The sequence below is a fragment of the Proteus cibi genome, assembly GCF_003144405.1.
Lineage (GTDB): Bacteria > Pseudomonadota > Gammaproteobacteria > Enterobacterales > Enterobacteriaceae > Proteus > Proteus cibi.
Genome location: NZ_PENW01000034.1, coordinates 1 through 338,536, shown reverse-complemented (window position 1 = coordinate 338,536; position 338,536 = coordinate 1). Strand labels below are relative to the sequence as shown.

The following is a 338,536-nucleotide window of genomic DNA, read 5'->3' as shown; positions in this document are numbered from 1 at the left end:
GTGAGAGTAGGGAACTGCCAGGCATTAAATAAGACGAGAAAGCCAACCCAATGGGTTGGCTTTTTTGCGTTTGGGGTTTTTAAACAGATCAGTAAGTAAAGAGTAAGCAAGTTATTTTATATTTAAGTTATTAATAAGATAATTGTTAAATAATACCGTGGCTCCAACGAGAAAATTGCTCAATTCCCATCCGATTTAATATATGACGAAACCAAACACTGTAGTTTTGTGCATTCTCCTCAATATCTTGATAAAGAGAATCGAGAGAGATCCAGCGGTAATCCATCACTTCATTTGAATTACTACGTGGTAATTCGTTACTAATCCCAAGAAATAGATGATCAAATTCATGTTCTATCAGATCATCCGTCACTTTTTCGTTATACAGAATAGTTCCAATAGATTGCATATCACATTTCATGCCTAATTCTTCATCTAAACGACGATGGATAGCATCTGAAAGTAATTCATTTGGAAGCGGATGACTACAACATGTATTTGCCCATAAACCACCAGAGTGATATTTAGACATTGCACGTTGTTGAATAAGTAATTGCTGCTTTGAATTAAAAATAAATATTGAAAAGGCTCGATGTAATGCGCCTACAATGTGAGCTTCAAGCTTTGGCATCGTTCCCAGTTCATTATCATTTTTATCTACGAGAATAACAGCGTCTTCCACAAAAAATCACCTTAATAAAATAATATATTGTTATAGCGTGAATATAACATGACTGTATATCAAATAACGATTTATTGTGTTGTTCTTTTTATGGCTTCACAATAATGATGCCTTTACTATAGTCATAAATACGTAGGTGATCTGGGTTCTTAAATTTATTTAAAAATAACTATTTGTTTTATATAAATTAAAAATAATAGACAAAAATGATTTAGGTAATAACTATCAGAGAGTTTACTAGATTCATATTATGATGAGAGGTAAGATGAAATACTAATTCTGCTACTGTTTGTAGCAAAATCTAAAATAAAGGAATTTAGTTATGTCATCTATATTACCTCGTTCTGTAACTTCGCCAAAAAAATTCTTTATTGGTAGCCAATTGCTGTCTTCTGTTGGTAAATATGTAAAAGATTTTGGTGATAACGCATTTATTATTAGTGATGAGTTTTTTTTAGAAAAAGTAACTAAAGAAGCCGTTCCTTCTCTAAAAGAAAATGGCATTGTTTCACTAGTTGAAAAATTTAATTACGAATGTACTGAGGCAGAAGTTAATCGCCTAGGTAAAATTGCCATTGAAAATAAAGTGAACGTTATTATTGGTATTGGGGGGGGTAAGACATTAGATGTGTCTAAAGCTGTTGCTTATTATCAGCACATTCCTGTTATTTTATTCCCAACTATCGCTTCAACTGACGCACCTTGTACCGCATTGTCTGTGTTGTATAAAGAAAATGGTGAGTTTGATAAATATTTATTCTTACCACAAAACCCAGATGTTGTTATTGCGGATACCGCTATTATCGCATCAGCCCCACAACGCTTTTTCTCTGCAGGTGTTGGTGATGCCCTAGCAACTTACTTTGAAGCACGTGCTTGTTATCAAGCCGACGGCTTAAATTTAGTCAATCAACGTCCATCACGTACTGGCCTTGGTTTAGCACAACTGTGCTTTGAAATGTTAAGTGAGAACATTGATAAAGCAATGGATGCCATTCGCCATAAAATTACTACACCTGCATTAGAGCAAACTATTGAAGCAACAATCTACCTGAGTGGTGTTGGTGCGGAAGCCGGTGGTTTAGCAGCTGCTCACGCAGTAAATAATGGTATGTCTGCTGTTGAATCTTTACACCGTGTCCAACATGGTGAAAAAGTGGTATTCGGTCTATTAACTCAATTAGTGTTAGAAAATGCACCACAAGAAGAAATTGATGAAGTGATCCGTATTATTAAAGCGGCAGAATTACCACTGACGCTTGAAGATATGGGGATGAAAGAATTCATTGAAAGTGAATGGCGTACTGTTGCTAAAATCGCCTGTGCTGAAGGTGACACTATGGGTAATATGCCAATGAGAGTGACTGAAGAAGATGTTTATAATGCAATGATCGCAGCGAACGCATTAGCTCATCGCTATAAATAATTCTTAGTTTGGCAAATGATTATCTTAAAACCCCAAATTGATTTTGGGGTTTTTCTTTAATCTAATGTTGGATTCATTTGGGCAAGATCGAACGGTGTTATCTGATAAACATAGTAGTTCAACCAATTTGCAAACAATAAATGCCCATGACTACGCCAAGAGGCGATAGGTTTTTTACTCGGATCATTATCTGGAAAATAGTTTTCTGGTAATTGAGGATTTAGCCCTGCTTTGACATCACGATGATATTCATCTGCTAGTGTATTGGGGTCGTATTCTGGGTGCCCAGTAGCAAAAACAACTCTTTTATCTTTTGATGCAAATAAATAAGCACCCGCTTCTTCTGACGTTGCAAGGATCTCTAAATCAGTATTATTTTGAATAAAGTCGATAGGAAAACCAGCATAACGAGAATGAGGAGCAAAGAACGTCTCATCAAACCCGCGTGTTAATAGAGAAAATGGCGAGCAAGTGTTATGACGATATACACCTGAAATTTTTTGTTCTAGTGTGTATTTAGGCAGGTTGTATAAGATATTCAATCCAGCTTGAGCTGCCCAACAAATAAAGAGTGTAGAAGTCACATGCTCCTTAGCCCATGTAATGACTTCTTTTATTTCATCCCAATAAGCCACATCTTCAAATTCAACGAGCCCTAATGGCGCGCCTGTGACAATAAGCCCATCGAAATTTTGTTCTTTAATTTGGTCAAAATCACAATAGAAAGTATCGAGATGCTCTACCGGAGTATTTTTAGGAATACGAGAGTCAATACGTAATAATTGAATATCAATTTGAAGAGGACTATTAGAAAGCAATCGCAGAAATTGATTTTCTGTTTCTATTTTCTTTGGCATTAAATTAAGGATAAGCACTTTTAATGGGCGAATATCTTGAATACTCGCTCTACTGGATGTCATAACAAAGACATTCTCTTTTTGTAAACAACTGACTGCGGGTAGCTCATCGGGTACTCTAATTGGCATTTCAATAACCTCTAAAAAAACATCTAGACATCTAGAAGCCTGAATTTAGCTAATAACCTTTTGAATGTCGAGGTCTTCATGTTGTGTATGAAGAATATTCATATAAGGAAAAACTATATAGCCACAATCATCAAGCATTAACACTCCTTTTCTCTGTCTATTATCGATATCTTCCAGATCCCTCGAGTTATTTTGAAATTCTGATTTTTGTACAATAAAAAAACACCGATGTAATCACATTGTTAAAAATTATTTAAATAAAAATGGAATTCATTTTTGATTTTTGTAAAAACTGCATTAATCTTAATCAGGTGTGTAAACGCTTTTAGGGGAATGCAGAATGTCACAACCGTTAACTACAGAAGAATTAAATTTTACGCAATCTTTTGGTGAACAGGAAAAAGAGATATTAAATCATGATGTTAAGTTGTTTTTGATTGACTTATTAAATCATTTTTCAGATAGACGCCATGCTTTATTAGCTGAAAGGGATAGCTGGAAACGCAGAGTTGATAATGGTGAGCTTCCTGATTTTATTTCGGAATCGAGTTCCATTATAAATTCAGAGTGGAAAGTTAATCCTATCCCAAAAGATCTTCAAGACCGCCGTGTTGAAATAACAGGGCCTGTTGATCGCAAAATGGTCATCAATGCGCTAAATGCCAATGTAAAAGTTTTTATGGCGGACTTTGAAGATTCCTTAGCGCCTACATGGGACAAAGTGATTGATGGTCAAATCAATTTGCGGGATGCCGTCAAAGGCACTATTTCTTATACCAATGAACAAGGCAAATGTTATCAACTCAAAGCATCACCAGCGGTATTGATTGCCAGAGTTAGAGGACTCCATCTTCCTGAGAAGCATGTGCTATGGCAAGGAAAGCCTATTGCAGGGGGATTATTTGATTTTGCTTTGTATTTTTACCATAACTACAAAGCGTTATTAGAAAAAGGGAGTGGTCCTTATTTTTACATTCCTAAATTGCAAACATGGCAAGAAGCTAAATGGTGGAGTGATGTTTTTCATTTCACTGAAAAGCGCTTTGGTTTACCAACGGGCACTATTAAAGCTACGGTATTAATTGAAACCTTACCCGCAGTTTTCCAAATGGAAGAAATTCTCTTTCATATGAAAGAGCATATCGTTGGACTTAATTGTGGTCGTTGGGATTATATTTTTAGCTATATTAAGACATTAAAAAATTATCCTGATCGTGTATTACCTGATAGACAGGGGATCACGATGACTCAACCTTTCTTAAGTGCTTATTCGCGTTTACTGATCCAGACTTGCCATAAACGTGGCGCTTTTGCTATGGGCGGAATGTCTGCGTTTATTCCAAGTCGAGATCCAGAGCAAAATGGCATTATTTTGAAAAAAGTATTTGATGATAAAGAATTTGAAGCCACCAATGGCCACGATGGTACTTGGATTGCTCATCCTGGTCTTGCTGAAACAGTATTGTCTGCTTTTGATGCCGTATTGGGGAGTCGCTCCAATCAACTCGATGTACAACGTAATGAAAAAATAACGGCAGAAATGTTATTAGCGCCTTGTCGCGGTGAGCGTACAGAAAAAGGCATGAGAGCGAATATCCGTGTTGCTGTGCAATATATCGAAGCGTGGATTTCTGGTAATGGTTGCGTACCTATCTATGGACTAATGGAAGATGCGGCAACAGCTGAAATATCACGTACCTCTATTTGGCAATGGATACGCCATCAAAAAACACTGTCCGATGGACAAGTTGTGACTAAAGATCTCTTTCGTAAAATGCTGAAAGAAGAGCTTGAAGTGATACACCAAGAAGTCGGTGATATTCGTTTTGAAGAAGGGCGTTTTAAAGAAGCGGCTTCTTTGATGGATAAGATCACAACCCAAGATGAATTAGTCGATTTTCTGACTTTACCGGGTTACCAACTTTTAAATTAAAAAAGATACGTCAAAACGTATTTATAAACTGCAAACATCATCACTACCGTATTTATAGGAGCTGTTTTTATGACTATTAGTAGATCAGAGCAAATCGCCCAATTAGAGAAAGAGTGGGAACAACCTCGCTGGAAAGGTATTACCCGTCCTTATAGCGCTGAAGATGTGATTAAATTAAGAGGCTCGGTTAACCCAGAACATACCTTAGCAAGACGTGGCGCTCAAAGGCTTTGGTCATCATTAAATGGAAAATCGAAGAAGGGTTATGTTAATGCATTAGGTGCTTTAACGGGTGGGCAAGCGTTGCAACAAGCAAAAGCAGGGTTAGAAGCGGTTTATCTTTCAGGATGGCAAGTGGCTGCCGATGCTAATACCGCCGCCAGCATGTACCCTGATCAGTCGTTATATCCCGTTGATTCAGTACCTAATGTTGTTCAACGTATCAATAATACATTTAGACGAGCTGATCAAATTCAGTGGTCAAATGGTATTGGTCCTCAACATAAAGATTATATTGATTTTTTCCTTCCTATTGTGGCTGATGCGGAAGCTGGCTTTGGTGGAGTACTAAATGCCTTTGAATTAATGAAAGCAATGATTGAAGCTGGAGCCGCAGGTGTCCACTTCGAAGATCAGTTAGCTGCCGTGAAAAAATGCGGTCATATGGGAGGGAAAGTACTTGTTCCGACTCAAGAAGCTGTGCAAAAGCTGGTTGCTGCACGTTTAGCTGCTGATGTGTCTGATGTGCCTACATTACTCGTTGCTAGAACGGATGCCGATGCTGCCGATCTCTTAACTTCAGATTGCGATACTTATGATAGTTCGTTCTTAACTGGAGAACGTACTCCTGAAGGTTTCTTCTGTACCCATGCTGGTATTGATCAAGCTATTAGTCGTGGGCTTGCTTATGCACCTTACGCCGATCTGGTGTGGTGTGAAACATCACTCCCAGATCTAAAAATGGCGGCTAAGTTTGCAGAAGCTATTCACGATAAATACCCTGGAAAAATGCTGGCTTATAACTGTTCACCTTCCTTTAACTGGAAAAAGAATCTTGATGATCGCACGATTGCGCATTTCCAAGATGAGCTCTCTGCGATGGGATATAAATTCCAGTTTATTACTTTAGCGGGCATTCATAGCATGTGGTTCAACATGTTCGATCTGGCACATGATTATGCTAAGGGCGAAGGTATGAAACACTACGTTGAGAAGGTACAAGAAAAAGAGTTTGCCGCACTTAATCAAGGTTATACCTTCTCATCGCATCAACAAGAGGTGGGAACTGGGTATTTCGATAAAGTGACAACGATTATTCAAGGTGGTATGTCTTCGGTAACGGCACTAACAGGCTCAACTGAAGAGCAGCAATTTTAAGTTCCAAAAATATTATTATCTGTTTTTGTGGTGATAATTCAGGAGCAGGATGCTCCTCTTTTTCGTGAGGTTGCTAATGACACCAGAAGATTTAATTGCTCAAACAATTTTACAAGGCTTTGATGCCCAATATGGTCGCTTCCTTGAGATAACGTCAGGGGCACAATATCGTTTTGAGCAAGCGGATTGGCATGGTGTTCAAATCGCGATGAAAGAGCGCATCCGTTTATATGATAATCATGTTGGATTAGTGGTTGAACAACTTAAATATATTCGACATGACATTGATAAAGAAACTCTTTTTTTACAAAAGGTGAAAGAGAACTATACGCAATTATTACCCAATTACCCTCGATTTGAGATCGCAGAGAGCTTTTTTAATTCTGTTTATTGTCGCCTATTTCATCATCGTGAATTGAATAAAAAAAATTTATTTGTTTTTTCATCACAACCAGCTTATCGCTTTACACAAGCCCCTCGACCGTTATCAAAGCCATTTGTTATTCAGAGTGATTTACCCACATTACTGCAAGACATTTTATCACGCTTACCTTTACGACTACCGTGGCAAAATAAACAACGCGATATTCACTCTATTTGTCATGTACTTACCGCCCAGTTCTCCTCTGAACAATTGAAAAATGCGGTATTTCATATCGCAAACGAACTCTTTTATCGTAATAAAGCAGCTTGGTTGATTGGTAAAATAGTCATTAATGATCAATATATTCCATTCTTATTACCTATTCATAATGTTGAGCAGCAATTATTGATTGATACCTGCCTTATCTCAGCAGATGAAGCGAGTATTGTTTTTGGTTTTGCTCGTTCTTATTTTATGGTTTATGCCCCATTTCCTGCCGCATTAGTCGCATGGCTAAGAGATATATTACCGAGTAAATCTATTGCTGAGCTTTATATGTCGATAGGGTGTCAAAAACACGGTAAAACAGAATACTATCGTGAATACCTTGCCTTTATGAATTTTTCATCGGAGCAATTTATTGAAGCTCCTGGTGTAAAAGGCATGGTGATGTTGGTATTTACATTACCAACTTATGATCGTGTTTTTAAAGTGATCAAAGACAAATTTGCACCACAAAAAACGATCACAGCGGAGCGAGTCAAAGAGTGCTATCAATTGGTTAAAGAGCACGATCGTGTTGGACGAATGGCGGATACTCAAGAGTTTGAGAATTTTATGATCGATAAGAAAAGAATTAGCCCTGAATTAATGGCGATCTTTCAACAAGAGATCCCTAACAAGTTAGAAGATCTGGGTGATAACTTACTGATCCGTCATCTTTATATGGAGCGGAGAATGATACCGCTCAATATCTATATGGAGCAGTGCGATGACAATCAACTGAAAGCGGTTGTTGAAGATTATGGGCAAGCGTTGAAAGAGCTTATTGCGGCAAATATTTTTCCCGGTGATATGTTGTTTAAAAACTTTGGTGTGACTCGGCATCGTCGCGTGATTTTTTATGATTATGATGAAATTAGTTATATGACAGATATGAATTTTCGTGCGATCCCTCCAGCCCGTTATCCAGAAGATGAATTAGCAAGCGAGCCTTGGTATAGCGTTGCACTCAATGATGTATTTCCAGAAGAGTTTCGCTATTTTCTATGTAGTGATAAGCGAATTTGCCACTATTTTGACGCTCAGCATCGTGAGCTTTTATCACCAGAATATTGGCAACAGCAACAACAAAAAATTAAAGAAGGGTATATTGAAGATGTTTATGCCTATTCCCAAACTAAGCGATTTACTCAATGAATTACCCTAGGCAACGTTGACATCCTCCCCGCCCTGAAGTGGAACTGAAGGGTGGAGTTTTATGGCGCATCGGATAAAAATAAAGGTAGGTACAAGGGGATACCTACCTTTATTGAATAAACCTATTTTGGTACAGAAATAATTAACGATGCGTACCTGCAACAGCTTCTTTAGCTAATTCAGTAATACGTTGGAAATCACCTGCTTTCACTGCATCATTAGGCACTAACCAAGAACCACCAATGCAAAGCACACTCTCGAGAGCAAGGTAATTGCGGTAGTTTTCTGGTGAGATCCCGCCAGTTGGGCAGAAGCGGACTTTTGAGAATGGTCCTGCAATTGCTTTTAATGCCTTTACACCACCATTGGCTTCTGCTGGGAAAAATTTGAATTCATTTAAACCGTAGCTCATTCCCAGCATTAATTCGGAAACTGTTGAAATACCCGGAATTAAAGGGATTGTTCCTGCAATGGCCGCTTTGAGTAATGCGTCTGTTAATCCTGGGCTAATAGCAAATTGAGCACCCGCTTCAGTGACTTGCGCTAATTGTTGAGGATTAATAACCGTACCTGCGCCCACAATGGCTTCAGGAACTTCTTTTGCAATACGGCGGATAGCTTCAATTGCACATTCTGTACGTAATGTCACTTCTAAAACTTTTACACCACCGGCGACCAAAGCTTTTGCAACAGGGACTGCATCATCAATATGGTTGATAACAATAACAGGAACAACAGGCCCTGATTTTAGTACAGACTCTGCACTTGTATTCCAATGATCCATGATTGTATTTCCTAATCAGAAAGTGGTGAGCAAATTAATTTAATCTGCTCCTCGTTAAGCCTCAAAACTTGTCTACATTAAAAATCAATGCAACAAGCACCTTGTTCAGCACCTGATAAATGACGGCGTAAATTAACGAATAACTCACGACCACAGCCTGCATTATTGGCACTTAAATCAGGAATTTCATCTTGGCGAGCATTCAATGTTTGCTCATCGACAAGCAACGTTAACTCACCTGTTTTACCGTTAACACGAATAATATCACCATCACGTACTTTGGATAATAAACCACCCTTTACAGCCTCTGGTGTAACATGAATTGCGGCGGGAACTTTACCTGAAGCGCCTGAAAGTCGACCATCTGTAACTAATGCGACTTTATAGCCTTTATCCATTAATACACCTAAAGGTGGCATCAGTTTATGCAATTCAGGCATACCGTTCGCTTGTGGTCCTTGATAACGGACAACAACCACACAATCTTTATTCAGTTTGCCGGCATCAAACTGAGTGGCGATATCATGTTGGCTATTAAACACAATAGCAGGGGCTTCGATAATTTTATTCTCATCGGGTACAGCAGAGGTTTTCATTACCGCTCTACCTAAATTACCTTGCATCACTTGTGTACCACCATGCGATGAGAATGGGGTATTTATATCAGCAATCACTTCTTTATCTAAAGAGCTTATTGCGCCTTCACGCCAATCAAGTTTACCGTCATTTAACCAAGGCTCTAAGGTATAACGCTCAATGCCAAATCCCGCAACAGTATGTACATCACGATGAATTAAGCCTTTTTTCAGTAATTCACGGATGATCAGAGCAATGCCACCCGCGGCCTGAAATTGGTTGATATCCGCGGGACCATTAGGATAAATGCGCGCAATAAGAGGAACAACTTGGGACAGTTCAGAAAAATCATCCCAATTAATAATAATACCCGCTGCGCGTGCCATAGCGACTAAGTGCATGGTTAGATTAGTTGACCCCCCCGTTGTGAGTAGCGCAATCATGCCGTTAACAATGACTTTTTCATCAACTAATTGACCGATAGGAAGATAATTACCAGAGTTCTCTGTTAATCGCACAATCTGATTTGCCGCTGCATCCGTTAATGCATCACGCAACGGTGTATCCGGATGGACAAAAGAAGCGCCGGGTAAATGTAATCCCATCATTTCCATGACCATCTGATTAGAGTTTGCAGTGCCATAAAAAGTACAGGTTCCAATGCTATGATAAGACGCGGCTTCGGCTTCTAACAACGCATTACGATCCACTTTACCTTCAGCATAAAGTTGGCGAATACGGACTTTTTCTTTATTTGGTAAACCGCTAGTCATGGGACCTGCTGGAACAAAAATAGCAGGGAGGTGACCAAAAGAGAGCGCCGCCATCGCCAATCCGGGAACGATTTTATCGCAGATCCCTAAATAGAGCGCACCATCAAACATATTATGGGATAAGCCAACGGCTGCTGACATTGCGATAACATCACGACTGAGGAGCGATAGCTCCATCCCATCTTGACCTTGAGTGACACCATCGCACATTGCAGGAACACCGCCTGCCACTTGTCCTACGGCTCCAACAGCATGTAATGCTGTTTTAATTTTTTGAGGATAATCTTCATACGGCTTATGAGCTGACAACATATCATTGTAAGCAGTGATAATGGCAATATCATTATGAACCATATTTTTCAGGCGATTTTTATCGTCAGCCTGACAAGCCGCGAAACCATGAGCCAAATTACCGCAAGCCAATTGAGCACGATGTACTGTTTGGCTTTTTGCGGTTTCTATTTTTTTCAGATAAGCACGACGAGTCTCTTGTGAGCGAGCAATAATGCGTTCAGTCACCTGTTTTACTGTCTCGTTAAGGGGGACAAAGTCGTTCTGAATTGGGTCATGATTTTTAGGGTTCATAATGATGCTTCCTTTATTCACACAAGGGTGATGAGCGTTACTATTAGCTTTGAAAAGAGAAGATTTAAATCTGCTATAGTATTTGTTACCGGTAACATTGTTACGGGTAACAAGAAGAGTTGCAATACTCTTAATACGTCTTAAACAACATCTGTGATCGACATCAATTTTTTTAAGGTGATAAGTAACAGTTTTTTAATCTTTGATGGGAATAGAGAGAGAATAGCCGCTTTTTTACAAAGCTGAATCGTTTTATTTTGGAAAATACCTTCCTTGTGGTGGATAACAAGGAAGGTAAATATCAGGATTAACTTTTTACACCACCGTATTCACGGCTAATTTGTTTTGCTGCTTTGATAACCATTGCGCCTAATTCAGTGATACGTGAATCCGTCATTCTGGAAACTGGACCTGAAAGGGAAATAGCTGCAAAAGGCTGGTGGTGTTCATCATAAATACAAGCACCTATACAGCGCAAACCTAAAGCATGTTCCTCATCATCGAAAGAAAAACCTTGTTTCCGAGCCTGCTCTAAGTTTTCTTTTAGAGAAGAAGGGAGTGTTCGGGTATGCGGTGTATAAGCCATTAAGCCTTTTTTCTGGAGCAAAGGCAGTAATTTATTATCTGGCAAAGTAGCAAGAAATGCTTTACCTGCACCGGATGCATGCATCGGTAATTTACCGCCAATAGGGGCAGACATTCTCATTAGCGCATTGCATTGCACTTGATCGACAATTACCGCATCAAATTCAATTTGGTCAAGAATAGCCAGATTAACGGTTTCGCCAGAGTCTTCCATTAACTGACGTAAAATAGGGTGCACCATTACCAAAAGATTGCGGGTTTGTAGAAAGCTACTGCCAACGATAAAGGCGTGTGTACCTACAACCCATAAGCCTAAATCTCCGACTTGACGAACAAAACCATGCTGTTGAAGTGTAGTGAGTAGGCGATGCGTTGTGGAGTTGGGTAACCCAGCTTGAAAAGCAAGATCTGTTAGGGCGATACCACCTGGAGATTCGGAAATATATTCCAATAATGTCAATCCGCGACTTAACGATTGAACAGGGCCTCCTTGTGCGGTGCTTTGAGTGGCAGGTGTTTTCGTTTTACGCACTTTTTTATTTGTAGGGGAAACTGTCATGCATACACTCCAGAAATGCTATCCATATTAATATCTATTATGAACTATCTCGTGTAATAAAACTCCTCCGATCACCGCATTTTTCAAAACAAAATGTGTGATAAGGAATATTTATTAAAAGCGTTTATCACTGAGTGAAAATCTCTCATCTTCGTCTTAGAAATCTTTATAAAAAGATATGGTAGGATAAAAAAACAACGAAAAATAAGTATAAAAGTATTCTCGATTAAGAGGACGTAACGTGGCAAACATAAAACAACAACTGGTAGAAGCATTAGAAAAACGTATCTTAGTGCTTGATGGCGCAATGGGAACAATGATCCAGCAATATCAACTCACAGAAATCGATTATCGAGGTGAGCGTTTTGCTGATTGGAATTGTGATGTTAAAGGAAATAATGATCTTTTAGTCTTAACACAGCCTCAGATCATTGCCGATATACATGATGCTTATTTTCAAGCCGGTGCTGATATTGTTGAAACAAACACCTTTAACTCGACATCTATCGCGATGGCTGATTATCACATGGAGTCACTCTGTTTTGAGCTGAACGAAGAGGCCGCCAAATTAGCTAAAGCCTGTGCAGATAAATGGAGTGCTTTAACACCTGATAAACCTCGCTATGTCGCGGGTGTTTTGGGACCCACAAACAGAACGGCATCTATATCCCCTGATGTTAATGATCCGGCTTTTCGTAATATTTCATTTGATAAGCTGGTGGCAGCTTATCGAGAAGCAACACGTGGATTAATTAAAGGCGGTGTTGATTTAATTATGGTCGAAACTATTTTCGACACACTAAACGCGAAAGCGGCTATTTTTGCCATTAAATGTGAGTTTGAATCGCTCAATATTGAATTACCTGTGATGATCTCTGGCACCATTACAGATGCTTCAGGAAGAACCCTAACGGGTCAAACAACAGAAGCGTTTTACCACTCTTTACGTCATGCCGATGCGCTCTCATTTGGTTTAAATTGTGCATTAGGTCCTAAAGAATTACGCCAATATATTCAAACACTTTCACAAATATCTGAAACCTATGTCAGTGCTCACCCTAATGCAGGTTTGCCTAACGCATTTGGAGGTTATGACTTAGATGCGCAAGAAATGGCTGAGCAAATTAAAGAGTGGGCACAAGCGGGTTTTCTCAATATTGTGGGAGGGTGCTGCGGAACAACGCCTGAGCATATTCTCGCCATTTCACAAGCGGTAGAAGGTATTGCACCAAGAGTATTACCTTCTTTGAAAAAAGCCTGTCGTCTCTCAGGTCTTGAACCATTAATCATTGATGAGAATTCACTGTTTGTAAATGTGGGTGAACGAACCAATGTTACAGGCTCTGCTAAATTTAAACGCTTGATAAAAGAAGGCCTTTATCAAGAAGCGTTAGATGTTGCGCGTCAGCAAGTTGAAAATGGTGCTCAAATCATTGATATCAACATGGACGAAGGCATGTTAGATGCTGTTGAAGCCATGACGCGTTTTCTTAATCTTATTGCCGGTGAACCTGATATTGCTAAAGTTCCGGTGATGATTGACTCCTCTAAATGGGAAGTGATTGAAGAGGGACTAAAATGCATTCAAGGCAAAGGAATTGTTAACTCCATTTCGATGAAAGAAGGCGAAATACCTTTCCTTGAACACGCTAAATTGGTACGTAAATACGGCGCTGCGGTTGTTGTTATGGCGTTTGATGAAGTAGGACAAGCTGATACTCGAGAACGCAAAATTGAAATTTGTCGCCGAGCTTATCAACTCCTCACAGAACAAGCCGGTTTTCCACCTGAAGATATCATTTTTGATCCCAATATATTTGCTGTCGCAACAGGCATTGCAGAGCATAATAATTATGCTGTTGATTTTATTGAAGTCTGTGCGGATATTAAATCTCAACTGCCTTATGCCTTAATTTCAGGGGGGGTTTCTAACGTCTCATTCTCTTTTCGTGGTAATGATCCTGTTCGTGAAGCAATTCATTCTGTTTTTCTCTACTATGCTGTGAAAAATGGCATGGATATGGGGATTGTGAATGCAGGGCAATTGGCAATTTATGATTCTCTCCCCGATGAACTGCGTAACGCAGTAGAAGATGTCATATTAAATCGTCATGAAGAGAGCACCGACAATTTATTAGCACTTGCTGAGCGTTATCGCGGTAGTAAAAGTGATGAGCAAAATCATCAGTTGGCAGAATGGCGACAATGGGATGTAGAAAAACGCTTAGAATACGCGTTAGTGAAAGGGATCACCGAATTTATTGTTGAAGATACCGAAGCGTGCCGACAACAAGCATCAAGCCCGATTGAAGTGATTGAAGGGCCATTGATGAATGGCATGAATACTGTTGGCGATTTATTTGGTGAAGGCAAAATGTTTTTACCCCAAGTTGTGAAATCAGCTCGTGTGATGAAACAAGCGGTCGCTTATCTCGAACCTTATATTCAAGCGACAAAACAAGCGGGTACTTCCGCGGGTAAAATTTTACTGGCTACCGTAAAAGGGGATGTTCACGATATCGGTAAAAATATTGTTGGTGTCGTTTTGCAGTGTAATAACTATGAGATTATTGATCTGGGTGTAATGGTGCCTTGCGATAAGATCCTACAAACCGCGATTGATGAAAAAGTTGATATTATTGGTCTTTCAGGGCTGATCACACCTTCACTTGATGAAATGGTGAATGTTGCCAAAGAGATGGAAAGGCGCGGTTTTTCTTTACCATTAATGATCGGTGGAGCAACAACATCTAAAGCACATACCGCAGTAAAAATAGAGCCGAATTATAGTCATCCTACTGTTTACGTACAAAATGCATCGAGAACTGTAGGTGTTGTTGCCGCACTATTATCTGAAACCCAAAAAGCCGATTTTGTTGCTAAAACACGGCGTGAATATGAAGTCGTACGTCAGCAATACGCCAGAAAGAAACCACGCACACCGCCTGTTTCTTTAGATATTGCACGATCAAATGCACTAAAAATTAATTGGCAAAATTACACACCGCCAAAACCAAATCAATTAGGTGTACAAGAAATTACCGCAAGTATTGAAACATTGCGTAAATATATCGATTGGACACCTTTCTTTATGACATGGTCGTTAGCTGGAAAATATCCACGTATTTTAGAAGATGATGTGGTTGGTGAAGAAGCCAAACGCGTATTTGCAGATGCCAACGTGATGCTGGATAAACTAAGTCGTGAGAATTTATTAACGCCAAAAGGCATTGTTGGATTATTTCCCGCTAATCGTGTCGGTGATGATATTGTGATTTATCGCGATGAAACTAGGCAACAACCGTTGTTATATAGTTGCCATTTACGTCAGCAAACAGAGAAAAAAGATTTTCCTAATTACTGTTTAGCTGATTTTATTGCACCCGCAGAAAGTGGCATTGCTGATTACTTTGGGGCTTTTGCAGTAACAGGCGGATTAGAAGAAGATGATCTCGCGAATGCTTATGATAATGCTCACGATGATTACAATAAAATCATGGTAAAAGCGTTATCAGATAGGTTAGCAGAGGCCTTTGCCGAATATCTTCATCAGCAGGTCAGAACGAAAATTTGGGGCTATAGCCCTGATGAAAACCTCTCTAATGACGAATTAATTAGAGAAAAATATCAAGGAACACGACCTGCGCCTGGTTATCCTGCTTGTCCCGAACACACGGAAAAAGCCAAAATTTGGCAATTACTTGATGTTGAAAATCGCATTGGAATGAAACTGACCGATGCTTATGCCATGTGGCCCGGTGCTTCAGTATCGGGTTGGTATTTTAGCCACCCTGACAGTAAATATTTCGCCGTTGCTCAAATTCAAAAAGATCAGGTTGAAGATTATGCAAAACGCCGAGAAATGAGTGTCAGTGAGGTTGAACGTTGGTTAGCGCCTAATTTAGGGTATGAGTCTTAGGTTATTTTCAGATCTCAATAATGTAATAAAGAGTGAGGGGATAGTAATATCCCCTTGTTATTCTCACTAGTCGATCCCATTAAAGGTGTATAAGCTATAAGCCTGTATCAGAAAAAAGGACATGACGATGAGTTATACTTTGTATCTTCAGAAAACTCCGCCTGCTGGCACTGAAATACCTTTCCCTTCTTTAGTAAAAGGGGGCTATCCATTAAATGAAGTGTTAATTAATGCTTTTTTAAATCTGATGCAATTAACAGGAAGTTTAGATACAGAGGCAATTTTAGACGAAAAAGCATTTGATAATATTTGGCTAAAAGCAGAAATGACGCCTGCACGAATCGAAGAAGTGGGCGATTATATTTACCATAAAATTCCTACTACTCCAGAGCCTGTTGAAGAAGAAATCGTGTCATTCAAGCAGGCAATAAAAGAAGAAGAAGCATTATTAGCCAAAGAAAGTGAAAAAGAAGGCCATATCCCTATTCATAAATTTGCTACCAATGATGGTTGGATTGTCACACCAAATGAGTGTGAAATTATTGTCGCTACGCTTACCGCTAAATTACTGGAAGATAACCGAGTTTTTGTTGAAAAAATTGCAAAGATGTCTCATCTTGCTCATCGTTCTTTAGAAATTGCTTTAATTGATTTTGGCAAATTTAATCAATTTGCGAAGAAATATGGTGGTTATCGGGTGTATTAATTTATAAAAAATTAGGCTTCTTATTAGAAGAAGCCTAATCTCAAAGTTTAACTTAATGGGTTAAAAAAATCAGCGTTTATTTTTGTGAGCTGAGCTATTTGTTTGGTGATGATATCTGATAGTATTTCACTACTTAAATGAGATTTTGGTTTATTTTCTTCATCTAAAATGGGGATATAGTCAGAAACCATTAATTTTAAATCTTGAATCACATTATCTTGTTTTTTATTAAATACTGTTGCTTTTGTTATATCTCTTTTTATTGCATTTTCACCTACTTGATGGGATTTTAATAAATAATTATTGATAATTTCTCTCGATAAAATTAATTCTTGTTTATTATATTCTGCTTTTTTCTCTACGATAGGAATATCCTCATTTCTTTTTTCTAGTTCTTCTATACATGCTTGAAAATAGATACTAATTGTATCGGTGACTTTTTTTATCTCATTGTTGGTTTGAATAATTATATTTAATAATTTTGGATATTTTTTTATTATTTCATTATTTTCTATAAATTTATTTCGTTTATAATTCTCTATGTTTTCTAATACACGACTATATTGAACGATGGCATCAATATTTTTGACTTTTTGTTTTTGATGAATATTGATCATTGAATTAATACATTCTTTATTAATTGATAATGGATTATAGATAGAATGTATATTTTCCAAGAGAGATCTGTCTGTTTCTACGTAATTAAGTACATTAAGTGTATTTTTCTCTGGTTGTGTATAACCAGCAACTGATGCGTTATGAAGGGAAACAATCGCTCTTTTTATATTAGTAAGTGCTTTTGTATCAGACTTCGTATTTAATATTTCATTCTTTATTATATCGCAAATATTACTTTTTCCTTTAATACAAAATTCCATTTTTATTACTCCATTAATAAATTAGATTTTAATTCTAATTATTATTTAATGAAGTTCTTTAAAGCTTGCACCTTTTCAGCAATAAAGGCTGAGTTTTGAAAGAGATAAAAATTATCTCTCTCAAAATCGTTTAATTAAAACAACGTATCATGCAGTTTTCTGACAATATCATCTGCATCTTTGCCATCAACTAATAAACATAAATTGTGAGTACTTGCACCATGGCTTATCATCCGAATATTGTAGCTTTCTAATGCGCCAAAAATCTGGCTTCCTAAGCCATTCACTTGTGAGAGTGAATTACCGATAATCGCCACCAGAGCCAAATTTTCTTCGACTTCAACACGACATAATGCGGATAGTTCTGTTAAGAGCGCATTAGTTAATAAACTCCCCGATGCGTTGGTAGTGCCTGTTGTATCAAGTGTTAATGCAATGCTCACTTCTGATGTGGTTATCACATCAACAGAGATATGATGGCGCGATAAAATAGTAAATATCTCTGCTAAAAAGCCTCGTGCATGAAGCATTTTCAGGCTATGTAATGTCAGCAAAGTTTGTTTTCTACGCAGTGCAATTGCACGGAATATCGGTGGATTTGTAGTTTGAGCACAAACTAATGTGCCACCTTCTTCGGGTGCCTTGCTAGAACCGACAAAAACAGGAATACCACTGCGTACAGCCGGTAATAATGTGGCGGGGTGTAAAATTTTAGCCCCAAAGGTTGCCATTTCAGCCGCTTCATCAAAGGCGATTTGATCAATACGATGTGCCTCTGGCACTATTCTTGGATCAGTGCTGTAAATACCCGGCACATCTGTCCAAATATCTACACGAGACATTCCCAGTGCCTCACCAATCAGCGCCGCTGTATAATCACTACCACCACGACCTAGTGTTGTGGTTCTCCCTTTAGGCTCTTGACCAATAAAACCTTGTGTTACAATCACGGTTTCTTCTAGACGAGGCTGGAGCAGACTTTTTGTAAGCTCGGTAAGCTGTGTCATATCAGGTTCAGCATGGCAAAATAGATCATTCGTTTTCATCACTTTTCTGACATCAAACCAATCTGCCTGTATGCCTTTTTCACGCAATAATTCAACAAATAGTAAGGTTGACATTAATTCGCCGTGGCTGACTAATTCGTCAGTCAATGCATCAGATGTGGCAAGTGAAGCCGCTTCAGAGAGCATCTCAATATTCTCAAGCAGGCGGTTTATTTCTTGAGAAATAATTTCTGGCTGAGAAAGTTGGTTGATAATTGCATACTCAATATCACGAACTTGTGACAGCAACGCTGTTCGTTGTGAAGGTTCCGTCCCTGCTGCAAGTTCAATTAATAAATTAGTTATTCCCGCAGATGCTGAAAGAACGACGACACGAACTGACTTTTGTTTAAAAATAATATCTGCGCATTTTTCCATTGCTGAAAAGTTAGCAACACTGGTGCCACCAAATTTAGCGATAGTGTATGGCGATGATGCAGATGAAGGCGTAGCAGTATTATCAGTCATTGTCGTATTCCTTTAGGCAAAAATGAGATGTTGGACACACTTAGGAATATCGGTTATTAAGTAGAGAGTCAATGCAGAGTGAAGAATAATCAATTTAATTAATAATCAGCTCCGCATTATCGGTTTTACCTATGTAAGTAATTAGTACTAGATTTGTTGAATGGTTTTGACCAATATCATCAAATGAGAAAGAATTGACTGTAACTATTAAATGTCAGGCTACAATCTGAGAATATTGGATTGTAATCTTAAGAGAGTATTGTGAATGAAAAATGTAAACCCCACCCAAACCCTCGCCTGGAAGGCATTAGAAAACCATTTTTCGGTGATCAAAGATACCGAGATGAAAACACTGTTTGCTCAGGAACCATCACGTTTTGAGCAATTTTCAAAAACGTTTTCAGACCAAATTCTAGTGGATTTTTCAAAAAACCGTATTACGAAAGAAACATTAGAAAAATTACAGGCTTTGGCTAAGGAATGTGACGTTGAAGGTGCGATAAATAGCATGTTTACGGGTGAAAAAATCAACCGTACTGAAGATCGTGCTGTGTTGCATACTGCACTACGTAATCGTAGCAATGCTCCCGTCATCGTTGATGGCAAAGATGTCATGCCAGAAGTGAATGCTGTGCTGAATAAAATGAAGATGTTCAGTGAGCGCATTATTAGTGGTGAATGGAAAGGTTATACAGGCAAGGCGATTACTGATGTTGTAAATATTGGTATTGGTGGCTCTGATCTTGGTCCTTATATGGTGACAGAAGCATTACGTCCGTATAAAAATCATCTTACTATGCATTTTGTTTCTAATGTTGATGGTACCCATATCGCGGAAACACTGAAAAAATGTGATCCTGAAACAACGCTATTCCTCATTGCATCAAAAACATTTACCACACAAGAAACCATGACAAATGCGCACTCAGCAAGAGATTGGTTTTTAGCCTCAGCTAAAGAGAGTGCATTTGTTGCTAAACACTTTGTGGCGTTATCTACAAACAGCACAGAAGTGGCAAAATTTGGTATTGATACTGCCAATATGTTTGAATTTTGGGATTGGGTTGGTGGTCGTTATTCATTATGGTCAGCAATTGGTTTATCTATCGCATTATCTGTTGGTTATGACAATTTTGAGCAATTACTGGAAGGTGCTCATGCAATGGATAATCACTTTAGAACAACAGATGCTGAAAACAACATCCCAATGATCCTCGCTCTGATTGGCATTTGGTATAACAATTTTTTTTGCACAGAAACTGAAGCGATTCTGCCATACGATCAGTACATGCATCGTTTTGCTGCTTACTTCCAACAAGGTAATATGGAATCTAATGGTAAGTATATTGATCGTGATGGCAACAAAGTTAATTATCAAACAGGTCCTATCATTTGGGGCGAGCCAGGAACGAACGGGCAACATGCGTTTTACCAACTGATCCATCAAGGTACAAAAATCATCCCTTGTGATTTCATTGCACCTGCAATTAGCCATAACCCACTATCAGATCACCACGCAAAACTGATGTCTAACTTCTTTGCGCAAACAGAAGCACTCGCTTTTGGTAAAACTCGTGAGCAAGTTGATGCTGAATTTGCTGCTGCAGGAAAAGATCCTAAAACCATGGGATATGTTGCACCTTTCAAAGTATTTGAAGGTAATCGCCCAACGAACTCTATTCTGTTAAAAGAAATTACGCCTTATTCATTAGGTGCATTGATTGCAATGTATGAACATAAGATCTTTGTACAAGGTGTTATTTTCAACATCTTCACGTTTGACCAATGGGGTGTTGAATTAGGTAAACAGCTAGCTAATCGTATTCTTCCTGAATTAAAAGGTAAGGAAAGTGTTAACAGCCATGATAGCTCAACAAATAATCTGATCAATCGTTATAAAGCATGGCGTTAATCGAATAAACTGAATATAAGTAGTTGGTTAGATAAAAAGGAGGTTTTTATAGCCTCCTTTGTTTTTTGATCAGTGAGTACTCAATCTGATTCTCTTTTAACGCTTTTTTAGATTATTTATGCGAAATGTTATCAGCTTTTAACTTCCATTAGTCACATCATGATATCCTTATGCATCATGACTCACATAAGCTAGGATCATCAAAGCGTGATGATGAATAAATGTTCAAAAAATCAATAATTACCCCTGCACCTATCCATTGGCTACCCAGTGAGGAACATGCAAGTATTCAAGAAAGTACATTAAGTTGGTTAATGGAATTAGGCTCAATGACACGGCGATTCGAACAATATTGCCAAAAAGTCACCGTAATGCCTTATCAAGAAGGATTTATTGACATAATTGAACCCGCTGACGAAAGAGCGTGTTTACCCAAAAGTCAGCGTTATTGGTTAAGAGAAGTGGTATTGTGTGGTGACGATATTCCTTGGTTATTAGGGCGGACGTTAGTACCAGAAGAGACATTGACAGGCGAAGACAGAAAGCTGGTCAATCTAAGAACCGTTCCACTTGGGCGTTATCTGTTTCAGGAAACAACATTAAGTCGCGATTTTATTCATATCGGGCAACAAAATGGGTATTGGCTACGCCGTTCTCGTTTCCAGCTTTCAGATAAACCTTTATTATTAACCGAGATGTTTCTACCTGCATCACCAGTGTATGAGAAGTAATTAGGGGGAGCTAAAATTGGAGGGAAGTATGACGCAAAGTAAATGGCAAGCATATAGCCGTTTAATGCGTATAGATAAACCTATCGGAGCGCTATTATTACTTTGGCCAACTTATTGGGCTTTATGGATTGCCGCTAAAGGCTTTCCTGATTGGCATATTCTGATTGTCTTTACTATTGGTGTGTTCTCGATGCGTGCCGCTGGGTGTGTAATAAACGACTTTGCTGACCGAAAAATTGATGGCAGTGTTGAACGAACTAAAAATCGACCATTACCTAGTGGGGCTGTGACAGAAAAAGAGAGCAAAATCTTATTTATCGTTTTGGTACTCTTGTCCTTTGCATTAGTTCTAACACTTAATACCATGACTATTTGGCTCTCTGTGGCAGGACTGGCACTGGCGTGGTTTTATCCTTTCGTTAAACGGTTTAGCCATTTACCTCAGCTTATTTTAGGTATGGCTTTTGGCTGGTCGATCCCTATGGGATTTGCTGCCGTTTCTGAAAGTTTGCCATTAGTGTGTTGGCTATTATTTCTTGTCAATATTGTCTGGTCTGTTGTTTACGATACGCAATATGCAATGGTTGATCGTAATGATGATATAAAAATTGGAGTGAAATCTACTGCCATTTTATTCGGTCGTTATGACAAAATTATTATTGGTATTTTACAACTGGTGATGTTGGCATTATTAGTGGGTATCGGTATTTTGCTGAATCTGAAAGGTATCTACTACTGGTCACTATTGCTAGTAACAGCGCTGTTTATTTATCAACAGAAGCTTATTGCAGAGCGTGAAAGAGCACCATGTTTCCAAGCTTTTATGAATAATAACTATGTTGGTTTTGTTTTATTTGCGGGTATTTTATTTAGTTATTTTTAAGATAAGTAAGCGCTGAAGTATTCTCTACCTTTGAGTAGAAATAAAAAGGGATAAGCAATGAGCTTATCCCTTTTCTATTTTGGTTATGGCGCTATTTACTGATTATTCATCAGCTTTAGGCTCACTTTTTTCGTCAACTGCTTGTACTGAATTGTTATCTTCAGTGATCCCCACGCTTTCAATGGTTAAGCGAATTTCTGGTGACATTAATTTTGCAATCACTTGGTAAAGGGCAGATGCATCTGCTTTTAGGATATCTTCATTATCATTGAGATACCCTTCTTCACGTAGCGTTGAAACTAAGGTAGAGAATACCGCTTTATCAAAGAATTCAGGTGCGTTGATACCATGCAAGACAGAAAGACGCTGTGCTAAGATTCGGCTCTCTTTTTCCAATAATGCACGGCTAATTTCAGGGGCAAAATTGAGTAAAGAGAGTGTAATGCCATAGCGTTGTAATGTTTCTCTGACGCTGGCGGCTAAAAGCTGTAATGGACGAATACGCGCTGGGTTGATACGCAGTAAGCCGTCACTATTACAACAAATCAGGCGCTGACGACACAATTCTGTAATCAACGTATTAATGACTTCAGGGAGTTCTTCTTTCTCATAACGAATAAACAGTTCCGCTTTAATAAGAGGGAAGATTAGCTCAACTTGTTTCATTAAATCATCACGATGAATTTTTTCATGATGTAAGACGATACTTGCAATTAATGATGGCGTGACCATTAAGTGAATGGTGTTATTACGGTAATAAGTCATTAATACCGCACTTTCACGCGGAAGTATCACAATATCACCCAGACTGTCTTTTTCGACTTGAAATTTATCTGATTGTAATGCGTGTTCTAACAAGGTTTCAGCATTTCTATCAGGCACTATCATATCTGTCGAATAGGGCACATTGCGTAATAATTGCAGATAGCAATCGACTTGTTCTAACAGTTGTTCTCTCGTCAGTGCGCGCTGGCGTGATGCTAACAAGGCTGTTGAAACAAGGTTGATCGCATTAATAGATGCTGCATTATTGATATGAACCATAATGTTATCAGCCAGTGTGCTTACTGTTGGGTTTAACCAACTTGGACGTTGTGGCTCAATGGGATCAATATCATCACGCCATTGTGGCACAGCCTGATTTAAGTATTGTACAACAGAAATCGGCTCACCAAAGTTCACATAGCCTTGACCAAGGTTACGCAATTTACGTAATCCTCTGACCATCTGCATAAAGCCTTCTTTCTCTTTTGTTGCGCCACGTAACTCTTTGGCATAGGTTGCCACTTCCATAACGTGCTCATACCCAATGTAGATTGGAACAACCGAGATAGGGCGTGTTTCACCGCGTAACATGGCTTGTACTGTCATTGAAAGTGTTCCTGTTTTAGGATCTAACAACCGACCTGTACGAGAGCGCCCACCTTCAACAAAATATTCAATGGAGTAGCCACGTGTAAATAACTCACCTAAATATTCGCGGAAAATGGTGGAGTAAAGCTTGTTACCTTTAAAGGTTCTTCGAATAAAGAAAGCCCCTAAACGGCGGAAAATAGGACCTGCTGGCCAGAAATTGAGGTTAATACCTGCCGCAATATGGGGGGGCACTAAACCTTGGTGATAAAGCACATAAGAAAGCAGTAAGTAGTCCATATGGCTACGGTGACAAGGAACATACACGATTTCATGCCCATCTTGCGCGAGTTTACGTACTCGCTCGGCATTATAAACGTTGATACCTTGGTAGAGCTTATTCCATGTCCAACTTAATACGCGATCACTAATACGCACCGCTTCATATGAGAAATTAGCTGCAATTTCTTCCATGATATCTGTGGCATTTTTACGCGCTTTATCAAGTGAAATTTTCTTCGCTTTTGATTCATCTTCAATCGCTTTTTCAATGGCTTTTGATGAAAGCAGTTTATTGAAGAGATCTTGGCGTGCTGGCAATTTAGGGCCAACCGCGGCTAAACGTTGGCGTGAAAAATGGATACGGGCAACACGTGCAAGTTTTCGAGCTATACTGGTGTCCGTGCCGTGTTCGTTCGCCATTTCACGCATTGATACGGTGGGTGAAAAACGAACAAAGCTATCACGACCTAACCAAAGGATCGCGATAAATTTCTGGATACCATTAAGTACGCGCAAATGTGGAACGCCATTATGACCTTCACGACCTGGAGAGCGTCCAAACATCACAGAAACTGGCAACATCTCGATATTAAGATGTGGGTTATTACGATGTGCATCAAGATAAGCGTGAAAGGTCTTCACGGAATCTTTACGAGGATCGGGCGAGTAGTAACGGAATACTCTTGGACCGTCATCAATAAAGACATACGCAGGAAGTTTAGTTCCGCCGATCTCAATAGGTTGTAGCGGATCAGGCAATCCTAAAGAGAGACACTGCTGTCTTAATGTCAGTAAGTCAGCCTTTGAATGATAAGGCAGAACATAAAGGAAAGATCGCGACGTATCTAACCCTAATTCAGTGATAGGATCAGTCGGAACTCGTTTGCTTTTTACCAGTAATTTTAGTGGTAAATTCAATGTGTTATAATATAGTTTACGCCAAGCTGACATAAATAGTTGTAGCCTCTTATTAGCAATACTTCGAAAGCATAACAGAAAGTCTTTCGTAGATCTGTGGTGCTGTGACAATATTAATAGAGAAAAGTGGCAAAATAATCGTTTGTTTTCGATAGAGTTTATTATGGCTAATCAAAATAAAGGTCTTACCCGAATCATCAAAGCTGGTGGCTATTCATACAAAGGCATTCGTGCCGCTTGGATTAATGAAGCCGCTTTCAGACAAGAAGCAATTGTGACCTTGGTTGCAATTATCCTTTCATTTTTCATCGATGTCAGTGGTCTAGAGCGCATTTTACTCATTGGTTCCGTTGTATTGGTTGTGATCTTGGAACTGGTAAATAGTGCAATAGAAGCCGTTGTCGATCGAATTGGATCTGAATACCACGAATTATCCGGACGTGCAAAAGATATGGGTTCTGCCGCCGTTCTGATTGCTATTATATTGGGATTATTTACTTGGGTAACCATTCTTTGGGGGCATTTCTTCGCATAAAGTTAAAAAATTCGATTTTTGCCGAAAAATAATCCAAAGATGCGTGTTTTATATTCATTTAAGGTTTCAAATCGTCATATACCTGTATATACTCACAGTCTGACTGTATAAACAAACAGGGGGCGGAATGAAAGCATTAACTGCAAGGCAGCAGCAGGTTTACGATTTGGTTCGTGATCACATTTCGCAAACGGGTATGCCACCAACACGGGCTGAAATAGCTTCCCAACTTGGGTTTCGCTCACCAAATGCGGCAGAAGAGCACTTAAAAGCTCTTGCTCGTAAAGGCGTGATAGAAATTGTCTCTGGTGCATCCAGAGGTATCCGTTTGCTAATGGAAGAAGAGCCAGAAGGATTGCCATTAATTGGGCGAGTCGCTGCTGGTGAACCACTTTTAGCGCAAGAACATATTGAAAGCCATTATCAAGTTGACCCAATGCTATTTAAACCAAGTGCAGATTTTTTATTGCGCGTTAATGGTATGTCAATGAAAGATATCGGTATCATGGATGGCGATTTACTTGCGGTGCATAAAACGCAAGATGTTCACAACGGGCAAGTCATTGTGGCTCGTATTGAAGATGAAGTGACAGTAAAGCGCTTTAAAAAAAGTGGCAATAAAATTGAGCTTCATGCAGAAAACCCAGAATTTTCACCTATTATCGTCGATTTACGCGAACAAAGCTTTACTGTTGAAGGTTTAGCCGTTGGGGTTATTCGCAACGGTGAATGGCTGTAATTTGTACCAAAGTAAGTCAACACAACTTATTTTAAAAAGATGCAGATGATGTGTAAAACCACAAAATCATCTGCATTTTTTATTTTTAATTTGTATGAAAAAACACCATTGCACTACAAATGTAATTACAATATGATGAGTTTTAATTACGGAGGTGCTTATGACAACAATACAAGTTAGAGTAGACGATGAGCTAAAAAAAGAAGCTTATCAAGTGTTTGAAAAAATGAACCTATCTCCTTCAGATGCTATAAGATTGTTTCTACGTTATGTTTCTGAAAATGAAAAATTACCTTTCTCTGAAGTTTCTGTTGTTGTTGGTGAACAAGATGAAGATGAGGATATTTTAGCTGTTGTACGTGAACGTTTGAAGAAACCATGTAAACGTATAAGAGTAAATATTGATGATCTTTAATATTGAGTTTGATAAGCGTGCATTAAAAGAATGGCAGAAACTCGATCAAAGCATTAAAGAACAATTTAAAAAGAAATTAAAAAAATTACAGGAAAACCCTTATATAGAGTCTGCTCGCTTAAAAGGTGATCTCTCGGGTTGTTATAAGATTAAATTACGAGCATCTGGTTTTCGATTGGTTTACCAAGTTATTGATTCAGACGTCGTTATTTTAGTTATTGCTATTGGTAAGCGTGAAGAAAGTAAAGCTTATTCATTAGCTGAGATAAGAATTAAAAAGTACAACACATATTAGCCAGCAATTAGCTGGCTTTTTGTATTTTATAAGCTCAACGAGGCTTATAGTCGCCGGTTTTTCTCTGCTTGAGATTCTCATCCATACTATGGTCATGATGACAACCTTCAGGATGTGTACACTCTTGGGCTTCTTGGCATTGTGAACATAAGCCGTGGATCTCAATTACGCTATGGCGCAAATGGAAGCCATTCTCTTTTGCCAATATCTCAATGGCATTTTCAATATGATGGCTGTTTTTTTCTGTAACAGATAAACAGCGATCACAAATCAGCATCACTGAAGTGTGTTCTATATCATCGAAATGATGACAAAGCACATAACTATTGGTGGATTCTATCTTATGGATAAATCCCTGTTCTAATAAAAACTCTAATCCACGATAAACCGTAGGTGGTTTAGCTTGCGGTTCAACTTGTCTGAGTAAATCTAGCAAATCATAAGCGCTGATAGCACTAGGTTGCTGCATTATAAGACGCAATACTGCCAGACGTTGTGACGTCAGGCGGACACCTCGTTTCTGGCAGATCTTTTCTGCCTGAGCGAGCAATTTCTCTTCATTCATGGGGATAAGATGCTCTCAGACGTTATTAATAACAGTGATCCTACCATATTTTCCAAGAGTAAACCTTTGTGGAAAGTGGGGTTTTGTGAAAATAACTTTGCTAATTTAATTTCCTGTTATGCCTTTCTGATGACGATTTCATTTAGATAAAAGTAAGTATTTGTATCTGATTTTGATGACGTATTTAAGTTGAGTGTATCTATTTTTAAATACACTCTATTATTTAATGTATCTTATTTAAGATACATTAATGGTTGTTAACCCGCTATGAAAGGAGAAAGTAATAATGAATTTCTTCAAAACTAAAAATGATAAAAATATTGTAAAACATATAGTTATAAAACAATATCAAGCTATCGCTAATTCCTTTCTTGGTTACAAGTTACCACGTACGCCTAAAGAAGGGTGGGTAAGAACTATTCGTAAAGCACTTGATATGTCTGGTGCTCAATTGGCGGAGAAACTAGATTCAAGCCGAAATAGAATATCCATCCTTGAACGTAGAGAGATAGAGGGTGATATCACGCTTAACCAATTGAAATTACTTGCTGAACAACTAAATTGCGATTTCACTTATGCTTTAGTCCCTAAAAAGCCTGTAGAAGAAATTATTGAAGATAGAGTGACAGAAATAGCGATTCAAAGCTTAGATAGCAATGCTCAAAATATGTTTTTAGAAGCACAGTCTATTGATAAAAAAGCTCAAGAGCATCTACTTGAGCAAGCAAAAAAAGAAATTATTGCATCTGGTGGTCGGATTATTTGGAAAAATATTAAGGAGGATATTTGCTTAAAATAGTTGATGAACCAGAAGGTGTAACACCTTTAACGCCAGATGATATGCAGGGCTTAAGATATCAGCATCTAGAGACTCGTGCTCAGCTCAATGAATTAGTTATACACAGTAAAAAAGAGTTTATTTATCATTATATAAAGTGTTTTTCTCATATGTAAAGCAGGGTGGTTTACATGGGAAAAAACAGGTTTACATGATAAATTCGGTTAGAACAAACCACAAAAAACCCAGCCTAGGCTGGGTTAATTTTTTATGTCTGTTTTAAATAATCAAACTTAACAAAACTAGGTCTTAAGTAACCGTCAGAACGGAATATCGTCATCAAAATCCATTGGTGGTTCATTGTTTGGTGCTGGTGCCGCTGCGGGTTGTTGTGCTGGGCGAGATTGCGCGCCACCGCTAAATTGTTGTGATGCTTGTGGCTGTTGTGGTTGACCCCAACCGCCTTGACCACCTTGTGAAGGTGCGCCATCTTGACCACCACGGCCGCCTAACATCTGCATTGTGCCACCGATATTAACGACAACTTCAGTGCTATATCTGTCTTGACCGCTTTGGTCTTGCCATTTACGTGTTTGTAATTGACCTTCGATATAGACTTGTGAACCTTTACGCAGATATTCGCCTGCAATTTCCGCTAATTTGCCGAAAATTACCACACGGTGCCACTCGGTTTTTTCTTTCATTTCACCGGTTTGTTTATCGCGCCAGCTTTCTGATGTTGCCAATGTTAGGTTGGCAACTGCACCGCCACTTGGCATATAACGGATTTCTGGATCCTGCCCTAAATTACCGATAAGAATAACTTTGTTTACGCCTCTGCTCGCCATGTGAGGTACTCCTGCGAAAGTAAATTTTTTGAAATCATAAGCGAATAAGTTTATCACGTACGCTAAAATTTGAATATGACGAGTAATGAATTTCTCATTTGTGAACATTGTCGATATTTTTTTGTCTCAAAATGACAGGTTTACATCATCATTCAATTTCACTATATATACTGTATATCCATTCAGTTAACTTTGTGTCATAATTATCCGATTCTTTCTTTTTCGGCGACTCTCTCAATCCGGGATATGTTCATGGATAAAATCGAAGTACGGGGCGCTCGCACCCATAATCTAAAAAATATCAATTTGGTCATTCCCCGCGATAAACTTATTGTTATTACGGGACTTTCTGGCTCAGGTAAATCCTCGTTAGCCTTTGATACGCTTTATGCAGAAGGACAACGACGTTATGTTGAATCGCTTTCTGCCTATGCTCGTCAGTTTCTTTCGTTAATGGAAAAACCTGATGTTGATCATATTGAAGGTTTGTCTCCCGCTATTTCGATTGAGCAGAAATCGACGTCACATAACCCACGTTCAACAGTGGGAACGATTACAGAAATTCACGACTATCTGCGTCTTTTATTTGCACGCGTTGGTGAGCCCCGTTGTCCTGATCACGATATTCCATTAGCCGCTCAAACAGTGAGTCAAATGGTTGACAATGTACTCGAGCAACCAGAGGGTAGGCGTTTAATGCTGTTAGCACCGGTGGTGAAAGAGCGCAAAGGCGAGCATATTAAGCTACTGAATAATCTTGCTGCTCAAGGTTATATTCGTGCGCGTATTGACGGTGAAGTGTGCGATCTTTCTGATCCACCAACATTAGAATTACAGAAAAAACATACCATTGAAGTCGTGATTGACCGCTTTAAAGTCCGTGACGATCTGGCTCAACGTTTAGCTGAATCATTTGAAACCGCATTAGAACTTTCTGGTGGTACTGCTGTTATCTCTGATATGGATGATAGCAATGCGGATGATATTGTTTTCTCTGCAAACTTTGCTTGCCCAGTTTGTGGTTACAGTATGAGTGAGCTAGAACCGCGTTTATTCTCCTTTAATAACCCTGCGGGTGCTTGTCCAACTTGTGATGGTTTAGGTGTTCAGCAATTTTTTGATCCAGAATTAGTGATCCAAAATAGAGAAATCTCTCTTGCGGGTGGCGCAATTAAAGGATGGGATCGCCGTAACTTCTACTATTTCCAAATGCTACGCTCATTGGGTGAGCACTATCATTTTGATGTTGAAGCTCCCTTTGATTCGTTACCAGATAATATTCAAAAAGTTATTTTAACGGGATCAGGTAAAGAGAATATTGAATTTAAATACACAAACGATCGGGGGGATGTTGTTGTTCGTCATCATCCTTTTGAAGGTGTATTAAATAATATGGAACGCCGTTACCGTGAGACGGAATCTAGTGCGGTACGTGAAGAGCTTTCTAAATATATTAGTAATCGCTCTTGTGCTTCTTGTGGGGGGACACGTTTACGCCGAGAAGCGCGCCATGTGTATGTTGAAAATACCACATTACCTGAAATCGCAGATTATAGTATTGGTCATGCAATGACCTTTTTCCAAAATCTAAAATTGAGTGGTCAGCGTGCGAAGATTGCAGAAAAAGTCTTAAAAGAGATTGGTGACCGATTAAAATTCTTGGTCAATGTGGGATTAAATTACCTCACTCTTTCTCGTTCTGCGGAAACGTTATCTGGTGGTGAAGCACAACGTATTCGCTTAGCGAGTCAGATTGGTGCGGGATTAGTTGGCGTTATGTATGTATTGGATGAACCTTCAATTGGATTACATCAACGGGATAACGATCGTCTACTTGAAACGCTGATCCACTTGCGTAATTTAGGTAACACCGTGATCGTTGTCGAGCATGACGAAGACGCCATCCGTGCTGCTGATCATATTATTGATATTGGTCCTGGTGCGGGTGTTCATGGTGGTGAAATTGTCGCCCAAGGGACGCTTGAAGATATTATTAATAACCCGAATTCATTAACGGGGAAATTCTTAAGTGGTGAACGTCGTATCGCAATTCCAGAGCAACGTGTGCCTGTTGATCGCGAAAAAATGCTGACTATCCTTGGCGCAAAAGGCAATAACTTAAAAAATGTAAATCTAAAATTACCTGTAGGTTTATTTACCTGTATTACTGGTGTTTCAGGATCGGGTAAATCAACGCTGATCAACGATACGTTATTCCCTATCGCACAACGCCAATTAAATGGAGCTACAAATAGTGTACCAGCGCCTTATTTAGATGTTGAAGGGTTAGAGTATTTCGATAAAGTTATTGATATTAACCAAAGCCCAATTGGTCGTACCCCTCGTTCAAACCCTGCAACTTATACCGGTGTCTTTACACCGATTCGCGAGCTATTCGCGGGTGTGCCTGAGTCTCGTACTCGTGGTTATACACCGGGGCGCTTCAGTTTCAACGTAAAAGGTGGGCGTTGTGAAGCTTGCCAAGGTGATGGTGTTTTAAAAGTTGAAATGCATTTCTTACCTGATGTGTATGTACCTTGTGATCAATGCAAAGGTCAGCGTTATAACCGTGAAACCCTTGAAGTTAAATACAAAGGAAAAAATATCCACGAAGCGTTAGATATGACCATTGAAGAGGCAAGAGCGTTTTTTGATGCTGTGCCTGCGTTGGCTCGTAAACTACAAACATTGATTGATGTTGGTCTTTCTTATATTCGTTTGGGGCAATCAGCAACGACGTTATCGGGCGGTGAAGCGCAGCGAGTTAAGTTAGCAAAAGAGTTGTCAAAGCGTGGTACGGGACAGACTCTCTATATTCTCGATGAGCCTACAACGGGACTTCACTTTGCTGATATTGAGTTATTACTTGAAGTACTTCATCAGTTACGCGACCAAGGTAATACTATTGTTGTGATTGAGCACAATCTTGATGTGATCAAAACAGCGGACTGGATTGTGGATCTTGGTCCTGAAGGCGGAAGTGGTGGGGGACAAATTTTAGTGTCAGGTACACCAGAACAAGTTGCAGAGTTTGAAGGTTCACATACGGCAAGATTCTTAAAACCAATCTTAGAGCGTGGTTATTAAGATCACGCTACTTATTCCCTTATGAGCTAAGCGCTACGAACAATAAACACTTTATTGTTTGTAGCGCGCTTTTTTCAAGAAAAGTAAATCCATAGAGTATGATAGAATTTAATTCTATCGAAAAAAGTATTCTCTTTGGGTTATGCACTTCCTTATCTATTTTTATCTTATTAACCGCCTCTTTTTATAAAAAGTAGATTAAATGGTTAATTATGCTGTTTATTAACAGTATATTAACCAAATACGAGATAACAAAGCTAAATAGAAAGGATTATCATAGTCTATCGTGATGGACAGCACAGTTTATTTGGTGATTTGTTTCAATTGTTATACTTGACTATTATTGTATAACAATAGTAATTTTTCATTATTAATCAATATATTAATTGTTTTTGAAAGTTGCGGTAGAGGGAGTGTTATTATTTACTGTGCTCTTTGAACAGATAATCCTACTTTTCTCCTTACGATAGAATTTTTTTCCAAATCATTTTGGGCTATCACGATTTATAACAACTTTTTTCTCCGTAATATTCCCTATCATTTACCCATAATAAATAATACCTGCAAAGAGTAAGGCTATTTAGACATCGCAATGTTAGATAGACTTTTTTACCCCCAAAATTCGTTTTGCTATTAACAATTACAATATAAAAAGTGAGTACTAATATGGAAACGGCTTCCTCAAAAACAGAGACCACAAGCTATCCCGCAACTAGTGCTGGCGCTCGCCGCGCAGGTATGACAGAACAAGAATGGCGTGCAGCAATTAAATTCGACGGCAATGATGTGGGCTGGGTTATCATGAGTATCGGTATGGCTATCGGTGCAGGTATTGTATTTTTACCTGTACAGGTCGGTCTGATGGGATTATGGGTTTTCCTACTATCCTCGATCATTGGTTATCCTGCTATGTATCTTTTCCAACGCCTATTTATTAATACGTTGGCTGAATCTCCTGAGTGTAAAGACTACCCAAGCGTTATCACCGGTTATCTTGGTAAAAACTGGGGTATTTTATTAGGTGCACTCTACTTTGTGATGTTGGTCATTTGGATGTTTGTTTACTCAACAGCAATCACCAATGACAGTGCTTCTTACTTACAAACATTTGGTGTGACTGAAAGTTTACTGTCAGAAAACCCATTCTATGGTTTGATCCTGATTTGTGCTTTAGTTGCTATCTCTTCTCGTGGTGAACAATTACTGTTTAAAGTATCAAGCTTTATGGTACTGACTAAACTGTTTGTTGTTGCAGCGTTAGGGATCTCCATGATTGGTATGTGGCATCTTTATAACGTGGGGGCATTACCACCTGCTGGACGTTTAATTAAAGAAGCAATCATTACCTTACCTTTTACACTGACTTCGATTCTGTTTATTCAAACATTAAGTCCAATGGTTATTTCTTACCGTGGTCGTAATAAAAATCGTGAAGTTGCTCGTCATAAAGCGTTACGTGCAATGAACATCGCGTTCGGTGTGTTGTTCTGTACTGTTTTCTTCTATGCAATCTCATTCACATTAGCAATGGGTCATGATGAAGCCGTTAAAGCGTATGAACAAAATATCTCTGCATTAGCGATTGCTGCAAAATTCTTCCCTGGTGGATGGGTAACTGTTGTAAGCGTTATGCTGAATATCTTCGCTGTCATGACGGCATTCTTTGGTGTCTACCTAGGTTTCCGTGAAGCGACACAAGGGATCGTGATGAATATTCTGCAACGTTATCTTCCAGCAGAAAAAATCAATCAAAAATGGGTACAAAACGGCATCATGGTTTTCGCTGTGCTACTGGCATGGGGTGCCATCATCCTGAATGCGCCAGTATTGAGCTTCACTTCAATTTGTAGCCCAATCTTCGGTATGGTGGGTTGTCTTATTCCTGCTTACTTAGTTTATAAAGTGCCGATGTTACACAAATACAAAGGTGCGTCACTTTACCTGATTATCTTTACCGGTTTGCTGCTCGTTATCTCTCCGTTCTTGGCATTCTCATAGTCGCCAACTTCGGTTCTAGTTAGGCGTTGTTTTTAAAAACTAAATTAATCCAAGGTGTTAGATTATGAGCCAGAACAAAAATTCTCATTTATGGTCACAGTTTGTTCGTCAGTTACGCGAAGGTGTGAAGCCTGCGGTAGGTTGTACTGAGCCAATTTCATTAGCATTGGCAGCGGCGAAAGCAACTGCGCTTTTAGGCGAGCCAGTTGTTCGTGTTGAAGCTTGGGTTTCGCCGAACTTGATGAAAAATGGCATGGGCGTAACAGTGCCGGGAACGGGAATGGCTGGGCTGCCTATTGCAGCAGCATTAGGTGCGACAGGAGGAGATCCTGAAGCGGGATTGGAGGTCTTGTTAAAAGCATCCGCTAATGCCGTTGCTCAAGCTAAGACACTGGTTGCTCAAGGTAAAGTTACCGTTGGTGTAAAAGTACCTTGTGAAGAGGTTCTTTACTCTGAAGCTAAAGTGTATAGCCAATCTGGTTATGCCATCGTCAGTATTGCAAGAGAGCATACACACGTTGTTCGTTGTGAATGTAACGGTAAGGTTGTTTTTGAGGAAGATAAATCAACACTTACTAATAATTGCGAATCTACTGATGAAAAACCTTTTACTGATGTTTGTGCTGAAGATATCTATAACTTCGCACTTAATGTGCCAGTGAGTGAAATTGAGTTTATGCTCAATGCCGCTCGTTTAAATGGCGCTTTATCAGAAGAGGGGCTACAAAACACCTATGGATTAGCCATTGGTCGTACCTTAATTCTGCAACAAGAAAAAGGTTTGTTAGGTAAAGACTTACTTAATGAAATCATGATTAGAGCATCAGCCGCATCGGATGCTCGTATGGGTGGGGCGGTATTACCTGCAATGAGTAATTCAGGCTCAGGTAATCAGGGAATTGCCGCAACATTACCTGTAATGGTGGTTGCTGAATTTATCAAAGCAGATGATGAAACCTTACTGCGTGCATTGGTTTTATCTCATTTAATGGCAATTTATGTTCATAGCCATTTTCCACCACTTTCCGCCCTTTGTGCTGCAACAACCGCTTCAATGGGAGCAGCCGCAGGAATGGCATGGTTACTTACAAAAGATTTCACCACGGTCAGTATGTCTATCAACAGTATGATTGGTGATATCAGTGGCATTATCTGCGATGGCGCATCGAATAGTTGTGCAATGAAAGTTTCAAGTAGTGCAGCGAGTGCCTATAAAGCAGTATTAATGGCGATGCAAAATCAAAGTGTTGCCGGTACTGATGGTATTGTGAGTGACGATGTCGATAGCTCAATAGCAAATCTCTGTGCATTAGCCAGTCATGCAATGCAACATACAGATATTCAAATCATTGAGATTATGGAAGAAAAAGCGCGTCGTCATGCTGGGGAAAAGAAGCAAACTGTCAATATATAAAAGGCGAATACCTAAAGCGACAGTGAGGTTGTGATGCAGTAAAAAGAAATACCTGCTTATGAAAATAGGCAGGTATTTTTTTATCATGAAATCGCGTTGATTGGCTTAAATACTTACCGCGGCAAAAGCTTGAGCAATGCGCTGAACATTACCTGTATTAACACCAGCCATACAAACCCGACCAGTACCGACAAGATAAATACCAAATTCGTCACGTAATCTATCAACTTGTGCTTGTGTAAAGCCGGTATAGCTGAACATACCGCGTTGAGTTAATAGATGATCAAAATTCTTTTCAGGCAGTGCAATTTTTAAAGCCTCGACTAAAGTCACGCGCATCTCTTTAATGCGGTCACGCATATGCGCAACTTCTTTTTGCCATTGTGCCGTTAACACTTCGTCTGATAGCACTTTATTGACAATTTGTGCACCATAGTTTGCAGGGCTTGAATAGATACGACGTACAGCCGCTTTTAACTGACCTAATACATGTTCGCATTCAGTGGCATTACCACAAACAATCGATAAACCGCCAGCACGTTCACCGTAGATACCAAATATTTTTGAAAAAGAGTTACTGATCAGTATTGGTAGCCCTGCTTTTGCCATAGTACGAATAGCATAAGCATCTTCATCTAAATTTTCAGCAAAACCTTGATAAGCAATATCTAAGAATGGAATTGCTTGGCGAGCTTTTAAGACTTCGGTGACTTGATCCCATTGATCTTTAGTGAGATCAGAGCCTGTTGGGTTGTGGCAACATGGGTGCATCAATACAATGCTTTTTTCTGGTAGCTTTTTAAAGCAATCGAGTAGTGCTTCAAATTTTACGCCTTTGGTTTCAGGATCAAAGTAAGGGTAGTGATTCACCTTGAAACCTGAGCCCGCAAAAATAGAAGCATGATTATCCCAAGTTGGATCACTTATCCATACTTCTGATCCTGAGAAATAGCGATGCAGAAAATCAGCACCCACTTTTAATGCACCTGACCCACCTAATGTTTGGATGGTGGCAATTCTCTTTTCTGCAATTAGAGGATTATCTGCACCGAAAAGGAGATCTTGGATTTCACTGCGATAAGGCGCCAGCCCTTCCATTGGTAAATAAAGTGTTGCGGTAGGAGTCATGGCATTAAGTTGCTGACGCGCAACTGAAACAGTTCCTAAAATAGGGGTCTTGCCTTCTTCGTCATAATAAAGACCAATGCTTAAATTAATTTTATCCTGACGCGGGTCTTTGTTATAAACATCCATCAATGAGAGAATTGGGTCTCCCGGAAACGCTTCAACCTGTTGAAACACGGCTTCTTCTCCAATCACTTTTAGTGTGTCATAGGGATACAATATCGTGTGTATTATTGTTCGTCTAGGTATTCCATGATGACGCGCGAGGTTAATTTTGTGATCAACTCATAGGCGCTAATACCACTATATTTGGCAATTTCTTCTACGGGCAACACATCTCCCCATAAAATAGCTTCATCACCAACACTATCAATTAGTTCAGTCCCCAAATCGACGCTGATCATATCCATCGAAACTCTGCCAACAATAGGCACTTTTCGACCATTGATCCACACAGGTGTACCTGAAGGTGCGCTACGAGGATAACCATCGCCATAACCAATAGCGATCACACCAAGATACGTGTCTTTTTCACTTACCCATGTGCCGCCATAACCAACAGGCTCACCCGCTTTATGTTTACGAACGGCAATCAGGCTTGTTTTCAGCGTCATTGCTGGGATTAAACCAAAGTCTTTACCCGTTCTGTCATCACCAGTAGGGGAGATACCGTAAGTAATAATGCCGGGGCGAACCCACTGATAATGGACTTGGGGCCAAAATAAAATACCCGCAGAAGCTGCGATAGACTTATCACCGGCTTTATCTTGAATAAAATCTTGAAATAGTGAGATTTGTTTTTGTGTTGCTTCAGGAACTTCAGGCTCATCAGCGCGACTAAAATGGCTCACAATATTGACAGGTTGTTGTACATTTTTGCAGGCGGAAAGTCGTAAATAAAAGGCTTGGGCATCTTCAGGACGCACGCCTAAACGGTGCATCCCTGTATCAATTTTCATCCATACTTTGACAGGTTCATCTAAGTTAGCCTGTTCTAATGCTTCTAATTGTTCTTGGCTATGAACCACTGTTTCAATGTGGTTGACGACTAAAATAGGCAGGTCAACGACATCAAAAAAACCCTCTAACAGAAGAATGGGTTTTACAATCCCCCCACTTCGTAAGGTTAATGCTTCACCAATACGTGCAACACCAAAACAATCAGCATTGTCCATTAAGGTATATGCTGTTTCTAATAACCCATGACCATAAGCGTTTGCTTTCACGACAGCTATCAGGTGGCTATGTGGGGCATAGTCTCTCACATGCTGAAAATTGTGACGCAGAGCGCGGCGATCTATCACTGCGGTTGCCGCTTTCATATTATTCCAATACTTCCTTTAATTAAGTCAAGGTGAGTGATTATTCATCGTCGTAAGCAGGGCCAGCATAGTTATCAAAGCGTGACCATTGGCCGTTAAAGGTAAGCCTTACTGTACCAATTGGACCATTACGTTGTTTACCGATGATGATTTCTGCAACCCCTTTTAAATCACTACTTTCGTGGTAAACCTCGTCACGATAAATAAACATGATAAGGTCAGCATCTTGCTCAATAGAGCCTGATTCACGTAAGTCGGAGTTAACAGGGCGTTTATCAGCACGTTGTTCCAAACTACGGTTTAACTGTGATAGAGCAACCACAGGAACTTGCAGTTCTTTAGCTAACGCTTTTAAAGAACGAGAAATTTCCGCAATTTCTAGTGTTCTATTTTCAGATAATGAAGGTACTCTCATTAGCTGTAAGTAGTCAATCATGATAAGGCTTAAACCGCCATGTTCACGATAAATGCGACGAGCGCGAGATCGTACTTCTGTTGGTGTTAAACCCGATGAATCATCGATATACATATTGCGTTTTTCAAGCAAAATACCCATGGTGCTTGAAATACGCGCCCAATCTTCATCATCAAGCTGCCCTGTACGAATTCTTGTCTGGTCGACACGAGATAATGATGCCAACATACGCATCATAATTTGGTTACCAGGCATCTCTAAGCTGAAGATCAGTACGGGTTTTTCTTCTGTCATTGCCGCATTTTCACATAAGTTCATGGCAAATGTGGTTTTACCCATAGAAGGACGTGCGGCAACAATAATTAAATCTGACTTTTGTAATCCTGCCGTTTTTTTATCAAGATCTTGGTAGCCACTTGAAACACCCGTAACACCATCATGGGGTTTTTGATAGAGCTGCTCTATTTTTTCGACAGTTTCTTCTAAAATTGCATCGATTGCTTTAGGACCTTCGTCTTTATTGGCGCGTGTTTCAGCAATTTGGAACACTCTTGATTCAGCAAAGTCGAGGAGATCTTCACTGGTGCGACCTTGAGGATCAAAACCTGCATCTGCAATTTCGTTGGCAACTTTTATCATATCGCGAACAACTGCACGTTCTCGGACGATGTCTGCATAAGCGTTGATATTCGCTGCACTTGGTGTGTTTTTTGAAAGTTCAGCTAAGTAAGCAAAACCCCCTACACTGTCTAACTCAGCATTTTGTTCTAATGCTTCTGATAGTGTAATAAGGTCGATAGGTTTGCCTAATTCCAACAAACGTTGCATTTGCGAGAAAATAGTACGATGAGGTCGGCTATAAAAATCTTCGGCGGTGACGCGTTCAGACACATTATCCCAACGTTCATTATCTATCATCAGACCGCCTAACACGGACTGCTCTGCTTCCAGCGAATGGGGAGGTAGCTTTAATCCCTCCATTTGTCGGTCTTTAATATCAGACATCAGCTTGTCAGTGGTCTTGTTTCTGGCCATAAATCCTGCATAAAATCGAAAAAGTGTCAGTCAGCGCATCAGTATACGCTAACCTAATTATCTGTGCCTTGTAGAAATAACTATCATTTGTCATTATCTCTTTAGGTCTTTAGAACGCTCGCTTATTTTACCCTATAAAAATATTGGAGATCACAATGGCTAAACGCATCCAGTTTGCTGCTCATGGTAGTGCCGATGTTCTTGAGCTGGCAACATTCACCCCTGCACCGCTTGGTGAGAATGAAGTACAAGTCGCCAATAAAGCAATTGGCATTAACTATATTGATACTTATGTGCGTAGCGGATTATATCCTGTAAGCCAATTCCCTAGTGGATTAGGCACTGAAGCTGCGGGCATTATTATCAAAACAGGCGCTAAAGTGACTTCACTAAAAGAAGGGGACAGAGTTGTGTACGCGCAATCTCCGCTAGGGGCTTATAGTGATACGCATAATGTACCAGAAAATAAAGTGGCGCGTCTGCCTGATAATATCTCTTTTGAACAAGCTGCCGCCTCTTTCTTAAAAGGATTAACGGTTTATTATCTCTTCAATGAAACCTATAAATTACAAGCGGATGAAACCTTTTTATTTCACGCAGCTGCTGGTGGTGTTGGTTTAATTGCAAGCCAATGGGCGAAAGCGATTGGCGCAAAAATGATTGGTACAGCAGGCAGTGATGAAAAAGTTACCAAAGCAAAAGCAGCTGGTGCATGGGAAGTGATTAATTATCAGACTGAGTCGATTGTGGAACGGGTCTTGGCGCTAACGAATAACCAAAAGGTGCCTGTTGTTTACGACTCTGTTGGTAAAGCAACTTGGTTAGATTCGTTGGACTGCTTGCAACGCCGTGGCTTAATGGTGAGTTTTGGTAATGCATCAGGTGCTGTAACGGGTGTTGATTTAGGTATTCTCAATAAAAAAGGTTCTCTATATGTGACACGTCCATCTATTTCGGGTTATATCACAACACGTGAAGAGCTAGATGTCGCAAGTGAAGCGTTATTTGTATTAATTGGTAGCGGTAAAATTGATGTTAGTGTACCGGATAACCAGAAATTTGCTTTAGCAGATGCGAAAGATGCACATCGTTATCTTGAAAGTAGGCAATCTCAAGGATCAAGCTTACTTATTCCTTAATTATGAGTTGTAAAAACTAAAACCTATTTAAAATAAATTAAATAGGTTTTGAATATTAATTGCTAATAAATATAAATCATTTCCAGTTGGATTATCAAAAAAAAACCTTATTTTTATTTTCGATTTATTTTTAACGCTATCTCTTTTAATTTACGTTTTCACTAATGTTATTAATAGAGTTGGAGTGTTTATGCAAAAGAATGAATTAAATGATTTTATAAATTTTATCTATGAAGATAATAAAGTCAGTAATGTTGAATTACAGTTTATTCGTGATGTAGCTGATGAAAAGGTAGAAGCATTATTTGAACGTTTTGGTGAAAACAATAATTTATCAGCATTCCAAAAATCAATAGATGTATCTGTTCAATTAATGCAAAATGCCTTTTTTGATATTAAAAAGAAAGAAAGTTCAGAAGAAGGTAAATGTGAAGTAAAAGAAGCTTTTGAATTTCAAATAGCTTATTTAATTGCAAATTATAATCGCTTTTTCTCATTACTTTAATAAAAATAAACCAGCCATTAGATGGCTGGTTTTATTTCATTATTTTTCAGTTACAAATTTAAGTGCGTTTTCTAAAACAGATAAATCAGCACCCTGTTTATGGGCATTTTCACTTAAATGACGTCGCCATTGTCTTGCTCCCGGAATACCTTGGAATATTCCCAACATATGACGCGTAACATGACCTAAATAAGTCCCTTGTGATAGCTCTTTCTCAATGTAAGGATACATTGCTCTTACTGCACTGACCGCATCAGCAATAGGTAATTGATTATCAAATAATTCGTGATCAACGTGAGCTAATATTGATGGGTTTTGATAAGCCTCGCGTCCTACCATGACACCATCCATATATTTTAGATGCTCTTTAGCTTCTTCTAATGACTTAATGCCACCATTAATTGCCATTGTTAGCTGTGGAAAATCACGTTTTAATTGATAAACACGCGGATAATCTAAAGGTGGAACTTCACGGTTTTCTTTAGGACTTAAGCCTGATAACCACGCTTTACGAGCATGAATAATAAAGGTATCACAGTTATTATCACGACTCACAGTACCAATAAAGTCGCATAGAAATTCATAGCTATCTAGCTCATCAATACCAATACGTGTTTTTACCGTCACCGGGATATCAACAACATCACGCATGGCTTTTACACAATCTGCAACGAGTTGTGCCTCTCCCATTAAACAAGCACCAAAGCGTCCATTTTGTACGCGATCAGAAGGACAACCGACATTTAAATTAATTTCATCATAGCCACGTTCTTGCGCTAGCTTTGCACATTGCGCTAAAGCTTGAGGATCGCTTCCGCCCAATTGCAAAGAGACGGGATGCTCTTCTTCACTGTATTTTAGATAATCACCTTTACCATGAATAATGGCACCTGTTGTCACCATTTCCGTATAGAGCAGTGTATTTTTACTGAGCTGACGAAAGAAATAACGGCAATGACGATCAGTCCAATCGAGCATCGGAGCAACAGAGAAGCGGTTCAAATTATATTTTTTTGAATTGCTATTAACATCATGATTTTCTGTTGATTTATTGAGTTCTATATTTTCTGACATGTTGTAATTCTTTCGTCTATTTAGGCGTTGATTATCTCTAATTTATAAAGGAGATAAAATGAGCTCGCATTATAGCATAGAGGATAGCTTACACATGCAGGATCTGATGCTAGGATGCGTTTATAAAGCTGAAGATAAGTGATAATAAACTATAAAATAGGAAAACATAATGCCAACAGAAAAAAGAGTATTACCTTATTTCAAATATCATCCAGACCCGATAAAGACAGAGGCTTTTATTACAGGTGATATCGTTGTATGTGATTGTTGTGGAAAGGAAACTGATATCTATTATGGTAGCCCTTTCTATTCAGTAGAAGATATTGATGCACTATGCCCGTGGTGTATTGCTGATGGTTCTGCAAGTGAAAAGTTTAATGGTGAATTTCAAGATATTGAAAGCATTGAAGGCGGAGACGTTCTCTATGATGAAGAGGGGGAGTATTGTGGTTCTACTTTACCGCCTATAGATAAAAACAAACTCGATGAATTAACAAAACGGACGCCTGGTTATCATGGCTGGCAACAAGAACATTGGCTAATACATTGCGATGAACCTTGTGCCTTTATTGATTATGTAGAATGGGATGATATCAAAGATAAATTAGAACAATTTGCTTCTTTAGAACAAGATATTCAAGACGTTGGTTTTGAGCTTTCTGATTTATCAGAGCGCTTATGGGATGATGGTGAATGCCAAGGCTATTTATTTAAATGTTGTTGTTGTGGAAAATTACGTTTACATATCGATTTTAGTTAATAAATATTATCCTAAAATATCAAGTCTATTTTTAGAATATAGGCTTGATATTTATTTTTATAGAGTAGCTTATTTGTATTATCTCTATTAAAAATGGAAATAGTCAATGCTCAAGATTTTACGCTATAAAGCGAAAAAATAAAAAGAGGAGCATTGGACATGAACATTAAAAGAAAGATCCTTATAAAAGTAAAAAATCTTGATTGTGATAATAAAAATTTGTCATTTTCTACTTCTCATAAAATGTATCACTCCCTTTTAACTAATATATCTTTAGTTCCGGTAATATCATCTGTTCATCAATTGCCACCTAAAATTTATATGAATTCTGTTGCAATAAATTTTAATGATCTAAATAAATATTATTATCTTAATTTACCACAGGATAATCATTATTCTTTAGATGAAGTCATTAAAGTATTACAACAACATCCTGATATTGAATATGTACAGACTGTACCGATACAGCCTATTGAGCCTCCTAATATTACACCTGACTTTACTCAATATCAGCAATACTTAAATACACCAGAAAAAAAAGTGAATATTAATAAAATTAAAGGGCTAGGAATTAGTGAAGCATGGAAACAAGAAGCCTATGGGCAAGGAATACAAGTCGCGGATATTGAATGGGATTTTAATCTTTCTCATCATGATTTATTAACAGATAACATTACGTCCTTACTACCTTTCAATGAAAAAACCAGTCAAGCAGATCATGGTACAGCGGTAGCGGGCTTAATTATGGGAAAAAATGATGGTAAAGGGATCACAGGACTCGCTTATAAATTAGATATGTTTTATGCCATCTCAGAATTAACTTGTGGGCGTATTGATGCGATCATTGCGAGTAAACGTATATTACATGCTGGTGATATTGTTCTATATGAAATGCAGACAATTTGTGAACATCAAGCTTACGTACCTGCAGATTATGAAATGCATATTTGGGAAGCAACTCGTGCATTAACAGACGCAGGGATCATTGTAATTATGGCTGCAGGTAATGGGGGGGTAGATCTGGATTTACCTGCTTATAAAAGTTATCGACAACGTCATGATAATAACTCAATACGTGTTGGTGCTGGTTCGCCTTATACATTAAATCGATTACCTTTCTCAACGCATGGTTCACCTATACATGTACAAGCGTGGGGAGAGGATGTTGCAACAGCAGGTTATGGTGATCTGTTTCGAAGTGATGATAACCATACTTATACCGCTAATTTTAGTGGAACATCGTCAGCCAGTGCTTTAGTGGCGGGAGCTGCTGCGGTGATCCAATCTTGGTATAAAGACAATACAAACAGTGTGTTAACACCGATACAAATGCGTGACTTATTAATTAAAACCGGCACTTTTCCACTGTTAAATGACAAAATTGGTCCTTTACCGAATGTGAATAACGCCATTTTATATTTAAAAAAATTAATGAAACGTCATTAAACATAATAGTATTAATTCCTTTAACGTCTTCTAAATATTAGGAGGCGTTATGTGAATTTTCATCTATATGATATATAAAGTTTTTATCATCATAATAAGATGGAAATATAAAAAAAGCGTAATTTAATCAGCTTTTATTGTATAAACAGCAACCATAAAATTGCATTGCAAATAAACGAGCTAATAAGTTTTTATAGGAAAATAAGGCAATTAGACTACTTCTAAGAGAAAATTTATTTAATTATAAATTTAATCGATTTTTACGATTTATATAAATTAATAGTATTTTGATTTTATTGTATTTTTAGCCTAATCCCTAAAAGGTAGGGTTTATGATGAAAAACTTAAATATGAATAGTTTTTCATTGTTTATGCACCTTTTTGCTTTCAATTTCACGCCACTGCGTTTATCATTTTCTGCTTGTACTATACATACGGCGTCGCTGGTTTTGGGCTTCTGTGGAGCATAATGCTCCGGCAGCTCACACAGTCTTTTCCAGTGGCGGTTCTATCTGCATTATTCTTCGGGATAGAGTATTACCTTAAATGACTGAGAAAACATCTCTGACACCAGTTGTCGAATTAAAATCCTTAAGTAAAGGTTTCGACGGAAAACAAATTATTTCCCGCCTCGATCTCACTATCAACCATGGCGAGTTTTTAACCATCCTCGGTCCTTCGGGCTGTGGTAAGACGACGGTTTTGCGTTTAATCGCGGGTTTAGAAGACGTTGACGATGGGCAAATTATCCTTGATGGGCAAGATATTACGGATATTCCAGCGGAACAACGTTTTGTAAATACGGTTTTTCAAAGTTACGCGCTTTTCCCTCATATGACTGTTTTTGAAAACGTCGCATTTGGTCTTCGCATGCAAAAAACACCTGCAGATGAGATTAATGTTCGCGTTGAAGAAGCCTTACGTATGGTGCAACTTGAAAATTTCGCACAACGCCGTCCTGCACACCTTTCTGGTGGACAACAACAACGTGTTGCGATTGCGCGTGCGGTTGTGAATAAACCCAAGGTCTTATTGCTTGATGAATCATTATCTGCATTGGATTACAAATTACGTAAACAGATGCAAAATGAATTAAAAGCCTTACAACGTAAATTAGGGATCACCTTTATTTTCGTGACTCATGACCAAGAAGAGGCGCTGACCATGTCAGACCGGATCGTGGTGATGCGTGAAGGGCGTATTGAGCAAGATGGTACTCCGCGTGAAATTTATGAGGAACCAACAAATCTGTTTGTTGCGCAATTTATAGGTGAAATTAATATCTTTGATGCGCGCGTTCTTCATCGCATTGATGAAACACGTATCCGTGCTGATGTTGAAGGTCATGAATGTGATATTTATACCACACTACCAGTGACACAAAACCAGCAACTCAAAGTATTACTTCGACCTGAAGATCTCCGTGTTGAAGAAATTCACGATCTTGAAAACCTTCCTGGGCTAATTGGTTATGTTCGTGAACGTAACTATAAAGGCATGACGCTAGATTCTGTTGTTGAAATGGAAAATGGCAAAGTGGTGATGGTCAGTGAGTTCTTTAATGAAGATGATCCAGATGTTGATCACTCGTTAGACCAAAAAATTGCAGTCACGTGGGTAGAAAGCTGGGAGGTCGTGCTGGCAGATGAAGAAAACACGTAAACTATTTCAAAACATCGTAATTACGGGTGTTGTGGGTTGGTTGATGGTGTTCGTCTTCTTGCCGAATATCATGATCATTGCGACCAGTTTTTTAACGCGTGATGATGCTAACCTCGTCGAAATGGTCTTTACACTCGATAACTACTATCGCTTATTTGATCCTATGTATGCAGAAGTGTTACTGCATTCTATTAATATGGCGGTGGTCGCAACATTAGCGTGTTTATTATTAGGTTATCCTTTTGCTTATTTCCTTGCGAAAATGCCTAAGAAAATACAGCCATTAATGTTGTTTTTATTGATTGTACCTTTTTGGACAAACTCACTTATTCGTATTTATGGATTAAAAATATTCCTAAGTACGAAAGGTTATTTTAACGAATTCCTGTTGTGGATTGGACTTATTGATAAACCACTCAGAATTATTTATACCCCAGAAGCCGTTGTGCTGGGGCTGGTTTATATTTTATTACCTTTCATGGTATTACCGTTATATTCCAGTATTGAAAAGTTAGATAAACCTTGCTTAGAGGCAGCGCGCGATTTAGGGGCTAATAAATTTCAAACCTTTATTCGCATTATTATTCCATTAACAATGCCGGGCATTATCGCGGGTTGTTTACTCGTGATGTTACCTGCGATGGGCTTATTCTTTGTTGCTGATTTAATGGGTGGCGCGAAAAACTTATTAATTGGTAACGTCATTAAGAGCCAATTCTTAAATATTCGTGACTGGCCTTTTGGTGCAGCTACAAGTATTTGTTTAACATTGGTGATGGGATTAATGCTGTTTGTGTATTACCGAGCCGTGAAGCTACTGCATAAGAAGGTAGAAATAGAATGATAGGACGGTTATTGCGTGGTGGATTCATGTCCATTATTTACGCGTATCTTTATATCCCGATCATCATTCTGATAGTTAACTCTTTTAACTCATCACGTTTCGGGATCAACTGGAAAGGTTTTACCACAGATTGGTACACCATTTTATTTAATAATGACAGCCTGCTTCAAGCGGCTGGGCATTCATTAACAATGGCGGTCACTTCTGCGACATTTGCAACATTAATTGGCTCATTAGCGGCGGTTGCTCTTTATCGTTACCGTTTCCGTGGCAAAAAATTTGTGGGTGGAATGCTGTTTGTTGTGATGATGTCGCCGGATATTGTTATGGCAATTTCACTGCTCGTTTTGTTTATGATCCTAGGTGTTTCGTTAGGATTTTGGTCGCTTCTCTTTTCACATATTACATTTTGTCTGCCTTTTGTTGTTGTCACTGTGTACTCACGACTAAGTGGATTTGATGTGAAAATGTTGGAAGCAGCAAAAGATCTAGGGGCGGGTGAATTTACTATTTTACGTAAAATCATTATGCCTCTGGCAATGCCAGCAGTGGCTTCAGGTTGGTTATTAAGCTTTACGTTATCTATGGATGACGTTGTCGTTTCCTCTTTTGTGACGGGACCAAGCTATGAAATTTTACCACTGAAAATTTACTCAATGGTAAAAGTGGGCGTTTCGCCAGAGGTGAATGCGCTTGCAACCATCCTTTTAGGTCTATCCTTAATATTAGTATTAATTAGTCAGTTGATCTTAAGAGACCGAACTGGCAAAGCGTGAAAAAGGTATTAGTGCGAGTTTCTCGCATTTTTTGGGGTCTTGAAGACCAATCTGTTGGAGGTAGGCTGACCGCCTATTTGATATTAACGCATCAACCACTGAAGGAAACATAAATGAAAAAGTGGTCCTCTGTGCTTGCTGCCAGTGTAATGGCATTAAGTATCGGTACAGCATCGGCTGATGATAGTAAAACATTATATTTTTATAACTGGACGGAGTATGTGCCGCCTGGTCTGCTTGAACAGTTTACGAAAGAAACTGGGATTAAGGTGATTTATTCCACCTATGAATCCAATGAAAGCATGTATACCAAGTTAAAGACCTACAAAGAAGGGGCTTATGATTTGGTGGTTCCTTCTACTTATTTTATTTCTAAAATGAGTCATGAAGGCATGCTGCAAAAAATCGATAAATCAAAATTAACCAATTTTGATAATCTCGATCCTAGCTTATTACATAAATCATTCGACCCAGAAAATGATTACTCAATCCCTTATATTTGGGGAGCAACGGCTATTGGTATTAATAGCGATGAAGTTGATGTGAGTAGCATTACTTCATGGGCAGATTTATGGAAACCTGAATATAAAGATAGCCTGCTGCTTACTGATGATGCGCGTGAAGTATTCCAAATGGCATTATTGAAATTAGGCTATTCAGGCAATACAACTGATCCTAAAGAGATTGAAGAAGCTTATAAAGAGCTACAGAAGTTGATGCCAAACGTATTAGCATTCAATTCAGATAACCCCGCTAACCCTTATATGCAAGGGGAAGTTAATTTAGGGATGATTTGGAATGGTTCGGCATTTATTGCTCGCGATGCGGGTGCACCTATTGAAATGGTGTGGCCAAAAGAAGGGGGCATTTTCTGGATGGATAGCTTAGCGATCCCTGCTAATGCCAAAAATGTCGAAGGTGCTCATAAACTTATCGACTTTTTACTACGTCCAGAAATCGCAGCAAAAGTGGCTGAAAATATTGGTTATCCAACTCCTAATCTAGCCGCGCAAAAATTACTGCCAAATGTGATCACTAAAGATAATTCTCTTTATCCAACAGAAGAAATTATTAATAAAGGTGAATGGCAAAATGATGTGGGTGATGCAACCGTATTATACGAAAGCTATTACCAAAAATTAAAAGCAGGACGCTAATCACATCTGAACCTTGCTAAAAAGCCACTTTTATAAAGGTGGCTTTTTTTATGTCTAAAGGACATGAAGTTTCCATTAAGTTAACCATAAAAAAATAAATGCGAGAGGTTGTGTCAGCAAAAGATAATTAAAGAAAATAAGAGTGACTTGTATTATTTTTTTATACAACATTCAGCAACAAGTCGGCTGTTTTTTTCTTGAGTTTTGCGTTGTTGTTCAATATTAATTAAATAATTACTCTGTAGAAAATAACTAATATGAACATCAAATTTTTCAGAGATCAGATAAATAAATTCAATACTGATCCTATTGGTTCCCCGTTCATAACGAGAAAGTTGTTGCTGACTTATGCCTAACTCTTGAGCAAAAAGAGTGCCTGAGTATTTTAATTTCTTTCGTAAATGACGTATTCGTTGCCCTATACGAAAATTAATGGTTTTGCTGTTATCAATCATTTAATCAGCCTTAAAAATTCAAATCATTATTGATAAGAAAAAGTCAGACTGGCTAACCCGTTTGCTTTCCCAGGTTTTAGTGTTCCAGTCGTGATATAGCGAGTTGACAGGTTTAATGTGTAGTTTTCGTTATTAGAAGTTGTTATATGAAGTAAACGTTGATTAGGTTGTCCCGTAGCACTGATATCAGGGCCATAAACGACAGGGGTCGGATTATCATTAAAAAGAAACTGGATCCCAATACCCGACGCGTCAGAGTCTGACGTCAGTGTGAGGACATCTGTATGATTAGAATAGGTAGATTGATCGGTCATGCTGGCATATAGGTGAACGTTGGTATCACAAGTAACAGAAATGGGCTTTGTTTGTATTTTTGATGTTGAACCAATGGTTGCCATATCTCGCATTGAAATATCGCCTAATTCATAGGTGAGATTTTTCGTATTGACCGTACAACCTCTGGCTTTAATGGTGATAGTGACTGGATTTATTGCGACAAGTGATGTGTTATTTCCTTTATGAGAGCCACCGTACTCAGACCAAGTATTTGCAATTACGGTGTAAGGAATATTATAAACACCCGTTTCTAAGTGCTCGTCAGTGACAACAAACACAACTTTGCCTTTTAACGAAACGCGGTCTACGTTTTTGTTTACTGTCGATCCTACTGCGGGATAAATAATCGTCGCACTTGAGCCTGCGCCGACATCAATAGGCACATAAGAAACATTGTCATTATTATCTTTCAAACCAAAGGCATAACCAATGCCTTTTACGCCAGCAAGGGCATACACAGGATATCGATTTCCCCCTTCGTAATAGTAAACACCACTAATTTTTGAGCCTAATGCATTGGCATACAGTGTTTCTACCCAACATTTTTTTAGGGGTTTATTTTCACATTTAAAGCCATTATAAACAGATGTTTCACCTATCCATGTTGAGGTAATGGGAGTGCCTGCGGGTGTGCCATCCGCAGCGCCATCAAAATTCATTGGCGGCGGTGAAACGATAAGAGGATCTGCCACTGCCCATGCTATTTCTGTGGGAAGACAAATAAGGGAAACCAGTAATGTAAGGGGGAATAAAGTACGTTTCATTATTGGTACTCCAATAAAAATGTGGTGGTTGCATTGGCTTGTCCTGCACTGACTGGCACCTGAGTGGCGACATAGCGAGCGTAAAATTGCAGGGTATTATCTTGATTAGGTAACAGGGGATAAGATTGGCTTTTATCATTGATAGGAATTGATGTTCCTGATTTATCCATAATTGAAATGGCGACACCTTTTGCACCATTATTATTAATCGCCAGTAATGTATTGTCAGAGAGATCACCCGCTCCGTTAAAACTGACTTTCACTGCACTGGCTTCAGGCTGACAATCCACTAATTTAATACTAAAAGGAATAATCGGTGTTCGTTGTTGGCTCATTGCCGTTGAGGTGAAGTCTTTCGTCGCAATGTCACCAAGTTTCACTGTAATATTTTCTGAGTTTGTCTCAACGGTACAGGTATTGCCTGTCACTCGTGCATGAATTTGCACTAAAGTGTCATAGGCATATCCTTTCGTCATAAAAAGGAGTGGTAGAGCCAAAATAAGCGTGAGTTTATGCATTATTGGCACTCCTGTGTCATTTTTACAAAAGGTTCATCATGTTGATTTTCAGGTAATGTATAATTAACTTGGCAATGTTCAGATGCATTATTTCCCCAACGAATATCTAATACGCCAGACTTTGGTACACCTGAAAGATAAAGTAAGCCATCATCACCAATAATGCCGGAGAGGTGATTTTGCTTATCAGATGCTATGGCACCAAAAGGAAGTGGGCGCCCTTTTTGTTGCAGTGTTAGAAGTAGGCGATATCCTGTTTTAGCATCAAAATTGACTTTGATAACAGCGCCTTGAGTTGGAATGACTTGCTGAATATTCTGTTCAATTTCGACATTATCAGGAAGTGCAGTGGTATCAAGTGCGACTTTATTTTGGCGATAAGCGGTTGCATAAGGAATAACGGCAAATCCACGCCAGTCGGTATAAATCCCTGTTGCATTATCGATGGGAACGTCTGCGGTTTTGCGAGCATCAACAAGAATGGTATTAGAACTTAAAGGCTGGCTTAACGTTAAACCTTCGCTGTGAAGTAACACTCCCCCTGCAACGCTATAATTCAGTTGTTGAGCCTCTTTGTTATAGTTATAACCCACATTAAGGTTGCCATAGCGACTTTGATAACCTAATGCCGCGTTACCCGTATAACTTCCACCTTGATTGCTATAGCCTTGCTGAACACTGTAATTAAGCGTGTTATCTTCAAATAATGTGCCTGCTACACCGGCATTATGTGCTGAATAACCATTATCATTATGACTATAGTTATAAGTGAGATAGGCGCTATTTACGGATTGATAGCTTGAAGGCATTAATAATTGTAATGGAATTGAAATACCCAAAGAGAGCGTTTGATCGCGCTGACCGCTATTCATCATGCGGTTGTAACCATAAATAATATTGTAAGAGAGACCATTTACATTACCGTTATAGCCAGCTTGAAACAGAACATTTTTTTCATTGGTTTCCCAGTAATTTTGCCAATTGGTTGTCATGAAAACAGAACCATAATCTCCAAGTTGCTGTGATAAATTCACTTGAAGACTGCCTTTTTTTCTATTGTATAAATTAAAATAGCGTAATGGCTCTTCTTTATTATTTTCATAGAGATAGCCAGACATTCGAGTATTAAGTGTCTCATCTAGCGTATAGAAACCCGAAGTGGAGTAGCGATATCCTAGTAATTGAAAATTTGTTCCAAATTGGTTTAATGATTTGGCATAGAGAAAGCGCAGGGAGTACCCTTCAGAAGTCGAATTATCAGGTAATTTACTATGAGCAAAGGTGATATCTGTTGAGAATGCACCTAAAGTTCCCATATTCCGACCTACACCGAGCGCATAAGATTGATAGTCAGAGGTAATTAATGCACCACCGTAAGCGGTGCTGTCATAAGGCAGACCATAAATAAGATGACCTTGGATAAAGCGTGGCTTTTTATTTTGGTTATCTTGACGCACTTCACCCGCTTGAATAACAAATTGTTTTTGACCTTCTCGTTGTAAAATAGGCACAGCAGAATAAGGCACAATATAGTCGTGCTTACTTCCATCGTTTTCTTCAACCGAGACATATAAATCGCCACTATTTGAAGTAGGATAGAGATCGCGAATTTCAAATGCACCAGGAGAGACAAAAGTCTGATAAATAACATAGCCATTTTGTCGAATAACAACTTTGGCATTACCACTTGCAATCCCTCTTACAACGGGTGCAAATCCTCGTTGACTATCTGGCAACATGGTGTCATCACTTTCTAAAGAAATACCTCTAAAATTAACGCTGTCGAATAATGTTGATGAGGTATAACTATCGCCAACTTTTAACTGACTTCTTAATGACACAATATTTCGTTGAAGATAGGTATTGATGTGCTCCCACTGATGTTTTCCATTTGATGAGTTCCATGTGGAATAATCTCTTAATCGCCAAGCGCCAATATTGATCCCGCTACGTAGATTAAGGTAATAACTATTATTATGAGAATTTCCCCAGTTATTGGCACCACTAAAACTGTAATTCAATAAACCCGCGGTAATTCCGTTATCCCATTTTTCTGGTGGAATATAACCCCGTGCTTTAAGATCTAATGCGGCTTGAGGAACTTGAATTTTTAATGCTTGTTTTTCAATATCATAATTAACACTGGTATCAGGAATGGAATCTGAAATATCAATACACTCTTTTTCTGACTTAATATCAAAGTCAGTAATTAATTTAGTATTAATACTTAGTGATTGTAAAAGCGCTTTATTCAGGCAAGGGATCACCTCTTTATTATTGCTAATAAAATGGACATTTTCATTTCGTAGATATTCATTATTAAAAATAATATCAAGATGGTAATCACCGGGTTTAATGCGATTTCCTGCTTCAAAATAGCTTAGATCAGTGATGGCTTCAGGTGAGTCAGATAAAAATGCAGGATTAAATCGGTTTGCACTATATAAAGGAAATGGCAATATTAATGAAATCGTGATGATCCCAGAAAAAAGAAAACAAACTGTATTTTTATTAACCATGATTTTTAACCAACAAGCTAAAAGCAGATATCATTATTGATGAGTAATTTCTTTTTTTAATACTGGGGTTTGTGCGCCATAATCATTAATTGTTTGGAATGAAATTGTATTTTCATTTCGATTTATTTTTCCCAATGTTAATTGGGATAAAGGATTGAGCATGATGCTTGATGGAAGTTGACTACCTGCTACGGCTAGATTTACCATCGTAATATAATAAGGTGTTGGATTAGTGGCAATAAGCTCACCATTTTGATAAGAAAACTTAATTTCATTAGCAAATTTTTCACTGTAAGCCGGTAAAATACTTGGGCGGTAAAATAATTTAATTCGACTTTGTATCGCAATTTGCAAAGTATTTTCTTTATCAAGCTCTTCTTGTAATGAAGGTATAACTTTTACATTCATCCAAAATAAACTTTCTTTATCGTTGGGTAATGATTTACCGACATACATAATTCTTAATGCATTTTCTTTATTGGCATCAAGAATATATAAGGGAGGTGTAACAATAAAATCAACTGTTTTATTTCCTTCGAGATCTGAAACCCAAGATTGGATTAAAAAACTATTTTCTTTATCTGAATTCGTTACCACAAGATTTGTTTGTTTAATATTGGAATTATAAACAATACGTGTTGCACCTAATGAAACACCACTAGAATAAGAAAGTAATGGAAATAAAAACATAATAAGGAAAATAAGTGTCTTTTTCATAATAAAAATTATCAAGTCATGAAGATATTGCAATACTCTTTTGATAGAAAAATATGCCGTCCTTGGCAATAAGACATCAATCAAAAGTCATAAAACAATTAAGAGTAAGTCACCATAAAGTTTGTGGTAACGTTTGCGCTACCAGCCTTAACTGCATCTTCGGTCGAGATAAGGGAGGCGTTGTAATTTAATTGGTTTTCACCATCAATCAGTTTTTGAGTAGTAGATGCTTGGTTTGGCGCAACAATGGCACTAGTAGAATCAGTGATTTTTAAGGCAATATTTTCTGCTGCACCCGCACCTTGTAATGCAAACGCATTTGCATCGCCACTTGATGCTGTACCGTTGAAAGTAATTGCCGCATTAGCCGATACTGTAGTATCACAATTATTTAATTTGATACTAAAAGGAATACGGCCTGTTTCATCCCCTTTCGCTGCGAATTCAGCAACGCGGAATTGACCTAAGCGAACGGTTTGGTTTGATGAGCTACTATCAACACCACAAGCCGCATTAACAACAGAACCTTCAAAGTTAACAGAACCGCCATTTACAGTGGTGGTGGTTGCTGCTAGTGCAGGTGTAGCCATAGCTGCCATTGTTGAAGTAAGAATTGCAGATAATAATAACTTTTTCATTCATTGTTCCTATAATTTCAATATATATCTTTGTTTTTAGCTTAATAAACTAAGCTATATTTAACTCTGCTTATCATTTCTATATAAATGAAGAAACAGTGATTAAAATAGGTTTGAGAAGCGTAAATAGAATGATTAATAAACTTATTAAAATAAGAGTAGATAGATCAAATCTTAATTAAACGGGAATAAAATGCATATTGCACTTAAGTCAAATTTGCGAAAATTATAGATGGGCTAGAAAAATTATAGAAATCGTTTAAAACGATCATTGTTGAGTGGTTTGATAGCTAAAATCTACGAATAATCTGTTAACTATCGGTGAAAATTAATGTTAAGAAATAGAAAAATACATAAATTTATATAATGTATGTTGATTTTTGATTTATCTAGCTGATATTTATCATATTTTTTATAATCAAATAAAGATTTTCTAAAATAGATAAAGTGTTTATACGTATAACATTATGTTTCATAATATATATTTTATAATGAAAATATTTACATGATGAAACAAAAATTTACACGTATGGTGGGGAAAAAAAACGAAATAGAATGTTTTTTTACAGAAATAAAAAATTTAAATTTATTTTTTTATAAAAAAATAGAAATAATATTAATTCATTTTTTTTTGAAATTAGATGTCATGATTTTATAAATCAGAATTCTTCTTTCTTTTTTTACAACTAAGGTGAGTGGATCAATATATTTTATTTTTAATATAAATTGTAACAAAATGTTTCATTGCTCAAGATCCTCTTTTTATTTTTTCCGATTCGTTTTCCATTTTTTGCATGATAGTAATTAAAGCAATTACATTGATTCTGTTTTAATATCGGCGCTAATGGCACAATCTTAAATCTGAAGGCACAAAATGATATCTAGCTCATCAAAAGGGACATTATATGGCATTGTTGCCATTTTACTTTGGAGCACTATTGTTGGTTTAATTCGTAATATTAGTGAGTATTTTGGTGCCGTAGGAGGTGCCGCACTGATTTATACCACAGGCACACTCTTCCTTATTTTGATTTTAGGTGTACCTAAGCTATCACACTTTCCTAAACGCTATCTTTTCTGGGGCGGGCTATTATTTGTCACTTACGAAGTCTGTTTATCTTTGGCTTTGGGATTTGCAACAGATCGAACACAAGCCATAGAGTTGGGAATGGTGAATTATTTATGGCCTAGTTTTACGTTAGCACTTGCCGTAATACTTAATAAGCAGCGATTCTCCATTTTATTGATTGCCGGATTATTATGTGCATTTAGTGGGTTAGTCTGGGTTGTTAGTGGCGATAATCCGCTGACAATTGACGGTTTATGGCAGAATATTCAAAGCAATCCATTAAGCTATATATTGGCGTTTTCAGGAGCCATTCTATGGGCGTTTTATAGTAATTTAACTCGTCTTATGTCTGGTGGGAATAACGGCATTGTGCCTTTCTTTTTATTAACGTCACTAGCATTGTGGGGACAATATCTTTTTTCAACACCCGTAGAGTGGAGCGTTAATACAAAAAGTATCACGCTATTATTAATAACGGGTGCCGCTATTGGGCTTGCAAATGCGGCTTGGACAATCGGTATGATCAGAGGCAATGTGACCTTATTAGCCACACTCTCTTATTTTACGCCCGTTATTTCTACTGCATTCTCATCAATATTATTGTCTACGGCACTCTCTTTCTCATTTTGGCAAGGCGTAATGATGGTGACAGGGGGTTCTTTAATTTGCTGGTTAGCAACTCGTCAAAAAACGATAAAACCACTTAAAATGACCAAATAACCTAAAATAGGGGGGGGGTTAAGTTAAATATTGACGTAAATAGAGGTTGTTGGATCAAGAAATTCTATTTAAAAAGGGCATTTGTGTAAGTTGAAATTTTTTCACTATGCGATGAGGAAAATATCGGCTTATCTATATTACTTATAAACTGAAAAGTTACACTTGGAACATCTCCAATGAAGATGTGTTAAGTAATACGATAAGAACAAATGCAACAAAAAAGGAATTGCTATGAAACTTGAGACACTTTCTGTTCACGCCGGTTATTCACCTGATCCAACCACAAAAGCCGTTGCTGTACCTATTTACCAAACAACATCTTATGCATTTGATGATACGCAGCATGGTGCCGATCTTTTTGACTTAAAAGTACCCGGTAATATCTATACCCGTATAATGAACCCAACCAATGATGTATTAGAAAAACGAGTTGCAGCATTAGAAGGCGGGATCGCAGCAGTTGCTGTAGCGTCAGGTATGGCAGCAATTACTTATGCAATTCAAACTATTGCACAAGTCGGTGACAATATTGTTTCTGTCGCGAAGCTGTATGGTGGTACTTATAACTTAATGGCACACACTTTCCCTCGTATTGGTATTGAAGCACGTTTTGCTCCCCATGATGATATTGCGGCTCTTGAAGCGTTAATTGACGACAAAACAAAAGCGGTATTTTGTGAAACTATTACAAACCCAAGCGGAAATATTGTTGATATTCAAGCATTGGCGGATGTCGCTCATCGCCATGGTGTACCTTTGATTGTTGATAATACTGTTGCAACGCCTTATTTATGCCGTCCTTTTGAACATGGCGCGGATATTATTATTCACTCTTTAACCAAATATATTGGTGGCCACGGCAATTCGATTGGTGGCATTGTTGTTGATTCTGGTAAATTCCCTTGGGCTGAACATAAAGATCGTTTTGAAATACTGAATACACCGGATGTTTCTTATCACGGAGTAAATTACGTTGAGCACTTTGGTGCGGCTGCTTATATAGCAAGATGTCGTGTTGCGCCTTTGCGTGGAACAGGTGCTGCATTGTCGCCATTTAATGCTTTTTTAATTCTACAAGGGTTAGAAACGCTGGCGTTACGTATGGATCGCCACACTGAAAATGCACAAAAAGTAGCAGAATATCTACAAAATCATCCTCAAGTGGCATGGGTTAAATATGCGGGGTTAAACAATCACCCTGAACATGATTTAGCAGTACGTTATATGTCAGGTAAGCCCGCGGGCATTCTCTCTTTTGGTATTAAAGGGGGAGCAGAGTCTGGGGCGAAATTTATTGATGCATTACAACTCATTGTTCGCCTTGTGAATATTGGTGATGCAAAATCATTAGCATGTCATCCAGCATCAACCACTCATCGCCAATTAAATGATGAAGAATTAGAACGTGCAGGCGTTTCACGCGATTTAATTCGTTTATCAATTGGTATTGAGCATATTGACGATATTCTTGCAGATTTAGAGCAGGCATTAAAAGCCAGTATTTAATTAAATTTATTCGTTAATAAACCACCTTCTTTAATATAAAGAAGGTGGTTTTATATATTTCATTTTTTGATAAAAAGTAAAACTTAGTGCTTAATACATAAAGAGGATGTGTGATTTTTTATTTAAATAAAATTAACAAAGATGATTTATATAATTATATTAATGTCACAAAAATGGAAAGCATAAATGCAGAGGTAAATAGAAATATGACTATTTTGATAAAAAACAAATTATCATTTCTAATGATTGATGTTTTTTGATTATTATCAATTGTTATTTTATTTACCTTAAGTGATTTTAATATTTGAATCAAAGGTTATTTGTTTATTTTATTTTTTAAAAATAATTTAATTGAATAAATATAGGAATGTGAAGTCAACTGCATTATTTACATATAATAAGTACGAGTCTAAAAGGGATTGATTTTGATCAATAAGGAACATACCGACTGGTCGGTATCATCCCATGCATGAATACAACTGCGCATCACAGAAAAAAAGACCCTATCCGAGTTCAAGAACAATTATTGGAAGCGGCAAGCATTATTGTAGCAAATGAAGGGATCGCGTCTCTCTCTTTAAATGCCGTCGCAAAAGAAGCGGGTGTGAGTAAAGGTGGATTACTTCATCATTTCCCCGGAAAACTAGAATTGGTGCATGCGGTCTTTAAGCGTCTATTAGGTATTATGGATAGTCGCATTGCAGTTATTATGGAAAATGATCCTATTGAAGCGGGGCGTTTTTCTCGCGCCTATTTAACCTATATTTCTGATTTAAAGCAGTCAGATGAAAGTCGTCAATTAGCGATATTGTCTTTAGCCATGCCAAACGAACCTATTATGCGTAAATGCTGGCGAGATTGGATGTTAGATCATTTAGCCAAAGGCGATAAATTAGACAATAGTTATTTAGGGACATTAATTCGTTATGCCGCAGATGGTCTTTGGTTATCTGAATTAACAGAAGGCCCTACGATTTCCCAAGAAGAGCGCAGTGCATTAGTTAGACGATTATCTGAAATGACATTTGACTATATGGCAGACACAGCAAATCAGTAATTTTAATCAGGATGAATGAGGGCACAATGAAATACAAAATAAATGCCTTAATTTATTACGACGCAACGGATGGCGCGATATCATTAGAAAAAGAGCGTGTTGATACACATCTTTCTATTACCGCAAATGCGTTACTCTTTTATTTTATTCAGCATCCCGGCGTTGTTAATCGTGATGAAGTATTAAAACGGGTTTGGGATGATAATGGATTAGTTTCATCAAACAGTAATTTAAACCAATATTTGAGTTTATTACGAAAAACATTTCGTCATTATGGTATTGAAAATATCATTGTGACCATTGCGAAAGGGCGGTTAGAGTTTAATCCGGATATTTCAGTTGAACTTATTGATGATTCAACGCTATTACCTTCAACTCAAACAAATGAAGAAACGCCTATTTTAGTTAAGGATGAAAATCAAATCGCTGTTGAAACAACGACACCTTTATCTTTAACGCAAACTCAAACACCTGTAGTGTCTACGCAAGAAGATGCGCCTCAAAAAACACAGAAACCTGAAATTTGTTGGTATTTAGCCAGCATTGGTTTTTTATTAGGTACCGTATTTCTCACGGTGATCATCTTTTTTAATCAACATCAATCAAAGCCAATTTCACTGACACCATTAACACATAATGATTGTGAGTTACTTTCTAATGAAGCCATGATTAATTCCGCGGTCAGTGATAATTATGTTCGCAATTTTGATGCTGTAAGAAAGAAGCTTAATTTACAGTGTGTGAAAGGCGAGCGATTTGTTTTCTTTTATGGTGATAAATTACAAACAAATGGATTGGGGCGCGTATTTTTAGCTCACTGTGCGAAGAACGAAGATAACCCATTCAGTTATTGTGACAATTACTTTTATTATTCTTGGAAATACTAATGAAAATCTCAGGGAAACTTTTATGTTTTTTATCGGCCCTGATTTTTATCTTGGTCGCCACTTATGCAGCAACAAGATTATTAACCATTAAAAATGAAGGTGTCATGGTTTGCTCAACCAAGGGCATTATGCGTTTTGAGAATATGGAAGATGAAAATGTAAATGGTAATATTCATTTTTCATTTGGTGCTAATGGTAAAGGCTCCATTGTCGTTGAAGGGTATACTACTTCGAAAGCAGGATGGTTGTATTTACAACGCTATGTGAAATTTGATTACACAACTAAGCGTGTTTCACCGACAGAACGTCACTATTTTGTTAGCCAATGGGATGCGAGCGCATCATCAATTGATGAATCTCCAGATGTTATTTTTGACTATTTTATGCGTGAAATGTCAGACAGTCATGATGGATTATTTATTAATGCACAGAAGCTAAATGAGAAAACATTACTATTAAGTTCGCTTAACTCACCACTCTATATTTGTACCTTAAAGCCGGGTAGTAAATTCGATTAATTGTCCTGATTGTTCGATCTTATTTTTGCAAGGTGGCTTCTATATAGTCACCTTTTTATTGATCTAAAATTCAATATATCCTATCCACTCAATTCATCTTCTCTTCTCACACATTCTTAAATTTAGCTCTTTTGTCTATTCCGTGATTTGAACAGATTGTCTGCCTGATTCTTATAGTAAAGAGTACCCTCCTTTCTTGTTTATACACATGAGTAAAGGTTTAAATTTGATAAATACGTTATCAACAAAAAAATAGCACGATTTGTATATAGACTCGATTTAGCCTTTTTCAAATATTGATCTCACATTGAAATATCAGTGATATTCCGCACATCTTTCTTGTCGATATGTACTGCCTTTTTTCACCTTTTCAACATCCTTCTAACAAAGTTAATTTGCCTTTTTTTTCACCTCATTTTTATGAAAATGAATAAATTTATAATGATGAAAAAAACAAATTAACAGCATGGAACGATAAATAGAGAGATAAAAAACACTAAATTGCAGAGTTAAATTCTATATGTTGCAACATCATGGATTTATATTTTGTTTTCGTTTTTACGCGTTATAGTGATTTTGAAACCAACGTCTGCGTTTAAAAAATCACCACGCAGACACAATGGGCAAATGTAAACCGTTAAACGGCTTCTCGGAGGAAATGAAAATGGGTGATGCATTAGGTCTGATCGAAACCAAGGGTCTGGTGGCATGTATTGAAGCCGCTGACGCTATGTGTAAAGCCGCGAACGTTGAACTTATTGGCTATGAAAATGTGGGTTCAGGTCTCGTGACTGCGATGGTGAAAGGCGACGTGGGCGCAGTGAAAGCTGCAGTGGATTCAGGTGTGGAGTCAGCACAACGCGTGGGTGAAGTTGTTACATCGCTCGTGATTGCTCGTCCTCACAATGACATCAACAAGATTGTTATCAAACACAAGGCATAGTTTTTGCCTTAGGAGAACGTATGGGTGATGCATTAGGACTTATTGAAACTCAAGGGCTGGTGGCTTGTATTGAAGCCGCTGACGCGATGTGTAAAGCGGCAAATGTTGAGTTAATTGGCTACGAAAATGTGGGGTCAGGTTTAGTCACAGCAATGGTGAAAGGTGATGTAGGTGCCGTTAAAGCCGCTGTGGAATCTGGCTTAGAAGCGGCTCAACGTGTTGGTACTGTTGTGACTTCATTAGTCATCGCTCGTCCACATAACGATATTCAAAAAATCGTTGCCCAGTACAAAGTGACTGAATAACGAAGGAAATAAATATGAAAGAAGCACTAGGTCTAGTTGAAACCAAAGGTCTTGTCGCTTGCATTGAAGCTGCTGATGCAATGTGCAAAGCAGCCAATGTTGAACTGATTGGTTATGAAAACGTCGGTTCTGGTTTAGTGACAGCAATGGTGAAAGGCGATGTCGGTGCAGTCAATGCAGCGGTTGAGTCAGGTGTTGAAGCAGCAAAACGTATCGGCACCGTCGTGACTTCTCGTGTTATTGCAAGACCGCATAACGATATCGAGAAAATCGCACAACAGCACAAAGCCTGATTATTCAGGCGTGCTGTAAAGCAAAGAAATACGTTATTCAGCTAAATTTTTTAACTCCTGTATGGGGGAAGACATGGTTGCATTAGATAAAGATTTGCAATCCAGACAACTGGCTCGTGAGCTAGTTCGTAACGCGAAAAATGCACAACTGGTTTACGCTAAGTTTTCGCAGGAAAAAATCGACAGTATTGTAAAACACATTGCATTTGAAGCCGCTCGTCATGCTGAAGAGCTGGCGAAAATGGCGAACGAAGAAACAGGCTTTGGTAAGTGGGAAGACAAAGTTCTGAAGAACACTTTCGCATCATTGCGTGTGTATGAACATATGAAAGACATGAAGACCGTTGGCATTATCAATGACGATAAAGTGAAAAAAGTCATGGATGTTGGCGTGCCTTTAGGTGTTATCACGGCGTTAGTCCCTTCAACTAACCCAACATCAACCATTATCTATAAAACCCTAATTGCACTAAAAGCGGGTAATGCGATTATTTTCTCTCCGCATCCAAATGCAAAACAGTGCAGTTTCCGTGCGTTAGAAATTGTTAAAAAAGCGGCATTAGAAGCGGGTGCACCAGCAGGTATTGTTGATGGTGTGACATTACTGACTCTGGAAGCGACAAAAGAATTAATGCACAGCAAAGATGTGTCATTAATTTTAGCAACTGGTGGTGAAGGTATGGTGCGTGCAGCTTATGCATCAGGTACACCAACAATCAGTGGTGGTCCAGGTAATGGTCCTGCTTTTATCGAACGTAGTGCAGATATCAAAAAAGCCGTAAGCGATATCATCACCAGTAAAACATTCGACAATGGGGTTATCTGTGCATCAGAACAATCCATTATCGTAGAGCGTTGCATTTATAACGAAGTTCACCGTGAGCTATTAGCGCAAGGTGCTTACTTTATGAATGACGAAGAAGCAACAAAAGTGGCTTCAATGTTACTGCGTGCTAACGGCACAATTAACCCAGCCGTTGTGGGTAAAGATGCAATTTATTTAAGTCAGCGTGCAGGTTTTAGTGTACCCGCGAATACGCGTGTATTAATCGCATTACAAGATACTGTTTCACCCAAAAATCCGTATTCACGCGAAAAACTATGCCCAATCTTAGGGATGTATATCGAAGAAGATTGGAAATCAGCGTGCGATCGCGTGGTGCAATTACTGACTAATGAAGGTTTAGGTCATACCTTAGTGATTCATACTAAAAATGAAGATGTTATTCGTCAGTTCTCGTTAGAAAAACCGGTTAACCGTATTCTGATTAATACTCCTGCAGCATTAGGCGGTATCGGTGCGACAACCAATATTACGCCTGCACTGACTTTAGGTTGTGGTGCTGTTGGCGGTGGTTCTAGCTCTGATAACGTTGGTCCAATGAATCTACTGAATATTCGTAAAGTAGGTTATGGCGTGCGTACCGTTGAAGAGTTGAAACAACCTTGTCCTTTAGCACAAGAAGCTACTCAACCCGCTGTTTCTGCTTGTGCTGTTTCTAGCGCAAATCACCAGACCAGCATTCTTGATGATGACCGTTTTCGTTCACCTTCGTTAACCCCTGTTCATGCTGAATGTGCTACGGCACAACGTCAAACTCAAGGTGATGATCGCTTTGGTGCATCTCCTTATACCACGACAGTCAGCGCTTGTGCGCAGCAAGTGATTGAACAAGGTGATATTACCGAAGAAAACGTGGAACGCATTATCAAGGAAGTTCTCGGACGTCTGAGTAAGTAACTCATTGATATAAGGCGATATAAACCATGATCCTCGCAAAGGTAATCGGACACGTAGTAGCGACACAAAAAAGCCCAGAACTTAAAGGTAGCAATTTATTAATGATAGCGACCTTAGATGATGAGCTTAACCCACTGAAAAACAAAACCTATGTTGCAGTGGACAGCGTTGGTGCAGGTATCAACGATGTTGTGTTGGCTGAAGAATACTTCGCACTGAACAAAGATCGTTACAAGGCGATGTCAGTGGTTGCCATTGTTGAGAAGGTTTATCGGGACAGTAAGGAGTAATAACGACATGAGTGAGTTTCTGATAAAACCCAAAATTCAGTTTGGCACCAATGCACTGGATTTTCTTTCTGGATTAACTGCCCGCCGCGCATTTGTGGTGACAGATAAAGCAATGGTGAAGTTTGGCTTTGCGAATAAAGTCACTGACAAATTAATGCAACGAGGTATCGAATTCCAGGTTTACGATGATGTGGCGTCAGATCCGGATATTTCAGCCATCGTGAGTGGTATGAAGATCATGGATGCTCATTATCCCGACTTGGTTATTGCACTCGGTGGCGGATCAGTGATTGATGCCGCGAAAGCCGTTATGTACTCCCTCTGGCATACCCGTAAAGAGAGCAACAGAACAAAACCACAATTTATTGCGATCCCAACCACGAGTGGTACGGGATCTGAAGTGACCTCTTTTTCAGTGATCAAATCACGCAGTGAAAAACTGGTCTTGGTTGATGCGTTTATGTTGCCTGATGTCGCCATTCTCGATCCTGAGTTGGTGAAATCTGTGCCACCTGCCATTACTGCAGATACCGGTATGGATGTCCTTTGTCATGCACTAGAAGCGTATGTTTCTAAAGCTGCATCTGATTTTTCTGATGCGATGGCAGAGAAAGCCGTCAAGCTAGTCTTTGGTCATCTTATTGATTGCCACCATCAAGGTGACAACTTGATGGCTCGCGAAAAAATGCATAACGCATCTTGTATTGCAGGCATGGCATTTACTAACGCCTCGCTGGGGATTACTCACAGTCTTGCCCACGCATTAGGCGGTGTATTCCACGTTCCTCACGGTCGTGCAAATGCGTTATTGATGACACATGTCGTCGCCTTTAACGCCAATCTTCATGGTGATTGTAATAGTGAAGCAGCAAAACGTTACGCCTATCTTGCGCAAAGTCTAGGACTTCCGGCTAACACAGTAAGAGAAGGGGTAACCAGTTTAATCGTCGCCATTAATGTATTGAAAGATGAAATGGGTATGCCGAAGAGTATTCGCGATACCGGTGTCAGTGAAGCGGACTTTTATGCCCGTTTAACGGAAATGGTCGGACAGGCTTTACGAGATAGCTGTACGCCGACAAATCCGCGTGACGTGAACACACACCAATTAGAAACATTGTATCGTCAGGCATTTGCCGGTGTATCACACAGTTAATGCTCAACCGAATGAATACCGATTAGGTCAAGTAAAGAACATCAGGAGAGCCTCACATGGCCAAATATTCTTTGACGCCACGCGTAAAAATGCTGGCAGAACGTTTAGTTTCACGTAATAGCTCAATCAGTACAGAGCGTGCGACAATTTTTGATTCCTTAGACAACAGCATTGCAGGTGTTCCTCAAGCGATTAAACCTGCGCAACGTTTTTATGAGTTTATCCGCCATTTTCCAAGCTATATCGCACAAGATGAACTGATTATCGGCAGCCAGTCATCAACTCCACGCGGTGCGATTTTTCACACTGAAGATGAAGTACGTAGTGACTCTATCTACCGTTTCTTAAGTATTAACAATAGCGTTGCATCACCTGATTATATGCTGGTGGTAAACCAAGGTTTCTTAGCCATCAAAGCACAGCTTGAAGATAGAATTAGAAGCATTGGTAGTGCTGTAAATCGTAGCAGTATTGACGAAGCTAATTACTGTAAATCAGCGATTTATGCATGTGATGCAGCACTGTATTTTGCTCAAATTTTGTCTGCAAAAGCAGAGAACTTAGCCGCAATGGAAGGTAACCCATACCGTAAAGCTGAGTTATTAGAGAGTGCCGCTGTATTACGTAAAGTTCCTGCAAAACCTGCAGAAACTTTTAAAGAAGCGGTTCAAGTATTCTATTTATTGCAATTAGTCTTACATCTGGAAAATGGCAGTTATGCCATTAATCCAATGGGATTTGATAAAGCTCTTTATCCATTCTATCAACGTGATATCGACCAAGGTCGTTTAACACAAGCACAAGCCTATGAAATTGTTGAAAGCGTATGGTTGAAATTAGCTGAGCTTTCAGAAGTGCGTGCAACCAAAGAAATTGATGGTTATCCAATGTTTGATGCAATGACACAGGGTGTTGATATCAACGATCCACGAGTCAGCATTAACGAACTGTCAGAGATGCTGTTATCTGCTCGCGCTAATCTGTCAACCTTACACAGTTCACTGCAAGTACGTTTATATAATGGTCGTACGAATTCACAGCCTCAATACGCTGCACCTTCTGCAAACTTTGTTGCTCCAAGTGCAGATGCAGGTGAATTGAAAGTGATGGAAGGTTTAACGCCTCGCTTACAACGTTTACGTAATCGTTATTTAGAAGCACGTCCAAGTGTATCAATTTATAGAGCATTAGCATTTACTGAAATTGTGCGCAATAACCCAGGTTTACCGCCCATTTTACTGCGCGCTAAAGCTTTCCGTCGTGCATGTGAAACCGCACCTATCTTAATTCAAGATGAAGAACTGATTGTTGGACATCCTTGTGGAAAAGCGCGTGCTGGTGCTTTCTCTCCTGATATCGCATGGCGCTGGGTTCGTGATGAACTCGATACCATGAGCACACGTCCACAAGATCCATTCCAAATTTCAGAAGAAGACAAAAAAGTCATTCGCGAAGAGATTGTTCCATTCTGGGAAGGCCGTTCTTTAGATGAGATCTGCGAAGCACAATATCGCGAAGCGGGTGTGTGGGAATTTAGTGGTGAAACGTTTGTCAGTGACCTTTCTTATCACCAAATCAATGGTGGTGGCGATACTTGCCCTGGCTATGACGTACTGCTTTTCACTAAGGGCATGAACGGTATTAAAGCCGATGCACAAGCTAAACTGGCCGAGTTAAGCATGGAAAATCCTGCTGATATCGACCGTATCTACTTCTACAAAGCGTCTATTGAAAGCTGTGAAGGTGTGATTGCTTACGCACATCGTATTGCAGAACATGCGCGTGAATTAGCATCAAAAGAGAGTAATCCACAACGTCGTGAAGAGTTACTGACGATTGCTCAAGTCAACGAAAATGTACCCGCTAATCCACCAAAAACGCTGCAAGAAGCATTGCAAAGTATCTGGACTGTTGAATCACTGTTTGAAGTTGAAGAGAACCAAACGGGTCTTTCTTTAGGTCGTTTAGACCAATACTGCTTCCCAATGTATGAAAACGATATCAAATCAGGTCGTTTAACGCGTGAACAAGCACTGGAAATGATGCAAGCCTTTATCATCAAATGTGCTGAGTTAATGTGGATGTCGAGTGAGCTAGGTGCGAAATATTTCGCGGGTTATCAGCCATTTATCAACTTAACTATCGGTGGACAAAAACGTTCTGGTGGCGATGCGTGTAACGACTTAACTTACCTGATTATGGATGCTGTGCGTTTTGTGAAAGTGTATCAACCATCACTCGCATGTCGTATTCATAACCAATCTCCACAGCAATATATGGAAAAAATTGTTGATGTAGTCAAAGCCGGTATGGGCTTCCCTGCCTGTCACTTTGATGATTCTCATATCAAAATGATGCTACGTAAAGGCTTTGACTTTGAGGATGCGCGTGACTACTGCTTGATGGGCTGTGTTGAACCACAAAAATCAGGTCGTATTTATCAATGGACATCAACAGGTTACACCCAATGGCCTATCGCCATTGAGTTTGTATTAAATCGTGGTCGTATGGTGCTATTTGATAGCTATCAAGGTTTAGATACAGGCGATTTACGCGACCTGCGTACTTATGAAGATTTCGACCGCGCTGTAAAAGAACAAGTCGCACATATCGTTCGTTTATCGGCAATTGGTACTGTGATCAGCCAACGTGTTCACCGCGATGTAGCACCGAAGCCATTAATGTCTCTGCTGGTTGAAGGCTGTATGGAACAAGGTAAAGACGTCACGGCAGGCGGCGCAATGGTTAACCATGGTCCAGGTTTGATTTTCTCTGGCTTAGCAACTTACGTTGACTCAATGGCAGCAATCCGCAAGTTAGTTTATGAAGAGAGAAAATATACCTTAGAGCAAATCCGTGATGCGTTATTAGCTAACTTTGAAGGTCATGACGAGCTTTTACGTGACTGCTTAAATGCACCGAAATTTGGTAACGATGACGATGTTGTTGACCAATATGCGCTAGATATTACGGAATGGACTGAGCGTGAATGTCGTAAATACAAAATGCTCTACTCCACATTGAGCCACGGAACGCTGTCTATCTCTAACAATACACCAATTGGTGAATTAACCGCCGCGACGCCAAATGGTCGCTTCGCATGGAAACCATTATCAGATGGGATCAGCCCAACACAAGGTGCTGATAAACATGGTCCAACGGCGATCATCAAATCAATCAGTAAGATGAATGTTGAAACCATGAATATTGGTATGGTTCATAACTTCAAATTCCTGAAAGGCTTATTAGATACCAATGAAGGACGCCAAGGTTTAATTACCTTATTAAGAACGGCTTCAATTCTAGGTAACGGTCAGATGCAATTTAGCTATGTTGATAATGAAGTACTGAAAAAAGCACAACTTGAGCCAGAAAAATACCGCGATTTGATTGTTCGTGTTGCAGGTTACAGTGCTTACTTCGTTGAATTATGTAAAGAAGTTCAGGATGAAATTATCAGTCGTACTGTGATTGAGAAATTCTAATCATAGCCATAGGGATGGCAAAGGCTATCCCTTTTAATCGACAAGACAAGATTTAAATTTATCAAACAGGGATGTTTGATGCAGATTTGGAGGCGTAAAGATGGAGACGGCGGCAGAAACAAGAGGTCGGATATTTAATATCCAGAAATACTCTATTTATGACGGTGATGGTATTCGTACTCTCGTTTTTTTAAAAGGCTGTAATATCCGTTGCCCTTGGTGTTCAAATCCAGAAGGTCTTAGCAGTGAATTTCAGGTGATGTACTCTCACGACAAATGTGTCGATTGCGGTAAATGCGTTGATGTTTGTCCGGCGGGTGTGCATTACATGTCAACCAATGAAAATGGTAAACAAGTTCATCGTGTTGATCGCGGCGTAGATTGTATCGGTTGTCGTCAGTGTGAAGAAGTCTGTATCTCTGATGCGCTTGATATTATGGGGAAAGATGTTTCTGTCTCTGAGTTAATGAAAATCATCATGCAAGATTATGACTTTTACATCTCTTCAGGTGGTGGTGTCACAATCGGTGGCGGTGAAATGAGTTTACAAACTGATTTTGCGGTTGCGCTTTTGCGAGAATGTAAAAAGATGATGATCAATACCGCCGTGGAAACACAAGCAACCACTAATGTGGCTAATTATGAAAAATTAGCGGAAGTTGTTGATCAATTTCTAATTGATATCAAGCACATTGATACCACTCAGCATAAAGCATTGTTTGGTATTGGTAATGAGAATGTCCGCCGTAATTTAGAGCGTTTAATGGATCTCGGTGCAAATGTAGTTGTCCGTATGCCTTTAGTGCGGGGTTATAACGACTCTTATGATGCGATCACTGGCGCGATTAACTACGCAATGGAACTCTCAAAACGCGGGAATCTTCAGCGCATCGATATTCTTCCTTATCACCAATTTGGACGTAATAAATACGAAAAATTGGAAATGATTTACCCAATTAAAAATGACCCAAGTTATACGCCAGAAGAGTTAGACAGTTTAGAAGCCTTCTTTAAGAAATTTGATTTCGATATCCGTCTTGTCCGTCACTAAGTAGGAGAGAAAGATGAAGAGTTTAGGTGTGATTGAAACACGAGGGTTAACCGCAGCCATTCAAGCGGCAGATGCCGCCTGTAAAGCGGCAAATGTAGAAATTATCGGATACCGAAAAGTGGGTTCTGGTTTGGTATCAATCTGTTTTCAGGGTGAGATCAGTGCCGTAAGAACGGCGGTTGATCATGGTGTTGATGTCGTAAGCCAAAAAGAGCGGGTTATTGGATCATTAGTGATCGCAAGACCCGAGCCAAGCGTTATCACTAAATTGCTGACAGTAAAAAGTCAGAAAAAAGCCCCCGCTGTTGCTGAAAAAGAGCAAGAGACTGCGATTGAAACCGTCGTTAAAACCCTAGTTGAAGCCCCAGCTAAAAACGAAGTTGAGAACCTTGAAGCCCCAAAAGCAGTTGCAGATTTACAGACTCAAAATATTGCGTCTGAAACTAAGGCCGCTACAGATAAAGCATTAAGCAGTAAAAAAGCGATCAAACCAGAAGGCCGTAAAGGTAAAAAATAATGATTAATCAACAACTCATGGGAAAAATCCTCTCTCGTTTGCCTGTACATGGCGTGATGTCGGGAGAGACACAAGGAATGGCAATCCCTGTTGGTATTTCTAATCGACATGTGCATCTTTCACAACAAGATGTTGAAACATTATTTGGCAAAGGTTACCAACTCACCCCGTTTAAAGATCTTAAACAACCGGGGCAGTTTGCCGCAAAAGAGTGTGTGATTGTCTTGGGATCTAAAGGTTCGATCAGTAAAGTTCGTGTTTTAGGCCCCGTTCGTCCACAAAGCCAATTAGAAATTTCAAAAGCTGACTGTTTCGCATTAGGTGTCAAAGCACCAGTACGTGAATCGGGTGATTTAGTTGGTTCTGGCAATGCTGTTTTAATGGGGCCTGCGGGTCATGTTGAATTAAAAGAGCAAGTGATTTGCGCTCAACGTCATATTCATATGAGTGAGATTGACGCCAGAATGTTAAACGTCACCAATGGACAAAAAGTACACATTAAAACAGAAGGTGAGCGTAGCCTAATTTTTGATGAGGTCGTTGTTCGTGTCAGTGAGAAGTTTTCTTTAGAATTTCATATTGATACTGATGAGGCGAATGCAGCAGGGCTTCGTAACAACGATAGCGTATTTATTGTCAGCTAAGGCAATGAGGTGACGTAATGGACAATCAGTTAATTGAAAGGATAGTGGCTGAAATAGAAAAAAGAATGAAAAAATCGGTGTTGTTAGCGCTGACACCGGCATCGGGATACCAAGATGAAATCTGTCAACGTATCAACATGTTTTCTCATATTCGCTTTTCTCTTTTTGTCACAACACAGGCACAAGTCAGCCATGATTTGTCGAAATGGCGTCATCTAGGCGAAATACATAACGCGAGTGAGTTTGATTGCCAGCAGTTATCGACTTACCACGCGCTGTTTGTACCTTATTTTGATAAGAAGCTGGTGGGTGAAATTATTAATGGATTATTTATAAGTGAAGAAGGGAAGTTAATTCATTCTGCCCTTGCTCAAAATATTCCTGTTATGGCATTGCCTTACTTTTGCCAACCAGAAAGTGAATTAAATGAGATTTTAGGTTTAAATAAAAATAAAGAGTACAACCTGCTTATTCAGGAAAATATTAGCCGATTAAAATCAATGGGGATTATGTTTCACTCTATAAATGATGTTGAAGCTAATTTAATAAACCATGATATTAGCCATCAAGCTAAACCTGAATATAAACCTGAAATTAAACAAGAGAATAATAATCGCTATATTACTTTAAATGAAGTAATGAATAAGCCTGGAGAATATCATTTATCACAAGATAAATTGACGGATTCTGCTATTGAATATTTAAAAAGTTTGAAAAATTAATCTTAAATTATATCTGATAAATCAGGAGTCTTATTATGTCACCAAAAGCTAAATCATGGCTTTGGATGCTGGCGGTTATTATTTCGGAAACCTCAGCAACCTCTACTTTAAAAATGTTTGATAATAGTGAAGGTACAACGAAAACATTATTATTAGGCTTAATTGTTATTCTTTATGTTATTTGTTATTACTCATTATCGCGTGCAGTCAAAAATATTCCCGTCGGTTTAGCTTATGCAACATGGTCTGGTACAGGTATATTAGTGGTTTCTTCTTTAGGTATGTTGTTTTATGGTCAGCATCCTGATACTGCGGCAATGATAGGTATGGCCGTGATTGCCAGTGGTATTGTGATTATGAATCTCTTCTCAAAAATGGGATCAGAAGAAGAGGAAGACGAAACAACTGAAACTCCGAATATTAAACAGGCAGCATCGCCAGTTAATAAATAAATCTACTTCTTAATAAATCTATTTTTAATAAAACTATTTTTTAATAAATAAGTACTTTATTAAAATAAATAAGGATAACAATTATGTTTACCGGATTCTTATGGCTGGCATTATCTATTGGTTCTGAAATCACGGGGACTTCCATGATTAAAAAGACCAACGGTTTTAGTAAATTAGCTCCCTCTGTTTTAGTGATTGCAGCTTACTGTATTTGTTATTTCGCATTAACGCGTGCAATGGGTTATATTCCTGTTGGTGTTGCTTATTCTTTGTGGTGTGGATTTGGTATTGTTGGTGTGACTTTAGTTGCCATGATCCTATATAAACAAAAACCAGACTTACCGGCTATATTTTCTATGGCATTAATTATCTCTGGCGGGATAATTATGAATACGTTCTCGACAATGTAATAAAAGAGATAAACTACGTATTTTTTAATTGAAGACACCAATATCCTTATAAAGGCTATTGGTGTTTTTTATTAATAAAATTTAAATGCTATTTCATTATATTTTTTAACGTTTTATTTTGAAAGGAGTTTTTTTTATATACCTTCCATGTCCTTAATAAGATAATTTTATTTTAATTTATAAGGACATAAATATGCATCTATCCCCAATTACCTCAAGCTCATTAATTGAAAGAAATAAATTAGAGAACACTAGCAAAGAATATATTATTAAAGGCAATATCATGAATGTTGCTAATGGGGATAAAGATTTTGCTCCACCATTACCCCCTAGAAAACAAAATTCTAGCTCGAATTTATTACCATTGCCACCGCGAGGAATAAATATAGAAAATAATAGCTTACTTTCTAGACGAAAAATGAATAATGTAGATATGCTAAAGTTTAATTTTTCTCGATCTAATGAAGAAGTAAAGTTGTATAATGAGAGAGAGAATTTTTTAGTTGCGGTTAAAAAATGTATTGGCACAGATAAGTATAATGAAAAAGCTAAGATTTTATTTAATAACTTAAATGGTTTGGAATATAGTTCAGATAATTATCAATCCGTTGAAAATTCCAGATATAGTAAATTAACGTATAGTAAAAATACTTTAATAAATTCAGGGGGTGTATTATTGCCAGCGAATAATGTGAGTTCTTATGATCCTTCTAAGATGACTATTGCATCTCAATATCCTTTGAATACTAAAGAGAATCTAAATCATTATCTCAATATGTTATTTAATAATAATATAGATACGGTTTATATTTTAGCCTCGAATGAGGATATTAAACAAGATATTAAAGAAAATAAAAAAGATGAGAACAGTAAAATAAAAGATTCTGTAAAAAAAGAACTCTCTGAAATGGGTGTTGAATATAAAGAGGATGATTTAAAAAAAGAAGGGTTTAAATATTTTAGAGAGAATTTAAATTTAGGTGATATAAAGTCTAGTCGTATTGAAAAGTGGGCTTTAAGTGCAAATAAAAAAAATGGAACGTGTTTAGATTGTAAAACATACTCTAAGTTAGTGTCTAAAGAAAACAGTGATGAAAAGAAGAAAATACACTTTGTGCATATTTATGATTGGAAAGATCATACAGGAATAGATGCGACTAAATTAAGAAATACCATCGATATTATTGGTGCTAATTTAAAAATAAATCCAACAAAAGAAAATATCGCTGTCCATTGTCTTGCTGGGTTGGGTAGAACAGGGGAATTTATTGCTTTAATGGAAATGATGAAAAGGATAGAGGCAGGAAATACAAAAGGAAAAAGCTTAGAAAGTATCATCTCTGATTTAAGGGAAAAACGTAGTGTCCAAGCACTTTATCAGCTAGAACAAATTGCTGAGCTGGTTAAATTTGCAATAAATAATAATATCCCGTTACTTAATACTGATATTAAAATGAAATAATACTTGTTCAAAAAATAAGTATAACAATCCCCATTGCATTCACAATGGGGATATTTTTACGACATTATTGCTTACGGTCTTTATTTTAAAAGTATTGTTCTAAATCTAAAGATGAAAAACACGCCCTTCACCTGTAGGTAATTCAATCGTTAAGCTGAGTTTACCGCCTAAAGCTTCAACATAGCGCTTTAATGTTGCCAGTTTTAGGTCGTTACCTCTTTGTTCGATTTGGGTAATCGCAGGCTGAGAGATCCCAAGGTGTGTCGCCAGCTCTTTTTGTGAAATATTTAACTCTTCTCTTAAGATTTGCAGCCCTGTTTCTAGTATCAATTCATCAGCCATTTTTTTTATACGTTCTTGGCTTTCAGGAGAACGTTCAGCGATAGCTTGTTGAAGTGTTTTCATTGTCTTCTCTTATTGATGAAAGATATGAGGTAAATTCTCGATCCGCTATATGGATCATCGTTTGGTAAAATTTCTTATTGTTAGTTTTGTTTCCTGCACATAGCACAATGGCTTTTCTCGTTGGGTCAAACGCAAAAAATATTCGTATAGGTTTCCCTGTGTGTTGTACCCGGAGCTCTTTCATATTGGGATATTTTGAACCTTTGATGTTATCAGCATGTGGTCTTGATAACCTAGGCCCATAAATCTCTAGATTCTGTAAGGCCGCTAAAACTCGTTCTTGTAACTCGTTGCTTTGTTCTAATAACCAAGAATCGAAATAATTTGTAAATAGTACATTCCACACAGTTCACCTCATATAAGTTATAGCTTATTTTTAAGGTAATAAGCTACAGCTTATATTTCAATACTCGTTAGAGTAGCAAGGCAGTGTTTATTTTTCAAAATATTCCTGTTAATAAATAAAATCCCCATTGCATTCACAATGGGGATATTTTTACGACATTATTGCTTGTAATGGTCTTTTATTTTGTCGGTCTACAAATCTCGGACTTGCTGTAACTCTTTTTGACGCTCAGTTTGAGCGCTGACTTGATGGTTTCGCGCTAAGAAACTGTATATCGTTGGTAGCACAAACAGAGTAAACAGTGTGCCGACTAACATACCCGACACAATAATTAGCCCTAATCCATAGCGACTATTCGCGCCTGCACCGCTGGCAAATAATAGTGGAATAAGCCCAATAACCATTGCTGCTGTGGTCATTAATACAGGACGTAAGCGGATTTTTGCTGCTTCAATAATGGCGTCACGACGGTTTAGGTTTTTATGAACTTGCAACTCATTAGCAAATTCCACCATTAAAATCCCGTGCTTGCTGATAAGCCCTATCAAGGTGACTAAACCAATTTGAGTGTAAATATTGAGTGTCACCATACCTAAAGCTAATGGGACTAATGCGCCACAGATAGATAATGGTACTGTGATTAAGATAATCAAAGGATCGACCAAACTTTCATATTGCGCAGCTAACACTAAGTAAATAATGATCAGTGCTGCAATAAACGCAAAGACTAACGTATTTCCTTCTTGGGTAAATTGGCGAGAATCAGATTGCCAATCATGGCTAAAGCCAGCTGGTAGTGAATCGGTTACATTTTCAAGAAACGCAACGGCTTGCCCCATGGTGACGCCAGGTGCAGGAATAGCTTGAAAGATTGCGGCATTTTGTTGATTAAATTGTGTCAGTTTATTCGGTTCAACTTGAGTCGTCATATTCACAACCGTTGATAATGGAATTAACACGTTATCTTGAGTACGAATATAGTGTCCAGCAAGGGCTGTGGGCGTTAAACGTTGGTGACGTACACTTTGTGGGATCACATCATAAGAGCGACCATCCATACCAAAGCGATTGATATAGTGTTCACCCACTAATAGGGACAGTGATTCACCAATATCTTGCATACGAATACCTAAGCTATTTGCCTTCGCCCTGTCTATGGCAATTTGAACGACAGGGTTGTTGTAATCTAAATCACTATCCACTACGACAAATAGGCCACTCTCTCTTGCTTGCTGTTTAATGTTTTCCATTGTTTCAAATAAAATGGGGTAACCCAATGGGCTACGTAATACCATTTGTACTGGCAATCCACCTACCGAGCCAGGTAAAGAGGCTAATTGGAAAGCAAAAATACTTGTACCTTCAACATCACTCACCCGATTTTGTAAGTCCGCCTGAATCTGATCTGCTGTGCGCTCACGACCTTTCCAGCCATCAAAGTTAATCCCCCCAAAGCTAGCGGATGGACCATCAGTTCCATTAATTATCCATGTGCTGTCAGTTTCAGGCAGACTCATATAAATGTCATCAAGCTTCTGATTAAAACGTTCCGCATAGGCTAAATTGGCATGTTGTGGTGCTTTTACCGCGGTTAAGACACTTGCCTGATCTTCTGATGGCGCCAGTTCTTGTTTTGCCTGACTATATAAAAACGGCAAACTGATAAACACGGCTAAGGCGAAAACAATGGTTAACCAGCGATTAGCTAAAGAAAAATTAAGCACGTAGCCATAGTAGTGAGCCATCTTATCGAAAACAAACTCAGCCATTTTAGCCATTTTGCCTTCATTTTCTTTGGGTTTTAGCATTAACGAACTCATCACGGGAGATAAGGTTAATGCCACAATACCAGATACAATCACACTTCCTGCCAGCGTTATGGCAAATTCTTTAAATAGTGCACCGGTTAATCCAGCCATTAAACCAATCGGAGCATAAACAGCGGCTAGTGTAATCGTCATGGCAATAACCGGGCCGGCAACTTCTCTTGCTCCGACTAACGCTGCTTGAACAGGCGATAATCCCTCTTCAATATGGCGATGTACGTTTTCAACAACCACTATCGCATCATCCACCACAAGACCTATTGCTAATACCATTGCTAATAGGGTGAGTAAATTAATACTAAAACCGAAAGCAAGCATTAATCCAGCCGCGCCCAGCATTGATAATGGGATCGCTAGAACTGGAATTATCACAGAACGAAATGATCCTAAACAGAGGTAGATCACCGCGATCACGATCAAAATGGCTTCAATTAAAGTTTGAACCACTTGATCAATAGAGGCTTTAATAAAACGTGAGGTCTCAAATGCTAGTTCAACTTTAACACTGGGTGGTAAGGTTTTTTCGATATCAGCAAGATTTTCACGAATGCCATCTACTATCACTAATGGGTTACCTGTTGGCGTGGGAAACAAGCCTAAAAATACCGCTTTTTTACCATTCATTATGCCGCTGGTTTCTGTTGCTGCTGCACCTAGTTCAACCGTGCCAATATCACGTAATCGGACAAGATTATTACCATCATTACTGATAACCATGTCTTTAAATTCGTCGACACTAGTGAGATCCGTATTGACATAAACGTTGGCAATTACAAACTCACCTTCAACTTTCCCGGGGGCAGCTTGATAGTTATTACGGCGTACTGCCTCTGCGACATCACTCGCTGTTAAGTTGCGACCAGCCAGTTTCTCTGCATCTAACCACAGACGCATCGCTAATTGTTGTCCACCAAAAACCTGTACTTTGGCAACGCCATTGATAGATGAGAACATCGGTTCAACAACACGAGAAAGGTAGTCAGTAAGTTCAGGGATAGAAAGTTGCTCACTTGAAAATCCTACATAAGCTACCGCAGTAGATTCGCCTGATGAAAGCTCAATGACGGGATCATAAGCTTGTTCCGGCAACTTATAACGTACTTGATTTACCTTTGCCATCACTTGAGTGAGAGCTTGTGTTGGATCGCGGTTTAACGCCATTCTCACCGTGACTAAACTCTTTCCTTGCACTGAAGATGAAGAAATATAATCGACACCTTCTACAGAGGAAACCGCTTGTGTAATAGGCTGAGTAACAAATCCCTGCATGAGCTCAGACGATGCACCAGGATAATCTGTTGCAATCGTAATTGTGGAGTTTTGTAACATTGGGTATTGGCGAATTGGCAGTTTACTGAATGCAAATGCGCCCAGTAACAAAATGAGTGTACTAACAACTAATGCCAAAACAGGGCGCCGAACAAAAATATCGGTAAACTTCATGATTATCTCCCGTTATGGTTTTGTTGTCGCCGATTGAGCCAACGTTAATGTATCTTGCTCAATGGGTTCAATTGAGATGCCATCACTCAATTTAATTTGACCAGATGAGACAACTTGCTCACCGAGGGTAAGCCCCTCTTTTATCTCAATCATGCCGTTGTAGCGCAATCCAACTTTCACAGAGACACGCTTAGCGATAAGGTTTTTTTGATTGTCAGATTGCGCTACAAACACGGTATCTCCATAGGCAGTATAAGTGACTGCGGTTTCTGGTATGGTTAATACCATAGGACTATCAGGAGAAGTAACTTGAACACGAGCAAACATGCCCGCTTTTAATTTATTGTCAGTATTGGGTAAAACAGCCTGTATTTGTACTGTACGAGATGGGCCAATAAGAGGATCAATCGCATTTATCGCCCCCGTAAAAATGATATCTGGGTAAGCATCAACTTCGATATTGATTGGCTGTTTTGTTGAAATTTTTGGTGCGGCTTGTTCATCAAGTGAAAAGTTAAGTTTTAAATGACTCGCATCGACAAGGGAAGCTACACGTTCACCCGCATTTAGATATTGGCCTTCATGAACAAGTTTTATCCCAACGATACCGTCAAAGGGCGCTTTAATTGCTTTTTGTGCAATCCGTGCTTTCACTTCACGAATGGAGGCAACTATCATATCGCGCTCTGATAACGTGCTATCTAATTGCGCAGTAGCCACCATATTTTTGCTATAAAGTTGTTTTGTTCGAGAATAGTATTTTTCTGCGTTGGTTAATTGCGCTTGTAAACGTAATAATTCAGCTTGTTCAGGTTCATCATTTAGTTTTGCCAAGACTTGACCTGCTTGAACAGTTTGCCCTGACTCAAAATTAATTACGGCAATTCGACCATTAGTTTCAGCCGCTAAATAAATTTGGCGTGCGGCTTCTAATTCTCCCACCCCTTGCATATTGTTGGGTAATTTTGAGGATTGTACGGTTGCTAATGCCACTTTTGTGGGGGGATAAGCAAATTGTTGTGATGCATCTTCATCAGATGATGTTGTTGCATAAACTGCCGCGCCGGCACTGAGTAAAAAGAGTGAGGCACATACAGTAAGAGTAAGCTTTTTATTCATATTACTATTGATCCCATAGTGAATGTTTTATTTTTCTTATTGTTTTATGCGTGAGTTTTTTTCCATAAGGCTCTGAAATGACTTGCCATTGCTGTAGTGATTAATCCCCCCATAACAGCGAGGTGTTCTATCGCGAAAAACATCGACAGCATGGCTTTATCTCCCGTCATATTCCAAAAAGTATGAACAATCACGATAGTTAAAAATAAAAAGAGGGCTAAAGCGCCCGCCCCTAGCCATAGATAGCGATCGAAAAGCACTAAAAGTGAACTACAAAGTAAAACGATCGCCGAGGCAATATTAAAAAACCAATCCGGAGTTAATCCCGCTGCACGCATTTCAGCCAAACTATTTTGGTAATCAAAAACCTTGGCAAAGCCAGAAGAGAGAAACAAAACAAGAATGAGTAATCTGGCAATAAGCCACAAAGAGCGACTTTCGAGAATACGTGCAATTGAATTAGGCATTCATCTGACCTCAACATTCTTAAAAATAAAAGTCAGCATCCCACTGACTTGACTTAATTTGAGGAGAGGACTATAAAACCTCAAGTTAAGTTGAGGTCAAGAGAAAAAAATGAAAAAAGAGAAAATAGATTTCAATAGGGCACTTACCGTCGGTGAGGTAGCAAAACGAAGTGGTGTTGCGATTTCTACGTTACATTTTTATGAAGAAAAAGGATTGATAGAAAGTTATCGAAGTGCCGGTAATCAGCGTCGTTATCCACCTGTTGTCTTGCGTTATGTGGCAATTATTAAAGCTGCGCAAAGTACGGGTATTCCGCTAAAAGAAATTCAGGAAATACTCGGAAAATATCCACCAAATAGTAAATTGACCGCAGAACAATGGCACGAAATATCAACGGATTGGAAAGTACGGTTAGATGAAAGAATTCGTCGTCTTAAGCGATTACGTAACGGGCTTGACCACTGTATTGGTTGCGGTTGTCTATCATTGAGTGATTGCCCGTTACGTAATCCTGATGATGTATTAGGTGAAAAAGGACCGGGTGCGCAAATTTTATAATTAAAATAAAAATGAAGCGGAATCAGGCTTAAAGAAATCTGAATACTCTTCTTGGTTATCTGTCATACCCAATAAATCAAGTGTGAACTGATGATAGAAGCCTTGATAAGAAAGAAATGAAATAAGCGCTTGATTAATAGCTTCTTTATTTTCTGTATCGTCTAATACACTCTGTTGATGGGCATACATCAATATGCTTCGTTGGCGAGCCTCTTTAAGTGTTTGATTACCCTCATTCATGACATCATATTGGTTTAAGAAATTAAGGATCTCTTTTGCATCATTAATGCCTTGGTCTTGTAATTGCTGATAAAAATCTCGATTAAGAATTGGTGCTAAAAGATCACTTTTTGCGGCTCTAGGCAGTGATGCTGGGCGAGTCTCTATTGCTTCTGTTTTATCTGTATTTATTGTTGAAGATAAGTGAGATAGCGACTGTGTATAGGAAGGATCAATCTTCATTAGGGCGCTCTCTTTGAATTTGGCTATCGTCTTGGTTTTCGAGTAATTCAAATTGCTGAATATAATCGATTAAACGTGTTTTAAGATCTTGAGAAAATGCGAGTTGGTTTTTTTCAGCATAAGGCTGATGAAATTGAGCTTTGAGATCTTGCATAAAAAGAGGAGGATCAAAAAAAAGGATTTGCGATCCAGCGCTGACAGAAATGGTTGTATTTTCATGGGGAATGAATTCAACATTTTGATCGCTCAATGCCTTTTCTAAATAAGGTTGTAAGGTTTTAGGAATATTCAGTATGAGCTTATGATCTAAAGGACTGGCGGCAATAAGTTGTTTGGTTAGTTCTATTTGCATCTCTGGCGACTGGAAATATTGAGCAACTGTACTTGTGATCAACTCTCTTTGTTTTATTTCATAGTGAAATAAATGGGTTTGATATTGAGAGAATAGAGCTAATATATCTCCCAATAGTGCTTTCAGTCCTTCGCTATAGCCCTGTCTAACCACAGCATCATGATGTGACTTAAGTTTTTCCTCAGTATTGCGAATAAGCTTTTTCGCATGATTTTTTGTTGCGAGATTTATTTTATGGATATTATCCCATTGTCGGATATAACGGGCACGAATAAGCACCCCTTCACAGGTATAATCTAACAGTTTTTCAGGCACAGAACGCAGCATAATTAAGCACCAAAAGAAAAAGTGAACGTGATAAAGAGAGATTCGGTGATAACTCAATGTGAGGCTGATTTATAGGAAAACAGAGTTTAAACCGTTGTGCTAATGCAACCGAAATAGAACGAATAAAAGTAAATAATAATTGATAACCTACTGTGATAGGCGCTATCTCGTTATCATCGTTTTTATTTTCTTCATTGAGTAACACGACAGATCTTAATGAGAGAAATGCTTGTAACGATGATGACAACTGATAGTAATCACCCGAATGTAAAATATATTTAGGTGAGTAAAAGTAACCTAAAAATAGTGCACATTGGGGTAATAATGGCCATTGAGTGAAGAGTTTTTCGGTGACAGGATCGGCTTCTATATCGCAGTCTATTTCAGTAATAAGTTGATGTTCTTTAATCAATTGATGATTAGCAAACTGTTGCCAAATAGGTTCATCATCGAGAGTTGCTACTGTTTTATAGTCTGGATGGATGTATTGCAATGGTTCATACATCACAGTCGAGATCCTATCAAACTGTTGAAGAGAGAGAGTCATCTTTTTGCTCCTCCATCATCAGTTTTTTTTGGCGATATCTTATAAAAACTAATATGGCAATAAACAGTAAGCTAATAAAAAGTGGCACTAACAACCACCAATAATGAAAAGCGACAGCACTATTTTCATCACTCGGAAGGGGTTTTAATGCGCTTAATTTATTGATATTTCGAGGATAAAGTAGAACAGTAATATTATCTTCATTCATATCGCTAAAGGCGTTGTGAATAAAAGCACGAATATCTTCGCCAAGCTGTTCAGCATCAATCACACTGTCTTCATAAAAAATGAGAACAGATGCGTGAGGCGGTGGAATAATGCGTTCTGAGGGGGATATAGGATAACTAATATGCACTCTTGCATCGATAATATTTCCAATAGTGAGTAACGATTGTTCTAAGCGCTGCTCAATAGCTGAAATTAATCGTGCTTTTTCTGCCTGTGGTGAAGAAACCAATGCATCAGAAGGGAATATTTGAGTAACCTCAATTCGCGCATTGCTAGGTAATTGATATTGCTCCAATATCTGAACCGCGACAGCCACATCCTCTTTTTTAACGGACACATCAAACAACCCTTTGCCTAATGCGGTTTGGGTACTGGCTATCTGATGTTTCTGTAATACCGCTTGTACTTGTGTGGCTTGACGCTGATTAAGACCTGTTAATAATGACTGCTCTTTACACCCAGTTAATAGTGAAACCAGACAAAATAATAACATGCTTAATAAATATCTGGCTTTCATCACTATTGTGCCTTTAGTAGAGTTTCTACGATATTCAATGATTTTCTTGCCAAGGTGCTGGCTAAGTTCATGGTAATGGTATAATCATTTAGCGTCGATTGTAGTTTGGTGTAGCTTTGAACATCAGAAAGCTGACTTAATGTTGCCAGTTTTTCATGTAGTTGCGCTTCATACTGAAAGCCGCTGGCAATATTTTTTGTCATTATTGAAGAGAGTGAATCTCCATTATCTGTACTTTCAGATAACACCGGTAAATTAACGGTAGAAACAGGTAAAATAGCCATAAATATCCTTTACATAATTTAAGATTAACGCATATTACCAATAATGCTCATCGCTAAGTCTTTAACGACTTTTATCGATGTTGATTCAGCATTACGTGTAATATTGTATTCAGCTAATCTTGCTTGATAGTCTGCTAATGCGGCTGCATTCGAGGTGTCTGTTTTTAAAGCATCTAAAGCCGCTTTTAAAGCATCACTTTGATTTTTAACAGGCTCTTGAAAGTATTCATCTACTTTTTTAATTGAACTTACATCATCGGCGACTGAGCTATTTGCCATAATATTAATCCTCTAAATGTTTATGATTTTATATTAATAAAATACGAGTATTACCCTTTAGGGAAATAACGGTGTTGACTATCAATAAAGATATATCCATTCTCTTCTTGTAAAGTTGCTTTATTGATTAAAGCTGGGTTACCTATATTCTCACGGTAAAATATAAATTTTCTGCCAAAAATAGAGGTTTGTTTTTTTATAAATTGCTCAAATTTTATTTTGCTTTCTCTATTTAAAATACCATCAAAGATAAAAGTGATCCCATTTTTCTCTTCTTTTATTTGATAGCTGGTTTCTTTTATAAAAGAGAGTGAGTTTATCTGCTCAATTAAACTAGGAATAGAGATAGCTTTAATTTCAGGTTGGCAAAAAGAAGAAAATTGTTGTTGAATAACTGAATCGATTTTTTCTTTTTCATGATTGTTATGATAAATAAAAGCGATTGTTGGCTTTGAGTCCTCTTTAATCATAATGTTATTTATTCTTTTACTCTCACCATTAAAGATAAGATTGAGTTTTTTAATATCTATATATGAATATTGATTATTATTGTTATTTTTAATCCACTCAGGGGTACTCTCATCATAGAGACAGTAATGGTTTTTTAAACCTAAAAAATAGTGATAGTTTTCTACGGATAGCGTAGGTTCTGGTACAACGTTGTTGACTTCTTTTTTGTCAAAAAAGAAAAATAAAGCCAGAAAAGACAATAATGAAAATAGACATACTATCAATATGATACTTGTTTTTTTTCGAGTTTTAACGTGATTTTTTCTCTTCTGAAATACCAACAGTTCTTTTGATAAATTAGCATTTTTGCTAATTAAAAGCATAGGAGTATCATTAAGATAAATAGGTTTATCAAAATATATTTTACTTTCAACACCTATTTCATCGGCTATCACACTCTCTTCTATAACTAATGTATTTTGCTCTTCTTCTGTATTTTTTAGCTTGATATTAATTTTTTTGACTAAGTTTTCATCTTCGCACGGAATGTAAAATTCATTTGCATCATCAGCATGAATTTCATTTCTCTTATTATATATTAATATTGAATATTCATTTGGAATTAATGATATTTTTGTATATTTTAATGGTCCATTCAAAATATATAAATAATAAAGCATAAAAATACCCTAGAAGTTATCTTATCTATTTTTTGTGTGAATTAATATTTGCTTTCAATATTGAAATGTTGTTTTTAAAAAAGAACATGTTTTTTATTTGTTACTTTAAGATACCTTTTATCAAAATATTTTGTAAAATATAAACTCGGTGCTTTAATTATACATTTTTATCACTAATTATTGGTGGTATTATTCGAAGAACATGCAAATCATAACACGTAAATTGTATCTCGTTAACGATATTGTATCGTTATCTTTGTCATTTTTGAGTTGATTTATATTTCTGAGGTTTAAATTATGTTGATAAACGATATAAAGATAAGTGGTGATAAAAACATATTAATGGGGAATTCATTGTTCTTTTGTATTCCTCTGAATAATGAATCATCAATTAAAATACGAGATGGTCAATTTACAAAAATGATAAAAGGAAGCGCATTTATTTATAATGCTAAAAATAGTGATGTTGTTTTTCAGTCTGATAATCAAAGTTGGAAAATAGAAAAAAGATCTTTTTTCATTTGTGCCAGATTATTAGCCTTTATTGATTATGCTCGTGATTTTTCAAAAATGACAGCAATAGGCACTGAATTTGATATTAATCAGCAGATTTTTTATATAGAAAATAGAGAGGGAACATTAGAGTTCATATTAATTAGCGAAGCTTTAAAAGAGAATAGCCAATTAGAACCTCTTTTTGTCACCATCAGACATAGTGAAAGCTATTGGCTTATATTACATCTCATCAGCTATTTAGATGAAAAGAAAAGTAATATTGCCCAAATTGGAGAGCGCTATGGTGTATCAGGTACTCATTTTAGAAGACTCTGTAAACGTTATTTAGGTAATTGCGGTAAGAGCCAATTACGTTCATGGCGAGCTGCATCATCGATTCTGACTACTTTATCGACGAATGAATCTTTGACGCAAATTGCAGTAGATAATGGGTTTAGTTCAGCATCCCATTTTTCTAATGAAATAAAAACACTATTTGGTATTACACCGACGGAATTCCGTCGAATTGGTCACCTTCTCTATGAAAATAAAAAATAATATTTGCTGTGCTATTGGGCTATCAATTTGTTGCAGTTTAACTTTCCCTGTTCAAGGTGCAGAGGGGAAAGTTATCTACACACATCAGGTAAAAAAACCTGATATGTTCATTGCTGTTGATACACGTATCGAGCAATTTTTCTTTGTATTATCAGATAAATTAGATAAGCCATTTATTTTAAGTAACGCCGTTAAGAAAAAAAGAGTAACAGGCAATTTTGATATTTCTTCGCCTCAGGATGCGTTTGATTCGATGGTGCGCAGAATGTCATTACTCTATTTCAATGATGGAGAATCTATCTATGTTTATGATAATAGTGAGATCCTTCAAGAATTATTCCAAGTAAAAAATATTGGAATAAGTGAACTCAGAGAGTATCTCCAAGATGTAGGTCTATTTGATGCTCGTTTCCCCTTACGCTCTGGGCAGGATCAGCGCACTTTTTATATTTCAGGCCCTCCTATCTATCTTAAATTGGTTAAAGCTGCCGCTGACTATCTTGATAATGCTGTTCAAGAGCAAATTTATCAAAATATAAATAATCAAGTACCCACAGGGAGCTCTCGTTACGGAGAGGAATTTGTGCAAGTATTTGCACTAAAAAATACCTTTGTACAAGATAGAACTTACTCTTTACGAGATGAAAAGATTGTATTGCCAGGTATTACAACGGTGCTTCAGCAGCTATTTATGTCTCAAACTGGACAAACAGGAACACCAATAAAAAACACTTACTCTTCAAGAAACAATACCGCAGAAAGAGGCAATGATAGCTCACTACCTATTGATAATAATGAAAATGATTTATCAGTCACTCCAGTTATTACGCAAATGGGGCAATATCATGTTGAATTGGTTCCCTTGCCTGCATCAAATAGCTTGTTAGTTAAAACCAGTCGAGAAGGATTAGAATTAGTCGGTTCTTTGATTGAGCAGCTTGATAAACCTAAACGACAAGTTGAACTATCGCTATGGATTATTGATATTTCAAAAAATAAAGCGGACAGCTTAGGTATTGATTGGCAAGCAGGATATAGCTCAGGCAATCACACTTTCTCTTTTAATACATCGAGTTTAAGCGCTGCATCAGGTTTTAATTTCTTAGGAAAGATAAAAGCATTAACAGAAGATGGCGATGCCAAAATGGTTTCTCGTCCTATCCTATTAACTCAAGAAAATACCCCAGCCATTTTTGATAATAACACCACCTTTTATACGCAAATTAAAGGGGAGCGTGTCGCGACATTAGAATCGACCACGTTTGGTACGATGATGAGTGTGTTGCCAAGAATTGGTAGTTCTAATAAAGAAATTGAAATGATCATCAATTTGGAAGATGGGGCAGAAAAAAAAGATGATACGGCGAAAGATGAGACGGTTGAACGTTTACCTGTCATTAACCGCACGAATATTAGTACCGTCGCGCGTGTTTCAGAAGGCGGAAGCCTATTAATTGGTGGCTATACCCGTGAAGATAATATTAATGCTGAAACTAGAATTCCCGTATTAAGTTCAATCCCTTTGGTAGGTGGATTATTTACTTATAAATCAGACAATAATAAAAAGATGGTGCGTATTTTTATGTTGCAGCCTCGATTATTAGAGAATACAGAAACGGATTTATCAGAATCATTAAACCAAGATCCTTTTCAACCAATGGATAAAAAAACAACACGGGCATTACAACAACTTCAAGCTTTTATGAGGTAATGTGATGATTGCGCCAATTAACTCTTCTATACCGATTAAACTAGAAGCAAAAGAAAATAACGTTAGTCGTAAAAGTCAGCAAGAAACGGAATATAAGCAACCTAAAATTTCAGAAAAGCAAAATTACCAAAATCAATTAGCTGATATTGCTGATGATATGTCGATGGTTGCGACTCAATTTTCTCAACGCTATGGAAAGTGGTTAGATAAAAAAGCTAATCGGGGGAAAAGTACACTCTATATAACGGAAGAGGGTGCAGATAAAAAGCTCGATAGCGTTTTGTTAATGTTTAAAAAGTCAGGTCAAAGTCTTCAGGATCTTCTTGCTTATTTACGGCAAATTTTTCCTGATGAAAGCGATTTGGTTATGGTTTTACGCGAGTTATTAAGAAAGAAAAAACTCGGCGCTCAGTTAGATGCTGGAATAGAAAATGAAATCACTCGATTACTTGAGGGTGAAAATGCAAAAAATATTAAAGCTGGGATCAATATTGCTTTAAAAGCAAAAACATTTGCTAAGTTATTATCATTAAGACCTTCTGTATTACGAGATTTATATCGTAGTTATATTAATTTAGATATAGATCCGATCTACTTCTTTCAGATGTGGATGGAAGAATATGACGTTAATCAATGTACTATTATTTTGACTTTTCTTTCTCAAAGTCTGTTATGTGATATGCAATCTTTAATGCCAAGTTGTGCTCAGAGCTCTGAATTTGGGCAATTGTTAGAACGAGTTAATAAATTAAGAGCGTTATATAGTTTTATAGAATCAAATATGATTTTTTTTAAGAAAATAGAGTTGCAAAGTATTATATCAGAAAAGCAACTTTATCAATTAATATTTTATGGAATGACATATCCAGAAGATATGAGTAAATATTTAATCTCGTTATTATCAGGTGAGTGGGGAAAATTATTAATAACGGTAAGAATGAAGTTATTACAGGGAATAAAAACCATGTTTAATAAATACCCAGAGAGCTTGTTTTTATCTGATGAGTTTAGAGATGAATGTCAAATGATAATTCAAAGTATAATAGATGATTATATCCATATGGAAAGATATCATTTAAGAAAATCAATATAAATATAATATTAAACATATTTAAATGGATATAAATTATGGTTTATAAATTTCTTTCTGCCATTAGACATCGTCCTGAGCTTATTGTATTAGCCGTTATGGTTTTAGTGATCATGATGCTAATTATTCCGCTCCCGACTTATATCGTCGATTTTCTTATCGGGTTAAATATTACTATTTCGCTCTTAATTTTTATGAGCTCTTTTTATATTACCCGAATCTTAAATTTCATGACATTCCCAGCATTATTGCTGATAACCACACTTTTCCGCTTGGCGCTTTCTATTAGTACTAGTCGCTTAATTTTACTGGATGCTGATGCGGGTGAAATTATTACTTCATTTGGTGAGTTTGTTATTGGTGAAAATCTTGTTGTGGGATTTGTGGTTTTCTCAATTGTCACTATCGTGCAGTTTTTGGTTATTACTAAAGGCTCTGAACGTGTTGCAGAAGTGGCTGCACGTTTTTCATTGGATGGTATGCCGGGTAAACAAATGAGCATTGATGCTGATTTAAAATCCGGCATTATTACTAATGATGAGGTAAAAATAAGGCGTAAAGAGTTAGGGCAAGAGAGTCAACTTTATGGTTCATTTGATGGGGCAATGAAGTTTATTAAAGGTGATGCAATTGCCGGTATTGTGATTATTTTTGTCAATCTTATTGGTGGTATTTCTGTTGGTATGGCTCAAATGGATTTATCGATTTCACAGGCCTTACATACCTACACATTATTGACCATTGGTGATGGTTTAGTTGCACAAATCCCAGCATTACTTATCTCTATTAGTGCTGGTTTCATTGTTACTCGTGTGGGGGGTGAAAATAAAAACCTAGGTTTTAGCATAATGAATGAGCTATTAGCTCAAGATTTTGCTTTATTGGTGACAGCGATACTGGCATTTGTTATCGGTTTTTTACCAGGCTTCCCAACACCAGTATTCCTTATTCTTTCTGCGATTATTGGTCTTTATTTCTTTAAAAAAAATAGGGGAAATAAGAAGAAAGCTACAGCATCAGTGACAACAGAAGAAGGTGGAAAAAATGAAGAGGGAGAAAGTAAAAAAGGACTTATTTCTAATCTCTTTTCAGGAAAGAAAGATGAAGAAGAAAATAGCTTACTGACAGAAACGATCTCTTTAGAGCAAGCAGAAACCTTACCCTTAATTATCACTGTTGCCACGACAAAAAAAGATTACTTAACCAAAATCGTTTTTGATAAATGGCTTAAAAAAGAGTTTATTTTACAATATGGTGTTTTACTGCCTGATATTGTGATCCACTACTCTGATGTGATTGAAGAAGATAGAATAATTATTCTAATCAATGAAGTTAAAGCGGATGAATTTGATTGCCCATTTCCTCTTATCAATATAGAAGAACCTAATGATGAATTTTTCTCGTTAGGATTAAACTATATTGAAAAAGAAGATAATAAAATAAAAAAATATTGGGTAAAAGAAACAGAAAAAGAGAGGCTCACTAAGTTAAGTTATCAATTTATTAAATCAGAAAATTATTTTTATAATAAATTCTCATATTTGATGACCTCTAATATTATCGAATTTTTAGGCATTCAAGAAACTAAAAACATTCTGGATAAAGTCGAAGAGCGATCTCCAGAGCTAATGAAAGAGTGTTATAGACAAGTCTCTATTCAGCGTATTAATGAAGTTTTACAAAGACTAATACAAGAAAAAATACCCATCAGAAATATAAAGACAATTATTGGTGGCTTAGTACAATGGGGTGGAAAGGAAAAAGATCCTATATTATTAACTGAGCATATACGTTCATTGTTGGCGCGGTATATAAGTAGTTTTTTTTCTAAAAATGGAAAGATTAATGTTGTTATATTATCTAACGAAGTCGAAGAGATAATCCGTAGTGGAATAAGGCAAAGTTCTTCTGGTACATTTCTCAATTTAGAACCTGCTGAACTTGATCTTATTATGGAAAAAATGACAGTTGCTTTTGATGAGATTAAATATATTCAAAACTATGTTGTTTTAACGGCAATAGATATAAGACGATTTGTTAGGAAATTATTAGAGACGCAATTTTCACAGCTTTCAGTTTTATCTTATGACGAATTATCTTCAGATGTTGAAATAAATGTTTTGCAATCTATTTAGGGGAAGAATATGTCTTGTGATCTTGCAGGTTTGATTATTGATTCTATGAATGTCATTGGTCGTAATGATCTTTTTTCTGGTGGTAAATCTATCGATAACCATTCAACTATTACCATTAGTCTTGGTGAAATGCCCGATATTAACTTATTAACTGTCGATGATGTGCCAATGATTTGGTCTGTATTACGTGAATACGATGAAAATCAGTTACAACAAAACAGCAGTGGTATTTTATTAGACCAAATTAATGTACAGACAGAGAGCTTTTATCCTGGACAGCCTGCTTTAGTCAAAGTGGAGTCTGATTTAGAGCTGAGAGCTTCTTTTATGCCTGTTGCATTGCAAAACGGTGAAACAATGGCAAAAGCGATTGATGAATTTTTTCAAGTCATGAATCAAATTCATCAGCAATTTATTAATTAACGATGAGCAAGTTGTTTTCAGCATTTCGTTACGCAGCGCATCCCTCTCGAATACAAGGAAATATTCTTGAGGTAATGCTGCGTGATGTTTTCATTGGTGAGATTTGCCAAATAAAAACAGGCATAGAAAATAAAAAAGTCGTTGGTGAAGCCATTGTGATTGGGTTTCGTAATGGCATCACAATACTCAGTATGATGGGAAGCTCTCAAGGATATTCTTTACAGATAATCGTAGAGCCAACAGGAAAATCTTTTTCTGTTGCATTAAATAACAATGTATTAGGTAGCATGATTGATATTAAGGGGCACTGCTTATTAAGGTTTGACAACAGTGAGCCACCTGAAGAAACGTATAATGAGTTATTTCCTGTTGACGCGAGCCCTCCATCATTTAATGACAGGTTACCGATTAATACACTTTTTCAATCAGGAGTACGCGCTGTTGATGGGTTATTAAGTTGTGGATTAGGACAACGAATGGGAATATTTGCGAGCGCAGGAACTGGTAAAACCATGTTAATGAATATGTTTATCCGTTTCTCACAAGCTGATATTTTTGTTATTGGTCTGATCGGTGAAAGGGGACGTGAAGTCACCGAATTTGTTGAAGAGTTGAAAAATGATAGTCGCTGTAAAAAAACAGTTTTGATCTGTTCTACTTCTGATCAGCCTGCGGTTGATCGTTGTAACGCTGCGCTAGTGGCAACAACGGTTGCAGAATATTTTCGTGAACAGGGAAAGCATGTTGTCTTATTTATTGATTCTATAACACGTTACTGTCGGGCATTACGTGATGTTGCGCTGACGGCGGGTGAATTACCCGTACGTAAAGGTTATCCCGCTTCTGTATTTGATAAGTTACCTGCAATCTTAGAGCGACCCGGTGTCACTAAAATAGGCTCAATTACTGCTTTTTATACCGTGTTATTAGAGAGCGATGATGAACCTGATGCAATAGGTGAAGAAGTACGATCTATTTTGGATGGGCATATTTATCTTTCGCGTAAAATTGCAGCATCTGGTCATTATCCGGCTATTGATATTTTAGGCAGTGTAAGTCGTGTTTTTCAACAAATTACCAGTGAAAAACAGCAACAAGCGGCATTAAAAGTAAGACAAATTTTAATGCGCTTACAAGATATAAAATTACTGCAAGAACTTGGTGAATATCATGCCGGCGATAATGCACTTAATGATGAAGCAGTTAATAAACAAGCTTTAATTGAACGTTTTTTAGTTCAATCATTTAAAGAAAAAGCTGAATTTCAAGAAACTCAGGAAAAGCTATATGCGCTTACCTCTTGAACAACAATCTCTGATTAATACCGTTATCAAACGTCAACAAAAAATAGAAAAAAAACAGCGCCAATATCAACAATTATTAATTGAAGCTGAAAATAAAAAAATAGAACAACAACAATTAGCAAATGCATTAAAAAATGAGATACCGGCTTATGAAAAAACCGGTATCTATTCTTTTGTTTCATTAAGTCAACAGCGTCGAAAACAAGCTATCGTTTTATCATCATTAAATATATGTTATGCCCAACTCAAAGAAATTGAAAATAAATTAATTCAGTTACAGGAAGATAAGATGGCTTTGCAAAAAGAGTATCTTATCGCTGTTAAGAAACAAAAGAAAATGCAACGTTATTTTGATAGAAAACTGTTAGAGAAAATACTATATCTAGAACGTTTAGAGCAAAATGAAATACAGGAGATGGCGTTGTATGAACAAAGTAATATCTGATAGCGTTAGATTAACTCAGATTATTTATAATGATGAAATTCATTTTAAAAATAATGAATCTCAGCTAAATACGCTAATGCCTAAAAGTCTCCAAAAATTCAAATACAAGTTACAATTATTATCTCTAATGAGTAAAAAAGAGAATAGTGCTGTTCAAAAAGACGTTAGCAAAGACGTTAGCAAAGATGTTAGCAAAGACGTTAGCAATAAAAAAGAAATTTCAGAAGTCATAGATAAAAAAGAACAATTATCCACAAAGAAAAACACCAAAAATGAGTCGATAAAAAAAGAAAAAGATGAATTGAAAACGGATAGTGATGAATTTAAAAATTTAGAGGGATTATTGCTTAATCAACAAATATTACAGCCAGCTATCCCGTTGCATTTAAAAAAGCAGTTAATCTCGCAAGGTATTGATATAGAAGCTAATGGTTTAATTTGTACCATGGGAGATATTAATGAAAAAAGTAGGTCTGTAGAGATTAAAAAGGGATTGTCTACGCTTGATAGCCATATCAAAAATAAGAAAATCAATATAAATCAACAAACCGAATGGGTCGTTGATAACCAATCAGATAAAAAAGAAAATATAAATAAAACACTAAAAAACAGTACATTGCCATTACCAAAAAATAATGAATTTGAATATAAAATGGAATCAAATAATAAAAATGAATCTATTGATGATAATAAAAAAATTCATATTTCTGATTTAATTTCAAAAAAATATTTAAATTCAGTAGATAAAATTAATGATAAATTAATAGATAGAGAACGACATCGTGATTCGATAAAAGAAGAGAGCAAGTCCACTACTATAGTGGAGAATAAACAATTACCACTAAATAATAAATTAAGACAGCATAATTCTCATATCTCATTGGATAGCGATGTTAAAAAAGAAATAAAAAACAGAGTACCAGAACAATTACCTGATCCAGTGTTGATAAATACGAATATGCCGTTAGCTGATGCAGTGAAATCGCCGTTAACGCCTCAACCAGAAACCTCATTTTCTAGCAAACAGTTACTTGATTTGCCGACGTGGAATATTTTGCATAAAACAGATGCTCTATTCTCTAAACCCAATAATATCACTTATGTTTTTAAACGTTGGGGAAATGATAATCATCAAATACAAATTCGCTTTGCGCTAGAGAATCAAATTCAATTAATTGCGTCAACAGGGCGAGTTTATCAAGCATCATTTGAAAATTTAAATCAATATCAAGGTCGTTCAACACTATCGTTAGAAAATAGTGAAAAAAATAGCTATAGACATATTAATTCTATTGATGCCGATAAGCATAAAGAGGAAGAATATTGATGAAGACGCCATTAGAAAATGAAGATTATGATGGCAGTGCGATGAAATATTTATCTGCATCATTTGAATCATTACCTACTGACATATCAAGCTATTATTTTCATATTAAAGGTGAAAATGCATTAGGCACTTTAAGTGGGTTAATTCCAGTTAATACTGTTATGGCTAAGATTTACCCTGAAAAAAATATCGATTGGACACAGGTTCCTGCATCTTATTTATGTGCTTTTTTATTAGAAAAATACTCAAAAATAACGCTTCCTTTTGTGCAAGAGCCTATGTCTCTTAAGGTAAATAATATCTGTTTGGGAAAACCTGCTGATATTCGTTATCCCGTCGTTAATAGCGATATTGGTGAGTTATTTATTGATGAAATTAACGGTAATTTTCAATGGATGACTATATCAAAAAATAAAATTGGCGCTATCGCTGATTTTTATTGGGGATATAGCCAAATTTCTCTTTCATTACTTAAAAGTGCATTACAAGGCGATATTTTATTAATTAAAACAGTCTCTCCGATGTTAGTTATTGGTCAAAAAAAATGGATGAAATATGCCTGGGAAGGAGGAAATAGCGTGGAATTAAATGAAAGGTTTGATCCTGAAGAAACTGATCTTGATGGTTTAACTCAATTAGAGCAAGAAGATCTTGACGATCATCGTGATGATATTTCGCCAACTCTAGAGCGTGATGACACGGTTAATTTACAATCTATTAGCGCTATCCCTGTAACTGTCTCTTTTCTATTAGCAAGTAAGACTCTATTGATAGAACAGATAGAAGCACTTGCTCCAGGCGATAAAATAGAATTACCAGAGAATGCTTATCAACATATTATTGTAAAAGTAAATGGTATATCCGTTGCATCAGGTGAATTAGTTAAAGTTGGCGATAACTTTGCTGTTGAAATACAACGTTCGTTTTCAGTTCAAGAGTAACATTATGGATAGCCCAACCACCCTAATACTCACCCTTGCTCTTGCAACTTTAGCGCCTTTTATTATTGCTGCGGGGACATGCTATTTAAAGTTTTCAATCGTATTAGTGATGACGCGCAATGCGCTTGGTGTTCAACAAGTTCCTTCAAACATGGTACTGAACGCGGTTGCATTGATGATGGCTCTATTTGTCATGACGCCAATTGCCAAAAATAGTTATCAGTATTTAGTTGATGAACCTATTAGCATCACATCACCAGAATCATTAGAACGCTTCTCTGATGAAGCATTAGGTGAATATAAACGCTATTTATATCGTTATTCCGAGCCAGAATTACTTGAGTTTTTTGAAAAAGCACAAGGAAATAGACCCGAAAGCCAAGGTGATAGTGAAAATATTGAAAGTTCTTTGCTCTCATTATTACCCGCTTATGCATTAAGTGAAATCAAATCTGCTTTTATTATCGGGTTTTATCTCTATCTCCCTTTTATTGTTATTGATTTAGTGGTGTCTTGTATTTTACTGGCATTAGGGATGATGATGATGAGCCCTATAACCCTATCAGTCCCATTAAAACTTATTTTATTTATTGCCATGGATGGTTGGACTTTATTATCAAAAGGATTGATTAATCAATATCTTGATCTTATGGCGGTAAGCTAATGGATATGGTCTATGCAGCGAATAAAGCCGTTTATCTGGTTATTCTACTTTCAGCAGGTCCGATAGCGGTAGCAACCTTTGTTGGTTTAATTATTGGCTTATTACAAACGATTACGCAAGTTCAAGAGCAAACATTACCTTTTGGTATAAAGCTAGTGAGTGTCTTTGTCTGTTTGCTGATCACTATGGGCTGGATGGGCGATAAAATATTAGTTTATGCAAAAGAGATGCTTGTCATAGGATTATCTGGATAAATAACATGTTGATACTATTTGGGTATTTACAAGTTTATTTGGTCGATTTGCTACTTCTCGTTGCTCGCTTATTTCCTGTTTTTATGTTTATCCCCTTTCTTAATAGTCGTGTATTAAATAGTCAGTTATTGAAATACATTATCGTGTTTTATATTGCAATGGGAATAAAAGCCAGCATTCCTATTACAGAGGATATTAGAGATAGTTGGGGGATCATTTTAATTAGTGAGTTAGTGATTGGCATACTCATTGGGTTATTAATTGCAACGCCTTTTTGGATTGCATCAGCATTTGGTGAATTTATTGATAACCAACGGGGTGCCAGTATTGGTGATACCATCAATCCAACGACAGGTATTGAATCTTCAGAATTCGCTTCTCTAACAGGGTTATTTTGTGTTGCCTATTTTCTAAATACAGGGGGTCTAGTGATTTTAATGGACACCTTAAAAGACAGTTATGATGTTTTTCCTATCGGTTATTTTAATCAAAATATTGGTTACTCTTTTATTGGTAAATGGTTAACCGATATGGTGAGAGTAGCGATCGTGCTGGTTTCACCAGTACTTATTATCATGTTTTTAAGTGAAGTTGCATTAGGCGTCTATTCTCTATTTTGCCCACAACTGAATGCCTTTTCTTTATCACTGTGTATTAAAGGGATCATTGCATTCTCCGCGTTGCTCCTCTTTTTTGCCTCAGCGTTAACAAATGAGTTATCTGAATTTTTTAATAACAGATATTTCTATGAGTTATTTATGAGAATTTATCATGGCTGAAAAAACAGAAAAACCAACCCAGAAAAAACTGGATGATTCAGCTAAAAAAGGTCAAAGTTTTAAAAATAAAGAGCTAACATCAGGATTAGTTTATATTATTGGAATGATGTTTATCTTTCATCAAACTGATTTCACCGAGTTTATTCATTTTTATCAATCTCTATTGCTTCATCCCACCAATATTACATTAAAAAGTTATATTGAAGTTATATCAAAAATCTTTTTTGATATTATTTTACCAATATTAGTTTTAACTGCATTAGTTGGTACTATTCCATCATTATTTGAATCACGTTTTAAACTCGCTACAGAAGCAATTAAATTAGATTTAACTCGTATTAATCCTATTTCTGGATTTAAAAAAATATTTAGTTTAAGAACGATAAAGGACTTTATGAAAACACTACTTTTTATTGTGGTGTTTGTTATTACTTGCTATTTATTTATGATTATATATGGGCGAGAAATATTTTTGTTATATCGTTCTGGATTAAATCAAGTTATTGATAAATGGGGTTCGCTAGTTGTCAGTTTTATATTTGTTTTTTTTATATTGTCTTTGCCTGTTCTTATTTTAAATATTATTACGGATTTCTTTCTTTTCTTAAAAGATATGATGATGGAAAAGCATGAAGTTAAACAAGAAAATAAGAATATGGAAGGTGATCCAGAAATAAAATCAACACGTAAACAATTACATCAAGAATTGCTTGATGAACCGATGAAGAAAGTGATTAGAGATTCTTCTGCGGTCATTGTTAATCCAACGCATGTAGCAGTCGGGATCTATTTTGATCCTGATAATGGCATAATGCCATTGATTTCATTGAAATGCGTTAATGCAAAAGCATTAGCGGTTAAAGCCTATGCAAAAAAAGTGGGTACGCCGGTTGTGCGATATCCGGTATTAGCACGAAAAATTTATCATAAATATCATCTTTTTGAAGTCATGATGGATCAAGATTTATTGGATATTATGGATATCTTAATTTGGTTGAAGAAAATAGAAATAGATGGAAGATTAAGAGAAGAGATGGATTATATAAATGAATAAATGCTTTTATATTTTATAAATATAAAAAAAGATAATTTATTTTTATAAATAGTCGCGTGTGTTTTATTAAAGTAATTGAATGAAAAACACTCTATGATTTTATTATTAATTATTCATCTAAGATGAAAGGATTAACATTATGTCAATATATGAAAAAATGTCAGAAAAAGAAATTGATCAATTAGCAAGCTATATCGTTTCTATTGTTCAAAATGGGACTTCACTCAAGGACGAAAGCTCAATTCCAGAAGGATTTATGGAAGGAATTTACTCATTTGCTTATGATTTCTATCAGAAGGGAAAACTGGATGAAGCCGAAGCTATTTTCAAGTTTTTATGTCTTTATGATTTCTACAATGTTGATTATATCATGGGGTTAGCCGCAGTTAATCAGTTGAAAAAACAGTACCAGGCGGCAGTTGATCTCTATGCTTTAGCTTATTTAAATGCAGATAAAGATTATCGTCCCGTATTTTATGCAGGGCAATGCAATTTATCTTTAGGTGAAAAAGAGAAAGCAAAATATTGCTTTCATCAGGTAGCTGAAAATATTAATGACGAAGCAATAAAAGAAAAAGCAATGGTTTATTTAGAGTCACTAAAAGATATTCCACTTGTCGTCATCGATGAAAATAAGGACGAATAATATGAATGGTAAAATTAATAACGATATTACCTATGAGCGAAAAATTTCCACTGTCTCACCTTCTAAGGAGGTAGAGAAAGTCAATAAAGAGAGTGTGAAACAAGCTCAGATAATTAATACTATTACCAATGAAAAGGTAATTAATGAGGTTATTTTAAAAGATAAAAATATTACTGAATATCCTGTTTTAAGAGCACCAATAGAACAAGAAAAAAGTAATAAAAAAATTGATACCAAATCAGATTTAAATTTTAATATCAAAACTGCAGAGCAGCAAGAAGCTAAGGCACAGCTATATCCGCAGAAAACACAAACAGAAGAAGTATTAAATAGCCCTACAGAGTCAAATAAAAAAGAAGAGGTTTTAGTTAATCAAAAGCATCTATATGATGAGCAAAAGCAGCGCAGTGCAACCCCAAATGTCCGCTCAAATCAACCTACTGTAACCGAAAAACCTTTATTAGATTCTGCTTCAAATCGGTCGAAAAGTTCTTCATCAAAAGGAACAAACGAATTTCTTTATCTACAATTATCATATCAAAACTTAATAAATCAGAGTATTTTAGATAAACTTAAAAATGTCGATAATTTGGATTACTATCTAGAAAAACTAGATAAGTTATCTCAAGGTGTTGATGGACTAAAAAATGATTATCAATCTATTTTAGATGATATGAATAAATATAAAGATGCTTATACTGATTATTGGATGGAAATCTATAATCAAATTAAAGATCATAAGTTTAAAACCAAAGAAGAAGTTATTGCATTTTTAAAAAATAAAAATATTCCTAATTCTGTTATTAATAAATTACTCTCTACAAAGATTAATAGTAGAGAGGAGATGGAAGCTTTTCTTAAAGATAACTTCCCCTTTATGGACTTACCTGATAGCACTAAAGATTATACTTTAGCTGATATTGATAGTTTATATAATAAATTGGCTCATTTTTTAGATGAGGCATTTAAATATATGCCAAATGTTTCTATGAGTAATGATAAGCTTAATTCAATTACATCTTATAGAAATGAATTAAATTCATTAATTAATAAAAAAAATGATGATTCAATCAAAAATAGATTAGATTCAGCAAAAGATGTTTATCAAAAACTAACGGAAACACAAAGTAAAATAGAACTCGAAGTTGCATCGCATTCACTTTCGGGAATGGCTTTATTAACTTTTTTATTAGCTAAATTACGAGAGCTGACATTAAAAGTCACCTTACAACGTGCTGAAGGCGAGCAAAAATTATTTGATGAAATGCAGGAAGTTACCAGTAAATCATTAAAACAAAAAATTGAAGATCAAAAAGCACAAATTAAAAAACAAGAAGAGATTCAGTATTGGGCAGGGATTGGTTTAAAGATACTTGGTGGGTTATTAACACTTATTGCGGGTATCGCTTCAATTTTTACCGCGGGTGCTTCGCTGGCTCTGGTTGGTGTTGCTGTGGTGATGATGGCAGCTAGCGTCACTTTGACGGTTGCCGATGAAATTTATCAAGCAATAAATAAGAAATCCTTTATGGAAGAGGCAATGGCGCCTGTGACAGAAGCGATTAGCGACGTGGTTGATAAACTTGTAGATGCTATTGTGGATATGATGAACGCGACCTTGGATGCATTAGTTACTTTAGGTTTAGATAAAAAAACCATTCAAGAAGTAAAAGATGCTATGCAAGAAAAATTAAAAATGGCAGTGAAAATTTTTGTGACGGTCGCTCTTTTGGTTGGAGGCGTTGCATTAAGTTTTGTTGCAGGTTCGGCTGCTAATATGGTAACGAATGTTGCTAAAAAAATATTTACTGAACAAGTTAAAGTGATGCTGAAAAAGATAATGAATGATTATCTTGAAGCGATGTTAAGTAAAGCAGTTAAAGAATTTATCATGGAGGCACTAGAAAATATTGTTAAAATTATCAATAAACTTTTATCTAAAAATTTGCCTAGCAAGCTTTCGCCAGAGCTTTTTAAGTCTTTTTCTGACAAAGGATTTCGAACATTAAATAGAACGCTAGTCGCTTCAAAACTTACAACTGCATCAGCGTCGAGTATCGTTAATATATATAGCGCTACGATTACTGAGAAAATTATGAGGTCAGTTGCAGATTCCAAAAAGCTAGAAGCTATATTAGACATGATCCAAAAAATGATCGATAAAATTATGGATAGTTATAATGACCAAGTTGATACATTAACTGAAATGTTACGAAATATGAGTGATAGCTTAGCGGTAAGTAATACAATGCGGTCAAAAATAGTAAAAAATATTACTATCTAATTATTAAGAGGAAAATATTATGGATTATAATATAAAGAATAATTCAATTTCTAGTAATATAATAAAAGAAGCATTTATAAAGACGCTTGATGAGCCAAGTGATGTTAAACGTAATAATAATGAAATTAATGATAATGAAAGTGGTATTAAAAACTTAAGTAATTTAAAAAAAATAAATGACATAATTGAAAAAAACATAAAACAGATAAACTCCTCTATTCCTAATTTGAAATTACCAGAGGATAAAAATATAAATGTTAAAAATTTAATGAGAGAATTAAATAAAGATTCTCTTTTGAAAAATGATGGAGTAATTAATTCAAGTGGATTTAACTTTATTTCTAAAGAAATGATGGGTATGATTAATTTGATAATTAATTATTTAAAAAGCATGATTAAAAAATATGAATCATCTAGAGAGCTTGGTAATACGCTTATGAAAATGCAAATCGATATTGCCAATAAGATAAAGGATGCCCTAAACCAAAAAGCTGATTTTATATTAGGGGCGGCTATCTCAAGTGCTACTTTGTCTATGACAATTAATGGTATCGGGGCTTTTACTTCAATAAAAGGGATAAATAAAGGGATATCTGTTGGTAATCCGAGAAATGAGACAACCATTAAAGGGGATTTTATTTCTGCAACAGCAGAGCCTATATCAAAAATAGTTGATAATTCTATTCAAAATAATGCATTACGTATAGAAGGTAATAATAAAGTATTAGAAGCAAGCTCTCAATCCATTGATAAAATAAATAATAATAATTCTGAAATTCAACGTGAAAACTTAGATTTTATCAAAACGTTTATAAAAGCATTGGAAACTATTATTCAAGCAAATCAAGATGTAAACGCACATCTTTCGAATAAAGTTTAAGAGGTATTGAGTGGTAAACCCAACTAGCTATAATAATATAAAACATCTAGGTTTTGAATTACATAATAATGCTCCGAGTGACTTTGCATCTAACAATAATAAACACAATAAGATAATAACAGATTTTAATACAGAAGGAGAAAGGGTTAAATTAAAGCTTAAAAATAATCTTGATAATTATACTTTATTGGATCCGGAAGAGATTAAACGTTTTTCTTCCCAAAAAGAAGAATCTATTATTAACAAAAATAGATATGTAAAAAACATTCATAGCTTTAAAAAGTTAGAGAAAGAGATATCAGATTTACAATATGTAGAATTAAAAATAAACCCTCTACAATCTCATTCATTACGTGATTTTTTTAGTGAAGTAAAAATCTCGATTATTTGTGGTAAACATGATTATTTAGATGTATATAAAAATATTTTTTCTAAATATATGGATTATGTTAATGATTTAAGAAGCACTATCTCTATCTTAAGTCAATATACAAAATCAGGCAGCAAATCTGAATATATGAATGTTCAGTTTTCTTCATTTAAAGAAAAGCTAATTGAGATTAAACGAAAATATGAAAATATAGATCATGGTAAGTGTTTTTTTTGTTCTGATTTACTTTTTCAGTATAAAGAAAATGGAAGTTATCTTCGTAAAATAAATGATTACAGCATATCTTATATTAATAAAAGTCAAGTGAATGATGCTATAATCACAATGGAAAAATCATTAAAGGGTATTAAAGGTATAAAAATAACTAAAAATGAAAAATCATCAGGGGAAAATCAAGATATTGATATTACATTTGTAGGTAGTATTGATTTTTCTGATATTAATAAATTTATTGAATCTATAGATGATTCAGTATCAACTGTAGATGGTATACTTTCTGATAGTGATCTTAAAGAAAAAAGGGAAAAATTATTAAAAGAAAATACAAGCTTATTTGGTATTGTAAGACCTGGGTTTGATATTGAAGCTGAAATGGATAAAGTGATTAAAGAAAATAATATAAAAAAAGAAGAAGCTAAAGGGCGTAATATATTACAGAATGAATTTAATTTATTTAAGAAGTCACTAGATACATTGGAGAAGAAAATTAATACTAATCTTGATGAGCTTTCTAAAAAATACAGTGCCGCAAACAGTAATTATGACAATTTTGTTAAAATAGTCAGCAGCACAATGAATACATTATTAGAAATGGCGAAAAGCTTTTTACGTTTTTAACTAACTAATTAATTAAATTAATAATATAATTATACTAAAATAATCTTGTAATCTTGTAATCTTGTAATCTTGTAATTTTGACTTTAGATAAAATAGTAACCAAAAATGCTGATACTTAACGTGTGGCTCTGCATATAACTTTTTAATTTATGCAGAGCGACTACTTTTATTTAAAAAATAAGAGGTTAGTTATGAGCAGTCAAGCAATTAGTAATACTAATAGTCTTGAGTATAATAAAAAAAGACTAACAGAAAATCATTTTTCTGAAAATAGTCATTATATTGATGAAGGTGATAGTTTAAAAGTCACTCCAGAAGATTTTAACCAAGAAGGAGATAAAGTAAAAGAGAGATTACAAAATAAAATTAATGATTTTATTCCAATGAGATCTGATGATTTAGTTAGTCATTACTCTTTAAAAGAAGAAGAGTTTATTAATAGAAATAAATATACAAGAAACAGTAATAAAGCAAGCATTCTAGCGAAAGAGATAGCAAATATTCAACATGCAGACGCTAAAGTTAATGGTAGAAGTAGCTCAAATACTGATTCATTACATGATTTTTTTAAAGAAGTCAGAGATTCTATAGTGACAGGTAAAAGCGATTATTTNAGCAAGCATTCTAGCGAAAGAGATAGCAAATATTCAACATGCAGACGCTAAAGTTAATGGTAGAAGTAGCTCAAATACTGATTCATTACATGATTTTTTTAAAGAAGTCAGAGATTCTATAGTGACAGGTAAAAGCGATTATTTAGATATTTTAAAAGATATTTTTTCTAAATATATGGATTTTGTAAATAAATTAAGAACTATATTATCTCAATTAAGTGAAATGACTAAGGCAGGAAAGAAAGATAATACCGTTAATGTGAATTTTTACAGATTATTTGATGATTTAAAAGATTTAAGAGAAAATAATGAATTTAAGATGCACTTTTTTAAAATNTAGATATTTTAAAAGATATTTTTTCTAAATATATGGATTTTGTAAATAAATTAAGAACTATATTATCTCAATTAAGTGAAATTACTAAGGCAGGAAAGAAAGATGATACCGTTAATGTGGATTTTTACACATTATTTGATAATTTAAGAGGTTTAAGAGAAAATTATACCGATAATCCTAGTTTTAGTAAGTTATTTTTTAAAAAGAGTATTGATTTTACTAGAGATGAAGACGGTCGTTATTTTAGAGTAATAGATGGAGAGAAAATATATTATGAAGATGTCAATCAGGTCAATAATGCAATAGACGCAATAAATGACTTGTTTAAAGGAATAAAAGGTTTCAATTTGAAACCTAATATTCATAATTATCCATCCTCNGTCGTTATTTTAGAGTAATAGATGGAGAGAAAATATATTATGAAGATGTCAATCAGGTCAATAATGCAATAGACGCAATAAAAGACTTGTTTAAAGGAATAAAAGGTTTCAATTTTAAATCTAATATTCATAAATATTCACCCTANTTTACTAGAGATGAAGACGGTCGTTATTTTAGAGTAATAGATGGAGAGAAAATATATTATGAAGATGTCAATCAGGTCAATAATGCAATAGACGCAATAAATGACTTGTTTAAAGGAATAAAAGGTTTCAATTTGAAACCTAATATTCATAATTATCCATCCTCTGTTTACGCTGAATTTACTATGGCTATAGATTTTCATGATCTAGATAAAATTATTGAAGATGTAAAAAGAAGAGCTGAGGGTGATCATGAGATATTACAAAATGAATTTAATTTATTTAAAAATTCATTAGATGCTTTAGAGAAAAAAATAAATACTAATCTTGATGAGTTGTCTAAAAAATACAGTGCGGCAAACAGCAATTACGATAATTTTGTTAAAATAGTCAGTAGCACAATGAATACCTTATTAGAAATGGCAAAAGGATTTTTGCGCTTTTAATTTTCTCTCTCATTTTAATGGATAAAATTTATTTGGAATATTAATTATGGACGATAAATCATGGATGGTAATATAAGCGCTGTTATTATAAAAATAACAGCGCTTTTCTTTTATTAAATCTTAATCATGTAATGGCAATAATTAGAATTTATATTCAACACCTAACCAGTAATTACGACCATCTTCCATATAACCTTGTGTATATTCGTAAGATTTATCGAATAGGTTATTGATTGATGCATTAGCAGAAATGCCATAACCAACATCATAATCTAAACGCAGATCTGTTTTTGCATAGCCTGCTAGCTTGTCATCTTCATCAATGCGGTTATAAGTCCAGCCTTGTGCTTCTTCCATAATGGTAAAGCGAACTTGTTCAACCGGAATAAAAGTCACCCACATATAGGCTTTATGCTTTGGTAAGCCCTCAATGTGTTCAATCTGTTTAGGATCACTGTAGATATAGCTATAGTTTACGCCAAGCTCTAACCAATCTGTCACGTTACCTTTAGTGCCTAAATCTAAACCAACATAGTCAATACGTCCGCTATTTTGATTTTGGAAGAAAGCCGTGCCATTACGATAAACGGTGTGTGCCATAATTGCATCGCTGACACGATTGTAGTAAATGCTCGTTTGGTAACCCCAGTTATCGGTGATGTGACCTTCATAGGTTAAATCGAAAGATAAAGCGCGTTCAGGATCTAAATCAGGGTTAATAATCCCTTTTGATCCATCTTTGGGCTTCTCTGTGGTGTAACGCTCTTTTTGTGTCGAGAAACGGCTACGATCAGAAACAGAGAAGCGCACGGCGTCATTATTCGCTAAAGTGTATTTCGCCATCATCTCCCAGTTAAACGCCGTTTGTTTGTTATCATCAGCGCCTTTGTCGGTATCAACACTATCACGCCAATCATAGCTAATCGCACCCACTAAATCTAAATCGTTGGTGGCTGCCCACTGATATTCAGAGGCTAAAGACCATGTTCTGTCTTTATAACGTAACCAATCACCCTTTTTCTCTTTTTGAGAGCGGTGAACGTCATCTTTCCAGTGTGCTGCAAAAGAGAGCAAATCATTTTCGCGAGTATCAATACCTAACTGTAATGCGGCTCCTGTGCTGTAGTCATCATAGTGGCTATAGTCAACGTAGTTGCCTTTTTTAGGATACATATAAAGCGTATTTTCAAATTTGTCGTGATAAGCACGGCTTTGCAGATTGATGCCATCGGTAATTTGAGTTACACCGTTATAGTAAAAACTCTCTTTGTTGTAATCAGGCCATGCCCAGTATTTATATTTGCCTTTTGCATTGCTACTGGTGTTGGGTGGGCTATTTTTTTCACCATCTTGTTTGATATAAGTAACGGTATATTCATCAGAAGCGCGTGGTGTCCAACCGACTTTGATCATGCCACGTTTATCGTCAGTCGCTGAATTATCACGACGTCCATGAGTACCTGCATTCTCATTATTTTCATCAGCGCCCGGAATGGGTGTAAAGCGTTGCTTTAATTGGCTACCACTCACTTGAATAAAACCTAATTCATTACGTATACCTAAACGTGCACTCATGTTATGTGCATAATCAGCGCCACGCGCAAAACCTTGAGAATAGGCAATACTGCCTTCTAATGGTTTTGTCGGTATTGCCGTGGTGATATTAATCGCCCCTCCCATTAAGTTAGGACCTTGTAGTAATGAGGTGTAGCCTTTATTAACTTCAATGCTTGCTAGATCGTTGGTGGTAAAACGGGCTAAGTCTAAGTTGCCATCATAAGGTACATAAGTAGGAATACCATCAAAGAATACCGGTACTTGGCGGCTATCAAATCCGCGTACTTTAATGGTGTATTCATTACGGTTACCTGATTTTTGCATCACCACACCGGGTAATGTGGCAATCGCTTGTGCTGCATTGACTCTATTTTGTTCTAGCATTTGTGCTTGGGTTAACACATCTGGATTTGCCGCTATTGGGCTACTCCAAACGGTTAATAAGTCAGGTGTGGATTGACCATAAGTAGTATCAGCAAGCGCAATACTTGGTAGTAGGGCGAGAGATAAACAGTAGCATAGAGGTTTTAATTTCATCATTCCAATCTCAAATTTTGCAATCAATATATAAATTTTTATATAACGAGTTGCGCAAAAATAAATGAATAAAATGAGCACTTACTAACCTGTAAGCGCTCGGTTTAGTTATAAAACAAATTGATTACGTTGAAAGTGACTCAAGTACGGCGAGACATTCCTCTATGCCGACACTACCGTCTCCTTGTAGCTTACTTCACTGTGTTTACAACGTGCATTTCCTTTGTTTATTATTGATTAATATGTAAATACTTACTTACATGTAAGGTGCTATTTTTATTTAATCTTTTGGGTAAAGACGAACTTTTATATCCGTCGGTGGAGCATAATAAGGCGCAGACGTTACCATTAAGGTAATGCCTGTCTGCGCATAATTTTCTATCGTATTGAGGTTGATTCCACCCGCTATAGAAAGATGGCAATGAGGTGCAATTTGAGGTGCTTCTTGTTGCAACTGCGTGATCTCTTCGATAGAGAATTTGTCGAGCTGTAAAATATCAGGCTGGGCTTTTAATGCTTCTCTTGCTTGTTCTATGTCATCAGCTTCAACAACCACACATTTTTCAGGTGCCGCTTGACGTAATTGTTTGATGTGTTGTGCCCAATTATCAGGTTCCGGTAAAAAATGACGATGATTCGCAAAGAGTAAAATCGTTTCTGAACAACCTTGGCGATGAATAATACCGCCTCCCGCTAATACTGCTTGAGTTGCAAGCAGTTTAGTATTTGGGATGTTTTTACGTGTACAGGCGATTTGCCCTTTAGGCTGATAGCGATGATAAATCGCGAGCATTTTCGCCATATAATCACTCACGCCACAACTCCACTCCAGTACGTTTTGTACCACTTTCCAGCCTTGGTGAAGTGCATCCGCTCTCCCTTCAGCAGTGATAAGCAAAGTGCCTTGATCTGCAAAATCACCATCTTGCAAGTGTGTGACAACAGTTAAGCCTAATTTTTCAAGTAAGCGACGTGCAAGTTCGATACCACTCACACAACCTGCTTCACGGCGGGTAAATGTCATAATGCCCTGTTGTGCTTGAAGCGCGAGGGCGCGACTTGTTAAATCGCCGTATTGAATATCTTCCATCAATAAATTATCAAGAAAGGCATCAGGATAGTAAATCATAGCGTTAGCTCACTTTCAGGGACCACATCCCAAGAGACCATCGCCCAATCACGGGTGGGTGAAATCAGGGAAACACCGTTTTTGATGCTGTCATGATAGTACGTTGTCAGGCGAGAGATCTCGTCTTCGCTTAGTGGTCCTACTGAGAAATTAATGCCTTCAATAAACTGTTCTAACGTATTGAAATTGCTTTGACAGTTACGGCTACGGATATAATCCACTTTCGGGTGAATACCCATTTGGTTAAGCATATTAACCGCATAAATATAGGTAGGTAGTGTAGGGACTTCACGACCTAATAGGCGAATAATACGTTGATCAACAAAAGTCGGTGAAACAGTGTGTGTGGTATAAACACGCAATTTAGCTTGGCGATTAAGTTTAATCAGTGCCGCTTTTAGATCCATCACCAGAGTCGAGCGAGAAGCAACCGCAATATCACAACGAGGAAGGTCATCCCAACTCTCTTCCCATGCGCAAGTGATAAATTGCGCATGGTGAATGCCAGCTTGTTCTGCTCTACGTTTAGCAACGGCTAACATACCTGTGCTGTAATCAATCCCGATAACTTTTTTGAATTTATCGGCAACATGAATGCTAATTGATCCAGGGCCACAACCCACATCGAGTAATGTTTCTGCCCCGGTAAAATCCATCATTTCACGAAACTTGATTAGGTAAGGATCGTTAGGATTAGCACAGGTTTCAGCCATTTTTTCAGCGCGTTTATCCCAATGTTCTGGCGCTTTCTTGGTTCTTTCAGCCTGTACCATGTGGTTTTTATAAAGTTCAGCAAAATCTGTGGTTTCAATTGTGTTCATATTCTTGCCTATATTCATTGTTATTATCCGAGTAGGCGTGAAAATGCGCCTGAATATCTGTTGGTTGTACACCGTAAAGGTGCGCTAAATTATTGGGTGTTAGCAAAATTTCAGGGCTGTTTTGCAAAACAGGAGTATGAGGTGTCAGTAAAATGACATCATCAGCCAAAGAGGCGGCGTGTTGAGGATGATGTGTAGACATAAAAACACTAATACCCAACGCTTTTAATGCCTTAACTTGGGTAAGCAGTTTGATTTGATTACCAAAGTCAAGGCTTGCTGCTGGCTCATCCATAATCAGCAATTTCGGTTGTTGCACAAGGGCTCGTGCAATTAAAACCATCTGTTTTTCACCCCCACTAAGGGTATCAAAGGTTCTATGAGCAAGATGAGAAAGCGAGAGCATTTCTAAGGTTTCCATTGCCATTGTTCTATCTTGTTTGTTGGGCATAGAAAAAAAAGATAAATGCGCACCGCGTCCCATAATCACCATATCTATCACGCTGAAAGCGAAGGGGATGTGGCTTGCTTGTGGTACATAGGCAATCACTTTTGCCAATTCCGTCGGAGACCAATCTGTTAGCGGTTTATTAGCGATGGTAATAGTGCCACTAATCGTGGGTAACAAGCCGAGTAAGGTTCTCATTAGGGTGGTTTTACCGCAGCCATTAGCACCCAATAAACAGATAATTTGCCCCTGTTTGATACTAAATGAGAGGTTTGTAATTAAGGCTTTATTTTTATAGCCAATGGCAAGCTGATTTGCCTTTGCAATAATCATCCACCTCTCCTTGTTCTGAGTAATAACATTAAGAAGAATGGCGCACCAATGGCCGATGTTAAGATGCCGAGTGGAAGTTCAATATTAGCAATGGTACGAGCTAATGTGTCCGTGATTAACAACATGATAGCTCCTACAAGTAAGGAAACAGGGAGTTGCTGACTGAAGTTGGCGCCCACTAACAATCTTGCAATATGAGGAACAATTAATCCGAGCCAGCCAATAATACCGGCGATAGAAACGGCACTTGCTGTGATTAGCGTGGCTGACAAAATAAAGACCAGTCGAGTGATTTCGACGTTTAAACCTAATGCTCTGGCTTCTTCATCAGAAAGGCTGAGTATATTCATACGCCAGCGCAGTAAAATCAGCGGAATAAAACCCACTAACATTAACGGTGCCACAGAATGTAAATCAGAGGCTGTAATGGTTGAAAGTCCGCCAAGAAGCCAAAAGGTCATTGAAGGTAACTGAGTATAAGGGTCGGCAAGAATTTTCATTAATGAGATCGCGGAGCCACATAATGCACTTATCGCGATACCAACCAATACAAGTGAAAGTACGGGATCGTGTTGTTTCGCCAGCCTTGCAATAAAGTAGACTAGAGCAACTGTTGCTAAACCGCCGGCAAAGGCAAAAAGTTGGATCGACAACATCGATTGCCCAAGAAAAATACCGAATACTGCACCGACACCTGCACCTGATGAGACCCCTAAAATATCCGGTGACACTAGGGGATTACGAAACATACCTTGATAAGCCGCCCCTGCAATGGCTAATCCACCACCAATTAAGATTGCCGCCAGAACACGAGGAAATCTTATTTGCCAAAAGACGGTTTCAGTCCGGTTGTACTCTACATTGCCTGTTAATTTATTACTGACCAGTGTCCACAGTTCACTAGTAGTAAGTGAATACTTACCACTAGTGATTGCAATTAACGCAACGATGGAGAATAGCGCAAATAAAAGCGTGATGCGTACGGATTGACTCATGAATACCCCAGCAATTGCTGACATTGTTCAGCACTTAATTGCGTATGGTAAAAATGAGCAAAGTAATTTTGCAGATCTTGAACGACGTGTGTTTCTATTCGTGCGTCAAAATGGCTCTGTAAGCGACGCATTCCCATTAAACGGTTGATACCTGGAGGACCATCTAACCATCCGAATGGTAAACCTTTAAACAGTAGCACTTTGTTGTTTTTAACGGCTTGAATACTTTTCCATATAGGATCTTGCCTAATTTGCTGATAGGCGTTTTCATCTTGTGTGATGATAATTTCAGGGTTCCACATTAACAGTTGTTCTGGTGAAACATCCGTTAATCCTGTGAAATCAGGAATATCTACCACATTCTCAAAACCTAGCGTTTCAATAGCTTCGGTATGAATAGAGCTCCTTGCACCCGTTTGTAACCCTTTCGCACCACGAGCAAGGTAAAAACGAGGGCTTGTTTTTTGGGTAGAAGCAAACAAGGCTGCATCACTAAGATACTGCTCTGCAATGAGCGCTAATGTTTCTGCTCTTTCTGCAACACCTAATAAAGCGCCCGTTTGGCGTAACTGAGCGGGACTATCTTTTAATGTGCCATCAATTAATACATAAGGTACCCCTGTTTGCTCAGAAACACGTTTAGCTAATGAACGATAGGTTTCATCCACATTACCACTATCAATAATGATATCGGGCTCTAACGTCAGTAACGCTTCTAAAGAGAGTGTACTTCCTCGACCTGATAAGCGTCCTAAACGAGGTAATTTACGCAGTTCATTTGAAAATAAAGGACTTTTTTCTAAATTAAGAGAGGAAAACCCCAATAATTTTTCAGGTGCTAATGCGAGTAATAATTGATCAGTAGGAGGCCCCGCACTAATTACACGATGGATTGTGGCTGATGCAGGAATATGACCAAACTGCGCTGCAATACGTGAGGTTATAGCGGCGCTTACTGAATGTGGCAGTGCCGATAATGCCGCAATAGTCGTGAGGTAGATTAGAAATTGTCGTCTGTGGATCGCCATAGGTTCACACTGTTTATTGTTTTATATTGATATCGTTATTTCATTTATTATACAGCGAAGAATACTATATTTCCTTTGGCTTAAGTCAAGGGATCATCAGTCAAAATCAAATCTAGGTACACATCTGAAAAACTTTATTCGAAATAGTGTATAACCTAGGGCTATAATCAGCCTTCTTGGAAAATTAAAGCGCGTATTAATACGAGTGTTTTTGGATAGTTGCGATATAAAATGAAGAAAAAACGCCCCTCATTACAGGATGTCGCTTCGCGAGTTGGTGTTACCAAAATGACGGTGAGTCGTTTTTTGCGTAACCCCGAACAAGTCTCCGAAGCTTTACGAGAAAAAATTGCGCGTGAATTAGAGAGTCTCAATTATATTCCTAATCGCGCTCCTGATATTTTATCTAATTCGACCAGTCATGCGATTGGGGTATTACTACCGTCTTTAACTAACCAAGTTTTTGCCGAAGTGATTCGTGGTATTGAATCAGTAACCGATAAATACGGTTATCAAACTATGTTAGCGCACTATGGCTATCGTGCTGAAAAAGAAGAAGAACGGCTACTTTCATTACTTTCTTATAATATCGATGGGCTTATTCTTGCTGAAAGAACACACACGCCAAAAACAATGAAAATGCTAGAAACGGCAGGTATTCCTGTGGTCGAAATTATGGATAGCGTTTCACCCTGTTTTGATTCGGCGGTAGGATTAGATAACATTGAAGCCTCGCAACAGATGGTCAGTGAAATGATCAAACGTGGCTGTAAACGCGTTATCTACCTAGGTGCTAGACAAGATGAACGAACCTTAATGCGTTTAAATGGCTATGAAAAAGCGATGCAAAATGCAGGGTTACCGGTGGGTAATGTGATGACACCAAAAAGTTCTTCTTACTCATTGGGAGCTGAATTATTACATGCGGCACGTAAGCAATATCCTGATTTAGATGGACTTTATTGTACCAATGACGATATTGCCATTGGGGCTGTTTTTGAGTGTCAACGTTTAGGGATTTCTGTGCCAGAAGATATTGCGATATCGGGTTTCCACGGGCACGACGTTGGACAAGTGATGACGCCTCGCCTTGCCAGTATCTTCACACCTCGTGATGAAATGGGGCAGCAAGCCGCTGATTTATTGCTTAAACGAATGAAAGGTAAAATTGCTCGAGGTCAAGTGATTGATGTTGGATTCCGCATTATTACTGGTGAAAGCATATAATTATTTAACTTATTGATAATATTAAAAATAAATGTTTTTAAGCCCTATTGTTATGTTTCTAACAGTAGGGCTTTTTTATTTGAAAGAGCTTTTCTTTTCTGTGTTATTACTCCTCTTCTTGCTGTGAATAAAAAGAAGTTGGTTAGATATTTTGTTGTTAGTTTGTAGATCATCTTACTTTCATTTGAGAGTCGCTTCACATTTTCACTTCTTAGTTGATCTTCGTTGTTGTATTTGTCTTGCGACTTCGGATATGTTACCCGTAACAGTTACGGGTAACATTACAAAAAAGACTTAATATCTGCCTTAAAGGAGCATTCTATGAACGATACCCAATCCCTACACCATGTTTTCATCTTAATGGGGGTATCAGGCAGCGGTAAATCTGCGGTCGCAAGTGGTGTAGCGCAACGTACAGGTGCTGCATTTTTGGACGGTGATTTCCTCCATCCTCGCTCAAATATTACTAAAATGGCATCAGGTCACGCTTTAAATGATGAAGATCGTAAACCTTGGCTACAAGCATTAAATGATGCCGCTTTTGCAATGCAAAGAACTAATGAAGTTTCGTTAATTGTTTGTTCTGCATTAAAAAAACAGTATCGAGATATGTTAAGAGACGGCAATCAATGCCTGCACTTTTTATATTTAAAAGGTGACTATGCGCTGATTGAAAGTCGCTTAAAAGCACGTAAAGGGCACTTCTTTAAACCTCAAATGTTAGTGACTCAATTTGAAACCTTAGAAGAGCCGACTAAAGCTGAAAACGATGTGTATGAAATTGATATTTCAGTGCCACTTGATGATGTGATTGTAAGTGTCATTAATAAGATTAATTCAGTCACTCAAGGGACTTTGGAAGGGGAAACGGTATGAGTACATTAACACTGGTGCTAACGGCAGTTGGCTCTGTTTTATTACTGCTCTTTTTTGTGATGTATGCACGTTTACATGCTTTTATTGCATTAATGATTGTTGCCATTGGCGCAGGTATTTTCTCAGGTATGCCTTTGGAGAAAATCACCCAAACCATGCAAAACGGCATGGGCGGTACTTTAGGTTTCCTCTCGATCGTTGTCGCGCTGGGTGCAATGTTTGGTAAGGTGCTACATGAAACCGGGGCATTAGACCAAATCGCAGTGCGATTATTAAAATATTTTGGAGAGAAACGAGCCAACTACGCATTAGGTATTGCCGGTTTAATTTGTGCTCTACCTCTGTTCTTTGATGTTGCCGTTGTCTTATTAATTGGTGTTGTATTCGCTGTTGCTCGCCGTACCGGTGGCAATGTGGTGAAAATGGCGATCCCTCTCTTTGCGGGTGTTGCCGGTGCTGCGGCTTTCTTATTGCCAGGACCCACCCCAATGCTATTAGCTGACCAAATGAATGCTGATTTTGGTTGGATGATCTTAATTGGTTTATGTGCGGCAATTCCGGGAATGTTATTAGCAGGTCCTATTTTCGGTAACTTTATCAGCCGTTACGTCACGTTAGACTTACCAAAAGATTTATCAGAGCCGAGTTTAGGTCAGAATAAAATGCCTTCTTTTGGTTTCAGTCTTGCACTGGTGTTATTACCTTTAGTTTTAGTGGGATGCAAAACCATTGGTGCGCGTTTCGTTGAAAAAGGTTCAGATCTGTACAATATTCTTGAATTTGTGGGGCACCCTTTTATCGCTATTCTTGTGGCTTGTTTAGTGGCTATTTATGGCTTAGCCATTCGCCGTGGTATGAGTAAAGAAAAAGTGATGGAGATTTGTTCTGCGGCAATTCAACCTGCTGGGATTATCTTATTAGTGACGGGTGCTGGTGGTGTCTTTAAGCAAGTATTAGTCGATTCAGGTGTGGGTCCTGCATTAGGGAATGCGTTAATTGGTGCAGGTATGCCAATCGCAGTAGCGTGTTTTATTCTCGCTGGTGCAGTACGTGTTATTCAAGGTTCAGCAACGGTTGCATGTTTAACCGCAGTAGGTTTAGTTTTACCTGTTATTAATGAGCTGGGTTACAGTGGCGCTCAAATGGCGGCATTATCAGTATGTATCGCGGGTGGCTCTATTATTCTTAGCCATGTTAATGATTCAGGTTTCTGGTTGTTTGGTAAATTTACGGGTGCAACAGAAGCACAAACCTTAAAAACATGGTCACTCATGGAAACTATTCTTGGCACAACAGGTGCGGTGATCGGTATGATTTTCTTCGCTTTTCTTTAATTTTCAATCTTTGTGTTTCAAATGATTAGCGCGTCTTTTGACGCGCTTTTTTCATTGCTATAAATAGCTATCAAATATGACAGAAAATACCTCGTTTCTCGTTAACCTATAGGTTTCTTTATTAGGTGGGCACATTTAAGGCTATCATATATGGTTGACTATAATTCGCTTTTTATTAAACACACGGATTGTAATATTCATACGATCACGTTGATCCGAGATTCTATTTTATCTTCCAGCCAAAAACTGCAAGGCAAATTGGCGTTATTGGATGAGATGGAGCATTTATTTAAAGATATGCTGGATAATGCGCAATCATTAACTGCATTTTTTAATGAAATAGATGGTCATTTTACTCAGAGTAATGAAGAGATAGAGAATTTTTCAGGTTGGCTGAAAAAAATTAAAGAGAGCGCCAGCAATATTGATAGGCTTTCTAGTCAGGCGAACCTTTTATCAATAAATTCCGCGATTGAAGCAGGACATATAGGGCGAGAGGGGGCTGGGTTTTCGGTATTAGCGCAAGAAATGAAAAAGCTATCATTAGCAATTCAGCAACAAGCTTCAGCGATAGCCTCAATTAACAATAATGTCAGCACACGTTTTGTACCAATAAAAGAAAATACATTAAAGAATCAACAGCAGTTGCAACAAGTAAAACAACTGGTGATTGAAGGGCATAAAAATTTAGCCGCACTATCAGAACAGGCTAATGAGCTAAAACATATCTTTCAATTTATGTCGATGCAGCAGTTTTTTAATACCGTTAAGCTTGATCATGTTTTATGGAAAGAAGCTATTTATATTCATTTATTAAATAATGATAATGAAAACTGTGTGAATCAGCATACCGAGTGTCGTTTAGGTAAATGGTACTACCAAGGTGATGGACGGAAATTTGCGGGTACAGAGGCTTTTCGGCGTTTAGAACAGCCACATAAGTTAGTACATGAATGTGGACGTTTAGCACTAAGCGCTAATATAAATGGCGATCAAGAAGCCGTAACGCAATATATAGAACAGATGGAACAAGCCAGCGTTAATGTTATTAAGTATGTGGATGTTTTATTAAACTCCGAGATTTACTAAGTAGATAAATAAAAAATCAAAAAGGAGCGATAAGCTCCTTTTGGTGTGTTGAACAGAGTTGAGTGGATCAGCCTTTGTTTATTAAGGTATTCAATTGGCTATAAAGTGTATTGGCACTACTTTCATAACCTTCACGAGAAAGATGAACACCATCGGGTCTCGCTAAATCATACAACGCCCACACTTTTATTGAACACTCGCCACCCATATAGTTACGCCAATCCCAAAAAAGGGTTTTCTCTTGTTGGGCGACTTCTTTTTGAATTCTGACAATATCACTTAGCCATTGAGGCTGTTGTGAACGGCAATCAAGTGCGTCTTTATTTTTGATTGAGTCAGAAGGTCCAATTAATAAAATTGCGCTATTAGGTGCTTGCTGGCGAATTTGGCGAATTTTATCCGTCAGTTGCTGACGATAAGCGACTAAGTCAAAGGTATCATTGAACGCTTCATTGGTGCCGTAAGCCAAAATCACCATATCAGGTTGCAATTGTCCTAACGTTTCAGTCCACTGTGCGCCCCATCTATCCATCATATTGATAGTGGCACCATTAATGCCTAATGAGGAAAGCATGACGCCAGGTTGTTGATTGGTGATCAACCAACCCCCTAATTTAACAGGCTGGTTTTTGCTCACTGTAATGTTGACAGGGAATGTCATGGCTGTTGGATTTGAAAACTGCCATTTACCTTGTGTTTGCGATAGGGAAAGGATTTTGCTTGTCGATGACTGTACATTCACTTGAGCCGTTGTTGGCGTTTTATAAAGTGCTTGTAACTGATAGCGTTGCTGAGTCACGGGGTTTTCAGATAACTGTAATTTTGCCCATTTCGCTTGAGGTTCACTAATAAAACCGCCTAATGGAAAATCAGGATCGCTATCTTTTCTGCTTGAAAGCAGTGTCCACGCTTTCTTATCACTCTGATATTGTACGTTTGCAATACGCTGACCTGCGATATTGGTTGGGGGAATAAAACCAATACCGCCATTACCATAATCAGCCTGAAAACGTTCACGCAACTTGCCACTGAAAAAATCAGCTGCTGTATGGGAATCCCCTAACTGAACAATGTGCACAGTTTGGCGACCTTGCTGTAATTTCTTAACAAAGCCCGAAAAATTAGGATCATGATAGTTATAAAGCTGTCTTGAACCATCAGCAGGTAATACTGTTGGTGTGGGGAGCTTTACTGTTTTTTCAGTGTCTTGGTTACAAGCAACTAAGAGTGAAACTAAAGCCAGTATGATTGAGCTACTGACTAACGTTTTACGCTTAAGGATGTGCGCTATTTGTTTCATTTACAATAACCGTATTTTTATCTTTTACATCATCGACTGCATTATCTTCTTTAATTTTTTCTTGAAGATGAATACGTGAGAATACGTGTTGGGCAATAATTTGTTGACCTTTTAAACTAAAATGAATGCCATCACCCGCTCTTAACTTAACACGACTGCTACCATCACCCATATAATCAGAATAAATATCTTTCTCGTATTTAAACATATCATTGACTGAAAGGTAAATTTCGCCCATTTTCTCCGCTTCTTCACGGTAAAGTTTATCAAGATATGCCATCCCTTCAGATAACTTCTGCTTACGCATATTCGGTGGTCCAACCCAAATAACCGTGACATTATTTTGTCTGGCATTTTCTAGAATGCTTGCAATACGTGCTCGGTAGGTTGATTCCCACGCTTCACTTGCAAATTTTAAGTAACGCCCTCCGCCATCAGGTGGCATATCCCAAGGATCGTTAGGACCTAAAAAGACCACTAATAATTTAATGGCGTCGTCACTGGCTAAACGTGTTGCAATGGTTTGTGGCCAATTGAAAAAGCGTGGATAGGCAAGTCCTGTACTTTGTTTACTTAAATCGATACTGCTGATGTTGTAATCCGTTTGCAGTTGGCGTTTAAGTAATGGTGCGACACCTTGCATCATTGAATCACCTGCAAATAACACTTTATCTTCGGGTGATAAAATAATTTCTGTTTTGGGGACAATCGGTTTTAAAGCCTCTAATGCGGCATCAGACACATCCGTAACCGAATGGTAAGGTAACCCACCAATTGCTTGCTTACGCTCTAATAATTGAGGAAAGCGTTGCGTTAATTGTGATGCGGGTCGTGTATAACCGTTAAAGAAGTGTAGGCCGACAGCAAAGCCTTCAGGAAGTTGCTCAGGCACTGCGCTTTGTACGATGGGTTTTGCTTGATTATCAGGATGATTAACTTGCAGGTAATCTCCATAGCTTTCTACCGCAACAAATACACCGTCACGCAGTTGTCCACCCAACTGCCATGCATAATAGTGAGAAAGCCCAGACCAAGGAGCAGGGCGATGATATTGTTGTTGCCAAAAACGCTCTAGTGATGTTTGGTTTAGCCAAATCAGAAAGAGGGTGCTAAATAGCACCATTAAGGCAACTTTTGCTGTCTTTTTTAAGTTTGAGCAGAAATCAAAAGCTGGCATAAATAAATCCTGGCACCCCATCTGGAGACAACATGAAAATAATTGTGAGGATCAACGCAAGTGGTAGAGGATAAACATACCACGGCACTTTTTTCTCAAGACGAGCCACAATATCCTTTAATGTTACAAAGCAAGGGTAAAGTAAGAAAAGTCCCCAGAACATAAAGAGGGTTAAGCCTTCTGCTTGCAATGATGCCCAAGCACCTGCACTAAAGAGTTGCTGTATTAAGACTAAAGCATCTCCCACAGTTTGACTGCGGAAAAAGATCCACGCAAAACAAACAAAGTGGAACGTGATTATCCACGACAACAACATATTTAATGATGATAGTGCACTAGGTGGGGCATTTTTTTTCGCTGGAAAGAGACGGTGTTTAATATTCAATAACACCACACCCATCCCGTGAATCGCCCCCCAAATAATAAAGGTCATTGCAGCGCCGTGCCATAATCCAGAAATCACCATTGCGGCAAAGGCATTCATGTTTTGTCTAATCACGCCTTTACGATTACCCCCTAAAGGAATATAGACGTAATCACGAATAAAGGTAGATAAACTGATGTGCCAGCGACGCCAGAAATCGGCTAAGTTTATCGCTAAATATGGCGCATTAAAGTTACGAGGTACGACAAAGCCCAGTAATAAAGCAATCCCTGTAACAAGGTTGGTATAACCCGAGAAGTTGAAATAGATATGCCATGCGTAGGCATAAACCGCCGTGAGGACTTGTCCACTTTGCGCTAAATCGGGGGCATTAAATACCGGATCGACATAGTTTGTTGAGAACCAACCACTTAACCAAAAGAGTTTTGCGATAGCTAAAACAATTAGCATTATCGCCCCTTTATAATCAATGATTTTACGTGTCGGTGCCTGGATTTGCGGGAGAAACTCTTTCGCGCGATTAATGGGGCCTGCGACGATGCTTGGGAAAAAGCACAAGTAAAGAACGACATCCAAAAATGGCGCTTTCGGGATCTCTTTACGGCAAATAGAAACCACATAACTGACTGAATGGAAAATATAGAAAGAGAGTCCTAATGGCGCAAGCAACTCAATAAGAGGCAACTCAATACTGAGTCCCCATTGCTGGAATGCTTGTGTCAGTGTTTCTTGGAAAAAGGAGTAATATTTAAAGGCAGTAAAATAGACCGCAACGAGTAATCCTAATAGCCAGTATATGACTTTAGAGGATGTGTACTTAGTTAATATATTCGCCAGTAAATAAATAAAGAGCGTATAGCTTAATAAGATTATCGCAGGGCGATAATCCGCATAAAAAAGAAAAGCGTAACTGACTGTAATCAGTAGAATATTTTGGATCTTAACGTGCTTTTGAAAGAGCCAGTATAGAACAAAAAAACTAACAAAGGCTCCGAGAAACTCGAATGAAAAAAAATTCATAAAGGGCTCTAAGGGTGTGATTTAAAAGTCATACCAAACGTGTTACCCCATATATTATGAATTCTAAGCAGGCTTTCAATCAAAAGATTATCTTGTGATAAATAAAAGCCACTTTTCTCTAGATAGAAAAGTGGCTTTTTGTCAGATGAAAGCTTGTTAATGCTTAGCTATCTTGCTTCGACTGCAACTGAACTTGAGTGATCAGTTTTTTATTTGAGTCGAACATTTCGGTCAGATAATCGTTATAACTTGAACCCAATTCTGAGTAACCTTTCAAGTCAGTGATTAACTGGCGAGAGTCGAGTTGTTGCTGCGTCATTCTTTGCTGTGCTCTTGAGGAGCGCAATGAATTATAGGCGCGGTGCGTATTAAGATTACGCATATAAGCAATCACTGAGCCTTCAATATCAGGGTAGGCTGCATAGCCTTTGGTTTTCCCTGGAACATTATTGCAAGACTGACTCCCACATCGCATACCGAATAGATTATTATTTTGTTGTGCCAACTTCGATGTTCCCCAGCCAGATTCCGTTGCAGCTTGCGTTGCGACAAAGTGTGTCGGAATAATGTCAACGCGAGTTAATAACGAATCCCAATTTACTTTTTTCGGGCTGGTACATGTAACGCCATAGTATTGACAGATTTCACGCAATTTTTTCAAATCTGCGCTGCCCCAGTGCTGGGCTTTACGTTGAGCGGTTAACCACTCACGATCTCTCATAATCTTATTATTAACATTGTCAATAATAGGAACTATGACATTTAAAAACGCTTTCTTACGCTGTGTTCCCGAAGGGTATTTTTTCAAATCTGGCAACGGTGTTGACGTGCTTTTGAAAGAATACGCTTGCAGCATCTGGGAACTGCCGGTACTGGTTGAAGCGAAGCTTACACCAGTAAAGAGTAGTGAAATCAAGAAAGCGAAGACGGCACTTGTCCTCATCAATTGAGAGGGCATTGCTTCTCCTCGTTTAACTGGATAAAAATCGAACGAATACTAGCAAATTACTTTTTTCATAGCTACAAAATATCGCCTCACATTAGGATAACTACGAGTGATTTGTTAAATAAATGTATAAGTTTTACTGGAAAGCCTCGTTTTATAATCGCTTTCTTCCTTTAACAAAAAGTGCTTTTTTACCTTATACTTAAATTTATCTTATCGAAAATGGGGTGACTTAACCTAAATTTAGTAAAATTAAGCATTTTTAATGTGTCAATTTTGTATGTTATTTAGTCAGTTTTTGTTGTTTTTGGTCTAGTTTTGTTATCAATTTCACGCGCTTTTTCTGTTAAATCAGTGAAATCCGCTTCGCTCCAGTAGGTTTTAGGGTAAGGTAAATTCTCCATTTCCTTTGTTGGCCAAAGCTGAAATTCTGCTAATTGTTCTAAAACGTAACCAGAATAAGCACTAGGTAAAGTGAGGTAGTGAGGTGGTGTTATTTCCTCGAAAGGTAACACGGGATAGCGTTGGTCTGAGATATGATAATCACGCATTAAAACGAGAAATTTATCAGGTACTCGTTGCTGACTATCCCACCATTGTCCATCAATAACATCAAACCATTGTTGTGTTAATTGGCGAGGTTGAGCTTCTAATTGGTAAAGCGCAGAAGGAATAATACCCTGCATTGATTGATTATATTGCTCAAGGCTGGTGGCATGACCCTTTAAGATCAGTGTAAGCGAAAGTCTTGCGCCAATTAAATTGGAATAAAGATCTTCGGGTGAAAATGCTGAAATACCTTCCGAAAAACCGGGAACAGAACGAAAACCATACCATTGTGCAATTTCATGCCATACAGCAAGGCGATAACCGAGATGTGCGGCAAGATAAGCGCTTAAAGTATAACGCTCTAATTCGTTTTTAGGTGGCGTAAATGCATTAAAGTGGATTTTACGTTGTGCCAACTCATCACTTAGCGTTAACGTCCACTCTTGACCTAATTTGGGATAGATATGACTAAAGAGATAATAAGTGTAGTCCGCTGTATCACGAATATGGGCGATATCAAGAAAGCCCCCTTTGTGAGAATAAATTACGCCTGATTGTTCACTTCCTAAGCCTAATACGGCTCCTGTACCTAACCAAAAACTGTCGTTATAACGATGATTGCCCAATGCGGAAGCTTCAACAACGTTATCAATACGATAAAAAGGGATAGGAATTTCGAACGCTTTCACTTTTAAGTCGTAACCAAAGGCGCAACAAGGTCTTAAACCATTGGGGGCGGTTAACGGTGCAGGTGTTTGCCAAAGTTGAGTTGCTTCTTCGTGGGTAACACTATCAAGATTGGCATGCAAAGATTTAACTGGTGTAACTTGCGTGCAACCCGCAATAAATAAGAAGAAGACAAGGGTGTTGATAAAAAGAAACCGCTTAAACATCAAAATGCTTCACCTACTTGAAAATAGAATCCTGTACTTTCTTTACCTATACCAAAATCGAGACGTACATTCATACGAGGTTTAAATTCAAATCGATAACCCACACCGACACTCGGTAGCCAATGGCCTTTACCTAAATCACGCGCTTGGTCGCTTAACGTACCACCACCAATCCAAAGTGCAATGCCATGGCGCCAATCGAGTTTTTGGCGGTACTCTAATTGGGTTGAAAATACATGATTATCTTGATATCGCCCTTCGTAATAGCCTCGCATTTGCTGTCCATTACTCAGTTTAGACAATTGGCTCCAAGGGACATCACCTGATGTGAAACGAGCATAATTATCAAATGCTAATACCGCATTATCACTTAAAGGATAATAGTAGTTATATTGTATCTGTGTCGCATTAAAACGATTATTACTGCCAGTATCCGGTGAGTAATGGGTATAACTGATATCAAAAGCCTGACCTTGATAAGCATTCGGCAAAAAATCACGGCTATCGTAAGTAAAGCGAACTGTTATTCCCGAACTGGTTGAGCGCAAAGGTAAATTGCGCTTATTCATATAGGCTTTAAAGGGATCATCTGGGGCTGCCGCTTGTAAATTTGAATAATCCCACCCTAATCCTATATAGGTGTTTTTGGTAATTTGACGCAGTAAAGTGGGGGTTAGACGCAATTCTTGAGCGCGAAACTCACCGAAATGATCTTTGACACGTCCTTCGTGATAACCCTCACCCCAATAATTGGTCGGGACATTATTTAATGTTCCAGTGAGATAAAAGCGCCAAGTATCCTCGGCTAAATAGGTGTAGTTGCTAAAGGTCATGCCAAAAGCGCCCGTCGATGAGCCAAAGCCACTTAACGAGAGAGACGAGATTTTGCTATCAGGGCGACTATCCGCTTGATACAGACCGACAAGGGCAATGCCCACACCAAACTCTAATTCTGGTGTATAAAAGGGACCAGGTAATATTCCCCAGTCGATAGTTTTACTACGGTCGAAGTTATTTTCTCCCCCTAAGCCCACTAACCATTGGTCTATTTGTTGTCTATCGGGAAAGAGTTGTGCGTGTACTGTGTGTGACGTAAAGAGGCTGACAAGTGCCAGCCCAAAAATAACAGGGTATTTAACCATTAAAAACGGAACTCACCTGAAATAAGGAAGCTATTACGATTATTAAAACCGACTTCGGTAATCACATTAAAGTTACGTGTTAATTCTAAACGCGCACCCACAGTTTGATTCCATTTATGGGCAAGATGCTGTTCAACATCGAATTTCATTCCATTCATAAAAGGTTTCATCCATGGTTTGTCAATCTCACCAGGAAGGCTTAATTTACTTACATCACCTTTAAAGCGTTGGGTAATATCTTGATACATCGCCCCTGTCCACACTTGAAGCTTAGTATTTCCTTGGCCTGCGATTAAAGGTGAGAAGATAAATTCATAACCCACGCGAGGTGTAATTACTAACGCTTTAATATCACCATCTAAAATATCAAGATTTGTTTTGGTGTAATTTAAGTCAAAAGTACCAAAAAACTGGTTGTAACCCCCTGCTAAAGTAAAACCAGCACCGTAAGATTTTCCTTCATAATCCAAATTAAAAGGCACATCTGTAGCAAGAGGAGCGCCAAAACCAATAGAGTTTAATTGGGCTGTCGATGTACCTTTGGTTTTACCATAGATCCCATAAACATTCATAAAGGGAAAAACCCAAGTATCGAGTTTTAGCATATGAGATTCATTGCTACTACGAGTATGCCCAACATCAATAAGTAATTGTGAAAGAATTCCTTGTATACCTGCGTTATTAGAGCTAAACCCTATTTTATCAACAATGACATCTTGTCGTAGATTCATATAGTTATAACTAACGCCAAATGGCTCGGGTAAATCATAACCACGGGCACGGGCTTCATCACCCCAAATCGGTAAAACACGAGATTGGCTTGCTGGGGTACGAGTATCTAATGAACCTTCATTATTTAAAGCAGTACCGCCGGACTGGCTAACACTTAAAGAAAGCAGTGGGCGATCGCTATCCGCGTAAGAAAAGCCAGTCGCAAGAAGAGAGGCGGTTAATACCACCTTATTTAAATTGGAAAAGTTCATACATAACCCACAGAAAATTAAAAAAGTAAGTAGTAAAAGAGTAGCCGGAAATTTTAATCTTTTTCTTATTAATGATCACCAGCTATAAGTGCGATATACAGCAAGAGATGCTTGCATTTCGCATTATCATAGGATTATTAAGGGATTATTAAGTAGAAAACCTTATTTTTTCTAAGCTAATCTTAATAAAAGTAGTCGATTAAAATTATAAAAGAGAATGATAATTCTTCTTTCAATTATTGTTGTTTTGTTATTTCCCTATATTGCTGATTAAATTAACGTCGAAATAAGTTATTTCGGTAATAAACCGTTATGATAATAAACATCTCATATGGACTCTTTTAATAAAGGAACGTTATGACCTATCAAGAGCTTTATCAGTACGCTATTTTTATGCTCTCTCGTCGTGATTACAGTACAAGCGAACTACAACGTCGAATCGAACGCCGAATTCGTGAAACAGAGAAAGATTCACCTACTGCCCCTGAATGTTTACCTCAAGTCATCGAATCCTTACTCGAAAGCCAATATCTTGATGATAACCGCACGGTATATACTTTTTTTCGTAGTTACTTAAATAAATCCTATGGCCCTTTACGTATTCGTCAAGAACTAAGAGCCAAAGGATTCCCTAGTGAGATAATCGACCGTATCTTAGAAGAGACAGACACCGATTGGTATGAACTCTGTAAAGAGGTTAAAGAGAGAAAATTTAGCACAGATAAACCCAAAGATTTTAAAGAGAAAGCGAAACAAATTCGTTATCTGCAATATCGTGGGTTTACCTCTGAATATATTAATGCGCTGTGGTAAATATAGTGCGGTAATACTATTTAAATCATAGTGTTATCATAAGCATTAACGCAATGTCATCGCGATATCAGCCAAATTCTTGGTGTTGTCTTTTTTATAGTAAACTTTTTGGTGTAAAAAAAGCTCAAAAGGAAAAGGGGAGCGAATAAAATCCACCTGTTCATCGGTAATTTTTGAAATAAAATGAATATTTTCTGGAATAAAACAGTAACCCGCCCCTTGATTAATAAAATGCAATACATCCGACATCTCAGTTAATCCCAAGCTATGACAGTGATAACCCTGCTCATTCAATCTATTTAAGGTTGAGGTAAATATTGGGTTTTGTAAGGTACTGCTACGCTGGATCAGGGTCTCATTTTCAAAAAAATGCTTCATATCTTTATATTTATCTAACAATGACTTATGGGCGAGTAAGCCCACTTTTTGCGTGCATAAGTTGATTGATTGAATATTTTTATTTGATTGATCAAAATCGAGCGATGAAATAACCAAATCAAATTGTTCATCAAATAGTTCATCTTCAAGGTTATTGATATAACCGTCAGTTAAAGACATATCATATTGGCGATTACTCTGTTTGATTGCTAATAATTTATCTTTTAAATCAGGGTAATAGAGCCCATCTAACTTAATGGCTAGTGTGGTTTTTTCGCCTTTACTCGCTTTGTTTTTAAGAATTTGATTCTCTATGCTTCTTATTTTTTCATAATAAGGATATAGACGCTCATACAGCGCTTTTCCTGCGGGTGTGAGATCCATTCCATTTTTGGAACGTTTTACTAATGATTTACCGACTTGGTTTTCAAGTTCATTAATACCATGGCGCAATGCCGACGGCGTGACATTTATCTGTTCAGCTGCTTTTACTAGGCTTTGATAAGTCGCTACGGCAAAGAACTGGTTTATTTTTCTTGAGAAAAACATACAGGTGTTCTCCACATCTACTTATATATAACATTACGAATGCATAATCCCCCTTTATTTCTTTTTTTTATTGATATTTGTCAATGATGTTTTTAGCGCGACGAAAAGTGAAAATTTCCAGAGCGGAAATTAAAATTTTATTAAAAATAAAAGATAAGCGACTAAAATTAACAATTATTAATTAAGTTATTTATAAATAATTAAATCAAACGATTTATTTATTTCTTAATTTACGCATTATTTATTCATTGTTTTATTTTTTTTCATTATTTTTATTAATAGAGAATGGCGTGATTTCTCTTAAGGGTAAAAAAACTCAATTCTAGTGATAAAAAATATCAACTTGTCATTAAATTTTTTTTGGTATTTTTATTTTCGACGAACAGAGGGGTTTTTAATTTCTCTTTTTAATTCGAAATGTAACTTTAACTTTTAAATACCAATATTAGGAAATTTTTAATGAAAACCATTAATACACTTTTAGCTAAAATGAATTCTAACACATCAGAATCTATTACACTTAATGATTTAGCGCCATTATCGCTACATGAAATTTATGCATTAAGCGAAGAAAGATTAAGTTGGCATGAAGCGAAAACATTATATAAAGAAGCACAAGAAGCCGCAAAAATTAATAAGATTAATGAAGCGCACTATTTAGCGCGTAATAATCCACAAGTACGTAATGCCGTCGCTTTAGGTATTCAAACCCAATCAGCACAAAGCCGTGCACTAGAAGATTGGATCCCAAATCGAGATAAAAATTATGTTGATTCAAAATCGGTTGCTTCTATGTTTTCACCGGCTGGTTATTTAACCGAGCTTTATCGTGAAGCTAAAGCACTGCATGCTGAAAGTTCTAATTATCATCTGGATAAACGCCGTCCTGATTTAGCACAATTAGTGCTTTCACAAGAAAATATGGATAAAGAAGTTTCAACCCTTTCTATATCAAATCAAATTTTAACCACTGCGTTGCAAAATAAATTAGGCAGTGGTAAAGATTTATTTCGTGAATTAGCCACAAACCGTTTAACCGGTGAAACCCCTTATCACCAACCTTATGAAACCATTCGCCAAGCAATTTTACTTCAAGATAAAGATCTTAAAGGTTTAATATCTGCCCCTGATGTGACTAAAACCTTAGATTCTGCACTGTTAGCCTCTATTCAAGCGGATATTTCCCCTGAACTTTATAATCTTGTAGTTGAGGATGTTGATAAAGATACCGAGACACTGTTTAAGAAAAATTTTGGCACTATTAGCAGTAGTAGTTTAAATACCTCTCGTTTTTTAGCACAATATTATAATATTGATATTAAAGATGCCCAATTTGTTATTAAAGCATTTAATAAAAAAGAAGCGCTAACAAATAAAGAACTGTTAAATTTAAATAAAATTATTCGGTTATATAAAGCCACGGGGATGTCACTCTTGGCATTGATTACCGCCATTGAATCTAATGATGCAACACTAAATATTAATAAAGAGGTATTAAGTGCTATTTTTCATATTCAAATGTTAATGAAAAATTATCATGTTACTGTTGAACAAGCTGTGGTACTTAATGGTGGTTATATTTCAAAAACATCTTTAGATAATTCACCTTCCCAATTTGATCAATTATTTAACTCTCCACCGCTTAATGGATATGTTTTTGATTATAATGGTATCCCGTTAGATTTAGCTAATGCCTCTACGCCAGATGAGATAATTCGTTTAAATATTTTAAAACGTGCTTTTAATGTTAATGAAGTTGAATTGGTTATGTTGTGGGCGTTAGCATCCGGTAATAAAAGTTTTGATTGTACGTCATATAAACTTTCTTTACTTTATCGTACTGTTTTATTAGCAAATATCCATGGTTTATCTGTTAATGAGTTAGTATTGCTTATGAATATTTCTCCACCACCATATAATGGTTTGATTGAAATATATAGCACATCTGATGATATTTGGGATTTAATCCATACTATTAATAATTATGTTCAATTTGCTAAAAAAGAAAAATGGGCGATTAGTGAACTATATTTGATGTGTACAACTGCTCATGATTCAGAATTTACCCCAGAAGTTGAATTATGGTTTAATAATCTACGTGATATATTAAAAAATGTCGTTAATGATGATGAACAACCGTTTTCAGCAACTGCCTCATTTATCGCCTCTGAAATGGGGATCGGTTCTATTGAAAAGGCACATTGGATATTATATTGGGTTAATATAAAATCTGGTAATATGTCATTTGAGAGTTTACAAAAATTAATTACTAATGATGATTTAAGTGTTCAAGATAAGCGTGATATCGCTATTTATTATAATGCGCTTAACAAGGTTAATTTACTTTCTACTAAAGTCGGATTAAATGAATATGAATTGAAATTTTTTACTAGTGAAGGAAAATTTATTGACCCCACGGCGACTAATGAATCTGTAAGATTAAGTTTAATTATTAATACAGTAAAAACAGTAACCGAATTCCACCACTTTATTTCACAATGTGGTGATATGGCTAATGAGTTTTTATCAGGTCTTGAAAATCAATCATTAACCACTGAAAAAATGGCATCCATTTTAAATATGGATGAAAAAACCATTAATCAGGCATTAGCATTAACACCGAATAAAACGTTAAACGATTTTAAAAATATTACTATTCTTATTCAATATCTTGAACTTGCAAAAATATTGGGTATTTCACCAACCAGTTTTAAATTATTAGTTGATTTAAAATATACTGAAAATAATGATGTTACAAAAAGCTATGATCAGTGGAAAAAACTGAGTCAAACTATGCAAGGTGGCTTAGATGCGGATAAAACCGCGCAACTTGTTCAAATCATGGAGGAAAAAAATGCGGCGGTATTAACTCATTATTATGCCAACCAAAGTAGCAATCCATCACTAATCAGTCGTGATGATGTTTATCATCATTTATTAATTGATAATCAAGTTTCAGCTGAAATTATCACCACACCGATTGCACAGGCGATTGCTAATATTCAGTTTTATATTAATAACTGCTTATCGGGTGATGAAAAAGAGGTTAATACAAATGTGAAGGGGCGCACTTTCTTTGAACAATGGGAAATGGTGAATAAACGTTATAGTACTTGGGCAGGTTTTTCACAATTAGTCTATTACCCTGAAAACTATGTTGACCCAACTATGCGTATTGGTCAAACCAAAATGATGGATACTTTATTACAATCCATTAGCCAAAATAGTATTAATCGCGATACGGTAGAAGATGCCTTTAAAAGCTATTTAACCTCATTTGAACAAATTGCAAATTTAGAAGTATTAAGTGGTTATCATGATAGTATCACTCTAGATGATGGTATTACCTATTTTATTGGTCGAAATCCAGCAGACCAAATGAGCTATTATTGGCGCAGTGCAGACCATAGCAAAATTAAAGATGGTAAAATGGCAGCCAATGCTTGGACTGAGTGGACTAAAATTGAAAATGGTTTAAACCCATATAATGGCTTAATTCGCCCAGTGATATTTAATAGCCGTTTATATATTGCTTGGGTTGAACGTATAGAGAAAGCAAAAGAAAAAACAGGGGATAATATTGAAAAAGAGATTCAATATAGCTTAAAGCTTTCTCATATTCGTTATGATGGTTCTTGGAGTTCAATAGTTAGTTTTGAATTGAACGATGAATTTATTAAAAAGGATAAAGGTAATTTTTACTTAACATATAACGAAGAGTTGGAAGAGTTATTTGTTCTTTTATATGAAATGAAATCATCATATGATGACAATGACAATGACAATGACAATGACAATGACAATGATAGTAATAATGATGATTATCATATTTACTCTGTTGATAGTGAAATGAATATTTCATCAATTTCTACTCCAGATGATAAAAAAAGAATATATGCTAGTGTAAGAGATGAATTTGATAAACTTAATAATGACATTCAGAGAGTTGTAAATAATAAATTCATAAAAAGAGATGAGGTAATTTATAATATATCAAAAGATTCAGTGGATACTAAGATGTTAAGTGATAGTACTGACGCATCAATATATAGTTCTATATTGGAAAATGCAAAACTTACGTATACGGAGACGGAGACAGGTGAAAAGAGCATCACAAGTTATTTATCTGCATCTATACAATGTAGAATAAAAGAGACTATATCAGCTCCTGATGAAATAAAAAATATAATTAATAAAATATTGAAAAGTCATCTTGATGACAGTGAACTGACTGATATCTTTTACCGCTCATTTCCTATTTACTCGGCAAGTCCAGATGAAAGTTACGATGCAACGTTAGTAAATTATGATGCTTATTTTGGTTTTAGCATTAAGACTAATAATTTTTTCTTTTTTATCTTTGATAAAGATCAAAACCAATGGGATAATAGTATTATTGAAGGTGCAAGGAATTATTCATTATCCAAAAAAAAATATGATGGCGTAGAGATATGGTTGAATGGTACAAGTGTAGATTTTGAATTTAATTATCAAAATGATGGTAATACATATTATTTTAGTAATACTCAATATCAGGAACTAGGTGATGTAATAAATGAAGAAATAATCTATAGTTGTCACTTTTCACCTGATGCAAAGAGATTTTATGTATTAACTCCTGATTTTATGCATGTGCAAGTTACTGCTAATAAACTCGATCCTATTTACAAGAGTTATGCTGATGATATAAAAGATATTAAAATTTCATTTTCAACAACATTAAGAAATAGCGAGTATTTAATAAGCGATTTGATTGGTAATAAAAATAAATTCCATGATGGTTTAACTTCTTATAATAGTGATGGTGATATTCTTGGGCTTAATATTCCAATTAGTGATTTTGGCGATAATCATTTAATTACATTAAATGCATATGTCTCCCTTATTAATAAGGCGGGTCAGGCTGTGTCGGAGAAGTCATTTGTATTTGAGATAAGAAAAATCACTTCTAATAAAGGTGAAAATGTAATTAGCTTAAATCGTAATAGTAAAGGTGCACAATATCTCTCTATGAAGTGGGTAGATAAAACCATGTTAGTGCGTTTAAATACTTTATTTGCACGCAAATTGGTTAAACTCGCCAATAAAGGGATTGATAACATTTTAACCTTAAATACTCAGCGTTTACCTGAACCGGCATTAGAGGCAGGTACTGATGTTTTCATGGACTTTAATGGTGCCAATGCACTCTATTTTTGGGAACTGTTCTATTACACCCCAATGATGGTCGCCAACGTAATGTTGGAAGGGCATAACTACGATGAAGCCAGCCGTTGGTTACGTTATGTGTTTAGTCCGAATGGCTATATAGAAAATAGCACTCATGTTGATCGTGTGTGGAATTCACAACCATTATTAGCCGATACGGCTTGGAATAAAGATCAATTGGATTCAACCGATCCTGATGCGGTGGCACAAACTGACCCGATGCACTATAAATTGGCAACCTTTATGAAGTGCCTCGATATTCTAATGGAGCGTGGTGACAGTGCTTACCGTGTATTAGAACGCGATACCTTAAATGAAGCCAAAATGTGGTATATGCAAGCGTTAAAATTATTGGGTGATGAAACTGAATTATCCAGTAACGACGCGTGGTTTGCGCCTAAATTAACGGATGCGGCAACAAAAACCAAGCAACCAACACGTGCAGCTAGTGAAGAGCGTGAAGCAACGGTTTCACCACGTACTGCTAATTCATTAACGTCGCTGTTTTTACCACAAATTAATGAGAAGTTAGCGCAGTATCACGACACCCTAAAATTACGTCTGTTTAATTTACGTCACAATTTATCGATAGATGGACAACCGCTATCACTGGCGATTTATGCAACGCCGGCTGATCCTAAAGCATTGCAAAATGCGGCAGTGAATCAAGCACAAGGAGGAAGTGCGTTACCCAATGCGGTGATACCAACACAGCGCTTCCCAGCGATGTTAAATAGCGCAAAATCAGTCGTCAGTCAGCTAATGCAGTTTGGTAGTTCGCTTTCTAGCATTACTGAGCGTCAAGATGCTGAAGCACTCTCTGAGTTGTTGGCGACTCAAGGTAGCGAAATGATTTTGCAAAATATTAAATATCAATCAAAGAATATTGAAGAGTTTGCTTATAACGAAAAAGCATTAAAAGCGTTACGTGAAGGTGCTCAAAACCGCCTTGATCACTATAGCCAGTTATATGAGGAAAATATTAGCAGCCCAGAACAGCAAGCAATGGATCTCTACTTGTCATCTTCTGTGCTCAATACCACCAGCCAAGCGTTAAATATGGCAGGTGCTGCGGCTGATTTAGCTCCTAATATTTTTGGTATGGCAGTGGGGGGGTCGCGTTGGGGTGGAATATGTTATGCCACTGCGTCAGGGCTACAATTGACAGGTTCTGCAACTAATATTGCAGCAGACAGATTAAACCAATCTGAATCTTATCGTCGCCGTCGTGATGAGTGGGATATTTCACGAAAAAGTGCTCAAGCTGAAGTGAATCAAATTGATGCACAGCTTGAAGCACTAAAAATAAGTAAAGAATCAGCCAACTTGCAATTGGAGAGTTTCAAAGTACAGCAAGAGCAAACACAAGCACAGTTAGCTTTCTTGAAAAATAAATTTACCAATAAAGCCCTATATAACTGGTTACGCGGTAAATTAATGGCGATTTATAAACCATTCTACGATTTAGCCGTATCTCGTTGTCGTATGGCTGAATTCGCTTATCAGTATGATTTAGATAAAAAAGAGGCAGTTTTTATTCGCCCAGGGGCATGGCAAGGCACTTACTCTGGTTTAATGGCGGGTGAAAGCTTAATGCTGAATCTGACCCAAATGGAGAATAGTTACCTTGAAGAAGATAAACGTACACTGGAAGTGAGCAGAATTGTTTCGCTGGAAGAGGTATACCAAGGTTTAGGCAGTAATAAATTTGGCTTTGATCAAGTGGCTGAAGTGATTAGCGGTAATAAATCAAAACTGGGCACAACAGAAAATGGTATTACCTTAAAAGATGGGCAGCTACAAGCTTCGATTAAGCTCTCTGATTTAGCAATAGATAAAGATTACCCTGCCGGTTTAGGACAATCGCGTCGTGTTAAACAGATTAGTGTGACATTACCTATGTTGACAGGCACTTATCAAAATATTCGTGCAGTGCTCAATTATGGTGGTAGTGCGGTCAAACCTCGTGGTTGTAGTGCAATCGCGATTTCTCATGGCATGAATGACAGCGGTCAATTCCAGCTGAATTTCAGTGATGATCGTTATCTGCCATTTGAAGGTTTACCAGTGAATGATAGCAGTACGCTGACGTTAAGCTTCCCTGATGCAACAGATAAGCAAAAAGAGATGCTACTGACACTGAGCGATATCGTTCTACACATTAATTACACCATTCGTTAATTATCCAAATCTTAATTAATTACAGGCTCCTTACGGAGCCTGTCAGGAGTTCTACATGCAAAATTCAGAGAAACTCTCCTTTGATGCGCCAAATTTACCGAAAGGCGGTGGTGCAGTCACAGGATTAACCGGCAATATGGGCGCTGTTGGTCCGGATGGTGCCGCTACTTTTAGTTTGCCATTACCTATTAGCCAAGGTCGTGGTTATGCACCCGCGTTAGGATTGGCTTATCACAATCAATCAGGTAACGGTGCTTTTGGTTTTGGTTGGTCTGTGGGGGTGATGTCAATTCGTCGTGATAGTAGTAAAGGTGTGCCAACATATACTCAACAAGATGAATTTGTTGGTCCTGAAGGTGAAGTGATTGTACCGGTTGTTAATAAAAAGGGCGAAATTGAAACTTTACAGCGTAGTGAATTATTAGGTGTGAATTTATCGCATCAATATCAAGTGACTGTTTATCGCTCTCGTATTGAAAAAAGCTTTAGTCGTTTTGAGTGTTGGTCACTTAATGACAAGAACGCACCCGCAAATACGCCAAAACAGTTTTGGGTGATGTTAAGTGCAAATGGCGATGTGCATTTATTTGGTTATCAAACCACCGCACAACTTTTTGATAGTGAAGAAAATAGTCATATTGCTCAATGGAACCTGAATGCTTCAGTCTCTTCTACCGGTGAGCAAATAGAGTATCAATATCGTGCTGAAGATGAGCAAGGTTGCGATAAGCAAGAGACTCAAGCACATCCACATGCCAATACACAGCGCTATTTAGAGAAAGTCTATTACGGTAATCCTATTGGTGAAAGAGCCTTTTCATGTATTAAAACCGATAACTCACTGCCAAATAACGCACTGTTTACCTTGGTATTTGATTACGGTGAACGCAGTAGCGCATTAGCAACGTATCCGCAATGGCAAAGTGGTTCAGCATGGGCAGTGCGTAAAGACTGTTTTTCTCAATTTAATTACGGTTTTGAAGTGCGTACTCGTCGCTTATGTCGCCAAGTGCTGATGTATCACCGTTTAGAAAGTTTAGATCAGCAAAGTGCCAAAGCGGAAACACCAGAATTAGTCTCAAGATTAACACTGACTTACGATGAATCAGCATCAGGTAGCATGTTAGTTTCAGCGCAGCAATCGGCATTTAATAACAATAAAGATGCACAATCGCTGATGACATTACCCCCCGTAAAATTTGATTGGCAAAAAGTGGGTTCTGCTCAACAAGCACAGTGGCAATCATTAGATGAATTGGCGCAATTTTCACCACAACAGCCTTATCAATATGTTGACCTATTAGGTGAAGGGCTTGCTGGTGTGCTGTATCAAGACAGTGGTGCTTGGTGGTATCGCGCTCCGATTAGAAAAGAAGATCAGCAAAACCCAAATGCAATGACATGGGATAAAGCGCAGCCATTGCCGATGATTCCTTCATTACGCGGTTCGGCAATGCTGACGGATATTACCGGTGACGGCAAATTAGAGTGGTTAGTGACACAAGGCAATGTGAATGGCTATTACACGCAAGATGAAGAAAAAGCAGAAAACTGGCTAAATTTTGTGCCTCTTAATGCCTTTCCGATGGAATATTTTCATCCTAGAGCGGAATTGACCTCATTAACAGGCAGTGGTTTTGCTGATTTAGCGTTGATTGGTCCTCGTAGTATTCGTCTTTATGCCGGTTCAGCGCAAGGCTGGAAAAAAAGTAAAGAGATTATGCAGGCTGATGGCGTCACTTTGCCGATTAAAAACGTTAATCGACGAACTTTAGTGGCATTTAGTGATGTATTAGGTTCCGGTCAACAACATCTGATTAAGGTGGATTATCAAGGTGTGACGTGTTGGGTGCATTTAGGGAATGGTAAGTTTAGTACTCCTATTACTCTTACGGGTTTTTCTGCTGATCGCGTGAAGTTTAATCCTAATCAGCTCTATTTAGCGGATTTAGATGGCAGCGGTACAACGGATATTATTTATGCTCAATCCACTCACTTAGAGGTCTATTTTAACCAAAGCGGTAATCAATTTGTACGTGGTGACGATATCGCGCTACCTAAAGGGATGCGTTTCGATAACCTTTGCCAATTACAAATTGCCGATGTGCAAGGGTTAGGTGTTGCCAGTATTTTATTAACCAAATTGACACCTAAAGCACAACATTGGGTGCTCTCTTTACAAAATGAAAAACCGTGGTTGTTAAGCTCGATTAATAACAATATGGGCATGGTTCAACATCTGCATTATCGCAGTTCAGCGCAATGTTGGTTGGATGAAAAATTAGCAAGAAAACAGCAGGGTAAAGAAAAAGCCGTCAGTCATCTGCCTTTTGCGCTGCATACTCTGTGGCAAATTGAAACCGTTGATGAAATAACACAAAGCCGTTTAACGCAAACTCATAACTATCGCCATGGTGTATGGGATGGTAAAGAGAAAGAGTTTCGTGGTTTTGGTTGTGTTGAAGTCACTAATGCGGAGTCATTTAAAAGCGAAGAAAACAGCGCGGATAAAACCCCAAATGCATTAACGCGCCAGTGGTTTTTTACCGGGAAGCCGTCTGTTGATGCCAAATTTGCTGATGAATTTTGGCAGGGCGATAACGCGGCATTTCCACAGTTTTCTCCTCGATTTACGCAAGGTGAAGGCAGTGCAGAAAAAGAGTGCGATAGCGATTTACGCCAACAACAAAATTATTGGCTTGAGCGTGGACTGCAAGGCACGTTAATAAGAAGTGAAGTCTATGGATTGGATAATTCAACGGTATCAACCGTACCTTATGCCGTAACAGAACAGCGCCCACAAGTGCGTTTAATTGAAGCGCAAGGTCGCTCACCCGTGGTGATGCCATCGGTGGTTGAGAGCCGTGCTTATCATTATGAGCGTATTGCGTCTGATCCTACTTGTCATCAACAAGTTACCTTAGAGCAAGATGGCTATGGTGTTGTCTCTAAAGCGGTTTCTGTTGATTATCCAAGACGCGCTAAAGGCGAAAAAAATCCGTATCAGCATTATGAGAGTTTGCCAGATACCTTATGGGCATCAAGTTATGACCAACAGCAACAAAGCTTACGTTTAAGCTTATCGCGTCAAACTTGTCATCATCTTGATATTTCAGAAAAGCAGATTTATCAGCTCGGCATTGCGAAGGCATCTCGTCACGATATTTGGACTTTTGGCGCTGAAAAACAGCCTAAAGAGGGCATCACGCTAGAAGCCTTATTAGCCAATGATAGTCTGTTAACACAAAAATCCGCATCCGTATTTGCCGGTCAACAGCAGTTTGCCTATATGGATGCTGATAATAAAGCAACCTTGGAAATACCTGATTTCCCAATTCGTTTGGCTTATACAGAAATCGCAGAATTGGATGAAGAGACAGCAACAGCATTATCGCAGCCTTATCCTCAATTACAGCTTGATAAAGTACTGAAAGATGCGGGTTATCTGCAAGCAAATTATCAGTTTGCTGATGAAAAAGAGAAAGAGAAACAGCTGTGGGTAAAACAGTTATTGGGTATCACAAAATATGGCTCTTTAGCTCAATTTTACAAACCGTTGGTTTATACCAAATCAAGCCTATCTGGTTCTTATAAGTTACAGTGGGATAATCAATTTTGTGTGTTAGTGGGTAAGGAACTACCTGATTATAGTCAGGATTTTAATCTCACTTACGATTGGCGTTTTTTATCACCTAATTCGATTACTGATGCTAACCATAATATTCATCAGGTCACTTTTGATGGTTTTGGTCGTGTGACGACGACGCGTTTTTCAGGAACGGAAGACGGCAAACAAAGCGGTTATAGCGATAAAGCGTTTACTATGCCGACAACCATCGATGGGGCTTTAGCGTTGACATCAACGTTGCCTATTGCCACAGGTTTTGTGTATGTGACAGACAGTTGGATGTCAACATCAGCAAAATTACCACCTCATGCATTGCAAATCATGACAGACCGTTATGACAGTGACTCACTGCAGCAAATTCGCCAGCAAATTGCTTTTAGTGATGGTTTTGGTCGCTTACTGCAAACCTCTATCAGAGTGGAAGCCGGTGAAGCCTTTTTGCGTAGCGATAATGCCACACTGAGGGTTGATAAAAATCAGCGAGCACAACAAAAAAGCACCGCGACGCGTTGGGCTATTTCAGGTGAAACAGAGTATGACAACAAAGGGAATGTAAAGCGGGTTTATCAACCTTACTTCCTTAATGACTGGCGTTATCTCGCTGATAGTTCGGCTCAACAAAACCGTTTTGCTGATACTCACTACTATGACGCATTGGGGCGTTTATATCGGGTTATTACTGCCAAAGGTTATCAGCGTAATACCCTTGCCACACCTTGGTTTATTGTGCAGGAAGATGAAAATGACACTTTAACATAAGGTGATGAAATGCGGGTTATTGCCTCTTCTTACTCTAACCCGCTTAACGTAGGAATTTTATTATGCTGGTCGCAATCCCATCTGAAAGCGATGCTCTCGCTTGGATGATTATCGGTGGATTTTCAGCCTGGGGCGGTATCGTGAGGTATTTAATGGAAATAAAACAGAAACAAATAAAGTGGTCTTGGTGCGGAATTACCAGCCAAGTGGTTATCTCAGTTTTTACTGGGCTATTAGGGGGCTTGTTAAGTTTTGAAAGTGGAGCAAGTCGCTATATGTCTTACATGATTGCAGGGCTATTTGGTTCAATGGGAAGCACAACACTTATTTGGTTATGGAATCGTGTTTTTGGTGTGAACAATCTTAAGGAGCCAAAATGAGCACTTATATATTGAGTCAACGTAGTCAAAATAATCTAAACGATGTACATCAAGATTTAATTCGTGTGGTTTTTCTGGCTTTGACATTGAGCAAATATGATTTTGTGGTGATTGAAGGCGTTCGTTCATTAGAACGGCAAAAAGAGTTAATGAAACAAGGAGCGAGTAAAACCCTCAATAGCCGACATTTAACCGGTCATGCGGTGGATATTGTACCGTTAGTTGATGGTGCTATCCCTTGGCAAGATTGGTCGGCTTTTGAGTCAGTGGCACAGGCAATGAAACAAGCGGCTCGTCAATTGGGGGTCTCTATTAATTGGGGCGGTGATTGGGTTTCACTGCGTGATGGCCCTCATTATGAACTTTGTCGAGAGATTTACCCATGAATATAGCTTGGCTATTACGTTGGGGCGTTAAAGGAGGCGTGCTATTCATCATTATTATCACGCTTCTGGTTATTCGCTATCAACACAATCAAATCAGTAAACTGTCTGATCAAAACAGTCAGCTTGAATATCAGCAAAGAACATTGCAATCCCAATTATTGCAATGGCATGAACAAGCGCAAAACGTATCTGAAACCCTTAGTCATCAACAAAAGGAACAACGCTATTTAGAGGAAGAAAATCATGCAATACGTCAAGAGTTGCATCAACTTGTGGCACAAGCACCTTGTGCTGGCGAGCTTGTGCCTGATGCTGTTATCAGGTTGCAGCAAAACGCCATTAACAACAACGCAGCGCGCCGATAAATTTATTCCTCAACACTTATTATTACCGTGTTCTGCACCGTTATTTAACGTGAGTGTATGGGGTGATTATCCCGATTATGTCGCCCGTTTATTATTGGTATTAGAAAAATGTAATAGCGATAAAAAAGCAGTAGAAACATTATTATTATCAACGAGCTAATAAGCAGATAACAAAGAAATTAAGGAAATATTATGAACAAATTAAGTCAACAACGCTATTCACGAACCCCCAGCGTGGTGATCCATGATAATCGTGGAGTGTCCATTCGTGAAATTAACTATTGTCGTCATCCTGATTCACTGGATAAAACCGATGAACGTATTACGCGCCATCACTATCATGCGCGTGGTTATTTACAACACAGCATTGATGCAAGACTGTATGACACACAACAGTCAGACGCCAGCATTCAGCCTAATATTCAACAAACGGTGAGTTTAGGTGGCGCCATTGCTTTATCTCAAGGGGTTGATAATGGTGTGAGCTTTACTCTTAATGATATTGAAGGTCTAGCGGCACAACAAATTAATGCACAAGAAACGGTGATGATTTATGAATATGCTGATCAACGTTTTGTGCGCAATTTAGAAAGTATTAAAGAAGGAAAGTTGGGTGAAAATAATACGAGGATGATACAACGACTTAAATGGGCATCATATAGTGATCAATCTAGTGCTAAAAATCAGGTAGGGAAATGTATTCGGCACTATGATAGTGCAGGGCTAAAAACCTATAACAGTTATTCACTACAGGGTGATGTGTTATCCGAAACGCAACAACTGCTTATGATAGGTGGGTATATTGATTGGACGCCTGGCAACTCAGGCGAGAACAATATTCAAACAGCCGAAAAGCACATTACCCAACGTATTTGTGATGCCACCGGGGCGGTATTAACAGAAACGGACAGTGCGGGTCATCAGCGTCGTATTGCCTACGATATTGCCGGTTTTGTTAAACAATCTTGGCTAACGTTAAAAGGGCAAGCAGAACAGGTTATTTTACGTTCACTCACCTATTCAGCCGCGGGGAAAAAACTGCGTGAAGAGCAGGGTAATGGATTAGTCAGCACCTATGAATATGAACCAGAAACACAACGTTTATTGCATATAAAAACAGAGCGCCCTCAAGGTCATGCATTAGGGGCAAAAATTATGCAAGATCTGCGTTATGAGTATGATGCGGTGGGCAACATTATTTGTTTGAAAAATGATGCAGAAGCCACTCGTTATTGGCGTAATCAGAAAGTGGTGCCAGAGAATCGCTATATTTATGACTCACTGTATCAATTAATTAGTGCAACAGGGCGTGAATCCGCCAATCAACAAACGCCTGCTTCAATGCAATCTCAGCCTGTGACAACGTTAGTCAAAGATACGCAAAGCTATACTAATTACACCCGTTTCTATACCTATGATAGAGGCGGCAATTTAACGCAAATTCGCCATAATTCATCGATCGCACAACAAAGCTTCACTCATAATATTTGTGTCTCTAATAAGAGCAATCGGGCATTGCTTGGATCACAATGTTCAGACCCCCAAAAAGTGGATAGCTATTTTGATGCCAGTGGTAATTTAACGACGTTGTCAATGGGAGATGAATTAACCTGGAGTGCACGTAATACATTAGAGAAAACGACCCATAGNCAGTGCGGGTCATCAGCGTCGTATTGCCTACGATATTGCCGGTTTTGTTAAACAATCTTGGCTAACGTTAAAAGGGCAAGCACAACAGGTTATTTTACGTTCACTCACCTATTCAGCCACGGGGCAAAAACTGCGTGAAGAGCAGGGTAATGGATTAGTCACCACCTATGAATATGAGCCAGAAACACAACGTTTATTGCATATTAAAACAGAGCGCCCTCAAGGTCATGCGTTAGGGGCAAAAATTATGCAAGATCTGCGCTATGAGTACGATGCGGTGGGCAACATTATCTGTCTGAAAAATGATGCTGAAGCCACGCGTTACTGGCGTAATCAAAAAATCGTGCCTGAAAATCGTTATATCTATGACTCACTGTATCAATTAGTCAGTGCAACAGGGCGCGAATCCGCCAATCAACAAACGCCTGCCTCAATGCAATCTCTGCCTGTGACAACGTTAGTCAAAGATACACAAAGCTATACTAATTACACCCGTTTCTATACCTATGATAGAGGCGGCAATTTAACGCAAATTCGCCATAATTCATCGATCGCACAACAAAGCTTCACTCATCATATTTGTGTCTCTAATAAGAGCAATCGGGCATTGCTTGGATCACAATGTTCAGATCCACAAAAAGTGGATAGCTATTTTGATGGCAGTGGTAATTTAACGACGTTGTTAATGGGAGATGAATTAACCTGGAGTGCACGTAATACATTAGAGAAAACGACCCATAGTATTAATAGTCATTCATTTAATAATGAAAGTTACTGCTATAACAGCTCAAACCAACGCACGGTAAAAATAAGAGAACATAATATTCCTAATGTTCGGCAAAGTGGTGATAGTGAAAGAATAGAGACAATGTATCTGCCAAATATTGAAAAATGGCACTATAAAAAAACGGATCAATCTATTAAGCAAAAATATGATGTAGTACAAATTCACACAGGTACAAGTGCTAATGTCAGAGCGCTATGTTGGGAAATCGGTTTACCTAAAGAGATTGAAAATAACCAACTGCGTTATAGCTATGATGATGGCATAGGTAATAGTGGGCTAGAAACCGATGGTCAAGGACAGTTGGTGAGCTATGAAGAGTATTATCCTTATGGCGGTACTGCGATTTGGTTTAGCCAANTAATATTAATAGTCATTCATTTAATAATGAAAGTTACTGCTATAACAGCTCAAACCAACGCACGGTAAAAATAAGAGAACATGATATTCCTAATGTTCGGCAAAGTGGTGATAGTGAAAGAATAGAGACAATGTATCTGCCAAATATTGAAAAATGGCACTATAAAAAAACGGATCAATCTACCAAGCAAAAATATGACGTAGTACACATTCAAACAGGCACAAGTGCCAATGTCAGAGCGCTATGTTGGGAAATCGGTTTACCTAAAGAGATTGAAAATAACCAACTGCGTTATAGCTATGATGATGGCATAGGTAATAGTGGGCTAGAAACCGATGGTCAAGGGCAGTTAGTGAGCTATGAAGAGTATTACCCTTATGGCGGTACCGCGATTTGGTTTAGCCAGAATGCGCTAGAAGCGACCTACAAAACGATCCGTTATTCCGGTAAAGAGAAAGATGCAACAGGGCTTTATTACTACGGTTATCGTTATTATCAACCGTGGGTGGGGCGTTGGTTAAGTGCAGACCCCGCGGGTACGGTGGATGGGCTGAATTTATACCGTATGGTGCGTAATAATCCCGTCACGTTAATTGACAACAACGGCTTGCTCAGTACGGGGCAGGAAGCCCGAAAATCAGTGGGCGAAGCATTTGTTCATCCTCTGCATATGCCTGTCTTTGAGAAAATTTCCTTAAAGGAAAATATTGCAATGAGCGTAAGGGAAGCTGGCATTTATACTATTTCAGCACTGGGTGAAGGTGCCGCAGCAAAAGGCCATAATATTCTTGATAAGACGATTAAACCTAGTTCACTAAAGTCTATTTATGGTGATAAAGCTGGATCTATTCTTGAGCTAGCAAAAAGTAGTGGTTTCGTTGGCCGAGTAGGTAAGAGTGATGCATCTGGTATAAAGGGAATTTATGCGCACAACAGACCGGTAGGTGAGGATGCGGTTTATCCAGTTAGCCTGCAAAATACTTTTGATAATGACCTGGTTAATGCATGGACAAAATTTAAAATCATCACGCCTTATACTGGTGATTATGACATGCACGATATTATTAAATTTTCTAATGGAAAAGGGTATGTGCCTTCAGCGGAAAGTAGTGAGGAAAGAGAAGTAAAAGATCTGATTAATAAAGGTGTTGCAGAGGTCGACCCTTCCAGACCTTTTGAATCTATATCGATGAACGTTATTCGCCATGGTCCTCAGGTAAACTTTGTTCCCTATATGTGGGAACATGAGCAAGATAAAGTTGTAAAAGATAATGGTTATCTGGGTGTTGTAGCACGTCCAGGTCCATTCCCTGTGGCAATGGTACATCAGGGCGAATGGACGATTTTTGACAATAGTAAGGAACTGTTTAATTTCTATAAATCTACAAACACCCCTATTCCAGAACACTGGTCTCAGGATTTTGTTGATAGAGGGAATGGAATGGTTGCCATTCCCCGACATGCTGCAATTCTTGATAACCTGTGAGCCTGTGCTTTGTAAGGTGGGGGAATTGATGCGCGGGTAACGATAGACGGCACTGCATGGGAAGTTGAACCGGATATGGCGGGTGAAACCGTCATTCTGCTGTAGTGGCTGTTTAACGAAGAGATGTATGTGGAGTTTACCTGGTGGCTTTAACCAGTTTAAGTCGCGTTAGCGTCTTAAACAGAAAGCTAGCCTATATACATCAAAATAAAAATATTATTATTTTTTAATAATACTTAAAGGCTAAGGACTGAGTTCGATTAAATTAATCACAAGGTACTTAGCCTAGAAACCGATTACTCATATATGCTAATGACTAAGTATATTTATTCGCTATTAATGATTAATAAAATAATCATTAATGATAAAGAGAAAACCATACGGAATTAAAAAGATGTCAAATCAATTATTACATATTCGAACACCCAGCGTGGTGATCCATGATAATCGTGGAGCGTCCATTCGTGAAGTTAACTATTGTCGTCATCCTGATTCACTGGATAAAACCGATGAACGTATTACGCGCCATCACTATCATGCGCGTGGTTATTTACAACACAGTATTGATGCCAGACTGTATGACACACAACAGTCAGACGCCAGCATTCAGCCTAATATTCAACAAACGGTGAGTTTAGGTGGCGCCATTGCTTTATCTCAAGGGATTGATAATGGTGTGAGCTTTACTCTTAATGATATTGAAGGTCTAGCGGCACAACAAATTAATGCACAAGGTACGGTGACGACNCGTGGGTGGGGCGTTGGTTAAGTGCAGACCCCGCGGGTACGGTGGATGGGCTGAATTTATACCGTATGGTGCGTAATAATCCTGTGACATTGCATGATCCTGATGGACGAATGCCATTAAAAGAAGATACTTTAGCATCTACAAGTACAACTACAAGTACAAGTACAAGTACAAGTACAAGTACAAGTAAAACGGCTAATTTATCAGAAGCATCTGCGCATGCTTTAAATACTCATCATTTTGTTAATAAGTTATCAACAGAATATAAAGAATTAACAGAATATAAAAAAGGCTTCATATATGGGATTAGTAAATTAGGTAAAAATTTCAAAATAATATCGACGCCAGACCAGCAATCGGAGCAATTAGTGATTACATCACATGGTGGATATTTCCCTGGGCAGAGTGAGATTTCTCCACCAGAAGGAACGACATTGCATTTCTTGAATCCACATAAAACGTATTTACTTGATCCTAGAGTATCTAATTTCGCGACAGGAAAAAATAAAACATTTGTTTCTATTACGAGTGAAGATACGATCCCGAAAACACAAAATGCGCTTGATATTTTAAATAGCCAAGGATTATGGAGGCTATCAGGTAGTCATTCAAAAGGAAAAGTAAAAGACTACGTAATATCAAAAGATGAATCCGATACAATTGAATCTGTCGCTACGGCATTATCTTTAAATAGAGAATTTTTAATATTGGATAGTAAGACGGTGAGATCTGATTTTCTAATAGTCAGAAATAGGAAAGATATAAAGAGCTTACTATCAAATGTAACATTAGGAAGAGTTTTAAAAGAATTAGAAAAAAATGATATCAGCTATAAAAATATCATGTGTGGTTTTTGCCGAAGTAACATACTGAGTTACAACGAAACTTATGATGTGAATTATCACATTCTTTAGAACAACTTAAACCTGTAAATAAATAGTGTTTTTAATAAACATATTATTAGTCAGTCTCAAAGACGATAAGATAAGCTTCGGCAATAACTTATCTTGGGAAACAAGGCACGAAGATCGATCATGTCCAAGAAAATGTCGCTACATTTGATTATAATCTTGAAGCTAAGTTGCCTAGTTTCTCCGGCAGGCTGGTTATAGTTATGCTCTATTGGCCAAGGATTCAGGAAAAGTTAATGTGAAAGTATTGTCGGAAGATGTGACTATCGATATGAAGACGAACAAAATTAGTTTTCTTAACTCAATGAAAACTCGTTTACATTAATGCATCGTAATTACAGAGTGACATCAATGACGATTGTATATTGCTATATTGTAATCACGTTAAAATATACAACCCAGAGAGACAGCATTTCTGTCTCATTTGGGGTGTTTTTACTTCATACCGATAATTTGAATCTTTTTAATAAAAGATAAAATAAAGTATTAAAAATAAATTTACTTATTGTTTCAATAATCAATCATCATTTAATAAATATTAAATGACTATTTTAGTCCCATTTTGTTATTAAATTAAATCGCGATATTGCTCACAAATATTAATAAATGGATATTTAATTATCTATTTTTGACTAATATCTATTGTGATTGAAACGATCATTATATTTTAAAAACTTTTAATAATTATTGAGGATTTTTTATGAAGAAAAATAAACTTATGGTATTTACTGCAACGTTATTATTATCATCAGCGGGTTTTGTTTCAACAGTGTCAGCTGATGTCACATTAAAACATGGCTATATTGATGTCCCACCAAGCCGTGCAGTGTTATGTAAAACGACTATTCCTAATAGTAATAATATAAAATTTAATAAAAATTGTGGTCCTGTACAATATGAGCCTCAATCAGTTGAAGGGCTTAAAGGTTTCCCTGAAGGTGGACCTGAAGATGGTAAAATTGCCAGTGGTGGAAATGAAACATTTTCTGCATTAAATGAGCAGAATGCTGATCGCTGGCATAAAGTCGCAATGAAAAGTGGAGAGAATACGTTTAAATGGACATTAACGGCAAAACATAGCACCACATCATGGCGATTTTTTATAACTAAACAAAATTGGGATGTCAATAAACCACTTACTCGAAACTCTTTTGATTTAACACCTTTCTGCCAACAAAATGATAATGGTAAAATACCAACAGAAACCGTAGAGATAAATTGTAATATACCTGAGCGTTCAGGTTATCAGGTTATTTTAGGCGTTTGGGATATTGCGGATACAGGTAATGCATTTTATCAAGTTATTGATGCTGAATTTAAAAAATAATCGATTTAATTTAATGTAGATAATTATTTAATATCAATAAGAGTATTAGTTTTTATACTATTTATTTTAAAATGTAAATAAATTCTCATTTAAATTTAAATGAGAAATCATCTTTTTTATTTAATAAAAAAGATAACCATTTATTATCATTATTTAATTAATAGCGCCTTGACATGGGCGCTATTTTCATTGAACCGACTGGAAATCCCACGCACACAATGCTACTTTCTACGATATACCTATAATTATTTAGCTTAAAACCAACATCATTGAGGTGCGATTATGGAAATCTATTTAGATACCGCGGATATCGAAGAAGTCAGAAAACTCTCTCAAGTTCTTCCTATTGCAGGTGTCACCACCAATCCTTCCATTATTGCTAAATCCGCACAAGATATTGAAACGCTATTGCCTGAATTAAAAACGGCAATGGGAGGAAAAGGTCGTCTATTTGCACAGGTTATTGCCAGTGATGTCGATACCATGATTGAAGAAGCTTTGCGCATTGGCAATATTGCCGATAATACGGTGATTAAAATTCCGGTTACAGAGGCCGGGCTTGTCGCCATTAAACAATTAAAACAAAAAAATATGCTGGTATTAGGTACGGCAATTTACAGTGTGTCTCAGGGATTAATGGCGGCATTAGCGGGCGCGGATTATATTGCCCCTTATGTGCATCGAATGGATAGACAAGGCTCTGATGGTGTAAGAGTGGTAAAAGAGTTACAAACGCTGATCACCATGCATAATTTACCAACAAAAATCTTAGCCGCGAGTTTTAAAACACCACGCCAAGTGGTTGATTGTTTATTAGCGGGGGCATCTTCGGTGACATTACCGATAGAACTTGCTTACTCTATTATTCGCTCACCCGTGGTGGATGATGCAGTAAATAGATTTGCTGACGATTGGCAAACTGCATTTGATCGTCGTTTCTTATAATCAAATGAAGAGTATGAGATTGAGTGCTATAACGCTATATAGCACTTAATTTATCGATGAGGACATATAGAGATATTTATCTTCACTTTTACTAATGTATTAATAACGAGATTAATATAGCTTAAAATAAACGAATATTGATTTACATCTAATAATAAGCCACCTTTCTGGTAATCTAAATTCAAATCTATTACTATAATGTTAGTCTATAAATGGATTATTAATATAATCTATTTGTTTTTTGTTTTGTTGTTAAAAATAGCTTTTATATCAATGTATTATCGTTTTTTTGCTTAAAGTGTTTTTTATATTTTAATATTTAATTAAATTTTTGTTTTTACTCTGTTTAATTGTTATTACTTTGGCTTTAATAACAAAATAATAAATTGTGACGGGCGTGTTAATTAAAGAGTTTGGTTGTTAAAAAATAAATTAATATTATATTGATGGGGTAGTTAACTTACCTAATTAACAGGGAAAACCGATACTCCGCGGTGCAATGATAATTAACATATTCAGTTATTATCTTTATTTAGCGATAAATAAAATTTTATTTGTGATACTGGAGTAAATATGTGTGAAGAATACATGAATAAGCCACTCTATCTTTCAATTGCTGATTGGGTTCAAGAGCAAGAACGTTGGGTAAGTGCAAAGGAAATTGCAAAAAAATTCGATATTCCTCAATGCAACGCAATTAATATCGTCTCTTACATTCTTTCTGATGTAAAAGAAATTGAGTGTGAAACGAAAAGCGTACCTAACCAATTAGAAGGTAGAGGTTGCCAATGCCAACGTATGATCAAAGTGAGCCATATTGATCCTCAGCTTTATTCCCGTATAAAAGGACATGTTCAGGGCAAAAGTAGTCAAAGCTCACCTGAAAAATTAGCAACGATGATCCCTCATGGATTAAACCATGAGCAAAAGTGGCAATGGATGTTGTCAAAATCACAACGCCGCTAATTTAAGTAACTTTGCTTCATAACTAGATAAATTGAATAATGACGACAGGCGCTTGTAACGCCTGTCGCTGTTTGTTACTGACCTTTCGGCTTGACACCTGTTGTGCCACGTAAACGTGGGCGATGAGGTTCAGGAGCCGTTAATGGCGTTGTTTCCACTAAACTTTGACGACAACGTACCGCTAAATCTTGATATTCTCGGGTATTCATCCGCTTCCATTCCATGTCTTGATCGGTAATATCACGGAAATGTTTTGCAGGACTGCCCATTAACATTTGACGGGGTTGCCCTTGAAAACCCGCTTTTACAAAGCTCATTGCCGCAACAATGCTTTCTTCACCAATGACTGCACCATCCATAATCACACTGTTCATGCCAACTAAACTGTCGCGCCCGATAATACAACTGTGAAGGATCGCACCATGTCCAATATGTCCATTCTCCCTGACGATCGTATCCATATCGGTATAACCGTGCATGATACAACCGTCTTGAAGATTTGCGCCTGCCTCAATAATTAAGCGCCCATAGTCGCCTCTTAGTGAAGCTAAAGGGCCGATATAAACGCCAGCACCAATAATGACATCACCAATTAAGACAGCTGAGGGATGCACATAAGCTGTCGGATGTACGACGGGAACAAGATCTTCAAACGCGTAGATACTCATCAGTTTTCCTCATTGTTGTATTATCGAGATTAACGATAATTACCGTCCTTTCCATTCAGGTGCGCGTTTTTCAGCAAAGGCTAATGGCCCTTCGGTGGCGTCTTCTGAATGCAAAACACGTGGATAATGTGTTAGCACGCCACTGCGCATAAGCTTGTAACCTTCTTCAACAGAAAGCTCGCTGGTAGCGCGATAAATCTCTTTTAATGCAGCTACAGCCAGTGGTGCACTATTCGTGATTTGATCGGCAAGTTCGCGTGCGCTGTCCATGAGTTCAGCGGAGCTAACAACACGGTTTGCAATACCCCAACGAAGTGCTTCATCAGCATTCATACGACGACCAGTCATCAGCATTTCATTGACAATAGCCGGTGGTAAACGTTTAGGTAAACGTAGAACACCACCACTGTCAGGTACAATCCCTAACTGTGCTTCAGGTAAAGCAAATGAGGCGTTGTTTGAACAAACCATCATGTCGGCGGCGAGTGCTAATTCAAAACCGCCACCAAAAGCATAGCCGTTAACGGCGGCAATGACAGGTTTATCAAGATCAAAAAGTTCAGTTAACCCCGCAAAACCGCCTGCACCAAAGTCTGCATCAGGGGCTTCACCTTCTGCAGCTGCTTTTAAATCCCACCCAGCGGAGAAAAAGCGTTCACCAGCACCGGTAATAATCGCGACACGTAAATTGGGATCATCACGAAAACGTAGAAAAACTTCACCCATTTCATGACTGGTTTTTGCATCAATCGCGTTGGCTTTTGGGCGGTCTAATACAATTTCAAGTACGGAACCACGGGTTGTAAGATGTAATGATTGGCTCATGTTCTGTTCCTTTTCGTCATCAAAAATAAGCAGTTATGATTGAGGTGATTAATTTGTGGTTAAACCAACCTATGGCTTATTTCAAATGCTTTTTAATGACCTTTCCTGAGCAATTACGTGGCAAACCCTCTTTAAACTCAACCGCTGAGGGAACTTTAAATTTCGCCATATTTTGTTCACAGAAATGGAAGAATTCTTCTTCACTCAAGGTCTCATTTTCAACCAGTACGACAAATGCTTTAATGGCCTCATCACGAATATTGTCAGGCACACCAATTACCGCCACATCTTGAATTTTAGGATGTGAAGAAATGATGTTTTCAATCTCAACACAAGAGACGTTCTCCCCACCGCGTTTGATCATATTGCAACTGCGATCAACGAAATAGAAAAAGCCTTCATCGTCTCGGTAACCATAATCGCCAGTATGTAACCAACCCTCTGGCTCTAATGCTTTTGCTGTTGCATCAGGTCGGTTGTAATACTCTTTAAAAATAGTTTTTCCGGGCTCGCCTTTTACGCAAATTTCACCCACAACGCCATCGGGAACTTGGTTGTTTTGTTTGTCTCTGATTTGAGCTTGATAGCAAAAACCCGGTCTACCGATTGATGGCCAGCGGCGTTTATCGCCGGGTCTATCACCGATTAAACCCACGATGGTTTCTGTCATGCCGTAAGAGGTGAGTAATCGTACGTTAAAGCGTTCGATAAAGGCGTCTTTCTCTTCATCGGCGAGATTGAGATAGAACATCACTTCACGTAATTTGTGTTGTTTTTCTTCTGATGAAACGGGCTGTGCCATTAAGGTTCTCATCATCATTGGAATGCACTCTGTTACTGTTGCTTGATACTTAAGGATCTGTTTCCAAAAGGCTCTTGCACTGTATTTTTCGAGTAAAACAAAAGTGGCACCGACAGAAAAAGCAGGGAGTGATGCCGTGCATTGGCAATCAATATGAAAAGCGGGCATCACGGTAAGATAAATATCATCTTCCCGTAATGCGTTTTGCCATGATGAGTAATAACCCGCAAAGCGTAGGTTATAGTGTGTGATAACCACACCTTTAGGTTGCGATGTGGTACCCGAGGTAAAAAGAATTTCAGCAGTGTCATCCACACTTAATGGTGTGTGATGATTAAGCGTGACAGGATGTTTGGCTTTTTCTTTTAAAAAGTCGATAACGCCTTTTTCAGCAGGGAGACTGTTTTCTGTTATTAAAAACAGTTGCGTTAAAGGGTTTTTTTCATCCTGTAACATAGGTTGGTAAATTGGATAGAAATTATCGCGAGTAACCACGTAATGGGCTTGGCAGTGATTGATTATCCATGCGCTTTCTTCATACATAAAACGCGCATTAATGGGCACCATTACCGCGCCTATTTTTGCCAAGCCAAACCAGCAAAAGAAAAATTCAGGACAGTTATCAAGGTGTAAGGCAACATGGTCGCCTTTTTTTATGCCACCAGCATGGAAAAGATTTGCGGTTCTGTTTATCTCTTCATTTAATTCACCGTAGCTAAATTGTCTTACATGCCCTTGTGCGGATTCAAAAATTAGCGCTGTTTTTGTGTCATAAACCTCTGCCAAATCATCCCACATTTGACGTAAGTTTTGTTTGCCAATCACATCCATTAAACTGTTACCCTATTCTTTTGCTGTCAATTCAGACGTGTTTTATGTCTATACAACGCCTGAATTTTACAGTGTTACTTTACGATTTTAGCCAGTCCCTTATCGACCAGCCCCCTGATTTGTTCGTCGCTATAACCGATGTTTTTTAAGATAGCGTCAGTGTCCATGCCGTGAGATGGCATACCGCGCCAGATTTTTCCCGGATTATTTTTGAATTTAGGCATCACATTTGGCCCTTTGCAGGTTTCGCCGTTCATGGTTTGCCATTGGGTAATAGACTCTCGCGCGATATATTGCGGATTGTCTTCAAGCTCTGGGATCGTCAGCACTTTGGCACTGGCAATATTGAGTTCAGACAGACGTTTTAGGACATCAGTGATAGGCTGTTTTGCTAACCATTCATCTAACTTGTCTTCAAATAATTGACCATGAGGGCAATTGATACGGTGAATAAGTTGAGTGCCTTCTGGCACTTCTGGTGTACCTAAAAGATGTGCAAGGCCAATATCTTTGAAGATCTCTTCAATTTGCGTAATCCCCACGACTTCCATCACGATAAAGCCATCTTGGCAACGGTAAAGCCCACAGCCTGCGTAGTACGGATCTTTCCCTTTGGTCATACGAGGGCAGATTTCGCCACCATTGAAATAATCCATCATGAAGTATTGCCCCATGCGCAACATCACTTCATACATGGCGATATCAATGCTTTCGCCTTTGCCTGTTTGTTGAACCTTATACAGTGCGGCTAGCGCGGAAGTGGTTGCTGTCATTCCTGAGAAATAGTCTGCGGTATAAGGGAAAGCGGGCATTGGCTGATCTTTGTCACCGTTTTGGATCAAATAGCCACTGAATGCCTGAGCAATCGTGTTATAGGCAGGTAAGTTGGTGTATTGCGGATCGCCATATTGACCGAAGCCAGATAAGTGCGCGATAACTAATTTAGGGTTGTGTTCCCACAACACTTCATCAGTAATACCACGGCGTGCAAAGGCTGGACCTTTACTGGCTTCGATAAAGATGTCGGTTGTTTCCATTAATTTTAGGAAGGCATCACGACCTTCATCTTTAAAAATATTAAGTGAAAGAGCATGTAAATTACGGCGAGAAAGTTGAGGGTAGTGAGGTTGAACGCGAATGGTGTCAGCCCATGCAACGTTTTCAATCCAAATCACTTCAGCTCCCCATTCTGCAAACATTTGTCCTGCGAATGGCCCTGCAATTTCAATTCCTGAAAATACAACACGAACCCCTGAAAGTGGGCCGAATTGTGGCATTGGTAAATGTTCTGTCATAGCGTCACCTCGTAAGTGGTCTGAGTGAAAACGCTCCCACCCAATGATGAGAGCGTTTTTCGTGATAAATTAGCGATACTGTTTAAGTACTGAGCGTCCTAATGTCAGGATCTGCATTTCATCAGAACCACCAGATATACGATCAACACGAAGGTCACGCCAGAAACGAGAAATACGGTGCTCGCCAGCAATACCGACACCACCAAGCACTTGCATTGCACTATCAACCACTTCAAACGCCGCATTTGCACAGAAGTATTTACACATAGCCGCATCACCGGAAGTGATTAAGTTATTGTCACTTTTCCATGCAGTTTCATATAACATGTTGCGCATTGAATTGAGTTTGATCGCCATATGGGCAAATTTTTCTTGAATTAATTGAAAACGACCAATTGCTTCACCAAATTGCACACGTTGGTTGGCATAACGCGCCGCATCTTCAAAGGCACACATTGCGGTACCGTAGTTAGTGAGTGCCACTAAGAAACGTTCGTGGTCGAACTCTTCTTTCACACGGTTAAAACCGTTACCTTCACGACCAAACATGTCTTTTTCTTCAAGCTCAACGTTGTCGAACGTGATTTCACAGCAGCTATCCATACGTAAACCCAGTTTTTCTAACTTGTTGACTTTGATGCCGGGTTTGCTCATATCGACAAACCATTCAGTAAAGATAGGTTTATCTGGCGATGCGGAGTCACGGCTCATCACCACAACGTAAGGGGTATAAGCGCTACTGGTGATAAAGCATTTGCTACCATTGAGGTAAACTTTGCCATCTTTACGGGTATAAGTGGTTTGTAGGCTACCGACGTCAGAGCCAGCACCCGGTTCTGTGATAGCAGAGTTCCACATTTGCTTACCTGTGCCACGGAACGCCATAATTTTGTCAATTTGCTCTTGTGTGCCTTCGCGTAATACGGTGTTAAATCCCCCCGGTAATTGGTAAAGCACATAAGTTGGCGCACCTAAGCGACCTAACTCCATCCAGATTGCAGCAACAGTCACAAAACCCGCATTTAAACCACCGTGCTCTTCAGGGATAAGCAGATTGTCAATTTCCATATCCGCTAAGGCTTTGACAAAACGTTCTGGGTATTTACTTTCGCGATCACACTGTGCGAAATAAGCTTCCCAGTTTTCACTTGCCATTAATTCGCGGACACCGTCAACAAACAGTTCCTGCTCATCATTCAATCTAAAATCCATGTTAATAACCTCTTAATATGTCATTCTTTGCGTATAGCGGATCAGTCTTTCCAATGTACTTTGGCATCTTTAATAAAGGACAAGGTGACCATGATATTGACGAAAAATAGTGGGCATCCCCCAGCGATAATAGCGGTTTGAATAGGTTTTAAACCGCCAAGGGCTAGCAGAATGATGCCGATAATACCGACCAGCACAGACCAACCGATGCGCACTAATAAAGGTGGCTCAGAGCCTTCTTTCATAGAGCGACAAGTGGACATTGCCAGTGTGTAAGAACAGGCGTTAATTAAAGTGACAGTGGCAATAAAGCAGAGGATAAAGAAGCCCCACATTGTCGCTGTGCTTAACGGTAATGCCGCCCATGTTTCGATAATGGCGCGCGGTACACCGTATTGTTCAATCAGTTGTGGAATGTTAAGAATGTTTTGGTCAATCAGTTGTAAGGTGTTACCGCCAAGGATTGTCCAAATTAACCAAGTCCCTGCGGTTAAACCTGACACCATCCCTAAACACAATTCACGGACAGTACGGCCTTTAGAGATACGCGCTAAGAAGATACTCATTTGGATGGCGTAAATAACCCACCATGCCCAATAGAAGACAGTCCAACCTTGAGGGAATCCACCTTTACCGATAGGGTCTGTATAGAACAGCATACGAGGCATATACATCATCAACGTACCCACTGAATCAGTGAAGTAGTTAACAATGAAACTTGCACCACCGACGATAAATACCCAACCCAACATTAAGAAACTGAGGTAAGTACGCACATCGCTGGCAATTTTCACCCCTTTTTGCAGACCAAATGCCACGCAAATTGCGTTTAATAAGATCCAGCAAGAGATAATAATGGCGTCTAATTGTAGGGTATGAGGAATACCAAATAAGTATTGAATACACTCAGTGACAAGCGGTGTGGCTAACCCCAGACTTGTCCCCATGGCTAAAATTAAGGCGACTAAGTAGAAGTTATCAACAATAGTACCGAATAAACCATTAACGTGTTTTTCACCAATTAATGGGGTTAAGGTACTACTTGGACGGATAACTTCCATTTTGCGAACAAAGAAGAAGTAAGCGAATGCAACAGAAAGAAAACTATACGTTGCCCAAGGTAAAGGACCCCAGTGAAACAGGCTGTAAGCGAGACCAATTTCTTTAGCTTGAGTTGAATAAGCTTCCATTCCAAAAGGCGGGCTTGAAATATAGTAATAGATTTCGATCGAACCCCAGAAGAGGACGGCGGCGGATGTACAAGACGCAAACATCATAAAGATCCAGCTTGCGGTACTAAATTCAGGTTTATCTTCTCCTAAACGTTTATTGGCATAACGACCGAAGACTAACCAAAACCACCCCCCGAACATAATGACCATATACCATTCGAAGGCCCAACCCCACACATTGGTAACATAGCTGAATACGGCATTAATCACTTCATTTGAAGCGTCAAGATCACGTACTGTTAGCCAGCATAATATACCAACAATGATTAATGGCGGAAAAAAAACCTTCGGTTCTATTCCTGCCTTTTTATTATCTTTGCTCATAGGTAAATTTTCCAAATATATTTAACGCAGAAGTTTAAGTGGTGTTAATTCCTAATATCTAATAAAACATTTAAGTTTATTTATGAATATTCCGTCTATTGGCGTTTCATCATAATAGAAAAATAAAGTAATTGGCTAATTCACAAATCGATTAATGATGATGAATAATGGATATTATAAGAAAACCATTCTGTTATTCACTTCACACTATTCTTTTTGTCGATTTTATGTTACGTTTTATAACGTTTTATTTTCATTGTAACTGATTGATAATTATTGGTATAACCTTGTATGTAATGGAGTTGTTATATTCCGTCTTTCAATATTGTTGATCTTGGTGGCAATATTGAACGTTAAATACCATTATATTTATTATGTTCAATATTGTTGATCGATGTAGCAATATTGAAAGTTGTTCACTTCAATTAAAACTAATTTCAATATTGGTGATATGTTTAGCAATATTGAAACCTATCCATTCTTTATTTGTTAATGTTCAATATTGGTGACCTAGGTTTAATTTTTTAAACGCTTAATTGTGTTAATTCTATATTACATTGCCAGAGTAAATGACATTATTTATTAATTTCAGGAGATGTAATGAATATTATTACATGTTACAAGAGTGTTCCCGATGAGCAGGATATTACGGTAAATAGCGCAGACAGTTCGCTGGATTTTTCTCGTGCTAACACCAAAATCAGCCAATATGATTTAAATGCGATTGAAGCCGCTAATCAGCTTAAGACTCAACTTGAGGGCATTCAAATCACGGCAATGAGTGTTGGCGGTAAAGCGCTGACAAATGCGAAAGCACGTAAAGATGTTCTTTCTCGTGGTGCTGATGATTTAGTGGTTGTGGTTGATGACCAGTTTGAAGCCTCTTTGCCTTACCAAACAGCGGTTGCACTGGCTGCGGCTGCAACTAAAAAAGGTTATGACTTAATTCTTTGTGGTGATGGATCTGCGGATCTAAGTTCACAACAAGTTAGCCTGCTGGTGGGTGAAATTCTAAATATTCCAGCAATAAACGGTATTAACAAAATTGTTTCTCTTTCTAATGATTCAATTACGGTTGAGCGTGAATTAGAAAATGAAATCGAAACACTGACAATTTCATTACCTGCCATTATCGCGGTATCTACCGATATTAACACACCTCAAATTCCTTCGATGAAAGCGATTCTTGGCGCCGCTAAGAAACCTGTTCAGCAATGGAGTGTTGCCGATCTGGATCTGGATGTGATTACTGCACGTTCAGAGCAAAAAGTGGCTGCACCAAAACAGAAAGTTCGTCAACGCATCATTATTGAAGGTGATGGTGATGATCAGATTGCTGAGTTGGCAGAACATTTACGTAAAATTCTTAAGTAATAGGGGGAGTTATGAGCCAGTTTTCAACTGTTTGGGTATTTAGTGATGCACTTTCCCGTTTACCAGAATTAATGGGTGGCGCTGCTTCATTAGGACAATCTATTAATGTATTTACATTGAATGATGAGCAAAGTGTTGCGGCATTTAAATTAGGTGCAACAGCCGTTTTCCAATTAGAAGGTAAACCTGACGACCGCATTATTGAAGACTATGCACAAAGCATGGTTGAAACCATCAAACAAAAGGGTGATGCCGGTTTAGTGTTACTGCCTAATACACGTCGCGGAAAATTAGTCGCAGCACGTTTAGGTCATCGTTTAGACGCGGTTGTTTCTAATGATGCACAATCTTTAAATGCAGATGGAGATGCATTAGTCACAAAACACATGGTTTACGGTGGTTTGGCATTTGGTGATGAAACCTTGAAAACCCCTTACTGTGTTGTAACGGCAAGTGTGGGTGCGTTTGAACCCGCACAAGAGAATGCATCTGCAACAGGAACCGCGCAAGCCGTTGCATGGATTGCACCTACTCAAACTATTGTGCGTGACGCTGTACAACCTCGTGAAGTGAACTCGGTTGATTTAGATAAAGCACGCTTTGTTGTCAGTGTGGGTCGCGGTATCGGCAGTAAAGAAAATATCGCTATTGCAGAAGCGTTAGCGAAAGCCATTGGGGCAGAAATTGCCTGTTCTCGTCCTGTTGCGGAAAACGAAAAATGGATGGAACACGAGCGTTATGTGGGTATCTCCAACTTAATGTTAAAGCCTGAGCTTTATCTTGCTGCGGGTATATCAGGACAAATTCAACATATGGTCGGCGCGAATGGCGCACAAACCATTGTTGCTATCAATAAAGACAAAAATGCACCTATCTTCCAATTCGCTGACTACGGCATTGTCGGTGATTTAATGAAGATTTTACCTGCATTAACTCATCAATTATCTAACTGATTTATTTAAGCAGAGAAGGCAACTTCTCTGCTGTTTATCGCAAATTCTGGAGATGTTATGTCCGATTCCGAAGATATTTTCGATGCCATTATTGTTGGTGCAGGATTAGCAGGATCAGTCGCTGCACTTGTTTTGGCAAGAGAAGGCGCACAAGTATTGCTAATAGAAAGAGGTAACTACGCTGGTGGGAAAAATGTCACCGGTGGTCGTCTGTATGCACATACTCTTGAGCGCATCATTCCTGAGTTTGCGCAACAAGCGCCTGTTGAACGCGTTATGACTCATGAAAAATTGTCATTTATGACTGAAACAGGCGCAATGACGATTGATTACCAAAATACCGAAGGAAAGAACCCAAAAACCGCCTCTTGGTCTGTTTTGCGTGGTGAGTTTGATCAGTGGCTAATGGAACAAGCTGAGAATGCAGGAGCGCAGTGCATTACCGGAATTCGTGTTGACAAGCTTGTTGAACGTGATGGAAAGATTGTCGGTGTTGAGGCAGATGGCGATGTGCTAGAAGCAAAAGCAGTGATCCTCGCGGATGGTGTGAACTCTATCTTGGCTGAACAGCTAGGTATGACGAAACGTGTTGCTGCTGAAAATGTGGCGGTGGGCGTAAAAGAGATCATCGAATTACCTGAAAGTGTGATTAAAGATCGTTTCAACCTAAAAGATAACGAAGGTGCGGCGTGGTTATTTGCCGGTTCGCCTACTGATGGATTAATGGGCGGTGGTTTTTTATATACCAATAAAACCACGCTTTCTTTAGGTCTTGTCTGTGGGCTTCACCATATTAAAGACGCTAAAAAATCGGTACCACAAATGCTGGAAGATTTTAAACAGCATCCCGTTGTGGCGCCGCTAATTGAAGGCGGAAAAATGGTGGAATACGGTGCGCACGTTGTTCCTGAAGCTGGGTTAAGAATGCAAAACGAATTGGTACGCGATGGCGTATTGATTGCGGGTGATGCGGCAGGGATGTGTATGAACCTTGGCTTTACTATCCGAGGCATGGATTTAGCGATGGCATCCGGCGAAGCCGCTGCAAAAACAGTGCTATCGGCAATGGAGAAAAACGATTTTAGTAAACAAACCCTTAATGAATATCTTAAATATTTAGAAGAGGGCCCTTTACGTGATATGAAAGCCTATCAGCGTATGCCTGATTTACTTGATAACCCTCGTATGTTCACCGCTTACCCTGAAATGGTCGTTGGTATTGCAAAAGATCTCTTTACCGTAACCGGTGAAGCGCCAGTCCCCATGCGTAAAACCATCATGCGCCACAGCAAAAAAGTTGGTTGGATGAATCTGATTAAAGATGGGATCAAAGGAGTAAAAGCAATATGAGTTCTCCCGTAAATGTCGATGTCAAATTAGGCATCAATAAATTTAATGTCGATGAGGAAAATCCACATATCGTCGTCAAAGAGCAACCTGATATGCAGGTGTTAGAAACCTTAGTCAAAGCATGCCCAGCGGGTCTTTATAAAAAACAAGAAGATGGCACCATTAGTTTTGATTATGCCGGGTGCTTAGAGTGTGGAACGTGTCGAATTCTTGGTTTAGACAGTGCGCTTGAAAAATGGGAATACCCACGCGGAACCTTTGGTGTGGAATATCGTTACGGATGATGTATCGCTACTTTTCTCCCAGTGCTGTCTCCGGCCTGGGAGCTTTTCTTTTTTGTTTTATTTAGAAAAAATACCAGGACGCAGTCATGCAACCCAGAAACTTTGATGATATTCGTTTTACCTCTGTACATCGTCGAGTGATGTTATGGGGGAGTGGCGGCCCTTTTCTTGATGGCTATGTATTAGTGATCATCGGTGTCGCGTTAGAGCAACTCACACCATTATTACAGCTTGATACGCGATGGATTGGTCTGCTTGGTGCGGCAACGTTAGCAGGGCTTTTTATTGGTACATCCCTCTTTGGGTATATTTGTGACAAAGTGGGTCGCCGTAAAATGTTTCTTGTCGATATTGTGGCTATCGCCATTATTTCTATCGCCACGATGTTTGTTTCAACGCCTGTAGGGCTGTTGGTGATGCGATTCCTTATTGGCATTGTGATTGGTGCCGATTATCCGATTGCGACCTCAATGATCACTGAGTTTTCCAATAAAAAACAACGTGCTTTTGCCGTCGGTTTTATTGCTGCAATGTGGTATATCGGGGCGACTTGCGCCAACTTAGTCGGTTATCTTCTATATGATATTGACGATGGCTGGCGTTGGATGCTGGGCAGTGCTTTTATCCCTTGCGTTATTATTTTAATTGGTCGTTTCGATTTGCCTGAATCCCCGCTGTGGTTAATACGCAAAGGGCGTATTAAAGAGTGTAATGAGATGATGATAAAACTCTTTGGTGAGCCGGTGGTATTTGAAGCGGAAGATGCCAAAACAACCCGTTTTATCGAACTGTTTAATAAACGTCATTTCTCTTTTGTTCTGTTTGTTGCGGTGATTTGGACTTGCCAAGTGATCCCGATGTTTGCCATTTATACCTTTGGGCCACAAATTGTCGGTTTATTAGGGTGGGATGCGGGAAGAAGTGCTGCACTCGGTAATGTGGTGATCAGCTTGTTTTTTATGTTTGGGTGTATTCCCGCGATGTTCTGGTTAAACCAAACTGGACGACGCCCATTATTGATTGGTAGTTTTGGCATGATGACATTGGCATTATTGGTGCTAGGTGTCTTTCCTGATCTCCCTATCCTGTTTGTTATCTTAGCCTTTGCGACTTACGCGTTTTTTTCTGGTGGTCCGGGAATTTTACAATGGCTCTATCCTAACGAATTGTTTCCAACCGATATTCGTGCATCGGCAGTCGGTGTGATTATGTCTATTAGCCGAATAGGAACGGTGGTTTCAACCTGTGCATTACCGGCATTTATTGCAAATTATGGTATTAATACAACGATGCTGGTGGGCGCGGCAATTTCTTTATTTGGTATGATGGTATCCGTGTTGTTTGCACCAGAAACCAAAGGATTAACACTCAATCAAACCTCAACCATGCCAATGCGGCGAGGTACGAAATGAATAGAATAGAGATTGAGGTATTCAATCTCTATTTAAATGTTATTACAAAGGCACTCGTGTTGTGCCACATATTTTAGTTATTGCTTGGTGTAAGTCTGTTTTAAATTGGTTAAAACTCGGCATATCAATTTGTTCAATATTACATTCTCTTGCTAAATCTAATTGAATGGGGGTTGTGCAATCATCAACACCAAGAAGGGACGCTAAAACTCGCTTAGGTGAATTTTCAGGCGATGCGCTGTCGTTACCTGATAAATCATGTTCTAGTTGCGCACAATGGGTATAAGGTGATCTTTTTTTAGCGCAGATAAACCAAGCTTCTGAGGTAGGCTTAGGGATCATGGCAACTATAGGTGGGTAACCAGCGTCATCATCGAAACTATTAGCCCCTAATGTTATAGCATCAATAAAATGAGATATTGACCCTTTATCCGCATCATGAAAGTAAATTCCCAATTGGTGAGTATGATCATAAGCATATTCTGTCATTACTGCTGCTCTATGTGCATGCTCGATAAAGCCTTTGGCTAATTTCTTACTTGGCTTAAAAATTTGTTTATTTTTAGCTAACTCAGCCAGTCTATTACCGCCAATATAGGTTATCCAACTTTCAGGCTCATCAAAGTTTAAATTATCACTATTCCAATCGGGTAAATAGTGTTGTAAAACTTTGACTGCAACTATTGCCATTGCACCAATATTATAGTTATCCCCAGTGCAAATATTTTGCTGATTATTAGGAACACCCATATCTGTAGCGCCTTCGCCAGTAACTAATAAGTGAGTTAGCATTCCATTACTTCCCTAATAAAGTATCAGCTTCTTTTGCCATTGCAGTTAAGTAGAGATCTAACATGGCATCACCAGGAGCGAGAGTTTTTAATTTTTTATTTGCTGATGCTAAATCAAAGAATTTGACTGCTCCAACTTCACCATTTTTTCTTCTATAAATGAGTACAACAGCTTCTCTTGCAACATCATCTTCTAGGTAATTTAAAACCATTGGACTGTGTGTTGTGACAACGATTTGTTTCGGTGAGGCAACAAGGGCATCAACAATTTTTTCGGTGATTTCTGGATTAATACCATTTTCAATTTCATCAAAAAGTAATGTTTCTAAATCACTAAATTGTTGCGCTAAAATGGCGAGTAATCTCAGCATACCATCATTAATATGGCGCGCTTCGGTGGTTAAGCTGATTTCTTTTTCATCAACAATAAACTTCTCATTGATTTTCAATTGTATCCAACCAGAGCGTTGTACAGTTGTTCTAATTTCGGTAATTTGAGGATAGTACTCTTGTAATTGTTTAAGAAGAATACTTTTTTGTTCGATTTTAAGTTGATGTAAAAACGCAGAAAGTTGTTCTCCCCCCATACCGATATCGTGTCGTTCAGTTTTTCGTACTTTTTGACGTAACGATTGAGGTGATAATAAATCGAGAGAGCGTAAAGCACATAAGCGCTCTTTTATCGTTTTTATTTTTTTGCCAAGAATTTCATCTTTTAATTGAGAAAGAATAGAACCTTCATATTCAAATGATACTGTTTCTAAACGGTTATTTACGGAATAACGTCCATCTTTTAAAAGAAATAGAGTTTCTAAATTGCCATTATTATCGACTTCAAAAAGTTGTTCATGTGTACAACATAACATTTGTCGATTGAAAGAGGCTTGCCAGCGATAATTTATATTGTCTATAACCAAATCAATATGTATTTGAATGTTCTTTCGTGTAACTAAACCTGAATTAAGTTCTTTAGGTGCCCAACGACGTTCATCTAACCATTTTTTTACTTTCCCAAGCATTAAGGCGCTTGAAAAATCCATAGCTTGTAAAACGGTACTTTTCCCGGCACCATTTAATCCAATAAGGCAAGTGAAAGGTGATAAGTGCAGTTCAAAATTGAGTAATGATTTGAAGTTATCAATATAAATTCGTGTAATCATTTTTGATCCTTAAGTGTATTTTCATTATTTATATTGAAAGATTAATCATATCTTTTGTTGATGGCATCTGACTTTTGAATTTGATTTATTTAATAATTATTATTCCAAGAAAGATGATGAAAATTCATTTTTAAAATTAGAACCAGTATACAAATTCTTCACATAAAAGCACAATCATATTGCCTGATTGTGTCTTTTCTTTTGATAAAGAGTACGGCTAAATATAATAAAAAAAATAAAACTCCAATCCTTTTAAAACAAACAATTAACTTACATGCTTATTTCAAATTGACCGCATTTGTATAAATTCATTTCCAATTAACATAAGTCATTAACTCACCGAATCTAGACACCAATCACAAATCTCTCTCAGACTATTCAAATGACGAAAAACAGTTCGTTATTTACCAAGAATGAATAATTCCCCCTACCCAGAATAAGGTCATTACAGATGTAAACACCAGCAAAGAAGCGGTTGAGTAGGTATTTATGACCTTATTAGAAACGACAGTTAAAGAATGTCTAAACAATGTAGTGAAGCAATATGCTTCACAAACTGCCTTGATTGAAAACCAAAGTAAAAAAACACTGACTTGGCAACAACTACAACAAGAAGTGGAAAGCGTTGCTCGTGGATTTTTAGCCATTGGTTTAAAAAAAGGTGATCGTTTAGGTATTTGGTCTGCTAATAGCAAAGAATGGATAATCTGTTTTCTTGCTGCTGCTCAAATTGGTGTGCCCGTTGTTTGTATTAACTTTCATTTTAAAAAAAGAGAGTTATTAGATTTATGTCGATTAACTGGAATTAAAGCGCTCTGTTTTTCTGAGGGGTTTAAAACTAATCATTTTGTTGAGGTGATTAATTGTCTTTCTAAAAAAGCATCAGAAAATAAAGATGTATTACCTCAATTATTTATTAGCATGGGAAATGAACATGCAGAAAAAAGTGTCTCTTTATTTCAATTAAAAGAAAAAGCAATACATGTATCCGATGCCGTTTATCAACATGCGGTTGCTCAAGTTAGCGTAAAAGATTTACTGACTATTCAAATGACCTCTGGTAGCACTGCAATGCCTAAAGGGGTCATGTTAAGCCAATATAATGTGATTAATAATGCCATGTTGTCAGCACAGCGTTTAGGCGTTACACATGATGATGTGATTTGTCTAGCTGTTCCTCTGTTCCACTGCTTTGGACTCTCTTCCTGCCTCTTTTTTGCCTTAACTACGGGATGCCAATTAGTTCTGTTAGATAACTACTGTGCAGAAGATGTATTAAGCGCCGTACAAAATTATCGTTGCACGGTTATGCACGGTGTACCGACAATTTTTAGTCGCTTAATGAAGCATGAACAATTTTCTCACTATGATTTATCTAGCCTTGATAAAGGCATTATTGCAGGGGCGAGTTTTCCTCCTGCATTAATTGATGACATTGAAAATATCCTTGGCATGAAAGGCATTACGGTCTCTTATGGTCAAACTGAAGCCTCCCCTTGCTGTACTCAAACATTACCTAACGATCCTTTAGCGATAAAACGTGGCTCTATTGGGCAACCTCTGCCTTTTGTTGAAATGAAAATCATCAATCCTAAGAGTGGAAAACCTTGCCCAGTAGGCACAGTAGGGGAAATTTGCACTCGCGGTTTTCACGTCATGATGGGTTACGACAATGCCCCCGAAAAAACCAAAGAGGCATTAGATGAAGAGGGTTGGTTACACACGGGGGATATAGGTTATGTCGATGAACAAGGCAACTATCACTACGCCTATCGCATGAAAGAAATTGTGGTGCGCGGTGGTGAAAATATCAGCCTGTGTGAAATAGAAGAAGCCATTGCTGAATATGCGGGTGTTGATGCGGCAAAAGCCTTTGGTATTCCGTCAGCGGATTTAGGTGAAGAAGTGATTGCCACCATTTGTGTGCAAAAAGGCTACAGCATTGGTGAAAGTGAATTACGTGAATTTCTACAAGAGCGACTGGCTCGCTACAAAATTCCCAAAGAACTCCATTTCTTTACAGAATTTCCTCATACCCCTTGCGGAAAAATTGATGTGCAAGCGCTGAAATCGCAACTGGGTTATCGCGTTTCAATCAAGGATGAAAAAAACACTGTAGCGGGTTAAGTGACAACGGATTTATCCACATTCTGACAACAGCAGTATGAAGTCTAAAAATAATTAGGAGAAGAAATGACAAGTCATAAAGCACTGGAAGGCGTCACCGTAGTTGAATTGGCGACCTTTATCGCAGTACCGGCAGCGGGGCGTATTTTAGCTGATATGGGTGCGAATGTAATCAAAATCGAATCTCCAAGCGGTGATAATTTACGTTATACAGCACCAACAGAAGGTCGCCCATTAGATCAACATGAAAACACCAGTTTTGATTTAGAAAACGCCAATAAACGTGGGATTGTGTTAAATACGAAAACAGAAGCAGGGAAAAAAATCCTGTTTGAACTGTTAGAAAAAGCGGACATTTTCTTAACTAACTGGCGTCCAGGTGCAAGAGAACGTGCGGGTTTAGATTATGAAACGTTAAAACAACGCTTTCCAAAATTAGTGTATGCCAGCGTGACAGGTTATGGCGATGAAGGGCCTGACAAAGATTTACCCGGCTTTGATTACACTGCTTTCTTTGCTCGTGGCGGTATTTTAGGTTCACTGTACCAAAAAGGCACAGTACCGATGAACGTAATCCCCGGTCTTGGTGATCACCAGTGTGCATTAGGCTTAGTTTCTGGTGTTTTAGCAGCTTATATTCGCGCTAAAAATATCGGACAAGGTGAGTACGTTTCAACAAACTTACTGCATACCTCTATTTACACCCAAGCGATTATGATCCAAGCGGCGCAATATCCCGATTATGGTCAAGCTTATCCAATCGATCGCCGTACAACCACCAGCCCATTTATTCTGGCTTATAAAACGAAAGATGATCGTTTTATTCAAGTCTGCATGCCGGTTTACGATGCTTATTATCCAACCTTTATTTCTTGTATCGGTCGCCCAGATTTAGCGGAAGACGCTCGTTATACCCGTTTACAAGAAGTAGCGAAAAATAATCGTTCCCCTGAATTATATGACCTGATTTGGCAGCAAGTTGAGCAAAAAACAGCGTCAGAGTGGGCAGATATTTTCACCAAAAACGATATTCCATTCAGTATTGCGCAAACGTGGGAAGAAGTGTTGGAAGACAAACAAGCTTGGGCAATCAACACCTTCTACAACATGAAATACAAAAATGGCAGTGAAAAAGCCTTAGTTCGTCCACCGATTGATTTCTTAGAAAGTGGTTTACCTGAATACCGCCGTGGGCCTTTGTTAGGCGAAGACACACCGTCTGTATTAGCTGAATTAGGGTATAGCGCTGAAGAGATAGCAAACCTTGAAGCCAATAAAGACGTAATGACGTGGAAAGAATAATCCACTTACTTTTTTAATTTTCAGGAGAGCAAAGGCATGCAACAAGACATTTTCACAATGGGCGTTGATATCGGATCGTCAGCATCAAAGTGCATCATCATGAAAAATGGTGACGCTATTGTCGCAAAGTCGTTGGCATCAGTAGGGGCTGGAACCTCAGGGCCTGAAAAAGCGATCAATGAAGTCTTGCGTCAATTTGGTGGCGATCTCAGTCAGATCAGTTGGATCTGCGCAACAGGATATGGCCGTAATTCTCTGAAAGAAGCCAACAAAGAAGTGAGTGAACTTAGCTGCCATGCAAAAGGCGCGCACTTTCTTTTTCCGGGCGTGAAAACAGTGATTGATATCGGCGGTCAAGACGTTAAAGCACTTCATATGGATGGTGCAGGCCGTTTATTAAACTTTGTGATGAATGACAAGTGCGCTGCGGGTACAGGACGCTTTTTAGATGTGATGTCGCGAGTGTTAGAAACCAAGATTTCCGATCTCGCTCAAGAGGGCGCTAAGTCCACTAAAAAAGTCACGATTAGCTCAACCTGTACCGTGTTCTCTGAATCGGAAGTGATCTCCCATCTCGCGAATAACGAAACAATACCCGACGTGATTAATGGTATTCACCGCTCTGTGGCTAGCCGTATTGCTGGTCTTGCAAAACGAGTCGGCGTTGAAGCCCCTGTTGTTATGACAGGCGGTGTTGCCAGTAATTTTGAAGTTGTTCGTTATGTTAGCGAAGAGCTGAACGCCTCTATCGCCACCTCACCATTATCACAATACAACGGGGCGATAGGTGCCGCCATTTATGCCTTTGAAGCGTACCGCCATTAACTGGAAGACGATGCGTTAACAATAGGAACATCAAAATGAGCAATGTAGATATGAATGCGCCGGATTACATTCCTGCGAAAAAACGACTGCAAAAAATCGCCGCTGATGCTTATCAGCGTGCGTGGGATGCAAAAAACAGCGGTGAAAAAATAGGGTGGTGTGCCTCTAACTTCCCTCAAGAAATTGCTGAAACATTAGGTTTATGCGTGGTTTATCCTGAAAACCAAGCTGCTGCGATTGCCGCAAAAGGTGCGGGTTTAAAAATGTGTGAGCATGCAGAAAGCATGGGATATTCCAACGATATCTGTGCTTATGCGCGTATCAGCCTCTCTTACATGGATATAAAACAGTGTGAAGAGATGGATATGCCACAACCAGACTTCTTGCTGTGCTGTAACAACATCTGTAACTGCATGATCAAATGGTATGAAAATATCGCTTATGAGCTGAATATCCCGATGATCTTGATCGATATTCCTTATAAAAATGACTATGACACCGATGATGTGACCGTGAAATATGTTCAAGCGCAATTTGATGATGCGATCAAACAACTTGAAAAAGTCACTGGCAAAGTGTTCTCCGAAGAGAAATTTAAACAAGTCTGTGAAATTTCACAACGTACAGGGCGTGCATGGTTAAAGGCGGCAGAATATTGCCAATATGAGCCGTCTCCCATGAATGGTTTTGATCTGTTTAATCACATGGCTGTGGCAGTTTGTGCTCGCGGTAAATTAGAAGCCGCTCTGGCTTTTGAACAACTGTGTGAAGAGATGGAACAAAATATTAAAGAGAAAAAATCGACTTACCGCGGTGAAGAAAAATACCGTGTTCTCTTTGAAGGTATTGCCTGCTGGCCTTACTTGCGTGCTACATCGACTCCATTAAAAGAGCAAGGTATCAATGTGACTGCCACGGTTTACGCCACCGCGTTTGGTGTGATTTATCAAAACAGTGACGAGATGATGCGTGCTTACTCTTACGTGCCTAACTGTGTCTCTGTTGAGCGTGCTGCTGATATGCGTATTGATGTGAGCCGTCAGAATAAAGTTGATGGTGCGATTATTCACGTTAACCGCAGTTGCAAGCTCTGGAGTGGCATTATGCCTGAAATTGAGCGTCGCATTCGTCATGAACTTAAGATCCCAACCGTCACTTTTGATGGCGACCAAGCTGATCCTCGTGTTTTCTCTGAAGCGCAGTATGTCACCCGTGTTGAAGCATTGACTGAAATTATGGCTGCTAACAAAGCAGAAATGAAAAAGGGAGACATCTAATGAAAACATTAACGGAGTTGTTTGATGAGTTACAAGCCGTGGTGGATAACCCGGTTGCTCAATTAGAGGGTTTTATTCGCAGTGGCAAAAAAGTCGTGGGTTGTTTCCCTGAATATACCCCTAATGAAATTGTCTATGCCGCAGGCATGGTGCCTTTCGGTATTTGGGGGGCTGAAGGACGTGAAATTTCTGAAGCGAAGAAATATTTCCCACCATTTTATTGTGCATTAGCCCTCTCTTCTTTGGAAATGGGATTAGACGGTGCGCTAAATAAACTGTCAGCAGCATTAATACCTTCTCTTTGTGACACCTTAAAATGTTTAGGGCAGAACTGGAAAGCCGGTGTACCACAAGTGCCTTTTATTCAATTGGTACATCCACAGAACCGTAACACACCTGCAGGCGTGATTTTCCTCACTGAGCAGTATAAAAAAATTTCTGCTCAATTGGGGGAGATTTCAGGTCAAGCGGTGACTGACGATGCACTGAAAAATGCCATCCATCTGTTTAATCAGCGCCGTGCTGCGTTACGTGAATTTAGTGAAGTTGCAGCACTTCATCCAAATTTAGTGACACCACAACGCCGTAATACGGTGATCAAAAGTGGTTACTTTATGGATGTCGTTGAGCATACAAAAGCCGTTAAAGCCATTGTCACACAATGCAAAGCCTTGTCTCCAGAACCTTGGAAAGGGCACAAGATTGTTGTCACAGGCATTATTGCGGATAGCCCATCTATTCTACAAATTTTGGCAGACAACAAAATGGCGATCGTGGCTGATGAAGTGGCGCATGAGTCTCGTCAATTCCGCCAAGACATTCCTGAAAATAGCTCACCTTATCAAGCGATGGCAGAGCAAATTGCCCAGTTAGAAGGGTGTTCATTGCTGTATGACCCAGAGAAAAAACGTGGTCGTTTAATTGCCGATATGGTGAAAAACACGGGCGCTGATGGTGTGGTCTATTTACTGACGAAGTTCTGTGATCCAGAAGAATTTGATGCCCCTATTGTGAAGAAATTCCTCGATAGAGAAGGCATTCCTTCCATCATTATCGAAATCGATCAGCAAACTAAAACATATGAACAGGCAAGAACGGCGCTGCAAACTTTTGCTGATGTGCTTTCTGCTTAACAACATTAATTAATAGTCACAAAAGACCTGCGTAATTGACGCAGGTCAATTGAACCCTAACACATATAAGTGGGGCAATCATGGGTATTATTTGTTTAATCATTGGGCTAGCGATATTAATGATTATGTGTATGAAAGGCATACATATCTTCATTTCTGTCTTTACCACCAGCCTATTTCTTGCTGTGACTGCATGGCTTGTATCACCCGATATGCTTAATCCTGTCGACGCACTATTACAAGTGTATACCGGCGGATTAGGTGGTTATTTTGGTAGCTTCTTCTTCATTTTCGTACTTGGTGCGATTTTTGGCAAATTAACCGCTATCAGTGGCGCTGCTGATAGTGTTGCCTCTTTTATTATTGGTAAATTTGGTGAAAGAGCCGTTATTCCTTCATTGGTTGCGGCTTGTGCCATTTTAGCCTACGGCGGTGTGTCAGTGTTTGTTGCACTGTTTACCGTCTATTCAATGATGGTGAGTTTATTCCGCAAAGCGAATCTTCCTCGCAGACTTATTCCGGCTGTCTATTTTGCTGGGGCGGGTACCTTTGTGATGATCATGCCGGGATCGCCTCAGATCCAAAATCTTATCCCAATGAAGTTCTTAGGTACGTCAGCCACAGCCGGTTTAGTGCCAGGGATGTTGACCGCGTTATTCCAAATTACCTTAGTGATTATTTATCTCACTTGGTTATTTAAACGTGTAAAAGCAAAAGGTGAAGGTTGGGTTGAAGACGAAAAAACAGCGAAAGCAGAAGAGGGCAAAAAAGATCGCCAATTACCGAATGTGATCGTTGCATTACTCCCTATGCTGATCCTGCTTGTCGTGCTGAATATCCTGAAATGGGACCCCGCTATTGCACTGTTCTGCGCCATTATTGCGGCATTAATTGTCTACTTACGCTATCTCGATTGGAAAAAACTTGTCCCTAATTTAGCCGCAGGGACGATGGAAGGGGTGACCTCCCTCTTTAACACGGCGGTGATTGTTGGATTCGGTGCATTAGTCATGACGTTACCTGCGTTCAAAGAATCATTCCAAGCGATTGCGCAATCCGGTCTTAATCCCCTTGTCGTGACGGCGATTTCCGTTGGTGCTCTGGTGTTTATCAGTGGTTCAGGCTCGGGGGCGTTAAGTATCGCCATGCCAATGATTGCTGCGATGTTCCCTGCAACCGTCGTTGATCAAGGTTCATTACACCGTGTCGCCACTATGGCATCTATGAGTACAACACCACCATTTAACGGATTGATTATTACTGTCTTTAGCGTCTGTGGTGTCAGCCATAAAGAGGGATATGGCCCAGTGGGGACATTAACTCTCGCTATCCCACTATTAGCCATGATGTTTATGTTGCTGCTGTACACCTTCTTACCGGCATCTATAGCAACGATGTAGAAATCACGTTAACCCATTAATGCGTGCGATAAGACGACAAAAGTGAAATCGCACGCCATAGAGATAACACTAAATATTCTCAGAGGAAAATAAACATGGATTTTCAGCTAACAGAAGAACAAGTCCTGATCCGCGATATGGTCAGAGAGTTCGTTGAAAACGACATTAAACCGATTGCAGGCACAATTGATAAAGAGCACCGTTTTCCAAGTGAAAGCGTCGCCCCTATGGCTGAATTAGGACTCTTTGGTTTCAATATTGATGAAGCATATGGCGGCACAGAAGCCGATGCAATTAGTTATGTATTAGCCACAGAAGAGATGGCAAAAGTGAGTGCCTCTCACGCCATGATCATGGGATCACAATGCTCTTTAACAGGGCCAATTATTCAAAAATATGCGGATGAAGAGACTAAAGCACGTATTTTGCCGGGTGTGGTTTCTGGTGAAAAATTAGGGTGTTTTTGTCTATCAGAGCCGAGTGCGGGTTGTGATGCGGCAGCTCAAGAGACAACCGCCGTTCGCCAAGGTGATAACTATGTGATTAATGGCTCTAAACTGTGGATCACTGCTGCGCCTCAAGGCGCCTTCTTTATCGTGTTTGCCATGACAGATAAAAGCAAAGGCGTAAAAGGGATCACCGCATTCTTAGTTGAGCGTGATAACCCAGGTATTAGCATTGGTTTACCTGAAGACAAAATGGGAATGAACGGCTCTGAAACCTGCTCTGTGAGTTTCAGTGATTGCATTGTTCCTGCCAGTGCCATGCTAGGTGAAGAGGGCAAAGGCTTCAATATCGCGATGGAGACCTTAGATGGCGGTCGTTTAAGTTGTTCAGCGCTTGCATTAGGTATCGCCCAAAGTGCGTTAGATGCCACCATTACTTACACCAAAGAACGTATTCAATTTGGCAAACCGATTGCGGCTAACCAAGGTATTCAGTGGGTATTAGTCGATATGGCAACCCGTGTTGATTGTGCCCGTATGCTGGTTTATCGCGCTGCCGCCGCCAAAATGGCGGGTCTTCCTTATACTCGTGAATCTGCTCAAGCCAAACTTTATGCCGCAGAAACCGCCACTTATGTGACTCAAAAAGCCGTTCAATTACATGGCGGTATGGGTTACACCAAATCCTACCCTGTTGAACGTTTAATGCGTGAAGCAAAACTGACTGAAATTTTTGAAGGCACAAGTGAAGTGCAACGCATGGTTATCGCTAAGCATATTTTAGCGTAATGAGATTTGAGTTTATTAATTTGTTGCATTGTGCAAAACGGAGAATGTGAATTATGAAACTTATTGCCTGCTGTAAGGTTGTTCATGACGAACAAGACATCACAACACGGCCTGATCGTACACTCGCAACCGATAATGCGGGTTTAAAAATGAGTTTGTATGACTTGAATGCAATTGAAACCGCTGTCGAGATCGCCTCTACCCTCGGTGATAGCACTGTCACTGCATTAAGTGTAGGAACAAGTGCCATGGTTGAAAACGCGAAAATTAAAAAAGATATTTTATCGCGTGGCCCTGATGCATTAACACTGGTTGTTGATGATGCATGTAGTGCGCTCTATTCAACGGATACCGCCAATATTATTGCGCAAGCGGTAAAAAAAGTGGGTTTTGATTTATTGGTTTTCGGTGAAGGTTCTGGCGATTTATACGCTCAACAAACGGGTTTAGCGGTAGGTGAATATTTAGGTTTACCTTGTGTAAACGCAGTAAACAAAATCACCGTTGAAGGTGACAAAATCATTGTTGAACGTGATTTAGAAAATATCACTGAAGAACTTGAACTGACATTACCCGCCATTGTGTGTGTCACTTCAAGCATTAACACCCCCAAACTCCCTTCAATGAAAGCCATTTTAGCGGCGAATAAAAAGCCCGTTGAAAAGCTAGGGTTAGGCGATATCGGTGTTGATATTTCTGCTCTGACTGTTGTGCAAACACAAGTTTGTGCACCAGAGCAATCTGATCGCCTTGGTATTATTTTAGAAGGTGATTCAGATGAAAATATTGCCACTTTTGCTGAACATTTACGCCAAGCGGTTAATCAATAAGGAGATTAAAAATGGCTAGTTTACTACCTACTACCTTTGTTTATGCCGAAAAAGCGGATGATTTAGCAAAGCTGATTGCGTTTGCTCGTGGTTTTGGTGAAAAAGTGAATGTGCTGTTTATTGGTGACGATGAAAGCACGCGTGAATGTATCAACTTAGGCGCTGATTGTGTTTATTGCTTTGCACCTCAAGACGGCGTGATTGCTGAAGATTATGCGGCCTCTTTTGCTGAAATTATTAAAGAAGCGGGTACGAATGCATTGGTTCTACTTGCTGCATCAAAACGTGCAAAAGTGATTGCAGCTCGTCTTGGCGTGACGTTAAAAGCGGGTGTTGTCAGTGATGCATTAAGTCTTGCGATTGAAAATAACACCGTGATTGCGACACACCAAGTCTATGGGGGGTTAGCGCATGCGAAAGCAGAAATTCGCTCACCTTATGCTATTGCCACTGTAGGCAGTGCATTAGATGTGGAAGCTATTCAAGATGCACCCAATGCACAAGTGGTACAAAGAGCCTTTATCGCCCCCGCACATACATTAAAAGTATTAGCTCGTAAGCCAAAACAAGGTAGTACCGTTGATTTAGGTAAAGCGCATTGTGTGGTGGGTGTTGGACGCGGTTTTGGTAAGGCGGATGATATTGCACTCGCGGCGGCATTAGCGAAAGCCCTTCAAGGCGAAGTGGGCTGTTCACGTCCGATTGCTGAGGGTGAAGGCTGGATGGAACACGATCGCTACATTGGTGTTTCCGGCGTGACCTTAGGTGCGGATGTGTATGTTGCTGTCGGTATTTCAGGGCAAATCCAGCATATGGTGGGTGTGGATAGAGCAAAAATCATTGTTGGGATCAACAAAGATAAAAATGCGCCCATTTTCAATATGGTGGATTACGGTATTGTTGGCGATCTCTACAAAGTGTTACCGGCATTAACCGCGAAGCTTGGCGGCTAATCACCGTAGGTCGCTTAGTGATAATTTGCTAAGCGACCACACATAATAAAAGGATAGGAAAGTATGTCAGACGATATTTTTGACGCCATTATTGTGGGTGGTGGACTTGCTGGTGGTACTGCTGCCTATGTATTAGCACAAGCAGGGTGTGATGTTTTAGTGATTGAGCGAGGTAATTTCGCTGGCAGTAAAAATATGACGGGTGGGCGTTTATACGCACATAGCCTTGAAAAAATTATCCCCAACTTTGCCGAAGAAGCTCCAGTTGAGCGCCTTGTGACGCGTGAAAAAATCTCCATGTTAACGGAAACAGATGGGGTCACTTTAGATTATCAACATACTCAGCAAGAAGAGGAAGCGGCTCGCTCTTATACAGTATTACGTTCTTCTTTTGATCAATGGTTAATGGAAAAAGCGGAAAACGCGGGCGCACAAGTGATCACTGGTGTTCGTGTTGATGAAGTGTTGGTGAAAGAGGGCAAAGTGTGTGGTGTAAAAGCAGGTGATGATGAAATTGAAGCCCATGTGGTTATCCTTGCTGATGGTGTTAACTCGTTATTAGCAAAACAATTAGGGATGACACAAAAAGTGAATCCTCATACCGTGGCGGTAGGGGTTAAAGAGTTATTAGAATTCACACCACAACAAATGGCAGATCGATTTGGTTGTACCAATGATGAAGGCTTAGCATGGCTTTTTGCTGGCGCACCATCAGGCGGATATTTAGGTGGAGGGTTCTTATATACCAACAAAAATACCGTTTCTTTAGGTCTTGTTTTAGGGCTACATAACGTCGATAAATTCGAAAAAACGGTTCCTCAATTATTAGAAGATTTTAAACAACATCCTGTTGTTGCACCGCTTATCAAAGACGGAAAATTACTTGAATATTCAGCGCATATGGTGCCAGAGGGTGGTATGAATATGGTGTCTGAATTAGTCAAAGATGGTGTATTAGTGGCGGGAGATGCGGCTGGATTTTGCCTAAATGTTGGCTATACCGTCAGAGGGATGGATTTAGCGATTGCTTCAGGTGAAGCGGCTGCAAAAGCGGTATTAATGGCGAAAGAACAAAACAGCTACAGTCAAAAAGAGCTCAGTTGTTATCAATCTTTATTAAATGACAGCTTTGTGATGAAAGATATGAAGCTATATAAAGATCTGCCTGCTTTCCTTGATAACACCCGTTTCTTTAAGGATTACCCGCAAATGGCAGCCAATGTCATGCATGATCTATTCGTGATTAATGGTCCTGAAAAACCGGTGCGTAAGAAAATACTGTCTCAAGTTAAGAAAGTTGGTGTGATGAACTTAATTAAAGATGGGTTTAAGGGAGTACGTTCTTTATGAACCAAGTAAACGTAGACGTTAAATTAGGCGTCAATAAATTTAATGTGGATGAAGAAAATCCACATATCGTGTTAAAGGATGATATTGATCCGGCACAATTTGAAATCTTAATGAAAGCTTGCCCCGCAGGGTTATATAAAAAAGATGAAAAAGGACAATATCTTTTTGATTATGCAGGGTGTTTAGAGTGTGGTACTTGCCGTGTTTTATGTGGCGAGACGATTTTAAAAAAATGGGAATATCCGTGTGGCACATTAGGCATTGAATTTCGTTACGGCTGATGTGATAACGCTTATCCTCCCCCTCTAGAATAACCTCCAAAATTTTAATTAGAGGGGGACGATCATTAATTTATTTATCTTAACGAATGCACTTTTCGGTATTCAGATGGTGTTAGTAAAAATTCAGATTTAAATTTTCGACTTAAATTAGAAATATCGCTAAATCCACATTCATAAGCTAATTGTGTAATGTTTTTTTCTGCCAAGAGAGGATTAACTAAAGCTGCTTTATAATTCTCAAGGCGTTTTTGGTAGATCCAACGAAGTACAGAGGTATTTTGTTCTTTAAATAACATCTGTAAATAGCGCACGGAGATCCCACACGCATTTGCGCATTCATTCACGCTGAGATCAGGATCAGAAAGATGTTGCTCGAGATAGTGCTGAGCAAAATAAAACAGCGTTGATCTTCCTAAGCTTTGAGGCGGCGTGGCAATACTGTATTCACTGAACGCTGACGTAATTAAATTCAATAAAATATCGGCAAGTTGTTGTGCATGTTGTTGTGGCATTGAATCTAAGAACGGAATATAACGCATCACAAAGCTATACACTAATGAGCCAGTGATACTATTTCCTCGTATTGCTCTTGCGGTAAGATTTTGGGTGTTTCCTAAACGTGGAGCCAGTTTTTCTCTCGGGATCAATATCTTAAATAATGAGTAATCATTATCAAAAGACCATGATACGGGTCTTGCCATATCAAAAATACAAAAGTCTCCTTGCCGTAAAAATGCGGTTCTTCCATCTTGAGTAAGATGGCTGGTTCCTGAACGCTGTATCTCAATTTGAAAATGCTCTTCTAAGCTAAGTTTATGGGTTAAAGGACGGCTACTTGCCCAGTGACCATTAGACTCTAGCTGAATAAAGCGAATATTTGTCACCTTCTGCTCGACAATGTTGGCATAAAATCGAGAATGAGGAGGCAATTCGACTTCATTGCATTCATAAGACGATAAAAAGCGGTCTTTTATTGTATCCCTGAATACGGAAAACCGATCTACGTCAGGGAGCTCCCGAGTCGTAAACATGCTTTTCATAGTACGCCCACTTTTATTGAAAGTATTTTTGTTGTGTTGCTATCAATCTAGTATAAAAACGATTTAAACTAGGTCGAAATAGAATAATGTTTTTATAACTTTAATCTTAAAATTAGAATAGTGCGTTTAAATAATGATTAACGGAGACATTCATTATCTATCTTGTTAATAAATTGAAGATAATATATTTAAAAATTTTTAATTTATTTAAACTAACATCATGTAAATTATAAAATTAATTTATAGCATTTTTTATGCTATCATTTCTATGCTATTAATCCTAAGTTAATTTCCTATCTTTAGAGAGAGATCGCATAAATAGATTAAGAGTGATTATTATTAATATCTCGTTTATTTCATTCTTTTCAGAGTGTGAGTTAATATGGATTTTATGTACATAATAGAATTGGTTGTTAAATAAATTTGTTTTTTTATTGTTAATCATGATTTTATAAATTATCTATTAAATAGAATTAAATATTTATATAATTTAAGTGTTAATAATATTAGTATCATGTATGTAACGTTCTTTTTAATATCATGAAATGTTAATTTTAAAAATATTTAATCACAGAGTTGTTCGCGATCTTTGCCTGTTCACAAGTCTTGAACGGGTGAGTATCATGAACATGAATACATGAAAAAGGTTGTTAACAAGAATTATAAATGGGTTGTAGTACTATTGAATGAGATGCTAAGTCTATCATTCCTAAAGTAGCTCCTTTTCTATAACTTCCGGCACCAAAATCAAGATTAATTGTGTTTGCATTTTTTGACTGAAAGCTAAAACAAGGAGTGTGTCCACAAAGAAGATAATCAATACCTGTTATAATGGGATAATACTTGGCTCGGAAGCGTCTACGTCCTTCCAAACATGCTTTTAATGTCGATTTATCTTCTAAAAGAGCAATGTTATTTAAAAAAATATTAATATCATTTATTTCAGGAAGAATTTCCGCATGTATAATACAATGTAATCCATTGTTATTATTTATAAATATAACCTTTGGAAGAGAGCTTAATTTATTATATATATTTTTTTGTTGTTTTATTGATAGGGCTAAAAACCAGCTACTACCATTGTGCAATAATTTTCTTGTGTAGGTCTCTTGTGTGATTTGGTCGTGAGATTGATACCAATCGAGTATGACTTGTTCATGATTACCTAGTACCATATAAAACCAAGGTTTATCTAATAATTTTATACAAGATAAACTGTCTTTTCCTCTATCAATTAAGTCTCCAACAGAAATAACGCTATCTTTAGTACTATCAAAATTTACCTGACTGAGTAAATATTCAAATTCATCATAACAGCCATGAATGTCACCTATCACAAAGTCTCTCCCAATTTTATTGGGTAATAGTAATATAACCATCTTTCCCTATTTTTAACTTTCCTAGTGAGTGTACAATTTTTTTGTTCATGATATTATCTTGTTCATAGATTGTGAACAAGTTAAAGGCGTGAACAAATGTATCCTGATGAACTTTTTATGGAAAACCTTTACAAAAACCTTCCTAATCGAGTCAAAATCTTAGAGCCTGCTCTTAACGTAGACAGTCAGTTTTCACATGATAGTGTTATAAAAATAGAATTACCCAATTATAATATTTATCAGTTTAATGCTGAAATAAAATTAAATATAAATAAACAAAGAATAATGTCATATAATGAGAATCTTTTATATAAAGATAAATCTAATTTTATTTTAATATCAAATTATTTAACGCCAAAAATTCAAAATTATTGTATTGATAATAATATCAATTTTATTGATTCAGTTGGAAATATATTTATTCATACAAAGGATGTTTACCTTTATATTTCTGGAAAGAAAGGGGCTCATCTATTAAAACAAGAAACTCAAATGTCGCTAGGTATAATGAAATTATTATTTATATTGCTTTCTGATGAATGTAATATAAATTTAACCTATCGAGATCTCGCTGATTTATCTGGAATATCTCTAGGTATGGTCAATAAAGGAATGAATTATCTGAAGGCTAATCATTTATACAGAGAGTCAGGAGGTCATCGCCGCTTTGTTTTTTCAGATAATATATGTATGCAATGGATCAATGATTATGGAAGAGTTTTACGTCCTAAATTAAAATCAATTTATCTGTCTGGTGATGTAAATTGGTTAGATATTCCACTTTATGATGGTGAATATTGGGGGGGAGAAGCCGCTGCATCTAAGTTGACTCATGGTTATCTCATTCCTGAGAATATTCAATTATTTACACCGATTTCTCTAATAGATAGAAGAAAAGAACTTAATATGATCCCCGTCCCATTTAGCCATTTTCAGTTGGTTGAAATATTTTGGGGAGAATCATATTGCCTAAATAAAAGAGCTAAGGCTTTATTATCGGTTGCTGAATTGGTTGCAACACAAGATGAACGTAATATTGAAATAGCGAAGAGAATAAATGAACAGCATTTGCACATTAAGAACGCCTTTAGCTGAAGAAATAAATCAAATTTTAATAAAAATTACTAATATTTGCTCAGTACTTAGACTTCCTTTTTTTATTGCTGGTGCAACATCACGAGAAGTACTTCTCACTCACGTTCATGGACGAAGAGCGGGAAGATATACAAGAGATATTGATATTGCTATTTTTTTACAGAATTGGGATCAATTTAATTTATTAAAAGAGGAACTCACTAAACAAGGTGCTTTAGAAGTTCATAACAATATACATCGATTTATCTTTAATGGTATTGAGCTAGATATTATCCCATTTGGCGATATTGCATCTGAAAATCAAATAGCTTGGCCACCAGATAGAGAAATTATTATGTCTGTTGATGGGTTTAATGAGGCTTTCCACTGTTCAACGGTTGTTCAAATATCAACAGATATAAACATTCGTTTCTGTTCATTATCAGGATTACTGTTACTCAAACTTTTCGCATGGCGAGATAGAGGAAAAGGAAACAGTTTATCAAAAGATGCTATTGATATTTATAAAATTATTTCTGAGTATCATTATATTGAAGAGCCAAGACTTTATGATAATTCAACGTGGGGAGATAGTGTTGATTGGAATGCTGAGCGATTAGGTGCTCTTCTCGCTGGGAGTGATACTGCAACAATAGCTTCGGTAGATAGCTTAGAAAAATTATCTCTTTTAGATAGAGAGTTGCTTATTGATGCCGTTGTTAGACAATTAACTCCCTCTTCTAATCAAACTGATTTAGCAATCCAATTAATTAATGATTTTTGGAATGGGTTACTCGATTTATAAACCATTATTTATGTAGTTTAGCCCACTAAAATAAGTGGGCTGAAATTGTGGTTTTTTCTTTCTAGCGTAAACCTTGCACACTTTCAACAAGGTTGGCTAATTGTGATACGACACGGTCGCCAATATCGGCATTATCGCCACCCAATGCTTTATTACGCATAAAGTCTTTTTTGATTTGTTCCCAACGGATTGTCTCTTTTTCTGTGAGTTTTCCACGTAGTTCAGCGAGTTTGAGTAAGTTTTCTTCAGCGCCTGTCGTGAGCAATTGTGCTTCGCCAAGATAATGATCGTCGAGTAAACGTTCAATCTCCTCATCATTCATTACCGCAGACACTTTCTCACTTAACTTATTCATATTACGGTAACTACCTTGTAAGCGAAATGCGGGCTCTGTGCGATATTTATCTGATTGTGCAGCGCTGGCAATATATTGCTGATTTACTTTTAACATAACGTTTCGTAAGGTAATTAAGTGTTTAAGTACCATCACAATTTCATTAATTTCAGCATCAGAATAAGGGTAACTTAATGTGTTGGTAGAGACGGATTTTCCCATCGCCTTATCGACTAAAATATAGAGATCGTTAAGATCACGCAGTGCAAGTGGTGCTAATACTGCATTCGAGGTTAGGCTATTCTCGATATAACTCAGCGCAAAGGCTTCATCCATGCCACCTAATACTTCACCTAAGTTATAAATATCAGCACGGTTAGCCAGCATATCAGGAATGCGGAAGACTTCTCCAGATTCGGTATAAGGGTTCCCCGCCATCACGACACAGAATTTTTTGCCACGCATATCGTAGGTTTTGGTTTTTCCTTTCCATACCCCTTCAATACGTCTTGTTCCATCACAGAGCGAAATAAATTTTTGTAAGAATTCAGGGTGAGTATGCTGAATATCATCTACATACAGCATTACGTTATTACCCATTTCTAGCGCTAAGTTGAGTTTCTCAAGCTCTTGTCTCGCTGTTGCATTCGGTGCTTGTTCCGGATCAAGTGATAGTACGTTATGCCCTAACGCAGGACCATTGATCTTCATAAAAATGAGACCTAAACGAGCTGCTGCATATTCCATTAATGTGGTTTTACCGTAGCCCGGAGGGGAGATCATTAATAATAGCCCCATTAAATCGGTGCGCTTTTCTTCCCCTAAAGCACCAATTTGTTTTGCCATATTATCGCCAATAATCGGTAAATAAACATCATTAATCAGCTTGTTACGAACAAATGAGCTTAATGGTTTGGCTTTAAATTCATGCAATTTTAAACGTTCACGTTCATCACTGACGATTTTTTGTCGCAATGTAAGGTACTGCCGAAATGCAGGAATAAAGGTTTTCCGTTGTCCTCGCATACGGCTGAAATAGTCATCTAAGCTTAATGATAAAGATTGGTTTTTAATGGTTGGATGCTCACCCAATAATCCATTTACGTTGAAATAGAGATCCGCTTCGCTATAACGTGCTGAGGCGACTTTATCTAAAATAATGATAGCGATAGCGCCCGGAATATAAGGAGTCAGATCGGCATAATCAGGTAGAGAGCATAGCCCTTGTAGCCAATTTTGGATCAATGCCCAACGCTGAGCGTATCGTGTACCTAAATTTTGCTGTGAACGATTAAAGTCCATCCACATATGCGCTTCTTCTAATCGACTTTGCAGTGCAATCACTAGCGCTTTAGCGTATTTGCTATAAACCAATTCAATTGGAGTTCTCGCTAATGCAAAGCTTAAATATTCAGAGGCTTGTATCGGAATATAGTGTTCGCACTCAATCGGATTCTCATGAAGAAATAGGCGTATATCTGCTTCGATTTCAGCTTGCAGATCGGTTAACGCATCGTCTGTATGAAATAATTGCTGAATATTAAGTGCTGTTCTTGCCCGTTCAGGCCACAAAGCGGGATATTGTTCATTTTGTTTGGTTTCCCAAAATAACGCGGCTATTGCGCGTGCAGTTGGGTTATAACGTAAAAGATCGGCACTTTCACCGATTGGGATCAGTTGTTTCAATATCGCGATTGCATCGTGATCGTGTATCCCTTTTTCATAGCCTTCTTTATAACGTGGTGTTGCAAAATCACGCACGAGTTTTTCAAGCTTTTCTGGAATAGCGAGTGCTTCTTTTAGTGTTTCGTAATTAAGATCATCTTGACGTTTTGCCGCCGCATAAATAATGGAGTAAGCAAGGTATTCTGCACGATAAACCGTGTCCGATTCGGACTCAAGTGAGGCATTCCAATAAGGCTGTAATTGAGCAAGATCTGCATTTTCAATCGGCTCTTGGTAATCTGTTCCTGTTAGGTATAACCAGAGCTTATCTTCTTTAGGCAAGATAGTGAGATCAAGCTCTTGCGTATTCACACTAAAACGGTGGCGGGGACCTAATTTAATGATATTGCCACCATCTTCAAAAATATCAGTTTTATCTCGCAGAATTCGAATTGCCTGATCTCGAGAAGATTTTAGGCGTGCATCGATATCATCAGCTTTGACGTTATCATTGATTTCTCTTAGTTTTTCAATGATTTCTCGTGTTTTTAATGATAATGGATCTGATGCAAAAAATGCATTTAACTCATCTTGTGATTGCAAACGAGATGTTCGGCGTTGCAGATTTTCCAGCAAGCGATTTGCAGCAGTAAGCAGACTTTGTGATCGACGTTGGCGATCATCAAGCAGTACTTGTTTGTGCGACTCAAAGGTTTCTACTAACTCTTCACGTTTAGCAAGAATATCATCCAGAAATTCATCATGATGGCTAAATTGGCTTTCGAGCTCTTCTAATTGAAGTAGTAAGCGAGAAAGTTGATCGTCACAACGCTCAGGATCGGTTGCAAGGGATAATGCATTGGTGATCCCTTGGCTAAATAAGCGAAATTGGGCGCCAAATTGCGCCACACTTTCGATACTACTTTGTGATTTGCGTTTTTGTTGTAGTCGAGCGCGGGATTGGTTCAGTTGAGCGTAGATCTGCGAAATTGCATCAATAATATGTGTTTGTTGAGTAACATCTTGGAATGTTAAAGATGCCATTAAGTTAGAAAGCATATCCAAATCAGCAGACATTTTTTCCATGTCATTCATTGGGATATCTAACTGTGCACTGTTTTGTGCTTTCTCAATGAGATCTTCAAAGGTAACAAGCTGAGTTTTAAAGGGTTGTAATGCTTTATCACTCGCCAGAAAAAGAGCCGTAGCTTGAGAAACGCGTTGCTGTGTCTCTGTAATTTCTGTTTCCATCGCACTCAGCTTGGTTAAATCCATATAACGGAATTCACGCAAGGAAATAAGATGTCCACGATGGGCATTGAGTGAGTTTAAGCTATCAACAAATTGCTGTATATCAGTCCAACTGTCAGGCAGTGTTAAAGCCAGGAGTGATTTTTGGCGATTAACGGCTTCAAGCATCGATTTAGCAGATTGTTGACGAATACTTTCTACTTTTTCATATTCATCAAGCACTAATTCGCTGGTTTGAGCGATCTCTTTGAGTAATTTTCCAATACCTAAACAGTGTTCATCGTTAAACCAATAATACAGATCTAATAAATTTTTAGGTTGTGAACTGAGTTGTTCATAACGAGCAATAGAAATTTGATTACCTTCAATTTCTTTGGCGACATGCAAGATTTCGGAAATACCTCGTACTAAATCCGCATTACCAATTCTTCCATAAAAACCATTACGAGGCGGTTGTTTATCGGCAAATTCTTCAGAATAGAAAGGTGTTTGCCAAACTTGCATTGGATGAACGCGCGTTGCTTCTTCGCCTTCGCCTTCAAACAGCACCATTTTTCCATCTTCTAACATCGCATAGCCATGACCGACCAAAGGTACAGCAAGTTTACGCTCAATCATATTGTAATTGAAAAGCGCAAGACGACCTTGCGAAGGGGAGTAGAAAACATATAACACGTCTTCACCATTAGGCGAACGACGTAGACGGCGGAAATACATCCCTTCCATTGGTTGATCAAAGGTTTTGTATTCACCATTTTGCAGGTAATAACCCCCGGGGAAAATAATGCCATGGTCTTCAGGCAATTGGACGCAAGCTTGTCCAATTGCATCAATACGTTGTACGGTTTGCGTCAACATGTTGTAGACCAAATAACGCCAATTCTCTTCTCGATACGGTAAGATTTTTAATAGAATTAAACTGCCGGTTTGAGCATATTCAATTTGAGCATCATCAAGAGATTGGTTTTTGTCTAATACGGCTTCACGATAAATCCCTAAACCATCTTCGGTATTATTTTCACATTTAACCGTTAAATCACCACCAGTTGTCTCGACAAAAACGGTATCAAGAATATTGATATGGGGAAAACGGCCATTGACCGTGTCTTCACGTTGGGTTTTTGTCCATTCAAAATCATAAGCAGGGGGAAGGGCGATATCGCGCTCGCCACGATTATCAATATATTCAATACGCTGCTTATCACTTGAAATCGCCCAACGAAAAACACGCACATCAGTAATACGAGCACCAATTTGGAAGCTAGCAAGTAGCTTGCCATCGCGTTCGACTAATTGCAGTAATTGCGTATCTTTATAGTAGGTATAGAGCTCAGTAAAATCTTGAACAAAGCGATTGTCGCTTAAGAAAGTATCTTCATAAGCCACGGCTTCTACATCAAATTCACCTTCGGTTTCTGTTAAACGATAGAGTGAAAAAACATCTTCAAGATGCGTTTCTCGTTTTAAACCAAGAAATACGTTATAGCCAAAAAGTAGCCAATCACCTACACGAACAATATCTCTGGCTTGGCAGTTATTTTCTGTACGAATACGAATACGCCCAATGATATCCATTTGGCTTTGACCAAATTCATCTAAGCGATGCTGATTGAGCTCAGTGGCTTTTTGATGAAGTTGTTGACCTTGCTCAGTGAGGCGTTTGCGTAAGATTTCATACGCACCACCTTGTGCAACGGCGTTATCGAGTATTTCTTGCTCGCGATTCGTATCCAGAATTTCAGACATGGTATAACGGATTTCCTTGGCTTAAACGATAAAAATAATGGAAAAGACATAGAGGTTTTCTCTATGTCTTTTCATCTCCTTTTAGGCAGAATTAATCTTCTTTAGTGGCGTCTGATTGAGTTGTCACATCTTTAATCAGTTGACCAGCGCCTTTTGTTGCCATAAATCCATTAATTAAATCTTGAACTTCAGGATTTTTTAGTAAAGAAGCAATATCGAGTTTTTTATCTTGTTGAGTACGGTTAATCAGTTTTTCAACATTCTCTTTGGCGAAACTGCTTTTATCCATAAAACCATCCACGGCTTTACCTAAGCTGAGTGCTTTAGAGAAGGTATTAAAGAAGTTGCCATCACCGCCCACAATTTCAATATTGGTTTTGCTAAGCGCAGCTGCTAATACATCAGCTTGTTCGCGTGCAATTTCTTTGTTGGCTTCAATAGACGCCATGGCTTGTTCAAATTGTTTTTCAAGACGCATACGGAACTCTTCGTGCGAACGCGCCGTATCGCTAAGGTGATCCATAGATTTAAATTTATCGGTTAAACCATCGGCTTCTGCTTTCAGGCGTTGGCGAATAACTTCTGCTTGTGCTGAACCTAATTGACCTTCACCACGCGCTTGAGCGGCAAGTTTCTCTTCAAGGATCTTCGCATCAGCTAAACCAAGTTTCTCTTTTGCATTGGCTTGTTGTTCTTCACCACGTGCTTGAGCGGCGAGTTTTTCTTCTAAAATTTTTGCTTCTGCAAGACCTTGCTGTTGCTGGGCGAGTGCTTTAGCTTCCATCACTTGCGCTTCAGTTAAGCCTTTTTCTTTCATACCTCTGGCTTCTGCTAATAATTTTTCAGCGGTGATATTAGCAAGCACTAAGCCTTCTTTTTCTTCAGCTTCTGCCGTTGCTTGACGTACACGAGCTTCGGCAAGACCTAATGCTGCGTGTTCTGCTTCAATACCTTCAGCTAAACGTTTTTTCGCTTCGGCTTGTTTTACAGAGGCTTCTAATTCCGCTTTCGCCATTGTGCTGATTTCTTCAGCTTTATGCTTAGCACTAGATTCATCGGCTTCGGCTCTTTTCACTTGGCGAACTAAAGATTCTTCCGCTTCAGCTTGAGCATTGATTACAGTGACTTGGCGCATACGTTCAGCTTCTGAAACTTCACGTACTTCTTTAATGCGTTCTTCTTCTTGAGCAACCGTTTTTTCTACGGCAACACGTTCACGGATCACATTTGAGATATTTTTACGTTCTTCTTCTAACGCTTTTTCTTTCTCAATACGTTGCAGCTCAACTTCACGCTCGCGAGCAACAATTTCTAATTCACGTGCACGATTAACACGCTCTTGTTCAATAGTGACTGCGCGAGTACGATTTTGTTGTGCAACTTCCACTTCACGCATACGGTTTTCTTCACGGATCTCAATTTCTTGTTGAGTTTGAATACGAGCTTGTTCCGCTTTTAAACGTTCTTCTTCTTGAACTCGTAGCGTTTCTGAATTTTCACGAGCACGAATATTATCAATTTCACGTTTTTGGCGTGCTTCTGCATCGGCTTGTTGACGTTCTAACGCAAGACTGGCTTCACGAGTTTCAACATTTTTCTTTTGAATGGCGAGCTCTTGATCGCGCTCTTTTTGATTGGTTTCAATATTATGAATGGCGGTTATTTCCGTTATTTTACGGATACCTTCAGAGTCAAAAATATTATTAGGATCAAGCGCTGATTTTGGTGTTTGTTCTAAATAGTCGATCGCAACGTCTTCTAATGCATAACCATTAAGATCTTTACCAATAACATCAACGATGCGATCACGGAAATTTTGTCGGTCTTCAAAAAGTTTAGACAGCTCAAACTGTTTACCAACAGTTTTTAATGCTTCTGAGAATTTAGCACTAAAGAGGGTACTGACAGCTTGATGATCTGACGCTCTATCAACACCAATGGCTTTTGCGACTTTTAATACGTCTTCCGTGGTTTCATTAACACGTAGATAAAAAGCAACCGTGATATCTGCACGTAAGTTATCCTGACAAATCAGACCATCTTTACCTCGACGGTCTACTTCTAACGTTAAAAGAGAAATACGCATAAACTCTTTTTTGTAGATAACAGGATAAACCAAAGCCCCCGTAAAATGGACTTTAGGTTGTGATGTCATATCGTTGACAATTAAGGCGGTACCTTGAGGCACTTTAATATAGAAAGCCTTAAATAAGCCAAATAACCCTAAAATAATTAGAATTGCGAAACCAACGACAGTTAAGAAAGGCATAACGAAAGCCAAATCCATACTTTTTTCTCCATAAGTTCAGACGATACCGTCATTTTTTAATATTTTTGTCTGCTAACTAAATGAGATCTCATCGAATATGTATTAATGATGAAATTCATCTTCCGTTACGACTTGATAACTGTGAGTGAGCGCGTCATAACTAATAATAACGACGCTATCACCTCGTTTAATATTTTCTTGTTCTGGTGCTCTAATTTGTAAAATTAAACCCGCACCCCCATCTTCTAAAACAGCTTCACCTTTGTTTTCCGTTACATTGGCTGATCGTACTATGGCTAATTTACCTATCAATTGGTGTACTGACTTAGGCTTATTACGTGACATCAGTTTTTTACGAATGGGTTTTAAACATACCGCAGTAAGATTAAGAGAAAGAAAAGAGATAATGATTAAAGCAAGAAAGCCAACTAAATAGCGAATAAAATCTGTTTCAATCGCGCTGATAATCCAATAGTTAGTAAAGTAACTGATAAACCAGCCAATAAGGGTAAAGAGGGTTAAAATAATAGTGACTGGGATGCCCGCTAATCCTAATTTTGTTAACCAACCTGCAAAGCCTGTTGCGTCAACATCCAATTCACTATCAATATTAAATAAATCAATATCTAATAATCCAAAAGCAGCGCAAAGCCAATAAAAAGAGATAATAATAAGTAATGCACTAAAAATAATGCTGGGAAAAGCGAGGCTATTTTGGAAAAACAAATTCATAAAAAATTCTCTTAATTTAAGAAGATGATAATATTCACTTCATATTAATATCTCTTATCATACTTTAATACGCTGAAAAAGCATGTAGTTATAATCACATTCTCTATTTATTTGTCTATTTTATCTTTTATAGAATTTAATATAACTTATTGAGATTATGATAAATAATATTCGGTATTATTGCGTATGGAATCAGATCATTCTCTAAAGAAGAATAAGAATATTTTCATCTATTAAATATCATTTCTTATTAATTAAATAAGTTTTTTGTTATAAAAAATAGAAAGTTTTTAAATAAAAACGCTATAACATTAAAAAAACGACACTGATTGTGTTGTGTATTCCATGCAGCATGATCGGTGCGATTAATGAACGAGTTCCTATTCTGACCTGGCAAAACACAACACCCACAACAAAAATAAGGATAAATGTAGTGATGGATTCATATTGAGTATGCATAGCGGCAAATAGAAGTGACGAGATAATAATAGCAATCCATTTCCCTTTATTGCCATACCACATACCTGCATTGAGTAGAAAACCTCTAAAAATGATTTCTTCGGTAATGGGGGCGATAAATATAACAGACAGAGCAAAGAAGAAGAAAGCAGAACCTGTAATAGATTCAATTTCGGTAACCCATGAATCATCTTCAGAGCCTAAAAATAGACTAATAAAATATAATCCCAGTAAGGCTAAAAAAGGGGCTTTTAGTGTATTCCATTGAAGGCGGCCTAACGGCATTAATTTAATATTTTTTTGATAGGCAAACCAAATAATGAGGCAGTAGGGGAGATAAATAAAAAAGCTTATCAAGGAGATGATATAAGACGATTGAAACAGTGCAGTAGGTGAAGGTGTTAGCAATAAGCTAAAAGAGGAAAAGAAGTAGCCTATAAAGGCAAATACACAGATGACTGAATGGTAAACTCGATCTTTGGGAAATTCCATTTATGTTTTTCCTTGTATGATAAATCACACTGTTAGGTCTATATTATAGGAAACAGAGTTTAGGTATTAATTATATCTAATGAAAATGATATTGCTCTGCTTTAATACTCAAAAAATTAAGCAATCAATCATGAGAGATAAACAAAGCAGTAAAAAATAAGATAAATTTGGTTTAATAATTAAGATGAAAATCAATAATGATAAAATACTGAGAATATTCGTTCTATTAAATTTTTTACTGAGTAATGTGATCTTACAAATTCATTATTTCTGAGGTATTTGTCAGTTTCACTGAAATACATTTTGATATGGCTTATATTATTTTTGAGATAATTAAACATTATGGCTTAACTTAATCATCTCGAACTCTCGCTTATGACTTCCTCATTAGCCGATACTTTAACTAAATTCTGGAAACGAAGAATACAGCTAGGATATTGAGCGAAAGGTTTTTAAACCACTAGAAAGCAAAAAACCAGCCCTAAGGCTGGTTTTTCTAAAGATGGTGCCCGAACTCGGAATCGAACCAAGGACACGGGGATTTTCAATCCCCTGCTCTACCGACTGAGCTATTCGGGCTAACGAGGCGCATTAAACCGTATTCAGCGGGATGCGTCAACGTCTTTTTAATAAAAAATGCAAAAATAAGTTTGTTTGCTTTCTTTTTATTCTATTTGAGTTTAAATTTTCATCATAAGCTATTTTTTAGTAAAAAATGCTTAAATAACAATCAGTAAAGGTGTCCACTTTTTTGTATATCAAAGATAAAACTTTCTCTTTTTCTGATGATTAAATCTGTTTTTTGCTCTTCAGAAGATAGAAATTGCATACAAGCAAAAAAACAGATCATTTTTCTCGTTTTTCAACAGCCAAAACTAACTTAATGCACCATTTTTACGGCATTGAGCAATCTTAAGAATATCCTCAGCCAATAATTTTGCTGTAATAATATCATCAGCATGATGATTCACCATTAAACGGCTTAAACAGCCTTCTAAGATGAGTTCCATTTGCTTAGCAACTAACTCGCTGTCTTCGATATCAAGCTCGCGTAGTAGCGTTCTAGAGTAATCAAATGAGCTTTGCTTTTGGCGTTGGCTTAATTGGTGAATTTGAGAGTGTTCATCGGGATATGCGCTACAAGCCGCAACGAATAGACAACCAGGAAAACGGTTTTTTTCTAAACGCATGGCGAGTTGATCATAGCGGGCAAGTAATTTTTGTTCGATAGAGAGTTCTTCATCTAACATCACTTGGCGTTGCCAAATCTCAATTTGTTGTCCGTGATGGCGGAGACAATCAAAAATTAAGGCATCTCTGTCCGGCCAGAATGGATAAAGTTGAGATTCATTGATACCCGAATCTTGAAGAAGCTCCGGTAAAGTTGCAGCTAAGCCGTATTGCTCTAGCTTGATAAGTACGTGGTCTAATAATGCTTCACGTTGCACGGAAATCTCCTTAAATCACGTTGTCGCGAGAACATCATAATTAACAGACTTTAGCTAAAAATGAAAGCGAGGAGCGATAGGCTAAAATGAAAATACCCCATCTTGCGACAGGGTATTTTCTTATTTTTTATTTCTGATAAGCGCGAGGCGCTTTTTTGCAATGTTTTAATTTTTTACTTCAAACTACAGGATCATACCGCCGAAGAGGAAACCAAATCCGACAGCTAATACCACACCAATTGTACCAGGGATAAAGAATGGGTGGTTGAAGACTAATTTACCGATACGAGTTGTACCTGTGTCATCCATTTGAACTGCCGCAACCAGTGTTGGGTAAGTTGGCAGGATGAACAGACCAGAAACGGCAGAGAAAGAAGCAATTGCAGTTAATGGAGATACACCTAAAGCTAAAGCCATTGGCATTAACGCTTTCGCTGTTGCTGCTTGAGAATATAACAGCGCAGAACAGAAGAAGAAGATAACCGCTAATAACCAAGGATGACCAGTGATTAAGTCACCTGCAGTCAGTTTGATCCAATCGATGTTGCTTGAAACGAAAGTATCACCTAACCATGCAACACCCAGAATACAAATACATGCACTCATACCTGCTTTAAAGGTACTTGAGTTTAGGATGTTGTCAGTTTTAACTTTACAGAAAACAGTGATTAAGGTTGCAACACTCAGCATGATGATAAGAATGGCGTTAGTGGTGTTCATTAACGGTTCTTTCACGATACCTAAGCTTGGGCTGTTGATGATTGCATAAGTTACAACACAGACAACACCCAGTAAGAACAGCATTACAGATGATTTAGCACCTGCTAATGTTTCTCTACGTGCTTGGCTACCACGTAACTCAACCAAACCTTGTTCTAAACGCTCACGATAGACAGCATCATCAGACAGTTTTGAGTTAAATACCCAAGACACGATGAATGACATCAGAATGATAGCAAGGAAAGTTGCTGGTAATAAGATAGACAGCAGAGTGATGTAGCTTACTGTATTACCTTCACCGACCATTGCTGGGTTTTCCATGACAGATGCCATGTAAACAACCGCAGCAGAGATAGGCGATGCAGTAATACCGATTTGAGCTGCAACAACACCAGTTGATAAAGGACGGCAAGGTTTGATGCCTTGTTCTTTTGCAACTTCAGCGATAACTGGCAGTGTTGCTAAAGAGATGTTCCCTGTACCTGCGAATAGTGTTAAGAAATAAGTCACAATTGGTGCAAGAATAGTGATGTATTTTGGATTACGTCTTAACAGTTTTTCAGTTTGGCCAACAAGGTAATCCAAACCACCAGCAACTTGCATTGCAGAGATTGCGGCAATAACAGCCATAATGATGGAGATAACATCAAAAGGGATTGAACCAGGTTTAACACCGATAGCAGCTAAAACTAAAACCCCTAAACCACCGGCAAACCCGATACCAATTCCCCCAAGTCTCGCACCGAGGAAAATGGCCAGCAGAACGATAATCAATTCTACGGCTAACATAGCGTTTACTCCTTGAGATAATTAAAAAAATGAGAAAGATAAGTTAAATTTTTGTTTTTACAATCAAGTAAAAAGGCACGTCTCTTAAAGAGTCCGTGCCTTGTATTTTTAAGAGCTCATTCTTATGTTTAACAGTGTCATGTTATAAAACACAATTATTAATCATCGAAGCGTTTTGCTTTGTAAGCCGGGTTTTTTAAGTTCTCAATAGAGAAGATATCATCCAGTTGTTCTTCGGTTAATAAACCGCGTTCTAGAACAACTTCACGTACGCTCTTACCTGTTTCTGCACAAATCTTACCAACGATGTCGCCGTTATGGTGACCAATGAATGGGTTCAGATAAGTCACGATACCGATTGAGCTAAATACGAAGTGTTCACAGATTTCTTTATTCGCAGTGATACCATCAACACATTTTTCTACTAAGTTACGGCAAGCGTTGCTTAACAGAGAGATTGATTCGAACATTGCTTGACCGATAGCGGGTTCCATTACGTTTAATTGTAATTGACCTGCTTCAGCAGCCATAGTCACACAAGTGTCATTACCGATAACTTTAAAGCAAGCTTGGTTAACAACTTCTGGAATGACTGGGTTTACTTTAGCTGGCATGATTGAAGAACCTGCTTGTAGTTCTGGAAGATTGATTTCTTTCAGACCTGCACGAGGACCAGAGGACAGTAAACGTAAGTCATTACAGATTTTAGACATTTTCACAGCTAAGCGTTTTAATGCGCCGTGAACCATCACATAAGCACCACAGTCAGAAGTTGCTTCAATTAAGTCTTCTGCTGGAACACAAGCTAAACCAGTGACTTCTGCCAGTTTTTCAACAGCCAGTTTTTGGTAACCAGGTGCTGTATTCAGACCAGTACCGATAGCAGTTGCACCTAAGTTCATTTCTAACAGTAACTCAGCAGTGCGTTTCAGGTTTTTGATTTCTTCTTTCATCAGTACAGAGAAAGCATGGAATTCTTGACCTAAAGTCATTGGTACAGCGTCTTGTAATTGAGTACGACCCATTTTCAGGATGTCTTTGAACTCAACCGCTTTTCTATCAAAACCTGCTTTCAGCAGTTCGATAGATTCAGTTAATTTGATAACAGAGTTATAGACCGCTACACGGAAACCACAAGGATAAGCGTCGTTTGTTGATTGGCTCTTATTGACGTGGTCATTTGGGTTTAGGTATTGGTATTCACCTTTTTGATGACCCATTAATTCCAGACCGATGTTTGCGATAACTTCATTGGTATTCATATTTAATGAAGTACCTGCACCGCCTTGGAATACATCAACTGGGAATTGATCCATGTGTTTGCCTGTTTGTAATACAACGTCACAGGCTTTGATAATCGTATCAGCGATTTCGCGAGGAATAGTGTGAAGTTCTTTGTTTGCTAATGCAGCAGCTTTTTTCACCATTACCATACCGCGGATGAATTCTGGAACATCATTGATGGTACGATCACTGATGTAGAAGTTTTCAATAGCACGTAAAGTGTGGACGCCGTAGTAAGCCTCAGCAGGAACTTCTCTTTTACCTAACAGGTCTTCTTCGATACGAGTTTTATTTGACATGAGAACCTTCTTATTAAAATTTTAACTGTCTAGTTATGCGCTTGTTAATAAAATATATCGTTAACGGTTAATAATGTAATATAACTTACCGTTTTGCTTGGTACTGACATGATCATATTCGGGTTGTGAACAAATACCTTTAAGCTGGATCACTTTATAAGTAAATAACGTCTAAATATTTTCTTTTTGTGATCTATCTCATGGATTTTACAGTTCTACTTCTCTTTTTAATGCCCCTTGAAAAGGAGTATTAGGCTCCCCATTATTATGTAGATAAACTAAGAAAAAGCGAGTTCGTAAACCATCACCTTAGATGTAGTTCACACTCCTTTCTATTAATAATATGAATCTTTTTTATAAAAAGGAGAACCAAGTGCGTTGGCTCCCATTAATTATTATCTGCCTTCTTATCTATATAGAAGCCGTTATTTTCGTCAATGTAGCATCTTCTATTGGCGTTCTTACAACACTGTTCCTTGTGGTGCTGACTTCTTGTGTTGGTGTCTCACTGGTAAAAAATCAGGGCGTAAAAAATATTGCTTCAATGCAACAAAAACTAGCCGTGGGTGAAGTACCTGCAGCTGAAATGGTGAAAAGTGTTTCGTTAATACTGGCAGGTATTTTACTGCTGATCCCAGGCTTTTTTACGGATTTCTTGGGCTTGCTGTTGTTATTACCACCATTGCAAGCGCTATTAGTGACAAAACTGATCTCTCGAATTCAAGTTTATTCAGCAGGTCATGGTCAAAGTGGATTCTCTTCTCATCAGAATGGCACCACATTCGAAGGCGAGTTTCAGCGTAAAGAGGATTCACCGAGTAACCAACTGAATAATAAGACGGAAGATCAGGATAACGACCATTTTTCTGACAAAAAATAATAAGCCGAAAGCATAATCAACTGAAATGGGGAAAATTTGAAAAAAAATCACACTTCTCCCCTTGAAGTTTTACTGGATGCCCCCACCTGTATCGTCATGGTACTGGTTCATCTTGGGCACTGGTATCAACCTTAATCCTGATATGGACTTTTTTATAGGAGCACTATTAATGAAGATTCGTCCATTACATGACCGTGTTATTGTTAAACGTAAAGAAGTCGAAGCTAAATCAGCAGGCGGTATCGTACTGACTGGCACTGCGGCGGGTAAATCAACTCGTGGCGAAATTTTAGCCGTAGGTCAAGGCCGTATTATGGAAAACGGCGACGTTAAACCGCTGGATGTTAAAGTTGGCGATATCGTAATTTTTAACGACGGTTATGGCGTTAAAACAGAAAAAATTGATAACGAAGACGTGCTTATCATGTCTGAAAGTGACATTTTAGCAATTGTAGAAGAATAATTTTTCTCTTTTAAGATCTTCTTAAACTGAACGAATTCAAAGGAAATATACGATGGCAGCTAAAGACGTCAAATTCGGTGTAGATGCTCGTAATAAAATGTTACGTGGTGTTAATGTTCTTGCAGATGCAGTTAAAGTAACTTTAGGTCCTAAAGGTCGTAACGTTGTTTTAGATAAATCTTTCGGTGCACCTGTTATTACTAAAGATGGTGTATCTGTTGCTCGCGAAATTGAACTCGAAGATAAATTCGAGAACATGGGCGCACAGATGGTGAAAGAAGTTGCTTCTAAAGCCAATGATGCGGCAGGTGATGGTACTACAACTGCAACAGTATTAGCACAATCAATCATTGCCGAAGGCTTAAAAGCAGTCGCCGCTGGCATGAACCCAATGGATCTGAAACGCGGTATCGATAAAGCTGTTGTTGCAGCAGTCGAAGAACTGAAAAAACTGTCTGTTCCATGTTCAGATACTAAGGCGATTGCTCAAGTTGGTACCATTTCTGCTAACTCTGATGAAACCGTCGGTACTCTGATCGCGCAAGCGATGGATAAAGTAGGTAAAGAAGGTGTTATCACCGTTGAAGAAGGTACTGGCTTAGAAGATGAGCTAGATGTTGTTGAAGGTATGCAGTTTGACCGCGGTTATCTGTCTCCTTACTTCATCAACAAACCTGAAACGGGTACAGCAGAATTAGAAAATCCATTCATTCTGTTAGTTGACAAAAAAGTTTCTAACATCCGTGAATTACTGCCTGTCTTAGAAGGTGTTGCTAAAGCTAACAAACCTCTGCTTATTATTGCAGAAGATGTTGAAGGTGAAGCACTGGCAACATTAGTTGTGAACAACATGCGTGGTATCGTTAAAGTTGCTGCTGTTAAAGCACCTGGCTTTGGTGATCGCCGTAAAGCAATGTTGCAAGATATCGCAACATTAACTAACGGTGCGGTGATTTCTGAAGAAATCGGCATGGAGTTAGAAAAAGCGACATTAGAAGACTTAGGTCAAGCAAAACGCGTTGTTATCAACAAAGATACAACAACGATTATTGATGGTTTAGGTGATCAAGACGCAATCAGTGGTCGTGTATCTCAAATCCGTCAACAAATCGAAGATGCGACTTCAGATTATGACCGTGAAAAATTACAAGAACGCGTTGCTAAATTAGCTGGCGGTGTTGCAGTCATTAAAGTGGGTGCAGCAACTGAAGTTGAAATGAAAGAAAAACGTGCTCGTGTTGACGATGCTCTGCATGCAACTCGTGCAGCAGTTGAAGAAGGTGTTGTCGCGGGTGGTGGTACTGCTCTGGTTCGCGTTGCTAACGCTCTGCGTGAGATGGTTGGTGATAACGAAGAACAAACAGTCGGTATCCGCGTTGCATTACGTGCAATGGAATCTCCAATGCGTCAAATCGTTGCTAACGCAGGTGAAGAACCCTCTGTTGTTGTAAACAAAGTGAAAGCAGGTGAAGGTAACTACGGTTATAACGCTGCAACTGATGCTTACGGCGACATGATTGATATGGGTATCTTAGATCCAACTAAAGTCACTCGTTCTGCACTGCAATTTGCTGCATCTATTGCAGGTCTGATGATCACAACAGAAGCAATGATCACAGATTCACCGAAAGATGACAAAATGGACTTAGGTGCTGCTGGCGGTATGGGCGGCATGGGTGGAATGGGCGGCATGATGTAATTCATCAGCTAACTGTTTTACACGAAAAACCCGAGCTTAGGCTCGGGTTTTTTTATGTCTAACAACGCTTCACGAATTGTTGATTGCTATCCAAACAGATATCTATGGGAGTAAAGATTCGAAATCAGAGAAAAAATTTGAAATGTAGATAACAATTTAAGCCCAGACAATGAAGTGACGCTAATGACTAACGTCATTTCGTCGGCGAGAGTCTTTTTATGTCGTTTTTACTTCAGAAGTTTCTAATAATTTATTTTTTATATAATTAGAAACAACTTATTTCTTTACAACTAGACAACAGATCGTTTTTACTGCATCGCTTAAAAATAATTAAATAATTGGGGTGTTCACCATGTCTGTCGTCGCCATCGTGCTTATCTTTCTTTTTGCCGTCATTGTGAGTGTATTTATCTCTCGATTACTGTCAGAAAAAGTTCCTTTACCATTGATCCAAATAGCTGTAGGCGCTTGCTTATCGATTTTTGGTTTTGAGGTGACTTTTGATCCACATCTTTTCTTATTTCTCTTTATTCCGCCATTGCTGTTTTTAGATGGTTGGCGTATTCCCAAAGAGGCACTATTTCAAGAGATTAAACCAATTATGTCATTGGCGATTGGTTTAGTCGTTGTCACTGTCATTGGCATGGGCTTTTTTATTCATTGGCTTATTCCGTCTATTTCGCTTGCGATTGCGTTCGCATTAGCCGCAATTTTATCACCGACTGATCCTGTTTCTGTATCTGCAATGACTGTAAATTCACCACTTCCTTCGCGTATGACTCATATTTTAGAAGGGGAATCGTTACTGAATGATGCAACAGGTTTAGTTTGTTTTAGCTTTGCGGTTGCAGCTGCATTAACAGGATCTTTTTCTATTGCTTCCGCAACAGGACAGTTTTTAGTTGTGGCTTTAGGAGGGGCGGCAATTGGTTTAATTGTGGCGGGTATTATTGGGCGATTTAATCAATTTTTGGTAAGACGCACAGGTGAAGATCCGGCAATCCAAATTTTGATTAGCTTATTAATGCCATTTTTTGCCTATCTATTGGCAGAGCATTTCCATGTATCTGGGATCTTAGCGGCAGTGGTTGCTGGTATTGCAATGCACTACGAAAAAATTGTTGGTCGTATGCAAGCCGCCACCCGTATGCAAAGTAAAGCGGTTTGGGATACGGTTCAAGTTGCACTTAACGGCATGATTTTTATTTTATTAGGTGAACAACTTCCAGCAATGTGGAAAATTTTACCTGAAGTGACGCAATCAGCTGGGGCGACTAATCCTTGGGCTGTTTTAGGTTACATTATTGTGATCACTGTGGGGCTTGCCGTACTGCGTTTTACATGGGTATGGGTATCGATGTCACTCACCGTTTTTCGCTCACCGAATAAACGCTTATCTCGTCATGACCTGCGTTTAATGGCGATTATGGCAACGGCTGGAGTGAGAGGTGCAATTACTCTTGCTGGTATCTTAACACTTCCTTTATTGATGACTGATGGCTCGCCTTTCCCAACACGTGATCTTGCCATTTTTATTGCCATGGGCGTTATTCTCTGTTCATTATTAATCGCCACAATCGCATTACCAATTTTAACGAAAGGGTTGTCAGAAGATTTACCGTATGAAGATGATGAAATTCGTACTCGTTTAGCGTTAAACGAAGCAGCCATTGCACATATTAATGAATTGATGAATCAGCCTTGTGAAGATCTCGATGAAATGTCATTGCGTATAGAAGCGGGCTCTCATTTATTAGAAATATACAGTCGTCGTCTTGATAGTGAAGACAGCGTGCAGGAAGGTGCACTTGATCTTAAACGCTTGTTTAGTATGGAACGTAAATTATCTCGTAGTGCATTAAAAATTGAGCGAGATGCGTTACAACAACTGCGCAAATCTCGTCATATTAGTGAGCATATTTATCATCGTTTACGACATGAATTAGATTTAAAAGAGGAAGCACTGAATCATCATTTAAGTTAATTGGGGCAATATTATCTTCAGATAGCGGTTTGCTGTCTGAAGATTTTTTAAAAAATGCACTAATTGTGTGTTCATTCTCGCACTGTGTAGGCTGAAAATAGGCTAGACCGTTTTAAAAGCCTGAAAGCGGTGTAGAATAGAGGCAATTGCTTTGTCTATCTCAAAGCTGAATTTGTACGTTAAAATAAGTTTAAAGCGAAAATAATATCTTAAAGCTATTGGCTAATGTGAGATAGCAATGATGATTTATTTTTGCGCATAATAGGGATGACAAGGTATATTGTTGTCGTGACTAAACGGACACTCAAATAAATGAGGGGATCATGCGAATTAAATTGTTATTGGGAGCTGCTGCAGCGTTGTTATTAGCAGGCTGTTCTGCAACAAACACATTAAGCACTGCGGGCTCACAGGTACAAATCACTGATACGCAACCAGGCAGCGAATGCCAATTATTAGGAACAGTGACAGGTGTTCAAAATAACTGGTTATCAGGTTCCCGTACTGAAAGCCAATCACTGCGAGGTGCTGCTAACGATTTACGTAATAAAGCAGCGGCAATGGGTGGTAACGTTATTTTTAACGTTGGTACTGGCGCAGGTAGCTTTGTTGATAGCTTTGCACCATTAGATAGCAAAATGAGTGGACAAGTTTATAAATGCCAATAAGGGCATTTAATTTATTCACTATTTATTAGTCTACTAATAGATAAAAAAGCTGTAGTCACTTCATCTATTTGAATTGCGCTACAGCTTTTTTGTTTTTGTGATATTGATTATTGTTGGCGTAACCCAAGATCTAACAATGTTTTACTCGGTTCACCACCAATTTCACGCGTGAGTTTAGGAACCATATAGCCTGAAACTAAGCTCATTAATGCTTTCATAATTTCTCTTGCTTCACTGTCTGGCACCATAAAGTGAGCCGCACCTTGCACTTTGTCTAGAACATGTAAGTAATACGGCATAACGCCAGCATCAAATAGTGCGCGACTTAAATCCGCAAGGACTTCAGCACTGTCATTAACGCCTCGTAATAACACACCTTGATTCAATAACGTGACATTGGCATTTTTGAGCTTTGAACAGGCTTCTCTTAATGCATCATCAATCTCATTGGCGTGATTGGTGTGCAGTACCATGATATTTTGTAAACGTGATTGTTGCAGGCGTTTGCATAGCGTGTCAGTAATACGTGCAGGAATAACCACGGGTAAGCGAGAGTGAATACGTAAACGCTTAAGATGCGGAATAGCTTCTAATTGTGTTATTAACCAATCAAGCTCATCATCTTTCGCCATAAGAGGATCGCCTCCAGAGAAGATGATTTCATCGAGTTTTGGGTTATTTTTGATATACTCTATTGCCTTTTGCCAATTCGCTTTGTTTCCTTTGTTATCTTCATAGGGAAAATGACGACGAAAACAGTAGCGACAATTGACAGCGCAACCACCTTTGACCAGAAGCAATGCACGATTCTGATATTTATGTAATAAACCTGGCACCGCATTTTGTTGCTCATCTAACGGGTCCGTAGAAAATCCCGGTGTTATGGTAAATTCAGCATTTGCAGTTAATACTTGTAAAAGTAATGGATCGTTAGGATCGCCTTTTTTCATGCGTGCAACGAATTCACGGGGAACCCGTAGCGGAAAAAGCCGTCGCGCCTGAGCCCCTTTTTGGAGATCAGCGTGATGTTCCAACGCTAAAAGTTGGAGTAATTCAACAGGATCACTGATTGCCTGCGCGAGTTGTGTTAACCAGACTTCTCTGGTGGGGTGATTATGAGTTACAATGTGTGCCATTTTTTGGCTATGCCATTTTAAATTAAAAAAGTTAGAGGATATTCATGGCTTCTTATAATACCAACGATTTTCGTTCAGGTCTTAAAATCATGTTAGATGGCGAGCCAGCCGTCATTACTGAATGTGAATTTGTTAAACCAGGTAAAGGTCAGGCATTTGCTCGTGTGCGTCTGCGTAAACTGATTTCTAACAAATTACTGGAAAAAACATTTAAATCTACAGATTCTGCAGAAGGTGCAGATGTCATGGATATCAACTTAACTTACCTGTACAACGACGGTGAGTTCTGGCATTTCATGAACAACGAAACCTTCGAACAATTAGCCGCAGACGAAAAAGCGGTTGGCGATAATGCTAAATGGTTAATCGACCAAGCTGAGTGTATCGTAACACTGTGGGATAATCGTCCTATCGCTGTTATTCCACCAAACTTTGTTGAATTAGAAATCGTTGATACTGATCCAGGCCTGAAAGGTGATACCGCAGGTACAGGTGGTAAACCAGCAACATTAAGCACCGGCGCAGTAGTTAAAGTACCACTGTTTGTACAAATTGGTGAAGTTATCAAAGTTGATACTCGTTCAGGTGAATACGTATCGCGCGTAAAATAATCGTATAGATTATTTTACTGAGTGTAACGTTAAGTACAATAATTAATTACCGCAGATAATGTTAACTATCTGCGGTATTTTTTTATTTTAATTTATAAATATTGATTAATAGGCGGTATTTTCTTTCTGAAAATTTGAGTGATTTGTATTACTGCATTATTTAATTTTTTGTGTTATTATTTTGTTTCTAATTTATTTATCTCTTTATTATCTTTGATGCCAAAATAGAATGTTAGATTCAATATTGGAATTGGTAAAAAATAACCATTTTCTTAGAATAAGCGTGTAGGTTGTTTTGGTAAAGATAATCCACAGCAATATTTATTTAAGTTATTTTGACTTTCCTTTAAGAGATATTGAAGAGTATAGATAAAAACATTAATCCTGTAATATTATTGATCTTTATTTTATATTTTAGTTATACTAGGGAAACCCTTTCAATATAGACATTTACTTTGATATATCTCTTTTGTTTTTTTATCATTTCAATTTATGACATAATAAAATCAGCTTATTTTCTAAGTTAATCATTTTATTTATAGAATACATTTCCATTTCCATATCTTTATTTCTTCTTTTTTGTAAATTTCCCATATTAAAATACAGAGAATAGAATTTTAACCTATACTTTATTTAGGTTAAGTGTAAATAATATTTTTTGTGATTTTCTTTTAATTTAAATATTATCAATGACTTATATTTACCAGTGGTGCTTAAATTAATTAAGGAAACTATATGGAAAATAGAATGATTATTATGGGGGCTGATCCTTCTGGATTTGAATTAAAAAATACGATTAAGTCTTATTTATCAGGAAAACATTACACGATAAAAGATCTCACAGAATCAGCTCCTATTGGCTATTGTGATGTCGGTGATAAAGTTGGAGCGATAATTTCTGAACATCCTGAATATATTGGCTTTGTTTTCTGTGGTACAGGAATGGGCGTGAGTATTAGTGCGAATAAACATAAAAATGTTTATTGTGGTGTTTGTGAAAGTGTGACCAGCGCTCGTTTTTGTAAAATTATAAATAATTGTAATATTCTTGCTATGGGTGGTTTATTAATAACACCGTTTAAAGCTCAAATGATGGTTGATGCCTATTTATCTGCGACCTTTACAGAAGGTTTTTCAGAAGCAGCACCGGAAAACTTACAATCTGGCTTAAATTCAATGAAAAAAATAGAGAAAAAAATTTATAAAAATTAAGTCATTCATATTGTTTACTTTTATGAGCCTGAATTTTCAGGCTTATTTTTTATTAAGTGATATATTTTGCTTATTAAATAGATAAGGGTTTAGTATCTATACTAGATAATAAATAAAGCATTTTATGACTTAACAATTAAATTAAAAGTAGGTGAACAATGGAACATCAACACTCTGATACAGTAAATGCCCCATTACGTATTACCTCTAAAACCCGTGATGTTGGCAGGATTGAAACTTATCGTGCTTTACCTGATAAAAAACAACGCTTAATTGGACCTTGGTGTTTTCTTGACCATTTAGGCCCCACCGTTTTTAATGACACTGTCGATAAATTAGCTATTTCGCCTCATCCTCATATTGGGTTGCAAACCTTTACTTGGATGTTAGAAGGGGAAATTTTACATCGTGATAGCCTAGGTTTTCAGCAAGTTATTCGACCTCAACAAGTGAATTTAATGACAGCTGGTCACGGTATTAGCCATTCAGAAGATACTTACGGTGATAAAAAAGAAGTCCATTTGGCTCAATTATGGATAGTGTTACCAAACGATAAAAGAAATATGCCACCGCGCTTTGATCACTATCCTGATCTCCCTAAATGGCTAGCCGATGGTGCTGACTTCACGTTACTAATCGGTGATTATCAAAGTCACAACTCTCCCGTATTATGTTTATTACCCATGGTTGGAATGGATATTATGGCAAAACATGCCACTCGCATTCCTTTATCATTAAATCCTAAATATGAATATGGTTTTTTTGTCTTAACGGGAGAAATGACAATAAAAGGGGAGACTTTTATCGCAAATGAACTTGCTTATATTGGGATACAAAACGCTGAGTCATTAACGATAGAACTAAGTGATAATGCTCAAATTCTTTTCTTAGGTGGTGAACCTTTAAATGAAAAAATTTTGATGTGGTGGAATTTTATTGGGCGTAGCAAAGAAGAAATTCAACAAGCAATCACCGATTGGAATGCGGGCAGTGAGCGTTTTGGTAAAGTGGTTAATGATGAAAGAACACCGCTGGTATCGCCGTTAATGCCTTAACTTTATGCTATAAAAGAAAATATTAATATTCCGTGTTTAAACTTAGCTGAGTTATCTAAAGATAATTCAGCTATTTTTTCTTTGTGTTCCACCATTTTTGACATCTCATTAGAGTGACGACGAAATGGGTGTTGAGAACTCATCACTTACTGTCAACGTCATTATTGTCGATACGTCATTCTTAGTCCTTTCTTATATTTCTATCTTAATGATTTTTATCATAAATAAATTAAATCCTCTCTTGGCATGAAATATGCTTCATCTAAAGAAAAATTGACGACAGTAATGCTGTTAAACGTTTTTCTCGGAGGATGTGGCGAATGAATCGCTTTGTAATTGCAGAGCCACAACGATGCATAGGGTGTAATACCTGTATGGCAGCTTGTTCTGAAGTTCACCAAGCTGTGGGGTTACAGGCGCATCCGCGTCTTACAGTGGTAAAAGTGGAGGATCAGACAGCACCGATGCTTTGTCGGCACTGTGAGGATGCTCCTTGTGCTCGTGTGTGCCCAGTTAATGCCATCACTCATGAAGATAATATGATCTTTCTTAATGAGAGCCTGTGTATTGGCTGCAAGTTATGTGGTCTGGTTTGTCCTTTTGGTGCAATTACACCATCAGGCAGTAAACCCGTTAACTTACCGGCTGTTTTTGAACACTTTGTGCCTGAAGAAATGTTGGCTGATGTGCCAGCAAGCCTTCCAACAACCAATCCATTCCTTGCATGGAATGTAGGTATCCGCGCAATCGCAGTGAAATGTGATTTATGTGCTTTCTCTGATGAAGGTCCTGCTTGTGTCAACGTATGTCCAACGGATGCATTGCATTTAGTTGAAGAAGACAAACTTGAAGAGCAGATGAAAACGCGTCGTTTAGACTCAGTGATGGAACCTATTACGAGTCTTGACGATTTATCTACTTTGACACAGGAGCGGAAGTAATATGGAACCTCTTCAGTTACTGCTGTGGTCAGTCATCCTGTATGTTGTTGGTGGCGTTATTGCACTGTTTTTAAAAAAACAGGAAGGGTTGGCAATCCTTATTTCAGGGATCAGCGCAATCATGGGTGGTGTCTTAGGTATTTTAAGTGCATTACCCGTTATTTTTGGTGGTGAAATCGCTACTTTCACTGTCGCAGGACCTTTCGACTTTGCCGCCTTTGTGGTGCGCATGGATATGTTAGGTGCCTTTATGGTGTTCGTCATTTCATTACTGGTCAGCGTGTGTGCGCTTTATTCTCTTGCTTATGTGCAAGAATATAAAGGTCGTGGCGCTTGGAGCATGGGATTCTTTATGAATTTGTTTATTGCTTCAATGGTTGGTTTAGTGGTGATGGATAATGCATTCTACTTTATTATCCTGTTTGAAATGATGTCACTGGCATCTTGGTTCTTAGTTATCGCTGACCAAGATGATGAATCTATTCACGCTGGTCTACTCTACTTCTTTATCGCTCACGCAGGCTCCGTGTTAATCATGATTGCCTTCTTCTTAATGTGGCGTGAAAGTGGAAGCCTTGATTTTGATTCATTCCGTCAACTCTCTCTTTCTCCGGCAATGGCCTCTGTGGTGTTTTTACTGGGCTTTTTTGGTTTTGGTGCCAAGGCCGGTATGTTGCCATTGCACAGTTGGTTACCAAAAGCTCACCCCGCAGCCCCTTCACATGCATCGGCATTAATGTCAGGTGTGATGGTCAAAATTGGTATCTTCGGGATAATCAAAGTGGGTATCGATTTATTGGGTGCGACTGAAATGTGGTGGGGAATTGTTGTCCTCGCATTCGGTGCGGTTTCTTCTGTATTGGGTGTTATGTACGCATTAGCAGAGCACGATTTAAAACGTTTACTTGCATGGCATACCGTTGAAAATATCGGCATTATTTTAATGGGTGTTGGTGTCGGGATGGTGGGAATGGCAACAGACCATCCTATTATTGCTGCACTTGGGCTGTTAGGTGCGCTATATCACTTATTAAACCATGCGGTGTTCAAAGGCTTATTATTCCTCGGCGCTGGCGCCATTATCAATCAAATTCACACGCGTGATATGGATAAGATGGGTGGGTTAGCCAAACTGATGCCTTACACTGCAACGGCATTCTTAGTTGGTTGTATGGCGATTTCAGCGTTACCACCGCTAAACGGTTTTGTGAGTGAATGGTATACCTACCAATCGCTATTCACGATGAGTCACGAAGGTAACTTTGTGATGCGCTTAAGTGGTCCTATTGCCATTATTATGCTGGCAATTACAGGGGCATTAGCGGCAATGTGTTTCGTGAAAGTCTATGGTGTGAGCTTCTGTGGTGGTCCTCGTAGTGAGCAAGCAACCAAAGCAAAAGAAGTACCACTACCAATGACGATTGCGATGGGGTTATTAGCGCTTTTCTGTGTTGTGTTAGGTGTAGGTGCTGCTTTTGTTGCCCCCATCATTGCTAATATCGCAATGTCTCTTAGCGAAACCAGCGCATTAACTGTAGCTCAAGGCTCAATGCTTGTTCCTGATGCGGCATCGCAAGCGATGTTCTCTCCAGCATTAACATTTGTTTTATTAATTGCTTTACCACTCATCCCATTCCTGATTTACCTCGGTCTAAAAGGCAATCAACCTGCGTTTCGTCGTAAAGGTAATCCTTGGGCGTGTGGTTATGTGTGGGAAAAAGATATGGCAGTGTCAGCAGGTGGCTTTACTCAAGCATTACGTAGCATGTTTGCACCACTTTATCGTATGCGTAAACAACTTGATCCATCTCCATTGCTGTCTCGTGGTTTTAATAAAACACAGCTCGGTGCTGAAAAGGTCGAACCATTCTGGGATGAACGCATTATTTATCCGCTGGTTCGTGGTATCCAACGTTTTGCAAAACGTATCCAATGCCTACAAGGCGGGGATTTCAGACTCTATTGTCTATACGTTGTCGCAGCGCTGGTCATCTTGCTTTTAGTCATCGCAGCGTAAGGAGAGGGACTTATGACTTTCCAAGAAGCACCTACGTTAATGATGGGAATATTCGCACTAATACAAGCACTCTTTTTGCTGGCGATAACCCCATTATGTACAGGTATTTCGCGCACAATTCGCGCCAAGATGCATTCGCGTCAAGGTCCTGGAATTTTGCAAGATTATCGAGATATCTTTAAGTTATTTAAACGTCAATCAGTGGCGCCTGAGCAATCGGGTGTGATCTTCCAAGTGATGCCTTATGTGTTACTGGGAAGTATGCTGGTGGTTGCTATGGCGCTGCCTGTCTTTACCGCAACGTCACTGTTTGCAGGTGCAGCCGATCTTATCGCACTGATTTATCTGTTTGCACTTTATCGTTTCTTCTTTTCTTTATCTGGTCTGGATTCAGGAAGCCCATTTGCGGGTATTGGTGCGAGCCGTGAATTAACGCTGGGTGTGTTGGTTGAACCTATCTTGGTGTTATCACTGATTGTGGTGGCGTTAATTGTGGGTTCAACCAATGTCGGCACCATTAGTGCAACGTTGGCTCAAGGTTGGGTATCACCAACTGCCACACTGTTAGCCTTATTAGCGTGTGCTTTTGCCGCTTTTATCGAAATGGGCAAAATGCCATTCGACGTTGCAGAAGCTGAGCAAGAGTTACAAGAAGGGCCATTAACTGAGTATTCAGGCTCTGGTTTTGCCATGGTGAAACTGGGTCTTGGTTTAAAACAAGTGGTCGTGGCTGAGCTGTTCTTAGCCATATTTATTCCTTTCGGTAAAGCCACTGAATTCACCTTTATGGCTCTGATCATTGCGTTAGTTTTAATGGCAGTGAAATTGTTAGTGGTGTTTGTATTAGCGTCATTGGTTGAAAACAGTTTAGCGCGTGGTCGCTTCTTACTGACTCACCATGTGACATGGTTAGGATTCGGTGTTGCGGCACTGGCTCTTGTTTTCTATTTAACCGGTCTATAAGGAGCGATGATTACAATGGAAAATATAGCTCTTGCGACCTTACTCATCCCATTTGCGGGGGCGTTGATTACGTCCTTAATGCCAAATCGGATGGCGAAGTGGTTATGTACACTGTTCGCTTTATTAGCCACATTAGGAACGGTTGTTTTAGGTTGGCAGTTCCTCGCTGAAGGTAAAGTCGATACCACAATTACGCTAGTACAATATGGTGATATTGCGCTCTTTGGTTTTACCATTGATCGTGTCAGTACCTTGATTGCTTTCGCTGTTGTGTTCTTGGGATTGTTGGTGAGTTTTTACTCTACTGGCTATCTGACCAATGGTAACCGTGAGCATCCTCATGATGGTACTCGTCGCTATTATGCATTCCTATTAATCTTTATCGGTGCAATGGCTGGATTAGTGCTTTCTTCGACTATTCTGGGTCAACTCCTGTTTTTTGAAATCACAGGGGGATGTTCTTGGGGATTAATCGGTTACTACCAATCTGAAAAATCGCTCCGCTCAGCAATGAAAGCATTGTTGATCACTCACGTTGCTTCAATCGGTCTTTATCTCGCAGCTGCAACCTTGTTTGTGAGTACGGGTACCTTTGAATTAACCGCAATCGCCACCTTAGATGAGCCAACAAAACTGATTGTGTTTGGTGGCATTCTCTTTGCAGCTTGGGGTAAATCAGCTCAATTACCATTACAAGCTTGGCTACCTGATGCCATGGAAGCACCTACTCCTGTGAGTGCTTACTTACACGCAGCGTCAATGGTAAAAGTCGGAGTTTACATCTTTGCTCGGGCAATTATGTCAGCAGGTGGTGATGTCCCTCATCTTATTGGTTGGGTGGGTATCACCATGGCAGTTATCACGTTGATTTATGGCTTTATGATGTATCTGCCACAAAAAGATATGAAACGTCTGTTAGCATGGTCAACCATCACTCAGCTCTCTTATATCTTCCTTGCATTATCTATTTCTATCTTTGGACCGCGCGAAGCGTTTGAAGGCGGTATTGCTTATATCTTTAACCATGCCTTCGCGAAAAGCTTGTTCTTCTTAGTGGCGGGTGCACTGAGTTATAGCTGTGGTACTCGTATGTTGCCTCGCTTAAAAGGGTTAATTAATAAATATCCATTATTGGGTGTGGGGTTCTGTGTTGCCGCGCTGGCAATCGCAGGTGTGCCACCAATGAATGGTTTCTTTAGTAAATTCCCAATTTTTGCCGCAGGTTTTGAATTGTCGAGTGTTTTCTGGGTGATGACACCAATTATGGTGCTAGTGCTGATTGAGTCTGTTGCTAGCTTCACTTGGTTTATCTACTGGTTTGGTCGTGTTGTTCCGGGCAAACCAAGTACAGAAGTTGCAGAAGGGCAACCTGTTCCTATGGCAATGCAAATTGTGATTGGAATACTGATTGTGATGTCCTTTGCATCCAGTGTTATCGCAGTCACTTGGCTAGGATAAGGGAGATAAATCATGACTGGAGCACTTATCGTAAACAATTTGGCGGGGTTAATGATGATCACCTCGCTACTGGTAATTGGCGCTAAAAAGCCGATTGCTTCATGTTGGTTCTATGCATTGCAATCTTTCGTTTTAGTGATGATTTTTGTCACGTTAGCTAATACCTTGGATGCACACCAACTCACCATTTGGGCAATCACCGCCTTCTTTACCAAAGTTCTGTTAGTGCCACTTATTTTAGGATTTGCATTCCGTAAGTTATCCGATCCTAGTGCGAATATCAGTGTTATTAGCCCTGCACTGTTAATGTTGTTGGCGGCTGTTATCGTTATTTTAAGTTGGTTTGTGGTTGAGCCTATTCAAATACCAATGGTTGTTGATTTGAAACCTGCACTCGCAGTTTCTCTGGGACACTTTATGTTGGGTCTGCTTTGTATCGTGACTCAGCGAAATATCCTAAAACAAGCTTTTGGTTACTGTTTAATGGAAAACGGCTCTCACTTAACACTGGCACTATTAGCGTGGAGAGCACCTGAACTGGTCGAAATCGGTATCGCCACTGACGCCATCTTTGCTGTGATCGTGATGGCAGTGTTGGCGCGTAAGATTTACCGCACGCTCAACACACTGAACGTGGATCAACTGACCGCGCTGAAGGGGTGAGGAGATGAACCAAACAACCATGTTAACAATTTTAATGTTTGCACCGTTGGTATTTTCAATACTGGCGTTTCTAAGTCCGTTATTAAAAGCGGGTGCGCGTCCTATTGTGACGGGTATTCATGCTATTGGTATCACCGTATTGTTAATCGCTGCATTAGGAACGGTGGCAGATGTCATGTCCCATGGCGAAATATTGGCTGCTGCTAATTGGGTTCATGTGGATAGCCTAGGGGCTTTATTCCTTGCCATCTTAGGTATTATCGGCTTTTTAACGGGGCTTTATTCTATTGGCTATATGAATCACGAAGTGGATGAGGGTGAAATCTCCGTGCGCACTTTGTGTAACTACTATGGTTTCTTCCACCTCTTTTTATTCACCATGTTATTAGCCATTACGAGTAATAACTTGATCTTAATGTGGGCTGCCATTGAAGCAACAACCCTAAGTTCGGCATTTTTAGTCGGGATTTATGGGCAACGTTCTTCTTTGGAAGCTGCGTGGAAGTACATCATTATTTGTAGTGTGGGTGTGGCATTTGGTCTTTTCGGTACTATTTTGGTTTATGCCAATGCCGCAAGCTTTATGCCTGATCCAGATCAGGCTATCTTCTGGACTGAAGTGTTGAAATATACAGACCAGTTAGACCCAACACTGATGCATTTAGCTTTTGTCTTTATTTTAATCGGTTTCGGTACCAAAACGGGGTTATTCCCAATGCACGCATGGTTGCCAGATGCACACAGTGAAGCCCCAAGTCCTGTTAGTGCCTTGCTATCAGCCGTTTTACTGAATTGTGCACTGTTAATCATCATTCGTTACTACATCATTATTGATGCGGCAATTGGTACTGAATTTACACGTAACTTACTGTTAATTTTTGGCTTCCTCTCTGTCGCTATCGCCGCGTTCTTTATTCTTATTCAGCGCGATATGAAACGTCTTTTAGCGTACTCCAGTGTGGAAAACATGGGATTAATTGCCGTCGCATTAGGAATTGGCGGACCAATTGGTATTTTGGCTGCTTTATTCCACACCTTAAACCACAGCTTAGCGAAAGCATTGTTGTTCTGTGGTTCAGGTAACGTGTTATTGAAATACGGTACTCGTGATTTAAATGTCGTGAAAGGCATGTTTAAAGTGATGCCATTAAGTGCCGCTCTGTTTGCGGGTGGGGCTTTAGCGTTAGGCGGTATGCCTCCTTTCAACGTCTTTATCAGTGAATTTATGATTGTTGTGGCAGGTTTAGCATCTCAGCACATTGGCTTAACTATCCTATTATTATTGTTATTGACTGTAGTCTTAGGTGGGTTGGTTCGAATGGTAGCTAAAGCTGTCTTTGGTCCAAAACCTGATGTTGTTGCTAAAGGTGAACTGGGAATTTTAACCACATTACCAATGGTCATTCTGATTGCACTTATGCTGTTAATGGGAACTCACATTCCTAAGCCTGTCAGTGAGTTGTTAGAAAATGCCGCTAATATCGTGATGAATATTGATAAAAGTGAGTCACCTACTTATACATGGCCAACGGCTTTAATCAGCAATCCATCCACATCGGTTCAGGAGATGTAACGTGAGCTACCAAAATTATGTCAGTAGAAAAGAGGGAAAAGAACTGGGCGGAGATTACGTTGCCAAAGTTCGTGAAAAGTTTCCATCAGCCGTTCTTGATGAAGAGAGACAAACCGCTGATCAATTGACGATAACAGTAAAAACGGAATCACTTCCTGAAGTGGTGGAATACCTGTATTACGGCTTAGGCGGTTGGTTACCCGTTTTATTCGGTAATGATGAACGTAGTTTAAATGGCGACTATGCGGTTTATTACGCATTATCAATGGAAGAGGGTGAAAAATGCTGGGTGGTGGTAAAAGCCCATGTTAGCCCAATCACGTTAGAGTTTCCGTCCGTGACACCACGTGTACCCGCTGCCGTGTGGGGAGAACGTGAAATCCGTGATATGTATGGTCTTATCCCCGTGGGTTTACCTGATGAGCGTCGTTTGGTGCTTCCAGATGATTGGCCTGACGAGATGTATCCACTGCGTAAAGATGCGATGGATTATCGTCAACGTCCAGCACCAACAACCGAAGTTGAAACTTATCCTTTCGTGAATGAAGGTAAGCAAGATGCGCGTGTTGTGCCAATTGGCCCTATGCACATTACCTCTGATGAACCGGGACACTTCCGCTTATTCGTCGACGGTGAAAATATTGTCGATGCCGATTACCGCATGTTCTATGTTCACCGTGGTATGGAGAAACTAGCTGAAACTCGTATGGGTTATAACGAAGTCACCTTCTTATCAGACCGTGTATGTGGTATCTGTGGTTTTACTCACAGCGTAGCGTATGTGACTTCTGTTGAAAATGCATTAGGCATCGAAGTACCACGTCGTGCGCATACTATTCGTTCTATCTTATTAGAAGTTGAGCGTCTTCATAGCCATTTATTAAACATTGGTTTAGCGAGTCACTTCACCGGCTTTGATACTGGCTTTATGCAATTTTTCCGTATTCGTGAAAAATCAATGCAAATTGCAGAAATGCTCACAGGTGCGCGTAAAACGTATGGCTTGAACTTAATTGGGGGTATTCGTCGCGATATTTTAAAAGATCAGCGTCTGAAGACTATCCAACTTGTTAGAGAAATGCGCAAAGAAGTCACTGAATTAGTGGATGTACTGCTATCAGCACCCAATATGGAACAACGTACTGTGGGTGTCGGTATTTTAGATAAGAAAGTGGCTCGTGATTTTAGTCCAGTAGGACCCATGATAAGAGCGAGTGGTTTTAAACGTGACGTGCGTTTTGACCACCCATTTGCAGATTATGGCAATCTTCCACTGACGCTCTTTAGTTATGAAGGTGGCGACGTATTCTCTCGTGTGATGGTACGTATTAAAGAAGTCTTGGATTCCATGGCAATGATTGAATATGCCTTAGATAACTTGCCAGAAGGGCCATTATTAACGGAAGGCTTTACTTATCAGCCTTATAAATTCGCACTTGGTTTTACTGAAGCACCGCGTGGTGAAGATGTTCACTGGAGTATGTTGGGCGATAACCAAAAATTATTCCGCTGGCGTTGCCGTGCCGCAACTTATGCTAACTGGCCTGTATTACGCTATATGTTGCAAGGAAATACTGTCTCTGATGCGCCGTTAATTATCGGTAGTCTTGACCCTTGTTATTCCTGTACTGACAGGGTAACGCTCGTCGATGTGAAAAAACGTAAATCTAAAACAGTTTCTTACAAAGAAATTGAACGTTATAGCATCGAACGTAAAAATTCGCCGCTCAAGTGAGGGAATGAACGATGTTAAAATTGTTTAAAACCATAATTAAAACAGGCGAAGCAACGACCAAATATCCGTTTAAGCCTCTGGATTTACCGGATGGTTTCAGAGGTAAGCCTGAATATGATGCACAGCAATGCATTGTCTGTGGTGCTTGCACCGCAGCCTGTCCTGCGAATGCGTTAACAATGGAAACGAATTTGGAAACAGGCGAGCGTCATTGGCAATTATTCATCGGTCGCTGTATTTATTGCGGCCGTTGTGAAGAAGTTTGCCCAACAAGAGCGATTGTTTTATCCGATATGTTTGAAACGGCAGTGACTAAAAAGTCAGATCTTTATATTAAAGGGACTTTTAAATTATTGAATTGCCGTGAATGCCATCAACCCTTTACGCCTAAAAAATCAGTTGAATATGCGATGGCGCTATTAGTGCAATCAGGTTGGGATGAGCAAACTGTAGAAGCGATGCGCCCACAATTTGAAACTTGCCCTGAATGTAAGCGTAAACATAATTTGTTATCTGATGGTCGTGAAAATATTAGTGTGGGCGAAATTGGGAGTACAATAAAATGAGTCTACCAGAAATTCCCATTAATCATCATGTTAGCCAACCTATCACCCTTGATGATCAGGTTAAAAAGCTAAAACAGACATTGTTGAAAGATATTCAGCGTTCAGCTTATGTTTATCGTGTTGACTGTGGTGGTTGTAATGGTTGTGAGATTGAAATTTTCTCCGCAATTACACCGGTTTTTGATGCTGAACGTTTTGGTATCAAAGTGGTAGCGTCGCCTCGTCACGCTGATATTTTATTATTTACTGGCGCAGTAACGCGCCAGATGCGCGTTCCTGCATTACGTGCTTATGAATCAGCGCCCGATCCAAAAATCTGTATCTCTTATGGTGCTTGTGGCTGTGGTGGCGGTATTTTCCACGATCTTTATTGTGTATGGGGGGGGAGTGAATCTATCGTTCCTATTGATGTGTGGATACCGGGTTGTCCTCCAACACCTGCTGCGACGATTTATGGATTTGCGGTTGCACTGGGGTTGTTAGACCAAAAATTAAAAGGTGAATCGCACATTGAAGTAGAGAATGAAAAAGCATCCCTCATTCTGCCTTCTATTCCTTTAGATACTCGAGTGATGGTTGAGCGTGAGGCTCGTCGTCTTGCTGGCTATTATCAGGGAAGACAAATCAGTGATCATTTCCTCACCTTATTAGAAGGCGCCACTATTCAAGAAGTGAGTGGACGTGTTGATGAATGGTTACGACAAGCTAATGATCCTCGCTTATCCGAGATTGTAAAACGTCTCGTTTATTCATTAAGCCAAGGAGGTATCTATGCCTGATGACGCTAAAGTTTACTTTTGGTCATTAAGACAAAAGTTTGTTGATAGCGATGATGATATTCCTGAGCAAGCGCAACAGGTGATGTACTATTCGCTCGCGATTGGTCATCACGTGGGTATGATTGATTGTCTAAAAACAGAGCTAGTCTGTCCTTTAGAAAAATATAAAGCATGGATTGATTTATTACCTGAAGGTGAAGCCAAACGTAAAATGCAAGGATTGCTGACGTTTGGTGAAATCAATATTAACTCTGAGCATACTCATTTATTAGCGTTAGCATTTGATCCGATTACCAAAAATGACGATCCTATTTTTAGTGAGTGGAGCCAAACGTTGATTAAGTTACTCGGTGAGATCCACGCAGAACCTGCTATTTATTTGATTGTGAAGAGAAAACCATGAGTACAGCAATGACAGCACCTAAAGTGGTATTAACGGTTGGCAACAGCATGATGGGCGACGACGGTGCGGGCCCTCTGCTTGCTGAGTTAATGGAAGCAAACCCTATTGATGGATGGATTGTTATCAACGGGGGAAGTGCACCTGAAAATGTCTCTTATCAAGTAAGAGAGTTACAACCTCAATGTGTTGTCATTGTTGATGCCGCAGACATTGGTTTAAATCCCGGTGAGATTAGGGTTATAGATCCTGATTACATCGCGGAAATGTTTATTATGAGCACTCATAATATGCCACTGAATTTTCTTATCGATCAATTAAAAGATGATATTCCAGATATTACTTTTCTAGGAATACAACCTGATCTCGTTGGTTTTTATTATCCAATGACCGATGCGGTAAAAAATGCGGTAGATGAAGTGTATCAAGGGATCAAGTCTTGGCGAGTAGATTACTTTCCAGAACTTGAAGTCTGCGATGAAGAAGATATTGAAGAATAAAAGTACAACAAGTATCCATAGATTATTAATATAGCTAAAAATAAAACATCCGCTTTGCGGATGTTTTTCGTTAATGCGTAATATAAGTGTCATTAATTATAAAAAAGTGTTTTTGGTAACTTATCTATTGCCAGTAACATCTATTTACCTTTTTAACCTTAAGTTTTCCTTTAGCCATCTCTTTTAAAAATAACGTTGCTTAACCTTTTCTTCATCGAGTATTCCAAAAGTTAACTATACTCATTCTTTATTAGTAATGATTTTTACTTCGAATTAGCATAAAAGTTACTTTTTCTCTTAAGTTATAACGAAAGAATAGCAAGAATAGCAACATATTCAGGTTGGTATCTTTGTTATCCTTAATCAATATATTTAGAGTGAAAGTGATCTCTTAAAAAGAATAAAAGGTTGATTATGTCTTCTTTTGTACCTCAATTAAGTATTGTGGTTGCCGTTTATAATGGTGAGAAATTTTTATCAAAATTTTTTAGTTACTTACAAGCGCAGAAACTACAGAATTGGGAGCTTATTCTTGTTGATGATGGTTCTAAAGATAATTCCTTAAAATTCCTTTATGAGTGGAAAGATAAATTCCCCGATGTCACTATCCTGACTCAGGAAAATCAAGGCGTTTCTGTTGCTCGTAATACCGGCTTTAATGTTGCTCGTGGAAAATATGTCGCTTTTCCGGATATTGACGATGTTATTGATGCCAAGATGTATCCCCGGCTACTCGAAATCGCGCTTGCTGACGATTTAGATATTGCGACTTGTAATGGTAATTATGTTTATGCAGATGGTCGCCCTTCACGACCTATTTTTCCATCTAGCCGCTTGCAGACAACAGGCGTTTTAACGGGGCCACAGTGGCTAGAAATGGCATTAAACTCTAAAAAATTCTTGCATGTAACTTGGTTAAATATTTATCGACGCGAGTATTTACTTGCTCATGGTTATTATTTTGAGCCAGGTTTACATCATCAAGATATTCCGTGGACAACAGAAGTATTATTAACGGCTAAACGTGTGAGATATATCGATGAGCGTTACTACGATTACTTTATTCACTCTGGATCTGTTTCGCATACAACGCCTAATGATACTATTCATGTTAGAACAATTCATAATTACATGAAAATATTAGAAATGCTGGATGCTATTAATCAAAAATATAAGGAAGTGACTCAAAATATCGATGCATGTTATTGGCAAATCGCAAAAGAAGGTCTAGGCATTATTCATTCTATTGGCTCTATTCAATCTATTGAAGTTAAAAAACAGATGGTTAAAGAACTTTTTGATAGAGGAATATGGTCATTAATTTGGCAGAATGCGAAAGATTTTAGATTACGTTGGCGGTTAGGACGACGCTATTTTAAATTAAAAAGAATATTAAATTCATGAGTACAAGAGGGCACACTAATGTGCCTTTTTTATTTTTTAGGATAAATTAAATAAAATGAAATAATCTAATTTCGTTAAAAAGTCACTTTATTTCGTTTTGCGCTCACTAATAAATTCAATGATAAATATATAACTTATTTATTGGAAAAATACTGTGCACTTGCTAGAAGTTTGCCATAATGAGTATCACTGCTTAATAAAAGTTTATGTAAAATCAATAAACTGTCGAATATTATTCGAGTAGTTATATAAAAATACTTATTATGATGTCACTGGTTTAACCTTTATCTGCATTGAATTGCAGAACATCATAATTATCATTGTTATTTATCTTGTTTCAGCCTCTTCATCTTATTTAGATAGAGATTGATGATAAGTCGTATCTAAAAAATCGGAGAATGTTTTATGTCTATTCGGTTTGGTTGGCGTCAATCATTAGTAACGTTAACTTGCTTAGCCGCGTTAAGTGTTCCTTTTGCAACCTCTGCTCAAACGTTGAAATTAGCTATTGGTGAAGAGCCAACAGAAGGTTTCGACCCCATGTTGGGCTGGAGCCATGGCAGTTACTTACTTCTTCATAGCCCATTGCTAAAGCAAAACGCGGATCTCTCTTGGTATAGCAATATGTTAAGTGACTATCAGCCAAGTGAAGATGGTAAAACATGGAAATTAACGTTAAAACCAGATTTAAAATTCTCTGATGGTTTACCGCTGACGGCAAAAGATATTGTATTTACCTATAACAATGCGGCTGCAAGTGGCGGTAAAGTTGATATGGGTAACTTCCTTTCTGCAAAAGCGGATGATGACTTACATGTCACTATTACGTTAAAAGCACCGCAAAGTACTTTTGTTAACGTACTTGGCTCTTTAGGTATCGTTTCTGCTGATAAGTATGATGAAAAAACTTACGCACAAAAGCCAATTGGGGCGGGTCCTTATCGCATGGTAAGTTTCCAACCAGGTCAACAATTAATTGTTGAGGCTAACCCTTATTATGCGGGTAAGAAAAACGATTTTGAAAAACTCATTTTTGTTTTCCTTGATGAAGATGCCGCTTTTGCTGCTGCTCAAAGTGGGCAGTTAGGTATTGTGCGTATTCCTCCTGCAACGGCTGCAATCGCGAAAAATTTACCTAATACTAAATTGTGGGAAAGACCGAGCGTCGAAAACCGCGGTATTGTTTTCCCAATGGTAAAATCGGGTGAGAAAAATGCCCAAGGTTATGATATCGGTAATGATATCACCGCAGATATCGCTATTCGTAAAGCAATTAATTATGCTCTTGACCGTAAATTATTATCAGAGCAAGTACTTGATGGTTACGCTGTTCCTGCATACACCGGTGTAAAAGGGTTGCCTTGGGATCAAACGGATGCTGTCTTCAAAGATGGTGATGTTGAAAAAGCGAAGCAAATTCTTGAAGATGCAGGTTGGAAATTGAATAAAAGTGGTATTCGTGAAAAAGACGGTTTAGAAGCCAAACTTACCTTATGGTATACCAGTGGTGATGCTACTCGTCGCGATTTAGCCGAATCAATTCGTGCGTTAGTGCAACCTCTTGGCATTCAAATGGATCTTAAATCAGGAAGTTGGGATACAGTAGAGCGCTATATGCATTCAAATCCAACTTTATTTGGTTGGGGTAGCCTAGATCCTATGGAGCTATATCATCACTACAGTGCTAATGCCGCGGGGGTTGGTTATTATAATCCGGGTTATTATAAAAATCCTGAAGTTGAGAAGCACCTACAAGCGGCGCTTGATGCCCATACATGGCAAGAAGCGGTTCCACATTGGAAAGCAGTTGAGTGGGATGGTAAAAACGGTGTCGGTGTAAAAGGTGATGCGGCTTGGGCTTGGCTGATGAATGTGCAACATACTTACCTAACTAACCCTTGTGTTGATTTGGGCACAGGAACACCTGAAATCCATGGTTCATGGTCATTATTAAATAGTGTAGATACTTGGAAGTGGACTTGTCAGTAATACGTCAAAGTGTAGGTTTTTTCCTGCGACTACTCTGCCTGCTGTTGGTGACAACGGCAGGTGTTTTTATTTTATTAAGTTTTTCACCGATCGATCCCATTAAGGCGTATATCGGTAGTGATTTATTGAATGTTCCTCCTGAGCAATACCCTTTAATTGCAGCACGTTGGGGAATTGACCAACCTTTATGGATGCGATTTTGGTTTTGGTTTAGCCAAATCATTCAAGGGGATTTTGGCTATTCTATGTTGTATAACATGCCTGTCATTGATGTTATTCGTGAACGTGCTGGACCTTCGTTTATCTTGCTTTTTTCAGCATGGGTATTTTCCGGTGTCATTGGTGTCGTGATGGGATTAATCGCAGGTCGATATCTTAATCGTTGGCCAGATAGAATGATCTCTACTTTATCTTATCTATTAGCGGCCTTACCGACGTTTTGGGTGGGATTACTGCTGCTATCTCTGTTTTCTGTCACCTTACATTGGGCGCCAATTTGTTGCGCCTGGCCGATGGGAAGTAGTGCTGAAACAGCAACGTTAAGCCAGCGTTTTTCTCATCTTATCTTACCTATGATTGCTCTTGGATTATTAGGCACTGGGAATATTGCACTGCACACTCGTGCGAAAGTGGCTGAGGTAATGGGCAGTGAATTTATCCATTTTGCGAAAGCTCAAGGTGATAAAGGTTGGGCTATGATGCTATTTCATGTTCTACGTCATGCCATTACACCTGCACTTTGCTTACAGTTTGCATCCATTGGTGAATTACTTGGTGGCTCTCTTTTGGCAGAGAAAGTATTTGCTTATCCCGGTTTAGGGCAAGCCACCGTTGATGCGGGATTACGTGGCGATATTCCATTATTGATGGGTATTGTGGTTTTTAGCACGATTTTAATTTTCTTTGGTAATAGCATTTCTAATGGGCTATTAAGACGTATTAATAAAGGAATTTTGCGAGACTCATGATTTACGATCCGAACAAGCCTTTATTGAAACTTCTCTTCGTGACCCTTGCTTTGATTGGGTTAGTGGCTTACGGTTTTTCTATTTCTCATACTGATATTGCAATGGATTTTTTGGCAAGAAATCAAGCGCCTTCAGAGCAATATTGGTTTGGCACAGATAATCTTGGTCGCTCTTTATGGTTACGTTGTTTTCAAGGCATGTTAAGTAGCTTAAATATTGGTGTAACAAGTGCGGTTGTGAGTGGCTTAATTGCATTGATTTTCGCGGGTATCTCTTCCATAAATCGTTATTGCGACTTTTTTGTAAGAGGTGTTGTTGATGCGCTTTTGGCATTACCTCACTTATTACTCTTGATTTTGATCTGTTTCACGTTAGGTGGCGGGCAACAAGGTGTTATTTGGGCTGTCGCATTAACGCATTGGCCTAAATTGGCGTTGATCTTACGAGGTGAAATTCAACGTATTAGAGAAGCTGATTATGTGATGTTATCGCGTCGTATTGGTAATACGCCTTTTGAGTGTGTAAAAAAACACTATATCCCAATGCTATTACCTCAGTGGATTGTGGGAACCTTGTTAATGTTTCCTCATGCAGTATTGCATAGCGCGGCATTAAGCTTCCTCGGTTTTGGTCAGGCTGCTCATGAACCTTCACTCGGCTTATTACTGGCAGATGCGCTACGCTATTTAAGTACAGGCTCTTGGTGGATGGTGGTGTTTCCGGGATTGATTTTGATGTGCTTAGTCTTGATCTTCGATCAATTTGCTAAAGCAATGCAACAATTATGGCTAAGAGGGGCGGGATGTTAAGTTTTGAACAATTCTCCATTGATATTGCACAATTTCGTTGGTTAGGAAAACGAAATTGGCAGCCGTTGCTAAAATCAATTTCATTGGATATTAAACCCGGAAAGATGCTGGCATTAGTGGGAGGCAGTGGTGAAGGTAAAAGCCTGTTATTACAAAGTGCGCTAGGACTTTTGCCTGCCAATATGCGAGTTCGTGGTGCGATTAAACTGAATGGGCACACGCTAAGTGAACGGGAACTTATTGCTTATCGTGGGAATACTTTTTGTTATATTCCTCAAGGTGTTAGCGCCCTCAATCCGTTAATCTGCATCGGTGATCAATTAAGTCGCTCTGCACGTTTAAGTGGTGCTGATGTTACCTCTGATGATATCGTGCAACAGTTAGGGCTTTATCATCTTTCTGGTTCATTGGTAAAAACATATCCCGCAAAATTGTCTGGTGGCATGGCAAAACGTGTATTAGCCTGTAATGCAACACTCTCTAATGCACAATATATTTTGGCAGATGAAATCACCTCGTGGCTCGATGATGAACATGCGTGTTTGTTATTAGGGCATTTAAGAGAGTTATGCAATCAAGGTAAATCAGTGCTTTGGGTTACACATGATTTAGCCTTGGCTGCACGGTTTGCGGATACAATAGCAGTGCTTAATCAGGGTGAGGTTAACGAAATTATTCCAGCTAATGTGCTTAATCGTCATGAGGGTAGTGAGTGGTTGAAGACGCTCTGGAATGCATTACCTGAACAACAATTTATTAATACAAAAGAAGCATCACTTAATCCATTATAATATTGTGTTCTTTCGTCTTATTTTTATACGTTTCATTGGTTATTTCTGGAGTTATCTTTATGCCACTTTTAGAGTTAAAACAATTATCTGTGGAGCAAGCAGGTAAGGTGTTATGGCAAGATCTCTCCTTTTCGTTAGAGGCGGGAGAGCGGTTCGGTATTTCAGCACCAAGCGGCACTGGAAAAACGACATTAGGTCGTGTTTTAGCGCAGTGGCAACTTCCCACTCAAGGTTCAATTCTTTTTAATGGTAACCCATTGTCTAAAAAGGGTTATTGTCCCATTCAATTAGTCCCTCAACATCCTGATAAATGTTTTAATCCATTCCGAACAACCGGTGATAGCGTTCGTGATGCTTGGTCACCAGATGAAAGTTGGCTCGAAAAACTCAAGATCAAGCAAGAGTGGTTAACGCGTAGACCTAATGAATTATCTGGTGGAGAGCTTGCACGTATTGCGTTATTACGGGCGTTAGATCCTCGTACTCAAATATTGATTGCGGATGAAGTGACAGCGCAGTTAGACGCACAAATTCAAGCCGATATTTGGCAGGTGTTAATAGATGAAAGTCAAAAGCGACCTTTAAGCTTGATTATCTTTAGCCACAATAAAGCGCTTCTTGAGAAGGTTTCGACTAAGGTGTGGTGGGTAGATAAAGAAAAAAATACATCTATTATTTCTACTTTGAATGCTTCAATCGATTAATAAAAAGAGCTTCCTATATTTTTATAGGAAGCCAAATAATACAGCTAAAATTAACCTTAAATATAACAATAAGGAATTAGAAGCGATAAGTGTAGCTAATGCCAAACTGCATATCGTGATTGCGATAAGGGGTCATTTCCCAATTTGCTGATGTGTTAATGGAAGACTGTTTATCAAACTGATAAGTCAACCCGACATGAGCAAATGGACGTTGCTTTAACGGTTTCTTGTTTTCTGAATAATCAATATGTTGTTGACCTAAATAGTCAATCTGACTACGAAAATCCCCTTGATGATGTGATAGGTTCCATAATAAACCCGCTTTAGTATTCAAGATGAAAGATGAACCTAATAAGTAGTCCATACCTAATCCCATTTTGGCTAACAGTGAGTGTGTTTTAAGAGCATCATAGTGTGCTGCAAATTGCGCATTTTGAGTTTCACTGTAAGCGGAACGTGAGATTTGATTAAAAGTAAGCCCAGCAAATGGTGTCAGTAATAAATCATCTGCTATTGAATAAGGATAATAACCCTGTAATTCAATATGATAGCCAGTAATTTTCGCATTCCCCTTACCCTGCTCAGTATTAGCTAATGCTTGTCTTTCAATAGAAACTTTACGATTTAAATAAGCCCCTTTTAATGACAGGTGTAATGCATTGTTATTTAATTCAGCATTGAGTGATGGCATTAAATCTAGACTAAAGCCAATTAAAGGTAATGCGTAACCTTGATATTGATAGCCTTTAGGTAATGAAGAATAGACATCGGTATCAATGGCAAGTCCTACAATTAATGGGATATGGTTGACATCAAAACGATAGGCTCCGCTTAATCCGGTTTGTGTTGCATTGGCTTTATTTACGTTTTGATAGTGTGTAAAACCGCTGATACAGGCTTTTTTAGTGCCAACAGAACAAGTCGCAGAAGCTAAATAACGCAGTTGCCCTTGTTGCATATCCATAAATTTATAGCTGTTTCCAGCCACTAATTGCATTGATTTATAGGTGTTTTCAATATCAATTGGTTTGCTGATAGTGACAGAGGGTTTATTTTTTTCTTTCTCTTTTGCTCGTAGTTCTAATTCATCTTCTACTGGGATCAGTTCTTTGGCTTTTTCTTCGGCAATGCGTTGCTTCTCTTTGTCTTCATCAGCAAGGCGTTGTTTCTCTTTGGCTTCGTCAGCCAAACGTTGTTTCTCTTTGGCTTCATTAGCCAAACGTTGTTTCTCTTTGGCTTCGTCAGCCAAACGTTGTTTCTCTTTGGCTTCATTAGCCAAACGTTGTTGTTCTTTGGCTTCTTCGGCAAGGCGTTGTTTCTCTTTGGCTTCATTAGCCAAACGTTGTTGTTCTTTGGCTTCGTCAGCTAAGCGTTGTTTCTCTTTGGCTTCATCTGCCAAGCGTTGTTGTTCTTTGGCTTCTTCGGCTAAACGTTGTTTCTCTTCAGCTTCTTCGGCAATGCGTTGCTTCTCTTTGGCTTCTTCAGCTAAGCGTTGTTTCTCTTTGGCTTCATTAGCCAAACGTTGTTGTTCTTTGGCTTCGTCAGCTAAGCGTTGTTTCTCTTTGGCTTCATTAGCCAAACGTTGTTGTTCTTTGGCTTCGTCAGCTAAGCGTTGTTTCTCTTTGGCTTCATTAGCCAAACGTTGTTGTTCTTTGGCTTCGTCAGCTAAGCGTTGTTTCTCTTTGGCTTCATTAGCCAAACGTTGTTGTTCTTTGGCTTCGTCAGCTAAGCGTTGTTTCTCTTTGGCTTCATTAGCCAAACGTTGTTGTTCTTTGGCTTCGTCAGCTAAGCGTTGTTTCTCTTTGGCTTCATTAGCCAAACGTTGTTGTTCTTTGGCTTCGTCAGCTAAGCGTTGTTTCTCTTTGGCTTCATTAGCCAAACGTTGTTGTTCTTTGGCTTCGTCAGCTAAGCGTTGTTTCTCTTTGGCTTCATTAGCCAAACGTTGTTGTTCTTTGGCTTCGTCAGCTAAGCGTTGTTTCTCTTTGGCTTCATTAGCCAAACGTTGTTGTTCTTTGGCTTCGTCAGCTAAGCGTTGTTTCTCTTTGGCTTCATTAGCCAAACGTTGTTGTTCTTTGGCTTCGTCAGCTAAGCGTTGTTTCTCTTTGGCTTCATTAGCCAAACGTTGTTGTTCTTTGGCTTCGTCAGCTAAGCGTTGTTTCTCTTTGGCTTCATTAGCCAAACGTTGTTGTTCTTTGACTTCGTCAGCTAAGCGTTGTTTCTCTTTGGCTTCATTAGCCAAACGTTGTTTCTCTTTGGCTTCGTCAGCTAAGCGTTGTTTCTCTTTGGCTTCGTCAGCTAAACGTTGTTTCTCTTCGGCTTCATCAGCCAAGCGTTGTTTTTCTTTGACTTCGTCAGCTAAGCGTTGTTTCTCTTTGGCTTCGTCAGCTAAACGTTGTTTCTCTCTGTCTAAGCGCTCTTGCTCAGCTCTGGCTTTCTCTGCTTCTATTGCTGCATTTTTTTGTGTTAGTGCATTAAGCGTGGTTTGACTCTTTGCATATTCATATTCAGCTAATTTTAATTGCGAATTTTGTGTTCCATTATCTAACGTGGTTATTTCAAGATTAATATCTTCGATTTCTTTTTTGTAATCATCTTCTCTATTTTTATATTTATGATATTCATTTGAATATTTATCATATGTTGCTGAACCTCCATTTTTATCGCCCTCATCAATAATGTTTTCAATTCTAATTTTTTCTTTACTGGCATTTTCCATATTAGTTTTAGTTATTTCTAATCTATTGGATAATGCTTCTTTTTGAGTGTTAAATGTCTTTTTAAGCGAAGTCAAATTTTCAAATGATAAATTTGAGTACACTTTGGTTTTTTCAATATCATTAGTTGCTAAAAGTGTATCGTATTTAATATTTATAGTTTCTTTATTTTGATTTTCTTCTATTTTATTCTCTGGTGTTTTTCCAATATTCCAGGCAACAAGTTTCCATTCATTATTGCTTCCTTTTGATACACCAAATATAGCATTGCCATCTTTAGATATAGAATGGGCTTCTGATTCTTCAATGTTATTATTGAGATTTAGTAATAGTTGGGATTTTTCTTCATCAACAAAATATACAAAGGCGTTTCTAGGATATTCTGATAGTGGAGAAGATTGTCTTTTTTTTATGAGATTGTCACCGTATTCTACCCAGCCAACAAAAAATTCACCATTTTCTGAAATAGCCGTCGCTTCTGAATTATAATAACGACTCAAATGAGTACTATTAATTGTTGGTTTTCTAATTTTATTTTGAGTCGGATGATAGATAAAAGCTTCGCGAATTAATCTATCATCGCTTTCATTTTGGCGTTTAATGCGCGATTCTATCCAACCCACGGCGATATCATTTTTAGAGAGTTGATTGATTCTTGATGAGCCATAATCTGAATTCGAAATAATTTTTATATCATCATTCGACTGATCATAAAGAAATGCTAATCTAACACTATCTGATTTTTGATTTTCTCTTTGTAAGGTACCATAAAGGTATTTTCCACTAAAGGATGGTGCTGTAATATTAGGTTTTAATTTGATTAAGTTATTAAAAGAAGTTAATTTTTCAAATGCAATAAATTTATTTTTTTCTATATGATTATTGAGTTTTGTTTTATTCCACTCATTAAGTGGAATGCTTTTTTTATTTTCATTGTCAAAGATAAAAAAATTTTTTTCGCTAGGTGCGGTATATATCGCATAAGGATCATTATCTTCAGAGTAAAGACTAAATAATCCATCGTTAGTGGTGGAATAATAATCATCTTCAATATAATATGAGATATTATTTTTAGGATTAAATAAATTTGATTCTTTTAAAAAAACATCATAAACAAAAAACACAGTATTGTTATTATATTTACCATGGGCAGTTAAGTAACGACCGTTTTCTGAAAGCGAAAGGACGCTAATATTATCGAAATTTTTTATTTTTAACGGATTAAAGCTTTTCCCAACATCATAACTGATATTAATATTATCTTTATCTGATGTTATTATTATACTTTTATGTTTTGATGTTAATATTGTTGGAAGATTTCTTTCGTCCATTCTTCCATGAATTTGCCTATTGCTGTCATATCCTCGAAGGGAGTCTTTATGAACAGATTCAAATTCAAATTTAATATCGTTTGTGGAAATTAATTCTGATGGATTGTTTAATGCATAGCTATATGTTGAATTAATGATAATTGAAGCAATAATTGATAGCTTTAGTTTCTTTTTACTCATAAACATAAATTATTATTCCGTCTATATTTGCAGGATTTTTTGAAGACTAATTTGATCTTCTTTTTCTGTCAATATAAATGGATTTTATTTTAAAATGCATTGCTAATTATATTTATAATAATTTTAAATTATTATTTTTATTTTTAGTTTATTTTTTCTATGAATATATTTCTGGCGTTTTAATGTTAACTATATTTCTTTTTATTAATTCTTTACTAAATAAATCAATATGTTGTTTCTGTGCCGATCTCCAATTACTCGCTTCACCATAGACTCCATGCTGATGAAAAGCATTGATTCTAATTAATATGGATTCGCCAAGGGAATTAATAAACTGAGAAAGTAATTCGATATTCTCTAAATAATCAGTTTTTTCCGGAATATATAAAAGGCGTAATTCTGTAAGTAAATTATGATTAGCTAGCCATTTAATTGATTCCTTAATGCGTTGATTACCACGACCGGTTAAATAGAGGTGAGACTCTTCACTCCAACTTTTTAAATCAATCATAGCACCATCCATATACGGGGCGATTTTTTGCCAGCCATTAAGTGAAAGAGTGCCATTACTGTCGATTAAACAAGTAAGATGCTTAAGATCAGGTGCTTCTTTGATTGCTTTAAAATAATCAATTAAAAAAGGGAGTTGCAATGTAGATTCGCCACCACTCACTGTTACACCATTAATAAATGCAGCATATTTTCGGGTGATCGCCATTAATTCATCGACAGTATAGGTTAATGTCATCGGGCTTGATTGACGAGGGCATTGCTGAATACAGGTATCGCATTGTTCACAATGGGCACTGTTCCAACTTATAACACCATTTTGTAATGAAAGTGCTTGTTGAGGACAGGTTGGAATGCAGTCGCCACAACTGTCACAGATCCCCATGGTGTAGGGATTGTGACAATTTTTACACCGCAAATTACATCCTTGTAGAAAGATGGCCAGACGATTGCCTGGACCATCGACACAAGAGAAGGGCAGTATTTTATTTATCGAAACGCATCTGCTGTTCATGACTGATCACACGTGGTTTTCGTTCAGCAATATGGCAATTTGCAGTGGCTTCATCACCTAACCAAGTCGTGTTGAGGCGAGAGCCTTCTTCTTTATATTTTTTCAAATCAGATAAACGCACCATATAGCCTGTAACACGGACTAAATCATTCCCCCCCACATTGGCGGTAAATTCTCTTAATCCAGAAGAAAATGCCCCTAAACAGAGCTGCATTAAGGCATCAGGATTTTGTTTGATCGTTTCATCAACGGTTAAAATATCGCTGATCCCTGAAGTGTAAAACGAGTGATGAGGGGCAACGGTCATTAAATGCGTCACAGGATCAGGCTCCGTACCGTAAGGAATGCGAGTGGCAGGAGTTGTACCAATATCAGAGCTAATACCTGATTGTGCATGTAGCATTGCGCGCTGTTTCCAGCCATATTTTACTGGCGTATCAGCGACAAATTGTGCGAGTTTTTCGCTGATAATATAACTCAGTTTATTCGCCGATTCATTATCACCGTAGGTGGCTTGTTTACCTTCTTTCTCCAGTAAAAGGGCGACCGCTTCTGCCATGCCATAAATACCAAACATAGGCGCAAAACGATCAGGCGAGATCAACCCTTCTTCGACTAAGAAACTTTGTTTAAAAAAGTTAGACTTTTCATAGAGGAATTCACAACGGGCATCGATGATCTCAATCTGTTTTTGCATATAAAATGGCAATACATTTTCAAGAAAATCTTGGCTATTTTGGCTACGTTTAGCGACTTCTTTAAGGTTAATTCGTACTAATGTACTACCGCCACCACTTTGTGGCAGTGAGTTATAACAACTCACAATGCCATATTCATCTTTACCAAAAACCGCATCTTGCAATGTACCGTTAGCAATATGGGGTTTACTGCTGTGGCAAATATTGGTGATAGCTTGATGGAGTAAATCAGAGGGTGTCGAATTGGCGTCATAAATAAAGGTGAGGTTAGGCGCAACTTGTTGAAGTTCGACATCCACTTTAAGAATGAGACGAGTCAGAACCGAGTCTTCAGGGCCAATATTGGCATGCATAAACGCATCAGGTAGCGTTCTATCAAGGTAGCGCCAGAAGCGTTTTAACTTAGGGTAAAGTTGTTCTTCGGTGAGCTCACCCACATAAGGTAGTAAGATTTTATCAATACGACCGAGATAAACCGGCATAGAGGTTACAGAAGGTACATGATGATAAAGGATTGTTAGCATATTCAGTGCATCATCAAAATCTTGTGCCGGTTCTAATTCTAAATAGTGAGAGCCTTGTGCTAAAAACTTCGCATAGTCGGGTAAAACATAACGTGGTTTATAAGGGGCGTGACCTTCATACATATCGCAGATAACCCGTTCATTTAGCGCTTTGGCAGCATCTTCAGGAAGCGACGGATAAGGCAACATGTTTTCCGCTTCTAACGCAAGAAAATGACGTTTTTGTTCAGGGGAAAGGGTTGGGTTTTCTACGATTTGTTGACAACGTTGGATAACAGATTGTTCAGTCATAACCACCTCAGCACTCAAAGAGCCAGAAAAAGATTTGAAACCTATCTTTTTAGGTTAATGACTTGATGAGGAATTACCGTGACTTTAAACAAAACCCCTTTAAAGATTAAGGAAATAGCACAAAAATACGCATAAATTAGATATATCTAAATTGGGTGCGTCTTGGTTAAAAGTGAGTTTAATTCATCGCTAAACCCACTTTTATTTTTAATAGGAGCAGGATTTATGCTTTATTTTCGGTGTCGTTTTTTCTCTCTTTGGCATTATCTTCTCCTCTTTCATCCTCAGTGGGTTCTTTTTCCTCAACATCATCTTTTTCAGTTCGAGGCGGTAAATTGGCGGTTAATAAATAAGGAGATTGTTGCCAATGAACCGGTGTTAATTGAAGAAGGTTATGAGAAAGCAAAAAGCCAATCGCAAGTGCAACTAATAACATCACACGTAATAAATTTGTTGTGTTATCGACTTGGCTTGATTCAGTAACCAGTTGATGAGTATCCAGCGTGAGCCTTAAAAAGCCTTTGGGTTTATCTTTGCCCGGGACAGGCACAACAAGTTGGTGATTAAAAGAACCGCCACTCTTTTGCCCTTCTAAAGCTAATCGCTCTTTAACAGTGACATTTTCACCACTATGCGCTATTTGTGTACCATCTTCTAAATAAAGACTGGCATCAAGCACCCGACTATCATGGGTTAGATGATTTAAATTAGCCATAATGAGGGGATTTACGTTATCTTTGCTACTGTCATCTATATAAGTGGATAAAGAGAACGCAACTTGTTCTGCCAGCGTTTTTGCAAGCTCTTCAAACTGAGTAATACGGGCGTGCTGATTCGCACGACTAAAATAAGACGCGCCTTGCATAAGAAATGCCAATAGTGCGATACAAATCAGTATAATCGCCGTTTTTTGTAGTTTGAATTTTAGTTTGTCTTTAAGCATGTTCATCCTTTTGCGTAAGCAAGTATGTGCATGTTGCCAGATGAGTCAGAGATAGAATAGGCTGAATAACGATTATTTTGTTCAGACAGGGGAAAACAGGAGAATAAGTATGTCAAATAGTCTGACCTATTGCTATTTACCGGATGAAATCCGCAAATGGCCAGGTCTGCCGTTATCACTTAGTGGTGAAGAGGTGATGCCACTGGATTATCGTGCTGGCGATAGCGGATGGTTACTTTATGGACGTGAACTCGATAAAAAAAGAATTAGTGAGTTTCAACATAAATTAGGCGTGGCAATCGTAGTGGTTTCTTCATGGCGTATTGATGATTATCAAGTGGTGCGTATTGCAGGTAGTTTAACCCGTCGAATTCGCCGTTTATCTGATGAATGTGGTCTAGATGTCGTTCCTCTAGGTGATATTCCTCGCTTGCGTTCTCCCGGGCTTTTAGTGATGGATATGGACTCAACAGCTATTCAAATTGAGTGTATCGACGAAATTGCAAAACGGGCTGGCGTGGGTGATAAAGTTGCAGCAATAACAGAGTGTGCCATGCAAGGTGAAATGGATTTTAGTGAAAGTTTAAAACTCCGTGTCGCCGAACTGAAAGGTGCGGATGCATCTATTTTGCAAGAAGTAATGGATAATTTACCACTAATGCCAGGGTTAACAAGCTTAGTGCGTAAACTTCAGGCAATGGATTGGCATATTGCGATTGCCTCTGGTGGCTTTACGTATTTTGCTGATAACTTAAAACAAAAATTGCGCTTAGTGGCGGCTGTTGCTAACCATCTGGAAATTAAAGATGGCAAACTCACGGGCAAAGTGAAAGGCACGATTGTCGATGCGAAATACAAAGCTCAAGTGCTTGCACGTTTAGCGAAAGATTTAGAGATCCCAATGGAACAAACCATTGCCATTGGTGATGGTGCAAATGATCTGAAAATGCTGAGAAAAGCTGGGCTTGGCATTGCTTATCATGCAAAACCGAAAGTGTATGCTCAGGCGAAAGTGGCTATTCGTCATGCTGATTTAATGGGTGTGATGTGTATTTTAAGTGGTGGTTTAAAACACGAAGAGCGCTAAACGCGTTTTTTTAACATTGTTATCGTAGGGAGAGAAGTGTGGCAAAAGCAGCAAAAAGAGCCTTTGTATGTAATGAATGTGGTGCAGATTATCCTCGCTGGCAAGGTCAATGCTCAGCTTGCCATGCGTGGAATACAATTACAGAAATCCGCCTTGCTGCCGCGCCTTCTTCTCGTAACGATCGCTTTAGTGGGTTTGCAGGGGATGCAAAAGGTGTTAGTCGAGTTCAAAAGCTTTCTGAAATTAGCCTTGAAGCGTTACCCCGTTTTTCAACGGGTTTTAAAGAATTTGACCGTGTATTAGGCGGTGGTGTTGTACCCGGTAGCGCGATTTTAATCGGCGGAAACCCCGGTGCAGGTAAAAGTACACTCTTATTACAAACCATGTGCCGCTTGGCAACAGAGATGAAAACGCTCTATGTCACGGGTGAGGAGTCTCTTCAGCAAGTGGCGATGCGGGCACATCGATTGGGTTTACCCACCGCAGAACTCAATATGTTGTCAGAAACCAGTATTGAACAGATCTGTCTTATTGCGTCACAAGAGCAGCCTAAATTGATGGTAATAGACTCTATTCAAGTGATGCATATGGCGGATATTCAATCATCCCCCGGAAGTGTGGCTCAAGTACGAGAAACCGCAGCCTATTTAACGCGTTTTGCTAAAACGAATGATATCGCCATTATTATGGTCGGGCATGTGACAAAAGATGGCACATTAGCGGGTCCTAAAGTATTAGAACACTGTATTGACTGTTCTGTTATGTTGGATGGTGAAACAGATTCTCGTTTCCGCACTTTACGCAGCCACAAAAACCGTTTTGGTGCGGTGAATGAATTGGGTGTTTTTGCTATGACAGAACAAGGTTTACGTGAAGTGAGTAATCCTTCTGCTATCTTTTTAAGTCGTGGCGATGAAGTGACGTCTGGCAGTTCAGTGATGGTGGTATGGGAAGGAACAAGACCTTTGCTGGTGGAGATACAGGCGCTCGTTGACCACTCAATGTTGTCCAATCCTCGCCGTGTTGCGGTGGGATTAGAGCAGAATCGTCTCGCTATTCTACTTGCTGTTTTACATCGCCATGGCGGGTTACAAATGTCTGATCAAGACGTTTTTGTCAATGTGGTTGGGGGCGTTAAAGTCACAGAAACCAGTGCTGATTTAGCCTTGTTATTGTCATTAGTATCGAGTTTTCGTAATCGTCCTTTACCGCGTGATCTAGTGATATTTGGTGAAGTGGGTCTTGCGGGAGAAATTCGACCTGTACCAAGTGGTCAAGAGCGTATTGCGGAAGCAGCAAAGCATGGTTTTAAACGCGCTATTGTACCGAGTGCTAATATGCCAAAGAAAAATCCACCCGATATGAAAGTGTATGGTGTGAAAAAGCTGTCAGATGCATTATCTGTTCTTGATGATTTAGAAGATTTCTAAAGGAGCTAATTATGGGACCTTTTGATTATATCAAACAGGCTATCAGAAAAAATGGGTATACCTTACAACAGGTTGCTGATGAAAGTGATATGACAAAAGGCTATCTTAGCCAATTGATTAATAACAAAATCAAGAGTCCCAGTGCTCAAAAGATGTCGGCATTACACCAATTTTTGGGGTTAGAATACCCCATGAAAAAGAAAACCATCGGTGTGATCTTTGGCAAATTTTATCCTCTTCATACCGGGCATATTTATTTAATTCAACGAGCTTGTAGTCAAGTTGACGAATTACATGTGATCCTCTGTCATGACGAGCCTCGTGATAAAAATTTATTTATCAACAGCGCAATGTCGCAACAGCCCACGGTAAGTGACAGATTACGTTGGTTATTACAAACCTTTAAATATCAAAAAAATATCCGTATTCATGAGTTTGATGAACACGGTATTGAGCCTCAGCCTCATGGTTGGGAAATGTGGAGTGAAGGGATAACAACGTTTTTACGCGAAAAGCAAATTGCGCCTGATTTTATCTATACCAGTGAACGTGATGATGCTAATCAATACAAGGCGTTTTTAGGAATTGAAACAATATTGATTGATCCAGAACGCTCATTTATGAATATCAGTGGCAGTCAAATTCGCCAAGCCCCTTTTAAATATTGGGAATATATTCCAACAGAAGTTAAACCTTTCTTTGTGCGTACAGTGGCGATTTTAGGCGGTGAATCTAGCGGTAAATCAACACTAGTCAATAAGCTTGCTAATATTTTCAATACCACAAGTGCATGGGAATATGGTCGTGATTATGTTTTCTCTCATTTAGGGGGAGATGAAATGGCATTGCAATATTCCGACTATGATAAAATCGCCTTGGGGCATGCTCAATATATTGATTTTGCTGTTAAATATGCCAATAAAGTGGCCTTTGTTGATACGGATTTTGTCACAACGCAGGCATTCTGTTTACGTTATGAAGGTAAAGAACATCCCTTTGTTCAAGCGCTGATTGATGAATACCGTTTTGATTTAGTTATCTTGCTAGAAAATAACACTCCATGGGTAGCTGATGGTTTGCGTAGTTTAGGGAGTGATAAAGAGAGACGTTATTTCCAAACTTTACTGATGGAAATGCTCGATAAAAACAATATTGAATATATTAAAGTGAATTCCCCTGATTATGACGAACGCTTCTTAAGTTGCGTTGAATTAGTCAGAGAATTATTGATGATGCAATCAAAGCATATTGAATAATATTATGATTAAAAAACGCCATTCAGTGGCGTTTTTTATTTAAGTCTCATCATAAATTTCTGATTAAAATTAAATACCTTACCCAAAGAGAAAAATACATAAAGAGTCTGTAAGTCGGTTATCTACGTAATAATGCTATTTTTTTCAATAAGGTGAAAAAGGTTACTGAAAATAACTTCAGGGATCTTTATGATAGATATTAGGTATAGATTTATCGGTGTGTATTTCTTTTGCCATTAGGTGTGAGGAGTCACACACTCTATCTTCATTCGCTCAGTTGAAGAAGCAGACTATTTTTCGTAAAAGGACAAGATAATGGCGCAACCTTCCCGTGTTTCACTTCATATCAAAAAAACAGTCATTTCGTTAGCGATCGCTGCTTTAGGTTTTACCGTCTCATCAAACGCATCGGCTTATCAAAAAGTTCATCAACCAGATAATAGCTATCAACAGTATGTCTCTCAGCGCCAAACCGTTGATAGTTTGATCCAAGATGCCTTAGATGCCTTTAAGTCACCAGCGCGTGTCTCTGATGCTGGTTTTACGGGAAAACTGCCATCAAATATGGAAATTGTGGCGCAAAAACTGCAACAAGCTTATAAATTAGAACCTTATCGTCTCGATTTATTATTTAGTACCGCAAGTGCTTATATCTATAACAATGATGTTTCTCGCGCCATTACGATTTATAAGCAGATTTTAGAAGCGGCACCTGATGATATTGATGCGCTAATTTACGTGACTTCATGGACTCGTTTTGAAGGTAAAGACAAAGAGAGCGAAGCGTATTTCAATAAATTGAAATCATTAAATCCAGCTAAAGCGGAAGAAATTAACCGATTCTTTGCAGAAATCGATCGCGTCAGCAAAATGCCATTAAGTGATAAATTAACCCCAGCTGATTTAGCAAAACTGAAAAAAACCAAAGATAACAACGCGATTGTGACATTGGGTTATGCGTTAAATCCCGATGGCACAATGAATAAGATTTTAATTGAACGCTTAAATAAAACCTTAGAAGTTGCTAAACAATTGCCTGAAGCAATGATTGTTGTGACAGGTGGTGTACCTAAAGCGCATCAAACTGAAGGTAAATTAATGGCAGATTGGCTGGTGAAAAATGGTATTCCAGCTGAACGTATTTTCCAAGAAAACTACGCACGTACAACGGTCGAAAATGCGTTATTTAGTCGTTATGCTTTAACCAAACATCGTATTAAAACCGCTGTAATTATTAGCTCTGGTAGTCATGTTCGTCGTGCTGATGCGATTTTTACTCTCGCGAGTTGGCAAAGTGGTCCAAGTGATATCTCTTATTTGACCGTTGTTGCTCCCGATAAGCCATTAGCAGAATTACAAAAAGCCAGTAAATCAGATATACAAGGTATTTATCGTGATGGCTTAAAAGCACTTGGATTATGGAGTTTCCGTAGCTATCCATTAGAAGAGCGTTGATTTCATTAAGCTAAAATAGAAACCCAATGATATGTATAAACTTCTAAATTGGGTTTCTATTTGCCGTAAACTAACAACGGCTAATTTGAAATGGGTACACCAATAGGTACAGTAAGTCGCATTATAGTGAGTTTAGTAAATGTGCAGTAGAAAAAAGAAAATTATTCAGCAGTGTGATTGATGATTATATTTTATATCTTTATTTGAATCATTTAATTGAATTGATAACAATTATCATTACTATTGTTTCTCACAATAGTTTATAACGAGAATAATATAGTGAGAATTCCGCTAATGATATGTGCACTAATGGCATCTTGCCCTAGTTTTGCTAATTGTTTATCTGTAACAGAAGGTAATGAAATAGTCGGTCAGTTTGATAACAACACATTGTGTTTTACCTCGCATTTAGCGCGCGAACGTTATGCTGAATTGAATGTAAAGGGGATACAAAACCTGCGATTAGAAACCCAAAAGGGCACACATATTCGTAGTTTATTAAAAGATGTTCCTGCTGATGGACAACAAAAAGTACGCTTTTTATTGCCTGAAACTGCAAGTTATCAATTAATTGCAGAAGGTGAGGTGGGAAAATCCTGGCAACTCACACTGACAACACAGCCTTATCAGCCCTTAGAGAAAGATGCAGGAATTGCACCTATTAGCCCTCGTTTACACACTCTTGCTAAACAACTTGATCAAAAAAATATTCAGGCATTTTGGCAACAAATACGCGACGAAGGTGCACCTCTGATTGAGCCGTATGATAAGGATAAAAAGTTAGTGACTTTCTTATGGCAAGGTGCAAAAAAGAATGTTTATTTATTGGGATCACCCGAGGGTAATCATGATCCGTTAACCCATTTAGCCAATAGTGATATTTGGTACCGTAGTTATATCGTGCCTAACGATACATTAATGCAATATAAATTAGCGCCTGATGTACCTATTATTGAAAATGCAGAGCCATTCGAACAGCGCCGCGCGATTTTAACCACAGCACAGACCGATCCATTTAATTCCCAGAATTCCCCAAGTCAATCTGAGGATATCTATAATCACTTTTCTTTATTATCGTTAGACAGTAAACGTGAATGCCAATTACCCGATATTCTTGATAGAACAATGAAAGGCAAGACAGAGATTGTTCGTTTTCACAGTGAGATCTTAAATAATGATCGTGAAATAGCACTTTATTTGCCAACTGAAAAAATGGAAACGCCACGAATACTCGTATTATTTGATGGTCAAACTTATCGTCGTCAATATGGTATTGATCGGTTTTTTGATAAGCAGATCGAGGATGGTAAATTGCCACCGATGATGATCTTGTTTGTTGATAGTATTGATAGTGATCGCCGTAGTGCTGAACTACCGCCGAATCCTGATTTTTACCGATTTTTAGCCGATGAACTCTTTGTTTGGCTAGAAAAAGAGAAAGGTATTCAGGTATCAGGAGAAGAAACGATTGTATCAGGCTCAAGTTATGGCGGGTTAGCGTCTGCATGGGTCGCCTTTAATCGCCCTGATCGCTTTGGTAAAGTGCTGAGTATGTCTGGCTCTTATTGGTGGGCGCCTGAAAATGAAGAGCCTGAATGGCTTATTCGACAATTTGAGCAAGCAGATAAAAAGTCGTTACAGTTTTTCTTAGAGGCGGGGTTATTTGAAAGCCGTGGTGATAAGGGCGGGATTTTAAATAATAATCGCCATCTTAAACAGGTTTTAGAGCAAAAAGGCTATCCTGTTAAATCACTCGAAATGGCCAGTGGGCATGATTACATTTCTTGGTGTGAAGCGCTGTATTTAGGCGCTAAAGCGTTAACTCAAGATTAAGATCTCGCCTTAATACCATGTCTTAACAATCTGGTTTAATACAACAGAAGCTTATACCCACATGAAAGGTATAAGCTTTTTGTGTGTCATAAGCTTGTCATAAAGTTGTCATCAAAATCACTTTTACTCTTCATTTCTCTGTCATTTAACTGCCGTAAGCTTTTCCTGACTTAAAACATTAACCCTGTTTTTTACTTTAGAGTGCAAGGAAAAAGCTATGTCTCATCGTTACCAACGTTCTATTTTATCCGTTATTGTAACAACGCTATTGGCTGGCGCGAGTTTCTCTTCTTTTGCAGCTCCCGTTGCTGCTGATGCAATTTTGGCACAAGATCGCGCAGCAAAAGGTAATATCACGGAATTTGGCGGTGCTCGCCGTATGACTCAGGATCAAACTGAGGCATTAAAAGCAGCTTTACATAATAACCAAGCGAAAAATGTGATCCTCTTTATTGGTGATGGTATGGGGGATTCTGAAATTACTGTTGCACGTAACTATGCTGAAGGTGCAGGTGGTTTCTTTAAAGGTATCGATGCCTTACCTATTACGGGTCAATACACACACTATGCTTTAGATAGAAAAACGCAAAAACCTAACTATGTTACAGACTCGGCAGCTTCTGCGACAGCATGGGCTTCGGGTGTGAAAACGTATAATGGTGCATTAGGGATTGATGTGTTTGGTAAGGATCACCAAACCATTTTGGAATTAGCAAAAGCCAATGGAAAGGCAACAGGTAACGTCACAACATCAGAAATTCAAGACGCAACACCCGCAGCGTTGTTCTCGCATGTAACAGGACGCAAATGCTATGGTCCTGTTGAAACGTTAGAAAAATGTTCAACTAATGCATTAGAAAATGGGGGAAGAGGTTCTATCTCTGAACAACTCTTAGTGACTCGTGCCGATGTTACATTAGGAGGCGGTGCGAAAAGTTTTGCTCAAACTGCGGCTGCGGGTGAATATAAAGGCAAAACGCTAGAGCAACAAGCGATTGAGCGTGGTTATCAAATCGTGAAAGATGCCAAATCACTCGATGCAATTACGCTTGCGAACCAAGATAAGCCAGTACTGGGCTTGTTCCATGAAGGGAATATGGCCGTGGCTTGGGAAGGCCCTAAAGCCACGTATCATGGTAATTTGAATAATCCACCTTTAGAGTGCAAACCTAACTCCAAACTTGATCCAAATGCACCAACACTGGCACAAATGACCCAAAAAGCGATCGACTTACTGAAAACTAATGAAAATGGTTTCTTCTTACAAGTTGAAAGCGCCTCTATCGATAAGCAAGATCATAATGCGAATCCTTGCGGACAAATTGGTGAAACTGTTGCATTAGACGAAGCGGTGCAAATCGGTTTAGATTTTGCCAAGAAAAACGGCGATACATTAATTATTGTTACCGCAGACCATGCTCACTCTAGCCAAATTATTGAGGCGGACGTGAAATCAAGCGGGTTAACTCAAGCGCTGATCACGAAAGATGGTGCCGTGATGGTAGTGAACTACGGTAACTCAGAAGAAGGGTCACAAGAACATACGGGAGCACAACTTCGTGTTGCCGCTTATGGTCCACATGCTGCGAATGTGGTTGGGTTAACTGACCAAACTGACTTGTTCTTCACAATGCGTGATGCGATGGGGCTGAAGTAAATTCCCGTTAAATTTATAGTCTGTCTGAAGTTGTAGTCGAATTGCCTTACTAAACTTGTTGTATTTTATCGCGACTTAGAGAGATACCCTCTAGTCGCGTTTTTTTATTTATACGATCCCATGACGATAAAGTGATAATAAATCAATAGGTTATTTATAGCCTGATTTTGAAAATTAGCGCTTTTCTGCTATAATTAATCGAAATTACACATTTATTCATACAAAATTCTCAATGTCTCCATTGATTATTGCACATAAGTTGCAATATCTTTTTGCCTAATAACATCCATTTTTGTTCAGGCATTACCAGCAAAAAATCTTTTTCAGATAGTTTATCTGCTCATGGTCTTTCTCTTTTTTATGAGATTGAAGGAGAACAGAGTCAAACAAACAACGATAAAAATAAGGTTCTTTTTTCTATGCTGACACTGCTTCATTTACTCTCATCGGTTGCGCTTCTTGTCTGGGGAACACATATTGTTCGTACAGGAATTATGCGTGTTTTTGGTTCTGATTTACGCCGGATTTTAGGGAAAAGTATTAATAAAAAATCCAATGCTTTTCTGGCTGGTGTGGGGGTTACTGCTTTAGTACAAAGTAGTAATGCGACTGCGTTATTGGTTATCTCTTTTGTGACTCAAGGGCTAATTTCAATCACTCCAGCACTGGTGATCATGTTGGGTGCTGATGTGGGTACTGCGTTAATGGCGCGAGTCTTAACCTTTGATCTCTCTTGGTTATCGCCGCTTTTAATTTTAATCGGGGTGATCACTTTTTTAAGCCGTAAAAAAGAGCGAGTAGGGCAATTAGGACGCGTGGGAATTGGTCTTGGTTTAATTATTTTAGCCTTACAACTGATCGTTACCTCAGCAGAGCCAATCACGCATGCTAGTGCAGTACAAGCTATCTTTACTTCATTAAGTGGGGATACCATTTTAGCACTTCTCGTGGGGGCGTTATTTGCAATGGTAAGCTACTCAAGTCTTGCTGCGGTGTTATTAACAGCGACACTGAGTGCGACTGGGCTAATGCCTTTGTATATCAGTTTATGTATTGTGATTGGTTCTAATATTGGTAGTGGCTTACTCGCGTTAATGAGTAGCCGAGGACAAAGTGTTGTTTCACGCCAAGTTGTATTAGGAAGCCTCTTTTTTAAATTAATTGGTGCATTATTGGTTTTACCTTGGATAACCCTCATTGCAAATAAAATCCAGCAATATGGATTTTCACCGGCTGAAGTCGTTATCTATTTTCATGTTATTTATAATCTGGCTCGCTGTATTTTGATGATCCCTTTTGTTGGCATAATGGCGAAATTATGTCAGCGACTTATTCCGGAATTACCGGCGACTGAATCTGAAATGGCACCGCGTTATTTAGACCAATCCGCTATTGATACGCCTTCATTGGCAATTGCTAATGCGGTGAGAGAGTCACTGCGATTAGGTGATGTTATAGAACAAATGCTACAACGTTTTACTGCGTTAATGGAAGGCGATCGTCAGCAAAAAAGGGAAATTAGCCAGTTAGAAGAAGAGGTAGAATTACTCCACAGCAGCATTAAATTATATATGGCACAAATTCAACAGCATGATCTGGGGACAGAAGATTCGCGTCGCTGGGCTGAAATTATTGATACAGCGATGAATTTACAACAATCATCCGCTATCATTGCGCGTATGTCGGCTGAAGTGGTGAGTAAAGGTTTAAATCACCACTTGTTTTTATCGGAGGAAGGACGTCGTGAATTACAGACACTCCTTGAGCGTCTGCAAAGTAATCTGAATCTGGCGATGTCGGTATTTGTTTCCGGCAACATGGAGCATGCTCGTAAATTACGTCGAGCAAAACATCGTTTCCGTTTACTCAACCAGCGTTACTCGTTTGCACATGTTGAACGTCTTCATTTGCATAATATGCAAAGTATTGAAACGAGTTCTTTGCATACCAGTTTGCTTGGTGACATGAAACGGTTGAATTCCTTGTTCTGTGCTGTGGCTTATCACGCACTAGAACGAAGTGAATCATCATCAGAACAGGTTAATCTTTAATAATGAAATACACTCTTCGTCAATTAACACGCAATGAAATTCCACAAGTATGGGAAATTGATAGAACCGAGCTTATTGAAAAGCTATATGTCTTAAAAGAAGGAACGTTGCTTTTATCAGAGCAACGCTTTGATATGAAAGGTTGGCCAGAAGGTGAAGCAGAACATTATACCCCTGTTTTACTTGAAAGTTTTGACCGAGGAGCGCCTTTTTGGGGCGTTTTTAAACAAGGTCAACTGGTTGCAGCCGCGAGTGTTGATCCGCAAAAACGGGGTCAAAATAACACGTTACTTCAACTCTCTTTTTTACATGTTAGCCACCAGGTACGGAGGCAAGGTTTAGCGCGAATATTATTTGATTATTGTGTGAAATATGCGAAGCAAAAAGGGGCTGGTGGATTGTATATCTCATCAACACCTTCTGAAAATAGCGTGAATTTTTATCAGCATTTAGGCTGTCGTTTGATTGATATTCCTGATCCTGAACTTTATGAAAGAGAGCCTGAAGATATTCATTTAGTCTTTCATTTTATTGAGCTAAATAACGCTTAATCTCGTTTATTGTCGATGACAATAACATAATAAAATGCCTTATCGTCAAATGAACTGACTCCCAGTTTATTTCACGATAAGGCATTTTTTATTTCTTAGACTAAAAGGGATGCATAACCTTTTAAAAAATAAGGATATTAGATGTTTTTTTTCTTTATATAAGTTGATTTAGTATAAGTGTTATATATAATAATGAAAATCATTATCATTAATGGTGGGTTATTATGGCTAAACCAACACGTATATCTCCAGCAACATCTTGGACATCTCGCATTAGTTTATGGGAAATGTTGGCTGTTTCTTCTTTACTCACAGTGCTCACGCATTTTATTGCGGGAACATCCGCTTTTACGCTGGTTTTAGTGGTTTCAATGCTGTTATCAACCTTGATGCTGTTCCATAAAAAACTACAAATGTGGGTAATGATCCCCGCAGGCGTTGTATTAACCTACAGTTTGATGACACTTTTAGTCGCGTATCATGGATAGAGAAAAGAACACTCGTTGTGTCATCGAAAGGGTATTATTACAGAAGGGTTATTGAGTGGTGCGAAGAGGGGGACTTGAACCCCCACGTCCGTAAGAACACTAACACCTGAAGCTAGCGCGTCTACCAATTCCGCCATCCTCGCAGTTTTACTCAATTAATTTTACTACTTATAGATTGTCTGTTTGGTGCGAAAAGGGGGACTTGAACCCCCACGTCCGTAAGGACACTAACACCTGAAGCTAGCGCGTCTACCAATTCCGCCACTCTCGCATTCAGACAGGAAGCGAATTTTATGCCTTTTATTTTTGGCGTCAATTATTTTTTATTAATAAATTATCGCGATGATGAAAAATAAAACTGCGAGAGTAATGACATAAATAGATAGACTATATTTTTTTTAGAACCAAGATAAATCATTATTACAAAAACCAATTACGCAATACGTTTATGAGGTTTTTTATGATAAAAATCAATATATTAACTTTTGTTTTGTCTGTGATTATATCAAGTAATGTATGTGCAGAAATCTACCAAGATAAAAATGGTCAGGTTATCGGCTCAAAGAAATGATCACTTTCGCTTGAGAATGAAAGAATTTGCTAATTAGATGACGGTTTTCAGTCGTAAACTGAAGACCCCAGTAGTTGGAAAATCAATTACTGGGGAACTTCATTACAGAGCTTGTAATTAGTCTTTCTTAGTTGCTTGGTAAACTTTGAATTTACCTGTTGATGCAAGCACTTCATGAGAGCCAAATACATGATCCAGTATATCTGGATAAGGGATAAACGAATTCGCTACAATGCGTAATTTACCGCCTCTTTTCAGATAATTTGGTGCAAGGCGAATAATATCTTCAGCAGCTTCATAGCTTGTCCCTAAACCATCATGGAAAGGTGGGTTTGAGATTATCCAATCATACGTTTCTTCAACCGCTGAATAGACATTACTTGCAATCACTCGACCTTCTAACTCATTCACGTTTAACGTGGCGATACTAGAAGAAATTGCGGCCGCATTCACATCACACAGTGTCAGTTTTAACATTGGGTTTTTCTTGCCAAGGACAGTGGCAAGAACACCACAACCACATGCCATATCCAGTAAATCCCCAACCATTGCATCATCAAAAGTAGAGAGTAATAAACGACTACCCTCATCTAATGCATTTTGGCTAAAGACGCCGGGTAATGCCATTACAGTAAGATCGTCATGACGATAGGTTTGCCACCAGTTATTACGGTCAAACAGTGTTTGATATGTCTGAGTACCAAAAAATAAGCTACAACGGCGTGCTGAATCTATTTTTTTAAGTTTAGCGATACCGTTCATTAATTCTGTGGCACTTTTAACACCGCTCCGGTTTTCACCCACGATAAAGATTTCAGTACCCACTTGTAAGTTAGAGCAAAGGCTACGTAGTTGGAAAGTGGCTTCGTTTTTATTTTTAGGCCAAAAATAGATCAACGTATTGCAATACTTCACAAAGGATTGATCTGCAACTAAACCGAAAAGTGCGTTATCACCCATTGATTTTAGTAATGGTAGCCACTGGTGATATTGGTTGGTATATGCTCTGACACTTTTCGCCTGAATTTGCGCAGCGAAAGTATCTTGAAGATCACCTGCAATAAGTACATGCCTGTCTGCGAAATGATCTAGATGACGAAGAATAACTTCGCTAGCAGGGGACAGTGAGGACATTATGATTATTACTCCTTAAAAAACATGAGACGCATGATATCAGATATAAAGAAACCGACGCTATTTATTGGCGTAGTTTATGCCCTCTGATACTATGTACCGTTGTTCTACACTTGATAGGTAAGCATAATGAGCCGTAAAGACAGAATGTTATCCCAACTTGGAATTCGTCAATGGGTACTTCGTAAGCCTGCTGTGTTAAAAGGCGAGCATTCTGTTCAATTTCCGGATACAACACGTTTACTTATCATTACTGATGATACCGTTGATCTAAATAACGGGCTTTTCTCTGATATTTTTAGCGCCATGGGGATAGATAAAGACGAAATCTATTGTATTACAACAGATGATGTGAGCATGCTCACAGAATCATTTGATCTTCCCTGCTGGTTATTAGGCACTGATCTCATACTTCCCTCTGAATATACTTCTCTGAGAAGCCCTTCATTACATCAGTTATATTTTGATGCTGATGCAAAACGCGATCTTTGGAAACAAATCTATCAATATGAAGACCATTTCACTCTTAAACCCTGCTGATTTACCTTTAGCATGGCAAATTGAAAAATTAAGTCATTCATTCCCTTGGAGTGAAGAAACATTTTATAGTAACCAAGGAAGTCATTATTTTAATCTGAAAATTTGCATTGATAATATTATTGTAGGTTTCGCAATTACGCAATTAATATTAGATGAGGCAACACTTTTTAATATTGCAATCCATCCTGATTATCAGGGGAAAGGTTATGGTAAAGCACTGTTATTGGAACTGATTGAAACACTTGAGAAAAAAAATATCACTACCTTGTGGTTAGAGGTGCGAGAATCTAATGAAAAAGCATTCAATCTCTATGAATCTATAGGATTTAATTTCGTTTCAAAACGCAAAAACTATTACCCAACAAAGACGGGAAATGAAGATGCGATTATCATGGCTTATCCTATTTCTTTCTAATTAAATATTTATTTAAGTAAAATTTAAAACGCCTTCTATTAGGCGTTTTTTATTTTATTTTAAGAATTCGTATTTTATTTTGTATTAATGTTATTTAAAATCTATCTTTATTCTTACTTAATGTAAATCCATCAGGCTAATTTCACTTTTGTCATATTTTTATTTGTTATCTAAGTTATTATCACAGTGTTAAAAAAACTAAATATCTTTATAAATAAAGTAAAGCACCTATTTACTTTTGTTTTAAATAAAGTCATTTTTTTGCGAAATGAGTGATATTAAAATCAACAAGAGACAATTTATTATTTTAACTTTCATTTTTAATTCATCTTTTAACATAATAAAAATAGCCTAATTCTTGCGATTTAATAAATGAGTATTCACTTCGTTATTTTTACATTCAAGCAACTTGTTTAGATTGGCTTTCCTGTTAGTGCCTTTGTGGCATTTGACTGTGTTATCAATTAAAGCATCAGCGTTGTTAGGGTTTAAAAGTTTAACTGACTATGTTGTAAGACTCATGGATGAAAATTCGACTCAAGTCATATTGCAACATGAGAGTATAGAAGTGAAAAACGATATTTGGGGTGAGTTTTTAATCACTTGTGATCGTACTAAAGCACCTAACTAAGTATTGATAGATGCTGTTCATAAAAATTATCACGAAACAGGGCTTGGTAAGGTAAGTCTAGTTCGTGCTCTCCATTATTTATGAAAAGTGAATACATATATGAGAGCGTATGCTGTTGTTGATTGTTTGATAGGATCATCGAAAACATTTTATGAAAAATTTGGATTTGATATTTTCTGTGAACATAATGGCAGAATAAGCGCGTTTCTTTTTATGAAAACAATGAATTAACCATTTGAATAATCAAGAAAATAATCAAATAATAGACATGTCACGTCGTTTTTAAATAGGGTGAATAAGTAAATATTATTAATTATCACAATCACTAGGCATCACCCGCTCAAGTAGATAAAATAGTAACCATTGATTGTTTATACAGACAAGATAGGCGAAAATAAGCGCCAATTAAGATTAACTTACGGGTTGAATGTCTTTATAGCCACTTTAATTATTACTTATAGCAATATATCAGTGTCTTACATTCTCTCGTCTATCAACCAGAAGACCACCATTGATGTCTAATCCTATTTTTCAGCAAGAAGTTGCTCGTCGTAGAACGTTTGCCATTATTTCCCACCCCGATGCGGGTAAAACAACCATCACTGAGAAAGTGTTGTTATTCGGACAAGCAATCCAACGTGCAGGAACCGTAAAAGGCCGTGGTTCAAACCAGCATGCAAAGTCTGACTGGATGGAAATGGAAAAACAACGTGGTATTTCTATTACAACCTCAGTCATGCAGTTTCCTTATGCAGATTGCTTAGTTAACTTACTCGATACCCCAGGTCACGAAGACTTCTCTGAAGATACTTACCGTACATTAACCGCCGTTGACTGCTGTTTAATGGTGATTGACTCCTCTAAAGGGGTTGAAGATCGTACTCGTAAGTTAATGGAAGTGACCCGTTTACGTGATACCCCAATTCTGACTTTTATGAATAAACTCGACCGTGATATTCGTGATCCAATGGAAGTCATGGACGAAGTTGAAACAGAATTAAAAATTGCGTGCAGTCCTGTTACTTGGCCTATTGGTTGCGGAAAACTCTTCAAAGGGGTTTACCACATTCTGAAAGATGAAACTTATCTTTATCAAACAGGTCAAGGTCACACTATTCAAGATTCTCGCGTTATTAAAGGGTTAAATAACCCAGAGCTTGATGAAGCTATTGGTGATGATTTAGCAAGCCAATTACGTGATGAATTAGAGTTAGTATTAGGTGCATCTCATGAATTTGATCATGAGGCATTTTTAGCTGGCGAATTAACTCCGGTGTTTTTTGGTACTGCATTAGGTAACTTTGGTGTTAACCATATGCTTGATGGTCTTGTAAAATGGGCACCCGCACCAATGCCTCGCCAAACTGATCTGCGAGAAGTAACCGCTTCTGAAGAAACGTTCACCGGTTTCGTCTTTAAGATCCAAGCCAATATGGACCCTAAACACCGCGACCGTGTGGCTTTCTTACGAGTTGTTTCTGGCATGTATGATAAAGGCATGAAGCTACATCAAGTTCGTATTAAAAAAGATGTGGTGATCTCTGATGCGCTAACCTTTATGGCGGGCGACCGTTCTCATGTTGAACATGCTTATCCTGGCGATATTATCGGTCTTCATAACCACGGAACCATTCAAATTGGTGATACCTTTACTCAAGGCGAAATCTTGAAATTTACAGGTATTCCAAACTTTGCCCCTGAATTGTTCCGCCGTATTCGCTTACGTGATCCTCTAAAACAGAAACAGTTACTTAAAGGGCTGGTTCAGTTATCAGAAGAGGGTGCAGTTCAGGTCTTTAGACCACTCGCTAATAACGATTTAATCGTTGGTGCTGTTGGTGTGCTTCAGTTTGACGTGGTGGTTGCAAGACTGAAAAGTGAATATAACGTTGAAGCGATTTATGAGTCCGTCAACGTTTCTACCGCTCGTTGGGTTGAATGCAGTAACGAGAAAAAACTGGAAGAGTTTAAACGTAAAAATGAGCAAAACTTGGCACTAGATGGTGGCGATAACTTAACGTATATCGCACCAACGATGGTCAACTTGAATTTAACACGTGAGCGTTATCCTGATGTTGAGTTCCATCAGACTCGTGAACACTAATATACTTGCTCTTACGCGTCATACTTCAAGTTGTAGCATGAATTATTTAGTGTAAAAGTGTACAGAATGACTTAGGGTAAGCGCATTGTTCTTTGAGTGATTTAGATAATGAAAAGGCTATATTTTTAATATAGCCTTTTTGTTGCTTCGCTTTGTAGAGTCTTTATCTTTAATAAAACCATCTCTGTGAGAGCCCCCGCTCTTCTTTGTTAAATGTCATTGGCATATCTTGAATATCCTACCTAAAAACACCTCTTCATTTGGAATTACTCTTTTTTTTTTCTGCTAACATTATGTTCGTTTTTATACTTTTTTATAAAAATATGTAAATTTTTTTATAGTTTTATTGGTTATTATTAGAATAAAATAATTAGGATTAGTCTTTATTTGTTATTTTTTACTTTATTTAACGCTAATAGCTTATTAGTGTAATAGCTTAGATTGTTAAATTTTTGTAGTGCTTAATAAAAAGACAGATAGTAAAACACACGTATATTTCCTATCGCAGTTATTGTGATTAGGGGGAGAGCAATGAAACAATATAAAACGTTAAAATTGACGTTATTAATGTCAATTGGCTTAGCTTTTGTCAGTATGGGCGCGTCAGCTGAAACATCGTGGTATAGCGAGATTAATAACAGTGGGAATAATACGGGTCACTATTTAAGTGATACTTCTATTTCTAATAAAATTAAAGATACGCTATTGCCGATGCAAGATATCGATAGTGACAATATTTCTATTCGTACTGAATTTGGGCATGTTTTTATTTCAGGTTTTGTTGAGAGTAAAGCGCAAGAAGAAAAAATATTGCAACTTATTGAAAAAATTGAAGGTGTTAAAAGCGTAGACTCCGATGTGAATATCAAATCATAAACATGGTTTTCTTTTATATTCGTCATATTCTAAGAAGATAGTGTCTAATTTATTTGTATGAATACGTAAAAATAATGACGTCAAAAAAATGTGCAGGTATCCTTTGTTAAGTTGTATAAAGGAGACATTATGGGGAAGTATATACCTGTCACATTAAATAATATTACAGCACTCGAATTTCAATCCTCACTACCACAAGGCAAAGTTGCTTTAGTTTGTGAAGGCGGAGGTCAACGCGGGATCTTTACGGCGGGCGTCCTTGATGAGTTTCTGCGATCACAATTCGATCCCTTTGATATTTTACTTGGGGTGTCTGCGGGGGCACAAAATTTATCAGCTTTTGCCTGTGGTCAGCGTGGGTATGCACGTAAAATTATTAATCGCTATACAACCAATAATCAATTCTTCAATCCCATTCGCTTTGTCCGTGGTGGCAATTTACTCGATCTTGACTGGTATATAGAGATAACAGCCAAAGAAATGCCTCTTGATATGCCAACAGCGCTGCGCCGTTTTGATACCGGGCGCGAATTTTATATGGTGGCAAGTCGTTCTGATAATTTTCAGGCAAATTATTTTCAACCCGATGAACCGACTTGGCTTGAGATAATCAAAGCGTCCAGTGCTATTCCTGCTTTTTATCGTAATGGTGTCTTATTTCATGATGTGGTTTATCATGATGGTGGTATCAGTGATGCTATTCCTGTGAGAGAAGCGTATCGACGTGGTTGTCGTACTATTGTTGTTATTCGTACCGTTCCTTCGGAATATCAATACACAACAGAATGGGTTGAGCGAATGGGGAAATGGTTTGAAAATAGCCGTTTACAGCGTTTTATGTCAATGGCACAAGTACATATCGAAACTTATACCGAGACAATTAAATTTATTCAATCTCCCCCAGAAGATGTTGTTGTTATTGAAATATATCCACCAACCACATTGCAATCGAGTGCATTAGGAAGTCGTTTAAGTGCATTAAATCATGATTATCATGTGGGTAGACGTTGTGGACGCTATTTTCTGGCGACAATTGGTCAACACTTTTCTAAGAAAAAATTCAAACAGCACGATAAAAAAATCTTTAGCTTATTTGAACAAGAAGCGAAGGCTGATAAAGCAGAGAGTGCTTCTATTATTCAGCAAGGCACTCGAAGCGTACATCCTGATGTGAGGCAAGTTCAGAATGAATAAATTTATTGATACTCACTGCCATTTTGATTTTCCCGTTTTTTATGATGATATTGCCAACAGTTTGGCATTAGCGCATCAAGCTCATGTTGAAAAAATAATTATTCCCGCTGTTGCTCGTTGGAATTTCGATGTTGTTGCAGAGCTAGCTAACAATCATCAGCAATTATACTATGCATTGGGATTACACCCTTTATATATTGCAGAGCACACTGAACAGCATCTATTGGAATTAGAACAAAAATTAAAAAACGCTTCTCGTTGTGTTGCCATCGGAGAGATAGGGCTTGATGACTATATGGATAATCCTCAGCCTGAAAAGCAAGAGGCGTTTTTAATTGCACAGCTTAAGTTAGCAATTGAATTTGATTTGCCTGTGATCCTACATTCACGTAAAACCCATGATAAGTTAAGTGCACTTTTACGTCGTTATGATGTGCCTCGTAAAGGGGTTATTCATGGTTTTTCAGGAAGTCAGCAGCAGGCGGAAAAGTTTATTCAGCAAGGCTATTTTATTGGCGTTGGCGGAACCATTACTTATGAGCGAGCACAAAAGACTCGCCGTGCAATTGCTTCGTTACCACTAGAATATTTATTATTAGAAACAGATGCTCCAGATATGCCTGTGAGTGGTTTTCAAGGTAAACCTAATCGACCTGAACGTATTCAGAACGTTTTTTCCCAACTTTGTGAGCTGCGTCAAGGATCACCTTCGGTGATTGCCGAGCAACTCTATCTTAATAGCCTACAATTATTTGGGCTCAACAAGATTACCTAGTTCTTGAATGAAAATGTGATTTACATAAAGGTTAAAAACGTCCCTTATTTTCATCTTATTAATATGAATAGGGCGTTCGTTTATATCCTCGATTTAAGATTGAAGATACGGTTTATTAATCCCCCAAATATTTTTTTCTAATTAGCTTATCCAACAAATGCGCTTTCAGTCTTTTTTATGTGATCAACCTCTCATTTGTGACTTTTGTGTTACTTTTTTCAGACTCTATTTGTGATGGATATTGAGGGTTCTTTTCTCAGACTAGGTATAATTATCCGGCAAAAAGAGTCAATAAGCTCTGGCAAGGGCATTATTGATAATCCATTAAATTTTTATGTGAACAGGGATCCTTCAATGCAACTCATTATGAGCTTGGTCGGAATGGTAACATTAATATTGATAGCCATTCTGTTTTCCAGCAATCGACGTGCAATTAGACTACGTACAGTTGGTGGCGCATTCCTTATTCAGATTGGCTTAGGTGCATTTGTTCTTTATTCCGACGGTGGTCGCGAGGTGCTTCTTGCGGTTTCTGATGGTGTTAAGAATGTTATTGATTACGGCAATAATGGGATGAGCTTCCTATTTGCAGGTCTCGTATCAGATAAAATGTTCGAATTGTTCGGTGGTGGCGGTTTCGTATTCGCCCTACGTGTACTGCCTGTTATCGTGTTCTTCTCTTCACTTATTGCTGTGTTGTATTACCTTGGCATTATGCAAATCGTGATTAAAATTCTCGGTGGTGGCTTACAAAAAGTTCTTGGTACATCACGAACAGAATCGATGTCTGCAACAGCCAATATCTTTGTGGGTCAAACCGAAGCACCGCTAGTTGTTCGTCCTTATATTGCAAGAATGACAACCTCAGAACTCTTTGCTGTGATGTGTGGTGGTCTTGCTTCTGTTGCGGGTTCCGTTCTTGCTGGATACGCAAGCATGGGCGTGCCATTAGAGTATCTGATTACAGCATCATTTATGGCGGCTCCAGGCGGTTTACTGTTTGCTAAATTATTGATCCCTGAAACAGAAACACCCGATGATCAAAAAGATGCACTTGATAAAATGGCGGATGAAGAAAAACCGGCAAATATTATCGATGCTGCAGCTGCGGGTGCCTCTTCAGGTTTACAACTTGCCCTTAACGTGGGTGCGATGTTACTTGCTTTCGTTGCATTGATTGCATTAGTTAATGGTATTCTTGGTGGAATTGGTGGCTGGTTTGGCTACGAAAACTTCTCATTAGAGTTAGTGTTAGGTTGGATCTTTGCACCAATCGCTTTCCTTATTGGCGTACCTTGGAGTGAAGCAACTATTGCGGGCTCTTTTATAGGACAAAAAATTGTTATCAATGAGTTCTATGCTTACTCTGAATTTAGTCAATACCTAAAAGAAGACGCAATTGTTGCGGGATCAGGACTTATGGTGCTATCAGAGCAAACGAAGATAATTATCTCCTTTGCACTGTGTGGTTTTGCTAACCTTTCTTCTGTTGCTGTACTGCTAGGTGGTTTAGGTGGAATGGCACCAAATCGTCGTAAAGACGTGGCGCGTTTAGGGATGAAAGCGGTACTTGCTGGTACACTCTCTAACTTAATGAGTGCGACGATTGCAGGTTTCTTCTTTGCATTAACCGCAATGGCTGTTGTTGCTTAATTGATTTTGATTATAAAGAGCAGATGGGTTTTGCCTGTCTGCTCTTTTATGTTTGTTTTCTGCTGTAATGTTAACTACTTTTATAGTGTGAGATATTTCGCAATTTGTATTAAATCGAGTCAATAACGATATCATTTCATATTGATTACTTTTTTTTGCGTTATAAAGACGACTTAGAGACGCTATTCGAGTAACATTACACCAGAAAATGACTTAATTGTGATTTTAGTCACATTTTTATGTCGTTGTTTGCAAGTTGCATTTGATTAGTGTGACGCAAAGCACATCTAATTGTTCCTTAGCGTGTTCAAATAAGATGTGCTGAAACTTCATGGAATGGCGAAAGCTCAATGACGGGTCGCCGAAGTGAGCATAGCGCGGTGAGAGGGAGCTCAGCTGTCGTTGTAGCGCAAGTTACAACAACATCTTCAAGGAACCAAGTCCGCTCGCCAACAAATTTAATCGCTAACCTTAAGCGTACGCCCAAAAGGGCTTGAGAAACATCGTTGGAGAGTTTTATGACAGATTTAACCGCTGCAGCGCGCCTTGCGCTGTCTTTGATGGATTTAACTACATTAAATGATGACGACACTGATGCAAAAGTGACTGCATTATGTCATCAGGCTAAAAGCCCAGAAGGCAATACAGCCGCTATTTGTATCTACCCACGTTTTATTCCGTTAGCACGTAAAGTGTTACGCGAACAGGGTACTCCAGACGTCCGTATCGCAACCGTAACTAACTTCCCTCATGGTAATGATGATTTAGATATCGCATTAGCAGAAACCAACGCGGCATTAGCTTATGGCGCAGATGAGGTTGACGTGGTTTTCCCTTACCGTGCATTTATGGCAGGTAACGAACAAATCGGTTTTGATATCGTTAAAGCATGTAAAGAAGCTTGTGCAGACGCGGGTGCTTTACTGAAAGTTATCATTGAAACGGGTGAGCTGAAAGATCCAGCGCTTATCCGCAAGGCATCTGAAATTTCAATCAAAGCAGGTGCTGACTTTATTAAAACTTCCACAGGTAAAGTACCTGTAAATGCAACACTGGAAAGCGCTGAGTTAATGATCCAAGTGATCCACGATATGGGTGTTGGCAAAGAAGTGGGTTTCAAACCAGCGGGTGGTGTACGTACCGCTGAAGAAGCAGCTCAATACCTTGCATTAGCTAACCGCATTATGGGTGACGATTGGGTTGATGCCCGTCACTTCCGCTTTGGTGCGTCAAGTTTGCTAGGTAATTTATTAGCCACTTTAGGTCATGGCGAACAAAAATCGTCTAGTGGTTACTAATCCATTCGTGAAATACGCCCACTTTTCTTATTGTGGGCGTTACCAATGCTATAAAACCAGGAGGTTGCAGTGTTTCTTGCCCAAGAGATTATTCGTAAAAAGCGTGATGGTCATCCTTTAACTGAGGAAGAAATTCGTTTTTTCATTAATGGCGTCAGAGATAATACTGTTTCTGAAGGTCAAATTGCTGCATTAGCAATGACTATTTATTTCCACGATATGACGATGCCAGAGCGTGTTGCTTTGACATTAGCTATGCGTGATTCCGGTACAGTGCTGAACTGGAAAAGCTTAAATTTAAACGGCCCAATTGTTGATAAACACTCAACGGGTGGTGTGGGTGATGTAACTTCACTGATGTTAGGACCAATGGTTGCGGCTTGTGGTGGTTATGTTCCGATGATCTCTGGTCGTGGATTAGGTCATACAGGTGGAACATTAGATAAGCTTGAAGCAATTCCAGGCTTTGATATTTTCCCTGATGATGAAAAATTCCGCGATATTATTCGCAATGTCGGCGTTGCCATTATCGGACAGACCAATTCATTAGCACCTGCTGACAAACGCTTTTATGCGACCCGTGATATTACTGCTACAGTTGACTCAATCCCGCTGATCACTGCTTCTATTTTAGGTAAAAAATTAGCTGAAGGTTTAGATGCATTAGTGATGGACGTTAAAGTGGGCTCGGGTGCCTTTATGCCGACTTACCAAAAATCTGAAGAGTTGGCTGAGTCAATTGTTCAAGTAGCAAATGGCGCTGGCTGTCAAACTACGGCACTGTTAACTGATATGAATGAAGTCTTAGCTTCTAGTGCAGGTAATGCGGTTGAAGTTCGTGAAGCGGTTCAATTCTTAACAGGTGAATATCGTAATCCACGTCTATTCGAAGTTACTATGGCGCTGTGTGTTGAAATGTTAGTATCAGGCCGTTTAGCGGATGATCGTCAACAAGCTCGCCAAAAACTACAAGATGTGTTGGATAACGGTAAAGCAGCAGAAGTCTTTGGTCGTATGGTTGCGGCACAGAAAGGTCCAACTGATTTTGTTGAAAACTACAATAAATACCTGCCAACTGCGGTATTAAGTAAACCTGTATTCGCTGAGAAAGCAGGGTTTATCACAGAAATGGATACACGTGCATTAGGTATGTCAGTTGTGACATTAGGTGGAGGTCGTCGTAAAGCGACTGATGCGATTGATTACAGTGTTGGCTTAAGCGACATCGTAGCGCTTGGTGCTGAAATCAATACCGATACACCTTTAGCAATGATCCATGCTAACAGTGAAAAATCATGGCAAGAAGCTGCGGCTGAAGTCCGTAAAGCGATGGTTATTGGTGACAGCAAACGCGAAGCTTCACCGATGGTATACCGCCAAATCAGCGAATAAGAACTCAATTATGATTTATAAGTGACATATCCGTAGCCTACGGAGAATGACACAGGAGAGAGAATGATGAAACGTGTACATATCATGGTATTAGATTCCTTCGGTATCGGTGCTGCCGGTGATGCGGAGAAATTCGGTGACCAAGGTTCAGACACTTTAGGGCATATCGCACAAGCGTTTGCTGACGGTAAAGCAGATAGAGACGGTCGTAAAGGACCTCTTCATTTACCTAACCTTTGCCGTTTAGGTCTAGGTAAAGCTGCAGAAGAATCAACCGGTAAATTCCCTGTTGGTTTAGATAAAAACGCAGATATTATCGGTGCTTATGGCTACGCGAGTGAAATCTCTTCTGGTAAAGATACTCCGTCAGGCCACTGGGAAATCGCAGGTGTTCCTGTTCTGTTTGATTGGGGATACTTCAAAGAGCTGAAAAATTCATTCCCACAAGAACTGTTAGACAACATCGTTAAACGTGCAAAATTACCAGGATACTTAGGTAATTGTCACGCATCTGGTACAGTGATTTTAGATGAACTGGGTGAAGAGCATATGAAAACCGGTAAACCGATTTTCTATACCTCTGCTGACTCTGTATTCCAAATTGCTTGTCATGAAGAAACTTACGGTTTAGATGAATTATATGAGCTGTGTGAAATTGCGCGTGATGAACTAAATAAAGGCGATTACAACATTGGTCGTGTTATTGCGCGTCCATTTATCGGTGACAAACCGGGTAATTTCGCTCGTACTGGTAACCGTCATGATTTAGCGGTTGAGCCACCAGCACCAACTATGTTGAAAAAACTGGTTGATGAAAAGCAGGGCCACGTTGTTTCTATCGGTAAAATTGCTGACATCTACGCAAACGTAGGTATCACTAAGAAAGTGAAAGCAACGGGTATTGATGCTCTGTTTGATGCGACCCTTGAAGAAATGAAACTTGCAGGTGATAACACCATCGTCTTTACCAACTTTGTTGATTTTGACTCTTCTTACGGTCACCGTCGTGATGCTGTAGGTTATGGTGAAGCACTTGAGTTATTCGACCGTCGCTTACCAGAACTTATGGAACTGGTAAAAGAAGATGACATTCTTATCTTAACAGCAGACCACGGTTGCGACCCAACTTGGCCAGGTTCTGATCATACTCGTGAGCACATTCCTGTTCTTGTTTATGGTCCAAAAGTTAAACCAGGTTCATTAGGTCATCGTGAAACCTTCGCTGATATCGGTCAAACTGTTGTTAAATACTTCGGTCTATCTCCAGTCGATTACGGTAAAGCAATGTTTTAATTTTACTTCGGTAGGTATAGCAATATGCCTACCGAATTATATTTAAATAGTAAAAAGATCAATTAAAAGGAAGAATTATGGCTACCCCTCATATTAACGCAGAAATGGGCGATTTTGCTGATGTCGTTTTAATGCCGGGCGATCCGCTTCGTGCTAAATACATCGCTGAAACTTTTTTACAAGACGTTCGTCAAGTAAACAATGTTCGTGGTATGTTAGGTTTTACAGGTACGTATAAAGGCCGTAAAGTTTCTGTAATGGGTCATGGTATGGGTATCCCTTCCTGCTCAATTTACGCGAAAGAACTTATTACTGACTTTGGCGTAAAAGTGATCATCCGTGTGGGCTCATGTGGTGCAGTATTACCTGATGTTGAACTGCGTGATGTTGTTATTGGTATGGGCGCATGTACTGACTCTAAAGTTAACCGTCTGCGTTTCAAAGACCAAGATTTCGCTGCTATCGCTGATTACCAATTAGTTCAAAATGCTGTTGATGCAGCAAAAGCGAAAGATATTAAAGTTCGCGTTGGTAATATCTTCTCTGCTGATCTGTTCTACTCTCCAGATCCAGAAATGTTTGATGTAATGGAAAAATACGGCATCCTCGGTGTTGAGATGGAAGCTGCTGGTATCTATGGTGTTGCTGCTGAATACGGCGCAAAAGCACTGACTATCTGTACTGTCTCTGACCACATCAAGAAAGGGACACAGACCACAGCAGAAGAGCGTCAAACTACTTTTAATGAAATGATTGAAATTGCATTAGAATCTGTTCTGTTATTAAAAGACTAATCAAGACATTTCGTTGCTTAAAAATAAAAAACCCAATTTTTAAATTGGGTTTTTTTATGTCTAATTAATAAAGCGAAAAACTATGGAGCATAAATATACGTTTCTAAGTAAGGGTCCATTTTGATGGCATAATCTTTGATATTACTTAGACTCGGTGTTAATGGCTCTTTACACTCTTTTTTACTGATAATGTTATTGTTTTTATAAACAATGATACCGTTAAAATTCCAACCTCTCCCTTCGCCGTCATAAACGACATAGCTATAGTTTCCATTCTTAAAACGAATATAAGTCGATGCCCCTGCAACAAACATCTGATGTCCATAAAAGACATTATTATTGGGTTGCTGAGGCACGGGGAGTGTTATCTCTGTTTTAGCAAGTGTGCCATAGCGATAAACAGGAGGCTTTCCATGTTCAACGAACACGCTGACATACTTACCATTTTCAAGTTGGCAGGTAAATTCTTCAGCATGGACACTTGCGGATAATAATACGAATACAGTAGCAACAGCGATATGTGCTTTCATATTGTGTTCTCCGTTAATTACCTACTCTATTACTTTAAGTATCGGCAAAGAACACAAAATATGTAGAGTAAATATTCTGATTGTTTAGTTAGGTGACTAATTTTCATTTTAACTAATATTTTTGTTATTACCAGAATAATCAACCGTGATGATTTCTTTATTTATTTTTTCATTAAGCACTATCTGCAAGCTCAGCCTTATCCAATATTTTGTACCTAATAATAGTTAAAATTAGAATTAATTTGCTGGTTATGAAAAATATCATAGTGATTTCGTTTGATTTTGTTCTTTGTAATTAAATTAAATGTAATTTTCGCTGCGCCAATTGTGGAAATAACAGATTAATTCAATTAATTAAATCAAGAGTTCAGTAATATCAGTTGGTTAGCATCTTATTATTATATTTTGATTATATTTCAAATAGTTAATAGTATTGCAGGTGATTATTTTTGTTTATAACTTTATTTTCATTGTGATCTCAATCACATAAGCATATAAATGAAATAATAACATCTGTAAATTTAACTTTCCGAAGATTTCTATTGTATTGATATTAAATGAAATATTTTGTTTTATGTGGTTGTCGGTAGAACCAATGTGATCGCATGAAGCACTAACTAATTTAATTAGAAAATGTATAGTATTGCTATGCAATCAATTTAACATTTCGTCGGTTTCTATTTGGAGAATATAGTGAAAAATCAAGATTTATTAGGTCTATCTTCTGCTAACATTCTGAATGTGGAATTTGAGAAGAAATACCACGACGTTATTGCTCACTTTTTCAGCCGAGATCCGAAGTATTGGCCGATATTTCAGGATAAAACAATCCAATCGATTACACAGTTTAGAAAGACAACGACCAATGATAATGACCAATTACAACGTTATTCAAATGGGCAACAGCTATTCGATCGCTTAATGGCGGATACGGAAATCCAACAAAACATTAATTACCCAGAAAACGATCCTAATGAACTACTGATGCTAGTATCGACACTGTGTAAAAACTGGGAAAACCCATTAGCGGTTGAAAACGTTATTGCAATGCCAAGTGATCCCGGTGTTTATGGTTCAATGTTAGGACTAATGGGCAACCCTAACATGGTGTATTGTGAATATTCTGGTGTCGCTGATGCGTTAGAAAAAGTGACGATTAAAAAAGTCGCTAAATTGGTAGGGTACGATCCTGAAGTTGCCTCTGGTGTATTCACTCAAGGTGGCACCATGTGTAACTTATATGGTTATCTTTTTGGCTTACGTAAATCCATGCCAAATTCTAAGCATTTAGGTATGGCAGCAGATCAAGACTATCGCATCATTAACTCTCAAGGTGGTCACTATTCAAATATGACCAACCTTGCCCTATTAGGGGTTGATGTCGATAACAAAACTATCCGCATTAAAGTATCTGAAGATAACACCATTAATCTAGAACACTTAGAGCGTGAATTAAGAGCGTGCTTTACTGTTAAGTGTAAAGTGCCAACGATTATGTTAACGACAGGAACAACAGACACCTTTGGTGTTGATGATGTGAAAGGTGTTTGTGAGTTACGTGACCGTTTATGTGAAGAGTTCGAGATCCCTGTTAAGCCACACGTACACGTTGATGCCGCGGTTGGTTGGCCGATCATTTTCTTCTTAGAATATGACTTTAGTAGTAACCCACTAGCAATTAATGATGTCACTTTAGAAGGGTTACGTCAGAATGTTGAGAAATTCAAACATCTGAAATATGCCGACTCTATCACTATCGACTTCCACAAATGGGGCTATGTACCCTATACCTCAAGTTTAGTGCTGGTGAAAAACGGCAATGATTTCGTCGCACTTGAAAATGATCCTGAAAATTTCACCTATTTTGAGCATGAATTAGAAGGTCAAACTCACTTACAATCAACGATTGAATGTACACGTAGCGGTGTAGGTATTTTTGGTGCTTATTCTGCGATGCACTATATGGGTATTGAGGGTTACCAAACCATTATTGCCCACTGTTTGCAAAATGCGAACTATATGCGTCATCAGTTGTTGGAGATGGGTAATGCGAAAGTGATCGTGCCACAAAACCAAGGACCAAGTGTTGGTTTTAAACTGTATGATCCTAATTTAGTCAAAGATCCTAATGTTGCTTTTGATTTAGAGCTAACATGTTCGACTGATAAAGAAGCGTATGATTTTATGGTTCATAACACACAATGGCATAGAAAACTTTTCTTGCAGCGTGGTAGAGAAGGCCTATTTACTAACTGGGTTGATTCTATTGCTTGTTCTAAATATGCAAAAAATAACCGCTATATTTATCTTCCTGGTGAAAAAGCGGTCTTTATGAACCCAAATACTGAACGCGCACATATTGATAATTTCATGAAAATTTTAACTGAAATGAGTCAAAATATGAGCTCAAAGAAAGTCGCAAAAATTTAATCAAATCATTGGCTGATTAAATAAAACAAACTGTACTTTAGTAGAGAAAACTCATATTAAGGTACAGTTTTTGTTTTATATGATAATAGTTGCAGATTATCTGAGTTGGCTATCTTTACTGCCACGACGATTGTATCCACTAAAAGCACTATTCTTTTTATCAATAGCCTCTTGGCAATTTAAGCAATAACGTACACCAGGAACGGCTTTTTGCCGAGCCTTAGAGATTGGTTCACCGCACTCATCACAAAACGCTGCACTTTCACCTTGCGTCATTTGATTACGTGCTCTTGCAATAGCATCATCAATGGTGGCATCTATTTGCTCTTGAACCGCACTATCATTAGCCCATCCACTCGCCATTATATTCTCCTATGTTAACAGTGAATATAAACCCTATTATTGGGGCGCTGGTGAAAAAATCAACAGATAAATAAAGAGGAAAGTAGGGCGCTTTAAGTGAGAGTGTGGTTTTATGTTCAAAGAGCTAACGCGATTTAAATTGATTTATAATAGAAATACTCAGTTAGAACGGATCAGCGGCAACAAAAAAGCCTTTTCTGGAAACCCAGAAAAGGCTTTTTATAAAAATAGACCTAACTGACTAGGATCAGTTCATGCCGTATTTTTTCAGTTTCTTACGCAGTGTGCCGCGGTTAATGCCCATCATTTGCGCTGCACGCGTTTGGTTGCCACGGGTGTACTGCATTACCATGTCCAACAATGGCTGTTCAACTTCAGCCAATACTAGCTCATATAAGTCATTAACATCTTGACCGTTTAATTGAGCAAAATAGTTCTTCAGTGCTTGTTTAACTGAGTCACGTAAAGGTTTTTGGGTCACCTGATCTTGTGAATTTACGGTGGCAACTGTTAGTACGTCTGAATTTACGCGTTGTTCGAACATAGTTCTGTCAGCTCTTTTATTTATTTACGCAAAAAATTTTCGAAATATGCTTCCAACGCCTCCAGCTGTTCGCTGGCATCCTCTATGGCGTTGAAGGAGCGCCGAAACTGGTCATCAGGGGCATGTTCCTTGAGATACCAAGAGACATGCTTGCGTGCAATGCGAGTTCCTTTGCCTTGACCGTAAAAGTCGTGCAACTCACGCACATGCTTTTGCATTATTTGTTGTACCTCTGCAATCGGCAGAGGGGGCAACAGTTCACCTGTGTCCAGATAGTGCTGGATTTCCCGAAAGATCCAGGGTCTTCCCTGAGCAGCGCGACCGATCATCAAAGCATCGGCTCCAGTGTAGTCTAATACTGCTCTGGCTTTTAGCGGGTCTGTTATGTCTCCATTCGCAATGATGGGAATAGAAACACTCTGCTTAACTGTCCGAATGCTGTCGTATTCGGCTTCCCCTTTGAACAAACACTCACGTGTACGCCCATGAATAGTGAGAGCCTGAATACCACAACGTTCAGCCAATTTGGCAATCTCTACACAGTTACGTTCATCAGGTGACCAGCCAGTACGGATCTTGAGAGTAACAGGAACATCTACCGCGTTAACCACAGCAGAGAGGATCTCTGCGACAAGGTCGGGATGACGAAGTAGAGCTGAACCAGCTAGCTTTTTATTCACCTTTTTTGCAGGGCAACCCATGTTAATGTCGATAATTTGAGCGCCACTATCTGCGTTTATTTTCGCAGCGGTCGCCATATCAACGGGATCACTTCCTGCAATTTGTACGGAGCGGATCCCCAATTCATCACTATGTACCATTCGTAATCGAGACTTGTCTGTCTGCCAAACCTGAGGATTGGAAGAAAGCATTTCAGAAACTGTCATACCCGCGCCCATATCATAGCAAAGCGACCGAAAAGGTCGGTCTGTAACGCCAGCCATGGGAGCCGCGATAAGGCAATTTTTTAACTGATACTGTCCGATTCGCATAGATGAAAAGAGGGCCAAACTGTGACTGCAAGGGCGCGTATATTACGCATTTTTTGCCAGATATGAAAGGACAAAGTTTAACCAAATTGCGAAAAAAAGTTACTTCTTTACACTTGATTTTTTATAAATTGATTATTTAATCAATAAAAACATAATGTTATGTATTTTTGAAAAATTAAAAATTGATGGTAGAGAATTGATAAACAAGTGAAACTAAGTAGAGTTTATCAGGCAAAAATGTGATTAATGCCTGATAAACAATAATTAAGTGAAATTTTAACGCGATGAGATTATCTCATTTTGGTTAATATTTAGCCGGTGTTATTTTTTCACACCGGTAATACGACACCACTCTTCTTTTTCGGCAACAGGATCTAAGTTAAATAGTCCTTCATAAGCCGCGGCAACACCTTCTGCTTGTGTTGCTAACACACCAGAAAGGCCTAGGTGTCCACCTTGACGAGGCAGTGTACTGATAACCGGTGCAAGTTCACGCAATGGACCCGCTAAAATATTCGCAACGACAACATCGGCACTGAGGTTATCTGGCTGGTCTTTTGCAAGATACAGTGTGAGAGCGTCAGAAACACCATTACGCTGTGCATTATCACGACTTGCTTGGATAGCTTGAGGATCGATATCAATACCAATTGCTTTTGCTGCACCTAGTTTTAATGCCGCAATAGCTAAAATGCCAGATCCACAACCGAAGTCGATAACGGTTTTACCCGCTAAATCTAAGCCATCAAGCCACTGAAGGCACAATGAGGTAGTAGGGTGGGTACCAGTACCAAATGCAAGACCAGGGTCTAGCATGACGTTTACGGCGTTAGGATCAGGCACTTCTCTCCAGCTTGGGCAAATCCATAAACGCTCACCGAAACGCATTGGGTGGAAGTTATCCATCCATTCACGTTCCCAATCTTTATCTTCGAGTTGTTCAATTTTATGCAGGAAGCCTTGACCGAGTAATGGCGTATTTTCTAGCATCGCCACCACGATTTTCATGTCAGTTTCTGCATCATATAAACCGATAACGTCAGTATCACCCCAAAGACGAGTTTCACCCGGTAAAGGTTCAAAAATAGGGGTATCGTGACTATCTTGGAAAGTCACTGACACGGCACCGCTTTCAACCAATTCATCACCAATAGCTTCTGCATTAGTGGCGGTTGCATTAAGTCTTAATTGTATCCAAGGCATAATTAGTCTCTTTAAAAACGAATTCACTGTAATGATGCTGATTGAGGCAGAGTATGCTCTCCAAATCGATTAGCCACAAGAAACGCGACTAAGCTCAACAACAGTGATGGAACAATAGGGTGGAATCCCGCTATCTGGATATTAAATGTCGCAAGGGCTGCATAGAGTGTGGCACCTGTGATCATGCCCGCAATAGCACCATAACGGTTAGCTTTTTGCCAATAAAGCCCGAGCACTAAAGGCCATAAGAAAACAGCTTGTAGGCCACCAAAAGCGAGTAAGTTAAGCCAAATAATCATTGATGGTGGGTTCCATGCTGCAAACAGCAATAACACACCTAAAATCAAGGTCGAAAGGCTTGATAAGCGAGAGATACGTTTCTCATTGGTGATCGCATGTGGAGCAATATTGAGATAGAGATCTTTGACCAACGTTGCTGACGATTGTAACAGTTGTGCATTTATCGTTGACATAATGGCGGCCATAGGTGCCGCAAGGAAAATACCGGCAGCAATAGGCGGTAATACTTCAACCATTAATGTTGGAATAACTTGATCAGGCACAGTCAGATCAGGAATGATCGCTCGACCTAATGCGCCAGCAAAGTGCATACCAAACATCAATAATGACATTACGATTGTGCCAATGATGATCCCTTTATGCATAGCTTTACTGTCTTTGTAAGAGATGCAACGTACCGCAGTATGTGGCAAGCCAATTACACCAAAACAGACAAGTACCCAGAATGATGCCATAAATGGACCACTTAAAATTCCATCGGCCCCTTGAGGAGAGGTTAATGCAGGATCAATGGTATTGAGTTTTTGTATCGCAATATCTAATCCACCGGCTTTATAGATAATGGCAAACAAAAGAATAAAGGTACCAAGCAACATCACTAGACCTTGTAAGGCATCATTTAATACGCTGGCTCTAAATCCGCCAATTGCTGTATACAGCGCAATGGAGATCCCAAAGATCAGCAAGCCGAATTCATAAGGAATACCGGCTGCGGTTTCTAGTAGACGTGCCCCACCAATAAATTGTACTGTCATTGCGCCGACAAAAGCGACTAACAGACTTAAACTGGCAAACCAGACAAGGAAACGACTTTTGTAACGAGCATAGAGCATATCGTTTAAGGTAACCGCATTATAACGGCGCGCTAAAATAGCAAATTTTTTCCCTAGAACACCCAGCGAGAGCCAAATAGCGGGAAGCTGGATCATCGAAAGTAATACCCAACCAATACCGTATTTATAGGCAGCGCCTGGCCCGCCAATAAAGGAACTTGCACTGACATAAGTTGCAGTGATAGTCATGGCGAGTACGAAGCCACCCATTGAGCGGTTACCCAGAAAATATTCGTTAAGAAACTCGCCTTTTTCGCGCTTACGATAAGCATACGCCGACAGTAGAAAGACCAGAAGAAGGTAGCCAATTAGTGGCACTATGACTTCAGTTTGCATCGTCATGCTCATCTCCTAACGGCATATCTTTGAAAAAGTAGCGCACCATCAGATAGCACAACAGAAAAAACAAAACAGGTAGGAATAAGCATGAGAGCTCAAACCAAAGAGGTAAACCAGTAATGCCTAGTGTGTTATCAGGTAAATAGGCGGTAATTAACCAACCCAACAAATACATAAAAGTTAAAATTAGGGCCCAAAGGGCTTCTTTGTGGGCCTGAACAAAACGTTTGTCCATCTGTTCTCCCAATCTTAATAGGGTTAAAAATGAATGGGGGGATTGTACGGGAAAGTGAGTATTGATTCAGTGAAAATTAATCACAAAGTCATGATGGAATATTAAAAATAGATTATCTTATTGTTTTAAAAGGATTAATGTTTGAATTCTATTTAATGGAATAAGAAAAATAGAGATAGATTTATATCTTAATCAAGAAATGAAGTGTTGAAATAGTCGTCATAAATAGGGGGGATAATACAATTGAAATAAGAAAAAAGAAGAGCAGACACTGACATAAATTGATCAAGTGTGGTGCTCTTCTTGGGTTTACTCATCTCAATAAATTAAAAATTAAAGGGCGTTTTTTATTCTTTTTAATCCCTCTTTGATAATGGCGCGAGGGCAAGCAAGATTAATTCGAATATAGTTATCACCATTACTAACGAACATATTTCCACCTTCTAATAAAATGCCTGTTTTGTTGGCAAAATAGAGTGAAAGTTGTTGGTTATCGACATCTTCGGGTAAATAATTTGTCAAATTAATCCATGCTAAATAGGTTGAATCAGGTATTTTAAAATTCGCTTTTGGAAAATGCGTATGAACAAATTCTTCTACTAATTTGAAATTATCATCAAGATAGTTTTTCAGTTGTTTTAACCATTCATCACACTCAGAATAAGCGGCTTTTGTTGCAACTAAACTTAATGGTGAAATAAAGTCGTCATACAGACGAAGCCACTCTTTTTTTATCTCTTTATTTTTAATAAAGATATGAGACATTAGATTACCTGCAAGATTAAATGTCTTACTCGGTGCCATACAAGTTACGATTTTCTCATAATGAGGGAAGAGTTTAGCAATAGGTGTATGCGTCACGCCATTACGTAATAAATCACAATGTATTTCATCTGATATCATCCAAATATCATTTTCAACACAGAGTTCCCCCATCTTAATTAGCTCTTCATCTGTCCACACTTTACCCGTTGGGTTTTGAGGATTACATAAAATAAAGAGTTTAATATTGAGTGACTTATCTTTGATTTTGCGTTCCATGTCGGTAAAGTCAACAGCGTATTCACCGTCTTTTTCTAATAAATCAGAATAGATCACTTGGCGAGAATTATAATCTCCCGCTTGTTTAAATGGTGTATAAGAAGGTGTTTGAATAAGGATACTTTCATCTTCTTTTATTAATAAAGGTACTAAGCGATTTAATGCAGGAATAATGCCCGGTGATAATACAATTTCACGCGGATCTATTTCCCAATCATAATGTCTTTGGCACCAATCTTTAAAGATTTGGTAATACTCTTCATCATACACTTTGGTATAACCTAATATTTTTCTATCAAGGCGGGCTTTAATCGCATTAAGCACTTCAGGTGGAGTAGAGAAGTCCATATCTGCGACCCACATTCTGATAAACTCATTATCAGCAAAGGCAAATTGCGCGTCTTTATCTGCTTTAAAAATATACTGGCGCCAACCATCATAATTTAAAGCATCGGTATCTTTTCTATCTATAATTTCGTCAAAGTTATATTTCATGGTTAAGCCTTTAATACATCTAATTTAATTAAATAAATTTTAAGAAAGGGGAAATACAAAGCAGGATGCCCGTAAAGATAATCAAATACAGTGATCCACCTTTATAACGGTGTAATGAGGGGACTTTGTAAACTAAATAAGCAGGAATAAGGCAACCCACAATCCCGAAAATAGGGCTACATATTGAAGTGAACATTAATACCGGAAGATTAAGAACAATAGCGCCCCATGCAATGACCACAGTGAAAATGACAATACAGAGTGAGAGGACTTTCTGATTGATTTTTTCTGCGGGAATAATACGAGTAAGGGCATTCATAGCTAAGCCTTGTACTGCTTCTTTAAAGCCGAGATAAACGCCAAAGAATGCGGTCATTAACGCAAAGATATTGAGTGCAACGCCAACGGGAGTCACATATTTAGCGGCATCACCTTCAATAAATTGTGCTGCAATCGCCAGTGCAGAAATATTCTGTTCATAAGCTTTAACCGCTTCATCATGTCCAATGGCAAAGGTAAAAGAAACCGCGTAGAAGAAGACAACACAAAATAGTGTACCGAAAGCAATATTCATGGCTCTTAAGGCTTTGTAGCGAGCGACTTCAATCGATTTATTTTTAGCACGATAAGAAATGACCATCGGGCTAAGGGATTGAATAAAGAGTATTGATGTGAGCGTAAAAGGTAAGGTAATAATGGCGTTTTTAATTAATAGACTAAAAGGTGGGAAAGTATCGATATTTTTCGATAAATCCCACATGCTGATCATCATGACACCTAACGCAAATACAACCAATAATTTAGATAACACCATAAAGCTTGAGATCTTAAATAATAGCTCTTCGCTTCGTGATGCAATTAATACGAGAAATGAGATAAGAATGAGACCATAGAATGGATTTTCTGACAGCAATCCTTCTGTGACACCAAAGGTGTGTAAATAAGAGGCGGTATCATTGGTCAGTGCGGTCGGATAAGCAAAAATCCATATCACCAACATTAAGAAGTAAAGTAAACCTAAAAACATGCCCCAGTTTTTACCAAGATAGCCTTCGATAACACTGGGGTAGTCTTTACATTCTTTAGAATCGGCAAGGGTATTAATAAATAGGCGTTGAAAGAGGTACATGGCAGGGTAGCCAATAATAGAAGAGAGTAAAAATACCCATAACCCAATTAAGCCAACTTGTACGGGTAAAAAGACAATACCTGCACCAATTGCCATACCGATACTGATAATAATCCACCCCATATCGGTATTATCAAATCGAGTTAATTTTTTCCATTCTTCTTTTGAGAGAGAGGCCCTATCAACTTTTTGTTCTAATAAGGTCATACATGTAATCCCATGTGAAAGTAAAATTTATAGTATTTGTTTTGTTAAGTTTCTTTTTGGAACATGACTTCTAATCATTTTGTATTAGCTGAATAACGATACTTCGAGAATAATTTTAGCAATTAGAGTGATTAATTATTTCTTCATATTGGAAGCAATACGGACTTATTTATTAATAAAATTCGCTAAAATTGAGTTATAAATTAATTATCTTTGATAAAAACGTTATTTTGATTAACGTCACAGAGGTGTAAATAGAATGACTCTTGACAAAACGGATATGGGGATACTTAAGCTGTTACAAGAAGAGGGGCGATTAAATAATGCAGAAATTGCTAAGCGTGTTTTTTTATCCCCACCTGCTTGTTGGAAGCGGCTTAAGGCATTAGAAAAGGGAGTGATAAAGAATTATCGAGCGATCATTGAACCTAAGCACCTAGGATTTAATTTTTATGCATTTATGAACATCACGCTAGATCTGCATTCGGAAGATAATATGGCGCATTTTGAGCAAGAAATAATGAAAATTGATAATGTGATTTCTTGCCATAATATTTCAGGGCGGTATGACTACATGTTGCAACTGGTCGTTAAAGATATGGAAGATTTTCACAACGTTTCAATGATGAAAGTGCGAGCAATTGGCAATATCAAAGAGATGAACACCAGTTTTAGTATTCGAGAAATAAAACCTTTTAAAGGGTTTCCTATTAAATAAATACTTATCAGAAGATCAGCAATAAAAAAGGCATAGTAAATAAACTATGCCTTTTCTTGTTAAGCGAGAAAGATTATTTCTCAGCTAAACCTAAACGTTTTTCAAGGTAGTGAATGTTTGTACCACCTTTTTGGAAATTCTCATCATTCATAATGAACTGGTGCAGTTCAATATTGGTTTTAATACCATCAATGATAAGTTCCGCCAACGCATTTTTCATACGAGAGATCGCTATTTCGCGTGTTTCACCGTAAGTGATCAATTTACCAATCATTGAATCATAGTGAGGTGGAACAGTATAACCCGCGTAAATATGCGATTCCCAACGTACGCCAAATCCACCTGGTGAGTGGAAGCGAGTAATTGTACCCGGGCTTGGCATGAAGGTTTTTGGATCTTCTGCGTTGATACGACATTCAATTGCATGACCATGAACGTTAACTTGATCTTGTGTTACTGATAAAGGTAAGCCAGATGCAATGCGTAACTGTTCTTTGATTAAGTCGATGCCAGTGATCATCTCTGTTACTGGATGTTCAACCTGAATACGGGTATTCATCTCAATAAAGTAGAATTCACCATTTTCATACAGGAATTCGAATGTACCTGCACCACGATAGCCGATTTCAATACATGCGTTCGCACAGCGTTCGCCGATATTTTTACGGATTTCAGGGGTAATACCCGGTGCTGGTGCCTCTTCAACCACTTTTTGGTGACGACGTTGCATTGAGCAATCACGTTCAGCCAAATAGATTGCATTACCTTGACCATCCGCCATAACTTGAATTTCAACATGGCGTGGGTTTTCAAGGTATTTTTCCATGTATACCATGTCGTTGCTAAATGCCGCTTTTGCTTCCGCACGCGTCATTGTAATCGATTGTTCCAGATCTTTTTCAGAACGAACAACACGCATACCGCGTCCACCACCGCCACCAGAGGCTTTGATGATAACTGGGTAGCCAATACGTTTAGCAATTTCAATATTTTTCGCAGTGTCGTTACCTAAAGGACCGTCTGATCCTGGTACACAAGGAACACCTGCTTTTTTCATCGCTTCAATAGCAGAAACTTTATCGCCCATTAGGCGGATGGTTTCAGCTTTTGGGCCGACAAAAATAAAGCCTGAGCGTTCAACTTGCTCTGCGAAATCAGCATTTTCAGACAGGAAACCGTATCCTGGATGAATGGCTTGTGCGCCACTGATCTCAGCCGCTGCAATAATTGCAGGGATATTTAGGTAACTTTTTGCTGAAGCAGCGGGACCAATACAGATAGTCTCGTCTGCCAGCAGAACGTGTTTTAAATCACGGTCTGCCGTGGAGTGAACGGCAACTGCTTTGATCCCAAGCTCTTTACATGCTCTTAGGATACGCAGTGCTATCTCACCACGGTTGGCAATGAGGATTTTTTCTAGCATGGACCTGCCTCGTTATTCGATAACAAAGAGTGGAGCGTCAAACTCAACGTTGTCGCCATCTTGGCAAAGGATAGATTTAACAACACCCGCTTTGTCAGATTCAATCTGGTTCATCATTTTCATTGCTTCAACGATGCACAGAGTATCGCCTACATTGACTTGCTGACCGACTTCAACAAATTTCTTGGCTTCAGGGCTTGGTGAGCGGTAGAACGTTCCGACCATTGGTGAACGAACAACGTGACCGCTGATTTCTTGCGTTGGTGTAGCCGCTGGTGTTTCTGGCGCTACAGGCGCAACTGCATTTGCTAATGCAGGTTGAGGTGCCACTGGTGCCGCAAAATATTGCTGAGGAGCCATTTGACCCTGAAGACCAGAGTTACGACTAATACGTACTGACTCTTCACCTTCAGAGATTTCCAGTTCAGAAATGCCAGACTCTTCGACTAGCTCGATCAGTTTTTTAATTTTACGAATATCCATGAGTTGATTCCGTACTCTTTTTGATGTTTTTTATTAAGACAAGCGGCTGACCGCTGCCTGTAAAGCAAACCGATAACCTTCTGCACCTAATCCACAGATTACGCCTGTTGCGATATCAGAGAGATATGAATGGTGACGGAAAGGTTCCCGACTGTAGACATTGGACAGGTGAATTTCAATAAATGGAATATTCACCCCTAATAATGCATCACGCAACGCAACACTGGTATGCGTGAAAGCTGCAGGGTTGATTAATATATAATCGACATTACCCCGAGCTGCATGAATTTTATTTATCAGCTCAAATTCAGCGTTAGACTGAAAATGGCTGAGTTTCACATTTAATGCCTGAGCATCTGCTGACAAACTTTGAACGATATCATCCAGAGTTAAGTGTCCGTAGGTTTCCGGCTCTCTTGTTCCAAGCAGGTTTAGATTCGGACCATTCAGGAGCAAAATATGAAAATTTTCCGACATTATGCTTCTATCTCCGTCAATTCGTCAACGAAATGACAAAATAACCTGTGCTTTTCGTTTTGTCATCTTTTATTGTATCTAATGCTACGATACATATCACAAAGTCCGACATTATAGACATTTCACAGAAGATAACAGCAAAATACTGGTCTAATCAGGGAATGAAGGGTTTATTTTGATGAAAAGTTAAAAGTTTTTACAAGGTTGTAAACGCGAGAAAGCGAAATAAACAGGTGTCCAAAAAATAATCATAACATCACGTTATTTATTGATGTCACTGGAAATCTGAATTTCTTAGAGATTGATTATCAATATATATCATAAATGTGATCTACATCACAATTTGCTGGCAGTATCACACACAATGAAGCTTATTCTGGCACTAAATAAGGTGAATTAATGCCAGAAATAAGCAGATAAAAACGGAGGATCAGAGTTTTACTAAGGTTCTGCCTGTCACTTGATTATCCATAATCATCTGAGCATAACGTGGAACTTCATCAAGTGTAATCTCTGTCATGGCTTGCTGATAGAATGTATCTGGTAGTAATTGTAATAAACGTTGCCAAACTTGAGCACGTTTTTCTGCTGGGAAATAAACAGAGTCAACACCTTGCAAACGAACATTACGTAAAATAAAAGGCATGACGGTTGTTGGCAAAGAAAAACCGCCTGCTAACCCACAAGCCGCCACTGTGCCGTTATAGTGTGTCTGTGACAAAATATTAGCAAGAATTTGCCCACCCACGGTATCAATTGCCCCCGCCCAACGTTGTTTATCTAAAGCTCTGCCCGCAGGTTCAAACTCTTCGCGAGTGATAATATTTTTGGCACCGAGTTTACGCAAATACTCATGGTTGCTGACTCTGCCACTCAATGCGGTAACTTGATAGCCTAATGCGGTTAGTAAACTAATCGCCGTGCTTCCGACACCACCACTGGCGCCTGTAACTAAAATGTCACCACTTTCAGGTGTGAGACCGCCTTGTTCTAATGCCATCACACAAAGCATGGCAGTAAAACCCGCAGTCCCAATTGTCATGGCATTTTTTAAAGAGAGTCCTTCTGGCACGACAGTTAACCAATCGCCTTTTACACCCGCCTTTTGTGCAAGACCACCCCAGTGGTTTTCACCGACTCCCCAGCCGGTTAATAAGACATGTTGACCAATGTGGAAACGAGGATCTTCGGTGTGATGAACAACACCCGAAAAATCGATACCCGGTACCATTGGGAATTGACGCAGTATTTTTCCTTTGCCTGTGATCGCGAGTCCATCTTTATAGTTAAGCGTTGAGTAATGAATATCGACAATAACCTCATGAATAGGCAGTATTTTTTCATCAATGCTTTGTACGCTAGCACTGAGTTTGTTGTCATTTTGTTCTACTAATAATGCTTTCATTTTGACCCCTCATCGATTTCTATTTGTGTCATGATAGGTGATTTTTTAGATCTCGTCGTGATTGTGCACAATATCTATTGTAATAATGAGACAAATAATCCTTTTTTAGTGTATAAACGGGGGTTCTACGTTTATTGGTGCAGAGATTATTCTGAGTTTTATCTCTTGGTAATTAGATAACACCGTTAATGGTTTACGATTGGATAAAAATTAGCATTTCTCTTTATTGCTCGAAATAAAGATAATGTGTTGCCTGAGAAGTATTCGAGGTGGGTACGTTGGTCGTTATCTCAGTCAAATTTTGCCGGTGAAATACCATTTAATATCAATAGAATAATTGTGCTTATTTAAATGAATAAATTTTATTTGAACTTGCAATGAGACTTTTGAGTCACAGTTTGGCAACGAAGTGAGATTTTTCTTTATTGATATGAGCGTTGTTTGTATTGTTACATAAGCTAAATATGAATGGCGTAGGATCGAAATTATGCGTTAATCGTTCTAATTAGCCCATTTTTATGCAGTTTTTTTCTGCTCCAATTGGGAAAAGTAACGTAGAATATTGTGCCTTTAAGATTATTTACGTGTCCACTTTAATCTAAGTAGCGAATCGCGCCTTGTCGCTGCTTATTGTGGTTGATAGAGTAGACGGATTTTTCCGTCCCGGCTTGCAGGATTATCCTTTCGTATGTTTAAAAAATTTCGTGGCATGTTTTCCAACGATTTGTCTATTGACTTGGGTACCGCCAATACCCTCATTTATGTCAAAGGACAGGGTATTGTTCTCGATGAACCCTCCGTCGTCGCTATTCGTCAAGATCGCGCTGGCACATCAAAAAGTGTTGCAGCTGTTGGGCATGAAGCCAAACAGATGTTAGGGCGTACACCTGGGAATATCGCTGCTATCCGTCCAATGAAAGACGGTGTGATTGCTGATTTTTATGTAACCGAAAAAATGCTTCAGCACTTCATAAAACAGGTTCATAACAATAGCTTTATGCGTCCAAGTCCTCGTGTATTAGTTTGTGTACCAGTCGGCGCTACTCAAGTAGAACGCAGAGCTATCCGGGAATCAGCATTAAGTGCGGGTGCTCGCGAAGTGTTCTTAATTGAAGAACCTATGTCTGCGGCAATTGGTGCAGGCTTACCTGTTTCTGAAGCAACAGGCTCAATGGTGGTCGATATTGGTGGTGGTACTACAGAAGTTGCCGTGATTTCATTAAACGGTGTCGTTTACTCTTCTTCTGTTCGTATTGGTGGTGACCGTTTTGATGAAGCTATCATCAACTATGTACGTCGTAACTACGGCTCACTGATTGGTGAAGCAACTGCAGAACGTATCAAACACGATATCGGTTCGGCTTATCCTTCAGATGAAGTCAACGAGATTGAAGTCCGCGGTCGTAACCTTGCAGAAGGTGTACCTCGTAGCTTTACATTAAACTCGAATGAAATTCTTGAAGCCTTGCAGGAGCCATTAACAGGTATCGTCAGCGCTGTCATGGTTGCATTAGAGCAATGTCCACCAGAATTAGCCTCTGATATTTCAGAGCGCGGTATGGTCTTAACGGGTGGTGGTGCATTATTACGTAACCTCGATCGCTTATTAATGGAAGAAACAGGTATTCCTGTGATTGTTGCTGAAGATCCACTGACTTGTGTTGCTCGTGGTGGTGGTAAAGCATTAGAAATGATCGATATGCACGGTGGCGATCTGTTTAGCGAAGATTGAGATTAATTCTAACAAGGGAGAATGGATTCCCCCTTGGTGAGAATATTTACGCCTGTTCTTTTACTTCTCCGTGTGAGTGATCTTAGAGTTTATGAAGCCAATTTTTAGTCGGGGCCCTTCCCTGCAACTAAGATTAATAATCGCCGTGGTTATCGCTATCTCTTTATTGATTGCTGATAACCGTATTGGTGCATTTTCTAAAGTCCGCCAGTATCTAGATACTGCTGTTAGCCCCTTCTATTTTCTTGCAAATGGTCCTCGCCGTTTTCTTGATCAAATTTCAGAAACCTTTGCTACACGTGAGCGTTTACAATTTGAGAATCAAGCATTAAGGAAAGAGTTATTAGTTCGTAGCGGAGAAAGCCAATTACTGGAGCAATTTAAGCAAGAGAATGCCCGCTTACGAGAATTACTTGGTTCACCACTGCGCCAAAATGAACAAATGACAGTAACACAAGTGCTGTCTGGTAATAGCACGCCGTATCGTGATCAAGTCGTTATTGATAAAGGAACCAACGATGGCGTCTATGAAGGGCAACCTGTTATTAGTGATAAAGGTGTTGTAGGACAAGTTATTGCCGTAAGTGAGCTTACGAGTCGAGTACTATTAATATGTGACACTTCTCATGCATTGCCTGTACAAGTTTTACGTAATGATATTCGTGTTATAGCTTCGGGAGCAGGCTGTGCCGATGATTTATTGTTAGAAGCATTACCTGCCAATATTGATATTCGTGTAGGCGATGTTTTAGTGACATCAGGATTGGGCGGTCGCTTCCCAGAAGGGTATCCTGTTGGTGTGGTATCGTCAGTGAAAGTCGATAATCAGCGGGCTTATTCTGTGATTAATGTTCGACCTTCAGCAGAGCTACAACGTTTACGCTATTTACTTTTATTATGGAATACATCAGATAAAACGGGTGAGCCTCCTCTGCCATCCGAGGTTTATCACGCGGCGAATGAACGTTTAATGCAACTGATGCCTCAAGTTTTACCTAATTATGAACAAGCTGGACCGCCGCTTCCTCGTTCTATGTCTCAAGAGCCGTTAGGCAATACGGCTGAAGAAACTAACGGAACGGTGACACCCGCGACAAATACACCTGCCAATACCAATAATACAAGAAGTAGGTAGACACGATGAATCCATATCAAAGTCGTGGGCGTTGGGTTGTTTGGCTCTCTTTTCTTGTCGCATTAGTTTTACAAATTATGCCGTGGCCAGAACAGTTAGAAGTGTATCGACCTATTTGGCCCATGTTATTTCTTATTTATTGGATAACCGCCATTCCTCATCGTGTCAGTGTTGGAACCGCATTTGTTTTGGGGATGATTATCGATTTAGTCCAAGGAACTACCTTGGGTGTCAATGCATTGGCCTATACTTTAGTGAGTTATGTCATAGCCTTTAAATATCAGCTTTTTTGTAATTTAGCGTTATGGCAACAAGCCTTCGTGGTGATGTTAAGTATTGTTGTTGTCGATCTTGCTGTATTTTGGGCAGAATTTTTACTTTCACCTGTGACTTTTCACCCTCAAGTATTCTGGAATAGCCCAGTCAGTGGTATTCTTTGGCCATGGCTTTATTTTTTGCTTCGCAAAATCCGTCACCAGTTTTTAGTTCACTAAGTTATTGGATCATGGCGGTCTCTTTTGCGTTACCGTCATGAGGACATTATTTGTGACCACGCTTTACCTTGCTTCCAGCTCACCAAGAAGACGTGAACTTCTCGCGTTATTAGATGTTGAATTTAGTATTATCACGCCAGCAATTGATGAAATTTGGCAACAAGGTGAAAAACCAGAAGAGTATGTTCTTCGTTTGGCAAAAGAAAAATCACAAGAAGGTGTCAGACAAGCACCCTATGATTATCCCGTTTTGGGCTCTGATACGATTGTGGTTCATGATGGTCATATTCTTGAAAAACCTCGTGATAAAACCCATGCCGCACAAATCTTACGCTCACTCTCAGGCGCAACACATCAAGTGATGACAGCAATTGCCATCTCTAATAGAACACACACATTGAGCCAATTAGTCGTCACACACGTCACTTTTAGAGAGATGACAGAGAGTGAGATTAGCGCGTATATTGAGTCAGGAGAGCCAATGGATAAAGCTGGCGCTTATGGCATTCAAGGAAAAGGAGGTCGTTTTGTTCAACGGATTGAGGGAAGTTATCATGCTGTTGTCGGATTGCCTCTTGTTGAAACCGAAGCCTTGATAGCTCAATTTTCGTCTCTAGCTAATGAGAAGGAGATTTCATGACAGCTGAGTTATTAGTGAATGTGACACCATCTGAAACTCGTGTTGCCTATATTCGCGGAGGCATACTTCAAGAAATTCATGTCGAAAGAGAAGCTAAACGAGGTATCGTCGGAAACATCTACAAAGGTCGGGTAAGTCGCGTATTACCTGGGATGCAAGCTGCATTTATTGACATCGGGCTGGATAAAGCCGCTTTTCTACATGCTTCTGACATCATGCCTCACACTGAATGTATTGCAGGTGAAGAGCAGAAAAAATTTAATGTTCGTGATATTGCGCAACTGGTGCATCAAGGACAAGATTTAATCGTACAGGTGGTTAAAGATCCTTTAGGAACCAAAGGTGCTCGGCTTACCACCGATATTACATTGCCTTCTCGCTATTTAGTGTTTATGCCCGGTGCGTCTCATGTAGGCGTTTCTCAGCGAATTGACAGTGAAGAAGAGCGTGAACGTTTAAAGCAACTTGTTGAAGAGTATTGCGATGAAAATGGCGGTTTTATTATCCGTACCGCCGCCGAGGGCGTTGGCGAAAATGAAATTAAGCAAGATGCCGCTTTTCTCAAACGCCTATGGAATAAAATCATTGAGCGTAAGAAAAGAAATAAAACCCGTATTCAAATTTATGGCGAACTGGCTTTAGCACAGCGTATTTTACGTGATTTTGCGGGTTCTGAGTTAGATAGCATACGAGTGGATTCTAAATTAACCTACAATCAACTACAGGAATTTATTGGTGAATATATTCCTGAATTAACCGCTAAACTTGAATTACACCAAGGCAATCAGCCTATTTTTGATCTCTACGGTGTAGAAAGTGAAATTCAACGGGCTTTAGAGCGCAAAGTTGAATTGAAATCAGGCGGTTATCTGATTATCGATCAAACTGAAGCAATGACCACGATTGATATCAATACAGGGGCATTTGTTGGTCATCGAAATTTAGAAGAAACGATTTTTAATACAAATATTGAAGCAAGCCAAGCCATTGCTCGTCAATTACGGTTACGTAATTTAGGCGGTATTATCATTATTGATTTTATTGATATGAATAATGATGAACATAAACGCAGAGTATTGGCATCACTTGAACAAGCGCTAAGTAAAGATAGAGTGAAAACAACGATTAATGGTTTCTCTCAACTCGGCTTAGTGGAAATGACACGTAAAAGAACGCGGGAAAGTCTCGAACATGTGCTTTGTGATGACTGCCCAACTTGCCAAGGGCGAGGTACGGTAAAATCAGTAGAAACGGTTTGTTATGAGATTTTACGTGAAATAGTGCGAGTGCATAAAACGATTGATGCCGATCGCTTCTTAGTTTACGCCTCCTCAGCAGTTGCAGAAGCATTAAAAGGCGATGAGTCACATGCATTAGCGGAGGTTGAAATTTTTGTCGGTAAACAAGTAAAAGTGCAAACTGAACTACTTTATAGTCAGGAGCAATTTGATGTGGTGATGATGTAATGGATTCGCCTTCCTAATGAATATGATGGCAGAAAGGAGACAAAAATGAAACGGCTGCCGAAATACCTGTTAGTGATAACAGTTTTTTGCCTCATCGTTTTTGCCTTGGTATTAAGCGGGTTTCGCTACTTTCTGCCGCGCTTAGATAGCTATCGCCCTGAAATAGAATCGTATCTTACGAAGCAACTCAATAGCCCGATCTCAATGACAAAGATCATTGGGGAGTGGCAGAATTTTGGCCCTGATATTCAAGTAGAAGGGCTGAATATTGCCAATAAAGATGTGGATGTGACGGCAGAAAAAGTCACTTTTTCTTTTGATGTTTGGCGTTCATTATTCGCTTTTCGCCTTCAATTTCGTGAACTGACCTTTGAACAGTTATATGTTAATTACCATAAGCCTATTTTTACTGGGCAAAGTGGAGATATAACGTTAACTAAACCTGATGATATCTCTTCAATTTTTCTTGAACAGTTTGATCGCTTTAAACTGATTGATAGCCGTTTTGTGTTTTTAACCCCTTCAGGAGACACCAGTACATTACATGTACCTGAATTGATGTGGTTAAATCAAAAGGATCGTCACCGCGCTCAAGGTGAAGTCACGCTTGATACGCCGATTAATCATTATGGTGGTTTAAAGGTACGCCTTGATCTCTATACCACAGAGAATGGCTTAATTGATAACGGTAAAGTATTTCTTACCGCAGATGAGATTGATATCTCACCTTGGCTGAGTCAGTGGGTAAAAAATAATAGTGGAGTAGGTGAAGTCAAAGTCAGCTTGTCTAATTGGATTGACATTACTCAAGGGCGTATTACTGGAAGTCAGTTGCAAATTCATCAAGGTGAAATGAACTGGAGTAATGATGGCACCTCACACGCATTAAAGGTTGAAGACTTAATATTACGTATGAGAAGGCAAGAAAATGGCTGGCTTGCGGATGTTCCTTATACTCGAAAAATTACAATGGATGGTGAAGAGTGGCCAGATGGTTATTTAGCCGTTCTTTATCAACCAAAAGAAAAACAGCATGATGAAGCATGGCGCATTCGTGCCAAAAATATTGAGTTAGATAGGTTATATGCTGTATTGCCATTATTCTCTTTTTTAACCCCCGATTTTGTTCGCCAATGGCAGTATCGCCAATTTTCTGGTGTGGTTAATGATTTTGCATTGGATCTCACACCGGAAAACTTTGCGCAAAGCGCAATGAATATTTCGTGGAACAATGTGAGTTGGAAACGTTGGCAAGAGATCCCTTCCGTGCAACACTTTGGTGGGCAATTAAAAGGCAGTATGCAACGTGGTGAACTTAATTTCACCTTAGAAAACAGTGAAATAGATACTGGAGAATTGTTTAAAGCACCGCTGAATATTGAAAAAGGAAAAGGCGCGGTTTATTGGACTCATTCTGGAGATAACTTATCTCTTTGGAGTGAAGGATTAGATATTCAAGCCACATCAGCATGGGTTGCGGGGGATTTTCGTTATGAGAAACAAGCGGAAGATCAACGACTTTCTATACTTTCAGGCGTAAGAGTCACAAATGCAGGTGATGCATGGCGTTATCTGCCAGAAGAGTATGTGGGTAAAGAGTTAACACAGTATCTCTCGGATGCGATTATTGCAGGTCATATCGATAATGGAACCTTTATTTTCCATGGCGACCCCGCCGATTTTCCTTTTGATAATCACAAAGGGTGGTTCCAAGTTTATGCCCCTGTTAAACGCGCCACCTTTAAATTTGATAGTGAATGGCCTGCATTATTCGATCTTGATATTAATCTAGATTTTAAAAATGACGGCTTATGGATGTCTTCTGCACAAGCGAAAGTAGGTAAAGCAACCGCCACGAATTTAAGTGCGGTGATTGAGCACTATCAACAGGAAAAGATCTTAATTAATGCGGATATTCAAGCCACAGGCGACGAGCTAAAAGAGTATTTTTTAGATTCTCAAATGGCGAGTATTGGTCATACGCTTGAAGAATTGAATGTGGCTGGAAAAATTAATGGCACATTGAAACTTGATATCCCATTTGATGGTGGTGAGGTTGTGGCTTCGGGTGATATTAATTTAAAAGATAATGATGTCACTTTGAACTTTATGGATACCACGTTAAAAGGTGTGAATGGACAGTTTCGTTACCATAATGACAAACTTGAGAGTGATACATTAACGGCTAATTGGTTTGGTCAACCTCTCGCTTTCTCATTTACAAGTCACAATGATACAGATAATTATCAGGTCGATGTCGGCTTAAAAGGTCAATGGGATATTCAAAAAATCCAAGGGTTACCTAGCGATATTCAACAGGAATTTAGTGGTGTATTTCCTTGGAATGGCAACGTTAATGTTAAGATCCCCGAAAAAGGTGATGTTGATTATCAAGTTGATTTAACTGGAAATATCAATGCATTAACGAGTAAGTTAACCGCGCCTGAAACGCAAGATTTAAAAAATTCACCGCCTATTGTTATTTCTGCAAGCGGTAATAGTGAAACCTTAACTGTGAATGCTAATGCTGAAAAACAGTGGAAACTGAATAGCCAATGGGGATTAGGTAAACAGCTGCGTTTATTACGGGGTAATCTGGTTTCTTCTCGCCTTAAATTACCTGAGTTAAGCTCACAACAACGCTTAACCATTGCTCTTAAAGGATTAGAGGGTGATAAATGGTTGCCAACATTGATGGCTTTTTCATCTTTGACGCCATCTGAAAATGAAGTCACTTTTCCTGATAATGTGCATATCAGTTTGCCAGATTTAAATTTTGCGGGGCAAAAATGGAGTAATCCTCAAACTGAAATTATGCGCGTTAGTGAAGGGGTAAAATTTGCATTTTCAGGAAATGAGCTACGAGGGGATGTGTTTATTCCTGAAACATCAGCGCCTTGGCAAGTGAATATTAATTATCTCTATTTTAATGGCGTCACTTCAGCCCAAGAAGACAAACCGTTAAAAATGGCAAATATTTCTGAACCCAACACATTGAAATTTTCGGTGAAAAATATTCCTTCTATTGATTTTGAATGTCAGGAGTGTTGGGTTAATGGCCTGCTTTTAGGGAAAATCGAAGGCTCGTTAAAACAAAATCAGGGGGCGTTGTTTTTAACTGACGGTAAACTAGAAAATAGTAGCGGTGAATTGTCGATTAATGGTGTGTGGTCTGAAGACAATGCGGGCAAGAATACGACAAAATTAATGGGAAAATTAAAAGCCGAAGAAGTTGACGAAATGGCAGCCTATTTTGGTTACATTATCCCGATTATTCAATCCCCCCTCGCCGCTGATTTCTCGTTACAATGGCGTAATACACCGTGGAACTTTGAACTGGCTACTTTGCAAGGTGATATTAAATCAACCTTGGGCAAAGGGCGCATAGAGAAAGTTAATGTAGGACAAGCGGGTAAGTTACTTCGACTTGTGAGTTTCGATGCACTGTTACGTAAATTACAATTTGATTTTAGAGATACTTTCAGTGAGCATTTTGAGTATGACTCGATTAAGAGTGAAATTACGATTAATCAAGGTATTATGAATGCAGAGAGTGTCCGTGTTGATGGTGTTATTGCCGATATTGCGATAAGTGGGAAAGTGGATTTACTTGAACGTAAAATGGATCTACAAGTTGTAGTCACCCCCGAGATTTCAGCCACAGTAGGTGTTGCTACGGCTTTCGCAATAAACCCAATTGCAGGCGCCGCAGTATTTGCGGCATCAAAGGTTCTGGGACCACTTTGGAGTAAGATTTCAGTTATCCGTTATCATGTGACCGGAACTATGGAACAACCCAAAATTGACGAAGTACTGCGTCAGCTTAAGGAGAATCAGGCGTTATGAAAAAAGTTAATGTCGCACTTTTGCAACTTTGTAGCGGAAAAAACACAAAAAATAATCTGGCGCAAATCGAGCAACAGATTAAGCAATTACCCGATTCAGTGAAGCTCGTATTAACACCTGAAAATGCGTTACTTTTTTCAAACTCAAAAGATTACCACAAACATGCTGAAATTCAGGGCGATGGGCCGTTACAAAATGCTATCGCTAAAATGGCTCAGCGTTACAAAGTGTGGATCTTAGTCGGTTCTATGCCATTGATTAGTCGAGACTCACCAGACCAAATTACCAGCAGTAGTTTGGTGTTTGATGATGAAGGTGTTATTCGTGCTCGTTATGACAAAATCCATATGTTTGATGTGAGTATTGATGATGAGCAAGGCGAATATAACGAATCTTCTATTTATCAACGCGGTGAGCGCCTAACAGTCGTGGATACTCCTGTTGGGAAATTAGGTTTAACGATCTGTTATGACTTACGCTTCCCCGGTATTTTCCAAGCATTAAGAGAAAAAGGGGCAGAGATAATCTCTGTGCCAGCGGCTTTTACCCGTTTAACAGGTAAAGCGCACTGGGAGCCTTTATTACGTGCTCGTGCGATTGAGAATCAGTGTATTATCTTAGCACCAGCACAAGTGGGGACACATGATACGCGCCGGACTTGGGGTCATACCATGGCGATTGATGGTTGGGGGAAAGTTTTGAAAAAGAACCCAGATGCTGTGAGTGCGTTAACGTTGAGTATTGGCGTCGAAAGTCTACACGGTATGCGTGAACAGATACGGGTTGTAAAACATAACCGCTTTCGCCCGAAACTGACCCACTTAATCAAAAAAGTTAAGGATAAAGAAGAATTATGAGTTTAGCTGTTGTCAGCGAAAGTCTGTTGGAAGCAAACAAACTTAGTTTAGATGATTTAGCATCAACACTAGAGCAGCTTGCACAGCGTCAAATTGATTATGGTGATCTTTATTTTCAGTCGAGTTATCACGAGGCTTGGATACTCGACGATCAGATTATTAAAGATGGCTCTTACAATATTGATCAAGGTGTTGGCGTTAGAGCAATTTACGGTGAAAAAACCGGTTTTGCTTATGCCGATCAACTCACGCTTAATGCACTTAACCAAAGTGCGCATGCTGCGCGAAGTATTGTTCAAGCTAAAGGTCATGGTCGTATCCATACTTTAGGTGCTATTCAACATTCTCCGCTATACAGCGTAAACGATCCTCTGCAAAGCCTTTCTCGTGAAGAAAAAATTGCGCTATTGCATGAAGTGGATAAAGCCGCTCGTGCCGAAGATAAACGCGTTAAGCAAGTGAATGCGTCATTAACAGGTGTTTATGAGCATGTCCTTGTTGCCGCAACCGATGGTACGTTAGCTGCCGATGTGCGTCCTTTAGTTCGCCTTTCAGTGAGTGTGCTGGTGGAAGAAGATGGCAAACGTGAGCGTGGCGCAAGTGGGGGCGGTGGGCGCTTTGGTTATGACTATTTCTTAACTAAAGTAAATGGTGAAAGCCATGCAATTACTTATGCGCGTGAAGCTGTGCGTATGGCATTAGTGAATTTATCAGCTATTGCAGCACCCGCTGGAACGATGCCCGTAGTCTTGGGGGCAGGATGGCCGGGTGTATTATTGCATGAAGCTGTCGGTCATGGTTTAGAAGGTGATTTTAACCGTCGTGAAACCTCTGTATTTTCAGGTCGCATTGGCGAGAAAGTGACTTCTGAGCTTTGTACAATTGTTGATGATGGTACTCTCGAAGGTCGCCGTGGCTCTGTCGCTATTGATGATGAAGGTGTACCAGGTCAATACAATGTTTTAATCGAAAATGGCATCTTAAAAGGCTATATGCAAGATAAGATGAATGCGCGTTTAATGGGCGTTGCACCAACAGGAAATGGTCGTCGTGAGTCTTATGCGCATCTTCCTATGCCTCGTATGACAAACACTTATATGTTAGCAGGCAAATCCTCACCTGAAGAGATTATAGCCAGCGTTGATCGTGGTATTTATGCACCAAACTTTGGTGGCGGTCAGGTTGATATCACATCGGGTAAATTTGTCTTCTCAACCTCAGAAGCTTATTTAATCGAGAATGGAAAAATAACCAAGCCAATTAAAGGGGCAACGCTGATTGGTTCGGGTATTGAAGCGATGCAACAGGTTTCTATGGTGGGTAATGATCTGGCTTTAGATAAAGGGGTTGGCGTTTGTGGTAAAGAAGGGCAGAGCCTCCCTGTTGGTGTAGGGCAACCAACATTAAAATTGGATAAAATTACTGTCGGCGGAACCGCGTAATTGTTGCTATAGTTATCTCTACGTATTGTAAAAACTCCATCTTTTGATGGAGTTTTTTATCTGAATAACAGTTAAAGGAGCTAACGAATGGGAAAACGTTTATTACCCGTACTTATTGTTGTTGCGGTTTTGTTTGGTGTGCTTTACAAAGGACTTCTACCTGAAAGCCAAGCACCAGAACCCTCTTCATCAGCACCTATTCCGACATCATCCAGTAGTAGTCTCAATAGACCTGCACAACTCCCTCTGTCAATTGACGAAAAAACACAATCAAATAAAGTGGCTGATTATTTACAGCGTCATCAGCAGTTGCCTGATTTTTATCTCACCAAGAAAGAAGCAAGAGCACAAGGCTGGAATGCGAAAGAAGGCAATTTATGTGAAGTTTTGCCAGGAAGAGCAATTGGGGGTGATCGTTTTATGAATCGTGAAAAACAGTTACCAGAAGAGATGGGGCGCCAGTGGTATGAAGCGGATGTGAATTATCATTGTGGGCATCGTGGTAGTGATAGATTGCTTTATTCAAATGATGGACTGATTTATCTCACTACCGATCATTACCGTACAATGACAAAGGTTGCCCCTTAATGAAACAGGTTATCTTCGATTTTAAAATACTGGTAGATAGAGACGCCTTTTACCACGATTTTGCATCGCAATTTCAGTTAGATGATAAATTTGGCGATAACCTAGATGCATTATGGGATGCGTTAGTGGGAGAAATAGAATTGCCAGTCAGTATTGTTTTTAAGCATTTGCCTCATTATTCCCGTGATTTTCAACCTTTAGTGGAATTGATGAAAGAAGCACAAAATGAGCTTGGTAAAGACGTTTTAAGCTTTCATTGTGAGCATAAAACACAAAAGTAATTCAGAGTAGAAAATGCGCCCTGAAAACCGCAGTGAGGCTGAATTTACACTGCGTTTTCAGGATGATCAGGCTTTATGCTGATTCTGATAAATCTTTTAGATATTGAAAGAGTAAGCGGAATGATTTTGGAGGCTTGTTCGCTTCTTTTTCTTTTTTCGCATTACGGATAAGAGTGCGTAATTGTTGGCGATCAGCCATCGGATAAAGCGCAACAACTTCTTCAATGACTTCATTGCCACCTTCGATAAGGCGAATGCGCAGATCTTCTAGTTTATGTAACACTAAAATCTGTTGGTTGTGGCGGTTTTTTAGTTTATCAAGCGCTTGGCGGATCGGCTCTTCGTCCACATTGCGCAGTAGTTTTCCAATATATTGAATTTGGCGACGGCGTGCTTCACGCTGTACTTTTTGTGCTAATTGAATAGAGGCTAATAATTTTTCATCTAATGGCACACGCTCTAATTCTTGTGCACTGAGTTCAACTAATTCAGTCCCCAGTTTTTTGAGTGCTTCAGCATCACGTTTAATTTCGCTTTTGCTGACCCAGATGATTTCGTCCTCTTCTTCCTCTTCTAACGAAGCATCGTCAAATTCAGGATTGAGGTAATGCCACTCTTCAGGCTGCTTTGCCATAATAAAAATTCCTGTTGCAGAGTAAGCCGGGAGTGTGATTTGGTGAATGACCAAAAGCCCGACGGGTGATAACATTCATATATCTTCTATTGTAACTGGGAAAATCGCTTGTTGACCACCTGTCAATTGATTTACTTTGCTAAAAATAAGTAAAAAGTGGTGTTCTCCTTAGGAAAAATGGTTCTCAATGAATAATTCAGATCAGGTAAAACAGCTTGAAGACGCCGTCTCACTCGCATTAGAGTTGGCAGCAAAACAGTGTGATGGTGCTGAAGTCGCTATTAATAAATCGACAGGGATTAGTGTAAGTACGCGTTACGGTGAAGTTGAAAATGTGGAATTTAACAGTGATGGCGCGTTAGGCATTACGGTTTATCAACAACAACGTAAAGGTAGTGCATCTTCAACAGATTTAAGCCCTGATGCGATTAAGCGTGCTGTACAAGCCGCTGTGGATATTGCACGCTACACTTCAGTTGACCCATATGCGGGGCCCGCTGATCAAGATCTATTAGCGTTTGATGCACCTTTCCTCGATCTTTACCATCCTACCGAAATTACGGCAGATAAAGCGATTGAATTAGCATCAAGAGCAGAAAAAGCCGCTTTAGAGAGTGATAGCCGTATCATTAATACTGAAGGGGGCAGCTTTAATAGCCACAGTGGAACCCGTGTATTTGGTAATAGCCTTGGTTTATTAAAAAGTTATTCGTCTTCACGTTATTCTATGTCGAGCTGTGTTATTGCCCGTGATGGTGAAGATATGGAGCGCGACTATGCTTATACCATTAGTCGTCGTTTTGATGATCTTGAATCACCTGAATGGGTAGGTCAAGAGTGCGCACGCCGTACGTTATCTCGCCTTGCACCTCGTAAACTGCCCACCATGAAAGCTCCCGTAATTTTTGCAGCAGATGTTGCGACAGGTATTTTTGGTCATTTGGTTGCGGCAATCAGTGGTAGCATGATTTATCGTGAATCTTCTTGCTTACTTGATAGTTTAGGTAAGCAAATTTTCCCTCAGTGGCTCAATATTCAAGAACGTCCTCACCTAATGAGAGGGTTGGCATCCACACCGTTTGATAGTGAAGGTGTACGCACAACCAATGCTGAAATTATTAAAGATGGCGTATTACAAGAGTGGTTATTAACCACATATTCAGCAAGAAAACTGGGTTTAAAAAGTAATGGTCATGCGGGTGGTATTCATAACTGGTATATCCCAGGGCAAGGTTTATCGTTTGAAGGGCTGTTAAAAGAGATGGGAACAGGTCTTGTTGTTACTGAATTGATGGGGCAAGGTGTCAGTACAGTAACCGGTGATTACTCTCGTGGTGCAAGTGGTTTTTGGGTTGAAAACGGTGAAATTCAATATCCTGTAAGTGAAGTGACTATTGCGGGTAACTTAAAAGAGATGTGGGCAAATATTGCTACTATGGGTGATGATATTGAGATGCGCAGTAATGTTCAGTGTGGATCGCTGTTATTACCCGAAATGAGTATTGCAGGTGAGTAAATTTTAGATACTTACTGCAACCTTTAATCTCAGCCCGCAATGGGCTGAGATACCGCGTTTATCCGTGTACTTTTCAATTTGAGAAGATAAAAATAAGACGCGAACCTTCAGCGCTATTTAACGGTGTAATTCACCCGCAGCTTCAGGTTGGTATAGAATTTCTAATACTTTAACCTTGGTTTCAAGGCCATTTGGCAACTTCCAACTGATCTCATCATCAATCGCTAAACCTAGTAGCGCAGCACCCATTGGCGCCATAACGGAAAGTTCAGTAGCGCTGTCTTTTAATGAAGCGGGATACACTAAAGTACGTGTACGCTCTTCATTATTTTTTAAGTCCATAAAACGGACTGTACTGTTCATTGTGACAATATTAGCAGGGATATCAGCTGGTGTAACAATGTCAGCACGATCTAATTCTTCATTCAATGCTTCAGCAATCGGGCTATCTGCAAATGCCGGTTGTTCAAGTAATGAATCTAAACGTTCTGCATCAAGTTCGTTGATGATAATTGTTGGCTTTGTCATACCATACTCCAATTTATTCCAATGCAAAACAACACCCCCACGGGTGAGGTGGGGGTGTTGTTAAACTCATATAAGAGATAATAGGCGGTTCTGTATAAAAAAGAAAGAGACAGTGATCACAGTCTCTTTCGGGTTATTTAGTTAAGAAATGCTAATCTATTGTTTTCTATTACGATTATTCTTCGTCAAACCCCGATTCAAATAATGCGATAATAGCATCAATAGCTTCATTTTCATCACTGCCTGTGACTTCTATATCAATTTGACTGCCTTGCTCTGAATCTAACATCAGCATAGCAATCACACTATCCGCTTGCGCTTCAACTCCTTCGTTGTTGCGTAAAATGACGGTTGATTGAAATGTTTTGACTAAATCAAACAACTTCATTGCAGGTCTTGCATGCATACCGAGTCTATTTTTAATCGCAACTTGTCGATATTGGGTCATTTGCGTTTTTCAAGCGTTCTGTGGCGTGATTGTACGTTTTTCCCTCTAGAACGAAAATAATCTGCGAGTTGCTCAGCAACATAAACAGAACGGTGTTTCCCTCCCGTACAACCAATCGCAACCGTCAAATAACTGCGGTTATTGGTTTCTAACATAGGCAACCAAAGTTCAAGATAGCTTCTCGTTTGATAAATAAAGTTATGAACTTCAGTGTGTCTATCTAAAAATGCTGCGACAGGACGATCGAGACCTGTCATTGGACGCAGTTTAGGATCCCAATGTGGATTAGGTAAGAATCGCACATCAAAAACATAATCCGCATCAATAGGAATACCGTGCTTAAAGCCAAATGATTCAAAGACCATTGTTAGCTCACGTTCACGCTTGCCTAATAAGCGAGTACGCAGCATTTCTGCAAGCTCATGAACTGACATTTCTGAAGTGTCAATGATGAGATCAGCACGTGATCGCAATGGCTCAAGCAGATCACTTTCGGTATCAATGGCCATTTCTAATGAAAGGTTTTTGGTCGAAAGTGGGTGAAGACGTCGAGTATCACTATAACGACGAATTAAAGTATTTCTATCTGCGTCTAAAAATAAGAGTTGTGGAGAATATTCAGCGGGTAAACTTTCCAGCGCTTTTTCGAAGATCTCCGGCGACTCTGGCATATTTCGGACATCAATACTGACTGCGGCAGCAGAAGCATCACGTTCAGCCAGTGTTTTTGCGAGCTCCGGTAAAAGATCAACAGGTAAGTTATCAACACAATAAAATCCCATGTCTTCAAGCGCACGCAAAGCGACTGACTTACCTGAACCAGAGCGTCCGCTGACTATCATCAGCACCATGAGGTAGCTCCCCTATAATTTCCCAGTGATGAATATCATTCCACTGTATGCTATTCGCGTCCTACTAAACCCGTAGAGGTTACTCTGTGATAATCTGATAAAGCTCTTCATCACTTTGTGCGGAGCGTAGTCGGCGACATAAATTTTTATCTGCCAACTGTTTTGCAATCAAAGACAGTGTGTGTAAATGTTCCTTACATTGTGTCGCAGGAACGAGTAATGCGAACAACAAATCGACAGGCTGATTATCAATAGCGTCGAAGGCAATAGGTTCGCTTAGGTGAAGAAACACACCAACTACTTTTTCTGTTTCATCACTTTCAATACGTCCATGAGGGATAGCTAAACCCCCCCCAATCCCTGTTGTACCGACTTTTTCACGCGTCAATAAGGCTTCAAATATCAGCGTTTCGGGTAAATTAAGTGCTTTTGCCGCATTTTCACTGATAATTTCTAACGCGCGCTTTTTACTCGTGCAATGTACATCATTATGCGTACATGCCAGAGAAAGTACGTCGCTAATATTCATCTTTGTATCGTTGTTCATTGTCTTATTCACTTAGACCAGCAAACCAGATGCCACAAAGTGACATCTGGTTTTTCGTTACTGATATTGATTAGGCATTGGCTAAAACCGAGTCATAAACAACGCAGTAACTTCGCCGATTGTATCCCCATTTTACAATGGGAAATGAATTAATGTTGTCTCAGTTTATCTTTGTGTTTGGTTAATTGACGAGCCAGTTTATCCATTAATCCATCAATTGCTGCGTACATATCTTCTGCTTCTGCAGAGGCATGCAATTCACCGCCATTAACTTGAATAGTCGCTTCCGCGATTTTATTCACTTTTTCGACTTTCAGGATAACCTGAACGTTATTAATTTTGTCAAAGAACTGAGGTAATTTCGCGCTTTTTGCTTTGACGGTATCACGCAGAGCATCGGTTAATTCAATATTATGACCAGTGATTTGAAGTTCCATAGTGTCTTCCTTCTCAATTATGCTCAAACCAACTCTTTGCGTTGATTTGAAGGCGGGATGGATAATGACTCTCTATACTTCGCAACAGTACGTCGAGCAACTTGTATTCCAAGTTCTGCGAGCATATCAGCCAGTTTACTATCACTAAGTGGTTTCGCTGGGTTTTCTGCTGCGATTAGTTTCTTCACTAAAGCCCTGATGGCTGTAGAAGAGGCTTCGCCTCCACTATCAGTATTCACATGGCTAGAGAAAAAATACTTCAATTCGAAAATTCCTCTCGGACAATGCAAAAATTTTTGCGTTGTTACTCGAGAAATGGTGGATTCGTGCATTTCAACCTGTTCAGCAATATCAGCTAACACGAGGGGTTTCATATGCTCTTCACCCAATTCGAAAAATGCCTGCTGTGTGTCAACAATGCAATGAGCGACTTTTAATAATGTCTCATTACGGCTTTCTAAACTTTTTATCAGCCATTTGGCTTCTTGTAAATTGTCCCGAATAAATTTTCCATCGCTTTCATTTTGAGTCGATTGACCCAATGCTGCATAAGTCTCATTTATTCGTAGGCGAGGAATGCTATCTGTATTTAACTCAACTTGCCAGCGTTTACCTGATTTTTTTACCAGTATATCTGGAATAACATACTCTGACTCGCCTGTATCAATACTTAATCCGGGCTTAGGATCGAGAGACTGGATCATCTCAATAACCGACTTAAGTGTCTCTTCTCGTAACTTCGTTTGACGCATCAATTGGCGAAAATCACGGTTACCTAGCAACTCTAAATATTGGCTAATCACTAACTGCGTTTCTTTAAGATAGGGTGTTTCTGTTGAAAAAGCGGATAGCTGAATCAATAGACACTCTTTTAAATCACGTGCAGCAACACCAATAGGATCAAAGCGTTGAATACGTTTTAATACGGCTTCGACTTCATCAAGCTCTAATTCATCATCGCCCATTCCAGCAAGGATGTCATCTGTTGTGACAGTTAAATATCCTGTTTCATCAATAGCATCGATAATACTTATCGCAATGGCTCTGTCTGTTTCTGAAAATGGAGTGAGATCAGCCTGCCATGTTAGGTAATCTTGCAATGAGGCTGTTGTTTCACCTTGATACAGTGGAAGTTCATCATCAGTATAGTCATTACTGGTGCCAGAAGGCGTGCCGGCAGTGTAGATCTCTTCCCATTGCGTATCTAAAGGGAGATCATCAGGCATCTCTTTTTGTTCTAAAGCATCCAGCGTATCGAACTCTTCAACTTCATTTTCAGTCGTTGTTTCTGTCGTCGCGGCTGATTGATCTTCTGTATGAGCGATATCATCTGAAACGGGATCTTGTTGATCGTCGTCTTGTTCTAGAAGTGGATTAGACTCAAGCGCTTGCTGAATTTCTTGTTGTAATTCAAGCGTCGAAAGTTGCAACAAACGAATAGCCTGTTGTAGCTGTGGCGTCATTGCCAGTTGCTGACTAAGACGAAGTTGCAGACTTTGTTTCATAATAATGCGATGAGTCCTTTGCTGTTGTCATCCATGACAGAGTAAAAGTGAATCAAAGATTACAGGCGGAAGCCCTCACCTAAGTAAACACGTTTAACTTGCTCATTTTCAAGAATTTCTTCTGGTGAACCATGAGCGATAAGGTGACCTTGGCTGACGATATAAGCACGTTCACACACATCTAATGTTTCACGCACATTATGGTCAGTAATCAGTACACCTAATCCATAATCACGTAGATGCTGGATAATTTTTTTAATATCTAATACTGAAATAGGGTCAACACCCGCAAAAGGTTCATCTAATAAAATGAATTTAGGGTTTGCTGCCAATGCCCGCGCGATTTCAACACGGCGACGTTCACCCCCTGATAATGATTGCCCTAAACTGTTACGTAAGTGGCTGACATTAAACTCTTCTAGTAGCTCTTCTGCGCGATCTTTTCGTTCTTCAGGCGTTAAATCATGGCGGATTTCTAAGATCCCCATAATGTTGTCATAAACGCTTAAACGTCTAAAAATAGATGCCTCTTGAGGAAGATAGCCAATGCCTTTACGTGCTCGTTCATGTAACGGTAACAGCGTAATGTCTTCATCATCAATGGTAATACTACCTGCATCACGCGCAACAATGCCAACGACCATATAGAATGTGGTTGTTTTACCTGCACCATTTGGTCCAAGTAAGCCGACAATCTCACCTGAATTAACGTTCAGGCTTACATCACCGACAACGGTACGCCCTTTGTATGCTTTCGCTAAATTTTCAGCTTTTAACAGCGCCATAAAGTGTTACTTACCTTTGTTGTTAACACCAGGACCTTTCTCTTGCAACTGGGAAGGCAGTAAAACGGTTGTTACTTGCTTACCTTTACCGCTAAAAGCTTCCATTTGCTGAGTTGGAACGAGATAAGTGATCTTATCACCGGTGATATTACTGTCTAATTGTTCAAGATAGGCTTTACCCGTTAAGGTCATTAGCTCTTTATCCATTTCATAGGTCATTTTGTCACCACGACCTTTGATAGGTTTACCATCATCTTGTAGCTGATAAAACGTGACTGGGTTACCAAATGCTTCTATTACGATCCTTTTGGAGTCACCACCTGGGCGTGTGACAACAACTTTATCAGCACGAATATCGATAGATCCTTGTTTGATCACAACATTTTGTGTAAAGGTTGTGACGTTTTTTTCTAGATCAAGCGACTGTTTCTCTGAGTTCACAACGATAGGCTGTTGAGTGTCATCTTTAAGCGCCATCGCAGGTACACTTATCGCTAAAAGTGTACCGATGATCAGTGTATTACGGATTTTTTGATTCATTAGGGATCTCATAATAGGTGTTTACCTTTTCAATCAGCTCTGCACGTTTCTCGCGCAGATTGCCTCGCATTTTTAAGCCGACTGATTTCAGTCCGACGCCGATAATAGTCACTTCATCATCAGAGGAAACATCCTGTGTATCCAAATTTGCGATAGCATTGTCTGTGCTTATTCTCTGTAGTTGAGAGTCATCCGTTAAGCTATCAATTTGAACATCGCCATAAAGATAAAGCATTTTACTGTTTGTTAGCTTGGCTTTATTTGCGCGTACTGTCCATGTTGCATCCCCTGTCGGTGAATAGGTGGTTAAGACAGGGTTAGTAAACCATGTAAACTTTTGCTGAGCATAATTTTTGACATCATCAGCAACCAGTTTATATCCGAGTATACCCGTTGGCTCGTAAACAAAAGATATCGATGATTTGGATTGATAGGTTGGCTGACCATCATCCACAATCTCACCCTCACCGAATTCAGTGTTATTAGTGTAGTTCCAACCAATCAGCCCAAGGGCGATAATGGCAAGAATTAAGGTAAACCAGGATTTTAATTTATTCATTCTGTATCGTTATACGTTAAATCGAAAGACCTTTAGCTTCTTCAAGCCGACCTTGCGCTAAAAGGATTAAATCACACAATTCTCGCACTGCACCACGACCACCCGCAATGCGGGTTACATAATGAGCACGAGGTGTAAGTAATGGATGAGCATCAGCCACGGCGACAGAAAGTCCCACTTTTTCCATTACAGGTAAATCAATCAGGTCATCACCAATATAGGCTGTTTGTTCAGGTTTAAGGTTTAGTGTATCTAACAGTTGTTGATACGCCAAAAGCTTATTATGCTGACCTTGGTAAAGATATGTAATGCCAAGGGTTTTAGCACGATCTTCTAACAGTTTTGATTGACGACCTGTAATGATAGCAACCTCAATGCCGGATGTAAGCAAACAACGGATGCCATACCCATCACGGACATTAAAGGCTTTTAATTCTTCGCCATTATTGCCCATGTAAATGAGCCCGTCCGACATCACACCATCAACATCACAAATCAGCAATTGGATTTTTTCTGCTTTTTTGATGATTTGTTCGCTTACTGCACCATAACAAGTTTCTATCATTGTATTCATGTTTATCCTTCGAACGTTATGACTATCTTATACAACACCAGCCTGTAATAAATCATGCATATGTAAAACACCTAACAGGATATCACTATCTTGTTCTGTGACTAATAGCGAGGTGATGTGTTTTGCTTGCATTAAATTTAGCGCCTCAACCGCCAAACAATCTGGGCGAATACTAATACCGCCTCTTGTCATCACATCTGAGATTTTGGCATTGTTCAGATCTATCCCTAAATCAAATATTCTTCGTAAGTCACCGTCAGTAAAGATACCGTTAATCAACATATTATCATCGCAAATGACGGTCATACCTAATTTTTTACGGGTTATCTCAACAAGGGCTTCACGTAAAGTGGCATCTTTAGTGACTCGTGGAATATCGGTCTCTTTATTCATTAAGTCACTCACATGTAGGAGTAATTTGCGACCTAATGCGCCACCAGGATGAGAAAGTGCAAAATCTTCAGCGGTAAAACCACGGGCACGTAAAAGCGCGATGGCTAGCGCATCCCCCATGACCAAAGTTGCCGTTGTGCTGGTTGTTGGAGCAAGACCTAAAGGACAGGCTTCTTTAGGGACTTTGATACAAAGATGAATATCAGACGCTTTCCCCATTGTACTTTGAGGAGTGCGTGTCATACAAATCAGTGTTATCTGTTTACGCTTAAGTACTGGAATAAGCGCAAGGATTTCGCTGGCTTCCCCTGAGTTTGAAATCGCTAGTACGATATCTTTTTCTGTCACCATTCCTAAGTCACCGTGGCTAGCCTCACCAGGATGCACAAAGAAAGAGGGGGTTCCAGTACTGGCAAATGTGGCGGCGATTTTGTGTCCTATATGCCCTGATTTACCCATTCCCATCACAATGACACGTCCTTGACAGTGAAATATTTTTTCACAAGCTCGAGTAAAATCATCGTTAATATATTGTTCTAGTTCGGCTAATCCATCACGTTCAATATGAAGAACTTTTTTACCCGCTTGCTGAAAATCAAACTCGGTCATTTTTTGGTACCATTTATTTTAGGTTAATAGAGAATGTGCAACGCACAACACCGTAATATAAACAATAAAGCAAACTAATAAGAATATCCCTTTTCCTCGATTAAGACGTTGTTTACGCCCTAATGAAAAGAGAGAAAACAGTAAACTGGCGACACCAAGTACAGCAAAACTAAAATAAAATGTATTGAGATTAAAGGTGCTGGGTGAGAGTAACGCCGGCATTCCCAATACAAAAGTGAGATTGAAAATATTAGCACCTATAATATTCCCTAATGCTAATTCATTCTCGCGTCTGAGTGCTGCCACAATGGTTGTGGCTAATTCAGGTAGGCTTGTTCCAATAGATAGCAAGGTTAACCCGACAAAAAATCCACTAAGATGATACTGTTGCATTAAAATAAAGACATTATCCAATATCATCTGAGTTGCAACGGGAATAATCAGTAACGCAATAACAACCCAAAACAGGGCAACAGAATTACGGGGATTTGTCTGTAATTCAAAACGCGTTAAGGTTTCTAAAGGTAACACGTGACGCTCTTGTGTGAGTGTTTTATGCATTGTTTTTATCATTAGAAAAATGGATGCAAAACCAATAAAAAAGAGCAGCGTGCCTTCTCTAAGCCCTAAGTTTCCGCTAGAAACAATAATGCCAACGAGCATGATGACTATCATCATCAAGGGAAGCTCTTTTTTTAGCACTGCGGATTGAATGTTCATGGGGTAAATCATCGCGCCAATACCCGCGATGAGAAGAAGGTTGGTAAGTGTAGAGCCAATGGCTGTGCCGATAGCGATATCAGGCAAATTATGAACAGCGGCATCGGTTGAAACAAAAAGCTCGGGCAGTGAAGTACCTGTTCCTACAATTAAGATACCGATAACGGCTGGTGGGATTTTTAACGATTGCGCAAAAACGCTCGCACCATAAACTAATCGGTCTGATGCATAAACGAGTAACATCAACCCAAAAATTAAAAGAGACAAAGTAATCAACATGCCATCAGTTTTCCAACAATGAGCGAATAAAGAAAAAACCAATAAGACAGGGCTGATAAAAAAACATATTGTCAAAAGGTTTTGCTAATTAACCATATTTTGACTAGCCAAGCACGAAAAGTAAAATTAACCGTGCAATAAATTGCTAAATAGTGGTGATTTCTTTGTAACATAGCGAATGACCTGCCAAAATAGCGTAAAAATTCGTTTATGCAGACAGGCTTGAGGATGTTTTATTCATGAACGCACAATCTGACAATCTAATTGAAGTGCGCAATATGAACTTCACTCGCGGTAGCAGAAAGATTTTCTCTGAGATCAATCTTGTTGTACCAAGAGGGAAAGTGACTGCGATTATGGGCCCTTCAGGGATTGGTAAAACAACCTTGTTACGCCTAATGGGAGGACAAATCCTTCCCGACAGTGGTGAAATTTGGTTCGATGGCGACAATATTCCTGCGTTATCACGTTCTGCGTTGTATCAGGCAAGAAAGAAAATGAGTATGCTTTTTCAATCAGGTGCACTGTTTACAGACATGAATGTGTTTGAAAATGTGGCATTTCCATTAAGAGAACATACAAATTTACCTGAAGCACTGATACGTACAACCGTGATGATGAAGCTTGAAGCCGTTGGTTTACGTGGTGCTGCAAAATTAATGCCTTCTGAATTGTCAGGAGGAATGGCAAGAAGGGCGGCATTAGCAAGAGCTATTGCGCTTGATCCTGAACTGATAATGTTTGATGAGCCTTTTGTTGGGCAAGATCCGATCACTATGGGGGTACTTGTTAAGCTGATTGATGAGTTAAATCATGCACTCGGCGTGACTTGTGTTGTGGTTTCCCATGATGTGCCTGAAGTGTTAAGCATCGCGGATTATGCCTATATTGTCGCGGAGCAGAAAGTCATTGCTCAAGGCAGTGCACAAGAATTACAGGATAATCCCAATAGGCAAGTAAGACAGTTTTTAGATGGTATTGCTGATGGTCCTGTACCTTTCCGTTTTCCTGCGGGAGATTATCAGGATGACCTATTAGGACGAGGAAATTAGTACGTGGTCAATTTATTAGCTCGTATTGGCGCTAGAGCGTTAGCGATTTTTGCGACATTCGGTAGAGCTGGCATTATGCTCTTTCGAGCATTAGTCGGTAAACCAGAACTTCGTAAACAGTGGCCTCTCTTAATGAAGCAGCTGTATAACGTTGGCGTCCAATCCTTATTAATTATTATGGTGTCAGGCTTATTTATTGGCATGGTGTTGGGATTACAAGGCTATCTTGTACTGACAACATTCAGTGCTGAAGCGAGCCTTGGCATGATGGTTGCGCTCTCATTGTTAAGAGAATTGGGTCCAGTCGTCACGGCATTATTATTTGCGGGTCGCGCGGGGTCAGCCTTAACTGCTGAGATCGGCTTAATGAAAGCCACAGAACAAATTTCTAGTTTAGAAATGATGGCAGTCGATCCTTTAAGACGTGTCGTTGCGCCCCGTTTTTGGGCGGGCCTTATTAGTATGCCATTGCTTTCACTGATTTTTGTTGCCATCGGTATTTGGGGCGGTGCAATTGTGGGGGTGGATTGGAAAGGGATCGATGATGGTTTTTTCTGGGCATCTATGCAGGGTGCCGTTGAATGGCGACTCGATTTAGTGAACTGTTTTATTAAAAGTGTCGTTTTTGCCATTATCGTCACTTGGATAGCGCTCTTTAACGGGTATGACGCAATCCCAACATCAGAAGGGATTAGCAGAGCAACAACACGTACTGTTGTTCATTCATCGTTAGCCGTATTGGGTTCAGATTTTGTGCTAACAGCACTGATGTTTGGGAACTAAGTCATGCAAAGTAAAAAAATTGAAGTTTGGGTTGGTCTATTTGTTCTGATTGCGTTAGCTGCCGTGATTTTCTTATGTCTTAAAGTAGCAGATATTAAAGAAATGGGTAATCAACCAACTTATCGCGTTTATGCTAGCTTCGGTAATATTGGTGGGTTAAAAGAGCGCTCTCCAGTTAAGATTGGTGGTGTGGTGATTGGTCGTGTTTCTTCTATTACCTTAAAAGAAGAAGACGAAGGGAACTATCGCCCTGAAGTCGCGCTCGATATTTTGAGCATTTATGACCACATTCCAGAAAGTAGCTCACTGTCTATTCGTACCTCTGGTTTATTAGGTGAGCAGTTCCTTGCATTGAATTTAGGCTTTTATGATGAAGCATTAGATTCTACTCTGTTAAAAGACGGCGGACGGATCACAAACACCAATTCAGCAATGGTACTCGAAGATCTTATAGGTCAATTCCTTTATAAAACGGGGGATGGTGGTGATTCGGCGAAATCTGAATCTCAACCGACAGAAGAACACTCTGCATTACCTTAATCATTAATTCCTATACGATGCATTTATCTATGTAGCTAAATTTAGTGTCATAAATGCATCGTATTATTGAAACCCTATTTGAGGAGAAGCGAACGTATGTTTAAACGCTTATTGATGGTCGCATTATTAGTGATAACGCCTTTTGCGATGGCGGTAGATAAAACCAATCCTTACGCATTGATGGAAGATGCGGCACAAAAGACCTTTAGTAAATTAAAAAATGAACAGCCTGAAATTCGTAAAAACCCTGAAGTTTTACGTCAAATTGTTCAGCAAGAATTATTGCCTTATGTACATATTAAATATGCAGGTGCATTAGTGTTAGGGCCGCATTATCGTAATGCAACACCAGTGCAACGTGATGCTTATTTTACGGCATTCGAAGCATATCTTGCTCAAGTTTATGGTCAAGCATTAGCGATGTATGAAGGTCAAGAGTACCGTATTGAGCCTGAAAAACCTTTTGCAGATAAATCAACGCTAACTATTCGTGTCACCATTATCGATACAAACGGTCGCCCGCCAGTTCGTCTTGATTTCCAATGGCGTAAAAACAGCAAAACAGGTGAATGGCAAGCTTATGATATGATTGCTGAAGGTGTCAGCATGATCACAACAAAACAGAATGAGTGGTCAGATATTTTAAATTCTAAAGGTGTTGATGGTTTAACAAAACAGTTAGAAATCAGTGCTAAAACACCAATTACACTGGATGAGAAAAAATAACATGTCAGCTTCGTTAAATTGGGAAAAAAAGGATAGTGTCCTCTATTTCCAAGGAACGTTAGATCGAGAAACGTTATTGCCTGCTTGGCAACAACGTAAAGCACTATTAGCTGATATTAATATCATTGATATTTCTGCCTTAGGACATATAGATTCCACAGGATTGGCACTTTTTGTGCACTTAAAAGCAGAAATGGAAGAACAAAATCGTCAATTTATTATTCAAGGTGTAAGTGAGCGTTTTCAGACCTTAATTACACTCTATGATCTTGATGAAATTATGAATATTGCCTAATACAGCTTTTGAGTAAAGGTATTAAAAAGCCCCCTTCGTGATACTTTTATCATTAAGGGGGTTTTTGATGGTTTAAGAGTAGAGCGGATTCCATTAGGATAGACGACTGATTATTATTTTAACGTTGAGATTGAGCAATTATGGATACAAATGAAATCAAACAAGTATTAATGGACAGCCTGTCTTTAGATGAAGTCATCGTCAATGGTGATGGTAGTCATTTTCAAGTTGTGGTTGTTGGCGCAATGTTTGAGGGAATGAGCAGAGTAAAACAACAACAGACCATTTATGCCCCTTTGATGGAATATATCGCAGATAACCGTATTCACGCTTTGTCTATTAAAGCCTACACACCTGAAGAGTGGAAAAGGGATCGTAAACTTAACGGGCTTTGATTCAGTAGGTATACAGCGTACAGCAAAATAAAAAGAGAGTTCTACAGATGGATAAATTTAGAGTACAAGGACCAACCTGTTTATCAGGTGAGGTCACTATTTCAGGCGCAAAAAATGCCGCACTACCAATCCTGTTCGCTGCGATCCTTGCCGAAGAGCCAGTAGAATTAACGAATGTTCCTAAATTAAAAGATATCGATACAACGATTAAATTACTTAATCGCTTAGGAACGAATGTTGAACGTAATGGCTCTGTTTTCGTTGATGCTCGTAACATTAATGAATTTTGCGCTCCTTACGAGTTAGTCAAAACCATGCGTGCTTCTATTTGGGCTTTAGGTCCGCTGGTGGCTCGTTTTGGTCAAGGTCAGGTTTCTTTACCGGGTGGCTGTGCTATTGGTGCTCGTCCTGTTGATCTTCATATTACAGGTTTAGAGCAATTAGGCGCTGAGATCACACTGGATGAAGGTTATGTAAAAGCACGTGTTGATGGGCGTTTAAAAGGCGCACATATTGTCATGGATAAAGTGAGCGTGGGTGCCACGATCACTATTATGACCGCTGCGGTATTAGCTGAAGGCAAAACCATTATTGAGAATGCGGCAAGAGAGCCTGAAATTGAAGATACAGCAAATTTCCTCAATACATTAGGTGCCAAAATCAGCGGTGCAGGTACAGATAGCATTACGATTGAAGGTGTAGAACGCCTTGGTGGTGGTACTTATCAAATTCTACCTGATCGCATTGAAACAGGGACTTTCTTAGTTGCAGCCGCGGTTTCTCGTGGTCGTGTTGTTTGTCGTAATGCTAAACCAGACACATTAGATGCTGTGTTGGCAAAACTACGTGAAGCAGGCGCTGATATTGAAATAGGTGAAGATTGGATAAGCCTTGATATGCATGGTAAACGCCCTAAAGCGGTAACATTGCGTACTGCGCCACATCCAGGTTTTCCAACTGATATGCAAGCACAATTTAGCCTTTTAAATTTAGTCGCTGAAGGTGCTGGAATGATCACTGAAACGATTTTTGAAAATCGTTTTATGCATATTCCTGAATTAATCCGTATGGGTGCTCACGCAGAAATCGAAAGTAATACTGTGTTATGCCATGGTGTTGAAACACTTTCAGGTGCACAAGTGATGGCAACGGATTTACGTGCTTCCGCAAGCTTAGTGCTTGCCGGTTGTATTGCTGAAGGTACAACCATTGTTGATCGTATTTATCATATCGATCGTGGTTATGAGAATATTGAAGCTAAATTACAAGGATTAGGGGCAAAAATAGAACGTTTGCACTCTAATGACTAATTTATTTTAGTTATCATTTTTTAGCCATTTAAAACCATAGTGCATTGTTGTGCTATGGTTTTTTTATGCATTATGTAAATAGGACTCTTAATAGAATAGGATAATTCATAAGGCATTTCTTTCGTCGCAAGATACAGTAAGAAAAATAGACCTGTTTTAGAAAAATTTCTATGAACTAAAAGGAAGAAATGAATATGCAGGTAACAAGGAAACAAGAGCGCTTAGTTCGTCAAGCACTGGACGAATGGCAACAATCTGGTGAGATTTCAGAACAAGAACATCAGCGGTTAGGAAGGACATTGCACCGCATTTCCTTTGATTGGAAACGGTTGAGTCGTTATGCATTCTGGATAGCGATTGTGTGTTTGATTATTGCTGCTGGTAGTATTTTTAGTGATAGTGCATTAGTTTATTATCTCATTGAGATTTTTAGTGTTTCTGAAATTATGCGGGTGATCTCTCCGGCACTTATTGCCTCAGCACTCTATTTATGGGGATTTAAACGTCAGCGAAAAGAAACACAGTGGCATTATAGTACTGAATTTATTCTCTTTTTAGGTGTGATGTTTACGGCTATTTTTCTTTGGCAACTGGGAGAACTGCTGGATACCGGAAGTGGTCATATTGCTCCTCTCTTTTTAATTGGTTGTGTCATTTATGGTGCAATTGGATTTATCAGTCGTTCCTCGTTGGTGTGGTTATTCTTCTTATTGATGTTAGGAAATTGGTTTGGTGCTGAAACTGGTTATATGTCAGGATGGGGCGCTTATTGGTTAGGGATGAACTATCCTATCCGCTTTGTCTTCTTTGGCGCAGTATTATTAGCAGGCTGTTATTTCCTACAAAATGTATTGGCACGCCGTCGTTTGTTTACCATGACAAAAATAATGGGACTGACTTATCTGTTTATTGCGCTATGGATAATGTCTATTTTCGGTAATTACGATCCCGATACATGGTATCGTGTTTCAAGTGTGAATCTGTTGCCTTGGGCGCTATTATTTGGTGTCGTTGCCGTTATCTGTATTTATATTAGCCTTAAAACAGATGACGGTATGTTAAGAGGATTTGGCTTAACATTCCTTGGCATTAACCTTTATACCCGCTTCTTTGAATATTTCTGGGATAGCTTACACAGTGCGATTTTCTTTTTGATTTTGGCGGTTTCACTGATTTTAATTGGACGAAAAGCTGAAAAAATTTGGCATGCTATCGAAAATAATTCAACCATCAATAAAGAAAGTAAAAGCGAAGAGAATAATTAACAATCAGTGTTTATCCGATGTGCCGTAAAACCCCGTCCTTCAGGGCGGGGAGGATGTCAAGATTCTGGTTGATATTCCGAAATGGTGACATCAACATTAATTTCATTGCCATCGCGCAATAGTGTCACAGGCAATACCGTGCCGGGGCGCGTTTCGGCAATATAATCCATCATTTCCATCGCCGAAGTCGCTGGTGCATGATTAATGCTCAGAATGATATCGCCAGTTTTGATTCCGGCTTTATCTGCTGGGCTATTTGGTGTGATACGGAAAATGCGCAATCCTTGAATTTGTTTGATGTCGGTATTTGATGAGCGAATTCTTGGTAATTCTTTTGCTGTGATCCCAATAAAACCACGGATAACACGACCATCACGAATTAGCTTATTCATAATTTTAACGGCAAGTTCGGTCGGAATGGCGAAGCCCAATCCTTCCGCACTAGGGCGATATCCATTATAAGTCCCTGAATCAAACGTCATGGTATTAATACCCACTAGTTCACCTTCAGTATTTATTAGTGCACCGCCAGAGTTACCTTCATTAATCGAGGCATCTGTTTGTAGGAAATTTTGGTAACGGGTTGGACTTAATCCGACGCGACCGGTAGCACTGATGATCCCTTGCGTAATAGTTTGCCCAATATTAAATGGGTTACCGATAGCTAGCACAACATCACCAACATGAGAAATTCGTTTGCTATTAATGGGGATCGTCGGGAGTTTATCGGCATCAATTTTTAATACTGCCAGATCGGTTAAAGGATCGGAACCAACAAGTAAGCCTTCATAGAGATCACCATTTTGGAGGGCGATAAGGATCTGATCAGCATTATTAATCACATGTTGATTCGTCAGAATATAACCACGAGCATCCATAATGACGCCAGCGCCTAAAGATGTTAGCTCTCGGCCTTCTTGAGAAAAGCTTCCCATCGTACTGCTATAAACATTAACAACCGCAGGGGCGGCTCGTCGCACCGCAGTGTTATAGCTAAAAGGTACATTGAGAAAATCGCCATTAAGTAGGCGTTCAATAAAAATAGGGCGAATCGAAGGAACTGCAATCAAAAGAATTGCTGCGGTGAGAAGACCAATTAGAGTTGATCGCAGTAACTTAGTTAACATAAAAATCCTATATTTATGTCTGACTGTAAAATTATTCGCATAAGAGCGATGAGAATAGCATAGTTTAACTTATGAAAGCATCGCTCAGCGCATAAAATCCCCTTTTAAGCCAATGATCCGTGTCAAAAATAGGGATAAAAAAAGCCCTATAATGGAAATTATAGGGCGAAAGAAATCAATAAATTAGATAGGTGAAAAGCTTACTTCTTAGCGCGGTGTATTACGTAATAGCAGGTAAATTTCTTCATTACCACGTTGAATATTCAACGCAAGAACAGGTGGTTTAGCGTCAATTGCTTTGCGTAAATCGCCTAGTGAGGTAATTGGCGTATTATTGATACCAATAATAAGGTCGCCTTTCTGTAAACCAGATGCCGCCGCTGCGGAATCTTTTTCAACAGAATCAACCGCAACCGCTTTAACTTGTTTGTTTAAGTAATTACTTAATGTGGCACCTTGTAGTGCCGGAGAGAAGTTATCTGCACGTGTTGCATCCGCCGATTGTTTCTCTAAGGTCACTTTAACATCCATTGGTTTACCTTGGCGGATTAAGCCAATCAAGATCTCTTTACCTGGAGGGGTTGTACCAACTTTTGCTCTTAATTCAGCAAAGCTATTGATGCGTTTACCATCAACTGAAATTAAAACGTCACCGGGTTTAATGCCAGCTTTTGCTGCGGATGAATCTGGCATTACTTCGCTAACAAAAGCGCCACGTTGTGCATCAATATTAAAGGACTTCGCCAGATCAGAATTCATTTCTGTACCACGAATACCCAAGATGCCACGTTTAACTTCACCATGAGAAATCAGTTGTTGGCTAAGGTCTCGCGCCATATTACTTGGAATAGCAAAGCCAATACCGATGTTACCTCCCCCCGGTGCCAAAATAGCGGTGTTAATTCCGATTAACTCACCATTCAAGTTAACGAGCGCACCACCAGAGTTACCACGGTTAATTGAAGCATCGGTCTGGATAAAGTTCTCTAAACCTTCAAGATTTAAGCCACTACGACCAAGTGCGGAAATAATACCGGATGTTGCGGTTTGACCTAAACCAAATGGATTACCGACTGCAACCGCAAAATCACCAACACGTAATTGGTCTGAGTCTGCCATTTTAATGGCAGTTAGGTTAGTTGGCTTTTCAATTTGCAGTAATGCGATATCTGTTTGTGGATCGCTACCAATTAACTTTGCACTAAATTCACGACCATCATTAATTTGTAGTTGAATTTTATCTGCACCATCAACAACGTGGTTGTTTGTTAATACGTAGCCTTTCTGTGCATCAATAATGACACCAGAGCCTAAGCCTTCAAAAGGACGAATACTTTGTTGTTGTGATGGGAAGTTTGGACCAAAGAAGAATTTGAACTCTTCAGGGACTTGCTGGCTTTGTACTCGTGTACCTGAAACGTGCACACTGACAACTGCTGGTAACACTTTTTCTAACATCGGTGCAAGGCTTGGCAGTTGTTCACCTGATGGCATAACCGCAGGCAGTGCGGCCATACTGGTTGCTGGAATAGTAGAGAGTGAAAGTCCAACACTCATTGCTAATGCACTAAGTAATAATTTTCTTTTTTTAGTCAACGTCAACATGAATTAGAGTCTCTTGATACAGTTATCAAAATAAAAGTTATTGCTCAAAATGAGCTCGATGTCACTAAGACCTGTACTGACAAAGGAAAGTTCATTAAGACATGATGTGCTTTGCTTCCTTTTACACGGATTTACAAGACAAAAGCTATCTTTAAAACCATAGCAAATAATTGTCATTTTATGATGTTTTTTAGAAAGAAAAACGCCACAAAAAATGTGGCGTTTTTAATATTAACTGTCTTTTTTATCTGTGGGTCTGAACAATCCAGAAGCCCCTTCGGAGTAATCACGAGGTGGCATTTTTATTGGAGATTGATCATTCGCCGCTTCGGATTCACTTAATCGGTAATTAAATGGATTTTCTTGAGCAGGCATATCAGGCATGAGCTCATTAGAGCTTTTCGCCATATGTTGATAAAGCTGACGGTAATCTCTCGCCATGTTATCTAATAGTTCAGCACTTCTAGCAAAGTGGCTGACAAGCTCATTGCGATACGTATCCAGTTCTTCTTTTTTCGTGTCTAACTCTGCTTTGATAGCATCTTGTTGGCGGAGAGTGCTGTTACCATAACGCATTGCAAGTGCGCCGATAATAAGACCAACAACTAATCCAATCAGTGCATAAACCCAAACCATGGCAACTCCTTTTCATCTAATAGTGAGGACGATGGATTCTTATAACATCATAACCGCTAAAAGGCATGGGTGGAATAATATCCTTAAGCTTAATATAAAATTCGTGTGTTACGTTGATGTTAAAACCATTCTTAATGCTTATAATAGAGCCATTCGACAGACACAAATCAGTATGTCAGAAAATTAAGGATAAGAGGGCATTCATGACTGTTAGTACGCCGTTATCACTTTATGAAGCCGCATTGACGCAAGGTGATTATCAACCTGATGATGTTCAGCGAAAAACCGTTCTCCATCTTCAACAGATATACCATGCATTATTAAAAGAGACTCCACCAGAAAAAATTTCGCTAACACAACGACTCTTCGGGCGAATTCGCACAAAAAAACAGATTGTTGCACCAGAACGTGGTTTATATATGTGGGGCGGTGTTGGACGAGGTAAAACATGGTTGATGGATATGTTTTATCAAAGCTTACCAACAGAACGAAAGCTTCGCTTACACTTTCATCGTTTTATGTTACGTGTCCAAGAAGAGCTCAAAAATTTACAAGGTCATGAGGACCCGCTAGAAATTATTGCTGATGACTTTAAAGCGCAAACTGATGTGCTCTGTTTTGATGAGTTTTTCGTTTCTGATATTACTGATGCAATGATTTTAGGTACCTTACTTGAGGCGTTATTTGCCAGAGGTATCACGCTGGTGGCAACATCAAATATTCCACCTGACGAGCTTTATCGTAACGGGTTACAACGTTCTCGTTTTTTACCTGCAATAGAACAGATCAAACACCATTGTGACATTTTAAATGTCGATGCAGGTATTGATTATCGTCTTAGAACATTAACGCAAGCGCATCTTTTTTTATCGCCACTTAACGATAAAAATCGTCAGGAGATGGATCGAATCTTCATGCACTTGGCAACCAGTGAACCGCAAGTAGATTGTACTTTAACCATCAATCATCGTCCCATGAAAGTCAGAAAGGTATCTAATGGGGTGCTTGCTATTAACTTTTCAACCTTATGTATGGAACCACGTAGTCAGCTTGATTACATTGCGCTTTCTAAGCATTACCATTCTGTTTTGTTATATGACATGGAGCAAATGGGAGTCTTAAATGAAGACGCTGCGCGTCGGTTTCTCGCGCTTGTTGATGAGTTTTATGAGCGTAAGGTGAAACTTATTATTAATGCAAATGTAGAAATGAACGAGATTTACCAAGGTGATTTTTTACGTTTTGAATACCAACGCTGCTTATCTCGTTTACAAGAGATGCAAAGTGAAGAATATTTAGTACAACCTCATCTCGCTTAATTTTTAATTCTTGAAGAAAGTCATCTTTCATTATGGTAGGATGACGCAGGTTAAGTTGCTTGATGTTTTTTTCTATGAAAATAGAATGCATTAGGCAGCTTACAAGCGCTCTGGAAAGGAACAATTCTTCTCTTCAGGTAGCAAGAATTTATCAGTCAAATCAGAAAAAAGTGCCAGATTCGTTTTTTTCGCTGAAATATTGAAAAAGAATTCAATTGTTTTTCAATTATGACTCGATTTTTTTTTCTGACTTCTCTATAATCTTGCGACCCCACGTTGCAGCAAGTTTTTTATTTCCCAAAAAACTCGCATTTTAGAGTCAGCAGTGCTACTCGAAGGGGTAGGTTTGCTGGACACAAGAGTCGTGTGAACCTCAATAGTATTTGAACCGAGCGTTCACCAACGTGTAACTAAACATTGGGTAATTTTCAATAATGAAAACTTTTACAGCTAAACCAGAAACCGTAAAACGCGACTGGTACGTTGTTGATGCAGACGGCAAAACTTTAGGCCGTTTAGCAACTGAAATTGCTAGCCGTTTACGCGGTAAGCACAAAGCGGAATACACTCCGCACGTTGATACTGGTGATTACATCATCGTTTTAAACGCTGAGAAAGTAGCGGTAACTGGTCATAAACGTACTGACAAAGTTTACTACCGTCATACTGGTCACGTAGGTGGTATCAAACAAGCGACTTTCGAAGAGATGATCGCCCGTAGTCCTGAGCGTGTAATCGAAATCGCGGTAAAAGGCATGCTGCCAAAAGGGCCTCTGGGTCGTGCGATGTATCGTAAACTGAAAGTTTACGCAGGATCTGAGCACAACCACGCGGCACAACAACCGCAAGTTCTGGACATTTAATCGGGATAATAGGCAATGGCTGATAATCAATACTACGGCACAGGTCGCCGCAAAAGTTCTTCCGCACGTGTCTTCATTAAGCCAGGTAGCGGTAATATCGTAATCAACAAACGTAGCCTAGAAGTTTACTTCGGCCGCGAAACAGCACGTATGGTTGTTCGTCAACCGCTGGAATTAGTTGATATGCTGGGTAAATTAGATTTATACATCACTGTTAAAGGTGGTGGTATTTCTGGTCAAGCTGGCGCGATCCGTCACGGTATCACTCGTGCACTGATGGAATATGATGAGACTCTACGTTCTGATCTGCGTAAAGCTGGTTTCGTAACCCGTGATGCGCGTTCTGTTGAACGTAAGAAAGTGGGTCTGCGTAAAGCACGTCGTCGTCCACAGTTCTCTAAACGTTAATTTGTTATCTTTTAGATATCAATTTGATGTTGAAAACCCGTCTTCACAGGCGGGTTTTTTATTTTTGACTTATTTGTGCTTTATTAATAATAAAAACAGAATGTTGCTAATATATGATGCCGTGGCTTATAAAACAGGCTTTATGTAAGATAACAGTCGTATTGAAAAGACTATTTTTTAGATGTTATCTCTAAATAATTTTATTTTTTGATATTATAATCTTACTTTTAAGGTATCGTGACATATTGTATTGAATTATTTGCATTAGCCCCCCTAAGTAACATGAATTCTGGTAGAATAACGCGCTTTGGTGCCTTTCTATGACTTCATTATGTTGCCAATGGATATATCGATAGTAATATCTGTGATGAGTTTGAAAGCCATACCAAAATTATTATGACAATAATGATTGTTGAATGATTATTTTGGTATTACTTGATAATGATATGTGCCGCAAAGACAGGTGAGTTTTTAACCCTGTAAAATATGATTATCCCACGATAACGCTGTTATACAGGTAGTTACCTAATGCAGTTAATCACTTAAATGTTTATTTAGGTCTACTGCGTTTGTGTGCTTGTCTTTTAGGAATGGGGAAATGGAAACAGCATTGTGCTAATTCATTTCTTTAATTGATTAACTTGGAGGTTTTCATGGCTGTCGCTGCCAACAAACGTTCGGTAATGACTTTGTTTTCCGGTCCGACTGATATTTTCAGCCATCAGGTCAGAATTGTCCTAGCGGAGAAAGGTGTCAGTGTTGAAATTGAACAGGTTGAAGCTGGTAATCTTCCACAGGATCTTATCGATCTAAACCCTTACCAAAGTGTACCGACTTTGGTTGATCGTGAGCTGACTCTGTATGATTCACGTATCATCATGGAATACCTTGATGAACGCTTCCCTCATCCTCCTTTAATGCCAGTTTATCCTGTTGCTCGTGGTAGCAGCCGTTTAATGATGCATCGCATCGAGCATGATTGGTATTCTTTAATGAACACCATCGAAAAAGGAACTGAACAGCAAGCAAATGCTGCTCGTAAACAGTTAGCAGAAGAGCTACTGGCTGTATCTCCTGTGTTTAAAGAATACCCTTACTTTATGAGTGAAGAGTTCAGCTTAGTAGATTGCTACCTTGCTCCTCTGTTATGGCGTTTACCTGTACTCGGTGTAGATTTAAGTGGTGCTGGTGCTAAAGATGTACAAATTTATATGCAACGTGTTTTTGAGCGTGATTCATTCCTCGCGTCATTAACCGAAGCAGAGCGTGAGATGCGCTTACCTTCAAGAGGGTAATAAAGTATGGAGATTATGGATATGTCTCCGCGTCGTCCGCATTTATTACGTGCGCATTATGACTGGATCATCGAAAACGATTTAACACCACATTTAGTTGTTGATGTGAATGTTGTCGGTGTTCAAGTCCCAATGGAATATGCGCACGATGGTCAAATTGTACTAAATATTTCATCTCGTGCAGTAGATGACTTAGAGTTAACGCCGTATCAGGTTTTATTTAGTGCAAGCTTTGGTGGCATACCTCGTAAAGTACGAGTGCCTATGGCTGCTGTTATGGCTATTTATGCGAGAGAAAACGGTGCGGGAATGATGTTTGAGCCAGAGCCTGCTTATGAATCTGGTGCATCATTACAGTTTGCTGAAGATGATAGTGAAGATAACCATGTTGCTCCGGTTAGCGAAGGTTTATCTCTTGTCACTGATGAAGCTGATACTTCTTCACCAGATGATGATCCAGAGCCACCTCGTCCAACAGGTCGTCCAGCACTGCGCGTTGTGAAATAAGAGATTATCTTATTTGTATTAATGAAAAACCCAGTTCACTTGAACTGGGTTTTTTGTGCACAAAAAAAGCGCCCATATTGTTATCGAGCGCTTTATTGGAGTGTATGACAATTATTTCAGCAGTTCTTCTAAACAACCGGTGTAAAGATTAACCGCAGTCATTAATTGTTTTTCGTCGAAGTCAAAGCCTGCTTGATGGTGACCTGCTGTTCTATCAGCACCAACAACGAAGTACAGTGATTTACCACCACAACGTTGTACTCGTTTTGCTAATACTGTTGCATCTTCACTACCACCGAATGGGCGAGTTGCAACCGCAGTTAGCTCAGCATGTTTACCAACAACTTTGGTCATCACATCAATCAGTTCTTGGTCATTTGTTAGATCAACGGCTTCACCCATAATTTCGCTTTCCATTTCTAATTGGAAGCTATGTGCTGCGCCTTCAGCCATACGGACTGCGTTTGCAGCCATAAAGCTGTTGATCTCTTCGTTTTCACCACGAACTTCAATTTGCATTTCCGCATTCGCTGGGGTGACGTTACGGCCTTCACCGGCTTTTAATACACCGATGTTGATCCGTGACATTCCTTTACCATGGCGAGAAATACCCAGCATTTGAGTTGCTGCGTGGCAAGCACCTGCTAATGCATTACGACCTAATTCTGGCTCTGCGCCTGCGTGAGATGGTGCACCTTTAAAACGGAAGTCATATTTAGTGGTACATAAGAAATGTGTTGGGTTAATAACAATTTCACCACTGTTTGCGATAAAGCCTAAGTGTGCACCTAAGAAGTAATCTGCATCATCAGCGATACCACTTTCAGCCATCGCACGAGCGCCACGAACACCTTCTTCTGCTGGTTGGAATAAGATTTTAACTTTACCAACAACGTTATCTTTATTCTCAACTAACCAGTGAGCAACACCTAAACCGATAGAAATGTGTCCGTCATGACCACAAGCGTGCATTTCACCTGCATGACAAGAAGCAAAGTTTTCGGCATGAGGACGGTGTTTAGTTTCAGTTGCTTCGTTAACACCCACACAGTCGATATCAAACCGCAGTGCTACTGTTGGACCGGGTTTACCACTGTCAAAGATAGCCACACAGCCAGTTAGCTCTTTCATTTCATCAAGCAGAGCTTCATCAACTTTATGCTCTCTTGCAACGGCTAGACCTTTTTCAACGACTTGACGGCGACGACCAAAAGCGAACTCTTGATTGATAACGTCTGGACCAACTTTAACGTCTAAACCTAAGCTACGTAGTTCTTTGACTATTTTTGCTGTGGTTAAAAATTCAGACCAACCAATTTCTGGGTATTGGTGAAACTCACGACGCCATTTAATTAATTTTTCTAGTGTAATTGCTGACATATTCATTTCTCCACTTATAACATGAATAACGCAACAGCGATGACGCCGATAATCATACCCGGTGCAGTACGTTTTGCGATTTCCATAGGGTTAACATTTGCAAGACCAGCACAAACAATCGCTGCACCTGCCAGTGGTGACATTGTACGACCTAACGCGCCAGATAATGCCGCTGCCATACCCATATCAGGGATTTCATAACCGAATTGCGCCGCATGCGGAGTAACTGTTTCGTTGAATGCGAATGCTGCTGCGTCACCAGAACCTGTGATAATACCCATTAAGAATGGCCCTAAAGTACCACCCCAGCGAGCAAATTCAGGAGAATGAGTTAAGAAGTTGATGAATGCGTCGATTAAACCTGATGCTTTCAGACCTGCTGCGAATACAGCAGCTGCAATGATGATACCTAATACATCACCATAAGCATTACCCATCCCTTTAAAGAACTCTTTCGTAATTTGAGCAGGGTTAGTTAACGTGATGAACAGGGCATAGATAGAACCGATTAACATTGCTGCGGGTACAGACAGTTTAAATGTACTGAAAGACTCGAAGAATGGCAGAATTAACAGGATTAAAGGAATGAAAGGTGCTGTTGCATATAAGTAGTTAGGACGAACAGCTTCTGGCGTTGCTTGTGCTGATGAAGATGAGGCATCATCAGTAGCAGAAGCCATTTTGAACTCTCTTTTTACTAAAGCGACAACTGCCAGTGAAACCGCTGCGATACCACCTGCCATTAAGCTGTATGGGCTATGGCGAGCGATTAAATCAACCACTTCCATATTTGCCATGTTCGCAACGAAGGCGTTATGCGACATACCAGGGCTTAGCATTGAGCCGATAGTACCACATAATACTGCACCACCTGCGATAGCTGGGTGAATACGTGCTGCGATTAATAATGGAATGAGTGTCGCACCTACTGCTGCTGCACAACCCGCTGCTGATGGGATTGCGATATTAATGAAATACGTTACGACAACGGTAGCTGGAATAAGGAAGAAGCCCAGACGAGTCATTACTTTTGATAAAACATGAACCAGATGCATATCGCATTTGGTATATTTCATAACATAAGCAAAACCCATACTCGAACAGATTGCTTGAATTAATGATGAAGATACCATGCGTTCACTAAATGCGGTAAATGCATCTAATGGACTTAGGCTCAAAATACAAAGCAGTAAACCCGCACCGATAAGTACCATTCGGGTTTCATATTTTTTTATTAGCAAATAGACAGTTACGATAATAACGGCTACGGCTATAAGTTGCATCACCATGGTGATCCCCTAGTTAATTATGACAATACTATTAATTATGAAAGCGAACCTAACATCAATAAATTATATTTTTCTGTAAAGTTATTAGGTGACTCCATTATGAAGTTGGTAGGTTGACAATATTTGATTGTTATCAAATTTAATAGCCGAAATAAAATCTATTTTTTTAGACTGTGATGTTATTAACAAATGCTGTAAAACAATTATCATTAAAAGATGACGGAAAGGTTAAATAAAAAGAGATAAAGTAAAAAATACGAAAATAAATTATATTTACTATAGATCAAGAGTGTTATTTTGATACAAAAAAGAATATCGCTTTTTATCAAAATATTATTTTATTAATTATATTAAATGGTAATGAGAATGATTATTCTGTCTAATATCTTGATGTTCCTTAAATACTATTTATTAATTTTACCGATAATATTGAAAATTATCCCACTTAAATTAAATGGGATAATCAACACGAGAAATTGTTATTTTAAATAATAAAAATAAAAAATATTTAACATGATAAATGTCGCAATATGCCTTCAGCCGCCTCTCTTCCTTCTGCTATTGCTGTTACCACAAGATCAGAACCTCGTACAATATCGCCTCCAGCAAATACTTTAGGGTTTGTTGTTTGATGGGGTATTTCTTGATTATCTGAAATAATAATTCTGCCTGAAGGCGCATATTCGATATTATTTTCATCTAACCATGGATAATGTGCCGGTTTAAAACCAAATGCCAGAATCACTGCATCAGCAGATAGCAAATGCTCACTTCCTTCAATTGGCGTTAATATTTTATTGCCTTGAGTTTTAATAACTTGAATACCGACCACGTTATTTTGATTATCGACTTCAATATCTATAGGTTGAAGATTAAATAAAAATTCTCCACCTTCTTCTTTAGCATTTTTTACTTCGCGTTTTGAACCTGGCATATTGCTTTCATCACGACGATAAACACAAGTCACTTTATTTGCACCTTGCCGAATGGCTGTACGCACACAGTCCATTGCCGTATCACCACCGCCTAATATCACTACATTTTTATCTTTAAGGTCGATATAAGGTGTGTGAGGATCTTCACCATAACCCATTAAATAACGAATGTTACCAATTAAATAAGGTAGAGCACTATAAACACCATTAGCATTTTCATGAGGAAAATGACCACGTAAACTGTGATAAGTGCCCAATCCTAGAAATACAGCGTCATATTGTGTTATTAGGGTACTTAGGGCGATATCTTTGCCTATTTCCGTATTAAGGCAAAACTCGATACCCATTTCACTGAATAATTCGCGACGTCGGATCATCAGTGATTTTTCGAGTTTAAAAGAGGGGATACCAAACGTAAGTAATCCCCCAATTTCTGGATGTTTATCATAAACAACCGGTTTCACACCTTGTCGAATAAGAACATCTGCACAGGCAAGACCGGCAGGACCTGCGCCAATAATTGCGACCTTTTTATCGGTCATGGTGACGTGAGAAAGATCGGGGCGCCACCCTTGTGCTAACGCGGTGTCATTGATGTAACGTTCAATATTGCCAATTGTGACGGCACCAAAATCATCATTAAGTGTACACGCGCCCTCACAAAGTCTATCTTGAGGGCAAACACGACCGCAAATTTCAGGCAAACTGTTTGTTTGATGAGAAAGCTCAGCCGCCTCAAGAATACGTCCTTCATTTGCCAGCTTTAACCAATTGGGAATGTAATTATGAACAGGACATTTCCATTCACAATAAGGGTTTCCGCAGCCTAAGCAGCGATCAGCTTGTGCGGAAGCTTGCTGTGGTGAAAAAGCCTCATAGATTTCAACAAACTCAATTTTGCGAATCGCTAACGGTTTTTTAGTCGGCTCAACACGATTTAAGTCGATAAACTGATACACATTCTGACTCATAATATTCTCCTATTGTGCCTGAACGCGTAATTCAGCAGATGAACGACGAGGATGACCAAGCAATGCATTGACATCACTGGATTTTGGCTTAACCAACTTGAAGTGTTGTGACCAATATTCCCACTGTGAAAGAAATCTTTCTCCTTGCTGTGAGCCAGTCAGTCTGACATGTTCAGCAATCATGCCACGTAGATGTTCAGCGAGAATGGCAAAGGATGCAACAGGAAGCAACTCAATCGACGAAGTATTGATCCGTTGCGATAACGTGAGATCTTCATCTAACAGATAAGCAAATCCCCCCGTCATTCCTGCACCAAAGTTGATCCCCGTTTTACCCAGAACGCAGACAATACCGCCAGTCATATATTCACAGCCGTTATCACCAACGCCTTCAACGACAGCAATTGCTCCGGAGTTTCTGACGGCGAAACGCTCCCCAGCTAAGCCAGAAGCATAAAGTTTTCCACCTGTTGCGCCATAAAGACAGGTATTACCCATAATGGTGGCGTGATGACTTTTAAATGCAGAGCCAACTGGAGGCGAAATGACAATACGCCCTCCTGCCATGCCTTTACCAACATAATCATTAGCATCACCCACTAAAGTTAATTCAACACCTTGCGCATTCCATACACCAAAGCTTTGTCCTGCGGTTCCCGTAAAATAAAGCTTAATAGGGGTGGCAGATAAGCCACTTTCACCCTGTTTTTTGGCGATGATCCCTGATAATGTTGCTCCGACAGAGCGGTCTGTATTACGAATATCAAAATAGTATGTTTGGCTTTTTTGTTGTTCAACCGCGTCACTAGTTTGAGCCACAATACGCTGATTTAATTCGCCATTATCATAAGTGTTATTCTTCTCCTGACAATAAAGCGCATTACCTGATGGTGAAGTTGCTGTTTCTAATAATCCACCTAAAGAGAGTTTTTGCTGTTTACTGCTCACACCTTCTAGGCATGAAAGCAGATCAGTTCGACCGATTAAATCCGTGATTTTTCTCACACCAAGCAATGCCATTAACTCACGGGTTTCTTGCGCAATAAAACGGAAGTAGTTAATAACGCGTTCTGGTAATCCGTGATAATGGTTACGGCGGAGCGTTTCATCTTGGGTTGCAACACCCATTGCGCAATTATTTAAATGGCAAATGCGCAGATATTTACAGCCTAATGCGACCATTGGTCCTGTGCCAAATCCAAAACTCTCTGCGCCTAAAATCGCTGCTTTAATAATATCTAGACCTGTTTTTAATCCACCATCGACTTGTAAGCGAATTTTATGACGTAGATTATTTGCCACTAATGCTTGTTGAGTTTCAACTAAGCCCAATTCCCACGGGCTGCCTGCATATTTTACTGAAGTTAAAGGGCTTGCACCTGTGCCACCGTCATAACCTGCAATGGTGATCAAATCTGCGTAAGCTTTGGCAACACCCGTAGCAATGGTACCCACACCGGGCTCTGACACGAGTTTGACAGAAATCAGTGCAGTTGGATTGATCTGTTTCAAGTCGAAAATAAGCTGCGCTAAATCTTCAATAGAATAGATGTCGTGATGAGGTGGCGGTGATATTAAAGTAACACCGGGAACGGCGTAACGTAGTTGCGCAATATAAGGTGTCACTTTATCTCCAGGAAGTTGCCCGCCTTCACCGGGTTTTGCCCCTTGCGCTACTTTGATTTGTAAAACATCCGCACTCATTAGATAAGAGGGTGTCACACCAAAACGACCAGAAGCGATTTGTTTAATACGCGAGACTTTATTAGTACCGTAACGAGCGGGATCTTCGCCCCCTTCACCTGAATTTGAAAATCCCCCCAATGTATTCATCGCTTGCGCAAGGGCTTCATGCGCTTCTCGACTTAGCGCCCCAATTGACATTGCGGCGGTATCAAAGCGTTTAAATAATTCTGTTTCAGGTTCGACTTCTTCAATCGAGATAGGCGTTGTCTTGTTATTGAGGACTAGCATATCGCGTAAGGTTGTTATTGGGCGCTGTTGCACAAGATTTGCATAATACTGATAGTCGGTATATTCCCCGCTATTTACGGCTTTTTGTAGTGCTTGAACGACATCTGGGTTATAGGCGTGATATTCCCCTTTATGAGCGTATTTTAATAAACCACCTGCTTCTAAAGGATGACGAGTTAACCAAGCCCGCTTAGATAGATTAAATAAGTCGTGTTCAAAATCGCTAAAATCAGCGCCATTAATCCGATTATCAACACCCGCAAAACAGAGCTCAACAACGCTATCATTTAACCCAACAGCTTCAAAAAGTTGAGCGCAGCGGTAAGAGGCGATGGTTGAAATGCCCATTTTGGACATGATCTTATACAACCCTTTATTTATGCCACTTCGATAATTCAGCATGACTTGGGCATAACTTGCTTGGAGGATTTTTTTATCAACACGTTGAGCTAAAGATTCATAAGCCAGATAAGGATAAATTGCTGTGGCGCCAAATCCGAGTAATACGGCAAAATGGTGAGGATCACGGGCACTAGCCGTTTCGACAATGATATTGGCATCACAACGTAAATTATTATCTACCAATGTTTTTTGTACAGCGCCAACTGCCATCGGGGCAGGAATAGGCAATCGCTCTTTAGTGATATTTCTATCTGATAAAACCAATAATACCGCACCACGGTGAACTTCTTGTTGTGCTTTTGCACATAATTGGCGCAACGCTGTTTCTAGGTTGCATTCTGTTGGTTGATACGTGATATCAAGATGAACGGATTGGTAATAAGGGTTTTCTTGATTAATAAGCTGTTGGAAGTCGCTATAAAGCAAAATAGGCGATTGAAAACTCAGCCGATGGGCTTGACCTTCCGCTTCGCAAAACACATTCATTTCGCGTCCAATGCAGGTCGCTAAAGACATCACATGTGCTTCTCTTAATGGATCTATGGGGGGATTGGTGACTTGCGCAAATTTCTGTCTGAAATAGTCATAAATAAGGCGAGGGCGTTGAGAAAGTACAGCAAATGGCGTGTCATCACCCATTGAACCCGTGGCTTCTTGCCCATTTTCTGCAAGCACATGCAAAATGCTTTCTAGCTCCTCTTGGCTATAGGCAAATTGTTTTTGATATGTGGCTAATAAGGTGTCATCAAAGGCGCGTTGTCCTGTGGCTTGTTGTTCTGGTAACTCTTCAAACGGTGTTAAGCGTTTGACATTGCGCTCTAGCCATAGTTTATAAGGATGACGTCTTTTTAAATCTTCATCGGTTTCGGCTGAGTGCAAAATACGTCCATGATGAGTATCAATGACCATCAGTTCGCCGGGACCAACTCGTCCTTTTTCTCGCACTTCATCAGGCTGATAATCCCAAATACCCATTTCAGAAGCACAAGTGATGATGTTGTCTGTGGTGATAACGTAGCGAGCAGGGCGCAAACCGTTTCTATCTAATGTACATGCAGCATAACGACCATCTGATAATACAATGCCCGCAGGACCATCCCAAGGCTCCATATGCATGGAGTTAAAATCAAAAAAGGCACGGAGATCTTCATCCATTTGTGGATTATTTTGCCATGCAGGTGGTACTAATAATCGCATTGCACGAACAATATCCATACCCCCATTGAGAAAAAGTTCGAGCATATTGTCGAGTGAACTTGAGTCTGAGCCATTTTCATTCACAAAAGGGGCTGCACTTTGTAGATCAGGAATAAGGGGGGTATGGAATTTATAGGCACGAGCTCTAGCCCATTGGCGATTGCCTGTAATGGTATTAATTTCACCGTTATGTGCTAAATAACGAAAAGGTTGTGCAAGTGGCCATCTAGGGGTGGTATTCGTTGAAAAACGCTGGTGGAATAAACAAATTGAAGATTCCATGCGTAGATCAGCAAGATCGGTAAAAAAACGTGGTAGATCGATGGCCATACAGAGGCCTTTATAAACCGTCACCAAATTAGAAAGACTACAAATATAAAAATCATTGTCAGTAATGCGTTTTTCAATGCGTCTGCGAGCAACAAAGAGTCGTCTCTCAATATCACTTATCCGCCAGCCAGCGGGGGCATTAACAAAAACTTGTTCGATTAAAGGAAGAGAAGAAAGGGCAATACTGCCTAAAATATCAGTGTTAATAGGCACTTTACGCCAGCCAACAATGGACAGCGTTTCACGTTGTAGCTCTTCTTCGACGATGAGACGGCACTGTTTGGCAATATTGGGATCTTGGCTTAAAAATAGCATGCCTACAGCGTAATTTTTTGTTAAATGCCAGCCTTTTTCTTGAGCAATTAATTGGAAAAAACGCTCTGGTTTTTGTAAGAGTAATCCACAACCATCGCCGGTTTTACCATCAGAAAGAATAGCGCCACGATGTTGCATTCTGGCAAGACCCTGTATCGCATTTCTGACAATCTTATGGCTGGCTTGCCCTTCAATATGCGCGATCAACCCAAACCCACAATTGTCTTTTTCCTGTGTCTTTTGATAGAGCATTTTTGCTTCCTACTTAGTTTACTGGGCACCTCAAAAAAGAGCGCAAAGGAACGTTTTGGCTCAAAGGATGTAGGTAAATTTATGGGTGCTCAGTCGGGTGATGTTGTGTTTGCCTAGCTTGGTGTGTTTTTTATATTGCTATGCAATGCCTTTTCAACTTATCGATAAATAAAAATCAGGTCAATGTGTAGGGAGATTTGACTGAGATAAAAAAGATAAGAGGACTTTTATTTTAAAGTATTGATTAATAATGAAATTATTCTATTTTAAAAGTATGTGAAAGCGATTTTTTAATGTGAGCTATATCACTTTATTTGAGCGATTTAGCTTTATCTCATCCTTTAATGATAAAAACGGGTAGTGAGTTATTCTGCTGAATATATTGATTTTGGAGTTTTATTGTTTTTATACATTTTGTATAAAAAAAGACAAATTGAATTTTTTCTAATAAGGTCTATTTATCGCTGACATTGCTATCGTCTATGTCGCTTGGTTTTTGTATTATTTTTATGAATGTATGTGTCATGAATAGACTCGTTGAGAAAAAATAGAGGGTTAAATCAAACAAAGTAATGAGAAATAACCACTCTGAGTAAGATTTCTGAATGTTCCCCACTGCGCCAATTCATTTTTGGGTTATCATTCCATAGATTCAATATATTGGAGTTTTCAATGAAATTGCTCAAAGGGCTTGCCCAATACTACGTTGACTTAATGATGAGGCTGGGGCTAATTCGCTTCTCATTGTTGTTAGCTTCTGCATTAGTTGTTTTAGCGATGGTTGTTCAAATGGCGGTGACATTCTTGCTTGCAGGTGATGTTACCAGTATTGACCTTGTTCGCTCTATTTTCTTTGGGTTGATTATTACGCCTTGGGCTGTCTATTTTCTCTCTGTTGTGGTTGAACAACTTGAAGAGTCACGACGCCGTTTATCTCGTATGGTGGATAAACTGGGTGTAATGCGCCAGCGCGACTTAGAGCTTAATTCTCAATTAAAAGAGAATATTGAGCAATTAAACTTGGAAATTCAAGAGCGTGAAAAAGTTGAAAAAGCGCACCTTGAGCTATTAGAAAAACTAAAAAGTGAAATGAAGCGTCGTGAGTTGACGCAAATCGAGCTTGAACAACAATCCTCACTTTTACGCTCATTTCTAGATGCCTCGCCAGACTTAGTTTACTACCGTAATGAAGATAATGAATTCTCAGGATGTAACCGCGCGACAGAATTACTGACGGGTAAAAGTGAGAAACAACTTATCGGTTTAACACCACTTGATGTGTATGACGAAGATATTGCGATAAAAGTGATGGAAACGGATGAAAAAGTCTTCCGTCATAATGTGTCTCTCACTTATGAGCAGTGGTTAGTTTATCCTGATGGGCGTAAAGCTTGTTTTGAACTGCGCAAAGTGCCGTTTTATGATCGTATTGGTAAACGCCATGGCTTAATGGGCTTTGGACGTGACATTACAGAGCGTAAGCGCTATCAAGATGCGTTAGAGAATGCAAGCCGTGATAAAACTACCTTTATCTCAACAATCAGCCATGAATTGCGTACACCGCTAAATGGTATTGTTGGATTAAGCCGTATCTTATTGGATACCGAGCTTTCACCAGAACAACTCAATTACTTAAAAACCATCCATGTGAGTGCGATTACGTTAGGGAATATATTTAATGACGTGATTGAAATGGACAAAATTGAGCGTAGAAAAATTCAGTTAGATAACCAACCAATTGACTTCACTGAATTTATTTCTGATTTAGAAAACCTCTCTGGGCTGTTAGTTCAGCCAAAAGGATTGAAATTCACACTCGAAGCAGAAGAAACGCTACCACATAAGATAACTTCTGATGGGACTCGATTACGCCAGATTTTATGGAATCTCATTGGTAATGCGGTGAAGTTTACTCAAGAAGGTGAAATCAAAGTGCGTATTTGGCAAGAAGCGCCAGATAAGTTGTTCTTTGAAGTGAAAGATAGCGGAATTGGCATTCCAAAAAGTGAGCTTGAGAAGATTTTTGCCATGTACTATCAAGTCAATGATAGCCAAGGTGGTCGTTCTGCAACGGGAACCGGTATCGGACTTGCTGTCTCAAAACGCCTAGCACAGCATATGGGCGGTGATATTCGTGTTGAGAGTGAGTTAGGTGAGGGTTCTACCTTTACCCTCTCTATCGTCGCTCCTGCGATTGAAGAGCATCACGATATCGAAAGTGATGATGAGCTCTTATTACCGGCTTTAAATATTCTGCTTGTTGAAGATATTGAACTTAACGTGATTGTTGCTTGCTCTGTTTTAGAAAAACTGGGCAATACCGTTGATGTCGCGATGACCGGACAAGAAGCATTATCGATGTTTAAGCCCGATGAATATGATTTAGTGCTATTAGACATTCAATTACCCGATATGACAGGGTTCGATATTTCAAGAAAATTACGTCAAGAATTCGACAGTAATGAGCTTCCTCCTCTTATCGCTTTAACCGCCAATGTGTTGAAAGACAAAAAAGAGTATTTGGATGCGGGAATGAATGATGTGCTAAGCAAACCTCTTTCTGTGGATGCACTTACCGCAATTATCAATAAATTCTGGGGTGATGGTGCGGTTTCTGTACCATGTAATGAGTCATCGGAATTGTTGAATAAAAATGAAGAATTATTAGATATAGACATGCTGAATCAATACATCGAACTTGTCGGACCTCAATTAATCACTGATGGTCTAGATGTTTTTGAAAAGATGATGCCAAGTTATATGTCAGTCCTTGAATCTAACCTAACAGCGCGTGATGAGAAGGGGATTTCAGAAGAAGGACATAAAATTAAAGGTGCGGCAGGGTCTATAGGTTTAAAACATTTACAGCAACTCGCTAAACAGATCCAATCATCGGAATTACCTGCTTGGTGGGACAATGTACAAGAGTGGGTAGATGAGCTAGAAAGAGATTGGAGAAAGGATGTGGAAAGTTTAAGAAACTGGTTATCAGACACTAGAAAAAAATAACCCCAACCGAAGGTTGGGGTGCGCGAATACTGCGCCAACACCAGGGAAACTTTTACTATCCGCTTTTTTGATTCTCATTACATAGGCGAATAGGATGAAACTATTCCATACATCATACAAGCAACAAAATAGCAAAGATAAGTTTTTTTGTTACAAGAAACATTTAAATATGTGATGCCGATTGGTGTTTACACCTATAAATGGGTAACTAGTAATCTACTACAAATGGAGAAAGATATGAAATCAATTGCGGTAATTTTAAGTGGCTGTGGTGTATTCGATGGGAGTGAAATCCATGAGTCAGTGCTCACAATGCTTGCTTTAAGCCAAAATAATGCTGAAGTTCATTATTTTTCACCTAATGATTTACAACCAACTGTAATTAATCATATTACAGGTGAAGAAAAATCAGAAAAAAGGAATATGATGGAAGAATCTTCTCGTATTTCTCGTGGAAAAATCTCCCCTTTATCAGAGGCAAAGGCTGAAAACTTTGATGCTGTCATTATTCCGGGTGGTTTTGGTGCGGCAAAGAATCTGTGCAATTTCGCAACAGAAGGAAGTCACTGTGAAATTAACAAAGATCTCTTAAGATTTGTACAAGCAATACATCAGCAAAATAAACCATTAGGGCTAATGTGTATTGCACCTGTAATGTTACCAAAAATGTTAAATTCTCCAGTAAAGTTAACAATTGGGAATGACGCAGAAACCGCTCGTGCAATTGAAAAGATGGGGGGTGTCCATATAGATTGCCCTGTTGATGATATTGTTGTTGATGAAAAATATCGTGTTGTCACAACACCTGCGTACATGCTTGCACAATCTATTGCACAAGCACAGGTTGGTATTGAGAAACTGGTTAAGAAAGTCCTTGAGATGGCGTAAAACGTAGGTAAAAACAGCAGATGGTACTGGTGAGAAAGTTAAAGAAACTATTAATTATTTTAATTGCTTTATGGCTGTTAACAGTTGTGCTGTTTTCTTTTTTACCTGTACCTTTTTCTGCTGTTATGGTTCAAAGACAAATTTCTGCTTGGAGTGAGTTTGATTTTTCTTATGTATCTCATTCCACTTGGGTCAGTGAAAAAGAGATAGCTTCCGTGATGTATTTAGCTGTTATTGCTTCTGAAGATCAAAATTTTCCCAAACATTGGGGCTTTGATTTTGATGCTATTGAGAAAGTTTTTAAAAAAAATTATAACAACGGGAAAACATTACGTGGTGCATCGACTATTTCTCAGCAAACGGTCAAAAATCTCTTTTTATGGGATGGTCGTAGTTGGATAAGAAAAGGGCTCGAGACCGGAATGACACCCATTGTCGAGCTTATTTGGTCAAAAAAACGTATTTTAACGGTGTATCTGAATATTGTTGAGTTTGGTGATGGGATCTTCGGCGTAGAGCAAGCTTCTCAACACTATTTTAGAAAGCCTGCGAAACAACTGACAAGCCATGAAGCTGCATTATTAGCCGCAGTATTACCTAATCCGCATATTTATCATGTAAATAAACCTTCTGCTTACACCTTAAAACGACAACAGTGGATCTTAAATCAGATGCGACTAATGGGGGGAATATCCTTTTTAAAGAAAAATAATTTGTCATAACTCTATAAGGTTTGAAATATTTTTCTATTAGGCTCCGCTATCTTCTCTGATAACTTCGTTATCGCAGAGGGATCGTTAGATTGACGAGACTGAATGCGAAATTGTGAAGGTGTCATACCGTATTTACGTTTAAACGCATCGCAAAAATAGGCATTACTGCCAAAACCACAGCGATGACTTATTTGAAAAACAGAGTAATTGGAAAAGGTGAGGTAATTTAAAGCAATACCCATTCTGACATCCAGTAATAACTGACAGAATGAAACGCCTTCTTTACTTAAATGTCGACGTAACGTTGATGGCGTTGTGAAAAGTGTTTTTGCTACATCTTCTAAATGCCATTTTCTTTGCGGATCTTGCGTAATTAAATGCGTAATTGCCTGATTTTTCGGCTCATCATAGTTAAATCGAAAGATATTTAAAATATCGATACCTTCTTGATACACCGCCATCAAAATAAAAAATAAACATTGTTGCATAAACATGGTTTCTTGAGATGGAGAACCATGTGGTAGCGGTAAGCACTGTTTTAAAATGCCAAAATTACTTTTTATCACTTCAGGCGTTGATAAATGGTAAGCAGGAAGGTGGCTTGTCAGTGGGGAGCTAGATTTAATTAAAGGTTTTAGTAAAGAGAAAACAGATTGAAGCTCTGTTTCACATAATACAAGCGTGTGTAGTTCGATAGATTTATGCGTAAATTGGTTGACTATATCGCAAGAAACTTGACTGTACTTCGGAATAATAAGCGTTAAATGGCTAGAGACATCAATAGATTGTCCATTGATGCAAATCGTACCTTTTGCGCCACTAACCATCGCTATCATCGGGTTTTCGATGTAAAACGTTTTTAAAGACATTTGGTTAGAGGACAGAATGTGTTTGTATTCCATGATCTCTGATATACCGTAGGCAAGTTAAGCATTCATCTTGTTTAAATGAACAATACTCAAAATTAGCTCATTTGTTGTATAAACTGATAAGCCACGTCTAGAATAATAATTAGAGAGATTATTCTAATTTAAATTAGTGTTGTCATGCAAAGCAGAATGAGAGTGAAGCAGAACATAATCTTGTTGATAAAACATGACAATATAGATATTTGCTCATTTTTTACATTTATTTTAAACAGTGTCATTTTTTCTAAATAAATTGTTATTTATTCAAAACGCATTTTTCGTAATAAGGTGTAAAATCGCGCGTCACAGACGAAGGAGATTATCCTGTTCTTAGGATATCACTGTTTGTCTTTTATCCACACCCTATCCAACATTCATTAGCTTATTTTCTATTTGATTTTGAATGAATCAATCTTATGGATAGCGCTGTATGTATTCACGTATTTTCCTGATTTATTGATAATTTTGCCGAGTTGGCAGGAGTGAGTATGTCTGACTTTTCAGGGAAGGGTTGGCTTGCTGAAATCGTTTTACGTTATGAAGTAAAACGCGAAATAACACGTCTTACAGAAAAGCGCCATATCGGCCCATTAATGGTTCAGCGTCCTTTTTATCCTGAGCAAGGAATTGCACACACTTATTTGCTTCATCCCCCCGGCGGGGTGGTGGGTGGCGATAACCTATTGATTAATATTGATGTACAACCTCAAGCGCATGCATTGCTCACAACCCCCGGAGCGACTAAGTTTTACCGCAGTGCTGGCGGTGTAGCTCGGCAAGTTCAAACCTTAAACGTGGCAGCTAATGGCTTTTTAGAGTGGTTACCTCAAGAAAATATCTTTTTTCCTGAAGCGCAAGTTCGCCTAGAAACGCATATTCATCTTGCATCTACAGCCAAATTTATTGGCTGGGAAATCCAATGTTTTGGTCGCCCTGTTTTAAATGAATGGTTTGAAAATGGCAATGTAAAAGGGCGTTTAAATTTCTATATTGATGAAAAGCTGACATTAACTGAGTCGATTTTTGTTGATGGTTTGCAAAAAAGATCGGCTGCTATGCGTGAATTTCCGATGTTGGGGTCACTTTATATTTATCCCGCAACGGACGAATTAAAAAGCCTTATTCAACAAACTATCGAGGCTTTCTCGGCTACTTACGATCAGGTTATCGAATATGGTTTAACGGACGTAGATGGCATTTTAGTTTTACGGTTATTAGGCTCCCAAACAGAGCCGATGATGGCGTGTTTTGCTCAAGTTTGGCAAACCGTCAGACAACACTGGTTAGGGTATTGCCCTGAGCCACCTCGTATATGGGCGACATAATCGTTAATTTTAGGAGCAGAAATGGAATTAACACCAAGAGAAAAAGATAAATTACTGCTTTTTACAGCAGGTCTTGTTGCTGAAAGACGTTTAGCGAAAGGGCTCAAGCTTAATTATCCTGAAGCGGTTGCACTGATCAGTTGCGCCATTATGGAAGGGGCGAGAGAGGGAAAAACGGTTGCTCAACTGATGAGTGAAGGGCGCACTGTTTTGACAGCGGAACAAGTGATGGAAGGCGTGCCAGAAATGATAAAAGACATTCAAGTGGAATGCACATTCCCTGATGGTACAAAACTTGTTTCTATTCATGATCCTATTGTGTAGGTAACAACATGATACCCGGTGAAATTAGAGTTAACCAAGCATTAGGCGATATCGAACTTAATGCAGGTCGAGAGACAAAAACAATCCAGGTTGCTAATCATGGCGATCGACCCGTGCAAGTCGGCTCTCATTATCATTTTTATGAAGTGAATGAAGCATTGAAATTTGAACGAGAGGACACATTAGGTTTTCGTTTAAACATTCCAGCGGGCATGGCGGTTCGTTTTGAACCCGGTCAACGCCGTACTGTTGAATTAGTGGCTTTTGCAGGAAAGCGTGAAATTTACGGCTTTCATGGCAAAGTGATGGGTAAATTGGAGAGTGAGAAAAAATGAAAACTATCTCACGTCAAGCTTATGCAGATATGTTTGGTCCCACAACTGGCGACCGTTTGCGATTAGCCGATACTGAGCTTTTTCTTGAAATTGAAAAAGACTTCACCACGTATGGCGAAGAGGTCAAATTTGGTGGGGGTAAAGTTATTCGTGATGGTATGGGGCAGAGCCAAGTCGTCAATGCTGAATGTGTTGATGTGCTTATCACAAACGCCATTATTTTAGACCATTGGGGGATCGTAAAAGCGGATATCGGTATTAAAGATGGTCGCATTGTGGGGATCGGTAAAGCAGGTAATCCTGATGTACAACCTAATGTGGATATTGTTGTCGGACCTGCCACAGAAGTGGTTGCGGGCGAAGGTAAAATTATTACCGCAGGTGGCGTTGATACGCATATTCACTTTATCTGCCCTCAACAAGCACAAGAAGGTTTAGTGTCGGGTGTCACCACGTTTATTGGTGGCGGTACCGGACCGGTTGCAGGAACAAATGCAACTACAGTAACCCCGGGTATTTGGAACATGCATCGCATGTTAGAAGCCGTTGATGAGCTCCCGATTAACGTCGGTTTATTTGGTAAAGGCTGTGTGAGCCAACCTGAAGCCGTTCGTGAACAAATTGAAGCGGGTGCTATTGGTCTAAAAATTCATGAAGACTGGGGTGCAACACCAATGGCAATTCACAACTGCCTTAATGTTGCCGATGAAATGGATGTGCAGGTTGCTATTCACTCTGACACTTTAAATGAAGGTGGTTTCTATGAAGAGACGGTGAAAGCAATAGCGGGTCGTGTGATCCACGTTTTCCACACCGAAGGTGCAGGAGGGGGGCATGCACCCGATGTCATTAAATCAGTCGGCGAACCCAATATTCTCCCTGCCTCCACTAACCCAACAATGCCTTATACCATTAACACGGTAGATGAGCATCTTGATATGTTGATGGTTTGCCATCACCTTGATCCTTCTATTCCTGAAGATGTGGCTTTTGCTGAATCTCGTATTCGCCGTGAAACCATCGCAGCAGAAGATATCTTACATGATATGGGGGCGATTTCTGTTATGTCGTCGGACTCACAGGCAATGGGGCGCGTAGGTGAAGTGATCCTTCGTACTTGGCAATGTGCACACAAAATGAAATTACAACGAGGCACATTAGAAGGTGATACCGCTGAAAGTGATAATCATCGGATTAAACGCTATGTGGCGAAATATACGATCAATCCGGCTTTAGCACATGGTATTGCACATGAAGTCGGCTCTATTGAAAAAGGAAAATTGGCTGATCTGGTTTTATGGGACCCGGCTTTCTTTGGTGTGAAACCGGCACTGATCATGAAAGGCGGCATGGTGGCTTATGCACCAATGGGTGATATTAACGCGGCTATTCCAACGCCTCAGCCTGTGCATTATCGTCCAATGTATGCGTGTTTAGGTAAAGCAAAATATCAAACGTCGATGATCTTTATGTCGAAAGCGGGGATCGATGCAGGTGTACCTGAAAAGCTAGGCTTAAAAAGCTTAATCGGTCGTGTTAAGGGTTGTCGTAATATCACTAAAGCGTCGATGATCCACAATAGTTATGTGCCTCATATCGAACTTGACCCTCAAACCTATATTGTGAAAGCGGATGGTGTGCCATTAGTGTGTGAACCTGCAACGCAATTACCCATGGCACAACGCTATTTCCTCTTTTGATTAGCGTTTTACCGAGAATGTAGAGAATGAAAAGATTTACTCAACTTATTGATAAACAAAAAGCGCTTGAAACAGCAACGCCAGAAAAACAGGCTCTTACTTTGTGTTTGACGATGGATGAAAGAACTAAAAGTCGTTTAAAAGTGACATTAAGTGATGGGCAAGAAGCAGGGCTATTTTTGCCTCGTGGTACAGTGCTAAAAGAGGGCGATATCTTATTATCGGAAGATAATACACAGGTAACGATTGAAGCTGCAAAAGAGCAAGTTTCAACAGTATATAGTGACGATCCCCTGTTATTGGCACGAGTTTGCTACCACTTAGGAAATCGTCATGTTCCATTACAAATCGAAGCGGGCTGGTGCCGTTATTTTCATGATCATGTTTTAGACGATATGGCGAGAGGCTTAGGCGCCAATGTGGTTGTGGGATTCGAGAAATACCAACCTGAGCCAGGCGCTTATGGTGGATCGTCAGGTGGTCATCATCACCATGCTCATGACGATCATCATCATCACTAATCATTTGAATAAGGGAGCCTATTGATGCTTGCAGATCTGCGCTTATATCAATTAGTCAGTCCTTCTTTACCGGTGGGATCGTTTACTTATTCTCAAGGGTTAGAGTGGGCGATTGAAAAGGGGTGGGTTTGTTCGCCCCAAACCTTAGCGGATTGGCTAAGCACCCAAATGACTGGCACTTTAGCAACGTTAGAGCTCCCTATCTTACGGCGATTACAAGAAAGTTTGGCACAAGCCAAAATGAGTGAAGTGAAATATTGGTGTGATTTTATTGTCGCAAGTCGTGAAACTAAAGAGTTAAGACAAGAAGAACGCCAACGAGGTATCGCTTTTGCTCGTTTACTTCCTCAATTAGATATTGAGTTAGATGAGACTTTACTCGCGTGTGTAAAACAGACACAACTTATGGCATTTGCGTTAGCTGCGGTGAAATGGCGTATTTCCGCTGAAAAGTTATGCTGTGCTTACGCTTGGGGGTGGCTCGAAAATACAGTGATGTCAGGCGTAAAACTGATCCCTTTAGGGCAAAGTGCGGGGCAGAACATATTGTTTACATTAGCAGAGCAGATCCCTGCAATTGTTGAGCAATCTGCACATTGGTCAACGGAAGATATTGGGAGTTTTACACCCGCGCAAGTTATTGCCAGTAGTCGCCATGAGACACAATACACTCGACTTTTTCGTTCATGAGAAATCTATATGCAAGAATATAATCAACCACTACGTATTGGTGTTGGTGGTCCTGTTGGATCAGGAAAAACAGCACTGTTAGAAGTTCTTTGTAAAGCAATGCGCGATACTTATGAAATCGCAGTTGTGACTAACGATATTTATACTCAAGAAGATGCCAAGATCTTAACACGCGCTGAAGCATTAGATGCGGATCGTATTATTGGTGTTGAAACGGGAGGTTGTCCTCATACTGCTATTCGCGAAGATGCTTCAATGAACCTTGCGGCGGTTGAAGAATTAGCCATGCGCCACAAAAATCTTGATATCGTTTTTGTGGAGAGCGGTGGTGATAATTTAAGTGCGACATTTAGCCCTGAACTTGCTGATTTAACCATTTATGTGATTGATGTGGCCGAAGGGGAAAAAATTCCACGTAAAGGTGGCCCCGGTATTACCCATTCTGATCTGCTTGTGATCAACAAGATCGATCTCGCACCTTATGTTGGTGCATCATTAGAAGTCATGGAATCAGACACAGCAAGAATGCGTCCTGTGAAGCCTTATGTTTTCACAAATCTAAAAGAAAAAGTAGGCTTGGAAACGATTATCGATTTTATCATTGATAAAGGGATGTTAAGACGCTAACGGCTTGTTGAGTAAAGGCGAGTTTTAGCCGAGAAAGACACTGTCAGTATCGGTCATTTTATTATAAAGACCGATACTGTCAGGATAATTTAAAAACGAGATTAGTAATGGGATCAGTTAAGATAAGTAAATGCAGTAGTTACTTTTACTACGCCTTTGGTTTCACTGGCAATTTTTGCAACAGCTGCCCCTTCTTGGCGAGTTAAAATACCAAATAAGAACACTTCACCATTTTCAGTGATCACTTTTACAGAAGAGGATTTTACTGAATCACTGCCTAAAATTTGAGAGCGAACTTTGGTGGTTAACCATGTGTCTGAAGACGCTGTACCTAATGTCACAGGCTCACCTTGGCGAACTTCATTGTAGACGTTATTCACGCCTTCAACCTGACTTGCGACTTGTTTTGCCGTATTCGCAACAGACATATCAGGGCTTTGACCCGTTAATAAGATATTGCCTTGATAAGCCGTCGCCACAATACGCGAATTGCTTTTCTTGATCTGTTCGTTTTTGTTTAGAGCACCAGAAACACGTGCTTCCAAAGTACCATCGTCAACTTGTTGCCCTAATGAGCGAGGATCGGTTGCCGTTTTACCCGCAACTGCGGCAGTGCCGACAACCGCGGCGCCGATACAACCTTGCAGTAAAAGTGCAGAACACAGCACTGCGGTGATAGGAAGCAATTTCATAGTAACTCCTTAGTCATCCTGATGTGGGAATAATGTATTATCAATTAAATCACAGAGACAATTGACTGTTAGCATCTGAACTTCCTGTATTCTGACGGTGCGTTGAGATGGAATACGAATTTCAACGTCTTGAGGACCCAATAATCCGGCAAGCTCTCCGCCATCATAACCGGTTAATGCCACAATGGTCATATCTCGTGTAACAGCGGCTTCAACGGCTTTAATAATACTTCTGCTGTTACCGTGAGTTGAGATAGCAAGTAGCACATCTCCAGCTTGTCCTAATGCACGCACTTGTTTTGCATAGATTTCATCGTGCTGCTGATTCCCCATAATTGCAGTCATCACAACGCTATCTGTGTTTAATGATAATGCAGGCAAGCTTGGGCGTTCAGTTTCAAAACGATGGATCATGCTTGCGGCAAATCGCTGTGCTGTTGCTGCTGAGCTACCGTTTCCACAGCTTAATATTTTATGGCCGTTTAACAAAGATTGAACCATCATCATGGCGGCTCTGGAAATGGCATCTGGTAATGCTTCTGCTGCTGCAATTTGAGTTTGAATACTCTCTGTAAAGCAGACTTTGATTCTATCAAGCACGTTAAGACCTATATAATCTAATTTAACGAATAAATTCCGTATAATCGAGAATGTTTTTTAACCATATTAACTGGCGTTGATTAAATGCACAAATATCAAAACGACAGTCTGACGTCTCGATACTTTCTTGGCGTTGTGCTAACCAACATTTAGCTGTACGCCATAAGCGACGTCGTTTTGAGGTAGTAATAGAGCTTATTGCATCACCAAATAAGATGTTACGTCTAAAACGAACCTCAACAAATACCCATGTCCTCTTTTCCTGCATAATAAGATCAATTTCGCCACAGGGATATCGGACATTACGCTCAATTAATATTAATCCTTGTTGGCGTAAATATTTTAGCGCTTTTTGCTCATAGTATAGCCCTAAAAAATAAGGGCTTTTAGAAAAAATCATCCATGATTTCCTTCTTTGTCTTACTCATAAAATAAACCGCCTTTATGGCGGTTTATTTTAATGATAACGAAATACGTGCATTACTGTGCAACAGGTTCAATCTTACCTTGTTTAAATTGCATCCAAGGAAGTTCTCTATAAACAGTACAGTTGTTTTCAACACGTAATGAACCTGAAATACCATTAAAACGCAATGAACCTTTTGTTAGGTCATTGTAATTGTTTGCTAATGACCATGCATCAATTCCCATGGCATAAAGACGCATTAATGAGTAATCGTTCGCAAATTTGCTTGAGGCTTTTTGCATTAACGGCAAATTAGCACCAGTCATCAATGGAATATCACTAAATTGAATCCCCTCCATCTCCATACGGAAATCAGGACCAGTTCCACCTTGGTTACTACGTGAACTTACATAAATGGGTGGACGTTTTTTGGTGCTGATCGCCATATCAATCATGGGTTTAATTAAGGTTAATTCATCGCTAGTCGCAATAATGTAAACCGAATCAATGGCACCACCCGCAGATGGAATAGATTGAGTCTCTAATGGTAAAGGTGCATTAGCGGTTGGTAGAACAGGCGTACCTGTCATACGAATACCCACACCGCGGTTAATAGAGGCTTTTAAGCTTTCAACAGAACTAAACGTTTGTTGTAAAACGGTGCCGCCACCTGTGTGTTGCCACTCATCAGCAAATGTTTGTGCCATTCGTTGACCAAATTTATTATCAGGAACAATAATTAATGGGTTTGATTTTTGTTGCTGACGTAAGTGTTGCGCCGCATTGCGGGTTTCATCTTCGGGTGAAAGAGAAAAGAAGCAAACAGTTGTTGCTGAAGGAACACTCTCTAATTCATTTAAGGCTAACACTGGCAAACCACTTTGAAGCTCAATGGTCTTCATGACTTCCGGTTTTAGCAGTGGACCGACAATTAAGTTGGCGCCATCTTGTTGTGCTTTTTTCAGCAAGACATCAATAGGTTGACTATTGGTATCATAAACAATCACTTGGCGAGAGTTTTGCGCAATAGGATCAAGCTGAACGGTCATATTACCTGAAAAAGTTTCCGTTTCTTTTTCTTCTTTTACTTGATTTGTTTCACTATTGTCAGTGGACGCTTTCGTGGTATCTGAATTTGTTGCAGACGTTTCAGTATTGCTAATGCCTAATTCTTCTAAAATTGAGGCTAGGCTGTCATCATTTTTAGGGGCTTGAGGTTCAGGCATTGCTTGCGGTTGTGGTAAGCCACTTTGCGCATCAAGGAAGCCTTGACGAATAGCCTCACCAAAAACTTTTGCTTGCCCTGTTAAAGGTAATAATAAGGCGATTTGGCTACTCGTACTTACAGAGGGTTGTGAAAGACGTAATAATGATGCTGGAAGTGTTAATGCAGCTGGATTCCGAGGATAGCGAGTCTGCCATTCTCTCACCGCTGTTGATAACTTATCCGCATCATCTTTGTTGTATTCATAGGTATTCAGTAAATCTAACCAACCTTGCAGCGTATTCTCATCTGCTTTAATAACGACACCACGACGTTGTTCTGGTGTGAGTTTGGTTAGTGTGAGCCATGTGTCATCAATATTTTTCTGATGCAGTTGAGGATCAGTAATTAATGTTTCTAACCCAATATAGGCTCTAATAACATCTAAAGATGCAAGCCCTTGAGAATCATCAATCACTTTTTGAAATTGTTTCATCTCCATTTCTGCTTTTGCAGCGGGAGTGAGAGGTTGTTCTTGTTGCCCCGTCAGGGTACAACCTGACATAATCAACGCAGAGAGTATCGCAGTATAGGATAAACCTGTTTTAAAACGCACAAAAATTGAGGAAAGCATACTGTACCCAGTGATGTTTTATAATTATGCTCAATTTTAAATCGGTCATTCGGAATAAACAATGAATCAACCTAATCGAGCAGCGGTAACGACATCCACACTGTACATAGTACCCACACCTATTGGTAATCTGGGCGATATCACCCAGCGGGCACTTGATGTGCTGTCTCATGTCGATTTAATTGCTGCAGAAGATACCCGTCATACAGGGCTTCTATTACAGCACTTTGCCATTAACGCACGTTTGTATGCGTTACATGATCATAATGAACAGCAAAAAGCAGATCAATTAATTAGCAAATTACAGCAGGGGCTAAGTATCGCATTAGTCTCTGATGCAGGTACACCATTAATTAACGATCCTGGCTATCATTTAGTCAATCAATGTCGTAAGAATGGCATAAATGTTGTGCCATTACCCGGCGCTTGTGCTGCTATCACGGCACTTTCTGCGGCAGGACTTCCTTCTGATCGTTTTTGTTATGAAGGTTTTTTACCCGCAAAAACAAAAAGTCGTCAGGACTGCTTACGTGCATTATCAGAAGAGCCTCGTACATTGATTTTTTATGAATCAACACATCGGCTGTTAGATAGTTTAGCTGATATGGTGACAGTTTGGGGTGAAGATCGCTACGTAGTATTAGCGAGAGAGCTCACAAAAACGTGGGAAACTATTCAAGGTATGCCTGTTGGTGAATTGCTTAAATGGGTTCTTGAAGATGAAAACCGCCGTAAAGGTGAAATGGTATTAATTGTTGAGGGTTATGAAAAACCTGTTGATGATGATTTTTCCCCAGAAGTATTACGGACACTCGCGATTTTACAAAAAGAGTTACCACTGAAAAAAGCGGCAGCAGTTACTGCTGAGATTTATGGCGTGAAGAAAAATGCACTTTATAAACATGTCATTGAGCAAAATGGTGAAGCTCAAGACGAGTAAAGTGATTTTTTAGCTTCTTTTGCTATACATTTTCTACCAAAATCCCTATAATCCGCACCCTGAGTTGACTAGACAACCGCTGCTTTATCGTTGTCCCTTCGGGGAGACGGATAGAGGGGAGGAAAGTCCGGGCTCCACAGGGCAGGGTGCCAGATAACGTCTGGGAGGCGCGAGCCTACGACAAGTGCAGCAGAGAGTAAACCGCCGATGGCCTGTTTACAGGATCAGGTAAGGGTGAAAGGGTGCGGTAAGAGCGCACCGCGCAACTGGTAACAGTTTGTGGCATGGTAAACTCCACCCGGAGCAAGACCAAATAGGGGTTCTTATGGTGCGGCCCGCATTGAACCCGGGTAGGTTGCTGGAGCCAGCGCGCAAGTTCTGGCCTAGATGAATGGTTGTCCACGACAGAACCCGGCTTAACGGTCAACTCACCTCATAAAAAACCCTCGATTCACGTTGTGTTTCGAGGGTTTTCTGTTGTTAAGCCAATCTAAATCAACAATCACGAAATAATATCAATAAACAAGCCACGAAACTCAGCCGAGCTTTTTAACGTGATGCTGTGGCTATCTTGAATAAACGCGCCATCGCCACACTGGATTTGCCCATTTTCTTGTGTGGACGTTTGCAAATAGGTGCCGCCTTTTATGGATTGTAAAAAGCCTTTCTGTCCTTTTATTGGCAATGTGATCTCATCGCCTGCTTGCAAATGAATATGATAAAGCCAAATTGTCTGCCTTAACATTAACGAGCCATCATCACCGGCAGGTGAAGCTAACAATTGATATTTTAAGTTTTCATCTAATACCAATTTTTGTGAGGCTACACTTTCTTGTTGTGGACAGGCATTTAACCATAACTGAATACGGGTTAATGGCGTATCAGGACTGCTGTTTTTCTCTATATACGTATCTGTATTATGCGGTGAAATAAGTAAGCACTCATTTTCTTTTGCCGTTACAGTACGTCCCATATTATCAAGGTATGTTGCTTCTCCTTGAAGAATAAGATTAACCACATCAACATGAGGATAGGTCTTTGCTTTAAATTCAGAATTTGGAGCAAGCACTTCTTGGTTGAGAACTCTTAGGGTGCCATAGTCTAAAAAATGAGGGTCAAAGTAGTGGCCAAAGGAAAATGTGTAGCGAGCTTGTAGCCAACCATAATCCGCTTTACCACACTGTTGTGCTGTTCTGTATTTTATCATAGCGGTATTTTTCGAGTAGATTATCAATATATTTATCATAGAGGTATGGACTGTCTATTGTTAGCAAGTTAATCTGGTGCCTATAATCAAATTATTTGATAGAGATAAGTATAATGAGTAAAGACAAAGCCATTACGTTGGAATCTTTACGAGTGATGGATGCCATTGATCGTAGAGGGAGTTTTGCAGCCGCCGCTGATGAACTAAATCGAGTTCCATCGGCACTCAGTTATACCATGCAAAAATTAGAAGAAGATTTAGATGTTGTCCTTTTTGACCGTTCTGGTCATAGAACAAAATTTACCAATGTTGGCAGAATGCTGCTTGATAGAGGACGCATATTACTTGAGGCAGCTGACAAATTGACCTCAGATGCAGAAGCTTTAGCCAGAGGTTGGGAGCCACATATTACTATTGTTTGTGAAGCACTCACCCCGGCATCTCGACTCTTTCCGTTGGTCGATAAATTAGCTGAAAAATCCAATACCCAACTTTCGCTAGTCACTGAAGTATTAGCAGGGGCATGGGAAAGCTTAGAAAGTGGTAAATGTGATATTGTGATTTCACCTGATATGCATTTTCGCACTTCATCAGAAATCAATTTTCGCCCTTTATACAATACCACCAGTGTTTATGTTGCCAGCCCAGATCACCCCATCCATAACGAGCCTGAGCCATTGGCAGAAGAAACTCGCTTAAAATATCGTGGCATTGCCATTGCAGATACCGCAAGAGAGCGCCCAGTTTTAACTGTACTGCTATTAGATAAACAGCGTCGTTTAACGGTCAGTTCTATTGAAGATAAACGCCGTGCTTTAATTGCGGGGTTAGGTGTGGCGACGATGCCGATTGATTTAATTGAAGATGATATTAAAGAAGGGCGTTTACGTGTTGTTGGCCCTGAATATCATCATGAAAATAATATTATTATGGCATGGCGAAGAGACAGCATGGGCGAAGCTAAATCATGGTGCTTACGTGAAATACCTAAACTCTTTGCGAATAATAAAAAATAGTTTTTTACTTAATAAGGTTTAGGTTTGAGCTATAAATAAAAATAGAGACACGAATATTAGGCGGAAGCTTCCGCCTAATTAAAAACGGTTCATTCCACCGCGACTAATACACAGCCATTTAAACAACCGCATTGCACTTTATGTCCTTCTAATGCGACAGGGATATTGTTTATTTTCATCATCGTATCCCCTTCAACAATTTTGCCTTTTTGCTGACAAGCAGGGCAATAGACGTCATCACCAAGGCAAGCTATTTCATAAAGTTGTTTTGCTAATAAAGAACCACTTAATACGGTTCCTTTGGTATTGGTGGTATCATTTTTTAAGATGATTTTTCGTCCTTGAATTGTGCTACGCATGTTTATATATCCTTTTATAAATTATTAACATCAAACTTAACTAAAAAATCTAAATAGAGTGCTTAATTGCTTCCGATAATTTATCTTCGATTTCTTTACAAGGTGGCAGCTCTTTATCAACCAGAACAACTTGTTGTTCTATTTGTTTATCGAGATCTTTAGGAATAGGCGCTTCTCTAAAAATAGAATATTTTTTTCTTGTATACTTACCTTCAATCAAAGGTGCTAATCCATAAAATAAATATTTGGTTATATATCCTAATCCCCATGCTTTATCATTGCTGCTTCCGCCGCCTAAAAAACTAAACATCGTTAAGTTGGGATAATATTTATGTTCTATTAATTTTTGATTTTCATCAACGCGATATAAAATAAGTGCTAATGTCGGCTTAATATCTGCAAAATTGATTTGAGAATATTTAGCAACATAAACATTCATTTTCATATCCCAAGTATAAAATAATTGTTTTTCTCGGTCACATATTAGATAAGGTCGGTTTCTAGCAATAAAGCCAAAATAAATCATTGGTAATGAACATAATAGTGGAGTTAATAATAAAAATAAATCTAAGAGAATACTTTTTTCTCTTATAAATGAGTTACTATAGTAATAATAATCCCAATAATTTAAAAAAGAAAGTCTCCCATTTTGAATATACTTTTTTTCTAGTTCATCATTATCCCTATGCTGAGGTAATATAACTATGTTATTTTTATTATCTTTTTTCTCTAATATTCTAAGAAAAATAGATTCTGTATTTTTCCAAGGATCAATATAAATTGTTTTAACACCATAGCTGAAAGCCCAAAGTAAACCGATAACAAAAGGGATCGCTAGCATAGTCCTGCCATTAGAAAAAGCATGGCGTATGACTAATCGTAAATTATCTATTTTTTCCACAAAATCAAGCGCACCAGCTTGATATTGAGTCATTTTTGATGTTTCTGTTTGTAATAGTGATCCACAATGATCACTGAGTTTGTGCTTTAGTTCCATGGATTCCCCTTTGATCTAAGTTTCATTAATCCATAATGTTTTACTTCAAGATCTGAAATTTCATTATCATCCCAATCGTATCGTAAGGGTACAATATTATCTTCAAATGGTCTGTAATAGAAAAAGATTTCATTTCCATAATAAAAATTTTCTGGTGTTTTTATAACCATTTCTAAGATAGAACTTCCATTATTATCAATGTAGTTATTTTTTATATTCTCATTAAACTCAGCATCTAGTTCTGTGTAATCTATTTTTTTGTATACACTATTATCGTAATGAAATAATTTATTTTTTTCTCTGTATTCGGTATAAACACTCGGAATTCTTGATGTCATTTTACGACAAATTTGATAAAAAATCTGAGAATCATAAGGTATGAAATTATTTAATTCCATTTTAATAATTAGTTCTTTAACACTGTATTCCCATTCTAATTTGGGCATATAAAAAATATTCATAAACTCTTGATTTTCTATTAAAAAACCATTGCTTACCTTAATTTCTTCACTATCTATTAGTTTAAATCTTTTATTGAACTGACCTTTTTCTGTATTCCAAAATGGATATTTATCTGAATTTCCCCAAAAACTACATTTAACTAATGCTTCCAAATCACCCCATGTCGTTGCTAGATCACCAACTGTTCCTACTAACATTAAAGCAGTTCCTAAAAATATAAAAATAGGCCATAGAGCTAATTGGAAAAATATAGCACCAAGAGTTCCAATAGCTAATAAGCTATAACCAGCACCAGTAATCCCTTTAAAAATACTATTTAAATCATTTCCAATTCGCCAAGAATTATAAGCTTCATAAAAAGATATCCCCGCTAATACGGTAAAGCTGACTGTTGATAAAAATCGGAAGCTTTTTATAATAGAAAGCTCTCTTAATTTAGGTGATTTAGGAATATTAGCAATAGAACGAATTATTTTATTGTTAGCCAATAACTTCATTTTTTGTAGTTGTTTTGCTCCCATTATCCATGTTTTCCCAGCTGTTTATTACTTTTTTTATAGTAAATATATCTTTTTCTGCATAGTCGATAAATTCAAAAACGGTTATATCCATTCCTAATATAGAGAATATTTCTTTATTTATATCTTTAATAGGTAAAATCTTATGGTTTTCCATCATATTTATCTCTTACTTTTATAAAAACTTTCAATCTACTATGTAAATCATCGAGAAAAACATTATGATTCGATTTCATTAATAAATAAATTTTTAATACAAAAACTTAGATAGTAATATAGTATTTTACAAAATTAAACATAAATTTCTTCAAGAGGTATTTCTATATAAAAATCTTTTTCTAATGCTTGATAACTTTCTTCTCCATATATGGACTTCCACACAAAAATATAAAAATCACGCACATTCATATTATCTGGCAATTTAACAAATGTTGGAGATTTATTATAGGCGCCTGCTAATTTTTCATCTGGATAGTAATTAATAGCATATTTCAAGCTTTCCTTTATTCTTAATTTTATTTTATATGAAAATAAATTAAGCTCGGGAATAAGTACATTCTCAACAATAGAACAAATACTTTCTTTATTATTTAAATTTAAATTCAAATAATATTTATCAGTATTACAATCATCTCCTAATGGAGACCAAAAAATACGGATATAATAATAACCTATTTTTATTTTTTTCATTCTTTTTCCACTCCAAAAATACTATATAACTCTCCAGTTCGTCTATCAAAAACGGCTCTAACTACTGAGGTCTCAAAATACTCACCCTCTTTGTTATACCCTTCCGCAACTATTCTCCCCATATTAAAATCAAACTTACCGCTTTTGTTTATTTCAGGATCATATAATTCATCATCAATTTTACTATGTTTTGCGCCTTTAATTTGTAATGAAACATCACCTTCAATTAAGGATTTTTGTGTTCCTTGCATAATAAGGTGATCGTCACCGGCAATTTCAGTAAAACGTTGGTTATCGATACGGTGCTTGAAATTATGCTGTGTATGCCAATGACTATCATGTTGCACATGAATATTTAAATCCCGCTGCGCATGTAAATACACTTCTTCGCGTCCGCCGGCATCCTCAAATCGCAGTTCATTAAATCCTGTGCCTTTATGCGTCTTTGTACGAAAAGTGGTTCGAGTTTTATCTTTGGGTAAATCTAGTGGTGGGGCATTGCGACCGTTATAAGTACAGCCCGTAATAATCGGTCTATCAATATCACCATTTAAATAAGAGACGATCACTTCTTGCCCAATACGCGGGATCGCCATAAAGCCGTAG

Annotated in this window: 298 protein-coding genes, 3 tRNA genes, 1 other RNA gene and 3 pseudogenes; 188 read left to right on the top strand and 117 right to left on the bottom strand. The window is 38.7% G+C overall.

Annotated features, from left to right (window positions below):
* Positions 1 to 145: 145 nt before the first annotated feature.
* Complete coding sequence (idi, locus tag DK865_RS18570) at positions 146 to 682, bottom strand: isopentenyl-diphosphate Delta-isomerase (protein WP_036914161.1); 537 nt, start codon at positions 680 to 682, stop codon at positions 146 to 148.
* A gap of 322 nt (positions 683 to 1,004) precedes the next feature.
* Here idi and DK865_RS18565 point away from each other — a divergent pair, with 322 nt between their 5' ends.
* Positions 1,005 to 2,108, top strand: coding sequence for a glycerol dehydrogenase (locus tag DK865_RS18565; RefSeq protein ID WP_109392556.1), 1,104 nt, complete (start codon positions 1,005 to 1,007; stop codon positions 2,106 to 2,108).
* A gap of 56 nt (positions 2,109 to 2,164) precedes the next feature.
* Here DK865_RS18565 and metA read toward each other — a convergent pair whose 3' ends face one another.
* Complete coding sequence (gene metA / locus DK865_RS18560; RefSeq protein ID WP_023583089.1) at positions 2,165 to 3,094, bottom strand: homoserine O-acetyltransferase MetA; 930 nt, start codon at positions 3,092 to 3,094, stop codon at positions 2,165 to 2,167.
* Between the two features lie 340 nt (positions 3,095 to 3,434).
* On the opposite strand from metA, the gene aceB reads away from it, so the two are divergent.
* The 3 genes from aceB (at position 3,435) to aceK (ending at position 8,187) form a co-directional block, all read left to right on the top strand.
* A complete protein-coding gene (gene aceB / locus DK865_RS18555) occupies positions 3,435 to 5,027 on the top strand; it encodes a malate synthase A (RefSeq protein WP_109392555.1) in 1,593 nt (530 codons plus the stop codon).
* A 69-nt stretch (positions 5,028 to 5,096) separates the two neighbouring features.
* A complete protein-coding gene (gene aceA / locus DK865_RS18550; protein ID WP_023583087.1) occupies positions 5,097 to 6,404 on the top strand; it encodes an isocitrate lyase in 1,308 nt (435 codons plus the stop codon).
* Positions 6,405 to 6,474: 70 nt separating this feature from the next.
* Positions 6,475 to 8,187, top strand: a complete 1,713-nt coding sequence (aceK, locus tag DK865_RS18545; protein ID WP_407681506.1) for a bifunctional isocitrate dehydrogenase kinase/phosphatase — start codon at positions 6,475 to 6,477, stop codon at positions 8,185 to 8,187.
* A gap of 142 nt (positions 8,188 to 8,329) precedes the next feature.
* Here the strand turns inward: aceK and DK865_RS18540 are convergent, their stop codons facing one another.
* From DK865_RS18540 to iclR, 3 genes are all read right to left on the bottom strand, one after another.
* Complete coding sequence (locus DK865_RS18540; RefSeq protein ID WP_023583085.1) at positions 8,330 to 8,971, bottom strand: bifunctional 4-hydroxy-2-oxoglutarate aldolase/2-dehydro-3-deoxy-phosphogluconate aldolase; 642 nt, start codon at positions 8,969 to 8,971, stop codon at positions 8,330 to 8,332.
* A gap of 77 nt (positions 8,972 to 9,048) precedes the next feature.
* Positions 9,049 to 10,905, bottom strand: coding sequence for a phosphogluconate dehydratase (gene edd / locus DK865_RS18535; RefSeq protein WP_023583084.1), 1,857 nt, complete (start codon positions 10,903 to 10,905; stop codon positions 9,049 to 9,051).
* Positions 10,906 to 11,212: 307 nt separating this feature from the next.
* Complete coding sequence (gene iclR / locus DK865_RS18530; protein WP_023583083.1) at positions 11,213 to 12,049, bottom strand: glyoxylate bypass operon transcriptional repressor IclR; 837 nt, start codon at positions 12,047 to 12,049, stop codon at positions 11,213 to 11,215.
* 241 nt (positions 12,050 to 12,290) lie between these two features.
* On the opposite strand from iclR, the gene metH reads away from it, so the two are divergent.
* Both metH and DK865_RS18520 read left to right on the top strand, forming a co-directional pair.
* Entirely contained in the window at positions 12,291 to 15,968 is a 3,678-nt protein-coding gene (gene metH / locus DK865_RS18525; RefSeq protein WP_109392553.1) for a methionine synthase, read from the top strand.
* Between the two features lie 127 nt (positions 15,969 to 16,095).
* Positions 16,096 to 16,674 carry a hypothetical protein gene (locus DK865_RS18520; protein WP_228407816.1) on the top strand — a complete coding sequence of 193 codons (579 nt, stop codon included), beginning with the start codon at positions 16,096 to 16,098 and terminating at the stop codon, positions 16,672 to 16,674.
* Positions 16,675 to 16,721: 47 nt separating this feature from the next.
* On the opposite strand, the gene DK865_RS18515 is transcribed toward DK865_RS18520, so the two are convergent.
* Both DK865_RS18515 and lysC (DK865_RS18510) read right to left on the bottom strand, forming a co-directional pair.
* Positions 16,722 to 17,552, bottom strand: coding sequence for a hypothetical protein (locus tag DK865_RS18515; RefSeq protein ID WP_109392551.1), 831 nt, complete (start codon positions 17,550 to 17,552; stop codon positions 16,722 to 16,724).
* Between the two features lie 134 nt (positions 17,553 to 17,686).
* Positions 17,687 to 19,066, bottom strand: coding sequence for a lysine-sensitive aspartokinase 3 (gene lysC, locus DK865_RS18510; RefSeq protein WP_023583080.1), 1,380 nt, complete (start codon positions 19,064 to 19,066; stop codon positions 17,687 to 17,689).
* A gap of 265 nt (positions 19,067 to 19,331) precedes the next feature.
* Here lysC (DK865_RS18510) and pgi point away from each other — a divergent pair, with 265 nt between their 5' ends.
* The 3 genes from pgi to ubiA all read left to right on the top strand — a co-directional run bounded on the left by pgi (position 19,332) and on the right by ubiA (position 22,592).
* The gene (gene pgi / locus DK865_RS18505; protein WP_109392550.1) at positions 19,332 to 20,978 is read left to right on the top strand and encodes a glucose-6-phosphate isomerase; all 1,647 of its coding nucleotides are present in this window, start codon (positions 19,332 to 19,334) and stop codon (positions 20,976 to 20,978) included.
* Between the two features lie 221 nt (positions 20,979 to 21,199).
* Positions 21,200 to 21,709 carry a chorismate lyase gene (ubiC, locus tag DK865_RS18500; protein ID WP_023583078.1) on the top strand — a complete coding sequence of 170 codons (510 nt, stop codon included), beginning with the start codon at positions 21,200 to 21,202 and terminating at the stop codon, positions 21,707 to 21,709.
* 28 nt (positions 21,710 to 21,737) lie between these two features.
* On the top strand, positions 21,738 to 22,592 hold the full coding sequence (gene ubiA / locus DK865_RS18495) for a 4-hydroxybenzoate octaprenyltransferase (RefSeq protein WP_023583077.1): 855 nt from the start codon (positions 21,738 to 21,740) through the stop codon (positions 22,590 to 22,592).
* A gap of 102 nt (positions 22,593 to 22,694) precedes the next feature.
* Here ubiA and plsB read toward each other — a convergent pair whose 3' ends face one another.
* The gene (plsB, locus tag DK865_RS18490) at positions 22,695 to 25,178 is read right to left on the bottom strand and encodes a glycerol-3-phosphate 1-O-acyltransferase PlsB (protein WP_109392549.1); all 2,484 of its coding nucleotides are present in this window, start codon (positions 25,176 to 25,178) and stop codon (positions 22,695 to 22,697) included.
* Positions 25,179 to 25,308: 130 nt separating this feature from the next.
* On the opposite strand from plsB, the gene DK865_RS18485 reads away from it, so the two are divergent.
* The 4 genes from DK865_RS18485 (at position 25,309) to DK865_RS18470 (ending at position 27,129) form a co-directional block, all read left to right on the top strand.
* Positions 25,309 to 25,680, top strand: a complete 372-nt coding sequence (locus DK865_RS18485) for a diacylglycerol kinase (protein WP_006536373.1) — start codon at positions 25,309 to 25,311, stop codon at positions 25,678 to 25,680.
* A 127-nt stretch (positions 25,681 to 25,807) separates the two neighbouring features.
* A complete protein-coding gene (gene lexA / locus DK865_RS18480) occupies positions 25,808 to 26,419 on the top strand; it encodes a transcriptional repressor LexA (RefSeq protein WP_023583074.1) in 612 nt (203 codons plus the stop codon).
* Positions 26,420 to 26,579: 160 nt separating this feature from the next.
* Entirely contained in the window at positions 26,580 to 26,834 is a 255-nt protein-coding gene (locus DK865_RS18475) for a type II toxin-antitoxin system RelB/DinJ family antitoxin (protein WP_023583073.1), read from the top strand.
* The gene (locus DK865_RS18470; protein WP_023583072.1) at positions 26,824 to 27,129 is read left to right on the top strand and encodes a type II toxin-antitoxin system RelE family toxin; all 306 of its coding nucleotides are present in this window, start codon (positions 26,824 to 26,826) and stop codon (positions 27,127 to 27,129) included. The genes DK865_RS18475 and DK865_RS18470 overlap by 11 nt, the downstream gene beginning before the upstream one ends.
* 34 nt (positions 27,130 to 27,163) lie before the next feature.
* Here DK865_RS18470 and zur read toward each other — a convergent pair whose 3' ends face one another.
* The gene (zur, locus tag DK865_RS18465; RefSeq protein WP_109392548.1) at positions 27,164 to 27,694 is read right to left on the bottom strand and encodes a zinc uptake transcriptional repressor Zur; all 531 of its coding nucleotides are present in this window, start codon (positions 27,692 to 27,694) and stop codon (positions 27,164 to 27,166) included.
* A 286-nt stretch (positions 27,695 to 27,980) separates the two neighbouring features.
* Between zur and DK865_RS18460 the strand changes: the two genes are divergently transcribed.
* Both DK865_RS18460 and DK865_RS18690 read left to right on the top strand, forming a co-directional pair.
* Positions 27,981 to 28,493, top strand: coding sequence for a mobile mystery protein A (locus DK865_RS18460; protein ID WP_109392547.1), 513 nt, complete (start codon positions 27,981 to 27,983; stop codon positions 28,491 to 28,493).
* The gene (locus DK865_RS18690; RefSeq protein ID WP_162556643.1) at positions 28,481 to 28,648 is read left to right on the top strand and encodes a hypothetical protein; all 168 of its coding nucleotides are present in this window, start codon (positions 28,481 to 28,483) and stop codon (positions 28,646 to 28,648) included. Before DK865_RS18460 ends, DK865_RS18690 begins: the two co-directional genes overlap by 13 nt.
* Positions 28,649 to 28,792: 144 nt before the next feature.
* On the opposite strand, the gene ssb1 is transcribed toward DK865_RS18690, so the two are convergent.
* A complete protein-coding gene (gene ssb1 / locus DK865_RS18455) occupies positions 28,793 to 29,320 on the bottom strand; it encodes a single-stranded DNA-binding protein SSB1 (RefSeq protein WP_109392546.1) in 528 nt (175 codons plus the stop codon).
* A 252-nt stretch (positions 29,321 to 29,572) separates the two neighbouring features.
* On the opposite strand from ssb1, the gene uvrA reads away from it, so the two are divergent.
* From uvrA to DK865_RS18440, 3 genes are all read left to right on the top strand, one after another.
* A complete protein-coding gene (gene uvrA, locus DK865_RS18450) occupies positions 29,573 to 32,407 on the top strand; it encodes an excinuclease ABC subunit UvrA (protein ID WP_036914144.1) in 2,835 nt (944 codons plus the stop codon).
* 666 nt (positions 32,408 to 33,073) lie between these two features.
* Positions 33,074 to 34,405, top strand: a complete 1,332-nt coding sequence (locus DK865_RS18445; protein ID WP_023583068.1) for an SLC5/6 family protein — start codon at positions 33,074 to 33,076, stop codon at positions 34,403 to 34,405.
* Between the two features lie 64 nt (positions 34,406 to 34,469).
* Positions 34,470 to 35,819 carry an L-cysteine desulfidase family protein gene (locus DK865_RS18440; protein ID WP_109392545.1) on the top strand — a complete coding sequence of 450 codons (1,350 nt, stop codon included), beginning with the start codon at positions 34,470 to 34,472 and terminating at the stop codon, positions 35,817 to 35,819.
* A gap of 105 nt (positions 35,820 to 35,924) precedes the next feature.
* On the opposite strand, the gene DK865_RS18435 is transcribed toward DK865_RS18440, so the two are convergent.
* Genes DK865_RS18435 through dnaB form a run of 3 tightly spaced genes read right to left on the bottom strand, consistent with a single transcriptional unit; the run spans position 35,925 to position 39,716 of the window.
* Positions 35,925 to 37,121 carry an amino acid aminotransferase gene (locus DK865_RS18435; RefSeq protein ID WP_109392544.1) on the bottom strand — a complete coding sequence of 399 codons (1,197 nt, stop codon included), beginning with the start codon at positions 37,119 to 37,121 and terminating at the stop codon, positions 35,925 to 35,927.
* Positions 37,122 to 37,174: 53 nt separating this feature from the next.
* Positions 37,175 to 38,266, bottom strand: a complete 1,092-nt coding sequence (gene alr, locus DK865_RS18430; protein ID WP_023583066.1) for an alanine racemase — start codon at positions 38,264 to 38,266, stop codon at positions 37,175 to 37,177.
* 40 nt (positions 38,267 to 38,306) lie between these two features.
* Positions 38,307 to 39,716, bottom strand: coding sequence for a replicative DNA helicase (gene dnaB / locus DK865_RS18425; RefSeq protein ID WP_023583065.1), 1,410 nt, complete (start codon positions 39,714 to 39,716; stop codon positions 38,307 to 38,309).
* Between the two features lie 155 nt (positions 39,717 to 39,871).
* Here dnaB and DK865_RS18420 point away from each other — a divergent pair, with 155 nt between their 5' ends.
* Positions 39,872 to 40,855 carry a quinone oxidoreductase gene (locus DK865_RS18420; RefSeq protein ID WP_109392543.1) on the top strand — a complete coding sequence of 328 codons (984 nt, stop codon included), beginning with the start codon at positions 39,872 to 39,874 and terminating at the stop codon, positions 40,853 to 40,855.
* Positions 40,856 to 41,045: 190 nt separating this feature from the next.
* Positions 41,046 to 41,360 (top strand): hypothetical protein, encoded by a 315-nt coding sequence (locus DK865_RS18415; RefSeq protein WP_109392542.1) that lies wholly within the window; start codon positions 41,046 to 41,048, stop codon positions 41,358 to 41,360.
* A gap of 39 nt (positions 41,361 to 41,399) precedes the next feature.
* On the opposite strand, the gene dusA is transcribed toward DK865_RS18415, so the two are convergent.
* The gene (gene dusA / locus DK865_RS18410; protein WP_023583062.1) at positions 41,400 to 42,434 is read right to left on the bottom strand and encodes a tRNA dihydrouridine(20/20a) synthase DusA; all 1,035 of its coding nucleotides are present in this window, start codon (positions 42,432 to 42,434) and stop codon (positions 41,400 to 41,402) included.
* A gap of 169 nt (positions 42,435 to 42,603) precedes the next feature.
* Between dusA and cbrC the strand changes: the two genes are divergently transcribed.
* From cbrC to potD, 6 genes are all read left to right on the top strand, one after another.
* Positions 42,604 to 43,194: a PF03691 family colicin E2 tolerance protein CbrC gene (gene cbrC / locus DK865_RS18405; protein WP_023583061.1), complete on the top strand. Its 591-nt coding sequence runs from the start codon at positions 42,604 to 42,606 to the stop codon at positions 43,192 to 43,194.
* 159 nt (positions 43,195 to 43,353) lie between these two features.
* Positions 43,354 to 44,640 carry a S8 family peptidase gene (locus DK865_RS18400; RefSeq protein WP_023583060.1) on the top strand — a complete coding sequence of 429 codons (1,287 nt, stop codon included), beginning with the start codon at positions 43,354 to 43,356 and terminating at the stop codon, positions 44,638 to 44,640.
* A 546-nt stretch (positions 44,641 to 45,186) separates the two neighbouring features.
* A complete protein-coding gene (gene potA / locus DK865_RS18395; RefSeq protein WP_023583059.1) occupies positions 45,187 to 46,302 on the top strand; it encodes a spermidine/putrescine ABC transporter ATP-binding protein PotA in 1,116 nt (371 codons plus the stop codon).
* Positions 46,286 to 47,146 carry a spermidine/putrescine ABC transporter permease PotB gene (gene potB, locus DK865_RS18390; RefSeq protein WP_023583058.1) on the top strand — a complete coding sequence of 287 codons (861 nt, stop codon included), beginning with the start codon at positions 46,286 to 46,288 and terminating at the stop codon, positions 47,144 to 47,146. Before potA ends, potB begins: the two co-directional genes overlap by 17 nt.
* A complete protein-coding gene (gene potC, locus DK865_RS18385) occupies positions 47,143 to 47,922 on the top strand; it encodes a spermidine/putrescine ABC transporter permease PotC (RefSeq protein ID WP_023583057.1) in 780 nt (259 codons plus the stop codon). The genes potB and potC overlap by 4 nt, the downstream gene beginning before the upstream one ends.
* Positions 47,923 to 48,035: 113 nt before the next feature.
* Entirely contained in the window at positions 48,036 to 49,079 is a 1,044-nt protein-coding gene (potD, locus tag DK865_RS18380) for a spermidine/putrescine ABC transporter substrate-binding protein PotD (RefSeq protein WP_023583056.1), read from the top strand.
* A 152-nt stretch (positions 49,080 to 49,231) separates the two neighbouring features.
* Here potD and DK865_RS18375 read toward each other — a convergent pair whose 3' ends face one another.
* From DK865_RS18375 to DK865_RS18350, 6 genes are all read right to left on the bottom strand, one after another.
* Positions 49,232 to 49,534 carry a helix-turn-helix domain-containing protein gene (locus tag DK865_RS18375; protein ID WP_023583055.1) on the bottom strand — a complete coding sequence of 101 codons (303 nt, stop codon included), beginning with the start codon at positions 49,532 to 49,534 and terminating at the stop codon, positions 49,232 to 49,234.
* 26 nt (positions 49,535 to 49,560) lie between these two features.
* On the bottom strand, positions 49,561 to 50,634 hold the full coding sequence (locus DK865_RS18370) for a fimbrial protein (protein ID WP_023583054.1): 1,074 nt from the start codon (positions 50,632 to 50,634) through the stop codon (positions 49,561 to 49,563).
* Complete coding sequence (locus DK865_RS18365) at positions 50,634 to 51,152, bottom strand: fimbrial protein (protein WP_109392541.1); 519 nt, start codon at positions 51,150 to 51,152, stop codon at positions 50,634 to 50,636. Before DK865_RS18365 ends, DK865_RS18370 begins: the two co-directional genes overlap by 1 nt.
* Complete coding sequence (locus tag DK865_RS18360; protein WP_109392540.1) at positions 51,152 to 53,671, bottom strand: fimbria/pilus outer membrane usher protein; 2,520 nt, start codon at positions 53,669 to 53,671, stop codon at positions 51,152 to 51,154. The genes DK865_RS18365 and DK865_RS18360 overlap by 1 nt, the downstream gene beginning before the upstream one ends.
* A gap of 33 nt (positions 53,672 to 53,704) precedes the next feature.
* On the bottom strand, positions 53,705 to 54,388 hold the full coding sequence (locus DK865_RS18355) for a fimbrial biogenesis chaperone (protein ID WP_109392539.1): 684 nt from the start codon (positions 54,386 to 54,388) through the stop codon (positions 53,705 to 53,707).
* A gap of 98 nt (positions 54,389 to 54,486) precedes the next feature.
* The gene (locus tag DK865_RS18350; protein ID WP_109392538.1) at positions 54,487 to 55,026 is read right to left on the bottom strand and encodes a fimbrial protein; all 540 of its coding nucleotides are present in this window, start codon (positions 55,024 to 55,026) and stop codon (positions 54,487 to 54,489) included.
* 874 nt (positions 55,027 to 55,900) lie between these two features.
* On the opposite strand from DK865_RS18350, the gene yddG reads away from it, so the two are divergent.
* The 19 genes from yddG (at position 55,901) to DK865_RS18255 (ending at position 74,254) form a co-directional block, all read left to right on the top strand.
* Positions 55,901 to 56,815, top strand: a complete 915-nt coding sequence (gene yddG / locus DK865_RS18345; protein ID WP_023583048.1) for an aromatic amino acid DMT transporter YddG — start codon at positions 55,901 to 55,903, stop codon at positions 56,813 to 56,815.
* 231 nt (positions 56,816 to 57,046) lie between these two features.
* Positions 57,047 to 58,321: a bifunctional O-acetylhomoserine aminocarboxypropyltransferase/cysteine synthase gene (locus tag DK865_RS18340; protein WP_109392537.1), complete on the top strand. Its 1,275-nt coding sequence runs from the start codon at positions 57,047 to 57,049 to the stop codon at positions 58,319 to 58,321.
* 469 nt (positions 58,322 to 58,790) lie between these two features.
* A complete protein-coding gene (locus tag DK865_RS18335) occupies positions 58,791 to 59,378 on the top strand; it encodes a TetR/AcrR family transcriptional regulator (protein ID WP_023583046.1) in 588 nt (195 codons plus the stop codon).
* A 26-nt stretch (positions 59,379 to 59,404) separates the two neighbouring features.
* The gene (locus tag DK865_RS18330; protein WP_109392536.1) at positions 59,405 to 60,265 is read left to right on the top strand and encodes a transcriptional regulator; all 861 of its coding nucleotides are present in this window, start codon (positions 59,405 to 59,407) and stop codon (positions 60,263 to 60,265) included.
* On the top strand, positions 60,265 to 60,783 hold the full coding sequence (locus DK865_RS18325; RefSeq protein ID WP_006536331.1) for a FidL-like protein: 519 nt from the start codon (positions 60,265 to 60,267) through the stop codon (positions 60,781 to 60,783). The genes DK865_RS18330 and DK865_RS18325 overlap by 1 nt, the downstream gene beginning before the upstream one ends.
* 664 nt (positions 60,784 to 61,447) lie before the next feature.
* On the top strand, positions 61,448 to 61,726 hold the full coding sequence (locus DK865_RS18320) for a BMC domain-containing protein (protein WP_004249182.1): 279 nt from the start codon (positions 61,448 to 61,450) through the stop codon (positions 61,724 to 61,726).
* 20 nt (positions 61,727 to 61,746) lie between these two features.
* Positions 61,747 to 62,031, top strand: a complete 285-nt coding sequence (locus tag DK865_RS18315) for a BMC domain-containing protein (RefSeq protein WP_006536329.1) — start codon at positions 61,747 to 61,749, stop codon at positions 62,029 to 62,031.
* Between the two features lie 14 nt (positions 62,032 to 62,045).
* Positions 62,046 to 62,324: a BMC domain-containing protein gene (locus DK865_RS18310; protein ID WP_006536328.1), complete on the top strand. Its 279-nt coding sequence runs from the start codon at positions 62,046 to 62,048 to the stop codon at positions 62,322 to 62,324.
* A gap of 73 nt (positions 62,325 to 62,397) precedes the next feature.
* Positions 62,398 to 64,065, top strand: coding sequence for an acetaldehyde dehydrogenase (acetylating) (locus DK865_RS18305; RefSeq protein WP_109392535.1), 1,668 nt, complete (start codon positions 62,398 to 62,400; stop codon positions 64,063 to 64,065).
* Positions 64,066 to 64,091: 26 nt separating this feature from the next.
* Positions 64,092 to 64,355 carry a EutN/CcmL family microcompartment protein gene (locus DK865_RS18300; RefSeq protein WP_004245867.1) on the top strand — a complete coding sequence of 88 codons (264 nt, stop codon included), beginning with the start codon at positions 64,092 to 64,094 and terminating at the stop codon, positions 64,353 to 64,355.
* A 7-nt stretch (positions 64,356 to 64,362) separates the two neighbouring features.
* Positions 64,363 to 65,511 (top strand): 1-propanol dehydrogenase PduQ, encoded by a 1,149-nt coding sequence (locus tag DK865_RS18295; protein ID WP_109392534.1) that lies wholly within the window; start codon positions 64,363 to 64,365, stop codon positions 65,509 to 65,511.
* Positions 65,512 to 65,567: 56 nt separating this feature from the next.
* On the top strand, positions 65,568 to 68,996 hold the full coding sequence (cutC, locus tag DK865_RS18290) for a choline trimethylamine-lyase (protein WP_109392533.1): 3,429 nt from the start codon (positions 65,568 to 65,570) through the stop codon (positions 68,994 to 68,996).
* Positions 68,997 to 69,096: 100 nt separating this feature from the next.
* Positions 69,097 to 70,047: a choline TMA-lyase-activating enzyme gene (gene cutD / locus DK865_RS18285; RefSeq protein ID WP_023583041.1), complete on the top strand. Its 951-nt coding sequence runs from the start codon at positions 69,097 to 69,099 to the stop codon at positions 70,045 to 70,047.
* A gap of 13 nt (positions 70,048 to 70,060) precedes the next feature.
* Positions 70,061 to 70,564, top strand: a complete 504-nt coding sequence (locus tag DK865_RS18280; RefSeq protein ID WP_109392532.1) for a BMC domain-containing protein — start codon at positions 70,061 to 70,063, stop codon at positions 70,562 to 70,564.
* 56 nt (positions 70,565 to 70,620) lie between these two features.
* Positions 70,621 to 71,208: a phosphate propanoyltransferase gene (locus tag DK865_RS18275; RefSeq protein WP_407681505.1), complete on the top strand. Its 588-nt coding sequence runs from the start codon at positions 70,621 to 70,623 to the stop codon at positions 71,206 to 71,208.
* 17 nt (positions 71,209 to 71,225) lie between these two features.
* Entirely contained in the window at positions 71,226 to 71,930 is a 705-nt protein-coding gene (locus DK865_RS18270) for a hypothetical protein (RefSeq protein ID WP_023583038.1), read from the top strand.
* A gap of 35 nt (positions 71,931 to 71,965) precedes the next feature.
* Complete coding sequence (locus tag DK865_RS18265; RefSeq protein WP_023583037.1) at positions 71,966 to 72,382, top strand: DMT family transporter; 417 nt, start codon at positions 71,966 to 71,968, stop codon at positions 72,380 to 72,382.
* 83 nt (positions 72,383 to 72,465) lie between these two features.
* Positions 72,466 to 72,792, top strand: coding sequence for a DMT family transporter (locus tag DK865_RS18260; RefSeq protein ID WP_004245856.1), 327 nt, complete (start codon positions 72,466 to 72,468; stop codon positions 72,790 to 72,792).
* Between the two features lie 193 nt (positions 72,793 to 72,985).
* Positions 72,986 to 74,254 carry a protein-tyrosine phosphatase family protein gene (locus tag DK865_RS18255; RefSeq protein ID WP_228407815.1) on the top strand — a complete coding sequence of 423 codons (1,269 nt, stop codon included), beginning with the start codon at positions 72,986 to 72,988 and terminating at the stop codon, positions 74,252 to 74,254.
* A gap of 105 nt (positions 74,255 to 74,359) precedes the next feature.
* Here the strand turns inward: DK865_RS18255 and DK865_RS18250 are convergent, their stop codons facing one another.
* From DK865_RS18250 to DK865_RS18230, 5 genes are all read right to left on the bottom strand, one after another.
* Positions 74,360 to 74,659, bottom strand: a complete 300-nt coding sequence (locus tag DK865_RS18250; protein WP_023583035.1) for a helix-turn-helix domain-containing protein — start codon at positions 74,657 to 74,659, stop codon at positions 74,360 to 74,362.
* Positions 74,631 to 75,005 (bottom strand): type II toxin-antitoxin system RelE/ParE family toxin, encoded by a 375-nt coding sequence (locus DK865_RS18245; RefSeq protein WP_036914126.1) that lies wholly within the window; start codon positions 75,003 to 75,005, stop codon positions 74,631 to 74,633. Before DK865_RS18245 ends, DK865_RS18250 begins: the two co-directional genes overlap by 29 nt.
* Before the next feature lie 191 nt (positions 75,006 to 75,196).
* On the bottom strand, positions 75,197 to 78,274 hold the full coding sequence (locus DK865_RS18240) for a MexW/MexI family multidrug efflux RND transporter permease subunit (RefSeq protein ID WP_109392530.1): 3,078 nt from the start codon (positions 78,272 to 78,274) through the stop codon (positions 75,197 to 75,199).
* Between the two features lie 12 nt (positions 78,275 to 78,286).
* Positions 78,287 to 79,393, bottom strand: a complete 1,107-nt coding sequence (locus DK865_RS18235; RefSeq protein WP_109392529.1) for an efflux RND transporter periplasmic adaptor subunit — start codon at positions 79,391 to 79,393, stop codon at positions 78,287 to 78,289.
* 44 nt (positions 79,394 to 79,437) lie between these two features.
* Complete coding sequence (locus tag DK865_RS18230; RefSeq protein WP_109392528.1) at positions 79,438 to 79,860, bottom strand: DoxX family protein; 423 nt, start codon at positions 79,858 to 79,860, stop codon at positions 79,438 to 79,440.
* A gap of 109 nt (positions 79,861 to 79,969) precedes the next feature.
* On the opposite strand from DK865_RS18230, the gene soxR reads away from it, so the two are divergent.
* Positions 79,970 to 80,419: a redox-sensitive transcriptional activator SoxR gene (gene soxR / locus DK865_RS18225; RefSeq protein WP_023583031.1), complete on the top strand. Its 450-nt coding sequence runs from the start codon at positions 79,970 to 79,972 to the stop codon at positions 80,417 to 80,419.
* On the opposite strand, the gene DK865_RS18220 is transcribed toward soxR, so the two are convergent.
* The 7 genes from DK865_RS18220 to DK865_RS18190 are packed head-to-tail and all read right to left on the bottom strand — an operon-like array spanning position 80,420 to position 84,545.
* Positions 80,420 to 80,881, bottom strand: coding sequence for a hypothetical protein (locus DK865_RS18220; protein WP_109392527.1), 462 nt, complete (start codon positions 80,879 to 80,881; stop codon positions 80,420 to 80,422).
* Positions 80,871 to 81,560: a type III secretion protein gene (locus DK865_RS18215; RefSeq protein ID WP_109392526.1), complete on the bottom strand. Its 690-nt coding sequence runs from the start codon at positions 81,558 to 81,560 to the stop codon at positions 80,871 to 80,873. The genes DK865_RS18220 and DK865_RS18215 overlap by 11 nt, the downstream gene beginning before the upstream one ends.
* Complete coding sequence (locus DK865_RS18210; protein WP_109392525.1) at positions 81,541 to 82,107, bottom strand: type III secretion protein; 567 nt, start codon at positions 82,105 to 82,107, stop codon at positions 81,541 to 81,543. Before DK865_RS18210 ends, DK865_RS18215 begins: the two co-directional genes overlap by 20 nt.
* Positions 82,082 to 82,852: a type III secretion system inner membrane ring lipoprotein SctJ gene (gene sctJ / locus DK865_RS18205; RefSeq protein ID WP_109392524.1), complete on the bottom strand. Its 771-nt coding sequence runs from the start codon at positions 82,850 to 82,852 to the stop codon at positions 82,082 to 82,084. The genes DK865_RS18210 and sctJ overlap by 26 nt, the downstream gene beginning before the upstream one ends.
* Positions 82,853 to 82,854: 2 nt before the next feature.
* Positions 82,855 to 83,136: a type III secretion system inner rod subunit SctI gene (sctI, locus tag DK865_RS18200; protein WP_023583027.1), complete on the bottom strand. Its 282-nt coding sequence runs from the start codon at positions 83,134 to 83,136 to the stop codon at positions 82,855 to 82,857.
* A 24-nt stretch (positions 83,137 to 83,160) separates the two neighbouring features.
* Positions 83,161 to 83,415 carry a type III secretion system needle filament subunit SctF gene (gene sctF, locus DK865_RS18195; protein ID WP_109392523.1) on the bottom strand — a complete coding sequence of 85 codons (255 nt, stop codon included), beginning with the start codon at positions 83,413 to 83,415 and terminating at the stop codon, positions 83,161 to 83,163.
* A gap of 50 nt (positions 83,416 to 83,465) precedes the next feature.
* On the bottom strand, positions 83,466 to 84,545 hold the full coding sequence (locus DK865_RS18190) for a PrgH/EprH family type III secretion apparatus protein (RefSeq protein WP_109392522.1): 1,080 nt from the start codon (positions 84,543 to 84,545) through the stop codon (positions 83,466 to 83,468).
* Positions 84,546 to 84,842: 297 nt separating this feature from the next.
* Between DK865_RS18190 and DK865_RS18185 the strand changes: the two genes are divergently transcribed.
* From DK865_RS18185 to DK865_RS18085, 19 genes are all read left to right on the top strand, one after another.
* The gene (locus DK865_RS18185) at positions 84,843 to 85,598 is read left to right on the top strand and encodes a helix-turn-helix domain-containing protein (RefSeq protein WP_023583024.1); all 756 of its coding nucleotides are present in this window, start codon (positions 84,843 to 84,845) and stop codon (positions 85,596 to 85,598) included.
* A complete protein-coding gene (gene sctC, locus DK865_RS18180) occupies positions 85,582 to 87,309 on the top strand; it encodes a type III secretion system outer membrane ring subunit SctC (protein WP_109392521.1) in 1,728 nt (575 codons plus the stop codon). The genes DK865_RS18185 and sctC overlap by 17 nt, the downstream gene beginning before the upstream one ends.
* Positions 87,310 to 87,313: 4 nt before the next feature.
* Positions 87,314 to 88,402, top strand: a complete 1,089-nt coding sequence (gene sctW / locus DK865_RS18175; RefSeq protein ID WP_109392520.1) for a type III secretion system gatekeeper subunit SctW — start codon at positions 87,314 to 87,316, stop codon at positions 88,400 to 88,402.
* Positions 88,403 to 88,437: 35 nt separating this feature from the next.
* Positions 88,438 to 90,534, top strand: coding sequence for an EscV/YscV/HrcV family type III secretion system export apparatus protein (locus DK865_RS18170; RefSeq protein ID WP_109392519.1), 2,097 nt, complete (start codon positions 88,438 to 88,440; stop codon positions 90,532 to 90,534).
* A gap of 9 nt (positions 90,535 to 90,543) precedes the next feature.
* Complete coding sequence (locus tag DK865_RS18165; RefSeq protein ID WP_023583020.1) at positions 90,544 to 90,957, top strand: InvB/SpaK family type III secretion system chaperone; 414 nt, start codon at positions 90,544 to 90,546, stop codon at positions 90,955 to 90,957.
* A 2-nt stretch (positions 90,958 to 90,959) separates the two neighbouring features.
* Positions 90,960 to 92,261 (top strand): type III secretion system ATPase SctN, encoded by a 1,302-nt coding sequence (sctN, locus tag DK865_RS18160; RefSeq protein ID WP_023583019.1) that lies wholly within the window; start codon positions 90,960 to 90,962, stop codon positions 92,259 to 92,261.
* The gene (locus DK865_RS18155) at positions 92,245 to 92,706 is read left to right on the top strand and encodes a type III secretion protein (RefSeq protein WP_109392518.1); all 462 of its coding nucleotides are present in this window, start codon (positions 92,245 to 92,247) and stop codon (positions 92,704 to 92,706) included. The genes sctN and DK865_RS18155 overlap by 17 nt, the downstream gene beginning before the upstream one ends.
* A complete protein-coding gene (locus tag DK865_RS18150) occupies positions 92,687 to 94,033 on the top strand; it encodes a hypothetical protein (protein WP_109392517.1) in 1,347 nt (448 codons plus the stop codon). Before DK865_RS18155 ends, DK865_RS18150 begins: the two co-directional genes overlap by 20 nt.
* Positions 94,033 to 94,974: a FliM/FliN family flagellar motor switch protein gene (locus tag DK865_RS18145; RefSeq protein WP_109392516.1), complete on the top strand. Its 942-nt coding sequence runs from the start codon at positions 94,033 to 94,035 to the stop codon at positions 94,972 to 94,974. The genes DK865_RS18150 and DK865_RS18145 overlap by 1 nt, the downstream gene beginning before the upstream one ends.
* A 4-nt stretch (positions 94,975 to 94,978) precedes the next feature.
* Positions 94,979 to 95,638 (top strand): EscR/YscR/HrcR family type III secretion system export apparatus protein, encoded by a 660-nt coding sequence (locus DK865_RS18140; protein ID WP_023583015.1) that lies wholly within the window; start codon positions 94,979 to 94,981, stop codon positions 95,636 to 95,638.
* Positions 95,638 to 95,892, top strand: coding sequence for a type III secretion system export apparatus subunit SctS (gene sctS / locus DK865_RS18135; RefSeq protein WP_023583014.1), 255 nt, complete (start codon positions 95,638 to 95,640; stop codon positions 95,890 to 95,892). The genes DK865_RS18140 and sctS overlap by 1 nt, the downstream gene beginning before the upstream one ends.
* Positions 95,893 to 95,897: 5 nt before the next feature.
* On the top strand, positions 95,898 to 96,671 hold the full coding sequence (gene sctT / locus DK865_RS18130) for a type III secretion system export apparatus subunit SctT (RefSeq protein ID WP_109392515.1): 774 nt from the start codon (positions 95,898 to 95,900) through the stop codon (positions 96,669 to 96,671).
* Complete coding sequence (locus DK865_RS18125; protein WP_109392514.1) at positions 96,664 to 97,725, top strand: EscU/YscU/HrcU family type III secretion system export apparatus switch protein; 1,062 nt, start codon at positions 96,664 to 96,666, stop codon at positions 97,723 to 97,725. Before sctT ends, DK865_RS18125 begins: the two co-directional genes overlap by 8 nt.
* Before the next feature lie 139 nt (positions 97,726 to 97,864).
* The gene (sicA, locus tag DK865_RS18120) at positions 97,865 to 98,371 is read left to right on the top strand and encodes a type III secretion system translocator chaperone SicA (RefSeq protein ID WP_109392513.1); all 507 of its coding nucleotides are present in this window, start codon (positions 97,865 to 97,867) and stop codon (positions 98,369 to 98,371) included.
* A 1-nt stretch (position 98,372) separates the two neighbouring features.
* Complete coding sequence (gene sctE / locus DK865_RS18115; protein ID WP_162556642.1) at positions 98,373 to 100,655, top strand: type III secretion system translocon subunit SctE; 2,283 nt, start codon at positions 98,373 to 98,375, stop codon at positions 100,653 to 100,655.
* Between the two features lie 19 nt (positions 100,656 to 100,674).
* Positions 100,675 to 101,535 (top strand): hypothetical protein, encoded by an 861-nt coding sequence (locus tag DK865_RS18110; protein WP_109392511.1) that lies wholly within the window; start codon positions 100,675 to 100,677, stop codon positions 101,533 to 101,535.
* Positions 101,536 to 101,545: 10 nt separating this feature from the next.
* A complete protein-coding gene (locus DK865_RS18105; protein ID WP_109392510.1) occupies positions 101,546 to 102,763 on the top strand; it encodes an IpaD/SipD/SspD family type III secretion system needle tip protein in 1,218 nt (405 codons plus the stop codon).
* A gap of 606 nt (positions 102,764 to 103,369) precedes the next feature.
* On the top strand, positions 103,370 to 103,717 hold the full coding sequence (locus DK865_RS18095) for an IpaD/SipD/SspD family type III secretion system needle tip protein (protein WP_109392508.1): 348 nt from the start codon (positions 103,370 to 103,372) through the stop codon (positions 103,715 to 103,717).
* A 463-nt stretch (positions 103,718 to 104,180) separates the two neighbouring features.
* Positions 104,181 to 104,684, top strand: coding sequence for an IpaD/SipD/SspD family type III secretion system needle tip protein (locus DK865_RS18085; RefSeq protein ID WP_109392506.1), 504 nt, complete (start codon positions 104,181 to 104,183; stop codon positions 104,682 to 104,684).
* A 141-nt stretch (positions 104,685 to 104,825) separates the two neighbouring features.
* On the opposite strand, the gene DK865_RS18080 is transcribed toward DK865_RS18085, so the two are convergent.
* The 6 genes from DK865_RS18080 to DK865_RS18055 all read right to left on the bottom strand — a co-directional run bounded on the left by DK865_RS18080 (position 104,826) and on the right by DK865_RS18055 (position 111,532).
* Positions 104,826 to 106,778, bottom strand: coding sequence for a TonB-dependent receptor plug domain-containing protein (locus tag DK865_RS18080; RefSeq protein WP_109392558.1), 1,953 nt, complete (start codon positions 106,776 to 106,778; stop codon positions 104,826 to 104,828).
* Positions 106,779 to 107,058: 280 nt separating this feature from the next.
* Positions 107,059 to 107,907 carry a ModD protein gene (modD, locus tag DK865_RS18075; RefSeq protein ID WP_109392505.1) on the bottom strand — a complete coding sequence of 283 codons (849 nt, stop codon included), beginning with the start codon at positions 107,905 to 107,907 and terminating at the stop codon, positions 107,059 to 107,061.
* Positions 107,904 to 108,728 (bottom strand): class I SAM-dependent methyltransferase, encoded by an 825-nt coding sequence (locus DK865_RS18070; RefSeq protein ID WP_036914110.1) that lies wholly within the window; start codon positions 108,726 to 108,728, stop codon positions 107,904 to 107,906. Before DK865_RS18070 ends, modD begins: the two co-directional genes overlap by 4 nt.
* Positions 108,715 to 109,509, bottom strand: a complete 795-nt coding sequence (locus DK865_RS18065; RefSeq protein WP_109392504.1) for an ABC transporter ATP-binding protein — start codon at positions 109,507 to 109,509, stop codon at positions 108,715 to 108,717. The genes DK865_RS18070 and DK865_RS18065 overlap by 14 nt, the downstream gene beginning before the upstream one ends.
* Positions 109,506 to 110,504: a FecCD family ABC transporter permease gene (locus DK865_RS18060; RefSeq protein ID WP_023583004.1), complete on the bottom strand. Its 999-nt coding sequence runs from the start codon at positions 110,502 to 110,504 to the stop codon at positions 109,506 to 109,508. The genes DK865_RS18065 and DK865_RS18060 overlap by 4 nt, the downstream gene beginning before the upstream one ends.
* Positions 110,501 to 111,532: an iron ABC transporter substrate-binding protein gene (locus tag DK865_RS18055; RefSeq protein WP_109392503.1), complete on the bottom strand. Its 1,032-nt coding sequence runs from the start codon at positions 111,530 to 111,532 to the stop codon at positions 110,501 to 110,503. Before DK865_RS18055 ends, DK865_RS18060 begins: the two co-directional genes overlap by 4 nt.
* Positions 111,533 to 111,763: 231 nt before the next feature.
* On the opposite strand from DK865_RS18055, the gene gntR reads away from it, so the two are divergent.
* The 4 genes from gntR (at position 111,764) to DK865_RS18035 (ending at position 116,058) form a co-directional block, all read left to right on the top strand.
* The gene (gene gntR / locus DK865_RS18050) at positions 111,764 to 112,759 is read left to right on the top strand and encodes a gluconate operon transcriptional repressor GntR (RefSeq protein ID WP_023583002.1); all 996 of its coding nucleotides are present in this window, start codon (positions 111,764 to 111,766) and stop codon (positions 112,757 to 112,759) included.
* 321 nt (positions 112,760 to 113,080) lie between these two features.
* Positions 113,081 to 113,635, top strand: a complete 555-nt coding sequence (gene gntK, locus DK865_RS18045; protein ID WP_109392502.1) for a gluconokinase — start codon at positions 113,081 to 113,083, stop codon at positions 113,633 to 113,635.
* Positions 113,632 to 114,969: a gluconate transporter gene (gntU, locus tag DK865_RS18040; RefSeq protein ID WP_023583000.1), complete on the top strand. Its 1,338-nt coding sequence runs from the start codon at positions 113,632 to 113,634 to the stop codon at positions 114,967 to 114,969. Before gntK ends, gntU begins: the two co-directional genes overlap by 4 nt.
* A 150-nt stretch (positions 114,970 to 115,119) precedes the next feature.
* A complete protein-coding gene (locus DK865_RS18035) occupies positions 115,120 to 116,058 on the top strand; it encodes a methyl-accepting chemotaxis protein (protein ID WP_109392501.1) in 939 nt (312 codons plus the stop codon).
* A 67-nt stretch (positions 116,059 to 116,125) separates the two neighbouring features.
* On the opposite strand, the gene DK865_RS18030 is transcribed toward DK865_RS18035, so the two are convergent.
* The 7 genes from DK865_RS18030 to DK865_RS18000 all read right to left on the bottom strand — a co-directional run bounded on the left by DK865_RS18030 (position 116,126) and on the right by DK865_RS18000 (position 124,453).
* Complete coding sequence (locus tag DK865_RS18030) at positions 116,126 to 117,358, bottom strand: SGNH/GDSL hydrolase family protein (RefSeq protein ID WP_109392500.1); 1,233 nt, start codon at positions 117,356 to 117,358, stop codon at positions 116,126 to 116,128.
* Positions 117,333 to 118,535 (bottom strand): SGNH/GDSL hydrolase family protein, encoded by a 1,203-nt coding sequence (locus DK865_RS18025; RefSeq protein WP_109392499.1) that lies wholly within the window; start codon positions 118,533 to 118,535, stop codon positions 117,333 to 117,335. Before DK865_RS18025 ends, DK865_RS18030 begins: the two co-directional genes overlap by 26 nt.
* Positions 118,522 to 119,940: an MBOAT family O-acyltransferase gene (locus DK865_RS18020; RefSeq protein ID WP_109392498.1), complete on the bottom strand. Its 1,419-nt coding sequence runs from the start codon at positions 119,938 to 119,940 to the stop codon at positions 118,522 to 118,524. The genes DK865_RS18025 and DK865_RS18020 overlap by 14 nt, the downstream gene beginning before the upstream one ends.
* Before the next feature lie 163 nt (positions 119,941 to 120,103).
* Positions 120,104 to 120,898, bottom strand: a complete 795-nt coding sequence (locus DK865_RS18015; RefSeq protein WP_036914102.1) for a protein bax — start codon at positions 120,896 to 120,898, stop codon at positions 120,104 to 120,106.
* 275 nt (positions 120,899 to 121,173) lie between these two features.
* On the bottom strand, positions 121,174 to 122,328 hold the full coding sequence (locus tag DK865_RS18010) for a DUF4056 domain-containing protein (protein WP_109392497.1): 1,155 nt from the start codon (positions 122,326 to 122,328) through the stop codon (positions 121,174 to 121,176).
* Positions 122,328 to 123,470 carry a BamA/TamA family outer membrane protein gene (locus tag DK865_RS18005; RefSeq protein WP_109392496.1) on the bottom strand — a complete coding sequence of 381 codons (1,143 nt, stop codon included), beginning with the start codon at positions 123,468 to 123,470 and terminating at the stop codon, positions 122,328 to 122,330. The genes DK865_RS18010 and DK865_RS18005 overlap by 1 nt, the downstream gene beginning before the upstream one ends.
* Positions 123,470 to 124,453 carry a hypothetical protein gene (locus DK865_RS18000; protein WP_109392495.1) on the bottom strand — a complete coding sequence of 328 codons (984 nt, stop codon included), beginning with the start codon at positions 124,451 to 124,453 and terminating at the stop codon, positions 123,470 to 123,472. The genes DK865_RS18005 and DK865_RS18000 overlap by 1 nt, the downstream gene beginning before the upstream one ends.
* 357 nt (positions 124,454 to 124,810) lie before the next feature.
* Between DK865_RS18000 and DK865_RS17995 the strand changes: the two genes are divergently transcribed.
* Positions 124,811 to 125,266, top strand: a complete 456-nt coding sequence (locus DK865_RS17995; RefSeq protein WP_109392494.1) for a regulatory protein RecX — start codon at positions 124,811 to 124,813, stop codon at positions 125,264 to 125,266.
* 45 nt (positions 125,267 to 125,311) lie between these two features.
* Here the strand turns inward: DK865_RS17995 and DK865_RS17990 are convergent, their stop codons facing one another.
* Positions 125,312 to 126,193: a LysR family transcriptional regulator gene (locus tag DK865_RS17990; protein WP_109392493.1), complete on the bottom strand. Its 882-nt coding sequence runs from the start codon at positions 126,191 to 126,193 to the stop codon at positions 125,312 to 125,314.
* A gap of 459 nt (positions 126,194 to 126,652) precedes the next feature.
* Here DK865_RS17990 and DK865_RS17985 point away from each other — a divergent pair, with 459 nt between their 5' ends.
* The 15 genes and pseudogenes from DK865_RS17985 (at position 126,653) to caiF (ending at position 148,278) form a co-directional block, all read left to right on the top strand.
* Positions 126,653 to 133,582 carry a Tc toxin subunit A-related protein gene (locus DK865_RS17985; RefSeq protein WP_109392492.1) on the top strand — a complete coding sequence of 2,310 codons (6,930 nt, stop codon included), beginning with the start codon at positions 126,653 to 126,655 and terminating at the stop codon, positions 133,580 to 133,582.
* A 55-nt stretch (positions 133,583 to 133,637) separates the two neighbouring features.
* Entirely contained in the window at positions 133,638 to 137,969 is a 4,332-nt protein-coding gene (locus DK865_RS17980) for a SpvB/TcaC N-terminal domain-containing protein (RefSeq protein ID WP_109392491.1), read from the top strand.
* A gap of 62 nt (positions 137,970 to 138,031) precedes the next feature.
* Positions 138,032 to 138,349 (top strand): phage holin family protein, encoded by a 318-nt coding sequence (locus DK865_RS17975; protein WP_109392490.1) that lies wholly within the window; start codon positions 138,032 to 138,034, stop codon positions 138,347 to 138,349.
* Positions 138,346 to 138,735: a M15 family metallopeptidase gene (locus tag DK865_RS17970; RefSeq protein WP_109392489.1), complete on the top strand. Its 390-nt coding sequence runs from the start codon at positions 138,346 to 138,348 to the stop codon at positions 138,733 to 138,735. The genes DK865_RS17975 and DK865_RS17970 overlap by 4 nt, the downstream gene beginning before the upstream one ends.
* Positions 138,732 to 139,100 (top strand): DUF2570 domain-containing protein, encoded by a 369-nt coding sequence (locus DK865_RS17965; protein ID WP_109392488.1) that lies wholly within the window; start codon positions 138,732 to 138,734, stop codon positions 139,098 to 139,100. Before DK865_RS17970 ends, DK865_RS17965 begins: the two co-directional genes overlap by 4 nt.
* Positions 139,045 to 139,260 (top strand): Rz1-like lysis system protein LysC, encoded by a 216-nt coding sequence (gene lysC / locus DK865_RS17960; RefSeq protein ID WP_109392487.1) that lies wholly within the window; start codon positions 139,045 to 139,047, stop codon positions 139,258 to 139,260. Before DK865_RS17965 ends, lysC (DK865_RS17960) begins: the two co-directional genes overlap by 56 nt.
* Positions 139,261 to 139,292: 32 nt before the next feature.
* Positions 139,293 to 140,801: an RHS repeat domain-containing protein gene (locus DK865_RS17955; protein WP_109392486.1), complete on the top strand. Its 1,509-nt coding sequence runs from the start codon at positions 139,293 to 139,295 to the stop codon at positions 140,799 to 140,801.
* A gap of 196 nt (positions 140,802 to 140,997) precedes the next feature.
* Positions 140,998 to 141,963 carry a hypothetical protein gene (locus tag DK865_RS17950; protein WP_323368387.1) on the top strand — a complete coding sequence of 322 codons (966 nt, stop codon included), beginning with the start codon at positions 140,998 to 141,000 and terminating at the stop codon, positions 141,961 to 141,963.
* Positions 141,964 to 142,133: 170 nt separating this feature from the next.
* Positions 142,134 to 143,381, top strand: a pseudogene (locus DK865_RS17945) (RHS repeat domain-containing protein); the annotation flags it as partial.
* A 21-nt stretch (positions 143,382 to 143,402) separates the two neighbouring features.
* Positions 143,403 to 143,483 (top strand): annotated as a pseudogene (locus DK865_RS18930) (hypothetical protein); the annotation flags it as partial.
* A gap of 648 nt (positions 143,484 to 144,131) precedes the next feature.
* A pseudogene (locus DK865_RS19095) lies at positions 144,132 to 144,245 on the top strand (RHS repeat-associated core domain-containing protein); the annotation flags it as partial.
* Positions 144,240 to 145,043 carry a putative adhesin gene (locus DK865_RS17935; protein WP_407681502.1) on the top strand — a complete coding sequence of 268 codons (804 nt, stop codon included), beginning with the start codon at positions 144,240 to 144,242 and terminating at the stop codon, positions 145,041 to 145,043. The pseudogene DK865_RS19095 and the gene DK865_RS17935, both read left to right, overlap by 6 nt.
* 697 nt (positions 145,044 to 145,740) lie before the next feature.
* Positions 145,741 to 146,367 carry a lytic polysaccharide monooxygenase gene (locus tag DK865_RS17930; protein WP_109392481.1) on the top strand — a complete coding sequence of 209 codons (627 nt, stop codon included), beginning with the start codon at positions 145,741 to 145,743 and terminating at the stop codon, positions 146,365 to 146,367.
* A gap of 282 nt (positions 146,368 to 146,649) precedes the next feature.
* Complete coding sequence (gene fsa / locus DK865_RS17925; RefSeq protein WP_109392480.1) at positions 146,650 to 147,312, top strand: fructose-6-phosphate aldolase; 663 nt, start codon at positions 146,650 to 146,652, stop codon at positions 147,310 to 147,312.
* Positions 147,313 to 147,885: 573 nt separating this feature from the next.
* Complete coding sequence (gene caiF, locus DK865_RS17920) at positions 147,886 to 148,278, top strand: carnitine metabolism transcriptional regulator CaiF (RefSeq protein WP_023582988.1); 393 nt, start codon at positions 147,886 to 147,888, stop codon at positions 148,276 to 148,278.
* Positions 148,279 to 148,352: 74 nt separating this feature from the next.
* On the opposite strand, the gene caiE is transcribed toward caiF, so the two are convergent.
* The 6 genes from caiE to caiT all read right to left on the bottom strand — a co-directional run bounded on the left by caiE (position 148,353) and on the right by caiT (position 155,467).
* Positions 148,353 to 148,946, bottom strand: coding sequence for a carnitine operon protein CaiE (caiE, locus tag DK865_RS17915; protein WP_023582987.1), 594 nt, complete (start codon positions 148,944 to 148,946; stop codon positions 148,353 to 148,355).
* Between the two features lie 39 nt (positions 148,947 to 148,985).
* On the bottom strand, positions 148,986 to 149,771 hold the full coding sequence (gene caiD, locus DK865_RS17910; RefSeq protein WP_109392479.1) for a crotonobetainyl-CoA hydratase: 786 nt from the start codon (positions 149,769 to 149,771) through the stop codon (positions 148,986 to 148,988).
* Positions 149,772 to 149,847: 76 nt separating this feature from the next.
* Positions 149,848 to 151,404 (bottom strand): crotonobetaine/carnitine-CoA ligase, encoded by a 1,557-nt coding sequence (gene caiC, locus DK865_RS17905; RefSeq protein WP_109392478.1) that lies wholly within the window; start codon positions 151,402 to 151,404, stop codon positions 149,848 to 149,850.
* Between the two features lie 74 nt (positions 151,405 to 151,478).
* Entirely contained in the window at positions 151,479 to 152,699 is a 1,221-nt protein-coding gene (caiB, locus tag DK865_RS17900) for an L-carnitine CoA-transferase (RefSeq protein WP_109392477.1), read from the bottom strand.
* 69 nt (positions 152,700 to 152,768) lie between these two features.
* A complete protein-coding gene (gene caiA, locus DK865_RS17895; RefSeq protein WP_109392476.1) occupies positions 152,769 to 153,911 on the bottom strand; it encodes a crotonobetainyl-CoA dehydrogenase in 1,143 nt (380 codons plus the stop codon).
* A 41-nt stretch (positions 153,912 to 153,952) separates the two neighbouring features.
* On the bottom strand, positions 153,953 to 155,467 hold the full coding sequence (gene caiT, locus DK865_RS17890; protein WP_023582982.1) for an L-carnitine/gamma-butyrobetaine antiporter: 1,515 nt from the start codon (positions 155,465 to 155,467) through the stop codon (positions 153,953 to 153,955).
* 600 nt (positions 155,468 to 156,067) lie between these two features.
* Here caiT and fixA (DK865_RS17885) point away from each other — a divergent pair.
* The 5 genes from fixA (DK865_RS17885) to DK865_RS17865 all read left to right on the top strand — a co-directional run bounded on the left by fixA (DK865_RS17885) (position 156,068) and on the right by DK865_RS17865 (position 160,840).
* Positions 156,068 to 156,841, top strand: coding sequence for a putative electron transfer flavoprotein FixA (fixA, locus tag DK865_RS17885; RefSeq protein WP_109392475.1), 774 nt, complete (start codon positions 156,068 to 156,070; stop codon positions 156,839 to 156,841).
* A gap of 11 nt (positions 156,842 to 156,852) precedes the next feature.
* On the top strand, positions 156,853 to 157,794 hold the full coding sequence (locus tag DK865_RS17880) for an FAD-binding protein (protein WP_023582980.1): 942 nt from the start codon (positions 156,853 to 156,855) through the stop codon (positions 157,792 to 157,794).
* 57 nt (positions 157,795 to 157,851) lie between these two features.
* Entirely contained in the window at positions 157,852 to 159,144 is a 1,293-nt protein-coding gene (gene fixC / locus DK865_RS17875; protein WP_109392474.1) for an FAD-dependent oxidoreductase FixC, read from the top strand.
* Positions 159,141 to 159,428, top strand: a complete 288-nt coding sequence (fixX, locus tag DK865_RS17870) for a ferredoxin-like protein FixX (protein WP_023582978.1) — start codon at positions 159,141 to 159,143, stop codon at positions 159,426 to 159,428. Before fixC ends, fixX begins: the two co-directional genes overlap by 4 nt.
* Positions 159,429 to 159,514: 86 nt before the next feature.
* Positions 159,515 to 160,840 (top strand): MFS transporter, encoded by a 1,326-nt coding sequence (locus tag DK865_RS17865; RefSeq protein ID WP_109392473.1) that lies wholly within the window; start codon positions 159,515 to 159,517, stop codon positions 160,838 to 160,840.
* A 42-nt stretch (positions 160,841 to 160,882) separates the two neighbouring features.
* On the opposite strand, the gene DK865_RS17860 is transcribed toward DK865_RS17865, so the two are convergent.
* Positions 160,883 to 161,632 (bottom strand): hypothetical protein, encoded by a 750-nt coding sequence (locus DK865_RS17860; RefSeq protein WP_109392472.1) that lies wholly within the window; start codon positions 161,630 to 161,632, stop codon positions 160,883 to 160,885.
* Positions 161,633 to 161,636: 4 nt separating this feature from the next.
* Complete coding sequence (locus DK865_RS17855; protein ID WP_109392471.1) at positions 161,637 to 162,791, bottom strand: AAA family ATPase; 1,155 nt, start codon at positions 162,789 to 162,791, stop codon at positions 161,637 to 161,639.
* A gap of 489 nt (positions 162,792 to 163,280) precedes the next feature.
* On the opposite strand from DK865_RS17855, the gene DK865_RS17850 reads away from it, so the two are divergent.
* The 11 genes from DK865_RS17850 to DK865_RS17800 all read left to right on the top strand — a co-directional run bounded on the left by DK865_RS17850 (position 163,281) and on the right by DK865_RS17800 (position 175,504).
* On the top strand, positions 163,281 to 164,918 hold the full coding sequence (locus DK865_RS17850) for an AMP-binding protein (protein ID WP_109392470.1): 1,638 nt from the start codon (positions 163,281 to 163,283) through the stop codon (positions 164,916 to 164,918).
* Positions 164,919 to 164,984: 66 nt separating this feature from the next.
* Entirely contained in the window at positions 164,985 to 166,220 is a 1,236-nt protein-coding gene (locus DK865_RS17845; RefSeq protein ID WP_023582975.1) for a CaiB/BaiF CoA transferase family protein, read from the top strand.
* 36 nt (positions 166,221 to 166,256) lie between these two features.
* Positions 166,257 to 167,045 carry an acyl-CoA dehydratase activase gene (locus tag DK865_RS17840; protein ID WP_109392469.1) on the top strand — a complete coding sequence of 263 codons (789 nt, stop codon included), beginning with the start codon at positions 166,257 to 166,259 and terminating at the stop codon, positions 167,043 to 167,045.
* 35 nt (positions 167,046 to 167,080) lie between these two features.
* Entirely contained in the window at positions 167,081 to 168,322 is a 1,242-nt protein-coding gene (locus tag DK865_RS17835) for a 2-hydroxyacyl-CoA dehydratase subunit D (RefSeq protein ID WP_023582973.1), read from the top strand.
* A complete protein-coding gene (locus DK865_RS17830) occupies positions 168,322 to 169,455 on the top strand; it encodes a 2-hydroxyacyl-CoA dehydratase subunit D (RefSeq protein ID WP_109392468.1) in 1,134 nt (377 codons plus the stop codon). Before DK865_RS17835 ends, DK865_RS17830 begins: the two co-directional genes overlap by 1 nt.
* Positions 169,456 to 169,535: 80 nt before the next feature.
* Positions 169,536 to 170,855: a GntP family permease gene (locus DK865_RS17825; RefSeq protein ID WP_023582971.1), complete on the top strand. Its 1,320-nt coding sequence runs from the start codon at positions 169,536 to 169,538 to the stop codon at positions 170,853 to 170,855.
* Between the two features lie 95 nt (positions 170,856 to 170,950).
* Positions 170,951 to 172,090 (top strand): acyl-CoA dehydrogenase family protein, encoded by a 1,140-nt coding sequence (locus DK865_RS17820; protein ID WP_109392467.1) that lies wholly within the window; start codon positions 170,951 to 170,953, stop codon positions 172,088 to 172,090.
* A 53-nt stretch (positions 172,091 to 172,143) separates the two neighbouring features.
* Positions 172,144 to 172,920 (top strand): putative electron transfer flavoprotein FixA, encoded by a 777-nt coding sequence (gene fixA / locus DK865_RS17815; RefSeq protein WP_109392466.1) that lies wholly within the window; start codon positions 172,144 to 172,146, stop codon positions 172,918 to 172,920.
* 11 nt (positions 172,921 to 172,931) lie between these two features.
* Positions 172,932 to 173,873 (top strand): FAD-binding protein, encoded by a 942-nt coding sequence (locus tag DK865_RS17810; protein WP_109392465.1) that lies wholly within the window; start codon positions 172,932 to 172,934, stop codon positions 173,871 to 173,873.
* Positions 173,874 to 173,936: 63 nt separating this feature from the next.
* The gene (locus DK865_RS17805; protein WP_109392464.1) at positions 173,937 to 175,223 is read left to right on the top strand and encodes an FAD-dependent oxidoreductase; all 1,287 of its coding nucleotides are present in this window, start codon (positions 173,937 to 173,939) and stop codon (positions 175,221 to 175,223) included.
* Positions 175,220 to 175,504, top strand: coding sequence for a ferredoxin subunit for carnitine metabolism (locus tag DK865_RS17800; protein ID WP_023582966.1), 285 nt, complete (start codon positions 175,220 to 175,222; stop codon positions 175,502 to 175,504). Before DK865_RS17805 ends, DK865_RS17800 begins: the two co-directional genes overlap by 4 nt.
* Before the next feature lie 74 nt (positions 175,505 to 175,578).
* Here the strand turns inward: DK865_RS17800 and DK865_RS17795 are convergent, their stop codons facing one another.
* Positions 175,579 to 176,544 (bottom strand): helix-turn-helix domain-containing protein, encoded by a 966-nt coding sequence (locus DK865_RS17795; protein ID WP_023582965.1) that lies wholly within the window; start codon positions 176,542 to 176,544, stop codon positions 175,579 to 175,581.
* Between the two features lie 650 nt (positions 176,545 to 177,194).
* Positions 177,195 to 177,881 carry a metallophosphoesterase gene (locus DK865_RS17790; RefSeq protein WP_162556641.1) on the bottom strand — a complete coding sequence of 229 codons (687 nt, stop codon included), beginning with the start codon at positions 177,879 to 177,881 and terminating at the stop codon, positions 177,195 to 177,197.
* A gap of 138 nt (positions 177,882 to 178,019) precedes the next feature.
* On the opposite strand from DK865_RS17790, the gene DK865_RS17785 reads away from it, so the two are divergent.
* Together DK865_RS17785 and DK865_RS17780 are read left to right on the top strand one after the other, a co-directional pair.
* Positions 178,020 to 179,018, top strand: a complete 999-nt coding sequence (locus DK865_RS17785) for a type IV toxin-antitoxin system AbiEi family antitoxin (protein WP_109392462.1) — start codon at positions 178,020 to 178,022, stop codon at positions 179,016 to 179,018.
* Positions 178,981 to 179,802, top strand: a complete 822-nt coding sequence (locus DK865_RS17780; protein WP_109392461.1) for a nucleotidyl transferase AbiEii/AbiGii toxin family protein — start codon at positions 178,981 to 178,983, stop codon at positions 179,800 to 179,802. The genes DK865_RS17785 and DK865_RS17780 overlap by 38 nt, the downstream gene beginning before the upstream one ends.
* A 61-nt stretch (positions 179,803 to 179,863) precedes the next feature.
* Here DK865_RS17780 and DK865_RS17775 read toward each other — a convergent pair whose 3' ends face one another.
* From DK865_RS17775 to aspA, 8 genes are all read right to left on the bottom strand, one after another.
* A complete protein-coding gene (locus tag DK865_RS17775; RefSeq protein ID WP_109392460.1) occupies positions 179,864 to 184,798 on the bottom strand; it encodes a DNA repair ATPase in 4,935 nt (1,644 codons plus the stop codon).
* Positions 184,799 to 184,889: 91 nt separating this feature from the next.
* The gene (locus DK865_RS17770; protein WP_023582963.1) at positions 184,890 to 187,085 is read right to left on the bottom strand and encodes a flotillin family protein; all 2,196 of its coding nucleotides are present in this window, start codon (positions 187,083 to 187,085) and stop codon (positions 184,890 to 184,892) included.
* A gap of 84 nt (positions 187,086 to 187,169) precedes the next feature.
* A complete protein-coding gene (locus DK865_RS17765; RefSeq protein ID WP_109392459.1) occupies positions 187,170 to 187,799 on the bottom strand; it encodes an OB-fold-containig protein in 630 nt (209 codons plus the stop codon).
* A gap of 303 nt (positions 187,800 to 188,102) precedes the next feature.
* On the bottom strand, positions 188,103 to 188,750 hold the full coding sequence (locus DK865_RS17760; protein ID WP_109392458.1) for a CPBP family intramembrane glutamic endopeptidase: 648 nt from the start codon (positions 188,748 to 188,750) through the stop codon (positions 188,103 to 188,105).
* A 503-nt stretch (positions 188,751 to 189,253) separates the two neighbouring features.
* Positions 189,254 to 189,329 (bottom strand) — tRNA-Phe (locus DK865_RS17755).
* 296 nt (positions 189,330 to 189,625) lie between these two features.
* Entirely contained in the window at positions 189,626 to 190,198 is a 573-nt protein-coding gene (gene dicD, locus DK865_RS17750; protein ID WP_036914057.1) for a division control transcriptional repressor DicD, read from the bottom strand.
* A 183-nt stretch (positions 190,199 to 190,381) separates the two neighbouring features.
* Positions 190,382 to 191,707, bottom strand: coding sequence for an anaerobic C4-dicarboxylate transporter (locus tag DK865_RS17745; RefSeq protein WP_023582951.1), 1,326 nt, complete (start codon positions 191,705 to 191,707; stop codon positions 190,382 to 190,384).
* Between the two features lie 158 nt (positions 191,708 to 191,865).
* Positions 191,866 to 193,290: an aspartate ammonia-lyase gene (aspA, locus tag DK865_RS17740; RefSeq protein WP_023582950.1), complete on the bottom strand. Its 1,425-nt coding sequence runs from the start codon at positions 193,288 to 193,290 to the stop codon at positions 191,866 to 191,868.
* A gap of 373 nt (positions 193,291 to 193,663) precedes the next feature.
* Between aspA and DK865_RS17735 the strand changes: the two genes are divergently transcribed.
* The 5 genes from DK865_RS17735 to DK865_RS17715 all read left to right on the top strand — a co-directional run bounded on the left by DK865_RS17735 (position 193,664) and on the right by DK865_RS17715 (position 198,984).
* Positions 193,664 to 194,170: an FxsA family protein gene (locus DK865_RS17735; RefSeq protein WP_036914053.1), complete on the top strand. Its 507-nt coding sequence runs from the start codon at positions 193,664 to 193,666 to the stop codon at positions 194,168 to 194,170.
* Between the two features lie 169 nt (positions 194,171 to 194,339).
* A complete protein-coding gene (locus DK865_RS17730) occupies positions 194,340 to 194,633 on the top strand; it encodes a co-chaperone GroES (protein ID WP_036914050.1) in 294 nt (97 codons plus the stop codon).
* Between the two features lie 52 nt (positions 194,634 to 194,685).
* Positions 194,686 to 196,332: a chaperonin GroEL gene (gene groL / locus DK865_RS17725; protein ID WP_109392457.1), complete on the top strand. Its 1,647-nt coding sequence runs from the start codon at positions 194,686 to 194,688 to the stop codon at positions 196,330 to 196,332.
* A gap of 352 nt (positions 196,333 to 196,684) precedes the next feature.
* Positions 196,685 to 198,316, top strand: coding sequence for a Na+/H+ antiporter (locus tag DK865_RS17720; protein WP_109392456.1), 1,632 nt, complete (start codon positions 196,685 to 196,687; stop codon positions 198,314 to 198,316).
* Between the two features lie 323 nt (positions 198,317 to 198,639).
* Positions 198,640 to 198,984, top strand: a complete 345-nt coding sequence (locus DK865_RS17715; RefSeq protein WP_023582946.1) for a DUF4156 domain-containing protein — start codon at positions 198,640 to 198,642, stop codon at positions 198,982 to 198,984.
* Positions 198,985 to 199,091: 107 nt separating this feature from the next.
* On the opposite strand, the gene epmB is transcribed toward DK865_RS17715, so the two are convergent.
* Entirely contained in the window at positions 199,092 to 200,120 is a 1,029-nt protein-coding gene (gene epmB / locus DK865_RS17710; RefSeq protein ID WP_109392455.1) for an EF-P beta-lysylation protein EpmB, read from the bottom strand.
* Positions 200,121 to 200,164: 44 nt separating this feature from the next.
* Here epmB and efp point away from each other — a divergent pair, with 44 nt between their 5' ends.
* The 20 genes from efp to DK865_RS17610 all read left to right on the top strand — a co-directional run bounded on the left by efp (position 200,165) and on the right by DK865_RS17610 (position 221,258).
* A complete protein-coding gene (efp, locus tag DK865_RS17705; RefSeq protein WP_006536168.1) occupies positions 200,165 to 200,731 on the top strand; it encodes an elongation factor P in 567 nt (188 codons plus the stop codon).
* A gap of 735 nt (positions 200,732 to 201,466) precedes the next feature.
* Entirely contained in the window at positions 201,467 to 201,943 is a 477-nt protein-coding gene (locus DK865_RS17700) for an RpiB/LacA/LacB family sugar-phosphate isomerase (protein ID WP_023582943.1), read from the top strand.
* 158 nt (positions 201,944 to 202,101) lie between these two features.
* A complete protein-coding gene (locus tag DK865_RS17695; RefSeq protein ID WP_109392454.1) occupies positions 202,102 to 202,998 on the top strand; it encodes a pirin family protein in 897 nt (298 codons plus the stop codon).
* Between the two features lie 320 nt (positions 202,999 to 203,318).
* Positions 203,319 to 203,939, top strand: a complete 621-nt coding sequence (locus DK865_RS17690; RefSeq protein ID WP_109392453.1) for a 4Fe-4S dicluster domain-containing protein — start codon at positions 203,319 to 203,321, stop codon at positions 203,937 to 203,939.
* A gap of 1 nt (position 203,940) precedes the next feature.
* Complete coding sequence (gene hyfB, locus DK865_RS17685) at positions 203,941 to 205,956, top strand: hydrogenase 4 subunit B (RefSeq protein WP_109392452.1); 2,016 nt, start codon at positions 203,941 to 203,943, stop codon at positions 205,954 to 205,956.
* A 12-nt stretch (positions 205,957 to 205,968) separates the two neighbouring features.
* Complete coding sequence (locus tag DK865_RS17680; RefSeq protein WP_023582939.1) at positions 205,969 to 206,919, top strand: respiratory chain complex I subunit 1 family protein; 951 nt, start codon at positions 205,969 to 205,971, stop codon at positions 206,917 to 206,919.
* Positions 206,920 to 206,925: 6 nt separating this feature from the next.
* Entirely contained in the window at positions 206,926 to 208,377 is a 1,452-nt protein-coding gene (locus DK865_RS17675; protein ID WP_023582938.1) for a hydrogenase 4 subunit D, read from the top strand.
* A 12-nt stretch (positions 208,378 to 208,389) separates the two neighbouring features.
* Positions 208,390 to 209,040: a hydrogenase 4 membrane subunit gene (hyfE, locus tag DK865_RS17670; protein ID WP_023582937.1), complete on the top strand. Its 651-nt coding sequence runs from the start codon at positions 208,390 to 208,392 to the stop codon at positions 209,038 to 209,040.
* A gap of 4 nt (positions 209,041 to 209,044) precedes the next feature.
* Complete coding sequence (locus tag DK865_RS17665; protein WP_023582936.1) at positions 209,045 to 210,613, top strand: hydrogenase 4 subunit F; 1,569 nt, start codon at positions 209,045 to 209,047, stop codon at positions 210,611 to 210,613.
* A 1-nt stretch (position 210,614) separates the two neighbouring features.
* Complete coding sequence (locus DK865_RS17660; protein ID WP_036914042.1) at positions 210,615 to 212,348, top strand: hydrogenase large subunit; 1,734 nt, start codon at positions 210,615 to 210,617, stop codon at positions 212,346 to 212,348.
* A gap of 11 nt (positions 212,349 to 212,359) precedes the next feature.
* A complete protein-coding gene (hyfH, locus tag DK865_RS17655) occupies positions 212,360 to 212,914 on the top strand; it encodes a hydrogenase 4 subunit H (protein WP_023582935.1) in 555 nt (184 codons plus the stop codon).
* Positions 212,911 to 213,693, top strand: coding sequence for an NADH-quinone oxidoreductase subunit B family protein (locus DK865_RS17650; RefSeq protein ID WP_023582934.1), 783 nt, complete (start codon positions 212,911 to 212,913; stop codon positions 213,691 to 213,693). The genes hyfH and DK865_RS17650 overlap by 4 nt, the downstream gene beginning before the upstream one ends.
* Positions 213,686 to 214,096 carry a formate hydrogenlyase maturation HycH family protein gene (locus DK865_RS17645; protein ID WP_023582933.1) on the top strand — a complete coding sequence of 137 codons (411 nt, stop codon included), beginning with the start codon at positions 213,686 to 213,688 and terminating at the stop codon, positions 214,094 to 214,096. The genes DK865_RS17650 and DK865_RS17645 overlap by 8 nt, the downstream gene beginning before the upstream one ends.
* Complete coding sequence (gene hycI, locus DK865_RS17640) at positions 214,093 to 214,593, top strand: hydrogenase maturation peptidase HycI (protein ID WP_023582932.1); 501 nt, start codon at positions 214,093 to 214,095, stop codon at positions 214,591 to 214,593. The genes DK865_RS17645 and hycI overlap by 4 nt, the downstream gene beginning before the upstream one ends.
* A gap of 414 nt (positions 214,594 to 215,007) precedes the next feature.
* Positions 215,008 to 215,997 (top strand): glycosyltransferase, encoded by a 990-nt coding sequence (locus DK865_RS17635; RefSeq protein ID WP_109392451.1) that lies wholly within the window; start codon positions 215,008 to 215,010, stop codon positions 215,995 to 215,997.
* A gap of 405 nt (positions 215,998 to 216,402) precedes the next feature.
* On the top strand, positions 216,403 to 217,986 hold the full coding sequence (locus DK865_RS17630; protein WP_023582930.1) for an ABC transporter substrate-binding protein: 1,584 nt from the start codon (positions 216,403 to 216,405) through the stop codon (positions 217,984 to 217,986).
* Positions 217,971 to 218,954: an ABC transporter permease gene (locus DK865_RS17625; protein WP_036914036.1), complete on the top strand. Its 984-nt coding sequence runs from the start codon at positions 217,971 to 217,973 to the stop codon at positions 218,952 to 218,954. The genes DK865_RS17630 and DK865_RS17625 overlap by 16 nt, the downstream gene beginning before the upstream one ends.
* Positions 218,951 to 219,763 carry an ABC transporter permease gene (locus tag DK865_RS17620; RefSeq protein WP_109392450.1) on the top strand — a complete coding sequence of 271 codons (813 nt, stop codon included), beginning with the start codon at positions 218,951 to 218,953 and terminating at the stop codon, positions 219,761 to 219,763. Before DK865_RS17625 ends, DK865_RS17620 begins: the two co-directional genes overlap by 4 nt.
* A complete protein-coding gene (locus DK865_RS17615; protein WP_023582928.1) occupies positions 219,757 to 220,554 on the top strand; it encodes an ATP-binding cassette domain-containing protein in 798 nt (265 codons plus the stop codon). The genes DK865_RS17620 and DK865_RS17615 overlap by 7 nt, the downstream gene beginning before the upstream one ends.
* Before the next feature lie 59 nt (positions 220,555 to 220,613).
* The gene (locus DK865_RS17610; protein ID WP_023582927.1) at positions 220,614 to 221,258 is read left to right on the top strand and encodes an ATP-binding cassette domain-containing protein; all 645 of its coding nucleotides are present in this window, start codon (positions 220,614 to 220,616) and stop codon (positions 221,256 to 221,258) included.
* Between the two features lie 76 nt (positions 221,259 to 221,334).
* Here the strand turns inward: DK865_RS17610 and DK865_RS18925 are convergent, their stop codons facing one another.
* From DK865_RS18925 to DK865_RS17590, 4 genes are all read right to left on the bottom strand, one after another.
* On the bottom strand, positions 221,335 to 225,489 hold the full coding sequence (locus DK865_RS18925; RefSeq protein WP_228407814.1) for an autotransporter outer membrane beta-barrel domain-containing protein: 4,155 nt from the start codon (positions 225,487 to 225,489) through the stop codon (positions 221,335 to 221,337).
* A gap of 151 nt (positions 225,490 to 225,640) precedes the next feature.
* On the bottom strand, positions 225,641 to 226,507 hold the full coding sequence (locus DK865_RS17600) for a YjjW family glycine radical enzyme activase (protein WP_109392449.1): 867 nt from the start codon (positions 226,505 to 226,507) through the stop codon (positions 225,641 to 225,643).
* Positions 226,479 to 228,020: a YjjI family glycine radical enzyme gene (locus DK865_RS17595; protein ID WP_109392448.1), complete on the bottom strand. Its 1,542-nt coding sequence runs from the start codon at positions 228,018 to 228,020 to the stop codon at positions 226,479 to 226,481. The genes DK865_RS17600 and DK865_RS17595 overlap by 29 nt, the downstream gene beginning before the upstream one ends.
* A gap of 223 nt (positions 228,021 to 228,243) precedes the next feature.
* Entirely contained in the window at positions 228,244 to 228,963 is a 720-nt protein-coding gene (locus DK865_RS17590) for a YtjB family periplasmic protein (RefSeq protein WP_109392447.1), read from the bottom strand.
* A 109-nt stretch (positions 228,964 to 229,072) separates the two neighbouring features.
* On the opposite strand from DK865_RS17590, the gene serB reads away from it, so the two are divergent.
* The 9 genes from serB (at position 229,073) to DK865_RS17545 (ending at position 240,771) form a co-directional block, all read left to right on the top strand.
* Positions 229,073 to 230,050 (top strand): phosphoserine phosphatase, encoded by a 978-nt coding sequence (gene serB / locus DK865_RS17585; protein WP_023582923.1) that lies wholly within the window; start codon positions 229,073 to 229,075, stop codon positions 230,048 to 230,050.
* A gap of 38 nt (positions 230,051 to 230,088) precedes the next feature.
* Positions 230,089 to 231,480 carry a DNA repair protein RadA gene (gene radA, locus DK865_RS17580; protein WP_036913995.1) on the top strand — a complete coding sequence of 464 codons (1,392 nt, stop codon included), beginning with the start codon at positions 230,089 to 230,091 and terminating at the stop codon, positions 231,478 to 231,480.
* 11 nt (positions 231,481 to 231,491) lie between these two features.
* Positions 231,492 to 232,736 carry a multifunctional transcriptional regulator/nicotinamide-nucleotide adenylyltransferase/ribosylnicotinamide kinase NadR gene (nadR, locus tag DK865_RS17575; RefSeq protein WP_023582922.1) on the top strand — a complete coding sequence of 415 codons (1,245 nt, stop codon included), beginning with the start codon at positions 231,492 to 231,494 and terminating at the stop codon, positions 232,734 to 232,736.
* 315 nt (positions 232,737 to 233,051) lie between these two features.
* Positions 233,052 to 234,191 carry an ElyC/SanA/YdcF family protein gene (locus tag DK865_RS17570; RefSeq protein WP_023582921.1) on the top strand — a complete coding sequence of 380 codons (1,140 nt, stop codon included), beginning with the start codon at positions 233,052 to 233,054 and terminating at the stop codon, positions 234,189 to 234,191.
* A gap of 294 nt (positions 234,192 to 234,485) precedes the next feature.
* Entirely contained in the window at positions 234,486 to 236,024 is a 1,539-nt protein-coding gene (locus DK865_RS17565; protein WP_109392446.1) for an alpha/beta hydrolase-fold protein, read from the top strand.
* Between the two features lie 217 nt (positions 236,025 to 236,241).
* On the top strand, positions 236,242 to 237,681 hold the full coding sequence (gene phoA, locus DK865_RS17560) for an alkaline phosphatase (protein ID WP_023582919.1): 1,440 nt from the start codon (positions 236,242 to 236,244) through the stop codon (positions 237,679 to 237,681).
* A gap of 419 nt (positions 237,682 to 238,100) precedes the next feature.
* Positions 238,101 to 239,732 (top strand): Na/Pi cotransporter family protein, encoded by a 1,632-nt coding sequence (locus DK865_RS17555; protein ID WP_109392445.1) that lies wholly within the window; start codon positions 238,101 to 238,103, stop codon positions 239,730 to 239,732.
* A 2-nt stretch (positions 239,733 to 239,734) separates the two neighbouring features.
* Positions 239,735 to 240,283 (top strand): GNAT family N-acetyltransferase, encoded by a 549-nt coding sequence (locus tag DK865_RS17550; RefSeq protein ID WP_023582918.1) that lies wholly within the window; start codon positions 239,735 to 239,737, stop codon positions 240,281 to 240,283.
* 224 nt (positions 240,284 to 240,507) lie between these two features.
* Entirely contained in the window at positions 240,508 to 240,771 is a 264-nt protein-coding gene (locus DK865_RS17545; RefSeq protein ID WP_036913988.1) for a DUF1435 family protein, read from the top strand.
* A gap of 56 nt (positions 240,772 to 240,827) precedes the next feature.
* Here DK865_RS17545 and DK865_RS17540 read toward each other — a convergent pair.
* The 3 genes from DK865_RS17540 to rsmC all read right to left on the bottom strand — a co-directional run bounded on the left by DK865_RS17540 (position 240,828) and on the right by rsmC (position 242,476).
* Positions 240,828 to 240,914: transfer RNA gene (locus DK865_RS17540), tRNA-Leu, on the bottom strand.
* Between the two features lie 41 nt (positions 240,915 to 240,955).
* Positions 240,956 to 241,042: transfer RNA gene (locus tag DK865_RS17535), tRNA-Leu, on the bottom strand.
* Between the two features lie 417 nt (positions 241,043 to 241,459).
* Positions 241,460 to 242,476, bottom strand: coding sequence for a 16S rRNA (guanine(1207)-N(2))-methyltransferase RsmC (rsmC, locus tag DK865_RS17530; RefSeq protein WP_023582916.1), 1,017 nt, complete (start codon positions 242,474 to 242,476; stop codon positions 241,460 to 241,462).
* 129 nt (positions 242,477 to 242,605) lie between these two features.
* Here rsmC and DK865_RS17525 point away from each other — a divergent pair, with 129 nt between their 5' ends.
* From DK865_RS17525 to deoD, 12 genes are all read left to right on the top strand, one after another.
* Positions 242,606 to 243,016 carry a DNA polymerase III subunit psi gene (locus DK865_RS17525; RefSeq protein WP_023582915.1) on the top strand — a complete coding sequence of 137 codons (411 nt, stop codon included), beginning with the start codon at positions 242,606 to 242,608 and terminating at the stop codon, positions 243,014 to 243,016.
* Positions 242,985 to 243,431, top strand: coding sequence for a ribosomal protein S18-alanine N-acetyltransferase (gene rimI / locus DK865_RS17520; RefSeq protein ID WP_023582914.1), 447 nt, complete (start codon positions 242,985 to 242,987; stop codon positions 243,429 to 243,431). The genes DK865_RS17525 and rimI overlap by 32 nt, the downstream gene beginning before the upstream one ends.
* Before the next feature lie 433 nt (positions 243,432 to 243,864).
* Entirely contained in the window at positions 243,865 to 244,062 is a 198-nt protein-coding gene (locus DK865_RS17515) for a type II toxin-antitoxin system TacA family antitoxin (RefSeq protein ID WP_323368386.1), read from the top strand.
* Positions 244,063 to 244,576: 514 nt separating this feature from the next.
* The gene (gene prfC / locus DK865_RS17510) at positions 244,577 to 246,166 is read left to right on the top strand and encodes a peptide chain release factor 3 (RefSeq protein WP_023582912.1); all 1,590 of its coding nucleotides are present in this window, start codon (positions 244,577 to 244,579) and stop codon (positions 246,164 to 246,166) included.
* Between the two features lie 531 nt (positions 246,167 to 246,697).
* Positions 246,698 to 247,042, top strand: coding sequence for a BON domain-containing protein (locus tag DK865_RS17505; protein WP_023582911.1), 345 nt, complete (start codon positions 246,698 to 246,700; stop codon positions 247,040 to 247,042).
* 129 nt (positions 247,043 to 247,171) lie between these two features.
* Complete coding sequence (locus tag DK865_RS17500; RefSeq protein ID WP_109392443.1) at positions 247,172 to 248,236, top strand: patatin-like phospholipase family protein; 1,065 nt, start codon at positions 247,172 to 247,174, stop codon at positions 248,234 to 248,236.
* Positions 248,229 to 249,011, top strand: a complete 783-nt coding sequence (locus DK865_RS17495) for a TatD family hydrolase (RefSeq protein WP_023582910.1) — start codon at positions 248,229 to 248,231, stop codon at positions 249,009 to 249,011. Before DK865_RS17500 ends, DK865_RS17495 begins: the two co-directional genes overlap by 8 nt.
* 354 nt (positions 249,012 to 249,365) lie before the next feature.
* Positions 249,366 to 250,664, top strand: coding sequence for a NupC/NupG family nucleoside CNT transporter (locus tag DK865_RS17490; protein ID WP_109392442.1), 1,299 nt, complete (start codon positions 249,366 to 249,368; stop codon positions 250,662 to 250,664).
* 518 nt (positions 250,665 to 251,182) lie between these two features.
* Positions 251,183 to 251,962, top strand: coding sequence for a deoxyribose-phosphate aldolase (gene deoC, locus DK865_RS17485; RefSeq protein ID WP_023582908.1), 780 nt, complete (start codon positions 251,183 to 251,185; stop codon positions 251,960 to 251,962).
* A 69-nt stretch (positions 251,963 to 252,031) separates the two neighbouring features.
* Positions 252,032 to 253,354, top strand: coding sequence for a thymidine phosphorylase (deoA, locus tag DK865_RS17480; RefSeq protein ID WP_036913972.1), 1,323 nt, complete (start codon positions 252,032 to 252,034; stop codon positions 253,352 to 253,354).
* A 66-nt stretch (positions 253,355 to 253,420) separates the two neighbouring features.
* Positions 253,421 to 254,647 carry a phosphopentomutase gene (deoB, locus tag DK865_RS17475; RefSeq protein WP_036914011.1) on the top strand — a complete coding sequence of 409 codons (1,227 nt, stop codon included), beginning with the start codon at positions 253,421 to 253,423 and terminating at the stop codon, positions 254,645 to 254,647.
* Positions 254,648 to 254,724: 77 nt separating this feature from the next.
* The gene (deoD, locus tag DK865_RS17470) at positions 254,725 to 255,441 is read left to right on the top strand and encodes a purine-nucleoside phosphorylase (protein ID WP_023582906.1); all 717 of its coding nucleotides are present in this window, start codon (positions 254,725 to 254,727) and stop codon (positions 255,439 to 255,441) included.
* A gap of 80 nt (positions 255,442 to 255,521) precedes the next feature.
* On the opposite strand, the gene DK865_RS17465 is transcribed toward deoD, so the two are convergent.
* Positions 255,522 to 255,971, bottom strand: coding sequence for a hypothetical protein (locus DK865_RS17465; protein WP_109392441.1), 450 nt, complete (start codon positions 255,969 to 255,971; stop codon positions 255,522 to 255,524).
* A gap of 693 nt (positions 255,972 to 256,664) precedes the next feature.
* Here DK865_RS17465 and DK865_RS17460 point away from each other — a divergent pair.
* Entirely contained in the window at positions 256,665 to 258,401 is a 1,737-nt protein-coding gene (locus tag DK865_RS17460) for a pyridoxal phosphate-dependent decarboxylase family protein (RefSeq protein WP_109392440.1), read from the top strand.
* Between the two features lie 96 nt (positions 258,402 to 258,497).
* Here DK865_RS17460 and DK865_RS17455 read toward each other — a convergent pair whose 3' ends face one another.
* The 8 genes from DK865_RS17455 to DK865_RS17420 form a co-directional block, all read right to left on the bottom strand.
* On the bottom strand, positions 258,498 to 258,764 hold the full coding sequence (locus DK865_RS17455; RefSeq protein ID WP_023582904.1) for a DksA/TraR family C4-type zinc finger protein: 267 nt from the start codon (positions 258,762 to 258,764) through the stop codon (positions 258,498 to 258,500).
* Positions 258,765 to 259,011: 247 nt separating this feature from the next.
* Positions 259,012 to 259,308: a DNA-binding transcriptional regulator Fis gene (gene fis, locus DK865_RS17450; protein WP_004245342.1), complete on the bottom strand. Its 297-nt coding sequence runs from the start codon at positions 259,306 to 259,308 to the stop codon at positions 259,012 to 259,014.
* Positions 259,309 to 259,328: 20 nt separating this feature from the next.
* Complete coding sequence (gene dusB, locus DK865_RS17445) at positions 259,329 to 260,300, bottom strand: tRNA dihydrouridine synthase DusB (protein WP_023582903.1); 972 nt, start codon at positions 260,298 to 260,300, stop codon at positions 259,329 to 259,331.
* A gap of 321 nt (positions 260,301 to 260,621) precedes the next feature.
* Positions 260,622 to 261,503: a 50S ribosomal protein L11 methyltransferase gene (prmA, locus tag DK865_RS17440; RefSeq protein WP_099660017.1), complete on the bottom strand. Its 882-nt coding sequence runs from the start codon at positions 261,501 to 261,503 to the stop codon at positions 260,622 to 260,624.
* A 23-nt stretch (positions 261,504 to 261,526) separates the two neighbouring features.
* Positions 261,527 to 262,972: a sodium/pantothenate symporter gene (panF, locus tag DK865_RS17435; protein WP_023582901.1), complete on the bottom strand. Its 1,446-nt coding sequence runs from the start codon at positions 262,970 to 262,972 to the stop codon at positions 261,527 to 261,529.
* Entirely contained in the window at positions 262,962 to 263,210 is a 249-nt protein-coding gene (locus DK865_RS17430; protein WP_023582900.1) for a YhdT family protein, read from the bottom strand. Before DK865_RS17430 ends, panF begins: the two co-directional genes overlap by 11 nt.
* Positions 263,211 to 263,543: 333 nt before the next feature.
* Positions 263,544 to 264,746, bottom strand: coding sequence for a MalY/PatB family protein (locus DK865_RS17425; protein ID WP_109392439.1), 1,203 nt, complete (start codon positions 264,744 to 264,746; stop codon positions 263,544 to 263,546).
* 28 nt (positions 264,747 to 264,774) lie between these two features.
* Complete coding sequence (locus tag DK865_RS17420; protein WP_373931495.1) at positions 264,775 to 265,998, bottom strand: aromatic amino acid transport family protein; 1,224 nt, start codon at positions 265,996 to 265,998, stop codon at positions 264,775 to 264,777.
* A 343-nt stretch (positions 265,999 to 266,341) separates the two neighbouring features.
* Here DK865_RS17420 and DK865_RS17415 point away from each other — a divergent pair, with 343 nt between their 5' ends.
* The gene (locus tag DK865_RS17415) at positions 266,342 to 266,800 is read left to right on the top strand and encodes an Lrp/AsnC family transcriptional regulator (RefSeq protein WP_023582897.1); all 459 of its coding nucleotides are present in this window, start codon (positions 266,342 to 266,344) and stop codon (positions 266,798 to 266,800) included.
* 73 nt (positions 266,801 to 266,873) lie between these two features.
* Here DK865_RS17415 and accC read toward each other — a convergent pair whose 3' ends face one another.
* From accC to acuI, 4 genes are all read right to left on the bottom strand, one after another.
* Positions 266,874 to 268,223: an acetyl-CoA carboxylase biotin carboxylase subunit gene (accC, locus tag DK865_RS17410; RefSeq protein WP_023582896.1), complete on the bottom strand. Its 1,350-nt coding sequence runs from the start codon at positions 268,221 to 268,223 to the stop codon at positions 266,874 to 266,876.
* Between the two features lie 12 nt (positions 268,224 to 268,235).
* Positions 268,236 to 268,706 carry an acetyl-CoA carboxylase biotin carboxyl carrier protein gene (accB, locus tag DK865_RS17405; RefSeq protein ID WP_023582895.1) on the bottom strand — a complete coding sequence of 157 codons (471 nt, stop codon included), beginning with the start codon at positions 268,704 to 268,706 and terminating at the stop codon, positions 268,236 to 268,238.
* A 33-nt stretch (positions 268,707 to 268,739) separates the two neighbouring features.
* A complete protein-coding gene (gene aroQ, locus DK865_RS17400) occupies positions 268,740 to 269,183 on the bottom strand; it encodes a type II 3-dehydroquinate dehydratase (RefSeq protein ID WP_006535378.1) in 444 nt (147 codons plus the stop codon).
* Positions 269,184 to 269,613: 430 nt separating this feature from the next.
* Positions 269,614 to 270,588: an acrylyl-CoA reductase (NADPH) gene (gene acuI / locus DK865_RS17395; protein WP_023582894.1), complete on the bottom strand. Its 975-nt coding sequence runs from the start codon at positions 270,586 to 270,588 to the stop codon at positions 269,614 to 269,616.
* A 688-nt stretch (positions 270,589 to 271,276) separates the two neighbouring features.
* Between acuI and mreB the strand changes: the two genes are divergently transcribed.
* The 10 genes from mreB (at position 271,277) to DK865_RS17345 (ending at position 283,069) form a co-directional block, all read left to right on the top strand.
* A complete protein-coding gene (gene mreB / locus DK865_RS17390; protein ID WP_023582893.1) occupies positions 271,277 to 272,320 on the top strand; it encodes a rod shape-determining protein MreB in 1,044 nt (347 codons plus the stop codon).
* A gap of 91 nt (positions 272,321 to 272,411) precedes the next feature.
* On the top strand, positions 272,412 to 273,455 hold the full coding sequence (gene mreC, locus DK865_RS17385; protein WP_023582892.1) for a rod shape-determining protein MreC: 1,044 nt from the start codon (positions 272,412 to 272,414) through the stop codon (positions 273,453 to 273,455).
* A 5-nt stretch (positions 273,456 to 273,460) separates the two neighbouring features.
* A complete protein-coding gene (gene mreD, locus DK865_RS17380; protein WP_023582891.1) occupies positions 273,461 to 273,949 on the top strand; it encodes a rod shape-determining protein MreD in 489 nt (162 codons plus the stop codon).
* Between the two features lie 52 nt (positions 273,950 to 274,001).
* Positions 274,002 to 274,589, top strand: coding sequence for a Maf family protein (locus DK865_RS17375; protein ID WP_036913962.1), 588 nt, complete (start codon positions 274,002 to 274,004; stop codon positions 274,587 to 274,589).
* On the top strand, positions 274,586 to 276,055 hold the full coding sequence (rng, locus tag DK865_RS17370) for a ribonuclease G (protein ID WP_023582889.1): 1,470 nt from the start codon (positions 274,586 to 274,588) through the stop codon (positions 276,053 to 276,055). Before DK865_RS17375 ends, rng begins: the two co-directional genes overlap by 4 nt.
* 45 nt (positions 276,056 to 276,100) lie before the next feature.
* Positions 276,101 to 279,901, top strand: coding sequence for an AsmA2 domain-containing protein YhdP (yhdP, locus tag DK865_RS17365; RefSeq protein ID WP_109392438.1), 3,801 nt, complete (start codon positions 276,101 to 276,103; stop codon positions 279,899 to 279,901).
* On the top strand, positions 279,898 to 280,758 hold the full coding sequence (gene nit1 / locus DK865_RS17360; RefSeq protein WP_023582887.1) for a deaminated glutathione amidase: 861 nt from the start codon (positions 279,898 to 279,900) through the stop codon (positions 280,756 to 280,758). Before yhdP ends, nit1 begins: the two co-directional genes overlap by 4 nt.
* The gene (gene tldD / locus DK865_RS17355) at positions 280,755 to 282,200 is read left to right on the top strand and encodes a metalloprotease TldD (protein ID WP_023582886.1); all 1,446 of its coding nucleotides are present in this window, start codon (positions 280,755 to 280,757) and stop codon (positions 282,198 to 282,200) included. The genes nit1 and tldD overlap by 4 nt, the downstream gene beginning before the upstream one ends.
* Positions 282,201 to 282,287: 87 nt before the next feature.
* Positions 282,288 to 282,788, top strand: coding sequence for a ribonuclease (locus DK865_RS17350; protein WP_023582885.1), 501 nt, complete (start codon positions 282,288 to 282,290; stop codon positions 282,786 to 282,788).
* A complete protein-coding gene (locus tag DK865_RS17345) occupies positions 282,788 to 283,069 on the top strand; it encodes a barstar family protein (RefSeq protein ID WP_109392437.1) in 282 nt (93 codons plus the stop codon). The genes DK865_RS17350 and DK865_RS17345 overlap by 1 nt, the downstream gene beginning before the upstream one ends.
* 73 nt (positions 283,070 to 283,142) lie before the next feature.
* Here DK865_RS17345 and yjgA read toward each other — a convergent pair whose 3' ends face one another.
* Entirely contained in the window at positions 283,143 to 283,703 is a 561-nt protein-coding gene (yjgA, locus tag DK865_RS17340; protein WP_036914008.1) for a ribosome biogenesis factor YjgA, read from the bottom strand.
* Between the two features lie 187 nt (positions 283,704 to 283,890).
* On the opposite strand from yjgA, the gene pmbA reads away from it, so the two are divergent.
* The gene (gene pmbA, locus DK865_RS17335) at positions 283,891 to 285,219 is read left to right on the top strand and encodes a metalloprotease PmbA (protein ID WP_109392436.1); all 1,329 of its coding nucleotides are present in this window, start codon (positions 283,891 to 283,893) and stop codon (positions 285,217 to 285,219) included.
* 117 nt (positions 285,220 to 285,336) lie between these two features.
* Here pmbA and rnk read toward each other — a convergent pair whose 3' ends face one another.
* From rnk to DK865_RS17275, 12 genes are all read right to left on the bottom strand, one after another.
* Positions 285,337 to 285,747: a nucleoside diphosphate kinase regulator gene (gene rnk / locus DK865_RS17330; protein WP_023582881.1), complete on the bottom strand. Its 411-nt coding sequence runs from the start codon at positions 285,745 to 285,747 to the stop codon at positions 285,337 to 285,339.
* 175 nt (positions 285,748 to 285,922) lie between these two features.
* Positions 285,923 to 286,195, bottom strand: coding sequence for a PTS phosphocarrier protein NPr (npr, locus tag DK865_RS17325; protein WP_006535359.1), 273 nt, complete (start codon positions 286,193 to 286,195; stop codon positions 285,923 to 285,925).
* Entirely contained in the window at positions 286,192 to 287,046 is an 855-nt protein-coding gene (gene rapZ / locus DK865_RS17320) for an RNase adapter RapZ (RefSeq protein WP_023582880.1), read from the bottom strand. Before rapZ ends, npr begins: the two co-directional genes overlap by 4 nt.
* A 79-nt stretch (positions 287,047 to 287,125) precedes the next feature.
* On the bottom strand, positions 287,126 to 287,593 hold the full coding sequence (gene ptsN, locus DK865_RS17315; protein ID WP_023582879.1) for a PTS IIA-like nitrogen regulatory protein PtsN: 468 nt from the start codon (positions 287,591 to 287,593) through the stop codon (positions 287,126 to 287,128).
* A 149-nt stretch (positions 287,594 to 287,742) separates the two neighbouring features.
* Positions 287,743 to 288,030: a ribosome hibernation promoting factor gene (gene hpf, locus DK865_RS17310; protein WP_036913954.1), complete on the bottom strand. Its 288-nt coding sequence runs from the start codon at positions 288,028 to 288,030 to the stop codon at positions 287,743 to 287,745.
* 23 nt (positions 288,031 to 288,053) lie between these two features.
* Complete coding sequence (rpoN, locus tag DK865_RS17305; RefSeq protein WP_109392435.1) at positions 288,054 to 289,535, bottom strand: RNA polymerase factor sigma-54; 1,482 nt, start codon at positions 289,533 to 289,535, stop codon at positions 288,054 to 288,056.
* Positions 289,536 to 289,594: 59 nt separating this feature from the next.
* Positions 289,595 to 290,320, bottom strand: coding sequence for an LPS export ABC transporter ATP-binding protein (lptB, locus tag DK865_RS17300; protein ID WP_006535352.1), 726 nt, complete (start codon positions 290,318 to 290,320; stop codon positions 289,595 to 289,597).
* A 6-nt stretch (positions 290,321 to 290,326) separates the two neighbouring features.
* Positions 290,327 to 290,860 carry a lipopolysaccharide ABC transporter substrate-binding protein LptA gene (lptA, locus tag DK865_RS17295; protein ID WP_023582877.1) on the bottom strand — a complete coding sequence of 178 codons (534 nt, stop codon included), beginning with the start codon at positions 290,858 to 290,860 and terminating at the stop codon, positions 290,327 to 290,329.
* A complete protein-coding gene (gene lptC, locus DK865_RS17290; protein ID WP_023582876.1) occupies positions 290,841 to 291,419 on the bottom strand; it encodes an LPS export ABC transporter periplasmic protein LptC in 579 nt (192 codons plus the stop codon). Before lptC ends, lptA begins: the two co-directional genes overlap by 20 nt.
* A gap of 16 nt (positions 291,420 to 291,435) precedes the next feature.
* Entirely contained in the window at positions 291,436 to 291,993 is a 558-nt protein-coding gene (gene kdsC / locus DK865_RS17285) for a 3-deoxy-manno-octulosonate-8-phosphatase KdsC (RefSeq protein WP_023582875.1), read from the bottom strand.
* Between the two features lie 27 nt (positions 291,994 to 292,020).
* A complete protein-coding gene (gene kdsD / locus DK865_RS17280; RefSeq protein WP_109392434.1) occupies positions 292,021 to 292,995 on the bottom strand; it encodes an arabinose-5-phosphate isomerase KdsD in 975 nt (324 codons plus the stop codon).
* A gap of 18 nt (positions 292,996 to 293,013) precedes the next feature.
* Positions 293,014 to 293,994, bottom strand: coding sequence for a calcium/sodium antiporter (locus tag DK865_RS17275; RefSeq protein WP_109392433.1), 981 nt, complete (start codon positions 293,992 to 293,994; stop codon positions 293,014 to 293,016).
* Positions 293,995 to 294,233: 239 nt separating this feature from the next.
* Here DK865_RS17275 and mlaF point away from each other — a divergent pair, with 239 nt between their 5' ends.
* From mlaF to DK865_RS17235, 8 genes are all read left to right on the top strand, one after another.
* Positions 294,234 to 295,046 (top strand): phospholipid ABC transporter ATP-binding protein MlaF, encoded by an 813-nt coding sequence (gene mlaF / locus DK865_RS17270; RefSeq protein WP_023582872.1) that lies wholly within the window; start codon positions 294,234 to 294,236, stop codon positions 295,044 to 295,046.
* 3 nt (positions 295,047 to 295,049) lie between these two features.
* Positions 295,050 to 295,829, top strand: coding sequence for a lipid asymmetry maintenance ABC transporter permease subunit MlaE (gene mlaE, locus DK865_RS17265; RefSeq protein ID WP_036913950.1), 780 nt, complete (start codon positions 295,050 to 295,052; stop codon positions 295,827 to 295,829).
* 3 nt (positions 295,830 to 295,832) lie between these two features.
* Positions 295,833 to 296,369 (top strand): outer membrane lipid asymmetry maintenance protein MlaD, encoded by a 537-nt coding sequence (mlaD, locus tag DK865_RS17260; protein ID WP_023582871.1) that lies wholly within the window; start codon positions 295,833 to 295,835, stop codon positions 296,367 to 296,369.
* 96 nt (positions 296,370 to 296,465) lie between these two features.
* Complete coding sequence (gene mlaC, locus DK865_RS17255; RefSeq protein WP_109392432.1) at positions 296,466 to 297,095, top strand: phospholipid-binding protein MlaC; 630 nt, start codon at positions 296,466 to 296,468, stop codon at positions 297,093 to 297,095.
* Position 297,096: 1 nt separating this feature from the next.
* Positions 297,097 to 297,390: a lipid asymmetry maintenance protein MlaB gene (mlaB, locus tag DK865_RS17250; RefSeq protein ID WP_036913946.1), complete on the top strand. Its 294-nt coding sequence runs from the start codon at positions 297,097 to 297,099 to the stop codon at positions 297,388 to 297,390.
* Between the two features lie 140 nt (positions 297,391 to 297,530).
* Positions 297,531 to 297,785, top strand: coding sequence for a BolA family iron metabolism protein IbaG (gene ibaG / locus DK865_RS17245; protein WP_006535338.1), 255 nt, complete (start codon positions 297,531 to 297,533; stop codon positions 297,783 to 297,785).
* A 47-nt stretch (positions 297,786 to 297,832) separates the two neighbouring features.
* Positions 297,833 to 299,095 carry a UDP-N-acetylglucosamine 1-carboxyvinyltransferase gene (murA, locus tag DK865_RS17240; protein WP_023582868.1) on the top strand — a complete coding sequence of 421 codons (1,263 nt, stop codon included), beginning with the start codon at positions 297,833 to 297,835 and terminating at the stop codon, positions 299,093 to 299,095.
* 194 nt (positions 299,096 to 299,289) lie between these two features.
* On the top strand, positions 299,290 to 300,360 hold the full coding sequence (locus DK865_RS17235; protein ID WP_109392431.1) for a DUF2157 domain-containing protein: 1,071 nt from the start codon (positions 299,290 to 299,292) through the stop codon (positions 300,358 to 300,360).
* Positions 300,361 to 300,416: 56 nt separating this feature from the next.
* On the opposite strand, the gene degS is transcribed toward DK865_RS17235, so the two are convergent.
* From degS to zapG, 3 genes are all read right to left on the bottom strand, one after another.
* Positions 300,417 to 301,487, bottom strand: a complete 1,071-nt coding sequence (gene degS / locus DK865_RS17230) for an outer membrane-stress sensor serine endopeptidase DegS (protein WP_109392430.1) — start codon at positions 301,485 to 301,487, stop codon at positions 300,417 to 300,419.
* Between the two features lie 207 nt (positions 301,488 to 301,694).
* On the bottom strand, positions 301,695 to 303,092 hold the full coding sequence (gene degQ, locus DK865_RS17225; RefSeq protein ID WP_109392429.1) for a serine endoprotease DegQ: 1,398 nt from the start codon (positions 303,090 to 303,092) through the stop codon (positions 301,695 to 301,697).
* 231 nt (positions 303,093 to 303,323) lie between these two features.
* Positions 303,324 to 303,728 (bottom strand): Z-ring associated protein ZapG, encoded by a 405-nt coding sequence (zapG, locus tag DK865_RS17220; protein ID WP_023582864.1) that lies wholly within the window; start codon positions 303,726 to 303,728, stop codon positions 303,324 to 303,326.
* A gap of 203 nt (positions 303,729 to 303,931) precedes the next feature.
* Here zapG and zapE point away from each other — a divergent pair, with 203 nt between their 5' ends.
* The 5 genes from zapE (at position 303,932) to sspB (ending at position 308,120) form a co-directional block, all read left to right on the top strand.
* On the top strand, positions 303,932 to 305,047 hold the full coding sequence (gene zapE / locus DK865_RS17215; protein ID WP_109392428.1) for a cell division protein ZapE: 1,116 nt from the start codon (positions 303,932 to 303,934) through the stop codon (positions 305,045 to 305,047).
* Between the two features lie 434 nt (positions 305,048 to 305,481).
* A complete protein-coding gene (gene rplM / locus DK865_RS17210; RefSeq protein WP_006535327.1) occupies positions 305,482 to 305,910 on the top strand; it encodes a 50S ribosomal protein L13 in 429 nt (142 codons plus the stop codon).
* 15 nt (positions 305,911 to 305,925) lie between these two features.
* Positions 305,926 to 306,318 carry a 30S ribosomal protein S9 gene (rpsI, locus tag DK865_RS17205; RefSeq protein ID WP_004245284.1) on the top strand — a complete coding sequence of 131 codons (393 nt, stop codon included), beginning with the start codon at positions 305,926 to 305,928 and terminating at the stop codon, positions 306,316 to 306,318.
* A 653-nt stretch (positions 306,319 to 306,971) separates the two neighbouring features.
* Positions 306,972 to 307,613, top strand: a complete 642-nt coding sequence (gene sspA, locus DK865_RS17200) for a stringent starvation protein SspA (RefSeq protein WP_023582862.1) — start codon at positions 306,972 to 306,974, stop codon at positions 307,611 to 307,613.
* 6 nt (positions 307,614 to 307,619) lie between these two features.
* On the top strand, positions 307,620 to 308,120 hold the full coding sequence (sspB, locus tag DK865_RS17195) for a ClpXP protease specificity-enhancing factor (protein WP_109392427.1): 501 nt from the start codon (positions 307,620 to 307,622) through the stop codon (positions 308,118 to 308,120).
* 111 nt (positions 308,121 to 308,231) lie between these two features.
* On the opposite strand, the gene DK865_RS17190 is transcribed toward sspB, so the two are convergent.
* The 4 genes from DK865_RS17190 to gltB form a co-directional block, all read right to left on the bottom strand.
* Positions 308,232 to 309,500 carry an amidohydrolase gene (locus DK865_RS17190; RefSeq protein WP_036913937.1) on the bottom strand — a complete coding sequence of 423 codons (1,269 nt, stop codon included), beginning with the start codon at positions 309,498 to 309,500 and terminating at the stop codon, positions 308,232 to 308,234.
* A gap of 14 nt (positions 309,501 to 309,514) precedes the next feature.
* A complete protein-coding gene (gene dcuC, locus DK865_RS17185; RefSeq protein ID WP_023582859.1) occupies positions 309,515 to 310,789 on the bottom strand; it encodes a C4-dicarboxylate transporter DcuC in 1,275 nt (424 codons plus the stop codon).
* A gap of 508 nt (positions 310,790 to 311,297) precedes the next feature.
* A complete protein-coding gene (locus DK865_RS17180) occupies positions 311,298 to 312,695 on the bottom strand; it encodes an FAD-dependent oxidoreductase (protein ID WP_109392426.1) in 1,398 nt (465 codons plus the stop codon).
* Positions 312,696 to 312,704: 9 nt separating this feature from the next.
* Positions 312,705 to 317,165, bottom strand: a complete 4,461-nt coding sequence (gene gltB, locus DK865_RS17175; RefSeq protein ID WP_109392425.1) for a glutamate synthase large subunit — start codon at positions 317,163 to 317,165, stop codon at positions 312,705 to 312,707.
* A 672-nt stretch (positions 317,166 to 317,837) separates the two neighbouring features.
* Between gltB and arcB the strand changes: the two genes are divergently transcribed.
* The 3 genes from arcB (at position 317,838) to mtgA (ending at position 321,784) form a co-directional block, all read left to right on the top strand.
* On the top strand, positions 317,838 to 320,174 hold the full coding sequence (gene arcB, locus DK865_RS17170; protein ID WP_023582856.1) for an aerobic respiration two-component sensor histidine kinase ArcB: 2,337 nt from the start codon (positions 317,838 to 317,840) through the stop codon (positions 320,172 to 320,174).
* 237 nt (positions 320,175 to 320,411) lie between these two features.
* Entirely contained in the window at positions 320,412 to 321,062 is a 651-nt protein-coding gene (gene elbB / locus DK865_RS17165; protein WP_109392424.1) for an isoprenoid biosynthesis glyoxalase ElbB, read from the top strand.
* Positions 321,063 to 321,082: 20 nt separating this feature from the next.
* Positions 321,083 to 321,784 (top strand): monofunctional biosynthetic peptidoglycan transglycosylase, encoded by a 702-nt coding sequence (mtgA, locus tag DK865_RS17160; protein ID WP_109392423.1) that lies wholly within the window; start codon positions 321,083 to 321,085, stop codon positions 321,782 to 321,784.
* Between the two features lie 2 nt (positions 321,785 to 321,786).
* Here the strand turns inward: mtgA and DK865_RS17155 are convergent, their stop codons facing one another.
* Positions 321,787 to 322,677 carry an AraC family transcriptional regulator gene (locus DK865_RS17155; protein ID WP_023582853.1) on the bottom strand — a complete coding sequence of 297 codons (891 nt, stop codon included), beginning with the start codon at positions 322,675 to 322,677 and terminating at the stop codon, positions 321,787 to 321,789.
* Positions 322,678 to 323,171: 494 nt separating this feature from the next.
* On the opposite strand from DK865_RS17155, the gene DK865_RS17150 reads away from it, so the two are divergent.
* Genes DK865_RS17150 through ureG form a run of 7 tightly spaced genes read left to right on the top strand, consistent with a single transcriptional unit; the run spans position 323,172 to position 328,205 of the window.
* Positions 323,172 to 324,008 carry an urease accessory protein UreD gene (locus tag DK865_RS17150; protein WP_023582852.1) on the top strand — a complete coding sequence of 279 codons (837 nt, stop codon included), beginning with the start codon at positions 323,172 to 323,174 and terminating at the stop codon, positions 324,006 to 324,008.
* A 21-nt stretch (positions 324,009 to 324,029) separates the two neighbouring features.
* Positions 324,030 to 324,332 (top strand): urease subunit gamma, encoded by a 303-nt coding sequence (locus DK865_RS17145; RefSeq protein ID WP_023582851.1) that lies wholly within the window; start codon positions 324,030 to 324,032, stop codon positions 324,330 to 324,332.
* An 8-nt stretch (positions 324,333 to 324,340) separates the two neighbouring features.
* On the top strand, positions 324,341 to 324,667 hold the full coding sequence (locus DK865_RS17140) for an urease subunit beta (protein WP_109392422.1): 327 nt from the start codon (positions 324,341 to 324,343) through the stop codon (positions 324,665 to 324,667).
* A complete protein-coding gene (gene ureC, locus DK865_RS17135) occupies positions 324,664 to 326,367 on the top strand; it encodes an urease subunit alpha (protein WP_109392421.1) in 1,704 nt (567 codons plus the stop codon). The genes DK865_RS17140 and ureC overlap by 4 nt, the downstream gene beginning before the upstream one ends.
* Positions 326,368 to 326,393: 26 nt before the next feature.
* The gene (ureE, locus tag DK865_RS17130) at positions 326,394 to 326,888 is read left to right on the top strand and encodes an urease accessory protein UreE (protein ID WP_109392420.1); all 495 of its coding nucleotides are present in this window, start codon (positions 326,394 to 326,396) and stop codon (positions 326,886 to 326,888) included.
* Between the two features lie 24 nt (positions 326,889 to 326,912).
* Positions 326,913 to 327,578 carry an urease accessory protein UreF gene (locus DK865_RS17125; RefSeq protein ID WP_162556640.1) on the top strand — a complete coding sequence of 222 codons (666 nt, stop codon included), beginning with the start codon at positions 326,913 to 326,915 and terminating at the stop codon, positions 327,576 to 327,578.
* Between the two features lie 9 nt (positions 327,579 to 327,587).
* Complete coding sequence (gene ureG / locus DK865_RS17120) at positions 327,588 to 328,205, top strand: urease accessory protein UreG (RefSeq protein ID WP_023582846.1); 618 nt, start codon at positions 327,588 to 327,590, stop codon at positions 328,203 to 328,205.
* Between the two features lie 113 nt (positions 328,206 to 328,318).
* Here the strand turns inward: ureG and dolP are convergent, their stop codons facing one another.
* The 4 genes from dolP to DK865_RS17100 all read right to left on the bottom strand — a co-directional run bounded on the left by dolP (position 328,319) and on the right by DK865_RS17100 (position 331,741).
* On the bottom strand, positions 328,319 to 328,897 hold the full coding sequence (gene dolP / locus DK865_RS17115; RefSeq protein WP_023582845.1) for a division/outer membrane stress-associated lipid-binding lipoprotein: 579 nt from the start codon (positions 328,895 to 328,897) through the stop codon (positions 328,319 to 328,321).
* A gap of 9 nt (positions 328,898 to 328,906) precedes the next feature.
* Entirely contained in the window at positions 328,907 to 329,497 is a 591-nt protein-coding gene (gene diaA / locus DK865_RS17110; protein ID WP_004245257.1) for a DnaA initiator-associating protein DiaA, read from the bottom strand.
* Positions 329,498 to 329,519: 22 nt separating this feature from the next.
* Positions 329,520 to 329,897 (bottom strand): YraN family protein, encoded by a 378-nt coding sequence (locus tag DK865_RS17105; RefSeq protein WP_023582844.1) that lies wholly within the window; start codon positions 329,895 to 329,897, stop codon positions 329,520 to 329,522.
* 80 nt (positions 329,898 to 329,977) lie between these two features.
* Entirely contained in the window at positions 329,978 to 331,741 is a 1,764-nt protein-coding gene (locus tag DK865_RS17100; protein WP_036913933.1) for a penicillin-binding protein activator, read from the bottom strand.
* Positions 331,742 to 331,802: 61 nt separating this feature from the next.
* On the opposite strand from DK865_RS17100, the gene rsmI reads away from it, so the two are divergent.
* Positions 331,803 to 332,681: a 16S rRNA (cytidine(1402)-2'-O)-methyltransferase gene (rsmI, locus tag DK865_RS17095; protein ID WP_023582842.1), complete on the top strand. Its 879-nt coding sequence runs from the start codon at positions 331,803 to 331,805 to the stop codon at positions 332,679 to 332,681.
* 60 nt (positions 332,682 to 332,741) lie between these two features.
* Positions 332,742 to 333,116: RNase P RNA component class A (gene rnpB / locus DK865_RS17090), an RNA gene on the top strand.
* Between the two features lie 67 nt (positions 333,117 to 333,183).
* Here the strand turns inward: rnpB and DK865_RS17085 are convergent.
* Positions 333,184 to 333,888, bottom strand: coding sequence for a pirin family protein (locus tag DK865_RS17085; RefSeq protein WP_109392418.1), 705 nt, complete (start codon positions 333,886 to 333,888; stop codon positions 333,184 to 333,186).
* A 113-nt stretch (positions 333,889 to 334,001) separates the two neighbouring features.
* On the opposite strand from DK865_RS17085, the gene DK865_RS17080 reads away from it, so the two are divergent.
* Complete coding sequence (locus DK865_RS17080; RefSeq protein WP_023582840.1) at positions 334,002 to 334,904, top strand: LysR family transcriptional regulator; 903 nt, start codon at positions 334,002 to 334,004, stop codon at positions 334,902 to 334,904.
* 89 nt (positions 334,905 to 334,993) lie between these two features.
* Here the strand turns inward: DK865_RS17080 and DK865_RS17075 are convergent, their stop codons facing one another.
* From DK865_RS17075 to DK865_RS17050, 6 genes are all read right to left on the bottom strand, one after another.
* Entirely contained in the window at positions 334,994 to 335,263 is a 270-nt protein-coding gene (locus DK865_RS17075) for a PAAR domain-containing protein (protein ID WP_023583310.1), read from the bottom strand.
* 49 nt (positions 335,264 to 335,312) lie between these two features.
* Positions 335,313 to 336,260 (bottom strand): hypothetical protein, encoded by a 948-nt coding sequence (locus DK865_RS17070; RefSeq protein ID WP_109392417.1) that lies wholly within the window; start codon positions 336,258 to 336,260, stop codon positions 335,313 to 335,315.
* Positions 336,251 to 337,243, bottom strand: a complete 993-nt coding sequence (locus DK865_RS17065; protein WP_162556639.1) for a hypothetical protein — start codon at positions 337,241 to 337,243, stop codon at positions 336,251 to 336,253. The genes DK865_RS17070 and DK865_RS17065 overlap by 10 nt, the downstream gene beginning before the upstream one ends.
* A complete protein-coding gene (locus DK865_RS17060) occupies positions 337,203 to 337,400 on the bottom strand; it encodes a hypothetical protein (RefSeq protein ID WP_109392415.1) in 198 nt (65 codons plus the stop codon). The genes DK865_RS17065 and DK865_RS17060 overlap by 41 nt, the downstream gene beginning before the upstream one ends.
* A 131-nt stretch (positions 337,401 to 337,531) precedes the next feature.
* The gene (locus DK865_RS17055) at positions 337,532 to 337,930 is read right to left on the bottom strand and encodes a hypothetical protein (protein ID WP_109392414.1); all 399 of its coding nucleotides are present in this window, start codon (positions 337,928 to 337,930) and stop codon (positions 337,532 to 337,534) included.
* The coding region (locus DK865_RS17050; protein ID WP_228407813.1) for a bacteriophage T4 gp5 trimerisation domain-containing protein at positions 337,927 to 338,536 on the bottom strand (610 nt) is incomplete at its 5' end. The genes DK865_RS17050 and DK865_RS17055, both read right to left, overlap by 4 nt.

Coding starts and splice junctions, on each gene's coding strand:
- aceA (WP_023583087.1), top strand. CDS start 5,097: ATGACTATTAGTAGATCAGAGCAAATCGCCCAATTAGAGAAAGAGTGG.
- DK865_RS18400 (WP_023583060.1), top strand. CDS start 43,354: ATGAACATTAAAAGAAAGATCCTTATAAAAGTAAAAAATCTTGATTGT.
- DK865_RS18025 (WP_109392499.1), bottom strand. CDS start 118,535: ATGCCAGCTTTTGATTTCTGCTCAAACTTAAAAAAGACAGCAAAAGTT.
- DK865_RS18415 (WP_109392542.1), top strand. CDS start 41,046: ATGCAAAAGAATGAATTAAATGATTTTATAAATTTTATCTATGAAGAT.
- DK865_RS18475 (WP_023583073.1), top strand. CDS start 26,580: ATGACAACAATACAAGTTAGAGTAGACGATGAGCTAAAAAAAGAAGCT.
- DK865_RS17845 (WP_023582975.1), top strand. CDS start 164,985: ATGACAAGTCATAAAGCACTGGAAGGCGTCACCGTAGTTGAATTGGCG.
- DK865_RS18235 (WP_109392529.1), bottom strand. CDS start 79,393: ATGAATAAAAAGCTTACTCTTACTGTATGTGCCTCACTCTTTTTACTC.
- ssb1 (WP_109392546.1), bottom strand. CDS start 29,320: ATGGCGAGCAGAGGCGTAAACAAAGTTATTCTTATCGGTAATTTAGGG.
- DK865_RS17465 (WP_109392441.1), bottom strand. CDS start 255,971: ATGAAAGCACATATCGCTGTTGCTACTGTATTCGTATTATTATCCGCA.
- mtgA (WP_109392423.1), top strand. CDS start 321,083: ATGGTACTGGTGAGAAAGTTAAAGAAACTATTAATTATTTTAATTGCT.
- cbrC (WP_023583061.1), top strand. CDS start 42,604: ATGCCAACAGAAAAAAGAGTATTACCTTATTTCAAATATCATCCAGAC.
- elbB (WP_109392424.1), top strand. CDS start 320,412: ATGAAATCAATTGCGGTAATTTTAAGTGGCTGTGGTGTATTCGATGGG.
- mlaD (WP_023582871.1), top strand. CDS start 295,833: ATGCAAAGTAAAAAAATTGAAGTTTGGGTTGGTCTATTTGTTCTGATT.
- DK865_RS17080 (WP_023582840.1), top strand. CDS start 334,002: ATGAGTAAAGACAAAGCCATTACGTTGGAATCTTTACGAGTGATGGAT.
- DK865_RS18365 (WP_109392541.1), bottom strand. CDS start 51,152: ATGCATAAACTCACGCTTATTTTGGCTCTACCACTCCTTTTTATGACG.
- DK865_RS18300 (WP_004245867.1), top strand. CDS start 64,092: ATGATCCTCGCAAAGGTAATCGGACACGTAGTAGCGACACAAAAAAGC.
- DK865_RS18440 (WP_109392545.1), top strand. CDS start 34,470: ATGAGCCAGAACAAAAATTCTCATTTATGGTCACAGTTTGTTCGTCAG.
- lptB (WP_006535352.1), bottom strand. CDS start 290,320: ATGGCGCTGTTAAAAGCTGAAAATTTAGCGAAAGCATACAAAGGGCGT.
- rng (WP_023582889.1), top strand. CDS start 274,586: ATGACAGCTGAGTTATTAGTGAATGTGACACCATCTGAAACTCGTGTT.
- mlaC (WP_109392432.1), top strand. CDS start 296,466: ATGTTTAAACGCTTATTGATGGTCGCATTATTAGTGATAACGCCTTTT.
- DK865_RS17345 (WP_109392437.1), top strand. CDS start 282,788: ATGAAACAGGTTATCTTCGATTTTAAAATACTGGTAGATAGAGACGCC.
- DK865_RS17645 (WP_023582933.1), top strand. CDS start 213,686: ATGCCTGATGACGCTAAAGTTTACTTTTGGTCATTAAGACAAAAGTTT.
- DK865_RS18190 (WP_109392522.1), bottom strand. CDS start 84,545: ATGCTTTATTATTTATATATTTTGAATGGACCATTAAAATATACAAAA.
- nadR (WP_023582922.1), top strand. CDS start 231,492: ATGGGACCTTTTGATTATATCAAACAGGCTATCAGAAAAAATGGGTAT.
- caiF (WP_023582988.1), top strand. CDS start 147,886: ATGTGTGAAGAATACATGAATAAGCCACTCTATCTTTCAATTGCTGAT.
- DK865_RS18280 (WP_109392532.1), top strand. CDS start 70,061: ATGAAGAGTTTAGGTGTGATTGAAACACGAGGGTTAACCGCAGCCATT.
- caiD (WP_109392479.1), bottom strand. CDS start 149,771: ATGAGCCAATCATTACATCTTACAACCCGTGGTTCCGTACTTGAAATT.
- DK865_RS17180 (WP_109392426.1), bottom strand. CDS start 312,695: ATGAGTCAGAATGTGTATCAGTTTATCGACTTAAATCGTGTTGAGCCG.
- gltB (WP_109392425.1), bottom strand. CDS start 317,165: ATGCTCTATCAAAAGACACAGGAAAAAGACAATTGTGGGTTTGGGTTG.
- rsmI (WP_023582842.1), top strand. CDS start 331,803: ATGAATCAACCTAATCGAGCAGCGGTAACGACATCCACACTGTACATA.
- DK865_RS17795 (WP_023582965.1), bottom strand. CDS start 176,544: ATGAAAAGCATGTTTACGACTCGGGAGCTCCCTGACGTAGATCGGTTT.
- DK865_RS17065 (WP_162556639.1), bottom strand. CDS start 337,243: ATGGGAGCAAAACAACTACAAAAAATGAAGTTATTGGCTAACAATAAA.
- lptC (WP_023582876.1), bottom strand. CDS start 291,419: ATGAATAAATTAAAATCCTGGTTTACCTTAATTCTTGCCATTATCGCC.
- DK865_RS17595 (WP_109392448.1), bottom strand. CDS start 228,020: ATGACTGAACAATCTGTTATCCAACGTTGTCAACAAATCGTAGAAAAC.
- caiT (WP_023582982.1), bottom strand. CDS start 155,467: ATGAGCAAAGATAATAAAAAGGCAGGAATAGAACCGAAGGTTTTTTTT.
- DK865_RS18370 (WP_023583054.1), bottom strand. CDS start 50,634: ATGAAACGTACTTTATTCCCCCTTACATTACTGGTTTCCCTTATTTGT.
- sctJ (WP_109392524.1), bottom strand. CDS start 82,852: ATGAAAGCCAGATATTTATTAAGCATGTTATTATTTTGTCTGGTTTCA.
- rplM (WP_006535327.1), top strand. CDS start 305,482: ATGAAAACTTTTACAGCTAAACCAGAAACCGTAAAACGCGACTGGTAC.
- DK865_RS17935 (WP_407681502.1), top strand. CDS start 144,240: ATGCCATTAAAAGAAGATACTTTAGCATCTACAAGTACAACTACAAGT.
- DK865_RS17700 (WP_023582943.1), top strand. CDS start 201,467: ATGGAAAATAGAATGATTATTATGGGGGCTGATCCTTCTGGATTTGAA.
- DK865_RS18565 (WP_109392556.1), top strand. CDS start 1,005: ATGTCATCTATATTACCTCGTTCTGTAACTTCGCCAAAAAAATTCTTT.
- DK865_RS17675 (WP_023582938.1), top strand. CDS start 206,926: ATGATTACAATGGAAAATATAGCTCTTGCGACCTTACTCATCCCATTT.
- DK865_RS17425 (WP_109392439.1), bottom strand. CDS start 264,746: ATGAAATATAACTTTGACGAAATTATAGATAGAAAAGATACCGATGCT.
- gntK (WP_109392502.1), top strand. CDS start 113,081: ATGAACGATACCCAATCCCTACACCATGTTTTCATCTTAATGGGGGTA.
- fixC (WP_109392474.1), top strand. CDS start 157,852: ATGTCCGATTCCGAAGATATTTTCGATGCCATTATTGTTGGTGCAGGA.
- DK865_RS17765 (WP_109392459.1), bottom strand. CDS start 187,799: ATGAATTTGTTTTTCCAAAATAGCCTCGCTTTTCCCAGCATTATTTTT.
- edd (WP_023583084.1), bottom strand. CDS start 10,905: ATGAACCCTAAAAATCATGACCCAATTCAGAACGACTTTGTCCCCCTT.
- DK865_RS17075 (WP_023583310.1), bottom strand. CDS start 335,263: ATGCGTAGCACAATTCAAGGACGAAAAATCATCTTAAAAAATGATACC.
- rapZ (WP_023582880.1), bottom strand. CDS start 287,046: ATGGTGCTGATGATAGTCAGCGGACGCTCTGGTTCAGGTAAGTCAGTC.
- DK865_RS17690 (WP_109392453.1), top strand. CDS start 203,319: ATGAATCGCTTTGTAATTGCAGAGCCACAACGATGCATAGGGTGTAAT.
- DK865_RS18185 (WP_023583024.1), top strand. CDS start 84,843: ATGTTGATAAACGATATAAAGATAAGTGGTGATAAAAACATATTAATG.
- accC (WP_023582896.1), bottom strand. CDS start 268,223: ATGCTAGAAAAAATCCTCATTGCCAACCGTGGTGAGATAGCACTGCGT.
- sctT (WP_109392515.1), top strand. CDS start 95,898: ATGTTGATACTATTTGGGTATTTACAAGTTTATTTGGTCGATTTGCTA.
- DK865_RS17620 (WP_109392450.1), top strand. CDS start 218,951: ATGATTTACGATCCGAACAAGCCTTTATTGAAACTTCTCTTCGTGACC.
- DK865_RS17490 (WP_109392442.1), top strand. CDS start 249,366: ATGCAACTCATTATGAGCTTGGTCGGAATGGTAACATTAATATTGATA.
- DK865_RS17140 (WP_109392422.1), top strand. CDS start 324,341: ATGATACCCGGTGAAATTAGAGTTAACCAAGCATTAGGCGATATCGAA.
- sctW (WP_109392520.1), top strand. CDS start 87,314: ATGATTGCGCCAATTAACTCTTCTATACCGATTAAACTAGAAGCAAAA.
- lysC (WP_109392487.1), top strand. CDS start 139,045: ATGCTGTTATCAGGTTGCAGCAAAACGCCATTAACAACAACGCAGCGC.
- DK865_RS17155 (WP_023582853.1), bottom strand. CDS start 322,677: ATGGAATACAAACACATTCTGTCCTCTAACCAAATGTCTTTAAAAACG.
- gntR (WP_023583002.1), top strand. CDS start 111,764: ATGAAGAAAAAACGCCCCTCATTACAGGATGTCGCTTCGCGAGTTGGT.
- DK865_RS18310 (WP_006536328.1), top strand. CDS start 62,046: ATGAAAGAAGCACTAGGTCTAGTTGAAACCAAAGGTCTTGTCGCTTGC.
- DK865_RS17840 (WP_109392469.1), top strand. CDS start 166,257: ATGCAACAAGACATTTTCACAATGGGCGTTGATATCGGATCGTCAGCA.
- lysC (WP_023583080.1), bottom strand. CDS start 19,066: ATGACTGATAATACTGCTACGCCTTCATCTGCATCATCGCCATACACT.
- DK865_RS17665 (WP_023582936.1), top strand. CDS start 209,045: ATGAACCAAACAACCATGTTAACAATTTTAATGTTTGCACCGTTGGTA.
- DK865_RS18070 (WP_036914110.1), bottom strand. CDS start 108,728: ATGAACACAATTGAAACCACAGATTTTGCTGAACTTTATAAAAACCAC.
- DK865_RS18925 (WP_228407814.1), bottom strand. CDS start 225,489: ATGTTTATGAGTAAAAAGAAACTAAAGCTATCAATTATTGCTTCAATT.
- DK865_RS17985 (WP_109392492.1), top strand. CDS start 126,653: ATGAAAACCATTAATACACTTTTAGCTAAAATGAATTCTAACACATCA.
- pmbA (WP_109392436.1), top strand. CDS start 283,891: ATGAATAATTCAGATCAGGTAAAACAGCTTGAAGACGCCGTCTCACTC.
- DK865_RS18520 (WP_228407816.1), top strand. CDS start 16,096: ATGAGTTATACTTTGTATCTTCAGAAAACTCCGCCTGCTGGCACTGAA.
- caiB (WP_109392477.1), bottom strand. CDS start 152,699: ATGACAGAACATTTACCAATGCCACAATTCGGCCCACTTTCAGGGGTT.
- DK865_RS18155 (WP_109392518.1), top strand. CDS start 92,245: ATGCGCTTACCTCTTGAACAACAATCTCTGATTAATACCGTTATCAAA.
- serB (WP_023582923.1), top strand. CDS start 229,073: ATGTCAAATAGTCTGACCTATTGCTATTTACCGGATGAAATCCGCAAA.
- DK865_RS17970 (WP_109392489.1), top strand. CDS start 138,346: ATGAGCACTTATATATTGAGTCAACGTAGTCAAAATAATCTAAACGAT.
- efp (WP_006536168.1), top strand. CDS start 200,165: ATGGCTTCTTATAATACCAACGATTTTCGTTCAGGTCTTAAAATCATG.
- mreB (WP_023582893.1), top strand. CDS start 271,277: ATGTTTAAAAAATTTCGTGGCATGTTTTCCAACGATTTGTCTATTGAC.
- potB (WP_023583058.1), top strand. CDS start 46,286: ATGAAGAAAACACGTAAACTATTTCAAAACATCGTAATTACGGGTGTT.
- DK865_RS17865 (WP_109392473.1), top strand. CDS start 159,515: ATGCAACCCAGAAACTTTGATGATATTCGTTTTACCTCTGTACATCGT.
- DK865_RS18210 (WP_109392525.1), bottom strand. CDS start 82,107: ATGACTCTCTCTCTTCAACAGTTTGATAGGATCTCGACTGTGATGTAT.
- hyfE (WP_023582937.1), top strand. CDS start 208,390: ATGACTGGAGCACTTATCGTAAACAATTTGGCGGGGTTAATGATGATC.
- ureC (WP_109392421.1), top strand. CDS start 324,664: ATGAAAACTATCTCACGTCAAGCTTATGCAGATATGTTTGGTCCCACA.
- sspB (WP_109392427.1), top strand. CDS start 307,620: ATGGAGATTATGGATATGTCTCCGCGTCGTCCGCATTTATTACGTGCG.
- DK865_RS17760 (WP_109392458.1), bottom strand. CDS start 188,750: ATGGAATTTCCCAAAGATCGAGTTTACCATTCAGTCATCTGTGTATTT.
- acuI (WP_023582894.1), bottom strand. CDS start 270,588: ATGAAAGCATTATTAGTAGAACAAAATGACAACAAACTCAGTGCTAGC.
- DK865_RS17810 (WP_109392465.1), top strand. CDS start 172,932: ATGGCTAGTTTACTACCTACTACCTTTGTTTATGCCGAAAAAGCGGAT.
- DK865_RS18030 (WP_109392500.1), bottom strand. CDS start 117,358: ATGAAACAAATAGCGCACATCCTTAAGCGTAAAACGTTAGTCAGTAGC.
- ptsN (WP_023582879.1), bottom strand. CDS start 287,593: ATGAACAACGATACAAAGATGAATATTAGCGACGTACTTTCTCTGGCA.
- potA (WP_023583059.1), top strand. CDS start 45,187: ATGACTGAGAAAACATCTCTGACACCAGTTGTCGAATTAAAATCCTTA.
- DK865_RS17855 (WP_109392471.1), bottom strand. CDS start 162,791: ATGATTACACGAATTTATATTGATAACTTCAAATCATTACTCAATTTT.
- DK865_RS18110 (WP_109392511.1), top strand. CDS start 100,675: ATGGATTATAATATAAAGAATAATTCAATTTCTAGTAATATAATAAAA.
- potD (WP_023583056.1), top strand. CDS start 48,036: ATGAAAAAGTGGTCCTCTGTGCTTGCTGCCAGTGTAATGGCATTAAGT.
- DK865_RS17770 (WP_023582963.1), bottom strand. CDS start 187,085: ATGGATTTGGCTTTCGTTATGCCTTTCTTAACTGTCGTTGGTTTCGCA.
- mreC (WP_023582892.1), top strand. CDS start 272,412: ATGAAGCCAATTTTTAGTCGGGGCCCTTCCCTGCAACTAAGATTAATA.
- DK865_RS18315 (WP_006536329.1), top strand. CDS start 61,747: ATGGGTGATGCATTAGGACTTATTGAAACTCAAGGGCTGGTGGCTTGT.
- DK865_RS17650 (WP_023582934.1), top strand. CDS start 212,911: ATGAGTCTACCAGAAATTCCCATTAATCATCATGTTAGCCAACCTATC.
- deoC (WP_023582908.1), top strand. CDS start 251,183: ATGACAGATTTAACCGCTGCAGCGCGCCTTGCGCTGTCTTTGATGGAT.
- DK865_RS18000 (WP_109392495.1), bottom strand. CDS start 124,453: ATGAACTTTTCCAATTTAAATAAGGTGGTATTAACCGCCTCTCTTCTT.
- prfC (WP_023582912.1), top strand. CDS start 244,577: ATGTCTAATCCTATTTTTCAGCAAGAAGTTGCTCGTCGTAGAACGTTT.
- DK865_RS18295 (WP_109392534.1), top strand. CDS start 64,363: ATGAGTGAGTTTCTGATAAAACCCAAAATTCAGTTTGGCACCAATGCA.
- DK865_RS17190 (WP_036913937.1), bottom strand. CDS start 309,500: ATGTCAGCAATTACACTAGAAAAATTAATTAAATGGCGTCGTGAGTTT.
- DK865_RS17570 (WP_023582921.1), top strand. CDS start 233,052: ATGGCGCAACCTTCCCGTGTTTCACTTCATATCAAAAAAACAGTCATT.
- zapG (WP_023582864.1), bottom strand. CDS start 303,728: ATGGTTTGGGTTTATGCACTGATTGGATTAGTTGTTGGTCTTATTATC.
- DK865_RS18325 (WP_006536331.1), top strand. CDS start 60,265: ATGAAAATCTCAGGGAAACTTTTATGTTTTTTATCGGCCCTGATTTTT.
- accB (WP_023582895.1), bottom strand. CDS start 268,706: ATGGATATTCGTAAAATTAAAAAACTGATCGAGCTAGTCGAAGAGTCT.
- npr (WP_006535359.1), bottom strand. CDS start 286,195: ATGACCCAATATCGACAAGTTGCGATTAAAAATAGACTCGGTATGCAT.
- DK865_RS18540 (WP_023583085.1), bottom strand. CDS start 8,971: ATGGATCATTGGAATACAAGTGCAGAGTCTGTACTAAAATCAGGGCCT.
- rpsI (WP_004245284.1), top strand. CDS start 305,926: ATGGCTGATAATCAATACTACGGCACAGGTCGCCGCAAAAGTTCTTCC.
- mlaB (WP_036913946.1), top strand. CDS start 297,097: ATGTCAGCTTCGTTAAATTGGGAAAAAAAGGATAGTGTCCTCTATTTC.
- DK865_RS17715 (WP_023582946.1), top strand. CDS start 198,640: ATGCGAATTAAATTGTTATTGGGAGCTGCTGCAGCGTTGTTATTAGCA.
- DK865_RS17975 (WP_109392490.1), top strand. CDS start 138,032: ATGCTGGTCGCAATCCCATCTGAAAGCGATGCTCTCGCTTGGATGATT.
- DK865_RS18260 (WP_004245856.1), top strand. CDS start 72,466: ATGTTTACCGGATTCTTATGGCTGGCATTATCTATTGGTTCTGAAATC.
- DK865_RS17990 (WP_109392493.1), bottom strand. CDS start 126,193: ATGTTTTTCTCAAGAAAAATAAACCAGTTCTTTGCCGTAGCGACTTAT.
- phoA (WP_023582919.1), top strand. CDS start 236,242: ATGTCTCATCGTTACCAACGTTCTATTTTATCCGTTATTGTAACAACG.
- DK865_RS17105 (WP_023582844.1), bottom strand. CDS start 329,897: ATGATTTTTTCTAAAAGCCCTTATTTTTTAGGGCTATACTATGAGCAA.
- DK865_RS17100 (WP_036913933.1), bottom strand. CDS start 331,741: ATGCTTTCCTCAATTTTTGTGCGTTTTAAAACAGGTTTATCCTATACT.
- alr (WP_023583066.1), bottom strand. CDS start 38,266: ATGAAAGCGGCAACCGCAGTGATAGATCGCCGCGCTCTGCGTCACAAT.
- dolP (WP_023582845.1), bottom strand. CDS start 328,897: ATGAAATTGCTTCCTATCACCGCAGTGCTGTGTTCTGCACTTTTACTG.
- ubiA (WP_023583077.1), top strand. CDS start 21,738: ATGACGCAAAGTAAATGGCAAGCATATAGCCGTTTAATGCGTATAGAT.
- DK865_RS18060 (WP_023583004.1), bottom strand. CDS start 110,504: ATGAGTCAATCCGTACGCATCACGCTTTTATTTGCGCTATTCTCCATC.
- aceB (WP_109392555.1), top strand. CDS start 3,435: ATGTCACAACCGTTAACTACAGAAGAATTAAATTTTACGCAATCTTTT.
- DK865_RS17800 (WP_023582966.1), top strand. CDS start 175,220: ATGAACCAAGTAAACGTAGACGTTAAATTAGGCGTCAATAAATTTAAT.
- potC (WP_023583057.1), top strand. CDS start 47,143: ATGATAGGACGGTTATTGCGTGGTGGATTCATGTCCATTATTTACGCG.
- DK865_RS17635 (WP_109392451.1), top strand. CDS start 215,008: ATGTCTTCTTTTGTACCTCAATTAAGTATTGTGGTTGCCGTTTATAAT.
- rpoN (WP_109392435.1), bottom strand. CDS start 289,535: ATGAAACAAAGTCTGCAACTTCGTCTTAGTCAGCAACTGGCAATGACG.
- ibaG (WP_006535338.1), top strand. CDS start 297,531: ATGGATACAAATGAAATCAAACAAGTATTAATGGACAGCCTGTCTTTA.
- DK865_RS17505 (WP_023582911.1), top strand. CDS start 246,698: ATGAAACAATATAAAACGTTAAAATTGACGTTATTAATGTCAATTGGC.
- DK865_RS17615 (WP_023582928.1), top strand. CDS start 219,757: ATGTTAAGTTTTGAACAATTCTCCATTGATATTGCACAATTTCGTTGG.
- sctS (WP_023583014.1), top strand. CDS start 95,638: ATGGATATGGTCTATGCAGCGAATAAAGCCGTTTATCTGGTTATTCTA.
- aroQ (WP_006535378.1), bottom strand. CDS start 269,183: ATGTCGGAAAATTTTCATATTTTGCTCCTGAATGGTCCGAATCTAAAC.
- DK865_RS17805 (WP_109392464.1), top strand. CDS start 173,937: ATGTCAGACGATATTTTTGACGCCATTATTGTGGGTGGTGGACTTGCT.
- gntU (WP_023583000.1), top strand. CDS start 113,632: ATGAGTACATTAACACTGGTGCTAACGGCAGTTGGCTCTGTTTTATTA.
- DK865_RS17730 (WP_036914050.1), top strand. CDS start 194,340: ATGAAGATTCGTCCATTACATGACCGTGTTATTGTTAAACGTAAAGAA.
- DK865_RS18065 (WP_109392504.1), bottom strand. CDS start 109,509: ATGATTATTGCAAAGGCAAATCAGCTTGCCATTGGCTATAAAAATAAA.
- DK865_RS17835 (WP_023582973.1), top strand. CDS start 167,081: ATGAGCAATGTAGATATGAATGCGCCGGATTACATTCCTGCGAAAAAA.
- DK865_RS18005 (WP_109392496.1), bottom strand. CDS start 123,470: ATGGTTAAATACCCTGTTATTTTTGGGCTGGCACTTGTCAGCCTCTTT.
- DK865_RS17500 (WP_109392443.1), top strand. CDS start 247,172: ATGGGGAAGTATATACCTGTCACATTAAATAATATTACAGCACTCGAA.
- DK865_RS17555 (WP_109392445.1), top strand. CDS start 238,101: ATGCTGACACTGCTTCATTTACTCTCATCGGTTGCGCTTCTTGTCTGG.
- DK865_RS18230 (WP_109392528.1), bottom strand. CDS start 79,860: ATGCCTAATTCAATTGCACGTATTCTCGAAAGTCGCTCTTTGTGGCTT.
- DK865_RS17070 (WP_109392417.1), bottom strand. CDS start 336,260: ATGGAACTAAAGCACAAACTCAGTGATCATTGTGGATCACTATTACAA.
- DK865_RS18165 (WP_023583020.1), top strand. CDS start 90,544: ATGTCTTGTGATCTTGCAGGTTTGATTATTGATTCTATGAATGTCATT.
- rimI (WP_023582914.1), top strand. CDS start 242,985: ATGAAGACCATTTCACTCTTAAACCCTGCTGATTTACCTTTAGCATGG.
- DK865_RS18515 (WP_109392551.1), bottom strand. CDS start 17,552: ATGGAATTTTGTATTAAAGGAAAAAGTAATATTTGCGATATAATAAAG.
- DK865_RS18170 (WP_109392519.1), top strand. CDS start 88,438: ATGGTTTATAAATTTCTTTCTGCCATTAGACATCGTCCTGAGCTTATT.
- DK865_RS18340 (WP_109392537.1), top strand. CDS start 57,047: ATGAAACTTGAGACACTTTCTGTTCACGCCGGTTATTCACCTGATCCA.
- DK865_RS17590 (WP_109392447.1), bottom strand. CDS start 228,963: ATGCTTAAAGACAAACTAAAATTCAAACTACAAAAAACGGCGATTATA.
- groL (WP_109392457.1), top strand. CDS start 194,686: ATGGCAGCTAAAGACGTCAAATTCGGTGTAGATGCTCGTAATAAAATG.
- DK865_RS18375 (WP_023583055.1), bottom strand. CDS start 49,534: ATGATTGATAACAGCAAAACCATTAATTTTCGTATAGGGCAACGAATA.
- degQ (WP_109392429.1), bottom strand. CDS start 303,092: ATGTTGACGTTGACTAAAAAAAGAAAATTATTACTTAGTGCATTAGCA.
- sctN (WP_023583019.1), top strand. CDS start 90,960: ATGAGCAAGTTGTTTTCAGCATTTCGTTACGCAGCGCATCCCTCTCGA.
- DK865_RS18330 (WP_109392536.1), top strand. CDS start 59,405: ATGAAATACAAAATAAATGCCTTAATTTATTACGACGCAACGGATGGC.
- DK865_RS17880 (WP_023582980.1), top strand. CDS start 156,853: ATGAGCCAGTTTTCAACTGTTTGGGTATTTAGTGATGCACTTTCCCGT.
- ureE (WP_109392420.1), top strand. CDS start 326,394: ATGAAAAGATTTACTCAACTTATTGATAAACAAAAAGCGCTTGAAACA.
- dcuC (WP_023582859.1), bottom strand. CDS start 310,789: ATGGTGATGCAACTTATAGCCGTAGCCGTTATTATCGTAACTGTCTAT.
- DK865_RS17965 (WP_109392488.1), top strand. CDS start 138,732: ATGAATATAGCTTGGCTATTACGTTGGGGCGTTAAAGGAGGCGTGCTA.
- DK865_RS17825 (WP_023582971.1), top strand. CDS start 169,536: ATGGGTATTATTTGTTTAATCATTGGGCTAGCGATATTAATGATTATG.
- uvrA (WP_036914144.1), top strand. CDS start 29,573: ATGGATAAAATCGAAGTACGGGGCGCTCGCACCCATAATCTAAAAAAT.
- epmB (WP_109392455.1), bottom strand. CDS start 200,120: ATGGCACACATTGTAACTCATAATCACCCCACCAGAGAAGTCTGGTTA.
- DK865_RS18460 (WP_109392547.1), top strand. CDS start 27,981: ATGAATTTCTTCAAAACTAAAAATGATAAAAATATTGTAAAACATATA.
- hyfH (WP_023582935.1), top strand. CDS start 212,360: ATGTTAAAATTGTTTAAAACCATAATTAAAACAGGCGAAGCAACGACC.
- caiE (WP_023582987.1), bottom strand. CDS start 148,946: ATGAGTATCTACGCGTTTGAAGATCTTGTTCCCGTCGTACATCCGACA.
- DK865_RS17610 (WP_023582927.1), top strand. CDS start 220,614: ATGCCACTTTTAGAGTTAAAACAATTATCTGTGGAGCAAGCAGGTAAG.
- DK865_RS17720 (WP_109392456.1), top strand. CDS start 196,685: ATGTCTGTCGTCGCCATCGTGCTTATCTTTCTTTTTGCCGTCATTGTG.
- lptA (WP_023582877.1), bottom strand. CDS start 290,860: ATGAATCAAAAAATCCGTAATACACTGATCATCGGTACACTTTTAGCG.
- DK865_RS18320 (WP_004249182.1), top strand. CDS start 61,448: ATGGGTGATGCATTAGGTCTGATCGAAACCAAGGGTCTGGTGGCATGT.
- DK865_RS17695 (WP_109392454.1), top strand. CDS start 202,102: ATGGAACATCAACACTCTGATACAGTAAATGCCCCATTACGTATTACC.
- DK865_RS17495 (WP_023582910.1), top strand. CDS start 248,229: ATGAATAAATTTATTGATACTCACTGCCATTTTGATTTTCCCGTTTTT.
- DK865_RS18215 (WP_109392526.1), bottom strand. CDS start 81,560: ATGCTGCGTTCTGTGCCTGAAAAACTGTTAGATTATACCTGTGAAGGG.
- DK865_RS18010 (WP_109392497.1), bottom strand. CDS start 122,328: ATGTTTAAGCGGTTTCTTTTTATCAACACCCTTGTCTTCTTCTTATTT.
- DK865_RS18125 (WP_109392514.1), top strand. CDS start 96,664: ATGGCTGAAAAAACAGAAAAACCAACCCAGAAAAAACTGGATGATTCA.
- DK865_RS17630 (WP_023582930.1), top strand. CDS start 216,403: ATGTCTATTCGGTTTGGTTGGCGTCAATCATTAGTAACGTTAACTTGC.
- nit1 (WP_023582887.1), top strand. CDS start 279,898: ATGAAAAAAGTTAATGTCGCACTTTTGCAACTTTGTAGCGGAAAAAAC.
- zapE (WP_109392428.1), top strand. CDS start 303,932: ATGACTGTTAGTACGCCGTTATCACTTTATGAAGCCGCATTGACGCAA.
- pgi (WP_109392550.1), top strand. CDS start 19,332: ATGAAAAATGTAAACCCCACCCAAACCCTCGCCTGGAAGGCATTAGAA.
- soxR (WP_023583031.1), top strand. CDS start 79,970: ATGAAAAAAGAGAAAATAGATTTCAATAGGGCACTTACCGTCGGTGAG.
- DK865_RS18350 (WP_109392538.1), bottom strand. CDS start 55,026: ATGAAAAAGTTATTATTATCTGCAATTCTTACTTCAACAATGGCAGCT.
- dusA (WP_023583062.1), bottom strand. CDS start 42,434: ATGTCAGAAAATATAGAACTCAATAAATCAACAGAAAATCATGATGTT.
- DK865_RS17415 (WP_023582897.1), top strand. CDS start 266,342: ATGACTCTTGACAAAACGGATATGGGGATACTTAAGCTGTTACAAGAA.
- DK865_RS17275 (WP_109392433.1), bottom strand. CDS start 293,994: ATGTTGATTACTTTGTCTCTTTTAATTTTTGGGTTGATGTTACTCGTT.
- DK865_RS17145 (WP_023582851.1), top strand. CDS start 324,030: ATGGAATTAACACCAAGAGAAAAAGATAAATTACTGCTTTTTACAGCA.
- DK865_RS17565 (WP_109392446.1), top strand. CDS start 234,486: ATGATATGTGCACTAATGGCATCTTGCCCTAGTTTTGCTAATTGTTTA.
- DK865_RS17995 (WP_109392494.1), top strand. CDS start 124,811: ATGACCTATCAAGAGCTTTATCAGTACGCTATTTTTATGCTCTCTCGT.
- aspA (WP_023582950.1), bottom strand. CDS start 193,290: ATGTCAAATAAAACTCGTATCGAAGAAGACCTGTTAGGTAAAAGAGAA.
- DK865_RS18355 (WP_109392539.1), bottom strand. CDS start 54,388: ATGAAAAAGACACTTATTTTCCTTATTATGTTTTTATTTCCATTACTT.
- DK865_RS17930 (WP_109392481.1), top strand. CDS start 145,741: ATGAAGAAAAATAAACTTATGGTATTTACTGCAACGTTATTATTATCA.
- fixX (WP_023582978.1), top strand. CDS start 159,141: ATGAGTTCTCCCGTAAATGTCGATGTCAAATTAGGCATCAATAAATTT.
- modD (WP_109392505.1), bottom strand. CDS start 107,907: ATGATTTACTATCCTGATGCCTTTCTTGATAATTTATTGATGGAAGAT.
- DK865_RS17680 (WP_023582939.1), top strand. CDS start 205,969: ATGACTTTCCAAGAAGCACCTACGTTAATGATGGGAATATTCGCACTA.
- murA (WP_023582868.1), top strand. CDS start 297,833: ATGGATAAATTTAGAGTACAAGGACCAACCTGTTTATCAGGTGAGGTC.
- lexA (WP_023583074.1), top strand. CDS start 25,808: ATGAAAGCATTAACTGCAAGGCAGCAGCAGGTTTACGATTTGGTTCGT.
- DK865_RS18240 (WP_109392530.1), bottom strand. CDS start 78,274: ATGAAGTTTACCGATATTTTTGTTCGGCGCCCTGTTTTGGCATTAGTT.
- DK865_RS17055 (WP_109392414.1), bottom strand. CDS start 337,930: ATGAAAAAAATAAAAATAGGTTATTATTATATCCGTATTTTTTGGTCT.
- DK865_RS17420 (WP_373931495.1), bottom strand. CDS start 265,998: ATGGGGTGGATTATTATCAGTATCGGTATGGCAATTGGTGCAGGTATT.
- DK865_RS17545 (WP_036913988.1), top strand. CDS start 240,508: ATGGCTAAACCAACACGTATATCTCCAGCAACATCTTGGACATCTCGC.
- DK865_RS17775 (WP_109392460.1), bottom strand. CDS start 184,798: ATGTCTGAAATTCTGGATACGAATCGCGAGCAAGAAATACTCGATAAC.
- DK865_RS17745 (WP_023582951.1), bottom strand. CDS start 191,707: ATGTTAGCCGTAGAATTGATTATCGTTCTGCTGGCCATTTTCCTCGGT.
- mlaF (WP_023582872.1), top strand. CDS start 294,234: ATGAACGCACAATCTGACAATCTAATTGAAGTGCGCAATATGAACTTC.
- panF (WP_023582901.1), bottom strand. CDS start 262,972: ATGCAAACTGAAGTCATAGTGCCACTAATTGGCTACCTTCTTCTGGTC.
- DK865_RS17350 (WP_023582885.1), top strand. CDS start 282,288: ATGGGAAAACGTTTATTACCCGTACTTATTGTTGTTGCGGTTTTGTTT.
- DK865_RS17785 (WP_109392462.1), top strand. CDS start 178,020: ATGTATCCTGATGAACTTTTTATGGAAAACCTTTACAAAAACCTTCCT.
- DK865_RS17820 (WP_109392467.1), top strand. CDS start 170,951: ATGGATTTTCAGCTAACAGAAGAACAAGTCCTGATCCGCGATATGGTC.
- yjgA (WP_036914008.1), bottom strand. CDS start 283,703: ATGGCAAAGCAGCCTGAAGAGTGGCATTACCTCAATCCTGAATTTGAC.
- cutD (WP_023583041.1), top strand. CDS start 69,097: ATGGAGACGGCGGCAGAAACAAGAGGTCGGATATTTAATATCCAGAAA.
- plsB (WP_109392549.1), bottom strand. CDS start 25,178: ATGTCAGCTTGGCGTAAACTATATTATAACACATTGAATTTACCACTA.
- DK865_RS18035 (WP_109392501.1), top strand. CDS start 115,120: ATGGTTGACTATAATTCGCTTTTTATTAAACACACGGATTGTAATATT.
- fsa (WP_109392480.1), top strand. CDS start 146,650: ATGGAAATCTATTTAGATACCGCGGATATCGAAGAAGTCAGAAAACTC.
- arcB (WP_023582856.1), top strand. CDS start 317,838: ATGAAATTGCTCAAAGGGCTTGCCCAATACTACGTTGACTTAATGATG.
- DK865_RS17980 (WP_109392491.1), top strand. CDS start 133,638: ATGCAAAATTCAGAGAAACTCTCCTTTGATGCGCCAAATTTACCGAAA.
- DK865_RS18485 (WP_006536373.1), top strand. CDS start 25,309: ATGGCTAATCAAAATAAAGGTCTTACCCGAATCATCAAAGCTGGTGGC.
- DK865_RS17850 (WP_109392470.1), top strand. CDS start 163,281: ATGACCTTATTAGAAACGACAGTTAAAGAATGTCTAAACAATGTAGTG.
- DK865_RS17550 (WP_023582918.1), top strand. CDS start 239,735: ATGAAATACACTCTTCGTCAATTAACACGCAATGAAATTCCACAAGTA.
- DK865_RS18445 (WP_023583068.1), top strand. CDS start 33,074: ATGGAAACGGCTTCCTCAAAAACAGAGACCACAAGCTATCCCGCAACT.
- DK865_RS17235 (WP_109392431.1), top strand. CDS start 299,290: ATGCAGGTAACAAGGAAACAAGAGCGCTTAGTTCGTCAAGCACTGGAC.
- deoD (WP_023582906.1), top strand. CDS start 254,725: ATGGCTACCCCTCATATTAACGCAGAAATGGGCGATTTTGCTGATGTC.
- DK865_RS18470 (WP_023583072.1), top strand. CDS start 26,824: ATGATCTTTAATATTGAGTTTGATAAGCGTGCATTAAAAGAATGGCAG.
- DK865_RS17125 (WP_162556640.1), top strand. CDS start 326,913: ATGCTTGCAGATCTGCGCTTATATCAATTAGTCAGTCCTTCTTTACCG.
- DK865_RS18220 (WP_109392527.1), bottom strand. CDS start 80,881: ATGAAGATTGATCCTTCCTATACACAGTCGCTATCTCACTTATCTTCA.
- DK865_RS17060 (WP_109392415.1), bottom strand. CDS start 337,400: ATGATGGAAAACCATAAGATTTTACCTATTAAAGATATAAATAAAGAA.
- sctI (WP_023583027.1), bottom strand. CDS start 83,136: ATGGCTATTTTACCTGTTTCTACCGTTAATTTACCGGTGTTATCTGAA.
- zur (WP_109392548.1), bottom strand. CDS start 27,694: ATGAATGAAGAGAAATTGCTCGCTCAGGCAGAAAAGATCTGCCAGAAA.
- DK865_RS18150 (WP_109392517.1), top strand. CDS start 92,687: ATGAACAAAGTAATATCTGATAGCGTTAGATTAACTCAGATTATTTAT.
- dnaB (WP_023583065.1), bottom strand. CDS start 39,716: ATGGCCAGAAACAAGACCACTGACAAGCTGATGTCTGATATTAAAGAC.
- rsmC (WP_023582916.1), bottom strand. CDS start 242,476: ATGTCCTCACTGTCCCCTGCTAGCGAAGTTATTCTTCGTCATCTAGAT.
- cutC (WP_109392533.1), top strand. CDS start 65,568: ATGGCCAAATATTCTTTGACGCCACGCGTAAAAATGCTGGCAGAACGT.
- DK865_RS18140 (WP_023583015.1), top strand. CDS start 94,979: ATGGATAGCCCAACCACCCTAATACTCACCCTTGCTCTTGCAACTTTA.
- DK865_RS18275 (WP_407681505.1), top strand. CDS start 70,621: ATGTCGGGAGAGACACAAGGAATGGCAATCCCTGTTGGTATTTCTAAT.
- DK865_RS18255 (WP_228407815.1), top strand. CDS start 72,986: ATGCATCTATCCCCAATTACCTCAAGCTCATTAATTGAAAGAAATAAA.
- DK865_RS17525 (WP_023582915.1), top strand. CDS start 242,606: ATGAGCCGTAAAGACAGAATGTTATCCCAACTTGGAATTCGTCAATGG.
- DK865_RS18015 (WP_036914102.1), bottom strand. CDS start 120,898: ATGCCCTCTCAATTGATGAGGACAAGTGCCGTCTTCGCTTTCTTGATT.
- caiA (WP_109392476.1), bottom strand. CDS start 153,911: ATGGATTTTAGATTGAATGATGAGCAGGAACTGTTTGTTGACGGTGTC.
- DK865_RS18265 (WP_023583037.1), top strand. CDS start 71,966: ATGTCACCAAAAGCTAAATCATGGCTTTGGATGCTGGCGGTTATTATT.
- DK865_RS17085 (WP_109392418.1), bottom strand. CDS start 333,888: ATGATAAAATACAGAACAGCACAACAGTGTGGTAAAGCGGATTATGGT.
- ureG (WP_023582846.1), top strand. CDS start 327,588: ATGCAAGAATATAATCAACCACTACGTATTGGTGTTGGTGGTCCTGTT.
- sctF (WP_109392523.1), bottom strand. CDS start 83,415: ATGGCAAATAGCTCAGTCGCCGATGATGTAAGTTCAATTAAAAAAGTA.
- prmA (WP_099660017.1), bottom strand. CDS start 261,503: ATGCCTTGGATACAATTAAGACTTAATGCAACCGCCACTAATGCAGAA.
- DK865_RS18305 (WP_109392535.1), top strand. CDS start 62,398: ATGGTTGCATTAGATAAAGATTTGCAATCCAGACAACTGGCTCGTGAG.
- mreD (WP_023582891.1), top strand. CDS start 273,461: ATGAATCCATATCAAAGTCGTGGGCGTTGGGTTGTTTGGCTCTCTTTT.
- hpf (WP_036913954.1), bottom strand. CDS start 288,030: ATGGAACTTCAAATCACTGGTCATAATATTGAATTAACCGATGCTCTG.
- sicA (WP_109392513.1), top strand. CDS start 97,865: ATGTCAATATATGAAAAAATGTCAGAAAAAGAAATTGATCAATTAGCA.
- ubiC (WP_023583078.1), top strand. CDS start 21,200: ATGTTCAAAAAATCAATAATTACCCCTGCACCTATCCATTGGCTACCC.
- metA (WP_023583089.1), bottom strand. CDS start 3,094: ATGCCAATTAGAGTACCCGATGAGCTACCCGCAGTCAGTTGTTTACAA.
- yhdP (WP_109392438.1), top strand. CDS start 276,101: ATGAAACGGCTGCCGAAATACCTGTTAGTGATAACAGTTTTTTGCCTC.
- DK865_RS18420 (WP_109392543.1), top strand. CDS start 39,872: ATGGCTAAACGCATCCAGTTTGCTGCTCATGGTAGTGCCGATGTTCTT.
- DK865_RS17830 (WP_109392468.1), top strand. CDS start 168,322: ATGAAAACATTAACGGAGTTGTTTGATGAGTTACAAGCCGTGGTGGAT.
- kdsD (WP_109392434.1), bottom strand. CDS start 292,995: ATGACCGAGTTTGATTTTCAGCAAGCGGGTAAAAAAGTTCTTCATATT.
- DK865_RS17430 (WP_023582900.1), bottom strand. CDS start 263,210: ATGGACAAACGTTTTGTTCAGGCCCACAAAGAAGCCCTTTGGGCCCTA.
- deoB (WP_036914011.1), top strand. CDS start 253,421: ATGAAACGTGTACATATCATGGTATTAGATTCCTTCGGTATCGGTGCT.
- sctC (WP_109392521.1), top strand. CDS start 85,582: ATGAAAATAAAAAATAATATTTGCTGTGCTATTGGGCTATCAATTTGT.
- fis (WP_004245342.1), bottom strand. CDS start 259,308: ATGTTCGAACAACGCGTAAATTCAGACGTACTAACAGTTGCCACCGTA.
- DK865_RS17150 (WP_023582852.1), top strand. CDS start 323,172: ATGTCTGACTTTTCAGGGAAGGGTTGGCTTGCTGAAATCGTTTTACGT.
- tldD (WP_023582886.1), top strand. CDS start 280,755: ATGAGTTTAGCTGTTGTCAGCGAAAGTCTGTTGGAAGCAAACAAACTT.
- DK865_RS18360 (WP_109392540.1), bottom strand. CDS start 53,671: ATGGTTAATAAAAATACAGTTTGTTTTCTTTTTTCTGGGATCATCACG.
- DK865_RS18250 (WP_023583035.1), bottom strand. CDS start 74,659: ATGAAAACACTTCAACAAGCTATCGCTGAACGTTCTCCTGAAAGCCAA.
- hycI (WP_023582932.1), top strand. CDS start 214,093: ATGAGTACAGCAATGACAGCACCTAAAGTGGTATTAACGGTTGGCAAC.
- sctE (WP_162556642.1), top strand. CDS start 98,373: ATGAATGGTAAAATTAATAACGATATTACCTATGAGCGAAAAATTTCC.
- DK865_RS17780 (WP_109392461.1), top strand. CDS start 178,981: ATGAACAGCATTTGCACATTAAGAACGCCTTTAGCTGAAGAAATAAAT.
- DK865_RS18080 (WP_109392558.1), bottom strand. CDS start 106,778: ATGAAATTAAAACCTCTATGCTACTGTTTATCTCTCGCCCTACTACCA.
- iclR (WP_023583083.1), bottom strand. CDS start 12,049: ATGACAGTTTCCCCTACAAATAAAAAAGTGCGTAAAACGAAAACACCT.
- kdsC (WP_023582875.1), bottom strand. CDS start 291,993: ATGAATACAATGATAGAAACTTGTTATGGTGCAGTAAGCGAACAAATC.
- DK865_RS18020 (WP_109392498.1), bottom strand. CDS start 119,940: ATGAATTTTTTTTCATTCGAGTTTCTCGGAGCCTTTGTTAGTTTTTTT.
- rnk (WP_023582881.1), bottom strand. CDS start 285,747: ATGACAAAGCCAACAATTATCATCAACGAACTTGATGCAGAACGTTTA.
- hyfB (WP_109392452.1), top strand. CDS start 203,941: ATGGAACCTCTTCAGTTACTGCTGTGGTCAGTCATCCTGTATGTTGTT.
- caiC (WP_109392478.1), bottom strand. CDS start 151,404: ATGGATGTGATTGGCAAACAAAACTTACGTCAAATGTGGGATGATTTG.
- degS (WP_109392430.1), bottom strand. CDS start 301,487: ATGTTAACTAAGTTACTGCGATCAACTCTAATTGGTCTTCTCACCGCA.
- DK865_RS17600 (WP_109392449.1), bottom strand. CDS start 226,507: ATGAACAGCAGATGCGTTTCGATAAATAAAATACTGCCCTTCTCTTGT.
- DK865_RS18270 (WP_023583038.1), top strand. CDS start 71,226: ATGGACAATCAGTTAATTGAAAGGATAGTGGCTGAAATAGAAAAAAGA.
- DK865_RS18335 (WP_023583046.1), top strand. CDS start 58,791: ATGAATACAACTGCGCATCACAGAAAAAAAGACCCTATCCGAGTTCAA.
- yddG (WP_023583048.1), top strand. CDS start 55,901: ATGATATCTAGCTCATCAAAAGGGACATTATATGGCATTGTTGCCATT.
- DK865_RS18055 (WP_109392503.1), bottom strand. CDS start 111,532: ATGGCGATCCACAGACGACAATTTCTAATCTACCTCACGACTATTGCG.
- DK865_RS18145 (WP_109392516.1), top strand. CDS start 94,033: ATGAAGACGCCATTAGAAAATGAAGATTATGATGGCAGTGCGATGAAA.
- fixA (WP_109392466.1), top strand. CDS start 172,144: ATGAAACTTATTGCCTGCTGTAAGGTTGTTCATGACGAACAAGACATC.
- DK865_RS17455 (WP_023582904.1), bottom strand. CDS start 258,764: ATGGCGAGTGGATGGGCTAATGATAGTGCGGTTCAAGAGCAAATAGAT.
- DK865_RS17860 (WP_109392472.1), bottom strand. CDS start 161,632: ATGCTAACTCACTTATTAGTTACTGGCGAAGGCGCTACAGATATGGGT.
- fixA (WP_109392475.1), top strand. CDS start 156,068: ATGAATATTATTACATGTTACAAGAGTGTTCCCGATGAGCAGGATATT.
- sspA (WP_023582862.1), top strand. CDS start 306,972: ATGGCTGTCGCTGCCAACAAACGTTCGGTAATGACTTTGTTTTCCGGT.
- dusB (WP_023582903.1), bottom strand. CDS start 260,300: ATGCGAATCGGACAGTATCAGTTAAAAAATTGCCTTATCGCGGCTCCC.